Source organism: Streptomyces sp. YJ-C3 (assembly GCF_053891275.1).
Map to the genome: position 1 here is coordinate 511,069 of NZ_CM132685.1, position 459,403 is coordinate 970,471.

Here is a 459,403-nt window from a genome sequence, read left to right on the forward strand (position 1 = left end):
ACTGACGCGTGGGTACCGGAATGCGTCTGAGGAGAATAACGCTTCGTGCAGGGAGCGCTACACCCAGTTGCTCAAATCATCGATTCCGTCACTTCTGTAGCTGATCGACGATGGTTCAAGTACCTGAGAGTGACCACTTGTTGATCGGATTAGGTCATCTTCCGGCTGCGGCGGTGACGCGTTGTGGCCGAGTGGTATCAACGGGACTGGCAGGAGCCGGGGGTGGGTAACACCCCTGGATCGCCGGGCGGGACGCGGTCAGCGACGCCGCCTGTGCAGGGCGATCGCCGCGGCCGTGCCGCCCGCCACGGCGCCCACGCCGGCCGCCGCCGGGATGCCGACCTTCGCGGCCTTGCGGCCGGTGCGGTAGTCACGCAGGCGCCAGTCCCGCTCCCGTGCGTACTTGCGCAGTTTCGCGTCGGGGTTGATCGCGTACGGGTGCCCGACGAGCGAGAGCATCGGGATGTCGTTGTGGGAGTCGCTGTACGCGGCGCAGCGGCCGAGCTCCAGGCCCTCCGCGGACGCCAGCGCCCGGACCGCCTCCGCCTTCGCCGGCCCGTGCAGCGGTTCGCCGACGAGCTTGCCCGTATATACGCCGCCGATGGACTCGGCGACCGTACCGAGGGCGCCGGTCAGGCCGAGGCGGCGGGCGATGACCGTGGCGATCTCCACCGGCGCGGCCGTGACCAGCCAGACCTTCTGGCCCGCGTCCAGGTGGGCCTGGGCGAGGGCGCGGGTGCCCGGCCAGATCCGCTCCGCCATGTACTCGTCGTAGATCTCCTCGCCGATCGACATCAGCTCGGAGACGCGGTGGCCCTTGACGATGGACAGGGCGCTGTCGCGGGCGTCCTGCATGTGCTCGGGGTCCTCGACCCCGGCGATCCGGAACCACGCCTGCTGCCAGGCGAACCGGGTCAGCTCGCGGCGCTGGAAGAACTTCCGCTTGTACAGGCCGCGGCCGAAGTGGAAGATCGCGGCGCCCTGCATCACGGTGTTGTCCAGGTCGAAGAAGGCGGCGGCCTTGTCGTCGCCGACGACCGGGAAGTCCGGTTCGGCGTCGTCGACGGGCGGTGCCTGATCCTCCAGTTCCTGGGAGGACTTGCGGGCGGCCTCGGCCGAGGCCTCGCCTGCCAGCACGCTGCGCGCGGTGGCGGAGCGCCTACGGGGTGTGAGCCATCCAATTCCAAGCGGCACGAAGTGCCTCCTACCGAGGTGGTGGTCGGGAGACGGGCGGGCCATGCGGCGAGCATAGCCAGTCTGTTCGGTGGTTCCGGAGTCGAGCGGATTTCGGGAAGCTGTCGTCCGGTGAAATCCCGGCGTCGTACGAGGTTCGGAGGCGGGGCCAGAATGGCCGGTATGAGTCCTATTTTTCGCCGAGGCGAGAAGAAGAAGCCACAGGAGCGCGTCGTCACGCTGATCGGGAAGCCGGGGTGTCATCTGTGCGATGACGCACAGGCGGTGATCGAGAAGGTGTGCGCCGAGGTCGGCGCGTCCTGGGAGAAGAAGGACATCAATGAGGACGAGGAGCTGTACCGCAAGTACTGGGAGCAGATCCCGGTCGTTCTCGTCGACGGAGCACAGCACGACTTCTGGCGGGTGAAGGAGGAACGACTGCGGCGTGCACTCACGCAGTAGCGGTGTGCACACAGGAGCCCCTCGCGGTCACACACGTCACTGACCGACGAGTCCAAATCGCGCCCGAAGTCGCTTAGGATCGGGGGCGGTTTTGGTCTCGGGGGCGTGGATCGTAAGGAGTGTGTGCGGTTTTGCCCCCCACAGGTGAGCAACGAAGCTGCCTGCGCGCCGGTTCCACCGCAGCGCGCCGGGGGCGCGTGACCCCGGTCACGTTGGCCGGGCAAATCGGACACCATCTTTGTGCACGCGTTCACAAAGACATAGCCTGCATTCGACGGGGCGGTCCAGTAACGCAGAGCCGCCCGCAGCCCCGCTCTACCCGCAGGAGCACCGTGGCAACTGGCCGAACTCACCGACCGGCGACCCGCAGCCGAGGAATTCCCGAGGCCACCGTCGCCCGTCTCCCGCTGTACCTCCGAGCCCTCACCGCTCTGTCGGAGCGCTCGGTGCCCACGGTCTCCTCCGAGGAGCTCGCGGCCGCGGCGGGGGTCAACTCCGCGAAGCTGCGCAAGGACTTCTCGTACCTCGGTTCGTACGGGACCCGGGGCGTCGGCTACGACGTCGAGTACCTCGTCTACCAGATCTCGCGCGAGCTGGGTCTCACGCAGGACTGGCCGATCGTCATGGTCGGTATCGGTAACCTCGGTGCGGCGCTGGCCAATTACGGCGGGTTCGCCTCCCGCGGCTTCCGAGTCGCTGCCCTCATCGACGCCGACCCGGCGATGGCCGGAAAGTCCGTCGCGGGCATGACCGTGCAGCACGCCGACGACCTCGAGAAGATCATCGACGACAACGGCGTCTCCATCGGCGTCATCGCGACCCCGGCCGGTGCCGCGCAGCAGGTCTGCGACCGGCTCGTCGCCGCCGGTGTCACCTCCATCCTGAACTTCGCGCCGACCGTGCTGTCCGTCCCGGACGGCGTCGACGTGCGCAAGGTCGACCTCTCCATCGAGCTGCAGATCCTCGCCTTCCACGAGCAGCGCAAGGCCGGCGAGGGCGCGGTCGACGCGGCCGAGGGCGCCGTGGGCGTCGAGGGGCCCGCCGCCAAGGTCACCAAGCCTTCCGAGCGCGACCGCAAGGGACCCGACGGGGACGTGCCCGCCGTGATGCCAGCATGAGCCTCCTCGTCGTAGGGCTGAGTCACCGCAGCGCTCCGGTCAGCGTCCTGGAGCGGGCCGCGCTGCACCCGGACGCCCAGGCCAAGCTGCTGCTGGACGCGCTCGCCGCCGAGCCGGCCGCCGAGGCCGCCCTGCTCGCGACCTGCAACCGCATCGAGCTGTACGCGGACGTGGACAAGTTCCACGCCGGTGTCGCCGAGCTGTCGACGCTGCTCGCCCAGCACAGTGGCGTCGGACTCGACGAGCTCACTCCTTATCTCTATGTGCACTACGAGGACCGGGCGGTGCACCACCTGTTCTCGGTGGCGTGCGGGCTCGACTCGATGGTGGTCGGCGAGGGCCAGATCCTCGGCCAGATCAAGGACACGCTCGCCCGGGCGCAGGAGCTGCACTCCGCGGGCAAGCTGCTCAACGACCTCTTCCAGCAGGCGCTGCGGGTCGGCAAGCGGGCGCACTCGGAGACCGGGATCGACCGGGCCGGTCAGTCCCTGGTCACCTTCGGTCTGGAACAGCTCGCCGTCGGACAGCCGGTGGCCGAGTGGGCGCAGGGCAAGCGGGCGCTCGTCATCGGCGCGGGATCGATGTCGTCGCTGGCCGCGGCGACGCTGTCGCGGGCCGGGGTGGCCGAGGTCGTCGTCGCCAACCGGACGCTGGAGCGCGCCGAGCGTCTCGTGGAGATCCTGGGCGAGGCCGGTACCGCGGCCCGCGCCGTCGCCATGGACGCCGTGGCGGACGAACTGACACGTGCCGACGTGGCCGTCTCCTGCACCGGCGCGACCGGACTCGTCCTGACCGCCGACGCGGTGCGCGCGGCCGTCGCCGGACGCACGCCGACCGCCGGCGGTGACGTGCCTGCCGCCTCGGCTCCCGTCGCGGGCAAGCCCGTTGCCGACAGCTGCCCTGTCGACGCGGTGCGCGGCGGGTTCTCCGTCGAGGGCGAGGCCGCCGTCGCCGGATTCGACGCGGCCGCCCTGGAACAGCACGGCGCCTGGGTCGACAACGCTCCCGGTGAGCGCGTCCGCCCCGCCGAGCTGTCCGAGGCCGAGGCCATCGCCGCGCTGGCCGTCGCGGGCCGGGTGCCCGAGATGCGCCGCGAGCGCGTTCCCGAGCCCGTCCGTCCCGTGGCGCTCGCGCTCCTCGACCTGGCGATGCCGCGCGACATCGACGCGGCCGCGCACCGGATCGACGGGATCCGCCTCGTCGACATCGAGTCCCTCGCCGACGCCTCCGCCGACGCCCCGATGGCCGCCGACGTGGGCCAGGTGCGGGCGATCGTGGCCGAGGAGGTCGCCGCGTTCGGCGCCGCCCAGCGGGCCGCGCACATCACGCCGACCGTCGTCGCGCTGCGCGCGATGGCCGCGGACGTGGTGGCGGGCGAGATCGCCCGCCTCGACGGCCGGCTGCCCGGCCTCGACGAGCGGCAGCGCGCGGAGATCACCCAGACCGTGCGGCGCGTGGTGGACAAACTGCTGCACGCGCCGACCGTACGGGTCAAGCAGTTGGCGGCCGAGCCCGGCGGTGCCGGGTACGCGGACGCGCTGCGGACCCTGTTCGACCTGGACCAGGAGACGGTGGCGTCCGTCTCCCGGGCCACCCCCCAAGACCGTGAAGACGCGGTAGGCAAGAATCGAGGCCCGGCATGACCGCCGCCGACAAAGCACTGAGGCTGGGGACCCGGCGCAGCAAGCTGGCCATGTCCCAGTCCGGGCATGTCGCCGAAGCCGTACGCCAGTTGACCGGCCGTGAGGTCGAGCTGGTGGAGATCACCACGTACGGGGACACGTCCCGTGAGCACCTGGCGCAGATCGGCGGGACCGGTGTCTTCGTGACCGCCCTGCGTGACGCGCTGGTACGCGGCGAGGTCGACTTCGCCGTGCACTCCCTCAAGGACCTGCCGACCGCGCAGCCCGAGGACCTCGCGCTGGCCGCCGTGCCGCTGCGCGAGGACCCGCGGGACGTGCTGATCGCGCGTGACGGCCTGAAGTTCACCGAGCTGCCCGCGGGCGCCCGGGTGGGCACCGGTTCGCCGCGCCGCATGGCCCAGCTCAACGCGTACGCGCTGAGCCACGGCATGCGCATCGAGACCGTGCCGATCCGCGGGAACATCGACACCCGCATCGGCTACGTCGAGAAGGGGGAGCTGGACGCCGTGGTTCTCGCGGCGGCCGGACTCAGCCGCATCGGCCGCACCGAGGAGGTCACCGACTTCCTCGCGACCGACATCATCCTGCCCGCCCCCGGTCAGGGGGCACTGGCAGTCGAGTGCACCGCTACCAATGGTGAACTCGTCGCCGCGCTCGCCGAGTTGGACGACCCGCTCACCCGGGCCGCCGTGACCGCCGAGCGAGCCCTGCTCGCCGCCCTGGAGGCCGGCTGCAGCGCACCTGTGGGTGCGCTGGCCGACCTGCTGGCCGACGGGCAGATTGTCAAGGAAATGCGCCTGCGCGGCGTCGTCGGCACCACCGACGGCACCGAGCTGGTGCAGCTGTCCACCACCGGTCCCGTGCCCTCGTCCGAGGACGAGGCGCTGGCTCTCGGGCGGGAACTCGCCGCCGAGATGCTGGCCAAGGGTGCGGCCGGTCTGATGGGGGAGCGAGCACATTGAGCCCCACCACCGCTGAATCGACCGCCTGCGCACTGGGGCACGTCACCTTCCTGGGTGCCGGTCCCGGTGACCCAGGACTGCTGACACTACGGGCCGTGGAGGCCCTGACCCGAGCGGATGTGCTGATCGCCGAGCCCGAAGTGCTCGACGTGGTACGGACGCACGCCAGGGCGGGCGTGACCGTGCTCGACGCGGACGCGTCGGGGCGTACGGGGGCCGCTGACGAGGCGTCAACTGCCGTCGCGGTCCCGGCTCTGAGGGACTGGGCCAATCTTGTCATGGAGGCCGCGCGGGGCGGCAAGCGGGTCGTGCGTGCGGTCACCGGAGACCCCGGACTCGACACGTACGCGGCCGAGGAGATGCTCGCCTGCGCCTCCGAGGGCATCGACTTCGAGGTCGTCCCCGGCGTCGCCGCGGCCGTGGGCGTGCCCGCGTACGCCGGTGTCCCGCTGCGGGACGCGCAGGGCGCGGACGTCCGCTTCGTCGACGCCCGCACCGCCTCCGAGCGCTGCTGGACCGAGGTCGGCGCGTCCGACGGCACGGTCGTCGTGTCCACGACGCTGGACTCGGTGGCCGCGGCCGCGGGTGAGCTGGTCGCGGCCGGCCGCAAGCCGGACACCCCGCTGTCCGTGACCGTCGCCGGTACGACGACGCGCCAGAAGACCTGGACGGCGACGCTCGGCACGATCGCGCAGACGCTGAAGCAGGCCAAGGTGCTGCCGTCGCCGGAGGGCAACCGTCCGGTGATAGCCGTGGTCGGTGAGCGTTCCGCCGCCGCCCAGCGCGACCAGCTGTCGTGGTTCGAGTCCAAGCCGCTGTTCGGCTGGAAGGTGCTCGTGCCGCGGACGAAGGAGCAGGCGGCGTCGCTCTCCGACCAGCTCAGGTCGTACGGCGCGGTGCCGCACGAGGTTCCGACGATCGCCGTCGAGCCGCCGCGCACCCCGCAGCAGATGGAGCGCGCGGTCAAGGGTCTGGTCACGGGCCGCTACGAGTGGATCGCCTTCACCTCGGTGAACGCGGTCAAGGCCGTGCGCGAGAAGTTCGAGGAGTACGGGCTCGACGCCCGGGCCTTCGCCGGGATCAAGGTCGCCGCGGTCGGCGAGCAGACGGCGAACGCGCTGATCGCCTTCGGTGTGAAGCCGGACCTGGTGCCCAGCGGGGAGCAGTCGGCCGCCGGTCTCCTGGAGGACTGGCCGCCGTACGACCCGGTCTTCGACCCGATCGACCGTGTCTTCCTGCCCAGAGCCGACATCGCCACGGAGACCCTGGTCGCCGGGCTCATCGAGCTGGGCTGGGAGGTCGACGACGTCACGGCGTACCGGACGGTGCGCGCCTCGCCGCCGCCGGCCGAGACGCGTGAGGCGATCAAGGGCGGCGGTTTCGACGCCGTGCTCTTCACGTCCTCGTCGACGGTGCGCAACCTGGTCGGTATCGCGGGCAAGCCGCACAACGTGACGGTCATCGCCTGTATCGGTCCGGCCACGGCGAAGACCGCCGAGGAGCACGGGCTGCGGGTCGACGTGATGGCTCCGGAGCCGTCGGTGCACAAGCTGGCCGCGGCGCTGGCCGACTTCGGCGCGCGGCGCCGTGACGCGGCCGTCGAGGCCGGTGATCCGGTGACCCGGCCGAGCGAGCGGCGCCCCGGGGCGCGGCGTCGTCGGGCCGCGCCGTAGGGCAGAGTTGAGGGGCGGGTGCCCGGCTTCGGCCGGATGCCCGCCCCGCTTCATTTTCATAGGTACGTGTAGGTACGAGGTGACAGTCCAGTGACTCGGTACGGCTCCTTCCCCGGTTCGCGGCCCCGGCGGCTGCGGACGACTCCCGCCATGCGGCGCATGGTCGCCGAGACGCGGCTGCATCCGGCCGACCTGATCCTGCCCGCGTTCGTGCGCGAGGGGATCGACAGCCCGGTGGAGATCGGCTCGATGCCGGGCGTGTTCCAGCACACCCGTGACTCCCTGAAGAAGGCGGCGGTCGAGGCCGTCGAGGCGGGCGTCTCCGGGATCATGCTGTTCGGCGTGCCGCTGGACGAGAAGAAGGACGGGGCCGGGACGGTGGGCACCGACCCCGACGGGATCCTCCAGGTGGCGCTGCGCGACGTGCGCGCCGAGGTCGGCGACGACCTGATCGTCATGTCCGACCTGTGCCTCGACGAGTTCACCGATCACGGGCACTGCGGCGTCCTGGACGAGCAGGGCCGGGTCGACAACGACGCGACGCTCGAGCGGTACGCCGAGATGGCGCAGGCGCAGGCGGACGCGGGCGCCCATGTGGTGGGCCCCAGCGGCATGATGGACGGTCAGATCGGCGTCGTCCGCGACGCGTTGGACCAGATCGGGCGCGAGGACGTGGCCGTGCTCGCGTACACGGCCAAGTACTCGTCCGCCTTCTACGGCCCGTTCCGCGAGGCCGTCGGCTCGTCGCTGCGGGGGGACCGCAAGACGTACCAGCAGGACCCGGCGAACGCGCGGGAGTCCCTGCGGGAGCTGGCGCTCGACCTCGAAGAGGGCGCCGACATGGTGATGGTGAAGCCGGCCGGTCCCTACCTCGACATTCTGGCGAAGGTCGCGGACGCGGTGGACGTGCCGGTCGCCGCGTACCAGATCAGCGGTGAGTACGCGATGATCGAGGCGGCGGCGCAGCGCGGCTGGATCGAGCGGGACCGGGCGATCATGGAGGCGCTGACCGGGATCAAGCGGGCCGGCGCCAACATGATCCTCACGTACTGGGCCACCGAGGTGGCGCGGCAGCTGTAGTTCGGCGGGGTCCGCTGGGCGAGAATGCCCGGCATGACGATCAGCGCGCTGGCCCTCAACCGGGCGACTCTGGCACGGCAGTTGTTGTTGGAGCGCTCGGCGGGCGGCGTGGAGGATGCGGTACGGCGGGTTGTCGCGCTTCAGGCGCAGCAGCCCGCTTCGCCGTACGTGGCCCTGTGGAACCGGGTGGCGGGGTTCGGGCCGGACGATCTGGACGCGGTCGTGGGCGGCTTCCGGGTGGTGAAGTCGACGCTGATGCGGATCACGCTGCACGCGGTGCACGTCGACGACTACCGGTCCTTCCGGGCGGCGGTGGAGCCGACGGTGCGGGGTGCACGGCTGCGGGATCCGCGGTTCCGGGCGTCGGGGCTGACGGAGGCGGATGCGGCAGCGCTGTTGCCGGAGTTGCTGTCGCTGGCCGAACAGCCATGTGGTGCAGCTGAGTTGGGGGAGTGGCTGGCCGGACGGGCCGGGGTGGACGGGGCGCTGGCGCGTCCGGCGTGGCGGATGCTGCGGCAGTGGGCGCCGCTCTGGCACGCGCCGGTGGCGGGGGTCCCGTGGGCGTTCCCGGCGGGCGGCCGGCAGGCGTTCGTGGCGGCGGACGGCCGGTGCCGCCCCGACCTGGGGGACCCGGCTGAGGCGGCGGCGGGGCTCCGGGTGCTGATCCGCCGCTATCTGGCGGGGTTCGGTCCCGCCTCGGTGGCGGACATGGCGCAGTTCGGGCTCGTGCAGAAGGGGCGGGTGCGGGACGCGCTTCGTGAACTGGGCTCGGAGGTCGAGGAGTTGGCGGGGCCGGGCGGTGAGGTGCTGTACGACGTGCCCGGGGCGCCCCGGCCCGGCGCGGAGGTGCCGGCGCCGCCGCGGCTGATGGCGATGTGGGACAGCGTGCTCCTCGCGTACGCCGACCGGGGCCGGGTCCTGCCGCCCGAGTACCGCAAGCACGTGACCCGGGTGAACGGGGATGTGCTGCCGACGCTGCTGGTCGACGGGTACGTGGCCGGGGTGTGGCGGGTGACACCGGACGGCGAGGGCATCGAGGCGGGGGCGTTCCGGCCGCTGCCGGAGGGGGCGTGGGAGGAGTTGGCGGGGGAGGCGCGGGGGTTGCTGTGGATGTTGGGGGAGCGGGACGTGGCGGCGTATCGGCGCTATGACCACTGGTGGGTGAAGGGGGTGCCGGTGGTGGAGGCGCGGGTGCTGGCCTGAGCGGTCTGTGGGCCGCGGTCAGCCGGGGGTGCGGTGGTGCACGACGTGCGGGGCGCCCCTGATGCTGGTGACCGTCAGCTCGTGACAGCCCTGCGGATCTTGCGTACGAGGCGGACGAGGCCCCAGATGACGGCACCTCCGAGACCGAGCAGAAACAGGATCGCCTGCCACAGGGGCATCTTCTGCTTCCCGGTCGTGCCGGTGGACGAGTTCTGCCGGCCGTAGTGGGACGAGTAGCCGCCGCCCCGAGACGTCTTGCTGCCGCTGCTGCCGCCGGTGCTCTTGCCGATGCCGGTGCCGAGGCTGTTGGCGGCTCGTTGTGACGACTGCGCGGTGTACGAGACGGAGCCGGCCGTCGGCGCGGCCTGGGCCGTTGCGGGCGCCGCTCCGAACAGGACACAGGTCAGGACGAGTGCGGCAGCCAGGCGCATGAGGGATCCCCGTGGTGGTGCGTCGGATGGAGAGAGACCGCGCCGGGGCGCGGCGTTGCACCCTAGGGCATGAACGGGTGTGGCCGAAACCGCCACCCGTCCCTCTCGCCGTGCCCGCTCGGTCCGCACCCTGGACCGGACATACGTCGGCCGCGGCGGCTCCCCCTCCGCGCCGCCGCGGCCGATGTCCCCCGTCAGGAGTGGTTCATGCGGTCTCGCCGGACGCATGGTTGTCGAGGGGCTTGAGGTCGGCGCCGGACGCGTGGTTGTCCAGGGGCTTGAGGTCGCCGCCGGACGCGTGGTTGTCCAGCGTCGTGAGGGTCTCCTCCTCGACGTCGGACGCGTGGTTGTCCTGCGGCTTTATGTCGCCGACTACCTTCTTGGCGTCGCTCATGACCATCAACTCCCGTGATTCGGCTGGTGCGTACGGTGGAACGAGGCGCCCGCCCTGCAACTCCCCCGAGGGTCGCAGGACGGGCGCCTCGAGGCCGTTCACCTTAATGGCGTGGCCTCTCGCACAATCCGTCTGCCCCCCGACGCGACGGATCGGTAGGAGTAAGAGTGCCGAGCGGCGATAAACGAACGATGAACGCGGCGAACCGACAGGTCACGCCGCGACGGGCGCCAGCAGCCGGCGCACCTCGGCGGCCTCGCTCGAACCCAGTTGTTCGTAGATGGCGAGGGCGTCCTGCCAGCAGGCTCGCGCGCGGTCCGTCTGTCCCATGCTGTCCAGCGCCTTGCCGAGAACGGTGAGCACCGTACCGCGCCGCCACTCACCGCCGATTCCGCGCAGGGCGATGGCCTGCTCCGCGTGGCCGGCGGCGAGGGTCGGCCTGCGTGCCGCGAGGTGCACCTCCGCGATACGGAAATGCGTCACGCCCTCCCACAGGGGCTGACGGTTGTCGTGGAACAACACCAGCGCCTCGGTCAGCTGGTCCAGTGCCTCCGGGAGCCGACGCGCCTGCGTGAGGGCGATGCCCAGCGCGTAGCGTCCGTTCGCCAGGCGCAGCGTCAGGCCCATCCGGTCGTAGATGTCGATGCCCTGCTGCGCCAGCTCGATCGCACTGGCGGTGTGGCCCATCGCCACGTGGATACGGGAGAGGTTGCACAGGGCGCTCGCCTCGCCCACGTCGTTCCCGTCGGCCCGGAAGTTGCTGATCGCCTGCTGCAGATACTGCTCGCCGTCGGCGTGCCGATTCTGGTAGATGGCGATGATCCCGCGGTCGTTGGGAGCCCAGCAGCTGGGCAGCGGGTCGTTCGCCTCGGCCGCGAGTTCCATGGCGAGCCGTGCTTCCGCGTCGGCCTCCTCGAACCGGCCCGCCACGAGGTGGGTGTTGGTCAGCGTGGTGCGCGCCCGGCCCTCGGCCCGCGCGTCACCCCGTTCGTGCGCGGCGACGCGGACCGTCTGCGCCGCGAGCTCGTACGACCGGGAGTTGGCACCGGACTCGGCGAGATCCTTGGCCGCCCACAGCAGGTCCACCGACCGCCTCAGCCGACTGCCGTCCACCGACTGCCGCACACACGCGATGAGGCAGTTCGCCTCCGAGTAGAGCCAGTCCTGGGCATCACGGGAACCAGTGAACGTGAGGCCCGCATGGGCGGTCGGCTCGAGGTGGTCCACCAGCCGGTCACCCGGCCGCTCGATCGCATAGACCCGCGTCGCCGTGGCCAGATAGAAGTCCAGCAGCCGCGACATCGCCGCCTCCCGCTCCGCCGGCGGCAGTTCGTCCCGCTCCGCGCACGCACGCGCGTAGAGCCGGACCAGGTCGTGGTAGCGGTACCGGCCCGGTGCCGCCGATTCGACCAGTGAGGTGTCGACCAGGGACTCCAGCAGGTCCTCGGTCTCCTCGACGCCGAGGTCCAGTACGGCCGCGGCCGCCGCCAGGGAGATGTCGGGGCCGTCGGCCAGGCCCAGCAGGCGGAACGCGCGGGCCTGGGCGGGCTCCAGCTGGCCGTAGCCCAGTTCGAAGGTGGCCTTCACCGCGAGGTCGCCGGCCTGGAGTTCGTCGAGGCGGCGGCGCTCGTCCGCGAGCTTCGCCGCGAGGACCGAGACCGTCCAGGTGCGGCGGGCCGCCAGGCGGGACGCCGCGATGCGGATCGCCAGAGGGAGGAAGCCGCACGCCGCCACCACGTCCAGCGCCGCCTCCCGCTCCGCCGCGACCCGCTCCTCGCCCACGATGCGGGTGAAGAGCAGGAGCGCCTCCTCGGGAGACATCACGTCCAGGTCCACCAGGTGCGCGCCCGCCAGGTCGACCATCCGGACACGGCCCGTGATCAGCGCCGCGCAGCCCTCCGTGCCGGGGAGCAGGGGGCGGACCTGCGCGGCGTCGCGGGCGTTGTCCAGCAGGACCAGGACGCGGCGGCCGTCCAGCGTCGAGCGGTACAGCGCCGCCCGCTCCTCCAGGGAGTCCGGGATCGCCGAGTCGGCCGTGCCCAGCGCCCGCAGGAACGAGCCGAGGACCGTCTCCGGTTCCGCCGCCCGCGCGCCCGCGCCCTGCAGATCCACGTACAACTGGCCGTCGGGGAAGGCGGACCGGGACGCGTGGGCCACGTGGACCGCCAGCGTCGTCTTGCCCACGCCGCCGATCCCGGCGACCGCCGAGACCGCCATCACCGAGCCCGTTCCGGTCTCGGAGGAGGCCGAGGCGAGTACGTCGCTCAGTTCCGTGACGAAGGAGGCTCTGCCGGTGAAGTCCGGCACGGTCGCCGGGAGCTGGGCGGGGCGGACCGGGGCCGGGGCCGGTTCGGCCGCCGGGGCCGAGGGCTCGGCCAGCGCCGGGTCCGCCTGGAGGATGCGGCGCTGGAGCTCGGCGAGTCCCGGGCGCGGGTCCACGCCCAGCTCGTCGGCGAGCAGGCGGCGGGTGTCCGCGTAGACCGCAAGGGCCTCCGCCTGGCGGCCGGAGCGGTACAGCGCCAGCATCAGGAGCTCGCGCAGGCGCTCGCGGAGGGGGTGGGCCGCGGTGAGTGCCGTGAGCTCCGAGACCGCCTCCGCGTGGCAGCCCTGTTCCAGGTCCATGTCCAGGCGGGCCTCCAGGAGTTGCAGGCGCCACTCCTCCAGGCGGGCGCGCTGCGTCTCCGCGTACGGGCCGGGGACGTTCGCCAGCGGTTCGCCGTCCCACAGGCCCAGGGCCTTGGTCACCAGGGCCCGCGCCAGGCACAGGTCGGCGGAGTGCCGGGCCTTCTCCGCGTCCGCCCAGAGCTCCTCCGCCGCGGTCAGGTCCAGCGCGTCCCGGCGGGCCAGCCGCAGCGCGTAACCGCCGGACTCGCTGACCAGGACGCCGGGGGCCAGCACCTTCCGCAGCCGTGACGCGTACGTGCGGATCGCCGCCAGGGCCTGCTGCGGGGACTCCTCGCCCCAGACCGCGTCGATCAGCTCGCCCGCCGTGGCCGTGCGGCCCTCGCGGAGCAGCAGCGCCGCGAGGAGCGCCCGCTGCTGCGGGGAACCCGTCGCCAGCGGTTCGCCGCCGCGCCAGGCCCGCACCGGGCCGAGCACGCTGAAGCGCAGGTCGGAGGCGTGGTCCGGATCCGGGACGCCGGTGTCCCCGGGCATGCCGGACTGCCGCTGCTCCGGTACCCGCGGTCCGCCGTCCATCGTCGCTGCCCCCCTGCCGCCGCACCAGCACCAGTCCGTCACGTTCGAAGTGTTGCGTCGTCGTCCAGTCGGCGCGCCGTGGTGCGTGTGCGCCGACGAGGGCAACCCCGCCAGTTTGCCTTGTTCATGGCGGATACGTCAGCCGTGGGAGACAGCCATCACAGAGACCTCACGTGTACGAACCTCAACTCCTACTAGCTGACGGGTCGTCAGATCGGCGCTACCGTGAGCCCATGGAGACCACGGAGACCGGAAACACTCAAAACGCCCTGGAATCTACCGACTTCCCGCGGATCATTTCCGTCGACGACCACACCGTGGAGCCGCCGACCGTCTGGTCCGACCGGCTCCCGAAGAAGTACCTCGACGCCGGGCCCCGCATCGTCCGCGCCCCCCTGAAGGAAATGACCTTCCTGGGCGGCAAGTTCGCCCCCGTCATGGGGCAGCCCGGTGACGACGGCCCGATCGGCGACTGGTGGGTCTACGAGGACCTGCACCGGCCGCTCACCCGGCTCGACACCGCCGTCGGCTACGACCGGGACGAGATCAAGCTGGAGGTCATCACCTACGAGCAGATGCGGAAGGGGTCCTACGACGTCCCCGCCCGCCTCGCCGACATGGACGTCAACCACGTCCAGTCCGCCCTCTGCTTCCCCACTTTCCCGCGCTTTTGCGGACAGACCTTCACCGAGGCCCCGGACCGGGAGCTGGGGCTCCTCGGTGTACGCGCCTACAACGACTGGATGGTGGAGGAGTGGTGCGGCCCGCAGGCGCAGGGGCGGCTCATACCGCTGACCCTCGTCCCCCTCTGGGACGCCGAGCTCGCCGCCGCCGAGGTGCGCCGTAATGCCGCGCGCGGGGTGCGGGCCGTCGCGTTCTCCGAGATCCCGCCGCACCTCGGGCTGCCCAGCATCCACGGTGACGACTGGGACCCGTTCCTCGCCGCCTGCGACGAGACCGGCACCGTCATCGCCATGCACATCGGGTCCAGCAGCAAGATGCCGTCCACGTCGGCCGACGCGCCGCCCGCGGTCGGGTCCACCATCACCTTCGCCAACTGCTGTTTCTCGATGGTGGACTGGCTGATGAGCGGGAAGTTCGAGCGGTTCCCGAACCTGAAGATCATGTACGCCGAGGGCCAGATCGGCTGGATCCCCTACATCCTCGAACGCGCCGACGTGGTGTGGGAGGAGAACCGCGGCTGGGGCGGCGTCGCCGACAAGGTCAGGAAGCCGCCGAGCGAGTACTTCACCGAGCACGTCTTCGGCTGCTTCTTCGACGACGCCTTCGGCCTCAGGAACCTCGACTCCATCGGCGTCGGCAACGTCCTGTACGAGACCGACTACCCGCACTCCGACTCCACGTGGCCGAAGTCGAAGGAGGTCGGTGAGGCGCAGATGGGGCACCTGGACGCGGACGTCGTCGACCGGATCGTGCGGGGGAACGCGATCGAGCTGCTCGGGCTCACGGCCGACGGGCTGTGGCGGCCGTAGGCGCCCGGGGCGCTCGTCCGTGCGCGCCCGTGTCCGTGCGGGAGCGGCGTCCGCCGGCGCCGCCCCCGGTGACCCGGACCGCGACCGGGCGCCGCTGACCGCCGGGATTCCGGCCCCCGGCACGGACCCCCGCCGATGCGTCCGCAGTCGTGCACCACCCTTGTCTGACGGTCCGTCAGGTACGAGGATGGCCCCAGTCCATAATTGACGGTCCGTCAGGTAGGGGTCAGGGTATGACGCGGCTCGCGTACGGGATACAGCTCCCGATCCAGTCCCAGAGCACCATCTACGCCGAACCCTGGGAGGCCGGCGCGGGGGCCGAGGACCTCGCCGAGATCGCCCGTGCCGCCGACCGGGGCGGCTTCGACTACATCGCCTGCTGTGATCACGTGGCCATCCCGCGACGGCTCGCCGAGGCCATGTCGACGACCTGGTACGACCCGGTCGCCACCCTCGCGTTCCTGGCCGGGGTCACCGAACGGGCGCGGCTGCTCAGCCACGTCGCCATCGTCGGGCTGCGGCATCCGCTGCTGTCCGCCAAGCAGTACGCCACGCTGGACCACCTGAGCGGCGGGCGGCTGATCCTCGGGGTCGGGGCCGGGCACGTGGAGGAGGAGTTCGAGATCCTCGGGGTGGATTTCGCCCGGCGCGGGGCCGTGCTCGACGAGAGCGTCGACGCGCTGAAGGCCGCCCTCGGGCCCGAGGAGTTCCCCTCCTTCAAGGGGGAGCTGTTCGCCTTCGAGGGGCTCGGGCAGTTGCCCAGGCCCGCTCAGGCGCGGGTGCCCGTGTGGGTCGGCGGGTCCTCGGCACCCGCCGTGCGGCGGGCCGCGCTCAAGGGGGACGGCTGGCTGCCGCAGGGCGACCCGCGGGACCGGCTGCCGGAGAAGATCGCGACGCTGAAGCGGCTGCGCGCCGAGGCGGGGATCGAGGCGCCCCTCACCATCGGCGCCATCACCGAGCCGCTGTACGTGGGCGCGCCGTCCTGGGACGTCGGGCGGCGCACCGTCTCCGGTGAGCCGGCCGCCGTCGCCGAGTCGCTGCGCGCGTACGCCGCCATGGGCGTCCACCAGATCCAGGTCCGCTTCCGCAGCCGCGGCCGGGCCGAGCTCGTCGACCAGATCGCGGCCTTCGCCGCCGATGTCGCACCCCAACTCACCTGAGGAGCAAGGACCATGGGAAAGCTCGACGGGCGTGTCGTCCTCGTCACGGGGGCCGCGCGCGGCCAGGGGGAGCAGGAAGCGCGGCTGTTCGCCGCCGAGGGGGCGCGGGTCGTCGTGGCCGATGTGCTCGACGACCAGGGAGAGGCCGTCGCCAAGGAGATCGGGAACGCCGCGTACGTGCATCTCGACGTCAGCAAGGAGGCGGACTGGACGGCCGCCGTCGCCGCCGCCAAGGCCGCCTTCGGGAAGGTCGACGGGCTCGTCAACAACGCGGGGATCCTGCGCTTCAACGAGCTGGTCTCCACGCCCCTGGAGGAGTTCCAGCAGATCGTGAACGTGAACCAGGTGGGCGCGTTCCTCGGCATCAAGTCCGTGGCCCCGGAGATCGCCGCCGCCGGGGGCGGGACCATCGTCAACACGTCCTCCTTCACGGGGCTCACGGGGATGGCGTACGTCGGCGCGTACGCCGCGAGCAAGCACGCCATCGTCGGGCTGACGCGGGTCGCCGCCCTGGAGCTGGCGGCCAAGGGGATCCGGGTCAACGCGATCTGCCCCGGCTCCATCGACACGGCCATGAGCAACCCCGCCCAGCTCGACCCGGAGGCGGACGCGCAGGCGGGCTCGGAGGCCCTCGACGAGCTGTACCGCAAGCTCGTGCCGCTGGGCCGGGTCGGCAAGGCGGAGGAGGTCGCGCGGCTCGCGCTCTTCCTCTCCGCCGAAGAGGACTCGGCGTACATCACCGGGCAGCCGTTCGTGATCGACGGGGGCTGGCTGGCCGGGGTCTCGGTGCTCTGACCCGCTGCCTGACGCTGCGTCAGGTATTGACGCTCCAGGCGTGCGGTGGAACAGTCGGTCCATCCAATCTGACGATCCGTCAGAAACTGACGAGGACGGTGAACCTCCTTGGAATTCGGGCTCTTTGTACAGGGATATGTGGGCAAGCAGGCGCTGACGGACCCGACGGCCGAGCACCGCGCGCTCATGAACGAGACCGAGTACGTCATCCAGGCGGACAAGTCCGGCTTCAAGTACGCCTGGGCGTCCGAGCACCACTTCCTGGAGGAGTACTCGCATCTGTCGGCCAACGATGTGTACCTCGGGTATCTCGCGCACGCGACCGAGCGCATCCACCTCGGGTCGGGCATCTTCAACCCGCTCGCCCAGGTCAACCACCCGGTCAAGGTCGCCGAGAAGGTCGCCATGCTCGACCACCTCAGCGAGGGGCGGTTCGAGTTCGGCAGCGGGCGCGGGGCCGGCTCGCACGAGATCCTCGGGTTCATCCCTGGTGTGACGGACATGAACTACACCAAGGAGATCTGGGAAGAGACCATCGCCGAGTTCCCGAAGATGTGGCTCCAGGACGAGTACGTCGGGTTCCAGGGCAAGCACTGGTCGCTGCCGCCGCGCAAGATCTTCCCCAAGCCGTACGGGAAGTCCCACCCGGCCATGTGGTACGCCGCCGGGTCGCCGCCCTCGTACGCGATGGCCGCCCGCAAGGGCCTCGGGGTGCTCGGGTTCTCCGTGCAGAAGGTCTCCGACATGGAGTGGGTCCTGGAGCAGTACAAGACCGCCATCCAGGACGCGGAGCCCATCGGCGACTTCGTCAACGACAACGTCATGGTGACGTCGACGGCGATCTGCGCCGAGACGCACGACAAGGCCGTCGAGATCGCCGTGAACGGCGGGCTCAACTACCTGCAGTCGCTGGTGTTCCGCTACCACGACACCTTCCCACGACCCGAGGGCATCCCCGAGTGGCCGGAGATCCTGCCGGAGTACAGCGCCGAGATCATCGAACTCCTCATCGCCGAGGAGCTGATGATCTGCGGTGACCCGGACGAGGTGCTCCAGCAGTGCAAGCGGTGGGAGCAGGCGGGTGCCGACCAGCTGTCGTTCGGGCTGCCGATCGGGATCTCGCACGACGACACGCTGAACTCGATCCGGCTGATCGGGGAGCACGTCATTCCGAAGATCGACACGGATCCGGTCCACCGGACGACGCGGTTCAGGTCGTCCGGGGCCTGATTCGTCCTGCGCTGCCCCGGTTCTCCTCCTCCCGGACAGGGGAGCCGGGGCCCTGTTCATGTTGCCGTCGCGGGGCTCTGCCCCGGACCCCGCTCCTCGATCGCCGGAGGGGCTTGATCCAGCGGGGCTTGATTCTGGGGGTTCACCTTCATGCTCGATCACCTCATCACGGGCGCCACCGTCGTCGACGGGACCGGTGCCCCCGCCTTCGTCGCCGACGTCGGGATCCGGGACGGCCGGATCGCCGTCGTCGCCGAGGCCGGTGCCGTCACCGAAGAGGCCCGGACCAGCGAGGACGCCTCGGGGCTCGTGCTCGCGCCCGGGTTCGTCGATCCGCACACGCACTACGACGCCCAGCTGTTCTGGGACCCGTACGCGACCCCCTCGCTCAACCACGGGGTGACCACCGTCGCCGGCGGCAACTGCGGCTTCACGCTCGCCCCGCTGAACCCGGAGCGGCCCGAGGACGCCGACTACACGCGGCGGATGATGTCCAAGGTCGAGGGGATGTCGCTGGTCGCGCTGGAGGAAGGGGCGCCCTGGACCTGGAACTCGTTCGCGGAGTACCTCGACGCCCTGGACGGGCGGATCGCCGTCAACGCGGGCTTCATGGTGGGGCACTGCGCGCTGCGCCGGTACGTGATGGGGGCGGACGCCGTCGGCGGGCAGCCGTCGCCGGAGCAACTGGAGGCCATGCTCGGCCTGTTCCACGAAGCCATGGAGGCAGGGGCCTGGGGGCTCTCCACCACCCAGTCGTCCACGCACTCGGACGGGGACGGCGAGCCCGTCGCCTCGCGGCACGCGCAGCCCGCCGAACTCATCGCGCTCAGCAAGGCGGTCGGGGAGCACGAGGGCACCCAGATCGAGGCCATCGTCGCCGGCTGCCTCGACCAGTTCAGCGACGACGAGATCGACCTGTTCGTGGAGATGAGCTCCGCCGCCGGGCGGCCGCTGAACTGGAACGTGCTGACCGTCGACGCCGCCGTGCCCGAGCGGGTGCCCCGGCAGCTCACGGCGAGCGAGCGGGCGCGGAAGGCGGGCGGCCGGATCGTCGCCCTGACGATGCCCATCCTGACGCCGATGAACATGTCGCTCGGCACGTTCTGCGCGCTCAACCTGATCCCCGGCTGGGGCGACGTCCTCGGGCTGCCCGTCGACGAGCGGATCGCGAAGCTGCGGGACCCGGACGTGCGCGCCGAGATGCTGCGCCGCGCCGACAGCAAGGAGGCCGGCGTCTTCCGGCGGCTCGCGAACTTCGGGCGCTACGTCATCGGGGACACCTACTCGGAGGCGAACGAGGGGCTCACCGGCCGCGTCGTGCGGGACATCGCCGCCGAGCGCGGACAGGAGCCCTTCGAGTGCCTCGTCGAGATCTGCGCCAACGACCGGCTGCGCACGGTCCTGTGGCCGATGCCGACCGACAACGACCCGGACTCCTGGGCGCTGCGCGCCGAGACCTGGCAGCACGAGGACGTCATGCTCGGCGGCTCCGACGCGGGCGCCCACCTGGACCGGATGTGCGGGGCGCCGTACACGACGCGGTTCCTCGGCGACTGTCTGCGCGGGCGCGGCCTCATGGGGCTGGAGGCGGCCGTGAAGATGCTGACCGACGACCCCGCCCAGCTGTTCGGGCTGCGTGAGCGGGGGCGGGTCCGCGAGGGCTGGCACGCCGACCTCGTGCTGTTCGACCCGGAGACGATCGACGCCGGGAAGGCCACGCTCGTGCACGACCTGCCGGGCGACAGCCCGCGCCTGGACTCGAAGGCCATCGGCATCGAGGCCGTCTGGGTCAACGGGGTCGAGGCCATCCGCGGCGACGTGGTCAGCGGCGCGGTGCCCGGCAAGGTGCTCCGCTCCGGCCAGGACACACGGACGGTGAGCACCCGGTGAGCGGCTCCCGGAAACTGTTCGTCGGCGGCGAGTGGATCGAGCCGGACGGCGGTCACTACGAGGTCGTCGACCCGGCGAGCGAGGACGTCGTCGGCCTGGCGCCCGAGGCGTCCCGGCAGCAGGTGCACGACGCCGCGCGCGCCGCCCGCGACGCCTTCGAGGGATGGTCGCGGACGACACCGCGGGAGCGCGCCGCGGTCCTCGACCGGGCCGCGGACCTCATGCAGCGGGACTTCGCCGCGAACGCGGAGCTGGCGCAGGCCGAGAGCGGCGCCACCAGCGGCACCGCCCGCGGCATGCAGGTCGCCGTCGGTGTCGCCCGCTTCCGGCGGTACGCCCGGGGGGCCCTGGAGCCCGTGGAGGAAGGGCTGCCGCCGCAGATCAACGAGGCCGGGCCGATGGGCAAGGCGGGTGTGCTGGGCGCGCTGGCCGTCCGCCAGCCCGTCGGGGTCGTCACCTGCATCACCTCGTACAACAACCCCTGGGCCAACCCGGCCGGCAAGGTCGCCCCGGCCCTCGCCATGGGCAACACCGTCGTCGTGAAGCCCGCGCCGCAGGACCCGCTCTCCGTGTACCGGATGGCGGCCGCACTGGAGGAGGCGGGGGCGCCGCCCGGGGTGGTGAACGTCGTCAGCGGGGCCCGCGTCGACGTGGGCGAGGCCGCCGTCGACTCACCGGACGTCGACATGGTCAGCTTCACCGGGTCGACGTCCGTCGGGCAGCGCATCGGCGAGGTGTGCGGGCGGTCCATGAAACGGCAGCTGATGGAGCTGGGCGGGAAGGGCGCCGCCGTCGTCTTCGGCGACGCCGACCTCGACTCGGCCGTGGCGGGGATCGGGACGACGTACGCCTTCTACAGCGGGCAGATCTGCACGGCGCCGACGCGGGTGATCGTGCACCGGTCCGTCCACGACGCGTTCGTCGAGAAGCTCACCGCGTACATCGGCTTCATGAAGGTCGGCGATCCGCGGGCGCAGGGGACCGTCGTCGGACCCGTCATCTCCGCCGCGCACCGCGACCGGGTCGAGTCGTACGTGGAGCTGGGCCGGAAGGAGGGGGCCACCGTCGTCGCGGGCGGCGAGCGGCCGGCGTTCGAGAAGGGGTTCTACGTGGCGCCGACCCTCCTCGCCGACTGCACCAACGACATGCGCGTCGTGCGCGAGGAGATCTTCGGTCCGGTGGTCGCCGTGGTGCCCTTCGACGGGGACGAGGACGAGGCCGTCGCCCTCGCCAACGACTCCGACTACGGGCTCATCGACTACGTGTGGTCCGGCGACGTCGCCCGCGCCTTCCGGGTCGCGCGACGGCTGCGGGCCGGCGGCGTCGGCGTGAACACCGTCGGGCGGAACATGGAGGCGCCGTTCGGCGGGTTCAAGAAGAGCGGGGTGGGCCGGGACGTCGGCTCGTACGCGCTGCACGCGTACAGCGAGCTCCAGTCGATCGTCTGGCCCGGGTGACGAAGTCCACGAAACCTGCACGGGAAAATTTGGAACCAGGTCAAATCGGACCCGGCTGCGATTACCGAATATCGGACGCCGGGCCGATCGCCTTGCAATGCATGGATGTAATCGGCATTCTTCTGGGGAAGTCGAAAGCGGCTGCCCGAATTGCCCATGGATCATTAAGTGGCGAAGTCCTGATGAATCCCGCCAGATGTGGAAACCGCAGGATTTAACGTCCTGTTCATGACTCAGCTGGACGCACGGCCCTCGACGGGGCGGGCCGCAGACACCCCCGACGGGGGAGGCAAGGGCCTGGGCGGGAACTCCGTCGGGCTGCTCGGCAGCGCCGTCATCGGCGTCTCCACGGTCGCGCCCGTCTACTGCCTGACCTCCACGCTCGGCTCCACGGCCGGCGAGGTCGGCCTCCAGATGCCCGCCGTGTTCCTCGCGGGCTTCCTGCCGATGCTGCTCGTCGCCTTCGCGTACCGCGAGCTCAACAAGGTGATGCCGGACTGCGGCACCTCGTTCACCTGGACCGTGAAGGCCTTCGGGCCGCGCGTGGGCTGGATGTGCGGCTGGGGCCTGGTGATCGCCACGATCATCGTGCTGTCGAACCTCGCCGGGGTCGCCACCTCGTACTTCTGGCTGCTCGCCGGGGAGATCACGGGCAGCGACTCCGTCGCCGCGCTCGACGGCAACAAGGCCGTCCACATCGTCACCTGCCTCGTGCTCATCGCGGCGGCCACGGCGATCAGCTACCGCGGCATGACCGCGACGAAGGGCGTGCAGTACACGCTGGTCGGACTCCAGCTGGTGGTGCTCGCCGTCTTCGTCGTGCTGGCCGTGGCCAAGGCGGGCCCGGGGTCCGTGGACTTCCCGACGTCGACGCCGTTCTCCTGGTCGTGGCTGAACCCGTTCGCGGTGCAGTCGTTCGGCGCGTTCACCGCCGGCCTGTCCCTGTCGATCTTCATGTACTGGGGCTGGGACACCTGCCTCACCGCCAACGAGGAGACCATCGGCAGCGACCGGACGCCCGGCCGCGCCGCGCTCATCGCGATGGTCGTGCTGGTCGGCTCGTACCTGGCCACGGGCGTCGCCGCGCAGATGATCGTCGGCTCCGGCGACCAGGGCCTCGGCCTCGCGAACCCGGAGACCTCCGACAACGTGTTCGCCGCGCTCGCCGGCCCGGTCATGGGCCCCACCCTCGGCATCCTGCTGTTCCTCGCGGTCCTCGCCTCGGCCGCCGCCAGCCTCCAGACGACCTTCATCCCGGTCGCCCGCACGGTGCTCGCCATGTCGACGTACGAGGCGCTCCCCGCCTCCTACGCCCGCGTCCACCCGCGCTTCAGGACCCCCGGCCGCGCCACGGTCACCGCGGGCGTCGCCACGGCCGTCTTCTACACGGTCATGACGCTGGTCTCCGAGCACGTCCTCGTCGACACGATCTACGCGCTCGGCCTCATGATCTGCTTCTACTACGCGCTCACGGCGTTCGCCTGCGCCTGGTACTTCCGCGCCGAGCTCACCCGCTCCGTCCGGGACTTCGCCTTCAAGGGGCTGTTCCCGCTGCTCGGCGGGGTCCTCCTGGCGGCCGTCTTCGTCAAGACGCTCGTCGACATGTGGAACCCGGCCTACGGCAGCGGCTCCTCGGTGTTCGGCATCGGCTCGGTGTTCGTGATCGGCGTGGGGCTGCTGCTCGTCGGCGTCGTGATCATGCTGGTGATGGGGCGGCGCAGCCCGGCGTTCTTCCGCGGCGAGGTCCTCGACCGGGACACGGCGGTGCTGGTCGTCGCCGAGTAGCCCTACGCGGGACGCGGCACCACGACGATCTGCACCTCGTCCTCGTAGACCACCCGGCCCGGATCGGCCGAGCGCACCAGATCGCAGTCCACGCCGTGCGCGGCCAGGATCTCCAGATAGCCGGGGACCCGGTCGAGCAGATGCGTGGCCGACGGCTTGAACCAGGCCGCGGCGCCCGGGTTGACCTCCTGGTCGTAGACCGTGGGGTCGACGGTGGAGGGGTCCGTGTACGCGGCGTCGTACCAGTCGTTGCCCGCGCGCCGGAAGGACTCCTGCTCGGCCGTGAGCCGTCCCTCCCGGGCCAGGTTGTTGACCAGCCCGAACAGGCCGGTGAACTGGCCCCGCCCGTTCCGGTGCGGCGACTGGAAGCGGATGTATCCGGTCGCCGTGTCGTCGGCGGGGCCCTGCGTCGTCATGCCTGGTCCTTCTCGCTGCGGGAACGGGGTCGCCAGGCTACGCGCCCGCCCCCAGGAACACCGGATTCGTGAACGCCGCCAGCGCCCCGGGCAGCCCCGGGACCGTCGGCGCGTGCCGGACCTCCGCCCGGACATAGGCCGCGTAGGACGGTGTCGTGCGCCAACTCGCCGAGCCCGCGCCGGAGTCCGGCAGCGCCGGGGACGTGAACAGGGTGCCCTCGTCCGTGACGAGATGGAGCGTGCAGCCGGGGGCGCCCTTGACCTCAAGGGTCACCGTGACCGGGGTGTCGGGGCCGACCGGGAGGCGCTCGCCGATGCCCGCCAGCCCGCCCTTGCCGCCGGCCGCCGAGAAGGAGACCTCGACGTCCTTGGACTCGGCGACGTAGGAGCGGCCCGCCCGGATGCCCGCCTGGATGGCGTCGCGGGACAGGTCGTCGGCCAGCACCACCGTCTGGGGGCCGCCGACACGGTCCGGGTCGCGGTGCGCGTCGCTGTTGCCCATCGCCGGGATCCAGCCCGAGCGGCGGCCCGAACGGGCATAGGAGACAAGGGTGTTGTCCCAGTCGGCCAGCGAGATCTCGTCGTCCGGGGTGTACGGGCCGTTCCACACCTCCACCGCGTCCGCCTCGCCGAAGCCGAACTTCCAGCCGCAGCCGATGCACGTCGCGTGCGGGTGCGCCGGGACGACCAGACCGCCCGCCCGGCGGATCTCCTGCGCGTACTTCGCCCAGCGGTTGTCGCGCGCCCGGTAGCGCCAGTCGATGAACGTGTCGGGCTCGGTGCCCAGCGCCAGTACGTGGCCGTTGCGCGTGGTGACCTCCTCGCCGAGCATCACCAGCAGGTCGTCGCCCGCCACGTCCGCCCAATGGGCCTGCGCGGAATGGGTGTTGTGGTCGGACGTGTTGATGAAGTCCAGGCCGGCCGCGCGGGCCAGCGCGCCGATCTCGGCCGGGGTGCGCTTCCCGTCCGAGTACCAGCTGTGCAGATGGCAGTCGCCCCGGTACCAGGCGCGGCCCCGGCCGCGGGCCCGGGCGGGCGGGTACGTGCGGGCCGGGGTCTCGCCCGGAGCGCCGTGCGTCAGCGTCACCGTGACCTCGTACGGCAGGCCCTCGGGCGCCACCGTGTACGGGCCGAGCGCGACGTGCCAGGTGCCGGCGCGGACCGGACCCGGGATGTAGCCGGGCGTCGCGTCGTCCGCGCGCACGAAGAACTCCGTGCGGGCGCCGCCCGACCAGCCGCGGAAGCCCTTGCCGCCGAGCGCCGTGCCGCGCTCGTCGAACAGGCCGATGTCGAGGGCGTTGTTCTGCGTGCCCGCCGGGACCGTCGCCTTCGTGTACGTGTACGCGACGTGGATCTCACGGACCCCGCGCGGCACCTCCACCGGCAGGTACACGAAGTCGGGGGCGCCCGGCGGCAGGGTGCCCTTGAGCGTCCTGCTGGACTGCGAGCCCTCGGCGGCGCTGGCGAAGCTCATGGTGGTGAGCGTAAGCGCGCCCGCGGCCCCGGTCGCGAGCAACGCTCGTCTGCCGATGCCGTGTTCCTGCCCGTGCGTGTCGTCCTTGCACATATCGCGGCTCCCCAGGGTGTCGGGTGTGACAGGTGCGACCCTGGCATTGAGCCGTGAACTTCCCTCCAAGGGAAGGGGAGCGGCGGATTACGGGCGGCTACGACCGGTTCCGCCTGCGGAACAGGCCGGCGACGAGCAGCACGACGATCACGATCACCACGATCAGGATCCAGCCGAGGAACCCGAGCGACCCGCCCTTCTTCTTCCTCTTCTTCCTGCTCTTCGAGACCGTGCCCGACTCCGGGACCTTCTTGGCCGGTTTCGCGGCCGGCCGGTGCGGTGCCACGGGCGCCTGCCGGCCGGTGGCGACGGATGCCGTCGATGCCGCGGCAGGGTGCGCGGACGCCGCCGCCGGTACGCCGCCGAGAAGCAGCGCGCCCAGCAACAGCAGCACGGTCGTGGGACGTGAGCGAACAAGCATGACGAACCCCCCGGTGGCCCCCGTGGTGCACAACCCGGGTGAGCGTAGACGCGGGCATGGACTCCTGGAAGCCCCGCAGATAGGAATGCCGCATGCGGATCTCGACCACGATCTTCCTGACCGACGAGACCATCACCCCCGTGCGCCTCGCGCGCGAACTCGAACAGCGCGGCTTCGCGGGCCTCTACCTGCCCGAGCACACCCACATCCCCGCCGAGCGCACCACCCCGTACCCCAACGGCGGCGACCTGCCCCGGGAGTACACCCGCACCCTCGACCCGTTCGTCGCCCTCGGCCAGGCCGCCGCCGTCACCGAACGGATCGCCCTCGGCACCGGCATCACCCTCGTCGTCGAGCACGACCCGATCGCCCTCGCCAAGCAGATCGCCACGCTCGACCACCTCTCCGGCGGCCGCTTCACGCTCGGCGTCGGCTTCGGCTGGAACAAGGAGGAGGCCGCCGACCACGGCGTCGAGTGGCGCACCCGCAGAGAGCTGACCCGGGAGCGGATCGCGCTGATGCGCGCCCTGTGGGCGGCCGAACCGACCGCCCACGAAGGCGAGTTCGGGCAGTCCGTGCGCGCCAGTCTCGCCTTCCCCAAGCCGGTGCGCGACGGCGCGCCCCGCATCCTCGTCGGCGGCGCCGCGGGCCCGAAGCTCTTCGACCACATCTGCGCGTACTCCGACGGCTGGATGCCCATCGGGGGCGGCGGCCTCAGCAGCACCCTGCCCGGACTGCGCACGGCCTGGGCGGCGGCGGGCCGCGACCCGGGCGGCCTCCAGGTCGTGCCGTACGCGGTCCTGCCGACACCCGGCAAGCTCGCGCACTACGCGGACCAGGGCGTCGAGGAGGTCGTGCTGCAACTGCCGCCGGGCGACGAGACGACGGTCCTCAAGGTCCTCGACGACTACGACCAGTACCTATGAGACTCCGGGGGCGATCGGTGCGGGGCGTCCGGGCGCCCTCGAACCGTGCCGGATCCGCTCGTATGCTCGCGTCATGAGTGATCCGGACGCCGTACCCCAGACGCAGGCAGAACGACCCACCGCCAACGCGATGCGCCGCGCGCTCAAACGGGCCGGCAACGGTGTCGCCCTCGACGTCACCGAGGCCGCCGTCCTGCTCCAGGCGCGCGGCGACGACCTGGCGGACCTCACGGCCTCCGCGGCCCGGGTGCGCGACGCGGGCCTGGACGCCGCCGGACGGCCGGGCGTCATCACGTACTCCAAGAGCGTCTTCGTCCCGCTCACCCGGCTGTGCCGCGACAAGTGCCACTACTGCACGTTCGTCACCGTCCCCGGCAAGCTGCGGCGCGCCGGGCACGGGATGTTCATGTCGCCGGACGAGGTCCTCGACATCGCGCGCAAGGGCGCCGAACTCGGCTGCAAGGAAGCCCTGATCACCCTCGGCGACAAGCCCGAGGACCGCTGGCCCGAGGCCCGCGAGTGGCTCGACGCGCACGGCTACGACGACACCATCGCCTACGTACGCGCCATATCGATCCGCATCCTGGAGGAGACGGGCCTGCTCCCGCACCTCAACCCCGGGGTGCTGTCCTGGACCGACTTCCAGCGGCTCAAGCCCGTCGCGCCCAGCATGGGCATGATGCTGGAGACCACCGCCGAGCGCCTGTGGTCCGAGCCCGGCATGCCGCACTACGGCTCCCCGGACAAGGAACCGGCCGTGCGGCTGCGGGTCCTTGAGGACGCCGGCCGCTCGTCCGTCCCGTTCACCAGCGGGCTGCTCATCGGGATCGGCGAGACGTACGAGGAGCGCGCCGAGTCCCTGTTCGCGCTGCGCCGCGTCGCCCGCTCGTACCACGGCGTCCAGGAACTGATCATCCAGAACTTCCGCGCCAAGCCGGACACGGCGATGCGCGGCATGCCCGACGCCGAGCTCGACGACCTCGTCGCCACCGTCGCCGTCGCCCGGCACATCATGGGCCCCTCGGGCAATCTCCAGGCCCCGCCGAACCTGGTCGACGGCGAGTACAAGCGCCTCATCGGCGCCGGCATCGACGACTGGGGCGGTGTGTCCCCGGTGACCATCGACCACGTCAACCCCGAGAAGCCCTGGCCGCAGCTGGACGAGCTGGCCGCGCGGTCCCGGGACGCGGGCTTCGAGCTGCGCGAACGGCTGTGTGTGTACCCGGAGTTCGTCACGCGCGGCGAACCCTGGCTCGACCCGCGCCTGCTGCCCCACGTACGCGCCCTCGCCGACCCGGCCACGGGCCTCGCCGTCGCCGACGCGCCCGTCGTGGGCCGCCCCTGGCAGGAGCCCGACGAGGGCTACGTCGCCGCTTCCGGCCGCACCGACCTGCACCGCACCATCGACACCGAGGGCCGCACCGGCGACCGCCGCGAGGACTTCGACGTCGTGTACGGCGACTGGGAGGCACTGCGCGAGCAGGCCGCTCCCGGCATGGTGCCGTCGCGGATCGACGCGGACGTACGGGAGGCGCTGGCGGTCGCGGCCGACGACCCCACCCGGCTCACCGACGACCAGGCCCTGGCGCTGCTGCACGCGGACGGTCCGGCGCTGGACGCCCTCTGCCGGATCGCGGACGACATCCGCACGACGGTGAACGGCGACGACGTCACGTACATCGTCACCAGGAACATCAACTTCACCAACGTCTGCTACACCGGCTGCCGCTTCTGCGCGTTCGCCCAGCGCCGCACCGACGCCGACGCGTACACCCTCTCCCTCGACCAGGTCGCCGACCGCGCCCAGCAGGCCTGGGACGTGGGCGCGGTCGAGGTCTGCATGCAGGGCGGCATCCACCCGGACCTGCCCGGCACCGCGTACTTCGACATCGCGAAGGCGGTGAAGGAGCGGGTGCCCGGCATGCACGTCCACGCCTTCTCCCCGATGGAGGTCGTGAACGGCGCGACCCGCACCGGGATGTCCATCCGCGAGTGGCTGACCGCCGCCAAGGAGGCGGGTCTCGACTCGATCCCCGGCACGGCCGCCGAGATCCTCGACGACGAGGTCCGCTGGATCCTCACCAAGGGCAAGCTGCCCACGGCGACCTGGATCGAGGTCATCAAGACGGCGCACGAGCTGGGCATCCGGTCGAGCTCGACCATGATGTACGGGCATGTGGACCAGCCCCGCCACTGGCTCGGCCACCTGCGGACCCTCGCCGGGATCCAGCAGGAGACGGGCGGCTTCACGGAGTTCGTGACGCTGCCCTTCATCCACACGAACGCCCCGGTCTACCTGGCGGGCATCGCCCGCCCCGGCCCGACCACCCGCGACAACCGGGCGGTCACGGCGATGGCCCGGATCCTCCTCCACCCGCACATCCCCAACATCCAGACCAGCTGGGTGAAGCTGGGCACGGAGGGCGCCGCCGAGATGCTGCGATCCGGCGCCAACGACCTCGGCGGCACGCTGATGGAGGAGACCATCTCCCGGATGGCGGGCTCCTCGTACGGCTCCTACAAGTCGGTCAAGGACCTGGTGGCCGTCGCGGAGGCGGCGGGCCGCCCGGCGAAACCCCGCACGACGCTGTACGGGGCCGTCCCGGAGGAGCGGGTGCGGGCCGCCGCCGCGTCCGACGGGCACCTGCCGGAGCTGCTGCCGGTGCTCGGGGACTGACCCCGGCCGGGACCGGGGCCGGGGCGTCAGCGTCCCAGGTCCCGGCCCAACTGGGCCTCGCTCTCAGGCACCTTGACCGTGGCGGGCCCGAACGACGTGATGCCCTCGACGGTGAGACCGCCCGTCGCGCCGCGCAGCACCCAGGCGGCGCCCGAGTCCCGGTACGTCCCGTCCTCCAGCGGCGCGGCGGCGGTCAGATCGGCGCGGCCGTCACCGTCGACGTCGGACAGCAGCACCTGCAGCCCGAACGCGTCGCCCTTCTCGCTCGCGCCGGGCACCCCCGCCGTCGACTGGTGGAAGGCCTGCGCCCCGGTGCCGCTCAGTCCGGCCCTGCCGCCCTTGAGGAGGACCACGGCGCCCGCGTCCGCGACCGTCCCGATGGCCTCGCCCGGCACGCCGACGGCGATGTCGGCGTACCCGTCGCCGTTCACGTCACCGGCGGCGATGTCCGTCCCGAACTGGTCGCCGCTCTCGCCGGTGCCCGGCACACCGCTCGTCTCCTGGGTGATCGTCTTCGTCCGCGTGGTGGAGGGCCCGGCCGCGGACCCGTACAGCACCCGCACGGTGCCCTTCTCGTAGGCGATGTCCTCGTAGTTGTCGCCGATGTCGTGCACGACGAGGTCGCCGTACCCGTCCCCGTCCACGTCGGCGACAGCCCCCGCGAGGCTGGAGGTGAGGGCGGTGGCGGTGTGGCCGACACCGTCCTTCCCGCCCTTCCAGAACTTGCTGCCGTACGCCGACTCCTCGAAGCCGTGACTGGTCACGATGTCGTCGGCGCCGTCACCCGTGACGTCTCCGACGACGAAGTCGTGCGGCCCGAACGTCTGGCCGGTCACGATGGTGTCGGTGCGCGCGGCGGCCCCGGTCGCCCGGTCGAAGGGCCCGTACGAGACGGTCATCCCGGCGTCGTCGTCGTCCGGGTCGTCGCTGCGCGGGTAGTCGTCGGTGACCAGGTCGCGGTGGCCGTCCCCGTCGAAGTCGCCGACGGAGAAGAGCCCGGAGCCGCCCGGCAGGCCGACACTCCCGGCACCGCTCAGGCCCGTCGCGGACCCCCACAGCACCACGGGGTGCGAGCCGTTCACCGTGCCGACCACGAGATCGGTGAACCCGTCCCCGTCGAGATCACCGGTGGCGACCCGCTCCCCGAAGTACTCCCCGCCGGTCGCCGCCCCCGGCACCCCGGCCGACGCCCGCGTGACCGACAGGGCGTGCGCTACATCGGCCCCGCCCTTGCCCCCGTACACGACCGAGACGGCCCCGGCGGCCTGCTTCCCGCCCACCGTGCTCCCCGGCGCGCCGAGCGCGAGGTCCGCGTACCCGTCGTGGTTGAAGTCGGTGACGGGGGCGCGGGGCGGCACGGGAGCGGCGGCGGCCGACGTGACCGTCAGGGCGGACGTGGCGGTGAGTGCTGCGGTGACGGTCAGGGCGATGACGATGCTGCGGCGCACGGGGGCTCCCGGGTGTCCAGTGGGGGGATCTCAGGCTACGGAGAGGTACACAGGGGAGACGTGTGACGGGGGCGAAGCGTTGTACGGCGCCGCCGGCCGGTTCCGTCCCGCCCGTCTCCGTCTCCGTGTGCTCTCACGTGTCAGTGCCTGCTGTTAACCTCCTGCGACCCGTGTGCAGAGCGGGACGACAGGGGAGGGGCCAACATGCCACGTAGTAAGAGGACTTGGAGCAGACTCAGACGGGCGGCCGTCGTGTGCTCGGCGACAGTGACGGTCGTCGCGGCACCGTCGGCGGCCCTGGCGGCGGACAACCTGCCGCCGCTGCGGCCGCTCGTCCAGGATCTGGGGACCGGGGGGAAGGCGTGTGCGGCGGGGGAGGGGCGGCCGTACGTCTCGGGACCGCCACGACTGACCGCCGTGCTCCACGACCCCGAAGGCGACAACCAGCCCGCCGAGGCCAACCTCGTACAGGGCGAGTTCGAGGCGTGGTGGACGGATGCCGACGGCGCGGAGCAGCGCCGGACCCACACCTCGTACATGTCGCTGTCGGGCAGTTCGCAGTACTGGCAGCTGCCCGACGAGGTGCCGCCGAACACCGTCGTGTCGTGGCGGGTCCGCGCGAACGACGGCAAGGCGGCCTCCGCGTGGAGCTCCGAGGACGGCGGCTCCGTCTGTGAGTTCGTGTACGACGACGAGAGCCCGCAGAAGCCGGTCGTGTCCTCGACGGACTTCCCCGAGGACAGCTGGACCGCGCGCGTCGGGGAGTACGGCACCTTCACGGTGGACTCGGCCTCGGACGACGTCGTCGAGTACCGCTACTCGTACATCGGCGGTCCCTACGCGACCGCGTCGCCGAAGGTGCCCGGTGGGCCGGTCGACATCCGGTACCTGCCGGTGGAGAGGGGCCCGGAGACGCTGAGTGTTCAGGCCGTCGACCGGTCGGGCCGCATCAGCGGCCGCGTGGACCACTCCTTCTTCGTCGTCGCGGGCCGTGCGCCCGTCGCCCACTGGAATCTCGCCGATCCGGCGGGCACGGAGTCGGCCGCCGCCGAGACGGGTCCCGCCGCACGCGCCGGCACCGGCGTGACCTTCGGCGCGGCGGCCCCGGGCGGTACCGGTCTGACCGCCACCGCGAGCCTGGACGGCACGGGACACGGCTTCCTGTCCCCGGGCACGGCCGTGACCGACACGCGGCGGACGTTCGCGGTGGGCGGCTGGGTGCGCCCTGCCGCCACGGACGGGGTGCGGACCGTGGCGAGCCAGGACGCCGACGGGGCCCCGGGCTTCACCCTCGGGCTGCGGCCCGGTGACGGCTCCACGCCGGTGTGGTCCTTCCGGATCGGCGGCGCGCAGGTCTCCGGCGGCACTCCCGAGGCGGGCGAGTGGGCCCATGTCTTCGGCCTCTACGACAGTGAGACGGGGCTCGCCGCGCTGTATGTGAACGGCCACGAGGTCGGTACCCGTCAGAAGGCGACACCGGCCGAGGCCACGGGCGCCTTCCAGATCGGGCGGGCCCGCGGCGCCGCGGGATACCGCGACCGCTGGCAGGGCGAGGTGGGTGACGTACGGGTCCACGACCGTGTGGTCACCCCCGGCGAAGTGGCGGAACTGGGTGCCCGCAAGCCCGAACTGAAGGGGCACTGGTCCCTGGAGGACGCGGACGGCGGGGTGAGCCCCGAACTGTACGGTGGCGCGCCGCTGAAGCTGTCCGGCGGCGCGACGATCCGTCGCACCGAGGAGGACGACTGCCCGGTGAACCCGGACTGCACCCCGGTGACCGACTATCCGCTCGTGGGCGACGGAGATCTGGCTCTGGACGGGACAACCGCGCACGCGGCCACGGACCAGCCCGTCGTGGACACGGGCGACAGCTTCACCATCGGCGTGGTGGTCCGCCTCGCGGACACCGATCCCGACCACCCGATGACAGTGCTCTCCCAGGGCGGCGAGAACACGGACGCGTTCAAGGTGCGCTACGTCCCCACGAGCCACACATGGCAGTTGATCGTGACCAGCGCCGATGAGGCCGGGGCAGCGGAGACCGTCGTCGGGAAGCAAGCCGTCGCGGACGGCGGTGAGGGCCGGGGCCAACGGCTGGCGGTCGTGTACGACGACGCGACCGACCAGATCAAGCTCTACGTGGACGGCTACACGAACTCCGAGGCGACCGCGTCCTTCCACGGCGCGTGGCACAGCAGCGGTGGGCTGCAAGTGGGACGGGGGCATGTCGACGGCGCCTGGGGCGAGTACCTGCGCGGTGTGGTCGACGAGGTGCACGCCTTCTCCGGAGCGCTGGACGATTCCGACATCGGCCCTCTCGGCTACGGCACCGAACCCTGCCTCTGCTGAGGACGGGTTGAAGGGCGGACGTACCGGTCGTGGTGCGTCCGCCCGGCCTCAGCTGTGGTCGACGAAGGAGACGAAGGCCTTCCAGGAGGCGGCGGGGACGGCGAACCGGCCGTCTTCCGGGCGCTTGGAGTCGCGTACGTGGACGGTGCCGGGGGAGGTGGCGACCTCGACGCAGTCCGAGCCGGCCTCGTTGCTGCTGTAGCTGCTCTTGAACCACTCCAGCGTGGAGTCGGTGCTGATCATGTCTCTCCCAGCAGTTTTTCGATGAACGCGAGGGACTCTCCTGGCCGGAGAGCCTCCGCTCGGATGTTCCCATACTGCATCTCGAGCGACTGCACCTCTTTGGGGGCGGAGAAGAACCGCGTGAAGTGCTGGACTTCCGTATAGCCCAGCGTCGTCCCGTTCCTGAGTTTGAACACCCGAAGGGAACCGCCGAGTCCCGGGTGGTTCTCGGTGTCCGTCGGCATCACCTGAATCGTGATGTTCGTCAACTGGCCCACGCGCAGCAGGTGTTCCAGCTGGCGGCGCTGCACCATCCGTCCGCCTACCGGCCGCTGAAGTGTCACCTCCTCCAGGACGAAGCTCATAACGGGCGAAGGGTGTGCGGCGTCGATGATCTCCCGCCGCGCCATGCGAGCCGTGACCTCTCGCTCGACGATCTCCTCGGTGTACACCGGTCGCCGCATCCGGAAGATCGTCCGCATGTACTCCTCGGTCTGCAGCAGCGCGTGGATGTTGTGCGTGTAGTACGCGCCCATCTCGACGGACTCGGCCTCCACCTTGGCCAGGTCGCGGAGGTTCTTGGGGTACTGGGCCTCTTCGACGTCCTTCCTCATGGCCGTCAAATGGCCACCGGCTCGCAGTAGTTCATCCGCCCGCTCAAGGAATTCGGGCTTGGGGACCCGTCGCCCCCGCTCCAGCGCCGAGATCGTCTCCTCGCTGTACCCGAGTGCCGCGCCCAGTTCCGCCTGGGTCAGCTGGGCGCTCTCCCGCCACAGCTTGATCTGTCGCCCAACCGCCTTGAGCATGGCGATGGACTCGTCGTCGTCGATCGTCGCCACAGGTCCGACACCTCTCGCGCGTACACCCCGGACAGCCCGGCGCGACACCCGGACCATCACGTTCCGTACGGGCGGCACCTCTGTTCAAGAGAAACACGCGTGACCACGCTGAGTGACATGAACGAGAAATTCACCGTGCTGCTGTCGTCCGCGCCGCGTGGCGCCCGCCTTGCCCGACTCCTCACAGAGCGCCAACTCGCCGAGTGGAAACAGGAGTCGGCCGAGGCGGAACACGTCGTCGCCGAGCTGGCCGCCAACGCTGTGCGTCACGGCAGAGTCCCCGGCCGTGACTTCCGCCTGACGCTCACCCTCGACGCGGCGCGCACGCTGCGTATCGAAGTCACCGACGCGCGGGCCGACCGGATCCCGCGGATCCGCGTCGCGGACGCAGAAGGGGGACGCGGCCTGATGATCGTCGCGTCGTACGCGAATCGCTGGGGCGTGACCAGCGACGAAGCGACCGCGCCCCACAAGACCGTCTGGGCCGAACTCCACGTCCCGGAACCCGAGTCGGCGTGATCCGGTGATCCGGGACGCTAACCACCAAAGGAACCAGGGAAAGAAAAACCAACCCCCCCCTCACCACACCCCGGCGGCAACCCCCAGGGCTGCGTCACCCGTGCGAGTGGCGAACGCCAACTCGGCTGGCGTGCAGGACAGTTCGTGGTGCAACCTCTGCCGCATATGCAAAACGGCCCCCGCCGGGACTGGCATCCCGGACGAGGGCCTGACCACCAAGGAAGAGAGACCTTCCCGATGTCTAGGTATCAGCCTAGCGCGCATGCGCGCGCCCATTCCGGCCGTTCGGCCACTCCGTCACCTGGTCTCCGCCAGCGCCGGGAGCGTCACATGGAACAGTTCACGGTCATCGGGCATCACCTGGCCCAGCACGCCGACCTCTCCCTCACCGCGATCGGCCTCGCCACGCACATCCAGTCGCTGCCCGAGGGATCGAAGGTCGGCATCAAGGATCTCGCGGCGAAGTTCCCCGAGGGGGAGGTCCGGGTCGCCGCCGCGTTGCGGGAGTTGGAGGAGCACGGCTACCTGGAGCGGGTCAAGGAGCGGCTGCCGTCCGGGCGGATCATCACGCGGACCACCTCGTACAACAAGCCTCCGCACCTGCGCGGCCAGGACGAACAGCTGCCGCCGCCCGAGCCCCACCCTGCCGAAGCGCCCCGCGCCGAGCCGCAACCCCGCGCGCCGCGCCCGCAGCGCCGACGCCTGCGCACCCCGCAGCCCGACCCGCAGGACCCCGACCCCGAGCCGCTCCGCACCGCGGCCGCCGACCTCCTCGCGGGCCTGCGCACCCACGACTCCCGCCTCTTCCTCACCGAACAGGACGTACGCCGTCTCGCTCCCGCCGCCGCTGCCTGGCTGGAGCGGGGCATGGCCCCCATCGACGTACAGCGCGCCCTGGCGGCCGGACTGCCCGCCGAGCCCGTCGTCCGCCCGGCCTCGCTCGTGGCCTTCCGCCTCAAGAACTTCCTGCCACCCGCGCTCCCGCCCGCGCCACACGTCCCCCGCCCGCTGCCGCTCCAGAACTGCGACGGCTGCGACCGGGCGTTCCGGGCGGCAGGGCCCGGGGAGTGCAGGGACTGCTCAGCGGCAGCGATGGTGACAGCCGCGTGAGAAGTTCTCGCGTCCGCTGTCACAGTCGCGCGTCGCGCTGTGTCCAACCCGAGTGAAGGCCCGGAGGAACCGGGCTCGATCCGCCGGAGGGCACGCTCATGTCGATCAGTACTGGCACCCGCACGCACGCCACCCCCGTCCTCGACTCGTTCATGACCCACCAGGAGACCGGGCCGGGGAGCGGCTCGGGTGACGGGCCCGCCGTCGTCTTCCTGCACGGCAACCCCACCTCCTCCTACCTGTGGCGGGGCGTCGTCCCGTACGTCGCGGAGCAGGCCCGCGTCCTCGCCCCCGATCTCATCGGCATGGGCGCCTCCGGCAAGCCCGACATCGGCTACCGGTTCGCCGACCACGCCCGCTATCTCGACGCCTGGCTCGACGCGGTCGGGCTCGACGAGGCGGTGTTCGTCGGGCACGACTGGGGCGGCGCCCTCGCGATGGACTTCGCGGCGCGGCACCCCGGCCGGGTGCGGGGGCTCGCCCTCGTCGAGACCTTCCTCAGGCCCTTGACGTGGGCCGAACTGCCGTCGCTCGGGCAGGAGTTGTTCCGCGGGTTCCGTACGCCCGGCAAGGGTGAGGAGATGGTCCTGCGGGACAACATGTTCATCGAGTTCAACCTCCCGCACGGCATCGCCCACCTGTCGCCCGAGGACCACGACGTGTACCGCGCGCCGTATCCGACCGAGGCCTCGCGCAAGCCGCTCCTCGTGTGGCCCCGGGAGATCCCCTTCGACGGCGAACCCGCCGATGTGCACGCGCGCATGGTGGCGTACGGGCAGTGGCTGTCGTCCCCGGAGTCGGCCGCCGTGCCGAAGCTGGTCATGCATGTCGACGACGGTCTGGGCATGGGTTCGGCGGGGGTCGTGGCCTGGGCCCGGGAGACCTTCACCAGCGTCGAGACGGCGAACATCGGCGCCGCCGGGCACCACGCACCGGAGGACCAGCCGGACGCGATCGGCACCGCCGTCTCCGACTGGCTGCGCCGGCACGCCGACGTGCTCACAATGTCCGTATGAGCGACGACCCCGCGCGCAGCACGGTGACCGACCCGGAACTCCTGGCCGAGGAGCGGGAGTTGGTGGAGCGCGCCGTCGGCGGTGACAAGGCCGCGCTGGAGGACGTCGTGCGCCGCGTCCAGGACCCCCTCTACCGGCTGGCCCTGCGGATGACGTGGCGGCCCGCCGACGCCGAGGACGCGGCCCAGGAGATCCTGATCCGCGTGGTGACCGGGCTCGCCACCTGGCGGGCCGAGGCGCGGCTGCTCACCTGGGCGTACCGCGTCGGCGTCAACCACCTGCTGAACCTGCGGCGCCGCACCCCGCAGGAGGCGGCGGGGCTGAGCCTGGACGCGTTCGGCGAGGACCTGGTCGCCGGGCTCGCGGCGAGCGACTACGTGGGCCCCGACGCCGAGCTGCTCGCGCGTGAGGTGCGGCTGACCTGCACCCAGGCCATGCTCCAGTGCCTGGAGCGCGGCGAACGCGTCGCCTTCGTCCTCGCCGAGGTCTTCGGCCTCGCGTCGGCCGACGCCGCCTGGATCCTGGACGTCTCACCCGCCGCGTACCGCAAGCGACTTGAACGCGCCCGCACGCGCCTGCGCTCCTTCATGGACGCCACGTGCGGGCTCGTCGACCCGGCCGCGCCGTGCCGCTGCGCGCGCCGGGTGGCGCCCGCGGTGGCGGCGGGCCGCGTCGACCCGCGCCGCCCCGCCCTCGCGACCCACCCGGTCAGCCCGGGCGGCCGCGACCTGGCCCGGGCCTCGGCGCAGATGGGCCGGCTGCACGACGCGGCGACGGTGCTCCGCTCCCACCCGGACTACGCGGCGCCCCGGGCCCGGACGGAGGCGGTGCTGAGCCTGCTGGATTCCGGGCGGTTCCCCCTGCTCTCGGACGGCCGGTAGGCGGGACGGCGCCCGTCCGGCCGTCACGGGGCTCCGCTCCTCGAGCGCCGGAGGAGCGTGGTCTCATCCGACCAGCAACTTTTCACGCAGCTGCCGGAGGTGACGTGCGTCGAGCCCGAGCGCCCGCTTCTCGTACGCGCGGAACGAGCCGAACTTCTCCTCGACCTCGTCGAAGCCGGAGTTCAGGTACTCGGCGCGCACGTCGAGCATCGGCTTGTAGACCTTCGCCTGCTCCGGCGGCATCGCGGCGAGCGCCGCCGCGTTGGCCTCGGCCCGGTAGTCGTTCGAGGCGAGGTAGTCGGCCGTCACCGTCTCGCGGGGCACTCCGAGGGCGGTGAGGAGCGCGGCGCCCGCCCAGCCGGTGCGGTCCTTGCCCGCGGTGCAGTGGAACAGGTCGCCGCCGCCGTCCACGATGCCCGCCATGACGGTGCGGTAGGCCGCCTTGGCGGTGCCGGAGCTGACCATGGACTTCTCGCCCTGGACCATCATCTCGGCGGCCGCGGCCTCGGAGGCCGGCAGCTGGAAGACCGGGCTGTCGTCACCGAGGACGTTCGCGACGACGTACGAGGTGCCGGCGGGGACGCGGTCGGGCGCGGAGTTGCGCTCGCCGGTGGTGCGCAGGTCGTAGTCCGTGCCGATGCCGAGCCGCTTCAGCGTGGCGAGGTCGGCGGCGGTCAGCTTGTCGAGGGCGTCCGAGCGGTAGACCTCGCCCATCTTCACCCAGTGGCCGTCGGCGGTCCGGTAGCCGCCCGCGTCACGGAAGTTGACCGCGCCGTCCAGCTTGACGAGCCGGTCCGCGAGGTGGAGGCCGCGGCCGTGGTCGGGCACCAGGTCGAACCACTGGCGGTCGACGTCCGCCGGCAGACCGGTGACGGTGACCCGGCCGGTCGAGCCGCCGCGCGCCACGGTACGGCCGCCCGCCTCGACGGCGACGTGCCGCACACCCGGCGCCGTCCAGGTGATCTCGTACGTTCCCGGGGTCGCCGCCGCGGTCACGGTGGCCTGCGTGAACGGAATGCGGGCGGGGGCGTGCCCGGCGGAGCGGTGCCCGGCGTGCGCGGAGGCGGCGGGGGCGGCGAGGCCGACGAGGAGCGCGGCGGCCGACAGGGCGCAGAGCGAGGGAGCGGTGGCCCTGACACGAGTCATGTGCGTCATGGGGCGGATGTTTCGGGCCCCCGGGGAGCGGGACGCGACGGGGCGGTGAACAGCGGGCGAACCCGGGCGGAGCACCCGGGTGCGCGGGGCGCGTACGCCTTCGCGAATTGGGCAAATCCAGTCCGAAGCGACCTCAAGGGCGTCTCTTCGCATACCCGTTGAGGTCGCATGAGTCGCGCAAGCGAACGTTCTCGGTCGTGCTCGGTCGATTACAGTGCTGCCAGTCGGAGGGGAGGAGATCCCATGGGCGCACCGGTTGCCGCCGCGGCGGTCTGGGGCCGCGCCGAGCAGCAGGACTTCCGCAGCCGGGTGCGCGGCACGCTGCTCGGCAGCGCGCTGGGCGACACCCTCGGCGCCCCGCTCAGCGACCTCACGCTCGACGGGATCAGGGAGGCGCAGGGCCCCGACGGCCCGGCCCGGCTCCTGCCCGCGTACGGCCGTACCGGAGCGGTGACGGCGGCGACGCAGCTCGCGCTGTTCACCGTCGACGGCCTCATCCGCGCCCAGGTGCGCCGCGACACCGGAGCCTGGCACCCGCCGACCGATGTGCACCGGGCCTATCTGCGGTGGGCCGCGACCCAGCGCGACTGGGGGCCCGACGAGCGCCGCAAGGAGGACGGCTGGCTGGCCCGCGAGGAGTGGCTGTACTCCCGGCGCGGCGCGTCCCAGGCCTGTCTGCTCGGACTCGGCAACGACGTCATGGGCACCCTCGACAAACCCAAGAACCCGGACGCGGCGGGCCCGGAGGCGGTGACGCGCTCCGCGCCGTTCGGGCTCCTCGTCGGCTGGGAGCCGCAGCTCGTGCTCCAGCTGGCCGTCGAGTGCGCCGTCCAGACCCATGGCGCGCCCGAGGCCTATCTGGCCGCGGGCGCGTACGCCGTCATCGTGCACGCGCTGGCGCGCGGGGAGTCGCTGGACGCGGCCGTGCAGCGCACCCTGGTGCTGCTCGCGGCGCGGCCCGGGCACCCGCCGGTCGTGGGCGCGCTCAAGCACGCGGTCGGCGCCGTGCGCCAGGGCATGCCGAGCGCGGCGCGGGTCGGTGAACTGGTCGGCGACGGCGACGCCGTGGGCGCCCTCGCGGCCGCCGTGTACTGCACCCTGGTCGGTGAGGACATCCGGCACGGGCTGGGCCTCGCCGTCCAGCACGACGGCCCCTCGGCCCAGGTCGGCGCGTTGTGCGGCGGCCTGCTCGGCGCGCTGCACGGCGAGACGGCGCTGCCGCCCGCGTGGGTGGCCGAGCTGGAGGGCCGGGCCACGATCCTGGAGCTCGCGGACGACTTCGCCATGGAGATGACCCAGGGCGCGGCGCTGCACGGGCCGGGGGCCGCGTCGCCGGGCTGGCTGGCCAGATACCCGCGGGCCTGAACCACAGGGCAGCACGAGGGCCCGCGACCGGTCTCCCGGCCGCGGGCCCTCGTCGCGCACGGCCCGCTACAGCCGCTGCACGTCGTCCTGCGCGCCCGCAGGCGCCGGCACCGCGGCCGCGCCCGCCGTACCGGGACCGTCGTCGTCGGTGTTGATGCGCTCGATGATCGCGTCCCGCTCGGGGGTGTCCTCCGGCTTGACGAAGCCGATGACGATGTAGAGGACGAGCGAGACGGCCAGCGGGATCGACACCTGGTACTGGAGCGGGACGCCGCCCTCGACGTTCCAGTTGATCGGGTAGTTGACCAGCCAGAAGGCGACCAGGCCCAGCGCCCAGCTGGTGAGCGCCGCGGTCGGTCCCGACCTGCGGAACGGGCGGAGCAGACCCAGCATCATCGGGATCGCGATCGGGCCCATCAGACCCGCGACCCACTTGATGACGACCGTGATGATGTCCTTGAACGTGGGCGAGTTGACCTGCGTGGCGACCGCCATCGACAGCGCGAGGAAGACCACCGTGGTCAGTCGGGCCGCGATCAGTCCGGTCCGCGGGCCCCACTCCTTGGCCTTCGCCGACACCGCCGGCATCACGTCCCGGGTGAAGACGGCCGCGATCGCGTTGGCGTCGGACGAGCACATCGCCATGGTGTGGGAGAAGAAGCCGACGATGACGAGGCCCAGCAGGCCGTGCGGCAGCAGCTGTTCGGTCATCAGGCCGTAGGAGTCGGAGCCGTCCGGCTTCTGGGCGTCGACCAGCAGCGGCGACATCCACATGGGGAAGAACAGGACGACCGGCCACACCAGCCACAGGACCGCCGAGAGGCGGGCCGAGCGCGTGGCCTCGCGGGCGGAGCCGGTGGCCATGTAGCGCTGGGCCTGGTTGAGCATGCCGCCGTTGTACTCGAAGAGCTTGATGAACAGGAACGCGAGCAGGAACACCGCGCCGTACTCACCGACCAGCGGCTTGTCGTGGCCCTGCAGCTCGGGCTGGTTCCAGGCGTCGAGGAAGCCGATGTTCTTGTCGTTGAGCTTGACCACGACCGCGACGAACATCGAGACACCGGCCAGCAGCTGGATGATGAACTGCCCCAGCTCCGTGAGGGCGTCGGCCCACAGACCGCCGATGGTGCAGTAGACGGCGGTGATGGCACCGGTGATGAGAATGCCCTGGTTCAGCGAGATGCCGGTGAACACCGAGAGCAGTGTGGCGATGGCCGCCCACTTCGCCGCCACGTCCACGATCTTCAGCAGCATGCCGGACCAGGCGAGCGCCTGCTGGGTGCCGAGGTTGTACCGGTTCTTCAGGTACTCCAGCGGTGAGGCGACGTGCAGCCGTGAACGCAGCCGGTTGATGCGCGGCGCGAAGAGCTGCGCGCCGATGGCGATGCCGAGCGCGATCGGGAACGACCACGTGACGAACGACGTGATGCCGTACGTGTACGCGATGCCGGCGTAGCCGGTGAACAACACCGCGCTGTAGCCCGACATGTGATGCGAGATGCCGGAGAGCCACCAGGGCATCTTTCCGCCGGCCGTGAAGAAGTCGGAGACGTTGTCCACACGCTTGTGGGACCAGATTCCGATCGCGACCATCACACCGAAGTATCCGATGAGCACGGCCCAGTCGAGACTGTTCATGTGCCCCCTCCAGGGGTCCGCCTTGTGAACGTTGCGGCTCTTCGTCAGTACGTCCGTGTCAGCGGGCGCCCCCGTGCGGGAGTGGGGACTTCGGGGATTGAACCGCCTGTCCGGTGGACCGGTCAAGAGTTCCACGGGTCACGGATGTGAACCGAGATCAGCAAGTCGAACGATTTTGCATTTTCGTTACTGGGCGGGGAGTTGTCGTGAACGTGACGTCGGACACACGATGAGCGGGCACTTCGTCAGTAGCCGCACAGACGCGAACGACCGCACGGGATGCGGGTCCCGTGCGGTCGCGTGCAGCAAGGAGGGGTCGTCACTCCCAGCGCATTCTCAGTACGTCGTCAACGCATCAACTCACCGGCGTTCACCAGCAGTTGCTGGCCGGTGATGGCGCGGGCCCGGTCCGACGCGAGGAAGACCGCGGCGTCCGCCACGTCGCCGTCGGTGGCGAGCTCCGGCAGCGCCATCCGCTCGGTGAGCCGTGCCAGCACCTCGTCCTCCGGCACGTTCTCGGTGTGCGCCGTGAACTGGACGTAGGCCTGAACCGGCGGCCCCCACATCCAGCCCGGCAGCACCGTGTTGACCCTGATCCGGTCCGGCCCGAGCTCCCGCGCCATCGAGTACATCGCACTCGTCAGCGCCCCCTTCGAGGCCGCGTACGCCGCCTGCCACACCTGGGACGGCGCGGCCACCGCCGACTGCGTCCCGATGATGACGACCGAGCCGCCGCGCACCTTCAGGGCGGGCAGGCAGGCCCGGGTCATCCGCAGCGTGCCGAGCAGATTGACGTCGATGACCTGGCTCCAGGTGTCGAAGTCGGCGTCCTCGAGACCTCCGAAGTAGCTGTCCCAGGCGGCGACATGGACCACCGCGTCCACCCCGCCGAACCGCTCGCGCGCCAGCGCCGCCAGGGCCTCGCACTGCACCTCGTCGCCGATGTCGGTCGGCAGGTACGCGGTCCGGGTCCCCTCCGGGTCCAGCTCGGCCGCGGACTTGGCGAGATTGGCCTCCGTGCGCGCCCCGAGCACCGCGTTGCCGCCGTCGCGCACCACGGCCGCCGCCACCTGATGGCCGAGCCCGGCGCCGACCCCCGAGACGATCACGGTCTTTCCGGCGAGCAGCTCACCGTTCCCCATTGGGTGCCTCCCGGCTCTGGCCATCTTTCTGACGGGGCGTCAGAGTATGGGCGTCGGGCGGAGGACGGAAGGGGCTGGGAATGGACACCCACAGCGAGACGTACGCGGAACTGGCGGCCGTCGGCCCGTACGGGGTACGGCCGGGGCACGCCCTGATCACCATGGTCGAACCGCACCCGGGGCACGAGTACGCGTACAACCGCTGGTACGAGGACGACCACTACTACGCCGGCGCGATGGCCATGCCCTGGATGTACGCGGGGCGGCGCTGGGTCGCCACCCGCGACCTGCAGCTCCTGCGCTACCCGGAGAAGTCGGCGGTGGCCGAACCGGTCACGGCGGGCTGCTACCTCTCCACGTACTGGGTCACCGAGGGCCGCTACGACGACCACATGAAGTGGACCGTCGGCATCAACAAGCGGCTGAACCGCGACGGGCGGGTGTACCAGGACCGGACCCACGTCTTCACGGCCTTCCAGGACCACGAGGCGACGGTGTACCGGGACGGCGCCGCCGGGCCGCGCGACTTCCACGCGCTCGACCACCCGTACGCCGGTCTGGTGGTGGAGGTCATCGACGTCGAACCGGCCGAACAGCGCAGCGAGCTGCTGGAGTGGCTGCGCTCGCGTCACCTGCCGAGGGCGCTCGCCGGCTCACCGGCCGCGATGGTCACGATCTTCCGGCCGACGCCGCTGCCCGGCGACAGGATGACGTACGTGAAACAGGTGGAGGGCGTCGACACCCGGCTCACGCTGCTGTGGTTCCTGGAGGAGGATCCGCGCGCGTGCTGGCAGGAGCATTTCGCGGGGCTCGGGGAACAGGTGGCGGGTGCGGGGCTCGGGGCGCGGGTGGAACTCATGGCGCCGTTCGTCCCGACGGTGCCGGGGACCGACCGCTTCGTGGATCAATTGCGCTGAGAAAAATGCCGAGCCCCCTCGGCCGGGACGGCGGGCCAGTCGAGAGGGCTCCCACGTGGTGCTGGTCGTGCTAGTCGTGCTGGTGATGCTGAATGATGCCTGATGGTGCATATGTGATTGTTGTGCCGTTCTTCGTTCAGAACGAACCCGTGCTCACCTCGTGCACGAACGCATTCCAGGTCTCGGGGCCGAAGCCGATCGACGGTCCCTGTGTCACCTTCGAGTCGCGCACGGCGATCGCGTGCAGCTCGGGGGACTTGACCTCTACGCATGCGCCGTTCCCCGTGGAATACGAGGACTTGATCCAGGATTCCGTAGCGCCCTGCTGAATTGCCATGTCTGCTCCGGTCTAGCCAGTGGTCGTATGCATCCCCGCCCCGGGGTCCAGAGCGGTTCTCGCCAACGATGTTGTCCTGATGGCGTGATCGACGCTACTCGCCAACTCGACTGCGTGAAGCGGGCATTCACCCAACCGGATGGCATATTCCATAGGGGTCTTCCATTCCCCCGAGGCGAAGGTGTACCGTGCGGCGCCTTTGCCTCGGAGGCAGGAAAATCGGGGGATCCTGAGCGGAATCTGACCTTCCGGAGTTCGTCGGTACGCGCACTCAGCGCGCGTACTCCTTGGCGATCTCCGAGATGAACTGTCGCGATTGCTCCACATTCAGCGCCTGCGCCCTGAGATGCTCGTACATGACGCTGTACTTCTGGACATCATTGGCTTTCTCCAAGTAGAGATCGCTGGTGACGCCCTCGATGTAGACCACGCTGGAATCCGCCGCGTCGGGGAACTCCAGGATCGCGTACTGCCCGTTGAGCCCCGGATGCGCCCCCATCTCGAAGGGAATCACCTGCACCGTCACATGCGGCAGCTGGGACTGCTCGACCAGGTGCTCCAGCTGCTCCCGCATGACGTTCCGGCCGCCGACGCCGCGGCGCAGCGCCGCCTCGTCGAGCACCGTCCACAGCCGCAGCGGGTTGTCCGGCGCCTGGATCCGCTCCTGGCGGCGCATCCGCACCTGGACCCGCTTCTCGATGTCCTGCGGGGTCGTCTCCGGCAGCGCGCCGTTGATGAGGGCCTCGGCGTAGCCGCGCGTCTGCAGCAGGCCGGGCACGACCTGCGGATCGTAGACGCGCAGGCTCGCCGCGTCGGTCTCCAGACCGATGTAGACGCTGTACGGGATGTCGCCGAAGGAGTGCCACCAGCCCTGCTGGCGCGAGTCCTTGGCCATCTGCATCAGCGAGTCCACGATCCGGTGGTCCTCGACCTCGTACACCCCGCACAGGTCACGGACGTCGCGCTGGCTGATGCTGCGCCGCCCGTTCTCCAGACGGCTGATCTTCGACTGCGACACCAGCAGGCGCTCGGCGACCTCCTCGGCGGTCATGCCCTTGAGCTCGCGGAGCCGACGCAGCTCCTGGCCCAACCGGCGTCGCCTGACGGTGGGATTGACGTTGGACGCCACGGGACGTGCACCTCCGGCTGCGTGCATTTTCATACGTTGCGTATCTGCTGCTCAGCAGATTGCCACTCAGGGGCTCCTACCGCTGGGAAACAGCGGATAAGCGCGGGACACCCAGCGCAAACGCGACCGCGCGGGGCGATGGCCGGGGTCGTCGTCCGGACGTCCGGTCCATCGCCCCGCGCGGTACAGCGGCTCCCGAACCGGGTCTTGGGGACTGCGGTGCGGCGCTGTTGCGGGTGTTCTACGGGTGCTGCCTGTGCTGCGCGTGGTGCGTGTGGTGCTGCTCCTCGTGCCGGTCGCCTAGTGGGCCACGGCACGAGCCATGGGACCGCGGCGCGGCTGCATCGGAACGCCCCTGGCGGGCTCCGGTGCGGGCCTTCCCGCCGGGGCGGCGGGCGAGCGGCGTGGCTGAGCGGCCACCCCGTTCTGGACGTCCATCACCGCGTGCGCGACGAGACCGCCCATCGGATCGTGCCTGATCAGGTCCCGTAGCCGGGAGCGCGAGGACCGTCCCTCGTTGCCCGGGTACAGGTGCTTGCCGAGACCGACCGCATGGGCCAGCGCGGCGAGCGCCGCGGTCCGTGGGTCCGGCGGGACGCCGGTCCGGATCGCTGAATCCAGCCGGGACCTGATCTCCCGGCTGATCGCCGTGTCCGTCGCCTGGTAGCGAGTCGTCGGCAGTACCCCGCACATCTGGCCGGCCACGGCATGCACCATGCCGCACCGCTCCAGGTGCGAGAGGTAGGTCTGGCGCAGCCCGAGACGCGGCCCGCCAATCCAGTGGACTGCCCGTACGGGAGCGCCGCGCCTTCGCAGCAACTCCAACGCGCAGTCCAGAGTCGGATCTCCGGTCGGCCGTGGTGCCACCACGGCGATACGATCCCCGTCTGGGGCTATCCGTCCGGCCAGCGCCAGCTCTACTAGCTGTGCTCCGGCCAGACCTAGGTCGAGCGACTGCGGCTGCGCTGTGGTACCCGTGGCCGGGTCCAGAGCGAGCAGCAGAAGCTCCTCCGGAATTGTTCTGCGGCTCCTGCCCATCCATGCCTCCCCGCGTGGATGAATGACAGGGTGACCCCTCTCACATTGGTCTGTCGAGAGTGCGTGGGGGCTTTGGACGGGAACCGGTAGGTATGTCGTTCTCGTCTACCACGTGGGTTAAGCCCCCACACAGGACACTGGTACATGGTTCGGACAGGGCCGGAGACAGGGACAGACAGGATCTGCCTGTCCGGCACATAGCGGTTAGCGGTCGAGGAGGCATCGGTGGCGGGGACCCCCGACAGGTCGGAAGAGCAGAAGGCGTCGGGTGTTCCGGCACCGGCGGAGGAGCGGGATCCGCGCCTTGCGGTGGCGCGGGAGACTCCGTCGTCGTCCGGTGTGGACCGGGCTACGGCGGTGTTCTCCGTCCGTGACGTCGCCGAGGCGGGCTCCGGTTCCGCGGCGGCGGACGAGCCCGGTGACGCCCGGCTCAGAGCCGCGGTGGCGGCCTGGGTGTCGGGCGGTCCCGGGGACGCGGACGCGGATGCGGGGCCGGGGCGTGACGGTGCGGATGCGAAGGGTGCGGACGTGGAGGTCGGCGGTGCTGCCGGTGCCGGCGGTTCGGGTGCGGGTGTGAAGTCCGGGGGCGCGGCTGGTGCTGACGCCGGGCCGGGCGAGGACGCCGGTGCCGCCGCTGCCGATGCCGAGGACGCCACGGCCGACGCGGCGAAGTCGGCTGGCGACGCCGAGTCGGGTACGGACGCGGAGGCTGCCGCCGAGCCGCGTACGGATGCCGCGTCGGCCGGGGAGGCCGGTTCTGAGTCGGACGCGGCGCCCACCGACGCCGAGCCGCGCTCGGACGCCGACGCCACCCCTGAGCCCGGCGCGGACGCGGAGGCTGCCACAGAGTCGCGTACGGATGCCGCGTCGGCCGGTGAGGCCGGTTCGGGTGCCAAGGCCGTCGCCGGGTCGGAGGACCCCTCCGACGCCGAGGCCGGTGCGAAGCCGGAGGCGGCCCCTGCCGACGCCGAGCCGGAATCGGACGCCGAGGCCGGTGCGGAGTCGCGTACGGATGCCGTGTCCGACGCTGAGGCCGGTTCGGGCGCCAAGACCGGTGCCGAGTCGCAGGCTGCCCCTTCCGACGCCGAGCCGAACGCGGACGCTGAGCCTGGTGCCGGCGAGAAGGCCGCTGCCGAGCCGCGTACGGGCGCCACGTCCGACGCCGAGTCGAAGGCAGCCCCCTCCGACGCCGAGGCGAACGAGGACGCCGAGCCGGGCGCAGGCGCGAAGGCCGACGCCAAGCCGGACACGGACGCCAAGGCCGACCCCAAGCCCGTCGCGGACGCCAAGCCCGGCCCCGGCGCCACGTCCGACGCCAAGCCCGACCCGGACAAGACCCCCGGCGCCACGTCCGACGCCAAGAAGCCCGGCGCTTCCGGTGCGGGGCCCGTCGATCAGCCCACCGCCGTCTTCAAGGCCGTCGCGCCTCCGGTGGACCAGCCGACGACCATGCTCAAGTCGCCGGCCGGGAAGCCGGAGGGCGAGGCCGAGCGGACCAGCAAGTTCGTGCCGCTGAAGCCGCTCGACGACACCGCGGCGCCCGCGACCGACAAGCCCACCGCGGAGCAGCCCGCGCCGGAGCGGACCACGCAGCAGCCGCTGCCGCCGAAGCCGCCGCTGGATCTGCTGGCCGAGCTGACCAACACCCCGCCGCCGCCGGAGACCCGCGTCCGCACCACCGTGCGCCGGGTCAAGGTCTGGACGCCGCTGGTGCTGCTCCTGGTGATCGTCTTTGCGGTCGTACAGGCCGTGCGCCCGCTGCCGACCCCCACGCTCGAGCTCACCGCGCAGGAGACCGTCTCCTTCGAGGGCGGCAAGCCGAACGTGCCGTGGCCCAGCCAGGGCCAGGCGGCCATGGACGTCAACGGCATCGGCACGTTCGGTACGTACGGCGACCAGAAGCCCGTACCGATCGCCAGCATCGCCAAGGTCATGACGGTCTACCTGATCCTGCGCGACCACCCGCTGAAGACCGGCGAGAAGGGTCCGAAGATCCCGGTCGACGCCGCGGCGCAGAAGCACTACGAGACCGGCAAGGCCGAGAACGAGTCGGTGGTGAAGGTCTCCGAGGGGCAGCAGATCTCCGAGTACGAGGCGCTGCAGGCCGTCATGTTGCCGTCCGCGAACAACGTCGCCAAGCTGCTGGCCCGTTGGGACACCGGCAAGAGCTCCGAGGACGAGTTCGTCGCGAAGATGAACAAGACCGCCAAGGAGCTGGGGATGAGCAACACCCACTACACGGACCCCAGCGGCCTCGACAAGACGACCGTCTCCACCGCCCAGGACCTGGTGAAGCTCGGCCGCGCCGCGATGGAGAACCCGGTCTTCAAGGAGATCTCCCGCCAGCCCAGCTACGTGGACCTCAACGGCGACAAGCAGAACAACTTCTTCGGGCTCGTCCCGACCGTCGCCATCGGCATCAAGACCGGCACCACCACCGCGGCGGGCGGCAACATCCTCTTCGCCGCGGAGAAGACGGTCGACGGCAAGAAGCAGACGATCATCGGCGCGGCCCTCGGCCAGTACGGCAAGCCCGGTGTCGCCAACATCGACGAGGTCACCGGCGTCGTCAGCAAGCTGATCGAGTCGGGGCAGAGCGCGCTCACCGCCAAGACCATCGTGAAGAAGGGCGACGTCGTCGGCCGGGTCGACGACGGACTGGGCGGCACCACCCCGGTCGTCGCCACGAAGGACGTCTCGGCCGTCGGCTGGTCCGGCCTGACCGTCAAGCTGCAGCTGGACGAGCAGAAGGGCAAGACGCCACCGCACGCGGCGAAGGCCGGCACCGTGGTCGGCGTGCTGAGCGTCGGCGACGGCAAGAACGACGCCGTCGAGGTCCCCGTGGCACTCCAGAAGGACCTCACCGAGCCCGGCTTCGGCCAGAAGATCAAGCGCGTCGGATGACGGCCGCGCGGGGGGCCGGTCCGCACCGGCCTCCCGCGGCGCCCGGGCCGGGCGCCCGTGCTAGCGTCGCGAGACCGGGGCAGGACCGGGACGTTCCCTCGGTCGCTTACGAGGTACGTACGGGGAGTGTCAGCAGTGACCACAGCGGAGCCGACGCGCGCCGACGACGCGGAGCCGGGTGCCGGACGCGTGCGAATACGGTTCCCTGCCCGGCCGCCCCGCGGCGAGGAGCCGGCCCCCGCCGACACCGGCGGGCGGTCCCGCTGGGCGACCCGCGCCCACCGGCATCCCGTCGTCGTCGCCACCGGTGCCGCCGCACTGCTGCACCTCATCTGGTTCTTCACGTTCGCGAACAGTGGCGGCGACCTCGCGGCGCAGGACGCCTGGGCCGAGTTCGTCGGCCGGCACCCCGACTCCGCGTACAACCTCGCCTGGTACGGCGGCATGCACCCGGTGTCGTACAGCGTGGTGTCGCCGTATCTGATGTCCGTGCTGGGTGTCCGCACGACGATGATGGTCGCGGGCACGCTGTCCGCCGCCCTGCTGACCCTGCTCCTGATCCGCACCCGGGTCGTGGCCAAGCCCCTGTGGCCCGCGCTCGCCGGGGTGTTCGCGCTGCTGTGCAACGCCGCGTCGGGGCGCGTCACCTTCGGGCTCGGCATGATGTTCGGGCTCGCGGCGACCGCGGCCGTGTTCTGCTGGCCGTACCGCTGGCGCTACAAGCGGTGGGCGAAGGCGGCCGTCGCCGCGCCGCTGGCCGGCATCGCGACGGCCTGCTCACCGGTCGCGGGCCTGTTCGTGGGGCTCGTCGCCGTCGCGCTCTTCCTGCAGAAGCGCCGCCCCGGCGCGTACGCGCTCGGCATCGCGCCCGCCGTGGTGGTGGGTCTGTCGGCGTGGCTGTTCCCGTTCTCCGGTACGCAGCCGATGTCCGTGTGGTCGGCGCTGCTGCCGGTCGTGTTCGGCGCCCTGCTGTGCGTCCTGGTCCCCAAGGAGTGGAAGACGGTCCGGATCACCTCCGCCGTCTACACCCTGTCCGTGCTGCTCGTCTGGCTGATCAGCTCGCAGATCGGGTCCAACATCACCCGGCTGCCCATGCTGTTCGCGGGCGTCGCGCTGCTCGCCGCGCTGCCGTTCACCGTGCCGCGTTCGCGCAAGTGGTACGTCGTCGTGGTCGCCTTCGTCGGCCTGAACGCCTGGATCGGTTTCAAGTCGGTCGACGACGTGGTGCGGACGACCCCGGCCGCCTCCTGGGCCCGCGAACTCGCCCCGCTCGTCAATGAACTCCAGGAGGTCGACGCCGTGCGCGGCCGCCTGGAGGTCGTGCCGGCGCGCTCGCACCGCGAGGCCTCCGCGCTCGCCCCGTACGTGAACCTGGCCCGCGGCTGGACCCGGCAGGCCGACATGGAGCTCAACCCCCTCTTCTACGACGACACGCTCAACTCGGCGAACTATCACGAGTGGCTCAAGCGCTGGGCCGTGCACTACGTCGTGCTCCCCAAGGGCGATCCCGACGGGACCGGCGGCGAGCGCGAGCGGGAACTCCTGCGGCGCGGGCTGCCCTACCTCAAGCAGGTCTGGGGCGACGCCAACTGGCAGTTGTTCGCCGTCACCGACCCGACGCCGATGGCCGGGCCGAACGCGACGGTGGTGGCCGCCGAGCAGGCCCAGCTGACGGTCGAGGTCACCAGACCCGGACGCGTCGTGATCCGTATCCCGTACTCGCCGTGGCTGTCCGTCGTCGACTCCGACGGCAAGAGCCTGCAGGCACCGCAGGAGACCGAGGCGTCGAAGGCGGCGCGGCAGAGCGACGACACGCTGCCCAAGCGGTACGAGAACGTGCACGGGTGTCTGCTGGAGACGGCCGAGGACGAGTCCGGGGACAAGTGGACCGAGCTGGTCGCCCCGCGGGCCGGCACGTACCACCTGGCCGCGCCCTACAAGTGGTCGCGCGGAACGCCCTGCCCGGAGGAGCTGAAGTAGGCCGCCCCGCTCCTCAGCGGCAGATGTCCGTGGGCGCGCGGATGCCCTCCGGGGTGGCCGTTCCCGCGATCCGCGTGCGCACCGTGTCCAGCTGGGCCAGCAGCTTGCGCAGCGTCGCGTCGTCCGGCGAGCGGAAGTACTCCAGGACCGCGCGGTAGAACGCGTCGCGCAGTACCGGCGGCATCACGTCCGACGCGTCGAAGCACAGCGTGTTCCCGTCGTCGACGAGATACGACGCGATCTCCTGCGCCGCCGTGGTGTCGTCCGGCCGCGGATCGGAGCCGTCGGGGAAGAATGGGCGCAGCTGCGGGCGGGCCGCCCGCGACCACTGTTCCCGGCCGTCCTCGTCGGTCAGCCGCTTCACCAGCTCCTGCGCGCCGGGGCTGTCGGTGAGCACGGCGGCCATGTCGCCCGACACCTCGAACGTGTTCCGGTACGCGGCCGACCCCTTCAGGAACCGTCGCGCGGGCTCCACCCGGATGTCGTCGCGCGGCGCGTACACGAACCGCACGAACGACCCCTGGTGCTCGTGCGTGCAGCCGGGCAGGGAACCGCCGAGCAGACCGCGCGGGTCCCCGCCCGGCCGCTCGGGGTCGGGGGTGCCCCAGAACGACATGGTCAGGGAGCGTTCCACCGCGCTCCGGGAGCTCGGGCCGCCCTTCTTGAGCAGCTGCGCCCAGGTGGTGAACGCCCGCTTCACCTCGGGGGAGGTGGCCCAGTCGAGCCGCCCGGTCGCCCACTGCGTGTACGTCGCCGGGCCCGCCTGGTGCAGCAGGATGTCCTCGACCCAGTCGGTGCCGGGCCACCCGGACGTGGCCTGCGCCGCCATGCCCACGCACCACTCGGGATCGCTGCCGGAGGTGCCGGACCTGCTCCACACCAGGCTCTTCAGGTCGACCTTGAGCGGCACCCAGTACGTGCGCCGCCTGCCGTCGATCATGAGGGTGGGCGACCAGGGCGGATAGGCGCGTTCGGCGGTGGACGGGTCGAGGGGCTTGAGCTTGTTCCGGACGGCGTACTCGGTGAGTTCGCCGATGCTGTTGAGGATGGCGACGTCGGGCGGCGCGTCGGCGGCGAGCTGTGCGACGAGCGTCTCGCGCAGCGAGCGGGTGCCCTTGTAGACGTACGTGTACCCGGAGCCGCGGGACAGGTCGTGCAGGACGCTCTCGAACGCGGCGCCCTCCGGGCCGGTCCACGGCCCGAGCACGACGACCGGCGTGCCGTCCCCGGACGAGCAGCCACCGCTGAGCGCGGCGAGCACCGACAGGCAGGCCGCGAGAAGGAGGCGCAGGGCTCGTCTCATGTCCCGCCCCCACCGGTGCCGCCGCGGCCCACCACCAGGTACTCCCGCCGGTACGCGTGCAGCGCCCCGCCCATGACCCCGCCGACCACCAGGCCCGCGGGCGCCACCCAGCCGGCGGCCGCCCCGATGTCCCCGAACCGGCCCTGCCGCACGGTCCGTTCCATCCGGGCCGCCGCCGGGCGGATCGCCGTCGGGCCCGGCACGGCCGACGGATCGTCGTCCATGGCGGCCTCCACCCCCGGTGACGCCTGCTCGGCCAGCACCCTCGCGTACGGCACCGCGTCCTGCTGCGCCCGCCACGCCCGCACCCCGTCGGCCACCAGCCACGGCACGACGAGCAGCGGCAGCGCGGCGGCGAGCAGCGGTACGCTCGCCCGGATCCGCATCCGGCGGCGCAGCAGCAGGAGCGTGCGCCACAGGCCCACCGACAGCAGGGTGAAGGACACCAGCGAGACGGCGCCGGCGGCCAGCACGCCGGGCCCGAGCGCGGCGCGGTCGGCCAGGCGGCGCCGCAGGTCGCGTTCGAGGGCGGCGATCCGGTCGACGACGGTCGTGGCGTCGACGCCCCGCACGGCCCCGCACGGCGGGTAGGGCGCGTGCCGGTCGGCGGCCGGTTCGGTCGCGGCGTCCGAGCACAGCATGCTCTGCGCGTACGCGAGTCCGGCCTTGCGCAGCGACCCGTTGCCGACGTTCGTCCTGGCCCAGGCGATCCACTCCTCGTAGCCGTCGATGAGGCCGGAGACGACGTCCAGCTCCTGGCGCTGGGCCTCGCCGAACGCGCCGCCGCGGGACAGCCGGGCGATGTCCTGGGCGGCGGCGCCGGTGCGGGCGGCGTAGCGGGGGCCGAGGCCGGACAGTTCGACGGCGTGCCCCGCGTCGAGGCCGACCTCGGCCTCCCGCTGGGCGATCTGCAGCGAGATCCGCGCGTCGGCCAGGTCGCCGAGGGCCGGGGCGAGCTGGGTGCGGATGTACGTGGAGTCGTCGCGGACGTCCACGTAGGCCCGGCCGAGCGTGCCGAAGGCGACGACCGCGAGCAGCGGCAGCGCGATCAGCCGGTCGCGCAGGTAGGTGCGGTTGCGGGCGCGGCCGGCGGGCGGCCACAGCAGGCGGTGCGCCACGGACACCCAGCGGGGCGCGGGCCGGCGGGACAGCACCCTCATCCGTCCCGCCTCAGCAGCGGCCGGAGCAGGGCGGGCAGGGGGCGCCGCTCGCGGTGGTGGCGCAGGGCCATCGGGCGGACCAAGTAGGCGCGGTCCAGGAGCTGTTCGGCGATCTCGTCGGCGTGCGGCAGGTCCGCCGAGCGGGCGGCCTGCCGGGCGAGGAAGAGATAGAAGCCGGACAGGTCCCGGCCCAGCGCCCGCTCCTGGGCGGGGAACGCGAGCCGGGCCGCGGCGTCCCGCGCCTCGCCGTCGCGGGCGGCCGTCTCGCGGGCCAGCCGCGCGAGGCCGTCCGCGTCGACGGCGCCGTCCGCGACGAGCCGCTGCGCCGCCTCCCACACCTCGGCCTTCATCCGGACCCGGGCCGGTTCGTCGGTGAGGCCGTGCTCGGTGAAGAGCCGGGCGAGCCGGACCAGGGCGGCACCCAGGGTGTCGGTGCCGGTGGCGTACCCGACGGCGATCCGGACCGTCGCGGTGCGCGCGGCGGTGCGGTGCCGGGAGTGCTGCGGCACCGCGTCGAGCGCCTCGATCGCGGCCGCGCAGGCGCGCGGCCCGCCGAGCGCGAGCCGGGTCCGCGCGGCGCCGAACGCGGCGCTGCCCAGCGACGGATTGCGCAGCCGCACCGCCTCGTAGAGCGTGAGCGCCTCGTGGTGCCGGCCGAGCCGCTCGGCGCAGTGGCCGAGGGCGAGCTTCGGCGCGTACTCACCGGGGATCGCCCCGTAGACCTGGTCGAAGTGGTCGCGGGCCGAGGCGACGTCGTCGCGGGCGAGCGAGACGAGGCCGTGGTGCCAGTCGACGCGCCAGTCGTGCCGGGACCGCTCCCGGCCGATGGCGTCTGCGGCGGCCCGCAGCTCCTGCTCGGCGAGCGTCAGGCCGGCGTCGTCCGGATCGGCGCGCAGTGCGACCCGGAGCCTCAACCGGCAGCGCAGCAGGTGCACTTCGGGAGACTCGCGCCAGTCGGCGGTGTTCTGCAGCAGCGCCGCCGGGTCCGCGTCGGCGAGCCGGCTGAGCTCGGCGTGGTGGTCGTCGTGCGGGTCGGGCCGGGGCACCGGCAGCCGGGCCGCGGCGTCGGCGGCGGCCGGCGGTTCGTGCAGCGGGCCCGGCGGGTCCTCGCCGGGCGGGACGGCCCAGCGGGGCAGGGCGGGCGCGGTGCCCAGGCCGCCGTCGAGGGCGTACGGCGACTGCAGGAACAGCGGCGACGGCTCGAAGGTCTCGTCCCGGGTGCGCAGCGAGCGCAACTCCCGCCACACCCCGCGCAGTTGGGCCTCCATCTCGTGGGCGTCGGCGAACCGGTCGGCGGGTGTGGAGCGGGTGGCGCGGCGCAGCACCCGGGCCAGCGACAGCAGGCCGAGGCCGGCGGGCGCGGTCGTGGTGGTCAGCCGGGCGGCGCGGGCGGCGAGCGTGTCGCCCTCGCGCAGCCGGTCGAGCGCGCCGAGCGGCCCGAGATCGCGGGCGTGCTCGCCGAGCCCGCACAGGGTGCGCAGCGTCTCGCCGAGCCCGAACAGGTCGTCCTGCGGCCGGCTCGCGCCGGCCACCTCGTTCGGCCTGAGCCGCACGTTCGGGGCGCGGAACCCGTACGTCGTCAGGCCCGGCGCGCCCGCGGGCCGGATCGAGCCGACGTCCACGACCTTGATGGCGGCACCGTCGTGCATCACGTTCTGCGGCTTCAGGTCCCCGTAGACCAGGGCCCCGGAGCCGGGCCGGGAGTGCAGATGGTCCAGGGCCGACAGGATGCGCACCCCGTACGCCAGCACGAACTCGTGGAAGCGGGCCCCGCCGAACCGCCCCGGGTCGAACCGCGCGAGCGCCCGCACCTCGTCCAGGTTCAGCCCGTCGACGTAGGGCAGGACGAGGAAGTCGCCCACCGTGTCGTGGCTGCCGTAGTTGAAGACCGGGATGATGCCCTCGTGGTTGAGGTCGGCGAACGCCTGCCGCTCCTCCTCCAACGCGCTCTCGGCGAAGGCGACATGGCCGGGCCGCAGGGTCTTGACGGCGACCTCCCGCTCGTCGACCTTCTCGTCACGGGCGAGATACACGTCGCCCATCCCGCCGAGCCCGAGCCGCCGCACCACCCGGTACTGCCCGGCGAGCAGTTCCCCCGCGGCCAGCCCGGCGCGGGTCTCCTCCGGGTCGGGGCCCACCGGGTCGCGGGGCCGGATCTCCGGCAGCGCCGTGACGTCGGGACCTTCCGCGGGCAGCCCGACATCGGCGTCACGCGGCGCGTCGGGCTGCGGCATGACGATCAGTGGCCCCGAGGAGTCCCCCTCCATGCCGACCCAGGATAGGTGCGGGGGACCGGTATCGGCCCCACTGTGACGTGTGCGGATTCATCCACAACATGGGTACAGCAGGCGGGAGTTGGTAAAGAACGCGCCAAGGGGTGAGGGTGATGGCCGAACCGCCGCGCGGGAGCCGGGGAGGCATTCGGGCGAGCCCGGTGACCACCCCGCTCGTGGACCGGCCGGCGGCGAGCCGGGCCGGTGCCTGGATCTGCGCGGCGCCGTCGCGCTGCTGCGGCTGACGGTGTCCCTGCCCGGCTGACGCGTCAGGGCCTGCCCGGCGGACGGGCCCTGAGCGTCTCGGCGCGGTTCACCACTCCGCGAACGAGCCGTCCGTGTGCCGCCAGACCGGGTTGTGCCAGCGGTGGCCGGTCGCCGCGGCCTTGATCACGGCCTGCTCGTCGACCTCGATGCCGAGGCCGGGCGCGGTGAGGCGGGCCATGTGCCCGTCCGTGGTGTCGAAGTCGAAGACGGACGTGTCGACGAGGTAGTCGCCCAGGTCGGAGCCGACGTTGTAGTGGATGCCGAGGCTGGTCTCCTGGATGAACGCGTTCGGGCTCGCGAAGTCCACCTGGAGGCAGGCGGCGAGCGCGATCGGCCCGAGCGGGCAGTGCGGGGCGAGCCCCACCCCGTGCACCTCGGCCTGCGCCGCGATCCGGCGCACCTCGGAGATGCCGCCCGCGTGCGAGAGGTCGGGCTGGGCGAGCGCGATGCCGGACCGCAGCACCTGGTCGAAGTCCCAGCGGGAGTACAGGCGCTCGCCGGTGGCCACCGGGATGCTCGTCGACGCCGTGAACTCGCCGTACTGGGAGGTCAGTTCGGGAAGCAGCGGCTCCTCGATGAACATCGGGCGCAGCGGCTCCAGGGCGCGGGCGAGCTGCTTGGCGAGAGCCGGTGACGTACGGCCGTGGAAGTCGATCGCGACGTCGCCGTCCGGGCCCATGACCTCCCGGACGGAGGCGACGCGCTCGACGACCGCGTCGATCTCGCGCGCCGTCTCCAGGTGCTTGAGGCGCCCGCCGACGTTCATCTTCACGGCCCGGTAGCCCTGTTCGAGCCGTTCCCGCGCGTGCTCGGCGGCCTCGCTCGGGTCGTCGCCGCCGATCCACGAGTACATCCGCATCCGGTCCCGCACGGCGCCGCCCAGCAGGTCGTGCACCGGGACGCCGTGGAACTTGCCCTTGATGTCCCACAGGGCCTGGTCGATGCCGGACACGGCGGACGACAGGACCGGGCCGCCGCGGTAGAAGCCGCCCTTCGTCATGACCTGCCAGTGGTCCTCGATCCGCAGGGGGTCCTTGCCGACGAGATGGTCCGAGAGCTCGTCGACGGCGGCGGCGACGGTGTGGGCGCGCCCCTCGACGACGGGCTCGCCCCAGCCGGTTATCCCCTCGTCGGTCTCGACCTTGAGGAAGAGCCAGCGGGGGGCGACGAGGTAGGTGGTGAGGGCGGTGATCTTCATAGCGGCTCCTAAGGTGAGCCCCTCCGGCGAGTGAGGAGCGGGGTCCGGGACAGAGCCCCGGGTCAGTGCGTCAACAGCGCGGCGAGCAAGGAGAGTTGCGCCGGATCCTCCAGCGCCGACCCGACGGCGACGACCCGGGCCCCCGCCGACAGGTACGCGGCGGCGTTCCCCGCATCGATCCCCCCGGTGGCAACGAACGGCACCTCCGGGAACGGCCCCCGCATGGCCCGGAACCAGTCCACCCCGAGCACGCTCGCCGGGAACGCCTTGAGCCAGGTCAGCCCGAGCGCCCGCGCCGCCTGGACGTCGGTGGCCGTGGCCACCCCGGGCAGATGCGGCAGCCCGGCCGCGAGGCTGGCCCGTGCCACACCGGGATCGAACCCCGGGGCCACCGTGAACGCGGCCCCCGCCGACACCGCCCGCTCCAGCCGCTCGGCCGAGGTCACGGTGCCCGCGCCGACCGGCTTGCCGCGCTCGGCCCCGGCGGCCACGACGGCGGCCAGGACCCGCCCGGCCGCCTCGTCCTGCACCGGGACCTCGACGCAGTCGATGCCCAGGTCCCATGCGCGTACGGCCAGTTCGACGGTCCTGTCGGCCGGCATCCCGCGCAGGATCGCCATCACGGGCGCCCCGGCGAACAGCTCGTCGAAGCCGGGGGTCCCGGCGGTTTCGGGGTTCACGGACGCCATCCCAGCTCCTTGGAGATCGTCTCGGCGGTGGCCACCAGGTCGGGCAGCACATCGGACGCGAGGGCGGCGAGGTCCGCCTTCGCCTTGAGGGCGGTCACGGACACGGCGGCGACGACCTCGCCGCCGCTGTCCCGGACGGGGACCGCGAGGCAGTTCACGTAGTCCTCGTACTCGCCGTCGTCGACGGCCCAGCCGCGCGCCCGCGTCTCGTCGAGGGCCTTGCGGTAGGCGGCCGCGCCGGTGATCGTCGTGCCGGTGTGCGGCGCGAAGTCGCAGTCGGCGAGGAGTCCGTCCGCGCGCTCGCGCGGCAGGTGCGCGAGGATCGCCTTGGCGACCCCGGCGGTGTGCAGCGTCACCGGGCGGCCGATCTGCGAGTAGAGCCGCACCCCGTCGACAGGGTCGACCTTGTCGACGTACACGATCCGGTCGCCCTCCAGCGCGGCGAGATGCACGGTGTGCCCGCACCGCTCGCCCAGGCCGCGCAGGTGCTGGCCCGCGACGTCCTTCAGCCCGAACTGCTCCAGGGCGAGCTGGGCGAGCCCGGCCAGCCGGTGCCCCACCGCGTACCGCCCGTCGGGCAGCCGGCGCGCGAGTCCGCCCTCGGTGAGCGACTCCAGGATGCGCAGCGCCGTCGAGCGGTGCACGCCCAGATGCTCGCCGACCTCGGTCTGGGTGCGGGGTCTGCGGGCGACGAACTCCAGGATGTCGATGGCCCGCCGTACGGTCTGTGACACGGCGTCAGTTCCCCTCTGTGGCCGCCGCTGTGGCGGGTACGTAGTCCTCGATGCTGCGCAGGGTGCGCCCGGCGAGCCGGTGCCCGAGGGCGAGCCGCTCGCGCGCCGGCGCCCCGTGCAGCAGGGCGCTGAGGTATCCGGCGGCGAAGGCGTCCCCGGCGCCGACGGCCTCGACGACGTCCACGGCGGGCGCCGCCACGAACTCCGGTGCCCCCGAGTCGAACTGGGTGGCGCCGACCGGCCCGTCCTTGACGACCAGCGTGCCGCACGGCGCGAGGTGGTCGCGGATGTCCTCGGCGGTCGGGGCGCCCCACAGGGCCTCGCCCTCGTCGCGGCCCACGAGGACGACATCGGCGCGACGGGCCAGACCGAGGAGCTCCTCGGCGGCCTCCTTCGCCGAACTCCACAGTGCGGGGCGGTAGTTCACGTCGAACGACACCAGGGTGCCGGTGGCGGCGGCCCGCTCCATCAGGGTCCGCACGAGCGCGGCGCACCCCTCGGACAGGGCCGGGGTGATCCCGGTCAGGTGCAGCAGCCGGGCGCCGGACAGGTCGACGCGGCCGGCGTCGGCGGGCGACATCCGGGAAGCCGCGGAACCGCCGCGGTAGTAGTGCACGCGGGTGCCGTCGGGGCCCGGGTCCTTGAAGTAGACGCCGGTCGGCGCGTCGGGATCGGCCCGGACACCGCTCACGTCGACGCCCCGCGAGGCGACGGCCGTCACGATCCGCCGCCCGAACGGGTCGTCCCCGACCCGGCTGACCCAGGCGGCCCGGTGGCCGAGGTCCGCGAGGTACTGGGCGACGGTCGACTCGGCGCCCGCGACGGCGAGCCGCAGCTCACGGCTGTGTTCGAGTCCTGCCCCGTCGGCGGGCGTGACCTGCGCCATCGTCTCGCCGAGGCAGACAGCCGTACCGGTCATCACCGCTCCTCACCGCTCCTTCATAGACATCCCATTGACATCCCGCTGGGGCCGTGAAGAACATTAGCAGCTCTTGCGCAACAGGCGTGCATATGTTGCAACAACAGGGGTTCCAGGTCGTCCCAGCCAGCGTGAAAGGGAGTGAGATGAGCCCGAAGGCGAGCGCATCCGCCCACAAGGAGTCCGCCGAGGAGTTCTCCGAGGAGTTCTCCGAGGAGGCCCGCAAGGATTCCCGCGAGGAGTCCGCCCCGCCGAAGGAGATGAGCGCCCGGACGCGGCAGCGCCGCACCGCCGCGGCGAGCGTCGTCGGCTCGATCCTCGAGTGGTACGACTTCTTCCTCTTCGGCGCCTGTGCCGCGCTGGTCTTCAACAAGGTCTTCTTCCCGGACGTCTCCCCGTTCGCGGCGACGCTCGCCTCGTTCGCGACGTTCGGCCTGGGCTTCGCGGTGCGCCCCATCGGCGGCCTCGTCCTCGCCCACCTCGGCGACCGGATCGGCCGCCGCCCCGTCCTGATCCTCACCGTGCTCCTGATGGGCGTCGGCACCCTGGCCATCGGCGTCCTGCCCACGTACCACCAGATCGGCATCTGGGCGCCGGTCCTGCTCGTGCTGTGCCGGATGATGCAGGGCTTCGGCGTCGGCGCCGAACTCGGCGGCGCGTACGTCATGTCGACGGAGGCCGCACAGGACGAGAAGCGCGGGTTCTACGGATCGCTGCCCGGCGCCGGCGAGTTCATCGGCGTCGTCATCGCCTCCGGCGCGGTCGCCGCCGTCTCCACGCTGCCCGAGGACGACTTCCTCGGCTGGGGCTGGCGCATCCCGTTCCTGGCCAGCGCCGTCGTCGTGATCATCGCCCTGCTGATCCGCAACGCGGCACCCGAGACCGAGCAGTTCGAGGCCACCCGCGACAGCGGCAGGCGCGAGAAGCTCCCGGTCCTCGCCGCGGTCAAGGAGCGCCCCAAGGCGATCGCACTGCTCATCGGCTCAGGCTGCGCCACGGCCATCGCCTCGTACGCGATCCAGGGCTATCTGCCCAGCTACCTCACCCACCAGCTCGGCCTGTCGTCCGGCACCTCGGTCCTCGGCATCACCATCGCCTCGGCCGTCTCGATCCTCACGATCCCGCTGGCCGGAGCGCTCTCCGACCGGATCGGCCGCAAGCCCGTGATGATCGGCGGCGCGGTGGCCATCACGCTCTTCGCGTACCCGTTCTTCTGGCTGGTCGACACCCGCGAACCGTGGCTGATCTACCTGGCGATCACGGTCGCGTTCGCGCTGATGCTGAACTCGATCTTCGCGGTCGCCGGCACGTTCTACGCCGAGTCGCTGCCCACCGAGGTCCGCTACAGCGGCCTCGTCTTCGTCCGCGAGATCAACGGCGTCATCTTCGCGGGCACTTCACCGTTCGTGGCGACGCTCCTGGTCGACGCGGGCGGCGACCGGCCCTGGTACCTGGCCGCGTACATGGCGGCGGCGGGCCTGGCCAGTGCCCTGTGCACCTGGCGCCTCCCGGAGACGGCGCCCGCCCGCACCAAGGGCTGACCCGGCCCCGTAATCCCGGATGCGGGGACCGGGCGGGCCCGGCGATGATGCGGACATGCCGATCGAGACGAAGCACACCATCGCGCCGGGCACCCTGGCCTCCGCCCGACAGCCGACACTGCGCTCACCGGACGGCGAACTGGTCCTGCGCCGACCCGAGTTCGGCGACGCGCAGACCGTCCACGACGCCTTCCAGGACCCGGTCCTGCGCCGCTGGCACGCCCGCAGCATGGAGTCCCTCGACGAGGCGCGCGCCTGGGTGGAGACGGCGCACGAGACCTGGCGGCGGGAGACGGCGGCCCAGTGGCTCGTGACCCGGGCCGCCGACGGCGCCCCGCTCGGACGGATGGCGCTGCGCGCGATGGACCTCATGGAGGGCCTCGCCGAGATCGGCTACTGGGTGCTGCCGGAGGCCCGCGGCCGGGGCGCGGCCCCCCGGGCCCTGGCCACCCTGACGGACTGGGCCTTCGGTACGGGCTTCCACCGCCTGGAGCTGGAGCACTCGACCCGCAACGAGCCGTCGTGCCGGGTGGCCCACAAGGCCGGCTATCCACTGGAGGGCACCCGCCTCAGCTCGGCGCTGCACACGGACGGCTGGCACGACATGCACGTCCACGTCCGCATCCAGGGCCTGTCCTCCTAGGAGAGGACGAGAGCGGCGACGACCGGGGCCACGTACACCAGCGGGAACGGGACGTGCGAGAACCAGCGCGCCCGCACCACGGTGACGACGGCCCCGGTGAAGTACAGGACGAGCCCGATCGCCGCGGCGATCCCGACGGCCGGCACGGCGAGACCGACGAGCAGGCCGGCCGCCCCCGCGGCCTTCGCGGCGCCCAGCCACGGCATCCACGAGGCCGGCACCCCGTAGTCGGCCATCGGCTGCACCACCCAGGCGGCCCGGGCGAGGACGGAGACGGCGGAGAAACCGGCCATGACGGCGGCGACAACGGTGACGATCACGTGGGCGACAGACATCGAACACTCCTCAGCAGGCTTTTTCTCAGGCGGAGTCGATCCGCCGTCTCCCTGACCCGCCGGGCCGCGCGAACGTGACACCGCAGGGGCAACTGATCGTGCCCGAAGCACTCTTGACAGCGTGCGTACTATTTCGCGACCTTTGAGCCCCATGGGGGAATAGGGGGGCATCCTCAGGTGAAGATCACGACCTACAGACCCGAGGAGCTGAGCGCGGCGCTCCGCGGGGCCTGGCACGAGACGATGGACCAGTCACCGGATTACCAGAATCCGTTCCTGGCGCCGGAGTTCGCGGCCGGGGTCGGCAGACACCGGGGCCGGGCGCAGGTGGCAGTGCTGCGCGAGGGCGGCGAGCCGGTCGGCTTCTTCCCCTACGAGAAGGGCCCGCTGGGTGTCGGCCGCGCCATCGGTCTCGGCCTGTCGGACTGCCAGGCGCTGGTGCACCGGCCCGGCGTCGCCTGGGACGCACAGGAGCTCCTGCGCGCCTGCGGGCTGGCGGTCTTCGAGTTCGACCACCTCGTCGAGGAGCAGAAGCCCTTCAGCCGCTACGTCACGGGCTCGTTCGCCTCACCGGTCCTCGACCTGAAGGACGGCGGCCACGACTCGTACCCGGAGTGGCTGCGAGCGACGTATCCCGGCCAGGCCAAGACGACGTTGAAGAAGGAACGCCGCCTGAGCCGCAACGTGGGGGAGATGCGCTTCGTGTACGACGAGCGCGACCCGAAGGTGCTGCGCCAGCTCATGCGGTGGAAATCCGCCCAGTACCGCAGGACGGGCCGCATGGACCGCTTCGCCCGCCCCTGGATCGTCGGCCTCGTCGACCACCTCTTCGACGTCCGTGAGGACCACTTCACGGGCGTCCTCTCGGTGGTCTACGCGGGCGACCGCCCGGTGGCCGCCCACTTCGGCCCGACGTCCCGCTCGGTCCTCGCGGCCTGGTTCACCGCCTACGACCCCGAGTTCAGCTACTACTCGCCCGGCCTGATGATGCATCTGCGCATGGTCGAGGCGGCCGGCCGCCACGGCATCCGCCTCATGGACTGGGGCCGCGGCGAGAAGGAGTACAAGGACTGGCTCAAGACCCGCGAACTGCGCGTCTGCGAGGGCTTCGCGACCCGCGCGCACCCGGTGGCGGCGGCACACCGCCTGTGGCGGCGGCCGGTCCGCGGCCTGCGCAACACGGTGCTGGCGCATCCGGCGCTGCGCGAGCGGGCGGACCGGCTGCTGAAGACGGTGGGGTCGATGCGCGAGGGCGGCCCGCCCGGGTCCGGTCCTGGTTCCGGGCCTCGTTCCGGTCCTGGTTCCGGGCCCGGGTAGTACTCGGCCGGATCTGAGTACGTGTGCGCTGGCCGGCGCCGGGGCGAGCCGGGAGGCTCGACCCATGGAACAAGGACCGCGCAACCCCGTCCGCCGGCTGACGTCCGACCTGGTGCCGGGCCTGGCGCTGGCCGGCCTGGCCCTGGCGGCATGGGCCGCCTGGCTGGGCTGGGACCAGCACCGTGACGTGCACCCCGACGGCACGACGACCGGCCCGTACGCGGCATGGCAGGTGATCGGCCTGGCACTGACGCTGCTGGTGCCGGTGTGCTGGGCGGCGTCCCGGCGCCACGTCACCGGCACGGTGCTGGGCACCTCGGCCGGCCTCACCGTCGCCGCCTTCGTCGACTGGTCGGACGACTCCAGCGGCCTCTACGCGGTCGGCGCGGGCATGGTCATGGTGGGGAGCCTCGCCGCGACCGCCGTCGTCTGCGCCCTGATCACCTCGGTGAGACGAGCGGCCTGACAGCGGGCCGGCCCACGGCCGGGCCACGCCCGCCGCCCGGAAGCGGGAGCCCTCCGGGCGGCCGGGGCGGCCGGGCCGTCCACCCGCAACCGTAGGAGGCGGGTGCGGCGCGTGACAGCCCCGACCGAGCTGTTGGGACAGCCCAGCCGGGCGGTCCCGGAGCCGGTCCGTCACACCGCGCGCTCACGGCTCCGGGAACTGTGTGGACTCCGGGGACTCCGTGGACTCCCCGGGCGGCATCCGCAACAGCCCGGACCGGGCGGCGAGGACGACCGTCTCCAGCTGACTGTGCGCGTCCAGTTTCGCCATGATCCGCTTCACATGGCCACGCGCGGTGTGCGGGCTCACCACGAGCCGTTCCGCCATGGCCCGCGGACCGAGTCCCCGGCCCGTCAACCGCAGCACCTCCCTCTCCCGCGCGGTGAGCCCCGACCGGTCTTCTGCTTGCGGCTGCGACGGGCGCCGCCGCCACCGGCCTCCGGCACCGGCCCGCCCTGAACTCCCCAGCGCCTACGGCCTCGCGGTCGAAACCGACGATCCCGTACCGGCAGACGCCCGGCCTGAGCTCGGGTGGCGTGACCACCTACGGGAACCGGGGCGAACCGATTGGGTACAGGTACTCACGACACAGCCGCGCTTCCGCCGGAACCTTGGGGCACACCACGTCTCCAGGGGGAAACCGATGAACGCTCGCACTGTGTCCCGTCTGACGTTCGGCAACGCGGCTTCGGCGGCTTACCTGGGCCTTGTCGGCGCGTCGGTCGTCTTCGAGGTGGCCGCGGCGCTGCTCGCGGACCCCGGAATCGTCGGAGTATGGCCCTTCCTCCTCACCGCCCCCACCTCCTTGCTGGCGGCAGGAACCGTCGGGGCGGTCGGAGGCATGCACGCGTCCGTCTGGTACCTGGCCGGCGGGGTCGTCATCAGCGCCCTGCTCCAGTCGTTCGCGCTCGGACTGCTCCTGGAGACGCTGCGCGGGCGTCGCGGAGGGGCGGCGGCTCGTCTGCGCCGGGGCTGAATCGCTCCGCTGCCTTTCCGCGGTCAGACGTCTGCGCTATCGCGCTCCATAACGTCGGGAACACCTCAAAAAACTGAAGTGTGCCCGTCACTTCTAGGCGTCGACGCGCTACTGCGCTGAGTGGCCCCGCAAGGCAGAGCGGGTTCTCTCCTTTGCGTACAGGCTTCAGCAGCGCGCAGAGGGCTTCTGCGCTGAAGAATGTGGCGTCGGACAGGTCGACCACGATCTGTTTCCCTGACCGTCGGCCCAGATCAAGACTCGCCCTCAAGCCTTGAAGGCCCCACTCGTCTTTCACGTTGTCGCCCAGGCAGATGACGAACTGACGGTTCAACTCCGCGACGAGAACTGCCTGTTCGGGAAGGGGAGAACTGGATTGCATGCTGTACTACCTCGGCGCCGACAGATGTGTGACTGACCCCGAAACACCCGAGTCCCCCGCGCTTGTCGAGGCCGCGGAGGCGTACGGGCAGGGCTCCACGCGTATCTCCGTAGAGCGCAGCAGCGGGAGCCGGGGTCCGGGGTTCCCGCTGTTGAGCCGGGCGGGCTGCGCTGCCCACCCCATCTCGTTCACGTCATGTCCGGCACGCCTTCGGTGACGCTGAAGGGAGGCTATGGCCCTGCGGCAGAGGGCAACGCTCCGGATTGCGCGGCACTATCCAGAAAACGCGAGACATATGTAAGCCGGCTAGGACACCGGCAGTTTCGATGCTGCGCGGTCGGAAGGTGGAACGCCGTGGGTCAGAAGGTGCGCAGGGTCTGGGAGGGCGTTTCCCCGAACCGGACCCGGTAGCGCTGTGCGAACCGGCCCAGGTGCGCGAATCCCCACTGGTAGGCGACATCGGTGACGGTCGCGGTGCCCGGCGGTGAGGTCCGCAGCTGCATCCGTACGCGCTGCAACCGCACCTCGGTGACGTATGCCATCGGGGACATGCCGACGTGCTTGTGGAACGCCTCCTGCAGGGTTCGCAGGCTGACCTGGGCGACGGCCGCGAGCCGGCCCGCGTCGTACGGCTCCGCCGGGCGTTCCCGCACGACGTCCATCACCCGCTTGACCGCGGCAGGGCGCATCGGCGGCGGCGCGGCCTCCAGCTGGGCACGGTAGGAATGATCGGTCGCCAGCAGCAGCCCCTGGAGCAGGGTCTGCTCCAACCGGCCCGCGATGAGGGGCTGGCGCAGCAGGCCGTGCGGGATGTCCCAGTCCAGCAGGGTCCACCGGGTCAGGTTCGCCCAGCTGCGGCCGGGGCCCCGGGTGATGTCCATATACGGCTTGAAGCGTGGCTGCCGCCCCAGTGGCCTGCCCAACAGGGTTTCCAGCTGGCGGTGCATAGCCGGCTTGTCGACCTTCACGGCGAGGACACGGCAGTCGGGTGACCAGTCGTAGACGCTGATGTCCCGGGCGGGGTCGTAGATGATGGCCGTGCGTGTGGTGGTGTGCACGGGCGGGGCGGAGCCCTCCTGGACGCCGAAGCCGCCTTCGAGCGGAACGCAGACGTGGTAGAAGCCCGGCTCGCAGTAGCCCGTCGTGATCTCGGTACCGAAGCTGACGTCGCCGACGGTCAGCGCGCCGAGGTCGGCCATGTCGATCCGGGTGACGAAGTCCTGCGCGTCCGCTTTCTTCACATCGAGCCGAAGGTCGTAGTACACCTCCGAGAGCACGTGACTTGCTTCCTCCACGGAACGCGTGACAAACGTGCTCGACTCGGCCGCCTGACCGTGCGTGGACCCCATGACCTGCCCCCCTTGCGCTGGCACCAGGATGGCCCGCACCGGGGTGGACACACGGAAGGATGGCGATTCTTGGAGTCGGCTTGTCCGCTCTTTTGGATGGTGGTGATGATCTCTGCTCGGTGGATGAACTTCTGTGCATCCTCGACTTGCCCAGCGGTGCTTCTGCCAGCGGCTGCGTAGTCGGTCAACGGTGCGAACTGCCGTGGCACGGTGGGCAGTTGTCATCGTTGGTCACCGCTGAGCGTCCTCCCGCGGCTCGTAGACGGCCCGGCCCGGACTGTCACGGGGCGAACCGCTCGGGGGAGAAGTCCGCAAGCATCTCGTCTCTCTCCCCGCTGAGGATCTCCGAAGCAAGCAGGCGGCCGATTACCGGCCCGAGTGTGATGCCGCTGTGGGAAACGGCTTCGTAGTAGCCCGGCACAGACGGCACTGCTCCCACCGAGGGAAATCCGTCGGCTGGGATCGGTCGGTTGACCACACGTGTCTGTGCGATGCGACCGCTGCCGAGATCGGGCACGACCTGTCGCGCCGATTCGTGGAGCAGCCGTGCGAGTTCCGACGGATCTTCGCCGGTGTCGATGAGTGCGTCGATCTCCCGGCTGTGGAGGACTACCGAAGAGCTCCCGTCAGGACGGATCTCGATACGAGGAGCGTGCATGGCCCGGCGAACCGGGACCTGAGCACAGCCGATCCGCGTGACGACGCCGGGTTCCCGGCGCATGGGCAATTGCCGCGAGACGAGCTCGGCCACGTCGGCAGCGTCGGGGCCCGCCGCGTTCACGACGATGTCGACGTCGAGACAACTCCCGTCGGACAGAGCAACCGACCGGATGCTCCCGTCGGCGCCGGTGCCGATGTCACGGACCGTGGTGCCGAATCGGTGCTCGGCGCCGGATGCGACGGCCTTGTTCACCAGGCGGCTGACCAGATGGCGTCCGTGCACCCAGGCTTCGTCGGGGTAGAACACGACGGGAATGTCGTCGGGCACCGTGAGAGCAGGTTCGAGGCGACGGCGCACCTCGGCCCCCGTGCACACTTCGACCTGGTAGTTCCAGCTGGCCAGCAGCTCCGCTGCTTTCAGGAGCTGTCCCTCTGCTGTGGGATCGGCTGCCCAGCGCAGATGACCACTGGGATACCACCAGGAGTCCGGACCGATGGTCCTGGCAAGCTCACGGTGCGCTTCCATGCCCGCGACGTTCAGGTCGAAGTAGGACTTGCGCACCGTCTTGTTGCTGGCATTGGCCCACGAGAAGGACCAGTTGGTGACTCCTTCTCCCGGCTGGCCTGCGTCGATGAAGACCACTTTGACGCCGCGCCGGGACAGGTTCCAGCCCACGCCGGCTCCGAGGACGCCTACTCCGACGACAGCAACTCGTTCAGGCTTCACGAACATGCCTTTCCCCTCCCAGCTCGCGGCAACCCGGCACTCACCCGGGATGGGAGCCCACCACGCTCACCACGATGGGAGGCAGGAGCGGCGCCCCGAGCGGATCCGGGAAGCCCGCCGAGAGACTCGTAACAGCTCGTGAGGACTGGTCCGTCGAGCGTGCCTCCGCCTTGCGATCTGGCTGGTCGCCAGGTGTTGTTGAAGTGACGGATCGCCCCCTCAACCGCTGGTGGTCCAGTCGCCGCACAGAGGATGGTGGCGGCCCTCTCTTCGGGAGGTCAGAGGGCAGGGAACCAACTGCGATGACTGCCGCCGCTCGGGCCGGGACTGGCGCACTTAAAGCGCTGCATCAGCCCAGGATCCGCGTGGTCAGGCTTGGTAGGAGCGAGGTTGGGCCCCGCCTGAACGGTGGCGCACGTCGCTGAATGAGACGGAAGCGGAGACGGAGATACCACTCACCTGCCGGCCTCTGTCTGGTCTTCTTGCTCCGAGTGGCACGGCGTACCTTGGCTCGCTGGGTATCTCACTGGCGGAGGCGGGGATGATGACGGGTGGCCAAAGGGCGGGGAAGACCGATTCCGATGGCACGCGGCAGGACGGTCTGGCCCAACGCATGCGACACATCGCCATGACTCATGGGCTCGACCTGGGCGAGGTCCGGGCAGTGGACGGCTCGTCCGACGATGCGGAGGCTGTCAGCGACAGAGGGCCGATCCTCGTGTCCCTGCGCACGGACGGGATGATCCATGTGCTGTTTCAGCGTCACCGGACCTTCCCGCTGACGAGCGGTTGGACAGACGAACTCGTCGCTGTAGTGGAAGCGGCAGCCTTGTGGCGCCGAGGATGCACTCTGCGGGCCCTGCATGAACGCTTCCCGTTCATGAGCTGGAGCGAACTGGAGCAGGCGTTTGAAGACGGCAACCCGGTTCCCGTCAAGTGGACGCAGCTGCTTGCCAGCTCATGGCACCTGAGTGATCGGCCGTTCATTCAGGCGGCCCACGACCATCCTGAATTGCGCCTCTTTTATCCGGACATCAGCCACGGGAGCTTGATACTGAGCCGGAAGCCGTTCGAGATGGACGCCGGCCTGGCGAAGGTCACTCCGCTTTCGGAAGGCGATTACCTGGTGACCATGTTCCCGGGTGGGTTCCGGCGGGAAGTGAAGACGCTGGACGCGGCCCTTGAGGTCGCAGCAGCCTGTTTCCGTTCACTTGGCTGAGTACTCAGGCGAGCGGGAGACCGAGTGCGAGGGTCGCCAGGCTCTGCCCGGCGGCATCCGCGTCATCCGGCTCCACGATGCTCGGCACGGCGCCGCGACCCTCCTCCCAGCGGCCGGAGTACGCACGTCGTCCAGGACACCCAGCGCGAAGCGATGAGCGACATGGATCGGCTGCTCAGGACGCGTCGCGGTCGTCAGTGACCACACGCGTTGATGTCAGCCGTAGATGCCAAAGGCCCCGGACCATGATCGGTCCGGGGCCTTTTGGCTGGTGCCCCCGGCAGGATTCGAACCTGCGACACCCGCTTTAGGAGAGCGGTGCTCTATCCCCTGAGCTACGAAGGCGGGGCTCTGTGGGAAAATGTATGGGAAATTGCGGACATGTCCGCGATATCCCGTGATCTTCCGTGGGAGCCGTGCGGTGCGCCGCCGGCAGAGGCTGCGCACCGGCGCCAGTGTAGCGGGTGAGGTTCGTCGGCGGCTGAGGGTGCCGGAGGCTGGGGGCTGGGTCAGGGGCTGCCGGCTGTGGCGAGGGCGATCGAGTTGGCCATCCAGGCGTAGCCCAGGTGACCGAGCAGCGCCCCTTCGGCTCCGTACATGGGGATCCGCTTGTCCCAGTGGGAGTAGTCGAGGGTGGAGTTCGAGGACTCGCTGTCCTGGCGCATGCCGAGGAGTCGGTCGCCGTAGTGAGTGTCGGGTGGGATCTGGCGGATGTGCTCGGTGCGGTTGAATTTCGGGCGTTTGGTTCTGGGGTCGATCGCGCTGTCTTCCTCTGTTTCGTAGACGGGTATCAGTTCGGCGTGGGGCCCGTTACTGCAACGGATTTCGACGGAGTGGTAGAAGCGCCAGCCTGATTTTCCTTCGCGGGCCAGGAGCTCTCGGACGGGGAGCGGGTTGTACAAGGATTTCCCCTCCACCGTGAGCTTGTGTTCGCAGGCTCGGCCGACTGCCGCGTATACGTCGTGGGTGCATTTTGTTTTCTCGTAGCGGTACTTGGTCAGGGGATGGGGCTTGATTCCGCGGTGCTGTCGGGTGAAGACGATGAGGCCTCTGCGGATCAGTGGGGCGCGGTGTTTACCGCGCCACGCAGTGTCGTAGCTGGCGGCGATTACTCCGGGGGTGCGATCCAGGATCGGCGAACGGCGGTGGCTGCTTCTTCTTCCCGTTCCGGATCTTGTTTGGGTGAGCGGTGGCGGGCGTTGCCGGCATTGAGGATGAATCGGCTGTGACATTTCGCTTCCTGGCGTACGGAGAAGGAGGCGATCTTCTTTCCGTAGGCGAGGTTGTCGTCGCCTTCCATTTGAATTCCGGCGTCGTGGTCGACGCGATTCACTACGATTCGGTGAATCCTAGAAGGCGCAGGAATTCCTTTACTCCGAGTGCCCGTGGCTTAAGGATGTGAACAACACCGGACATCCCGGATACACCGACAACTGCAGTCACATTGTCGTCAGCGTCGACCGGAGGCTGGACGGCGTCGAGGTCAGCGCGTCACCCAAGAAGGAAGGTGACCATATTCCACCGGAGCAGCTCGGGCTGCCCAACAGGGCCAAGGGCCATTACGACCCAGTCGATAGTTATGATGACCTCGTCCGCGACCTCGAGTCCCGCGGCGAGGGCTCACGTAGCGCGGTGTACATCAGCCGCCCGGACGGAACGGCCCACGTGTTCAACGCCGTGAACACCCCGCACGGCGTTGTCTTCCTGGACGGCCAGAGCGGGACCCTCGGCAGGCTGGAGCAGGACGCCTCCAGCATCATGCACATTCCCTATCGCGACGGTTTGCAAGTTCCCTACCCTAATGCGAGTCCAAAATGGTGACCAAGGACGAGGCTGTGACGGCCGCAGAGAATTTCCTGAAGAACGTTGGTTATCCGGACCGGGTCGATTCCGTGGTGATGTTGCCGGACACGGCGAACAACTTCCCGTATGCCTGGACCGTGCGATTTGATTTTCAGGAGCACATCGATACCGGCGAATTCGCCCTGGCTCCCTTCAGTTCGCTGATCGTCGTACCTCACGACGGCTCACCGGCGCACTTCGCACCGACGTACCCGCCGCCGGCGGAGTACCTGGCTTTGCAGGCCGCCGGTAACTGGCCCCCAAAGTAAGGCTCATCCGTATATGTCCACTCCTGGCCAGGCCGCGGCTGCCTGGCTCCGTCAGCTCTATCGCGGCCTGGTGGAGCTCGCCGCACCGCACCCTGTGCACGAGAGCCCCACCGCCTGGCTGTTCCCCTGCCGTATCGTGCCTCAGCCCGGCTTCCCGCAGACGCCCATGCTCGCGGCCTCCGTCGTCGTGCCCAAGGACGCAGCGCCCCGTTCCACCCGTCACCGAGCGAGCCCTTCGCGGACCTGGCGTCCGCGGCATCGCGCGAGGAGGCGCTTGCCCGTGTCCAGAAGCAGCCGCGCAGGATCAACGCCCGCGGCTGTCTCGTCACCCTGCACACGATGATCGACCGTTCTCCTTCGACGCCCCGCCCCTGGCAGCCATCGGACGAGGCACCCGGGTGGTGGGCTCGGCTGCACCAGCGCTACTTCCCCGACTTCGAGCCGGTTTCGGTGAGCAACTGGGACGACGTGGTCAAGGCCGTGACCGAGACGGGACCCGACACACGCAGCGCGGTGTGGGTACGCCGCGAGGCCGGTGGGCACGAGGTCACGGGCAATCTGCTCTACGCGCACAACAACAAGGGGTACGTCGTCTTCCTCGACCCCCTCACCTCTTCCCTGGCCCAGCTCGACACGACCAACGTGCGCGAGATGGTCCTCGTACGCGCGCTGCCGCAGTCCGTGCGTGCGCCCTGGGAAGGAGCCGCACACGACTTCGAGGCGGCGCGGGGCAAGGCGCAGCGGTGGCTGGACAGCGCGTACGGCGGGGAGGTGGAACTGGTCGAGCCCGGGCCCGGCGACGAGACGACCCGCGGCTGGGTGTTCTCCTGCGACTCCCGACGCCATCTGCGTGAGGGCCGCTGGCAGGACACCCTGCTCGACGCGACGGTCGTCGTCCCGAAGGACGAGTCCGCCCCCTTCCACGTGCCGAACTCCGCGCCGTGGGCGTGGCTTGCGCACTGGGACCAGGGGCGCACGCCGGGCACCGGCACGTTTCCCGCACCGCCGCAGCCCGGCCGGGCGTACTGGTTCGAGCCGACGCTCGCCGAGCTCGGACCGGTCTTGTCGGCGTCAGACCGGCGGGCGGCCGAGGTGGCGTTTTAGGCCAGGAGAAGGCCGAGCATGACGAGGCTTCGTGCCTCGGCGCCGAAGGCGATCATGCGGCGTTCCGCAGGGAGCGGTCGAACTGTGAGAAGCAGGCTTCGGAGTCCTCGCGATCGCCATACAGGTTCTGGTGGACGGCTGTGTCGTCGGAGATCTGCAGGGGGTGCTCGACGCGGTGGAAGCCGGTCTCGGTGTCACTGCGGTCTGTCTCGCGTTCTCCGGTAGTGGTGGTGATACCGACGGCTTCCCGGTGTTCGTGGGGGCGTTCGCGGGGACACGGGACGGTGAGCAGGTGGTACCAGCGGTGGGTGTGGGTGCTGGGTGCGGATGCAGAGGGGCTTGGCGTCCTTGTGCTGTTTGTTGATCAGTAGGCGGCCGCGGCGGGCGATGACGTCGCGGGGCAGGGCGCCGTCGTAGAGGACGCCTATTGCAGCTTTCGGCGGCGTCGGTGATGGCGCGGGCGAGGTTGAGATCGACGGCGGGTGGAGAAGACCACGAACTCGGAGCCGAGGACCATAGCCCCCTTCTCCTTGCTCTTGTTGTTGTCGGAGCGGTGGACAGGTAGGGAACTTGGCGACGGTGTCGTCGCCGGCGCTGAGCTCGTGGCGCTGGGGGCTGCTCCACTAGCGTCGCGCGTCGACTGGCAGCAGGCCTTGGCGCCAGACCTGGGCGAGGTCGGCGAAGGCTTCGCCACATCCACCCCGAGGATCGTGCGCTCGACTCGTCGGCGCCCCGCTCGTTGCCGATCCCCGGATCCGTCACGTTCCACTCCGCCACCACGTCCGCCTGCTCTCAAGCGAACGCGGCGCGCACGCGTCAGAGCTCGTCGGGGCCGTTGAGCGCGAACCGGGCTGTCGCGACATGGAAGTGCGCCAACGCCCTGGCAGGCGGCTCCGCTCCGCCAATCCTGGCAGCGGCCGCCGAGGGGCAGATCACGGGTTGCGTGTGCCTCGCCACGTCCACCCCGACGTCAGGACTACCTTCTGCAGCGGGTCCCGCATGTAGTTCGAGTCGAAGTCGAAGTCGTGGACGCGCTCGCGGCTGCCGTCCTCCCTCTTCTTCGAACTGCTCGATCGCGAGAACACCCGAGTCCGAGCCCCTCTGCCTGTTTTGCGCTCCACGATGCGACCAGGCGGTTGTCCCGCCCGGGTGATTTCCCGGACCTCGGCACAGACCCGGACTTCGTGGCTCGCTCCGTCCAGACGCATACGGAACTTGAACGTCCGCTCGGTCTGTCGGCGGCCCCTGCCCTTGCCCCACGCAGGTTCCAGCATGTGCCACTCGGCCACCACGTCGGCGTCTTCCTCCGCGAACGCTGCGCGCACTTGCCACGGCTTGTCCGGATGGTTGATCGCGAACAGGGCCTCTTCCACGTGCGAACGCGGCAGCGGCTCCGCGCCCTCCTCCGGGTACCGGGTTCCTGTCCGCCAGTCGCGATAGCGGCCCACTACTCGTCCTCTTCCTGTGCGCTCGGGCGCACGGTGCGTACGAAGGCCTGGAAGTCTTCGAGGACTTCGGGATGCTGTTCCGTCGTGGAGGTCATCGCCAGTTTGATCACTGCATACTTCTGCGGATCGTCGGCGTCCACAAGGGGCAAGTACACCTGGGTCTGAGCCAGATCCCGCCTCGCCTGTTCGACCGCGGCCGCCAAGACCACACGCTGGACCAAGGCGGGCGCGTCCTCGGGGCCGACCTCGCGCCGGTCCACCAAGTGCACGGATTCCGCTGCCAGCGCGAGGAGTTCCAGAGAGGTATCGGCAAGGTCGGTCAGTGGTGTGCCCTTGGGTGGGACTTCCCCGTCGAGCGTGATGTTGGCGGTGAACCCGTCATCAGGGTGAGGGTGCAGCGCGGCGAAGGACACGCCGAAGCTGTCGCATGTCTCGGGTGAGGCCGGGGACCAGCCGTCCGGCAGTCGGAAATCTACCGCCGTTGGAAGCTGCGTGGGCAACTCGGATGCTCCTTTCATCGAAGGGGATTAGTCAAACCAACCGGTGACAGTGTCCTTGACGGACTTCGCGCCATGGCCGACTGCGTCAGCCGCGCCGCCGAGTCCGACGGCGTCAGCCACGTCCCCAGCGGTCTTGGTGAACTTGCCCGGGTCGAATGTGATCTCCACACCGGCTCCTGCCCCTACGACTTCTGAAGCAAAGCCCCCGATGCTTGCTCTCCACGCACCGTCTTCTCCCTTCTTGACGCCGAAGTTGTACTCGACGCCTTCGCCGGTGCCGACCTCCTGGGTTGCGCCGATACCGATGCCGCCCACTTCGATGCCCGTGCTGTGTGATGCCTTCGCCCCATAGAAGGCTTTGGCGTTGAGGCCGATGTTGTCCGTGGTCACCTTGGCGGTGACTCCGGCCTCACCACCGGCGAAGACGTCACCACGTTCGTAGACACCTCCGTAGTCCCCGTACTCAGCCCGGAATTCGGCCAGTCCACGCGCGCCCGCAGAGACCTCAGCTTTGGCCGAAATCCCCTTTTCGCTGAACCCGTAGTTCGCGCTGCCCCGACCGCCCGTGGAGAAGTCCAAGATCCCGGCGAGTTTGAAGTCGCCATTGGTCAGCGCGCCCTTCCCCGACAGATGGAAGATGTCGAAGCCCGACTTGATCGCGCCCTCTTTGCCGTACTTGGGATCCGAAGACGCGCTGAACGAGGGCTTCCATTCGTCCAGGCTCCACTTCCAATCACCTTTCCAGCCCGACTTCTTGTCGCCCTTGGCGGCGGGCTTGTAGTCCTTGAGGTGGTTCTTCGCGTCGCCGTTGAAGCCGGCGGGTGTGCCGTCGGTCGGGTCTGAGTCGACAACCACTCCGTTGAGAGCCGCCTCGACGGAGTGATCGACTTTCTCTGCGTCCTTGACGATCTGATCGAGGTACTCCTGCCAGGCCGTGACTGCGTGACCCACGGAGTCCTCGTACGAGGGATCGTGATGGAGGGCATTGCGCTCGCCCTCGGTCAGGTCTGCGGTGTCGAAGGAGACCGCGCCTTCGACGGAGACGGCCATGCCCGCCTTGATGGCCTCCGCGCGGGCGGACTTGAGCTGCTTACGGACCTCGGCGAACTGGTGATGCGCGTCGCGCAACAGGGAGGCGACGGCTTTGGCTTCGGTCTGGGCCTTCTGGAATTCCTTCAGGGTGATGTCGAAGCGACGGTTGGCGGCATCGGCGCTCAGCCCCGACCAGGTCGGGCCCATAGATACGTTGCGCACATTACGGTCGTAGGCGCGTTCCTGTGTGTGGAACTCCTTTGCCATCCCGTCCCAGCGGTCAGCGGCCGCGGAGAGGGCGGACAGGTCGACCGTCATGATGTCGTGGTAGCTCGGCATGGTTCCCCCCGGTGGTCCTGCGATAGCGGCTGCTGGTCGAAGTGGCGTGCGCGGCAGGGTCGTGGCCCGGCTGTGTCAGAACTCGTCGAACGCCGACAGGGAGCGCGTACGCGCCCCGACCGCACCGTCGGTGCCTTGCAGGGTGCTGTTGGCGCTGCGCAGCGCCGCCTTCTCCGATGACAGCCGGTTCAACAAGCTGTACACCTGCTCGCCCCACGTCTTGTGCGCCTTCTGCAACGCCCCCGAGGTGAGCCACCCGTCGCGGAACTCCTTGACGGCAGTACCGGTCTCGGTGTCCGCCCAGTCGCCCGCCTTACGGGTCCCCGGCTCGATGTGCTCCTCGATGGCCCGCGCGGCCGCCTTCTTCTGCGCCGGGCTCGACGCCAGGTCCGGCTGTCCTACGCCAGCAGGGCCTGCCCCGTCGACGGGTATGTGGTTCAGCCGCATACCCGCCGAACCGTCCGTCGCGTACTGCTCCTCTTTCGTTTCGCTCATGAATCTCGCCCCCGCTCGATCCCGATCATGTCACTGTCTGTTTGCTCGGTCGGTGTCCTGGTAAGGCCATGGCTGGCCCTGCCTCGTGCCTGGCTGCTGGCCGGGGTGAGGCGGTTGCGCCCAACCATGCTGCAGCGTCGGCGGCACAAGCCCGGCCAGCGCCGCGCGGCGCCGGCGACTACGGACGGCGAGCGCCCCACCGCCTGCTCCGGCCAACAAGAGCCCGCCCACCCCCGCCAAGATCCACGGCAAGGCGCTTGAGGACTCATCGGAAGCTGCGGTGGGGGACCCCGAGGCGCCTGTCGACGGCTTGGCGCCGGCACCATCCGGCGCAGCCGAGCCTCCCGCCTTGTAGTCCGGCAGCGGGTACTCATCGGCCGGGCCCGGATCGCCGGGGTTGGTGAGGGCGATCCGGGGGCGTACGGCGCCGTAGCCGATGTCATCCGTGCGCTTCTTGCCGCTGACCGGGCCGCTCGCGGTGTTCAGCAGGACCCGCAGCACCTGGTTGTTCGTCCAGTCCGGATGCTTCGACCAGATCAGCGCCGCCGACGCCGACGCGAGTGCGGTGGCGTCACTGGTGCCGTGTGACTTGCACAGACCGGTCTTCCCCGTGCATGCGGCGATGATCTCTGCGCCTGGTGCGACCAGGTCCACCTGTGGCCCGGACTGGGACTCCTGTGTTTTCTTCAGGTCCTGGCCGATGGCTCCGACGCCCACGACTCCGGGCGTCGCGGCCGGATACTGCAGCTCGTTGGCCCCAGCGCCGGTGTTGCCCACGCCCGCGAAGATCAGTTTGCCCTTGGACAGGGCGTAGGCGACGGCTTTGTTCAACTCGGGCGAATTCTCCCTGCTGGCCTGGGAGATGTTGATGACCTGAGCATCGGAGTCGGCCGCGTAGCGGATGGCCTTGGACATGTAGGTGGGGTAGCTGTCAGGGTTGCCGCCGCTGCGAGTGTGCTCGCTGAGGTCCGGAATGCGGATCGGGAGAACTTTCGTACCCGGAGCAAGTCCGTACGAGCCAGTCGCCTGCCCCTTCGCTCCGGTGCCTGCGATGAGGACGCCCATGCTCGTGCCGTGACCGTCGTCGTCCACGTGCTCGTTGCCGGGGTGCCGGGAGTAGTTCTTGCCGGACAGGACCTGACCGCGCAGGTCGGCGAGGTTCGGGTCGATTCCGGTGTCGATCACGGCGACCGTGACGCCCTTGCCGGTGCTGGTCTTCCACATCTGCTCGGCGTGCATGGCGTCCAGGTACCACTGCCGATCCCGGACGGACTGGGCGCTCGCAGGCGTCACGGCAACCCCTGCGAGCACGACGCCGGCCACGACCGATGCCAGCCGAAGCCTGCGGGCCTGCTTGCTACGGGAACTCATGGTCATCCTTTGTTTTCGCGCCGAGCAGTGGGGGGCAGACCTGGCAGGCGCAGCTCAGGCATCTCACGCTCCGCCTGCTCCACCTCAACGTCCTCTGCGTCGTCCTCGTGCTCCGGCCTCTCGTCACGCGGACGCTCCTCAGACGCACGCCGACGCTCATCCTTACGTGCCGCCAGCGAGGAGCCGCGGGCGGGTTCGCCTCCGTACTGCGCCTGCGTGCCACTACGGCTCGCCGCCGTTCCGCGGGCTTGACCTGCTGCCCGAGTCGTGGCCGTGGAGGCTCGGTGCACCTTCGAGATTTGCTGCGGCTGGCCGCCGACGACCCCGTCGGAGCGGGCAGGTGCCCGTCCACCGGAGCCACTCGTCCCGCGACTTTGGCCTGCCCCTGTGGTGCCGCGGGCCGGTGTCGCTCCGGTACGTCCCGATCCCTCCGGCACACTGCCCCGGGCTCCGACGTCCTGCTGGTAGGGCGATCCGCCGACGACCGTGCCCCGGGAGATCGCGCTTGCGCCGCGCCCTGTCTGCGGCGAGACCGGACGACCTCCCGCAATCCCGTTCGTAGCCCGCCCCGGGCTCCCGCCACCTGGCCCGCGTACCGGCGAGGCCGTGCCGCCCTGTACGCCCGGCATCCCTGGCCGCTCGACCGCGGGAACCCCGCGCCCTGACGTCACTCCACGAGCCGTGCCAGGTGCGCCCGGTGTTCCGGTGCCCTCCGGAACACCGAGCGGCCCGCGTACGGCAGGTGACGACGGAACGCGGCCACCGCCCGGACCACGTGGCGAAGCAACGGAACGACCCGTACCTCCGAACATGGGCGGAGCGCCGGATGGTGGCGTAGCGAGTCCAGAAGATCCCCCGGGCAACGGGGACGACGGTGGTGCCGGTGAGGAAGGAGTTGTCGTGGGAGTTGCAGGGGCGGGGAGCGTACCGGCCCGGTCGAGGGAGGTACCCGTCCCACCCGAAGGCAGATCCGGAGTCGGCCTCGGAAGGTGGGATGCGGAGGTGGTAGAGCGGTGCCCGTCGGCCAGCGAGGCGCCATGAGCCGCTTCCTTGAGCGCGGCAGCTCCCGCCGCGACCACGCCAACTCCCCCTACTGAAGCCGCTGTCCCGGTGCTCGATGGATCACCCGACGAGGACGAGACGTCCTCGGTGCCATGGACGTCGGCGGAGGGGGGAACGAACTGATCTGGAAGCGCCGGGAACTCCGGTGCCTTCAGAGCCTCGATCTGATCCGTTGACGCCGAGTACGACTGCGCCAGCTTCGTCATCAACTGGGACGCCTCGGCACGGTCGTTGTCGTACTGCGACTTCGCCGACTTCACGGAGGATGCCGACGGCCCGCCATCATGGTTACCGACGTCCGTCGCCGCGGCATCGTGCGCGTCAAGGATCGAGCGGGCCGAGGCGCTGGAGTTCTTCAGCGTCTCCAGCTGTGGCTTGACCTCATGCAGCGTGTCCGCCGCGTGGCCGAGCCACTTCCCGGCGCTCTCGCTGTAGTCACCCAGGCTCAACGTCGCTCGCGCGGCGTGGTCAACCCACTTGTGGAACGCGTCGGCACCTTCGCCGTCCCACTCGACCGACGTGCTGTGGGTCTTCAGATCGCCACCGATCTCCTTGATCGTCTTCGCCGCTGACGTCAGCAGCGCACCCAGATCTGACGCCGTCGCGCCGTCCGCCGGCTCGACCATCGCCCACAACTCTTCCGGGCTGTGCACCGCGAAACGGTAGGACTTGGCCATGCCCCACATCTGGGAACCCAGGTCACTCATACCCCGTGTCCTTCCTCAACCAGGCCAACCCCCACACCGACCGCGGCCGCGGTGCCACTGTTCAAGCGGGACGACATCACAGGCCACCCGCTTCGCTGTCCGTCGGCTTCGGCGTAGGCTCGCCGCCTGCAGTGGCGCCCGGACCCTCGTGATGGGAGCCGTGAGCCGACTTGGCGCCTGGGTTCACCAGCGCGTCTGCCTGGGACCGGATGCGATGGAGGCGGGCACGCACATCGTCGTCGAGGTTGTCGTAACCCGTCTTGGACGCGTCGACCGTCACGACCAGGCCCTCGATCTGCAGGGCCAGCATCTTGGACAGGTTCTCCAACTGGCTGTGCACCTTCGTGTAGGCGGAGTGCAACGCATCTGCCTCGTCGAACGCACCCAATCTGCCGCCCGGCATCGCGCCATTCGCGATCGACTTCGGCGCCGCCTTCGACTTCTCCAAGTCGCGCAGCAGCGCGTCGACCCGACGCTTGAATGTCGTGAGCGTCTCGCCCTCGACCAGCATGGCCTTCGCGGCTGCGGCGGCTCCAACTGCCACGGCTGCGACTCCGAAGCCGCCTGCCGCCAGGCCTGCTCCGGCCGCTGCCTCCTGCGACGTATCCCCCGTGCCATCGGACATGTTCTGTCCCTCCCCGTACGCCCGGTGTCCGAGGCGACACCGACCGCTCCATGCGTAACACCCGTAACGAAGCAACGTTATCCGGAGGTTGCTTGCCGAACGTTGCTTCGCTGACAGCTACGGCAACAGATGGCTTGAATCGAATTCCGAAGCGCAGAGGAGCCCAGCAGCTCCTCTGCCTACACATACCGAGGTGACCCTGGAACTGAAGACGGCCTTGGAGTGCTTGGCCGAGAGGGTTGGGTCGTCGTCGTTCAGCGGCGCGTGACGTAGACCCGGTAGTTGCCGGAGGCGTCCGCGCCGGCCACCGAGATCCGTACGCCCGTCTTGCGGTCCTTGAACACCTCGCCCGGCCGGTAGGGCGCGTCGGAGAGTTCCGCGTGGACGTTCGGGCGGCGGGTGCAGCCGCCGCTGTCGGGGGTGGAGTCCTCGACCGTGACGGGGCCGTGGCCGGTGTCCACGTCCGCGTCGACCTTGTAGATGAGGACGCCGGGGCGGCAGACCGCCTCGTCGTTGCCCTCCTGGGTGCGGACCTCGATCGCGTAGCCGGTCTTCTCGGTCAGCGGGACGAACGCCATCTTCGTGCCGCCGCCGTCCCGGGACAGCGGCGACAGCAGGTGCTCCGTCGTGCCGGGCTGCGCGGCGCAGCCGATCTGGGTGTCGTCGAGCCAGCCCAGTTTCCACTTGTGCCAGCCGAGCAGGTCGTTCCCGACGCCCCAGTCCTCGCTCATGATGTCCCAGTGCCCGACGGCCCCGCCGCCGTCCTGGGTGTAGAGGTCGGGCAGGCCGAAGACATGGCCGTTCTCGTGCGGCAGCACGCGGTAGCCGGTGTCGGCGTAGGAGCCGGAGCCGTCGTCCTGGCGCGAGTACACGAAGGACGCGTTGGAGAGGGGGACGCCGTCCGCCACCGGCGCCTCGTGGTTGCCCGCGAAGGTCACGGAGAGGACCGTGTCCAGCGCCGAGGGGCCGGCGTTCGGGGTGACCAGGATGTTCACCAGGTCGTACTGGCGGAAGTCCACGTCCGGGTCGGCGGCCGCCACGATGTCGTCGACCAGCTCGCGGTAGCCGGGTTCGAAGGGGGCGCCGCGCTCTATCCCGTACGCGGTGAACGGCTTCGGCATCCGCAGCCAGTGCTTGACCGGGGCCTCGGGGACGTAGTCGAGACGGCCGTACGAGCCGGTGCGGAACCAGTCCTGGGTCTTCGGGAAGAACTCCCCGAGGCGGTCCATCGCGGTGCCCTCGCCGTGCGCGTCCGGGAAGTCGATCATCAGGTTCAGGGCGTGGACCGTGCCGGTGGAGCGGGCGTAGCCGGGGGAGGTGGGCACGCCCTCCGACATCTGTACGCCCATGGCGCCGCGGATCATGCAGGGGCCGAGCGAGGTCGCCCTGGCCAGTGCCGTCGGGCCCGCCGCGGTCGGTGAGCTGTCCAGCAGCCGGCCGGTGCTCGCGGTCATGGTCAGCGCGAGGGCCACCGCGGTGGCCCCGGCGAGCATCGCACCGCGTCGGCCCCTGCGTATCCGCTGCTGCCGCATTCGACCCGCCTCACGCTCGGCTCCGTTTCGACCACCCTGTGTCGAGGTGTGGCGGGCCGCGCGCTGGGTGCGCCGATCGTGGGTTTCTGCGGGCGAGGTGGTGTGAGTCAGGTCACATGGAGTGCGGGAAATAAGCGGGGACGCTCTCCCCGTTTAGCTCTGTGTCCGCAGGAAGCGGGGACTGGCTCCCCGGTTCCGCTCGAGCCAGCCGAAGGAGACCACCGTGGCCACCGCCGCCCCCGCCGAGTCGCAGCGCCGCGTCTCGCGTCCGCGGGCCGACGCCGTGCGCAATCGGGAGCGGATCGTCGCCGCCGCACGGGAGCTGCTCGTGGAGTACGGGACCGAGCTCCCGCTCGACGAGGCCGCCCGCCGGGCCGGCGTCGGCAACGCCACGCTGTACCGGAACTTCAAGGACCGCGGTGAGCTGATGCATCACGTGGTCCTCTCGGTCACCGACCGCGTGACCGAGCACGCCGAGAAGGCACTCGCCGCCGAGGAAGCCGGCGAGAGCGGCGCGTTCGACGCGCTGCGGACCTTCGTGCACGCCGCCGCCGACGAACGCATCGGCGCGCTGTGCCCGCTGCTGCAGGCCACCTTCGACCAGGAGCACCCGGACGTGCTCGCCTCCCTCGACCGGCTGACCGTCGCCATCGAGGACCTCATCGGGCGCGCCCGCGCGGCCGGACAGCTGCGCACCGACGTCGGCGTCGGAGACCTGATGGTCGCGCTGTCCCAGCTCACCCGGCCGTTGCCCGGCAAGGCCTGCCTGGACTTCGACCGGTTCGTCCACCGTCATCTGCAGCTGTTCCTCGACGGCCTGATGGCACCCGCCCGCTCGGAACTCCCGGGCGCGGCCGCGACCTTGGAGGACCTCCGCAAGGACTGACCCTCCGGGGCCGATCCCTCGTCCGCGCCCCGCACACGCAGGGGCAGCCCAGCCCCGCATTCCCGTACTGAACCGATTTCTCAGCTTTATTCACGACTTGGAGTCCCGCTGTGGGTACCCCCTTGCCGGAAACGGCACCCGATTCCCGACGCTGGAAGGCGCTCGTCTTCATCGCGCTCGCCCAGCTGATGGTGGTCCTCGACGCCACCATCGTGAACATCGCCCTGCCCGCCGCCCAGACCGACCTCGGCATATCCGACGGCAACAAGCAGTGGGTCATCACGGCCTACGCGCTCGCCTTCGGCGGCCTGCTCCTGTTCGGTGGCCGCATCGCCGACCTGTGGGGCCGCAAGCAGACCTTCGTCACCGGCCTGATCGGCTTCGCGCTCGCCTCCGCGCTCGGCGGTGCCGCGCAGAACGAGGCCATGATGTTCGGCGCCCGCGCCCTGCAGGGCCTGTTCGGCGCGCTGCTCGCCCCGGCCGCCCTCTCCCTCCTGGCCGTCATGTTCACCGACGCCAAGGAGCGCGCGAAGGCGTTCGGCATCTACGGTGCGATCGCCGGTGGCGGTGGCGCCGTCGGCCTGATCCTCGGCGGATTCCTCACCGAGTACCTGAACTGGCGCTGGACCTTCTTCGTCAACATCCCCTTCGCGGCCGTCGCCGCGCTCGGCGCCGTCCTCGTCATCCGTGAGCCGGCCGGCGCCCGCAACCGCTCGCCGCTCGACATCCCCGGCGTGCTGCTGTCCACGCTCGGCCTGGTCTCGCTCGTCTACGGCTTCACGCGCGCCGAGACCAACGGCTGGTCCGACGCGACCACCATCGGCATGTTCGTCGCCGCGGCCGTGCTGCTGCTCGCCTTCGTCGCCGTCGAGGCCCGGGTGAAGCACCCGCTGCTGCCGCTGCGCGTCGTCTCCGACCGCAACCGCGGCGGTGTCTACGCGTCCCTCGGCCTCGCCGTGATCGCGATGTTCGGCCTGTTCCTCTTCCTGACCTACTACCTGCAGGTCGTGAAGGGCTTCTCGCCGGTCAAGACCGGCTTCGCGTTCCTGCCGATGATCGCGGGCATGATCACGGGCTCCACCCAGATCGGCGCCCGCCTGATGACCCGCGTCAGCCCCCGCCTGCTGATGGGCCCGGGCTTCCTGCTCGCCGCCCTCGGCATGGGACTGCTGACCCAGCTGTCGGTCGACTCGTCCTACCCGGCCCTGATCCTGCCCGCCCAGCTGCTGCTCGGCCTCGGCATGGGTACGGCGTTCATGCCCGCCATGTCGCTCGCCACGATCGGCGTCGAGGCGCGGGACGCCGGTGTCGCCTCCGCGATGGTCAACACCTCGCAGCAGGTCGGCGGCGCCATCGGCACGGCCCTGCTGAACACGATCGCGGCCTCGGCCACGACCGCGTACATCGCGGACCACGCGGCCGGTGCGCGCAACCCGCAGCTGCTCCAGGCCCAGGCCATGGTCAGCGGCTACACCCACGCCATCTGGTGGGCGGTCGGCATCCTGGTCGTCTCGGCCACGATCGCCTTCACGCTCATCAACACCGGCGTCCCGGGCTCGGGCCCGGCCGCGGCCTCCGGCGACACGGAGGGCGTCGAGGACGAGCTGCCGATCCCGGTGGTCGCGCACTGACCCCCGGCGTCACCTGAGCCAGGGGAGGTCCGCCCCGGCCTCCTTGGGCTGAAGTCCCTCGGCGACGATCTTCATGATCTCGCCGAGGGACTTCTGCTGTTCGGGGGAGAGCCGCTCGAAGAGGGCCTGGCGGACCGCGTCGACATGGCCGGGGGCGGTCCGCTGCAGGACCTCCAGGCCCTCGTCGGTGAGGACCGCGAACTGGCCGCGCTTGTCGGAGGGACAGTCCTCGCGCCGCACCCACCCGTTCTTCTCCAGCCGCGCGATCGCGTGCGAGAGCCGGGAGCGGGTGATCTTCGCGCTCATCGCCAGCTCGGTCATCCGCAGCCGGTGCCGGGGTGCCTCGCTGAGCTGGACCAGCAGGCCGAAGTAGATGTGCGGCATCTTCGCGTCGCGCTGGAGCTGGCGGTCGAGGTGGTCCTCCAGGAGCGTGGTGGCGTGCAGATAGGCACGCCAGACGTGCTGTTCGTCCTCGGTGAGCCACTGGGGCTCGGGGTCGCTCTTCTTCATCGGCTCCATCGTAAAGACCTCCTCCTTGAATATTAAACAAACAACGGTTACTTTTGTCAGTACCCAGAGCTTGAAACTTCAAGGAGGTTGTCGTCGTGTCCACCGCACCCGCGCCCGAGCGCATGCCCGCGCTCTACCTCAGCCACGGCGCCCCGCCGCTCGCCGACGACGCCCTGTGGCCCGGCCAGCTCGCCGCCTGGTCCGCCGACCTGCCGCGCCCCAAGGCGATCCTCATGGTCTCCGCGCACTGGGAAGAGGCCCCGCTCGCCCTCGGCGCGGTCGAGACCGTGCCGCTCGTGTACGACTTCTGGGGCTTCCCCGAGCACTACTACCAGGTGCGGTACGCCGCCCCGGGGGCGCCCGAACTCGCGGATTCCGTACGGAAGTTGCTGCGCGCCCCGGGTGTGCCGGTGCAGGACGTGCCGGACCGCGGCCTCGACCACGGCGCGTACGTTCCGCTGGTCGAGATGTATCCGGACGCCGACATCCCGGTGCTCCAGGTCTCCCTGCCCACGCTCGACCCGCAGAAGCTGATGGACATCGGCCGGCGGCTCGCTCCGCTGCGGGACGAGGGCGTGCTGATCGTCGGCTCCGGGTTCTTCACGCACAACCTCGCCGCGCTGCGGCAGGGCGGCATCCCCTCGTGGTCGGCCGAGTTCGACGACTGGGGGCACCGGGCGCTGGACGCGGGGGACGTGGACGGGCTGCTGGACTTCACCCGCAAGTCCCCAGCGGGGGCGCTGGCGCATCCGCGGACCGAGCACTTCGCTCCGCTGTTCGTGACGATGGGGGTGGCGGACGCGGCTGGTGAGCTGGGGGTGCAGCGCTCTGTGATCGACGGGTTCTGGATGGGGCTGGCCAAGAGGTCGGTTCAGTTCGGGTAGGCCGGGCGGATCGGGGCGGGCGCTGTCGCGTCTGCCGGGTGGCTGCGTTGTCGGCGGGCGCGGATTTCGTCGTGGCTGGCCGCGCAGTTCCCCGCGCCCCTGAGATGCGCACTTCGTGCGGCATCTCGTCAAGCAGGCAGCCCCCACCGGCCCGCAGCCTCCGACGCGACCTCAGACCGGCTCGATCAAAGTGAGGGCACGCAGCGCGGCGGCCAGTGCGACATCGCCGCCGACATCCAGGGCCGTGTCGGCGAACTTGATCGCGTGGTCGTCACCATGCGCCGCCGCCCGGGCGAACAGCTCCTCCGGCGACAGATCCCCGGCCCGCTGGAATCCCGCCTCCGCAGCGGGCGCGTACGCCGCCGTCACCGCCGCGCTCGCGGCCCACGCGGCGGCCAAGGACTCGGCCCACAGCTCCCGGGGCAGCGCGGGCAGCACCCTGAGCACCGCGTTCGGCGCCGTCGCCGCGTGCACGAGCATCACCGGGTTGCCATGGGCGTGCGTCGCGTAACGGTGCACCGCCGCCGTGACGAGTTCCGCGAGCCGGTCGCGCGCGGTGTCCGGGTCGACCGGCCCGGAGGCCCACGCGGGCAAGCCGGTGAGCTGGTCGAGGCGGGCCACGATGCCGCCGCTCTGGTCCGCGACGCGCGGCACCGCGTCGAGGGCGGCCGCGGCGTCCGGCGCCGAGGGGAGTGCGGCCAGCGGCGGCAGGGGCTGGTGGCGGGCGGCCCAGTAGCCCAGGCCGTGGGCGAGCTCGGCGAGGCGCGGCCCGGTCGGCTCCGTGGACAGCAGGGTGCGTACGGCATGGCCCACGCGGATCACGGGGTGCGTGGCGCCCGCCGCGATCCCGGGCAGCAGCCGCGGCCACCACTCGGCGAGCACGTTCCGCCAGGGGCGCTCGGCCACGGCCCGCTCGAAGTACGCGATCCAGTCCGCGAGGCGCCGCGGATCGCCGAGCGCCGACTGCCAGTCGGCCGCACGGATCGCGGAGCGGAGGGCCGGCATGTCGTCGAGCCGCCGCTCGTAGTGATCGAGCCAGCGGTGCACGCGGGGCGCCTGGCCGCCGCGTACGAGCGACTCCACGGCCATCGGCCCGTGGTTGCTCAGCCAGCCGTCGAACTCGGGACCGGTGGCGTGCAGCCGCTGCAGCGCTTCGTCGAGAGTGCCCGAGGTGTCGCCCGTGACACCAGCCGTCGTGTCGCCCGTTGAGTCGCCCGTCGTGTCGTCCATGGCCGGAGAGTAGGCACCGGGACACCGGGCGCGTAACGGTCCCGGGGCCTAGGTCGTGTCCGCAAAGTCGTTGGCTCGTTGGTCTGTTCATGGTGCGTCGTCATGAACTGACCGATGAATCCTGGGCGGTGATCGAGCCGTTACTGGCTCCGCCCCGGATGGGCCGTCCGGTGCGGGACCGACGTCAGGTCGTCAACGGAATCCTGTGGAAGCTGTCGACCGGGGCGGCCTGGCGGGACCTGCCGGAACGCTATGGCCCGTGGAAGACGGTCTACGAACGCTTCCGCCGCTGGTCGGCCGATGGAACCTGGGACCGCCTGCTGGCCCACGTCCAGCAGCATTCCGACGCCGTGGGCGCTGTCGACTGGTCGATCGTGTGTGTCGACTCCACGACGGTGCGAGCCCATCAGCATGCGGCCGGGGCACGAAAAGGGGGCTCTGGCCGGGCGAGGCGATCGGCCGCTCCCGCGGCGGACTGACCACGAAGATCCACCTTGCCTGCGACGGACTCGGCCGGCCCCTGGCCTTCACCCTGACCGCTGGGAACGTCAACGACTGCACCCAGTTCGAGGCGGTGATGGCCCGCATCCGGGTCGCCCGATGCGGTCCGGGCCGCCCACGCACCAGACCGGAGCGGGTGGCCGCAGACAAGGGTTACTCGTCCGTCAAGATCCGCGCCTACCTGCGCGGACGCGGCATCAAAGCAGCGATCCCGGAACGAATCGACCAGATCAACGGCCGCATCCGCAGAGGCCAGAGCCGATGCAGACTCAACCGGGCCGCCTACCGGCGCCGCAACCTCGTCGAACGCTGCTTCAACAAGCTCAAGCACCACAAGGCCCTGGCCACCCGCTACGACAAACGAGCCCGCCACTACCAAGCCATGGTCACCCTCGCCTGCCTACAACTCTGGCTCCCATGACTTTGCGGACACGACCTAGGCCTTGCGGCCGAGCGGCTTCTCGTACCAGGCGACGTCCCAGTACGCGCCGAACTTCCGGCCGACCTCCCGGTACGTGCCCACGTGGTCGAAGCCGAAGCGGGTGTGCAGGCGGACCGATGCCTCGTTCGGCAGGGCGATGCCCGCGTACGCCCGGTGCAGGTCCTCGTCGGCGAGCGCCTCGAAGAGGGCCTTGTAGAGGAGGGTGCCGATGCCGCGGCCGCCCGCGTCCGGCGCGCAGTACACCGTCACCTCGACCGACGTGTCGTACGCGGCCTTCGGCCGGAACGGGCTGGAGGTGGCGTAGCCGAGGAGAGGGCCATAAGTCCCCTCCCTCCGTTCCTGCGCAACCAAGAGGCGGTACGGGCCGTCTTCAGGGTGGGAGAGCAGCCAAGGACGTCGCTCTTCCGGCGTGAAGACGGTCGTGTCGAACGTGATCGGCGTCTCACGTACGTAGTGGTTGTAGAGGCTCGTGAGTGGTATGAGGTCATCCTCGACTCCCGGCCTGACCTGCACCTCTGTGAACTCCGACGGCATCCCGTCCCCCTTCCTCGCGCGCTGTGGCGCGACAGGGTACTGCATGATCACAAAAATGATGGGGCAGCTTGGGAATTCTGTCCGGATTCCAGTCGTTGTTTCCTTCGGATGCAGGGCACCCGCGAGGGTGTACGAGCCGTCCGGCCCAGCCGACCTACCATCGCAAGGGAGCACGCATGGCAACCCGTGCCGTAGCCCGTCGTAAGTCCGCCGCGTCCGGCGAGACTGATGCGGCACGCAGTGTTCGCGCCGTAGGCGGGGAGATCGCCGACCGCGACCTGGTCGGGATGTACCTCGACGAGATCGCGCGCACACCGCTGCTCGATGCCGCAAAGGAAGTCGAGCTGTCCCAGACCATCGAGGCGGGCGTGTACGCCCAGCAGATCCTCGACGGCGAGGTCTCCGACAGCGAGGCCGCGGGCAAGGCGTCCCGCGAAGAGCTCGAGGCGCTCATCGCCGAGTCGGAGAAGGCCAAGGACATCTTCATCCGGTCCAATCTGCGTCTGGTCGTGGCGGTCGCCCGCCGCTACCCGCGCAGCGGCCTGCCCCTGCTCGACCTGATCCAGGAGGGGAACGCGGGCCTGGTGCGCGCCGTCGAGAAGTTCGACTACCGCAAGGGCTTCAAGTTCTCCACGTACGCGACCTGGTGGATCCGCCAGGCCATCACCCGCTCGATAGCCGACCAGTCCCGCACCATCCGCCTCCCCGTCCACCTGGTCGAGGAGCTGGGCCGGATCCGCCGCGTCCAGCGCGAGTTCAACCGCGAGCACGGGCGCGAGCCCGAGCCCGCGGAGATCGCCGCCGAGCTCGACTCCAAGCCGGAGCGGGTCGCCGACGTCCTGGACTGGGCCCGCGACCCGGTCTCGCTGAACATGTCGGTGGACGACGAGGGCGAGACCCAGTTCGGCGATCTGCTGGAGGACACCTCGGCGGTGTCGCCCGAGCAGTCCGTGCTGACGCTGCTGCGCTCCGAGGAGCTGGACGATCTGATCGGCCGGCTCGACCAGCGCACGGCGTCCATCATCAAGATGCGGTACGGGATCGTCGACGGCCGGGAGCGGACGCTCACCGAGGTCGGCAAGGAGCACGGGCTGACCCGTGAGCGCATTCGTCAGATCGAGAAGCACGCGCTTCTGGAGCTGAAGAAGCTGGCCCGGGACACCGGGTTCGACGCGGCGGCGTAAGGCTCCGCCAGGGTTCACCCGCGACAAGCCGCGGACGCGTCTGCTCGTTCACCGAGTGGATGCGTCCGCGGCTTTCGTCGTGGCTGGTCGCGCGGTTCCCCGCGCCTCCATCGATCAGATGCCGCACGAAGTGCGCATCTCAGGGGCGCGGGGAACCGCGCGACCAGCCCCCACCGGACCCGCACCCGGCGACGGACCCCTTCACGCCGCACCCCCGCCCCGCACCATCCGGCCCCCCAACTCCCGCACGGCCACCGCCAGTTCCTCCGGTCCCCGGACCTGGAACTCGAACCCGGTCATGGCCAGCCGGACCGCCATCCACTCGACCGGCCCGGACGCGGTCGCCCGCAACCGGCACCCGGTCCCGCCCCCGGGCAAGGGCTCGGGCCGCCCCACCGCCGCGGGCACCTTCGCGGAGACCTCCTCGGCCGACGCCGCGAACTCGATGTCGACCTCGTACGCATCCCCGCCCCGCGACTCCATCGACCGGCGCAGATACTCCGCCGCGTCCCCCTCCGGCACCTCCCGCGGAGCGAACCGCGCCCCCGTCGCGAACGGCTCCGACACCCGGTCGACGCGGAACGTGCGCCAGGCGTCGCGATCGATGTCGTACGCCACCAGGTACCAGCGGCGCCCCGTCGACACCAGCCGCAGCGGCTCCACCAGGCGGCGCGTCTCCGTGCCGTCGGCGGCGCGGTAGTGGAACCGGAGCCGCTCCGTGCCGGCCGCGGCCGACGCGATCACGGTCAGCGTCTCGGGCGCGATGGTGGCGCCGTCCCCCGAGGCCAGCGGGATCGTCGCGGCCTGGAGCGTGGCGACGCGGTGCCGCAGCCGCGACGGCAGCACCTGCTCCAGCTTCGCCAGGGCCCGCACCGACGCCTCCTCGACGCCCTCCACCGCGTGCCCGGCGCCGGCCCGCAGGCCCACCGCGATCGCCACCGCCTCCTCGTCGTCCAGGACGAGCGGCGGCAGCGCCTTGCCCGCGATCAGCCGGTAGCCGCCGTCGGCGCCCATCGTGGCCTGCACGGGATAGCCGAGGTCGCGCAGGCGGTCGATGTCCCTGCGCACGGTGCGGCGGGAGACCCGGAGCCGGTCGGCGAGTTCGCCGCCGGGCCATTCGCGGGGGGTCTGGAGGAGGGAGAGGAGTTGGAGCAACCGGGCCGGGGTGTCCGTGCTGGTCGTCGTCATGCCCTCCAGCATGCCGCGCAATTAGGACGCGACCTGACCTACATGCCCTCTACCGTTCTTCCATGACCTCAACCGCAGCACCGGAGATCCGGCCGGAGACTCCCGCAGCCGACGACCGCCGACGTTGGTTCGCGCTCGCCATCGTGATGACGGCGGCGTTCATGGACCTCGTCGACGTCACGATCGTCAATGTCGCCCTGCCGACCATCCAGCACGACGAGGGCGCCACCACCGGGCAGATCCAGTGGATAACCGCCGGATACGCGCTGGCCTTCGCGGCGCTGCTCATCACGGGCGGCCGGCTGGGCGACATCTTCGGCCGCAAGCGGCTCTTCCTCCTCGGCATCGGCGGCTTCACCGTCGCCTCGGCGCTGTGCGGTTTCGCGGCGAACCCGGAGATGCTGGTCGCCTCCCGGATCCTGCAGGGCGGCATGGCGGCGATGATGGTGCCGCAGGTCCTGTCGATCGTGCACGCGACGTTCCCGGCGCACGAGCGCGGCAAGGTGTTCGGCCTGTTCGGCGCGATCGTGGGCCTGGGGGCCGTCACGGGACCGCTGCTCGGCGCGCTGCTGACCGAATGGAACCTCTTCGGCCTCGAATGGCGCCCGATCTTCCTGATCAACCTGCCCGTCGGCATCGCCGCGCTGATCCTCGGCTCCCGTGTCATCACCGAGTCGAAGGCGCCCAAGGCGCTGAAGCTGGACCTCGTGGGCGTCGTGCTCGTCACCCTCGCGATGCTGGCCCTCGTCTACCCGCTGACCCAGGGCCGGGAGAACGGCTGGCCGGTGTGGGGCTACGTGATGATGGCGTCGTCCGTCGTGATCGGCGCCGTGCTGATCGCGTACGAGAGGACGAAGGCGCGGCGCGACGGGTCCCCGCTCATCGAGCTGTCCCTCTTCAAGGTCAAGAGCTTCGCGGCGGGCATCGCCGTGCAGACCGTCTTCGGTCTCACCATGGGCATCTTCTTCCTGACCTGGACGCTCTACATGCAGCTCGGCCTCGGCTGGAGCGCGCTGAAGGCGGGCGTGACCGGGGTGCCGTTCTCCATCGCGGTCTCGGTCGCGGCCGGCATCTCCGTACAGAAGCTGGTGCCGCGCTTCGGCCGCAAGGTGCTCCAGGCGGGCGCGCTGACGATGGCCGCGGGCGTGCTCATCTACGTGTACGAGTCCGGGCACTACGGCCTGTCCATCGCCTCCTGGCAGATGGCGCTGCCGCTGGTCGTGATGGGCCTCGGCATGGGCCTGATCGTCGCCCCGCTGACCGACGCGATCCTCTCCGAGGTGCCGCGCGAGCACGCCGGTTCGGCGTCCGGGCTCATCAACACGGTGATGCAGATGGGCAACGCGCTGGGCCTCAGCCTCGTCTCGGTGGTCTTCTTCAACGTCGTCGAGGACCACATGAAGCAGGGTGCGGGCAACGCGGCCTTCATCGACGGCTTCCACAGCTCGCTGCTGTGGGCCGCGGGCATCCTCGTCGGCATCTTCCTGCTGATGTTCGCCCTGCCCCGCAAGCCCGCCGTCGGCGCCGGCGAGACGGCTGCCGACGCCCCGCAGGACGACCGCCGGCCCGAGCTGGTGTGACCGACGGCTTCGGGCTTCAGGCGCTGGACCGGCCCACCTGGTCCAGCGCCTCCAGCACGTCCGCGGGGCGCCCGCCCCGCAGCACGGCCCGGCCGACGCGCTCCCGTACGGCGGACCGCACCGTGGGCCAGGACCGCAGCCCCACCGGATGGAACTCCGCGTCCGGCATCTGGTCGACGAACGCCCACAGCGCCCGCTGCGAGCGGTCCGACCGCAGCTGGTCCGAGCCCGAGGCGGTCACCGGCAGCGTGGTCTGCCCGGTGCCGTAGGTCCCGGCCGAAGCGCGGCTGTACAGGAACGTCAGGAAGGTGCCCGCCTGCTCGGCGTGGCCGCCCTTCTCGAACGCCATCATCCAGTCGTTGAGCCCGACCGGCGGCGCCGCGTCCCCGTCCCTCTTGGGGAAGGGCGCGTGGGCGTACGACAGCCGCGCCTTGTCCGCGGCGCCGAGCAGCACCGGGTGGGCGACGAGCATGCCGACCCGGCCCGCGAGGAAGTCGGCGTAGGCCCGGGTCCTGGTCAGCCGCGACGGGTCGGCGCCCGCGAGCCCGGGGGTGACGAGCTCGTCGCGCAGCCAGGTCAGCGTCGCCTCGTTCTCGGCGGACGCGAAGTCGTAGCCGCCGATCTCCGAGTAGCCGCCACCGCCCGCGAGCAGCCAGGCGAGCAGCTCGTCCTCCGCGGCCTCGGGGCCCAGCTGCAGCGCGTACGGCGTGGGGACGCCGACGGCCTTCAACGCCTTCGCCGCGGAACGGAGTTCGGCCCAGGAGCCGGGCGGGCCGGTGAGCCCGGCGCGCTGGAACAGCGCCTTGTTGTAGAAGAGGCGCGGGGTGCTGGCGAGGATCGGGATGCCGTACTGGACGGAGTCGACCCGGCCGGCGTCGGCGAACGACGGGATGAAGTCCGCCTGGGTCGGTATGTCGAAGAGCTGCTCGACCCGGTAGAGCTCGCCCTCCTCGGCGTACGGCGCGAAGACGTTGCCCTGGGCGATGTCGGGGGCGCGGCCGTCCTTGACGCGTCGGGCGAGAGTGGCGTCGATCTTGAGGAACGGGACGCGCTCCACCGCGACGCGGATGTCCGGGTGCTTCTTCTCGAAGGCCTTGACGACGTCGTCCCACTGGTCGCCGATCGAGGCGCCGACGCTCTTGTCGTAGCTCGCGACCAGCAGATCGAGCGTGACCCGGCCGCTCCCGCCCGAGCCGCAGCCGCTCGCCGCCAGGGCCGCCGCCCCGGTCAGGCCCGCTGTCTGAAGAAGAAATCGCCGCCGCCGCACGCGTTCGCCCCGCTCACTGGTCATCGGTTGGGCATGATCGTTTCTCGCGGTGGCAGATTGTGCCACATGGGCATATGGTGACTTCATGGCAGGTGGAGCAGATGCGGGCGCGACGACGCTGACCGAGCGGCGCAAGGCCGCCACACGACTGGACATCGCCCGGACCGCGGCCCGGCTCTTCACGGAGGACGGCCTGCGGGCCACCCGCGCCGAGGACATCGCCCGGGCCGCGGGCGTCGCGCCGCGCACCTTCTACCGCTACTTCGCGACCAAGGAGGACGCCGTCGCGCCGCTCTTCGCCGCGGGGGCGCAGCAGTGGGCGGAGGCCGTGCGCGAGGCGCCCGCGGCGCTGTCGGCGCCGCAGGCGCTGCGGTACGCGGCCGAGCGGGCGCTCACCGCGGACGACCCGGCGAACGCGGCGTCCCTGGAATGGGTCCGCGCCCTGCTCCGGCTGACCGGGGAGTCCCCGGCGCTGCGGGCGGTCTGGGCCGACACGTGCCGGGTCTCCGAGGCGACGCTGCTCACGATCCTCGCGGCGCGGGCCGGGATCGACGCGCAGGGCGCTCCGCTGGGGCTGCGGCTCGCGGCGGGCGTGGCGTCCACCGCGGTGCGGGTGGCCGTGGAGACCTGGGCCGATGCGGACGGCCCGGCCTCCGGGGAGAGCGGGCCCGCGGCGCTGGCGCTGGAGTGCCTGACGCTGGCGAGCCTGCCCGACGACGCGGAACGTCGCCCCGGACCGCGCTCCTCGATCGCCGCGGGGGCTTGAAACGTGCCCCTGACCCCAATGAAGTGGAGCCCCAGATGAACAACCTCACCGGCAAGAGCGTCGTGGTCACCGGCGGAGCCCGAGGGATCGGCGCCGAGGTGGCCCGGCGCGTCACGGCCGCCGGAGGCAGCGTCGTCATCGGCGACGTACTGGACGACGACGGTGCGGCGCTCGCCGCCGAGCTCGGGGAGCAGGCCAGGTACGTCCACGTCGACGTCACCTCGGAGGAGGAGTGGCAGGCGGCCGTCGCGTACGCCGTCGCCGAGTTCGGCCGGGTCGACGGCCTGGTCAACAACGCCGGTGTCTCCACGGGCATGCCCCTGGAGACGGAGAGCGTCGAGCGCTTCCGCAAGGTCATCGACATCAACCTCGTCGGCGTCTTCGCGGGTATGAAGACCGTCATCCCCGCGATGAAGGCGGCCGGCGGCGGCTCCATCGTCAACATCTCCTCCGCGGCCGGCCTGATGGGCCTCGCGCTCACGTCGTCGTACGGCGCCTCGAAGTGGGCCGTGCGCGGCCTGACCAAGATCGCCGCGGTGGAGCAGGGCACGGCGCGGATCCGGGTGAACTCCGTGCACCCCGGCATGACGTACACCCCGATGACCGCCCAGGTCGGGATCCAGCAGGGCGAGGGCAACTACCCGAACACCCCGATGGGCCGCGTCGGCGAGGCCGACGAGATCGGATCCGCCGTGGTGTTCCTGCTGTCCGACGACTCCTCGTACGTGACCGGCGCCGAGCTGGCCGTCGACGGCGGCTGGACCACCGGTCCCACCGTGAAGTACGTGATGGGCCAGTAGCCCGGTGACCTGGTAGCCCGGTGGCCCAGTAGCCGGTGCGTCGGTCCGCCGAAGGTCCGTGCGGGGCCCGGCCCTCCTCCCGGAGGGCCGGGCCCTTCGGCATTTCCGGGCCAGGACCAATGTCTGTTTGTGTCCGTCGCGTGCCCGAACCTGTTTACTTTCCGGAAATCCGGTCGTAGCCTCAAGCTGAAGTCACAGATTCGGGCACACTCGACGATGAGGGCACAGGTAAACGGGCATGTACGCACCCGAGCGTCAGCAGGAGATCCTCCGCCTCGCCCGCGACGGCGGCCGGGTCGACGTGCTGTCGCTGGCCGAGGAGTTCAAGGTCACCGCCGAGACCATCCGGCGCGACCTGAAGGCGCTCGACCGGGCCGGTCTCGTCCGGCGGGTGCACGGCGGCGCCATCCCGGCCGGGCGGCTCGACTTCGAGCCCGACCTCGCCGAGCGCGAGGGCACCGCGGCCGACGAGAAGGACCGCATCGCGCACGCCGCGCTCGCCGAGCTGCCGGCCGAGGGCAGCGTCGTCCTGGACGCCGGTTCGACCGTGGCCCGGCTCGCGGCCGCGCTGCCGCTGGAGTCCGCACTCACCGTCGTCACCCACTCGTTGCCCACCGCGGCCCGGCTCGCCGACCACCCCGGCGTCCAGCTCCACCTGATCGGCGGCCGGGTCCGGCACCGCACCCGCGCCGCCGTCGACGCCTGGGCGCTGCGCGCCTACGGCGAGATCCGCGCGGACGTCGTCTTCCTCGCGGCCAACGGATTCTCCGCCGAGGCCGGCCTGACCACCCCCGACCTCGCCGAGGCCGCCGTGAAGCGCGCCGCCGTCGCCGCGGCCCGCCGGGTGGTGCTGCTCGCCGACTCCGGCAAGCACGGCCAGGAGCACTTCGCCCGGTTCGGCGACCTCTCCGACGTCGACCTGCTCATCACCGACAGCGGCCTCGCCCCCGAGGCCGCCGCGGCGATCGAGGCGGGCGGCACGGAGGTGATCCGCGCATGACCATCACCACCCTGAGTACGGAAGCGGCGATACGCGGCATGATCCTCACCGTCACCCCCAACCCCTCCCTCGACCGCACCTACGAGGTCCCCGACCTCGACCGCGGTGAGGTCGTGCGCGCCACCGGCGAGCGCATGGACCCGGGCGGCAAGGGCGTCAACGTCTCGCGGGCGGTCGCCGCCGCCGGTGCCCCCACCCTGGCCGTGCTGCCGCTCGGCGGCGCCCCCGGCGCCCTGGTCGCCGAACTCCTGGACGGCCAGGGCATCGAGGTCGCCCCGGTCCCCGTCGCGGGCCAGACCCGCTCGAACATCGCGCTCGCCGAGCCGGACGGCACGCTCACCAAGATCAACGCCCCGGGTCCCGAACTCTCCGCGCAGGAAGCCGAGTCACTGCTCCGCGCCGTCGGTGAGCAGGCGCGGCGGGACGGGGTTGCCGACTGGATCGCCTGCTGCGGCAGCCTCCCGCGCGGCCTCGCGCCCTCCTGGTACGCCGAGTTGGTGGCCCGCGCGCACGCCGCGGGCGCCCGCATCGCGCTCGACACCTCCGGGCCCGCACTCCTCGCGGCCCTGCGCGAGCGCCCCGACGTCGTGAAGCCGAACGCCGAGGAGCTCGCCGAGGCCGTCGGCCGCCCGCTCGCCACGATCGGCGACGCGGTGAAGGCCGCCGAGGAACTGCGGGAGCTGGGCGCGGCGGCCGTCCTCGCCTCGCTCGGCGCGGACGGCCAGATCCTGGTCGACGCCACGGGCGCCTGGTTCGCGAGCGCCCCCGTCGACGCGGTGCGCAGCAACGTGGGCGCCGGTGACTCCTCCCTCGCCGGTTTCCTGATCGCCGGCGGCGAGGGCCCGAAGGCGCTGGCGTCTGCGGTGGCGCACGGCGCCGCGGCCGTCCAGCTGCCCGGCAGCGCGATGCCGACACCGGCGGACCTGAAGCCCGACGCGGTGACGCTGACGGCGCAGGTCCCGACGGACCGCGTCCTCACGGAGCCGGTGACGTGAACATGAGTGCCCTCAGAGGCGCGGGACCGTGTCCCTGTGCGGCTGCGCCGCGAGGCGCGACCAGAGACAACGAACCCGCACCCGCCAGCGAATCAACCGACACGCAGATGCGTAGGCAAAGGAGCCCGCGATGACCGCCGAGATGATCACCGCGGATCTGGTCGACCTCGACCTGTCCGCCGAAACCAAAGAGGCGGCGGCCCGCTCGCTGGCCGCACGCATGGTCGCGCAGGGCCGGGTGACCGACCTGGACGGCTTCCTGGCGGACGTCGCGGCGAGGGAGGCCCAGATGCCGACCGGCCTCGACGGCGGCATCGGCATCCCGCACTGCCGCAGCGCCCACGTCACCGAGCCCACCCTCGCGTTCGGCCGCGCGGCACAGGGCATCGACTTCGGTGCGCCGGACGGCCCCGCCGACCTGATCTTCCTGATCGCGGCACCGGCCGGCGCGGACGACGCCCACCTCACGATCCTCTCCTCGCTCGCCCGCCAGCTGATGGACGAGGACTTCAAGGCGGCGCTGCGCGCGGCGACCGACGCCGAGCGGACGGCGGCCCTGATCCGCGGCGACGACCCGGCCCCCGGCCCCGTACCGGCCGAAGAAGCCCCGGCCGCCGAGCCGGAGCAGCCCGCGACCGGCGACACCTTCAAGATCGTCGCCGTCACCTCCTGCCCCACCGGCATCGCCCACACCTACATGGCGGCCGAGTCCCTGGAGAACACGGCCCGCGACACCGACGGCGTCGAACTCGTCGTCGAGACGCAGGGCTCCGCGGGCTTCACCCGCCTCGCGCCGGACGTGATCGCCGCCGCCGACGCGGTGATCTTCGCCCACGACGTCCCGGTCCGCGAGAAGGACCGCTTCGCCGGAAAGCCCACGGTCGACGTCGGCGTGAAGGCCGGCATCAACCGCCCCGCCGAGCTCATCGCGGAAGTACGGGAGAAGGCGGCCCGGGGCGAGACGACCGCCCCCGGCGCGGCCGCGTCGTCCACACCTGTGGACAACTCCGGTGACTCCGAGGACGGTTACGGGACGAAGCTCCGCAAGTGGCTGATGTCGGGCGTCAGTTACATGGTGCCGTTCGTCGCCGCCGGCGGCCTGCTCATCGCGCTCGGTTTCGCCGTCGGCGGCTACGAGGTCGCGAACGTCAAGGTCGAGACCCTGCTCAACAGCTTCGACTGGGGCTCCTCGACCAGCTGGGCCGCGCTGCTCTTCTACACCGGCCAGGCGGCGTTCGCCTTCCTCGTCCCGGTGCTCGCCGGCTACATCGCGTACGGCATGGCGGACCGGCCGGGCCTGGTGCCGGGCTTCGTCGGCGGCTCGATCGCGCTGACCGTCAACGCGGGCTTCCTCGGCGGCCTCGCCGCCGGTCTCATCGCGGGCGGCGTCGTCATGGCGATCCAGAAGGTGAACGTCCCGGCCGTGCTGCGCGGCATCATGCCGGTCGTCGTGATCCCGCTGCTGTCCTCGATAGCCGTCGGCTTCCTGATGTTCGTGGTGATCGGCAAGCCGATCGCCTCCCTGCAGAGCGCCCTGACGGACTGGCTCAACTCCCTCTCCGGCGCCAACGCGCTCGTCCTCGGCGTGATCCTCGGCCTGATGATGTGCTTCGACCTGGGCGGCCCGCTCAACAAGGTCGCCTACGCCTTCGCGGTCGGCGGCCTCGCCAACCCCACCGACGGTTCGCTCAAGGTCATGGCCGCCGTGATGGCCGCCGGCATGGTGCCGCCGCTCGCCATGGCCCTGGCCACCACCGTGCGAGGCCGTCTCTTCACCAGGGCCGAGCGGGAGAACGGCAAGGCGGCCTGGGTGCTCGGCGCCTCCTTCATCACCGAGGGCGCCATCCCGTTCGCCGCGGCCGACCCGCTGCGCGTCATCCCCGCCTCCATGGCGGGCGGCGCGGTCACCGGCGCCCTGTCGATGGCCTTCGGCTGCACCCTGCGGGCCCCGCACGGCGGCATCTTCGTGGTCCCGCTGATCGGCAACGCGCTGCTCTACCTGGTCGCGATCCTCGCCGGGGTCTGCGTCTCGGCCGCCCTGGTCGTCGTCCTGAAGGGGCTGCGCAAGACGGCACCGGAGAAGGCGGCCGACGCCCCCGGCGACCAGGCCCCCGCCGTCACGACGGCGAAGGTCCCGGCCGCCGTCTGAGCCGGTAAGAGCCAGAACTGTCCTATCTGCGAGATGCGTCACGGTCCGGGACCAAAGTCCCGGACCGTGGTGTTCACTGGGACGCATGCCTGAGCACGTGTCGATCCTTCAGCAGATAGGCCTGGCGATCCTCGCGGTCGCCACGGTGGCCTGGGTGGTCGGTCTGGTCCGACTGGTGCGCGTCGTCGCCTTCGCCCCGCCCGAGCCGCGGACCCTGCCCTTGGGCGCCCTCCCGGGCCAGTCCCAGGCGCCCGCCGTGGAGTCGGTCCCGCTGACGGCCGACGAACAGGACGCGTTCGCCGGGCTGGTGCGCCAGTTCAGCCGACGCTGAAGCCCGGCGCCCAGCAGTCCTTCGCAGTCCTTCACAGTCCTTCTCGTGCTCCGCAGTCCTTCGCGGTACGCGCCTCAGGCGCGCGTCCGGCGCGTCGCCGCCCGGTGCTCGATCGCCGCGCGCGCCGCCTCCTGCGTGAGATACACCTCGCACATGTGCCGACCGTCCGGCGTCGCCGTGTGCTCGACCTCCCAGAGACTGACCTCGTCCCCGTCACGCAGCAGGAACGCGTGCTCGTACAGCGCGAATCCCTGGCTGACGCGGCGGCCGAACGCCTGCGTGATCTGGTGCGCGCACGCCTCCCGCAGCAGCCGTGCCGTGCCCGGCCCCGGACGGGTCGCCGCGTCCGGGTTCTCCGCGCGGCGCAGCAGCCGGCGCGCGTGGTCCACGGAACTGTCCGGGTCGGCCGGACCGAAGCGGTGCCGCTCCGGCGGGACCGCCGGGAGCTGCACGGGGGCGACGGGAGCCTGCAGATCGAAGTCCGGGGTGGCCTCCGGGGGCAGCGGCAGGCGCCCGGTCGCCAGGTGCAGCTCTTCCTCGGTGACGTAGACCTCGTGCTCCGCGGCGCCGTCCCGGCCGGTGTTGTGGACCAGCTCCCACAAGGTGAGCGGGCTGCCGTCGACGAGCAGCCAGGTGTGCCGGTACGTCTCGCGGTGCCGGCCCGCGCTGTGGTGGGCCGAGTGCAGGGAGCTGGCGTACGCGAGCGCGCTGTCGACCAGCTGCAGGGTCTCGTCGGGCAGTTCGAAGGAGTTGAGCGCGCGGCCCAGGAGACGGGCCAGGTGCTCGTCGGGCGACGTGTGGGCCATGGACGACGTGCACGGTGCGGACGACGCGGCGTCGAATTCGTAGTCGTGCGGAACGCTCAAGGCACCTCCCGGCATTGCTGCATGTCACCTTGTGGGTGCATACCGTAGCCCCTAGGTCGGACATCATGTCCGTGAAATCGCAAACGGGGAACCGGATTTGGGAAACCACCTGCACAACGCGTGAGCCGCACGGGAGGTTCCCGTGCGGCTCACGTCGTGGAAGGCGAGGTCAGGCGGCGCTGCCCGCCGTCCACTGGCTCCAGCTCATGTTCCAGCCATTGAGGCCGTTGTCCGGCGCGATCGTCCTGTCGTGCGAGTTCTTCATGATCACGACGTCGCCGACGAGCGAGTGGTCGTAGAACCACTTGGCGATCGTGTCGCCGCCCGCGCCCTTGACGTCACGCATGCCCACGCAGCCGTGACTCGTGCCCTGGGCGCCGAAGATGCCCGGCGAGCTCCAGTAGTTGCCGTGGATGAACGTCCCGGACTGCGACAGGCGCATCGCGTGCGGCACGTCCGCGATGTCGTACTCGCCGCCGAAGCCGACCGTCGAGCCGTTCATCCGCGTCTGGACGAACTTCTCGGAGATCACCATCTGGCCGTTGTAGGTCGGGTGCTGGGCGCTGCCGGTGGAGACCGGGACGGTCTTGACCGTCTGCCCGTCGCGCACCACCGTCATCTTCTGCGTGTTCGCGTCGACCGTGGAGACCTGCTTGCGGCCGACGGTGAAGGTGACCGTCTTGTTCTGCACGCCGTGGACGCCGTCCGCGCCCTCGACACCGTCCAGGGCGATCTTCATCGTGACCTTGGAGCCGGCCTTCCAGTACTCCTGCGGCCGGAAGTCCAGGCGCTGCCCGCCGAACCAGTGGCCCACGACCTGCTGGCCGCTGCTGGAGGTGACCGTGATGTGCGACTGCACGGCCTTCTTGTCGGTGATCGCCTTGTCGAACGTGAACGACACCGGCATGCCCACGCCGACCGTCGTGCCGTTGTCCGGCGTGTACGTGCCGATGAAGCTGTGCGCGCTGGAGACCGTCGTGAAGATCGAGTTGGCGGCGGCCGTGTGCCCGTCCCCGTCCTTGGCGGTCGCGGAGAGGCGGTACTTGGTGCCGCGCTCCAGCTGCCCCTTCGGCTTCCAGGTCGCGCCGTTCGCCGAGATGGTGCCCGGGACCTGGTCGCCGGACGCGGACTCGGTCATCTTCACGTCGGTGAGGCGGCCGTCGCGGACCGTGACGCCGGTCGCGTTGATGGAGGCGCCGGTGGAGCCGTCCTTGGCGGAGATCGTGATCCGCGGGGCGTCCTTGGCGCCGTCGCCGTTCTTGTTCTCGGCGTTCGCGCTGCCGCTGCAGGCCGTGAGGGTGAGCGCGCCGAGGGCGAGAGTGGCGCAGGTGACGGCTATGTTCTGCCTTCTCACGGTCTGCTCCTTCTGGGGTGTTGCAGGTATTTCCTCCGGTACGTGGTGAGAGCGCGAGAGGCCCGGCGGGGTTCCGCCGGGCCGGTGTGAGCGCAGCCACAGCGGGCTGTTCCGCTACGACGCCGCTGGTGACGTGCCCGTCCCGTACAGGTCTCCGTAGGAGAAGTACGACCCGCCGGAACCGGAACCCGACACCGACCCGGCCGCCCGTACGGCCCGCACGATCGCCCGCGTCACCAGGTCCGCACCCGCCGCGAGGATCTCGTTGAGCGCCAGCGGGTTCGCCGCGTCCAGCGCCCGGGCCCCGGTGGCGAGGGCGAAGACCGTGTCGCCGTCGTTGAGCAGATGCACCGGGCGCACGGCGCGCGCGATGCCGTCGTGCGCGGTGCCCGCGACCTTCTGCGCCTGGGCGCGGCTGAGCTCGGCGTCGGTGGCGACGACGGCCAGCGTGGTGTTGAGCGGCGCCGGACCGTTCGCCGCCGCCGCGTCCGCGATCCGCCGGCCCGCCGCCTCGTGCACCTCGGGGGCCGGATACGTCACCGGGCCGCGCCCCGTGAAGAACTCCCCGTACAGCGCCCCGGTCGCCGGGTCCAGCGCCGAACCCGCCGCGTTGGCGACGACGAGCGCGCTCACCGTGATCCCCGAGCCGAGCACGGTGGACGCGGTGCCGATGCCGCCGCGCACGCTGCCGACGAGCGCGCCGGTGCCCGCCCCCACATTGCCCTCCGGCACGGGCGCGCCGAGGTCCGTCGCCGCGGCCGCCTCCACCGCGGCGCGGCCCGTGGCGGCGTCGGGACGGGCCTGCCAGTCGCCGCCCCGGCCGAGGTCGAAGACGCAGGCCGCGGGCACCACCGGGACGACCCGCCCGGGCCCGGCCACCGGGACCCCGCGGCCCTGCTCCTCCAGCCAGGCCATCACGCCGGACGCCGAGTCGAGCCCGTACGCGCTGCCGCCGGTCAGCACGATCGCCTCGATGCGCTGCACCAGATTGCGCGGGTCGAGCGCGTCGGTCTCCCGGGTGCCGGGGCCGCCGCCCCGCACGTCGACGGCGGTGACCGCGCCGCCCTCGGGGGCGAGCACGACGGTGGTGCCGGTCAGAAAGCCGTCACCGGCGCGGGTGGCGTGGCCGACCCGCAGCCCCGCGACGTCGGTGAGGGCGTCGTTGTACGTCGTCATGTGTCATGCGTACCACGGGAGTTGTCCCGGTCACGCGGGCGTGGGCGCCGGCCGGCGCGAGTGGGTCTACGCGTGCGAGGTGCGGGCCGGCCGCGCGCTCACGGCCGACAGCGTCACCCCGGCCGCCACCGCGAGCGCCGTCACGAGCCCCGCCGCGAGCACCGCCCAGTGCCCGGCGAACGTGCAGCCGAGCACCAGCAACGCGGCCACCGGCAGCGTCAGTTGCTGCGCCACGCCCACCTTGAAGTACCGCGCGTGCAGCGCCCACACCATCAGCAGGAACACCGCCGAGGGGATCGTCACCGCCGCGGCCGCCGCCAGGGTGGACAGGTGCGCCTCGCCGACCGCCTGCTCGACCGCGACCTCGAGGCCCGCGCCGATCGCCGCCGCCGACGCGAAGACGAAGTAGTGGCCGTAACCCCACAGGAACGCCTGCCGGTTGCTGCGCAGCCGGTCGTGGATCGGCACCGCGAAATAGATCCACCACGCCGCGAACACGATGAGCAGCCCGCCCGCCGCGATGGGCAGCAGCTCACCGAGCGCGTCGTTCTCCTCGATGCCGGACTTCACCGCGACCGTCGCCGCCGCGATCGTCTCGCCGAGCACGATGATCGTGAACAGGCCGTACCGCTCGGAGATGTGGTGCGGATGCCAGGACGTCTGCCGGTGCCTCTCCGCGAACACCGGTACGCACATCTCCAGGATCGCCATCGCCAGGAACACCCAGTTCCGTGCCGCCGACGGCGTGAACATCAGGCCCAGCCAGCCGACCTGGCACAGCAGTACCCCGGCCGCGTACCGCAGCGCGACCGTCCGCTCGGCCCCGCTCGTCGACCGCGCCGCGCGCAGCCAGTGCGCCGCCATGGCCAGCCGCATGATCAGGTAGCCGAGCCAGACCACCGTGAACTCGTCGGCGAAGGACCGCGAGACCCCGGCCGCGAGCACCAGCACACCCGCGATCTGGACGAGCGTGACGACCCGGTAGATCACGTCGTCGTTGTCGTACGCCGAGGCGAACCAGGTGAAGTTCATCCAGGCCCACCAGATCGCGAAGAAGACCCGCGCGTAGTCGACCAGACCGCTGCCCGTGTGCCCCTCGGCGACCGCGTGCACCAGCTCCGCGCCGCCCTGCGCCACCGCCACGACGAAACACAGGTCGAAGAACAGCTCCAGCGGCGACGCGACGCGGTGCTCCTCGTGCCGCCCCCGCTCCTTCATGCGGCGCACGGGGGAGCGGTGCGAGGGGGAGTGCGGGTGCGCGGCATCCGGGGCGGGTGCGGCAGGGGTGTCGGGCGTGGGCGTCATGCGCCCAGGACAGCAGATCAGGCGGCGACGCGCGCGAACCGGCGCGCGGCGCGGGACGCGAGCGGCGGCTGTCCGTCCGATGCCTCCCGGTATCGGCGTACGACGAGGTCGGCGACGGCCGGATGATCGGCGAGCGGCGCGGTGACCAGCTCGGCGGGGACCGCGCGCAGCGCCTCGCTGAACCGGCCCGGCGCCAGCAGATGCGTCACGACCCCGATCCGCCGGTGCCCCGCTGCCCTGAGCCGGGCCAGCGCCTCGGGCACGGTCGGCTCGGCCGCGGAGCAGTACGCGGTGACCACGGGCGTCCCCGGCCGCCGCTCGGCGAGCCGTCGGGCGGCGAGCAGCGCCCCGCTGTTCCCGCCGGGCCGCGACGAACCGGCGGCCGCGAACACGATCGAGTCCACGCCCGCGCCCGCCTCGGCCGCGCCCAGCCGCCCGTCCAGCGCCGCGTCGATCTCGGGCGCCCCGCTCAGGCTCGACGTCAGGACACACCGGGGCCCGCCGTGCGCGGCGACGACGGCCGGGATGTCGACGGTGCGGTGGAAGCCGTCCCCGAGCAGCAGCGGCACGACGACGGTCCCGGCACGATCCGCCGCCCGAGCTGCCAACACGCTCTTCAGCGCGGGCAGTTGATGGTCCAGATGGCCGACCGTCGGGCGTACCCCGAGCCGCGTCTCGACCGCGTCGCACAGCCGGCCCACGGTGGCACCGGCGGCGGGCAGCGCACTGCCGTGCACGGCGAGAACGAGAGACATGACGGACGACTCCGATCGGCCTGGCGCTCCAGGGGCCCCAGAAGCTCCCTCAGGGGGCTCTCCAAGAGCTCTCCCCGAGAGGTCGTTCCTCAGGGGGGCGAGCGGGCCCGGAACGCGGGGTGGTGTCGCGCACCCCGCGCCCCGGAAGCCGCGTCGCGCGGACTGCGCTGTGGTCGGGGGCAGCCCGCTGACCTCGACGCTACGCCCGCCGCCACCGGCCGCAGTACGCCACAAGCCCCGACCACGCGGGTCGTTGGTCCCGAGAGCGCCGGGCGGTCCGCCGCCCCGAGCCGCGGAGCGGGCCCGGCGGCCGCCGACGCCGGGCCGCCGCCCCCGGAACCCCGACCGCGGAGCCGCGGGGACCAACGCTCCCCGCGCCAGGGCCACAGGTCCCTTCCCCAGGGGCCCAAAGCGGCGCAATGGACGCCGACTTCACGCCTACCGTCGAACACGTCGATCACGCAGACCCCCGCACCCCCGGAGCGCGCCCCATGCCCCACCACTTGGTACTCATAGGCCACGGCATGGTCGGCCACCACCTCCTCCAGCTCCTCGCGGACCGCGGCGCCCTCACGACCTGGCACGTCACCGTCCTCGCCGAGGAGGACCGGCCCGCCTACGACCGCGTCCACCTCTCCTCCGCCTTCACCGGCGCGGACCCCGCCGAACTCGCCCTCTCCACCCCCGAGTTCATCGAACGGCACGGCATCGACCTGCGCCTGGGCGACCCGGCCGAGCACATCGACACCGCCACCCGCACCGTCACCACCACCTCCGGCGCCGCCGTGTCCTACGACGCCCTCGTCCTGGCCACCGGCTCCTACCCCTTCGTCCCGCCCATCGACGGCGCCGACGCCCCCGGCTGCTTCACCTATCGCACCCTGTACGACGTCGAGTCCCTCACCGCGTACGCCTCCCACGACGACAAGCGCACCGGCGTCGTCATCGGCGGCGGACTCCTCGGACTGGAGGCGGCCGGCGCCCTGCGCACCCTCGGCCTGGACACCCACGTCGTCGAGTTCGCCCCGCGCCTGATGCCGCTGCAGGTCGACGAAGGCGGCGCCGCCGCACTGCGCGCCACCATCGAGTCGATGGGCGTGGCCGTGCACACCGGCGTCGGCGCCCGCGCCGTCGAGACCGACGCCGACGGCTTCGCCCGCGCCCTGCACCTCACCGACGACCGCACCCTGGGCGCCGACGTCGTCGTCTTCTCGGCCGGTGTCCGGCCCCGCGACCGCCTCGCCCGCGAGGCCGGCCTCGCCGTGGGCGACCGCGGCGGCGTCGTCGTCGACCGGCACTGCCGCACCACGGACCCGTACATCTACGCGATCGGCGAGTGCGCCCAGACCGCCGACGGCCGGGTCTACGGCCTGGTCGCGCCCGGCTACCAGATGGCCGAGGCCGCCGCCGACGCCCTCGCGGGCACCGGCACCACCACCTTCACCGGCGCCGACACCTCCACCAAACTCAAGCTCCTCGGCGCCGACGTGGCCTCCTTCGGCGACCCGTTCGCCCACGACGGCGAGGGCGGCGACGCGATGGCGGTCGTCTTCTCCGACACCCGCGAGGGCGTCTACAAGAAGCTCGTCCTCGGCCCCGACGGCCGGCTCCTCGGCGGCATCCTGGTCGGCGACGCCGACGCGTACGGGACGCTCAAGCCGCACGCGGGCCGCACGCTCCCGGCCTCCCCGGAGGCGTACATCCTCCCGGCCACCGGCGAGGGGGCCGCCGCCCCCGGGGCCGACGCCCTGCCCGACGACGCCGTCGTGTGCAGCTGCCACAACGTCACCAAGGCCGCCGTCCGGGAGGCCGTCGCCACCGAAGGGCTCACCGATATCGGCGGCATCAAGCGCTGCACCAAGGCGGGCACGGGCTGCGGCGGCTGCGCGGGCACGCTCCAAGCCGTCCTCGACGCCGAACTCGCCGCCGCCGGGGTCGAGGTCGCGCGCGGCCTGTGCGAACACTTCGCGCTGACCCGCGCCGAGCTCTACGAGACGATCCGCGCCGAACGCCTCACCTCCTACGCCGAGCTGATCGCGGCCCACGGCAGCGGTGCCGCGGGCGCCGCCGACGGCTGCGCCGTCTGCAAGCCGGTCGTCGCCAACATCCTCGGCACCCTCGCCCCCGAACTCGGCCTCACCCACATCCTCCAGGGCGAACAGGCCGCCCTCCAGGACTCCAACGACCTCTTCCTCGCCAACCTCCAGAAGGACGGCACCTACTCCGTCGTCCCACGCGTCCCCGGCGGCGAGATCTCCGCCGAACAGCTCATCGCGATCGGCGAGGTCGCCCGCGACCACGGCCTCTACACGAAGATCACCGGAGGTCAGCGCATCGACCTGTTCGGCGCGCAGAAGGAACAACTGCCCGCCATCTGGCGCCGGTTGATCGCCGTCGGGCTGGAGTCCGGGCAGGCCTACGGCAAGTCGCTGCGCACCGTGAAGTCCTGCGTCGGCTCGAAGTTCTGCCGGTTCGGACAGGGCGACTCCGTGCAGCTCGCCATCGACCTGGAGCTGCGCTACCGCGGACTGCGCACCCCGCACAAGATCAAGGGCGGCGTCTCCGGCTGCCTGCGCGAATGCGCCGAGGCCCGCGGCAAGGACATCGGCGTCATCGCCACCGCCGGCGGCTGGAACCTCTACGTCTGCGGCAACGGCGGCACGAACCCCCGCCACGCCGACCTCCTCGCCACCGACCTGTCCCGGGACGAACTCCTGCGCCTGACCGACCGGTTCCTCATGTACTACGTGCGCACCGGCGAACGCCTGGAGCGCACCGCCCCCTGGTTCGAGCGCATCGGCGGCCTCGACCACCTCACCTCCGTGCTCGTCGACGACTCCCTCGGCCTCTGCGCCGAACTGGAAGCCCAGATGGACCGGCACGTCGCCGCCTACCGCGACGAGTGGCAGGCCGTCCTCGACGACCCGGCCGCGCTCGCCCGCTTCGAGCGCTTCGACGCCGACCCGGCCTTCCTGGAGCCGGGCCGCGGGCGCCCCGCCGTACTGCCCGACGGGACCGGCGCAGCCCTCTTCAAGGACACCGCCGGCACCGTCTACGCCGTCGACGACCGCGACCCGTTCTCCGGCGCCGACGTCATCGCGAACGGGATCATGGGCACCCGCGACGGCGCCCCCGTCGTGGCCTCGCCGATGCACAAGCAGGAGTTCGACCTGCGCACGGGACAGTGCCTGGACGACCCGTCGGTGCGCCTGGCCGTCCACGAGATCCCCGCCACCGGGTGAGCCGGGGGACCTTGGTCGCGCCACGACCCGTGCCTTTGGGGCGGTCGAGGCGCGACCAACGCCTCTGACGCCGCCTTTATCCCGGCGCGAATCTGGAGAGGCAAGGAAAACCCTCCTCACCACCAGGAACACGCCATGAGTCCTGCCGTCCGGGACGCCGCCGTGGTCGACGACGTCACCCGTTCCTACGATCCCCAGCAGTACCGGCCCGGCCGGGCCATCACCGACTGGGAACCCGAGAACGAACTGTTCTGGAAGTCCGTGGGCAAGCGGGTCGCCACCCGCAACCTGTGGATCGCCGTCCCCGCTCTGCTCGTCGCCTTCGTGGTGTGGCAGGTGTGGAGCGTCACCGCCACGAACCTGGCCGACGTCGGCTTCAGCTTCTCCACCTCGCAGCTGTTCTGGCTGACGGCCGTCCCCGGCCTCACCGGCGGCACGGCCCGGATCTTCTACACCTTCCTCGGCCCGCGCATCGGCCAGCGCCGCTTCACCGCGCTGTCCACCCTGGTCCTGGTGGTCCCGCTGATCTGGCTCGGCTTCGCCGTGCAGAACACGGGCACCCCGTACGCCGTGATGGTCGCCATCGCCGCGCTCTGCGGCTTCGGCGGCGCCAACTTCGCCTCCTCCCTCGCCAACATCGGCTTCTTCTTCCCCAAGCGCGAGAAGGGCAACGCCACCGGCATCAACGGCGGCCTCGGCAACCTCGGCGTCTCCGTCGTCCAGCTGCTCACCCCGATCGTCATCACCAGCTCGGTGATCGCCCTCGGCTCCGCCCAGCACAAGGCCGACGGCACCCCCGTCTACCTGCAGAACGCCGCGTTCCTGTGGGTCCCCGTCCTGGTCGTCCTCGCCGTCGTCGCCTGGTTCGGCCAGAACGACCTGAAGGTCGCCTCCACCCCGTTCAAGCAGCAGAAGGTCATCTTCAAGCGCAAGCACAACTGGCTGATGACCTGGCTCTACGTCGGCACCTTCGGCTCCTTCATCGGCTTCGCGGCCGCCCTGCCGATGCTGATCAAGACCACGTGGACCCCCATCGACGCCTCCTACACGGCCGCCACCTACGCCTGGATCGGCCCGGCCGTCGGCGCCCTCGCCCGCTGGGGCGGCGGCTGGCTCGGCGACAAGCTGGGCGGCGCGCGCGTCACGATCATCTCGTTCGTCGGCATGGCCGCCTCGATCATCGGCGTCATCAACTTCATGCCCTCGAACGGTGCGGGCGGCTCCTTCTGGGGCTTCCTCGTCTGCTTCTACCTGGCCTTCTTCTTCAGCGGCATCGGCAACGGCTCCACGTTCCGCCAGATCCCCGTGATCTTCCGCGGGCAGCACCTGAAGGGCCTGACCGAGGGCACGCCCGAGTACACGAAGGCGCTGAAGCAGTCGGAGATGGAGTCCGGCGCCGTCACCGGCTTCACCTCGGCGATCGCCGCGTACGGCTTCTTCTTCATCCCCGCGATGTTCGCCAACTTCGCGGTGACCAGCGCCCTGTGGTGCTTCGTGGGCTTCTACGCCACGTGCGTCGTCGTCTGCTGGTGGTTCTACGCCCGCAAGGGCGCCGAGTCCCCGAGCTGATTCCCGGCCCGGGACGTCCCGGGCCCCCCTCCCGCGCGACCTGTACCACGGGAATTCGACGAAATTCTTGTGAATGCGTTCACAAGCGAACTTGGGTCGAAAGTCCCGAAGGAAACCCCAGGTCAGAGCGGCAAACCCGGTCGGTTTCGGTCCGCAACAAGGCCCATTGGTCCCGAACTCGGGACCAATGCGGCCCCCCGGACCGGCCCGCCGGGAGTCCAATGAATACGTAGCAACCAACCGGTCGAAGAGATGGGGAAGGTGTCGGCGATGACTGCCACTCCCGCGGAAAAGACGACGCACGGCGAGGCCTGGGACGGCTTCAAGGGGGGCCTGTGGCGGGACGCCATCGACGTCCGCGACTTCGTCCAGCAGAACTACACCCCCTACGAGGGCGACGGCGCCTTCCTCGCCGGCCCGACCGAGCGCACCACCGCCGTGTGGGACAAGCTCCTCTCGATGTTCCCGACGGAGATCGAGCGCGGCATCTACGACGTCGACGCGAAGACCCCGTCCCGCATCGACGCCTTCAAGCCCGGCTACATCGACGGCGACGCCAAGGACCACCAGGACCTCATCGTCGGCCTCCAGACCGACGGCGCCCTCAAGCGCGCGATCATGCCGAACGGCGGCTGGCGGATGGTCGAGGGCGCCCTCAACGCCTACGGCTACGAGGCCGACCCCGAGGTCCGCGAGATCTACACCCACCTCCGCAAGACCCACAACGAGGGCGTCTTCGACGCCTACACCCCCGAGATCCGCGCCTGCCGCTCCTCCGGCATCATCACCGGCCTGCCCGACGCCTACGGCCGCGGCCGCATCATCGGCGACTACCGCCGCGTCGCCCTCTACGGCGTCGACCGGCTCATCGCCGCCAAGCAGGCCGACAAGGACAAGCTCGCCGCCGAATGGCCCACCGAGCACGTGATCCGCGACCGCGAGGAGATCTCCGAGCAGATCAAGGCGCTGAACGAGCTCAAGTCGATGGCCATGGCCTACGGCTACGACCTCTCCGGCCCGGCCACCACCGGCCGCGAAGCCGTCCAGTGGCTGTACTTCGCCTACCTCGCCGCCGTGAAGGAGCAGAACGGCGCGGCCATGTCGATCGGCCGCATCGACAACTTCCTCGACATCTACCTCCAGCGGGACATCGAGGCCGGCCTCATCACCGAGGAGCAGGCCCAGGAGTTCATCGACGACTTCGTCATCAAGCTCCGCATCGTCCGCTTCCTGCGCACCCCCGAGTACAACGACCTCTACTCCGGCGACCCCACCTGGGTCACCTGGTCGATGGCCGGCATCGGCGAGGACGGTCGCCCGCTCGTCTCCCGCACCACCTTCCGCGCCCTGCAGACCCTCTACAACCTCGGCCCGGCCCCCGAGCCGAACCTGACGGTCTTCTGGTCGCGCGACCTCCCCAAGGGCTTCAAGGACTTCGCCTCCCAGGTCGCCATCGACACCTCGGCCCTCCAGTTCGAGTCCGACGACCTGATGCGCCCCAAGTACGGCGACGACACCGCCATCGCCTGCTGCGTCTCCGCGATGGCCGTGGGCAAGCAGATGCAGTTCTTCGGCGCCCGCGTCAACGTCGCCAAGGCACTCCTGTACGCGATCAACGGCGGCCGCGACGAGAAGACCGGCAAGCGCGTCGTCGAGGGCTTCGAGCCCGTCGAGGGCGACGTCCTCGACTACGAGACCGTCGCCCGGCAGTACGACGGGATGCTCGACTGGCTGGCCAGGACGTACGTGCACGCCCTCAACGTCATCCACTACATGCACGACAAGTACGCCTACGAGCGCATCGAGATGGCCCTGCACGACCAGGAGATCCTGCGCACCATGGCGTGCGGCATCGCGGGCCTCTCGGTCGCCGCGGACTCCCTCTCGGCGATCAAGCACGCCAAGGTCAAGGTGATCCGCGACGAGACCGGCCTCGCCGTCGACTACGAGATCGAGGGCGACTACCCGGCCTACGGCAACAACGACGACCGGGCCGACGACATCGCCAAGTCCATCGTCCACGGCTTCATGGAGAAGGTCCGCAAGCACCCGACGTACCGCGACGCGGTCCACACCCAGTCCGTGCTGACCATCACCTCGAACGTCGTCTACGGCAAGAAGACCGGCAACACCCCGGACGGCCGCCGCGCCGGCACCCCGTTCGCCCCCGGCGCCAACCCGATGAACGGGCGCGACGAGCACGGGTACATCGCCTCCGCCCTGTCGGTCGCCAAGCTGCCCTACGACGACGCCGAGGACGGCATCTCGCTGACCAACACGATCACCCCGGACGCCCTGGGCCGCACCCCCGAGGAGCGGATCGGCAACCTCTCCGGCGTGCTCGACGGCTTCACGGCCAGCAACGGCTTCCACATGAACGTCAACGTCCTCGACAAGGCGACCCTCGAGGACGCCATGGACCACCCGGAGAACTACCCGCAGCTGACCATCCGGGTCTCCGGATACGCGGTGAACTTCGTCCGCCTGACGCGCGAGCAGCAGCTGGACGTCATCAACCGCACCTTTCACGGCTCGCTGTGAGCCCCCGCTGAACCGCGGCCCCGGGGCCGGGCCCTCACCCCGGCCCCGGGCACCGCGAACTCCCCGTCCAGACCCCGTAGTCCGCGTAATCCGAGTAATCCGAGTAATCCGTGTAGTTCGAGGAGCCCTGCCATGACCGTGCTGCTCACCCAGAACCTGAGCGCGAACGACGCCGCCACCCCGGCCGCCGCCGCGACGCACCGCCCCACCGAGGGCTCCGTGCACTCCTGGGACCTGTCGACCGGCGTCGACGGGCCGGGCACACGCTTCGTGACGTTCCTCTCCGGCTGCCCGCTCACCTGCCTGTACTGCCACAACCCCGACACCTGGCGGATGCGCAACGGCAAGCGGACCTCGGCCGACGCGATCGTCGCGGAGGCCGCCAAGTACACCCGGTTCATCGAGGCCGCCGGCGGCGGCGCCACCATCAGCGGCGGCGAACCGCTCCTCCAGCCCGTCTTCGCCGGTGAACTCCTGCACCGCCTCAAGCACGAACTGGGCCTGCACACCGCCCTGGACACCTCGGGATTCCTCGGCGTGCGCGCCACCGACGCCCTGCTGCGCGACGTCGACCTGGTCCTGCTCGACATCAAGTCCTGGGACCGCGCCACCTACAAGAAGGTCACCGGGCGCCCGCTGCAGCCCACCCTCGACTTCGCGCACCGCCTCGCCGACCTCGGCAAGAACGTCTGGGTGCGCTTCGTGCTCGTCCCCGGCCTGACCGACGACCCCGCCAACATCGAGGGCGTCGCCGCCTTCGCCGGATCCCTGGGCAACGTCTCCCGGGTCGACGTGCTGCCCTTCCACAAGCTCGGCGAGGCGAAGTGGGAGACGCTCGGCAAGCCCTTCACGCTGCACGACACGCCCGCGCCCGCCCCCGAGCAGGTCGCCGCCGCCAAGTCGATCTTCGAGGCCCACGGCCTCACCGCGGTCTGAGCCGCGCTCCGGTCCAGGGCCCGCCCCCGCGACGTACCCTGGAGTCATGAGTACCGCCCCCGACCCCGAGCCGCGCGACCCGAAGGCCGCGCTGATCTTCGACGATCCGCTGACGGCGCAGTCCGCCGACGACACGGACCGCGGGTGGGGCGAGCGGCCGGCGGCCGGCGACAACAGCGCCGCCGACCTGGCCCGCTTCCTCGACGAGAAGCCGCCCCACCACCTGTGAAGCGCCGCTAGGGCTCGCTGTGCCCCGAGCCGCGCTGCGCCACGAGCGCGTCGCGGATCTCCTTGAGGACCTCCAGCTCGGAGACCTCGATGGTCTCCTGCACGCCTTCCTTCTCGGCGTCCCGCGCGGCCTTGCGCGCGAGGTACTTCGCCATCGGCATGACCATCAGGAAGTACACGACGGCCGCCGTGATGACGAAGCTCAGGACGGCGCTGAGCACCGAGCCCCACATGATCTGGATGCCCTGATCGCCCGTGCACGGGGCCTTCAGGCAGGACGTGTAGCCATCGAGGTCCTTGGTGCCGAAGGCGCCGACCAGCGGGTTGATGACCCCCTTCACGACCGCGTTCACGATGTTGGTGAACGCGGCGCCGATGACCACCGCGACCGCAAGGTCGATCACATTGCCGCGCATGAGGAAGGACTTGAAGCCCTCCCACACACCCGGTTCGTTCTTCTCGCTCACCAGAAGGCCTCTTTTCACGCGTGCAGATTGCGGAGCAAACGACTTCGCAACTTACGACAGCGTGGGTCAGACCTGTCCAATTCGGTAACTCGATCGAGGGACTTGACGAGACGTACGTCACCACAGAGTCACCGCCAGCCGCGAAGTGGCTCCGACGCCCGCGAGCCGCGCGGCCGTACCGCGCGCCACCGACAGCACCACCAACGACCCGCCCGCCGCCGCGGTTTCGCCCGGCTGCCCGGACGGTGTCTCCTCCTCCGGCACGGACGTCACCCGCGCCCCGGACGCGAGGACCCGCACCCCGGGCCGGCCGTCCGCCCGCGCCGCCACCACGTCCACCCGGTCGCCGGGCCGCAACAGCCGCACCGCCCCCGCGTCCGCGATCCGGACCGGCGCCGACACCGTCACGGCGGGCCCGCGCGCCCGCGCGCCTGGCGGCGCCTCGGCCTCCGTCTCCGCCCGCTCGGGCCCGCGGCCCGTGCCGGACGAGGGCACCGCGGCCGTCAGCGCCGCCGCGGCCAGGGCGAGGCCCGCCGCCACGACGGGGCCGCGCCGGTGCCGCCCCGCACGCCCGGGCCGCCATCGCGCGCCGCGTACGCGCACGGGAGGGAAGGAGGGCACCTCGGACGTCGGGGGAGTGCTGAGCTGGGCCGGGGAAGTCGTCCGGGCCGGGGGAAGGCTCGAGGACACGGTCGTCACCGCCTGCGGGTCGCGTCGGAACGGACGGGCACCGCGCCCGTCTCGCCGACCACGATCCGCCTCCCCGCCGGATCCCGCTGAGCCCCGTGCACTACCGCCGGGTTGTGGACAACTCCCTCACCCGGACGGGTAGTTATGTCAGGGGTGTGGTCACGGCAGCCGGATCCCCGGGTCCATCCCGCCGAGCGCGCCCGCGCACAGACAGTCCCGCTCGCCGCTCGTCGGCAGCCCCGCGACCGCGTCGAACAGCACGGTCCGCAGCCGGTCCACATTCGCCGCGAACACCTTGAGCACCTCGTCGTGCGAGACGCCCTCACCGCTCTCGGCTCCCGCGTCGAGGTCCGTGACGAGGGTCAACGACGTGTAGCAGAGCTCCAGTTCACGGGCGAGCATCGCCTCGGGGTGCCCGGTCATGCCCACCACCGACCAGCCCATCGCGGCGTGCCAGCGCGATTCGGCGCGGGTCGAGAAGCGCGGGCCCTCGACCACGACGAGCGTCCCGCCGTCGACCGGCTCCCAGTCCTTGCCCTGCGCGGCCTTCACGGCGACCTTGCGGCCCACCGGGCAGTACGGGTCGGCGGGGGAGACGTGCACGACGTTCGGCACGGTGCCGTCCGGCAGCGGCAGCCCGTCGAAGTAGGTCTGCGCCCGGGACTTCGTACGGTCCACGAACTGGTCCGGGACCAGCAGCGTCCCCGGCCCGTACTCCGGCCGGAGCCCGCCCACCGCGCACGGCCCGAGGACCTGGCGCACCCCCACCGAGCGCAGCGCCCACAGATTGGCGCGGTAATTGATGCGGTGCGGCGGCAGATGGTGGCCGCGGCCGTGCCGGGGCAGGAAGGCGACCCGGCGGCCGGCGACCTCGCCGAGGAAGAGCGAGTCGCTCGGGGGCCCGTAGGGGGTGTCCACCTGGACCTCGGTCACGTCGTCCAGGAAGGAGTAGAAGCCGGAGCCGCCGATCACGCCGATCTCGGCGTCGGCCTGTGTGTTCGTGTTGGTCGCCATGGTCAGCACAGTAGCCAAGGCGGCCGACGCCAAAGACCCTGCCGTCGGGGACGACAGGGTCTCGTAAGACGTCTCGCGGAAGGTCGCGCCTAGGCGGCGGACGACGAGCTGGAGGAACTCGAGGAGCTGGAGGCCGACGAACCGGACGAGCTCGACGCACTCGACGAGGACGACGTGCTGTCCGAGGACGACGACTTCGACTCGGAGGACGACGAGGCCGACTTCGAGGACGACGACGCCGGGCTGCTGCTCGACGAGGAGCCGCGGCTGTCATTGCGGTAGAAGCCCGAGCCCTTGAAGACGATGCCGACAGCCGAGAAGACCTTCTTCAGGCGGCCACCGCAGTTGGGGCACTCGGTCAGGGCGTCGTCGGTGAACTTCTGCACCGCCTCGAGGCCCTCGCCGCACTCGGTGCACTGATACTGGTAAGTCGGCACTGTGTCTTCCTCCTGGCACTCTCACTCGATGAGTGCTAACGACGCTCCATAGTGACCTATTCCGCGAGATCAGTCCACTGCCACCGGCACGCGGTGACCGACGCCACGCGCCACGGTCCGTCCCAGGGACGGCGGCACGAGCCTCGACCGCAGCAGGAACATGACCCCCAGGGCCAGCACCGTGCCGCCCATCGGGACCAGGAATCCGGCGCCGTCCCAGAAGCGGTCCTCCAACTGTCCGGCGACCGTCACGGCGGCGGCCTGGCCGAGCGCGACCGCGCCGGTCAGCCAGGTGAATGCCTCCGTGCGGGAGCTCGCCGGGACGATCGTCTCGACGAGGGTGTAGCCGGTGATCAGGGCGGGCGCGATGCAGACGCCGACCAGCAGGCCGAGCCCGGCGAGCAGCAGCACGGACTGCGCCGCCCACAGGCCGGACGCGGTCAGGGCCAGGGCCGTGTAACCGACGAGCAGGCGGCGCTGCGGGGCCACCTTCCAGGCGATGGCGCCGCAGACGATGCCGGAGAGCATGTTGCCGGCGGCGAAGGTTCCGTAGAGGACACCGTTCAGGCCGGGCTCGCCGATCGCCTCCGTGTAGGCGGCGAGCGAGACCTGCATGCCGCCGAAGACGGAGCCGATGCCGAGGAACGTCACGATCAGGACCCGCACGCCGGGGACGCGGAGCGCGGAAGCGTGCTCCACGCGCGCGTGCCCTTCGAGGGAGCGGGCCGACGGCGTGGGCTGCGTGCCCTTCTGGGCGGCGAACAGCAGGCCGCCGACGAGGGTGAGCGCTGCCTCCGTGAGCAGACCCGCGGCCGGGTTGACGCCGGTGCACAGGGCGGTGGCGAACAGCGGGCCGAGCACGAACGTGAACTCGTCGGTGACCGACTCGAAGGCCGCCGCGGTCTGCATCAGGGGCGAGCCCTGGAGCTTGACGCCCCAGCGGGCGCGCACCATGGGCCCGACCTGCGGTGTGGAGGCGCCGGTCGGCACCGCCGCGAGGAACAGCGTCCACGTGGGGGCCCCGGACAGGGCCAGCACGGTCAGCGTGAGCCCGGAGGCGGCGTGCACGAGGACGCCGGGCAGCAGGACGGCCCGCTGCCCGAAGCGGTCGGCCAGCTTGCCTCCGTAGGGCGCGAACAGCGCCATGGAGACACCGGTCGTCGCGGAGACCGCCCCCGCGGTCCCGTACGAGCCGGTGGTGTGCTGCACGAGCAGCACGATGGAGATGGTCAGCATCGCGAACGGCTGGCGTGCCGCGAAGCCGGGGAGCAGGAACGTCCAGGCGCCGCGGGTGCGGAGCAGCTGTCCGTAGCCCGGGCGGGTGCCGGGGGTGCCGGGAACCGTGGCCTTCTGTGGCACGGTGCCCTCGCCTTTCTGCCGCCTGGTGGCCCGGTGGCCTCCTGGTCGAGGAGCACCGGGCCGAGAGCCGTCCTCAGATGCGCCGGGAACCGAGTGATACCTACGGTCCGCGCCAGGAGAGGCCCTGGGCCAAGCAGATCAGGCACTACGAAGCACAGTGCTGCAAGGGGACCGCGGCCGCTTTGCGGTCGCGCCGGCTCTACGTCAGGCAGAGTCGGTGGAACGTGGATCTTTGGTCTACCCGACCATGTTAACGGTCGGTTTCGCCCCCTGTGCCCAGCCAGCCGGCGAGCTTGCCGCCGAGGGCGACGGCCCGCAGGCGCGCCTCCGCGGCGTCGCGCACCGGGTCGGTGGCCACGACCAGCAGTTCGTCGTCCTGGCGCAGCACGGTGGTGGGTGCGGGCACGAAGGACGTCCCGTCGCGCACGACCAGGGTGACGGCGGCGCCCTTGGGCAGCCGCAGCTCGCCGACCTCCACGCCGTGCATCCGGGAGCCCTCGGGGACGGAGACGGACAGCAGATGGCCGCGCAGCCGCTCCAGGGGCGCGGACTCGATGCCGAGGTCCGCGGCCTCGGAGGAGCCCAGCCGCAGCTTCCTGGCGAGCCAGGGCAGCGTGGGTCCTTGGATGAGGGTGTAGACGACGACCAGCACGAAGACGATGTTGAAGATCCGCTGGCTGTCCGCGACGCCGGTCACCATCGGGATGGTCGCCAGGATGATGGGCACGGCGCCGCGCAGGCCGGCCCATGACATGAGGGCCTTCTCCTGCCACGGCATACGGAAGGGCAGCAGGCTGACGACGACTTCCAAGGGGCGCGCGACCATCGTCAGGACGAGTCCGATGATGAGCGCGGGCACGATGTCGTCGGCCAGTTCGTGCGGGGTGACGAGCAGGCCGAGCAGCACGAACATGCCGATCTGTGCGATCCAGCCGAGGCCCTCCGCGAAGCCGCGGGTGGCCGGCCAGTGCGGCAGCTTGGCGTTGCCCATCACCATGGCGGCCAGGTAGACGGCGAGGAAGCCGCTGCCGTGGGCGATGGCGCCCGCGGCGTACGCGACGGTGGCGATGGCCATCACGGCGATCGGGTACAGGCCGGAGGCGGGCAGCGCGACGTGCCGCAGCCCGTAGGAGCCGAGCCACCCGACCGCGAGGCCTATCGCGGCGCCGATCGCGAGCTCCAGGGCGATCTCGCCGATGAGGACGTACCAGTGCTCCACAGGGCCCGCCGCGGAGAAGGCGACGACCAGGATGACCACAGGAGCGTCGTTGAAGCCGGACTCCGCTTCCAGGACGCCGGTGATGCGCTTGGGGAGCGGCACCTTGCGCAGCACGGAGAAGACGGCCGCCGCGTCCGTGGAGGACACCACCGCGCCGATGATGAGGGACTGCCGCCATTCCAGGCCCACCAGATAGTGCGCACCCGCAGCCGTCACCCCGACGCTGACCGCGACCCCCGCGAGCGACAGCGCGACGGCCGCGGGAAGTGCCGGTTTGATCTCCTTCCACTTCGTGCCCAGACCGCCCTCGGCCAGGATCACGACGAGCGCCGCGTAGCCGATGACCTGGGTCAACTCGGCGTCGCTGAAGGAGACGTCGCCGATGCCGTCCTGGCCCATGGCGATGCCGATGCCGAGGTACAGGAGCAGGCTCGGCAGCCCGCTGCGCGAGGAGATGCGCACCGCGGCGACCGCGATGAGCAGGACGAGCGCGCTGACGAGCAGGAGCTGGTTGAGGTGGTGGACAGTCAGGGGCTGTTCCTTCCGCGAGAGGTCGTCTCAGGGGCTGCTGTGGGGGAGTCGCTCCATGAGGCAGCGAGCGAGGTACTTCGTTACCTTACCTAATCGTTAACGCTTTCTTGACGCTCGGGCCGTTTCCTCGAACCTCCGTAGGCGCTCGCTTCCTGACTCCGCGTCCGGGCCCGCACCGCACTGCTCGTATGGTTGCTCCAGCCCTCCCGCCCGTCAGACGCCACCACCCTCGACCGAGGGGCCTTCGAGCCCGCAGCCCAGAGTCAGCGAAGGACAGCAAGGATCGCGATGCCCTCCACTACGAACGCCGCTTCCGGTCGCCAGTCCGGCAGGAAGAAGGGGCGCCGCGCCCGACTGCTCGTGATCGTCCTCGTGTTGGCCGTCGTCGCGGGCATCGGATACGGCGCCTACTGGAGCGTCGACAGCGTGCGTGCCTCCTTGCCGCAGACCACGGGATCCACCCGGCTCGACGGGCTGGACGGGCCCGTCCAGGTCAAGCGGGACGGCTACGGCATCCCGCAGATCTACGCGTCCTCGGACGAGGACCTGTTCATGGCGCAGGGCTTCGTGCAGGCGCAGGACCGGTTCTACGAGATGGACGTGCGCCGTCATACGACCTCCGGTCGGCTCTCCGAGATGTTCGGCAAGGGCCAGGTCAAAACCGATGAGTTCCTGCGCACCCTGGGATGGCACCGGGTGGCACAGAAGGAGTACGACTCCAAGCTCTCGCCCGCGACCAAGAAGTACCTCCAGGCGTACTCCAAGGGAGTCAACGCCTACTTGTCGGGCAAGAGCGGCAAGGACATCTCCGCCGAGTACGTGGCGCTCGGTTTCGAGAACGACTACAAGCCGCAGCAGTGGACGCCGGTCGACTCGGTGGCCTGGCTGAAGGCCATGGCCTGGGACCTGCGCGGCAACATGCAGGACGAGATCGACCGCTCCCTGATGACGAGCCGCCTCGGCCCGAAGCAGATCGCGGACCTCTACCCCGAGTACCCGTACGACCGGAACAAGCCGATCGTGCAGGAGGGCGCCTACAACAGCGCCACCAAGTCGTACGACGCCTCGGCCTCGGGCACCCGGACGCAGAGCGGCACCTCGGGGGCGGCGGGTACCGGCCTGACGGGCGGCGCAGAGGCCCCCAGCGGCCTCCAGAGTCAGCTCGGCGGCCTCGCCGACGTCCTGGACCGGATCCCCGACTCCGCGGGCCTGGGACCCAACGGCAACGGCATCGGCTCCAACTCGTGGGTCGTCTCGGGCGACCACACCATCACCGGCAAGCCGCTGCTCGCCAACGACCCGCACCTGGCGCCGCAACTGCCCTCCGTCTGGTACCAGATGGGCCTGCACTGCACGAGCGTCTCGGCGAAGTGCCAGTACGACGTGACGGGCTACACGTTCGCCGGCATGCCGGGCGTGGTCATCGGCCACAACCAGAACATCTCCTGGGGCCTGACGAACTCGGGCGCCGACGTCACGGACCTCTACCTGGAGAAGTTCAGCGGCGACGGCTACCTGTACGACGACAAGACGGTGCCCTTCACGACCCGCAAGGAGGTCATCAAGGTCGCCGGCGGCAGCCCCAAGACGATCACGATCCGCGAGACGAACAACGGCCCGCTGCTGTCCGACCGCGACGACGAGCTCGTCAAGGTCGGCAAGAAGGCGCCGGTGGGCACCTCCGAGGCCCCCGACCGGGGCGACGGCTACGGCATCGCGCTGCGCTGGACCGCGCTGGAGCCGGGCAACACCATGGACGCCGTCTTCGAGATCGACAAGGCGAAGGACTGGGCCGGGTTCCGCAAGGCGGCCGCCGACTTCCAGGTGCCCTCGCAGAACCTCACGTACGCCGACACCGAGGGCCACATCGGCTACCAGCTGCCCGGCCGCATCCCGACCCGTGGCGAGGGCGACGGCTCGCTCCCGTCGCCGGGCTGGGACTCCAAGTACAGGTGGACCGGCTACATCAAGCAGGCCGAGCTGCCCTACGAGTTCGACCCCAAGCGCGGCTACATCGTGACCGCCAACCAGGCCGTGGTCGACAAGAGCTACCCGTACACGCTCACCACGGACTGGGGCTACGGCACCCGCAGCCAGCGGATCACCGACCTGATCAAGTCGAAGATCGACGGCGGCGGCAAGATCTCCACCGACGACATGCGCAGCATGCAGATGGACAACAGCAGCGAGATCGCCAAGCTCCTGGTGCCCAAGCTGCTCAAGCTCGACGTCAAGGACAAGTACGTCCGTGAGGCGCAGCAGCTCCTGGAGAACTGGGACTACACCCAGAACCCGGACTCGGCCGCGGCCGCGTACTTCAACTCGGTCTGGCGCAACATCCTGAAGCTCGCCTTCGGCAACAAGCTGCCCATGGAGCTGCGGGTCAAGGGGCAGTGCCTGAGCGTCACGCCGGTCGACAACTCGGGTCCGGCCGACGAGGACCGCAAGGTGCGCGAGTGCGGTCAGCGGGACGCGGACTCGGCGCAGCCGGACGGCGGCGACCGTTGGTTCGAGGTCGTCCGCAAGATCATCAACGACGAGGACAACGACTGGTGGAAGGCTCCGGCGACCCGCACCGACAAGGCCACCGTCAACCGTGACCAGCTGTTCGACCGGGCCATGGAGGACGCCCGCTGGGACCTGACGGCCAAGCTCGGCAAGGACATCGACACCTGGAGCTGGGGCCGCCTGCACAAGCTGGAGCTGAAGAACCAGACCCTCGGCACCGAGGGCCCGGGCTGGCTGCAGTACGTGCTCAACCGCGGCCCGTGGAAGCTCGGCGGCGGCGAGGCGGCGGTGAACGCGACCGGCTGGAACGCGGCGGGCGGCTACGGGGTCGACTGGGTGCCGTCGATGCGCATGGTGGTCAACCTGGCCGACCTCGACAAGTCCAAGTGGATCAACCTCACCGGCGCCTCGGGCCACACCTACAGCTCCCACTACACGGACCAGACCGACAAGTGGGTCCAGGGTGAGCTGCTGCCCTGGCACTTCACCGAGAAGGCCGTCTCCGACAACACGTCGGACACGCTGGTCCTCAAGCCGTAGGACAGCACAGCACTGAAAGGGGCCCCCACGCGCGTGGGGCCCCTTTTCGCTTCTCCAGCGCTACCCGCGGGTCTACGTGAAGCGGTGGACTCCCGAGGGCGTCACGACGGCGTGCACGGCCTTGTCGTGCGCCTCCTCGGGGAGGTGTGCGACGACTTCGGTGTCATGGAGCAGCACGACGAGGGCGGCGGGCGCGCCGGCCGCCTCGAGCCGCGCGAGGACCCTGTCGTACGAGCCGCCGCCCCGGCCCAGCCGCATCCCGCGCGCGTCCACGGCGAGCCCGGGCAGCAGCACGACGTCCGCCGCCGTCACGGCACCGGGCCCGAGCCGCTCGCCGCCCGGCTCCAAGAGGGCCATCTTTCCCGCGTGTTGTACGCGGACGAGCGAGGAGGCCCCCTCGTACGTCCCCCAGTCCAGGTCGTTGTCGGGCAGCAGCACCGGCAGCAGGACCCGCACCCCACGCGCGCGGAGCGCGTCGAGCAGCAGTCCGGTCCCCGGTTCGCCGCCCACGGAGACGTACGCCGCCACGGTGCGGGCCGCCGCCACCTCCTCTACCTCGAAGGCCCGCTCGGCGAGAACTTTTTCCGTCTCCCGTGCGTCATCCATTGGCAACGCTTTCCTCACCGCGAGGAACTCCCGTCGCAATGTGCGCTTGTCAGGGTGGGCGCCACGCGGGTCACTTGTGTGCGGGCTCACAGTCGGCTCACAAACCTCTCCTAATCCACGCATATATGTGCCAACAAAGCGGACCCACAGATTCCGCCCATAGGCGCCGGATATGGTGACGGGCATGACTGACTCGCACACCAGGATCACCAAGGCTGTCATCCCTGCCGCGGGCCTCGGCACCCGGTTCCTGCCCGCCACCAAAGCCACTCCCAAAGAGATGCTTCCGGTGGTCGACAAGCCGGCGATCCAGTACGTGGTCGAAGAGGCCGCCTCAGCGGGTCTCGACGACGTCCTCATGATCACAGGCCGCAACAAGCGCCCCCTGGAGGACCACTTCGACCGCAACTACGAGCTGGAGTCCGCCCTTCAGAAGAAGGGCGACGCCAACCGCCTCGCCAAGGTCCAGGAGTCCAGCGACCTCGCGACCATGCACTACGTGCGCCAGGGCGACCCCAAGGGCCTCGGCCACGCGGTCCTGTGCGCGGCCCCGCACGTGGGGCACGAGCCCTTCGCGGTCCTCCTCGGCGACGACCTGATCGACCCGCGCGACCCGCTGCTCGCGCGCATGGTCGAGATCCAGGAGCGCCACGGCGGCAGCGTCATCGCCCTCATGGAGGTCGAGCCCTCGCAGATCCACCTCTACGGATGCGCCGCCGTCGAGGTCACCGAGGACGGCGACGTCGTCAAGGTCACCGACCTCGTGGAGAAGCCGGACCCGGCCGACGCCCCCTCCAACTACGCGATCATCGGCCGCTACGTCCTGGACCCCCACGTCTTCGACATACTGCGCAAGACCGAGCCGGGCCGCGGCGGCGAGATCCAGCTCACCGACGCCCTGCAGCAGCTCGCCGCGGACGAGAAGATCGGCGGCCCCGTGCACGGCGTCGTCTTCAAGGGCCGCCGCTATGACACCGGCGACCGCGGCGACTATCTGCGTGCCATTGTCAGACTCGCGTGCGAACGTGAGGACCTGGGACCGGACTTCCGGACCTGGCTTCGCAGTTACGTCACCGAGGAGATGTAGCACCTTGAGCAGCGCGACCACACCGTCCACCAGCCACGGCCAGCTCTGGTCGGTGGACGAGCACCTGGAGGACATCCTCAGCACCGTCCACCCGCTCGACCCCATCGAGCTGCAACTCCTCGACGCCCAGGGCTGCGTGCTCGTCGAGGACGTGACGGTGCCGGTCTCGCTGCCCCCGTTCGACAACAGCTCGATGGACGGGTACGCGGTGCGCGTCGCCGATGTCGCGGGCGCGAGCGAGGAGTTCCCCGCCGTCCTCACGGTGATCGGCGACGTCGCGGCCGGGCAGGGCGAGCAGCCCACCGTCGGTCCCGGCCAGGCCGCCCGCATCATGACCGGCGCCCCGCTCCCGCCCGGCGCCGAGGCCGTCGTCCCCGTGGAGTGGACCGACGGAGGGCTCGGCGCGGGCCCGGTCTCCTCGATGCCCGCCCACAGCACCGCCCCCGAAGGCGCCTCGGGAGAGGTCCGGGTCCACCGCCCCGCCGAGGCACGCGCGCACGTACGCGCGCAGGGCAGCGACGTCCAGGCCGGCGACCGCGCCCTCACCACCGGCACGGTGCTGGGCCCGCCGCAGATCGCGCTGCTCGCCGCCATCGGCCGCGGCACCGTCCGCGTACGCCCGCGCCCGCGCGTGGTCGTCATCTCCACCGGCAGCGAACTCGTCCAGCCCGGCGAGTCGTTGGCCCAGGGCCAGATCTACGACTCCAACAGCTTCGCCCTCACGGCCGCGGCCCGGGACGCCGGAGCCATCGCCTACCGGGTCGGTGCCGTCTCCGACGACGCCGAGACGCTCCGCTCCACCATCGAGGACCAGCTCATCCGCGCCGACCTCGTCGTCACGACCGGCGGCGTCAGCGTCGGCGCGTACGACGTCGTCAAGGAAGCCCTCTCCTCGATCGGCGACCCCGACGAGGAGGACGGCATCGGCGCGGGCAGCGGCGTCGAGTTCCGCAAGCTCGCCATGCAGCCCGGCAAGCCGCAGGGCTTCGGCTCCATCGGCCCCGACCACACCCCGCTGCTCGCCCTGCCGGGCAACCCGGTCTCCTCGTACGTCTCCTTCGAACTCTTCGTCCGGCCCGCGATCCGCGCCCTGATGGGCCTGCCCGGCGACTCCGTGCGGCGCCCCACCACGCGCGCGGTGCTGGCCACCGACAAGGCGCTGACCTCCCCGGACGGGCGCCGCCAGTTCCTGCGGGGCGCGTACGACGCGGCGGCGGGCGAGATCGCACCCGTCGGCGGCTCCGGCTCGCACCTGATCGCGGCGCTCGCCCACGCGGACGCGCTCATCGTGGTGCCCGAGGACGTGACGTCGGTGGAGCCCGGCACCGAGGTCGACGTGGTCCTCCTGCGCTGAGCGCCGGTGAACAGGCGCTCACCGGTCCGGCTGTCCGGGGCTCGCGATACCGTGTCGCGCACAACAGTCCGGCGCGCCGCACCGCGCACGGCTCGGATCGGGAGCGCCACAGCACCATGAGCACTTCGCAGGACCGACTGACCCACATCGACGAGGCGGGCGCCGCCCGGATGGTCGACGTGTCGCAGAAGGACGTCACCGCGCGCACCGCCCGCGCCAGCGGTCGCGTCCTCGTCTCGCCGCGCGTGGTCGAACTGCTGCGCGGCGAGGGCGTGCCCAAGGGCGACGCTCTCGCGACGGCCCGTATCGCCGGGATCATGGGCGCCAAGCGCACCCCCGACCTGATCCCGCTCTGTCACCCGCTGGCCGTGTCCGGCGTGAAGCTGGACCTGTCCGTGGCCGACGACGCGGTGGAGATCCTCGCCACCGTGAAGACCACGGACCGTACGGGCGTCGAGATGGAGGCCCTCACGGCGGTCTCGGTCGCCGCGCTCACGGTCGTCGACATGATCAAGGCGGTCGACAAGGGAGCGGTCATCACGGACGTCCGCGTGGAGGAGAAGACGGGCGGCAAGTCGGGCGACTGGAGCCGGGCATGACTCCGGGCCGGCTCGCGCAGTTCCCCGCGCCCCCGCAGGGGCGCGCACCCGAAGGAGTCCGCGCATGAGCGGGAATTACCGCGCCCTCGTCGTCACCGCCTCCAACCGGGCCGCCGCCGGCGTCTACGAGGACAAGGGCGGGCCGCTCATCGCCGAAGGCCTCCAGAAGATGGGCTTCAGCGTGGAGGGCCCCCAGGTCGTGCCGGACGGCGACCCCGTGGAGGCCGCGCTGCGGGCCGCGGTCGAGGCGGCGTACGACGTCGTCGTCACCACCGGCGGCACCGGCATCTCGCCCACCGACCGCACGCCCGAGGCGACGGCCCGCGTCATCGACACCCACGTACCGGGCATCCCCGAGGCCATCCGCGCGTACGGGCGCGAGAAAGTGCCCACCGCCGCGCTCTCGCGTGGCCTCGCCGGGGTCGCCGGGCGCACACTGATCGTGAACCTGCCGGGTTCGAGCGGCGGGGTGAAGGACGGCCTGGCCGTCCTGGAGCCGCTGCTGACCCACGCCGTCGACCAGATCCGCGGCGGCGACCACCCCAGACCCGATGCCCATGCCGCCGGGGGTGCGCACTGAACAGCCCGTCCTGGCCCGTCGTCCTGGCGGAGGGCGATGTCGTCCTCCGCCCCATAAGGCTGCGCGACCAGCGCGCCTGGCGCGAGGTCAACCGCCGCAACCGCGACTGGCTGCGCCCCTGGGAGGCGACGATCCCGCCGCCCACGCCCAGCGGCCCGATCGCGCACCGCCCGACGTACCGTCAAATGGTGCGCCATCTGCGCTCGGAGGCGAACGCGGGCCGGATGCTGCCCTTCGTCATCGAGTACCAGGGCCGCCTCGTGGGCCAGCTGACGGTCGCCGGGATCACCTGGGGCTCGATGTGCTCGGGCCACGTCGGCTACTGGGTGGACCAGGGCGTGGCCGGGCGCGGAGTGATGCCCACGGCCGTCGCGCTCGCCGTCGACCACTGCTTCCGCACGGTGGGCCTGCACCGCATCGAGGTCTGCATTCGCCCGGAGAACGGGCCGAGCCGTCGCGTCGTGGAGAAACTCGGATTCCGCGAGGAGGGGCTGCGTCCACGGTATCTTCACATCGACGGTGGCTGGCGCGATCATCTCGTCTTCGCGCTCACCGCCGAGGAGGTCCCGGAAGGGCTCCTGAAGCGCTGGCGCCGCGAGCGGCCGGGCAACAGCGCAGGTCCGGGTGCCCCCAACGCCGTGGATCCCGGTGCGCCCTCGAAATAAAATAAATGTTCGAAATTGATCGGTGAACGACCGTCGGAGCCATTAAATTCGCGCCCCGGTCAGCCAGTTGATCGCACCAGTCGCAAAAAAAGCTCGAAATATCAGCCAGATCGTGCGACACACCGGCCCAATTGGCGGATGGCCTCACGCAAACCCCTCTACGGTGTGAGGCGTGAGCAGCAGCGGCCTCATCTACGCAGTCATCGTCGGGGCCTGGGCCGCCTACTTGGTGCCGATGTGGCTCCGTAGGCAGGACGAGCTGAACGAAGCCCGTCCGACGGAACGCTTCAGCACCGCCATCCGTCTTCTCTCCGGACGAGCGGGCATGGAGCGCCGGTACGCCAAGGACCTGCAGGCGCGCTCGCCCGAGACGGACGAGTGGCGCGGCGCCCCGGCCGACCCGGACGCGACCACCGACACGGTGGACGTCCGGGCCCTCGTCGCGCCCCCGGCCGGCGAGCGGGAACACCCGGAACCCGTCCACGAGCCCGAGCCCCGGCCCGCGCCCGAACCCGCGGCCCCGGCCAAGCCCCGCCCCCCGCGCGTCACTTCCGCGGAGGCACAGGCCCGTGCCCGGCGCTCCAAGGTGCTCGCGCGCCGCCGCCGCACGACCGTCCTCCTCTTCGCCGCCTTCACCGTCGGCGCCGTCGTGGCCGGGGTCGGCGGCGTCGCGTTCCTGTGGGCGCCCGCCGCGCCCGCGCTCCTGCTCAGTACGTACATCGTCTATCTGCGGGCCCAGGAGCGACGCCGCTTCGCCTACGTCATGGACCGTCGCCGAGCCGAGATCGCCGCGCAGCGCCTGCGGGACCGGCAGCCGCGCCGCCGCCAGCCCGCCGCGCAGCGCGCCGCCGCGGAGGACCCGGAGGAAGGCCCGGGTGCCGAGCCGGCCACCGACCCCGGCCTCGAGGCGCTCGCCGCCGACCGGCGCGCGCTCGTCGAGCAGACCGACCACGCGGAGTGGGTCGACCAGCAGCGCGAGCGGCAGCGCCGCCCGGGCCCCGGCGAGAGCTGGGACCCCGTCCCGGTACCGCTGCCCACCTACGTGACCGCGCCGGTCGCCCCCCGGGCCGGCGGCGGCGTCGACTACGGCGCCCCCGAGACCTGGAGCGCGGCCCGCTCCTCGGCGGCGGAGCAGTCCGCCGCCGAGGAGCGGCAGGAGCAGCCGGAACAGGAGCAGACGGCCGACGGCGGACGCAGCGACGCCCGCCGCGCCGCCTCCGCCCGGCGCTCCCGCGAGCGCGGCCGCACGCCGCTCTTCGACCAGTACGACGACGGCGCCGACGGCCGTCCGCGCGCCGCCAACGAGTGACCGGCTGACCAGCCAGGGAACGGATTTCCACGTACCCGGATCGGGATGCTAGAGTTTCACTCGTTGCAAGGGCCTGTGGCGCAGTCTGGTAGCGCACCTCGTTCGCATCGAGGGGGTCTGGGGTTCAAATCCCCACAGGTCCACCGCAATTGAGAACCCCGCCGGGAAACCGGCGGGGTTCTTGCTTTGCCCGGACGACCGCGGCCCGGGCCCGGGAGCGGACGGTTCCCCCCGGGGCCGGGGCGGCGCGACTAGCGCGACTGGAGCGGCTTGGCGAAGCAGCGGCTCAGGTTCTCGAAGCGGTAGTGGCCGAACTTGTCGCACGGCTCGTAGGCGCTCGACAGGTACAGCGCTATGGCCTCCGGCTGCTTCGTGCCCGTCTCCAGGACCATGCGGGTGCGGCCCGCCGCACGCGCGTCCTCCTCCAGGGCCGCGAGGATGCGCCGGGCCAGGCCCAGGCCGCGCGCCTCGGGTGTGACGTACATCCGCTTCAGCTCGGCGTCGCCGTCCGAGTAGTTCTCCTCGTTCTCGTCCTGCGCGCGCCAGCCGCCGGTCGCGAGCGGGGTGCCCGACGCGTCGTACGCGATCAGGTACAGGCCCTGCGGCGGGGTGAACATCGTCGGGTCGAGCGGGGTGACATCGCCCTCGTCGCCGTAGCGCTCCGCGTACTCGAGCTGGACGCGGTCGTTCAGCGCCACCGCGTCCGGGTGGCCGAAGGAGACGGGGCGCAGGGTGATCGCGGCGGCGGGCGCGGGTTGAATAGTCATGCGTCTGATCGTAACTCTATGCTTCAGGGTGCGGCTTACCTGTCAAGTGTGCCGGTACGGTGGCCCGGTGCTGACTGTGACCTCTGTGAACGTGAACGGGCTGCGAGCCGCCGCCAAGAAGGGCTTCGTGGAGTGGCTCGCCGAGACCTCCGCCGACGTGCTCTGCCTGCAGGAGGTGCGCGCCGAGCCGGAGCAGCTGCCCGCCGGGGTGCGGGAGCCCGAGGGCTGGCACGTCGTGCACGCCCCGGCCGCCGCCAAGGGCCGGGCCGGCGTCTCGCTGTACGCGCGGCGCGAGCCGGAGCGGGTCCAGATCGGCTTCGGGTCGGCGGAGTTCGACGGCAGCGGCCGGTACGTCGAGGCCGACCTGCCCGGTGTCGTCGTCGCCAGCCTCTACCTGCCCTCCGGCGAGGTCGGGACCGAGCGCCAGGACGAGAAGATCCGCTTCATGGCCGAGTTCCTCGAATACCTGAAGGGGCTGCGCGCGCGGGCCGCCGCCGAGGGCCGCGAGGTCGTCGTCTGCGGCGACTGGAACATCGCCCACGCCGAGGCCGACCTCAAGAACTGGAAGGGCAACAAGAAGAACTCCGGCTTCCTGCCCGAGGAGCGGGAGTGGCTGAGCCAGGTCTTCGAGGCGGCGGACGGTGGCTACGTCGATGTCGTGCGGGCCCTGCATCCGGGCGTCGAGGGGCCGTACTCGTGGTGGTCGTACCGGGGGCGGGCCTTCGACAATGACGCAGGTTGGCGCATCGATTATCACGCCGCGACGCCCGGGCTCGCCGGTCGGGCGGTCAAGGGGTTCGTGGAGCGGGCCGCCACGCACGAGGAGCGGTGGTCGGATCACGCTCCTGTGACGGTCGTCTACGAGTAGGCGCGGAGTTCGGTCCGGGGCTTACGTCCCCTCGAGCACGGTGATGGCCGCCGCTCTCACGCTCACGAACCGGGCGGCGCTCCCAGTTTGCGGTCCAGGGCCATGGAGAGTTCCGCCTCCACGACCGACTTGGCCAGGGGGCGCAGGCGCTGGACGTCCTTCTCGGTGCCGTGCGCGAGGATCATCTCCGTGAAGAGCGTGGCCAGGGCGTCCGCGTGGTCGCGCACCCGGGCCCCCGCCGCGAGGACGTCCGCCAGGGGGATGCCCTCGCGCACCAGCGCCGCCGAGACCTCCAGGAGGCGGCGGCTGATGTGCACGATCTCCTCGCCGTCGGTGCCCAAGTAGCCCAGGTCCAGGGCGGCTTGGAGGTTCTCGGGGGTGACCTCCCCCGCGAAGTGGTCGGCCAGTTCCGTGGCGGAGAGGCGGACCGGGGTCTCCTCCGTGGGTTCGCCGAGGCCGAGGAGCTCGCCCACGTCGCGGCCGCGGTCGAAGGCCTCGGAGAGTTCGGCGATGCCGGTGAGGGTGTGGCCGCGGTCGAGGAGGGCGGCGATGGTGCGCAGGCGGGTCAGGTGGCTCTCGTCGTACCAGGCGATGCGGCCCTCGCGCCGGGGCGGCTTGATCAGGCCGCGTTCGCGGTAGAAGCGGACGGTGCGCACCGTGATGCCGGCCGCCCTGGCCAGCTCCGCCATGCGGAACTCGCGGTGCTCGTCGCCCCGGCCGCCTTCGTCTCCCGGTTCCGCCGCTTCTTTCGCCACGTCGGAAACCCTAGGGCAAGCATCGGGGGCCGAGGGATCCCGGTGCGGGGCGGTGGCCGGACGACCGGTGGCTGTACCGGCGGTAACTTTCCTCGGCACGACCCCTACCCATCAGTACGGTGCTGCTCTACCCTCCAATTGTGCCAGTGTTCACTGGCAGAGTCGCGCGGCAAGGGAGGCGCCGGGATGGCCGAGCAGGAGCACGAGCACGTACGGGTGGCGGTGATCGGGTCCGGCTTCGGCGGGCTGGGCGCGGCGGTCAGACTGCGCCGCGAGGGCGTCACCGACTTCGTGGTCCTGGAGCGGGCCGGCGCGGTCGGCGGCACCTGGCGCGACAACAGCTACCCGGGCTGCGCCTGCGACGTGCCGTCCCACCTCTACTCGTTCTCGTTCGCGCCGAACCCGGACTGGCCGCGCACCTTCTCCGGACAGGAGCGCATCCGGGAGTACCTGGAGCACGTCGCCGACACCTTCCGGCTGCGGCCGCACATCCGCCTCGACTCCGAGGTGACGCAGCTGCGGTGGGACAACGACAGGCTGTGGTGGGAGATCGACACCGCGAGCGGCACCCTCACCGCCGATGTCGTCGTCTCCGCCACCGGGCCGCTGTCCGACCCGAAGACGCCGGACATCGCCGGGATCGACACCTTCCCCGGCAAGGTCTTCCACTCGGCGCAGTGGGACCACGACTACGACCTGCGCGGCAAGCGCGTCGCCATGATCGGCACCGGCGCCTCCGCCATCCAGATCGTGCCCGCCATCCAGAAGGAGGTCGGGCGGCTCACCCTCTTCCAGCGCACGCCTCCGTGGGTCATGCCGCGCGCCGACCGGAACATCACCAAGGCCGAGCGCTGGCTGCACCGCCAGCTGCCCTTCACCACCCAGGCGCGGCGCGGACTCCTGTGGGGCATCCGGGAGTTGCAGGTCCAGGCGTTCACCAAGCGGCCCGATGAGCTGGGCCTGGTGGAGAACCTCGCCAAGCGGAACATGCACCGGGCGATCAAGGACCCGGCGCTGCGCGCCAAGCTCACCCCGGACTACCGCATCGGCTGCAAGCGGATCCTGCTGTCGAACACGTACTATCCGGCGCTCGCCCAGCCGAACGTCGACGTCGTCGCGTCCGGGCTGAGCGAGATCCGCGGGAACACCCTCGTCGCCGCCGACGGCAGCGAGGCCGAGGTCGACGCGATCATCTTCGGTACCGGGTTCCACGTCACCGACATGCCGATCGCGCAGCGGGTCATCGGCGCGGAGGGCGTCAGCCTGGCGGAGAGCTGGAAGGGCGGCATGGCCGCGCTGCGCGGGGCGACCGCCGCCGGGTTCCCGAACTTCATGACGGTCATCGGGCCGAACACCGGACTCGGGAACTCCTCGATGATCCTGATGATCGAGTCCCAGCTGAACTATCTGGCCGACTACATGCGGCAGTTGAACGTGCTGGGCGGCCGCGTCGCCCTCACCCCGCGCGAGACCGCCGTCGCCGGCTGGAACAACCGCGTGCAGGACCGGATGAAGCGCACCGTGTGGAACACCGGTGGCTGCAACAGCTGGTACCTCGACGAGAACGGGGTCAACACCACCGTGTGGCCCGGCACCACGACCGAGTTCCGGCAGGCCACACGCCATGTGGACGTGGGGGAGTACGAGGTGGTCCGCGCTCCCGCCGGCCCGCCGGAGCCGCGTACCGGGCGGGGCAGGAAGAAGACGGTGGAGGCGAGCGCCGCATGAGCCGGCTGATGCACATGGCCACCGGGCCCTTCGCGCCGCCGGTCGCCGCCGAGGAGCTGACCGCCGTCTCGGCCGACGGGGCGCGGCTGCACGTCGAGGTGCACGGGCCCGCCGACAGCGGCGACGCGCCCGCCGTCGTGCTGTCGCACGGCTGGACCTGCTCGACGGCCTTCTGGGCCGCGCAGGTGCGCGCCCTCGCCACCGACCACCGCGTGATCGTGTACGACCAGCGGGGGCACGGCCGCAGCCCGGCCTCCGCCCGGCTGCCGTACACCGCGGACATGCTGGCCGACGATCTGGAGGCCGTGATCGGCGCGACGCTCGCGCCGGGCGAGCGGGCGGTGTTCGCCGGGCATTCCATGGGCGGCATGACGATGATGGCCTCGGCGGGCCGGCCGGTGTTCCGGGAGCACGCCGCCGCGGTGCTGCTGTGCAGCACGGGCAGTTCGGAACTCGTGGCCGAGGCGACGGTGGTGCCGCTGCTGCCCGCGGGCGCGCTGCGGACCCGGGTGACCCGCTCGGTCCTCGGCTCGAAGGCGCCGCTCGGCCCGGTCACGCCGGTGGCCAGGCGGATCCTGCGGTTCGCGACGATGGGCCCGGGGTCGGCGCCCGGCAAGGTCGAGGCCTGCGCGCGGATCGTGCACGCGTGTCCGCGCGGGGTGCGGTACGGCTGGTCGCACGTACTGGAGAGTCTCCAACTGGACGCCAACGTGCCGGAGTTGACGATGCCCGTGGCCGTCCTCGCCGGGACCGTGGACCGGATGACGCCCGTCGTGCACGCCCGGCGGATCGCCGCCGCGCTGCCGAACTGTGTGGGCCTGACCGAGCTGGCGGGCCTCGGTCACATGACGCCCGTCGAGGCGCCGGAGGCCGTCACGGCGAAGATCCGTGAACTGACCGGGGCATACCTGGAGTCGGAGCCCCCGTCGCAGTCGCAGTCGCAGTCGGATTCGGAGAAGGGAGCGGATGTCGCATGAGCAGGGTCAGCCTGGAGGGTCAGGTCGCGGTCGTCACGGGTGCGGCGCGCGGTGTGGGTGAGCTGCTCGCCCGCAAGCTGTCGGCGCGCGGCGCGAAGATCGCGCTGGTCGGTCTGGAGCCGGACGAGCTGAAGCAGGTCGCGGGCCGGCTGCACGCCGACGCGGACTGGTGGCACGCCGACGTCACGGACCACGAGGCGATGGCGCGGGTCGCGCAGGAGGTGAAGGAGCGGTTCGGGAAGGTCGACATCGTCGTCGCGAACGCCGGTGTGGCGACGGGCGGCCCCTTCGTGGACTCGGACCCGGTCGCCTGGCGGCGCGTCATCGAGGTCAACCTCATCGGCTCGGCGGTGACCGCCCGCGCCTTCCTGCCCGTCCTCATGGAGTCGCGCGGCTACCTGCTGCAGATCGCCTCGCTCGCCGCGATCACGCCCGCGCCGATGATGACCGCGTACTGCGCGTCGAAGTCGGGCGTGGAGGCGTACGCGCACAGCCTGCGCGCCGAGGTCGGCTACAAGGGCGTACGCGTCGGCGTCGGTTACCTGTCCTGGACCGACACCGACATGGTGCGCGGCGCCGACCAGGACGACGTGATGCGCGAGCTGCGCCAGCGGCTGCCGTGGCCGTCGAACAAGACGTATCCGCTGGGCCCGGCCGTCGACCGGATCGTGGCGGGCATCGAGCGGCGCTCCTCGCACGTGTACGCGCAGTGGTGGCTGCGCGGCATGCAGGGCATCCGCGGACACCTGCCCGGGATCATCGGGGCCGTGGGGCAGCGCGAGATGCGGCGGTTCGAGCCGCGGCTCGGCAGCGTGTCGCGCGGTCTGGTGGGTGCGGGCGGTGCCGCCGATGAATCGGTACGCGGGGGCTGACCTGGGGTTTCGTCCGATGCGCACGGTCAGTCATTGATCGAAATGCGCCGAATGTCCATGCATGTCAGTCTGGTCGAGCCCGCATCCCCTCACCCACTACGGGAGTGAACAGCATGGGCATCATGGACCAGTTCAAGGACAAGGGCGAAGAGCTCTCCAACAAGGCCAAGGACGCCCTCGGCGGCGCCCAGGACGAGGCGAGCGAGCGCGCCTCGCAGGCCCAGGACGAGGCGAGTGAGCGCAGCTCGCAGGCCCCGGACCAGGCGAAGCAGGCCGCCCAGGACGCGCAGGACAAGTTCAACCAGGACTACGACGCCTGACGTCCGTCCGCAGGACTGATCGACCCCCGCCCGGGACGCCGGGCGGGGGTCGATTCCTGTTCCGGCCCCGGTGTTCCGGCCCCGGCCCCTCGAAGGGGCCGGGGCCGGCCGCCCTACCGGGGCGGCAGTCGGGGGCGTCGCCGGTCCGGTACGTCCGAGTGGTCCGGCGGGTTCTTCGCGCCCTGCTCCTTCAGCAGGTCGAGGGCGAGGTGCACCGCGTCGTCGAGCTGCGCGTGCCGGCCCTCCGCCCAGTCGAGCGGGGTGCGCAGCACCTCGATGTCGGGGTCGACGCCCCGGTTCTCGATCGACCAGCCGTACTCGGGGAACCACGCCGCGTTCATCGGCACCGTGATCACCGTGCCGTCGCCGAGCTTGTGCCGCCCGGTCATGCCGACGACCCCGCCCCAGGTGCGCTGGCCGACGACCGGGCCGAGCGCGAGCAGTTTGAAGGCCGCCGTGATCATGTCCCCGTCGGAGGACGTCGCCTCGTCGGCGAGCGCGACCACCGGTCCCCGGGGCGCGTTGGAGGCGTACGACACCGCCTGGGCGTTGCGGGTCAGGTCCCAGCCGATGATCTTCCGGGTGAGCTTCTCGACGACCAGCTCGCTGATGTGGCCGCCCGCGTTGCCGCGGACGTCGACGATGAGCGCGGGCCGCGAGACCTCCATGCGCAGGTCCCGGTTGAACTGGGCCCAGCCGGACCCGCCCATGTCGGGGATGTGCAGATAGCCGCACTTGCCGTTGCTCAACTCCCGGACCACGGCCCGGCGTTTGGCCACCCAGTCCTGGTAGCGCAGCGGGCGCTCGTCGACGAGGGGGACCACGGCGACCCGGCGCGCGCGGCCCTCGCCCTCGGCGGGGGAGAAGGTGAGCTCGACGGTCGTGCCGCCCGCGCCGGCGAGCAGCGGGAACGGTCCGGCGACCGGGTCGACCGGGCGGCCGTCGACGTGCGTGAGGAACGCGCCCTCGCGGATGCCGGTGCCGGCCAGCGGGGAGCGGGCCCGGGAGTCGGACGAGTCGCCGGGCAGGATCCGGGCGAGCATCCAACCGCCCTCGCGGCAGAGGAAGTTGGCGCCGAGCAGGCCCTGGGCGCGCTGGTAGTGCGCGGGGCCCTCGTTGCGGCGGGACGCGGAGACGTAGGCGTGCGAGGTGCCCAGTTCGCCGAGGACCTCGCGCAGCAGGTCCGCGAACTCGTCGGGGGACGCGACCCGTTCGACGAGCGGCCGGTACTGGGCGAGCACCCCCGACCAGTCGATGCCGCACATCGACGGCTCCCAGAAGTAGGCGCGGATGATCCGGCCCGCCTCGTCGAAGGCGCCGCGCCACTCGGCGGGCGGATCGGCCTCGTGCAGGATGCGGCGCAGGTCGATCCAGACGGTGGTGTCGTTGTCGCCGGCCTCGGTGGAGGGCACGGCGCGCAGCTCGCCCTCGTCGCCGACGACGAGCCGGGTGCCGTCGCCGCTGACCGCGAACCAGTCCATGTGGTCGACGAGCTGGGTCTTCTTGCCCTTGGCCAGGTTGAAGTGTTCGAGGGTCGGCTGGGACGAGGTGTCGGCCGGGTTCGCGAACGTCTCGCCGAGCGCGCCGGAGATCGGCCAGCGCAGCCAGACCAGGCCGCCGCCGGAGACCGGGTGCAGCGCGGAGTACTTGGAGGCCGCGACCGGGAAGGGCACCACGCGTTCGGCGAGGCCCTCGATCTCCACGGTCGGCGTGCCGTCGCCGGTGGCGTCCCTGTCGTCGACCGGGTCGAGGCCGCCCGCGGCGGTGCGCCCGTCCGGGGAGAGGGCGAACGGCGAGGAGGTCGCGGACGACAGGGGGACGAGATAGGGGCGGCAGCCCAGCGGGAAGGACAGATCGCCGGTGTGCACGTCGTAGACCGGGTCGAAGCCGCGCCACGACAGGAACGCGAGGTAGCGGCCGTCGCGGGTGAAGACCGGGTTCTCGTCCTCGAAGCGGCCGTTGGTGACGTCGACGATCGTGCGGTCCTTGATGCGGGCCATCTTGATCTGCCGCAGGGAGCGGCCGATGCCCGGGTGCGACCAGGTCAGCCAGGCGCCGTCGGGCGAGAAGGCGAGGTCGCGGACCGGGCCGTTCGTGGACCGGATCAGCTCGGTGACCTCGCCGTCCGACTCCTCCGTCGCGTCGATCAGCAGCAGCCGGCCGTCGTTCGAGGCGAGGGCCAGGCGCTCGCCGTCGGGGTCCGAGACCAGTTCCTGTACGCGGCCGAGGTCCCCGGAGGCGAGGCGGCGCGGCTCCCGGTCGCCGCTGGCCCGCGGCAGGTAGGCGATCTCGACGGCGTCCTCGCCCGCGGCGTCGGTGACGTACGCGACCTGTCCGCCGGAGCCGAGCATCTCGGGGAGGCGGACGCGGACGCCCGGGGTGTCGGTGATGGTGCGGGCCGGGCCGTCGCGGTGGGTCAGCCAGTACAGGCTGCCGCGCACCACGATCGCGCTGGCCCGGCCGGTCTCGTCCACGGAGAGGGCGTCGACGTGGTGGGCGGCCGGGACCTGGTAGCCGCGGCGGCCGGTGCGCGGGCCGCCGAGCCGGACCCGCAGCCTGCGCGGCACGGAGCCGGGGTCGAGCGAGTCGAGGATCCACAGCTCGCCCGCGCACTGGTAGACGACGCGGGTGCCGTCGGAGGAGGCGTGCCGGGCGTAGAAGGCGTCGTGGTCGGTGTGCCGGGTCAGGTCCGAGCCGTCGGGCAGGCAGGAGTAGACGTTGCCGATGCCCTCGTGGTCGGAGAGGAACGCGATGCGGCCGCCGACGAACATCGGGGCGTCGAGGTGTCCGTCCAGGTCGGCGAGGACGCGCCGGCCGTGCACCCACAGCCGGCCCTGGGCGCCGCCCCGGTAGCGCTTCCAGGCGGCCGGTTCGTGCGGCGGCGTCCCGGTCAGGAGCAGGGTCTGCCGCTCGCCGTCGATGTCCGCGACCTGGATGTCGGAGACCGGACCCCAGGGGAGCTTGCCGCCGGGGGAGCCGTCGGTCGGGACGCTGTAGGCGAAGGTGAAGTAGGAGAACGGCTCGCCGTGCGAGGCGACGGCGAGGATGTCCCCGTCGGGGGACCAGCCGCGCACCTGGGTGTCGACGCTGCCCCAGTACGTGAGCCGGCGCGCGGAGCCGCCGTCCACGGGCGCCAGGTAGATCTCTGGGTCCAGGCTGCGCCACGTCGTGTACGCGAGGTGCCGGCCGTCGGGCGAGAACCGTGGATGGCTGACCTTGGTGCGGTCGGCGGTGACCCGCCAGGCCCGCGCGGAGCCGTCGAGCGGGGCGACCCACAGATCGTCCTCGACCACGAAGCAGAGTCGCTCGCCGCTCAGGTGCGGGAATCGTAGGTAGGCCCGGGTCGTGTCTTCCTCAGTCACCACAGTCACCTCCTCATGCTTTTCCGTGATGACACCTCCGGCAACCGGGGCCCCGGAGATCCGCGGGACGCGACCGCGGGGCCGCATGTGGCGCACCCCACGTACGAAACGGTTTCGTTTCGTTAGGCGGCGGGGTATGTTCAGGGCGTACGAGACGGAGAGGTCAGGTGAGGATCATGGTCGCGGAGGCAACGACGCGTCGCAGCCGGATCACGCCCGAGCGCGAGGCCGAGCTGTACGGGGCCGTGCTCGACCTGCTCCGGGAGGTCGGTTACGACGCGCTGACGATGGATGCCGTCGCCGCCCGCACCCGGGCCAGCAAGGCGACGCTCTACCGCCAGTGGGGCGGCAAGGCCGAGCTGGTCGTGAAGGCGCTGCGGAGCCAGAAGCCGCAGTTCGACGAGATCGACACCGGGTCGCTCCGCGGCGACCTGCACGCGATGGTGCTCCGCGACGACGACTGTCACATGGAGCAGAACAGCGCGTTGATGCGCGGCCTGATGGTGGCCGTGCACGCCAACCCCGATCTGCTCGAGGCCTTCAAGGAATGGATCGTCGCACCCGAGCTGTCCGGTCTCGACCGGATGATGCAGCGGGCGGTGGACAGAGGCGAGGTCCGGGCCGACAACCCGGCGCTCGACTACATCATCCACATGCTGATCGGCGCGTTCGCCACGCGCACGCTCATCGACGAGCAGCCGCCCACCCAGGCGTACCTCGCCTCGTACATCGACGCTGTGGTCCTCCCCGCCCTCAGCTCCTGACCCCCCTTCCGCACCACCCAGTTCACCCCGCACACCTGACGCGACCGCTCACGTCGTCGGGCTGATCTTCCCTGCCCAGCATCAGCCAAGGCTGACCCTCGACCTGACCGGGAGTACGCCCTCGTGGCCACGTTCCTCTACAAACTCGGCAAGCTCGCCTTTCGCCGACGGCACTTCGTCGCCCTCATATGGGTGGCGCTGCTGACGCTCGCGGGCGTCGGCGCCGCCTCCGCGCCGACCGCCGCCTCCAGCTCCTTCTCGATCCCGGGCACCGAGGCCCAGAAGGCCTTCGACCTGCTCGACCAGCGCTTCCCCGGCTCGGCCGCGGACGGCGCCACCGCCCGTGTCGTCTTCAAGGCCCCGGCGGGCGAGAAGCTCACGGGCGCCGCGAACAAGGCGGACGTCGAGGACACCGTCGCCGCCCTCAAGTCCAGCTCGAAGCAGGTCGCCTCGGTCGCCGACCCGTACGTCGCGAAGACGGTGAGCAAGGACGGCACGATCGCCTACGCCTCGGCCTCGTACAAGGTCTCCTCGATGGAGCTGACCGACGACGACCGGGACGGGCTGCAGAAGGTCATCGACGAGGCCAAGAAGACCGGCCTGACCGTCGAGGTCGGCGGTGACGCGCTGCAGGCCATGCCGGAGACCGGCGCCACCGAGATCATCGGCATCGCGGTCGCGGCCGTCGTCCTGGTCGTCACCTTCGGCTCGCTGCTCGCGGCCGGGCTCCCGCTGCTGACCGCGCTGATCGGCGTCGGCATCGGCGTCTCGTCGATCACGGCGCTCGCCAACGCGCTCGACCTGGGCACCACCACCTCCACCCTGGCGATGATGATCGGCCTCGCGGTCGGCATCGACTACGCCCTGTTCATCGTCTCCCGCTACCGCGCCGAGCTCGCCGAGGGCCGCGAGCGCGAGGAGGCCGCCGGACGGGCGGTCGGCACCGCAGGCTCGGCCGTCGTCTTCGCCGGTCTGACCGTCGTCATCGCGCTGGTCGGCCTCGCCGTCGTCAACATCCCGATGCTGACGAAGATGGGCGTCGCCGCCGCCGGCACCGTCGCCATCGCGGTCCTCATCGCGCTGACCCTGATCCCGGCGCTGCTCGGCTACGCGGGCAAGCGCGTCCACGGCCGCAAGGCCCGCAAGGCGCTCGACTCCACCGAGAAGGCGGAGCCCAAGGTCAACATGGGCACCCGCTGGGCCCGCCTCGTGCTGCGCCGGCCGGTGCTGGTCCTGGCCGCGGGCATCGTCGGTCTCGGCGCGATCGCGATCCCGGTCGCCTCACTGGAGCTCGGCCTGCCCGACGACGGCGTCCAGCCCACCGACACCACCCAGCGCAAGGCGTACGACCTGCTCTCCGAGGGCTTCGGCCCGGGCTTCAACGGCCCGCTCATGACGGTCGTCGACGCCAAGGGCGCGGACGACCCGAAGGCCGCCGTCGACCGGGTCGTCACCACGATCAAGGACACGGACGGCGTCGCCGCGGTCACCCCGGCCACCTTCAACAAGGCCGGCGACACCGCCATCATCAACGTCGTCTCGAAGTACAAGCCGTCCTCCGTCGAGACCGAGGACGTCGTCCACGCCATCCGCGACGCGGGCCAGGACATCACGGCCGACACCGGCGCCGAGCTCGCGGTCACCGGCTCCACGGCCATGAACATCGACGTCTCGCAGAAGCTCAACGACGCGCTCGTGCCCTACCTGGCCCTCGTCGTCGGCCTGGCGTTCCTGCTTCTGATGGTCGTCTTCCGCTCGGTCCTCGTCCCGCTCAAGGCGGCCCTCGGCTTCCTGCTCTCGGTGCTCGCCGCGCTCGGCGCCGTCGTCGCCGTCTACCAGTGGGGCTGGCTCGGCTCGCTCTTCGGCGTCGAGCAGACCGGCCCGGTCATGTCGATGATGCCGATCTTCATGGTGGGCGTGGTCTTCGGTCTCGCGATGGACTACGAGGTGTTCCTCGTGACCCGGATGCGGGAGGCGTACGTCCACGGGGAGCGCCCGGCGCAGGCCATCGTCACCGGCTTTCGGCACGGGGCCCGGGTGGTCACGGCCGCGGCGATCATCATGATCGCGGTGTTCGCCGGCTTCATCGGAAGCTCCGAGCAGATGGTGAAGATGATCGGCTTCGGCCTCGCGATCGCCGTCTTCTTCGACGCGTTCGTCGTCCGCATGACGATCGTGCCCGCGGTGCTGGCGCTGCTCGGCAAGAAGGCCTGGTGGCTGCCGAAGTGGCTGGACCGCGCGCTGCCCAACGTGGACGTCGAGGGCGAGGGCCTCAACGCGGCCTCGGCCGACGGGCGCCCCGAGGAGGACCGGGAGCTCGTCAACGCCTGATCAGGGTGTGACCGTCGCCGGGGTGACGGCCGTGTACGTACGACGCAGGAAGCGGATCAGCGCCTTCACGTCGAACTGCACGACCGTCACCCCGTTCGGCTCTTCGGGCCCGCGGGCGTGGAACTCGATGACCGCCTGCACCCGCCCGCACGGCCAGATCCGCACGTCGCCGCCGGTCACCGGGGCGCGCAGCCCGCGCTCCAGCAGGTCGCGCGGAAAGATCCACTCGCCGGAGTCGGGAAGGGTGACGCGGACCCGCCCGTCGTAGCGCAGCACGACCGGCACGGCGCGGGCCGCGTCGGGGGAATCGGTGACGACGCGGGCGCGGGCGTACTGCTCCACGTACTGCTCGGCGGGGCTCATGTCATCCAATGTCCCATATGTCCGTCTGTACGGACCAGGTGTCATTGAACCCGAGGCGCTCTTGCAAGCCGTTCGCAACAAAGCACTATCATCGAACGGTTAACCAACTGCCCGAGCGCCGGAGAACCCTGCCATGCATGTACCCGACGGATTCATCAACGCCCCCGTGTCGGCGGCCGCCGGTGTCGTCGCCGCGGGTGCCGTCGCCGTCAGCCTGCGCGGCGCGCGCCGCGAGCTCGACGAGCGCACCGCGCCGCTGGCCGGCCTGGTCGCGGCGTTCATCTTCGCCGTCCAGATGCTCAACTTCCCCGTGGCGGCGGGCACCAGCGGCCATCTCCTGGGCGGAGCGCTGGCCGCGATATTGGTGGGCCCCTATACAGGGGTCCTCTGTGTGTCCGTGGTGCTCCTGATGCAGGGCGTGCTGTTCGCGGACGGCGGCCTGACCGCGCTCGGCGTGAACATCACGGACATGGCGATCACCACCACGGTCGTCGCCTACCTCGTCTTCCGCGGCCTGGTGAAGGTGCTGCCCCGCAGCCGCCGCTCGATCACCGTCGCGTCCTTCGTCGCCGCCCTGCTGTCCGTCCCGGCGGCCGCGGTCGTCTTCACCCTGGTCTACGCCATCGGGGGCACGACCGACGTCTCCATCGGCAAGGTCGCCACCGCGATGATCGGCGTGCACGTCCTGATCGGCATCGGCGAGGCCGTGATCACGGCGCTCACCGTCGGCGCGGTCGTCGCCGTGCGGCCCGACCTCGTCCACGGCGCGCGCGGCCTGACGCAGCCCCTCAAGCTGAAGGTCGGCGGTGAGCTGGTCGACGCCCCGGCCGCCGAGCCGGCCCCGGTCGCCGCCCGCTCGCACCGCAAGATCTGGATCACCGGCCTGGTCACGTCCCTCGTGCTCGCCGGGTTCGTCTCCTTCTACGCCTCGGCCAGCCCCGACGGCCTGGAGAAGGTCGCCCACGACAAGGGCATCGACCGGAAGACCGAGGCGCACGCCTCCGCCGACTCGCCGCTCGCCGACTACGGCGTCAAGGACGTCACCGACGCCCGCCTCTCCGGCGGCCTCGCCGGGATCATCGGCGTCGGCGTGACCGTCGTCGCCGGATCCGGCATCTTCTGGGCGCTGCGCAGGCGGCGGACGAGCGACGCGGCCTCCACCGAGGTCCGCGCCCCGGAATCGGTCTGACATGGGCGCGGGACACGCGCACCGGCTCTACCGGCACGGGCACTCGCCCGTGCACGCCCTGCCGCCGCACACGAAACTGGCCGCGGTCTTCTGTTTCGTCGTGGTCGTGGTCTCCACCCCGCGTGAGGCGATGTGGGCGTTCGCGCTGTACGCCGTGCTCCTCGCGTCGGTCGCGTACCTGGCGCGGGTGCCCGCGGGGTACCTGCTCAAGCGGCTGCTGATCGAGGTGCCCTTCGTCGCCTTCGCCGTGCTGATGCCGTTCGTCGCGGAGGGCGAGCGGGTGCAGGTGCTCGGCCTCTCGCTGAGCGAGAGCGGTCTGTGGGGCGCGTGGAACGTGCTGGCCAAGGGCACGCTCGGGGTCGCCGCGTCGGTGCTCCTCGCCTCCACGACGGAGCTGCGGGAACTGCTCCTCGGACTCCAGCGCCTGAAGCTGCCCCCGCTCCTCGTCCAGATCGCCTCGTTCATGATCCGCTACGGGGACGTCATCACCGACGAGATGCGGCGGATGAGGATCGCGCGGGAGTCGCGCGGCTTCGAGGCCAGCGGCGTACGCCACTGGGGAGTCCTCGCCAAGTCGGCGGGGGCGCTGTTCATCCGCTCCTACGAGCGCGGTGAGCGCGTGCATCTGGCGATGGTCAGCCGGGGGTACGCGGGTTCCATGCCGGTGATCGACGAGGTGACGGCGTCGCGGGCCCAGTGGTCGTACGCGCTGGCCCTCCCGTGTGCCGCGCTCGTGGTGTGTCTGCTGGGATGGGTGCTGTGACTGCTTCTCTAGAGGTTTCCGGACTGGCCTTCGCCTATCCCGACGGGCACCAGGCCCTCTTCGGTGTCGACCTGACGATCGGGAAGGGCGAGCGGGTCGCCCTGCTCGGCCCGAACGGCGCGGGCAAGACGACCCTCGTCCTGCACCTGAACGGCATCCTGACCGGCGGCGCGGGCACCGTCACGGTCGCGGGCCTGCCGGTCGACAAGCGGCACATGGCCGAGATCCGGCGCAAGGTCGGCATCGTCTTCCAGGACCCCGACGACCAGCTGTTCATGCCGACGGTCCGCGAGGACGTCGCGTTCGGCCCCGCCGCGGCGGGCATGAAGGGCCCCGAGCTGGAGGCCCGGGTCCGCAAGGCGCTCGCGTCGGTCGGCATGGAGGAGTACGCGGACCGGCCCCCGCACCACCTCTCCTTCGGTCAGCGCAGGCGGGTGGCGGTCGCGACGGTCCTGGCGATGGAGCCCGAGATCCTCGTCCTGGACGAGCCCTCCTCCAACCTCGACCCGGCCTCCCGCCGTGAACTGGCCGACATCCTGCGGTCGCTGGACGTCACCGTCCTCATGGTCACGCACGACCTGCCGTACGCCCTCGAACTGTGCCCGCGCGCGGTGATCCTCAGCGAGGGCGTCATCGCGGCGGACGGCGGCACCGGCGCGCTGCTCATGGACGAGGACCTGATGCGGGCTCACCGCCTGGAGCTGCCGTTCGGCTTCGACCCGAAGTCCGTTGCGGGGAAGACGGGTTGAGCCCGGCGGCGGCCGAGACCGTCAGCACCGCCCGGCTCGACCTGCTGCCGCTGCGCGTGGCGCACGCACGGGAGATGGCCGCCGTGCTGTCCGACCCGGCGCTCCACACGTTCATCGGCGGCGCCCCGGACACCCCGGACGCCCTGCGCGCCCGCTACGAGCGCCTCACCGCGGGTTCCCCGGACCCCGGCGTCACCTGGCTGAACTGGGTGATCCGGCTGCGGGCCGACGAATGCCTGACGGGCACGGTCCAGGCGACGGTCGGCCGCCCCGCCGCAGAGCCCGCTGAGGTCGCCGAGATCGCCTGGGTGGTGGGCACCCCGTGGCAGGGCCGGGGCATCGCCGTCGAGGCGGCCCGCGGCCTCGTGGGCCTGCTGGACCGGCAGGGCGTGCGCTCGGTCGTCGCCCACATCCACCCCGACCACCACGCGTCCGCCGCCGTGGCCGCGGCGGCCGGGCTCACGCCGACCGGCGAGGTGCACGACGGCGAACTGCGGTGGAGCCGCCGCCTGGGCCGCTGAGGTGCCGCTGAGGGGCCACTGAGGGGCGCTGAGGGTGCCTCCCACCGCACACGAGCGGAATCAACCGGCATCGTTGCCTGTTGCACCCACCGTGGATACAGCAGTGAACGGCACGACCGCCCCCGGATTCGAAGGCGTCCGTCCCGCCTTCGCCCGCAATTTCGCGGAGGGCGGCGAGCGCGGCGCGGCCGTCGTCGTCTACCAGGACGGCCACAAGGTCGTCGACCTGTACGCGGGGACGCGCGACGTGGACGGCGGCGAGGCCTGGCAGCCCGGCACCGCCCAGATCATGCGCTCCGCCACCAAGGGCCTGGCCGCCGCCGCGCTGCTCCTGCTCCACCAGCGCGGGGAGCTCGACCTGGACGCGCCGGTCGGCGCGTACTGGCCCGAGTTCAAGGCACGGGGCAAGGAGGCCGCGCTCGTCCGGCACGTGCTCGCCCACCGCGCGGGCGTCCCCGCCCTGGACCGGCCGCTGACGCCGGCCGAGGCCGCCGACCCGGACCGCGGCGCCGCGGCCGTCGCCGCGCAGACCCCGGCCTGGGCCCCGGGCACCGAGCACGGCTACCACGCCCAGACGTACAGCTGGCTCACCGGCGAACTCGTGCGCCGGGTCACCGGACGCTCCCTCGGCGCGTACGTCGCGCAGGAACTGGCCGGGCCGGCCGCCGCGGACGTGTGGATCGGCCTGCCCGCGGCGCAGGCCCACCGGGCCGGCCGGGTCGGCCCCGTCGAGGCCCCGGCCGTGCCCGGCGGCCCGCGCTCGCGCCCCAAGCGGGCCCTCGTCGAGGCGTACACGGACCCGGCGTCCCTGACCCGGCGCGCCTTCGACTCGATCAGCCCGTCGCCGGACGAGAACGACCCGGGCTACCGCGCCGCCGAGCTCCCGGGCTCGAACGGCTTCGGCACGGCCGAGGGCCTGGCCCGCTTCTACGCCGCGCTGACCGGTGAAGTGGACGGCGGGACACGGCTGTTCACGCCGGAGACGGTCCGGCTGGCCCGCACGGAGGCCTCGTCGGGCCCCGACCGCGTCCTCGCCGTTCCCTCCCGCTTCGGCCTCGGCTACATGCTGCACGGCATCGCCTCCCCGCTGCTGACCCCGCACTCCTTCGGCCACCCGGGCCGCGGCGGCGCCCTCGGCTTCGCCGACCCGGAGACGGGCATCGCGTTCGGGTACGTGACCAACGGGATGCGCAAGGGCGTCACCGCCGATCCGCGCGCCCAGGCGCTGGTGAAGGCGGTACGGCAGGTGCTGAACTCCGGCTGACGGGCTACCGTCCCGGCATGAACCGCTTCGAGGGACACGGAGTACTGATCACGGGCGCGGGCCGCGGCATCGGCGCCGCCGTGGCCCACCGCCTCGCCGCGGAGGGAGCTCACGTCCTGATCACCGACATCGACGTGGCGTCCGCCGAGAAGGTGGCCGGGGAGATACGCGAACAGGGCGCCGTCGCCCGGGCGTTCTTCTGCGACGTGGGGGACCGGGCCGCCGTCGAGGCCGCCGTGGCCCACGCCGTCGAGGAGTTCGGCCGCCTCGACGTCCTCGTCAACAACGCCTACGCCTGCCATCCCGACGCCGACCTCTTCGAGGACGAGGACGACGAGGCGTGGGCCCGTGACCTGGACCTCTCCCTCACCGGCGCCTACCGCTGCTGCAAGGCCGCCCTCCCGCACCTCGTCGCGTCCGGCCGCGGGGCGGTCGTCAACATCGGCTCCGTCAACGGCGTCCAGGACTTCGGCAACCACGCCTACAGCGCCGCGAAGGCGGGCCTGATCTCACTGACCCGGACCCTCGCGGGGCACGCGGGCCCGCGCGGCGTGCGCGTCAACCTCGTCGCCCCCGGCACCGTGCGCACCCGCGCCTGGTCCGAGCGCGGCCGCAACCCGGACGCCGTACGGGAGTCGTACCCGCTCGGCCGGGTCGGGGAGCCGGCCGACATCGCGGCGGCGGTGGCCTTCCTGGCATCGCGGGACGCGGCCTGGGTGACCGGGGCCGTGCTGCCGGTGGACGGCGGGATCACGGCGGTCAACACCGGGTTCAGGCGGACCGCCCCGTAGGGGGCACACCGCTCAGCCCGCGTGCAGCATCAGCCCGATCCCGGCCACCATCACCGCCGCCGCGACCATCCGCGGCAGGCCGAACCGCTCCTTGAAGAAGACCGCCCCGATCGCCGCCCCCACGATGATCGACGACTCCCGCAGCGCGGAGATCGGGGCCAGGTCCGCCCGGGTCTGGGCCCACAGCACGAGCCCGTACGCCGACACGGACAGAGCCGCGCCCAACAGGCCGAGCGGGGCGAACGGCCGGATCCTCGTGACCAGTTCACCGCGCCAGCGGTACGCCGCGAACACCGGCACCACGAGCCCTTGGAGGACCATCAGCCAGGCGATGTACCCCGCCGCGGACCCGGAGGCGCGCACTCCGAGACCGTCCACCACCGTGTACGCGGCGATGGACACCCCCGTCGCGAGAGCCGCGCCGAGCGCCCGCCAGTCGGGCCGGCGCCCCGAGCCGCGCAGCCCCCACACCGCGAGCCCGGTGAGCCCCGCGCAGGACACCGCGACGCCCGCCGCCTGCCAGCCGCCGGGCACCTCGCCCGCGAACACCGCCGCGAGCACGGTCACCACGAGCGGCGCCGTGCCCCGTGCGATCGGATAGGCCTGGCCGAAGTCGCCCAGCCTGAACGACGTCATCAGCAGCACGAAGTAGCCGATGTGGATGACCGCCGACGCGATCAGGTACGGCCAGGCGCCCGCCGCCGGGACCGGCGAGAACAGCGCGATGGCGAGCCCGATGAGGGTGCCGCCGCCGGAGATGAGCGTGAAGGCGACGAGCTTGTCGGGGATGTGGTGCGCCAGCGCGTTCCACGACGCGTGCGTGACGGCGGCGAGCAGGACCGCCGCGGCGACTATCGGGGTCATTCCCGGACGTCCACGAGCGTGGCGCCCGCCTGCGCGGCGAGGTCCTCGGGCGCCATCGGGAAGACGGCGTACGGGGTGCCCGCCGCCGCCCACACGATGTCGTGCCCGAGCAGCGAACGGTCCGCGAGCACCCGGGTCCGGGTGAGGTGGCCGAAGGGTGGGACACCGCCGATCGCGTACCCGGTGAACTCCCGCACCACGTCCGCCTTGGCGCGGGTCACCTTCTGGGCGCCCAGCTCCCGCCGGACCAGCTCGACGTCCACCCGGGACGCGCCGTCCATGAGGACCAGCACCGGCACCCCGTCCGCCGCGAAGATCAACGACTTGCAGATGGCGCTCAGTTCGCAGCCGATCGCGTCCGCCGCCTCCTGCGCGGTGCGGGTCGCCTCCGGGAAGCGGCGTACCCGCGGCAGGAGTCCGGCCAGGCCGAGCTCGGTGACGGCCTCGGCGAACCGGGGATGTGCTGCGCTCTCGTCTGTCGTCATGAGCGGCACGCTAACGGTCGATGTACCGCCCAAGCGAACTGGTTTGCGGGGTCACCCTGCGCCGTTGAGGAGCATCTCCCGGACGATCGGGCCCGCCGAGTCGCCGCCGTGCCCGCCCTGCTGCACCACGGCCGCCGAAGCGAGATCGCCGCGCCAGGCCGTGAACCAGCCGTTGGGCTCCTTCTGCCCGTCGACCTCGGCCGAGCCGGTCTTCGCGCCCATGTCGGAACCGAGCCCGGACATCGGCTTCACCGCCGTGCCCGCGACCGCCGTGTAGTGCATCAGTTCCCGCAGATCCGCGACCGTCCTGCCGGACAGCGTCCGGGACGCCTTCGCGAGCGTGCGGTGGTCGAACTCCGGCGACACCAGGTACGGCTGGTGGAAGGTGCCCGACTTCACGGTCGCCGCGACCGACGCCATGTTCAGCGGGTTCATCCGCACCCCGCCCTGCCCGATCAGCGAGGCCGCCATCTGCGCCTGCGACTGCACCGGCACCGCGCCGTCGAAACTCGGCACGCCGATCGCCCAGTTGTCGAGGCCGAGACCGAAGACCTGCTGCGCCTGCTTGGTCAGCGAGTCGTCCTGCAGCTTCGGGGCCTGGCTGATGAAGGCCGTGTTGCAGGACGCGGCGAAGCTCGCCTTGAACGTGCCGTTCTTGATCTGGAACTTGTCGTCGTTCTGGAACTTCCAGTGCCCGTACGTGAAGTACTTCGGGCACGGGTGCTCCTTGTTCACGTCCGCGAGCCCCTTCTCCAGAAGCAGCGACGACGTGATGACCTTCATCGTGGAGCCGGGCGCGAGGGACCCCTGGAACGCGGTGTTGAAGCCGGGGCTGGAGTTGGCCACGCCGAGGATCTCGCCGGTCGACGGCCGGATCACCACGACCGAGGCCCGCTCCTTCGAGGCGACCTGCTTCTCGGCGGCGGCCTGCACGGCCGGGCTGATCGTGGTCCTCACCGTGCCCGGGGTGCCCTCGGAGAGCGTGAGCAGCGTCTTGTCGGGCAGCGCGTTCTTCTCGTCGCCCTTCGCGGACTCCTTGCGCGCGATGCGCAGTTCGACGCCGGCCGTGCCGCCCGCCTTCTTGCCGTACTTCTCGCGCAGCCCGTCGATGACCGTGCCGAGCGAGGGGTACTTCTTCGCGGTCAGCTCACCGCCCGAGCGGTCCACCGCCTTGACGGGCGGATCGCCCGCCTCACCGGTGACGAGCCGGTCCCCGTCCTTCAACTCCGGGTGCACGACCGACGGCTGCCACGAGACGAGGACCTTCCCGTCGCTCTTGCGGCGCACCGCCGTGAGCGAGGAGTCGTACGCGTACGGCTTGCTGAGCTTCTTCGCGTCGGCGCCCTTCTCCTCGTACGAGACCGTCGACGTGACGTGGAAGGGGACCTTGGCGCCGGCCCGCTTGCCCGGGGCCAGCTTCACGCCGGAGAGGTGGGCGTCCTCGGCCAGGGCGGTGAGCGCGGCCTGCGCGGCGGTCGGGTCGTCCGTGTACGCGGCCGCCTTCGCCGGGGAGCCGGACTGCCAGGCCGTGAGGAACCGGTCCGCCGCGGTGCGCACCTCGGCGGCGGACGGCGGGCCCGACGGCACCTTCGGCTTCTCGTCCGCCGACGCCGACGACCCGTTGCCGCTGTCCATCAGGGCGTACGCGCCGACGCCCGCCCCGACGACGGCGACCACGACGGCCGCGCCGATCACCAGGGCATGGTTGTTCTGGCGCGCGGGAGCCTTGCGCTTGCCTCTGGTGCCCAACGTCGTCCTCCGGTGGTTCTGCGGGTGGCCCAGATTACGGGGTGCCCCAAGTCGCTTTCGTCGTAGGACAGAACGCCGTACAGGGCCCTGCGGTTTCGTTACGATCCGGCGCGCAACACGGACGCCACGATCGGGCCGGCCGCGTCGCCGCCGTGGCCGCCGCCCTCGACCATCGCGGCGGCCGCGACATCGCCGCGGTAGCCGGTGAACCAGGAGTTGGACACCGCCTGGCCGTCGACCTCCGCCGACCCGGTCTTCGCCCCGAAGTCACCCGTGAGACCGGACATGGCGCGCGTGGCGGTGCCGATGGACGAGGTCGCGGTCAGCCGCATCATCTGCTTCAGCTGGGCCACGGTCGAGGACGGCAGGCCCTGGGCGGTGGCCAGTTGCCGGTTGCCGAGCTTCGGCGCGACGAGGACCGGCTGCCGGAACGCACCGGTGATCGCGGTCGCCGTCACCGACGCCATGTTCAACGGGTTCATCGTCACCTTGCCCTGGCCGATCATCCCGGCCGGGCCGTCCGAGTCCTCGGTGACCGGTACGGAGCCGTCGTACGAGACGATCCCGGTCTGCCAGTCCTTGCCGAGGCCGAACCGGTTCTGCGCCTCGGCCGCGAACCGGTCCGGACCGAGGTCGTCGGAGAGACCGATGAAGGCGGTGTTGCAGGAGCGGGCGAAGCTGTCGGCCAGTGTCGCGCCCTCGTTGGGCGGCATGCCGGTGAGGTTGTGGAAGGTCTGGCTCAGCGCGACCTTCGAGGCGGGGCAGGGCGCCGCCCGGTTCATCGACGTGACACCGTTGTCGATGAGCGCCGCGGCGGTGATGATCTTCATCGTGGAGCCGGGGGCCACCTTGGCCTCGAACGCCGCGTTCCAGTCGCCGTACCCGTGGTTCGCGACCGCGAGCACCTCGCCCGTGGACGGTCTGACCGCCACCATGGCCGACTTGGAGAACTTCGTCACCGACTGCTCGGCCGCCGCCTGGGCGCTCGCGCTGATCGTCGTCTGCAGCCTGCCCGGCTTGCCCTTGGCGAGCGTGAGCAGCGTCTTCGCGGTCGTGGGGCCGTCGGCGCCCTCACGCCTGATGAACGTCTCGATGCCCGGCGAGCCGCCCGCCTCGTCCCCGTACCGGGAGCGCAGCGTCTCCAGGACAGGCCCGAGCGAGGGGTACTTCTTCACCGTCAGGACGGTCCCGGCGCGGTCCACGGCCTCGATCGGCGGCACCGCCGACTCGCCCGTGACGAGCTCGTCGCCCTCCTTCAGGTCCGGGTGCAGCACGGACGGCCGCCAGCGGACCAGGGCCCGGCCGGTGGTGTCGCCGCGCACGACCGTCAGCGACGAGTCGTAGGAGAGGGTCCTACTGGCCTCACCGAACCGGACCGTGGCCTTGACCTTGAACGGGACCTTGCTGCCGCTCGGGGTGCCCGCCGTCAGGACGGTGCGCGTGATGTGCGCCTCGTCGTGCCAGCCGGCCAGCGCGGTCCGCGCGGCGCTCGCGTAGTTCGTGTACGACGCCGCCCCCGCCGCGTCGTTCTTCGCCCAGGCCGCCAGGAACTTCGCCGACGCCTCCTTGACCTCGCCGGCCGACGGCGGACCGGTTCTGCGGTGCTCCGCGTTCGACCCCGACAGTGACGAGCCGTCGCCCGACACCGCCGAGACGATGTTGTAGGCCCCGTATCCGGCACCGCCCACCATGACGGCGAACACCCCGCCGACGATGGCGACCTTGGCCCCCTTGCGCATGTGCGCCCCTCCCCAGGTTGACGGAAGGGACTGTAGGCATGTCAGGAGCGCCGGGTGAGGGGAGTTTTCCAGATGGTGCCCGAAGGTGTCCGAAGAGAGATCACAAATCCGGCCGAATGCACCCCGGTCCGTCGATGAGCCCGGCTAGACCCAGGTGTCCAGCCACATCCGCGACCGCCAGGAGTCGATCGGGATGGCGTGGCCCGTGTAGATCGGCCAGAAGTAGACGAAGTTCCAGGTGATCAGCAGGACCAGCACACCCGCGCCCGCCGCGCCGACCACCCGCCGCCGCTCGGACGATCCGGGGCGTCCGACGATCGCGCCCAGCATCATCGCCAGCGCCAGGCAGAGGAACGGCGCGAAGACGACCGCGTAGAAGTAGAAGATCGTCCGCTCCTGGTAGTTGAACCAGGGAAGATAGCCCGCCACGACGCCGCAGACGATCGCGCCCGCCCGCCAGTCGCGCTTGAAGAACCAGCGCCACAGGACGAACAGGAGCGCGAGACAGGCCGCCCACCACAGCAGCGGGGTGCCGAGGGCGAGCACCTCGCGGGCGCACTTGTCGGCCGCGTCCGCCGGGCAGCCCTCCCGGCCCGCCGACGGGGACTCGTAGAAGTACGAGACCGGGCGGCCGTCGACCATCCAGCTCCACGGGTTGGACTGGTAGGTGTGCGGGGAGCTGAGGTTGGTGTTGAAGACCCAGACCTCGTGCTCGTAGTGCCACAGGCTGCGCACCCAGTCCGGCAGCAGCGTGAAGTGGCCGCCCTTGCCCGCGGTCGCCGCCCAGTTGCGGAAGTAGCCGCCCGTGCCGTCGGAGGGGGAGAGGATCCAGCCCAGCCACGACAGCACGTACGTGCCGACCGCGACCGGCACCGTCGACACGAAGGCCGGCAGGACGTCCCGCTTCAGGACCGCCAGGTACGGGCGCCGCGCCCCCGCCACGCGCCGCGAACCGACGTCCCACAGGACCGACATGAGCGCGAACGCGGCCAGATAGATGAAGCCGTTCCACTTCGTGCCGGCCGCGAGGCCGAGGCATAGCCCCGCCAGCAGCCGCCACGGGCGCCACCCGAGCCGCAGCGTGTCCGCGATGTGCGCGTCGGGGCGGACCAGGCCGTGCTCGTCGACCGGGAGCGCCGCCGCCAGCCGCTCGCGGGCCCTGTCCCGGTCCACGACCAGGCAGCAGAAGGCCGCCAGGACGAAGAAGACGAGCACCGAGTCGAGCAGCGCGGTGCGGCTCATCACGAACGCGAGGCCGTCCACCATGAGCAGCGCCCCGGCCAGGCAGCCGAGGAACGTGGAGCGGAACAGCCGCCGCCCGATCCGGCACACCATGAGCACGCACAGCGTCCCCAGGACCGCCGTCATGAACCGCCAGCCGAACGGGTTGAAGCCGAAAAGCCACTCGCCGATCCCGATGACGTACTTGCCGACCGGCGGATGCACGACATACGACGCGTCCGTCGGAATCGCGACGTGGCCGTTCTTCTCCAGGATCAGGTCATTGGCGTTCTTGGCCCAATTCACCTCGTATCCGCGGTGGATGAGCGCCCACGCGTCCTTGGCGTAATACGTCTCGTCGAATATCACGGCCTTCGGGCTGCCGAGATTCCAGAAGCGCAGCACACCGGCGACGAGCGTGACGAGCAGCGGGCCGGCCCAGCCGAGGATCCGGTTCGCCTGTTCGGCGGTGAACCGGCCCAGGCCGAACGACGCCCACAGCCGCGAGGACGGCGCGGGATACGGCGGCACGAGACGCGTGCCCACGTCACCGCTTCTGTCCTGCGGCGGCCGGTACCCGAACCGGCGCAGGCCGCGCAGCCACGACGACGGCTGCCGCTCCCCGGCGGGGGCCTGCTCGGGCGGGGCGCTGGTCGGGGTCGGGTGGGACGACGACGCGGTACTTGTCACCGCGCCATCGTAGGGAACCGCGCTGTGCGAGTCCCGTGTGCGGGCCCGACTCGGCCGGACACGCGTCCCTGCGAGGATGGATCCGTGACAGGAAGCCCTGATTCCCCCCAGTCCGCCGGAACGCTCGTGCTCGCCGGTACGCCCATCGGCGCCATCTCCGACGCGCCGCCCCGGCTCGCCCAGGAGCTGGCCGTCGCCGATGTCGTCGCCGCCGAGGACACCCGGCGCATGAAGCGGCTCGCGCAGGCGCTCGGCGTGCACGTCGGCGGGCGCGTCGTGTCGTACTTCGAGGGCAACGAGGCCGCCCGCACCCCGGAGCTGGTCGAGGCGCTGACCGGCGGCGCGCGCGTGCTGCTCGTGACCGACGCCGGCATGCCGTCCGTCTCCGACCCGGGGTACCGGCTGGTCGCCGCCGCGGTCGAGCAGGACATCCGGGTCACCGCCGTCCCGGGCCCGTCCGCCGTGCTCACCGCGCTGGCGCTGTCCGGGCTGCCCGTCGACCGGTTCTGCTTCGAGGGGTTCCTGCCGCGCAAGGCCGGCGAGCGCCTGAGCCGTCTGAAGGAGGTCGCGGACGAGCGCCGCACCCTCGTCTACTTCGAGGCCCCGCACCGCCTGGACGACACCCTCGCCGCGATGACCGAGGCGTTCGGCGCGTCGCGCCGGGCCGCCGTGTGCCGGGAGCTGACCAAGACGTACGAGGAAGTGAAGCGCGGGCCGCTGGCGGAACTCGCCGAGTGGGCCGCCGAGGGCGTCCGGGGCGAGATCACCGTCGTCGTCGAGGGCGCCCCGGCGAAATCGGCCGAGAACATCACCCCCGACGAGCTGGTGCGCAGGGTGCGGGTGCGCGAGGAGGCGGGGGAGCGGCGCAAGGAGGCGATCGCCGCCGTCGCCGCCGATGCCGGGCTACCCAAGCGGGAGGTCTTCGATGCGGTGGTGGCGGCAAAGAATGCGGCCCGGAGCACCCCATAGGCGCGTAAAGGACTAACCTGAAAAGCAAAGCGAAGACCGGGTGCCGCGGCCATTTCGACAGGGAAATGCCAAATCGGCTCCAACAGTCGACAGGTCTTTTGCGCTCGGCCCGGCGGAGGCGTCCACTGGTTGAAGGGACGCACCCGTCCCCACGCTGCCTCCGGGCAGCGCTTGTCCAGCGGACAAGAGGAGCTGGCATGAGCGAGTTCGCGGTCTCCAAGACGGCCACCGGTGCGCAGGCGCCCCCGCTTCCGAATCGCAGCGCGGCGATATCCATCGCCCACGAGTCGTATTCGTTCGCCTGCATGCGGTGCGGGCACGGCTGGGAGCAGTCGTACGAGATAGAGCACCACGTCGACGGTGACGGTGCGGAGTTCGTGATGTACGTGGCGGACGGTGAGCACGTGCCGTCGCCCCTGACCCGGCCCACCTGCCTGAACTGCGGCGGCAACGTCGTGCGGATCATGCGGGCGGGGCAGGTGTCGTCGGTCTCCTCGGCCCTCGCGGCCTTCCACCAGCGGCGCGCGACGCCCCGCACCGGCTCCGAGGCCGGCGAGGGCGGGGACGGCCCGGAGCCGCGACACCACCACTGGCACCTGTCCGACCTGCTGCACCCCTTCGGCCACCACAAGAAGGAGGCGTGAGCGCGGCTTCGTAGGATCGGGGTCATGAGCCCCGAGCGTTCCAAGGACGTCACCCCGCCGCCGCTGCCCGCACCGCTCGCGGTGGAGGTCGCCGACTCGCACACCCACCTGGACATGCAGGCGGGCACCGTCGAGGAGGGCCTCGCCAAGGCGGCGTCGGTGGGCGTGACGACCGTGGTGCAGGTGGGCTGCGACCTCGCCGGCTCGCGCTGGGCGGCCGAGACCGCCGAGGCCCACCCGCAGGTGCACGCGACCGTCGCCCTGCACCCGAACGAGGCGCCCCGCATCGTGCACGGCGACCCCGACGGATGGTCCCGGCAGGGCGCCCGCGAGCCGCTCGGCGACGCCGGGCTCGACGAGGCGCTCGCCGAGATCGACCGGCTCGCCGCGCTGGCGCACGTCAAGGGCGTCGGCGAGACCGGCCTCGACCACTTCCGCACCGGCCCCGAGGGCAAGGCCGCCCAGGAGCGCTCCTTCCGCGCCCACATCGAGATCGCCAAGCGGCACGGCAAGGCGCTGGTCATCCACGACCGCGAGGCCCACAGCGATGTGCTACGCGTCCTGAAGGAGGAAGGCGCCCCCGAGCGCACCGTCTTCCACTGCTACTCCGGCGACGCCGAGATGGCCCAAGTCTGCGCACAGAACGGCTACTTCATGTCGTTCGCGGGCAACGTCACGTTCAAGAACGCCCAGCCGCTGCGCGACGCCCTCGCCGTCGCCCCGCTCGAACTGGTCCTCGTGGAGACCGACGCGCCCTTCCTGACCCCGGCCCCGTACCGCGGTCGGCCTAACGCCCCGTATCTCATTCCGATCACGCTGCGCGCCATGGCGGCGGTCAAGGACGTCACCGAGGAAGCCCTCGCGACATCGGTCTCGGCCAATACGGCCCGCGCTTTTGGTTACTGACCCATAACGGTCGAACCCGCTCACCTTCGGGCAGAGTCGCGACACTGAGTAGTCGTGCTGCTTTGGAGAGTGACGGGCGCTCCGCTAGGTTCTGCTCGCCCGATCCGCCCCCGCCCGGGGACCGGACCCCTGGAGCGCCTGGAGCGTCGTCGTGAGCAATTCGCCGTACGAGACGTACGAGGACACGTACGAGGACACGTACGGGACGTACCGGCCGTACGCCGGAGGCGCACCGTACGAGCCCTCCCCGCAGGGCCCGTACGAGAGCGCCGGTGACGCGCACGACACGTACCGGCCCGCGTACGAGCAGGCCTCGACCGCCGTCCGCGAGCACGCCGCGGCCGACACCGAACCCCGGCTGCCGCGCCAGACGCCCGCCGTCCAGGACCGCCGCGGCGGCCCCGCCGAGCCCGGCGGCCGGGCCGCCGCCCGCCGCGCCGCCCGCCGCAAGAAGTCCGAGCAGCGGCCCGAGGCGCTGCGCCGGCTGCTGCCGCAGGCCCTCGTCGTCGCGTTCCTCGCGGGCGGCACCTCCGCGTTCGTCGCCAACGACAAGGCCATCCACCTCAGCGTCGACGGCAAGGAACGCACCCTGCACACCTTCGCCGACGACGTCACCGAACTCCTCGCCGACGAGGGCGTCGACGTCGGCGCCCACGACGTCGTGGCGCCCGGCCGGCACGCCGCCCTGGCCAGCGGCGACGAGGTCGCCGTCCGCTACGGCCGACCCGTCCGCCTCACCCTCGACGGCCGCCGCCGCCAGGTGTGGACGACCGCCCGCACCGTCGACGGGGCGCTCAGACAGCTCGGGGTGCGGGGCGAGGGCGCCTACGTCTCCACGTCCCGCTCCCAGCGCATCGAGCGGCACGGCCTGGAGCTCGACGTGCGCACCGAGCGCAGCGTCACGGTCATGGCCGACGGGCACCGCCGCACCCTGCGCACGAACGCCGCGACCGTGCGCGAGGCCGTCGACGAGGCCGGGCTCACGCTGCGCGGCCAGGACACCACGTCCGTCCCGCTCGACAGCTTCCCGCGCGACGGGCAGACGATCACGGTGATGCGGGTGACCGGCACGAAGGAGACCCGCGAGGAGTCCATCCCGTTCGCCACCGAACGCACCCGGGACGCGTCCCTGTTCCAGGGCACCGAGGTCGTCACCCGGGCCGGCGAACCCGGCATGCGGCGGGTCACGTACGCGCTGCGCACCGTCAACGGCGTCAAGCAGAAGCCGCGCCGCGTCAAGGCCGAGGTGGTGCGCGAGCCGCGCACCCAGCTGATCAGGGTCGGCACGAAGCCGATGCCCACGTCCGTCGCCGGCGCCGACTCCCTGAACTGGTCCTCGCTGGCCGCCTGCGAGTCCGGCGGCCGCCCGGGCGCGACCGACGCCACCGGCACCTACGGCGGCCTCTACCAGTTCGACACCGGGACCTGGCAGAGCCTCGGCGGCTCCGGCCGCCCCCAGGACGCCCCGGCCGCGGAGCAGACGTACCGCGCGAAGAAGCTGTACGTGCGCCGCGGCGCGAGCCCCTGGCCGCACTGCGGGCCGCGCCTGCACGGGTGACCCGGGGGCGAAGGCGCCCCGTACTCTTGAACGGTGAGCACCACTGACCCCCAAGGCCCCCTCCTCGGCGCGGCCGACATCCGCGAACTGGCCGCCGTCCTCGGCGTACGCCCCACCAAGCAGCGCGGCCAGAACTTCGTCATCGACGCCAACACGGTCCGCCGGATCGTCCGCACCGCGGAGGTCACCGAGGACGACGTGGTCGTCGAGGTCGGCCCGGGCCTCGGCTCGCTCACCCTGGCGCTGCTCGACGTGGCCCGGCACGTGACGGCCGTCGAGATCGACGACGTGCTCGCCGCCGCGCTGCCCGCCACCGTCGCGGCCCGTATCCCGGCCAAGAAGGACGCCTTCGGCCTGGTCAACTGCGACGCGATGCAGGTGACCGAGCTGCCGGGCCCGGACCCGACGGCCCTGGTCGCGAACCTCCCGTACAACGTCGCGGTGCCGGTCCTGCTGCACATGCTCGACACCTTCCCGACCATCGAGCGCACCCTCGTCATGGTCCAGGCGGAGGTCGCCGACCGGCTCGCCGCGGGGCCCGGCTCGCGGGTCTACGGCGTGCCGTCCGTGAAGGCCAACTGGTACGCCGAGGTCAAGCGGGCCGGCTCCATCGGCCGCAACGTCTTCTGGCCCGCGCCGAACGTCGACAGCGGCCTCGTCTCGCTGGTCCGCCGCAGCGAACCGATCGCCACCACCGCGTCCAAGGAAGAGGTCTTCGCGGTCGTCGACGCCGCGTTCGCCCAGCGCCGCAAGACGCTGCGCGCCGCGCTCGCCGGCTGGGCCGGATCGGCCGCCGCGGCCGAAGCGGCCCTGGTCGCGGCCGGAGTCTCGCCGCAGGCCCGCGGCGAGGCGCTGACGGTGGAGGAGTTCGCGCGGATCGCGGAGGCCAGGATCCCGGAAGCCACGACCCCGGAGGACACACAGCAGTGACGTCGGTGACCGTACGCGTACCGGCCAAGGTCAATGTCCAGCTCGCGGTGGGCGCCGCCCGCCCCGACGGCTTCCACGACCTGGCCAACGTCTTTCTCGCCGTGGGCCTGTACGACGAGGTGACGGTGGAGCCCGCGGACTCCCTCGACCTCACCTGCACGGGCCCGGGCAGCGATCAGGTCCCCCTGGACCGGACGAACCTGGCGGCCCGCGCGGCGATCGCGCTGGCCGCACGGCACGGCCTCGGGGACCCGAAGGTCCGCATCCACATCGCCAAGGACATCCCCGTCGCCGGCGGCATGGCGGGCGGCTCCGCGGACGCGGCGGGCGCCCTGGTCGCCTGCGACGCCCTGTGGGGGACCGGCGCCTCGCGCGAGGAACTCCTCGACATCTGCGCCGAGCTGGGCAGCGACGTGCCGTTCAGCCTGGTCGGCGGGGCGGCGCTCGGCACCGGGCGCGGCGAGAAGCTCGAACTCCTCGACGTGGGCGGCCAGTTCTGGTGGGTGTTCGCGGCCGCGGACGGCGGTCTGTCCACGCCCGCCGTGTACCGGGAGTTCGACCGGCTGAGCCCCAGCGCCCCCGACCCCGTCGCGTCCCCCGCCCTGCTGGAGGCCCTGCGCACCGGCGACGCGACGGCCCTCGCCGCGACCGTCACCAACGACCTGCAGCCCGCGGCCCTCTCCCTCTTCCCCGCCCTGAAGGCCACGCTCGACGCGGGCACGACGGCGGGCGCGCTGGCCGCGCTCGTCTCCGGCTCCGGGCCGACGACCGCGTTCCTCGCGGCGGACGAGGCGGGGGCCCGGCGGGTCGCCGCCTCCCTGGCCGCGTCCGGCACGTGCCGCAGCGTCCGCGTGGCGTCCTCCCCGGCGCCCGGCGCGACGCTGCTCTGACGCTTCAGGTGCGCCTACTCAGCCCGGGCTGAGTACGCACACGCTGCCGGGGAGCCCGTCCGGCGCGGCACGCTGGCCCCATGAAGACCTCCGGACGCCGTCGCCGCCAAGTGCGCCGGGCGGCACTCCCGCTCGGCACGGTCGCCCTTGTCGGGCTCCACGCGGCGATGGTGCTGCGCGGCCACCCGCTGCCCCCGCCGTCGCTGGGCGCGGGCCAGGGCCGCGTCGTGCGTCCCCGGGAGGTCGCCCCGCTGGTCCGTCGGGTCTCGCGCCGCCGCCTTCGGGGGCGCGGGGAACTGCGCGACCGGCCGCACTCCACCCGCACCCGCCGAACCACCTGACCCCCACGGCGCGATGGCCACCCCACGACCCCGACTACGCTTGAAAGCCGGCCCACCCCCGGAGGGCCCCGCGCAGTCCCCCTGGCAGGAGCGAAATGGCAGTCAATCTGGTCAACGTCGAGAACGTCACGAAGGTCTACGGCACCCGTGCCCTGCTCGACGGCGTCTCCCTCGGCGTGTCCGAAGGCGACCGGATCGGCGTGGTCGGGCGCAACGGGGACGGGAAGACGACCCTGATCCGGATGCTCGCCAAGCTGGAGGAGTCCGACAGCGGCCGCGTCACGCACAGCGGCGGCCTGCGCCTGGGCGTGCTCACGCAGCACGACTCGCTCGACCCGGCGGCGACCGTCCGGCACGAGGTGATCGGCGACCTCGCCGACCACGAGTGGGCGGGCAACGCCAAGATCCGCGACGTGCTGACCGGCCTGTTCGGCGGGCTCGACATGCCGGGCTTCCCGCAGGGCCTGGACACCGTGATCGGTCCGCTCTCCGGCGGCGAGCGGCGCCGTATCGCGCTTGCCCAGCTGCTCATCGGCGACCCGGACCTGATCGTCCTCGACGAGCCGACCAACCACCTGGACGTCGAGGGCATCTCCTGGCTCGCCCGCCACCTCCAGGCCCGGCGCTCCGCGCTCGTCTGCGTCACCCACGACCGCTGGTTCCTCGACCAGGTCTGCACCCGCATGTGGGACGTGCAGAAGGGCGACGTCTACGAGTACGAGGGCGGCTACTCGGACTACGTGTTCGCCCGCGCCGAGCGGGAGCGGATCGCCGCGACCGAGGAGGCCAAGCGGCAGAACCTGATGCGCAAGGAGCTGGCCTGGCTGCGCCGCGGCGCCCCCGCCCGCACCTCCAAGCCGCGCTACCGCATCGAGGCCGCCAACGAACTGATCGCGGACGTGCCGCCGCCGCGCGACAAGAGCGAGCTGATGAAGTTCGCGAACGCCCGGCTCGGCAAGACCGTCTTCGACCTGGAGGACGTGACCGTCCAGGCCGGGCCGAAGGTGCTGCTCAAGCATCTGACCTGGCAGCTCGGCCCCGGCGACCGCATCGGCCTGGTCGGGGTGAACGGAGCGGGCAAGACGTCCCTGCTGCGCGCCCTCGCCGACGCCGCCCGCACCCAGGGCGACGAGCAGCCCGCCGCCGGGAAGATCGTCGTCGGCAAGACCGTCCGGCTCGCGTACCTCTCCCAGGACGTGACCGAACTGCCGGGCACGCTGCGGGTCCTGGAGGCCGTGCAGCAGATCCGCGACCGCGTCGACCTCGGCAAGGGCCGGGAGATGACCGCGGGCCAGCTGTGCGAGCAGTTCGGGTTCGGCAAGGAGAAGCAGTGGACGCCGGTCGGTGATCTCTCCGGCGGTGAGCGCCGCCGGCTCCAGCTGCTGCGCCTGCTCATGGACGAGCCGAACGTGCTCTTCCTCGACGAGCCCACGAACGACCTCGACATCGAGACCCTGACGCAGCTGGAGGACCTGCTCGACGGGTGGCCCGGCTCCATGGTGGTCATCTCCCACGACCGGTTCTTCATCGAGCGCACCACCGACAACACCTTCGCGCTGCTCGGCGACGGCACCCTGCGGATGCTGCCGCGCGGCATCGAGGAGTACCTGGAGCGCAGGCAGCGGATGATCGAGGCCGCCGCCCCGGCGCCCGCCCCGGTGCAGGAGGCGAAGTCCGGCCCGTCCGCCGCGGACGCCCGCGCCGCCAAGAAGGAACTGCAGAAGATCGAGCGGCAGATGGACAAGATCTCCGGCAAGGAGTCCACGCTGCACACCCAGATCGCCGATAACGCCACAGACTTCGAAAAAGTGGCCAAGCTGGACGCCCAGCTGCGTGAACTCGTCGCCGAGCGCGAGGAGTTGGAGATGCGCTGGCTGGAACTCGCCGACGATGCGTGAAGGGCGCGTGCAAGGCGCGTAACGGACGCATCACGGGCCGGTCCTCCCTTGGGAACAGGGGGCGGACCGGCCCTGTGCATGTGTGTGCAGAGTGATAGAAAGGGCCGCTGGGGGCGGCCTGAGCGCACCCTGTGACCGACTTGAGAACGTCCGGAAAACACCCAGGCGTGCCGGTACATCAGCAGTGAAGAGGGGGGAGCGCTGATGACTCAGCCGCCCAGCCAGCCGCCGTCCGGCGGCTTCGGAGCACCACAGGATCCGCAGGCGTCGCCGAGCCAGGAGCCGGCCGGGACCCCGCCTGCGCCGCAGACGCCCCCGCCGGCCGCTCCGCCGCAGACGCCCCCGGCGCCGCAGCCCGGTTACGGATACCCCCAGCAGCAGCCCGGTCCGTACCAGCAGCCGGGCCCGTACGGTCAGCCGCAGCAGCCCGGCCCCTACGGCCAGCCGCCCCAGCAGCCCGGCCCCTACGGCTACCCCCAGCAGCCGGGCCCGTACGCCCAGCAGCCCGGGCCCTACGGGCAGCAGCCGCCGTACGGCCACCCGCCGCAGCAGCCGCCGGCCCCGCCGGGCGGCGGCGGCATCAAGGGGAAGACCTGGGTGATCGCCGCGGCGGCGGTCGCCCTGCTGGTCGTCGCGGGCGGTGTCGTGTTCGCCGTGGTCGGCGGCGACGACGGCGACGACAAGAAGGACACCGCCGACAAGAAGAACAAGGACCCCAAGGCCACCGCGTCCGCCCCGGTCAACCCGGGCGACGGGCAGGGCGACGGCCACGCCGGCGAGGAGGACCTCAACGCGGGCCGCCAGGACGGCGAGGCGAAGGTCCTCTGGTACAAGACGGCCCCCAAGGTCAGCAGCGACGGCGCCGACGCCCCCGGCATGTGGATCACCGGCAAGGTCGCGGTGAAGGCCGCGTACAAGGAGGTCCTGGGGTACGACGTCGCGGACGGCAAGGTCAGCTGGCCCGCGATCAAGCTGCCCCAGAAGATCTGCTCCGTGACGAAGCAGCCGTCCGACGCCGGCAAGATCGTCGTCGCGTACATGAGCGGCACCAGCTCCCGCGCCCACTGCAACCAGATCCAGGAGATCGACCTGGCCACCGGCGCGAAGGGCTGGACGGCGAAGATCGCCGAGCGCGAGGACAAGGACGACTTCTTCGACGGCACCGGCTCCAGCATCTCGCTCACCTACGTCGGCGGCGACACCCTGATGGTCGGCCGCCAGATGTCGGGCCTCGCCCTGGACGCCAAGACCGGCACGAAGAAGAAGTACGTCGTCGAGCAGTACGGCTCCGACTGCTTCCCCAAGGCGTACACCGGCAACAAGGACAAGCTGCTCTCGGTGGCGTCCTGCGGAGCGGGCGGCGACAACGCGCACGAGGAGCTGCGCCAGCTCGACCCGCAGACCGGCAAGGCCCTGTGGACGAAGAAGTTCCCCAAGGACTGGTCGATCTCGAACGTGTACTCCGTCAGCCCGTTGGTCGTGTACAGCACCAACGAGGACGACAAGAAGTACAACATCGCCTCCTTCAAGAACAACAGCAGCTCCGTGCAGTCCGAGGTCGGCGTCGACGGCCTCGACACCGGCTGCGGCTCCACCTTCTCCTTCCTCTCCCGGAACCTGAACGGCTGCGAGGGCGTGACCGTGGACGCCTCCACGCTCTACATGCCGACGAAGGGCAAGACCGGCGGGGCGAACGAGGTCGTCGCGATCAGCCTCACCAGCGGCAAGGAGCGCTGGCGGGTCAAGTCGCCACAGGACCAGTCGCTGGTGCCGATCACGGTCGAGAACGGCGCCGTCGTCACGTACATGGAGGCGTCGTACGGCGGCGCCGCGGGACGCGTGCTGTCCATCCCGGTCTCGGGCTCGCACACGCCGAAGACGCTGCTGCAGAACCCGGAGGGCACGGCCGAGATCGAGAGCGGCTTCTACTCGAAGGACATCGCCTGGGCCGACGGGCGCTTCTACCTCTCCGTCACCAACCTGTCCGGCAGCGCCAAGGGCCAGCAGAAACTGATGCTGGCCTACGGCGACTGACGTCGCGCACCGCTCCCCCCTCCCGTCCCCTTCCTCAGGCCCCCGAGGTACCCACGCCATGACCCAGCCGCCCCAGCCTCCCCAGCCGCCGAACGAGCCCCCGCAGGACGCGTTCAGCAAGAAGCCGGAGTCCCCGGCGACCCCCGCCGCTCCGGCCGAGCCGCCCGCTGCTCCCGCCGCTCCGGCCGAGCCGCCCGCCGGCGGTTTCGGCGCGCCCACGCCGCCTCCGCCCGGCGGCTTCGGCGCCCCGCCGCCGCCCCCGCCGCAGGACGCCCCCGGCTACGGCTATCCGCAGACGCCGCCCCCGCCCCCGCAGGGCGCTCCGGGCTACGGCTACCCGGGCCAGCAGCAGCCGCAGCAGCCGCCCACGCCCGCGTACGGCCAACAGCCGCACGGGCAGCAGCAGTTCGGGCAGCAGCCCTATGGGCAGCAGCAGTACGGCCAGCAGCAGTACGGGTACCCGCAGCCGCCCACCACGCCGATGGCCGCACCCGGCGGCGCTGGCGGCAAGAAGCCGTCGCCGATCGTGTGGATCGTCACCGCGGCCGTCGTGGTCATCGCCCTGATCGTCGGCGGCGGCATCTTCTACGCGAGCTCCTCCGACGACGGCAAGGACGACAAGAAGACCTCCGCCGACGGCAAGAAGGGCGGCGGCAACGGCAAGGACGGCTCCGGCTTCGGCGGCGACGGCCAGGAGAAGGTCCCGGCCACCACCGCCGCGAGCATCGCCTTCCAGCTGCCCGCGCCGAAGGTCGCCAAGGACAACGTCGACAGCGTCAAGGGCTCCTGGCTGACCGACAAGACGTACGCCAAGGCGGGCGTCAACGAGATCGTCGGCTACGACCCGGCGAACGGCCAGAAGAACTGGACGCTGCCGCTGCCCGGCCAGACCTGCGGCGCGACGGCGGATGTCACCAAGGACGCCCGGGCCGCCGTCGTCACCGAGGACGCCAAGCGGCCCAAGGACGGCAGCCACCAGACGTGCAGCCAGGTCACGGTCTTCGACGTGAACACCGGCAAGAAGCTCTGGACGAAGTCCATCGGCTCCGGGTCCCAGGCCCGGACCTTCGAGGAACTCTCCTTCTCCGGCGACACGCTGGCGGTCGGCGGCGGCCTGCGCGGCGGCGCCGCCTTCGACATCGCGTCGGGCAAGATCCTCTGGCAGCCGCAGACCGGCACCTGCGAGGACGTCGGCTACCACGGCGGCGAGCAGCTGGTCGCGGTCCGCAAGTGCGGCGACTACGGCAGCGAGAAGTACGAGGTCCAGCTGCTGGACCCGAAGAGCGGCCGCCCGCAGTGGACGTACAAGCTCGCCACCGGCGTCACCAACGCCAAGGTCCTGTCCACCGATCCGGTGGTCTTCGGCGTCGGCACGGGTGACAACGCGGCGGGCACCATCACCGACATCTTCTCGCTCGACGCCAAGGGCAAGCTCGTCACGAAGATCGCCATCGACGACGAGAAGTACGACTTCGACTGCGAGGTCGGCATGACCGAGGGCTGCTCGAAGGTCGTCGTCGGCAACGGCCGCGTCTACCTGGCCACCCGTCAGCACGACGCGGGCGGCGACCTCGGGATGACCAACGAGATCGTCTCGTTCGACCTGAAGACGGGCCGCTCCACGGGCGACCGGGCCGACGGCGGCGACTACGAGATCTTCCCGTTCCGCATGGACGGCGGGAACATCCTCGCCTACAAGGACGGCCCGTACGACAAGGGCAGCCAGATCGTCACCATCGCCCCCGAGGGGATGAAGCAGACGACGCTGCTGGAGACCCCGGCCACGCAGTCGGTCAAGAGCGCGATCAGCAGCATGGTCCCGGGCAACTCCAGCTCCGAACTGCGCTACTCCAACGGCCGGCTGTACTTCGGCAAGGGCCTCATCAGCCCGCCGTACTCGGCCGACGAGAAGTCCTACACGGCCGTCGGCTTCGTCACGAAGTAGCCGACGAGGCCTGCCGCCCGTACGTTCCGGCCCCGCACCCCGCACAGGGGGCGCGGGGCCGGCGCCGTTGTGCGCCCCGGTGCCCCATCACGTCTGAAAGGCGGGGATTTCAGCATTCGGGGCCGCTTCTCACCGGTAGGGGGCGCGCAACGTCGAACAAGCGTGTAGCTTCCGGGGGATGAAGGAGGACGGGGAGTCGGGGGGCTCGCCTGTACCTGGGGGGCCCGGGAGTCCATGGAGGTTCCTGGGGCGATTTGGGGGGTTGGCTCAATGGGTGTGCGGCTCATGGTGGTCGACGACCACCGATTGCTGGCGGAGGCGCTTGCCTCGGCCCTGAAGCTGCGCGGGCACCGCGTGCTCGCCGCGGCCGCGCCCGCCGCGGGCGCCGCCGAACTGGTCATCTCCCGGGCGCCGGAGGTCTGCCTCATCGGCACGGCGACACCGGCCGAGCCGGGCACCTTCGACCCGGTGGTCCGGATCAAGCGCGAGCGTCCGCAAGTGGCGGTGGTGGTCCTCGGGCCGGTTCCCTCCCCGCGCGGGATCGCGGCGGCCTTCGCGGCCGGCGCCTCCGGTTACGTCCGTCATGACGAGCGCATCGAGGGCGTCGAGCGGGCCCTGATGAAGGCGCGGGCGGGCGAGGCGGCGGTGGCCCCGGCCCTGTTGCAGGGCGCCTTCAGCGAGTTGCTGAACCCCGCGGCGCAGCCGGACGACGAGGGGCAGCGGCTGCTGCAGATGCTCACCCCGCGCGAGGTGGAGGTCCTGGTCCGGGTCGCGGACGGCGAGGACACCCGGCTGATCGCGGCGGGCATGGGCATCGCGCCGAGCACGGCACGCACCCATGTGCAGCGGGTGCTGATGAAGCTGGGCGTCGGATCCCGCCTGGAAGCGGCGGCGCTCGCGGCGCGCACCGGTCTCCTCGACCGGGCCGGGCCGGTCAATCCGCCCGCGGAGTCGACCGATCCGGAATCCTGAGCTATAGTCGATCTTGCACGCGGCACTCCAACTCGGAGCAAGCGTCGTTGCGTTGGTGGTCCAAGGAAAGACGCCCCGCTTCCTGCGGGGAAATGCAGGTGCAAGGCCTGCCCGGCGCTCCACTCGAAGTCCCGTCCCGCATCAGCGGGGCGGGACTTCTGCGTTGCGGCACGGCAGGTGACGGGCCGTGCGACAAGGGCCTGCGACGGGAAAGGGCCGGAACCCAGCGCCCGCAGGTGCTGGATTCCGGCCCCGGCCGGTCCGTCGCGCGTTACTCGGACTCGTCCGGAAGGGGCGGTGTGGGCGGCGCCGTCGGGCGCAGCTTCAGCCAGACCAGGAAGAACACTCCGAGGATCAGCATGCCGATGCCGGTCCACAGGTTGATGTTGATGTCCTGGGCCTTCTTGAGGTCGGCGTCGGACGCCGTGATGCCCGCGATCGTGACGATGATCCCGTACACCACGAAGAGTCCGCCGATGATGCGGCGCACGTCGAAGAGGCGGGCCGCCGTCGCCGACTTGGCCTCCAGCTCCTTCACCTCGTCCACGTGCTGGTTCGTGTGGTCGCTCATGTCGTGTACCTCGGGCCTCAGAAGGAGAACGGGATGTAGCAGATGACGGCGAGGACGATCGCGCCCCAGCCCAGCAGGGCCGGCTTGCGGTACCAGGCGTCGTCACCCTCGGCCGGCGGCTCTTCCATGCCCGGCGACTTGGTGCCGTACACGAGACCGGCCAGTTCCTCGGCGGGCTTGGACTTGGTGAACATCGTGACCACGAACATCACGACCGCGCCGACCACGAAGGCGACGATCGAGGAGACGAAGTTGGCGCCCTGGTCCGAGGGGATCGAGATGACGCCCTGCTTGTAGAACCAGAAGTAGTTGACCATGGCGGCCACGGTGCCGGACAGCAGGCCCCAGAAGCCGGCCGCGGCCGTGGTGCGCTTCCAGAACATGCCGATGATGAACACCACGAACAGCGGGACGTTGAAGAAGGAGAACAGCGTCTGCAGGTAGTTCATGATGTTGCTGAAGCTGCCCGCGATGAACGCGGTGCCCATGCCGATGAACACGCCGACGGCGGTGACCACGCGGCCGGTCGACAGGTAGTACTTGTCGCTCTGGCCCTTCTTGATGTACGCGGCCCAGATGTCGTTGGTGAACACCGTGTTGAACGACGAGATGTTGGCCGCCATACCGGCCATGAACGCCGCCAGCAGACCGGTCACCGCGACGCCCAGGACACCGTTGGGGAGCAGGTCGCGCATCAGGACCGGGATGGCGTCGTTGTACTGCAGGCCGTCCTTGGACTTGCCGAGCGAGGGCTCCATCACCAGGGCGATCAGGCCCGGGATCACGACGACCATCGGGATGAGGATCTTCGGGAACGCGGCGATCAGCGGGGTGCGCTTGGCGGCGGAGAGGTTCTTCGCGGACAGGGCGCGCTGCACCTCGGCGAAGTTCGTCGTCCAGTAGCCGAAGCTCATCACGAAGCCGAGGCCGAGGACGATGGTGAGCCAGTTCGCGCCGAGCGGGTTCGACGAGCCGATGCCCGTGCCTTCCCACGCGGTCATGAACGAGCCGCCGTGCGACTGCGACAGCGAGTCGGAGATGCCGTCCCAGCCGCCGACGCGCTTGAGGCCGACGATCGTCAGCGGGATCAGCGCGGCGAGGATCACGAAGAACTGCAGGACCTCGTTGTAGATCGCGGACGACAGGCCGCCGATCGTGATGTACGCGAGGACGAACAGGCCGGCGATGACGATCGCGAGCCACTGGGGCCAGCCGAGCAGCGCCTGGAGCACCAGCGCCATCGCGTACAGGTTGACGCCCGCGATCAGCACCGACGAGACGGCGAAGATGATCGAGGACAGCAGGTGCGAGGACGGGCCGAACCGGTGCAGCAGGAACTCGGGGACCGAGCGGACCTTGGACGAGTAGTAGAACGGCATCATGACCAGGCCGAGGAAGACCATGGCCGGGATGGCGCCGATCCAGTACCAGTGGACGGTATAGACGCCGTACTGCGCGCCGTTGGCCGCCATGCCGAGGATCTCGGTGGCGCCCAGGTTCGCGGCGACGAACGCGAGACCGGTGACCCAGGCGGGCAGGGAACGCCCGGACAGGAAGAAGTCGAGGCTGGTCTTCACGGAGCGGCGGGCGGCGAAGCCGATGCCCAGGACGACCACGAAGTAGATCGCGAGGATCGCGTAGTCGAGGCCGTTGGTGGGCAGCCGTAGCCCCTCGGCCAGGGTTGTCGAGGCTGACGCCAGTGTGGGGGACTGCATAGGAACTCGCTTCGTTGCGCGAACTGAATCAGACCGGAACCTACGCCTCCTACTTCAATAAGTGAACACTTCGCATGATGTTCTTTGTTTGATTGTGATCGATGGCTCGCTGGAGACCCGCGGAGCAGCACAGAAAGCGCACAGGCGACTCCCGCCCGTTCCTCTTGACGCAGCTGTTGCCTTATGCTTTGTTGTGTTTGGTTCTGTTTGTTTGGTGTGACGAGGAGCATCGGACGTGAAGAAGACGTCGACCCGGCTTGCCGACGGGCGCGAACTCATCTACTACGACTCGCGCGACGACGTCGTCCGGGACGCGGTCGACCGCCGCCCCCTCGACCGCACCGTCACCACGTCGGAGATCCGCCGCGACCCGCTGCTCGGGGACGCCGTCGCGATCGCCTCGCACCGCCAGGGCCGCACCTATCACCCGCCGGCCGACGAGTGCCCGCTGTGCCCGTCCGAGGGCGAGCGCCTCAGCGAGGTCCCCGACTCCTCGTACGACGTCGCGGTCTTCGAGAACCGCTTCCCCTCGCTCGCCGGCGACTCCGGCCGCTGCGAGGTCGTCTGCTTCACCTCCGACCACGACAAGTCCTTCGCGGACCTCAGCGAGGAGCAGGCCGGGCTCGTCCTGGAGGCCTGGACCGACCGCACCGCCGAGCTGTCCCACCTGGACTCCGTCGAGCAGGTCTTCTGCTTCGAGAACCGGGGCGCGGAGATCGGCGTGACCCTCGGCCACCCGCACGGACAGATCTACGGCTACCCCTTCACCACCCCGCGCACGGCCCTCATGCTGCGCTCGGCCGCCCAGCACAAGGAGCAGACCGGCGGGCGCAACCTCTTCGCGGACGTCGTGGAGAAGGAGTTCGCGGACGGTTCGCGGATCGTCCTGGAGGGCGAGCACTGGGTGGCCTTCGTGCCGTACGCGGCGCACTGGCCCTACGAGGTGCACCTCTACCCCAAGCGCCAGGTGCCCGACCTGCTCGGGCTCGACGACGCGGCGCGCACAGAGTTCCCCAAGATTTATCTGGAACTGTTGAGGCGCTTCGACCGGATCTTCGGTGAGGGTGAGCCGCCGACGCCGTACATCGCGGCGTGGCACCAGGCCCCGTTCGGTTCGCTGGAGGAGTTCGAGGGCGTCAACCGGGACGACTTCGCGCTCCACCTCGAGCTTTTCACCATCCGCCGCACTTCCGGCAAGCTGAAGTTCCTCGCGGGTTCCGAATCCGGCATGAGCGTGTTCATCAATGACGTGCCGCCGGAATCCGCGGCCGAGCGACTGCGAGAGGTAGCGAGCAAGTAATGGGCAAGTACCTGGTCACGGGTGGTGCGGGATACGTCGGCAGCGTCGTCGCCCAGCACCTTCTCGAGGCGGACCACGACGTCACCGTCCTCGACAACCTCTCCACCGGCTTCCGCGAGGGCGTCCCCGCCGGGGCGTCCTTCGTCGAGGGCGACATCCGCGACGCCGCCAAATGGCTCGACTCCTCGTACGACGCGGTGCTCCACTTCGCCGCGTTCTCGCAGGTCGGCGAGTCGGTCGTGAAGCCCGAGAAGTACTGGGACAACAACGTCGGCGGGACGATGGCGCTGCTGGGCGCCATGCGCGCCGCGGGCGTCGGCAAGCTCGTCTTCTCGTCGACGGCCGCCACGTACGGCGAACCGGTCGACACCCCGATCACCGAGACCGACCCGACCGCGCCGACCTCCCCCTACGGCGCCTCCAAGCTCGCCGTCGACCACATGATCACGGGCGAGGCGGCCGCGCACGGACTGGCTGCAGTGTCCCTTCGGTACTTCAACGTGGCGGGCGCGTACGGCAGTTGCGGTGAGCGGCACGACCCCGAGTCGCACCTCATCCCGCTCGTCCTCCAGGTCGCCCAGGGCCGCCGCGAGGCCATCTCCGTCTTCGGCGACGACTACCCGACGCCCGACGGCACCTGCATCCGCGACTACATCCACGTCGCGGACCTGGCCGAGGCGCACCTCCTCGCGGTCGAGGCCGCGCGGCCCGGCGAGCACCTGATCTGCAACCTCGGCAACGGCAACGGGTTCTCCGTCCGCGAGGTCATCGAGACCGTCCGCCAGGTCACCGGCCACCCGATCCCCGAGATCGTCGCCGCGCGCCGCGGCGGCGACCCGGCGGTCCTCGTGGCCTCCGCCGCCACCGCGCGCGAGCGCCTCGGCTGGAACCCGTCCCGCGCGGACCTCGCGGGAATCGTCGCCGACGCCTGGGCGTTCGCCCAGGCGCGCCAGCAGTAGCAGGGGTAGGGAGCCGACTGATGTCCGTCGCCGCGCAGTTCGCCGATCTGTACGGGTACGAGCCCGCCGGGGTGTGGGCGGCCCCCGGCCGCGTCAACCTCATCGGTGAGTACACCGACTTCAACGAGGGCTTCGTCATGCCGCTCGCGCTGCCGCACACCGCGGTCGCCGCGGTGGCCCGGCGCGAGGACGGCCGGCTGCGGCTGCACTCCGCCGACATCGACGCCCCCGTCGCCGAACTGCGCGTCGACGAGCTGACCCCGCTCAGCAAGTACGGCCAGGGCGGCTGGGCCGCGTACCCGGCCGGCGTCGTCTGGGCGCTGCGTGACGCGGGCCACGCGATCACCGGCGCGGACATCCACCTCGCGTCCACGGTGCCGACCGGCGCGGGCCTGTCGTCCTCGGCGGCCCTGGAGGTCGTGACGGCGTACGCGCTCGACGAGCTCTTCGCACTCGGCCTTGACCGGCAGGAACTGGCGGTCCTCGCGCAGCGCGCCGAGAACGTCTTCGTCGGCGTGCCCTGCGGCGTCATGGACCAGATGGCGTCCGCCTGCGCGACCGAGGGCCACGCACTGCACCTGGACTGCCGCGACCTGTCGATCCGTCAGGTCCCCTTCGACCTGACCGAGCACGGCCTGCAGCTCCTCGTCGTCGACACCCGCGTCAAGCACGAGCTGGGCGACGGCGCGTACGCGGAGCGGCGCGCGGGCTGCGAGGAGGGCGCGCGCGTCCTCGGCGTCTCGCACCTGCGTGACGTCGCGTTCGACGAACTGGCCGACGCGCTCGGCAGGTTGGAGACGTCGGGCGTCGACGAGAAGGTCGTCCGCTACGTCCGGCACATCGTCTCCGACGACCACCGCGTGGAGCGGGTCATCGATCTGCTCGACGCCGGGGACGTGCGTGCCATCGGGCCCGTCCTCACCGAGGGCCACCTCTCGCTCCGCGACGACCTGCGCATCTCCTGCCCGGAGCTGGACCTGGTCGTCGCCACGGCCAACGCCTCCGGCGCGATCGGCGCCCGGATGACCGGCGGCGGCTTCGGCGGCTCGGCCGTGGTGCTGGTGGAGGCGGGCGACGCGGAGGCGGTCACCAAGTCCGTCCTCGCCGCCTTCGAGGACGCCGGGTTCACGGCGCCCCGGGTGTTCCCCGCGGTGCCGTCCCCGGGCGCCCGCCGGGTGTCCTGAACCAGGCGGTTCAGCTCAGCCGTTTCGTCAGCGTGAACTCCTTGACCCCCGGCGGGTAGTCCGGCACCACGGCGACCACGTCGTAGCCGTGCTGCCGGTAGAAGCCGGGGGCCTGGAAATCCCAGGTCTCCACACGGGAGTTGACGCAGCCGTGGTCCTCGCGGGCGATGCGCTCCGCCTCCGCGAGGAGCCGCGAGCCGAGGCCCGCGCCACGGTGCCGGCCGTCGACCCAGAGCAGGTCCACATGCAGCCAGGTCGCCCAGGTGTGGGCGTCCAGGCCGGCGGCCAGGGAGCCGTCCTCCGCCAGCGCCCAGACCTGCAGCGGGGTTTCGCGCTCGGCCGTGGTGCCGCGCAGGTCACGCAGTGCGGGGGAGGCCGCCGTGTTGGTCTCCTGGAGCAGTGACCGGAGAAGAAGGCGGCGCTCTTTGTCGACTTCTGTCTCAATGCGAAACATGAGACTCACCATAAACGCGCTGGACAGTCGTCCGTCGGCCAACGGGTAACCAGTTCTGCGAATTGCCTTCCCCTCCGGGCCCGCGGCCCTACTCTGAGGGACAACACCGGTGGGGGCCGGTGTTGATCAGGGGGCGAGACAGCCGGGTACGACGCCCGGAGTGGGGGTAGCAGTGAAGGCGCGGCGGCGGCCGTGCGGCTGTGATGACCCGCACCCCGGGCGCCGTACCCGCGTTGGTCTGTTCCCCGACAATGGGGTCTCCCCTGCTCTTCAGGAGCGTGGGGAAGGGGGTTTTCACGTGGTTCGTATCCGGGTTCTGGTCGTCGACGACCACCGCATCTTCGCCGAGTCCCTCGCCGCGGCGCTCGCCGCCGAGCCGGACGTCGACGTGTCGGCCGCGGGCAGCGGTCCGGCCGCCCTGCGTTCCCTGGACCGGGCGGCAGCCGAGGGGCGCAGATTCGATGTGCTGCTGGTCGACGCCGACCTGGGCGCGGCGTCCCTGCAGGGCATGCGCCCGCCGACCGTCGTGCCCGACGGTCCCGCGCAGGACGGGCTCGTCGACGGCATCTCGCTGGTGGCGGGCGTCCGTTCGGGCCAGCCCGCGGTGCGCACGGTGGTGCTCGCCGAGCGGGACGACCCGCGCCGCGCCGCACTCGCCCTGCAGGCGGGTGCCTCGGGGTGGGTCGCCAAGGACTGTTCCCTGTCGCGCCTGCTCACCGTCATACGGGGGGTGCTGCGCGACGAGACGCATCTGCCGCCGGCGCTGCTGACGGGGGTGCTGCGGGAGCTGACCGCGGCCCGCAAGCACCGGACCGAGTCGGAGCGGCTGGTCGAGTCCCTGACCCCGCGCGAGCGTGAGGTGCTGCGCTGCATGGTGGCCGGGCTCGGTCGCAAGGCCGTGGCCGAGCGGCTGTTCCTGTCGCCGCACACGGTGCGCACGCATATGCAGAACGTGCTGGGGAAGCTCGGGGTCCATTCGACGCTCGCCGCGGTCGCGCTCGCGCGCCGGGCGGGGGTCGGGCCTGTCGATCTCGAGGCCGCCAGCTGATTCCGCCGGGGTGATCCGGGCGGGCGGCTGCGGGTCTCGTCGTGGCTGGTCGCGCAGTTCCCCGCGCCCCTGAGACGCGCACGTCGTGCGGTGTTTCAGGGGCGCGGGCCTGTGTCGAGCGTCAGCCGGGGATGTTGTCGAACGGGGCCGTCAACTGGCGGAGCAGCGCCGCGAGTTCGCCGCGCTGCGTCCGCGAGAGCTCGGCCAGGATCGCCCGCTCCTGCGCGAGCAGACCCGCCAGGGCCTGGTCCGCGCGGTCCCGGCCCTCCTCGGTGAGCCGGACCAGGACGCCGCGGCGGTCACTGGGGTCCGGGAGGCGCTCGACGAGGCCCTTCTTGGTGAGCCGGTCGATGCGGTTGGTCATCGTGCCGGACGTCACCAGCGTCTGCGTCAGCAACTGCCCGGGGGAGAGCTGATACGGCTCCCCGGCGCGGCGCAGTGACGTCAGGACGTCGAACTCCCACGGCTCCAACTGGTGCTCGGAGAACGCGAGACGGCGGGCGCGGTCGAGATGACGCGCCAGCCTGCTGACCCGACTGAGCACCTCGAGGGGCTCCACGTCGAGGTCGGGGCGCTCCCGGCGCCACGCTGCGACCAGACGGTCGACCTCGTCCTCCATGGCGATCAGTGTAGAGGGTGTGTCGACATGAAGTCTCTTGATCTCAAGTCTCTTGACATCGAGATATGTGGTGGGGACCCTGATCCCATGAACACGACCTCGCCCACCTGGGACCCGCAGCAGTACCTCCGGCACGCCGACCACCGCGGCCGCCCCTACGTGGACCTGCTCGCCCGCGTCCCCGCCCTGCCCCGCGAACCGGCCCGCATCGCCGACCTGGGCTGCGGCCCCGGCAACGTCACGACGCTGCTCGCCGAGCGCTGGCCCACCGCGCACATCACCGGCTACGACAACTCGCCCGAGATGCTGGCCAGGGCCGAGCCGTACGCCGGACCCACGGCCGGCGGCGGCCGCCTCGACTTCGCGCACGCCGACCTGACGCACTGGACGCCCCCGCAGACGTACGACCTGATCGCGTCGAACGCCACGCTCCAGTGGGTCCCCGGGCACGCCGACGCCTTCCCGCGGCTCCTGGACGCCCTCGCGCCCGGCGGCACCCTCGCCTTCCAGGTGCCCGGCAACTTCGAGGCCCCCAGCCACGCCCTGATGCGCGAACTCGCCGGGACCGCGCCATGGCGGGCCCGGCTCGCGGGCGTGCTGCGGCACGCCGACGCGGTCCTCGCGCCCGCCGCGTACCTGGAGCGGCTCGCGGACCTCGGCTGCGCGGTGGACGCGTGGGAGACGACGTACCTGCATCTGCTGGCGGGCGCCGACCCGGTCCTGGACTGGGTGAAGGGCACCGGCCTGCGCCCCGTCCTCACCGCCCTCGCGGACGACCCGGAGGCACGCGACGCGTTCGTCGCCGCGTACCGCGACCTGCTCCGCGAGGCCTACCCGACGACACCGCACGGCACGGTGCTGCCGTTCCGGCGGATCTTCGTCGTGGCGGTGAAGCCCGCGTGACCGCGGCCCTGGACCGACCCCGTCGGTGACCTGCTGGAGCTCTCGGATCAGCTCTTGCGGTGCCCTATCAAGCGGGGCTTGGGCTCCAGGCCGTCCAGGCCGTGCCAGGCCAGGTTCACCAGGTGCGCCGCGACCTCCGCCTTCTTCGGCTTACGGGCGTCCAGCCACCACTGGCCGGTCAGCGCGACCATCCCGACCAGCGCCTGCGCGTACAGCGGGGCCAGCTTGGAGTCGAAGCCGCGGGCCTTGAACTCGCGGCCCAGGATGTCCTCGACCTGCGTGGCGATGTCGGAGATGAGCGAGGCGAAGGAGCCCGTGGACTGCGGGATGGGGGAGTCACGGACCAGGATGCGGAAGCCGTCCGTGTACTCCTCGATGTAGTCGAGGAGCGCGAAGGCCGCCTGCTCGCACAGCTCACGCGGGTGCCCGGCCGTCAGCGAGCTGGTGACCATGTCCAGGAGCTGGCGCATCTCGCGGTCCACGACGACCGCGTACAGGCCCTCCTTGCCGCCGAAGTGCTCGTACACCACCGGCTTGGAGACCCCGGCCCTGGCCGCGATCTCCTCCACCGACGTGCCCTCGAACCCCTTCGCGGCGAACAGCGTGCGACCGATCTCCAGCAACTGCTGCCGGCGCTCGGCCCCCGTCATCCGGGTACGGCGCGCACGCCGTGTCTTGTCGGGCCTGTCACTGCCCGCGTTGCTCGGGGTGCTTGAGTCGGTCGCCACGACTCCCATCATGCCGTGTTGACGTCACGCCGCGTCGGCGGCCTGCGGCTTGCGCCGGGAGGCGATCCGGTCCTTCGAGGGCCAGCGCACGTCATGCGCCCAGCCCAGCTGCTCGAACCAGCGGATCAGGCGCGCCGAGGAGTCGACCTGGCCGCGCATCACACCGTGCCGCGCCGACGTCGGGTCGGCGTGGTGCAGGTTGTGCCAGGACTCCCCGCAGGACAGCACCGCCAGCCACCACACGTTGCCCGAGCGGTCGCGGGACTTGAAGGGGCGCTTGCCGACCGCGTGGCAGATCGAGTTGATCGACCAGGTCACATGGTGCAGCAGGGCCACCCGCACGAGCGAGCCCCAGAAGAACGCCGTGAACGCGCCCCACCACGACATCGTCACCAGACCGCCGATCAGCGCGGGCAGGAACAGCGACAGGATCGTCCAGAAGACGAACTGACGGGAGACCGCGCGGATCGCCGGGTCCTTGATCAGATCCGGCGCGTACTTCTCCTGCGAGGTCTGCTCCTCGTCGAACATCCAGCCCACGTGCGCCCACCACAGGCCCTTCATCAGGGCCGGCACGGTCTCCCCGTAGCGCCACGGCGAGTGCGGGTCGCCCTCCGCGTCGGAGAACTTGTGGTGCTTGCGGTGGTCCGCGACCCAGCGCACCAGCGGACCCTCGACCGCCATCGAGCCCATGACCGCCAGCGCGATGCGCAGCGGCCGCTTCGCCTTGAAGGAACCGTGCGTGAAGTAGCGGTGGAAGCCGATCGTGATGCCGTGACAGCCGAGGTAGTAGAAGAACACCAGCAGGCCCAGGTCCAGCCAGCTGACCCCCCAGCCCCAGGCCAGCGGCACCGCCGCGACCAGCGCCAGGAACGGCACGGCGATGAACAGCAGCAGCGTGATCTGCTCCAGCGAGCGCTTCTGCTCACCGCCCAGCGTCGCCGACGGCAGCGCGCCGGACGGTGATCCGGACGCCGCCTCGGGGGCGTCTTCGATCACATCGGAACGTGTGGTCATAGGAGTCCCCTGTAAGTCGAGGGTTGAGAGGGTCTGAGACGGGTCAGGAGATCCACGGAGATCCGCGGACAGAAAGCCTTCGCCATGCCTACGGTTCCGTAACCTACGGCGTCGTAAGTATGGCAGCGTGCAGCCGGGCGGCAAGAGGCCCCGGGGCGTGCTGCAGGTGCAGGCACATATCCTTGGAAACGGTCGGACAGCGCGGTCCGCTCTGAATCTCCACCCGGGACTTCTACCCGGTTCCGGGGTTCCCTCCCTCCAGACGAGCTTCACCACTGCAAGGAGCCGCACCTGTGAGCAGTGCCGATCAGACCGCTACGAGCACCAGCCCCGAGCTGCGCGCCGACATTCGCCGCCTTGGTGACCTGCTGGGCGAGACCCTGGTCCGCCAGGAGGGTCCCGAACTGCTCGAGCTGGTCGAGAAGGTCCGCCAGCTGACCCGCGAGGACGGCGAGGCCGCCGCCGAGCTGCTGCGCGGCACCGAACTGGAGACCGCGGCCAAGCTGGTCCGCGCCTTCTCCACGTACTTCCACCTGGCCAACGTCACCGAGCAGGTGCACCGTGGCCGCGAGCTGCGCGCCAAGCGCGCCGCCGAGGGCGGCCTGCTCGCCCGCACCGCGGACCGCCTCAAGGACGCGGACCCGGACCACCTGCGCCAGACGGTCGAGCACCTGAACGTGCGCCCCGTCTTCACCGCGCACCCCACCGAGGCCGCCCGCCGCTCGGTACTGAACAAGCTCCGCCGCATCGCCGAGCTCCTGGAGACGCCGGTCCTGGAGACCGACCGCCGCCGCTACGACACCCGCCTCGCCGAGAACATCGACCTCGTGTGGCAGACCGACGAGCTGCGCGTGGTCCGCCCCGAGGTCACCGACGAGTCGCGCAACGCGATCTACTACCTGGACGAGCTGCACGCCGGCGCCGTCGGCGACGTCCTGGAGGACCTCACCGCCGAGCTGGAGCGCGTCGGCGTCAAGCTGCCCGAGGACTCCCGGCCGCTGACCTTCGGCACCTGGATCGGCGGCGACCGCGACGGCAACCCGAACGTCACCCCGCAGGTGACCTGGGACGTCCTGATCCTCCAGCACGAGCACGGCATCAACGACGCGCTCGACATGATCGACGAGCTGCGCGGCTTCCTCTCCAACTCCATCCGCTACACCGGCGCCACCGAGGAGCTGCTCACCTCGCTCCAGGCCGACCTGGAGCGGCTGCCCGAGATCAGCCCCCGCTACAAGCGGCTGAACGCCGAGGAGCCCTACCGGCTCAAGGCGACCGCGATCCGGCAGAAGCTGGAGAACACCAAGGACCGGCTGGCGAAGAACACCCCGCACGTCGACGGCCGCGACTACCTCGGCACCGCCGAGCTGCTGCACGACCTCACCCTCATCCAGACCTCGCTGCGCGAGCACCGCGGCGGCCTGTTCGCCGAAGGCCGGATGAACCGCACGATCCGGACCCTGGCCGCGTTCGGCCTCCAGCTCGCCACCATGGACGTACGCGAGCACGCCGACGCCCACCACCACACCCTCGGCCAGCTCTTCGACCGGCTCGGCGAGGAGTCCTGGCGCTACACCGACATGCCCCGCGACTACCGCGGCAAGCTGCTCGCCAAGGAACTCCGCTCCCGCCGCCCGCTGGCGCCCACCCCGGCGCCGCTGGACGCGGCCGGCGAGAAGACCCTCGGCGTCTTCCACACCATGAAGAAGGCCCTCGACGTGTTCGGGCCCGAGGTCATCGAGTCGTACATCATCTCGATGTGCCAGGGCGCCGACGACGTGTTCGCCGCCGCCGTCCTCGCCCGCGAGGCCGGCCTCATCGACCTGCACGCCGGCTGGGCCAAGATCGGCATCGTGCCGCTCCTGGAGACCACCGACGAGCTCAAGGCCGCCGACACGATCCTGGAGGACATGCTCTCCGACCCGTCCTACCGGCGCCTCGTCGCGCTGAACGGGGACGTCCAGGAGGTCATGCTCGGCTACTCCGACTCCTCCAAGTTCGGCGGCATCACCACCTCCCAGTGGGAGATCCACCGCGCCCAGCGCCGGCTGCGCGACGTCGCCCACCGCTACGGCGTCCGCCTGCGCCTCTTCCACGGCCGCGGCGGCACCGTCGGCCGCGGCGGCGGCCCCTCGCACGACGCGATCCTCGCCCAGCCCTGGGGAACCCTGGAGGGCGAGATCAAGGTCACCGAGCAGGGCGAGGTCATCTCCGACAAGTACCTCGTGCCGTCGCTGGCCCGGGAGAACCTGGAACTGACCGTCGCGGCCACCCTCCAGGCCTCCGCCCTGCACACCGCGCCGCGCCAGTCCGACGAGGCCCTGGCCCGCTGGGACGCCGCCATGGACGTGGCGAGCGACGCGGCCCACGCCGCCTACCGCAAGCTCGTCGAGGACCCCGACCTGCCCTCGTACTTCCTCGCGTCGACACCGGTGGACCAGCTCGCCGACCTCCACCTCGGCTCCCGGCCCTCCCGCCGCCCCGGCTCGGACGCCTCGCTCGACGGCCTGCGCGCCATCCCGTGGGTGTTCGGCTGGACCCAGTCCCGGCAGATCGTCCCCGGCTGGTTCGGCGTGGGCTCCGGCCTGAAGGCGCTGCGCGAGGCGGGCCTGGACAGCGTGCTCGACGAGATGCACGAACACTGGCACTTCTTCCAGAACTTCATCTCCAACGTCGAGATGACGCTCGCCAAGACCGACCTGCGGATCGCCCGGCACTACGTCGACACGCTCGTGCCCGACGAGCTCAAGCACGTCTTCGCCGACATCGAGGCCGAGCACGAGCTGACCGTGCGGGAGGTGCTGCGGGTCACCGGCGAGCGGGAACTCCTGGACGCCCACCCGGTGCTCAAGCAGACCTTCGACATCCGGGACGCCTACCTCGACCCGATCTCGTACCTCCAGGTCGCCCTGCTCAAGCGCCAGCGCGAAGAGGCCGCCGCGGGCCAGGACCCGGACCCGACCCTCGGCCGGGCCCTGCTGCTCACCGTGAACGGTGTCGCGGCCGGCCTGCGCAACACCGGCTGACCTAGAAGCCGACGGCGACGAAGGCCGCCGTCAGCACCACGAAACCGGCGCCTCCCGTGATCCACGCGAGGCGCCGGTTCCGCATTCCGCCCGCGACCACCACCGACGCCAGCAGCAGCGCCCCGCCCAACGGCACCCACGCATGCAGAAAACCGGCCGTGCCCGCGCGCACGGCCGACGTGGAACCCGGCTTGAGCACCACCGGGAAACGGGCACCCTTCTTCTCGCCGATCGAGCGGTCGATCGTCACGCTCGCGTGCCGCTCCGCGGTCGGCGACGCCGGCGAGAACGGGCCGGTGCAGACATCGTCCGTGCACCGCGTCACCGTCATCGTGCCGCGCTCCCGGCCCGTCGGGAACATCACGTGCTGCGCATCGCCCCACGACGACCACACGCCGACGACCAGCAGCAGCGCGGCGAGCGCCGCCGCGGCGACCTGACGGGAGACCGAGAGAGCAGAGACCGCAGACGACATGGCCGGGATCCTTGGCCATGACCCTGCGGATGGTCAACTCCCGCCAGGGAAAAGTCCGTACAGGTCAGGAGTTGTACGTCGACTGCGCCCGCTCCAGGCCCTCGATGACGAGCGCCTCCACCGCGTCGGCCGCACGGTCCACGAAGTAGTCCAGTTCCTTGCGCTCCGCCGACGCGAAGTCCTTCAGCACGAAGTCCGCGACCTGCATCCGCCCCGGCGGCCGGCCGATCCCGAACCGCACCCGGTGATAGTCGGACCCCAACGCCTTGGTGATCGACTTCAGACCGTTGTGCCCGTTGTCACCACCGCCCAGCTTCAGACGCAGCACCCCGTAGTCGATGTCCAGCTCGTCATGGACGGCCACGATGTGCGCCGTCGGCACCTTGTAGAAGTCGCGCAGCGCCGTCACCGGACCACCGGACACGTTCATGTACGACATCGGCTTGGCGAGGATCACACGACGGTTCGCGGGCCCCGGCGGACCGATACGGCCCTCCACCACCTGGGCCTGCCCCTTGGTCGCCCGCTTGAACTTGGCGCCCATCCGCCGCGCCAGCAGATCGGCCACCATGAAACCGACGTTGTGCCGGTTCATCGCGTACTCGGGACCGGGGTTGCCGAGCCCGGCGATCAGCCAGGGGGCGTTGTCGTCGGACATGCAGATTCCTTTACGCGCGTACGTACGGGACGTCGATACAGCGGTACGGGGTGGCGGGCCGTGCCCACCACCCCGTACGACAGCTCAGACGCTGAAGGCTCAGGCCTCCGCGGCCTCGTCGCCCTCGGCCTCGGCCGGGGCCTCCTCGGCCTGCGCGGTCAGGACCTGCAGGACCACGGCGTCCTCGTCGACGGCCAGCGTGGTGCCGGACGGCAGCGTGACGTCCTTGGCGTGCACGGCGTCACCGGCGTCCAGGCCCGCCACGGAGATCGTGACCGACTCCGGGATGTGCGTGGCCTCGGTCTCGACGGCCAGCGTGTTCAGGACGTGCTCGAGCAGGTTGGCGCCCGGCGCCAGCTCGCCCTCGACGACGATCGGGAGCTCGACGGTGACCTTCTCGCCACGCTTCACGAGGAGCAGGTCGACGTGCTCCAGGAAGCCCTTCAGCGGGTCGCGCTGCACGGCCTTCGGGATCGCCAGCTCGTTCTTGCCGTCGATGTCCAGGGACAGCAGGACGTTCGGGGTACGCAGGGCGAGCAGCAGCTCGTGGCCCGGAAGCGTGATGTGGACCGGGTCGCCACCGTGACCGTAGACAACGCCGGGAACCTTGTTCTCGCGACGGATGCGGCGGGCGGCGCCCTTGCCGAACTCGGTGCGGGACTCGGCGGCGAGCTTGACCTCGGACATGTGCTCTCAACTCCTCGTAGATCAGGGGAAAGGGTCACCCGGCCACGAACGGCCTGCTACGAAGAGCGCGTCGATAACGGACAGTCGCACAAAAAGTGCGGCCTCCCTCGCCGAGCAACTTGTCCAGTCTACTCGGCGAGGAAGGCCGCACCCAAATGGATCTTCTACCTCAGAATCAGGCTTCGCCCTCGAAGAGGCTGGTGACCGAGCCGTCCTCGAAGACCTCGCGCACCGCGGAGGCGATCGTCGGGGCGATCGACAGGACCGTGATCTTGTCGAGCTCCAGCTCGTTCGGCGTCGGCAGCGTGTTCGTGAACACGAACTCGCTCACCTTCGAGTTCTTCAGACGGTCCGCCGCAGGACCCGACAGCACACCGTGCGTCGCCGTCACGATGACGTCCTCGGCACCGTGCGCGAACAGGGCGTCCGCGGCGGCGCAGATCGTGCCACCGGTGTCGATCATGTCGTCGACCAGGACACAGACGCGGCCCTTCACGTCACCGACGACCTCGTGCACGGTCACCTGGTTGGCGACGTCCTTGTCACGGCGCTTGTGCACGATCGCCAGCGGCGCGCCGAGACGGTCGCACCAGCGGTCGGCGACACGGACCCGGCCGGCGTCGGGGGAGACCACGGTCAGCTTGTCGCGGTCCACCTTCGCGCCCACGTAGTCCGCCAGGATCGGCAGCGCGAACAGGTGGTCCACCGGGCCGTCGAAGAAGCCCTGGATCTGGTCCGTGTGCAGGTCGATCGCGAGGATCCGGTCCGCACCGGCCGTCTTCAGCAGGTCCGCGATCAGACGCGCCGAGATCGGTTCACGTCCGCGGTGCTTCTTGTCCTGCCGCGCGTAACCGTAGAACGGCACGATGACCGTGATGGAGCGGGCCGACGCGCGCTTCAGCGCGTCGATCATGATCAGCTGCTCCATGATCCACTTGTTGATCGGAGCCGTGTGGCTCTGGATCAGGAAGCAGTCGGCACCGCGAGCGGACTCCTGGTAGCGGACGTAGATCTCACCGTTGGCGAAATCGAAGGCTTTGGTCGGGACGATCCCGACACCGAGCTGGTGCGCGACCTCCTCGGCAAGCTCGGGGTGGGCGCGGCCTGAGAAGAGCATCAGCTTCTTCTCGCCCTGCGTCTTGATCCCGGTCACAGCACTAGTCTCCTCAGACGAGTTCGTCCGCCGCAGCTGCCCGCGCGTCCCTATAGCAGCGAGCCAGGCGAATCGTGTGCACCTATCACGGTACGCCGTGTCGGACGCACCTGTTTCCGGTCAGCCCTCACTGTCCGGATTCCGGGAGGCCGCCTCGGCCGCCTTCGCGGCCGCACTCCCCGGACGCTTCCGGGCCACCCAACCCTCGATATTCCTTTGCTGGCCCCGGGCCACGGCCAGCGAACCGGCCGGCACATCCTTCGTGATCACGGAGCCCGCGGCGGTGTACGCACCGTCCCCGACCGTGACAGGCGCCACAAACATGTTGTCCGAACCGGTCCGGCAGTGCGACCCGATCGTGGAGTGATGCTTGTCCTTGCCGTCGTAGTTCACGAACACGCTGGCCGCACCGATGTTGGTGAAGTCACCGATCGTCGCGTCGCCCACATAGGACAGGTGCGGCACCTTCGTGCCCTCGCCGATCGTCGCGTTCTTCGTCTCGACGTACGTGCCGACCTTCGACTTCAGACCGAGACGAGTGCCGGGGCGAAGGTACGCGAACGGGCCGACACTGGCCTGCGGGCCGACCTCGGCACTGTCGGCCACCGTGTTGTCCACCCGGGCGCCGGCGCCCACCGTGGTGTCCGTGAGACGCGTGTTGGGGCCCACGACGGCGCCCTCGCCGATGTGCGTCGCCCCGTTCAGCTGCGTGGACGGCAGCACCGTCGCGTCACGGTCGAAGGTCACCTCGACATCGAGGAACGTGCTGGCCGGGTCCACGATCGTGACGCCGTCGAGCATCGCGCGCTCGAGAAGACGGTCATTGAGGATCCGGCGGGCCTGCGCGAGCTGCACCCGGTTGTTGATACCGGCGATCTCCCGGTGGTCGCGGGCCACCGACGCACCGACCCGGTACCCGGCGGAACGCAGGATCCCCAGCACGTCCGTCAGGTACTCCTCGCCCTGACTGTTGTCCGTACGCACCTTCTTCAGCGCGTCGGCGAGCAGACGGCCGTCGAACGCGAAGACACCCGAGTTGATCTCGGTGATCGCGCGCTGCGCCTCGGTCGCGTCCTTGTGCTCGACGATCGCCGTCACCGCGCCGGAGCCGGTGTCGCGCACGATGCGGCCGTAGCCGGTGGCGTCCGGGACGTCGGCCGTCAGCACGGTCACCGCGTTGCCGTCGGCGGTGTGCGTGGCGGCGAGGTCGGTCAGCGTCTCCCCGGTGAGCAGCGGCGTGTCACCGCACACCACGACGACGGTCCCGTCGAGGGTGCCGTCGGGGACCAGGCCCTCCAGGCCCATCCGCACGGCGTGGCCCGTGCCGTTCTGCTCGGCCTGTACGGCCGTGCGCGCCTCGGTGTCGATGACGGTCACATGCCCGGCGACCTTCTCGCGCTCGTGGCCGACGACCACGACGAGCTGCTCGGGGTTCAACTCCCGCGCGGCGGCCAGCACATGCCCGACCAGGGAGCGGCCGCAGAGATCGTGCAGGACTTTGGGCGTGGCCGACTTCATGCGGGTGCCCTCACCCGCTGCGAGAACGACGACGGCGGCCGGGCGGATGGCGCTCACGGGTGTGCCCTTCGGCTTCGAGTGGGGTGGACATCCGCAGGATACCGGGGCGTTCTGGGGTGGAAACGGGTGCGGGGCCCGGCGATGACCGGGCCCCGCACCACGAAGCTCCCCCGCCAGGACTCGAACCCGGACAAATGGCACCAAAAGCCACGGTGCTGCCAATTACACCACGGGGGAATGAAGCCGCCGAAAAGCGGACATTCCTTCAACTCGTCGAGTGAGCACCCAACACTATGCCGTACCAAGTGCCTTCCATGCGACGGTACAGCTCAGCGCTCCGGCGGACGTAGATGACCAGGCAGCCGTGATAGGCCGCCCGCGTGTTCTTCCGTACTGTTCGCGGATTGTGCCTCTTGAGCGTGGCCTTGCTGAACGCGCTCACGTCGACACCGACGACGTCGGCCCAGAACGCCTCGGCGGCGCGCACGTCGGCGGATTCGTGGATGCTCAGACGCAGCGTCAGGCGGTCGGGTGTGACTCCCAGGAGTGCGAGCCAGCGCATGAAGAGGCGGATCACGTCGGGGTCGCTGTTGATGAACTGCAGTGCTTCGCTGCGGCGGTAGGGCTTGCTCTTGGTGCCTTCCGCCCAGTAGAGCGCGACGCCGGTCAGGAACAGATCGCGCTCCGACAGGCGCCCCACGGCGTCGGCCGCGGCCTGCCTCGCCGCCCGGCGTTCCTGATCCTGGGCGGAGCGCAGTTCCGCCAGTCCTGCGTTCATCCGCGCGCGCTGTTCCTCCGGTGTGCAGCGCGGCTGCGGTTTCGGCAGGTCCCGTACCCACAAGGAGACCGAACTCTTCGAGCAGCCCAGCTCGGCCTTGATCTCGTTGTACGTCAGGCCCTGGCGGCGCAGCTCGCGGGCCCGCTCTCGTACGTCGTCCTTCGCCCTCGGGCGCCCGGTCCGCCCCGCGGACTTCCCTGTGGTCTCCGTCATACGCCAAGGCTTGTCCGGAATACGGGCGTCCGGTGGGGAAAGGGGTGTGGCTCAGCAGTTCGAGGGATACCGGCCGGTTTCGCTTCTGTTCGATTGCGGGCAGTGGTGTAGGCCAGTAAGCAAAACTCGCCGGAAATCGGGCGGCGTGCGCCCGTAGGCTGGAGGCATGACCACGACGGGGGAAGTTCACCGAGCCACGGCCGGGGGGCCGTGGTGGTGGGAGCGGCGGCGTGCTGCCGTGCTGGATGTGGGGCTCGCGGCGGCGTCCGCCGTGGAGTGCGCGTTCGAGGGGGTGCCCTTCGCGCACAAGGCGGGGCTGCCGGCCTCGGTGGGGATCGTCTTCGGGGTGCTGACCGGCGCGACGCTGCTGCTGCGGCGGCGCTGGCCGATCGCCGTGGTGCTGGTCTCGGTCGCGGTGACGCCGGCGCAGATGGGCGTCATGCTCACCGTCGTCGGGCTGTACTCGCTGGCCGCGTCGGAGATGCCGCGGCGGATCATCGGGGCGCTGGCGGGGATGTCGTTCCTCGGCACGCTGATCGTCTCGGTGGTCCGGGCCCAGCAGGACATGGTGCACAGCGACCGGCTGCAGGTGGGGGGCTGGCTCGTCCCGTTCGTCGCCATCACCACGTCGCTGGGCGTGACCGCCCCGCCGCTGCTGCTCGGGCTGTACGTGGGCGCGCGGCGCCGCCTGATGGAGAGCCTGCGGGAGCGGAACGAGTCGCTGGAGCGGGAGCTGTCGCTGCTCGCGGAGCGGGCCGAGGAGCGGGCCGAGTGGGCGCGGGGCGAGGAGCGCACGCGGATCGCGCGGGAGATGCACGACGTGGTGGCGCACCGGGTGTCGCTGATGGTGGTGCACGCGGCGGCGTTGCAGGCGGTGGCGCGCAAGGACCCGGAGAAGGCGGTACGGAACGCGGCTCTGGTCGGGGACATGGGCCGTCAGGCGCTGACGGAGCTGAGAGAGATGCTGGGGGTGCTGCGGGCCGGGGAGCCGGTGCCGGAGCGCGGCAGAGCTGTCGAGGCGGTGCCGCTGGCGGCGGTGGGGGTGGCGGCGGCCGCGGCGGCGTCCCGGGCCGAGGCGGAGGCCGGGGCGGTGGACGCGGGGCCGAGCCTGGCGGAGCTGGACGAGCTGGTGGGGCAGTCCCGGGAGGCCGGGATGGTGGTGGAGATGATCGTGGAGGGGGAGACCCAGGGGTACGCCGCGGTGGTGGAGCAGACCGCGTACCGGGTGGTGCAGGAGGCGCTGACGAACGTGCACAAGCACGCGGCCGGCGCGAAGACGTATGTGCGGCTGGCGCATCGCGGGGCCGAGGTGGCGATGCAGGTGGAGAACGAGCGGCCGCCGGTGCCCGCGGACGCGTCCTCGGTGGGGCTGCCGTCCGGGGGGAACGGGCTGGTCGGGATGAAGGAGCGGGTCGCCGGGCTCGGCGGGGTGTTCGTGTCCGGGCCGACGGACGCCGGGGGTTTCCGGGTGTCGGCGGTGCTGCCGGCCGCGTAGGCCGTGCCCGGCGCATCCTGCCGCGAGCGGGAGGCGTGGGCCGCCCGGGCGTGGCCTGATCCGCCGGACGGGCCCTACACGGCCTGGAGGCGGGGTGGCTGGACGCCGGTGATCAGGGTTTCCAGGGCCTGGTCGATGTCGGGGCCGAGGTACCAGTCGCCGCTGTGGTCGAGGGCGTAGACGCGGCCCTCGGTGTCGATCGCGAGCAGGGCCTCCGTGCCGGACTCCGCGCCGAGCGGGCTCACCTCCGTGTCGAGGGCGCGGCCGAGGTCGCCGAGCGTGCGGGCCATGTGGAGTCCGTGCAGGGGGTCCAGGTGGGGCTGGGACGGGGCTATCCGGCGGCCGGGCCCGGTGGGCGTGAGGTGCAGGCCGCCGAACTCCGCCCAGGCCTCCACCGCTGCCGGGAAGACGGCGTGCCGGTGGCCGGCCGGGGAGACGTGGGTGCGCAGTGCGTCGGCCCAGAACTCGGCCTGCTTGATGTCCCAGCGCCCCGGCTGCCAGCCGGCGGCGCGCAGTGTGGAGTCGACGAGCGTGGTGAAGCGGGTGCTCGAAGTGCGGTCCGCGGAGGCGGAGTTCGGCATCAGTGCGGGGCCTCGCTGTCGGCTGCGTCGGTGGAGGGGTCTACTACGTGCACGCCGAAGTGGGCCGTCAGTGCGGCGCAGGCGCGACAGGGCCGGGCGAAGCCGCCGTGCAGCGGGTCGCCGTCCTCGCGGATCCGGCGGGTGGTGAGCTTGGCGTGCTTGAGGGCCTTGCGGGCCTCGCTCATCGTCATGGGTCTGCGCCGGGCGCGCTTCGACTTCTCGGTGCGCTCGGCGTCGGTGGCCGCGAGGTGGCGGGAGATGAGGATGACCTCGGCGCAGCGTCCGGTGAACCGGTCGCGCTGCGCGCTGGTGAGCGTGTCCAGGAAGTCCTGGACCAAAGGGTGGAGTTCGGGTGCCTGTTCGCCCCGGGCGGCGGTGGACGTGAGTGTGCTGCCGCGCACCGAGAGCGCGGCGGCGACGGCGGGCAGGATGCCGTCGCGGCGGCCGCGCAGTACAGGGACGTCGGCGGAATCGGCGGCGCTCCAGCCGACGCGTGGGTCGTGGCCGGACGGCGCGTCCGTGGGTGCGGATGACTCTGCGGTACCGCTGTGCATGTGGTGCTTCCCCTCCTGCAATCCCCCAGGTTGCCTGGACAGAGTGCCAAACGGGGCGGCTGGTGCGGAAGCCGGTACCCGCTGACACGCCCGATCGTCACGGGGTGGTGACAGTGGGGTGACTGCTGGTCATGGAACCGGAGGGCCGGTGACCGGTGTCGTACAACCGCATAGGCTGTCGTTGTCCGCGATCGATACGTGTCAGAAATCGGACCGAGAGTTCGGATCACGGGTTCGGTACGGATCAGGAACCGTCAACAGCGCCGCAGGGGGCAACCGCCATGACGACAGGTCGGCTCGGGCAGCAAGCCGCGCCGCCGAACGCGGCCTATGCCGGGCAGGTAGTGAATTTCCCTGACCCGGTCCGCGCCGCCCGGCATCCGAGAGGGGTGCGGGTGGACGCCGACGGCTACCCGGACTTCTCGGCGTACGCGCGGGCCGCGGCCGAGATCGCGGAGCCTCCCGAGGGATTCGGCGTCGACGAGCTGCGGCTCACGGACTATGTGTCGGCGAACGCGGCGCTGGCCGCGTCCGGGCACGAACTGTGGGACACGATCCCGGCGGTGGCGACCCCGCACGGCTGGACCTGGCACCACGTGCGCGGCTCGCGCCGTCTGGAGCTGGTGCCCGTCGAGGTGAAGGCGTTGCTGCGCCACCACGGCGGTCTCGCGACGGCGGCGGTGGACCAGCACAAGCGGGGCACGCGCCCGCTGCAGGACACCCTGCCCGCGCACTTCGGGCTGCCGAAGGCGGCGGTGGCGGTGACCGAGCAGCAGGTGCTCGGCGTGGAGGAGGACCTGGGGTACCGGTTGCCGGGCGCCTATCGGTCGTTCCTCAAGGCGGGCGGCGGCTGTGCGCCCGTCGGGGCCGCGCTGGACGCCGAGTTGGGCCTGCTGATCGACCAGCCGTTCTTCACGGTCCGCGACGAGGCCGCGGTCAACGACGTGGTCTACGTCAACAAGTGTCTGCGCGATCACCTGACCAAGGACTATCTGGCGGTCGGGTTCGTGCAGGGCGGCATTCTCGCGGTGAAGGTGCGGGGCGCGGCGATCGGTTCCGTGTGGTTCTGCGCGTACGACGACGCGCGGGACGGCGGTGACACGGCGGGCTGGTCGGCGGCCGAGCGCGTGGAGCGGCTGCTGCTGCCGTGCGGCGACGACTTCGATGTCTTCCTGTCCCGGCTGGCCGGCAATCCGCCGGAGTTGGAGACGGTGGCGAACCTGATGGTGGACGGCGGCTTCGCGACCGCGGTCCCGGTCTCGACGTACTCGGACGAGGGGTGAGGGTCCGATGGTGACGTTCGCGCAGGCGCAGGAGCGCGCCGAGGAATGGATCAACGGCGATGTGCCCGGCTACCAGCACCGTGAGGTGCGGGTGCGGGAGTTCGAGCTCGGTTTCGTGGTGTGGGCGGAGGACCGGGAGGCCGGTCCGGTGTCCGACGGCGGCCGCCAGCGGCTGGTGATCGCGCGGGACAGCGGTGAGGCCACGCTGTGGCCGTCGCTGCCCGTGGGCGAGGTGATCCGGCGGTACGAGGAGGAGTACGGGCTGCCGGACGGGCCCGCCGAGCCGGCGGCGCCGCAGCCGCCCGAGCGGGTGGATCTGAACCAGACGTCCTTCCTGCTGAGTCCGCCGGAGTGGCTGCAGGAAGCGGCGGACAAGCTGGGCATCCCCGACCGTCGTCCGTCGTCCTCGGCCGCGTCGCCGGCTGCCGCGGCGCCGGAGCCGGCCGACGAGCCGCAGGACGCCCCGCCGGCCGCGCCGGTGGGCGCGACGCCGTGGGCCGGTACGGACACGAACGGCGCGGGTGACGAGGAGGACCGTTCGGTGCCGCTGCCCGACACGGTGTTCTCGCCGCCGCTGTCGGAGGACGAGCCGCGCCCCGGTGTCCCCGCGGACGCGAAGACGGCCCTGATCTCGGGCGGCAGCCAGCTGCCGTCGACGACGGTGTCGCCCGCGCTGGACGAGCCCCCCGCGCCGCAGTACGGCTATCCGCAGGGCGGCCCGGCCGCGCCCGCGGGGCCCGACATGCCGCCGCCTCCGGTGGGTTCGGCCGGTGCGCCGTTGCCGCCGCCGGTGCCGGGTTCGGCGGTGCCGGGGACGCCTCCGCCGGGTGCGCCGCAGTACGGCTATCCGCAGGGTGGTCCGGCCGCGCCCGCGGGGCCCACTACGCCGCCGCCTCCGGTGGGTTCGGCCGGTGCGCCGTTGCCGCCGCCGGTGCCGGGTTCGGCGGTGCCGGGCACGCCTCCGCCGGGTGCGCCGCAGTACCCGCAGGGCGGTCCGGGCACTCCGCCGCCCGCTCCCGGTGCCGGGGACATCGCGGACGTCGCGACCAGCAAGGCCCAGGGACCGCAGCGCGGCGGTGCCGGGCACACCCCGCCACCGCCGGGGGCTCCCGGTGCGCCTGGTGCGCCCGGTGCGCCCGCGGGCGGTTATGTCCCGACGCAGATGGTGTCGTCGCTCGGGCCCGACGGGCAGCCGCAGGTCCCGGGTGCTCCCGGGGCTCCCGGCGCGCCGCAGCCGCCCGGTGCTCCCGGTGCTCCCGGTGCGCCGCAGCCGCCCGGTGGTGACGCTGTGCACCACGCCGCGACGATGCTGTCCGGGCCGCCGGTCGGCGGTCCCGGTGGTCCCGGTGGGCAGGCCCCGCCGCCGCCCGGCCCGCCCGGTGCCCCGGGGGCTCCCGGCGCGCCCGCCGCGCCCAAGCCGCCCGCCGCGCCGCGGCCGCCCGGCAGCACCCCTCCGCCGCCCGGTGGCGTCCACCACGCCGCGACGATGCTCGCGGGCCCCGGCCCGGCCCAGGGTCCGCAGGGTCCCGCCGGTCCGCCGCCCCCGCGGCCCGGCGCGATGCCCCCGCCCATGCCGGGGCAGCAGATCCCGGGTGGTCCGCCCCCGGCCGCGTACGGCTATCCGCAGCCGGCCGGTCAGCCGACCGTCGGCCCCGGCTACCAGGCCGTGCTGCGCTACCGCGCGCCCGACGGCTCCGAGCAGCAGCTCATCCGGCGCTCCGCGCCCGGTGTGCCGCACCCGGAGTGGCAGATCTTCCACGAGCTGCGCGGCATGAACATCCCGCCGGACCAGGTCCTCGAACTCCACACGGAGCTGGAGTCCTGCGCGCTGCCGGGCGCCTACTGCTCCCGCATGATCCAGGAGCAGTGGCCGCAGGCACGGATCACGTCGATCGCGCCGTACGGCACCGATCACGCGTCCCGCCAGCAGGGCATGCAGCAACTCATCGCGCACCAGGGCGAGCTGCACCAGGTCGCCGACGGGCCCGCGCGCCCGGCGCCGGTCCGTGCGCCGCTGCCGCCCGCGCAGCCCGCGCCGCCGGTCCCGCCGGAGGGCATCGCGCAGGAGCTGGCCGCCGCGTTCGGGCCCGGGGTGTTCCGGTTCGACCAGCGGGCCGTGTCGCGGCAGGGCGTCCCGGACGTCGTGGCGCACACGCTCGTCGTGGCCGGGCTGCCCGCCGACTTCGGGCCGTTCTTCTGGGCGCAGGCCCAGCCGGGCCGCCCGGTGCCGACGCTGGCCGAGCTCGCGCAGGAGCGCGGGGTGCAGCCGTCCTCGGACGCGGGCTCGTACCTCGTGATGGGCAGCGACTTCGGCAAGGCGGTCTGCGTCCAGTACGGGACGGCGCACATCGTGGCCGTGCCGGTCGAGGGGGGTCCGGGCGGCGCCCCGGTGCCGCCGCAGTTCGTGAACAGCGGGCTGCCCGAGTTCGCGCGCTCGCTCGCCCTGCTCGGCCGGATGTGGCGGCTGCGCTACGGCCTGAACCAGGAGCAGGCGGGCCGCTGGACCGTCGACTTCCAGGCACAGCTGAACGCGATCGACCCGGCGGCGCTCGGCTCGCCCGAGACCTGGTGGTCGGTGCTGCTGGAGCAGATGTGGGACGGGCTGCTGTAGCCGCGTAGAGACGCGTGCCATCGGGGCGCTCGACCTGCGGTATCGGTCGGGCGCCCCGATCATGCGCTCATGGCGGGCACCCGGGCACAGGCGAAGGCGGCGCGGCGGCGGCGCTGGCCGCGGCGCGTCCTGCTGACCCTGCTCGTGGTCCTCCTGGTGCTCGTCGGGTACGGCACGGGCCTGTACTTCTGGGCGGGTTCACGGCTGCAGACCACCGGCGCGTTCACCGGATACGAGGGCCGTCCGACGGCAGGCCGGGGCACGGACTGGCTGCTCGTCGGCTCGGACTCGCGCGCGCACCTGACGCCCGAACAGCGCAAGGAACTCCACGTCGGCAACGACCAGGGCCTGAACACCGACACGATCATGGTCCTGCACTACGGGGCCGCCGGGCCGTATCTGATCTCCGTTCCGCGCGACTCGTACGTGCCGATCCCCGGCCACGGCAAGAACAAGATCAACGCGGCGTACGCGCTGGGCGGCGCCGAGCTGCTCACACGGACCGTCGAGCAGGCGACGGGGCTGCGCCTCGACCACTACGCGGAGATCGACTTCCTGGGCCTGGTGAACGTCGTCGACGCGCTCGGCGGCGTCACGCTGTGCGTACCGGACGGCGGCCTGCACGACGAGAAGTCCGGGGCCGACTTCGACGCGGGCTGCCAGCACATGGACGGTGTCCAGGCCCTGCAGTACGCGCGGGCCCGCTACTCCGACCCGCGGGGCGACCTCGGCCGGGTCGAGCGCCAGCGGCAGCTGGTCGACGCGATCGCCGACGAGGCGCTGAGCCCGGCCGTGCTGGTCCCGCCCTGGCGGCTGATCCCGTTCCTGAGCGCCTCGCTCGACGCGCTCACCGTCGACACCGGGACCGGGGTCGGCGCGCTGGCCGCGATGGGCCGGAAGGCGGCCGGTCTGTCCGGGACGGCGACGGTGCCGGTGGCGAGCGAGCCGTACGTGCCCGGGGTCGGGGACGTCGTGGAGTGGGACCCCGACGAGGCCGAGCAGCTCTTCGCGGCACTGCGCGACGACACCGCGATTCCGACTTTCGACAGCAATTGACGCATCCTTGACCGAGTAGGCCGGGCGGTGTGTCACGTGTGTCGCGTTATGGACGCTTCCGCTTGATCGAGAAAGATGTGCGCCAATCGCGCAGTACGTCGCGCCTCGCACGGCGCACGTCGCACGTCGTGTTTGTCGTCGTCGGGTTGGAGAGGGGTTCCAGATGAGCGGTGCAGGTGCATCGGCGTCGCCGCACGGTTTCGTCGTCGTACGAGGCCGTGGTTACCGCCCCGAGCAGGTGGAGGCCCTCGCGGCGGACCTGTCCGGGGCCCGCGACGACGCGTGGGAACGGGCCGCGCGGCTGACCGTCCTCGCCAAGGACATGGAGGCGGAGGCCGAGCGGCTGCGCGAGGCCGTCGCCCGGCTCGCCCCGCAGACGTACGAGACGCTCGGCCGGCGGGCGCAGTACTTGCTGGAGCTGGCCGAGGAGGAGGTCGCCGCCGTGCGGCACGCGGCGGCGAACGACGCCCACGCCGCGAACGAGGCCGCCGAGGCGGCGGGGCGTGCGGCGCGGGAGGCCGCGCAGGCGTACGCCGACGAGGTGCGCGACGAGGCCGAGGAGCGGGCCCGGCGCCGGGAGGACGAGGCGCGGGCCGCCGCCGACGAGATCCGGGTCGCCGCGCGGCGCGACGTGAAGGAGGCGCGGGGCGAGTCGCTCGCGGCGCTGCGCGAGACGCGGCGCCACGGTGAGGAGACCCTCGCGGGGCAGGCCAAGGAGCACGCCGAGCGGATCGAGGCGTTCGAGCGGGAGGCCGCCGAGCGGGAGTCCGCCGCGGACGAGCGGGAGGCGGCCGCCGTCGCCGCGGCCGAGGAGCGGCTGTCCGAGGCGAAGCGGGCGTTCGCCGAGGCGCAGGAGGCGGCCCGGCACGGGCAGGAGGACGCCGAGGCGACCGCGGCGGAGCTGCTGGCGCAGGCCCGGGCCCGGGAGGAGCGGGCCGCGCGGGAGACCGAGCGGGTGCTGCGGGAGCACGGGGAGGCCTGGGACGAGGTGCGGGCCCATATGGACCATGTGCGGAGTTCGCTGGCGGCCCTGACCGGGCGGGCCGCGGCGGAGTAGTCGTTCGGGTCGCGGGGCTCCGCCCCGGGCCCCGCTCCTCGGTCGCCGGAGGGGCTCATGCGTCGGCGGAAGCGCCCGGTGCGCGCACCTTTGCCGCCGGGGCGCGGAGCCGGTCGCGCTCGTCCGGCGTCAGCGGCCCGGTGAGCTCGTCGATCCGCCGCTCCACCTCCGCCGCGCTCCGGTCGACCAGGGAGCGGATCGTTCTCGTGCCCTGCGTGCCCGCGGCGCCGGAACCGCTCAGGCCGGTGTCCCGCCGGGCGGCAGGGGGCGCAGCCGGGTGACGGCCGACACCGGGACCGCGCCCGCCGGATGGTGCCGGCGCCGCTCATAGGGCGCGGTCAACTCCGCGATCCGTCGCGCCAGTTCGTCGGCCTCGCCGGGGGTCAGATGCAGTACGGCGTCGAGGGTCCGCTCGGTGACACGGACCGACTGCCGAGGGTCGTCCCAGCGCAGCCGCCACGGCCGCACCCGCCCGCCGCTGTGCGAGGCCTCCTCGATGAGTCCGTGCCGGGCGAGCTGGCGCAGATGGAACGAGCACAGCCCCGAGCTGTACCCGAGACGGGTCGCCGCCTGCGAGGACGTGACGGTGCCGAGCTCGGCCAGCAGGTCGAGCAGGGCGACGCGGACGGGATGGTCGGGGAGCGGGCGGGCGGCCCGGCCCGTGGTCTCTTCGGTCAGATCTTCCTCGGTCACTTTGCAAAGGATGCTACTTTGCAAAGAGATTGGTCAAGTGTCGGCAGGCGACGAGGAGTTGGCGGGCGATGGGCGAGGGACTGCTGCCGGAGGTCGAGCGGGGCGCGGTGCGGCGCATCACGGTGGTCGGTGAGGAGGTGCTGCACCGCCGCTGCGCGCCGGTCGCCGACGCGGACTTCGGCACGCCCGGACTGGCCCGGCTGATCGACGACATGTTCGCCACGAACCATGTGGCGCACGGCGCGGGCATCGCCGCGAACCAGGTCGGTGTGGACCTGCAGGTGTTCGTGTGGGACATGGAGGACGACTGGGGCGTGCGGCACGTCGGCCACATCGCGAACCCGGTGCTGGACGAGGAGCCCCTCGCCGGGCGCCGGCTCGTCGAGGAGCCGGAGGGCTGCCTGTCGGTCCCCGGCCCGCACAAGATGCTGGCGCGCGCCGATCACGCGGTCGTCCGGGGCCGGGACAAGGACGGCCGCGAGGTGGTCGTCGAGGGCCGCGGCTACTTCGCCCGCTGCCTCCAGCACGAGACGGACCATCTGCACGGCCGCCTCTACATCGACCGGCTCGGCAAGCGCGAACGCCGGGACGCCCTGCGGGAGATGGCGGAGCTGCGGGACGAGGTGTTCGCGCGGCGGGCGGCCGCGGCCGAGCGGCTCGGCAAGTGAACTCCCCGACCGCACCCGAGCAGGTCAGCAGGCTCGGCGCACGTCGTCACCGGCCCGTGCCGAGGTCCCGGGACCGCCGCGCGCCTTCCTGGCGTACGGCACCGGCCAGGATCCACTCCTCCACCGCCTCGTACTGCCGCCGCTGCTCCGCCGCCCGGCGGGGCGACGTCAGCACCGTGCCGAGCCAGCCGAAGAGGAAACCGAGCGGGATGGAGACCAGGCCCGTCGTGGTGAACGGGAACCAGTTGAAGTCCCGGCCGGGGAAGGCCGACGTGGGGGAGCCCGACACCAGGTTGGTGCCCGTCATCAGGATCAGGCACGCCGCCGTACCGCCCAGCAGCGTCCACATCAGGCCGGCCCGCGTGTAGCGGCGCCAGAAGAGGCTGTAGACCAGGGCGGGCGCCAGGGCCGACGCGCCCAGGCAGAAGGAGAGCGTGACCAGCGGCTGCAGGTTGCGGTGCTGGACCAGGGTGGCCAGGAGGATCGCGGGCACCCCGACCGCGAGCGCCGCCACCCGCGCCGTCTTCAGCTCCCCGCGCCTGGTCAGCTTCGGTCTGCCGTACGCGAACACGTCGTGCGCCAGCGAGTTCGCGCAGGCCAGGATCATGCCCGCCACCGACGCCAGCAGCGTGAGGAACAGGGCGGTCGTGACCGTGGTGAACACCAGCGACTCGGTGGTGGACGTCGTCGGGCCGAACGCCGCCCGCGCGCCCAGCAGATACGCCGTGTTGCCCTGCGCGTCCGCCGCCGCGATCGTCGTACGCCCCACGAGGGCCGTCGCGCCGATGCCGACGACGGAGATGATCAGCGCGAAGACGCCCACCGACGACACCGCCCAGGACATCGAGCGCCGCACCTCGCGGGCGTGCCGCGCCGTGTACATGCGCATCGTCACGTGCGGCAGGCAGGCCGCGCCGAGGACCACCGTCAGCTGTGAACTGATCATGTCCATACGGGGGTTGGGGCCGCCCGCGAACTCCAGGCCCGCGCTCAGATAGGCGCGCCCCTCCCCGCTCCGCCGCGCCGCCGTCGCGAGCAGCGTGCCGGGGTTCCAGTCGAATCGGTGCAGGATCAGGGCCGCGACCACGGCGCCCGAGCCGAGCAGCATCACGATCTTCACGATCTGGATGACGGCCGTGCCCTTCATGCCGCCGATCGCCGCGTAGCTGATCATCAGGGCGCCCAGGGCGATCACGCAGCCGGTCTTGAAGCCCTCGCTGGTGAACCCGAGCAGGAACGCCATCAGGTCCCCGGCGCCCGCCAGTTGGACGAGCATGAGCGGGGTGAGCGCCGTCAGGGTCGTGCCGCAGGCCGCGATCCGCACCGCTCTGCCCGGCATCCGGCGGGCCAGCGCGTCGCCCAGCGTGAACCGGCCCGCGTTGCGCAGCGGTTCGGCCAGCAGGAACATCAGCAGCAGCAGGCTGAGCGCCGTGCTCAGGGCCAGGACGACCCCGTCGTAGCCCATCAGCGCGATGACGCCGCCGGTGCCGAGCACCGTCGCCGCGGAGATGTAGTCGCCCGCGACGGCCAGGCCGTTGCGCATCGGCGTCAGGCGGCCGAAGCCGGTGTAGAACTCCTCCAGGTCGTCGCGGTCGGGCCCGGTCATGATGCACAGCAGCAGGGTGACGGTCGCGACCGCGGTGAACGCCACCAGCGACATCGACTCCGAGGAGAGGCCGGTCATCGCCGGCCGCCCTGCGGACCGCGGCCCTGCCGGCGCAGCCGGTGGGCGAGCGGGTCGACGCGGTGCCGGGCCGTGTACTCGTACAGCAGCAACGCGACGCCGGTGACGGGGATCTGGCACAGGCCGATGAGCATGCCGGTGGAGAGGCCGCCGCCGGCCGAGCGGTTCATCACGGACGGGGCGAAGGCCGACAGCAGCAGGAAGAGCGTGAAGTAGCCGAGCGCGGTCAGCGTGGCGACGCGGCGCTGCCAGCGGTACGCCGTGCGCAGCAGCCGCAGTTCGGCGCTCGGCCCGCCGGGCGGCGGCAGATCGGGGTGACGGGGGAGGCGGTGGGCCGGGGCGCGGTGGGTCGGTGAGCGGTAGGCGTGGGAGGGGTGGGAGGGGTGCGGCATCCCGTTCTCCTTGCGTGGCTCGGGTCCGCCGGGGACGGGCGGACCGCAGGGAGTGCGTGGGGAGCCGGAACGTTACTCGTAGGTAGGGGAGTTCGGCGAGGGTTTGCGCGAACTCGTCAGTCGGTACGTCGCGGGTTTTCTTGTACCTGAGGTGAGCGTTGCTGGTGGGGAAGTTGTGCCGCGGATGACTGGTCTTCCGCGGCGTCCTTCTGCGCGGGGTCCAGGACCGGGAAGCGGCGGGGCGCCAGCAGCAGAAGGACGAGGAGGGCGAGCGCGGCCGCGCAGGCCGCCCCGATGTAGACGGAGTCGACGGCCGCGTCGACCGCCCGGCGCACCCCGTCCGCGCCGGGGTCGCGGGCCACCGAGTCGAGGTCGGTGCCGCTGCCCAGACGGGCGGAGATCACCCCGTTGGCGACGGCGCCGAAGACGGCCGCGCCGACCGTCTGCCCGATCTGCCGGTAGAAGAGGATCGAGGCGGTCGCCGTGCCGCGCTCGGCCCAGCCGACCGTGGACTGCACGCCCACGATGAGCGGGAGCTGGAACAGGCCGAGGGCCGCGCCGAGCAGCAGGCTGAGCAGGGTGGGCTGCCAGACCGCGCCCGGGAAGGGCAGCAGCGGGAACACGGCGAGGATCACCAGGGCCGCCGTCATGCCGAGCGCGGCCGTGTCGCGGAAGCCGATCCTGCGGTACACGTGCTGGCTCAGCGCCGCCGACACCGGCCAGCTCAGCGTCATCACCGACAGCACGAAGCCCGCCGCGGTGGGGGACAGACCGAGCACCGACTGCGCGTACGTCGGCAGGAACGTGGTCGGCGCCACCATCAGCAGGCCCATCGCGCCGAGCGCGAGATTGACCGCGGCGATGGTGCGCCGCCGCCACACCCAGCCCGGCAGGATCGGTTCGGGGGCCCGCCGCTCGACGGCCACGACCCCGCCGATCAGCGCGACTCCCGTACAGAGAAGGGCGATCGAGGGCGTCGACGCCCACTCCCAGACCACGCCGCCCTGCACCAGCCAGGTCAGCAGCACCCCGCCGGCCGCGAACACGGCGAGCGCGCCCGCCCAGTCGATCCGGGGACGCGGGCCGCGCTCGCGGCGCGGCTCGTGCAGATGGCGGACGACGAGCAGCAGCGCGACGGCGCCGATCGGCAGGTTGATGAGGAAGATCCAGCGCCAGCCCGCGTAACTGGCGAGCAGCCCGCCGAGCGCCGGGCCGAGGACCGACGACGTGGCCCACACCGTCGACAACCTGGCCTGGATCCTGGGGCGTTCCTTCAGCGGGTACAGATCGGCGGCGAGCGTCTGCACCGTGCCCTGGATCGCGCCGCCGCCGAGCCCCTGCACCACCCGGAAGGCGATCAGGGAGCCCATGTTCCACGCGGACGCGCACAGCACCGAGCCCACCAGGAACAGCACGCTGCCCGCGATCAGGACGGGCTTGCGGCCGACGGTGTCCGACAGCTTGCCGTACACGGGCAGGGTCACCGTGACCGCGAGCAGATAGCCGGAGAACAGCCAGGAGAAGACGGAGAACCCGCCGAGTTCGCCGACGATCTGCGGGACCGCCGTGGAGACGATGGTGGAGTCGAGCGCGGCCAGTGCCATGCACAGCATGAGCGCGGCGACCACCGCGGTCTTCTTCCCCTGCATATGTTCCCCCTGCACGTATCTCCGGACAGGAGCTTATGCGGGTGGAGGCGACCCTGAGTAGGCCTCCACCAAGGGGTGGACCTCCCCTAGGGGGACCTCCGTACAACGGACCGGGGGCGGTTCCTCCCCCTGGAGGACGAGGGGTGCGGGGGGTTCTTCCTACCTTCGAGGGGTGGGGTTTTCCCCCGGGAAAGACGGTGACTTCCACCAGCGCGCCCGGGGCCCCGCATCACCAGACTTGAACGCGCAGCGCGGACAGCTGTGGATCCGCGTGACCGACATAGGAGAATGACCGTGACATCGGCTGTGACCATTCCCAGGACCGGGGGCACTGGAGAGCGTTCGGCCGTTGCCGCGCGGGCGCGGCAGGTCGTGAAGGCGTACGGGTCGGGGGAGACCCGCGTCGTCGCGCTCGACCAGGTCGACGTGGACATCGTCCGCGGGCAGTTCACCGCGATCATGGGCCCGTCGGGCTCCGGCAAGTCGACGCTCATGCACTGCCTCGCCGGGCTCGACACCGTGACCTCCGGCCAGATCCACCTGGACGAGACCGAGATCACCGGCCTCAAGGACAAGAAGCTCACGCAACTGCGCCGGGACCGGATCGGGTTCATCTTCCAGGCGTTCAACCTGCTGCCGACCCTGAACGCCCTGGAGAACATCACGCTCCCGATGGACATCGCGGGGCGCAAGCCGGACCGGGCGTGGCTGAACCAGGTCGTGGAGACCGTCGGTCTCGCCGGACGGCTCAAGCACCGGCCCACCCAGCTCTCCGGCGGACAGCAGCAGCGCGTCGCCGTGGCACGCGCGCTGGCCGCCCGGCCCGAGATCATCTTCGGTGACGAGCCGACCGGCAACCTCGACTCCCGCGCGGGCGCGGAGGTCCTCGGCTTCCTGCGCCGCTCCGTCGACGAGCTCGGCCAGACGATCGTCATGGTCACGCACGACCCGGTCGCCGCCTCGTACGCCGACCGCGTCCTGTACCTGGCCGACGGCCGCATCGTCGACGAGATGCTCCGCCCGACCGCCGACGCCGTCCTGGACCGGATGAAGCACTTCGACTCGCGGGGCCGCACGTCATGAGCGCCAACACCGTCATGAAGACGTCCCTGCGCAACTTCTTCGCGCACAAGGGCCGCATGGCCCTCTCCGCGGTCGCCGTGCTGCTGTCCGTCGCGTTCGTCTGCGGGACGCTCGTGTTCACCGACACGATGGACAAGACCTTCGACAAGCTCTTCACGGCCACCGCCTCCGACGTCACGGTCTCGCCCAAGGACTCCGAGGCCGAGGGCAGCGCGACCGGACGGCCCGAGTCGCTGCCCGCGTCCACCCTGGACACCGTCCGCACGGCCGCAGGCGTCAAGTCGGCCGAGGGCGCGGTCAGTTCGATGAACGTGACCGTCGTGAACGCCGACAACAAGAACATGGGCTCCGAGAACGGCGCCCCGACCATCGCCGGCAACTGGACCAAGAACGACCTCCGCTCCATGGAGATCATCTCGGGCCACGCGCCGCGCGGCCCGACCGAGGTGATGGTCGACTCCGACACGGCGAAGAAGCACCACCTGAAGAGGGGCGACGAGCTGCGCACGATCGCCGCCACCGGTGACTTCAAGGCGAAGATCGTCGGCATCGCCGCCTTCAAGGTCACCAACCCGGGCGCGGCCGTCATCTACCTCGACACCGCGACCGCCCAGCGCGAACTCATCGGCAGGACAGGGCAGTTCACGCAGATCAACGTCGCCGCCGCCAGTGGCGTCAGCGACGCGCAGCTCAAGCGGAACGTCGCCGACACCCTCGGTACCCCGTACAAGATCCAGACGCAGCAGGAGGCCGCGGACGCCAACGCCGCCGACGTCGGCTCCTTCATGGACGTCATCAAGTACGCGCTGCTCGGCTTCGCCGGGATCGCCTTCCTCGTCGGCATCTTCCTGATCATCAACACGTTCTCGATGCTCGTCGCGCAGCGCACCCGCGAGATCGGCCTGATGCGGGCGATCGGCTCCTCGCGCAAGCAGGTCAACCGCTCCGTCCTCGTCGAGGCCCTGCTGCTCGGCGTCGTCGGCTCCGTCGTCGGCGTGGCCGCCGGGGTCGGGCTCGCGATCGGCCTGATGAAGATGATGTCGGCCGCGGGCATGGACCTGTCCACCGACGACCTCACCGTGAAGTGGACGACGCCCGCGATCGGCCTGCTCCTCGGCATCGTCGTCACCGTCCTCGCCGCGTATCTGCCCGCACGACGGGCCGGCAAGGTCTCCCCGATGGCCGCCCTGCGCGACGCGGGCACCCCCGCCGACGTCAAGGCGGGTGCCGTCCGCGCCGCCATCGGCACCGTCCTCACGGCGGGCGGCGGCTACGCGCTCTACCTCGCCGCGCAGGCCGACAAGGCGAGCGAGGGCTCGCTGTGGCTGGGCGCCGGGATCGTCGGCTCGCTCATCGGGTTCGTGGTGATCGGGCCGCTGCTCGCGGGCGTCGTGGTGCGCGTCATCAGCGCCGTCCTGCTCCGCTTCTTCGGACCGGTCGGGCGGATGGCCGAGCGCAACGCACTGCGCAACCCGCGCCGCACCGGCGCCACCGGCGCGGCCCTGATGATCGGCCTCGCGCTCGTCGCCTGCCTGTCCGTCGTCGGCGCCTCGATGGTCGCCTCGGCCACCGACCAGCTCGACAAGTCGGTCGGCGCGGACTTCATCGTCGAGCCCGGCAACGGCGCCATCACGCCGCAGGCCGCCGCCGCCCTGAAGAAGGTCACGGCGACCGGGGACGTCGAGCACGTCACCGAGGTCAAGTACGTCAAGACGACGCTGACCACGCCCGACGGCGAGAAGGAGGAGGAAGAACTGGTCGCGGCCAGCCCGTCCTACGCCCAGGACCTGCGGCGCGAGGCCACCTCCGGCGAGCTGACGGCGGCGTACGGGAAGAACGCCATGTCGGTCGGCTCCGAGTTCGCCGAGAAGCACGGCCTCAATGTCGGCGACACGATGACCGTCGCCTTCGACCACGGGCGGACCGCGAAGCTGAAGCTCGCGGCGATCACGTCCGACGACACCGTGTTCGACAAGGGCGCGATGTACACCGACATCGCGACCGCGACCCGGTACCTGCCGAAGGACCGCGTCCCGCTGAACGGCATGATGTTCGCCAAGGCCGCCGACGGGAAGGCCGACCAGGCGTACGCGGCGCTCAAGAAGTCCGTCGCCGCCGACCCGACCGTCAAGGTCAAGGACCAGACCGACTACAAACAGACCCTCAAGGACCAGATCGGCCAGCTCCTCAACATGATCTACGGGCTGCTCGCCCTCGCGATCATCGTGGCCGTCCTCGGCGTGGTGAACACCCTGGCCCTGTCGGTGGTCGAGCGGACCCGGGAGATCGGCCTGATGCGTGCCATCGGCCTCTCGCGCCGCCAGCTGCGCCGCATGATCCGCCTGGAGTCCGTGGTCATCGCCCTCTTCGGCGCCCTGCTCGGCCTGGGGCTCGGGATGGGCTGGGGCGCGACGGCCCAGAAGCTGCTGGCCCTGGAAGGCCTGGGCGTCCTGGAGATCCCGTGGCCGACGATCATCTCGGTCTTCGTCGCCTCGGCCTTCGTGGGCCTGTTCGCGGCGCTGATCCCGGCGTTCCGGGCCGGGCGGATGAACGTGCTGAACGCGATCGCGACGGAATGACGCGATTCTCACCCGGGGGACGGCTCCCGACGCACACACCGTGCGTCGGGAGCCGTTTTTCCGTCCCGCAGATTCGTTCTGCCGGAGAAAACCCCTGCTGACGGGAAACCGCCCGTTTTTCGGACATGCGCAATTAGTAGCCATATTTCAATTCTTCTGGCCTGTCGGGGCGTTCAGGCCCTAACGTCTGACATGGAGGGGGCGAACGCCCAAGGGCGTTCAACGTTCATGTAATTCAGGGGGGTTGAGGGGGAGTGCTCTCGTCTTCGGCCGCGGTCGACCGCGCCGCCGACAACGTCGGCCTCGAGCTGCGGGAATCCGGGGGAACGAGAGCACGCGCAGCGGACGAGCCGAGAGCGGACCGGCGCTGAGCCGTCGCTTTCGCGTCCGCACCAGCACTTCTTCTTTCTGTGCTCGCGGGCCGGTTCTCTCCGGTCCTCACCGGTTCTGCTCGGCCCTTTCCGGCCGGCCGTGAGCGCATTCCCTGTGACGTTTCCGCATGCGGGTGCCAGGGGGCACCCGCATCCGACCGGGAGACGAACTCACTATGTCAAGGATCTTCATCGTCGGTTCCGGCGTCGTCGGCACCGCCACCGGAAAGGGACTGCTTCGTGCCGGGCACGAAGTGACCTTCGTCGACATCGCACGCCAGCGCCTGGACCAGCTGCGTTCCGAGGGACTCGACGCCCATGAGGCGCTCGACCTGCGGGGGGCGCCCGAAGCGTTCATCTTCCTCACCCTGCCCACGCCGAGCACGGGGCACGGCTACGACCTGTCCGCCTTCGAGGACGGCACCGCCTCGGTGGGCCGCGCCCTGGCCGACGCCACCGCGTCCCACGTCGTCGTCGTCCGCTCGACCGTGCCGCCCGGCACCGCCGAGGGCCTGGTGAAACCGCTCCTGGAGAAGTACTCCGGCCGCACGCTCGGCGAGGACTTCACCCTCGCCGGCAACCCCGAGTTCCTGCGCGCCGCCTCCGCCGTCGAGGACTTCCGCCACCCGTGGATGACGGTGATCGCCTCCCGCAGCGCGCGCACCCGGGAGCGGCTCGCCGCGCTGCTGGCCCCCTTCGGCGGGGAGACCCGCTTCTTCACCGACCCGGCCGAGGCCGAGTTCGTGAAGTGCGCCCACAACATCTACAACGCCACGAAGATCAGCTTCTGGAACGAGATGTGGCTGGTCAGCCAGTCCCTCGGCCTCGATCTGGACCCGATCGCGCAGACCGTGGCCCGCTCCGCCGAGGCGTCCTACAACCCGTACTACGGCATCCGCGGCGGCAGCCCGTACGGCGGTGTCTGCCTGCCCAAGGACACCCGCGGGTTCCTCGGCCTCGCCGATGCGATCGGGGTGGACATGCCGCTGCTCTCGGCGGTCGTCAAGGTCAACGAGACGCTCGCCGGGCAGACCGGGGAGGCCGACGCACTGGCCGCCTCCGGCGCCGGCCGGCCCTGACGGCCCCCGCGCGGGCATGCCCACGCTCACCGCAGGTACGGCCACGAGGACGGACCGACCATGAGCAGATTCTTCGAAAGCGCCTTCGGCGACCTCCGCTACTACCTCGTCTACCTGCCGCTGGGCCTGATCGGCCTGGTCCGCTGGGCCTCCTGGCTGGTGCGGCGGATCCCGGCGGCCCTGTACCGGCCGGCGCGGGGCGGCTTTCGCGCCTCGCTGGGCGTCGTCGTCCCCGTCTACCAGGAGGACCCGGAGATCCTGGGCCTCGCCATCGAGTCCTGGCTGGCGAACGAGGTCGACGAAGTGGTCCTCGTCATCGACGTCACCGACGACGTCTGCCGCCGGGTCGCGGAGCGCTACCCGGTCACCGTCGTCGTCACCGACGTCCCCGGCAAGCGTGACGCCCTGCGCCGGGGCTGGGAGGTCTGCAGATCGGAGCTGGTCGCGCTGGTCGACTCCGACACGATCTGGGCCGAGGACGTGGCGGCCGAGGTCCGCAAGCCGTTCGCCGACCCGCGCGTCGGCGGCGTCGGCACCCGGCAGAACGTCTACAACCCGCGCGGCTTCCTGCAGCGGGTCAACGACATGTTCCTGGACTACCGGTACTTCGACGAGAACGCGGCGCAGACCGTGCTGGGCCGCGCGGTCTCCTGCCTGTCGGGACGTACCGCCGTCTACCGCCGGGCCCTGCTCCTGGAGGTGTCCGACGACTTCATGAGCGAGACGTTCATGGGGGTGCCGTGCATGTCCGGCGACGACAAGCGCCTGACCACGCTGATCCTGGAGCGCGGGCACCGCACCTACATGCAGCGCTCCGCCCGGGTCTGGTCGACGTTCCCGGGCAGCCTGCGGGTCTTCTGCAAGCAGCGGCTGCGCTGGGCCCGCAACACCTGGCGCTCCGATCTCAGAGCGCTGTCCCGCCGCTGGGTCTGGCGGCACCCGTTCCTCGCCTACACCATGATCGACAAAGGCGTCAGCAGCTTCACCCTGCTGCTGTCGCCGTGCTTCATGACGTACGCGATCGTCCGCCAGGACTGGTTCTTCGTCGCCTGTCTGGCCGCCTGGTGGTGGGTCAGCCGGTCGATGAAGATGCTGCCGCACCTCGTGCGGCGGCCCACGTCGGTCCTCCTGGTCCCCGGATTCGTGGTGATGTCGTTCCTGATGGCCGTGATCAAGATCTGCGCCCTGGCCACCGTCCGCCGGCAGCGCTGGCTCACCCGGCAGGTCTCGGTGGAGAACGGTGTCGTGGTCCGCACGGCTCCGGCCCTCGAACCGGCCGAGCCGTCCTCCGGGGCGGAGGCGGCCGCCTGATGCCCGGATCCGTCCGCCCCCGTACCGGCCGCGCAGGCGCGGCCGTGCGGGGTGCGGTGCTCGGGGCCGTGGCCGCCGCCCTGCTGACGGTTCAGGCGGTGGCGGTTCCGGCTGCGACACCGCCGGGGCCGGGGGCTGCCGCCGCGACCGCACCGCCGCCCGCGGAGACGTCGCCTCCGACGGAGCCGACGTCGGCGCCGGTGGAGCCGACGTCCCCGCCTGCGGAACCGACCTCGGCTCCGGAGCCTCCGACCTCGCCACCGGTGGAACCGACCTCGCCTCCGGTGGAACCGACCTCGCCTCCGCCGGAGCCGACCTTGCCTCCGCCGGAGCCGACCTCGGCTCCACCCGAACCGACGTCGGCTCCGCCGGTTCCCACGTCGGCTCCTGCGGTTCCGACCTCGCCTCCGGTGAAACCGACCTCGCCTCCGGCTGCCCCGACGTCGGCTCCGGCGCCCCCGACCTCGGCCCCGGAACCGGCGCCTCCGACCCTGGCCCCGACGCTGCCTCCGACCCTGGCCCCGACCCTGCCCCCGGCGGAACCGGCCCCGGACCGGGTCTCGCAGCCCGGTGCCCGGTCGGACCGTGACCCGGACGTCGCGGCCTGGCGGCGCAACGGCCGGCCGGACCGGCTGATCGTGCTGCGGCCCGGCACCGTCGCCCTGGTCCGGCACGGGAAGGTGGTGCGCCGGCTGTATCCGGGCCCCGGCACCGTCACCCCCGGCTGGCTCTCGGCGAACGCAGGGCGCGGCTGGGTCACGTACGAACCGGGCAGGCGCCCCACGATGCGGGTGCTCTCGGCGATCCTGCTCGCGCCGGGCAGCGCCCTGCAGATCGGGCCCGCCGACGGCACCGTCCTGCTGACCGCCGGACGGACCGCCGCCGCCGGCACCTGGATCAAGGGGTCCCGCGCCGTCCTCGACCTGGAGGGCGCCACGCTCCGCTCGGTGGCCGCGGGCACCGGCGGCGGTCCGGCGGCGGACTCCACCGCCGGGCGGCCGTACCTCGCGATGGGCGCGGGCGGCCGGATGGACGTCGTGCGCTCGACCGTCACCGGGTTCGGCCGCCCCGGCGCCGCCCCGGGCGGGGAGTCCGGAGTCACCTGGGGCCGGGGCAGCACCGGCCGCGCGGTCGCCTCGACGTTCCGCGGCAACCGGACCGGGCTGCGTCTGACCGGCGCCCACGGCGTCCGGCTCGACCGGGTCACCGTGGCGGGGTCGGCCGAGGACGGCGTCGTCCTGAACGGGGACCGCGGCACCACGGTGCGCCGGCTGTCCGCCGGGACCAGCCGGCGGCACGGCGTCGTCGTGGGCGGGACCGACGGCCGCGTGCTGGCCGACGTCACCACCACCGCCAACCGGGGCGCGGGCATCCGGGCCACGCCCCAGCGCCGCCTCACCCTGACCGATCCGGTCTCGTACGGCGACGAGGGCGGCGGCATCCGGCTGATGTCCTGCGCCTCCTGCACCGTACGGCGGCCCGTGGTGCGCGTGACGCCGACCGCGCTCGCCGTGCTCGGCGCGGGTTCCCGGGTGACGGTGAGCAGGCCGGACCTGGCCGGCGACGGCAGCGGTACGGGGATGTCGCTGGCCGCGGGCATCGGCGGCGTGACCGTCCGCGGCGGCGAGGTGACCGCTTTCGCACGCGGCATCGAGGTTGCCGGATCGCAGGTCCTCGTCGACGGCACCGTCCTGCGCGACTCCGTCACCGGAGTCGCCGTCCGCGGCGAGGCCGGGCAGGTCGCGCTGCGCGACCTGGACATCCGTGCGCGGCAGTTCGGGATCACCGCCTCCGGGACCACCCGCGGCGTGTCCCTGTCCGGGGTGCGGATCGGCGGCGCGTCCCGCAAGGGCCTGTCCTCCGCGTCCCCGGGCCTGCGGGTCAGCGGCACCTCGGTCACCGGCGCGCTCACCGCCGTCGACCTGCGCGGGCCGGCCAGCCTGGACCGGCTCACCGTCGGCGGGGCCCGCCGCGGAGTGCACCTCGCCCCACGGACGCGGGTGACCGCCGTCGGCCTGGACGTGCTGGCGCGGCGCAAGGGCGTCGACGCCGAGGCGGGCGCCCGGCTCGACCTGACCGACTCCCGGGTGCGGGCGCCCGTCGCGCTCGCCGGGGACGGCGCGGTGCACCGGCACGGTGCCACCGAGGTCAGCCTGCCGCCCTTCCCCTGGCTCGGCCTCGCGGCGCTGGTCGCACTCGGTCTCGCGGCCCTGCTGCAGACCGTCCACCAGGTCCGGCACCGCAGGACCGCGCCGCCGAAGGTCGCACGCCACGTCCGCAACACGGCGTGACGCGGTACGCAGCGAGCCAAGGAGGAAGAGCCATGCGCAGGCGCCAGTTCATGGTGGCGGGAGCCGCCGCGGCCGGGGCGGTCCTCGTCGGCTGTTCCTCCGGCTCGAAGCACGACGAGGACGACGACGCGGACGACCGCACACCGTCGCCCGGTACGCCGTCGCCCGGCACCCCGTCGGGCCCGCGGCCCACCGGCGGCCCGGGCGCCGTGGCCGGGTTCTTCGGCGCGCAGGTCAGCGCCCGCCGCGCCGGTTCGTTCGGCCTCGACCGCGCCGAGCTGCTGCCCGGCGGCGGCCCGGGGCCCGGGCCGGTGCTGCGGGTGCGCTACCCGGCCGGCTCGGCCAGCCCGACGGTGGCGCGCACCTACGACCGGCCCGAGGGCGGCACCCAGCTCTACCTGCCGCTGCGCACCGGGCCGGTCGACCGGCTGCACCTGCGGTACTGCCTGCGCTTCCCCGCGGGCTTCGACTTCGTGAAAGGAGGCAAACTGCCCGGCCTGTACGGCGGGACGGCCACCAGCGGCGGCCGCATCCCCGACGGCGCCGACGGGCTGTCCACCCGCTACATGTGGCGCTCCGGCGGCCGCGGCGAGGTGTACGCGTACCTGCCCACCTCGAAGGTGCACGGCACCTCGCTGGGCCGCGGCTCCTGGTCCTGGCCGGTCGGCCGCTGGGCGTGCGTGGAACAGGCCGTGACACTCAACCGGTCCGGGCACTCCGACGGCTCGGTGACCGTCCACGTCGACGGCCGCCGGGTGCTGCACAGCGACGGCCTGGTGTTCCGGACCACCGACGAGCTGCGCATCGCGGGCGTCTTCTTCTCGACGTTCTTCGGCGGCGGCGACCCCAGCTGGGCCACTCCGCGCACGCAGTACGCCGACTTCGCCGCGTTCGCCGTGGCCAACCGCGCCCTCGGCCCGCCGCCCGGCACGGGGCGCTGAACCGGGGGAACGGGCGCCGGTCGGCGGGTGTCGGCGGGGCGACGTAGTCTGGAAACCCCGGCCCGTGAGACGTGCCGGGCCGTTTGCGTTGCCCACCCCCCTGGACCGGGAAGGCCAAGGCCCCCATGAGTCTGTACGGACTGCTCGACGCCGTCGTCAAGGACGCGGCCCTCACCGAAGCGGTGAAAGCCGCCGGCGACGGCAACCGGATGCACATCGACCTGGTGGGCCCGCCCGCGTCCCGCCCCTTCACCGTGGCCGCCCTCGCCCGCGAGGCGAAGCGTCCCGTGCTGGCGGTCACCGCCACCGGACGCGAGGCCGAGGACCTGGCCGCGGCGCTGCGCTCGCTGCTGCCGCCGGACGGCGTCGTCGAGTACCCGTCGTGGGAGACGCTGCCGCACGAGCGGCTCTCCCCGCGCTCGGACACCGTGGGCCGCCGCCTCGCCGTACTGCGCCGCCTCGCGCACCCGCGCCCCGACGACCCCGAGACCGGCCCGGTGTCGGTCGTCGTCGCGCCTGTGCGCTCGGTGCTGCAGCCGCAGGTCAAGGGGCTCGGTGACCTGGAGCCGGTCGCGCTGCGCAGCGGGCAGAGCGCCGATCTGGGCGAGACCGTCGAGGCGCTGGCCGCGGCCGCGTACGCCCGGGTCGAACTGGTCGAGAAGCGCGGCGAGTTCGCCGTCCGCGGCGGCATCCTGGACGTCTTCCCGCCGACCGAGGAACACCCGCTGCGCGTCGAGTTCTGGGGCGACGACGTCGAGGAGATCCGCTACTTCAAGGTCGCCGACCAGCGGTCCCTGGAGATCGCCGAGCACGGACTGTGGGCGCCGCCCTGCCGGGAGCTGCTGCTCACCGACGACGTACGCGCGAGAGCGGCCGAGCTCGCCGAGCAGCACCCCGAGCTGGGCGAGCTCCTCGGCAAGATCGCCGAAGGGATCGCGGTCGAGGGCATGGAGTCCCTCGCGCCCGTCCTCGTCGACGACATGGAACTGCTCCTCGACGTGCTGCCCGCCGGGTCCATGGCCGTGGTCTGCGACCCCGAGCGGGTGCGCACCCGGGCCGCCGACCTCGTCGCCACCTCCCAGGAGTTCCTCCAGGCGTCCTGGGCGGCGTCGGCGACCGGCGGTGACGCCCCCATCGACGTGGGCGCCGCCTCGCTCTGGTCCATCGCGGACGTCCGGGACCGGGCGCGCGAGCTCGGGATGATGTGGTGGTCGGTGTCGCCGTTCGCGGCGGACGCCGCCGGCTCGGACACGGACACGCTCCAGCTCGGCATGCACGCCCCCGAGACGTACCGCGGCGACACCGCCAAGGCGCTGGCCGACACCAAGGGCTGGCTGCAGGACGGCTGGCGCACCGTCTACGTCACCGAGGGGCACGGCCCCGCGAGCCGCACCGTCGAGGTACTCGGCGGCGAGGGCATCGCGGCCCGCCTCGACAAGGACCTCGCCGAACTGGCCCCGGCCGTGGTGCAGGTGGCCTGCGGCAGCCTCGAAGTCGGCTTCGTCCACCCCGAGCTGAAGGTCGCCGTCCTCACCGAGACCGACCTGACGGGCCAGCGGACCGCCGGCAAGGACGGGCAGCGGATGCCCGCCCGGCGCCGCAAGACCATCGACCCGCTCACCCTCGAATCGGGCGACTACATCGTGCACGAGCAGCACGGTGTCGGCCGCTACATCGAGATGGTGCAGCGCACGGTCCAGGGCGCGACCCGCGAGTACCTCGTCGTCGAGTACGCGCCCGCCAAGCGCGGCCAGCCCGGCGACCGGCTCTACATCCCCACGGACCAGCTGGAGCAGATCACCAAGTACGTCGGCGGCGAGGCCCCGACGCTGCACCGGCTCGGCGGCGCCGACTGGACCAAGACGAAGGCGCGCGCCAAGAAGGCGGTCAAGGAGATCGCCGCCGACCTGATCAAGCTGTACTCGGCGCGCATGGCGGCGCCGGGCCACGCGTTCGGCCCGGACACCCCCTGGCAGCGGGAGCTGGAGGACGCGTTCCCGTACGCGGAGACGCCCGACCAGCTGACCACCATCGCCGAGGTCAAGGACGACATGGAGAAGACGGTCCCGATGGACCGCCTCATCTGTGGTGACGTGGGCTACGGCAAGACCGAGATCGCGGTGCGCGCCGCGTTCAAGGCGGTCCAGGACGGCAAGCAGGTCGCCGTCCTCGTCCCGACGACGCTCCTCGTGCAGCAGCACTTCGGCACGTTCTCCGAGCGGTACTCCCAATTCCCGGTCAGCGTGAAGGCGTTGAGCCGCTTCCAGACGGAGACGGAGTCCAAGGCGACCCTGGAGGGGCTGCGCGACGGCTCCGTCGACATCGTCATCGGCACGCACCGGCTCTTCTCCTCCGAGACCAAGTTCAAGGACCTCGGCCTCGTCATCGTCGACGAGGAGCAGCGGTTCGGCGTCGAGCACAAGGAGCAGCTGAAGAAGCTGCGGGCCAACGTCGACGTGCTCACCATGTCCGCGACCCCCATCCCCCGTACGCTCGAAATGGCGGTCACCGGCATCCGCGAGATGTCGACGATCACCACGCCGCCCGAGGAGCGCCACCCGGTGCTCACCTTCGTCGGCCCGTACGAGGAGAAGCAGATCGGCGCGGCCGTCCGCCGCGAACTGCTGCGCGAGGGCCAGGTCTTCTACATCCACAACCGCGTCGAGTCCATCGACCGGGCGGCGGCCAGGCTCCGCGACATCGTCCCGGAGGCGCGCATCGCGACGGCCCACGGCCAGATGTCCGAACAGGCCCTGGAGCAGGTCGTGGTGGACTTCTGGGAGAAGAAGTTCGACGTGCTCGTCTCGACGACGATCGTCGAGTCCGGCATCGACATCTCGAACGCGAACACGCTGATCGTGGAGCGCGGCGACAACTTCGGCCTGAGCCAGCTCCACCAGCTGCGCGGCCGCGTCGGCCGTGGCCGCGAGCGCGGCTACGCCTACTTCCTGTACCCGCCGGAGAAGCCGCTCACGGAGACGGCGCACGAGCGCCTCGCGACGATCGCCCAGCACACGGAGATGGGCGCGGGCATGTACGTCGCGATGAAGGACCTGGAGATCCGCGGCGCGGGCAACCTGCTCGGCGGCGAACAGTCGGGTCACATCGCGGGCGTCGGCTTCGACCTCTACGTCCGCATGGTCGGCGAGGCGGTGGCGGACTACCGCGCCTCGCTCGAAGGCGGCGTCGAGGAGGAGCCGCCGCTGGAGGTCAAGATCGAGCTGCCGGTCGACGCGCACGTCCCGCACGACTACGCGCCCGGCGAGCGGCTCCGGCTCCAGGCCTACCGCGCCATCGCCTCCGCGAACACCGAGGAGGACGTCAAGCAGGTCCGCGAGGAACTCGTCGACCGCTACGGCAAGCTGCCCGAGCCGGTCGAGAACCTGCTGCTCGTCGCGGGTCTGCGCATGCTGTCGCGGGCGTGCGGGGTGGGCGAGATCGTGCTCCAGGGCACCAACATCCGCTTCGCCCCGGTGGAGTTGAGGGAGTCGCAGGAACTGCGGCTCAAGCGGCTCTACCCCGGCACGGTGATCAAGGCGGCCACGCACCAGATCCTGGTCCCGCGCCCGAAGACGGCGAAGGTGGGCGGCAAGCCGTTGGTCGGGCGGGAACTGCTGGCCTGGGTCGGCGAGTTCCTGGCGTCGATCCTGGGGTCGTAGCGAGTTTGGGGTCGTAGTGAGCTGAAGCGGCGAGGGGCCGAGGTCACGGGGCTCTGCCCCGGACCCCGCTCCTCGATCGCCGCAGGGGCTTGTGCGTTCCGGTGGCGTTCATGGTGTCCGTACGGGGATCCTCTGACCGGCCATTCCGAGCACGCCGACAGGGGAGGGGCACCACCATGTCCGACGCCAGGGTCCGCCAGATGTGGCACCTGCTGGAACCGCTGCACGCCGTGCTCTACTACGCGCCCGAGGTCTTCGAGGAGGCCGCCGCGCTCGGCTACGAGGTGGGGGAGCGGTGGCCGAGCTACTTCGCCTGGCGGTCCGCCCCGCTGGGCGCGCCCGGCGCCCGGCGCGTCACGTCCGCGTTCTACAGCTTCAGCCCGGACAGGGTCGCCGAGCACGTCCCGGGCGCCTGGAAGGTGGCCTCGCCCGAGGACGTCCTGGCCGGGCGGCTGCGCGGCATCGACCGGGCCTACCGGGCGCTCTTCGGCGACGTGCTCGACACCCCCGAGGTGATGCGGGCCGCCGCGCTCGCCCGGCGCGCCGCCGAGGCCGTGAACACCGAGGGCCGCCCGCTCGCCGCCGCGAACGCCGAACTGCCCTGGCCCGACGCCCCGCACCTCGTCCTGTGGCAGGCGGCGACCGTGCTGCGCGAGCACCGCGGCGACGGGCACCTCGCCGCGCTGCTCACCGCGGAACTCGACCCGGCCGAGGCGCTCGTCTCCTTCGCGGCGATCGGCGCCGCCCCCACCGAGACCTTCGCCGGCCGTGGCTGGGCCGACGAGGACTGGCACGCGGCACGCCAACGGCTCGCCGGGCGCGGCCTGTTGGACGAGAAGGGGGCGGCCACCGAGGCCGGACGCGCCCTGCGCGCGGAGGTCGAGTCCCGCACGGACGCGCTCGCGGCGCGCCCCTGGCGCGCCGTCGGCTCCGAGGTGACCGCCGAACTCGCCGCGTTGCTCGGCCCGTTGTGGGTAACTGTGCTGGGATCGGGGCTGCTGCCGTCGGTGACGACCCTGGGGATCGGCAAGGTGTGATCTTGTCTCAGGTACGGTGAGCGGGGTCGAAATCGAACAAAAGGGGAGGTAGCTCCGTGCTGCGAGGCGCTGGGCGGGGAGCGGCCGTCGTGCTGATGGCCGCCGTGGCCGTCACCGGATGCAAGGCCGAGACGGACAAGGCGGGCGGTGAGGCGGGGCCCGAGCCGCAGGGCAAGTCGGGCAGCGCGCTGGCCGCCGTCGACGGGCTGACCGTCAAGGGCCGCGCGCCCAAGACCGGTTATGCGAGGGAACGGTTCGGCAGCGCCTGGGCCGACACCGACTCCAACGGCTGCGACACCCGCGACGACATCCTCAAGCGGGACCTGAAGTCCGTCCGCTTCTCGGACGGGGACTGCAAGGTCACCGCCGGCTCGCTCACCCCGGACCCGTACGGCGGCAAGGACATCACCTTCACCCGCGGGCGCAGCAAGGTGGACATCGACCATCTGGTCGCCCTGTCCGACGCCTGGCAGAAGGGCGCCTTCCGGTGGGAGCCGAGCAAGCGCATCGCGTTCGCCAACGACCCGCTGAACCTGCTCGCCGTCGACGCCACCCCCAACCGCAGCAAGGGGGACGGCGACACGGCCACCTGGCTGCCGCCCAACAAGGGCTACCGGTGCACCTACGTCGCCGGGCAGGTCGCGGTGAAGAAGAAGTACGAGGTGTGGGTGACGGCCGCCGAGCGCGACGCCATGAAGAAGGTGCTCGGCACCTGCCCGGACCAGAAGCTGCCCACCGGCGGAAATCCGACTGCGGCGCCGTCCCGTTTCCATGCACGATGACTCCATGAACGCACCGCCCGCCCCCGACCTGACCATCACCACGCTCGCCGAGCGGCCCGAACTGGCCGAGGCGATGTGGGGCATGCCGGACACCTGGCCGCTCTTCGCCGTGCAGGACCCGGTCGCCGTGCTGCTGATGCCCCGCATCCGCGACGAGCTGCCCGAGTACGTGCTCGTCGCCACCGATGCCGAAGGGGACGTGGTGGCCCGGGGCTTCAGCGTGCCGTTCGCCCTGCACGCCGAGGGGCGCGGGCAGCTGCCGGACCGGGGCTGGGACCAGGTGCTGCAGTGGTCGTTCGCCGACCGGCGAGCCGGGATCGCCCCGGACACCGTCAGCGCGATCGAGATCACCATCGTCCCGGCGATGCAGGGCAAGGGCCTGTCCGGGATGATGCTCGCGGCGATGCGGGACAACGCGCGCGGCCGCGGCTTCCGCGAGGTCGTCGCCCCCGTGCGGCCCAGCGCCAAGCACCTGGAGCCGAACGTGCCGATGAGCGAATACGCCTACCGCGTACGGGAGTCGGACGGACTGCCGAGCGACCCGTGGCTGCGGGTGCACGCCCGCGCGGGCGCCGTCATCGACAAGGTCGCGCCGGCCTCGATGACCGTGTCCGGCTCGCTGGAGCAGTGGCGGGCGTGGACCGAGCTCCCCTTCGACACCGCCGGGCCGGTGCAGGTGCCCGGCGCGCTGGCGCCGGTGCGCTGCGAGCCGGAGAGCGACCACGCCGTGTACGTCGAGGCGAACGTGTGGATGCGGCACGCGCTGTGAGCGCGTGCCGCATCCGATGACCCCCCTCGGGACGGTTACAGCTTCAGGTCCCACTGCGTGGCGTCGTACTCGAAGCTCGGCGTGACCTCGACCGTCAGGTTCTTGGCGGCGGCCGGGGTGTCGAAGGCGTAGACGACCGTGGCCTTCTTGCCCGGCAGGATCGTGCCGTCGAAACCGGTGCCGACCTTCTCGTCGAAGACCTGCTCGGCGTCGACCCCGTCCTTGCCGGCGCGGGCGTCGGCGGTGAGCAGGGTCGAGTCGAACTTCTCCTTGCTGTCGTTGGTGACCGTGACGGTGACCTTGTACGCGTGGTTGCCCTTGGTGTGGCCCGCCGCGAACTCGCTCGGGCTGTACGCCACCGCGTTGGACACCGTCACCGTCAGGTCGTCGTCGTAGACCACGGAGTCGCCCGCTTCGAGCGCCTTGCCGGCGTCCGGCTTCTCGTCGCTCTTCTCGCCCGTGCCGCTGTCGGACGTCCCCTTGTCCTTCGCGTCGCCGGACGTCTTGGTGTCCTTGGCCTTCGTGTCCGACACCGACTTGTTGATCTCGTCCACCGCGTCGCCGACGGCCTTGAACGTGGTGTACGCGCCGAAGGTCGCGAGGCCGAGGGACAGTACCGCGAGGATCACGCCCGCCAGCGCCACGCCCTTGTTCGTGGCCTCGCCCCGCTTGGCGCGGCCGCGGCCCGTCAGCCCCAGGATCAGGGCGACCACGCCGAGGACGCCGGCCAGCCAGAACATGATCGGTATCAGACCGGACAGGGCGCCGATGATGCCGAGGATCAGCGCCGCAGTCCCCAGACCGTTGCGCGCGATCTGCTGCTGCGGTTGCTGCGGCGGCTGGAACGGCGGGTACTGGGGGTGCTGCTGGGTCTGGGACATGGATTCCTCCGTGATGAGAGACGCCAACCTCCCCCCGGCTTTCCGTGTATCCGGCGGTTGGCTGGGTTAAGCAGACCATGTTGTGTGAACCGAGTCAACCGCGTTCACGCGAAACAACGTCTGCACACTTGTGAACCGGGTTCTTATGCGGAAGTCGCTAAGGTCGGGCGTACACACCAATGCCACGAGGGGAGCCGACGCGGTGCAGGACAACGCGACAGAGGTGACGGCGGCCGGGATCGCCCGGCTCGCCGGGGTGGGCCGGGCCGCGGTCAGCAACTGGCGGCGGCGGCACGCCGACTTCCCCAAGCCCGTCGGCGGCACCGAGACCAGCCCCTCCTTCGCCCTCGCCGAGGTCGAGGACTGGCTGCGCGCCCAGGGCAAGCTCGCCGAGGTCCCGCTGCGCGAGCGCGTGTGGCAGCAGCTCGCCGGGCACCCGGCGGGCCCGGTCACCGCGCTGCTGCACGCCGGGAGCGCCCTGCTGCTCGTGCACGACCGGCCCACCGAATGGCTCGCGCTCACCGCGACCGACGACGACCACGCCCTCGCCGAGCGGCTGCCCGCCGCACTCGAAGGCGTCCTCACCCCGCGCTTCGGACACGCCACCGAGCGAGCCCTCGCCACCCCGGCGTCCACCGACCTGCTGCCGTCCGTGCCGCTGCTGCGCGCGGCCGCCGACCTCGCCGCCGAGCTGGGCGCGCGCGGCACCTTCACGTTCCTCCTCGGCCGCCAGCTCGACGCGAACCCGCGCCAGTACACGCTGACCCCGTCGGGCCCCGCGGAACTGATGGCCGCGCTCGCCGGACCCGCCGGCACGGCGCTCGACCCGGCCTGCGGCACCGGCGCCCTGCTGCACGCCGTGCGCGCCCTCGACGTCCGCCCCGGACAGCGCCTCTACGGCCAGGACGCCGCCGCCGAGCTCGCCGCACTGACCGCGCTGCGCCTGGCCCTCGACGGGCAGGACGAGCAGAGCTCCGCGCCCGCCGTCCGCACCGCCGCCGCCGACACCCTGCGCGGCGACACCCTCGGCGACGTACGGGCCGACGTGGTCCTCGCCCACCCGCCGTTCAACGAGCGCGGCTGGGGCCACGACGAGCTGGCCTACGACCCGCGCTGGGAGTACGGCTTCCCGGCCCGCACCGAGTCCGAACTGGCCTGGGTGCAGCACGCGTTGGCCCGCCTCAAGGACGGCGGGACCGCCGTGCTCCTGATGCCGCCCGCCGTCGCCTCCCGCCGCTCGGGCCGCCGCATCCGCGCCGACCTGCTGCGCCGCGGCGCCCTGCGCGCGGTGATCGCCCTGCCCGCGGGAGCCGTCCCGCCGAACAACATCCCGCTGCACCTGTGGGTCCTGCGCCGGCCGGCCGCCGCCGTCCCCGCGGCACCCGAGCTGCTGCTCGTCGACACCACGGGCACCGCGTCCGGCGACGTACGGGAGAAGCAGGCCTGGGCCGCCGTGCAGGAGGCCGTGCTCGACGCCTGGCGCACCTTCGACCGCGCCGGTTCGCTGGCGGAGCGCCCCGGGCTCGCCCGCTCCGTGCCGGTCATCGAGCTGCTCGACGACGAGGTCGACCTCGCGCCCGCCCGCCGGCTGCCGCCCCCGGTCGCCGCGGGCGGCGCCGGCGAGCTGACCGCCGTGCGCGAGCGGCTCGCCGACACCCTGCGCCTGACCACGAAGCTCGCCCCGAAGGACGCGCCCGCGGCCGCGTCCCCCGCACGCTGGCCGCAGACCACGGTCGGCGAACTCGCGCGCGCGGGCGCCCTCACCCTGCGCACCGCCGCCACGGCCGGCGGCGTCGGCGGGCACGCGCGCGTGCCCGCGCTCACCGACCACGACGTGCTCACCGGCACCGCGCCCTCCGGCACCTACACCGGAGACGACGAACCCGTCCTCCTGGCGGCCGGGGACGTCGTCGTGCCGGTCGTCGGCGGCGGCGCCACCGCCCGCGTCGTCGACGAGGCCACCGCGGGCGCCGCCCTCGGCCGGGGCCTCGCCCTGCTGCGGCCCGACCCGGCCGCGCTCGACCCCTGGTTCCTCGCCGGGTTCCTGCGCGGCACCGCCAACAACCGGCAGGCCAGCAGCTACGCCTCCACCGCGACCCGGCTCGACGTGCGGCGCCTCCAGCTGCCGCGCCTGCCCCTGGCCGAACAGGCCGGATACGGCGCGCGGTTCAGGTCGCTGGCCGCCTTCGAGGACGCGCTGCGACTGGCCGGCCGACTCGGAGAGCAGCTCGTCCAGGGACTTCACGACGGTCTGACGGACGGCACCGTCGCGCCGGAATGAGAACCGGAGCCCGCGGCCCCGGAATCGCTACGGCAACGGTTCGGCACAACCGATGCCCGTGGCCCGAATCGGCCTATACGCTCGAAGGAACCAGGACGGCACCGTCGTACGTCCCACACAGTCCGAGCGACCAGGAGCAGACATGTACGGGCCCGGCGCGGCGCCGCCCTCGCGCAATGAGGGCACGGTCATCACCCTGAGGGTGCTGTTCCCCGCGCTGTCCGTGCTCAGTTGCGGTCTGCTGGCGTGCGTCCCGCTGTTCCGGGTCGCCGTGCTGCGCGGCAAGCCACTGGACTGGGTGGCCGCGTGGATCGCGCTGCCCGTCACCCTCACCCTGCTCGCCATCGTGGGTTCGCTCCCTGAGGACGACCACCGCACGGACGTGGCGCTCGCCCTGGTCCTGATCATCGCCGCGGCCAGCGCCGCGCACTTCCTCGTGTTCGACATACGCCGACCGCGGCCGGCGCCCGTGGCCCCGGCCCCCTACCCGCCGACGGCCCCCACGGTCGGCTACGGATACCCGCCGGTGCAGCCCCGGCCCTACGCGCAGCAGGCGCCCACCGCACCGACCCAGGCCCCGGGCCCGGCACCCACGCCCACCCCGCCGCCCGCTGCGCAGAACCAGAACCAGGGCCAGCCCCCGCAGCGCATCGACCAGGTCCGCGCCGAGCTGGACGAACTGAGCGACTACCTGCGCAAGCAGGACGGCGGCCGGTGACCGCACAGCCCTCCCGCGCGGCGAGCGTCGGCCGCATCGTCGCCGAGCGGTACGAACTGTCCACACTCATCGGCCAGGGCGGCATGGGCCAGGTCTGGACGGCCTACGACCAGCGCCTGGACCGCCGCGTCGCCGTGAAACTGCTGCGCCCCGACCGCGTCGCCGGAGCCGAGGCCGACGAGCTGCGCCGCCGCTTCCTGCGCGAGTGCCGGGTCACCGCACAGGTCGACCACCCCGGCCTGGTCACCGTGCACGACGCGGGCAGCGACGGGGACGAGCTGTACCTCGTCATGCAGTACATCGACGGCTCCGACCTCGCCGACCACCTCGCCGAGCACGACCCGTACCCGTGGCCGTGGGCCGTCTCGGTCGCCGCCCAGCTGTGCGCCGTGCTCTCCGCCGTGCACGCGGTGCCGATCGTGCACCGGGACCTCAAGCCGCGCAACGTCATGGTCAAGAAGGACGGCACCGTCACCGTCCTCGACCTCGGCGTCGCCTCCGTCCTCGACACCGACACCACGCGCCTCACCCACACCGGTTCGCCCATCGGCACGCCCGCCTACATGGCACCCGAGCAGGCCATGGGCGGCGCGGTCGGCCCGTACACCGACCTGTACGCGCTCGGCGTGCTGCTGCACGAACTGCTCAGCGGCGACGTCCCGTTCGCCGGCACCACCGCCCTCGGCATCCTCCACCGCCACCTGTACGAGGCGCCGGTGCCGGTGCGTCAGCTGCGCCCCGAGGTACCGGAGGCGCTGCAGCACCTCGTCCTGCGCCTGCTCGCCAAGGACCCGCAGCACCGCCCGGCCTCCGCCCAGCAGACGTACGAGGAACTGCTCCCGCTGCTGCCCGCGCGCGGCGTGCCCACCGGCCATCCGCTGGACCCCACCCGCCCGTTCCTGCGCCCGCACGCCCCCTGGCCCGACCGGGCCCGCACGCCCGCGCCGCAGCCCGCCGGGTCCGACCTGCAGGGCGAGCGCCCGGACGTCGCGCGCGCCGTCGACGAGGTCAAGCGCCTGCTCGGCGAGGGCCGCATCACGCAGGCCGTCGACATCCTCGGCGCGATCCTGCCCGCCGCGGCCGCCCAGCACGGCGAGCACTCACCCGTCGTGCGCACGCTGCGCAAGCAGTACGCGGCCACGCTCATGGACGACGGCCAGTACCGCCGCGCCCTGCCCGAGCTGCGCCGCCTCGCCGACGAGCGCGCCGCCGAGGCCGGCCACGCCGACCCGCAGTCGCTCCAGTTCCGCTACGAGTCCGCCCAGTGCCTGGAAGCCCTCGGCGAACCGGCCGCGGCACTCGCCGAGTACCGCTCCCTGCTGCCGTACTACGAGAACCAGTACGCGACCACGGACCTGCGGCTCGCCCTCGAAGTGCGCCGCCGCATCGGCCAGTTGCTGCTCGCCGTCGGAGACCGGGGCGCCGCCCACGAGACCCTGGTCCGGCTGCTGCACGACTCCGAGCGGCTGCACGGGCCCGGGCATCCGTTCCCGGCGGAGGTCCGCCGCACGCTCCAGTGGCTCGGCCAGGTCCGCGGCTGACCCCGCGCCCGACCGGCAAAGATCGGGTCAACGCCCGCCCAAAACCCGCTTCCTGGCTGGCCCGCACCGCCGTGACCAGGCAAGATCAGCTCGCTTGCTGTGCGCTTCCCCCACCGGCGTGCCCGTGCCCTGCCCTTCCCCCCATCAGGGTCTGCAGCGACTTCACGTACGCCGATCAAGGAACGTCCCCTCATGCGCCTCACCACCCGTGCCGCGGGCCTGCTCGCCGTGGCCGCCGCCCTCCCGCTCGCGCTCACGGCCTGCTCCTCCTCCGACAGGTCCGACGGGTCCGGCACGGCCGGTTCGTCCGGCGGCGCCACCGCGTCGGCCGCCGCCAAGAGCCCCGCACCGCTCACCGGGGCCCGGTTGAAGAAGGCGCTGGCGCCCGCGTCGTTCTTCGGCGCCGGCTACGCCGTCGATCCGTCCGGCGCCCGCGACACCGGCACCGACTACCAGGAGCCGAGCAGCGACCCGGCCGCCCTCGCCAAGCCCGACTGCACGAAGTTCGGCGGCACCAGCTGGCTCGCGATCACCGGCGACGAGGGCGTCTCCTTCGCGCAGAACGACTACGTGAACAGCGCGACGACCACGGACATCGCCCAGCAGATCGACACCTTCCGCGGCACCGGCGCCCGGACCGTGCTCACGCACCTGCGCAAGGCGGCCGAGGCCTGCCCGACGTACCGGGACGCCGACACGAAGTCGACGGTGAAGGTCACCGGCACCGCGACGGCCGCCCTCGGCGACGCCGCGTACACCCTCACCCTCACCGACCCCACATGGGAGAACGGCACCACGCTGATCGCCGTCCGCGTGGGCCCGTCCGTGATCAGCGTCATGTCGACGGACGGAAAGGACAACGGGGCCGCCACGGCCGGGAAGCTGGCGGCGAAGATCTCCGACGCGGTCTCCGCGGCGCAGCACTGACACGACGTTCAGCACCGGGCCGTCCGCACCGGCCGGCCCGGTCGAGGCAACAGCCGCAGCAAGAACCGACGCAACAGCCGCAGCAAGAACCGACGCAACAGTCCGAGCAACAGGGGTGGGGAACAGCATGTCCAGAGCGGGATCCGGCAGTCACCGGCTCTCCAAGCGCAACCGCTACGTCGCGTGGGGCGTCGCGGGCGCCGTCGTCGCGGCGGGGGCCGCGTTCGCCGCGACCAGCGCCTCCGCGGCGACGACGTGGCCCGCGCAGAAGACGTTCACCGGCCGCGCCTTCGACACCTGCACCGCGCCGTCCGTCGCCGCGATGAAGGCCTGGCACACCGGCTTCTACGGAGCCGCCGCCGTCTACATAGGCGGCAAGAACCGCGGCTGCGCGCAGCCCAACCTGACCAGGTCCTGGGTGACCTCGGTCAACTCCCAGGGCTGGAAGCTGATCCCCCTCTACGTAGGCGCCCAGCCGCCCTGCCAGACCGGCACCCGCAACGAGAAGATGACGACGTCGAACGCCGCGTCCCTCGGCGCGGCCGACGGCAAGGACGCCGTGGCCAAGGCCTCCGCGCTCGGCATGAAGGCGGGCAGCGCGCTCTACCTGGACATGGAGCCGTACGACATCAAGAACGCGTCCTGCAACAAGGCCGTGCTCACCTACGTACGCGCCTTCGACAAGGCGCTGCGCGCCAAGACGTACCGCGCGGGCTACTACGGCTTCAGCAGCTCCAGCGCCGCGGCGATCGCCACCGAGAAGGACCGCACCGACCTGCCGGGCAACCTCTGGTACGCCAAGTGGGACAAGGTCAACACGACGACCTCCGACTGGCCCTGGCCGAAGTCCCTCTACACGGACCACAGCCGCGCCCACCAGTACATGGTCAACAGCAAGGAGACGCGCGGCGGTTACACGATCACCGTGGACCGCAACGCCTGGGACGCCCCGGTCGCCCTCGTCGGCTGACCCGGGCGGGGCGGAGCGAGTACCTCAACTCGCGGCGAATCGTTGTCGAATAGGTGGCCGAGCCTGCGGCCACCTCCTACCATCGATCATCGGACTTTGTGCACCGACGCACAAACTCGCCGCAGGGAGGCTCACCTTGCACCGCCGCAACAGCAGCCGTCGCCGTACCGCGCTCGTCCTGTCCGCCGCCGCCATCGCCGCGGTCCCCGCTCTCACCGCCTGCGGTGGCGACGCGCACCCCGGCGCCGCCGCCGTCGTGGGCGGCCAGCGCATCACGGTCTCCCAGCTGGAGAGCCGGGTGAACGAGGTGCGGGACGCCCAGCAGGCCGTCACCACCGACAGCGAGTACGAGCAGGCCATCGCCAAGACCGGCGGCCTCACGCGCAACACGCTGCACACGATGGTCTTCGACCGGGTGCTGCACCGCGCCGCCACCGACCAGGGCATCACCGTCACCCGCAAGGAGATGCAGGACATGCGGGCCGGCCTGGAACAACAGGCGGGCGGCGCCAAGCAGTTGGAGACCGCCTGGCTGGCGCGGTACAGCGTGCCGCCGAAGCGGCTGACGGAGAGCCTGCGCACCGAGATCGAGGCGCAGAAGCTGGCGACCGCGCTCGGCGCCGACACGCAGACGCAGGAGGGCCAGGCCGTGTTCTGGAAGGCCCTCGGCGCGGCGTCCAAGGAGCTGCGCGTCGATCTGAACCCGCGCTACGGCGCCTGGAAGGTGACCCCCACCAGCCGCCTCGTGGAGGCCGAGACGCCCTGGCTCAAGCAGATCACCAAGGAGCCCGCCGAGACCCAGCAGACGGCCTAGGGGAGGGGGACGGTCGCGGCCTGCGTTACGTTCGAGTGGTGAAGGATCGAGAGGTGCACGGCACCACCAGCGACACCACCGGCGCGGCAGGCCGCATCGTCCTGCTCACCACCAGCCACCGGGTCGCCCCCGGACTGCTGTCCTGGCAGGCGTGGGCGGCCCTGCGCGGCGCCGACGCGGTGCTGTGCGCCGACGCCGCGCACCCCCAGCTCCCCTACCTCGAGGAGGCGGGGGTCGAGGTCACCGTCGCGGCGGCGCCGCTCACGGCCCGCGATCTCGTCGACCGCTGCGCCGACGGCGGCCGCACCGTCGTCGTCCTGGCCACCGCCGAGGGCGACCGCCGGCTCACGGACGGCCTCGCGACGCTGGCCGGCTCGGGCCGCGAGCAGATGCCGTCCCTCGAACTGCTCCCCGGCTCGTACGACCTGCCGGGCGCCCGCCTCCTCGACCTCGTCCAGGTCATGGACCGCATCCGCCGCGAGTGCCCCTGGTCCTCGCTGCGCACGCACGAGGACCTGGCGAAGTACGCGATCGAGGAGGCGTACGAGCTGGTGGAGGCCATCGAGACGGGGAACAGGGACGAACTGCGCGAGGAGCTCGGCGACGTGCTCCTCCAGGTCGTCTTCCACGCACGCATCGCCGAGGAGTCGGCCGGCGAGGCCGGCGAGGCCGACGAGGACACCGCGCCGTTCTCGATCGACGACGTGGCGGGCGGCATCGTCACCAAGCTCATCCACCGCCACCCGCACGTCTTCGGCGACGACACCGCGTCCACGCCGGAGGAGGTCAAGGAGCACTGGCTGCGCACGAAGGCCGAGGAGAAGCAGCGGGCCTCGGTCACGGACGGCGTCCCGGTCGGCCAGCCCGGCCTGGCCCTGGCCGCGAAGCTCGGCTCGCGCGTGCGCACGGCGGGGCTCGACGTACCGGTGCCGACGGGATCCGGTGTGGGGTACGAACTGCTGGCGCTCGCCCTGCGGGCGGAGGCGGACGGGGTGGACCCGGAGGCGGCGCTCAGGGCAGTGGCCCGGGTGTACCGGGACGCGGTGCGGGCGGCCGAGGGCCTGGCGGGGTAGCCGGCGCAGCGCCCCTGGCGGGGCGGATACCGTCGGGGAGTGACCGAAAGCCCCGCCCCGCACGACGCACCCGCCCCGCACGACGCACCCGCCGCGATGCCCGAACTCTTCACCTGGGAGTTCGCGAGCGACCCGTACCCCGCCTACGCCTGGCTGCGCGAGCACGCCCCCGTGCACCGCACCACCCTGCCCAGCGGCGTCGAGGCCTGGCTGGTCACCCGGTACGCGGATGCCCGGCAGGCCCTCGCCGACCAGCGGCTCAGCAAGAACCCGGACCATCACGACGGGTCGTCGCACGCCAAGGGCAAGACCGGCATCCCGGGCGAGCGCAAGGCCGATCTGATGACGCACCTGCTCAACATCGACCCGCCGGACCACACCCGGCTGCGCCGCCTCGTCTCGAAGGCGTTCACCCCGCGTACGGTGGCCGAATTCGCGCCCCGGGTGCAGGAGTTGACCGACGACCTGATCGACCGGTTCGCGGCGAAGGGCGAGGCGGACCTGATCCACGACTTCGCCTTCCCGCTCCCCATCTACGCCATCTGCGACCTGCTGGGCGTTCCGCGCGAGGACCAGGACGACTTCCGGGACTGGGCGGGCATGATGATCCGGCACGGGGGAGGGCCGCGCGGCGGCGTCGCCCGTTCCGTGAAGAAGATGCGCGGCTATCTCGCCGAGCTGATCCACCGCAAGCGCCACGACCCCGGCGACGATCTGATCTCCGGCCTGATCCGCGCCTCCGACCACGGCGAGCACCTCACCGAGAACGAGGCCGCGGCGATGGCCTTCATCCTGCTCTTCGCCGGCTTCGAGACGACGGTCAACCTCATCGGGAACGGCACGTACGCCCTGCTCACCCACCCTGAGCAGCGCGCGCGGCTGCAGCGGGCGCTGGCCGAGGGCGACACCGGGCTGCTGGCGACCGGCGTCGAGGAACTGCTGCGCTTCGACGGCCCGGTCGAGCTGGCGACCTGGCGGTTCGCGACCGAACCCCTCACCATCGGCGGCCAGGACATCGCCACCGGGGACCCGGTCCTCGTCGTGCTCGCCGCCGCCGACCGCGACCCGGCGCGCTTCGCCGCACCCGACACCCTCGACCTCGCGCGCCGCGACAACCAGCACCTCGGCTACGGCCACGGCATCCACTACTGCCTCGGCGCCCCCCTCGCGCGCCTGGAGGGACAGACCGCGCTCGCCACCTTGCTGACGCGCCTTCCGGACCTGCGACTTGCCCAGGATCCGGCCGATCTGCGGTGGCGCGGCGGTCTCATCATGCGTGGACTGCGCACGCTGCCGGTGGAGTTCACGCCCCACCAGAACTGACGAGCCGTCACATCTGTGACTTTCACGTGATCTGCGCTGCATCGACTTGTGACAAGCGTTCGAGTCCCGCTACGTTCACCAGTCATCGCGACACGTGCACATCCTGCACTCCCGCATCACCCGTCGCGTGCAGCAGCATCAGTCTCGCGAAAGGGAACCGCATGCTCTCCGGGAACGGTCGTCACCGTCGCCCCCGTCAGGCACCCGCTCTCGTTGTCGCCGCCGGTGTCACCGGCAGCGCCATCGCGATCCCGCTGCTCGCCGCGACCAACGCGAGCGCCGCCTCCACCAGCACGTGGGACAAGCTCGCCGAGTGCGAGTCCGGCGGCCAGTGGAGCCTGGACGCGGGCAACGGGTACTACGGCGGACTGCAGTTCTCGCAGGAGATGTGGGAGCAGTACGGCGGTCTCGACTACGCCGCGCGCGCCGACGAGGCCAGCAGATCCCAGCAGATAGCCGTCGCCGAGAAAGCGCTCGACGACCGCGGGCCGAGCGCCTGGCCGAGCTGCTCGATCGTGGCCGGTCTCACCAAGAGCGACGACTCGGCCGATGTCGACCCGGGCGCGAGCGCCTCCCCGTCGGACGACTCCTCGGACGGCTCCTCGGACTCCGCCGACGACTCCGCCACGGATTCGGGAGACAAGAATCACGACGGGTCCGGCACATCGGACACCCCGTCAGCCGACGCGACGGGCGATACCTCCGGTAACACGTCGAGCGACGACCCGAGCGACACGGCAAGCGACAAGTCGGACAAGTCGGGGCAGTCCGCCGACGATTCCGGCACCGACCCCAGCGCCGACGCCTCCGGCTCGGCGGCCGATCAGGAGCCCTCGGACGCGGCCACCCCGTCCGCCCCGGCCTCGGACGACGCCTCCGCCGGCGGCCGTCACCGCGGCGACCGCGCCACGGACGACACCTCCGACTCCCGTACGGGAGAAGGCCGTCACGCCTCCCGCGAGGAGCGGCGCGACGAAGGGACGTACACGGTCCGCTCCGGCGACAACCTGTGGGACATCGCCGACGCCCATGACGTCGACGGCGGGTGGGATGCGCTCTACGACCTGAACAAGAAGACGGTCGGCTCCGACCCCGACCTCATCCTTCCTGGTCAGAGTCTGGATCTTGGCCTCGAATCGGGCGAAAAGTAGCGGGAGTTCAGGGCTGGTTGGGGCGCGTATGTCCACTTTTGCGCGAGTGAGACATGAGTCTCAAAGACCCTGATCGTCTTTGAAATCGGGCGGATCCACTGCTTAACGTCGTCACCGCTCGCCACTGCGGGCCCCGACGGACGTCACGCCGAATCCTGCCAACGTCCGTACGGGAACAGTCGACGCGTCAGCGCCGTAGGCAGGAGCGGGGGACCCAGGTAAGTGCCGTTCAGGGAGACCGAGACGGCTTGGGGTTAAGCCGCGCACAAGGATGCGCGGCCGGGCACTCACTGGCCCGAACCCGACAGCTCACCTCGTAGGCGTCGGTGAGGGGATCTCTCCATGCTGCTTTCCAGCAAGGGCAAGCACCGCCGCCCGTCCAAGGCCGTCCGTGTCGCCACGCTCGCCGGCGTCGCCGGTGCCGCTGTCGCCGTCCCGCTGATGGGCGCCACCTCCGCCTCCGCCGCCTCCACCTCCGAGTGGGACCAGGTCGCGCAGTGCGAGTCCGGTGGCAACTGGTCCATCAACACGGGCAACGGCTACTACGGCGGCCTCCAGTTCTCGTCCTCGACCTGGGCCGCGTACGGCGGCACCGCCTACGCCTCCTCCGCCGACCAGGCCTCCAAGGCCCAGCAGATATCGGTCGCCGAGAAGGTCCTCGCCGCGCAGGGCAAGGGTGCCTGGCCGAGCTGTGGTGTGGGCCTGTCCGGCGCCTCCACCTCGAACTCCGCCCCGGCTCCCGAGCAGCCGAAGCAGCAGCAGGCTCAGCCGCAGCAGCGCTCCGAGTCCTCCACGACCACCCGCTCCGAGCAGCGCCAGGCGCCGCAGCAGCAGGAGTCGAAGAAGACCGTCACGACCCCGACCGGCAAGAAGGTCAAGAAGGGCGACGGCGAGTACAAGGTGAAGCACGGCGACACCCTCAGCAAGATCGCCGAGGCGCACGGCACCACCTGGCAGAAGGTGTTCAAGCTCAACAAGGACATCGTCACCGACGCCGACCTGATCTACCCGGGTCAGCAGCTGCACCTGAAGTAAGCCGCACGTATAGAGGGGAGCCTCGGCATCGGCGGACGCCGAGCTCTTTCGACCCGTCCCCATGTAACGGGCCGCTCGCATCGGCGCCCCATCCCGGCATCCGGGGTGGGGCGCCTTGCTGTCCGCCGACTGCGGCACCGTCGCGGCTGCCCGCGGCCCGCACCCGGCGCTCGGCCCGGACACGGCGGACGGGATTCCGTCACCCGCACGCCACCACCCCGTTTTGTTCCAGTTGGGAACATTTCGCTAACGGCGTTGTCCACGAGACGGGCGGTCGGCTGGCCGATGCCCCGGAGCCGGTTAGGCTCATGGGTGCGGGAATGCGTTACCGAGGCAGCCCGCCCAGTTGCGTCACATCCCAGAAGGAGATGCTCGTGCCGTCCATCGACGTCGTCGTAGCCCGGGAAATCCTGGACTCCCGAGGCAACCCCACGGTCGAGGTCGAGGTCGGCCTCGACGACGGCAGCACGGGTCGTGCTGCCGTTCCGTCCGGTGCCTCCACCGGTGCCTTCGAGGCCATCGAACTCCGTGACGGTGACCCCAACCGTTACCAGGGCAAGGGTGTCGAGAAGGCCGTCCTCGCCGTCATCGAGCAGATCGGCCCGGAGCTCGTCGGCTACGACGCCACCGAGCAGCGCCTGATCGACCAGGCGATGTTCGACCTGGACGCCACGGACAACAAGGGCTCCCTCGGCGCCAACGCCATCCTCGGCGTCTCGCTCGCCGTGGCCCACGCCGCCTCCGAGGCCAGCGACCTGCCGCTCTTCCGCTACCTCGGCGGTCCGAACGCGCACCTGCTGCCCGTCCCGATGATGAACATCCTGAACGGTGGGTCGCACGCCGACTCCAACGTCGACATCCAGGAGTTCATGATCGCCCCGATCGGCGCGGAGTCCTTCTCCGAGGCGCTGCGCTGGGGCACCGAGGTCTACCACACCCTCAAGAAGGTCCTGAAGGCCAAGGGCCTGTCCACCGGCCTCGGCGACGAGGGCGGCTTCGCCCCGAACCTGGAGTCGAACCGCGCCGCCCTCGACCTCATCCTCGAGGCCATCAAGGAGGCCGGCTACATCCCCGGCCAGCAGGTCGCGCTCGCGCTGGACGTCGCCGCCTCCGAGTTCTACAAGGACGGCAAGTACCAGTTCGAGGGCAAGGAGCGCTCGGCGGCCGAGATGACCGAGTACTACGAGGAGCTCGTCTCCGCGTACCCGCTCGTCTCCATCGAGGACCCGCTGTACGAGGACGACTGGGCCGGCTGGAACGTCATCACCGAGAAGCTGGGCGACAAGGTCCAGCTCGTCGGCGACGACCTCTTCGTCACCAACCCGGAGCGCCTGGCCCGCGGCATCGAGGAGAACTCGGCGAACGCCCTCCTCGTCAAGGTCAACCAGATCGGCTCGCTGACCGAGACCCTGGACGCCGTCGAGCTGGCCCAGCGCAACGGCTTCAAGTGCATGATGTCGCACCGCTCCGGCGAGACCGAGGACGTCACCATCGCCGACCTGGCCGTCGCCACCAACTGCGGCCAGATCAAGACCGGCGCCCCGGCCCGCTCCGAGCGTGTCGCCAAGTACAACCAGCTCCTTCGCATCGAGGAGATCCTGGACGACGCGGCGGTCTACGCCGGTCGCAGCGCATTTCCCCGCTTCAAGGGCTGACCGGCCCCGACGCCTGCTGAGGCAGTAGTTCCGTACGTCCCCGCACTCGGTCCCGTACCGTGTGCGGGGACGTACGCACGTAGACGGGTGCCGCCAGGTGCCGCAGGCAGACGGGGAGGCCCAGAGGCGATGCCGGGAAAGCTCCGAAGCAGGGGCCGCGACGACGCCGCCCGCTTCTCCACGGCCACCCGCCTGCGCCTGCTCGGCGAGCAGACCGCGGAGCGCGTCTACCGCTCGCAGAACAAGCGCCAGGCCCGCCGCTCCCGCCTCACCGGCCGCGCGGCCCTGCTCGCCCTCGTCGTCTGCACCCTCGTGGTCGCGCTCGCGTACCCGATAAGGCAGTACGTCTCCCAGCGCGGCGAGATCGCGGACCTGCAGCGCCAGCAGCAGGAGGCCAGGGACCGGGTCGACAGGCTGCGTGACGAGAAGGCCCGCTGGCAGGACGACACGTACGCCGAGCAGCGCATCCGCGAACGGCTGCACATGGTGATGCCGGGCGAGACCGGGTACGTGGTGCCCGATCCGCGCTCCACCGAGTCGAGCCGCGCCGAGCAGGGCGAGGCCGACCGCCCCTGGTACTCGAACGTCTGGGACGGCGTCGACAAGGCCGACCGGGCGGACGGCTGAGCCGCCGCCCCGCCGCACCCCCTCCACTGATCCACGTACACGAAAGACACTCAGAGACAGCCATGGAAACGCCCCCGCCGCAGACCGCGCCCACCGCGCCCACGGACGCCGACATCCACGCGTTCCAGGAACAGCTCGGCCGCCCGCCGCGCGGCCTGCGCGCCATCGCGCACCGCTGCCCCTGCGGCAACCCGGACGTGGTCGAGACGGCCCCGCGCCTGGAGGACGGCACGCCGTTCCCGACGACGTACTACCTGACGTGCCCGCGCGCGGCCTCGGCCATCGGCACGCTGGAGGCCAACGGCGTCATGAAGGAGATGACGGAGCGCCTGCAGACGGACCCCGAGCTGGCCCAGCAGTACCGGGCGGCCCACGAGGACTACATCGCGCGCCGTGACGCCATCGAGGTCCTGGAGAACTTCCCGAGCGCCGGCGGCATGCCCGACCGCGTGAAGTGCCTGCACGTCCTCGTGGCCCACTCCCTGGCCGCGGGGCCCGGTGTGAACCCGCTGGGCGACGAGGCGATCGAGATGCTGCCCGAGTGGTGGAAGAAGGGCGCGTGCGTGAGCGCGAAGCCCGCCGAGGAGGCCGTGTGACCAGGGTCGCCGCGATCGACTGCGGTACGAACTCCATCCGCCTCCTCGTCGCCGACGCGAACCCGCAGACCGGCGAACTCGTCGACCTGGACCGCCGGATGACGATCGTCCGGCTCGGCCAGGGCGTCGACCGGACGGGCCGCCTCGCCCCCGAGGCGCTGGAGCGCACGTTCGCGGCGTGCCGCGAGTACGCCGCCGTGATCAAGGAGCACGGGGCCGAGAAGGTCCGCTTCGTGGCGACCTCGGCGTCCCGCGACGCCGAGAACCGCGACGAGTTCGTGCGGGGCGTCCTGGACATCCTGGGCGTCGAGCCCGAGGTGATCACGGGCGACCAGGAGGCCGAGTTCTCCTTCACGGGCGCGACGAAGGAGCTCACCGGCCGCGCCGACCTGGACAAGCCGTACCTGGTCGTCGACATCGGCGGCGGCTCGACCGAGTTCGTGGTCGGCGACGACACCGTGGGCTCGGCCCTCTCCGTGGACGTCGGCTGCGTCCGCATGACCGAGCGTCACCTGGTCGACGACGAGGGCCGGGTCACCGACCCGCCGACCCCGGCCCAGATCGAGGCGATCCGCGAGGACATCGCCGAGGCCCTCGACAAGGTCACGCAGACCGTCCCGATCCGCTCCGCCCGCACCCTGGTCGGCCTGGCCGGCTCGGTGACGACGGTGGCGGCCCTGGCCCTCGGCCTGAGCGCGTACGACTCCACGGCGATCCACCACTCCCGGATCCCGTTCGAGAAGGTCGCCGAGCTCACCGACTGGCTGCTGACCTCCACCCACGACCAGCGCGCCCTGAAGCCGGTCATCCACCCCGGCCGCGTCGACGTCATCGCCTCCGGCGCCCTCGTCCTGCGACTGATCATGGAGTGGATCGGTGCCCGCGAGGTGGTCGTCAGCGAGCACGACATCCTCGACGGCATCGCCTGGTCGATCGCCTGAGGCGGAATCCGCGGAGCCGAGGGCCTCGAAACGAGCTCGCCTGAGCGTGTACGGTGCCGCCTGAGCACGGTCGAGACCGGTTCCGACACGCCCCGGCGACACTCCGTCGGGAAAGTTCGTGAAGTTCTTCACAAGGAATTCGGTCCCGTTGGACGCGGTTTTGGGGCCTTGGGCCCGTTCGGGGCCGTCCATGGGCCCTACCGGAAGGGATCCGTGGGGTTCCGCGCGTGTTACGCGGGGGTGAAATCCGGGAGTGGTCCAGTGCTTCCGAAGGCTCACTGTGGCTGCTCAAGAGGGGTGAGCAACGACTGGCGGTGCACCGTGGTTCCCCGCGTCGACCATGACTTGGGTCACGTGGGCGGCGAAGTGTAGCAGAGGCCCCACCCGTCCTTGTGAAGGGGCGCACGAGCGACCCCCTCCACTCGGGTGGATACTCGATGGCATGAGCACCACGGAGCGTCCCAGGATCCTCATTGTCGGGGGTGGGTACGTAGGCCTGTACGCGGCGCGACGCATCCTGAAGAAGATGCGTTACGCGGAAGCGACCGTCACGGTCGTCGACCCGCGCTCGTACATGACGTACCAGCCCTTCCTCCCCGAGACCGCCGCCGGCAGCATCTCGCCGCGCAACGTCGTCGTCCCGCTGCGACGCGCTGTGCCGGGAGCCGAGATTCTCACCGGCCGCGTCACCACCATCGACCAGGACCGCAAGGTCGCCACGGTCGCCCCGCTCGTCGGCGAGGCGTACGAGGTGCCCTTCGACTACCTGGTGATCGCGCTCGGCGCGGTCTCCCGCACCTTCCCGACGCCGGGCCTCGCCGAGGTCGGCATCGGTATGAAGGGTGTCGAGGAGGCCATCGGCCTGCGCAACCACGTGCTCGAGCAGCTCGACAAGGCCGAGTCCACGACGGACGAGGAGATCCGCCGCAAGGCGCTCACCTTCGTCTTCGTCGGCGGTGGCTTCGCGGGCGCCGAGACGATCGGCGAGGTCGAGGACCTGGCGCGCGACGCGGCCAAGTTCTACAAGAACGTGAAGCGCGAGGACATGCGCTTCATCCTGGTCGACGCCGCCGACAAGGTGCTGCCCGAGGTGGGCCCGGAGCTCGGCGTCTACGGCCGCAAGCACCTGGAGTCCCGCGGTATCGAGGTCTACCTCAGTACCACGATGCCCTCCTGCGTCGACGGTCACGTCGTGCTCAGCAACGGCCTCGAGGCCGACTCCAACACCATCGTGTGGACCGCCGGCGTCAAGCCGAACCCGGCGCTCGCCCGCTTCGGTCTCCCGCTCGGCCCCCGCGGCCACGTGGACACCAGCGAGAAGCTCCAGGTCCAGGGCACCGACTACATCTGGGCCGCGGGCGACAACGCCCAGGTCCCGGACCTGGTCGGCCGTGCCAACGGCAACCCGAACGCCTGGTGCCCGCCGAACGCCCAGCACGCGATGCGCCAGGCCAAGGTCCTCGGCGACAACGTGGTCTCCGGCATGCGGGGCTTCCCGCAGGGCGACTACAAGCACGCCAACAAGGGTGCGGTCGCCGGTCTCGGCCTGCACAAGGGCGTCGCGATGATCGTCATGGGCAAGATGAAGATCAAGCTCAAGGGCCGTCTCGCCTGGTACATGCACCGCGGTTACCACGGTCTGGCCATGCCGACCTACAACCGCAAGATCCGGGTGATCGCCGAGTGGACGATCAACATGTTCCAGAAGCGCGACATCACCGCGCTCGGCGCCCTGGAGACTCCGCGCGAGGAGTTCTACGAGGCCGCCAAGCCGGCTCCGGCGCCCAAGCCGGCCGCGGAGAAGACCGAGGAGAAGGTCGAGGAGAAGGCCAAGGCCTCCTGACCTCGCGGTAGTTCTGTCCCCGAAGGGGTCGCCCGCCATCCGTGGTGCGGGCGGCCCCTTCGGGTTTTTCCGCGCCAGATACATGGTGGCTACAAGTATTTTGCCTGTTCGTGACGCAATAACGGGACTGCGGGACCGCCGTCTTGGTGTTTACGTGGTGTTGGACCGTTCCGGGATCCGCCTGTCACGGAGGTGTGCGCCATGCAGGACGCCGCACAGCGGCTGAAGAATCTCGCCGAGCAGCTGCTCGGCGCCGAGCTCCCGGTGCGGCTGCGCGCCTGGGACGGCTCGGAGGCCGGCCCCCCGGACGCCCCCGTGCTGGTCGTGCGGGGCCGCCGCGCCCTGCGCCGCCTGCTGTGGAAGCCGGGAGAGCTGGGCCTGGCCCGTGCCTGGGTGGCCGGGGACCTGGACGTCGAGGGCGACCTCTACGAGGTGCTGGACGCCATGGCCGGGCTGATCTGGGAGCGTGACGACGACGAGCGCAGGAGCCTCGTCGAGGCGCTCAGGGACCCCCGGGTGCGGGCCGGTGCCGCCGAGCTGGTGAAGCTCGCAGGACCGTTCCTGCCGCCGACCCCGCCCGTCGAGGAGATGCGCCGCAAGGGCCGCCTCCACCTGCACACCAAGGGCAGCGACAAACAGGCCATCAGCCACCACTACGACGTCGGCAACGACTTCTACGAGCTGGTCCTCGGCCCCTCGATGGTCTACTCGTGCGCGTACTGGGAGTCTCCCGGGGCCACGCTCGAATCCGCCCAGCGCGACAAGCTGGAGCTCATCTCCCGCAAGCTCGACCTCAGGCCCGGCATGCGCCTGCTCGACGTGGGCTGCGGCTGGGGCTCCATGGCCATCCACGCCGCCCGCGAGCACGGCGTGAGCGTCGTCGGGGTCACGCTCTCCCAGGAACAGGCCGCGTTCGCCAGGAAGCGCGTCGCGGACGAGGGGCTCACCGACCGCGTCGAGATCCGGGTGCAGGACTACCGCGACGTGCGCGACGGGCCGTACGACGCCATCTCCTCCATCGGCATGGCCGAGCACGTCGGCTCGGAGCGGTACCTGGAGTACGCGAGCGATCTGTACGCGTTGCTGAAGCCGGGCGGCCGGCTGCTCAACCACCAGATCGCGCGGCGGCCGCAGGAGGACGAATCGGCGTACCAGGTCGACGAGTTCATCGACGCCTACGTGTTCCCCGACGGGGAGCTCGCACCGGTCGGCACGACCACGAGCCTGCTGGAGCGGGCCGGATTCGAGGTGCGGGACATCGAGGCGATCCGCGAGCACTACGCGCTCACCCTGCGCCAGTGGGTCCGCAATCTCGAGGCCCGCTGGCCGGAGGCCCTGAGGCTGGTCAGCCCCGGCCGGGCCCGCATCTGGCGGCTCTACATGGCGGCCTCCGCGCTCAGCTTCGAGCGCAACCGCATCGGGGTCAACCAGATCCTCGCGGTGAAGACGCCGCAGGGCGGCGCGTCGGGCATGCCCCTGCGGGCGCGTACCTGGAACTGACGTCCACCCGCGCGTGGGGCGCACCGGCGGTCGTGCCGCCGGTGCGCCCCACGCGCGCAACCACCCTTGCGCTACTCGGCCTTGATCGCCGCGAGCATGTTCAGGCGGGCGGCGCGGCGGGCCGGCCACAGGGCCGCCAGGATGCCGACGACCGCGGCGAGCGCGAGGAAGACGCCCATCCGGCCCCAGGGCAGGATCAGTTCGTACGTCGACATGCTGTTGCCGATGAGCTGACCCGCGGCCCAGCCGAAGAACACGCCCAGGCCGATGCCGAGCACGCCGCCGAACAGCGAGATCACCAGGGACTCCAGGCGGACCATGCGCTTGATGCCCTTGCGGTCGATGCCGATCGCGCGGAGCATCCCGATCTCCTGCTGGCGCTCGAAGACGGACATCGCCAGGGTGTTGATGACGCCGAGCACGGCGACGATGACCGCCATGGCGAGCAGGCCGTAGAGCATGTTCAGCATCAGCGTGAACATCTGGGCGATCTCGTTCGAGATGTCCTGGCGGTCCTGGATCTTGATCGCCGGGTTCTCGCCGAGGGCCTTGGTGAGCTTGTCCTTGGTGGCGTCGGAGGTGTCGCCGGACGTCTTCAGCATGACCTGCATGTCGGAGGCGTCCTCGGTGAGGTGCGGGGCGAGGGTCGGGGTGTCGACCATGATGCCCCGGACGATCTCGTTGGCCCGGTAGACGCCCGCGACGGTCAGCCGCTGCTTCTTGCCGTCCTCCCAGGCGACGTCGAAGGTCGATCCGGCGGACCAGCGGTGGTCCTTCGCGGTCTTGTCGTCGACGACGACGTTCGTGCCGCCGACGTCGAACCGGCCCTTGTCGAGGGGGAGATCGACGAGATCGTTGATCTTCTTGCCGTTGACCCCGGTCAGGTACTCCGTCTGCCCGCCGATGCGGGCCGGGGAGTCGACCATGCCGCTGGTCGCGGTCACGCCGTCCGTCGTGTCGAGGGTCTTCAGGACGTCGGGGGAGAGCGCGCTCCCGTTCGCCATGGAGACGACGTAGTCCGCCTTGAGGGAGTCGGCCGCCATCTTGTCGATGGCCGACTGGACGCTGCCCGCGATCACCGTGAGCCCGGTGATCAGGGTCAGCCCGATCATCAGGGCCGAGGCGGTGGCCGCCGTACGGCGCGGATTGCGCACGGAGTTCAGGCGGGCCAGCTTGCCGGAGACGCCGAAGACGCGCAGCAGCGGGGCCGCGGCGGCGATCAGCGGGCGGGACAGCAGCGGCGTCAGGATGAAGATGCCGATGACGAGCAGCGCGGCACCGAGCCCCATCGGCATCTGGCCGTCGCTGCCGCTCATGGTCGTCGCGGCGAGCACGGCGGCGGCACCGGCGGCCGAGACGAGCGCGCCGAGCGTGTTGCGCAGGACCAGGGACTTGGCGGTCGGGGCGGCGTGCACCGCGTTCATCGCGGCGACCGGCGGGATCTTCGCGGCGCGGCGGCCCGGCAGCCAGGCGGCCAGCATCGTGATGAGGACGCCGACGACCAGCGCGGAGACGACCGTGCCGACGGAGACGACCAGCGGCCCGTCCGGGATGATCGCACCCGTCGAGTTCATGATCGACCGCATGCCCGCGCCGATCCCGATGCCGACGGCCAGACCGGTCACGGCGGCGACGGCGCCCACGAAGAACGCCTCGAGCAGCACGGAGCGGGTGACCTGGCGGCGGGAGGCGCCGACGGCGCGCATCAGGGCCAGTTCCTTGGTGCGCTGGGCGACCAGCATGGTGAAGGTGTTGGCGATGATGAAGATGCCGACGAAGAGCGAGATGCCGGCGAAGACCAGCAGCATCGTCTTCATGGAGCTCATCGACTCCGAGATCGTCCTGGCCTGGTCGTCGGCGAGCTGCTGACCGGTCTCGGTGTGCACGGCGGCGTCGCCGAGGGCCTTGTCGATGCCGGCCCGCAGCTGGTCCTCGCTGGTGCCCGCGGCGGCCGTCACGTCGATCTCGTCGTACGCGCGCGGCTTGTGGAACAGCGTCTGCGCGGTCTTCGTGTCGAACAGGGCGAGGGAGCCGCCTGCCGCGACGTTGCCGTCGTCGGTGGTGAAGATGCCGGTGACGGTCGGCGTGAGGACCGGCCCGTCGATCGACATCCGCACCTGGTCACCGATCTTGTACCCGGCGCGCTTCGCGGTCTCGGCGTCGAGGGCGACCTGGTTCTTCCCGTGCGGGGCCGCGCCCTCCTTGATCGGGTAGCGCGGGTCCTCGGTGCCCCAGTAGTTGCCGCCCTTGGTGGAGAAGCCGTTGCCGACGAGCTTGCCGTCCTGGTCGGCGACGGCGGCGTACCCGCTGACGACGCCGTACGCGGAGGCGGCGCCCGGCACGCTCCCCGCCTTCTTCAGGGTGGCGTCGGTCAGCTTCACCTCCTTGCTGACCTTGTCGCCCTCGGCGGCGGTGGCGCCGGGGGTGAGGGCCACGTCGACGTGGTCGAAGCCCTTGGAGGACGACTTCTCCAGGGCGGAGGAGATGGTGTTGGTGAAGACGAGGGTGCCGCTGACGAAGGCGACGCCGAGCATGACGGCGAGCACCGTCATGAGGAGGCGGGCCTTGTGCGCGAACACGTTGCGCAGGGCTGTTCGGAACATGGGTTTCTGCCAGTCCAGGGTTCGGCGGGGCTGTGCCCCAGGTGCCTAGGCGCCGTAGGGGCTCGTGGGTCGGTGGCCTGCGGGCCGTGTGTGGTTGCTCGCGCAGTTCCCCGCGCCCCTTACAGGGCGCTTCTGCGCGGGACGGTCAGCTCGTGCGGCCCTTGGCGTCGAAGCGCTTCATGCGGTCGAGGACCGAGTCCGCGGTCGGCGCGTGCACCTCGTCCACGAGGCGGCCGTCGGCCAGGAACACGACGCGGTCCGCGTAGGCCGCCGCCACCGGGTCGTGCGTGACCATGACGACGGTCTGGCCCAGTTCCCGTACGGAGTTGCGCAGGAAGCCGAGGACCTCGGCGCCGGAGCGCGAGTCCAGGTTTCCGGTGGGCTCGTCACCGAAGATGATGTCGGGCTTGGAGGCCAGGGCGCGGGCCACCGCCACGCGCTGCTGCTGGCCGCCGGAGAGCTGCGCGGGCCGGTGCGAGAGGCGGCCGGACAGGCCCACCATCTGGATCACGTTCTCCAGCCACTGCTTGTCGGGCTTGCGGCCCGCGATGTCCATGGGGAGCGTGATGTTCTCCAGAGCCGTCAGCGTCGGCAGCAGGTTGAACGCCTGGAAGATGAAGCCGATCTTGTCCCGGCGGAGCTTGGTGAGCTGCTTGTCCTTGAGGGAGCCCAGCTCCGTCTCGCCGATCCGGACCGAGCCGGAGGAGAAGGTGTCGAGGCCCGCGACGCAGTGCATCAGCGTCGACTTGCCCGAGCCGGACGGGCCCATGATCGCGGTGAACTCGGCCTGCCGGAACTCGATGGAGACGCGGTCGAGCGCGACCACCTGGGTCTCGCCCTGTCCGTAGACCTTCGAGAGATCCGTGGCGCGGGCGGCCGCGGTGGTGGTCCGGCCCGCGAGAGGGGTGGTGGTCACGGGAGGGTGCTCCTGTCGGGACGACTGCTGGGGACCGTCCCATCGTCTCCGCGGATCGGGCCCGTGAAGTCAGCCGCAGATCCCGTTCCGAGGGGCGACTCCGGTCGGACCGGGAGCGCCTGTGTCATACCTGGGGATGACACGGGACCCTGAGAGGGCGCCGCTCGGCCGGACGCGCGACGGCAGGTGAAATTCCGTCAATCCACGGGACCTGGCATGTGCCGATGGAAGGGCCTCCGGCAAGTGCGTATGGCTCCTGCTGTGTGCTGATGCACCCTCAGACGTCAATAAAATAAGACAACATCGTGCTGTTGTTCCGCTGATCGGGGGATGCCGCCGGATAGGCTCGGAGGGTCGAAGCGGAGCCCCACAGCCTGCCCGGATGGTGGAATGCAGACACGGCGAGCTTAAACCTCGCTGCCCTTCGCGGGCGTACCGGTTCAAGTCCGGTTCCGGGCACCTCCGATCCACTTCTTCGCCGCCGCATCCTCACTTCTCCCTCGCTTCCCTCGCTTCCCTGGCTTTCCTTCACTTCCCCGCGCCTGCCTCCTGGCGCCCGGGGCGTGCCGTGATGCCCGCGCACCCATTGACACCCGTGTGACAGCGGGCGAGGATCCGCAGGAGCCGCCTCAATGAACGAAAGTTCACCAGGCGAACGGGATGCACGCAATGACGCGAGAGGGATCCGTATGCGCACCACCGTCGGCATCATCGGAGCCGGCCCGGCAGGGCTGCTGCTGGCCAGACTGCTGGACAACGCCGGGATCGCCTCCGTCGTCCTGGAGAGCCGCGACCGGGCCTACGTCGAGCGCCGCCAGCGCGCCGGAATCCTGGAGCAGGGCACCGTCGACGTGCTGCGCGCCGCCGGCGTCGGCGCCCGCATGGACCGCGAGGGCCTGCCGCACGACGGCATCGAGCTGCGCTTCGACCGGCGCCGCCACCGGGTCGACTTCCCGGCCCTGACCGGCGGCCGGTCGGTCATGGTGTACGCGCAGACCGAGGTCTGCAAGGACCTCATCGCGGCCCGGCTCGCCGACGGCGGCCCGCTCCTGTTCGAGGCGGAGGCCCTCGCCGTGGAGGGCGCCACCACGGACAGCCCGCGCGTCCGCTTCCGCCACGAAGGCGTCGAGGACGTCCTGGAATGCGACTACGTGGTGGGCTGCGACGGCTTCTGGGGCGTGGCCCGGGCCGCGATACCCGAGGCGCTCTCGCGGACGTACGAGCGCACGTACCCCTTCGGCTGGCTCGGCATCCTCGCCGACGTCGCCCCCTCCCACGACGAGCTGGTCTACGCCCGCAGCGACCGCGGCTTCTGCCTGCTGTCCATGCGCTCCCCGTCCGTGACCCGCGCCTACCTCCAGGTCCCGGCCGGCACGGACGCCGACGACTGGAGCGACGAGGAGATCTGGGACGAGCTCGACCGCCGCCTGGAGGTCGACGACCCGGGCTGGCGGCTCGCGCGCGGGCCGGTCACGTCCAAGTCCGTCACGCCGATGCGCAGTTACGTCCACGAGCCGATGCGGCACGGCCGGCTCTTCCTCGCCGGGGACGCGGCGCACATCGTCCCGCCCACCGGAGCCAAGGGCCTCAACCTCGCCGTCGGCGACGTCGTCACCTTCGCCCGCGCCCTGACCGCCCGCCTCGACCAGGGCGACTCCGGGCCGCTCGACGCGTACTCCGCGACCTGCCTGCGGCGCGTGTGGCAGGCCGAGCGGTTCAGCTACGCCATGACGACCATGCTGCACCGCACGCCCGACGCGACCCCCTTCGACGACCGGATCCAGCTGGCCCGGCTCGACCGCGTGACCAGCTCCAAGGCCGCGGAGGCCGATCTCGCGGAGGCCTACACCGGCTTCCCTCTGTGAGCGGAACATCACGGGGCTCTCCTGCGTTCCTCGTAACAGGATGGGAAAGATCCTCCCTGAGCAGTAGGGTCGGATCTTTGCCAAGCCATTACTCTTGTGGCAAGGCCATACACGGTGGCCATGGAGGAGTGAAATGAGGAGCAGTAACCCGGTCTTCTCGCGACGGGGGTTCAGCCGCGACAACGGCTACGCGCAGTTCAACGCGCAGCAGCCGCAGGCCGGGAGCCCCGCCGTAGGGACGCAGGCCAATCCGTACGGCCAGGCCCCCGCCGGCAACCCGTACGCGCAGAATCCCTACGCCCAGCAGGATCTGCAGTACGGCGCTCCGCAGGCGCCCGCCACCACCGGCCGCATGACGATGGACGACGTCATCATGCGCACGGCCACCACGCTCGGCACGCTGATCGTCACCGCCGCCCTCGCCTGGGCGCTGCTGCCGGTCGACGCCGACAACCTGCCGAAGTCGTACGGCATCGCCATCGGCGCGGGCCTCGTCGCGATGGTCCTGGGCTTCGTCCAGGCCTTCAAGCGCAAGGCGTCCCCGCCGATCATCCTGGCGTACGCGGCGCTGGAAGGTGTCTTCCTCGGCGTCGTCTCCAATGTCGTCGACACCCACATCGCGGACGGCGCGGCCATGCAGGCCGTCATCGGCACGATGGCCGTCTTCGCCTCGGTCCTCATCGCCTACAAGGCGGGCTGGATCCGGGTCAACCGTCGCTTCTACGGCTTCGTGATGGCCGCCGCGATGGGCTTCATCCTGCTCATGGCCGTGAACCTGCTGTTCGCGGTGTTCGGCGGCGGTGACGGCCTCGGCTTCCGCAGCGGCGGCCTCGGCATCCTGTTCGGCGTCATCGGCATCCTGCTCGGCGCCTGCTTCCTGGCCCTCGACTTCAAGCAGGTCGAGGACGGCATCGCCTACGGCGCGCCGAAGGACGAGGCGTGGCTCGCCGCGTTCGGTCTGACCATGACGCTGGTCTGGATCTACCTGGAGTTCCTGCGGCTCATCGCGATCCTGCAGGGCAACGACTAGCGGATCGCCCGACAGACAGTCCTGGGCCCGCGCACCCCTCGGGGTGCGCGGGCCCTTGTCGTGTGCGGGGGAGTCGGGGCGTCAGCCGAACCGCCGTGCGGCGCGCCTCAAGTCGTACTCATGGATGATCGCCTTGGCGTGGCCGTACGCGAGGTCGTGCTCCCCGCGGAGCCAGCTGACCTTCTCTTCGAAGCGAAGGAAACAAGGGCCTTCTTCGACGGTGCGCAGCCAGTCGGAGACTTCACGACCGGTGCAGTGGGGGATGCGAGCCAGCAGATTGCGGTGGGTCTCCTCGGAGAAGACTTGGGACATCGGCGCCTCCGGAACGCTTCGACGTGGCCGGTCCTTCACGCCACCGTGCCTGAGCGCCGGGCCCTTGTAAACAGCTACAGTCGCCAGGTGCTTGATACGACGCCATTGACTGCCGCGGTGGATCAGTTCGCGGATCGGCTGCGGGCCGCGCCGCAGAGTCGGCTGCAGCGGGGAGCTGCCGCGGAGGCGCTGGCTCTGGCCAGGGAACTCTCGGCGCGGGCCCAGCGGTTGGAGGATCCGCGGGGGGCCGTGCGGGAGATGCCGGATGCGGGGATGTTCGCTGCGGCTGACCAAGTGACGGTCGCTGCGCGGGACTTGGCGGTCGTTCTTCCCTCGGCGGATGACCTGGCCCGGGCCGTCGATCTGGTCGAGGCGGCCATGAAGCGGGCCGGTGTCTGAACCAAGCCCCTCCGGTTCTTCGAGCCCCTCCGGCGATTGAGGAGCGGGGGCCGCGGCGGAGCCGTATATCGGCACAGCCCCGCGCCCCTGGCGGGGCGCTCAACGCCGGCGTTCGAAAAGTCAGGCCGAGGCTATGACCCGGTCCGCCAGGATGTACACGTTGTCGCCGGCGCACTCGAAGGTCAGGGCGTACGCGCCGGAGACGCCGGAGCCGCCGAGGAGGACCGGGGTCTGGCCGTCGCGCAGGGCCGCGGCGAGCTGTTCCGCCGTCTCGCGGTGGCCCGGGGTCATACAGAGCGTCGTGCCGTCGACGAAGACGTAGACGTCGAGCGTGCCGAGCGGGCCCGGGCGGACGTCGGACAGGGCGGTGCGGGTGTGCGCCAGCTCCTCCAGGCACGCCACCGTGCGCTCGTGGTCGCTGGTGACCGGCGACTGGACCGGCACGAAGTCGGGGTGCGAGGGGTGCCGGCGCCGGGCCGCGGCCAGCTCGGGCGACTCGCCCGCGAACTCGTCCTCCGGCTCCAGGGCCGACTCGACGACGGGCTCCAGGCCCGCGAAGTCGGCCTGCCGCGGCAGGAAGAACTCGTCGCTCAGCGCGCTGCCGCCGGTCAGGAACGGCGGCAGCTCCGAGCTGTCGCGCGCCTCCTGCGCGGCCCAGAACGCCCGTGCCTCCGCCAGCTCGCGCTCCCGCTCCTCGGCGAGGGCCTCGGCGACGGCGCCGCGTATGGCGTCGGTGTCGGAAGTGGTGCGCGCGGCGGGCACGCCGGGGTGCGCGCCGGTGGCGGCGGCACGCACCACCTCCTCGCGCAGTTCCGCGATCTGCCGACGCAGACCCCGGACGTTGTGCAGGGTGGCGGCGCCGACGGCCGTGGCAGCGGCCGTGGCGAGCAGCAAAGCAAAGGGGATGGCGCTCACTGACGTACTCCCGGTTTCAAGTCGACCCCCGACTTCCTACATCAGCTTGAAGCCTGGACGAACCAGCTGTCAGTGCATTACGTCACGAATTGGACAGGTCTTTTGGCCGGGTGTTTAGCCCCCATATGGCCTGGGTACGGGCTGACCTGCGAAAATCCATCTCCCCCGAGACGCACGTCACATCCTGGGGGAGATTGGATCACGATTGGGTAGCCGGCTCAGGTCAGCTGAGGCGCTCGATGACCATGGCCATGCCCTGACCGCCGCCGACGCACATGGTCTCCAGGCCGAACTGCTTGTCGTGGAACTGGAGGCTGTTGATCAGCGTGCCGGTGATGCGGGCGCCTGTCATGCCGAAGGGGTGGCCGACGGCGATGGCGCCACCGTTCACGTTCAGCTTGTCCTCGTCGATGCCCAGGTCGCGGGCGGACGGGATGACCTGCGCGGCGAACGCCTCGTTGATCTCGAACAGGTCGATGTCGCCGACGCCGAGACCCGCGCGCTTGAGGGCCTGCTTGCTGGCCTCCACCGGACCGAGGCCCATGATCTCCGGGGACAGGCCGGAGACGCCGGTCGAGACGACGCGGGCGAGCGGGGTCAGGCCGAGCTCCCGGGCCTTCGTGTCGGACATGATCACGAGGGCGGCGGCGCCGTCGTTCAGCGGGCAGCAGTTGCCCGCCGTGACCAGGCCGTCGGGGCGGAAGACGGGCTTGAGGCCCGAGACGCCCTCCAGGGTGACGCCGGCGCGCGGGCCGTCGTCCTTCGACACGACCGTGCCGTCGGGGGTGGTCACCGGGGTGATCTCGCGCTCCCAGAAGCCGTTCTTGATGGCTTCCTCGGCGCGGTTCTGCGAGCGGACACCGAAGGCGTCCATGTCCTCGCGGGTGATGCCCTTCAGGCGCGCCAGGTTCTCGGCGGTCTGGCCCATCGCGATGTACGCGTCCGGGACCAGCCCGTCCTCGCGCGGGTCGTGCCAGCTGGTGTTCTCCTGCGTGGCGACCTCGGCGGTGCGGGCCTCGGCCTCGGCGAAGAACGGGTTGCGGGTGTCGGGCAGCGAGTCCGAGTTGCCCTTGGCGAAGCGGGAGACCATCTCGACGCCGGCCGAGATGAAGACGTCCCCCTCGCCCGCCTTGATGGCGTGCAGGGCCATGCGTGTCGTCTGCAGGGACGACGAGCAGTAGCGGGTGATCGTGCAGCCGGGCAGGTGGTCCATGCCCATCTGCACGGCCACGATGCGGCCCAGGTTGTTGCCCTGCTCGCCGCCGGGCAGACCGCAGCCGAGCATCAGGTCGTCGATGTCGCGCGGGTCCAGCTCGGGGATCTTGGCGAGGGCGGTCTGGATGATCGTCGCGGTCAGGTCGTCCGGGCGCAGATCCTTCAGGGAGCCCTTGAAAGCGCGGCCGATGGGGGAGCGGGCGGCTGAGACGATTACGGCTTCGGGCATCACGGCTCCAGGGGTTTCTGGCGAACGGCAGGACCGCTTGGGAAGTTACCCGTACGTATGGCATAGGTCACCGGTGTGGCCGTGTGACCCCTGACGCATTTTCCTAAGCGCTTGCTCAGGGGGTGCGGTGGGTACGGGAAACAGGCCTCAGGCACCCAGGTCGACCTCCGTGCCCACGCCCCGCTCCCGTGCCGCGTCGACCAGCAGCCGGGCCGCGGCCAGGTCCTGCAGGCCCACGCCCACCGAGTCGAACAGCGTGATGTCGCCGTCCGCGGTGCGGCCGGGACGGCGGCCCGCCAGCACGTCGCCGAGCTCCAGCCGGACGTGGTCGTCGCCGAACGCGCCCTCGGCGAGCGGCACGCAGACCTCGCCGGACTTCGCCCGGGCCGTGGCGTACGAGTCGACGACGACCAGGGACCGGGCGACGCCCTCGGTGTCGATCTCCCGGTGGTCGGCGCGCGGCGGGGCCCCGACCGCGTTCACGTGCAGTCCCGGCGCGAACCAGGCGCCCAGCACGAGCGGCTCACGGGACGGGGTCAGCGTGCACAGGACGTCGGCGGCCTCCGTGACCTCGCGCGGGGTCGCGAGCACCTCGGCCTTCACGTCCAGTTCCGCGGCGATGCGGGCGGCCAGGTCCCGGGCCCGCTCGGGGGTCCGTCCCCACAGCACCACCCGCTCGTAGGGCCGGTGCGGCAGCAGCGCGCGGGCGTGCGCCAGCGCCAGCGGGCCGGTGCCGACCAGGCCGAGCACCCGGGAGTCGGCCCGCGCCAGGGCACGGGTCGCCACGGCGGTGGCCGCCGCGGTCCGCACCCGGGTGAGCGCGGCCCCGTCGAGGAGCGCCTCGCACGCGCCGGTGTCCGCCGCGACGGCCAGCACGGCCGAGCGCTGCACGGGCAGGCCGCGGGCGCGGTTGCCCGGCAGGTCGCTGAGCAGCTTCACCGTCGCGAGCCCGGCGGGCGCGGAGGCCGCGGCCATCGCGAGGTACGCCCCGTCCGTGCCGGGCAGCCGCATCGACGGGGGAGCGGGCAGCGCGGCCCGGCCGAGCGCCAGGTCGACGTGGGCCCGTTCCACCGCCGCGACGACCTGGTCGCCGACCCCGTCGTGGGCGAGCAGCGACAGGATCTCGGAGCGGGTCAGGATCAGGGTCATCCGGCGGGCCTTCCAGAAGAGTCGAGCACGGGGTGCGGGTGCGGGTGCGGTCAGGTGCCGCGTACGAAGGGGACGGTCAGGCCCGAAGGGGCGCGGCTGCGTCCCACCAGGCCGCTCACCGCGAGCAGCGCGAAGACGTACGGCAGCGTCGTCAGGAGCGGCGCCGACAGATGCAGGCCGAGTGCGGGCGCGGCGAACTGCAGGGCCTGCGCGACGCCGAAGAACAGGCAGGCGACGAGCGTCGGCCAGGCCCGCCAGCGGCCCGCGATCACCGCGACGACGGCGAGATAGCCGATGCCGCCCGTGATGTTGTCGCTGAACGCGTGCACCTCGGACAGGGCCAGCTGGGCACCGGCGAGGCCGGACACGGCGCCGGTCAGCAGCACGGCCGCGTACCGGACGGTGCGGACCGGCAGGCCGCAGCGGTCGGCGGTCCCCGCGTCCTCACCGACCGCGTCCAGGGCCAGGCCCCAGGGCGTCCGCCGGGACAGGCCGAACGCGAGCGCGCCGGCGATCACGAACGCCCCGTAGCCCAGGACCGTCTGCTCGAAGAGCGCCGGGCCGAGGACCGGGATGCGGTGCAGTCCGGGCACGGGCAGCGGCGCGAAGCCGGACACGTCGTCGGAGGTGCCGGACGTGCCGTCGCCGAACAGCAGGCGGGAGCCGTAGGTGGTGGCGCCCAGCGCGAGGGCGTTCGCGGTGATACCGGTGACGATCTGGTCGGCCCGCAGCGTGACGCTCAGCAGGGCCTGCAGCGCCGCGAACAGCAGCCCCGCCACGAGCGCTGCCAGCACGCCGACGGCCGCGCTGCCGGAGGCCAGGGAGCCCGCCGCGCCCGCGAAGGCACCGGTGAGCATCATGCCCTCGACGGAGAGGTTGAGGACCCCGGCGCGTTCGCTGACCAGCTCCCCGGAGGAGGCCAGCAGCAGCGGCACGGCCAGGCGCACGCCGCCCGAGGCGAGTTCGTCGAGTACGGCGCTCATCGGGTTCCTCCCCGCTGCCCGCGCGCGGTCCAGAGCATGGCCGCGGCGATGAGCAGCACCAGCAGGCTCTGCACGATCTGCACGGACGAGGCGGGCACCCCGGCCGCGAGCTGGAGGTTGATGCCGCCGTTGGTCAGGAAGCCGAAGAGCAGCGAGACGGCGGCGACCGCGGTCAGCGAGCCGCGTGCCAGCAGGCCGACGACCAGGCCCGAGAAGCCGTAGCCGGACGAGAAGTGCTCGGCGAGCACGTACGGGGCGGTGGCGACCAGGGCCGCGCCCGCCACGCCCGCGAGACCGCCGGCCACCGCCAGGCCGCCGCCCTCCAGGCGGGCCACGGGCAGCCCGAGCCGTGCGGAGGCGGCGGGCGAGTGGCCGACCGACTTCAGGCGCAGGCCCACGGCGGTGCGGCGCAGCACGACGCCCGCCACGACGGCGGCGACCGCGGCGACCAGGACGACGGCGGTCGCCGGGGACTCGACGCCCGCGATCAGCGGGAGCCGGGCGCCCGCCGGCAGCGGCGCGGACTGCGGCAGCGTCTCCGACGAGGTGACGGGCTGGCGCAGCAGCGCCTCCTCGTGGACGGCGACCGAGACGAGACCGACGCCGACGAAGTTCAGGAGCAGCGTCGTGATCACCTCGCTGGTGCCGCGCCGGGTCCGCAGCCAGGCCGCGATCCCGGCCCAGGCGGCGCCCGCGGTAAAACCGGCGACGAGCACGAGCGGGACGCCGACCGCGCCGGGGACCTGCGCGGGCAGGGCCAGCCCGACGGCCGCGGCGGCGACGCCACCGGCGCACAGCTGGCCCTCGCCGCCCACGTTCACCAGGCCCGCCCGGTGCGCGACGGTGAAGCCCGTGGCGATCAGGGCGAGCACGGCCGCGGAGTTCAGCGAGCTGCCCACGGCGTACGGGCTGCCGAACATGCCCTCGTCCAGGGCGGCCCAGGCGGTGGCCGGGTCGGTGCCCGCCGCGGCCGCCAGGACCAGTCCGGCCCCGGCGGCGAGCAGCGCGGCGAGGGCCGCCACGGTGACGGGATGGCGCAGCAGGGCGGCGGCCGTTCGCCGCCGCGCGGGCCGCGGGCCGGCCGGGGCCGGAGCCGTGAGGGTGGGCGTCATCGGGGGTCCTTCGACGGGAGAGGAACGGGAGGAGCGTCATCGGGGGACTGGGGCGCGGCGGCGTCGCCGGCCTCGTGGGCCGGGGCGGCGGTGCCGAGCATCAGGTGGGCGATCCGGTCCCGCGCCCCCGGCTCCCGCGGGTCCACGGGGCCGAGCAGACGGCCCCGGTAGGCGACGGCCACGCGGTCGCACAGGGCGAGCAGTTCGCCGAGTTCGCTGGAGACGAGCAGGACGCCCGCGCCCGCCCGGGCCGCCTGGCGGACGCGGGTGTGCACGGCGTCGACCGCGCCCACGTCGAGGCCGCGGGTCGGCTGGGCGGCGGCCAGGCAGCGCAGCGGGTCCAGACCCAGCTCCCGCGCCATGACGGCCTTCTGCTGGTTGCCGCCGGAGAGCGAGGACATGGGGGCGGTCGGGCCCGCCGCGCGGATGCCGTGCGCGGACATGACCTCGGCGGCCGCCCGGTGCAGCGCGGCACGGTCCAGGAACACCCCGGCCCTGCGGAACTCGCCGAGCCGGCCCAGGAACAGGTTCTCGGCGACCGACAGCGCGGGCACGCAGCCCTCGTGGTGCCGGTCCTCGGGGACGACGCCGAGCCCGGCGCGGGTGCGCTCACGGGGCGCGGCCCGGGTCAGATCCCGCCCGGCGAGCTCCAGGCAGCCGCCGTCCGGGGCGAGCGAGCCGCCGAGCACCGCCATCAGCTCGCTCTGCCCGTTGCCCTCCACGCCCGCGACGCCGACGACCTCGCCCGCCCCGACGCCGAGCGTCACGTCCTGAAGGGCGTACGACCCGTCGGGGCGCCGCACGGTCAGCTCGCGCAGCCGCAGCACGGGCGGTGCCGCCCCCTCGACGCCGCCCGTCCGGGCGGGAGCCGGGCCGGCCGCCGCGAGCCCGATCGTCTCCGCGAGCGACGTGTCCAGGTCCTGCGCGGGCCGCCCGATCATCAGCGGCACGAGGCGGTCCGGCGGCAGCTCCGCGAGGGGCCCGCCGCCCGCCACCCGGCCGCCGCGCAGCACCGTCGCCGCGTCGCCCGCGCGGGCCACCTCGCCGAGCTTGTGCGTCACCAGGACCACGGCCCGGCCCGCGTCGGCGATCCGCCGGCACGTCGCGAGGAGCGCCTCCACCTCGGGTGCCCCGAGGACGCCGGTCGGCTCGTCGAGCAGCAGCAGCCGCGGCTCGCGCAGCAGCGCCTTCACGATCTCCACCCGCTGGCGCACCCCGACCGGCAGGGCCGACACCCGGGCGTCCAGGTCGAGCGCGAGCCCGTACTCCTCGCGCACCCTGGCCAGCCGCCCCGGCAGGTCCCGCAGCCGCAGCAGCCGCAGGTTCTCACCGACCGTCAGGGTCGGTACGAGGCTGAAGTGCTGGTGGACCATGGCGATCCCGGCGGCGAGCGCGTCGGCGGGACGGCGCGGCGCGTACGGCTCCCCGTACAGCGTGAGCGCGCCCGAGTCCGGCGCCAGCGAACCGCCGATGACATGGCACAGGGTGGACTTGCCCGCGCCGTTCTCGCCGAGCACGCAGTGCACGGTGCCCGCGGCGACGGTGAGACGGACGTCGTCGAGGGCGCGGACGGCGCCGAACGACTTGCCGAGCCCGGTGATGTCCAGGGCGGCCGGGGAGGGGGCGGCCGTGCTCATCGGGTCGTGATCTCCCCGTCGGCGATCTTCTTCTTCAACTCGTCGAGCTTCTTGGTGACTTCGGGGCCGGCGTCCGCCGAGTCGCACAGCACGATGTCGTTCTGCGGGTCCTCGAAGGTCAGCCCGAAGTGGACGGCCTTGGCCTTCCAGCTGCCCGCGGCCAGCTGGTCGACGGCGTACTCGATCTCGGCGCCGATGTCCGTCTCGACGTATCCGGCGTACGCCGAACCCGCCGCGCACGTGTGGGCGACCGGGCCGCCGATCAGCGTGCCCTTGCGCTGGGCCGCAGCCTGGGCGACGCCCTTGTGGCCGAGGTTCAGGATCTGGCCGAGGACGTCGGCGCCCGCGCCGTAGTCGGCGAGCGCGGACTGCTTGGCCTTCGCCACGTCGTTGAAGTCGCCGACGTACTGCGGCGCGAGGACCTTGACCTTCGGGTCGGCCGCCTTGGCCCCGTTCTCGTACTCCTTGGCCGCGTTGACGATGGCGGGCAGCTCGGCGCCGCCGACGAACGCGACCGTGCCCTTCTCGGAGAGCAGCGCGGAAGCCGCCCCGGCGAGGAACGCGGCCTCGGCCTGCTGGGGGTCGTACAGCGCGAGATTGGCGAGCGGCTTGCCGTCCGCGGGGCCGCCGATCTCCACGAACTTCACCTTCGGGAAGCGCGGCGCGACCTTGCGCACGGCGGCGTCCGTCTGCCCGCCGAGCGAGATGACGAGGTCGGAGGTGCTCGCGAAGCGGACCAGGGCGCTCTCGTAGTCGGCGGCCTGGACCTGCTCGACCTTGCGGAAGGACGCCTTCCCGGCGTGTGTCTTCGCGGCACGCTGGTAGCCGAGGTACGCCGACTGCATGAAGCCGTCGTCGGAGAGCGAACCGGGGAAGAGGACACCGACCTTGAGGTCGTCGCCGGTACTGCTGCCGGCGGCGGAGGACGCGTCGCCCCCGCAGCCCGTGAGCAGCGCGAGTCCTGCGGTGACCGCGACGGCGGCCGTGAGGGTGGTGGTGCGGGGACGGGAACGGAGCGGACGGGAGTGCGCCACTGCTGTGCCTCCAGGGGACGGGGCCCGCGAGCCGGTTAGTGGTATACCGTTGCGCGGCTCAGTTTCGGGTCGCCGTGTTGCCGTGGTGTCACGGGGCGGTTAGCAGTGGCGGCACACCCCCGCGGGCCGCCTACTGTGGACGCGAACCGGCAGGTCGGGAGGGACCGTGGTGACAGCAGTCGGAGTGCCCCGTACGGAGCGCGGCTCCCTGCGGGACCGTGCGTACGAAACGCTGCGGCGGCGCATCGTCGAGGTCGAACTCCAGCCGGGCGAGCGCCTGGTGGAACGCGACCTCGCCGCCGACCTCGACGTCTCACGCATCCCCCTGCGCGAGGCCCTGCGCCTGCTCGCCGCCGAGGGACTCGTGCTCCTCGTGCCGCACCGGGGCGCGCTCGTCGCCCCCTTCACCCCCTCCGACGTCCGCGACCTCTTCGACGTACGGGAGTCACTGGAGGCCCTCGCGGCACGACTGGCCGCGGAGCGCGGCGACACCGCGGGACTCAGCCGCCTGGAGCGGCGCCTGCGGCAGGCACGGGCCGCCACCCGTACGGGTGACCGCAAGGGCATCGCCGCCGCCAACGCGGGATTCCACACGGACATCGTGGAACTCGCCGCCAACCCCCTGCTCAGCAACATGATGCGCCCCCTCGAAGCGCGCACGCACTGGCTGTTCCGCCTCACCGCCCAGCGCGACCCGGCCCAGCAGTGCGCCGAGCACGAGGAGCTCTACGAGGCGATCGCCTCCGGCGCGGGCGAGCGGGCCGGCGAACTGGCCATGGCCCACGTCACCAGCGGCCGCGCCACCAGCCTGGCCCTGGCCGAGCAGTGGTCCCGCCCCGAGGTCGACCCCCAGGCGGTGGCGGCCCGCCGACGCCGCAAGGCTCCCTAGGAGGCCCCCGGCGCGCCGGAGGAGCTGAACCCGGCCGGCGCCGGGTCCTGGGTGGGCGTGCGGCGCCGCCGCCTGCGCTTCAACAGGGCCCACGGACCGCGCGGGCCCGTCGGCATCGCCGCCGTCACCTCCGTGCCGCCCTCCTCGACCGCCTTCGCCGCCGCACGGGCGACCGGCAGGAAACCCTCCGCGCGGGAGACGTCCGGGTGCTCCTCGTCCGGCCAGACGCCGAGCGCCGCGCACAGGGTCGGCAGCAGCGCCATCGCCGCTGTCTGGTACCCCTCCGCCGACGGGTGGTAGTTGTCCGGGCCGAACAGCTCGCGCGGGTTCGCCGAGAACTCGGGACCCAGCAGATCGCCCAGCGACACCGTCCGCCCGCCCTGCTCCACCGTGCCGATGGTCTGCGCCGCCGCGAGCTGCCGCGACGCACGCCGGGCCAGCCAGCGCAGCGGCTGCTGCACCGGCTCCACCGAACCGAGATCCGGACAGGTGCCGACCACGACCTCCGCACCGGCCGTGCGCAACCGCCGTACCGCCGCCGACAGATGACGCACGGACTTCGTCGCGGGGATCCGGTGCGTCACGTCGTTCGCGCCGATCATGATCACGCAGACGTCCGGCTGCCAGTCCGGATCCGCGAGGATCAGCGCCACCTGACGGTCCAGATCGTCCGACTGGGCCCCGGGCAGCGCCACGTTGCGCAGCTGCACCGCGCGCTCCGCGACCGCCGCGAGCCCCGACGCGAGCAGCGCCGCCGGGGTCTGCCGGGCCCGGTGCACGCCCTGCCCCGCCGCCGTGGAGTCGCCCAGCACGGCGAACCGCACCGGCTCGGCGCCCACATCGGCGTACGCCCTCCCGTACAGGCCGTCGGCCGAGGGGACATGGACCGGCTCGGTGCCGTGGTTGCCCACCTGGCGCCGTGCGATCTGCACCTCGGCCAGCACCACCCCGACCGCGGCCGCGCCCAGCAGCCCGATCCCGCCGCCGCCGTACGCCGCCCCCGCGGCGATCCGCCGTGCCACCCTCGCCCTGCTCGACATGTTCCGCGGCCACCTGCCTCTGCTACGCGACTCTTCACCGGCTTCAAGAAGTCCTTGCCCCGTAATCACCGTCGGCCAATCGCAACGGAACATGAAGGGCCGGTACGCGGCATACGCTGACCGCAACCCTCTGTAGGAGACCCGGAGACAACGTGCAGATCCACGACTCGATGATCAGTCTCGTCGGCAACACCCCGCTGGTGAGGCTCAACAAGGTGACCGAAGGGCTTCGGGCGACTGTCCTGGCCAAGGTCGAGTACTTCAATCCCGGCGGTTCCGTGAAGGACCGCATCGCGCTGCGCATGATCGAGGCCGCCGAGAAGAGCGGCGAGCTCCGCCCCGGCGGCACGATCGTGGAGCCGACCAGCGGAAACACCGGGGTCGGGCTCGCCATCGTGGCGCAGCAGAAGGGGTACAAGTGCATCTTCGTGTGCCCCGACAAGGTCTCCACGGACAAGATCAACGTGCTGCGCGCGTACGGCGCCGAGGTGGTGGTCTGCCCGACCGCCGTCGACCCCGAGCACCCGGACTCGTACTACAACGTCTCCGACCGGCTCGTCAGGGAGACCCCGGACGCCTGGAAGCCCGACCAGTACAGCAACCCGAACAACCCCCTCTCCCACTACCACTCGACCGGCCCCGAGCTGTGGGAGCAGACCGAGGGGCGGATCACGCACTTCGTCGCCGGCGTCGGCACGGGCGGCACCATCTCCGGCACCGGCCGGTACCTGAAGGACGCCAGTGACGGGCGGGTCCGCGTCGTCGGCGCCGACCCCGAGGGCTCGGTGTACTCGGGCGGATCCGGGCGGCCGTACCTCGTCGAGGGCGTCGGCGAGGACTTCTGGCCGACCGCGTACGACCGCGAGGTCGCCGACGAGATCGTCGCCGTGTCCGACAAGGACTCGTTCCAGATGACGCGCCGCCTCGCCAAGGAGGAGGGCCTGCTCGTCGGCGGCTCCTGCGGAATGGCGGTCGTGGCGGCCCTGCGGGTCGCGGAGGGCCTCGGCCCGGACGACGTCGTGGTCGTGCTGCTGCCGGACAGCGGGCGCGGGTACCTCAGCAAGATCTTCAACGACGAATGGATGGCTGACTACGGGTTCCTGGAGGACTCCGGGCCCAGCGCGCGCGTCGGCGACGTCCTGCGGGACAAGGACGGCGGCGCGCTGCCCGAACTCGTGCACATGCACCCCGAGGAGACGGTCGGTCAGGCCATCGACGTGCTGCGCGAGTACGGCGTCTCGCAGATGCCGATCGTCAAGCCGGGCGCCGGTCACCCGGACGTGATGGCCGCCGAGGTCATCGGCTCGGTCGTGGAGCGGGAGCTGCTCGACGCGCTGTTCGCCCAGCGGGCCTCCCTGGGGGACCCGCTGGAGAAGCACATGTCGGCGCCGCTGCCGCAGGTCGGTTCCGGTGAGCCGGTGGCGGACCTGATGGCCGTGCTCGGTTCGGCCGACGCCGCGATCGTGCTGGTCGAGGGCAAGCCGACGGGCGTGGTCAGCCGGCAGGACCTGCTGTCCTTCCTGGCCAAGGGCGTCGCCAAGTAGGTTCGCGAAAACGGTACGAGCACGTCACGTGCGCGCAGCACCGGCTTAACACGCGACCGGCAGATTAGGGGATGTCGGAAGGGGCGGGAGCGGCTCCCCGCCCCACCCGGCACCAAGCGGCGTCAAGGAACCTCCGGAGCGGCTCCCGGACCTCCATGGACGCCCTGGACGTGGCGACCCGGCCCTGACCCGGTTCCGCGTCCCTCGCGGGGACCGCCGTCGTCCCGCCCCCCGTCACAGGGGGTGCGGCGGTCCCCGCGCAAATCTCTTTCCGCGCCGGACGGGCTCCGGGCGGCTCTCACTCCACGAACAGGCCGCGCTCCGCCGCCCGTACGTCGAACTCCTCCAGGCGCGCCTGTGCCTGGGGGAGCCCGTCGCACATCGCCTCCAGGAGCACCCGTCCGAGCAGCATCGGCGCGCATGCCGTGTCGAAGGCGAGGCCGGTGCCGACCGCGGCGGGCAGCAGGAGGTCGGAGTGCCTGGCGACCGGTGCGAACGCGGAGTCGGCGACCGTGACCACGGTCAGGCCGGCCTCCTTGGCGTGGGCGAGGGCGTCGACGACCTCGCGCGGATGGCGCGGCAGCGCGAAGCAGAGCAGGGTCGTGGCCCCGGCCCGGACGGCGGCGTCGATCCGGTCGGCGAGCATCGTGCCGCCCTCGTCGAGGAGGCGTACGTCGGGGTGGACCTTCGCCGCGAAGTAGGAGAAGCCGTACGCCTGGGAGGCCGCGGCCCGCAGGCCCAGCACCGGCAACGGCCGTGAGGCGGCGAGGAGTCGGCCCGCCCGCTCGACGGGGGACGGGTCGGCGAGCAGGTCCGCCAGGTGCCGCAGGTTGGCGATCTCGGCCTCGACGGCCTGCTGGTACTCGTTGGCCTGGGCGGCGGCGGCCGGTTCGGCGGGGGCCACCTCGCGCAGGTGCCTGCGCAGCGCCGGATAGCCGTCGAAGCCGAGGGCGACCGCGAACCGGGTCACCGAGGGCTGGCTGACCCCGGCCAGCTCGGCCAGTTCCACGGACGACAGGAACGGCACGTCGGCCGCGCGCCGCACCATGCAGTGGGCGATGCGCCGCTGGGTGGGTGTGAGGCGGTGGCCCTCGAAGAGGTGCTGGAGGCGGGCGGCGGGGCTGTGCCCGCCCGTGCCGTTGTCCGTGTCGCTCATGACTCCCCGTCGGTCCATTCAACGATCCCTTGGCATGCATGAGTTTATTCAGGGCGAGGGCGGGGCGCCAGGTTTCGGCCATGCCCGCTAGTGTGCATCGCGAGTTTGTGTGGCACGCCTGAGGGGCGTGTGCCTGCTGAACACATCGATACGCAACGGGGGTTGCCCATGGGATCCGGCAGTGGCGGCGAGCAGACGCTCGCCAGCTCGGCGAGCGACAAGAAGCGCGCGGCCAAGTACCTGGAAGAGACCCTCATGCCGGACACCGGGTCCGCGTCCCGGATGGGCGACGGCGGTGGCGCGCGCCCGCCGCTGCTCGTCGCCCCGACCGCCCCGGCGAGCCCGCTGGTCGTCAAGCAGGACACGGGCCTCAAGGGGCTCGGCAACTGGGCCTCCGACCAGGGGATCTCCGATGCGCTGGTCGCCTGGCAGGGCTCGGCGGGCAAGCTGATGGGGCGCCTGCAGATGGAGCTCAGCGGGCTGCACGGCACGAAGAACCTGCTCCAGGGCACGGACGCCGGCGTCGGGTCGCAGGCCGGAGCGGTCCGCCCGCCCAGCAGCTTCGACGGAATGTGACGGGGCGGGCACCGGCATGGCGCTGACCTATGACGACGTGATGACCGCGGACCTGTCGCCGTTCTCGGACGTGTCCGAGGCGTGGAAGAAGATGGGCAACCGTTTCGGCGAGCTGAAGACCGACTACGAGAAGAACGTCCAGAGCGTGCTGGGCAACGGCAACTGGCAGGGCCTCGCCTACAGCACCCAGCAGCAGACCGCCTCGGCCACGGCCTTCGAGTACGGGGCGGCCAAGGCGGAGGCGCTGGCGATCGCCTCGCTCCTCTCGGACGCGCACACCACGCTGACCCGCCTGCAGAAGGCCGTCAAGGATCTGGTCGACGAGGCGGAGAAGAAGGACTACAAGGTCGACAGCCACGGCAAGGCGACCTATGTCGGCTTCGACAAGCTCGACGAGCAGGCCAAGTTCGCCCTGCACCACGACCCCGACTATCCGCGGCTGCTGGCCGACGCGCGGGAGAAGGCGCAGGGCTTCACCGACGACATAGCCAAGGCGGTCAAGGCCGTCGACGACGCGGACCAGAGCGTGAAGCGGGCGCTGTCCCGTGCGACGAGCGACGTGTCCGGGGACGGCATCGGGTTCGGCGGGTTCAACGCGCATGCCGACGGTGACCTGGCGAAGGCCGGGAAGCCGGAGCCGAAGGAGAAGAAGAAGGACGGCGGCTGGGTGTCCGACGGCGAGGCCGAGGCGACCGGCCCGGGCGCGGACGCGTCGGCCACCGGCCCCGATGTCGGCTCGGGCAAGCTCGGCGAGGCAGAGGCCCACGCCGACCTGGGCCGGGCGACCGCGGAGGGCTCGCTCACCAACGGGCCGTTCAAGCTGGCCGGTGAGGCGGAGGCGTACGCCGGTGCCAAGGCCGGGATCAGCGGCGGCATCACCAACGAGGGGATCAACGGCGAGGCCAGTGTCTTCGTCGGCGGTGAGGCGTCGTCCAAGGGCAGCGCCTACGCCGGACCCGTCGGGGTCTACGGCCGAGCCGAGGCGAAGGCGGGCGCCGAGGCGACCGCCGGGATCGACGTGGGCAAGGACGGCTTCCACGCCGGTGGCGAGGCGTTCGCCGGCGCGAAGGGCGGCGTGACCGGCGGCGCCGACATCGGCGGTATCGGCGCGGGTGTCACCGCCGAGGGGTACGTGGGGCCCGGCGCCGAGGCCAATCTGGACTTCGGCAAGAACGAGCAGGGCGTCTGGAAGTTCACGTCCAAGGTCGGCGCCTCTCCGATCGTCGGCGGCGGCCTGGGCTTCGAGTTCACGGTCGACCCGGGGAAGGTCGCCGACACCGCGGGCGACTTGGTCGGCGCCATCGGGGATGGCGCGAGCTCTCTCGGGCACGCGATCGGCGGTCTGTTCTGATGCGGGCCGTCGCAGGCCGCCGTGTCGCCGTAGTAAGGAGCACCTGAGATGTCCACGATCCTTCCCGTGCCGATCACGTTCAAGCTGCCGGACGGCTGGCATGCCGCGGCGCCGGACAAGGCCGGGGCCCCGGGGGCGGCGTTCGTCGCGCTGCACCCCTACCCGGACGCGGGGTTCACCGCGAACATCACCATCGACGGCGAGTACCGGCCGGACGGGTCGACGCTCGCGCAGATCGCCGACGAGTCCGTGGAGCGCCTGCGCCAGGCCGTGACCTCGGTCGAGGTCAGGGACCGGCAGGAGGTCGGCTCGGCCGAGGCCCCCGGTCTGGCCCAGACGCTGGAGATCGCCACCGTGGCCGGAGGCGTGGACCGCGATCTGGTGCAGTCGCAGGTGTACCTGGCCCTGCTGGACGTCGCCGACGGGACCAAGCGGGCGGTGACCCGGCTGGTCCTGACGGCCACGGCGTCGCAGTTCCCCACGGTCGTGGGCGACTTCCAGGAGTTCATGAGCACGGTCCGACCGGACACCGACACGGCATAGGTTGAACGCATGGGACTCTTCGACAAGCTGACCGGATCCAGGCGCCCCGAGAGCGGGGTCGCGCCCGGCACGGCCGACGACGTGCGGGCGGCGCTGCTCGCCCTCAACACGGACGACGTCCCGTACGTCGTGCGGAACGGGGACGGCACGGACGGGGTGGACCTGGTGGCGGAGTGGCGGATCGCGGAACCGGCCTGGCACACCTTCTTCGCCCGCACCCAGACCACGCACAACGTCCGGATCCGGATGCGCCTCGACCACGAGAACCACGAGGTGCGCGCGGTCGAGGAGCAGTGGGAGTTCGAGTGGGTGGGCAACCCGCCGCGCCCGCAGCTGTCGACGGAGTACTCGCGGGGCCCGGACCGGACCGTGACCCGGCAGTGGACCATCGAGCGCGGCGACAACGGACGCCTGCAGGCCACGGAGGACTTCCGCTTCGACGCGTCGGACCTGCGCAGGCCGCTGCGGGACGCCGCGCTCACGACGGGCTGGGGCTGGCGGGGCCTGGTCTTCGGCAAGCTCTGAGGAGGCCGGCGCCTCAGTCCGCCAGCCGGTCCAGCAGACCGGTCGCCCGCTCCACGTCGAGCGTGAGCGGCCGGTCCGTCAGGTCCGGTTCCAGTTCCGCGTCGGCCGTGGCGAAGGCCCGGCCCACCGGGACGGACAGGTCGGGGCGGAAGTCGCGCAGCCGCAGGGCGCGGACCGCCGCCACCAGTTCGCAGGCCACGACCTGGCGGTAGGCGGTGCAGGCGCGCAGGCTCTGGCGGGCGGCCAGGGACGCGAAGCTGGCCTGTTCCTCGACGCCTCGGGAGAGGACCGCGTGGCCCAGGGACGCGGGGGCCGAGAAGGCGCGGAGATCGCCGAGGGCGGCCCCGGCGGCGTACTCCAGGATCATCACGCCCGAGGCGCCCGGCTCGCCGTCCGCGAGGAAGGGGCGCAGGCGCGTGTAGGCCGGCTCGTTGAGGGTGGACAGGCGGGACGTCGAGAGCCGGGCCACCTGGGTGACGGAGAGCCTGAAGTGGTCCAGGGCCAGGGCGAGTTGTGCCATGTAGAAGCCGCCGTGGTGGTACGCGGCCATGTCCTCGGCGGAGATCAGCGGGTTCTCGGCGGCCGCGTTGATCTCGACCGTGAGGACGTCCTCCAGGGCGTCCGCCGCGTCCTGCGCCGGGCCGTGGATCTGCGGTACGCAGCGGAATCCGTACGGGTCCTGGATGCGGCCCAGCGGCGGGGTGGGGCGGTCGGGGGCGCCCAGGATCGCGCGCATCCGGGCCGCCACGTCGTAGGAGCCGTGGTGGTGGCGGGCCTCGTGGACGGGGAGCGCGTACGCCTCGTAGGAGCCGTCGACGGCCAACAGGCTGAGGGCGGCCACCAGTTGGGTCGCGGCCAGCAGTGAGCGCAGCTCGTGCAGGGCCAGTGCCGACTGGCCGAGGGTGAGGGCGTTGCTGGAGATCAGGGCCAGCGCGTCGTTGTTGTCGAGCGGCTGGGCGGCCGGCGGTGTGCCCTTGCCGCGCCACGGGTGTTCGCCCGCGAGTGCCAGTCCCATCTGGGCGAGCGGCGCGATGTCGCCGGTGCCGACCGAGCCGTGCTCGTTGACCGCCGGGTGCGCGCCGTTGCCCAGCGCCTCGCACAGGGCCGTCACGACGGTGGGGCGCAGGCCGGCGCCGCCCGCGAGCAGCTGGTTCGCGCGGACCGCGAGCATCGCGCGGACCTCCCGCTCGGGCAGCTCGTCGCCGATCGCGCCCGCGTGGCTGCGCAGCAGGCGCAGGCCGTGGTCGGCGGCGGCCTCGGTGGGCACGTCCTCGGAGCGGTTCGCGCCGACGCCGGTGGAACGGCCGTAGACGCGGCCCCACGCGGCGATCTCGCGGGCCGCGTTCCAGGACTCCTCGACCCGCTTCATGGCGTCGGTGCCGGGGACCGGGCGGGCGCTCGCGTCGGCGAGGCGGACCACGTCGGCGACCGGGAGGCCGTGGCCGTCGAGCACGACGACGGGGGGCATCGCGCTCGATGCGCTCACCGAATGGGGCATCACGTGCTGTTCCTCCTCGAACCGTTCTCTCTCGCCCGCAACGGGGCAGCGCGTCTCACACTTCGGGCAGCCCGTGGGGATTTACCGGTGATTTACGCGGGGGCATTGACAAGTTATTCACGCACCAAGAACTCTGCATGACGATATGCAGGCCGGGCAAGAGGACTCCAGAGGCGCTCCATGATCCAGTTCGAAGCGGTCCACAAGCGATTCCCGAACGGCACGACTGCGGTGCACGATCTCTCGCTCGACATGCCGGAGGGAGGCGTGACCGTCTTCGTCGGGTCGTCCGGCTGCGGCAAGACGACCAGTCTCCGGATGATCAACCGGATGGTCGACCCGACCTCCGGCACCATCCGGGTCGGCGGCCGCGACGTCCTGGAGCAGGACGCCGCCGAGCTGCGCCGCTCCATCGGCTACGTCATCCAGCAGGCCGGCCTGTTCCCGCACCGCACCGTCCTCGACAACGTCGCCACCGTGCCGCTGCTGCTCGGCTGGGGCCGCAGGAAGGCCCGGGCCGCGGCCGGTGACCTCCTCGAACGGGTCGGCCTCGCCCCCGAGATGGGCAAGCGGTACCCGCACCAGCTCTCCGGCGGCCAGCAGCAGCGCGTCGGCGTGGCCCGGGCGCTCGCCGCGGATCCGCCGGTGCTGCTGATGGACGAGCCGTTCGGCGCCGTCGACCCGGTCGTGCGCGCCCAGCTCCAGGACGAACTCCTGCGCCTCCAGACGGAGTTGAACAAGACCATCGTCTTCGTCACCCACGACATCGACGAGGCGGTGCGGCTCGGCGACCGGATAGCCGTCTTCCGCGAGGGCGGCCACCTCGTGCAGTGCGCCGAGCCCGCCGAACTGCTCGCCCGCCCCGCCGACGACTTCGTGGCCGACTTCCTGGGCGCCGAGCGGGGCCTGAAGCTGCTGTCGCTGACCGCGCTCGCCGACGTACCGCAGGCGCCCGCGCCCGACGGCGGCCCCTGGGAACTGGTGCTGGACGCGGGCCGCAAGCCGCTGCACTGGCGGGAGCGGGACGGCGGCGGCGAGGCTCCGGTGCGGGCCCTTCGCGACACGGATTCGCTGCTGTCCGCGCTGAACGAGTCCGTCGCGTCGCCGGTCGGACTCGTGGCCCGGGTCGACGCCGAGGGGGTGCTCACCGGGGTCACGTCCCGGGACGACATCCACGACCGGGCCGGGGTCGCTCATGCACAGGCCCTGACCGGCGTGCCGTCACGGGGCGCCGCCCCGGACCCCGCTCCCCGATCGCCGCAGGGGCTCGAGAAGACCGGCGGTGCCGCATGACCATCGACTGGGAATGGATCGGTGAGCACAGGTCCGATCTCGCCACCCTCACCGCCTCCCACCTCCAGGCCGCCCTCAGCGCCGTCCTGTTCGGGCTCCTCATATCCCTGCCGCTGGCCGTGATCGCCCACCGCGTCCGGCCCCTGCGCGGCTTCCTCCTCGGGCTGTCGAACGTCCTGTTCACCATCCCGTCCATCGCCGTCTTCGTCCTGCTGCTGCCGGTCTCCGGCCTCACCCGCACCACCACCGTCATCGGCCTGACGATCTACACCCTCGTCGTCCTGCTGCGGAACACCGTCGAGGGCCTCGACTCCGTACCGCACAAGACCAAGGAAGCCGCGAAGGCCATGGGCACACGGCCGCTGCGCACCCTGCTCACCGTCGAGCTGCCGCTCGCGCTGCCCGTGATCATGGCGGGGGTGCGGATCGCGACCGTCATGGCCATCTCCCTGGTGTCCGTGGCGACCTACATCGGCGACGGCGGGCTCGGCCAGCTCTTCACCGACGGCTTCCAGCGCAACTTCCCGACCCCCGTCATCGTCGGCGTCGTCCTCACGCTGCTGCTCGCGCTCGTCGCGGACGCGGCTCTCGTCGCCGTCCAGCGGCTGCTCACGCCGTGGACCCGGACCAGGAAGGCCTGAGCCGCCATGTACGAACTCTTCAAGAACCTGGGCTCCTGGCTGGTCAGCGGCGAGCAGTGGGCCGGCGGCGACGGCATCGGGCACCGGCTCGCCGAGCACCTCCAGTACTCGCTGCTCGCCACGCTCATCGCCGCCGCGATCGCGCTGCCCGTCGGCCTGCTCATCGGGCACACCGGACGCGGCGCCTTCCTCGCCATCAACCTGTCCTCGTTCGGCCGCGCGCTGCCGACCGTCGGCCTCGTCGTGCTGGTCTTCCTGGCCAGCGGACTGTCGATGTGGCCCGTCTACATCGCCCTCGTCGCGCTCGCCGTGCCGTCCATCGTCACCAACACGTACGCGGGCATGACCGCCGTCGACCCCGAGGTGAAGGACGCCGCGCGGGGACAGGGCATGCGGGCCCACCAGGTGCTGTTCCAGGTCGAGCTGCCGCTCGCCCTGCCGCTGATCATGACGGGGCTCCGGCTCGCCCTGATCCAGGTCGTCGCGACCGCCACCATCGCCGCGTACGTCTCCTTCGGCGGGCTCGGCCGCTACGTCTTCGACGGGCTCGCCCAGCGGGATCTCGTGCAGGTGCTCGGCGGCGCCGTCCTCGTCGCGGTCGTCGCCGTCGTCCTCGACCTGGCGCTCTCCGGCCTGCAGCGCCTCCTCTTCCGTCACCGTCCCGCCGCGCTCAAGTCCGCCTAGGAGCAAGCAAGATGACCAACCTCAACCGACGTGCCGTCATCGGCGGACTCTTCGCCGCGGCCTCCGTGCCCGCCCTCGCCGCCTGCTCCAGCGGCATCACCTCGCTCGACGGGCAGGGCTCCGGCGGCTCCGGCGGCGGCTCCAGCAAGAACGGCGTCACGATCGGCACCGCCAACTTCACCGAGAACCAGGTGCTCGGCTACCTGTACGCGGCCGTGCTGGACGCGGCCGGGGTGAAGACGACCGTGCGGCCCAACCTCGGCACCCGCGAGATCCTCATCCCCGCCCTCAAGGGCGGCGACATCGACCTGCTGCCCGAGTACCAGGGCGCCCTGCTGCACTACCTCGACACCAAGTCCACCGTCACCGAGGAGGGCGAGATGCAGAACGCCCTCGCCGTGGCGCTCCCGGCCGGGCTGCAGATCCTGCCCTACGGGATGGCCGAGGACTCGGACGCCTTCGTGGTCACGCGCGAGACCGCCGAGAAGTACGGCCTCAGGTCGCTCGCCGATCTGGCGAAGCACAACGGCGACCTCGTCATCGGCGCGGCGCCGGAAGTGAAGAAGCGGCAGGTCGGCGCCGTCGGCCTGAAGGACGTGTACGGCGTCGAGTTCAAGGAGTTCAAGTCCCTCGACTCGTCCGGGCCGCTGGTCAAGGGCGCCCTGAAGAAGGGCGACGTCGACGTGGCGAACCTGTTCACCACCGACACCGACATCGCCGCCAACCACTGGGTCGTCCTCACCGACCCCAAGAACCTCGTCCCCGGCCAGCACGTCGTCCCGCTGATCGCGGACCGCAAGGCCGACTCGACCGTCCGCAAGGCGCTGGCCCGCCTCGGCAACGTCCTCACCACCGAGCAGCTGACCGAGCTGAACCGGCTCGTCGACAAGGACAAGAAGGACCCCGAGGACGTGGCGAACGACTACGCGCGTCAGCACGGTCTGGCGAAGAAGTAGCGGAACAGCGGCAAGGAGCACCACCATGGCAGCGGTAGTGGAGAAGCACTCCATCGACGTCGTCCCGGACAGCGAGCGGCACGGGCGCGCCTTCCACCAGTTCACGCTCTGGCTCGGCGCCAACCTCCACATCACCGCCGTGGTCACCGGCGCCCTCGCCGTCGTCTTCGGCGGCGACGTGGTCTGGTCACTGGCCGGGCTCGTGCTCGGCAACCTGTTCGGCGGCGCCGTCATGGCGCTCCACTCGGCGCAGGGCCCCAAGCTGGGGCTGCCCCAGATGATCCAGTCGCGGGCCCAGTTCGGCGTCAAGGGCGCCGTCGTGCCGCTGCTCCTCGTGATCCTCATGTACGTCGGCTTCTTCGCGAGCGGGACCGTCCTCGCCGGACAGGCCACCGCCGAGTTGACGCACACGGACGAGAGCACGGGCATCATCGTCTTCGGCCTCGTCACGGCCGTCATGGCGGCCGTCGGCTACCGCGTCATCCACGTCCTCGGCCGGGTCGCGAGCGTCGTCTGCGCGCTCGCCTTCGTGTACCTGGGCGTGCGCCTCCTCGGCCGCGTCGACCTCGGCGACCTGCTCTCCGACGCGCACTTCTCGCTCCCCATGTTCCTGCTGGCCATGTCGCTGTCGGCGTCGTGGCAGCTGGCGTTCGGCCCTTACGTCGCCGACTACTCGCGCTATCTGCCGCGGACCACGAGCGCCAAGGCCACGTTCTGGTGGACCCTGTCCGGCTCGGCGATCGGCTCGCAGTGGGCGATGACGTTCGGCGTGCTGGTCGCCGCGAGCTCGGGCGGCGCGTTCCTCGACAACCAGGTCGGCTACGTCGTCTCGCTCGGCGGCGCGGGCCTGGTGGCATCGTTCTTCTACTTCGTGATCGCGCTCGGCAAGCTGACCATCAACGTGCTCAACACGTACGGCGGCTTCATGTCGATGGTCACCGGCATCAGCGGCTTCCGCGGCCAGCGGGCCCTGTCGCGGCGCGGCCGGGCCGTCTACATCGCGATCATCATGGTCGCGGGCACGGCCGTCGCCCTGGCCGGCAAGGACAGCTTCCTGTCGTCCTTCAAGGACTTCCTGCTGTTCCTGCTGACGTTCTTCACGCCGTGGAGCGCCATCAACCTGGTCGACTACTACCTGATCTCCCGCGAGCGCTACGACATCCCGGCCCTCGCCGACCCGAACGGCCGCTACGGCGCCTGGCGCGGCGACGCCCTCGTGGTCTACGGCGTCGGGGTCCTCGCCCAGCTCCCCTTCCTGGCGACCGCCTTCTACACCGGCCCGTTCGTCGGCCCGCTCGGCGGCGCCGACATCTCCTGGATCGTGGGGCTCGCCGTCCCGGCCGTCCTGTACTGGCTGCTCGCCCGGCGCGACACCTCGCACGTACCGGAGCGGACGATCCTGGACGACCGGCCGGCCGAGCCCCTGGTGTCGTCCCCGTCGTGAGCCGGCACCGGAGCCGGGGGACCGGCCCCGCACCAAGAGGGGGGCTAGCCCCACTGCCACAGGCGCCCCCACTCCGTACCGTGAATTGGTATGGAAGCCCGCGAACAGGCACGTGACGCCGAACTCAAGAAGGAACTCGACGCCACCCTGCACGCCCGCAGGGAACTCGGCGAGGAGTACGAGACCGCGCTCGTCGATTCGTTCCTCGACAAGGTCGAGCAGCGCCTGGACTCCGTCGTGGACCGGCGGGTGCGCAGGCAACTGGCCGAACAGCGGATGTCCGTCGCCCGCGACGCCCGCGGCGGCCGCGGCGACGGCGACGGCTGGGGCGAGCGCTTCGGCTTCGCCGTCGTCACCCTCGTCCTCGCGATCCCGCTGTCCGCGATCGCCGTGGTCAACGCCGGCCTGCCCGGACTGCTGATCGCCTGGGGCGGCATCGTCGGCGTGAACGCCCTGCACGCGGGGCACTGGTCGCCGCGGTTCGGGAAGCGGCGGCGCGCGGGGCAGGACTCCGAGTGGGAGGAGTGAGTCACGCCTGCCGGGTCGGCAGGACGATTGCCTGACGCAGGTTCACGTGGCGGGGGCGGCTCGTCGTGTAGGCGATCAGGTCCGCGATGTCGTCGGACGACAGCCCGGTCAGCGCCTCGAACATGCCGTCCAGCTGGCCCGAGAGCTCCGCGTTGTCGACGTGGGAGGCCAGCTCCGACTCCGTCAGGCCCGGCTCGATGTTCGTGACCCGCACATCGAGCGGACCCAGCTCGGTGCGCAGCGACTGGGAGAGATAGGTGAGGGCGGCCTTCGTCGCCCCGTACACCGCGTAGTTCGGGAACGGGACGTGCGCGCCGATGGACGAGATGTTCACCAGGTCCGCCGTGCCGCCCGCCGCGGCCGTCGCGATCAGGTCGGGGGTGAGGGCGCGGATGACGCGCAGCGCCCCGGCGACGTTTGTGTCGAGCATGCGCTGCCACTCGTCGGCGCGGCCGTCGGCGACGGGGTTCGGCAGCATCACGCCCGCCGCGTTCACGACGAGGTCGACCCGCCCGTACGCGGCGTGCACGTGCTCGGTGGCGGCGTCGACCGAGGCCTGGTCCGTGATGTCCGCGGGCAGTGCCAGGGCCTGCCCGCCGTCCGCCCCGATCTTCGCGGCCAGCGCGGTGAGCCGGTCGGCGCGCCGGGCGAGCAGGGCGACGCGGGCCCCGTGGGCGGCGAGCAGCCGGGCGGCGGCCTCGCCCATGCCGCTGGCCGCGCCGGTGACGAGGGCGGTGCGGCCGATGAGGGCGTCGTACGTCATGGGAACTCCTCGGGATGCGGTGCGCCGTTCGGTGGGCACCAGCCTGCGGCGGGCCGCGCGGCCCACCCAGGGCAGAGCTTTTCCTGGGTCCGGCAGTACCAGGACGCAAGCGTGTCCGGTGCCTAGGATCGGAGCCATGAGCGAACCGGCCGACGGCATAGGCGACTTCCTGCGCTCACGGCGCGCCCGCATCCGGCCCGAGGAGGTCGGCCTGCCGGGACACGGCCGCCGCCGGGTACCGGGCCTGCGCCGCGAGGAGGTCGCCCAGCTCGCCGGGGTCAGCGTCGACTACTACATCCGCCTGGAACAGGGGCGGGGCACCTCGGTGTCGGACGCCGTGCTCGACGCCGTCGCGCGCGTCCTGCGCCTCGACGACACCGAGCGGACGTATCTGAGCGCGGTCGCCCGCCCCGCCGAGACCCACCGCCGGGCGGCGGCCCGCCCGGCGGCCCAGCAGGTGCGGCCGGGCCTGCGGCTGCTGCTCGACACGATCGAGAAGGGCCCGGCGTTCGTGCTCGGCCGCCGCATGGACGTACTGGCCTGGAACGCGCTCGCCGACGCCCTGCTCGGCTTCTCGGCGATGCCCCCGAAGGACCGCAACATGCCGCGCCAGGTCTTCCTCGACCCGGCCGCCCGCGACCTGTACCCGCAGTGGCCGGCGGTCGCCGCCGAGACCGTCGCGTTCCTGCGCCTCGACGCGGGCGCGCACCCCCAAGACCCCCGGCTGGCGGCGCTCGTCGGTGAACTCTCGCTGGCGAGCGCGGACTTCCGGCGCCTGTGGGCGGACCACCAGGTGAAGGAGAAGACCTCGGGCGCCAAGCGCCTGCTGCATCCCGTCGCCGGTGAACTCACCCTGCCCTACGAGACGTTGAGGGTCACGGGAGAGCCCGATCAGGCCCTGGTGGTGTACACGCCCGAGCCCGGCTCGGTGACGGAGGAACGGCTGCGGATGCTGGGCAGCTGGGCGGCGACACCGCGCTGACGGACGCTTCAGGGTGCTCTCACGCAACCCTCAGAAACCGTCGCTAATCTCCGGCCCCGGACGGACGGACGCCGGAGGAGGGCGACACGGTGACGCGCGGAGCACAGGGGCTGGTCAGGACGGCTGTCGTGGTGCGGGCCGGAGCCGCGCCGATGGGGTGGCTCGGGGTCGTCGCGGCGGGGATCGGGGTGCTGCCCGGCGGCCTCACCGGGCGGCGGATCGGCGTGCTCGGCGGGGCCGTGCTGTTCCTGGTGGTCGCGGCGGCGGTCGCGTACGGCCGCAGGCAGCGGTACGCCCGGCTCACCCGCGGGGCGACCCGCGCCGGGAAGTTCGACGTGCTCCAGGACCGGCGGATCACCGTACGGAACTGGCGGCGCGGCCACCGGTGGTGGCTGGCGCTGGCGTTCCTGGCGGCGGTCGGGAGCTCCTTCGCGGTGCCCGCGGCCGGCGGGATGGCCCTGGCCGGGGCGGGCGCCGGACTGTGGCTGAAGGCGGCCTGGCTGGGACGGCGCGAACGGCAGGACGAGGCGCTGCTGTGGCTGCGCGTCGACTGGCTCGGGTCACGCGCGGGCGCGCCCGTGGGCAAGCAGGTCAAGGGGTACCGGTCCACCGGCACGGCAGCGGGCGACGCCGCGCCCGGCGGGGCGCGACGTCGCTGATCTCGCGGTGAACTCCCTTGTTCAGACTTCGAGTTCGTTCTCGATCGACTTCAGCTGATGGCGGGCCATCGCCAGGTTGGCGCGCGCTGAATCGAGCACCAGGTACAGGAACAGCCCGTTGCCGCTGCGCCCCTTCAGGAGGCGGATCAGGTGGTACTGGGTGCCGAGTGTGATGAGGATGTCCTCGATCTCGTCCTTCAGCCCGAGGTGTTCCATGGTGCGCAGCTTGGCGCGGATGACGTCGGTGTTGCCCGCGGCGGCGACCTCCAGGTCGAAGCTCTTGGAGCCGCCGATGGTGCCGAGGGCCATGCCGCTGTTGTAGTCGACCAGTGCCGCGGCGCTGGCGCCCTCGATGGAGGCGACGGCGTCCTTGAGAGCGGTCTCGGTGTTGGCCATGATGCTGGGTCCTTTCCTGTGCTGCCTCAGCGGGCAGTTCGAGGTTGCAATTTGGGCTCGGAGAGCTCGGATCTGGGGGTGCGGACCGGCAGTCCGCTCTCGGTGGAGGCAACGGGCGGCGAGGGCGCGGTGCGGGCGCGGGAGCGCCCGCGGCCGCGGGCGACCGGCTCCGCGGCGGCCGCGTCGACCAGCTCGCCGATCCGGGTCCCGGAGCGGCGGCCCTCCAGATGCAGCCGCCCGACGTTGACCCGGTCCTCGGCGAGCAGGGTGAGGACCGCGCTGCCCCCGGCGGCGTACGTGGCGACATAGCCGTCCGTACCGCGCACCAGGAGTTCCCGGAAACCGCCCTGCCCGGTGGCGTCCGAGAGGCGCTGGGCCACGCCGAGCGCGGCGGCGGTCAGCGCGGCCATGCCCTCCGGCTCGATGCCGGGGGTGTCCTGGGCGAGCACGAGTCCGTCGACGCTGGCCGCGAGGGCCCCGGTGACCTGGGGGACCCGGACTCTCAACCTGTGTAGTTCGCCGAGGACTTCGGCCTCGTCGGCCATCGGCGGTCTCCTTCCGGGAGTTGCGGGAGTGACAGGAGGTACGGAGCCGGCGCGTCCGGCGCGGCGCAGGCGCTTCACAGGGCCTCCAGTGCGGCGCGCAGCCGGCGCAGCAGCGCCACGTCGGGATCCTCGACGGCGGCGTGCGACATCCACGCGGGCACCGGGGTCGTGATGGCGGGCTCCGGGGGAGCGGTGGTCACCAGGCCGCCCGCGGCGAGGCGGCGCAGATCGACCAGGGTGTGGAAAGCGGGCCTGCCCAGGGCGAGCGCGATCTGCGACGCGGTGCGCGCCCCGTCGACCAGGTCCAGGACCCGGCGCCGCCGCGGCGGCACCGGCTGTTCGCGGCCCGTGGCCCGGGTCAGCGGGGCCGTGTCGGTGTCCGGCTCGGGCCAGATCCGCTGGAGCAGGTCGCGGCGGCGCAGCGTCTCGCGCTCGACCGCCGCCACCGGCACCGGACGCACCGCGCCGAACCAGTGCGAGACCCCGTAGCGGAACCGGGTGGGTCCGCTGCTCGGCGCGAGCGTGAAGTACGCGGCGTCGAACACCGCGGCCAGATGGCACAGTTCGAGCGCGCCGTCCGACAGCCGGCCCTGTTCGACGAGGTAGCGGCCGACGCGCTGCCCGGCCCCCGCCCGGTCCACGGCCTCCCACCAGCGGTCGGCGTGCACCGCGCCGCCCGCCGTGAGCAGCACGTCCATGCCGGGGGTCGCGGGCGACTCCGCGTGCACGATCCGCCCGTCCGCCAGATAGAGGGTGCCGTGTTCGCGGATCAGCGCCCCGGTGGCCCGTTCGTCCGCGAGCCGGCCGAGCATCGGCGAGACGCCCGCGGTGGCGCTGCTCATCCGAGGACCAACCGGTCGGCCAGGCCGGTGAGATGGAGCCGGGCGTACGCGAGGTTGCCCTCGTCCCGGTCGAGCCACAGGTGGAGGAAGACGCTGCTGTCGAAGCTGGTCCGGACGAAGCGGAGCAGGTGGTAGCCGTCGCGGTTGGTGACGATGACGTCCTCGACGGGCGGTTCCTTGTCGGCCTCGGTCCAGTCGCTGCCCTCGGCCGGGGAGAACGCGCGGTGCTCGGCGGCCAGCCGGGCGAGTTCGGCGGCCTCGGCGGCGGTGGCCTCGTGGTCCCCGTTGGGCGAGTCGCCGATGGTGCCCAGGGCCAGACCGCTGGTCCAGTCGACGACGGAGGCGCCGCGGGCACCCGGCAGCCGCATGACCTCAAGCAGGCACTCGTCGATTCCGGGCACGCCTGAAACTCCCCACTTGGTCGCCGTTCTCGTGCACCCTTGGTGCTGGTGTGACGGAGACGCTACGCACGGTACGGCGACCTGGTGAGCGTTCTGGCATTTTCCGGTGGAACATTCGAAGGGGGGATAAAATCCGCCAACTCAGCTGGAAAGAGGGGTCCTGTGCGCCCGGCGCACGCCTCCGCGCGCCCGGCGCGCGGAACCCTGCCTCACGCTTCACTCCCGTGCGCTCAGACCTCTGCGCGCGGGCGCTCCCGGAGGCCGAGGGGCCCGGGAGGCCGAGGAGTCCCAGAGGCCGTGTGGTCTCAGAGGTCGAGCAGGGCGCCCCGCCGGTCGCCGCCCGCCTCCGTCACGATCTCCGCCACCGTCTGCGGGGCCCGTACGGTCGCGAACCGCACGCCGTCGACCGGGTCCGCGGTGAATCCGTACACCCCGGGCCGGGTCAGCGAGTTGTAGGAGTAGTGCTGGGCGAAGTTGTACGCGCCGGTGTCGAGCGCGGCCACGTGGTCGCCGGCCTCCAGCGGCGGCAGCGGGCGGTTCTCGGCGAGCAGGTCCCCGGCGAAGCAGGCGGGGCCCGCCACGTCCTGCGCGACGGCCGGGCCGGTCCTGGGCCGGCCCTGCGCGTCGTACGCGGCGATCCGCAGCGGCCAGGACGCGGGCGCGTACACGGTCCGGGTCGCGACCTGGACTCCCGCGTGCGTCACGGCGATCGGGCGCCCGCCGCTGCGCTTGGTGTACTCGACGCGCGCCAGGATCAGGCCGTGCTTGGCGAGCAGTGACCGGCCGAACTCGGTGACCAGGCCGTAGCGCCCGTCGAAGAGGCCCGGGACGGTCTCGGCGAGCAGCTGCGCGTACGCGGCATGGCCCGGGCTCTCCTCGTCGGAGGCGAAGTTCACCGGCAGACCGCCGCCGATGTCGAGCGTGTCGATCTGCCGCCGGCCCGCCGACCGGTTGATCTCCTCGGCGAGTTCGTACGTGGTGCGCACCCCCTCGGCCATCAGCTCCAGCGGTACGCCCTGCGATCCGGAGTGCGTGTGCAGGCGGGTCAGCCACGGCCGGTCCAGGAAGGCCCGCACGACCCACTCGCGTGCGCCCTCGTCGCGCAGCGCCACCCCGAACTTGGAGGTGGCGGTGGCGGTCGACAGGGCGCCGATCGAGCCCGCCCCGATCTGCGGGTTCACGCGCAGGCCCACGGGGGAGCGGGTGGGCGCGGAGGCGACGAGGGCGTCCAGGCGGGCCAGCTCCTGCGGGTTGTCGGCGTTCACGGCGATGCCGAGGGCCAGGGCCTCGCGCAGTTCGGCGGCGGTCTTGGCGGGGGAGTCCAGGACGGTGCGGGCCGGCGGCACCCCGGCCGCGCGGGCCAGGGCCAGCTCGCCCGGGCTCGCGACCTCGGCCCCGATGCCCGCGTCGTGCAGCAGCCGCAGGACCGGCACGAGCGGCGTCGCCTTCACGGCGAAGGAGTGCAGCACCTCCGTGCCGGGTGCGACGACCGCGTCGAAGGCGGCGTGCAGCGCGGCGGCCGAGGCGCGGATGCCGGTGACGTCGAGGAGTCCGGCGACGGGCCGGGCCGGGCCGACGAGTGCCTGGTCGACGGCGGCGCGTACGGCCTGGTCGCGGCGGGCGGAACGGTCCGGGGAAGCGTCCGTGGGAGCCATGTGGTCCAGACAACCACTCGGACCGCTGTCAGGGGAATGTATTGACTAGCCCTATTCAGGAAGTCAGGATGTGAATAACCGCATCAACATGGAGCACTCCAGGAGGCCGCCGATGTCAGGACCCCGCGCCGTACGAGCCCCGCGCGGCACCGAGCTCAACACCCTGGGGTGGCAGCAGGAGGGCGCCCTGCGGATGCTCATGAACAACCTCGACGCGGAGGTCGCCGAGCACCCCGACAAGCTGGTCGTCTACGGGGGCACCGGCAAGGCGGCCCGGTCCTGGGAGGCGTACGACGCGATCGTGCGCACGCTCAAGACGCTGAAGTCCGACGAGACGCTCCTCGTCCAGTCCGGCAAGCCGGTCGGCGTGCTGCGCACCAGTGAGTGGGCGCCGCGCGTGCTGCTCGCCAACTCCAACCTGGTCGGGGACTGGGCCAACTGGGAGGAGTTCCGCAAGCTGGAGGCCGAGGGCCTCACCATGTACGGCCAGATGACGGCCGGTTCATGGATCTACATCGGCTCGCAGGGCATCGTCCAGGGCACCTACGAGACCTTCGGCGCCGTCGCCCGCAAGAAGTTCGACGGCACCCTCGCGGGGACGATCACCCTCACCGCCGGTGTCGGCGGCATGGGCGGCGCCCAGCCGCTCGCGGTCACGATGAACGAGGGCGTCGCGATCTGCGTCGACGTCGACGAGACCCGCATCGACCGCCGCATCGGCACCCGCTACCTGGACGTCAAGGCCGACAGCCTCGACCACGCCCTGGAGCTGGCGGTCCAGGCCCGCGACGAGCGCCGCGGCCTGTCCATCGGCGTCGTCGGCAACGCCGCCGAGGTCTTCCCCGAGCTGCTGCGCCGCGGCGCCCCGATCGACATCGTCACCGACCAGACCTCCGCCCACGACCCCCTCGCCTACCTGCCCGTCGGCATCTCGGTCGAGGACTGGGACAAGGAGCGCGAGGCGGACCCGGCCGGCTTCACCGACAAGGCCCGTCAGTCGATGCGCCTGCACGTCGAGGCCATGGTCGGCTTCCTGGACGCCGGCGCCGAGGTCTTCGACTACGGCAACTCGATCCGCGACGAGGCCCGCAAGGCCGGCTGCGAGCGCGCCTTCGACTTCCCCGGCTTCGTGCCCGCGCACATCCGCCCGCTGTTCGAGGAGGGCCTCGGCCCGTTCCGCTGGGCCGCCCTGTCCGGCGACCCGGAGGACATCCGCAAGACGGACGCCGCGATCAAGGAGCTGTTCCCGGAGAACAAGCACCTGCACCGCTGGCTCGACATGGCCGCCGAGCGCATCTCCTTCGAGGGCCTCCCGGCACGCATCTGCTGGCTCGGCTACGGCGAACGCCACCTGGCGGGCCTCAAGTTCAACGAGATGGTGGCCTCCGGCGAACTCTCCGCCCCGGTCGCCATCGGCCGCGACCACCTCGACTCCGGCTCGGTCGCCTCCCCGTACCGCGAGACCGAGGCCATGAAGGACGGGTCCGACGCGATCGCCGACTGGCCGCTCCTGAACGCCCTGGTCAACACTGCCTCCGGCGCTTCCTGGGTCTCCCTGCACCACGGCGGCGGCGTCGGCATGGGCCGCTCCATCCACGCGGGCCAGGTCTGCGTCGCCGACGGCACCGACCTCGCCGCGCAGAAGATCGAGCGCGTCCTCACCAACGACCCGGCGATGGGCGTCATCCGCCACGTCGACGCGGGCTACGAGCACGCGGCGCAGGTCGCGGCGGAGCGCGGCGTCCGTGTCCCCATGCGTGAGGGCGACGACGCGTGAGCGCCTTCCTGGAGATGTGGCGCGAGCTGCGTCCCATCGGCCGGAACCAGGACAGCGGCGGCTACCGCCGCTACGCCTGGACCGGCGCCGACACCGACTGCCGCGCATGGTTCGAGGCGCAGGCCACGTCCCGCGGCCTGACCTACGAGCTGGACCGCAACGGCAACCAGTGGGCCTGGCTCGGCGACCCGGAAGCCGGGGACGCCGTCGTCACGGGCTCCCACCTGGACTCCGTCCCGGACGGCGGCGCCTTCGACGGCCCGCTCGGCGTCGTCTCCTCGTTCGCCGCCCTGGACGAACTCCGCCACAGGGGAGCGGAGTTCACCAAGCCGTTCGCGATCACCAACTTCGGCGACGAGGAGGGCGCCCGCTTCGGCCTGGCCTGCGTCGGCTCCCGCCTCAGCGGCGGCCACCTCACCCGCGAGCAGGCCCACCGGCTCACCGACGCCGACGGCATCACGCTGCCGCAGGCCATGGAGAGCGCCGGGTACGACCCGGAGACGATCGGCCCGGACCCCGAACGCCTGGCCCGCATCGGCGCGTTCGTCGAGCTGCACGTCGAACAGGGCCGCGCCCTGGACCTGTCCGGCGACGCGGTCGGCATCGCCAGCGCCATCTGGCCGCACGGCCGCTGGCGCTTCGACTTCCGCGGCGAGGCCAACCACGCGGGCACGACCCGGCTCGTCGACCGCAGGGACCCGATGCTGCCGTACGCGGAGACGGTCCTGGCGGCCCGCCGCGAGGCACAACTGGCGGGCGCGGTCGCCACGTTCGGCAAGATCGCGGTCGAGCCGAACGGCGTCAACGCCATCCCGTCCCTGGTCCGCGGCTGGCTCGACTCGCGCGCCGCCGACCAGGACGCCCTCGACCGGACCGTCACGGCCATCGAGAAGGCGGCCCGCGCATACGCCGACGCGCACGGCATCGACGTATCGCTGACCAGGGAGTCGTTCACACCGGTCGTCGACTTCGACCACGCGCTGCGCGACGAACTGGCCCGGATCCTCGGCACGAAGGGCGCGTCGGCCGGCCTGACGGTCCCCGTGCTGGGGACGGGGGCGGGACACGACGCGGGGATCCTCGCCTCGTCCGTCCCCACCGCCATGCTGTTCGTACGCAACCCCACGGGCGTCTCGCACTCCCCGGCCGAGTCCGCGGCCGAGGACGACTGCCTGGCCGGGGTGGCGGCACTCGCCGACGTACTGGAAGGACTGGCCTGCACGTGACGACGCAGCAGACGACGTACTGGCTGGAGCACGCCTGGCTCGACCCGAACGTCGAGCCCGGCGTGGCCGTGGACGTCACGGCGGACGGCCGGATCGCGGCCGTCCGCACGGGGACCGAGACCCCGCCGCCCGGCGCGACCGTGCTGCGCGGCCTCACCGTCCCCGGCCTGGCCAACGCCCACAGCCACGCCTTCCACCGGGCGCTGCGCTCGACGGTGCAGGTCGGCTCGGGCACGTTCTGGACCTGGCGCGAGGTCATGTACGGGGTCGCGGACCGGCTCACCCCCGACACGTACCACGCGCTCGCGCGGGCGGTGTACGCGGAGATGGCGCTGACCGGCATCACGGCGGTCGGCGAGTTCCACTACCTGCACCACCAGCCCGGCGGCACCCCGTACGCGGACCCCAACGCGATGGGCGAGGCGCTGATCGCGGCGGCGGACGAGGCGGGCATCCGCATCACGCTGCTCGACACGGCGTACCTCTCCGCGGGCTTCGGCACGGAGCCGGACCGCCACCAGCGGCGCTTCTCCGACGGCACGGCCCAGGCGTGGGCCGAGCGCGCGTCCCTGCTCAAGGAACGCCCGCACGCCCGGATCGGCGCGGCGGTCCACTCGGTGCGCGCGGTCCCGGCCGACCAGCTCGGGACGGTCGCGCAGTGGGCGGCGGACCGCCGGGCGCCCCTCCACGTCCACCTCTCCGAGCAGACCGCGGAGAACGACGCGTGCCAGGCCGCCCACGGCTGCACCCCCACCCAACTCCTCGCTGAGCACGGCGTGTTGAGCGCGCGCACGACGGGCGTCCACAACACCCACCTCACCGACGCCGACATCGCGCTGATCGGCCGCTCGGGCACCGGCACCTGCATGTGCCCGACGACGGAACGCGACCTGGCCGACGGCATCGGCCCGGCGGTGGCCCTCCAGAAGGCGGGCTCCGCGCTCTCCCTCGGCTCCGACAGCCACGCCGTCATCGACCTGTTCGAGGAGGCGCGGGCGATGGAGCTGAACGAACGCCTGCGCTCCCGCACCCGCGGCCACTGGACCGCGGCGGCCCTGCTCCGCGCGGCCACGGCCGACGGCCACGCGGCGCTGGGCTGGTCCGACGCGGGCACCCTGGAGACGGGCGCGGTGGCGGACCTGGTCACGATCACCCTGGACTCGGTCCGCACGGCGGGCGCGCTGCCCCGCCTCGGCGCGGAGACGGCGGTGTTCGCGGCGAGCGGGGCGGACGTGACGGACGTGATCGCGGGCGGCCGCAGGATCGTCCGCGACGGGGAGCATGTGCTGGTCGGTGACGTGGCAGGAGCCTTGACCTCGGCCCTTGCGGCGCTGCACTAGTCCAAGCCCCTCCGGCGCTTGAGGAGCGGGGTCCGGGGCGCAGCCCCGTGACCTCAGGAAGAGGAACCATGACGACCACCACGGCCATCACCGACATCGGCACCCTGGTCACCAACAACCCGGACCTCGGCGACGGCCCCCTGGGCCTGATCGAGAACGCCGCCCTGGTCATCGAGGGCGACAGGATCGCCTGGGCGGGCCCGGCGGCGAAGACCCCGGCCACCGACACCCGGCACGACGCCGGGGGCCGCGCCGTCGTCCCCGGCTTCGTCGACTCCCACTCCCACCTGGTCTTCGCGGGCGACCGCACGAAGGAGTTCAACGCCCGCATGTCGGGCCGGAGTTACCAGGCCGGCGGCATCCGCACCACGGTGGCGGCGACCCGGGCGGCCACGGACGAGGCCCTGGAGGCGAACCTCACCCGCTACCTCGCGGAAGCGCTCCGCCAGGGCACGACCACCTTCGAGACGAAGTCCGGCTACGGCCTGACCACCGCCGACGAGGAACGCGCGCTGCGCATCGCGGCGGCCCACACCGACGAGGTCACCTACCTCGGCGCCCACATCGTGTCGCCCGACTTCGCCGACGACCCGGCCGCGTACGTGGAGCTGGTGACCGGCGAGATGCTGGACGCCTGCGCCCCGCACGCCCGCTGGATCGACGTGTTCTGCGAGAAGGGCGCCTTCGACGGTGACCAGGCCCGCGCGATCCTCACGGCGGGCCGGGCGAAGGGCCTGCACCCGCGCATCCACGCGAACCAGCTCTCCTACGGCCCGGGCGTCCAGCTCGCCGTGGAACTGGACGCGGCGAGCGCCGACCACTGCACGCACCTCACGGACGCCGACGTCGACGCCCTCGCGAACAGCGACACGGTGGCCACACTGCTGCCCGGCGCCGAGTTCTCCACGCGGGCCCAGTGGCCGAACGCCCGCCGCCTGCTGGACGCGGGCGCCACGGTCGCGCTGTCCACGGACTGCAACCCGGGCTCGTCCTTCACGTCCTCGGTCCCCTTCTGCATCGCCCTGGCCGTACGGGACATGGGCATGACCCCGGACGAGGCGCTGTGGTCGGCGACCGCGGGCGGCGCGCGGGCGCTCCGCCGCACGGACGTCGGCCACCTCGCGCCGGGCGCCCGCGCGGACCTGGCGTTCCTGGACGCGCCGAGCCATGTGCATCTGGCCTACCGGCCGGGCGTCCCGCTGGTGCGGGAGGTCTGGCGGGCCGGGGCACGCGCCGTCTGACGGCACCCGCGTCCCGCCGGCCGCCGGCTACGGCGCCAGGGACTCGGCGACGAGCCGCCAGATCTCCGCGGCCAGGTCCATGTTGCCGCTCTGCTGGGCCTGGCCGGCGAGGTCCCGCAGTCCGGTGAGCGCCCGGTCCCGCTCGCCCTCCAGGAGCAGCACGCGGTTGCGCAGCACGTCGAGCCTGATCCGGTCCTGGTACGGCAGCAGATCGTCGAAGCCGACCAGCTGGTCGAGGACCTCGCGCGCCTCGTCGGGGCGGCCGGTGGACACGGCGATCCGGGCACGCAGCGCGAGCAACTGCTGCTCGATGGTCGGCGTGCCCGCGAACGGCAGGGCCGCCCGGACCTCCTCGACGCGCCGCTGGGCGGACTCCGCCCGCGGCGGATCGCCCCTGAGGTCGAGCCGGGCCGCACTGATACGCACGCGCATCCACATCGTCAGGTCGTCGCGGCCGTCGAAGCCGCGGACGGCCTGGTCCATCAGCTCCGACGCGGCGTCCAGATCCCCCTGGCGGGCCCGGGTGTTGGCAGCGGCCCACAAGGCCTGCGCCCATTCCGATCCGGAGGTCTCCTTCGCCACGGTGAGCAGTTCGTCGGTGTAGCGCGAGGCGTCGGGCATCCTTCCGGCCTCGGCCAGCGCCGCCACCAGAGCGAGCAGCGTCGAGGTCAGCACGCGCGGCGGCAGCCCCTCGCTCTTCGCCAGTTCGTAGGCGTGCATCGCGGTGTCGACGGCGTCGGTGATCTCACCGGCGGCCCGCATGGTGCGAGCCACCTCGGCCAGCGCCCTGGCCTGCAGCTCGGGCTGCCCGAGCGCCACGCTGAGCGCGACCAGTTCGTCGAGGCACGCCCGCTGTTCGGCATACTCCTGCCGCCGCCGACGCCACTCGGAGACCTGCCAGAGCGCCTGCCAGCGCAGCTGCGGGTCCTCGCCCTCCGCGGCCTTCAGGGCTTCGCTGAGCACCTCGCCGGCCTCGTCCCGGCTCAGCCCGGTGGCCAGCGTCAGGCTCTGGGACAGCGAGGTCGCGGTGGATTCCGTGAGCTCGGCCGGGCTGATGCCCAACTGCGTGGCCAGATGCGCGACCGCCCGATCGGTGGGCCGGCGCGCACCGGACTCGAGGCGGGACAGGTACCCGGCCGACATGCCCTCGCCCGCGAGCGTGGCGAGCGACAGGCCGCGCTCTGTCCTCAGTTGCCTGAGCCGACGGCCGAAGACTGGCTGCTCGAGCATGTCCGAACTCCTGGGTAGTGCTGATGCCTTCCGGCACCCGAAGGGGTGTTTCCCTCCCGAGCGTAGCCGACTTGCCCAGATCGGGGCAATCTCTTGCCAGCGTGAGCGCGACTCCAGTCCCTGCTTGGCAATTCTTGTTGGCAATCTCTTGCCAAGCCGGTGGCAACAGCCGTACGTTGCTGCTGTCCGCGGATGAACCTCGCCGGCGGACGGCCCGAAAGGTGGGGGCGGATATGCGCGACGTGGCATTCACTTCCACTTCATTGCAATGAATGCATCACCCTTTGTTGCGTTACATCGCAAACCATTGCAACGTTTTCTCATTTCTGAGCTGCAATGATGGCGTTTTAGCGCAACAAGTATGTTGCCGGATTCTTGAACGCAACGTAGCGTTTCACTCATCGGAAACGGCGAGCCGCACAGGACTCACCGCCACGGACAAGGAGAGAACGATGCAGAAGTTCGACACCACCGCCCCGGTCACCGCCGAGCTGAACATCCCCGCGGGGCGCATCCAGGTCGTCGCCGCCGACCGCACCGACACCACCGTCGAGGTCCGGCCCGCCGACCCCGCCAAGTCCCGTGACGTGAAGGCCGCCGAGCAGCTCCAGGTCGCCTTCGCCGACGGTGTCCTGCGCATCGAGGCCCCGGCGGCGGCCAACCGGCTCCTCGGCAGCGGCTCCGGCTCCGTCGAGGTCACCGTCCAGCTGCCGGCCGGCTCCCGCATCGAGGCGAAGGCCGCCGCCGCCGAGTTCCGCGGCGCGGGACGCCTCGGCGATGTCACCTTCGACGGCGGTCACGGCCAGGTCCAGCTCGACGAGGCCGACAGCGTCCACCTCACCGGCCTCGACGCCGACATCAAGGTCGGCCGACTGAACGGCCCCGGTCGGATCAGCACCCAGAAGGGCGACCTGACCGTCGGCGAGGCCGTGCGCGGCACGCTCACGCTGAGCACCCAGATGGGAGACATCACCGTCGTGGCCGCCCCCGGGGTCTCCGCCTCCCTCGACGCGGGTACCGGCTCCGGCCGGATCGACAACGCACTGAAGAACGCCGACGCCACGCCCGAGCTCACCGTCCACGCCACCACCGGCCACGGCGACATCACCGCCCGCAGCCTCTGACCCGCAGCCCTCAGAAGGAGCCCTCCTCATGACCAGCCTGGCCATCGCGGCGAACGAGCTGCGCAAGTCCTACGGCGACAAGACCGTGCTCGACGGCATCGACCTGCGCATCCCGGCCGGCTCGGTCTTCGCGCTGCTCGGGCCGAACGGCGCCGGGAAGACCACCACGGTGCAGATCCTGTCCACCCTGATCACCGCCGACGGCGGACAGGCCCGGGTCGCGGACCACGATCTGGCGGCCGAACCGCAGGCGGTGCGCGCCGCGATCGGGGTGACCGGGCAGTTCTCCGCCGTCGACGGTCTGATCACGGGGGAGGAGAACATGCTCCTGATGGCGGACCTGCACCACCTCTCCAAGGCCGAGGGCCGGCGGGTCACCGCCGAACTCCTGGAGCGGTTCGACCTGGTGGAAGCCGCGAGAAAGCCCGCCTCCACCTACTCCGGCGGCATGAAGCGCCGCCTGGACATCGCGATGACCCTGGTCGGCCGCCCGCGGATCATCTTCCTCGACGAGCCGACCACCGGCCTGGACCCGCGCTCGCGGCACAACATGTGGCAGATCATCCGCGAACTCGTCACCGACGGCGTCACCGTCTTCCTCACCACCCAGTACCTCGAAGAGGCCGACCAGCTCGCCGACCGGATCGCGGTGCTGAACGACGGGAGGATCGCCGCCGAGGGCAGCGCCGAGGAACTCAAGCGCCTCGTCCCCGGTGGACACATCCGCCTGCGCTTCACCGACCCGGACGCCTACCGCTCGGCGGCCGCCACCCTCGACGCGGCGACCCGCGACGACGACGCCCAGGCCCTGAAGATCCCCAGCGACGGCAGCCAGCGCGAACTGCGCTCCATCCTCGACCAGTTGGACATCTCCGGCATCGAGGCCGACGAGCTGACCGTGCACACCCCCGACCTCGACGACGTCTTCTTCGCCCTCACCAGCGGCACCGCCCGGCCCGCCCTGTCCGTCGTGAACCCCCAGCCCAGCCAGTCCGAGGAGACCGTCCGATGAGCTCCCTCTCCCTCGCCGTCCGCGACTCGTCCACCATGCTGCGGCGCAACCTGCTGCACGCCCGCCGCTACCCCTCCCTCACCCTGAACCTGCTGCTCACCCCGGTGATGCTGCTCCTGCTGTTCGTCTACATCTTCGGCGACACGATGAGCGGCGGGGCGGGCCGCGACGCCTACATCGCCTACATCGTCCCCGGCATCCTGCTCATGACGATCGGTTCCACCGTCATCGGTACCGCGGTGTCGGTGTCCACCGACATGAGCGAGGGCATCATCGCCCGCTTCCGCACCATGGCCATCCACCGCAGCTCGATCCTGTTCGGCCACGTCGTCGGCAGCGTCCTGCAGACCCTGGTCAGCGTGGTCCTGGTCGGCGCCGTCGGGGTGGCGATGGGCTTCCGTTCCACGGACGCCACCGTGCTGGAGTGGTGCGCCGCCTTCGGGCTCCTCGCCCTGGTCGCGCTGGCCTTCACCTGGATCGCGGTCGGCATGGGGCTGGGCAGCCCGAACGCGGAGGCGGCCAGCAACAACGCGATGCCGCTGATCCTGCTGCCGCTCATCTCCAGCGCCTTCGTCCCCCTGGACTCGATGCCGGGCTGGTTCCAGCCGATCGCCGAGTACCAGCCCTTCACCCCGGCCATCGAGACCCTGCGCGGCCTCCTGCTGGGCACGGAGATCGGCAACAACTGGTGGATCGCGCTGGTCTGGTGCCTGGCCCTGACCGTCCTCGGCTACCGCTGGTCCAAGGCCCAGTTCAACGCCGACCCCAAGTAACCGCCGTGCCGGCAGCCGAAGCAGATACGCGAACGGGCCCGCCTCCTGGGGATCAGGGAGGGCGGGCCCGTTCGCGTAAGGGGCCTGAAGGCGGGCTCACTCCTCCACCGTCAGTCCCTTGCGCAGGCGCACGAGGGTGCGGGACAGGAGCCGCGACACGTGCATCTGCGAGATTCCCAGCTCTTCGCCGATCTCCGACTGGGTCATGTTGGCGACGAAGCGCAGAGACAGGATCTTGCGGTCGCGCGGCGGGAGTTCGGCGATCAGCGGCTTGAGGGACTCGACGTACTCGATGCCCTCCAGACCGTGGTCCTCGTACCCGATGCGGTCCGCGAGCGCACCCTCGGAGTCGTCCTCCTCGGGCTGGGCGTCGAGGGAGCTGGCGGTGTAGGCGTTCGACGCCGCCATGCCCTCCACGACCTCTTCGTTCGACAGGCCCAGGCGTTCGGCGAGCTCGCCCACCGTGGGGGCGCGGTCGAGCTGCTGGGCGAGTTCGTCGCCCGCCTTGGCGAGGTCGAGACGGAGTTCCTGAAGGCGCCGCGGTACGCGCACCGACCAGGAGGTGTCGCGGAAGAAGCGCTTGATCTCACCGACGATCGTCGGCATCGCGAAGGTGGGGAACTCGACGCCGCGGCTCAGCTCGAAGCGGTCGATCGCCTTGATCAGGCCGATGGTGCCGACCTGGATGATGTCCTCCATCGGCTCGCTGCGGGAGCGGAACCGGGAGGCCGCGAACTTCACCAGGGCGAGGTTGAGCTCGACCAGTGTGTTGCGGACGTAGGAGTATTCGTGCGTGCCCTCCTCGAGGGACTCCAGGCGCTCGAAGAGCGTCTTGGAGAGGGCTCGCGCGTCGAGCGGCCCCACCTCGTCGAACGGCGGGATCTCAGGGAGTCCGTCAAGTCCTTCCAGAGCGTCGGACTCGAAGTCGGCGTGGCGTTCCGGTGGGGGTGTCGACGTCGCCTGGTCAGTACGCGATTCGTCGAGCCGGGGTGACATGATGTCCTCCATCGTTCTCGGCATATGGCTGCCGATGCCCATACGTGCACTTGCGGAGTGCGGCGCCTCCAAAGCCGGCCGTGTCGATTGCTGTCCTTACTAGGCCTACCCGCTTTCCTTACCGCGCCGCAAGTGCGATCTGTGGTGAAATGTCCGATTCTTAGGGGTTGTTCGGGTACCGAGGGGCGTAGAGAAGGCGTAGGGTTCGAGGGCGTCAATCGGCACGTCGAAGGCAGCGAGAGAGAGACGTCATGGACCGCGGGACAGTCGGCAGCGCGCATCGGGGCCGGCTTCTGGTCGAGGTGCGGCACGAGGGCACCAGCGCCGTGGTGACCCCGGCGGGTGAGCTGGATCACCACACCGCCGATCTGCTGCGCGAACCCCTCGAGGAATGCCTGGCCGGCGGGCTTTCCCGGCTGGTGGTCGACTGCGCGCGCCTCGAGTTCTGCGACTCGACGGGGCTGAACGTACTGCTCGGTGCCCGCCTCAAGGCCGAGGCCGCGGGCGGCGGAGTCCATCTGGCCGGGATGCTGCCGGTGGTGGCCCGGGTCTTCGAGATCACCGGCGCGGAGGCCGTGTTTACGGTGCACGAATCCCTGGAGGCGGCACTCGCCGCGGAGTGACCCGAATGACCGCGTACTTGCGGCCGCAAGAAGTTACGCTCCAGTTGTCTCTACGTGATCGAGGCGTTACCAGCGTCACAGGGTTCGCGCCGAACAGATGGGTGTTCTCGTCGTTCGGCCGGGCAGGAGACACCCGACCGCCACTGCAACCCTGAATCCTGAAGCTGAATTGGTAAATCGGTGAGGTGAAGTGCTGATGAGCACCACCCGGCCTTACTCGCCGGGCGACCACGGCCCCGAGTCCGGCGACGTACCGGCTGCCGGGGGCCGACAGGTCCGCAGGCTGAGCCTCGCTGGGGCCAGTGGCATCGTGCCGCTGTCCCGCGACTTCACCCGTGAGGCGCTGCACGCCTGGGGCTGGCTGCCGGCCGCGAGCGCGGACCGCCGCGCCGCCGCGGAGGATGTGCTGCTCGTAGTCTCCGAGCTGGTCACCAACGCCTGCCTGCACGCCGAGGGCCCGGACGAGCTGATCGTCTCCCTCGACAACAAAGTGCTGCGCATCGAAGTCGCCGACCGCGGCGCCGGTCAGCCCGCACCGCGCACCCCGCACCGCGCCGGCCGCCCCGGCGGTCACGGCATGTTCATCGTCCAACGCCTCTGCCTCGACTGGGGAGTTGTCCGCGCCCCCGGGGTCACCGGAAAAACCGTCTGGGCCGAGCTGGGCGCGCCCGCCTAGTCGCTGGGGCCTGTTACGGCCTGATTTCCTTCGCAGTTCCGAGCACGCCGGATCGTCTTCGATCCGGCGTGCTCTTTGTCTTCCCTCCGCAGGACCCCGGGCGTACCTTGAGCCACCCGCATCTGATGAACCGTCAGTAACCGTCGGTCTGAAGGGATCTCGAGGTGTCGTACCGGACGTACCAGAAACGAACCGCCGCGTTCGCGCTCAGCGCGGCACTGGCGGGCTCGGCGGTGCTGATGGCCGCCCCCGCAGCGCAGGCCACGGTCCAAGACGTCAACTACAAGTGCAAGACGCCGATCGGGGACAAGAGCGCCGTCTCCCCGATCGACATGAAGAGCGTCAAGAGCGGCAGCGGCTACAAGATCACGATGTCCTTCCAGAAGGGCGTCTCCTCCAGCCCGGTCGAGCTGGGCAAGGGCGCGATGAACCCCAGCGCGGTCATCAAGCTGGGCGGCGCGGACAGCGGCTCCGTCCCGGTGTCCGGGCCGCCGAACTCCGAGGCGATCCCCGCCAACACCCCGATCAAGATCAGTGACCTGTCGGGGACGTACACGCCGAAGAAGAGCGGCAAGGTGACGTTCACGGCCGGCGTCCTGACCATCAAGGCGCTCGGCACGACGACCACGTGCACGCCCGGCAACAACCCGAAGCCGTCCCTGGAGCTGGACGTGAAGGCCGCGGGCGGCGGCGGTGGCGGCGGCTCGACCGGCGGCTCCGGCTCCTCGGGTTCCTCGGACTCCGCGCCCTCCGGCGGCGACCAGCTCCCGCAGACCGGCCCGCAGGACTCGGCGATCGCGCTGGGCACGCTGGGCGGAACGGTCCTGCTGGCCGGTGCCGCGGGCGCCTTGTGGCTGACCCGCAGGAACCAGTCGGCGCGGTAGATGGCGCCCTGTAAGGGGCGCGGGGAACTGCGCGGGCGACCACGCACGACCCGCACCCGCAGGAAGATCCGCGGCCTGTGCGGCGCAGGGGCGACGGGCGCGGCCCTGGCCGCGCTCGTGCTGCTGTCACCGGCGGCCACGGCGGCCCCGCAGGCATGGACGATCGCCCCGTCCGCGGGCGGCGGGTCACGGCCCGCCGCCCAGGACGGGCGCCCGTACATCTACGCGGAGGGCACCCCCGGCACCGTCCTGGAGGACAAGGTGGCCGTCACGAACCCGACCGCCGGGTCCCTGCGGATCGCGCTGCGCGCCGCCGACGCCGACAACAGGGCCGACGGCGCCCTCGACGTCCGGACCCGGGCGAAGGACACCGGGGCCTGGATCAGATTCGCCGAGAAGTCCGTACGGATCCCGGCCCGCACCCGCGCCGAGATCCCGTTCACGGTCACCGTCCCGGCGGGCGCGACACCGGGCGACCACCCGGGCGCGATCCTGGCCAGCGGCGGCGGCCGCACGTCCGGGGTCAGCGTGCACCTGCGGGTCAGCGGCCCCACCCTCTCGGCGCTCACCGTCGAGGACGTCCGGATCGTCGGCGGGGACCGGATCGCGTACGACGTCGTGAACCGCGGCAACACGACACTCACCCCCCGCCTCGCCGTCCAGGCCGACGGGATCTTCGGCAGCGTCCTCGACAAGGGGCCGCGCACCCTGCCGGTGGAGCTGCTGCCCGGCCGCCGGGTCAGTCTCACCGAACCCTGGCACGGCGCCCCCTCGCTCGACGCGGTCGACGTGAAGGTGACGGTCACGGCGGGCGGCGGCGCCAAGGACTCCGCGACGGCCACGGCCCGGTTCGTGCCCTGGGCGCCGCTCGGCGGGGCCCTCGCCGTGCTCGCGGGCGCGGCCTGCGCCGCCTACTGGGCCCTGCGCCGTCGACGGCGACAGGACACCGGCAACCTAAGGAGTGCGCCATGACTCGCCGCAGCGCGCCGGCCACGCGGCTGCTGACCGTTCTCGCCCTCGTGGCCGCGCTCCTCGCGGGCACGGCACCGTGGGCCACCGCCGCGGACAAGCCCACCGTCACCCTCTCCAGGACCCAGGCGGGCACCGGCGGATCGATCACCGTCAAGGGCTCCGGCTGGCGGCCGAGGACCCTGCTGATGATGCTGATCTGCGGGCAGTCCAGCCCGTCGCGCGGTGTCATCGGCGGCACCAACTCCTGTGCCAACGCCGACGGCCTGGCCGTCACCAGCGACGCCGACGGGGCGTTCAGCAAGCGGCTCCCGGTCGCCGAACCGCCCAGGCCCTGCCCGTGCGTCGTCCACGTGGCGACCGTGACCGGCGCCGAGAAGGCGCAGGCGGACGCCGAGTTCAAGGTCGCGGGCCACCCGGTGAAGGCGCTGCCCGCCGAGTCCGGCGACGGACAGCTGTCCATGGTCACCGACACCCGCCTCGACGGATCGAGCGGCGTCCTCACCTGGTTCGGCGCCCCGCCCGCGCGGACGTTCACCTTCACCGTGGGCAACGTCGGCTCGACCCCGGTCAAGGACCCGGTCTTCCAGGTCGGCACCTCCCACGGGGTGTTCGCGCCGCAGTGGGAGGAACAGCAGTGGCGCGGCACGATCCGGCCCGGCCGCAAGGCGCGGATCGAGCTGCCCGTCGAGCTGACGGCCGGCGCCCACGGCAGCTATCTGGTGTCGCTGAAGTACGGCGGGAAGGTGCTGGCCGAACAGCCCTGGGGCGTGGGCCGCCCCTGGGGCGTCACGCTCTTCTGGATCCTGCTGTGCGTCGTCGTGCCCGCCGCCGTCTTCCGCATCGGCATGGCCGTCGTGGACCGGCTGCGCCCGCGCGACCGGCCCTTCCAGGGACGGCACCGCGGCTCCCAGCGCCTGGCCGAACTCACCGTGAGAATGCCCCGGTTGAGGGGTGCGCGGCAGGACGCGAACACCCCGGCCCCCGCCCCGCGTACGGCCGCGGACGCCGCCACCACGACCACCCTGCCCTGGTTCACCCCGGACACCGGTCCCGGCGTGCCCGCGGCCGGACAGCTCTCCGCACCGCCCGACAACAGCCAGACGACGAAAGGAACCACGTGAGCAGGCAACGGAGAGCCGGTGCGGCCGGCTGCGCCCTGATCCTGTCCGGTGCGGGGCTGTGGCTGGCCGCCGCGCCGGCGCACGCGGCCGAGTCCAGCTTCAAGACGGAGTGCATCCCGCCCTCCATCTCGGGGCTGCCGCCGGTCGAGGGCACCACGGTCGCCGACATCACGGCCCCCGCGACCGCGAAGGTCGGCGACGAGATCGACGTGGTCTGGAAGACGACCCAGGCCGCCTCGAAGAACCCCGACGTGCTCGACCTCGACGCCAACACCGTCCAGCCGACGGGCACGGTGAAGGTGGGCGGCGCGCAGACCGGTGACCTGAAGCTCACCGGCGCCCGGGAGAACCCGGCGATCAAGAAGAACAGCCCGATGGTGCTGTCCGACATGAAGGGCAAGCTGAAACTGACCAAGGCCGGGGACGTGACGCTGACCCCGGACGCGTACACCATCAACGTCAACAAGCCGATCTCCACGGACACCAAGTGCACGCCGAAGGAGACGGTCAAGCCCGCCGTGACCATCAAGGTGACGGACGGCGGCGGCGCGACCACCGGCGGGACCTCCACCGGCGGCACCACCAGCGGGACGACCGCCGGCACCACCGGCGGGAGCACGACGGGCGGGTCGACCACGAGCGGCACCTCGGCCGGCTCCACCGCCGGCGGGTCCGACTCCGGGGGCGCCACGACCGGTGGCGGCGGCGGTGGCGGCCAGACCGACTTCACCGGCAAGGAAGTCCAGATCCCGTACGCCTGCAAGACCCCCATCGGCGACAAGAACGCCACGTCCCCGGTGCAGATCAACGCCAAGAAGGACGGCGGGAACTACGCCCTGACGGTGAAGTTCAAGAAGTCGGTCATGGACAGCCCCGCCGACATCCCGGCCGACTCGGTCAAGCCGTCGATGGCGGTCAAGCTGGGCGGCGCCGACAAGGGCACCGTCGCCGTCGAGGGCCCGACCAACAAGGAGCCCATCAAGTCCGGCGACCCGATGACGATCCCGGACCTGACCGGCACCTACAAGCCGGGCGCCGACGGCAAGTCGACCCTGTCGCCGGGCGTCCTCACGGTGAAGGCGCTGGGCACGACGACCACCTGCACGCCGACCAAGACGGAGGTCTCCCTGGAGATCGACACCACGGCGGTGGAGGGCGGCGCGTCCGGCGGTTCCACGGGCGGTTCGGCCGGCGGCTCCACCACGGGCGGCTCGGACGCCACCGGCGGCGGCCTCGCCGAGACGGGCGCCTCGAACGACGGCGCCCTGCGCGCCCTCGGCCTGGTGGCCGGCACGGTGATCCTGCTGGGCGGGGCGGTGTTCACGTTCCTGCCCAAGCGGCGGGCGGCCAGGACCCGCTGACGCGACAGGGCCGCCGCACCGGACGATCGGTGCGGCGGCCCTGTCACGACGGCCGGGCGGGGTGCGTCAGTTGACGCTGCCCATGAGCTCCTTGACCTTCTTGCGGTTCAGCCAGAAGCCGACACCGGCGAGGATCGCGATGGCGGCCTCGGCCGTGACCGCGCCGGTGGTGTTCAGGTTGACGCCGGCCGTCGAGAGCAGACCCGTGACGGAGTCGCCCGCGGTGACCGCGAGGAACCAGACACCCATCATCTGGGAGCTGTACTTGGCCGGGGCCATCTTCGTGGTGACCGAGAGGCCGACCGGGGAGAGGCACAGCTCACCGACGGTCTGGATGAAGTAGATCGCCACGAGCCACATCGGCGAGACGCGGCCGCCGTTGTTGGCGGTGTCGATCAGCGGCATCAGGAAGACGGCGAAGGAGATGCCGATCAGCGCCAGCGACGACGCGAACTTCACGGCCGTGCTCGGCTCCTTGCCGCGCTTGTTGAGCGCGATCCAGATCGAGGCGACCACAGGGGCCAGCGCCATGATGAAGATCGGGTTCAGCGACTGGTACCAGGACGTCGGGAAGTGGAAGCCGAGCAGCTGGTTCGTCGTCGAGCTCTCGCCGAAGATCGACAGGGTCGAGCCGTTCTGGTCGTAGATCATCCAGAAGATGGCGGCGACCACGAAGAACCAGATGTAGCCGGAGAGCTTGGACTGCTCCTCGCCCGACAGCTCCTTGTCGCGCTTCATCCGGGTCAGGACCGCGACCGGGATGATCAGGCCGATCAGGGTGAGCGGGACCAGGATCCAGTTCAGCGTGTAGTGGCCGGTGGCGACGACGATCACGTAGAAGACCGCGGCGACGACGGCCCAGATCAGGCTCTGCCGGAGCGTCTTCGCCTTCTCCTGCGCGGTGGCCGGCTTGACGACGAGGTCGCTCTCCGCGCTCAGGTGGCGGCTGCCCAGCATGAACTGGGCCAGGCCCAGCGCCATGCCGATCGCGGCGAGCGCGAAGCCGAAGTGCCAGTTGACGTTCTCGCCGACCGTGCCGATCGTCAGCGGCGCGAGGAAGGCACCGAGGTTGATGCCCACGTAGAAGACCGTGAAGCCACTGTCGCGGCGCGGGTCCTCGGGGCCCTTGTAGAGGTGGCCGACCATCGTGGAGATGTTGGCCTTGAGCAGACCCGAACCGATCGCGACGAGCCCGAGGCCCGCGAAGAAGGAGCCCGAGCTGGGCAGGGCCAGCGTGATGTGGCCGAGGATCACGACCGCGGCACCGATGGCCACCGTCTTGCGGGGGCCCCAGAAGCGGTCCGCCACCCAGCCGCCGGGCATGGCGAGCAGGTAGACCAGCGACAGGTAGACCGAGTAGATCGCCGTCGCCGTGGCCGCGTTCATGTGCAGACCGCTCGGGGCGATCAGGTACAGCGGGAGAAGGGCCCTCATGCCGTAGAAGCTGAAACGCTCCCACATCTCGGTCATGAAGAGAGTGGCCAGTCCGCGGGGGTGGCCGAAGAAGGTCTTCTCAGAGCCAGGGGTACTGGCCGAGTCCTTCGTCAGGCTGGACGCCATGGTCGATCCTCGTGGGGTGTCGGGACGCGCCGCGCAGAGCGAGTACGCGCCCGGTGGGGGGCGGCCGGCACCGGAGTCCTACCGTCCTCCCCACGCCCGGGGGGGATGTGCCCGACGAGAGTTCGTACGGGACGAGGTACGGCGGACCCGAGATCCACACCTCGCGCGCTTCGTTACGCGCGGGGCCCGGCCACAGGTCATTCCTTTCAACGCTGACAGCAGTCAGCTCACACATGAAAGGGACCTTCGGTGCGCAGTACGCTCCAAAGGTCCCCCAGTAGTGCATCAGGCGTTCGGTCACCATACGACACGACAGTGCGGCATATGGAAGGACTTGAGAGATGGATCACAGGTCCTCGTGGAACCGGCGCGCTGATTCAAAGGCGTTCTTCAGGATCGCACCCCACAGCCGCAGGACGCGAACCCGGAGGTAGAGGTTCCGTTTCGGTCGGGCGCGGCGCGGAGGGCCGCACTCGCCGATCACCCCACAGCCGTCGTCCGGCGCGGACTACCATCACTCCATGACTCGTGTACTGCTCGCCGAGGACGACGCGTCCATCTCGGAGCCGCTGGCCCGCGCCCTGCGCCGGGAGGGGTACGAGGTGGAAGTGCGCGAGGACGGACCCACCGCCGTCGACGCCGGACTGCAGGGCAGCATCGACCTCGTCGTGCTCGACCTGGGCCTGCCCGGAATGGACGGCCTCGAAGTCGCCCGCCGGCTGCGCGCCGAGGGGCACACGGTGCCGATCCTGATCCTCACCGCGCGCGCCGACGAGGTCGACACCGTGGTCGGTCTCGACGCCGGCGCCGACGACTACGTCACCAAGCCGTTCCGCCTCGCCGAGCTGCTCGCCCGGGTCCGGGCCCTGCTGCGGCGCGGCTCCGCCGAGCCCAAGGAGGCGCCGGCCACGCACGGCGTGCGGATCGACGTCGAGTCGCACCGCGCCTGGATGGGCGACGAGGAACTCCAGCTCACGGCCAAGGAGTTCGACCTGCTGCGGGTGCTCGTGCGCGACGCGGGCCGGGTCGTCACCCGCGACCAGCTGATGCGGGAGGTGTGGGACACCACCTGGTGGTCCTCCACCAAGACGCTGGACATGCACATCTCGTGGCTCAGGAAGAAGCTGGGCGACGACGCGGCCAATCCCCGGTACATCGCCACGGTGCGCGGGGTCGGGTTCCGCTTCGAGAAGAGCTGACGCCTCTCGTCCGCGGGGTGCGGGGCGGCGCCCCGGGACGGTGACCTCGGCGCAGGGTCCTTATCCGGGACACTGAGAGCATGCGCCGCCGACTCATCAACTCCACCCTCGCCGTCGTCCTGGTCGTGATCGCCGTCTTCGGGGTCTCCCTCGTCATCGTGGAGACCCGGACCATCAGCAACAGCGCCCAGGACCGCGTCGAGTCGGAGGCGGTGCGGCTCGCCTCCATCGTGGACAGCCGGCTGCTCAGCGGCGAGCAGGTCAACGGCGGCATCCTCGCCGACCAGGTGGCCATCGAGGAGCGCTACGCGGTCGTCGACATCCCGGGCCGCGGCCCCATCGAGCTCGGCAGCAAACCCGAGGGCGACGTCATCACGTACACCGCCGAGGGCGAGCGGGGCGAGAAGGTCACCGTCGAGGAACCCCGCTCGGCCGTGACCCGCGAGGTCGGCCGGACCCTGCTGATCATCGCGGGCGTGGCGCTGCTCGCGGTCGTCGCCGCCGTGCTCCTCGCCGTACGCCAGGCCAACCGGCTCGCCTCCCCGCTCACCGACCTCGCCTCCACCGCGGAGCGCCTCGGCTCCGGCGACCCGCGCCCGCGCCACAAGCGCTACGGCGTGCCCGAGCTGGACCGCGTCGCCGACGTCCTGGACGGCTCCGCCGAGCGCATCGCCCGCATGCTGACCGCCGAGCGGCGCCTGGCCGCCGACGCCTCGCACCAGCTGCGCACGCCCCTCACGGCGCTCTCGATGCGCCTGGAGGAGATCACCATGACCGAGGACCTGGCGGAGGTGAAGGAGGAGGCGACGATCGCCCTCGCCCAGGTCGAGCGGCTCACCGACGTCGTGGAGCGGCTCCTCACCAACTCCCGGGACCCGCGCACCGGTTCGGCCGTCAGCTTCGACCTGGACGAGGTGATCAAGCAGCAGCTGGAGGAGTGGCGCCCGGCCTACCGCAGCGCGGGCCGCGCCATCGTCTCCTCCGGCAAGCGGCATCTGACGGCCGTCGGCACGCCGGGCGCGGTCGCCCAGGTCCTCGCCGCGCTGATCGAGAACTCGCTGATGCACGGCGGCGGCACCGTCGCCCTGCGCACCCGCGTCACCGGCAACCAGGCAGTGATCGAGGTCACGGACGAGGGCCCCGGCGTCCCGTCCGAGCTGGGTTCGCGGATCTTCGAGCGGACGATCAGCGGCCGGAACTCGACGGGCATCGGCCTCGCCGTCGCCCGCGATCTGGCCGAGGCGGACGGCGGACGGCTCGAGATGCTCCAGGCGAGCCCGCCCGTCTTCGGCCTGTTCCTGTCGCGCACGCCGCTGAAGAAGGCCACGGACGGCACGGACCCCGAGACGATCAGGTAGACGATCCGGCGGCGGTCACTTCACGCGCTGCACGGGCTCCGCGGCCGACGCGTCGAGGAACGATTCCGCGCGGGCGACGGCCTCGCGGGCGGGCAGCGCCTTGAAGACCCAGGTCCGGTACGACCAGAAGCGGAACAGGGTCGCCAGGCCCATCCCGAGGAACTTGAAGACGTTGCTCTGCAGCGGGCCGTCCCAGCCGAAGCCGTACGTCGCCGCGTACAGGACCCCGTTCTCGATCACCAGGCCGACCACGCTGAACAGCAGGAACAGCGTGAGTTCCTTGGCGCGGCCGCTCTTGTCGCGGTCGCGGTAGGTGAAGTAGCGGAACCCCACGTAGTTGAAGGCGATGGCGACGACCGTCGCGATCACGCTGGCCCGCACGACCTGCAGGTCCGTGCCGTGCCGCATCAGGTTGAAGACCGCGAAGTTCACGAGGACGCCCAGGGCGCCGACGACGCCGAACTTGGCGATCTCGCGGGCCAGGGCCGCGAAGCGCAGCCGCAGGGCGCCGACGCGGGTCGGAGCGCCGCTCGCCGTACCGGATCGTCGGCCGGTGGTCGCCTTCATAGTGGTCGCCTCAGCCCCCGTCGTCCCCGTCGTGTGGTCGCGCGGCCCCCGTGAGGACCGACCCAGCCATGCTAACCACGCGCCCCCGCGGACGCCCGTGGACGGCGTACATGGAGGTTCGTACAGGAAGAGGGCCGTACGTGTACCGGTCATATGGCCGATACTCTGGGGGTGTGACGTTCCCGGTGGTAGGCATGGTCGGCGGGGGCCAGCTCGCTCGTATGACACACGAGGCGGGCATCCCGCTCGGCATCAGATTCAAGCTCCTCAGTGACACTCCGCAGGATTCCGCGGCGCAGGTCGTCGGCGATGTCGTCGTCGGCGACTACCGCGACCTGGACACGCTGCGCGACTTCGCGCGCGGCTGCGACGTGATCACCTTCGACCACGAACACGTACCGACCGAGCACCTGCGGGCCCTGGAGGCGGACGGCATCCCCGTGCGCCCGGGGCCCGACGCGCTGCTGTACGCCCAGGACAAGGGCGAGATGCGCGCGAAGCTCAGCTCGCTCGGTGTGCCGTGCCCGCGCCACCGGATCGTGACCGATCCGGCCGACGCGGTCGCGTTCGCCGAGGAGGGCGACGGTTTCCCCGTCATCCTCAAGACGGTGCGCGGCGGCTACGACGGCAAGGGCGTGTGGTTCGTGCGCTCCGCGGCGGACGCCGCGGAACCCTTCAAGGCCGGCGTGCCGGTCCTGGCGGAGGAGAAGGTCGACTTCGTCCGCGAGCTGGCGGCGAACGTCGTCCGCTCGCCGCACGGCCAGGCCGTCGCCTACCCCGTGGTCGAGTCCCAGCAGGTCGACGGCGTGTGCGACACGGTGATCGCCCCGGCGCCCGGCCTCTCCGAGTCCCTGGCGGGCGAGGCGCAGGAGCTCGCGCTGCGCGTCGCCCAGGAGCTCGGTGTCGTCGGCCACCTCGCCGTCGAGCTCTTCGAGACCCGCGACGGGCGGATTCTGGTCAACGAGCTGGCGATGCGACCGCACAACTCCGGCCACTGGACCCAGGACGGCGCGGTCACCTCGCAGTTCGCCAACCACGTCCGCGCCGTGCTCGATCTGCCGCTGGGGGACCCCCGGCCGCGCGCCCCGTGGACCGTGATGTGCAACGTCCTGGGCGGCGACTTCCCGGACATGTACAGCGCGTACCTGCACTGCATGGCCCGCGACCCGCAGCTGAAGATCCACATGTACGGCAAGGACGTGAAGCCCGGCCGCAAGGTCGGTCACGTCAACACCTACGGCGAGGACCTGGACGAGGTGCTGGAGCGCGCCCGTCACGCAGCCGGATACCTGAGAGGCACGATCACCGAATGAGTCCTGTGAGCCCCGTAGTCGGCATCGTCATGGGGTCCGACTCCGACTGGCCCGTCATGGAGGCCGCGGCGAAGGCCCTCGACGAGTTCGAGATCCCGTACGAGGTCGACGTCGTCTCCGCGCACCGGATGCCGCACGAGATGATCTCCTACGGCGAGCACGCCGCCGGGCGTGGCCTGAAGGCCATCATCGCGGGCGCCGGCGGCGCCGCCCATCTGCCCGGGATGCTCGCGTCGGTGACGCCGCTGCCGGTCATCGGTGTCCCGGTGCCCCTGAAGTACCTCGACGGCATGGACTCGCTGCTCTCCATCGTGCAGATGCCCGCCGGCGTCCCCGTCGCCACCGTCTCGGTCGGCGGCGCGCGCAACGCCGGACTGCTCGCCGCGCGCATGCTCGCCGCCCACGACGAGGAACTCCTCGGCCGGATGCGGGAGTTCCAGCAGGAGCTGAACGACCAGGCCACCGAGAAGGGCAAGCGGCTGCGCACCAAGGTCGAGGGCGCCGGCTCCGGTTTCGGCTTCGGCAAGTGAGCGGGGAAGTGAGCGACATGACGGACGCGTTGCAGCAGGCCCGGGCGATACTCGCCGAGTTCCCCGTCGTCGACGGGCACAACGACCTGCCCTGGGCGCTGCGCGAGCAGGTCACGTACGACATCGACGCGCGGGACATCGCCGCCGACCAGAGCGCCCACCTGCACACCGACCTGGCCCGGCTGCGGTCCGGCGGCGTCGGCGCGCAGTTCTGGTCCGTGTACGTACGCACCGACCTGACCGGGGACGCGGCGGTCAGCGCCACCCTCGAACAGATCGACTGCGTCGACCAGTTGATCGCGCGGTACCCGGGCGACCTGCGGGCCGCCCTGACCGCCGCCGACATGGAGGCCGCCCGCGCCGAGGGGCGGATCGCGTCGCTGAAGGGCGCCGAGGGCGGCCACTCGATCAACAACTCGCTGGCCACGCTGCGCTCGCTGTACGCGCTCGGCGTGCGCTACATGACGCTCACCCACAACGACAACATCGCGTGGGCGGACTCGGCGACGGACGAGCCGGGCGTCGGCGGTCTGTCGGCGTTCGGCCGCGAGGTCGTCCGCGAGATGAACCGCGAGGGCATGCTCGTCGACCTGTCGCACGTCGCCGCGACGACGATGCGCGCGGCCCTCGACACGACCGAGGCGCCGGTGATCTTCTCGCACTCGTCGTCCCGCGCCGTGTGCGACCACCCGCGCAACATCCCGGACGACGTGCTGGAGCGGCTCCCCGCCAACGGGGGAGTGGCGATGGTGACGTTCGTGCCGAAGTTCGTCCTGCAGGCCGCGGTCGACTGGACGGCAGCCGCCGACGAGAACCTGCGCGCGCACGGCTTCCACCACCTGGACACCTCGCCCGAGGCGATGAAGCTGCACCGCGCCTTCGAGGAGGCCACGCCGCGCCCCGTCGCCACGGCCTCGACGGTCGCCGACCACCTCGACCACATGCGCGAGGTCGCCGGCGTCGACCACATCGGCATCGGCGGCGACTACGACGGCACGGCGTTCACCCCGGACGGCCTCGACGACGTCTCCGGCTATCCGAACCTGATCGCCGAGCTCATCGGCCGCGGCTGGTCCCGCGCCGACCTCGCGAAGCTGACCTGGCGCAACGCGGTGCGGGTGCTCGGCGACGCGGAGTCGGTCGCCCGGGACCTCCAGGCCCGGCGCGGTCCGTCGAACGCGACGCTGGAGCAGCTGGACGGCTGAGAGTCCGCACCACGGCGGACAGCTGAAGGGGCGCCCTGCAGGGCGCCCCTTTCGCGTTCCTCCGCGCCCCGGCGGCCCGGTGGTCCCCCGATCGGCGCACCGTTCCCCCGAACGGAGCCGCCCACCGCGTAGCCGCTCCGCGCCCGTGCCACGGTGGTCCGAACGCTTGTCCCCACATTTTGGCCGGAGCAGTGCCATGGCAGACCTGCAGGATCAACTGAACGCCCCGACGGAAGCGGGCGAGCTCGACCGGCCCGCCCCGCTCGCCGCGTCCCCCGCCTCCCCGACGCCCCCGGCGTCCCCGTCCCCCGAGTCGTCCCCCGAGTCGTCCCCCGAGTCCGACCCCGAGCCGACCGCGGCTCGCGACCTGCTGGCCCTGCACCCCGTCGCGGACGGCTACTGCGGTCTGCCCGGAACCCTGCGCGCGCTGCCCTACTACGACCTGGAACTCGGCGAGAGCTCCGTCGAGGCCGATCTGCCGCGGCTGCGCGCCGGCGGCACCGGGGCCCTGCTGTGGGCGCTGCACGTCAGCACCGACCGGCCGGTCACCTCGGCGCTCGAACAGATCGACCTCGTCAACCACGTCGTCGCCCGCTACCCGGAAGGCCTGCGCCTGGCCCGCTCCGCCTCCGAGACGGCGGACGCCCGCTCGCACGGCCGCATCGCCGTGATCATCGGCCCGGCCCCGGCCGCCGCGGCGGGCGACTCGCTCGGCACCCTGCGCGCCCTGCACGGCCTGGGACTGCGCGCCCTCACGCTGAGCGGCGCGTCCTGGGCGTCCGAGGACGGGCTGACCCCGTTCGGCGAGGAGATCGTCCGGGAGCTGAACCGGCTCGGCATGCTCGTCGACCTGACCGGCGCCTCCGAGGCCACGGCCGTCCGCGCCCTCGCCGTGTCCAAGGCCCCGACGATCCTCAGCCGCTCCGGCGCCCGCGCCCTCAACAGCCACCCGGACAACCTCTCCGACGAGCTGCTCGCCGCGCTCGGCGCGAGCAAGGGCCTGTGCCTGGTGCCCTGCTCGGCGGCCCGCACCGGACCCGCCCTGCGCGACGTGGCCGACCACCTCGACCACGTACGCCGCGTCGCGGGCCCCGAGTCGGTCGGGCTCTCCGGGATGTACGACACCGGGGACGCGCACCCGGAGGGACTCACCGACGCCGCCGGCTACCCGGCGCTGATCGCGGAACTCCTCGACCGCGGCTGGCCCGAGCCCGACCTCGCGCTGCTCACCTGGGGCAACGTCCAACGGGTGCTGCGCGGGGCCGAGTTCACCGCCCGGGCGGCCCGGCAGCGCCGGGGGCCCTCGACCGCGACGCCCTGACCGGCACGGGCTCTCAGCAGGCGCAGAGGCAGAACGGGTGCCCGGCCGGGTCCGCGTAGACCCGCCAGCCGCGGCCGCGGTCCTCGGCGTCGAGCACCGTCGCGCCGAGCGCCAGCACCTCCTTCTCCGCGACGTCCAGGTCCGGCACGGTCAGGTCGAGGTGGAACTGCTGCGAGGCGTCGGCCGCGGGCCAGGCCGGCGCCGCCAGGCCGGGTGCCTTCTGGAACGCCAGCGGGTGCCCGCCCGGCACCTCCAGATCGACCCAGTCGCCGTCGTCCCCGGTGACGGTGGCGCCGAGGACCGCCGCGTAGAAGTCCGCGAGCCTGCGCGGTTCGGGACAGTCCAGGACGACGACGCCGAGCTTCGCGATGGCCATGGCTCCTCCTTCAGTTACCCCTATACGGGCCCTATCGGTAATGCCGTTACCACATGGTCCCGTGCAAGGGGTAACGTCGCAACCATGAATGACCGTGCGCCCGCACCCGGCGGCCTGGCCCTGGTCGAGGCCCTCGTGAACACGCTGCTCGACATCACGACGGGCGAGGACGCGCTGGACACGGTGGAGGTCAGGGAACGCTTCGGTATCACGGCGGCCGGGGTCGACGCGGCGCGTGAGCTGCGCGAGTCGCTGCGCGCGGCGTGCCTGGCCCACGCGGGCCACCCGCCGCACCGGACGGTGACCCCGCTGAGCGAACTGCTCGCGCGCGCCCCGCTGCGCGTGGCGGTCGACGACCGGGACGGCTCGGCGTCCCTGGTCCCGCTGGACGGCGCGGCACTGGTCTCCCGCGTGGCGAGCGCCATCGCCGAGGCCCGGGCCGACGGCACCTGGCCCCGCCTCAAGGCCTGCGAGGCTCCCGACTGCCACGGGGTGTTCTACGACCGCAGCCCGGCCGGCCGGGGCCGCTGGTGCGACATGCGGGTGTGCGGCGCCCGGGCCAAGATGCGCCGCTACCGGGCGAAGTAGCGTCGCGTCAGGCGGACGGCCGGCCCATCGCCCGGTACGTCCAGCCGGCCTCCCGCCACAGCGAGGGGTCCAGCGCGTTGCGGCCGTCCAGGATGACCCGCTCCGCGGCGACGGCGCCGAGCTCCGCCGGGTCCAGCTCCCGGAACTCCCGCCACTCGGTGAGGTGCAGCACGACGTCCGCGCCCCGCACCGCGTCCAGCGCCGTGTCCGCGTACCCGAGCGTCGGGAAGAGCCGCCGCGCGTTCGCCATGCCCTTCGGGTCGTACACCGTCACCTGGCCGCCCTGCAGGTGGATCTGCCCGGCGACGTTCAGCGCGGGGGAGTCCCGTACGTCGTCGGAGTCCGGCTTGAACGCGGCGCCGAGCACGGCGACCCGCTTGCCCAGGAACGCCCCGCCGCCGAGCGCCTCGCGCGCCATCTCCACCATCGCGCCGCGCCGCCGCATGTTCACGGAGTCGATCTCGCGCAGGAAGGTCAGCGCCTGGTCGGCGCCCAGCTCGCCGGCGCGCGCCATGAACGCCCGGATGTCCTTCGGCAGACAGCCGCCGCCGAAGCCGATCCCGGCCCGCAGGAACTTGTGCCCGATCCGCTCGTCGTAGCCGATCGCCTCGGCCAGCTTCGCGACGTCGCCGCCGGCCGCCTCGCAGACCTCGGCCATGGCGTTGATGAAGGAGATCTTGGTGGCGAGGAAGGAGTTCGCCGCCGTCTTGACCAGCTCGGCGGTCGGGAAGTCGGTCACCACGAAGGGCGTGCCCTCCGCGACCGGCTTCGCGTACACGTCCCGCAGCAGCTTCTCGGCGCGCTCGCTGCCCACGCCGACCACGATCCGGTCGGGGTGCAGCGTGTCGTTCACGGCGAAGCCCTCGCGCAGGAACTCCGGGTTCCACGCCAGCTCCGTGCCCTCGGGCAGCAGTTCGGCCAGCCGCTCCGCCGAGCCGACCGGCACCGTCGACTTGCCGACGACGAGCGCGCCCGGCTTCAGGTGCGGGGCCAGCGAGGAGAAGGCGGCGTCCACGTAGCTCATGTCGCACGCGTACTCGCCGTGCTTCTGCGGCGTGTTCACGCACACGAAGTGCACGTCGCCGAAGGCCGCGGCCTCCGCGAAGTCCATCGTGAAGCGCAGCCGGCCGCTGGACCCCTCGATCCCCGCGACGTGCCGGCGCAGCAGCTCCTCGAGACCGGGCTCGTACATCGGGACCTCGCCCCGCGTGAGCATCTCGATCTTCTCGGGTACGACGTCCAGACCGAGCACCTCGAAGCCGAGCTCGGCCATGGCCGCGGCGTGCGTGGCGCCGAGGTAGCCGGTGCCGATCACGGTGATCTTGAGGGCCATAACGGGGGCTCCAGAGGTGTCGGTGCTGCGTGCGCTGACCGAGCATAGTCGGGGCATGCGCGGGCCCTTCAGCGGGCAACTTTCCCGTTGTCGCGTAACTCACGTATCCCTGGCGTGAGCAGAGATCTAAAATTTGGGTTACTTAACGGTAATTAGCATCGCTTGGAGCGTGAGACACCTTGGCCGGATCGGCTTCCACCCCGGAGTTCGACCTGTACCGCCCGTCCGAGGAGCACGACATGCTCCGGGAGACCATCCGCGCGCTGGCCGAGGCGAAGATCGCCCCCTTCGCCGCCGCGGTGGACGAGGAAGCCCGTTTCCCGCAGGAGGCCCTGGACGCCCTCGTCGCCTCCGACCTGCACGCGGTGCACGTACCGGAGGAGTACGGCGGCGCGGGCGCCGACGCCCTCGCCACGGTCATCGTGATCGAGGAAGTGGCGCGCGCCTGTGTCTCCTCGTCCCTGATCCCGGCCGTGAACAAGCTGGGCTCGCTGCCCGTCATCCTCTCCGGCTCCGAGGAGCTGAAGAAGAAGTACCTGGGCCCGCTCGCCAAGGGCGACGGCATGTTCTCGTACTGCCTCTCCGAGCCGGACGCCGGTTCGGACGCGGCCGGCATGAAGACCCGCGCGGTGCGTGACGGCGACACCTGGGTCCTCAACGGCGTGAAGCGCTGGATCACGAACGCGGGCGTCTCCGAGTACTACACGGTCATGGCGGTCACCGACCCCGACAAGCGCTCGAAGGGCATCTCCGCCTTCGTCGTCGAGAAGTCCGACGAGGGCGTCTCCTTCGGCGCCCCGGAGAAGAAGCTCGGCATCAAGGGCTCGCCGACCCGCGAGGTCTACCTCGACAACGTCCGCATCCCCGCCGACCGCATGATCGGCGCCGAGGGCACCGGCTTCGCCACCGCGATGAAGACCCTCGACCACACCCGCATCACGATCGCCGCGCAGGCGCTCGGTGTCGCCCAGGGCGCCCTCGACTACGCCAAGGGCTACGTCCAGGAGCGCAAGCAGTTCGGCAAGCCGATCGCCGACTTCCAGGGCATCCAGTTCATGCTCGCCGACATGGCGATGAAGATCGAGGCCGCCCGCCAGCTCACGTACGCGGCCGCCGCCAAGTCGGAGCGCGGCGACAAGGACCTCACCTTCCAGGGCGCCGCCGCCAAGTGCTTCGCCTCGGACGTGGCCATGGAGGTCACCACGGACGCCGTCCAGCTGCTCGGCGGCTACGGCTACACCCGTGACTACCCGGTCGAGCGCATGATGCGCGACGCCAAGATCACGCAGATTTATGAAGGCACGAACCAGGTCCAGCGGATCGTTATGGCAAGGAACCTTCCGTAGCCGAACCCTCCGAGCGAGTACGCACGCCCCCGCCCATGCCGGCTGGGGCGTGCGTGCGTGTGGGGCGGACGGCGCCCCTGGGGAACCTGACACGGCACCTCGTACGTCCTTGTCCGTGGACAGCGGAAGACGCCACGGAGGGGGAAGCGGCGTGGAGCAGTCGAGGTCGGCGCTCGCCGAACAGATCACGGAGCGCAGAAGAGGCGTCGGCGACCCGCGCGCACTGGTCGGTGAGATGAGGCGCGCGGTCCTGTTGGTGCCGGTGTCCGGCGGCGGACTCTGGTCGGCGCGATCGGGCGGGGTGCGGTGGGTGTGCGGGTTCACTGACGAGGCGGCGCTCGCCCGGTTCGCAGAGCTGCGCACAGGTCCCGATCACCCCATGGACTACGCGGCGCTGCTCGGCGCGCGCATCGTGGACGAGGTCGTTCCCTCCCTGGGCGAACCCGCGGGCCTCGCCGTCGACATCGCGACCGAGGACGGATCGATGTTCTTCCCGCCGGTCGTCGGCATCGTTCCGGACAGCGCCGCCGTCGACGCCGCCGAGCGGCAGGGGGGACACGGTCATGGGCGGTGAAGCAGCCGACCTGCACTTCGGCAAGGAGGCGGTCGCCAAGTTCACCCAGGGCGTCGGCGCGACCATCGATCAGCTCGGCGAGCTGGGCGGGGCCACCGGCTCGGTCATGGGCAAGGGCTTCTCGGAACTGTCGACGACGGGCATGGAGACCGGACACCACGGTCTCTCCGTGGACTTCGAGGACTTCTGCGAGCGCTGGGAATGGGGTGTGCGGGCCCTGGTGCACGACGCCAGTGAGCTCGCGAACCGCCTCGGTCTGGCCGCGGGCACCCAGTGGGAGCACGACCAGTACGTCCAGGGCGCGCTGAAGGTGGGCGTCAACTCCGTGATGGGCGGCAGCCCGTACGCCAGCGAGGAGGAGATCGCCCGGCAGGACTGGGGCGAGGTGTTCACGCCCGATGCCCTGGACCCGGACTGGAGCGCCGAGTCGTGGGACCGGGCCGGTGAGGAGATGGGGCAGACCTGGAAGGACACCGGTCGCACCGTTCTCACCGAGGGGCAGGGCGGCCGGCAGTCGGACGTGCTCAAGGGCGCGCTCGGCATATCCGACGATCAGTGGGACCGGGCGCTGGACGACACCTTCGGCCCGTCGCCGGAGGAACGCGCCCGACAGCAGAGTGAATCCGGGGGGAACTGACGGTGGGTTTCGGCGACATCATCAGCGACATCACACCGGATGTCGTCGAGGACGCGGTCGAGGACGGCGTCGAGTGGGTCGGCAACCGGGTCGAGGACGCCGGCAACTGGACCGCCGACAGGCTGGACGACGTCGGCTGGGAGTCCGGCGCGGACTGGGTGCGCGAGCAGTCCCGCTCGGTCGCCAACCGGATGGGCGCAGAGGTCGACGAGATGGACCTCGGCCAGACCGAGGACAAGACCAAGCTGATCTACGGCAGCCCCGACACGCTCCTCGACAGGGCCAGGCAACTACGCGGTTTCCAGAAGGCCTTCGACACCACGGGCGACGGCATCAAGGGCCTCTCGTCCGACGAGCTCAAGGGCGAGGCGGCCGAGGCGCTGCGCACCGCCGTGAGCAAGCAGCCCCCCAAGTGGTTCACCGGCGCCGACGCCTGCGAGAAGGCGGCCGGCGCCCTGGAGAACTTCGCCGGCACCGTCACCTGGGCCCAGGGCCGGGCCCAGACGGCGATCGACAAGTGGAAGGAGGGCACCAAGGCGTCCGAGGACGCCGCCGACGCCCACCGCAAGAAGGTCGACGACTTCAACAAGGCGGTCGACAAGTACAACGCGCAGCCCGCCGACAAGCGCGACCCGTCGAGCCTGCCGCCGCGCCCCGCCGCCACGTTCGACGACCCGGGCAAGAAGCTGATGCAGGACGCGCAGGACATCCTCGCCGAGGCGCGCAAGCAGCGGAACACCGCCGCGGAGACCGCGTCCACAGCGGTCCGCGCCGCCCGGGACCTCGCCCCGAAGAAGCCCTCCTACGGCGACCAGCTGCGCGACGGGGCCCAGGAGATGCAGATCGTGGGCGACCACGTCGGCGGCGGCATCATCAAGGGCACCGCGGGGCTGCTCAACTTCGTCCGCGGGCTCAACCCCACGGACCCGTACAACCTCACGCACCCGGCCGAGTACGTGACCAACCTCAACAGCCTGGCCGCAGGACTGGTGATCGCCGCCAACGACCCGGTGGGCACCGGCAAGCAGATGGTCACCGACTTCATGAAGGACCCCGCCGAGGGCGTCGGCCGGCTGATCCCCGATGCCGTGCTGACCGCCGCCACCGGCGGTGGCGGCGCCGCCGTCAAGGCCGCGCGCCTCGCGAAGGACGCGGCCGGCGCCGCGAAGGCCGCGCGCGTCGCGGACGACGTGGCGGACGCCGGGAAGGCCCGCCGGATCGTCGACGACGAACCGGAGGGCACCCACACCCGGCCGGACGGCGACCGCGAAAAGGGCGGCGACCCGGTCGACCTCGCCACCGGCCGGATGTTCCTGCCGCAGACCGACGTCACGCTGCCCGGCATCCTGCCGCTGGTGTTCACTCGTCGTACGGAGTCCGGCTGCGCGGTGGGCCGCTTCATGGGGCCCGCGTGGACGTCCACGGTCGACGAGCGGCTGGAGGTCGACGCGGTCGGTGTCCTCCATGTCACCGCCGAGGGCCTCCTGGTCGCGTACCCGCACCCGGTGCCCGGCGCGCCCACCCGGCCCGGCACCGGGACCACCCGTACCGAACTGGCCAGGGACGCCGACGGCGACTACACCCTCAGCGACCCCGACAGCGGACTGACCTTCCACTTCGACGCCCCCGCGGGCAGCGAACCGGGGGAGGACGGAACCGCCTGGCTGACCGCGATCAGCGAACGCAACGGCCACCGCGTCACCGTCGACCGGGACGAGGACGGCACGCCGAGCGCCCTCGTCGACTCGGCGGGCCGCCACCTGCGGCTGACCGTCACCGACGGCCTCCTCACCGCCCTGTCCCTGGCCGGCGCCGCCGCGGACGGCACGGACCTCCCCCTGATGAACTACGGCTACGAGGACGGCAACCTCACCACCGTCACCAAGCCGTCCGGCGCCGTCACCACCTTCGTCTACGACGACCGACGACGCGTCACCGCCTGGATCGACTCCAACAACAGCCGCTACGACTACGTCTACGACGACCATGACCGCGTCGTCTCCGAGGGCGGCGAGGCCGGCCACGTCCAGATCACCCTCGCCTACACCGACCCGGACCCGGAGACGGGCCACAGCACCACCACGCTCACCACCGCCGACGGACACGCGACCCGCTATGTGTACGGCCCCGGCCGCCGCCTGGTGACGCTCACCGATCCGCTGGGCCACACCACCCGGTACACGTACGACGCGCGCGGCCACCGGCGGACCCGCACCGACGCGCTGGGCCGTACCACCTCCTTCACGTACGACGAGGACGGCCGGATCGTCTCGGCCACCCGCCCCGACGGCAGCGAACTGCGCACCGTACGCGGCCCGTTCGGCCTGCCGGTGGAGGTCGTGCAGGCGGACGGCACCCGCACGGTCCACACGTACGACGAACGCGGCAACCGCACGACCACCACCGATCAGGCCCGCGCCACCACGCACCACACCTACGACCACGCCGGACGGCTCACCTCCGTCACCGACGCCCTCGGCGCCACCACGGCGGTGGTGTGCGACGCGGCCGGGCTGCCGATGGCGGTCACCGGACCCGCGGGCGACCTCACCCGCACGGAGCGCGACGCCCTCGGCCGTCCGGTGCGGATCACCGACCCGGTGGGCGGCGTCACGTCCTACGTGTGGGACGCCGACGGACAGCTCGCCCGCCGCACGGGACCCGACGGCGCCACCGAGTCATGGACGTACGACGGCGAGGGCAACTGCCTGACCCACACCGACGCGTCGGGCGGCGTCTCCCGGTTCGAGTACACCCACTTCGATCTGCCGCTGGCCCGCACCGGACCCGACGGCGTCCGCTACGAGTTCACGCACGACGCGCACCTCCACCTCACCCGCGTCACCAACCCGCAAGGGCTGACCTGGGACTACACGTACGACGCCGTCGGCAACATCGTCTCCGAGAGCGACTTCGACGGACGCACGCTCACCTACCGGATGGATGCCGAGGGCCACCTGGCCGCGCGCACCGACGCGCTCGGCGGCACCGTCGCCTTCGAGCGCGACGAGCTCGGCCAGGCGATCCGCAAGGACGTCGACGGCCGGACGACGAGGTACACCTACGACGGCGCGGGACGCCTCCTCGAAGCGGTCGGCCCGGACGGCGAACTGCGCTACCAGTACGACCGCCGCGGCCGGGTCAAGACGGAACTGGTCGACGGCCGCGCCATCGCCTACACCTACGACAAGCTGGGCCGCCGCACGAGCCGCACCACCCCGACCGGCCACGTCACCGGTTACGCCTACGACGCGGGTGGCAGGACCGAGCGGCTGACGACGGGCGGACGCCAGGTCGCCTTCACCCACGACGCCGCGGGACGGGAACTCACCCGCGTCCTCGGGGGAGCACTCACGCTCGCCTCCGCCTGGGACGAGGCCGGACGCCTTGCCGAGCAGCACATCACCGCAGGCGAACGCGCCGTCAACAGCCGCGCCTACTCCTACCGCGCCGACGGCCATCTGCTCGCGGTGGCGGACCGGCTGGCCGGCACCCGCACCTTCGACCTCGACCGGACCGGCCGGGTCACCGCCGTCCACGCCCGCGGCTGGACGGAGCGGTACGCCTACGACGAGGCGGGCAACCAGACCGAGGCGTCCTGGCCGTCGCGGCACCCGGGCAACGAGGCCACCGGAGAGCGCGTCTACACCGGCACCACGATCGCCCGGGCCGGAGCGGTGCGTTTCGAGCACGACGCGCTCGGCCGGATCACGCTCCGGCAGAAGACCCGCCTCTCCCGCAAGCCCGACACCTGGCGCTACACGTGGGACACCGAGAACCGCCTCACCGCCGTGACCACCCCCGACGGCACGCGGTGGCGCTACCGGTACGACCCTCTGGGACGTCGCACGGCCAAGCAGTGCCTGGCACCCGACGGCGAGCACGTCGTCGAGGAGACCAGGTTCACCTGGGACGGCCTCACCCTGTGCGAACAGACCAGCCACCAGCCGGACGGCCCGTCCGTGGTCGCCCTCACCTGGGACCACCAGGACGTCGTCCCGCTGGCCCAGACCGAGCGCATCCTCGACGCCGAGAACGGCCGGGCGGAGATCGACCGCCGGTTCTTCGCCATCGCCACGGACCTCGTCGGCACGCCCACCGAACTCATCGACGAGTCCGGCGACATCGCCTGGCGGTCCCGGTCCACCCTGTGGGGCACCACGGCCTGGGCCCGCGACAGCGGCGCGTACACGCCGCTGCGCTTCCCCGGCCAGTACTACGACCCCGAGACGGGCCTCCACTACAACTACTTCCGCCACTACGACCCCGAGACCGCCCGCTACACCTCGCCCGACCCCCTGGGCCTCGCTCCCGCGCCGAACCCGCTCGCGTACGTGGGCAATCCGCACGCCGGGTCCGACCCGCTGGGGCTCATGCCCAAGTACACGAAGGAGGAGAAGGCCGCCCAGGCCAGGGTGAAGGCCCACGAGACCGCGGAAGACGTCATCAAGCGGGCCGAGGACGGCAAGTTCAAGAAGAGCGGCGCCTACCACGGGGACACCCGGCACGGCTTCAGCGACGAACGGGTGCTGGAGATCCTCAAGAACCCCGACGCGGTGTACCACTCGACCGCGGGCAGTGGACGGCTGGTCTTCCGCCAGGGCGAGGACGTCGTGGTGACCGAAGGCGGCGGCGCCGGGGCGGGCAACGCCATCACGGCCTACGGACCTTCCGGGATCAAGGGTGAATCAGGGGCGAAGGCGCTCGGCGGCCTGCCCAGCGATCCCGGCAGCCCGATTACCCATGCCGACGTCGTGGAAGGCAGGATTCCGGCGAAGAACGGCTTCGTGGCTCCGGCCGAACAGATTCGATGAGGCGGCATTCACCGTGAAACTCACCTTCGACGACAACTGGACCGCGACGGTCACGGGGGAACCGCTGCCCATCACCCCGCGCTTCGACTTCGCGGGGCAGCGGGTGCGCGTCGCGACGTACGGGAGCGCCGAGGAGCAGGAGCGTTTCCAGCTGGACACCTTCGGCAGTCAGGACTGGCTCTGGGACGCGCCCGACGAGGCCAGGTTCGACCCGACGGACCGTCAACTGGTCGGTCTCCAGTTCCAGTTGCCGTACGAGATCGCCGGTGCCGAGGACTGCGCCCGTGTCCCGGACCTGCCCCTCGCCCGTCCGGGCGGCCTGCGTGCGGACGAGGCGCGGGATTTCCGCCTCGAGGCGGCGACCGAGCTCTGCCGCGCTCCGGGCGACAGGGTGCTGACCTGCCTGCGCGACCTCGACGTCCTCGACGAGCCGTTGGAGGCCCGCATCGGCGTCGCCCAGGACGTGGCGCTGCTCGTCCAGCACGGCACCGTCGTCGGCTGGAGCCTGACCGACCCGGTGCGGTACCTGACCAGCGGGTTCGCCGCCCCTGACTCGGCTCCCGCCGCCCAGTCCACTCGGCTGCTGTTCACCGAAAGCCTGGATCTGACCACCTCACCGCTGCTGGACGACGTGAGGCACCGGGACCCGTCGGCCGTGGAGCGGCTCCGGGCACTCCATCAGGCCCTGCGCGCTCAGCGTGAGGACCGCCGCCGGGCCGACGCCCTCCTCGCGCTCATCGGCGACCTGGCCGAGGACTACGGGAGCGGGTGACGCCCCCGGCCGTCAGCTGCCGGAGACGGTGACCTTCTCGTCGTTGTTGAACTGGTCGACGAGCTGCTTGACCTTGGTCTTGTCCCAGAGCAGGTTGCCGTTGACCGAGCCGTTCGTCGGCATGTTCATGGACTTGCCGTCACCGCCGGAGACGCTCTTCATCGCCAGGAACATCGAGCCCAGGTCCCACAGGCTCATGTCCTTGTCGACGACGAGCGAGTCCAGGCCGGCGCCCAGCGTCGGGTACAGCTTGAACGGGTTCATGACGGTCGACGGGGACGCCACCTTGTGGGCGAGCGCCGCGAGGAACGCCTGCTGGTTCTTGGTGCGCTGCAGGTCGGACGCGGCGAAGGCGTGCCGGGTACGGACGAAGGCGAGGGCCTGCTGGCCGTTCAGGGTCTGCTTGCCCGCCTTGAAGTCGGCCCCGGACCACTTGTCCTTGAAGCCTTCCTTCAGGTTCATCTCGACGCCGCCGACCGCGTCCACGATGCTCGCGAAGCCGCCGAAGCCGATCTCCGCGTAGTGGTCGATGTGCAGGCCCGTGTTGGCCTCGACGGTGCGCACGAGCAGCTCGGGGCCGTCCTCCGCGTACGCGGCGTTCAGCTTCACCTGGCGGCCCGTGCCCGGGTAGAGCTTGCCGGACTCGGCGCCCTTGAAGCTCGGGATCGTGACGTTCGAGTCACGCGGCAGCGAGACGAGGGTGTCCCCGTTGCCGCCGACGTGCAGGATCATCATCGTGTCCGTGCGCTTGCCCTCGGCGGAGCCCGTGTGCAGCTCCTTCTTCTGGGCGTCGGACATGCCCTCGCGGCTGTCGGTGCCGACGATCAGGTAGTTCGTGCCGTCGCCCGACTCCGGCCGGTCGATGACCTTGGACAGGTCCACGTCCCGGTTGAGCTTGGAGTCGGCCCAGAAGTACGTGGCGATGCTGGTCACCGCGACCACGCTGACCACGATGATCGCGGTCCACTTGATGCGCTTGCGCCAGTTCGGCGCCGGGCGCGCGGGGCGGCCGGTGGGCGGCCCGTAGTCGCCGCCCCCGCCTCCGCCCCCGCCGTTCCCGGCACGGCTGGGCTGGCCGTACACCTGGCCCGTGTTGTAGCCGCTGTCGTACCCGTTGTCGTACGAGCCCTGGCCGCGCTGGTCGCGGTACAGGTCGTCGTACCCGTCGTCGTACGCGGGCTGCTGCTGCGGGACGGGGCGCTGCACGTGCGGCATGACCCGCGCACCCTCGGGGCGCGCGCTGCCGCTGCCGCGGCCGTAGCCGCCGCGGCTGCCGCCGCTCTGCCTGTCGCTCCGCCCCTCGGGCCAGTCATTCATAAGTCCAGTGTGCCGTGCGCGGCTGTGTGCCTTACAAGAGTGGATGGGAAATCGGACCAGGGCTGTTGCAGAGCTGACACAATCGGCGCGCGCATATGGTGGGTGGCATGACAGACCTGGCCCACGGCACGGAGTCCGATATTCCGGGCAAGCCGACCGCTGCTTCCCGTACGACGTTGTCGCACATCATGACGCACAACGACACCAACCTCCTGGGGACGGTGCACGGTGGCGTGATCATGAAACTGGTGGACGACGCGGCGGGCGCCGTGGCCGGCCGGCACTCCGGCGGCCCGGCCGTGACGGCCTCCATGGACGAGATGGCGTTCCTGGAGCCGGTCCGCGTCGGCGACCTCGTCCACGTGAAGGCCCAGGTCAACTGGACCGGACGGACCTCGATGGAGGTCGGCGTGCGGGTCCTGGCCGAGCGCTGGAACGAGTCGACGCCCGCGCAGCAGGTGGGCTCCGCCTACCTGGTCTTCGCCGCGGTGGACTCTGACGGCAAGCCCCGCGCCGTGCCGCCGGTGCTGCCGGAGACCGACCGTGACCGGCGCCGCTACCAGGAGGCCCAGATCCGCCGCCAGCACCGGCTGGCGCGCCGCCGGGCCATCAAGGAGCTGAGGGCCCAGTCGGCCGCCGCATCAAGCCCCTCCGCATCGTCAAGCCCCTCCGGCGATTGAGGAGCGGGGTCCGGGGCGGAGCCCCGAGGCCCGCGCCTCTTTCAGGAGCACGCCACCTGATCCCCGGTGATCGCCCCGTACTCCCCCTGATACGCGTCCTCGGCCCGCACCGCCCGCACCCCCTTGTAATCCGCCCCGGCGAGCACCTTCAGCACGGCCCCCTGCCCCTTGACGGCCCTGAGCTGCGCCCCGGGCAGCGCCGTGGCCAGGGACTTCGCGGAGCGGTCCCAGCGCGGGTCGTACAGCACGACGGTCTGCTTCGCGGTCCGGCTGTCGGCGTTCACCGGCGCCCGCGTCGTCCGGAACCCGGTGCCCCGCAGCGCGGTGTCGACCTTCTTGCCGAGCCCCGCCGTCATCGTCCCGTTCTCCACCTGCACCCGGATCTGCTGCGGCGAGACACCGACGACGGTCGCCTTCTTCCGGGCATGGTGCGCGGCGAGCGGCTTGTCGTCGCGCAGCGCCTGGAACAGCTTCCCGGATTTCTTCGGGTCCCACTTCACGGTGGAGCCGATGCCCTTGACCGGATAGCTGATGTCCCCGATCGGCACGGTCGTGAACTCCGACGACGACGGCGTGAACGAGCGCATGGCCCGCGCCAGGTCGACCATCTCGTCCGTCCCGAACCCCTTGTCGGCCCGGACGGAGCTGAGCAGCGTCCGCGCCACGTTGCGGAACCTGACCGGGTTGAGCAGCACCCCGGACGACGTCGTCTTCGCGATCAGCGACGCCAGGAAACGCTGCTGGCGCTGCATCCGGCCGAGGTCACCGGCGCCGTCGGTGTGCCGGGCCCGTACGTACTGGAGCGCCTCGCCGCCGTCCAGCTGGTGCGTGCCGACGCCCAGGTCGAGCCCGGTGTACGAGTCCTTGAGCGGGCGGGCCGTGCAGATCTCGACGCCGCCCAGCACGTCGACCGTCTTCATGAAGCTGGTGAAGTCGACCTCCAGATAGTGGTCGATCTTCACGTGCGTCATGTTCTCGACCGTGCGGACGGTCAGCTGCGGGCCGCCCTCCGCGTACGCCGCGTTGATCTTGACCGGGTGCTCGTGGTGCTTGTCCCCGGTGGTCTGGTCGGTGTGCGGCGGCATCATGGCGTACGAGTCGCGGGGCAGGGAGACGACGGACGCGCGCTCGTGGTCGGCCGAGATGTGCACGATCATGATCGTGTCGGTGCAGTGGCAGGGCGCCCCGCCGAGCCGGTACTTCCGCCGCTCCTCGTCGCTGATCTTGTCGCGGCCGTCGGTGCCGACGAGCAGGACGTTCACGCCGTGTCCGGCGGCCGGGCGGTTCTTCATGTCCTTGAACGGGTCGATCCGGTCGATGCCGGTGTCGATGCCCGTGACGAGCGCGTGCCCGATCCCGGCCGCGGCGAGCACCGTGACGGAGAACGTCGTGGCCACCCGCATGGCCCACCGGGGCTTCTTCCTGCGCAGGGGTTCGCCCGGACGGCGGCCCTGCGCGGGCCGCGGGGGACGCTGCGGACGGGCGGGGGAGCGGGGCGGCGTGGGCACGTGGGGACACCTCCGCGAAGGCGGGCGTGGGACAGGGCCTGTCGTCTCCACAGGCCTTGGCACCGTAGGCCGATACGATCTCCCGACCGCGGTAGTGACTCGGGCGGCGCGCGCCGGTGTCCCCCATTAGCGGTAACGTGACGCCTGATGAACGCGAACTCCGACATGCAGCTTCCGGCCGTATCCGTGATCATGCCCGTCCTCAACGAGGAGCGGCATCTGCGGGAGGCCGTCGAGGCGATCCTGGCGCAGGAGTACGACGGCGAGATGGAGGTCGTGGTCGCTCTCGGCCCGTCCACCGACCGCACGGACGAGATCGCCGCGCAGCTGGTCGCCGAGCACCCCAGCGTGGTCACCGTCCCGAACCCGACGGGCCGCACCCCCGCCGCGCTGAACGCCGCGATCAAGGCCTCCCGCCACCCGGTCGTGGTCCGCGTCGACGGCCACGCCGCGCTCTCCCCGGGCTACATCGCGACCGCCGTCCGCCTCCTGGAGGAGACCGGCGCGATGAACGTCGGCGGCATCATGCACGCCCAGGGCACCAACGCCTGGGAGCAGGCCGTCGCCGCCGCGATGACCTCGAAGATCGGTGTCGGCAACGCGGCCTTCCACACGGGCGGCGAGGCGCAGCAGGCCGAGACGGTCTACCTGGGCGTCTTCCGGCGCGAGGCACTGGAGCAACAGGGCGGCTACAACGAGGAGTTCATCCGCGCCCAGGACTGGGAGCTGAACTTCCGGATCCGCGAGGCCGGCGGCCTGATCTGGTTCTCGCCCGACCTGCTGGTCTCGTACCGCCCGCGCCCGAGCGTCAAGGCGCTCGCCAAGCAGTACAAGGACTACGGCCGCTGGCGCCACGTGGTCGCCCGCTACCACTCGGGCTCCATCAACCTGCGCTACCTCGCCCCGCCGACCGCCGTCGTCGCGATCGCGGCCGGCGTCGTGGTCGGCGCGGCCCTCACGCCGTGGGGCTTCGTGATCCCGGCCGGCTATCTGGCGGCCATCGCCGCCGGTTCCGTCCCGGCGGGCAAGGGCCTGTCGCTCAAGGCGCGCGCCCAGATCCCCGTCGCCCTCGCGACGATGCACATGTCGTGGGGCTGGGGCTTCCTGACCAGCCCGAAGTCGCTGGCGAAGCGCGTCATCGCGTCGCGGCGGCCGGCCGTGCGCAACCCGGAGACAGCTGCCAACTGACGCCTGCAGCGCGGGAGTCGGCCTCCCGCGCCGCAGGCGTGTCGTGTGTCGTTCTTCGCCGATGCTCGTCAGCCGCAGGAATGCGGTGCCGCCGCCTCGCCGAAGAAGATCTGCTTGCCGCTCGGGTTGTCCATGATGAGCATTTCGCTGACACAGACTCCGGGGGCCTTGATGCGCACGGGGCCCGCGTAGCTGGAGAACTTGCCGGTATCCGAGTCGTAGCTGGCGTAATCAGGGCCCTTGTAGATGGAGAAGTCCATCTGCGTGGGTGTGCCGACGTAGGCGGACTTCACGAAGACGGAACAGTTGTAGGTCCCGTCGTAGTAGTCGTACACCGTTCCGATCAGGTTGGTGTAGCCGCTTCTGTTGGCGTAGACGGACTTCGAGTACACCAAGTTGCCGGCGCATCCGTAACCGGCGGCCGAGGCGGGTGATGCCGCCACGACGGGCGCCACGACACCGACTCCGGCCAGCAGGGCCGCGCAGGTGAGCCATCGGGTGAGCTTGATCATCGGTGCTGGTCTCCTGTCCGGCCGCAGCCGTCAGCCGCAGTGGAAGTAGCCGCCCGCCGGCCACCGGTCCTGGAGGAAGTTCGCGCCACCCGGCCGCCACATGTCCAGTTCGGTGGCGATGCACGTGCCCTTGCCGTTGACCTTCACCGGCCCGGCCTGGTACTTGAAGTACCCGGGGTCCGATGCCTGTCCGCCCTTCTGGGACATCAGCGTCAAGTTCATGCGCGAGCTCACACCGTAGTAGGAGCCGGCCTTGATGGAGATGGCGCAGTTGTAGGTGCCGTCCCAGTACAGGTACGTGGTGGCGACGTGCTTGTGCGGTGAGGTGGTGTAGTCGTAGTTGTTGAGCTGGTCGATCAAGGTCCCGCTGCAGCTGGTGGCGGCCGATGCGGCGGGTGCGACGGCGACCGGTACGGCGATCCCGAAGCCGAACATGACCGATGCGACGCTGATCCAGCGGGCGAGTCTGAACTTGCCGTTCTTGAACATGAGTTGGGTTTCCTGTCTCTCGCCCGGGGTCAGCCGCAGTGGAAGTAGCCGGAGTACGGCACGTGGTCCTGGATGATGTTGTTGCCGCTGAAGTTCCACATGTCGGTCTCGACGGCGACGCAGCGTCCCTTGCCGTAGAACTTGTAGTTCGCGTAGTACAGGTAGTGGCCGTCGTCGTTTCCTATGTATCCGTCGACGTTGGTGTAGCCCTCCACGCGGATGCGCGACGACTTGCCGTAGTACGAGCCACGCTTCACGGCGGCAACGCAGTTGTAGGTGCCGTCCCAGAACAGATACGTGGTCGCGTAGGTCGTGCCGTTGTAGGTGTTGTCCCAGCTGTCGATCTGCGAGCCGTTGCAGCCGTAGGTGGCTGCACTCGCGGTGCTGACAGGCCCCAAGACGCAGGCGGCCGCGGCAGTTGCCAGCACAACTCCGATCCGGCCGAGTACCTTGCGCATCGTCTCTCCCCATGGGCATGACGGATCGGCCGACGGACCCGTCGGCGTTCCGTGAATTTCCTGTGAATGGCGAAGGAGATCTTGGCATGGGCACGCCGCATAGTTGCGGATCAAGTGCCAAGTGGCGTGAAACTGAGGGAAGTTGACCGGAAACCGCGCGGGCCCCTCCTCGGAGTGAGAAGGGGCCCATAGCAGCGAGGGTGGCCTGCCTACCAGCGGTAGGGCTTGTACACGTCCATGCAGGCGTCCTCGTCGGATCCGTTCAGGGCGTCCGCGGTGTCCGGGATGTCGCCCGGCTTCACGGCCTTCTGCTTCGGATACGTACTTCCCTCGCGCCAGTCCGCGCCGACGCTCAGCGTGACGGCCGTGACGCCGTCGGATGCCTGCACCGCGCTCTGGGGAATCCCGAGGGACTGCGCCACCAAGGTCGCGTTCTCCTTGGCCCGGGAACCGGCGTTCTCGGGGTACGCCACCACTGTCGTCCTGAGCGGGAAGGCGGTCGAGTCGGCGGCGGCCCGGGTGAATCCCTTCTGTTGCAGAGTCTGCGCGAGGGCGTTCGCACGCCGGGGCACCGCCGCCTGCCCGGCGCCGTTCGTACCGTTCCTGACCAGCACGGGGAAGGAACCCGCGGTGTCCGCGTCGGCGCTGGGCGACGGCGAGGCGGTCTGCTTGCCGCCGTCGTCCGCGGCATCGTCACTGTTCTTGTCGAGCGCGATGTCGTCGCGGAGCATCGCCCAGATCTTCTCGGCGTCGGCCGTCGCGGGTACCAGATGATTCCGGTTCTGCGGATCTTCGGCCGTCGGCATGGTCAGCGTGGTCATGCGCTTGGCGGGAACCTGCTTGAGCTGCATGGAGAGGTCGTAGAGCTTCTTCACCGTACCGACTTCCTCGGAGACCTTGAGGGCCTTCGTGGCGGACTCCGCCAGGTTCAGGAGCCGGCCGCTGTCGGAGAACGCATTCTGCTCTCTGAGCGTCCGGAGCATCGAGCTCATGTACATGTGCTGCGCTTTGGCGCGGCCCAGGTCGCTGTAGAAGGCGTGCCGGGTACGGAGCCACTGAAGTGCCGACTTGCCCTTGACCTTGTGATCCCCGGCAGTCAGCTTGAGGCCGGAGCCACCCGGAACGCCGGGCAGCGGGCGGTCCCAGACGTTCTGCTTGACGCACACGTTCACCCCGCCGACGGCGTCGGCCATCGTGACGACACCGGCGAAGTCCACCATCATCCAGTGGTCGATGTACAAGCCGGTGAGCTTCTCCCACGTGGCCAGGGTGCATCCGGGGCCGCCGCGCTGGAGGGACTCGTTGATGATGGTGTTCGTCGCCGCGTACTTGGTGTGGGATTCCCGGTCTTCGCACGCGGGGATGTTCACCCGGGTGTCCCGCGGGATGCTGACGATCGACGCGTTCTCGCGATCGGCGGAGATGTGGATGAGCATCTGCACGTCGGCCAAGGGCTTGCTGCCGACGCTCCCTTTGCTTCCGCCCAGTTTCACGTTCTCGGCCGAGTTCCGGCTGTCGGATCCGATCAACAGGATGTTGATCGGCGTCTGCCCGGCGGCGTTCGGCTCAGCCTTCTTCACGCCCGTGTCGGCGCTGCTCCGCTCGCCCTTCTCGATGTTGTTGTTGAGGTGTTGGTACCAGAGGTAGCCGGCGCCGGCCGCGCCCAGTATGAGCACGGCAAGGGTGAGCGCGGTCCAGCGCAGCACCCGGCGTGCCCGTCGGCGCCGCGGGCGGCCGGTGGCTCTGCGCCGTCCACTGCCCTGTGCGTCGTCCCCTTTGGTGGGCCGTCCGTCGGCGTCCGGCCGGGAGCCGTCCGCGTACAAGGTCTCGTCCCAGCCCAATTCTCCAGCCGCGGACGACGGTTCTCTGTGCTTGCCGTTCGGTCGTGAGCGCTCCCCGCGCACACTGCTTCGCCCCATGCCCCGCCCCACCCTCCCGCCCTGTGGCCATAACTCGGCCGCCCCGACTGTCGGTTGGTTAGACAGTCAAGGGGCGGCTGAGGTTGGTCACTTGGCGCACACAGTCTTGTCCGCTGTTGTTTTGTCCACGTCCGGCGCCGATGCCGAACCGCTGATGGGTGTCCCCGCACCCTTGAAGTCGGAGCCGAGGACGAGAATCATCGCCGGCAGCCCCTGGTCGTTCGTCTCGCTCTTGCCCTCCTTGAGGGCAGAGGCCGACAGGCCCATGATGTCGGCCAGCCGCCGTGCCTGGTCGGCTTGGTCGGGCGAGTACTCCAGGGTCGTCCGGCTCTGCTTCTGAGGCGCGTTGCCCAGTTGGCTGGACTTGCCGACACCCTTGTCGTTCTGGAGCCAGGTGACGGTCGCCTGAGCCGCTCCGGGCGTGGAGCTGCCGTTGTAGATGTCGACACGCACGTCGGATGCCGCCGACTTGGGGCCCTTCAGCTTGGCGGACTCGGCGGCCTTCTGCTTCTTCTTCGTCTCCGTCAGCGAGACGTCGTCCTTGATCGCGCTGAACACCTGAGGCGCGGCCGATTCGTTGAGCACGACGGTGGCGTGGATCTTCTCGGCCGGGTTGTCGATGACCGGGGTGGTCACGAACGAGAGGTTCTTGGTCGGCACCTTCTTCAGCTCGAGGGCCACATCCTTGAGCTTGGTCAGACTCCCTATGCCCTTGTCGACCGTGAGCGCCTTGGTCGCGGCCTCGGCGAGGTTCGTCAGCTTCCTCGGGTTCGTGAGCGTGTCGCCCGAACTCATCTTGCGAGCCAGAGAACTGAGGAACTGCTGCTGCACCTTGATCCGGTCGAGGTCGCCCTTGTTCCCCCAGCTGTGCCGGGTGCGCAGGAACGCGAGCGCTTCCTCGCCCATCAGATTGTGCTCACCCGCCTTCAGGTCGAGATGCGAGTCGTCGTCGTTGACGTCCTTCGCGAGACAGACGCCCACGCCGCCCACTGCCGTCGACAGGGTCTTCACCGCGTTGAAGTCCGCCATCATGAAGTGGTCCACGGTGATCCCGGTGACCGCTTTGATGGTCGCCATGGTGCAGCCGGCGTCCCGGCCGTCCTGTCCCAGGCTGGTGTTGAAGCGGACGTTCTGCGTGCCGGGGATGGTCTTGAGCTGACCGTTCTCGTCCTTCACCTGGCAGTCCGGCACGTCCACGATCAGGTCGCGCGGGATGCTCAGCGCGGTGGCGTTCGAGCGGTCCTTGGAGACGTGCAGCAGCACGTTCGTGTCGGCGTGGCCGACGCTGCCCTTGTCGCCGTAGCCCTCGTTGCCCTTACCGGTGCGCTTGTCGGTGCCGATGACGAGGACGTTGAACGCCTCGTCCTTGCTGAAGCCGTTCTTGGCGCCGACGACGTCCTGCGTGGTGATGTTGCCGTTGAGGTGCTGGTAGTAGAAGTAGCCGCCCGCCGCGGTGGCGAGGACCACGAAGGCCAGGCTGCCGGCCGACCACAGCAGCACCTTCTTGCCCGTCGACTTCTTCTTCTTGGCCTTCGAGCGGCGCCGGCCCGGCCCGGGGGCCTGTGCCTGCGGCTCGCGCCGCCTGCGCTGCGGGGGCACGTCCTGCTGGTCCCGCTGATTTCGCTGGTCCCGTTGATCCCGTCCGCCGCCACGGGGTGCGGAGCGGCGGGGCCCCGGTACCGGCGACTGCCCTCCGGAAGGGCTCAGTCGCAGTTCGTAATCACCGGTCTGCGGGTTCAGGACCCACTGGTCTGCGGGGTCGATGTTCTCCGCCCGCCCACGGCCTTGCGCGTCCACGGTTGTCTGCGTCCTCCGTCGGGGCCACGCGGCGCCCCACCCCCCTCAAAGCGGGCGCCCGGTCAGTCGATAAGCAGTGCGCGACCGCGCCAGGGCAGCAGGGCCGGGTGCACCGGATCGCTCACACTATCCGCCCAGTTCAGCGTCAAGCGACGACGGTGACAAATTCCACTCCCCTACAACTGGGCAATCCGGACCATTTTCAAAACCTGTGTGCCACCTGATGACTTCTGCTTTACCCAGAGGCTGTTGAGGCGACTCAACCGCACGCATCCTGCCGGGCGGTGTTGCCGCGGAACGTGGGGGTGGGGGAGGGCTCGGCGGACGGCGAACCGGACGCCGACGGTCCGGCGCCGGGCTTCCCGTCGTCCCATCCGCCGTCCTCGTCGGAGTAGTACTCCTCGTCGTACTCGCCCTCCTCGTACGACGCTTCCTCGTCCGAGATGTCCGACCCGTCTCCGTTGTCGGTGGATTGATCGGTCTCGGCCTGTACGTCGGCGGGGGTCTCCTTCGAGACGACGAGCGGGGCGTCGGTGCGCAGCCGCGTGAACAGCCGCTCCGCGGCGGGCTGGACGAGCTGGTCGCGGTTGGCGTTGTAGATGTACGACTGCCGCGGCACGGTCAGGAACTGGATGCGGTCGGCGGGGATGTCGCGCATCCCGCGGACGAGGTCGTACAGCCCGCGCAGGCTCGCCAGGCCCGGGTCGGTGGTGAGGGAGGAGGTGGCCGCGTCGAGCACCGGGTAGAGCTTCGTCGGATTCAGCAGCACACCGCTGCTCTGCACCTTCTCCACCAGCGCGCCGAGGAAGCGCTGCTGGCGGTCCATCCGGTCGGTGTCGCTGCCGTTGCCGATGCTCTTGCGGGCGCGTACGTAGCCGAGGGCCTGCTCGCCGTTCAGGACGTGCCGGCCCGGCGCCAGCTTCAGATGCGCGTCGGCGTCGTCGATCGGCTTGTCCAGGCACACCTCGACGCCGTCGACGGCGTCGACCATGTCCTTGAACCCGTCGAAGTCGACGACCATGTGATGGTCGATGCGCACGCCCGTCAGCTTCTCGACCGTACGGATGGTGCAGGCCGAACCGCCCACCTCGAACGCGTAGTTGAACATGGCGAACATCGGCTCGATGCGGTCGCCGTTCTGCTTGCGGCAGGCCGGTACGTCGACCATCAGGTCCCGCGGGAACGAGACGGCGGTCGCGCTCTTCCGGTCCGCCGCGACGTGCAGCAGGATCGTGGTGTCCGAGCGCTGGGTGCCGTCGTTGCGGCCGTACTTGCTGTTCGCCCCGGCCCGCGAGTCGGACCCGATGAGCAGCAGGTTCTGCGCCCCGTCGACCAGGACGGTGGGGCGCTCCTTCTCGTAGCGGGCGAGCTCCGCGGCGGTCGCCGAGTCCTCGGTGATGTTCCCGCTGAGCTTCTCGTACGCGATCCAGCCCGCGCCGCCGGCCACGAGCACCAGCAGCGCCGCGGCGATCGCCGAGTACCGCAGCCATCTCCTCCGGCGCCGGACCCGCCCGGCACCGGTCGGGGACGAGCCGCCGCCCGGGCCGAGCGGCGCACCGCCGTCGCTCGACGGAGGCACGGCTGCGGAGTCGGTCACGGGTCCCCCTCGTGGTGACGTAGAAGACGTGTCAGTCATGACGTCTGCGTCGTGGGCGGACGCATGCGTCTCTACGACCATGGACCCCGCCGCGGCGGGGGGCCGGGAGAGCTGAGCCGAACGGGGTACGCGGCTCTACCGCGCGGTGGCGGTGACCCGTTCGCTCTCGACGCGCTTGGCGAGGGCCTCCTCGTCGAGCCGGTCGAGGTTGCGGCACAGCACCACGGAACCGCCGGTCGCCAGCGGGGCGAGGAGTCCGGCGCTCAGGCCCTGCCAGCTGTCGTACGGGAGTCCGGACAGCAGGCGCGCGCCCGGCCCGGTCAGACCGAGCCCCGGAGCGTCGGCGGTCGCCTTCTCGACGACCTCGGCGCCGGACCACTCGGCCCCGGCGACGACGAGCGCGGGCTCGTCCGGGGCGACGGGGGAGAACGGCGCGAACCGGTCGCCCTGCCCCGGCACCTCCACGGCGTAGTCCACGAACCCCTCGGGCGGCTGCGGGAACCGCCCGCCCAGCGGCCGCAGCGCGAGCGCGACCCGCTCACCGGAACAGGCGCGGGCCGCGTCCAGCGTGTCCGGCCCGCTGACCACCAGATCGGCCCGGGCCGGATCCCCGCCGACCTCGGCGACGACCCCGACCGACGAACAGGCCAGCAGCCACACGGCGGTCTGCCAGTGCGCGGGCAGCAGCACGGCGACCCGGTCCCCGGGCTCGGCGTTCAGGTCGCCCTGCAGCAGATTGGCGGTCTTGGCGACCCAGTTCGCGAACGTCGCCACGGACAGCTCCACGCGTTCCCCGGTGGCGTCGTCGTAGAAGGTGACGAGCGGCCGCCCCGGATCATCGGCGAGAGCGGCCTGGAGCAGAGCGGCGGGAGTACGGTTCGCGGCATTCACCCGAGCCACCCTACGCGGGGTGCCTCCGGCGGTTGAGCGACCCCGACGCGCGACGGCGCGGGCCGCGCCGACCGGGTCATCCGCGTCTCGGTCCCGGTCGCCCGCGCCCTCCCGCGCCCGGCATCCGCCCAGCCCCCGCACCCGACGCCCAGTCATCCGCGTCCCGCCCCCGACACCCGCCCCCACCTGCCGACCCGCTGCATCCGAGTGGCGTCGCCCCCCGACGCCCCGTCACGGCCCCACCCCGCCCCCGGACTTCACCCCAACACCCGTATGACACTCCCCGATGGCCGGAATCATCCCGGTATGGCCACGATCGTGGGCATGCGTGGTTTCCTTGCTTCCTCGATCGGCGTCACCTGCGCGGCCGCCCTCGCCCTCCCGCTCACCCTGCCCGCCGCCTCACACGCCGCGCCGGCCCCGGCGCGGGAGTCGGTCCCGGGCAGCACCCAGTCCCTCGCCCTCGGCTCCCTCGCCGCCGACCGCGCCGTCGGCGCGGCCCGGGAACAGGGTCTGCCGCAGCGCGACGTCCGCCCGTTCTCCCTCGTCGGCGTCGTCTGGGACGACCCGAACACCGAACTCCACGGCCAGGTCCAGGTCCGTACCCGGACCACCGGTACGACCACCTGGTCCGCCTGGCAGGACGTGGAGACCCACAACGACGACGCCCCGGACCTGGACAGCTCCGAACACACCTCCGGTCACGTCCGCGGTTCCACCGCCCCCCTCTGGGTCGGCGACTCCGACGGCGTGGAGGTGCGGGTGAAGGCCGACGAACCCGCGGCCACCCGCGCCGCCGCCGAGCCCCTCCCCAAGGGCCTGCGCCTCGAACTCGTGGACCCGGGCGCGGAGCCCCCGCCCCAGGGCGCCCCCGTCGACGCCGCCCGCGCCACCACCCTGACCGCGGAGACCGCCGCGTCCTCCGCCGTGAACGCCGAGCTCGCCCCGCTCGGCGCCACCGCCGTACCCGCCCTGACCAAGAAGGCGACGGAGGACGAGCTGATCGAGGCCCGCGGCGGCGACGCGAGCGCCACGAAGGCCCGCCCGTACGTCGGGGCCCGCCCGCGCATCATCACGCGCAAGGGCTGGGGCGCCGACGAGAAGCTGCGCGAGAAGCAGTTCGGCTACACGAAGACGGTGAAGGCCGCCTTCGTGCACCACAGTGCTTCCGGCAACAACTACCGCTGCTCACAAGCCTCTTCGGTCATCCGCAGTATCTACCGCTACCACGTCAAGAGCAGTGGCTGGCGTGACATCGGCTACAACTTCCTCGTGGACAAGTGCGGAAACATCTACGAAGGCCGGGCGGGCGGCGTCGCCAAGCCGGTGATGGGCGCACACACCCTCGGCTTCAACACCAACAGCATGGGCATCGCGGTCCTGGGCTCCTTCGGCGGCTCCAACCCGCCCGCCGCCGCGGTGAACGCCATCGCCAGGCTCACCGCCTGGAAGCTCGGGCTGTACGGGGCAAATCCGCGCGGTACGACATATCTCAAGTCGGGTGGTGGCAATCTGTACCGCAAGGGAAAGAATGTACGACTACATGTGATCTCCGGCCACCGGGACGGGTTCGCAACCGAATGCCCGGGACGCCGTCTCTACAACAAACTCGGCAAGGCCCGCTCCAGCTCCGCCCACCTCCAGGGCCGCTGACGCCGGCCGGCCCGGGTCTCGCACGGTCTGCATACACTGGCCGGCCGAAAGACAGTTCGGCCGGCCCCAGCAGGAAGCAGAGACGACAGGTGACAGAAGCGATCCTCCTGGTCGGCGGCAAAGGCACCAGGCTGCGCCCGCTCACGGTGAACACCCCGAAGCCGATGGTCCCGGCGGCCGGCGTCCCGTTCCTCACCCACCAGCTGGCGCGGGCCAAGGCGGCGGGCGTCGACCACATCGTCCTCGCCACGTCCTACCTGGCGGAGGTCTTCGAGCCGTACTTCGGCGACGGCTCCCGCCTCGGGCTCCACCTGGAGTACGTCACCGAGGTCGAGCCCCTCGGCACCGGCGGCGCCATCCGCAACGTCGCCTCGCACCTGCGCTCCGGGCCCGACGACCCGGTCCTGATCTTCAACGGCGACATCCTGACGGGCCTGGACATCCGGGCCCTCGTCCACGAGCACGAGACGACCGGCGCGGACGTCTCGCTCCACCTCTCCCGCGTCGAGGACCCGAGGGCGTACGGCCTGGTCCCCACCGACGCGACGGGCCGGGTCCAGGCCTTCCTGGAGAAGCCGCAGACTCCCGAAGAGATCGTCACGGACCAGATCAACGCGGGCGCGTACGTGTTCCGCCGCTCGGTCATCGACACGATCCCGACGGGCCGCCCGGTCTCCGTCGAGCGCGAGACGTTCCCGGACCTCCTCGCCTCCGGAGCCCACCTCCAGGGCATGGTCGACTCCACGTACTGGCTCGACCTCGGCACCCCGCAGGCCTTCGTCCGCGGCTCGGCCGACCTGGTGCTCGGCCGCGCCCCGTCCCCGGCCGTGCCCGGCCGCTGCGGCGACCGCCTGGTCCTGCCGACGGCGACCGTCGCCCCGGACGCCAAGCTGACCGGCGGCACCGTCGTCGGCGAGGGCGCGCAGGTCGGCGAGGGCGCCCGGATCAGCGGCTCCACGGTCCTGGACGGCGCGGTGATCGAACCCGGCGCGGTGATCACGGACTCCCTGATCGGCCGGGGCGCCCGCATCGGCGCCCGCACGATCCTCACCGGCGCGGTGATCGGCGACGGCGCCCACGTGGGCCCCGACAACGAACTCCAGACAGGCGTACGAGTCTGGTGCGACGCCCACCTCCCGGCAGGCGCGGTCCGCTTCTCGTCGGACCAGTGAGACGTATCTCAAGCCCCTCCGGCGATTGAGGAGCGGGGTCCGGGGCCTGAGCCCCGCGACTCGGCCCATGATCCCTGGAGGGGCGTTTCGGGGAAGGGGCGGGGAAGGGACAGGGAAGGGGAAAAACCCCTACCCTCAAGGGGAACACCCGCCCCGACCGAGGACCCCCGTGGCAGGCCGCCGATACACCCCCCGTACGCAGACCCACCCGCCGGCCACCCGCACCACAGTGCGCGGCGGCGAAACCCGCGTACCCCCGCCCGCCCCGTCGATCCCGCACCAGGCGCCGGCCACCCGCACCTACACGCCCCCGGCCCCCCTCCACCTGGGCCTCACCCTCGGCCCCCTGCGCCGCGGCCCCGCCGACCCGACCTTCCGTACGACCCCCGACGGCGCCCTGTGGCGCACGAGCCGCACCCCGCAGGGCCCCGCCACACTCCGGGTCGCCGAGCGGGACGGCACCGTCCAGGCCCAGGCCTGGGGCCCGGGAAGCGACTGGTTCCTGGACCAACTCCCCGCCCTGCTTGGTGAGTTGGACGATCCGGCCCCGTTCGAGCCGCGGCACCGCCTGGTCGCCGAATCGGCCCGCCGCCGTACCGGCCTGCGCCTGACCCGCACGGGCCTGGTCCTGGAGTCCCTCATCCCGTCGATCCTGGAACAGAAGATCACGACGGACGAGGCCTACCGGGCCTGGCGCCTGCTGCTCCACAAGTACGGCGAGACCGCCCCGGGCCCGGCCGGCCAGGACCTGCGCATGCGCGTCATGCCGGACGCCCGCGCCTGGACGCTGATCCCGTCCTGGGAGTGGCACCGGGCGGGCGTCGACAACAAGCGGGCCTCGACGATCATCCGCGCCGCCAAGGTGGCCCGGCGCCTCGAAGAAGCGGCCGGGATGGAGCCGGTCCGGGCCCGCGCCCGGCTCGAACTGGTCCCCGGCATCGGCCCCTGGACCTCCGCCGAGACGATCCAGCGCACGAACGGCGCCCCCGACGAGGTCACCACCGGCGATCTGCACCTGCCCCGCACCATCGGCTACGCGCTCGCCGGCAACCGCGACGCCACCGACGAGGACATGCTGGAACTCCTCGCCCCCTACGAGGGCCAGCGCCACCGGGCGGCCCGCCTGATCCTGCTGAGCGGTGTCGCACCGCCCCGCAGGCAGCCCAAGATGCGCCGGGTGAACATCGCCGAGTGGTGACGGCTCCCGCGGGCCTCAGCGCACCTCGATGAAGTCCGCGGCGTCCCGCGCGGGCCGCGCCACGGGCGGCGCGGCGGCATGCCCCACCGCGACGGCCCCCATCGGGTCCCAGTCCTGCGGCAGCCCCAGCACGTCCCGCACGACGTCCCGGCAGAACATCGTCGACGACACCCAGGCCGACCCGAGCCGCTCACCGGCCAGCGCCACCAGGAAGTTCTGCACCCCGGCCCCGGCGGCCACGACGAACATCTCCCGCTCGGCCGCGTCCCGGCGCGCGTGCCCGTACGTGTGCGAGCCGTCCATCACCAGGCAGGGCACCACGAGATACGGCGCGTTGCGCAGCACGTCCCCGCGCCGCACGCGCTTCGCGATGGACTCCTCGCTCTTGCCGTCCCGCCGCAGGTCCGCGATCCACGCGTCCCGCATCGCGTCGAGCAGCCGCCCCCGGGACTGTGCCGACTCCAGCAGCACGAACCGCCACGGCGTCGTGTGATGCGGCGCGGGCGCGGTGACGGCCGCGGCGACGGCCCGCCGCACGGCCCCCGGATCGACCGGCTCGTCGGTGAACGCCCGCACGGTACGCCGCTGCGTGACGGCCTCCCGTACGGCCTCCGAGGTCCCCAGCCGGAACATGTCGTCCCGCGCGACCCGCACCAACTCCCTTGCGGATCCGCCCTGTTCGCCCACGACGCCGCCGAGGCCGCGCACGACGGCGACCGGCAGCCCGCCGGCCTTGCCCTTCACGAGGTCCCCGGCGGCGGCCAGCTCGTCGGCGGTCGCCACCACGGTCGCGCTCAGCGGATTGCCGTACGCGTCGACGCCGCCGCGCAGATCGTCGAGGACGCGGACACCGGCGGCGCCGATGGCGACATCGGTCAGCCCGTTGCGCCAGGGGCGCCCGAAGGTGTCGGTGACGACGACCCCGACCTCGACGCCCAGGGCGTCCCGCACCCCGTCGCGGATCGCGGCCGCGGACGCGTCCGGGTCCTCGGGGAGCAGCAGTACGGTCCCGGCCGCGGTGTTGGACGCGTCGACCCCGGCCGCGGCCATCACCAGACCCAGCTTGTTCTCGACGATCCGCAGGGTGCCGCGCCGCGCCACGACCCGTACGGTCTCGGCGTCGATCGCGGCCTCCCGGTCGTCGGCCAGGACGACACGCCCCTCGGCCTTGCTGACGATCTTCGAGGTGACCAGGAGGACGTCGCCGTCGGCGAGCGACGGCTCGGCGGCGACGATCAGCTTGGCGAGGTCGTCGCCCTCCCGGACCTCGGGGATCCCGGCGACGGCCCAGGCCCGGAAGGCGGGCGCGGCGGCACTGCTCACGAGACCCGGACCTCCTCCGCGAGCCGCAGCGCCTCGCGCGCCATCGCGGCCGCGGCGGTGCCCTCCTCGGGGTCCGTCATCATCAGCGGCACGGCCCGGCAGCGGATCCCGGCCGCCTCGACCCGCTCCACGACCCCGGCGTCCACGGTGTCCACGAGCCATCCGTCGAGCAGCCCGGACCCGTAGTGCTCGGCGACGGCGGCGGCGCTCGACTCCACGCCCACCGCGGCCAGCACCTTGTCGGCCATGCCGCGCACCGGGGCGTCGCCGACGATCGGCGAGAGCCCGACGACGGGCACGCCGGCCTCGGCGATGGCCTCCCGGATCCCGGGCACGGCCAGGATCGTGCCGACGCTCACCACCGGGTTCGACGGCGGGAACAGGATCACGTCTGCCTCCGCGATGGCCTCCAGCACGCCCGGGGCGGGCTTGGCCTGCTCGGCGCCGACCGGCACCACGGCCTGCGCGTCCACGGAGGCCCGCAGCTTCACCCAGTACTCCTGGAAGTGCACGGCCCTGCGCTCGCCGTCGACGTCGACGGCGACATGGGTCTCGACGCGGTCGTCGGACATGGGCAGGAGCCGCACGCCCGGCTGCCACCGCTCGCACAGCGCCTCGGTGACCGCGCTGAGCGGATAGCCGGCGGCCAGCATCTGCGTACGGACGATGTGGGTCGCGAAGTCCCGGTCGCCGAGCCCGAACCACTCGGGTCCGACCCCGTACGCCGCGAGCTCCTCCTTGACCTTGAAGGTCTCGTCGGTACGCCCCCAGCCCTGTTCCTCGTTGATGCCGCCGCCCAGCGTGTACATCACCGTGTCGAGGTCCGGACAGACCTTCAGGCCGAAGAGATGGATGTCGTCACCGGTGTTGCCGATGACCGTGATGTCCGCGTCCGGTGCCGCCTGCTTGAGACCGCGAAGGAACCGGGCACCACCGATGCCGCCTGCCAGAACCACAATGCGCATGGCCCCAAGCATCGCAGGCAGCACCGACAGCGCGGCAGCCGGTCTCAGACAGCGGCCCGGTCCACCGTGGAGCAGACGGGGGAGTGCATCGGCATCGCGGTCAGGCCCGGGTGGTAGACGTGCAGGCTGACGGCCGGTTCCAGGGAGTCGTTGACGACCTCGTGGACGTAGCCGGGCGCGAACACCCGCTGCGCGCCCGGAGTCAGGGACCGCGTGCCGCGCTCCGTACGCTCCGTCAGTTCGCCCTGGAGCAGCGTCAGTACGCCGCTGGAGCGCCCGTGGTCGTGCAGTCCGCTGCCCTGACCGGGCACCCAGGACAGCAGCCACACCTCGTAGCCGGGCCCGGTGCGCAGGCGGCGGTACCAGCGGGTCGTGGCGTCGTACTCGACGAGGTGCTCCCACTGGGAGCGGTCGGCGGCGATGGAGCGCGCGAGCCCGACGAACTCGGCCACCGTCTCGGGGTGTTCACGAGCGGGCTGCAGCAGGTGCGGTACTTCGAGGATGTCGCCGGCGATCTGGAGGTCGCTGTCGCTGTTCATGGGTGTGGGGATTCCTCGGCGGAAGAGTGCGGAGCGCCCCGGCGGGGGCTAGGGCCGTACGGAGAGGAGAAACACGGTCGGAGCTCGGTGGCTCAACGACTCAACAGCTGGAACAGCAACAGCTACAGCACGCGCGGGCAGCGGAGACGGACCCGGCGGTGCGGGTCGTCATCGGTGCCAAGTTCGCGAGCATGCCCACCAGAACATCGGTTCATGCGTCCCGTGTCAACTCAATGTCCGGATGGTGGGAAATGTTTCACCTCATCCGGTATCTCTGGCAGGCGAAAGGTTTGTTCACCCGTCGTCCCGGACATGTGGCGCTGCAACCCGGCGCGCAAACGCCGTTGCGATCCTGTGATCCGAATGTGATCCGGTTCGCTTCTGTGAGCGGGTCGGAACGAGATCAAACTCCGCGGCGTCCTCCCTTGTAGTGATTCAGAGGGGGTAGGGCATCCACATGGGCCACTGGCAAGTGTCACGGTTTTTGCCGATTTGAACACTTTCCGCATAGCCTTGGTTCCGCAGAGTGAATAAGGGGCCCAATAGCAGATCCCGGCTTGACTGCCCCGGATCGGCACACTTGTAATTTCACTCGTGTCGTTCAGCCGAAATCGGTAACGGCAACATCACGGGGACGCACGGACGGACGAGGGGCGCACTATGACCGAGTCGTTTCAGGATCTGCTGGTCGAGGACGCGGAAGAGGAACTCGGCTGGCAGGAGCGCGCACTGTGCGCCCAGACCGACCCCGAGTCCTTCTTCCCCGAGAAGGGCGGCTCCACGAGGGAGGCCAAGAAGGTCTGCCTGGCGTGCGAGGTCCGCTCCGAGTGCCTCGAGTACGCGCTCGCCAACGACGAGCGGTTCGGCATCTGGGGAGGACTGTCCGAGCGCGAGCGCCGGCGCCTCAAGAAGGCCGCTGTCTGACCACTGTTTTCGCGTCACGTTCGGCTCGTCGTCCGTGGGTTGTCCACAGGCGGCGGGCCGCTGCTGTTGCCAGCCGTTAGTGTGGGGCCCCGTCCGAGACGCCACCGTGTCCCCTACGGCCACGGGCGTCCACCGCAGTCCAACGAACCGGGGCCCGTACCTCGATGTCCGTGCACAGCCACCCGGCAGACCAATTCGGTACTGCCGCCGCCGCGTTCAACCCGGGGCACGCCACAGGGCTCGACCCGGGCAGCGCCCCCGAGTTCCCCAGGCATGTCGTCACCGCCGTCCTCGTCTCGCACGACGGCGCCCGCTGGCTGCCCGACGTGCTGTCGGGCCTGCTCGGCCAGGAGCGCCCCGTGCAGAACGCGGTGGCGGCCGACACCGGCAGCGCCGACGACTCCGCGGCCCTCGTCGGCCAGGCCCTCGGCGACGAGCGGGTGCTGCACCTCGCCCGCCGCACCGGCTTCGGCCAGGCCGTCGAGGAAGCCGTGCGCGGCGCCGGGGTGCTCACCCCGGACGAGCTGCCCTACTTGAAGCGGCCGAGCGGCTGGGACCCCGTCAGCCGCTCCTGGCGCGACGACGCGTACGACATGCCGGACCTGCCGCACGGCGAGCCCGAGCAGTGGCTGTGGCTGCTGCACGACGACTGCGCACCCGAACCGGACGCGCTCGCCCAGCTGTTGCGCGTCGTCGAGACGGAGCGCGAGGCCGGCGCCGACGTCGCGATCGTCGGCCCCAAGCTGCGCGGCTGGTACGACCGCAGGCAGCTCCTGGAGGTCGGCGTCTCCATCGCCCACTCCGGGCGCCGCTGGACCGGCCTCGACCGCCGCGAGCAGGACCAGGGCCAGCACGACCACGTACGCCCCGTGCTGTCCGTGTCCACCGCCGGCATGCTGATCCGGCGCGATGTCTTCGAGCAGCTCGGCGGTTTCGACCGCCGGCTGCCGCTGATGCGCGACGACGTCGACCTGTGCTGGCGCGCCCAGGCCGCCGGTCACCGGGTCCTCGTCGCCCCCGAGGCCGTCGTGCGGCACGCCGAGGCCTCCTCGCGCGAGCGCCGCACCGTCGACTGCGTGGGACGTACGGCGTCGTCGCCGCACAAGGTCGACAAGGCGGGCGCCGTCTACACCCTGCTCGCCAACGCGCGCGGGGCGACGCTCCCCTGGATCCTGCTCCGCCTCGTCTTCGGCACCCTGCTGCGTACGGTCGCGTATCTGGTCGGCAAGGTGCCCGGACAGGCCTTCGACGAGATCGCCGGCCTGATGGCGACGCTGCTGCGGCCGGGCCGGATCCTCGCCGCCCGCAAGCGGCGCGGCAAGGGCATGGTGGACGCCAAGGAGCTGCGGCCGCTGTTCCCGCCGCCCGGCGCGACCGTGCGGCTCACCGTCGAGCAGGCCGCGGGGAACCTCTTCGGCGGCTCCGAGCCCGAGACCTCCACGGCCGGACGCCACGGCGGCGGCGGTCTGGAGTCCGGGCCCGGCGGCGACGACGCCGACTTCATCCAGGTCGAGCAGTTCGCCCGCCTCAAGCGCATCGCCCGCAAGCCCGGGCCGATGCTCTTCGTCGTCCTGCTCTTCGTCTCCCTGATCGCCTGCCGAGGCCTGCTGGGCAGCGGCGCGCTCGCGGGCGGGGCCCTGCTGCCCGCGCCCGGTGACGCCTCCGCACTCTGGTCGCGCTACCTAGACGCCTGGCACGCCACCAGTACGGGCGGCACCCAGGCGGCGCCCCCGTACCTCGCGCTCATCGCCGCGTTCTCCTCCGTGCTGCTCGGCTCCACCGGCCTCGCGATCACCGTGCTGCTCGTCGGCTCGGTGCCGCTCGCCGGGTTCGCCGCCTACTTCGCCTCCCGCCCGCTCGTCGAGTCCCGGCTGCTGCGCGCCTGGGCGGCCGTCGCGTACGCCTTCCTGCCCGCCGCCACCGGCGCCCTCGCGGGCGGCCGCGTCGGCACGGCGGTGCTCGTGATCCTCCTGCCGCTCATCGCGCGCGCGGCCCTGTCCGCCTCCGGCCTCATGAACGACCGGGGCGCGCGCGGCAGTTGGCGGGCCACCTGGGCGTACGCGCTGCTGCTCACGATCACCACGGCCTTCACGCCGATCGTGTGGCCCATCGCCCTCGTCCTCGGCATCGCGCTCCTCGTGGTGCGCCGCGGCGACATCACCGCGTACGGACTGCGCTTCCTCGCGGTGCTCGGCACACCGCTGCTGATGCTCGCGCCGTGGTCCCTGACGCTGCTCCCGTTCGGCTTCTTCAAGGAGGCCGGACTGCCGTACGGCGAGGGCTCCGCGACCGCGACGAGCCTGCTCGGCGCCTCGCCGGGCGGCCCCGGCACCACGGGCAGCCTGCTGCTCATCGGCATCGTGCTGGCCGCGCTCGCCGCCCTGCTGCGCCAGGAGCGCCGCCTCGCCGTCCTCACCGCCTGGACCGTCGCCCTCGTGGCCCTGGTCTTCGCGGTCCTGTCGAACAACTCGACGTGGGCCGGCCCCGCCACCCTCGTGTACGGCATCGCGCTGCTCGCCGCCGCCGCGCTCGGCGCCGACGGCGCCCGCTCGCGCGTGGCCGAGCAGAGCTTCGGCTGGCGCCAGCCGGTGGCCGCGCTCATCGCGTTCGCCGCGGCCGCGGGCCCCCTGCTGCTCGCCGCGGGCTGGATGATCGCCGGCGCGGACGGGCCCCTGGAGCGCCGCGACCCGGTGCAGGTGCCCGCGTTCGTCGCCGAGGAGGCCGGCACCCGCGACCAGGCCCGCACGCTCGTCCTGGACGGTTCCACCGGCCAGGTCTCCTACTCGCTGGTCCGCGGCGCGGGCGCCCGGCTCGGCGACGGCGAACTGACCGCGGCAGCGGGCGAGAACAAGGGCCTCGACAAGGTCGTCGCCAATCTGGTCGCGGGCTCCGGCGCCGACCAGGCGGACCAGCTCGGCGGCTTCGCCGTGCGCTACGTCCTCGTCCGCGACGGGGCGCCGCGCCAGATGGGCCGCGTCCTGGACGCGACGCCGGGGCTGACCCGGCTCAGCCAGCAGGACGGCACCGCACTGTGGCGCATCGACCGGCAGGTGGCGCGGGCCGTCATCCTGCCCACGGCCGACACCGGTTCGACGTCGGAGCAGGCCAAGCCGGTCGCCGCCGGCCCCGTCGAGCTGCACACGAAGGTGCCCCAGGGCAGCGAGGGGCGCGTGCTGCGCCTCGCCGACCAGGCCGCCGAGGGCTGGACCGCCACGCTCGACGGCGCGCCCCTGACGAAGACCACGATCGACGGCTGGGCACAGGGCTTCGAACTGCCCGCGTCCGGTGGCACGCTCGACGTCACCTACGACACCCCGATCACGCACACCGCCTGGCTGTGGGCCCAGGGCGCGCTCGCCCTCGTCCTCGTGGTGCTCGCCCTGCCGGGCCGGCGCACCGACGTCGACGACGACCTCCCGGAGGAGCCGGTCGTGCCCGCCCAGGCCGTCGCGGGCGAGGGCCGCAGGGCCCGCCGCCTGCGCGCCCAGGCCGAGGCCGAGCAGACCGACGACGCCGCCGTACCGCCTCCTCCCCCGGAGGAGGCCCCGGTGGCCGACATCCCCCAGCAGCAGACGTACGGCGAGTGGGAGCAGCCCAGCTACGCGGGCGCCGAGTACGGCACGTACACCGTGGGCGAGCAGCAGTACCAGGGCGGCGGTTACGGCTACGACCCGCAGGCGGACCCCTACCAGGCGGATCCCTATCAGGCGGGCCAGTACGACCCGTACGCCTATGGGGGCACGTACGACCCGCAGGCGCAGTACGACCCCACGTACGAGCAGCAGCACGGCCACGGCAACGGCGCCGAGAACGAGCGCCCCGACGGGAGCCAGCAGTGAACCGCACGACCCTGTCCCTGATCGCCGTGGCGACGGCCCTGGCCGCCGTCACCGGGTTCGCCGCCGCCACGACACCGGGCGGCGCGGACGACGCGCCCGCCAAGGCGGCCGCCCAGCTGCCCGTGGAGCGCTCCAGCCTGCTGTGCCCTGCGCCCAGCCAGTCCGACCTCGCGGAGACGGCGTACACGTCGTACACGCCGTCCTCGAAGAGCGCCGAAGGCGCCGACGACTCGGCGGGCAAGGCGCAGCTGATGCCCGCGGAGACCGGGTCGAGCGACAGCGGTGCGTCCAAGAACAAGGCGAAGAAGCCCAAGGCGGTCGTCACCCCGAAGGAGCCCGGCAAGCCGGCCGCGGGCGAGGCCTCGGGCGCCGACGCGCCCGCCCTGATCGGCACCGCCGACGGCGCCCTGGCGCCCGGCTGGACCGTCCAGCAGACCACCGCGGTCGATGTCGGCACGGGACGCGGCCTGCTCGGCCTGAACTGCTCGGCCCCGGACACCGACTTCTACTTCCCGGGCGCGAGCACCGCCAAGGACCGCAGCGACTACATCCACCTCACGAACCCGGACGACCAGGCCGCGGTCGTGGACGTCCAGATGTTCGGCCCCGAGGGCGCCGTGAAGTCCGATGTCGGCGAGGGCATCCAGATCGGGCCGCACGCCAGCGTCCCGGTCCTGCTGTCGACGCTGACCGACAAGCCGTACACGAACCTGACGCTGCATGTGACCGCGCGCAGCGGCCGGGTCGCCGCCGCGGTGTCGGCCGCCGACGACAAGCTGGGCGGCGACTGGCTGCCCGCCTCCGCCGACCCGGCGGGCTCGCTGGTGCTGCCAGGCATCCCGAAGGACGCGACGAACGCCCGCCTGGTCGTCTTCGCGCCGGGCCAGGACGACGCCGACCTGAAGGTCCAGCTCGCCACCCCCAGCGGCACGATCACGCCCGCAGGACACGACACCCTGCACGTGAAGTCCGGTATGACGTCGGCCGTCGACCTCGGCGACGTGACGCGCGGCGACGCGGGCTCGCTGTACCTGACGCCCACCGACGCCTCCGTCCCGGTGGTGGCCGCCCTGCGCGTCACCCGCGGCAAGGGCCCCGACCAGGAGACCGCGTTCATCCCGGCCACCCGTGACATCGGCGCGCGCGCCACGGTCGCCGACAACCGCGCCAAGGGCTCCACGCTCGCCCTGACCGCCCCCGGCGCCACCGGCAAGGTGAAGGTCACCGCGTCGGCGGGCACCGGGGGAGGCACCGCGGCCACCAAGGAGTACACCGTCAAGGGCGGCACGACGCTCTCCGTCCCCGCGCCCGTCCCGGACGGTCTGAAGGGCTCGTACGCGCTGACGGTGGAGCCCGTGTCGGGCGGCCGGGTCTACGGCTCGCGGATGCTGGAAGAGAAGCAGGGCGACGTGCCCGCGTTCACGGTCCAGACGCTGCCCGACGACCGGGGCACGGTGTCCGTGCCGGAGTCCGACGAGGACCTCTCCGTCCTGCAGAAGTAGCCCGTACGGGGACGGTCAGTCCTCGCCGTCCTCGTAGCGGGGGTCGACGGTCTCCGGGGTGAGCCCGAGGACCTCGGCGACCTGCTCCACGACCACGTCGTGGACCAGCGCCGCCCGTTCGTCGCGCCCCTTGGTGCGGATCTCCACGGGGCGCCGGTAGATGACCACGCGCGCGGGCGTCCCGTCCCGCGCGGGGATCGTGCCGCCCAGCGGCACCGTGTCGGCGCCCCAGGCCTCGTCCTCGGCCGTCAGCCGCGGCACCTCGAGGACGAGGAAGTCGACCTCGGCGAGCTGCGGCCAGCGCCGCTCCAGACGCTCCACGGAGTCCTGTACGAGGTCCGCGAAGCCCTCGGCGCGGCTCGCCGCCAGCGGCACCTGCGGCGGCGCCACGGGACCGCGCATGCCGCGGCCGTGCCGGTCGCGGCGGCGCGGCGGGCGCGGCTCGGCGGGGGAGCGCGGCGGTACCTGGCCTTCGGGCGGTACCGGGTTCTCAGCGTTCGCGGGCCTTTCCATCACCGACGCAGCGTAGTCCTCCGGGGCGTCCGGGGCGGGGCCGCTCCGTATGGAGCACGGCATGTCGGATCCTGACCGATCAAGCCAATCTTGGGCCTGATTCCACGTCTTTCCCGGACCGCTGATCTCGTGACACTTGAAGGTATTTGTCCTGAGTGGTGACAGATTTCAACTGCCCGCCGGGGCGTGCGACCCCCGGTCCCCGCAGGTCACGAGCGCGCCCGCGCGCACCGGTGTGCGCCGTCTCACACCACGACACGGTGGGGTGACCTCGGGGAGAGTCGTCGCGGCCCGCTCAGGAGTGCGGTACCGTCCAACGCTGTGAGCCCTGTACGTCGCTGTTCGCGCACCGCTTGCGGCCGTCCCGCCGTCGCGACGCTGACGTACGTCTACGCCGACTCGACCGCGGTCCTCGGCCCCCTCGCCACCTACGCCGAACCCCACTGCTACGACCTGTGCGCCGAGCACTCCGAGCGCCTCACCGCGCCGCGCGGCTGGGAGGTCGTCCGGCTCGCCGGCGGCAGCGGCCCCGCCCGCCCCAGCGGTGACGACCTGGAGGCCCTCGCCAACGCCGTGCGGGAGGCGGCCCGCCCCCAGGAGCGCGCGGCCGAGGCCGGCGGCTCGGGGGCGCGCACCGCGGACCCCATGGAAGTAGCCCGCCGCGGCCACCTCCGCGTGCTCCGCTCGCCCGACAACTGAGCGCATACAGGGCGTAGTAAGCGCCTTCACGGGATCTTCGCCGTCATCTCTGTCACGCGCGTTGACGCGCGTTTGTTGAGGACAGAACAATTCGCCACCCTGACTCCGGGATTCCGGGAGGCGCTCGTGTTCGTCCAGCAATTGGAGCCCGTCGGCGGCTCACTCGGCCTGTCCGCCCTCGTCGCGGCCCTGCCCCTCGTCACCGTCCTCGTCCTGCTCGGCGCCGTCCGCATGAAGGCCCATGTCGCCGGCCTGATCGGGCTCGGCGTCGCCGTCCTCGTCGCCTGGCTCGCCTACGGCATGCCGCTCGGCCAGACCGTCTCCAGCGGCGCCCAGGGCGTGCTGTTCGGTCTCTTCCCCATCATGTGGATCGTCGTCAACGCCCTGTGGGTGTACCGGATGACGGTCCGCACCCGGCACTTCGACATCCTGCGCCGCTCCTTCGGGCGGCTCTCCGACGACCCGCGCATCCAGGCCCTCGTCATCGCGTTCTGCTTCGGCGCGCTCCTGGAGGCCCTCGCCGGGTTCGGCGCGCCGGTCGCGATCTGCTCGGTGATGCTCGTCGCGCTCGGCTTCGACCCGGTGAAGGCCGCGGTCGTCGCCCTCGTCGCCAACACGGCTCCCGTCGCCTTCGGCGCCATGGGCACCCCCGTCGTGACCCTCGCCCAGGTCACCGGGCTCCCGCTGGACGCCGTCGCCTCCGTAGTGGGCCGGCAGACGCCGCTGCTCGCCCTCGTCGTCCCGCTGGTGCTCGTCGGGCTCGTCGACGGGCGGCGCGGGCTGCGCGAGACCTGGGTGCCCGCCCTCGCCTGCGGAGTCGCCTTCGCCGTCGCCCAGTTCGTGGCCTCCAACTACGTCTCCGCCCAGCTCGCCGACATCGGGGCCGCCCTGATCGGCGCGGGCGCCCTGGTCGCCGTCCCGCAGGCGCGCAGGCCGGCCGCTGAACCCGTACGCGCCGCGATCCTCACCGGCGTACGCAGCGAGGACCTGGACGAGGAGGACCCGAAGCCCGAGGTGCTGCGCGCCTACGCGCCGTACGCCCTCATCGTCGTGATCTTCTCCGTGGCGCAGATCCCCGCCGTCAAGGACTGGCTGGCCGAGGCCAACCGGGTCTTCGACTGGCCTTTTCTCGACGTCGCCAACCCGGACGGCGACCCGGTGAGCGGCAATGTCTTCACGCTGCCGCTCGTCTCCACCGGAGGCACGCTCGTGCTGCTGGCCGGCGTGCTCACGGCGATGGTCATCGGGGTGCACGCGCGCGTGGCCGTGCGCGAGTGGTTCGGGACCGTGCACGAGCTGCGGTTCGCGATCCTCACCGTGACCAGCGTGCTCGCGCTCGCCTACGTCATGAACCTGTCCGGCCAGGCCGCCACCATCGGGCACTTCGTGGCCGCGGCGGGCGCCGGGCTCGCCTTCCTGTCGCCGGTCCTCGGCTGGTTCGGCGTCGCCGTCTCGGGCTCCGACACCTCGGCCAACGCCCTCTTCGGCGCCCTCCAGGTGACCGCCGCCCAGCAGTCGGGCCTGTCACCGGAACTCCTTGCTGCCGCGAACAGCTCCGGCGGCGTCCTCGGCAAGATGATCTCGCCGCAGAACCTGACCATCGCCTGCGCCGCCGTCGGGCTCGCCGGCCGCGAGGGCGACCTGCTGCGCAAGGTGCTCCCGTGGAGCCTGGGACTGCTGCTCGTGATGTGCCTGATCGTCTTCGCGCAGAGCACGGTGGTGCTGTCCTGGATGCTGCCCTGACCAGTAAGGACGCGCTGAGCCGGGTTCTTTGAGAGGAATGAGGGGTTCACGGCCGGTTGCCGGTGCGGCCAGGTAGTTTGTGGGGTCCGTGAAGGACTCCAGGAGGGCTGGGCCGGCCGTGGCTGCTGATCTGTCGCAGATCGTGAAGGCGTACGACGTGCGAGGGGTGGTCCCGGACCAGTGGGACGAGGAGCTCGCCGCGCTGTTCGGCGCGGCGTTCGCGCGTGTGACCGACGCCTCCGCGATCGTCGTCGGGCACGACATGCGGCCCTCCTCGCCCGGCCTCTCCCGGGCCTTCGCGCGCGGCGCCGCGGCCCTCGGCGCGGACGTCACCGAGATCGGCCTGTGCTCCACCGACCAGCTCTACTACGCGTCGGGCGCCCTCGGCCTGCCCGGCGCCATGTTCACCGCCTCGCACAACCCCGCGCAGTACAACGGCATCAAGATGTGCCGGGCCGGCGCGGCCCCCGTCGGCCAGGACACCGGCCTGGCCGAGATCCGCCGGCTCGCCGAGGAGTGGAGCGGATCCGGCGCGCCCGAGCCGGCCGCGACGCCGGGGACGTTCACGCGGCGCGACACGCTGGAGGACTACGCGGCGTACCTGCGCGGCCTCGTCGACCTGACCGCCATCAGGCCCCTGAAGGTCGTCGTCGACGCGGGCAACGGCATGGGCGGGCACACCGTCCCGACCGTCCTCGCGGGCCTGCGGCTGGACGTCGTACCGATGTACTTCGAGCTGGACGGCACCTTCCCGAACCACGAGGCCAACCCGCTGGACCCGGCGAACATCGTGGACCTCCAGGAGCGGGTCCGCGCCGAGGGCGCCGACCTCGGCCTCGCCTTCGACGGCGACGCCGACCGCTGCTTCGTCGTCGACGAGAACGGCGACCCGGTCTCCCCGTCCGCCATCACCGCCCTCGTCGCCGCCCGCGAGCTCGCGCGCAACGGCGGCACGGGCACGATCATCCACAACCTGATCACGTCGTGGTCCGTGCCCGAGGTCGTCAAGGAGAACGGCGGCACGACCGTGCGCACCCGTGTGGGCCACTCCTTCATCAAGCAGGAGATGGCCACCAGCGGCGCGATCTTCGGCGGCGAGCACTCCGCGCACTACTACTTCCGCGACTTCTGGAACGCGGACACCGGCATGCTCGCCGCCCTCCACGTCCTCGCCGCGCTGGGCGGCCAGGACGGCCCGCTGTCCGCGCTGGTCTCCGCCTACGACCGCTACGCCGGCTCCGGTGAGATCAACTCCACGGTCGCCGACCAGGCCGGCCGTCTCGCCGCGATCAGGGCCGCGTACGGGGACCGCGAGGGCATCACCCTGGACGAGCTCGACGGCCTCACCGTCACCTCGGCCGACTGGTGGTTCAACGTCCGCCCGTCCAACACGGAGCCGCTGCTGCGCCTGAACGCGGAGGCGCGGGACGAGGCGACGATGGAGAAGGTGCGGGACGAGGCACTGGCGATCATCCGCGCCTGACCGTCCCGCCGGCCGTCCCGCCGGGCCGGAGCGCCGCCGACCCGCGGCGCTCCGGCCCGGTCCGGCCATGATCCACCGGGCCCGCCGCGCCGCCCCGGCGGTACGCTGACCGGGCTGAACCGAAGCACCCGTACCCCGAAGGGAACCCCCATGCCGCTCGAAGCCGGCCTCCTGGAGATCCTCGCCTGCCCGGCCTGCCACGCCCCCCTCAAGGAGGCCGACGCCGAGCTGCTCTGCACCGGCGAGGACTGCGCTCTGGCCTATCCGGTCCGCGACGGCATCCCGGTCCTCCTCGTCGACGAGGCCCGCCGCCCCGCGTAACCGTTCCCGCGATTCCCGCGAGCAGGAGACCCGACGCCATGTTCGACGAAACGCTCCTGGACGACACGGAGGCGCTGGCCAGGGCCGACCGCCGTGGCCTGCTGCGCGGCGCGGCCGAGGCGGGCGCCCGCGTCCGCACGGCTGCCCGGCACGCGGCCGAGGCGGGCATCACCGACCTCAAGCCGGACGGCCGCCCGCGCGCCGTCCTGATCGCGGGCCCCGGCACCGCGGCCGCCGGCGTCGCCGACCTGCTCGCCCGGCTGGCCGGCGCGGCCTGCCCGGTGGTCCGGCTGCGCCCCACCGGCGTCGCCCCCGCCGCCGGCGCCCTGCGCTGGGACCTGCCCGGCTGGGCCGGCTCGGTCGACCTGCTCCTGATCGCCTCCCCGGACGGCACCGAACCGAGCCTCGCCCTCCTGGCCGAGCAGGCGTACCGGCGCGGCGTCACCGTCGTCGCCGTGTGCCCCACCGGCGCCCCGCTGACCGAGGCGGTGGCCGGCGCGCACGGCCTGCTCGTGCCGATGGCGACGGCCCCCTACGAGCAGGACGAACCGGCCGCGGCCTCCGCGCCGGGCGCCCTCTGGGCCCTGCTCACACCGCTCCTCGCGCTCCTGGACCGCACCGGACTGCTGGCCGCGCCCCCGGACGTCCTGGAGAAGGTCGCCGACCGCCTCGACCGCACCGCCGAGCGCTGCGGCCCGGCCATCGCGACGTACAGCAACCCGGCCAAGACCCTCGCCTCCGAGCTCGCCGAGGCGCTCCCGCTGATCTGGACCGAGGGCGCGGCCGCGGGCCCGGCGGGCCGCCGCTTCGCCGCCGCCCTCGCCGAACTGGCCGGGCGCCCCGCGCTCGCCGCCGACCTGCCCGAGGCGATGCCCGCCCACGGCGCGCTGCTCACCAGCGACCTCGCCGCGGGCGCCGACCCCGACGACTTCTTCCGCGACCGCGTCGAGGACGCCCAGGCCCTGCGCGCCCGCGTCGTCCTGCTCCGCGACCGGCCCACCGGCGGCCTGACCGCCGCCCCCGCCGCCCGCGAACTCGCGCTGTCCCACGACACCCCCATCAGCGAGCTGGAACCGGAGGAGGGCAGCGAGCTGGAGACCCTCGCGGAGCTGATCGCCGTCACGGATTTCGCCGCCGTTTACCTGGGCCTCGCCTCCACGGCGTGAGCTGAACCCGCGCCGTACTCATCGCCGTACGCATTGGAAGACTGGACGCATGGACCGCCTCACCAACACCATCCGCCCCTACGCCTGGGGCTCCACCACCGCCATCCCGCACCTCGTCGGCGCCGAGCCGACCGGCGAACCCCAGGCCGAGATGTGGATGGGCGCCCACCCCGGCGCCCCCTCGCACACCGAGCGCGGCCCGCTCGACGAGGTCATCGACGCGGACCCGGCGGGACAGCTCGGCGAGGCGGCGGTCGCCAAGTTCGGCCCGCGCCTGCCGTTCCTCCTCAAGCTGCTCGCCGCGGGCGCACCCCTCTCCCTCCAGGTGCACCCCGACCTCCGGCAGGCGAAGGAGGGGTACGAGGCCGAAGAGGCCAAGGGCGTCCCGATCACCGCGCCCGACCGCAACTACAAGGACGCCAACCACAAGCCCGAGCTGATCTGCGCGCTCACCGAGTTCGACGGGCTGTGCGGCTTCCGCGCGCCCGAGGAGGCCGCCGCGCTGCTCGAAGGCCTCGGCGTCGACAGTCTCAAGCCGTACGCCGACCTGCTGCGCGCCCACCCCGAAGAGGCCGCGCTGCGCGAGGTGCTGACCGCCGTCCTGAGCGCCGACCGCACCGAGATGGAGCGCACCGTCGCCGACGCCACGGCCGCCGCCCGGCGCCTCGGCGGCGCCTACGAGCCGTACGCGGGCATCGCCCACCACTACCCCGGCGACCCGGGCGTCATCGCGGCCATGCTGCTCAACCACGTCCGACTGCAGCCCGGCGAGGCCCTGTTCCTCGGCGCCGGCGTCCCGCACGCGTACCTGAACGGCCTCGGCGTCGAGATCATGGCCAACTCCGACAACGTCCTGCGCTGCGGCCTGACCCCCAAGCACGTCGACGTCCCCGAACTCCTGCGCATCGTCCGCTTCGCGGCCACCGACCCCGGCGTGCTGCGCCCGGAGGCCTCCCCGGACGGCGAGGAGGTCTACGACACCCCCATCGACGAGTTCCGCCTCTCCCGCTACGTCCTGCCCGCGGACGCCCCCGCCCACGACCTGACGGCCGCGACCCCGCAGATCCTTCTCTGCACGGCAGGCTCGGTCCGCGCGGGCGACCTCACCCTCGCACCCGGGCAGTCGGCCTTCGTCCCCGCGGGCGAAAAGGCCCAAGTGTCCGGTGACGGCACGATTTTCCGGGCGACCGTCGTGGCCTGACTCCCGCCTCACGCGTCCCGTGCTGCAACAATGACCCACCGCAAAGGCCGGGCAAAGCGGCAGCGCGACTCGCAGCGGCACGGGACATACGAAGGGACACCAGGAACAACATGAGTGCTTCAGGCGGAGCAAAGGCGATCGTGGCGGCGCTCGCCGCCAATCTCGCGATCGCGGTGGCGAAGTTCGTGGCGTTCCTCTTCAGCGGCTCGTCGTCGATGCTCGCTGAGTCGGTCCACTCGCTCGCCGACTCGGGCAACCAGTTCCTGCTGCTCATCGGCGGCAAGAAGGCCCAGCGCGAGGCGACCCCGCAACACCCCTTCGGCTACGGCCGCGAGCGCTACATCTACGCCTTCCTCGTCTCCATCGTCCTCTTCTCGGTCGGCGGCATGTTCGCCGTCTACGAGGGCTACGAGAAGATCAGCCACCCGCACGACCTGGAGCACTGGTACTGGCCGGTCGGCGTCCTCGTCTTCGCGATCATCGCCGAGGGCTTCTCCTTCCGTACGGCCATCAAGGAGTCCAACGCCCTGCGCGGGAAGCTCTCCTGGGGCCAGTTCATCAAGCGCGCCAAGGCCCCCGAGCTGCCGGTCGTCCTCCTGGAGGACTTCGGCGCGCTCATCGGTCTCGTCCTCGCCCTCCTCGGCGTCGGCCTGACCCTCGCCACCGGCGACGCCGTCTGGGACGGCATCGGCACGCTCTGCATCGGCCTCCTGCTCATCGCCATCGCCATCGTCCTCGCGCTGGAGACCAAGTCCCTGCTGCTCGGCGAGGCCGCGGGCACGGACGAGGTGCGGAAGATCGAGGAGGCCGTCGTCGACGGCGACACCGTCACCGGCCTGATCCACATGCGCACGCTCCACCTCGGCCCCGAGGAGCTCCTCGTCGCCGCGAAGATCGCCGTCCAGCACGACGACACCGCGGCCGAGGTCGCCCGCGCCATCAACGAGGCAGAGGCCCGCATCCGCGCCGCCGTCCCGATCGCCCGCGTCATCTACCTCGAGCCCGACATCTACAGCGAGACCGAGGCCGCGAAGGGCCCGGACCGCGAGGCGAGCCCGGGCGGCCCGACGCCTTCCCCGACGCCGGATCACTGATCTCTCTTCCTGTACGCGGAGGGGCCCCGCCGAGAATCTCGGCGGGGCCCCTCCGCGTACAGGGGCGCGGGAACGGCGCGACCAGGCCCCCTCCCGACGACACCACCCCCATACGCGAACGGGGCCGGTGAGCGCGAACTCACCGACCCCGTTCACATGAACGGCCCCGGGCTACCGAACCTCGGCCAGCACCCGCAGGATCGCGGCCTCGTCCGGCGCCGCCTGCAACCGCGCCCGGAACTCCGTGTCCATCAACTTCCGCGACAACAGCGCCAGAATCCGCAGATGCTCGTCCCCGGCGGCAGCCTCCGGCACCGAGATCATGAAGACGAGCTTCGCCTTCGTCCCGTCCAGCGAACCCCACTCGATGCCCTCGGCGGACCGCGCGAACCCGACGACCGGCGACGTCACCGCATCCGTCTTCGCGTGCGGAATGGCGATCTCCTCGCCGAGCCCGGTGGTCCCCTGCTCCTCACGCCGCAGCGCGGTGCGCACGAGCTCCTCGACATCGGCCACCTTGCCGGTGCCCGCGAGCATCCCGGCCATCTCACGGATGGCCGCTTCCTTGTCGCCGGCATCCAGCTCGACCTTGACGGTCTGCTCGGTGAGATAGCCGGAGAGCACCTCGGGCTCCGCGGATTCCGCTGACTCTTCGGGTGCCGCGGATTCCTCGGGAGCGGGCGCGGCGACCTGAGCCGCGGCCACGGCGGCCTGCGCGGCACCACCGGTGGCCCCGGCACCGACGCCCACGGCGGCGAGGGCGGGCTCGGGCCCGACCGGCACGCTCACCAGCGCCTCCCCGCGCCGCTTGCGCTCGCTGAAGTCGACCAGCGCGACGGTGGCCAGCGCGGTCACGACCGAACCGATGATCACGGCCACGAAGAACATCGGCACACCGCCCACGGCACCGAGCACCGCGACGATCGGACCACCGTGCGGCACCGCGTCCTTCACGCCCGCCATGCCCGCGATGGCACCGGCCACGGCGCCGCCGAGCATGTTGGCGGGAATGACCTGCGCGGGCCGCGCCGCGGCGAACGGGATCGCGCCCTCCGAGATACCGAAACAGCCCATGAACAGTGCGGCGAGACCGGTCTCCCGCTCCTGCTCGCTGTAGAGCCGCTTGCGGATGAGCGTGGACAGCCCCTGGCCGAGCGGCATGACCGGGATGGCGGCGGCACACATGCCCATGACCGTCTGGTTGCCGGTGGCGATGAGCCCGGCGCCGAACAGGAACGCCGTCTTGTTGACCGGCCCACCCATGTCGAACGCGATCATCAGCCCGAGAATCGCGCCGAGCAGGATCGCGCTCGTGCCGGTCATCCCGCTGAGCCAGCTGGTGAGGTGCTCGAAGACCCACGAGATGGGCTTGCCGATGACGTAGATGAAGAACAGGCCGAGCGACGTCGTGGCCACGATCGGGATCACGATGATCGGCATGATCGGCTGGGCGAACTTCGGGACCTTGACCTTCTTGATCCACACGACCAGATAACCGGCGAGGAAGCCGGTCACGATCGCCCCGATGAAGCCGGCCCCGGCCTTCGAGTCGTACAGGTCGCCGGTGTTGGCGATCCAGCCGCCGATCATGCCCGGCACGAGCGCGGGCCGGTCACCGATGGCGTACGCGATGTAGCCGGACAGGATCGGCACCATCAGCGTGAAGCCGATGACACCGATCTGGTTGACGTGCATCCAGAAGGAGCCGTCCGGGATGACGAGACCGCCCTTGGGGTCGGTGTGCCCGCCCAGGGACAGCGAGATGGCGATGAGCAGCCCGCCCACCACCACGAACGGGATCATGTAGCTGACGCCGTTCATCAGCGCCTTGTACGCGACGCTCCGCTCCTTGCCGCCGCCGGACGACGAGGGCGGCTCGGCGCTGCCGCCACCACCTCCGGCCCCGTGCACGGGTGCGCTCCGCACCTGCTCGATCAGCCGCTCGGGGTGGCTGATCCCTTCGGACACCCCGACCGACAGGACCCGCTTACCGGCGAACCGGCTGCGGTCGACGTCCTTGTCGGCGGCGATGATGATGCCGTCGGCGTCTTTGACATCGTTGTCAGTCAAGACGTTCTCGGCCCCGATGGACCCTTGCGTCTCCACCTTCATGTCGATACCGGCGGCCTCGGCCGCCTGCTGCAGCTTCTCCGCCGCCATGTAGGTGTGCGCGATGCCGGTCGGACAGGCGGTCACCGCGAGCAGCTTCAACCTCTTCTGCTGCTCGACGGCCCCTCCGCCCGCGTGGGGGTCGGCCGGACTGGTCACGTGGCTCTCCTTTGCGCCTTCGCATTACAAGACCGCGCAAGTGTTCGCGGTCTCACTCGCATCCTGCAACACGTCTGCACAGGTTCAAAAGCGCAAAGGTCCCGAATTGCCTGGTCTGACGCCACTTCTGCTTACGTGCGTCGGCCACTCAAAACCAGCCATGCCCCCGTCCCCCGGGGCCGGGACGGGGTGGGGCCCACTGGGCCGATCGGTGTAGATTCGTAACGAGCCAGACGTCGCTGCTGATGGCGGTCGGGCGGCCCGCACGCCGGGTCGGCCGAGGGAGAGAGGGCCTCCGACGGACTGCGCTGCGAGCGCCAGGGGACACCTGTGTCCCAGGGATGCCGCAGATCAGCCATGCGTGTACCCGTACCTGGGCATGCGCACCAAGCCCACCTCGACCGATCGCAACTGCACCGAGGAGCAGCTCACTTATGACTTCTGTCGCCAACCGACAGGACCAGGACTTCAAGGTCGCCGACCTCTCCCTCGCCGAGTTCGGGCGCAAGGAGATCACCCTCGCCGAGCACGAGATGCCCGGCCTGATGGCGATCCGCAAGGAGTACGCCGAGGCGCAGCCGCTCGCCGGCGCCCGCGTCACCGGCTCCCTCCACATGACGGTCCAGACGGCCGTCCTCATCGAGACCCTGGTCGCCCTGGGCGCCGAGGTCCGCTGGGCGTCCTGCAACATCTTCTCCACCCAGGACCACGCCGCCGCCGCCATCGCGGTCGGCCCGAACGGCACGCCGGACAACCCCCAGGGCGTCCCGGTCTTCGCCTGGAAGGGCGAGACCCTCGAGGAGTACTGGTGGTGCACGGAGCAGGCCCTGACCTGGCCGAACACCCCCACCGGCGGCCCGAACATGATCCTGGACGACGGCGGTGACGCCACCCTCCTCGTCCACAAGGGCGTCGAGTACGAGAAGGACGGCAAGGTCCCCTCGGTCGACACCGCCGAGTCCGACGAGCACCGCGTCATCCTCCAGCTCCTGAACAGCACGATCTCCAACGGTTCGCAGAAGTGGACCCAGCTCGCCTCCGAGATCCGTGGCGTGACCGAGGAGACCACGACCGGTGTCCACCGCCTGTACGAGATGCAGCGCGAGGGCTCCCTCCTGTTCCCCGCGATCAACGTGAACGACGCGGTGACCAAGTCGAAGTTCGACAACAAGTACGGCTGCCGCCACTCCCTGGTCGACGGCATCAACCGCGCCACGGACGTCCTCATCGGCGGCAAGACCGCTCTCGTCTGCGGTTACGGCGACGTCGGCAAGGGCTGCGCCGAGTCGCTGCGCGGCCAGGGCGCCCGAGTGATCGTCACGGAGATCGACCCGATCTGCGCGCTGCAGGCCGCGATGGACGGTTTCCAGGTCGCGACGCTGGACGAGGTCGTCGACAAGGTCGACATCTTCGTCACGACGACCGGCAACAAGGACATCATCATGGCCAGCGACATGGCCAAGATGAAGCACCAGGCGATCGTCGGGAACATCGGCCACTTCGACAACGAGATCGACATGGCCGGCCTCGCGAAGATCGAGGGCATCGTCAAGGACGAGGTCAAGCCGCAGGTCCACACGTGGACGTTCCCCGACGGCAAGGTCATCATCGTGCTGTCCGAGGGCCGCCTGCTGAACCTGGGCAACGCGACCGGTCACCCGTCCTTCGTGATGTCCAACAGCTTCGCGGACCAGACGCTGGCCCAGATCGAGCTGTTCACCAAGCAGTCCGAGTACCCGACCGACGTGTACGTGCTGCCCAAGCACCTCGACGAGAAGGTCGCGCGCCTGCACCTGGACTCGCTCGGCGTGAAGCTCACGACGCTCCGCCCGGAGCAGGCCTCGTACATCGGTGTCGAGGTCGAGGGCCCGTACAAGCCGGACCACTACCGCTACTGAGCACCGCGCACACCGCACCGCTCCAGTCGCCCGGCGACTGACCCGGCTGACAGGACAGGCCCCCGCACCCCCGTGCCGGGGGCCTGTCCCGTGCCCGGTCCACCGCGTGATCACGGTGGACCCGCCCACCGCTGGTTACGGTGGACCGCTCATCAGCCGCGCAGGTCACCAACCCCCAGGTCACCCGCAGGCCGACCGTCAGCAGGCCAGACAGAGGACCCCACGAATCCCATGCCCCGCGGCCGATATTCGCTCCACGATCCGCACGATCACACCCCCCTCGGTGAAGAGCACTTCCACTGCGCACCCGGCCCTTCCGGCTGGCGCTACGTAGCCCAACGGACCACCCCCTCCGGCGACCACGCCGGCTCGATCGACCTTGCCCTCGACGAGCTCGGCCGCCCCATCCGCCTCGAAGTGAACGCCGCGAGCTGGCAGGTGAGAGGCGCCGCCATCGACGGCGTCACCTGGGTGCGCACCGACCCCACCGGCACCCACGCCACCGAAGGAAACGCCCCGGCCCACGCCTTCACCGGTACATCCCCCGCGTTCCTCATCGCCACCACGCGTCTGCTGAACCTCACCCCCGCTTCCCCCTCGACCCGTGTCCGCCTCGTCGCACTGACGGATCCCGTCCTGGCCCCCCGCACCCTGGACCAGTCCTGGACCTTGCTGAACAGCGAAGCACACGCCACTGACAACGGACCCCTCACCGTGGACGAATACCAGGTCACAGCCCTGGACACGGGGGAGCAGCACTCCGTCCACATCAGCGGCGACGTGGTCCTGGCGGCCCCGGGCATCGAGCTGGAGGACCTGGAGACGCCCCCGTCCACGTTCGGCTGACGCCGGCAGGAACAGCGTCGACGTCAGGCAGGCGGGGCGAACCCGGTGGCCGGCGGCTCCGAACTCCCGGAATCCGACGCGGAGCTCCCGGCCGGCGACGCCTCGGCGGCCGAGGGACCGGAAACTGGAACGGCACCGGGCGCCGGAGCGACTTGCGGGCCGTACGCTCCCGGCACCGGGGCGGGCGGAACCGGCGCGACCGCCGGCGGCACGCCGACCCCGGGCCGCCCATGACCCCCGTACGCCCCGGGAGCACCGCTCTGCGGTCCCGCGCCGAAGGCCCGCTGAGCCTCACGCGACTGCCGCTCGTGCACCACCGCGGCCAGGAACGCCGCAGGCGGCACGTCGGTCGGCGCGGGCGCACCGGTGTGCGCGGCGAGATCGGCGGCGAGGCGCTCGGCCATGCCCCATCCGACCTGCGGATCCAACTGCCCCATCCGCGTGAGGTACTGACGCACCGCGAGCCACAGCCCCTCGGGCACAGCGGACAGATCCAGCTGCGCGAACCGTCCCACCAGCCACGGCGGCGGAGGCGGCACGAACGCCGCCTGCCCGGTCGGCACCCGCTCGCGCACCACGAGAGTCCCCGCGAACACGTCCCCGACCCGTCGCCCCCGAGCCGACACCAGCGAGGCGATGCACGCCACGACGCCGAAGGTCATCAGGATCTCCACGACCCCGACGGCCCCGCGCACCAGCGCATGACGGAACCGGATCGGCCCCCCGTCGTCCCTTACGACCCGCAGCCCGCACGCGAGCTTCCCGAGCGACCGGCCATGGCTCAACGTCTCCACCGCGATCGGAATCCCGACCAGCACCAGCAGGAACAGTGCGACGGAGAGAGCGGCGGCAGCGGCATCGTCCAGCGACGCGGTGGCGGCCACCACGGCGATCGTCACGACGATATAGACGGCGAACGCCACCACCAGATCGATGAGCACGGCGAGCGCCCGGCTCGGCAGCTTCGCGGGCCGCAGCTCCAGTGCCACGGCCTCACCCGTCACCAGCTCACTCACGCCGGCCACCCACCCTTCCCTGACCTGCCCTAGGAACCGCCAGTCTGCCAAGCTGAGGGCACATCGCGCCGCACAGGTGCCGGAAAGCGAGGAGCAGCAGACCGGATGGACCTCGATGTCTTCGTGTCCGCCCACCGGGCCGAGTGGGACCGACTCGACGCCCTGCTGCGCCGCCGACGCCGCCTGACCGGCACGGAGGCCGATGAACTGGTCACCCTCTACCAGCGCACGGCCACGCACCTTTCCCTCATCCAGTCGAGCGCTCCTGACCCCAGGGTCATCGGCCGCCTCACTCAACTCGTGGCACGCGCGCGTAGTGCCGTGACCGGCACCCGCCGTGCCTCATGGCGCGACGTCACCCGCTTCCTGACCCACGGATTCCCGGCAGCGGTCTACAAGGCACGCCACTGGTGGGTCCCCACCGCCCTCGTGTCCACGGCGATAGCCGCCCTCATCGGCTGGTGGATCGGCACTCACCCCGAAGTTCAGGCGTCCATAGCCGCCCCGTCCGAGCTCCGCGAGATGACCCGCCCGGGGGGCCAGTACGAGACGTACTACTCGAGCCACCCGGCGTCGTCCTTCGCGGCCCAGGTCTGGACGAACAATGCCCAGGCCGCCGCCATGTGCCTGGTCCTGGGCATCTTCCTGGGACTGCCGGTCCTGTGGATCCTCTTCCAGAACATGCTCAACGTCGGGGTGGGCATCGGCCTGATGACCTCCGTCGGCCGGCTCGACACCTTCCTGGGCCTGATCCTCCCGCACGGCCTCCTCGAACTGACCGCGGTCTTCGTAGCGGCAGGCACCGGACTCCGCCTCGGCTGGACGGTCATCGACCCCGGCCCTCGCACCCGTAGGACAGCCCTCGCGGAGGAGGGCCGCGCAGCCCTCGGCATGGCCATCGGCCTGGCCCTGGTCCTCTTCGTCTCCGGAGCCATCGAAGGCTTCGTCACCCCCTCCGGCCTCCCGACCTGGGCCCGCATCGGGATCGGCATCGCCGCGGAACTCGCCTTTCTCACCTACGTCTATGTCCTCGGGGCCCGCGCGGTCCGTGAAGGCGAAAGCGGCGACCTGGAGACTGCCGAGCGCAGCGCGGTCCTGCCGACCGCTGCCTGATGTGCATCCGGCCTCGCTGACCTGCTAGTCTCCTCTTCGCCCCGGAAAGACCGTTGACACGGCCCGACTGGGGAGGTAGATTCGAACAGTTGCCCCGAACTCGACAAGTTCGGCTGCGGCGGTTAAAATCTAGCGCGCTTCACGAAATAACATTCATTCGCGAAGCCCCCGATTAATCGGAAAGCAAGAGCCGGTCAGACCGGCCCGAAACTTCTGATAAAGTCGAATCAGCCGAAAGGCAAAGGCCCTCCAGCGGCCACCGGAAATGAATTCCGAACCGGAAACGGAACGGAAAACGGATCTGGTAAGGTTGGAAACACGAAATACCGAAGGGAAGCGCCCGGAGGAAAGCCCGAGAGGGTGAGTACAAAGGAAGCGTCCGTTCCTTGAGAACTCAACAGCGTGCCAAAAATCAACGCCAGATATGTTGATACCCCGACTCACTTCGGTGAGTTGAGGTTCCTTTGAAAAAGTCCTGCCGGTCCTGGTGGCTGGTAGGCGCACAGCGAGGACGCTGTGAACAAGGGGATTATTCCTCTCCTTGTTCCGCTCTCGTGGTGTCACCCCGAGTACGGGGAAACATTCACGGAGAGTTTGATCCTGGCTCAGGACGAACGCTGGCGGCGTGCTTAACACATGCAAGTCGAACGATGAAGCCCTTCGGGGTGGATTAGTGGCGAACGGGTGAGTAACACGTGGGCAATCTGCCCTGCACTCTGGGACAAGCCCTGGAAACGGGGTCTAATACCGGATGACACTCCTTCAGGCATCTGAGGGGGTTGAAAGCTCCGGCGGTGCAGGATGAGCCCGCGGCCTATCAGCTTGTTGGTGAGGTAGTGGCTCACCAAGGCGACGACGGGTAGCCGGCCTGAGAGGGCGACCGGCCACACTGGGACTGAGACACGGCCCAGACTCCTACGGGAGGCAGCAGTGGGGAATATTGCACAATGGGCGAAAGCCTGATGCAGCGACGCCGCGTGAGGGATGACGGCCTTCGGGTTGTAAACCTCTTTCAGCAGGGAAGAAGCGAAAGTGACGGTACCTGCAGAAGAAGCGCCGGCTAACTACGTGCCAGCAGCCGCGGTAATACGTAGGGCGCAAGCGTTGTCCGGAATTATTGGGCGTAAAGAGCTCGTAGGCGGCTTGTCGCGTCGGTTGTGAAAGCCCGGGGCTTAACCCCGGGTCTGCAGTCGATACGGGCAGGCTAGAGTTCGGTAGGGGAGATCGGAATTCCTGGTGTAGCGGTGAAATGCGCAGATATCAGGAGGAACACCGGTGGCGAAGGCGGATCTCTGGGCCGATACTGACGCTGAGGAGCGAAAGCGTGGGGAGCGAACAGGATTAGATACCCTGGTAGTCCACGCCGTAAACGGTGGGCACTAGGTGTGGGCAACATTCCACGTTGTCCGTGCCGCAGCTAACGCATTAAGTGCCCCGCCTGGGGAGTACGGCCGCAAGGCTAAAACTCAAAGGAATTGACGGGGGCCCGCACAAGCAGCGGAGCATGTGGCTTAATTCGACGCAACGCGAAGAACCTTACCAAGGCTTGACATACACCGGAAAGCATTAGAGATAGTGCCCCCCTTGTGGTCGGTGTACAGGTGGTGCATGGCTGTCGTCAGCTCGTGTCGTGAGATGTTGGGTTAAGTCCCGCAACGAGCGCAACCCTTGTTCTGTGTTGCCAGCATGCCCTTCGGGGTGATGGGGACTCACAGGAGACCGCCGGGGTCAACTCGGAGGAAGGTGGGGACGACGTCAAGTCATCATGCCCCTTATGTCTTGGGCTGCACACGTGCTACAATGGCAGGTACAATGAGCTGCGATACCGCGAGGTGGAGCGAATCTCAAAAAGCCTGTCTCAGTTCGGATTGGGGTCTGCAACTCGACCCCATGAAGTTGGAGTTGCTAGTAATCGCAGATCAGCATTGCTGCGGTGAATACGTTCCCGGGCCTTGTACACACCGCCCGTCACGTCACGAAAGTCGGTAACACCCGAAGCCGGTGGCCCAACCCCTTGTGGGAGGGAGCTGTCGAAGGTGGGACTGGCGATTGGGACGAAGTCGTAACAAGGTAGCCGTACCGGAAGGTGCGGCTGGATCACCTCCTTTCTAAGGAGCACTTCTTACCAAGTCCTTCGGGACGAGGTCAGAGGCCACTACGTCGGCAAACGTTCGACGGTGGTTGCTCATGGGTGGAACGTTGATTATTCGGCACCGTCAGTCAACTCGGGCTGCAAGTACTGCTCTTCGGAGCGTGGAACGCAGACCACGAGGGGCGAGGGTGTCGGGCACGCTGTTGGGTATCTGAAGGTACGGCCGATACGGCTGCCTTCAGTGCCGGCCCCAGTGCACTCGGACTACTGGTTCGGGGTGATGGGTGGTTGGTCGTTGTTTGAGAACTGCACAGTGGACGCGAGCATCTGTGGCCAAGTTTTTAAGGGCGCACGGTGGATGCCTTGGCACCAGGAACCGATGAAGGACGTGGGAGGCCACGATAGTCCCCGGGGAGTCGTCAACCAGGCTTTGATCCGGGGGTTTCCGAATGGGGAAACCCGGCAGTCGTCATGGGCTGTCACCCGCTGCTGAACACATAGGCAGTGTGGAGGGAACGCGGGGAAGTGAAACATCTCAGTACCCGCAGGAAGAGAAAACAACCGTGATTCCGGGAGTAGTGGCGAGCGAAACTGGATGAGGCCAAACCTACGACGTGTGAGACCCGGCAGGGGTTGCGTCGTGGGGGTTGTGGGATCTCTTTTCTACGGTCTGCCGGCCGTGGGACGAGTCAGAAACCGTTGATGTAGGCGAAGGACATGCGAAAGGTCCGGCGTAGAGGGTAAGACCCCCGTAGTCGAAACGTCAGCGGCTCGTTTAAGAGACACCCAAGTAGCACGGGGCCCGAGAAATCCCGTGTGAATCTGGCGGGACCACCCGTTAAGCCTAAATATTCCCTGGTGACCGATAGCGGATAGTACCGTGAGGGAATGGTGAAAAGTACCGCGGGAGCGGAGTGAAATAGTACCTGAAACCGTGTGCCTACAAGCCGTGGGAGCGTCGGATATGTGCTTGCACATATCTCGTGACTGCGTGCCTTTTGAAGAATGAGCCTGCGAGTTTGCGGTGTGTTGCGAGGTTAACCCGTGTGGGGAAGCCGTAGCGAAAGCGAGTCCGAATAGGGCGATTCAGTAGCGCGCTCAAGACCCGAAGCGGAGTGATCTAGCCATGGGCAGGTTGAAGCGGAGGTAAGACTTCGTGGAGGACCGAACCCACCAGGGTTGAAAACCTGGGGGATGACCTGTGGTTAGGGGTGAAAGGCCAATCAAACTCCGTGATAGCTGGTTCTCCCCGAAATGCATTTAGGTGCAGCGTCGTGTGTTTCTTGCCGGAGGTAGAGCACTGGATAGGCGATGGGCCCTACCGGGTTACTGACCTTAGCCAAACTCCGAATGCCGGTAAGTGAGAGCGCGGCAGTGAGACTGTGGGGGATAAGCTCCATGGTCGAGAGGGAAACAGCCCAGAGCATCGACTAAGGCCCCTAAGCGTACGCTAAGTGGGAAAGGATGTGGAGTCGCAGAGACAACCAGGAGGTTGGCTTAGAAGCAGCCACCCTTGAAAGAGTGCGTAATAGCTCACTGGTCTAGTGATTCCGCGCCGACAATGTAGCGGGGCTCAAGCGTACCGCCGAAGTCGTGTCATTGCAGCAAGAGGGCCAACGCCTGCTGTGATGGGTAGGGGAGCGTCGTGTGCCGGGTGAAGCTGCAGCGGAAGCTAGTGGTGGACGGTTCACGAGTGAGAATGCAGGCATGAGTAGCGATACACACGTGAGAAACGTGTGCGCCGATTGACTAAGGGTTCCTGGGTCAAGCTGATCTGCCCAGGGTAAGTCGGGACCTAAGGCGAGGCCGACAGGCGTAGTCGATGGATAACCGGTTGATATTCCGGTACCCGCTGTGAAGCGTCAAACATCGAATCCAGTGATGCTAAGGCCGTGAAGCCGTTCCGGACCCTTCGGGGAATGGAAAGTGGTGGAGCCGCCGGCCCAAGTTGGTAGTAGGTGAGTGATGGGGTGACGCAGGAAGGTAGTCCAGCCCGGGCGGTGGTTGTCCCGGGGTAAGGGTGTAGGCCGTGCGATAGGTAAATCCGTCGTACTTGTGGCTGAGACCTGATGCCGAGCCGATTGTGGTGAAGTGGATGATCCTATGCTGTCGAGAAAAGCCTCTAGCGAGTTTCATGGCGGCCCGTACCCTAAACCGACTCAGGTGGTCAGGTAGAGAATACCGAGGCGTTCGGGTGAACTATGGTTAAGGAACTCGGCAAAATGCCCCCGTAACTTCGGGAGAAGGGGGGCCATTCCTGGTGATGAGTCTTGCACTCTGAGCTGGGGGTGGCCGCAGAGACCAGCGAGAAGCGACTGTTTACTAAAAACACAGGTCCGTGCGAAGCCGTAAGGCGATGTATACGGACTGACGCCTGCCCGGTGCTGGAACGTTAAGGGGACCGGTTAGTCAAGATTCGTCTTGGCGAAGCTGAGAACTTAAGCGCCAGTAAACGGCGGTGGTAACTATAACCATCCTAAGGTAGCGAAATTCCTTGTCGGGTAAGTTCCGACCTGCACGAATGGCGTAACGACTTCTCGACTGTCTCAACCATAGGCCCGGTGAAATTGCACTACGAGTAAAGATGCTCGTTTCGCGCAGCAGGACGGAAAGACCCCGGGACCTTTACTACAGTTTGATATTGGTGTTCGGTTCGGCTTGTGTAGGATAGGTGGGAGACTGTGAACTCTGGACGCCAGTTCAGGGGGAGTCGTCGTTGAAATACCACTCTGGTCGTGCTGGATGTCTAACCTGGGTCCGTGATCCGGATCAGGGACAGTGTCTGATGGGTAGTTTAACTGGGGCGGTTGCCTCCCAAAGGGTAACGGAGGCGCCCAAAGGTTCCCTCAGCCTGGTTGGTAATCAGGTGTTGAGTGTAAGTGCACAAGGGAGCTTGACTGTGAGACCGACGGGTCGAGCAGGGACGAAAGTCGGGACTAGTGATCCGGCGGTGGCTTGTGGAAGCGCCGTCGCTCAACGGATAAAAGGTACCCCGGGGATAACAGGCTGATCTTCCCCAAGAGTCCATATCGACGGGATGGTTTGGCACCTCGATGTCGGCTCGTCGCATCCTGGGGCTGGAGTCGGTCCCAAGGGTTGGGCTGTTCGCCCATTAAAGCGGTACGCGAGCTGGGTTTAGAACGTCGTGAGACAGTTCGGTCCCTATCCGCTGTGCGCGTAGGAGTCTTGAGAAGGGCTGTCCCTAGTACGAGAGGACCGGGACGGACGAACCTCTGGTGTGCCAGTTGTCCTGCCAAGGGCATGGCTGGTTGGCTACGTTCGGAAAGGATAACCGCTGAAAGCATCTAAGCGGGAAGCCTGCTTCAAGATGAGGACTCCCACCCCCTTTGAGGGGTTAAGGCTCCCAGTAGACGACTGGGTTGATAGGCCAGATCTGGAAGCACCGTAAGGTGTGGAGGTGACTGGTACTAATAGGCCGAGGGCTTGTCCTCAGTTGCTCGCGTCCACTGTGTTGGTTCTGAAACCACGAACAACCGTCGAAGCCGATTGGCTACGGCTCCGGTTGACAGTTTCATAGTGTTTCGGTGGTCATAGCGTGAGGGAAACGCCCGGTTACATTCCGAACCCGGAAGCTAAGCCTTACAGCGCCGATGGTACTGCAGGGGGGACCCTGTGGGAGAGTAGGACGCCGCCGAACTATTGTTGAGAAAAGCCCCGGACCGGGATACGGTCCGGGGCTTTTCTGCGTTTACGGCGAATTTTTGTCGGAGCCCCAGCCGCGTGGCGGGGCTCCGGAATGTCAGAGGCGGCCGGCTGATTTCAGGGAGAGGTAGGCGTCCGCCAGGGCCGGGGCCAGTTCCGAGGGGGTTGCGTCCACGACAGTGACGCCGTGGCGGGTGAGCTTGTCCGCGGTGCGGAGACGCTCTGCCTTGGCCTGGGCCGCTGAAGCCGCGTCGTAGATCGATTCCGTGGTGCCTCGGGAGGCCGCCATCATTTCGACCGCGGGGTCGGCGACCGATGCCACGACCACCGTGTGGCGTTTCGTCAGGCGGGAGAGGACCGGGAGGAGTCCCTCTTCGACAGGGGCCGCGTCCAAAGACGTAAGAAGGACGATGAGGGAGCGGCGGGGGGCCGTGTGCAGAGCCGTGGCGGTCAGGCCGCGGGCATCTGTTTCGACCAGTTCCGGTTCGAGAGGGGCCATGGCGGTCACCAGGGCCGGGAGAACCTCGCCTGCTGTGCGGCCCTGGACCAGAGCGCGGATGCGGCGGTCGTAGGCCAGGAGGTCGACGCGGTCGCCGGCTCGGGAAGCCAGAGCTCCCAGGAGAAGAGCCGCGTCCATCGAAGAGTCGAGGCGCGGTGCGTCGCCGACGCGGCCTGCCGACGTACGGCCGGTGTCGAGGACCAGCAGGATGTGGCGGTCGCGTTCCGGGCGCCAGGTGCGGACGGCCACCGCCGACTGCCGGGCCGTTGCGCGCCAGTCGATGGAGCGGGTGTCGTCCCCGGGCACGTACTCGCGGAGGCTGTCGAACTCGGTGCCCTCGCCCCTGGTCAACACGCTGGTGCGGCCGTCGAGTTCGCGTAGCCGGGCCAGCTTGGAGGGGAGGTGCTTGCGGCTGTGGAAGGGGGGCAGGACGCGGACAGTCCAAGGGACCGAGTGCGTGCCCTGCCGGGTGAAGAGGCCCAGGGGGCCGTAGGAGCGGATCGTGACGCGGTCCGCCTGGCGGTCGCCCCTGCGGGTGGGCAGGAGGCGGGTCGTGACACGGCGGCGTTCGCCCGCGGGGATCGTCACGCGGTGGCGGGACGCGTCGTGCTCCGTGCCCGGGCGCCAGGCGCTCGGGGGCCATGCGTCACGGATGTGCGCACGCAGGGGGCGGCGCGCGGGGTTCGTGATCGTGAGAGTGACGTCGGCCGGGTCTCCGGGGCGTACGGAGGTGTCGCCGGAGCGCGTCAGGCGCAGGCGGCGGACCGGGGCGGCCAGCGCGAAGTCGCAGGCGCAGGCCAGGGCCAGGGGAGTGTTGACGGCCAGGATGCCCGTCCAGCTGGGCTCCCAGATCCCTACGGGGAGGGAGCCCAGGGCGGCGAGCAGGGCCGTACGTCCGGTGAGGGCCATGTCGGTGTCGTCTCCGGCCTTGTTCGGATCAGCGGGGGACGGGGACGTGGGTCAGGAGCGCGTTGATGACCGAGTCCGGGGTGACGCCTTCCATTTCGGCCTCCGGGCGCAATTGGACGCGGTGACGGAGAGTCGGGAGGGCGAGGGCCTTCACGTCATCGGGGATGACGTAGTCGCGGCCGGTCAGCCAGGCCCAGGCGCGGGCCGTCGCGAGCAGGGCCGTGGCACCTCGAGGGGAGACGCCGAGGGTGAGCGACGGTGATTCGCGGGTCGCGCGGCAGATGTCGACCACATAGGCCGTGATCTCGGGGGAGATCGTCGTCCTCGCGACCGCGGACCGGGCCGCTTCGAGGTCCGCTGCCGTGGCCACCGGCCGGATGCCCGCCGCGTGCAGATCTCGGGGGTTGAAGCCGGCGGCATGGCGGGTCAGGACGTCGATCTCGTCCTGGCGCGTAGGAAGAGGAACGTTCAACTTGAGCAGGAAGCGGTCCAGCTGGGCCTCGGGCAGGGGGTAGGTGCCTTCGTACTCGACCGGGTTCTGGGTGGCTACGACCATGAACGGGTCGGGGAGCGGGCGCGGGGTGCCGTCGACCGTGATCTGGCGCTCTTCCATGGCCTCCAGGAGGGAGGACTGGGTCTTGGGCGGGGTCCGGTTGATCTCGTCCGCGAGGAGGAGGTTGGTGAACGCCGGGCCCGGCTGGAAGGAGAAGCGCGAGGTGTGGGTGTCGTAGACCAAGGAGCCCGTGACGTCGCTGGGCATCAGGTCCGGGGTGAACTGGACGCGCTTCGTGTCGAGTTCGAGGGAAGCCGCGAGGGCTCGTACAAGAAGCGTTTTTGCTACGCCGGGGACGCCTTCGAGGAGGACGTGGCCGCGGCAGAGCAGGGCCACGACCAGGCCCGTGACGGTGGGGTCCTGGCCGACCACGGCCTTGGCGATCTCGGCGCGCAGGGCCTCCAAAGAGGCCCGTGAGCTGCGGGGATCGGTCGTGGGCCCGGCGTTGTCAGTGGTCGGGTCCATCATGAATGGCGTACCTCTCTTTCGAGGGCGTCGAGGTGGTCGGCGAGTGCGATCAGCGCTGCGTCGGTGGTCGGCGGCGGGCCGAAGAGGAGGGTGTGCAAGTCCTGGGTGGGCGTCGGGAGTTGGCGCGCCAGGGCGGGGAGGAAGGTCTCGGGCGTGTGGGCCTGGGACGGGGGGACGCCGATGAGGGGGGCGAGCTTGGTGCGGGTGGAGATACGCAGGGCCGTGGCGGCGCGGTCCCGGGCGTTCGCCTTGCGGTAGAGGCGGGCGCGGCCTTCGACGGTTTCGGAGGCGCGGATCGCGACGGGCAGGCGCTCGGCGACCAAGGGGCCCAGTCGTCGTGCGCGCCACAGGGCGGCGAGTGCTGCCGCGATGAAGAGCTGCAGGGTGCCCCAGCGCCAGCCCGAGGGGATCAGGTCGAAGAAGCTGCGGTCGTTCTGTGCGCCGCCGGCCGCGGCGTCGTCGGAGAGGGAGGGGAGGTACCAGACCAAGTGGGTTCGGGTACCGAGGAGTTGCAGGGCGAGCGAGGCGTTTCCCTGCTCGTCGAGGCGGTCGTTGAGAAGGATGTCGGGGGAGCCGAGGACCACCGTGTCGCCGTTGCCGGTCGTCGCGGGCAGGCGCAGCAGTGTGGGGGCGCCGTCGCTCGGATAGCAGGAGTCCGCGCCGGCGACCGTGGTGCCGTAGCGGTGGCCGCCGGTTTCGGCAGGGCCGGCGCGACGGGCCTCGGGGAGGGTGCAGCCGGGGGCGAGCGTCGTGGCGGAGCTGGGTTCGGAGTCCGCGGTGACCCCGGGGGCCAGCCGGTCGACGGACGCGGCGCCGGGGGCGACGAGGAGCGTGCGGCCGCCGGAGTCGGCGGTCGCGGCCTGGAGCTGCTCCTGCTGGTGGGCCGTGAGCAGATCGGGGACGGCGACCAAGAGGGTGGTGTCGGGACCGGTCGCGGCCCGCGCCTCGGCGGTGGTGGTGACCAAGCGGGTGTCGACGCCCCTGTCGGCGAGGAGTTCGGCGACGGCGCGGCTGCCGTACTGGTCGGCGGAGCGCGGGTCGAGCATGCCGTGCTTCTCGCCGGAGCGGACGGCCGCGATGGCCACGCCGGCGACCAGGAGGAGGACCAGGGCGAGGGCGATGCCTCGCGTGCGGGTCCAGACCTGCCGGACCGTGGGGGTGGCCGAGGTGTCGTCGGAGGCCGGGGCCGGGGGAGGCGGTGCCGTGAGCGTGGACCCGCCGGTCGGCTGGTCCTCTGGGCTGCCGCTGCCGCTTTCGTGGCGGGGGTTCGGGGTGGAGGGCTCGGTCACCGGGGGGCTCCCGGGGCGGCGGTCAGGGACGGCGTCGTGCGTTCCACCTCGGTGTCCAGGGTGGTCAGGCGCTGGTACGTGTCGGGGGTCGCAGTGCGGCCGCCGTATGCGACGTCGTCGAAGTCGCGCGCCGCGGCGTGCAGGCGGTCCGCGTGCCGGGGCAGCGGACGGGAGGCTTCCGTGGCGGCCTCGTCGGCGGTGCGGCCGGGGCGCGGGTCCAGCAGGGCGCGCTCCTCCAAGGAGCGGACCAGGGCGCGCATCCGCTCCTGGACGGCCTGGTTCCAGTGGCCCTGGGCGGCGTGCGCCTCGGCGGCCGCGCGGTGCTCGGCGGCGCTGCGCGGACGGTCGTCGAAGAGCGGAGCCGCCGAGGTGGGGGAGCGGCGGGGAGTGCCGAGGCGCCACCACAGGGCCACCACCACGGCGACGACGGCGAGCAGGATCACGACCAGGCCGAGTGTGCCGCCCGGAGCGACACCGGAGGCGGCGGAGAACAGGTCGTCGACCCACTCCCAGAACTTGTTCAGGGCGCGCATGAACCAGCTCGGATCGTTCTCGTGGTACGCGGGCTTGGACAGCTCTCGTTCGGCCGCCTCCCGCGCGGGATCGCGCGGGATGGTCACCGGCGGCTCGTCGCCGCCGGCGCGCGTCAGCAAAGCTGCGGCCCTGAGCACTCCCCCGGGCGTGCTCACCGCATCAGCTCCCCGGGGTGGCGCCGGGGGTGTCCCCGTAGCCCTGCAGGCCCGCGGCGCGGGCGAGTTCGAGGTCGAGGGCCTCGCGGCGGATGCGCTGGTCGATGTAGAGCAGCACGGTGACGCCCGCGGTGATCGGGAAGGTGATGGTGGAGCCGACCACCGAGCCGATGCCGCTGATGATCAGGAAGGCCCAGCCCACGTCGCCGCCGGTGTCGAGGAAGCTGCCGAGGCCGTCGCCGCTGACCGCTCCCGCGATGAGGCTGAAGGGGACCAGGATGATCGACGCCACGACGCCCGCGATGATCGACGCGAGGATCTGGATGCCGAAGACCCGCCACCACGAGCCGCGGACGAGCTTGACGGAGCGGCCCATCGCCTTGCGGATCGTCTGCTTCTCCAGCATCAGGGCCGGCGAGGCGAGCGAGAAGCGGATCATCAGCCAGATCGCGACCACGAGGCCGGCGAGACCGCCGATGATCGCGAGGGCGAGCCCCCCTTCGGAGGAGCCCAGCACGGCGACGAGGATGCCGGGCACCGTGCCGACGAGGACGACCGCGGCGGCGATCAGCGGCAGCAGCAGCGTCAGGCCGAGCAGCCGGAGGACCTGCGGCCGGGCATCGCGCCAGGCCTCTCCTATGGCGACGGACCTGCCGAGCACGGCGCGGCTGGTGACCGTCGTCAGCAGGGCCGTGGCGATGATCGTGCCCAGCAGCGTGACGATCTGCACCACGCCCGAGCCGATCAGGACCCCGCCCATCGCGCGGGTGACCTCGCCCGCGCTGGCGTTGGGGTCGTCGAGGGCGTCGGTCGTGGAGTCGTTGAGGACGAAGCCCTGGAGGAGCACGACGAGGAGCTGGGTGAGGACGGCGACCGAGAGCGAGATGCCGAGGACGGTGCGCCAGTAGGTACGCATCGTGGACACCGCGCCGTCGAGGATCTCCCCGACACCGAGCGGGCGCAGCGGGATCACGCCGGGCTTGGCCGCGGCAGGCGGGCCGCCCCAGACACCGGGGCCCCAATTGCCGGGGCCGCCCTGCGGGGGAGCGCCCCAGCCTCCCTGCCCGCCGCCGTATCCGCCCGAGCCGCCCCAGCCCTGGCCGGGCGCCGGAGGCGGCGGCGGGGCCTGGCCGGAGGCGGAGGATCCGGAGGGCGCGGACCACTGGCCGGGCGGCGGCTGCTCCTTGGACCACTGCGGGCCGTGGCCCGCGGCGTCCTGCGGGGCGGCGCCCTGGGCGCCGCCGTCCTGACCGTCCTGGCGGTTGTCGTCGGGGCCGTCGGAGGGGGCAGATCCGGGCGATGCCCAGCCCGGAGTGTCGTTCATCGTCGCTCCTTCAAGGTGCCCGTCCGCGGTCGCGGCGGCAGGTTGGCTGCCATCGTGCCATGGGGTGGGCGCCAGGTGACCTGGCCCCGTAAGGGCTGGACACCTTCAATTGTCGGCCCTGTACGGGGCAGACTGGGCGGATGGCTGATCAGTACGCGCAATCCGGCGAGGACATACGGCCCAGCGAGGACATACAGCCCAAGGTCGTCGACATACCGGCGATCAGGTGGGAGGAACCGGCCGAGGGGCCTGTTCTGGTGCTGCTCGACCAGACGCGGCTGCCCGCCGAGGAAGTCGAGCTGGTCTGCACGGATCCGCAGGGTCTGGTGCAGGCGATCCGGTCCCTCGCCGTGCGCGGGGCTCCGCTGCTCGGTATCACGGGGGCTTACGGGGTGGCGCTCGCGGCGGCCCGCGGGTTCGACGTGCAGGACGCGGCGGACGCACTGGCCGGGGCGCGGCCCACGGCGGTCAATCTCGGGTACGGCGTGCGCAGGGCCCAGGAGGCCTACCGCGCGGCGCTGGGGACCGGGGCGGACGACTCGGCGGCCGTACGGGAGCGGGCGGCCGAGGCGGCGCTCGCCGCCGCGCGGGCGCTGCATCAGGAGGACGCCGAGGGCAGCGCCAAGATGGCCGAGCACGGGATGCGGCTGCTCGACGAGCTGCTGCCCGGCGGCAACCACCGCATCCTGACGCACTGCAACACCGGGGCGCTGGTCTCCGGCGGCGAGGGCACCGCCTTCGCCGTGGCGCTCGCCGCGCACCGGGCGGGGCGGTTGCGCCGACTGTGGGTGGACGAGACGCGTCCGCTGCTGCAGGGTGCCCGGCTGACCGCGTACGAGGCCGCGCGCAACGGGATGGCGTACACGCTGCTCACGGACAACGCTGCCGGGTCGCTGTTCGCCGCCGGTGAGGTGGATGCCGTGCTCATCGGGGCGGACCGGATCGCCGCCGACGGTTCGGTGGCGAACAAGGTGGGGAGCTATCCGCTCGCCGTGCTGGCGCGATATCACCATGTGCCGTTCATCGTGGTGGCGCCGGTGACGACCGTGGATCTGGAGACTCCCGACGGTGCGTCCATCGAGGTGGAGCAGCGGGCCGGGCATGAAGTGACGGAGGTCACGGCGCCGCAGGCGCCGCTGGCCGGAATGGAGGCAGGTGGCGGGATTCCCGTGGCGCCGCTGGGAACGCAGGCGTACAACCCTGCGTTCGACGTGACGCCACCGGATTTGGTGACGGCGATCGTCACGGAGTGGGGCGTTGTGGCGCCTGTGACAGCTGAAGACTTGGGTGAGCTGTGTGCCAGGTCACGCCAGGTAACGATGAGCTAATGGGATGATGTGGTCCATGAAGGGACGAGTCCTTGTCGTCGACGACGACACCGCACTGGCCGAGATGCTCGGCATTGTGCTGCGTGGTGAAGGTTTTGAGCCGTCGTTCGTAGCTGACGGCGACAAGGCGCTGGCCGCTTTCCGTGAGACCAAGCCCGATCTGGTGCTGCTCGACCTGATGCTGCCCGGGAGGGACGGCATCGAGGTCTGCCGGCTGATCCGGGCGGAGTCCGGAGTGCCGATCGTGATGCTCACGGCGAAGAGCGACACCGTCGATGTCGTCGTGGGCCTGGAGTCGGGCGCGGACGACTACATCGTGAAGCCGTTCAAGCCGAAGGAGCTCGTGGCCCGGATCCGGGCGCGGCTGCGGAGGTCGGAGGAGCCCGCCCCCGAGCAGCTGGCCATCGGTGACCTGGTCATCGATGTGGCCGGGCACTCGGTGAAGCGGGACGGGCAGTCGATCGCGCTGACGCCGCTGGAGTTCGACCTGCTGGTCGCGCTCGCCCGCAAGCCGTGGCAGGTGTTCACGCGTGAGGTGCTCCTCGAGCAGGTCTGGGGCTACCGGCACGCGGCGGACACCCGTCTGGTGAACGTGCATGTGCAGCGGCTGCGTTCGAAGGTCGAGAAGGACCCCGAGCGTCCGGAGATCGTGGTGACCGTCCGTGGCGTCGGTTACAAGGCCGGACCGAGCTGACGTGTCCCGGGACAGTGCCGCTTCGGCGCCCGGCAAGCCGGGGTCTCGCTCGGAGCGGCCTGTGGGACCGGCGGCCGGGCCCGCCGCCGCGCGCGGCTCCTGGCTGCGCCGCGTCATGGACGGCGGGCTGCTGCTCCAGGGCGGGATGAACGGCAGCCCGGTGCTGCGCCTGTTCATGCGCTGGGTGCGGCGCCCGCTGCTGCCCGCGATGCGGCTGTGGCGGCGCAACATCCAGTTGAAGGTCGTCGTCACGACGCTGCTGATGTCGCTGGGTGTGGTGCTGCTGCTCGGCATCGTCGTCATCGGCTCCGTACGCAACGGGCTGCTGGACGCCAAGGTGAAGGCGTCGCAGAGCCAGGCCGAGGGCGGCTTCCGCGCGGCCAAGGACCGGGCCGACTCGGCGGTGGCCGGGACGCGGGACGGGCTGTCCGATGACAGCCGCACCCCGATCCCCAAGACCTGGATGAGCGATCTCGCCACCCAGCTCTCCAGCGGAGGCAAGGGCGCCTTCGACGTGGTGACGCTCAGCTCCAGCGAGGTCGGCAGCGGCAGCGGGCGGGCGCCGCGGGGCTCCGGTGGCGTGGAGCCGGACCGCAGCGTGCCCGTGGATCTGCGGGCCCAGGTCGACCGGACGACCAGCGCGTCCCAGGAGTACACGCGGATCGTCTACACCGACGGCCAGCCCTCGCAGCCCGGCCTGGTGATCGGCAAACAGCTCACCGACCCCCAGGGCAACCCCTACCAGCTGTACTACCTCTTCCCGCTCACGCAGGAGGAGAAGTCCCTCGGCCTGGTCAAGGGCACGCTCGCGACCGCCGGACTGTTCGTGGTCGTGCTGCTCGGGGCGATCGCCTGGCTCGTCGTGCGGCAGGTCGTCACGCCGGTGCGGATGGCGGCCGGAGTGGCCGAGCGGCTCTCGGCGGGACGCCTCCAGGAACGTATGAAGGTGACCGGCGAGGACGACATCGCGCGCCTCGGCGAAGCCTTCAACAAGATGGCGCAGAACCTGCATCTGAAGATCCAGCAGCTGGAGGACCTGTCGCGGATGCAGCGACGGTTCGTCTCGGACGTGTCGCACGAGCTGCGGACGCCGCTGACGACCGTGCGGATGGCCGCCGATGTCATTCACGAGGCACGGGTCGACTTCGATCCGGTGACCGCGCGGTCCGCGGAGCTGCTCGCCGATCAGCTGGACCGCTTCGAGTCGTTGCTGGCGGACCTGCTGGAGATCAGCCGGTTCGACGCGGGGGCCGCCGCGCTGGAGGCCGAGCCGATAGACCTCCGGGAGGTCGTACGGCGGGTCGTCGGCGGCGCCGAACCGCTCGCCGAGCGCAAGGGCACCCACATCCGGATCGTCGGCGACGACCAGCCCGTGGTCGCCGAGGCGGACGCGCGCCGCGTGGAGCGTGTCCTGCGCAACCTCGTGGTCAACGCCGTGGAGCACGGCGAGGGCAAGGACGTCGTGGTGCGGCTGGCGGCCGCGGGCGGCGCGGTCGCCGTGGCGGTGCGCGACTACGGGGTCGGGCTCAAGCCGGGCGAGGCCACCCGGGTGTTCAGCCGTTTCTGGCGGGCCGACCCGGCACGCGCGCGTACCACCGGCGGCACCGGGCTCGGCCTGTCGATCGCCCTGGAGGACGCGCGGCTGCACGGCGGCTGGCTGCAGGCGTGGGGCGAACCGGGCGGTGGTTCGCAGTTCCGGCTCACGCTGCCGCGGACGGCGGACGAGGCCCTGCGCGGTTCACCGATACCGCTGGAGCCCGAGGACTCGCGGCGCGGCCGTACCGCGGACGACGCGGAGCCGCCGCAGGGCGAGGGCAGGAAGCTCGCGACGGTGCCGGCGCAGACGCCGTCCGCGCCGTCGAAGGCCCCGATCGCGCCGCGCTTCCAGCAGGCGGCGGTGCCCGCCGACCCGACGGCGCTGCCGGGCAACGGCGCGCGCGTGGTGTCCCGTGGCGGTGCGCACGGCGGCGATGGCGCGGTGAGTGTGCCGCACCAGCCGGGTGAACGCGTCGGTGAGGCGGGCCCGGCCGAGCCGGCGGACGCTGGGGACCGGGACGTGAGCGGCAGGGACGAGGCGCGCACCGGCTCCGGTGCGCGGCGGGGGGACGTGGCCGTGGGCGGGCGCCGCACCGCGGATCGGGAAGAGCGCGCCGAGGGGAGCGACGGCGGTCATGAGTGAGCAGCGGGCGCCGCGTCGACGGCGTGCGGTACGGGCCGGTGCGCTGGCCGGATGCGGCGTGATCGTGCTCGCCGGATGCGCGTCGATGCCGGACAGCGGAGGGCTCGAAGCGGTCGAGGCGTCGCAGCGGCCGGACTCGCAGGTGCGCGTCTTCGCGCTGCCGCCGCAGGACGGGGCCAGCCCCGCGAACATCGTCGAGGGCTTCCTGGAGTCGCTGACCAGCGACGACCCTTCGTACGCGATGGCGCGCAAGTATCTGACGCCGAAGGCGGCGAAGAACTGGCGTCCCGGGCAGCGGACCGTCGTCCTCGCGGACGGCCCCAACACCCGGCCGGTCAGCCAGCAGAACGCGGGCGACGAGGGCCGGACCTTCCGGCTGACAGGCCGCCAGGTCGCCACGGTCGACCAGCAGCAGGCCTATGAGCCGCGCACGAACCAGTACCAGAAGGACCTGCACCTGTCCCAGGTCGAGACGGCCAAGGGCACCCAGTGGCGGATCGACACCGTGCCGACGGGCGTCGTGCTCAGCGAGTCCGACTTCCAGCGGATCTACCAGTCCGTCAACAAGTACTACTACGCGGTGGATTCGAAGTCCGGCGACGGTCCTCCCCGGCAGGAGCTCGTCGCCGACCCCGTCTTCGTGCGGCAGTGGACCGATCCGCTGACGGAGACGGTCAAGGAGGTGCTCGCCGGGCCGACGCGCTGGCTGAAGTACTCGGTGCGGACGTCGTTCCCGACGAACTCGGCTCTGAAGGACGGCGTGGACTCGCTGGCCCCGGACGACGACAACAAGCTGACGGTGCCGCTGAACAAGTACGCGGACGCGGCGACGCCGACCAAGTGCAAGCAGATGGCGGCCCAACTGCTCTACTCGCTGCGGGACCTGTCGTCCTCGAGCGTGAACGAGGTCGAGCTCCAGCGCGCCGACGGCCGCTTCATGTGCGCGCTGAACGAGGGGGCGGCCGACGCCCTGGCGGCGCCGCGGTCGTCCGCCGGACCGGACGCCCCGTACTTCCTGGACGACAAGGGCCGGCTCGTGCGGATGCCCAACAACAGCAGCTCCGACCGGGATCCGGTGCGGGTGCCGGGGCCGCTGGGCGAGGGCGAGCAGCGACTGCGGTCCGTGGCGGTCTCCCGCGACCAGGAGCGCGCCGCGGGCGTGTCGAACGACGGACGTTCGCTGTACGTGGCCTCGTTCGTCAACGGCGCGTCGCTGGGCGACGCGCTGGCGCGCAGCCAGGCCGCCGGTGAGAAGGACGGCTTCTCCACGCCGAGTTGGGACGGGCGCGGGGACCTGTGGGTCGCCGACCGCGATCCGAAGCATCCTCGGCTGCTGGTGTTCGGACAGGGCCTCGGCGACAAGATGCAGGAGGTCGACGTCGAGGGACTCGCCGACGGCGCCCGCATCGAGGCGGTGAAGATGTCGGCCGACGGCGCGCGGACAGCGCTGCTGGTCAAGGAGGACGGCACGACGTCGCTGCGGATCGGACGGGTCGAGCGGGAGTCCGACGGGGACGGCGGCACCGCCTTCTCGATCGCCGGACTGCGCCCCGCCGCACCGGAGATGGAAGACGTCACGGCCGTGTCCTGGGCGGGCGGCAGCCGGCTCGTGGTGGTCGGCCGGGAGGCCGGCGGGCTGCAGCAGATGCGGTACGTGCAGTCCGACGGGTCGAGCCCGACGGGGCAGGCCCTGCCGGGGCTGACCCGGGTGAGCGAGATCGCGGCGTCCGACAACGACGCCTTGCCGCTGCTGGCGCACTCCGACGACGGGATCGTGCGGCTGCCCTCGGGCGCCGCGTGGCAGTCCGTGCTGAAGGACGGAACGGCGCCGGTCTACCCGGGGTAGTGCCCGCGCGCCGTGGGGGAGTTGTTCCGGCGCGGAGCTGTGCGTCCGACTGCGGCTGGCCGGCCGGCCGGCGGAGCGGCGGGCGGACACGAGCCCCGCGCGGCTCTCGGGCAGCCGTCGGCAACGTCCGTCCGTTACTGCCCAGTTGTCCACAGGGTGTTGTCCACAGGGGTGGTCGCCTGGCGCGCATGTTGGCACAGTGGTGGGTATGCGGGCGTGGTGGCAGGACCTCTCCGATCTGGTGCTGCCGGCCCAGTGCGCAGGCTGCGGCAGGTCTCGTACGGCGCTGTGTGCGCGGTGCTCGGCGGCGTTGCGCGGCGCCGTGCCCAGACGGGTGCGGCCGCGCCCGGAGCCGCCCGGGCTGCCCGTCGTGCACGCCGCCGCGCCGTATCGGGACGCGGCGCGGGCCGTGCTCCTCGCCCACAAGGAGCGGGGCGCCCTCGGCCTGGCCCGGCCGCTCGGCGCCGCGCTCGCCGGAGCGGTGCGCGAAGGGCTGCCCAGCCGGGAGCCGGGCGGCACGGTAGCCGTGGCGCTCGTACCCGTGCCCTCGGCACCCCGTGCCGTGCGGGCGCGCGGGCACGACCCCATGCGGCGGATCGCGTACGCGGCGGCCGCCGAGCTGCGCCGCACGGGCGTACCCGCCAGGGTGCTCGCCGTGCTGCGGCAGCGGCGCGCGGTGGCCGACCAGGCGGGGCTCGACGCCCGGCAGCGGCTCGCCAATGTGACCGGTGCGCTGGAGGCGGTGGGCGGGAGCGGTGGGCTGCTCACGGAAGTTGGCCGGATCGTGCTGGTCGACGACCTCATGACGACCGGCGCTTCGTTGGCGGAGGCGGCGCGCGCAATAGGTGCCTTGATGCCGTCGACATCGGGTAGCGGAGAAGGCGGAGCGGGTCGGGAACGCTCCCGGACAGGTCCTGGAATGGCATGCCAGAGCCCGGTCCGGGCAGCCGTGATCGCGGCGTCTCCGGATTCCTTCGAAATAAACCGGAACTGACCAGCAATCTGCGTCGTTGCAGGTAACGAGAGGGTTGTTTCACCTGAATGGAGGTACGCGCCAGTAGAGGGTGACGACATCCGTCCGGGCGAGATATGTTCGGTTGTGAGGAACTTGGCGAAGAAAGGCAGCCACCGTGCCTCGCATATCGGAATGCCGTGCTGTGGGATTGCACAGAGATTTCGCAATCACCCGGTCCGGTGGGGTGGAGATCTTGTTCGTGGGGGAGGAGGAGGTGGAAGTCACCGAGTCCGAGGCTCCGGAAGTGGCCGGAGTCTGGTGCAAAAGGGAGATGCTCCGCCACAGGAGCGGAGCTATCCGGGAACGGAGTTCTGCGTGGACATCGTCGTCAAGGGCCGCAAGACCGAGGTGCCGGAGCGGTTCCGCAAGCACGTGGCCGAGAAGCTGAACCTGGAGAAGATCCAGAAGCTCGACGGCAAGGTGATGAGCCTCGACGTCGAGGTGTCCAAGGAGCCCAACCCCCGACAGGCCGACCGGTGCGACCGCGTGGAGATCACGCTGCGCACGCGCGGCCCGGTGATCCGGGCGGAGGCCTCGGCGAACGACCCGTACGCGGCGCTCGACCTCGCCACCGAAAAGCTGGACGCGCGGCTGCGCAAGCAGCACGACAAGCGGTCGTCGCGACGCGGCACGAAGCGGATCTCGGCTGCCGAGGTCGCCGAGCGCGTCCCGGACGCCGCCACGCTCAACGGGGACGGCACGGTCGCCAAGGACGAGACCGAATCCGACGGCGTACCGATCACCAGGATGGGATCGCTCGAGGTCCAGGGCGAAGGCCCGATCGTCGTGCGCGAAAAGACGCACGTGGCGGCACCCATGACGCTCGACCAGGCGCTCTACGAGATGGAGCTCGTCGGGCACGACTTCTATCTGTTCGTCGACTCCGAGACCAAGGAACCGAGCGTCGTCTACCGGCGCCACGCCTACGACTACGGCGTCATCCACCTCAGCACCGACCCGATGGTCGCCGAGGTGCACAGCGCCGACGCCGGCGACGCCATCGGCTGAGCCCCGCTCGGGCAGGACTGTCCGAAAACACACTCATCCGGTGCCCCTGGAGCGCGCGTGCGCCCCCAGGGGCACCATCGTGCGACCCCCACTTGCACCGCACCGTCGTCGCGCGGGCACCGCGGCATGAAATCATGGCCGAGCCGGGTCAACCGGCGTGGCGGCGCCTCGGGTTGGCGCGGCACAGGAAGACGGGCCACGGCCTTCAGGGGGAGGAACGATGGCGGACAGCTTCGGACCGATGCGGGGCGAGGACGCCGGCGCTGCCGACGGCGGCGCCGGCATGGGACCGGACGCGGGCTCCCCGCGCGAGGAGCCCATCCGGGTCCTTGTGGTGGACGACCACGCGCTGTTCCGGCGCGGGCTGGAGATCGTCCTCGCCGCCGAGGAGGACATCCAGGTCGTCGGCGAGGCCGGCGACGGTGCTGAGGCGGTGGACAAGGCGGCCGACCTGCTGCCGGACATCGTCCTCATGGACGTACGCATGCCCAAGAGGGGCGGAATCGAGGCGTGCACCTCCATCAAGGAGGTGGCGCCCAGCGCCAAAATCATCATGCTGACGATCAGCGACGAGGAAGCCGATCTCTACGACGCGATCAAGGCGGGCGCGACCGGTTATCTCCTCAAGGAGATCTCGACCGACGAGGTGGCCACGGCCATTCGCGCGGTGGCCGACGGGCAGTCGCAGATCAGCCCGTCGATGGCGTCGAAACTGCTCACCGAATTCAAGTCGATGATCCAGCGCACCGACGAGCGCCGGCTCGTGCCCGCGCCCCGGCTGACCGACCGGGAGCTGGAGGTGCTCAAGCTCGTCGCCACCGGCATGAACAACCGGGACATCGCCAAGGAGCTCTTCATTTCCGAGAACACCGTGAAGAACCATGTGCGCAACATCCTGGAGAAGCTGCAGCTGCACTCCCGGATGGAAGCCGTGGTCTACGCGATGCGGGAGAAGATCCTGGAGATCCGCTAGCCGGACAGGCCCGGCCCGCAGCCGTCTCCGGCGGCGCGCCCGGCGGCCCCGCTCAGGTGAGCGCCTTCACCAGGGCGGGCTTGAGCGCTGCCGCGTCCACGCGCTCCACCCGGACGCTGTCGCAGCCGACCCAGGCCGCGGCCTCCAGCAGCGCCCCCGCCACCGCAGGGACCGCCTTCGCGCCGTCCAGGGACACCTGCTTGGCGACCAGCGTGGCTCCCTCGCGCGCCGGATCGACACGGCCCACCAGACGGCCGCCGGACAGGACCGGCATCGCGAAGTAGCCGTGGACCCGCTTCGGCTTGGGGACGTAGGCCTCAAGCCGGTGGGTGAAACCGAAGATCCGCTCCGTGCGCGCCCGCTCCCAGATCAGCGAGTCGAACGGCGACAGGAGCGTGGTGCGATGGCGGCCGCGCGGGGCCGACGCCAGGGCCGCCGGGTCGGCCCAGGCCGGCTTGGACCAGCCCTGGACCGTCACCGGGACCAGGCCGGTCTCCTGGATCACCGCGTCGAACTGCTCGCTCTTCAGACGGTGGTAGTCCGCGATGTCCGCGCGCGTGCCGACGCCCAGCGCCTCGCCCGCCTGACGCACCAGGCGGCGCACGCACTCCTGGTCGTCCAGGTCGTCATGGAGCAGCTCGGCGGGGATCGCGCGCTCCGCGAGGTCGTAGACCCGCTTCCAGCCGCGGCGCTCGACGCACACCACCTCGCCGTACATCAGCGCGCGCTCGACGGCGACCTTCGACTCCGACCAGTCCCACCACTCGCCCTTGTTCTTCGCGCCGCCCAACTCCGTCGCGGTGAGCGGGCCTTCGGCGCGCAGCTGCTTGATCACCTGGTCGTACGCGCCGTCGGGCAGGTCGTGGTGCCAGTGCGGCCGGGTGCGGTAGGCGCGGCGGCGGAACGCGAAGTGCGGCCACTCCTCGACGGGCAGGATGCAGGCCGCGTGCGACCAGTACTCGAAAGCGTGACGGTCGGTCCAGTAGGCCGCCTCGATCGTCTTGCGGCCCACCGCGCCCAGACGCGCGTACGGGATCAGCTCGTGCGAGCGGGCCAGCACCGAGATCGTGTCGAGCTGGACCGCGCCCAGGTGGCGCAGCACTCCGCGGACCCCTCCCCGGCGGTCCGGGGCGCCGAGGAAACCCTGGGCGCGCAGCGCGATGCGGCGGGCTTCGTCGGCGGACAGATCGGCGGCGGGACGCGGCAAGGTCGTCATGCCCCGAACGATAGGTGCAGCCACTGACAGTCAGGCCGGTGTCGGCAGGTAGGGCAGCGGGCACGGCAGGCCCAGGTCCGAGGGCAGCAGCGCGCCGATCCAGCAGTCACGCAGCACCTCCTTGTTGAGCAGGCCCGAGCGCAGCACGCCCTCGATCGTGAAGCCGGCCTTCTCGGCGACCGTGCGCGAGCCCACGTTGCCCACCTCGGCGCGCCACTCCAGGCGTGTGCAGGCGAGCTGAGTGAAGGCCCAGCGGGCCAGGCCCAGGGCGGCTTCCGTCATGTAACCGCGGCCGCGGTGCTCCTTGGCCGTCCAGAAACCGATCTCCCAGCTGCCCGCGCGCGGGTGGTGCAGCGAGACCGCGCCGAGGATCGGGCCGTGCTCCTCGGCCCGCACGGCGAAGGTGTACTCGGTGTCGGTGCGCCAGCCGTCCGCGACCACGCGCAGGACGAAGTACTCCGCGTCCGCGCGCGCGTACGGAGAGGGAACCGGCACCCAGCGCTGGATCTCGGGGTCCTGGACCGCCGCGCACACCTCGTCGATGTCGGCGGGCACGAAGGTACGCAGCTGCAGGCGGCCGGTGGTCAGCGTCACGGGGTCCATCGCCCGATTCTGCTCGGGGACAGGGAGGGATGTCACCACTTTTCGTGTCCCTTACCGGCACCTTCCGGGGCCCCTGTCCGTTGGACCTGATGGCAGACCTCCCGGCGCGGTGGGGTCCTCGCATACGATGGCCGTTGCTCAGGCTGTCGCCTGAGTAACCGACCGTGCCAGGCCCGACCGGCAAGGAGACCAACCCCCGTGTCCGTCCTCCAGAAGATCATGCGTGCAGGCGAAGGCAAGATCCTGCGCAAGCTGCACCGCATCGCGGACCAGGTCAACTCCATCGAAGAGGACTTCGTCAGCCTCTCCGACGCCGAGCTGCGGGCCCTCACCGACGAGTACAAGCAGCGCTTGGAGGACGGCGAGACCCTCGACGACCTGCTGCCCGAGGCGTTCGCCACCGTCCGTGAGGCCGCCAAGCGTGTGCTCGGCCAGCGTCACTACGACGTGCAGCTCATGGGCGGCGCCGCCCTCCACCTCGGGTACGTCGCCGAGATGAAGACCGGTGAGGGCAAGACCCTCGTCGGTACGCTGCCCACTTACCTGAACGCGCTGTCCGGCAAGGGCGTCCACCTGATCACGGTGAACGACTACCTGGCCGAGCGCGACTCCGAGATGATGGGCCGCGTCCACAAGTTCCTGGGCCTGAGCGTGGGCTGCATCCTGGCGAACATGACGCCGGCGCAGCGCCGTGAGATGTACAACTGCGACATCACGTACGGCACGAACAACGAGTTCGGCTTCGACTACCTGCGCGACAACATGGCGTGGTCCCAGGACGAGCTCGTCCAGCGCGGCCACAACTTCGCGGTGGTCGACGAGGTCGACTCCATCCTCGTCGACGAGGCCCGTACGCCGCTGATCATCTCCGGCCCCGCCGACCAGGCCACCAAGTGGTACGCGGACTTCGCCCGGCTCGTCACGCGCCTGAAGAAGGGCGAGGCGGGCAACCAGCTGAAGGGCATCGAGGAGACCGGCGACTACGAGGTCGACGAGAAGAAGCGGACCGTGGCGATCCACGAGCCCGGTGTCGCCAAGGTCGAGGACTGGCTGGGTATCGACAACCTCTACGAGTCGGTGAACACCCCGCTCGTGGGTTACCTGAACAACGCCATCAAGGCCAAGGAACTCTTCAAGAAGGACAAGGACTACGTCGTCATCGACGGCGAAGTCATGATCGTCGACGAGCACACCGGCCGTATCCTCGCCGGCCGCCGCTACAACGAGGGCATGCACCAGGCGATCGAGGCGAAGGAAGGGGTGGACATCAAGGACGAGAACCAGACCCTTGCGACCATCACCCTGCAGAACTTCTTCCGCCTCTACGACAAGCTCTCCGGCATGACCGGTACGGCGATGACCGAGGCCGCCGAGTTCCACCAGATCTACAAGCTCGGGGTCGTCCCGATCCCGACGAACAAGCCGATGGTCCGCAAGGACCAGGCCGACCTGATCTACCGCACCGAGGTCGCCAAGTTCGACGCGGTCGTCGACGACATCGCGGAGAAGCACGAGAAGGGCCAGCCGATCCTCGTCGGTACGACGTCGGTCGAGAAGTCCGAGTACCTCTCGCAGCAGCTCTCCAAGCGCGGCATCCAGCACGAGGTGCTCAACGCCAAGCAGCACGACCGTGAGGCCACGATCGTCGCGCAGGCCGGCCGCAAGGGCGCCGTCACCGTCGCCACGAACATGGCCGGCCGTGGTACCGACATCAAGCTCGGCGGCAACCCGGACGACCTCGCCGAGGCCGAGCTGCGCCAGGCGGGTCTCGACCCCGTCGAGCACGTCGAGGAGTGGGCGGCCCGGCTGCCCGCCGCCCTGGAGAAGGCCGAGCTGGCCGTCAAGGCGGAGTTCGAGGAGGTCAAGGACCTCGGCGGGCTCTACGTCCTCGGTACCGAGCGGCACGAGTCGCGGCGTATCGACAACCAGCTGCGCGGTCGTTCCGGCCGTCAGGGCGACCCCGGCGAGTCGCGCTTCTACCTGTCGCTCGGCGACGACCTGATGCGCCTGTTCAAGGCGCAGATGGTCGAGCGCGTGATGTCGATGGCCAACGTGCCGGACGACGTGCCGATCGAGAACAAGATGGTGACGCGGGCGATCGCCTCCGCGCAGTCGCAGGTCGAGCAGCAGAACTTCGAGACGCGTAAGAACGTCCTGAAGTACGACGAGGTGCTCAACCGGCAGCGTGAGGTCATCTACGGCGAGCGCCGTCGCGTCCTGGAGGGCGAGGACCTGCACGAGCAGGTGCAGCACTTCATGGACGACACCATCGACGCCTACATCGGCGCCGAGACCGCCGAGGGCTTCGCCGAGGAGTGGGACCTCGACCGGCTGTGGGGCGCCTTCAAGCAGCTCTACCCGATCAAGGTCTCCACGGAGGAGCTGGAGGACGAGGCCGGGGACCGTGCCGGTCTCACCGCCGAGTTCATCGGCGAGGCCGTCAAGGACGACATCCACGCGCAGTACGAGGGGCGCGAGGAGCAGCTCGGCTCCGAGATCATGCGTGAGCTGGAGCGCCGCGTGGTGCTCTCCGTGCTCGACCGCAAGTGGCGTGAGCACCTCTACGAGATGGACTACCTCCAGGAGGGCATCGGTCTGCGCGCCATGGCGCAGAAGGACCCGCTGGTCGAGTACCAGCGCGAGGGCTTCGACATGTTCACCGCCATGATGGAGGGCATCAAGGAGGAGTCCGTCGGCTACCTGTTCAACCTGGAGGTCCAGGTCGAGCAGCAGGTCGAGGAGGTCCCGGTGGAGGACGCGGCGCCCACGTCGCTGGACAAGGCCGACGCCGTGCCGGCGCAGGCCGGGCCGCGTCCGGAGATCCGCGCCAAGGGGCTCGACGCTCCGCAGCGTCCCGACCGGCTGCACTTCCAGGCGCCGAACGCCGAGGGCGGTGTCGACGAGGGCGACTTCGTGACCGAGGACGGTCCGCTGCGCTCCGAGGCGGACGGCCTGACGCGGGCCGAGCGCAGGAAGCAGTCGAAGGGGCGTCGTCGCAAGAAGTGACCATCGCTTCCTGAAGGGCCGGGCACGGTGTGCCCGGCCCTTCCGCGTGTCCAGCGTGTGCGGCGTGTGCGGCGTGTGCAGTGTGTGCCGTGTCTAGAACGTCTCGCGGGGCGGGCGGCCGTCCAGTTCCACCGCGGTGACCCGCCAGCGCTGGTCGTGGGACAGGTGGAGGCGGAAGGCCAGGGCGTGCAGCCGGGAGCCCGCCGTGATGCGGGCGAAGACCTCGTAGGTGCCGCTCGACGGTTCGAAGTGGCCGATGCGGTGGATCGTCGGGCGGCGCCCGCCGGTGCCGAGGGAGCGGCGGGCCACCAGCCACAACAGGTCCTCGTAGGCCTGATGGGCGGTGTGGCGGGCGAACCAGTGCGGGGGCCGGTGGCCCGACAGGACCAGGAGCAGGCGCTGGGTGAAGAGCTCCGTGGGGTGCGGCGGGGCCTGGGGCGGGACCCGGCGGTCGGCCGGGCGCCGGGAGTCCCGGCGGGACGGGGGCCGGGTGGTCGCGCGGGGACCCCGCCTGGTCATCACCTTCTGCACAGCGCCTCCGGATACCAGTCGGTAACTTTGCTTGGTGATCTTGTACGGGGTCCGTCGAGAGCCCCGCAAGGGACGCCGGGCCGGGCAGGCCGGGGGCGGGCGGTTCACCTATCCGAGTGGCCGGGCGGCGGACGGGCCGGAGGCCGCAAGGGGCGGGCGGGTGAATCGGCGGAACCCCGTTGACGTGCGCGCGGGGTCCGGCCGGCAGCCCGAAGGGGGACTCCCGCACGTATCCTGAAGGCCCCATCGGCACCCTGGGCCATGGGGCCGGCTCCGAAGACGACGAAAGCGGCCCGTCATGCGCGTGTACGTACCTCTGTCCCTGCCTCGACTCGCAGAGGCGTACAAGACGGGCGAGCTGGGACCCGCGCCGCTCACCGCCTACGCCGTGACGCCCGCGCTGCGCGAGTGGTACCTGTCCGACGACATCGAGGAGCTGGAGTACGCGGCCCTCAACCGCGCCGCGCTGGCCTCGCTGCGGCTGCTCGCCGGTGAGCCCGACGCGGCGCGGCGGCGGGTCGTCGTCGCCGTGGACGTGGCGGACCGGGCCGCCGTCGCCGACCCCGACCGCGGGCTCGACCCGGCCGCGCTCGGTGAGGTGACCGTGCGCGAGGCCGTGGTGCTGGCCAAGGCCGCCGCCGTGCACGTGGACGCCGACGACGCCGAGGCCGATGTCGCGGCCGCCGCGGCCGCGCTGGGCGCCGCCGATCACGGGGACGACGACGCCCAGTTCGTCGTGGACGGGGCCGAGGACCACGAGCTGCTGTGGTTCGCCACGCAGGAGATCGCGAGCCTGGTGGGCCGCGGCGACTGAGCCCGTGGGGGCCCAGTGCGCACGGGGTACGTTCTAGGGCATGGGGAAGCACATAGCCGGCGCGCACATCGTCTGGGACTGGAACGGGACGCTGTTCCACGACAACGATGCCATCATCCGTGCCACCAACGCCGCCTTCGAGGAGATCGGGCTCGCCCCGATCACGCTGGAGAAGTACCGCGCGCTGTACTGCGTGCCGGTGCCCAAGTTCTACGAGCGGCTGATGGGGCGGCTGCCCACCGATGCCGAATGGGCCGTGATGGACGAGGCGTTCCACCGGCACTACCTGCGGCACTCCGTGGCGTGCGGCCTCGCCGAGGGCGCCGAGCTGCTGCTCGCCGGGTGGCAGGACGCCGGGCGCAGCCAGTCGATCCTCAGCATGTACGGGCATGAGGAACTGGTACCGCTGGTAAGGCAGTTGGGGATCACCGAGCGGTTCGTGCGGGTCGACGGGCGCACCGGCCCGTCCGGCGGCAGCAAGGCCGAGCACATGGTGCGGCACCTGGGCGCGCTGCGGGGCGTGGCGCCGGAGCGGACCGTCGTCATCGGGGACGCCGCGGACGACGCGGTCGCCGCGCTGGGCGCGGGCGCGCGGGCCGTGCTCTACACCGGCGGTTCGCACAGCAGGGCCAGCCTCGAAGGGGTGGGGGTGCCCGTCGTGGACACGCTCGCGGAGGCGGTGGGCGAGGCGGAGCGGATCGCCGCCGCGGCCTGAGCCGGATCTTCTCCGCGGAGTGGTCTTCCGGGGCTTCTGCGCCGACTTCGTTCACGCTCCGCAGGGCGCTGCGTACTCTGTGGTGAGAGTTCGGTGGTGTGGCAGGGCGCGACGGGGGGACGGGGAGCATGGGTTTCGGCTTCGGGCAGCGGCGTGGCGGGCAACTGCCGGTCGAGGTCACCACGTTCGTCGGCCGGGCGGCCGAACTCGCGCAGGTGCAGGGCGCGTTCGAGCAGGCCAGGCTGGTCACGCTGGTCGGACCCGGCGGTGTCGGCAAGAGCCGTACGGCCCTGCGGGCGGCGGCCGGGCTCGCCGAGCGGTTCCCGGACGGGGTGTGGCTGGTCGAGCTGAGCGCGCTGCGCGACCCCGAGCTGATCCCGGTGACGCTCGCCGCGGTGCTCCAACTGCCCGAGCAGGCAGGCATGGAGCCCCTCGACGCGGTCGTCGCCCATCTGCAGGGGCGGCAGCTGCTCGTCGTCCTCGACACGTGCGAACACCTCGTCGACGCGTGCGCGATGCTCACCGACGTGCTGCTGCGGGAGGCGGCCGGGGTGAGCGTCCTCGCCACCAGCCGGCAGCCGCTCGACGTGCCGGGCGAGCACTGTTGCGCCATCGCGCCGCTCGGCCCCGACGACGCCCTGGAGCTGTTCGTGCAGCGGGCCGCGGCCGTCGTCCCCGGCTTCGAGGTGACGGACGCCAACCGCGCGCAACTCGCCGCGCTGGCAAGCCGGTTGGACGGGATCCCGCTCGCTCTGGAGCTGGCCGCGGTGCGCTTGCGGGCGGTACCCCTGGAGCAGCTGGTGGAGCGGCTCGGGCAGCGCTTCGAGGTGCTCACCGGCGGGCGGCGCACCGCGCTGACCCGGCACCAGACGCTGCGCACGGCCATCGGCTGGTCGCACGAGCTCTGCACGCCGAAGGAGCGGCTGCTGTGGGCGCGGCTCTCCGTCTTCGCGGACTCCTTCGAGCTGTCGGCCGCCGAAGTGGTCGGCGCGGGAGGCGAGCTGGGCGGCGGCGAGGTGCTCGAGTGCCTGATCGGGCTCGTCGACAAGTCCGTCGTCCAGCGCATCGGTGAGAACGGCAGCCGCTACCGGCTGCTCGACACCATCCGCGAGTACGGCGCCGAATGGCTGGCGGAGTCCGGGCAGGCGGCCGCCGTGCGGGGGCGGCACTTCGCGTACTACCGGGACCTCGGGCAGCGCTACTGGGACGAGTACCTCACGCCCGCGCAGCCCGCGCACTACCGGGTGCTGCGCGCCGAGAAGTCCGACCTGCGGGCCGCGCTCGAATACGCCTACGAGCGGCCGGAGTCGGTCGCGCAGGGCGTGTGGCTGGCCGCTCAGCTCGGCCCGTACTGGCGGGCGGTCGGCGGGATCTCCGAGGGCCGGTACTGGATCGAGAAGGGGCTGGCGCTCCTCGACGAGGTGGGCGAGGAGCAGGCGTGGGGGCGCTTCATGGTGGCCCTCGCCGCGGTGTGGACCGGCGATCTGCCCGGCGCCCTGGAGCTGTTCCACCGGGCCGTCGAGGTGGCCCGGGAGTCGGGGACGGACCGCGTGGAGCTGTTCTGCGACGCCTACCTCGGCGGGCTGACCGCGCTGTGCGGGGAGCCCGAGGGGCTCGTGGCGCTGGAGGACGCGCGGCAGCGGATCCTGGCGCGCGGCGACGGGCTCGGCATCGGCGTCATCCACTACGAGGCCGCCGTGGTGCTCGGCGTGCTCGGCGACACCGAGAGCGCCCTGGAGCTGTGCCGCACGGGCCTCGCGTACCTGGAGAGCACCGGCGAGCGCCAGTTGCTCGGCTCCACGCTCATGGTGCAGGGCCTCATGCTGTGGCTCGGCGGCGAGCGCGAAGCGGCCCTCGGGCCCCTGTGCCAGGGACTGGAGGCCGCCGCCGAGATCGACGAGGTGCTCGTCGCCGCGATGTGCTGCCTGGTGCTCGCCTGGTCCGCCGCGCACGAGGAGCGGTACGTGCGGGCGGCGTGGCTGCTCGGCTACGCGGAGAACGCCCGGCGGCTCGGCGGCGACCCGGTGGGCATGCTGCCCTCGCTCTTCCACGAGCAGGAGACCGTGCGCGGAGCCGTGCGGCTGGCGCTCGGGGACGCGGAGTTCCGGCGGTGGAACGAGGTGGGCGCGCGGCTCTCCGGCAGCCGGGTGCTGGACGCCGTCCGCTCGGGAGCCGAGACGCCGGGGGCCGCGCCGGTGCCCGCGGCCCGGCGCGCCGGGGTGGACGCGCTCACCCGGCGCGAGCGGGAGGTCGCCGCGCTGGTGACGCAGGGGCTGTCCAACCGGGAGATCGCGGAGCGGCTGGTGATCTCCAAGCGGACCGCCGACGCGCATGTGGAGCACATCCTGGCCAAGCTGGGGGTGGGGTCCCGCACGGAGGTGGCCGCCGTCGCCGGTGCCGGCCTGGAGAACTCGGACCGGCCCTAGGTCGTGTCCGCAAAGTCATGGGAGCCAGAGTTGTAGGCAGGCGAGGGTGACCATGGCTTGGTAGTGGCGGGCTCGTTTGTCGTAGCGGGTGGCCAGGGCCTTGTGGTGCTTGAGCTTGTTGAAGCAGCGTTCGACGAGGTTGCGGCGCCGGTAGGCGGCCCGGTTGAGTCTGCATCGGCTCTGGCCTCTGCGGATGCGGCCGTTGATCTGGTCGATTCGTTCCGGGATCGCTGCTTTGATGCCGCGTCCGCGCAGGTAGGCGCGGATCTTGACGGACGAGTAACCCTTGTCTGCGGCCACCCGCTCCGGTCTGGTGCGTGGGCGGCCCGGACCGCATCGGGCGACCCGGATGCGGGCCATCACCGCCTCGAACTGGGTGCAGTCGTTGACGTTCCCAGCGGTCAGGGTGAAGGCCAGGGGCCGGCCGAGTCCGTCGCAGGCAAGGTGGATCTTCGTGGTCAGTCCGCCGCGGGAGCGGCCGATCGCCTCGCCCGGCCAGAGCCCCCTTTTCGTGCCCCGGCCGCATGCTGATGGGCTCGCACCGTCGTGGAGTCGACACACACGATCGACCAGTCGACAGCGCCCACGGCGTCGGAATGCTGCTGGACGTGGGCCAGCAGGCGGTCCCAGGTTCCATCGGCCGACCAGCGGCGGAAGCGTTCGTAGACCGTCTTCCACGGGCCATAGCGTTCCGGCAGGTCCCGCCAGGCCGCCCCGGTCGACAGCTTCCACAGGATTCCGTTGACGACCTGACGTCGGTCCCGCACCGGACGGCCCATCCGGGGCGGAGCCAGTAACGGCTCGATCACCGCCCAGGATTCATCGGTCAGTTCATGACGACGCACCATGAACAGACCAACGAGCCAACGACTTTGCGGACACGACCTAGGGCGGGTCCGGCTCTAGGTATACGGAGTCCCGCTCACCGGGCCGACATGCGTATACGTGTCTCGCGCGATACCGATGCACCGGTCAGGCGGGTGCCGCTTAGCTGTACACGTGCCGCATGGTCCGGGAAGGACACGCGCGGCGGGGCGTCGGGCAGTAATGGTCAACTCCCCACGGCTGTCGTGGCAACGGCTCCCCGTCGTGGTGCCCGGAGCGCGGTGCGCCACGGTGGCTGCCCTCGTCGGCGGGGCAGCCACCTCCTTGAGCCAGGCCCGCCCGGACCCCGCGGGCCCAGGTGCTTCAGACCGCCGGTGCCTTCGCCCGCAGCACCGTGAGGAACTCCCGCATCCAGGCCGGGTGGTCCGACCAGGACCGGGCCGACACCAGCGTGCCGTCGACGACCGCCGCCGCGTCCTGGAAGGTGGCGCCGGCCGCCTGCATGTCCGGCTCCAGCGCCGGGTACGCCGTCACGCGGCGGCCCCGCAGGCCGTCGACCGCGGCGGTCAGGAGCGGGCCGTGGCAGATCTGGGCGACGGGCTTGTCGGTGTCGAAGAAGGCCTTGACGATCTTGCGGAGTTCGCCGTCGCCGCGCAGGTACTCCGGCGCCCGGCCGCCCGGGATCACCAGGGCGGCGTACTGGCCCGGGTCGACTTCCGCGAAGGCCAGGTCGGCCGGCCAGGTGTAGCCCGGCTTCTCCGTGTACGTGTCGAAGCCCGGCTCGAAGTCGTGCACCACGAGGCGCAGCCGCTTGCGGGTCGGGGCCGCGACGTGGACGTCGTAGCCCTCCTCGCGCAGCCGCTGGTACGGGTAGAGGACCTCCAGCGACTCCGCCGCGTCGCCGGTCACGATCAGGATCTTGGGTGCCATTGGTCACACGCTCCCCTCGGCGAGCCGGTGTCCGCCGTCGTGCCCAACCTCCCGCCGCCCCCGGATCCTGGCAAGAGGGCGCGGTTCTGTGCAGAGTGTCAAAGTTCGGCCGCTGGTTTTGTACACATACGGCTCATGACGGGTCCCCGGTGCGGAGCGATAGCCTTGTCCCGTGATCAGCGCGATATCTCGCGGGGGCATCGTCGCCCCCTGCCCGCGCCGGGAGCTCACGGGTCGCCACCGCGACCGTGCCCGGCGCTCAGCCGCTGATCGTTTCCGGCGGATGGCCAGTTCGTTGAAAATGGCGCATTACCGTCCGCTCTTCTCCCATTCCGGCATAACGTCGATGTCGACCGGACACCCCGCGTCGCGGCGTTACGTCGACCGCTTTACCTACGTCACGTCTACGTCACGCAACGGCGCGCGACAGGAGCCAGAGGACAATGCAGACCAAGCTGGACGAAGCCAAGGCCGAGCTGCTCGCACGGGCCGCCCGGGTAGCTGAGAACAGCCCGGTAGGGGGGCACCTACCGACTGGGGCGACGGACGAGGGCACTCCTGACCGGGACACCGTGCTCACGTTCCTCCAGCGCTACTACCTGCACACCGCACCCGAGGACCTCACGGACCGCGACCCGGTCGACATCTTCGGCGCCGCGTACTCGCACTACCGCCTCGCCGAGAACCGACCGCAGGGCACCGCGAACGTCAGAGTCCACACGCCGACCGTCGAGGAGAACGGCTGGACCTCCAGCCACTCCGTCGTCGAGGTCGTCACCGACGACATGCCGTTCCTGGTGGACTCCGTCACCAACGAGCTGTCCCGTCAGGGCCGCGGCATCCACGTCGTCATCCACCCGCAGGTCGTCGTCCGCCGCGACGTCGCCGGCAAGCTCCTCGAGGTGCTGCCGGCCGGCACCACCGCCGAGGGCCACGACGTGCTCACCGAGTCGTGGATCCACGTCGAGATGGACCGCGAGACCGACCGGGCCGACCTGAAGCAGATCAGCGCCGACCTGCTGCGCGTCCTGTCCGACGTGCGCGAGTGCGTCGAGGACTGGGAGAAGATGCGCGACGCTGCGCTGCGCATCGCCGACGACCTGCCGCGCGAGCCCACCGCGGGCGACCTGGACGAGCAGGAGGTCGACGAGGCCCGCGAGCTGCTGCGCTGGCTGTCCGCCGACCATTTCACCTTCCTCGGCTTCCGTGAGTACACCCTCACCGACGACGACTCGCTGGCCGCCGTGCCCGGCACCGGCCTCGGCATCCTGCGCGCCGACCCGCACCACGACGCCGACGACCACCACCCGGTCTCGCCGTCCTTCAACCGGCTGCCGGCCGACGCCCGCGCCAAGGCCCGCGAGCACAAGCTCCTCGTCCTGACGAAGGCCAACAGCCGCGCCACCGTGCACCGGCCGAGCTACCTCGACTACGTCGGCGTGAAGAAGTTCGACGCCGAGGGCAATGTCATCGGCGAGCGCCGCTTCCTCGGGCTGTTCTCCTCCGCCGCGTACACCGAGTCCGTGCGCCGGGTCCCCGTCATCCGCCGCAAGGTCGCCGAGGTCCTCAAGGGCGCGGGTTTCTCGCCCGCCAGCCACGACGGCCGCGACCTGCTCCAGATCATGGAGACGTACCCGCGCGACGAGCTGTTCCAGACCCCGGCCGACGAACTGCGCGACATCGTCACCTCCGTCCTCTACCTCCAGGAGCGCCGTCGGCTGCGGCTCTACCTGCGCAAGGACGAGTACGGGCGCTACTACTCGGCCCTCGTCTACTTGCCGCGCGACCGCTACACCACGGGCGTGCGCCTGCGGATCATCGACATCCTCAAGGAGGAGCTGGGCGGCGAGACCGTCGACTTCACCGCCTGGAACACCGAGTCGATCCTCTCCCGCCTGCACTTCGTCGTCCGCGTCGCGCCCGGCACCGAGCTGCCGCAGCTCTCGGACGCCGACAAGGACCGCATCGAGGCCCGCCTCGTCGAGGCCGCCCGCTCCTGGGCCGACGGCTTCGCCGAGGCGCTGAACGCCGAGTGCGGCGAGGAGCGCGCCGCCGAACTGCTGCGCCACTACGGCCAGGCCTTCCCCGAGGGCTACAAGGCGGACCACTCGCCGCGCGCCGCCGTCGCCGACCTGGTCCACCTGGAGCAACTCACCCAGGGGGACAAGGACTTCGCGCTCTCCCTGTACGAGCCGGTGGGCGCGGCTCCCGGCGAGCGCCGCTTCAAGATCTACCGGACCGGCTCGCCCGTCTCCCTGTCCGCCGTGCTCCCGGCGCTGCAGCGGCTCGGCGTCGAGGTCACCGACGAGCGCCCGTACGAGCTGCGCTGCGCGGACCGCGCCACCGCCTGGATCTACGACTTCGGCCTGCGCATGCCGAAGCCGGCGAACGGCAACGGGGACGACCTCGGGGCCGACGGCCGTGAGCGGTTCCAGGAGGCGTTCGCCGCCACCTGGACCGGGCTCGCCGAGAACGACGGCTTCAACTCCCTCGTCCTGCGCGCCGGTCTGAACTGGCGGCAGGCGATGGTGCTGCGCGCGTACGCCAAGTACCTGCGCCAGGCGGGCTCCACGTTCAGCCAGGACTACATGGAGGACACCCTCCGTACCAACGTCCACACCACCCGGCTGCTCGTCTCCCTCTTCGAGGCGCGGATGTCGCCGGACCGCCAGCGCGCGGGCACCGAGCTGACCGACGGGCTGCTCGAGGAGCTCGACGGCGCCCTCGACCAGGTGGCCTCGCTCGACGAGGACCGGATCCTGCGGTCCTTCCTCACCGTCATCAAGGCGACGCTGCGCACGAACTTCTTCCAGGAGGCGGCGGGCGGTCAGCCGCACGAGTACGTCTCCATGAAGTTCGACCCGCAGGCCATCCCGGACCTGCCCGCGCCGCGGCCCGCGTACGAGATCTGGGTGTACTCGCCCCGCGTCGAGGGTGTGCACCTGCGCTTCGGCAAGGTCGCGCGCGGCGGCCTGCGCTGGTCCGACCGGCGCGAGGACTTCCGCACCGAGATCCTCGGCCTGGTCAAGGCGCAGATGGTGAAGAACACCGTCATCGTGCCGGTCGGCGCCAAGGGCGGCTTCGTCGCCAAGCAGCTCCCGGACCCGAGCGTGGACCGGGACGCCTGGATGGCCGAGGGCGTGGCGTCGTACAAGACCTTCATCTCGGCGCTGCTCGACATCACCGACAACCTGGTGGCCGGCGAGGTCGTGCCGCCCGCCGACGTCGTGCGGCACGACGAGGACGACACGTACCTCGTGGTCGCGGCCGACAAGGGCACGGCGACGTTCTCCGACATCGCCAACGGGGTCGCGGGCAGCTACAACTTCTGGCTCGGCGACGCGTTCGCCTCCGGCGGCTCGGCCGGCTACGACCACAAGGCGATGGGCATCACCGCCCGCGGCGCCTGGGAGTCCGTCAAGCGGCACTTCCGGGAGCTGGGCGTCGACACCCAGTCCGAGGACTTCACGGTCGTCGGCGTCGGCGACATGAGCGGTGACGTCTTCGGCAACGGGATGCTGCTCTCCGAGCACATCCGGGTGGTCGCCGCCTTCGACCACCGGCACATCTTCATCGACCCGAAGCCGGACGCGGCGACCTCGTACGCCGAGCGCCGCCGCATGTTCGAGCTGCCGCGCTCGTCCTGGGCCGACTACGACAAGGAGCTGATCTCCGCGGGCGGCGGCGTGTTCCCGCGCTCCGCCAAGGCGATCCAGCTCAACGCCCACATCCGCGAGGCGCTCGGCATCGAGTCCGGCCAGGCCAAGATGACCCCGGCCGAGCTGATGAAGGCCATCCTGCAGGCGCCGGTCGACCTGCTGTGGAACGGCGGCATCGGCACGTACGTGAAGGCGTCCGCGGAGTCGAACGCGGACGTCGGCGACAAGGCCAACGACGCCATCCGCGTCGACGGCCAGGACGTCCGCGCCAAGGTCATCGGCGAGGGCGGCAACCTCGGCGCGACCCAGCTGGGCCGCATCGAGTTCGCCCGCAGCGGCGGCAAGGTCAACACCGACGCCATCGACAACAGCGCCGGGGTGAACACCTCCGACGTCGAGGTCAACATCAAGATCCTGCTCAACGGCCTGGTGGCCGACGGGGATCTGACGGTGAAGCAGCGCAACAAGCTGCTCGCCGCGATGACCGACGAGGTCGGCCACCTGGTGCTGCGCAACAACTACGCGCAGAACACCGCCCTGGCCAACGCCGAGGCCCAGTCGCCCTCGCTGCTCCACGCCCACCAGCGCTTCATGCGCCGGCTCGGCAAGCAGGGGCACCTCGACCGCGGCCTGGAGTTCCTGCCCAACGACCGGCAGATCAAGGAACTCCTCAACACCGGGCGCGGGCTGAGCCAGCCGGAGCTGGCCGTCCTCCTCGCGTACACGAAGATCACGGCCTCGGACGAGCTCATCCAGACGAGCCTGCCCGACGACCCGTACCTGCGTCGGCTGCTGCACGCCTACTTCCCCGAGGCGCTGCGCGACAAGTACGGCGAGGCGATCGACGCGCACGCGCTGCGCCGCGAGATCATCACGACCGTCCTCGTCAACGACACGGTGAACACGGGCGGTTCGACGTTCCTGCACCGGCTGCGCGAGGAGACCGGCGCCTCGCTGGAGGAGATCGTGCGGGCGCAGCTCGCCGCCCGGGAGATCTTCGGGCTCGGCGAGGTGTGGGACGCGGTGGAGGCGCTCGACAATGTCGTCGCCGCCGATGTCCAGACCCGGATCCGGCTGCACTCGCGCCGGCTCGTCGAGCGCGGCACGCGCTGGCTGCTCAACAACCGGCCGCAGCCGCTGCAGCTGGCCGAGACGATCTCCTTCTTCCAGGACGGCGTCCACGAGGTGTGGGCGGCGCTGCCGAAGATGCTGCGCGGCGCGGACGCCGAGTGGTACCAGTCGATCCTCGACGAGCTGACCGGCGCCGGGGTGCCGGAGGAACTGGCGCAGCGCGTCGCCGGGTTCTCCTCGGCCTTCCCGACGCTCGACATCGTGCAGATCGCCGACCGGACGGGCAAGGAGGCGCTGGCCGTCGCCGAGGTGTACTACGACCTCGCCGACCGGCTGTCGATCACCCAGCTCATGGACCGCATCATCGAGCTGCCGCGGGCCGACCGCTGGCAGTCGATGGCCCGCGCCTCGATCCGCGAGGACCTGTACGCGGCGCACGCCGCGCTCACCGCCGATGTGCTGGCGGCGGGCAACGGGACCTCGACGCCGGAGCAGCGGTTCAAGGCGTGGGAGGAGAAGAACGCGCCGATCCTGGGCCGCGCGCGCACCACTTTGGAGGAGATCCAGGGCTCGGACGCCTTCGACCTGGCGAACCTGTCGGTGGCGATGCGGACGATGCGTACGCTGCTGCGGGTGCACTCGTAGGGCGTAGCCGATACGCAGACGGGGGCGCCCCGGGCCGGATGTGCACCGGCCCGGGCGCCCCCGTTTCCGTGGCCGGTGCGGCACGGACCGGGCGCCGTCCTTCGCCATACGCCGCTAATTCCGGCATTCCGTCTAAAGTGGACCTGATTGTCTGACAGATCTCTGACCGATCAGGGAGAACCGATGCCGTCGAAGCCGTCCAGGCCGGATACGAAGCCGACGGACCGTGCGGTCGCGCTGCCCGCCGACTGGGCCGCGACACCGCTGACCGTCGTCATGCCGACGTACAACGAGGCGGGGAACCTGCCCGGGATCGCCGAGGCGCTGATGGCGCTGCCGCTGCCCGGGCTGCGGCTCCTCGTCGTCGACGACTCCAGCCCGGACGGCACGGGCGAGATCGCCGACCGGTACGCCGAGCGGTTCGCCGGGCGGATGGCCGTGCTGCACCGGGCCGGCAAGGAAGGGCTCGGGCGCGCCTACGCCGCGGGCATGACGCGGGCCGTCGCCGACGGCGCACGGTACGTCCTGCAGATGGACGCCGACGGCAGCCACCCCGTCGCACGGGTTCCGGAGATGCTGGGAGTCGCCCTCTCCACCGGCGCCGGGGTGACCCTGGGCAGCCGCTACGTGCAGGGCGGCACCCTGTCCGACGCCTGGGGCGCCCACCGCCGCCTGCTGTCCCGCTGGGCGAACGCGTACGCGGGCACCATCCTCGGCACCCGGGTCCGTGACATCACCGGCGGCTTCAACCTGTGGCGCGAGGACGCGCTGCGCGCCATCGACCTGGCCTCCGTGGACAGCGCGGGCTACAGCTTCCAGGTCGAGATGAAGTACCGGGCGCTGCGCCGCGGTTACGGGATCATGGAGGTGCCGATCCACTTCGAGGACCGCACCGTCGGCGAGTCCAAGATGAACCTGATGGTGCAGCTCGAATCCGTCGCCATGCCGTGGAAGCTGCGCGCGAGGTCGCGCCGGTGACCGCGACGTCGTACGCGCCGCCGCGTCCGGCCCTCGTGCGGCTGCGCCGCCTCTCCTTCGAGATCGTGAAGTTCGGCGTGGTCGGCGGCAGCGGCGTCGTGGTGAACCTGCTCGTCTTCAACCTCCTTCTGCACGGCCTGGGTTCGGGCCCGATGCCGGCGACGGTGGTGGCGAGCTGCGTGGCGATGGCCACGAACTACCTCGGCTTCCGGTTCTTCGCCTACCGCGACCGCGCCGCCCGCACCCGCCGCCAGATCGCGCTGTTCTTCGTCTTCAGCGGGATCGGGGTGGCGATGGAGAGCCTGCTGTTCTACGCGGGCTACCACGGAGCGGGCCTGACCGGACCGCTCGCCTCGAACGTCGCGAAGGGCCTGTCGATCGTGCTCGCCTCCGCCTTCCGCTTCCTCGTCTACCGGACATGGGTCTTCCAGCACCCCGCGCGCCGCTGGTAGCACGCTCGCGCGGACCCGGGCCCGGCTGCTCCTGGTCCTCCCGCGCCCCTCAGCGAACCAGCCGTACCGCCTGACGGATCGTGCGGGCCAGCGGGGTACGGCCCACCCGGCGTGCCACCGGGCCCGCCACGCGTGCGGTCAGGCCCGTCGGCTCCCAGCGGGCCTGCAACCGTCCCGCCCCCCGCCCCTCCGGCTCCACCGTCAACCGGTGATGCGGGACGGCCGCCGTGAAGGAAGGGAACTCCAGGGGGGCCAGCAGAAGGCCCGTGTTGCGCAGGCCGCCGGGGGCCTGGAGCTGGAGCAGCGGATGGCGGATCCCGGCGAAGCCCTGCGGCGGCAGCGACGCGGTGGCCAGGTCGAGGAGGACCCGGCCCTCGAAGATCCCGGGCCGCACCGGGTCCAGCCGGAACCGGACGGTCATGCGCCGGCGGCCGGGGGAGAGGACCAGCGCCGCCACCTGCGGGCCGACCGGCAGCCGCAGCCCGGGGTCGTAGGTGCGCACCGTCAGCCGCACCGAGGCCGGCCCGGGCCCTCGGTCCAGGGACACGATCTCGTGCCGGAACTGGGCCCGGGGGAAGGGGCGCGCGTCCAACGCCAGGTCGGACAGGGACAGTTCACGCCGACCGGTCTGTGTCGAGGGGACCTCGGACCCCCAGTAGACCGCCCCGGCCGCGTCGGACACGGTCTCCCGCGGAGCGACCCCGTGCCCGAGCCCCCGCGCCGCGAGCCGCGTGTCGTCGAGGCGGCCGTCCCGTACGAGCTGCAGCACGACCCGCTCGGCCCGCGGGAGACGGGCGTACGCGCCCGGTGCCAGCCGCGCCAGGTACGGGTTCACGGTCTGCGCGAAGCCCGACAGCCACTCCTCGTCCCGGTACGGCAGGTCGCCCGCGTACATCCGGAAGTCGTGCTTGAGGAACTTGTAGTCCTTGGCCTCGCGCAGCGCCGCGCTGTAGCCGCCCTCTGCCAGGAAGTCGTCGATGAGCTCCTGTACGTGGATGCGGTCGCGGACATTGCTCAGCTTGTGCCGCTGGTTGGAGATGGAGGCCGCGGACTCCTCGACGTACGGGGCGATGTACCAGCGGTACACCGGCTCCGGGACGATCGAGAAGGCCTTCGCCAGGCAGTAGGCCTGCGCGGAGAACAGCTGGTCCTCGTAGTGGATGCCCTCCGGGAAGCGCAGGCCGTTCCGGTCCAGGAAGGCGCGCGCGTACATCTTGCTCGTCGACAGGTGCTCGAAGAACAGGCCGGGTTCGGCCTCGATGCCGTTCACCGTGCGGCGCTCGGCGACCAGGTGCGGCATCCAGACCGAGGTGCGGCCCGTGTCGACGCGGACCCGCTCCACGGCGCCCATCGCGAAGTCGATGTCGGGGCGCTCGCGATGAGCCGCCAGCAGCAACTCCACCGACTTCGGCGGCAGTTCGTCATCGCTGTCGAGGAACATCAGGTACGGGGCGCGGGCGATGTCGAGCGCCCGGTTGCGCGGGGCGCTGCAGCCGCCGGAGTTCTCCGGGAGGCGCAGATACGTGATGCGGTGGTCGGCCGCCGCCAACTCCCTCGCCTCGGCGGGGGTGTTGTCGGTGGAGTGGTCGTCGCTGATGACGATCTCGATGTTCGCGTGCGTCTGCGCCTGGAGCGAGGCCACCGCGCGCGGGAGGCGCTCCGCGTCGTTGAAGACGATGACCGTGACCGTCACGTCGGGGGTGAACGCCATCAGCGGGTCGCCTCCTCGGGCGTGGGGGCGGGGGTGCGGGCGGCGACCGGCACGACCGGCGGCAGCGCCTCCTCGGGTTCGCCGAGGAAGACGCGGCGCACGACCCGCTCGGCGGCGTGCCCGTCGTCGAACTCGCAGAACCGGCGCCGGAAGTGGGCACGGGCCTTGGCGGACGCCTCGTCGCGCCACGCGTCGGTGGCGAGGAGCTCCGTCAGCTCGTCCTGGGTGCGGGCCACCTGGCCGGGCGGCTCGGCCATCAGGTCGAAGTAGACGCCGCGGGTCCGCGCGTACGTGTCCCAGTCGTCGGCGTAGCTGATGATCGGGCGGTCCAGGTTGGCGTAGTCGAACATGATCGACGAGTAGTCCGTGATCAGCGCGTCCGACGCCAGGGCCAGCTCCTCCACCGGGTCGTACGCCGACACGTCGATCACGTGGCCGCTGCGGCGCAGGCTCGCGAGCGGGGAGGCGGCGCCGCCGTAGAAGTAGTGGCCGCGCACGAGGAGGACGGTGTCGTCGCCGAGACGTTCGGAGAGGGCGGCGAGGTCGAGGCGCGGTGTCCAGTTCGCCTCGTAGTCCCGGTGGGTGGGGGCGTAGAGGACCGCGCGTCTGCCGGGGGCGATGCCGAGGCGGTCGCGGACCGCGCGGATGTCGGCCGACGTGGCGCTGTAGTAGACGTCGTTGCGCGGGTAGCCGTGGTCGAGCGAGGTGTAGTGGGACGGGTAGGCGTGCTCCCACATGCGCGTGGAGTGGGAGTTGGCGCTGACGCTGTAGTCCCACTTGTCGACGCGGGACAGCAGCGCGTCGAAGTCGAGGCCCTTGGAGGCCGTCGGGTAGTCGAGCTGGTCCAGGCCCATCTTCTTCAGCGGAGTGCCGTGGTGGGTCTGGAGGTGGACCGCGTCGGGGCGCTTGACCACGGCGTTCGGGAAGTTGACGTTGTTGACCAGGTACGCGGCGCGGGCCATCACCTCCCAGTAGCGGCGGGTGCCGGGCACGACGTGGTCGGTGCCCGGCGGCAGCAGCGGCTCCGTCGCCCTCGACACGACCCACACCGGGCGGATGTGCGGGGCGAGCTCGGCGAGCTTCGCCGCGATCGCCGCCGGGTTGCAGGCCACCCCGCGGTCCCAATAGGCCGAGAAGACGGCGAGATCCGGATCGACCGGCTCGCGCAGCGCCCGCTGGTACTGCACGTCGCGGACCTTGGCACCGAGCTGCTTCTTGCGGGTGCGTGCCGTCGCCTTCAGATCGCGCCGCAGGTGGTTGGCGCTCTGGAACGCGCGGTACTTCGCGTACGCGTCCTCTTCGAGGAGCCGCCGCCGGACGCCCTCCAGGCCGCCGGGCCGCCGGTGGCCCTCCGGCCGCCAGCGCACGGCCGCGGCCGACGCCCGGCGGAAGAACTCCCGCGCCACCGCGTCCGGCATCGACTCCCGCGCCACGACCCGCATCGACTCCGTGGCCATCAGGTCGTACAGGACGGCGCGCGGCCGGGCCGGGCCGCCCCGGCGCTCCATCAGCCGCTGCAGGTCCTCGTACGCCCCGACGAGGCCGTACCGCTGCTCGGCGGTCACCGGCGGCAGGCTCTCGGGCCGCAACTCCCGTGCCTCGACGACCACGTGCTCCAGGCAGGCGATCCGGCCGGCCAGGACCAGGGCGGCGCGGGCCGCGAACATCTCGTCGGCGTCGGCCAGTTCGTCCCGGTGCTCCTGCCAGAACGCGGCGCGCACGGCGCGGTTGCCGAGCAGCGGCGCCACCCGCAGCAGGTCGGACGCCTCGGCCGGCGACAGGTCGCGGCGGCCCACCCGGGCCAGGCGTCCGGCGTCGGCGCCGGACCCGCCGGCCGAGCGCCACGTCGAACGGACGTGGTCCGCGACGACGACGTCCACGGTGTCCGGTACCTCGGCCAGCCGGTCGAGCAGCGCCCGCGGAGCGCCCGTCGGCAGCCGGTCCTTGGCGTGCACGAACCACAGCCAGGTGCCGCCCGCCCGCGCGGCGCCCGCGGCGCGCGCGGCGGCGTCGGAGGTGCCGGGCGCGAGCGGTACGACGCTGCCGCCGTGCCGCACCGCGACGTCCTGCGCGGTCTCGCCGACGGCGGCCGTCACCAGCTCGGCGTCCGGCGGGAGCTGCCCGGCGACGCTGTCCAGGCACGCGCCGAGCAGGCCCTGCACGTCGGGGCCGTACACGATGACGCTCAGCTTCGTCATGTCAGGCCTCGCTCTTCCCCGGGGCGCGCTCCGCGGACGGTTCCAGCATGCGGTCCACCACGCGGCGGGCCGCCTGTCCGTCGTCGAGGTCGCAGAACGCGGCGCGGAAGTCCGTGTACGCCGCCTCGTACGGGGCGCTCGCCGCGTCCACGTCGCGCAGCGCCGCGATCAGCTCGGCGGAGGTCTGCACGAGCGGGCCCGGCGCCTTCGCCTCGAAGTCGAAGTAGAAGCCGCGCAGCCGGTCCCGGTAGTGCTCCAGGTCGTAGGTGAAGAACAGCATCGGGCGGCCGGTCACCGCGAAGTCGAACATCACCGAGGAGTAGTCGGTGACCAGCACGTCCGCGACGAGCAGCAGGTCCATCACGTCGGTGATCCCGGCCTGCGCGGACACGTCCCACACGAAGCCGTCGCCCGCGCCGGGCACCGGCTCCACGACGTGCGAGTGCGGCCGGATCAGGAGCACGTGGTCGTCGCCCAGCTCCCGCTTCGCCGCTTCCAGATCGATGCGCAGGTCGAGCAGGAAGCCGCCCTTGTGACGCTGCTTGTCCTCGCGCCACGTCGGCGCGTACAGGATCACCTTCTTGCCCTCGGGCAGACCGAGCCGCTCGCGTACCCGCGCGGTGCGCTTGGCGCGGTCGGGGGACAGGAGCACGTCGTTGCGCGGGTAGCCCGCCTCGACGAGCTCGCCCTCGTAGCGGAAGGCGCGGCGCAGGATCGGCGTGGAGAAGCTGTTCGGGGAGAGCAGCATCGACCACTGGTGCCGCTCGCGGTCCAGGTCCTCCAGGTACGCCGTCGACGCGAAGTGCTCGTTGTCGAAGTCGAAGCCGATCCGCTTGAGCGGGGTGCCGTGCCAGGTCTGCACGATCTTCTGGCCGGGGCGGCGCTCCAGCCACTTCGGCAGATGCGTGTTGCCCACGATGTAGCGGGAGCGGGCCAGTGCCTCGTAGTACTCGGGGCTGTGCACGCGCAGTGCCCGCGCGGTCGCGGGCACCTCGCACTGCCCGTCCTTCACCACCCACAGATGCTCCAACGGGGCGCCCCTGCGCACGAGTTCCTCGTGCAGGGCGCGCGGCGAGTCGCCGTACATGCGGCCGCCGAACACGTCGTAGACGACCGCCTCGCGCAGCGGCTCGTGCCGGGCCAGCGGGTACGTCCGCTCGCGCAGCCGGGTCTGGCGGTGCCGGCTGCGCTCCTCGGGCCGCAGTTCGGAGTGGGCGAGCAGGGCCAGCTGGTCGTACTGGCGGACCTGGAGCTCGACGCGCTTGCCGCCCGCGGTGACCTCGGCCGGCAGGTCCCGGGACGCGGTCGGCGCGAGCTGCACCGAGCTGCGGGTGCCGTCGGCCCGCTCGACGGAGGGCCACCAGAACCCGGACCGCAGGGGCAGTCCGGAGCCGGGCGGGGCCGGGCTGAACGTGGCGCGGAACGTGCCGCCCGCCGCCTCGGCCGGGAACACGTACTCGTGGCCCGACCAGGTCTGGCGCAGCACCAGGCGCAGGGCGTGGGTGCCGGGCGCCGGGTAGGTGCCGGTGAGGGTGACGGTGCCGTCGGCCGCCGTGGCGACGTGCTCCACCAGCGGCTGGGCGGGCTGGTCGACCAGCTGGAGGTAGCCGCCGGGGGAGCGGCGGGCGTACAGCGTCCGCCCCTCGTGGGGGAACTGGGCGCCGGTGCAGCCCTCGCGGTCGTCGAGGACGAGGGCGAGCCGGTGCGGCCGCTCGGCGTCCTCGGGGCCGATCAGGACCGAGGTGTCCCAGCGGGCGATGGACCGCTCGGCCTGGGTCGGGCGCAGCCGCTCGTGGTCCGCGCGGACGGCGGTGAGGTCACCGGGCCGCACCCGCACGGTGAACGGCACCCGGCCGTCCGCGTCCGCCGGGCCGGGGTCGAGCGGTGTCGTGAGGACCTTGCCGGACTCGCGGTGGCGCAGCCGCAGGGCCGCCGGGGCGTCCGGTGCCGTGCGCAGCACGCCGCGGACGATCAACTCGCCGTCTGCGTAGCGGACTTCGAGGGCGCGGGCGTGGGCCGTCTCCACCCGGAGCTGGAGGATGCCGCCCTGGATCTGCGGGGCGACCCGTACGTCGGGGGAGACCCAGTGGGCGGGCGGCGTCTGTCCGGAGCCGGTGCCGGCTCCCCGCAGCGGGCCGCGGCGCGGTGTGGCGCCCGTGCCGCCCACCGCGATCCGCACGTGCCACAGGCCGTCGACCCACTGGCCCCGGCGCCTGAGCCGGTCCGGGTTCACGACGGCGCTGAAGCCGGCCCAGTCGGCGTGCCGGAACTCGGCGCCGGAGGCGACCGTCGCCTCCGGGTCGTAGTGGCTGCGGACCGGGACGACGACCCGCTTGCGGCCGCCCTTCTCGCGCAGGATCAGCGTCTTCAGGGCCCGGCTGCGCTTCTCGGCGCCGAGCTGGCGCGCGAACGCCCACCCCGACAGGTGCAGCCTGCCGTCCTCGTCCCAGGTCGCGGTGTCCAGGCGGCTGCGCAGGCCCAGCTCCTGGTGGTCCAGGCGCAGTACGGAGTCGGGGACGGGACGCGAGGCGTCGAGGAAGGGGTAGTCGGCGCGCGGGCGCAGCACCCCCGCCACCGGCAGCGAGCCGCCGTGCTTCTTCTCGAACTCCAGCAGGGCGATCAGCTCGTCCATGCGCCGGTGCACCGTCAGATAGATCTTGAGCTTGTGCGGCACCGGCAGGGCGCGCACCCGGTCCTGCCCGATGTCGCGGGCGAGCCGCCCGACGTGGTCGAGGAACGCCGCACGGTACGCCGGGTCGGACGCCGGCAGCACCTTCCAGAACAGCGGCATCTCCTCGTACAGCGCGTTGTGGTCGTAGGCCGCGAGGTGGTCCGCGTACATCGGGTCGGAGCCGACGCGCGCGGTCAGGAAGTCCCGCACCATGCGGATCGACCGCACCCGGTCGATCAGGCCGCGCGGGTCGGTGCGGTTCTGGGTGATGGAGCGCTCGCCGGTCTCGCGCTCGCGCCAGTTGTAGATGGGCTCGCTCAGGATGTCGACGGATTCGGCCAGGTAGTGGGCCGGGACGCTGACGGGCGCGTCCTCGTACAGCATGCCTTCGGGGTACGCGAACGCGTGCCGCTCCCAGAAGGCGCGGCGGTAGACCTTGTTCCAGGCGGTGCGGTCGGTCAGCAGCGGCCGGAAGCGGGAGATGTGGGTGCGCAGCCGGGTGGTCGCGAAGGGAGTGCGGTGCACGGGCGACTGGACGTGGCCGGCGGATCTGAAACGGGTGACGTTGCCCGCCGCGAAGTCGGATCCCGTCTCGTCGAGGGTCTCGATGAGCAGCTCGTACGCGTTCGGCGGGAGGGTGTCGTCGCTGTCGACGAAGGCGAGGTACTCCGGGCCCGCGGGGCCGGTGGCCAGTGCGCGCACCCCCGCGTTCCGGGCGGCGCCCAGGCCCTGGTTGGCCTGGGATATGAGCCGGAAGCGGGGGTCTCGGGCGGCCCATTCCCGGGCGATCGCCGCGCTGGCGTCGGTCGAGCCGTCGTCCACCATCACCACGTCGAAGTCGGTGAAGGTCTGGTCGGCCAGCGACCTGAGGCACTCGTCGAGGTACAGCTCTACGTTGAAGACGGGGACGATCACACTCAGCCGGGGCTGGGCCTTGGCCTGCACACGGGCTCCTTATCCTCTTCTGTTCACCGCTAGCGCACCATATTGGCACTAAACGGACAAAAGGGTAAGTGCGGTGCGCCCATGGTGGGACTCAGGAGGGAAGAGGGACTTTCTGGGCCTTAGGTTCCGACTTGGGCTTGCTCTCCCGCTTTGGGGGATTCGTGAACTCCTCGTACGCCTTCAGCACCTCCTCCGTCGGCCCGTCCATCCGCAGCTCACCGCGCTCCAGCCAGAGCACCCGGTCGCAGGTGTCCCGGATCGACTTGTTGCTGTGGCTGACCAGGAAGACGGTGCCCGCGCGCTTGCGCAGCTCGCGGATCCGCTGCTCGGAGCGCTTCTGGAAGGAGCGGTCGCCGGTGGCGAGCGCCTCGTCGATCAGCAGGACGTCGTGGTCCTTGGCGGCGGCGATGGAGAAGCGGAGCCGGGCCGCCATGCCGGACGAGTACGTGCGCATCGGCAGGGTGATGAAGTCGCCCTTCTCGTTGATCCCGGAGAAGTCGACGATCTCGTCGTAGCGCTCGCGGACCTGCTGCGGGCTCATCCCCATGGCGAGCCCGCCGAGCCGGACGTTGCGCTCCCCGGTCAGGTCGTTCATCAGCGCCGCGTTCACACCGAGCAGCGAGGGCTGCCCGTCCGTGAAGATCCGCCCGTTCTCGGTGGGCAGCAGTCCGGCGACGGCCTTGAGCAGGGTCGACTTGCCGGACCCGTTCGTGCCGATGAGGCCGATGGCCTCGCCCCGGTACGCGGTGAAGCTGACGTTCCTGACGGCGTGCACCTTGCGCACGCCCGCCCGCTTCTCGGCCTTCTTCCTGCCGCCGAGGATGCGGTTCAGGGCGGCGGTGGCGCTGCCGCGGCCCGCGCCCGTGCCGTTGACCCGGTAGATGATGTCGACGCCGTCGACGATCACGGTGGGGACCCGCTGGTCCCGCTGCTGGTCTGTGGTGAGGTCAGCCACGGCCGTACGTCTCCTCTGCCTTCCAGAAGTAGATGAACCCGCCGACGCCGGCGAGCAGCGCCCAGCCCACGGCCAGTGCCCACACGTGCGGCGGCAGCTGGTCCGCGGTGAAGCTGTCGATCAGCGCGAAGCGCATCAGGTCGATGTAGACGGCGGCCGGGTTCGCCTTGAGCAGCGTCAGCACGATGTGCGGGACGTCTTTCCCGTTCGTCAGGTGGTCCAGGCTCCACATCACGCCGGACACGTACATCCACGTACGCAGCAGGAACGGCATGAGCTGCGCGATGTCGGGGGTGTGCGCGCCGATCCTCGCCATGATCAGGGCGAGCCCGGTGTTGAACGTGAACTGCAGCAGCAGCGCCGGGATCACCAGCAGCCAGGACATGGTCGGCGGGACGCCGAAGCAGAGCAGGATCACGACGAGCGCGCACATCGAGAACAGCAGCTGCTGGAGCTGTTGCAGGCAGTACGACACGGGGAGCGAGGCGCGCGGGAAGTGCAGGGCGCGCACCAGGCCCAGGCTGCCGGAGATGGCCCGCGTGCCCGCCATCACCGACGACTGCGTGAACGTCCACACGAACACGCCCGTGACCAGGAACGGGATGTAGTCCGGCACGCCCCGGCTGGTGCCCATGAGCACGCCGAAGATGAAGTAGTAGACCGCCGCGTTCAGCAACGGCGTCGCGACCTGCCAGACCTGGCCGAGCTTCGCCTGGCTGTACTGCGAGGTGAGCTTGGCGGTCGCGAAGGCGGTGATGAAGTGCCGGCGCTGCCACAGCTGCCCGACGTACCGGGACAGTGAGGGGCGGGCGCCGCTGACGGTCAGCCCGTACCGGGCCGCGAGGACGGCGGGATCCTCCACGGCCGGTGCGGAGGCCGGCGTGGGAGGCGTGTCCAGGACCTGACTCACATCCGCTGCTTTCGCTCGGGGGACCGCCCGGGGAATCGCCCCGGGGGTGCTTGCTGTTTGCCTGCTGTTTACGTCGGGACGGACCCGTATCGTCGTGACGTGAGAGTAGGCCGTTCCGACGTCGGAACGCAACCGTTTCGTCGTTACGGACCTATGCTGGGTGTCATGACGACCAACGCCGACTCCGCCAAGCCGACGCGTCGCAGAGCTCCCGCCGGAGCCGCGGTCCTCCGGGAGGACGTGACCGAGGCCATTCAGGCCGCCGTTTTCGAGGAGCTCGCCGCCGTGGGCTACGCCCGGATGTCCATCGAGGGCATCGCGCGCCGCGCGGGCGTCGGCAAGACGGCCGTCTACCGCCGCTGGCGCTCCAAGCTGCACCTCGTCCTGGACCTGGTCTCCGCCATAGCGGTGCAGGGTCTGCCGACGCCGGACACGGGTTCGCTCGAAGGGGATCTGGAGCTCCTGTACCAGGTCACTTCACGGGCGCTGAAGCACCCGGTGGCCGGTCAGATCATCCCCGACCTGCAGGCCGAGGCGGCCCGCAACCCCGACATCGCCGACGCCATGCAGAAGGCGCTCCGCGAGGGGCAGCACAGTGTGGCCAGCGGAATCGTTCAGTCCGCCGTGACGCGGGGGGAGCTCCGCTCGGGGCTCGATGAAGAGCTGGCCCTCGATCTGATCTCCGGGCCGCTCTACTGGCGCTCCGTCGTCGTGCGCACGCCGCAGCTGCCGAAGGGCCATCTGAAGCGGCTTTCGGCGGCTACCGCGGCTGCGTTGAAGGCGCTGTGAGGTTCAGCGGGTTGCGGCGTAGGTGAGGAAGGCGGTCCAGGTGGACGGGGTCGCGGTGAGGCGCGGGCCGTCCGGGTTCTTGGAGTCGCGGATGTGGATGGTGGTGGGGGTGGGGGCGACCTCTACGCAGTCGTTGCCGTCGCTGCTGTCGCTGTAGCTGCTCTTGCGCCAGTCGAGGGCGACTTCTACGCAGTCCTCGCCGTTGCTGCTGCTGCTGAAGCTGCTCTTGAACCACACCAGCTCGGAAACGTCCCCGGCGGACACCTTGCGGATCATGTCTCTCCCAGCACTTGCTCGACGAGGGCCAGCGACTCCCCTGGATCAAGAGCCCGGGCCCGGATGATGCCATACCGCAGTTCGAGGATCCGGAGCTGCCTCGGGTCGGAAACCGGCTTGCCGCCGAACTCTCCGTCGGTGCGCCCCATTGCTGTACCGTCCCCGAACTTCAGCACCTCGATGAGTCCGCCCGTTCCTGGGTGGTCCCAGCGAATGCTCGGCATCACCTGGAACTCGACGAACGGCAACTGTGCGACCTCCAGCAGCCGTTCGAGCTGGCGGCGCAGCACCATTGTCCCTCCCACCGGGCGCCGCAGCGTCACCTCTTCCTGGACGAAGCTGAGTTCAGGCGCGGGAGAGTGCTCGTAGATGGTCTGGCGAGCCATTCGTGCGGCCAGCATCGGCTCCAGATCCTCCGGCGAGTAGGCAGGCCGCCGGGTCCCGAGCAGCGCCGCCGCGTGCTCATCGGTCTGCAGCAATCCATGCAGATTGTGGTTGCTGTACAGACACATCTCCGCGCAGCGCGCCTCCATATCGGCCAGCTCCCGAACCTTCCTCGGGTAACGCGCCCGCGCCATGCGGGGTTTCATGGCGCGGACCTGCCCACCCGCGTCCAGCACCTCGTCCACCTTGTCCAGGTACTCCGGCCGAGGAATCCGTGCCCCGCGCTCGATCTTCCGTACGAGGTCCTCGCCGTACCCGATGACCTCCGCGAACTCAGGGACCCGCAGACCCGCCGCCTCCCGCAGGAACTTCAGCTGATCGCCCACGATCTCCACCGCAGAAGCGATCTCGTCCTCGGGGTCGACATCCCACCCGGGCTCGTCCATGCGCACCCACCTCCAACGCCGAGCCATACCCGTACGCGGCTCCGGACAGCCGGGACATGGCGGGACAGACGCGGGACAGAAAGGGGGGTACGGACGGCCGCCCGAAAATGCCGCGCGCCGCCCTGCCCTTCGTCGTTACCGTCCTCCCATGGTCAACGGAGACGCAGCCCCCGAACCTGCCCTCGACCCCGACGGTTACTTCCCCGAGCGGATCGCGGCGACGTACGACCGGTCGTCCGCCGGGATGTTCACCCCGGAGACCCTCGATCCCGTCGTCGACTTCCTCGCTCAACTCGCCGGTAAGGGAACCGCGTTGGAGCTCGGGATCGGCACGGGACGGGTCGCCCTCCCGCTCGCCGCGCGCGGCGTTGCGGTGCACGGCATCGACCTGTCCAGAGCGATGGCAGCCCGGCTGCGCGCCAAGCCGGGCGGTGACCGGATTCCCGTGACCATCGGTGACTTCGCCAGCGCCACGGCCGGCGGCGCCGAGTTCTCGCTCGCCTACCTCGTCTTCAACACCGTCATGAATCTGACCTCGCAGGACGCGCAGGTCGACTGCTTCCGCAACGCCGCGGCCCACCTCGCCCCCGGCGGCTGCTTCGTCATCGAGACGGGCGTCCCGGACCTGCGCAGGCTGCCGCCGGGGCAGGAGGCCGTGCCGTTCCATGTGAGCGACACGAAGTGGGCGTTCGACCGGTACGACGTCGCCACGCAGGCCATGAGCTCGAACTACGTGGAGGTGGACCCGGAGACCGGGCAGGGGTCGTACTGGACCATCCCCTTCCGCTACGTCTGGCCGTCCGAACTCGACCTCATGGCACGGCTCGCCGGACTGCGGCTGCGCGAGCGATGGAGCGGCTGGACCCGCGAGCCCTTCACGAGCGAGAGCGGGCAGCACGTGTCCGTGTGGGAGAAGTCCGCCTGAGACCTCCTAGCGCGGGCGGATGTTGTGGTTGGAGGAGAACAGATTGCCCGGGTCGTACCGGCGCTTGACCGCCGCGAGCCGCTCGCGGACCGCCGCCGGATAGACCGCGGCGACGTCGTCGGTGGCCGAGGCGAGGAAGTTCGCGTAGGCGCCGCCGACATGCGGGGCGAGCCGGTGCCAGAGCGCATCCAGCGCCGGACGCGCCGCCTCGACGACCGGCTCCGGACCCGCGGTCGTCGTCACGATCATCAGCTCCGCCCGGCGGTGCGCGTAGGCGGTGGCGTCGTCGGCGACCCGGGACACCGCCGCGCCCACACTGCGTACGGCGATGAACGGCGACCCCTGCGCCGCCCCCGCCTCGGCCAGGACCCGGAGCGCCCCGGGCACCGCCTCCTCGGTGACGAAACCGCTCCGGGTCAGCAGCCGGACGCCGGGCGGCGCGGCCACGGCGTCCACGAGCGTGTCCGCGCAGGGCTTCAGCGCGATGTCGTCGCCGGTCACCGTGCCGAGCCGGCGGATCGGGTCGACGGCCCGCGCCGCCACCCGCGGATCGTCGCCGTCGAAGGCGACGTGGATCTGCACCGGCGCCTCGGGCCCGCCGGCGAACGGGTTGGCGAGGTCCGCGGTGGAGGTGAGCGCGTCGGGGGCGGTGCGCACGTACTCCGCCCAGCCCTGGAGCACCCCGGCCGCCTCCGCCGCCGGGAAGGTGATCCGGCCGTGGAAGACGTCCGTCGTCGGGTGCGCCGCGAACTCGAAGACGGTCACGATCCCGAAGTTGCCGCCGCCACCGCGCAGCGCCCAGAACAGGTCCGGATGCTCCGCCGCGCTCGCCCGCACGACCTCCCCGGCGGCGGTGACCACCTCCGCGGCGACCATGCTGTCCAGGGTCAGCCCGTACTTCCTGACCTTCCAGCCGATGCCGCCGGACAGCGTCAGCCCGCCGACACCGACGCCCCGGGTGTCGCCCGAGGAGATCGCCAGGCCGTGCGGGGCGAGGGCGTCCGCGACCTGGCCCCAGGTGGCGCCGCCGCCGGTCCGCACCAGGTGACGTACGTCGTCGATGACCTCCACGTGCGCGAGATGGCCCAGGTCGATCACGACGCCGCCGTCGTTCGTGCCGAAGCCGGGGAAGGAGTGGCCGCCGCCGCGCACGGACAGCAACTGGCCGGTGGCGGAGGCGAATCGGACACCCGCCCGGACGTCCGCGACGTTCTTCGGCCGCAGGACGAACGCCGGGCTGCCCGGGACCAGCACCGTGCGGCCGGCCGACGCGTACCGCGCGCCGCCCGGTTCGATGATGTCGCCGCCGAAGTCACGGCGGAGCGTTTCGAGTGCTGTGCTCATGAGGTTCCCGTTCCTTTCCGCGCCGGGTCAGCCGAACTGGCCGGGCTGGTAGTCGCCGCCAGCCATCCGGTTGATGACCCCCATGCGGTTGGAGGCGTTGATGAGGGAGATGAACAGCACCAGGGCGGACAGCTGCTCCGTGTCGTAGTGCTCGGCGGCCCGCGCCCAGACCTCGTCCGGGACGCCGCCGGCCGCGTCGGCGATGCGCGTGCCCTGCTCGGTGAGCTCCAGCGCGGCGCGCTCGGCGTCGGTGAACACGGTGGACTCGCGCCAGGCGGCGACCAGGTTGACGCGCGCCGCGCTCTCCCCGGCGTGCGCCAGGTCCTTGCTGTGGGCGTCGGTGCAGTAGCCGCAGCCGTTGATCTGGCTGGCCCGGAGCATCACCAGGTCCTGGGTCGCCTTCGGCAGCTTCGAGCCGTCGATGATCGCCCGGCTCGCCGAGGCGAAATGCTTCAGGGCCCTGGCCACGACCGGGCTGCCGAAGAGGTCCAGACGGGGTGCGTGGAGTTCCATGTCGTCGTCCTCACAGGTGGATTCGGGTGGTGGATTCGGGATCTGACGAACACGAGATGCCGACGACCCGGACTCTGTGACGCCCCGCAAATGTGACGTACGCCATGCCGGTGGGGGTGTCACAGAGCGGCGGCGGGCGGCGTCATGTGTGCGAGATCGGCGCGAGCGACACCGACGCAAGAGACACCGACGCGAGACAAGAGGAGCCGTCCATGGCCGGCACGCCGGACCCCGCCACCGAGGCGTTCGTGGCCCACCGCAACCTGCTCTTCACCGTCGCCTACGAGATGCTCGGCTCCGCCGCCGACGCCGAGGACGTCCTCCAGGAGACCTGGCTGCGCTGGGTGGGCGTCGATCTCGGCACCGTGCAGAACCGGCGCGCCTACCTGGTGCGGATCACCACCCGCCAGGCCCTGACCCGGCTGCGCACGCTCGACCGCCGCAAGGAGTCCTACGTCGGCCCCTGGCTGCCCGAGCCGCTGCTCACCGCGCCCGACGTGGCCGAGGACGTCGAGCTGGCCGAGAGCGTCTCGATGGCGATGCTGCTCGTCCTGGAGACCCTCGCGCCGACCGAGCGGGCGGTGTTCGTGCTGCGCGACGTGTTCGACCTCGGATACGACGAGATCGCGGAAGCCGTCGAGAAGAGCCCGGCCGCCGTCCGGCAGATCGCCCACCGGGCGCGGGCGCACGTCGCGGCGCGCCGGCCGCGCGGGGTCGTTTCCCCCGCCGAGAGCCGAGGCGCGCTGGAAGCCTTCCAACGGGCCGTCGACACAGGGGACTTGCAGGGCCTGCTCGACATCCTCGCCCCGGACGTCGTCTTCCTGGGCGACGGCGGCGGAGTCGTCCGGGCCGCGCTGGAGCCCGTCGTGGGGATCGAGAACGTGGCCCCCGTGCTGAGCCGGTTCATCGCCCTGGTGACGGCGCAGCAGACCCGCCTCAACGGCGCCCCGGCGCTGACGCTCCGGATCGGCGACGAGATCGTGGCCGTCCTCGCGGTGCGCATCGACGACGGCCTCGTCACCGGCCTCTACGCCGTGCGCAACCCCGAGAAGCTGTCGCGGGTGGAGCGGGAGACCCCCGTGAGCCGCTGAATCAGCCGGTGACGCACGGGAGTTCGATCTCCAGCTGCGCCAGCTCCGCGCGCTCGGCCACCACATGGATCGCCGCGATGTCCCCCGATCCGGCGGGCCCGAACGTGAACCTGAGGACCAGGGCGAGGCGGCCGTGGACCGCCATGACCAGGCCCGGCACGCCGTCGATGAGCGCGACCCCGGTGAGCCGCGCCCGCGCCACCGCCGCCATCGCGCTCTCGGCCACGGCCCGCGCGCCGGCCAGCGTGACCGGCTCGGGCGTGGGGATGACGGCCCGGTCGGCGTGCAGCACGACATCCGGGGCGAGCAGCGCCAGCAGCGCCTCGAAGTCACCGCCGCGCGTGGCGGCGAGGAAGGCCTCGACGACCCGGTGGCGCAGCGCCGGGTCCGAGCCGGAGGCGGGCTCCGCGCCCCGCACCCGGCGCCGGGCCCGGCTGGCGAGCTGGCGCACGGCGGCGGGGGAGCGGTCGAGGAGCGGCGCGATCTGCTCGAACGGCACCGCGAACGTGTCGTGCAGGACGAACGCGACCCGCTCCGCCGGCGACAGCGTGTCCAGGACGACCAGGAGCGCCACCCCCACCTCGTCCGCGAGCAGGGCCTCCTCCTCGGGATGGCCCTGCTCGTCGGGGCCGAGCGCCGGGTCGGCGGGCCGCTCGTCTAGCGGGGTCTCGTGGCGCGTGGCGCGGGACCGCAGCATGTTGAGGCAGACCCGGGCGACGACGGTGGTCAGCCAGCCGGCGAGGTTGCCGACCTCGTCGGTGTCCGCGCGGTCGGCGCGGATCCAGGCCTCCTGGACGGCGTCGTCGGCCTCGCTGAGCGAACCGAGAATCCGGTACGCCACCGAGCGCAGCCGGGGCCGCTGCTCCTCGAACCGCTCCGTGAGCCGCGCCGCCGTGCCCGTCGCCCGTATCGGGTCCTTGTCCGTCACGGCAGCAGTACAACACGGCGGCACGGCCGGGATCTCAGGAAACCCGCGTGGCCCCGGCGAACGGCATCTGGTCGATCGGCGCGATCCGCACGGGCGCGCTCGGGTTCGGCGCGTGGATCATCTGCCCGTTGCCGATGTAGAGCCCGACATGGCTGATGCCGGAGTAGAAGAACACCAGGTCGCCCGGCTGCAGTTGGGACTTCGAGACCCGCTGCCCCGCGTTGATCTGCGCGTACGTGGTGCGCGGCAGCGAGACGCCCGCCGAGCGGTACGCGGCCTGCGTCAGGCCCGAGCAGTCGAAGGCGTTCGGGCCGGTGGCGCCCCAGACGTACGGGCTGCCGAGCGCGTTGTGTGCGAAGGCGATGGCCGCCTGGGCACGGGAGTTGGGGGCCGTGCCCACCTTCCCCCGGGGCGTGGAGCGGGAGGCGCGGTCGCCGCCGTCGGCCGTGGTGAGGTCCCGGTCCGCCGGGGTGAGCCGGTCGAGCAGCTGCCGGGCGTCCGCCAGCTTCTTCGTCACCGTCTTCTTCTGCTTCTCCAACTCCTTCTGCTTGGCTCGCAGTTCGGAGAGGGAGCCGTCGGCCTGGGTGTGCAGCTGGTCGATCTCGCGCAGCTCCTTGCGGACGCGGGTGATCGTGGCGGCCTGGCGGGTGCCGACGCGGTTCGTGAAGGACGCCTCGTCGAGATAGCGGTCGGGCGTGGAGGACAGCAGCAGCTGTACGGACGGGTCCACGCCGCCCGTGCGGTACTGCGCCGCCGCGACCGCACCCAGTTGCTGGCGCTGCGTGTTGAGCGACTCCGTCCGGCGGGACGCCTCGTCCTGCAGCGAGTCCACCTTCTTGCGGGCCTTGCCCGCCTTCTCCTTCGCGCCGTTGTACTTCTCGGTGGCGACCTCCGCCTCCTGGTAGAGCCTGTCGACCTTCGCCTTCACCTGAGCGGGGCTGAGGTTCGGCTCCGCGTGCGCCGCACCGCCGTCGAAGGCGATGGTGGTCGCCGCGGAGGCGAGAGCGAGGGTGGCCGCGGTGCGGACCGTACTGCCACTGAACGAACGCTGTTTCGGCTTGCGATGCGCTGCCGGCACGAAGTGCCACGTCCTTCCGGTCGTACTGCCTGCCTGCACGTACTGCTGCGTGAGGGGCGCCGATCGCGCGTCCGGCGGCGGCCCGCACAGGGGGAGCGGGCCGCCGCCGGACCTTTCTCGGCGGTGGTGTCCGACTGCCGCCCCTGGCCCGGGCGGCGGTGGGGAGCCGGTCACCTGAGGAAGGACGCTAAACCTCTGCGTAACGGGTTGGCGCCGGATTGTTAGGAACTGGCTTGTTTGTTACGGCTGGTGGCAGAGAGTGATGGACAGGTGCGCGTAGTGGCCCGAAGCGGCCCGAAGTCGTCCGCGAGGGCTACGGGGGATCGGTGTCGGGACGACACGGGCGTCCCGTTAGGCTCCGCAGCATGGACGTACTCATCCATCTCTTCGTCGGCCTGCACATCATCGGCATCGCCTCGCTGCTCGGCGGCTTCCTCACGCAGATGTCGGCGATGGGGCAGGGCACGGCCCGCTTCAACAAGGCCATGCTGCACGGCGCCCTGACCATGCTGGTGACCGGTGTCGCCCTGGTCGGCCTCCATCAGGCCGACGACAACACCGTGAACAACATCAAGATCGGCGTGAAGCTGGCGATCCTGATCGTCATCCTCGGCATCGTCTACGTGAAGCGCGACGAGGAGAAGGCGGAGAAGGGCCTGTTCGCGGCGGTCGGCGGCCTCACCGTGGCCAACATCTTCATCGCCGTGCTCTGGACCTGACGGCCCCGGCCGAGCGGGCCGCCCCCACCGCGGTGACCAGCCAGACGGCCACCGCGATCCACAACAGCACCTGTCCCGGCCCCTTGAGCCAGGACGTCTCGACGGCGGTGGCCACGGAGAGCGTGGCCACGGCCGTCACCCCCATCGGGAACACCGTCGACCAGCGCCGCACGTCGTACGTGAACCGCGGCTCCAGCACCTCCGCCACCGCGAGCACCACGTACCAGGCCAGGTCGAGCGCGAGCAGCACCCCGCACATGTCGCGCAGCACCCCGGTGACGTCGGAGTTCCAGAGGTCACCGGCCCGCCCGGCGAGCACCAGCCGGGCCGCCGCGAGCGCCGAGATCCCCAGCGCCCCGCCCGCGATCCAGTGGTCCCCGGCCCCCTCGAACACCTGCCGGCGGTCGAACCGGGCGAACGCGACGACGTACAGCACGATCCCGCACCAGAACACCACCACCGCCGCGTGGCCGAGCCAGGCCACGCCCAGCTCCGCCGACAGCGTCGCCCCGAGCACGGCCAGGCTCTGGGTCGCCACGCAGACGAGGAAGACGAGCCCCGGCATCCGCGGTTTCCAGTGGCGGACGACGGCGAGGAGCAGCACGGGCCACACGAGCGCGGCGATCACCAGCAGCGCCTCGGCGAGCGCCTGCAGGCCCGCCAGCGAGAGCCGGGTGCCGAGGACGCACGTCGCCGCGACCGCGGTCAGCGCGGGCGGCGTGTCCGCCTCGCGCTCCCAGCGGCCGCGGTCGCGGACGAGACGGAGCAGGAAATCGCAGGCCAGCACCGCCCAGAGCGCCGCGGCAAGGACCAGGAAGACACCGGACAGGACGGCGTACCCGGTCAGCCGGAACCCGACCGAGACGATGCCGGTCGCCATCACGGCGGCACCGGCGGCGGGCGGGAGCTGGGACCAGAAGGACTGCGGGATCACGTCCGGGCGGTGCTGCACCGCCCGAACGTAACCGCGGATCCGGTCAGGCGGGGCGCACCACGCTGTGGATCGACCCCGTGCCGTCGTAGTAGATGGACTCCTCGCGGACGTACGCCCCCGGCTTCGGCGCGTGGATCATCATGCCGTCGCCGAGGTAGAGGCCGACGTGGCTGATGTCGTCGTAGAAGAAGACCAGGTCACCCGGCTGGATGTCGGAGAGCGGGACGGTCGTGCCGACCTCCACCTGGTCCCAGGTGGTGCGCGGCAGCGAGATGCCCGCCGCCTTCCAGGCCGCCTGGGTCAGCCCCGAGCAGTCGTACGAGTCCGGGCCCGTGGCGCCCCACACGTACGGCTTGCCCTCCTGGGACTTGGCGAACGCCAGCGCCTTCGCCGCCTTGGCCGCGTAGGTCGACGACGAGCCGGACGAGCCGGACGAGCCGGACCCCGATCCGGACGACGTACCCGAGCCGTCCTCCTGCCGGGCCGCCTCCTCGGCCGCCTTCCGCTTCTGCTCCTCCTCGGCCTTCTGCTTCTGGGCGAGCTCGGCGGCCTTCTTGCGGGCCGCCTCTTCCTTCTTCTTCTCGATCGCCGCGAGCCGCTGCTTCTCCTCGGCCGTCAGCTCGGACAGCAGCCGGCGCGCGTCGGAGAGCTTGGACTGCACGCTCTGCTTCGAGGTCTTCAGCTCGGTCTGCGAGGAGGTGAGCTGCTGGAGGTTCTCCTGCGCCTCGGTGCGCTTCTTCGCGGTCGCGCGCTGCTGCTCCTGGTAGTCGTCGACCGCCTTCTTCTGGCTGGCGGTCATCCGGCTCATCAGGTGGTTCTGCGCGAAGTAGTCCTCGGGGTCGTCGGCGAGGAACATCGTCGCGGTGTCGCTGACCCCGCCCGAGCGGTACTGCTCGGCGGCGAACCGGCCCAGGTCCTGGCGGGCCGCGTTCATCTTCTCGGTGCGCTGCGCGATGTCGTCGAGGAGCTGGTCGACCTGCTTCTTCTTGCTGTCGGTCTGCTCCTTGGCGGAGTTGTACTTCTGCGTGGCGACCTCGGCCTGCCGGTACAGGGTGTCGACCTTCTTCTGCACCTCTTCGAGGCTCGGCCTGGCCGGCTGCGCGGGGGCGGCCTGTGCCGTCTGCGAGAGCAGGGCCACCGAGGTGAGGGCGGCGGTCGTGATCCCGACCGCGGGGGTGGTGCGAAGGCCGCCCGACATCCGGGAGCGGGTGCGCGGCTTGCGGTGCGACGCCAAGGAGGCGACTCCTTCCGTGGTCCGCCTACCGGGTTAGCTGTCGGGTTCGGGCGTACGGAAGGCTGCCCTACGGTCAACTGCCCGATGGTGCCGGGCCGTTGAGCCGATTCACCCCAAGGTCGGTTGGGTCCCCGGTTCCCTGCCTCTCGGCGTACGGAACTCAGCGGGGGCTGCCCGGTCGCCGCGTTGTTCGCGAGCGGGGGGACGGGCTGCCCGCGCAGCACCGTAGCCAACTCGTGTTGCTGCTGTGAAGGTTGATGTTCGATATGCCCGATACATTTTCGTGACCTTGGCGACTCCGCGGCCCCGCACCTGGCCGTATGCGGCCAACCCCTCATGGTCTGCGGCGATTTGTTCGCATTTCGTCCATGCGCTTGTCGGGGATGCGGGAGTGTGTGGGCTTCACTCACTATTTGTGAAGGTGTCGTCATGGAGTGTGACGAGGGGGCGTCCGGTGTCCGGGCCCGGCCGACCCGCGCGTTCCGAAGCCGCTGACCTGCTCGGACGGGCGGTGTGGTGAAGGCGGCGGCGGGGTGTCAGTGGGGCGGCCTAGACTCGTAGAGCGATGAGCAGCCTCTTTGACGACAACTTCCTGGCCAGCCTCCAGCGCGGCGCGGAGGAGCCCCCGCCGCCGCCCGAGGACGAGCACGACGGCCCCGCGCCGGAGCCGATCCCGGACGACCTGTTCGGCGGGAAGTTCGACGTGCCCCCGGCCAGGGACGCCTACTACCGCGACGGCGCCCCCCGCCCGGCCCTCGACCCGGCGGCCCTCCTCGACGGGCTGAACGAGAACCAGCGGGCGGCCGTCGTGCACGGTGGCACCCCGCTGCTCATCGTCGCGGGCGCCGGCTCCGGCAAGACCCGCGTCCTCACCCACCGCATCGCCTACCTGCTGGCCGAGCGCGGCGTGCACCCCGGCCAGATCCTCGCGATCACGTTCACGAACAAGGCCGCGGGCGAGATGAAGGAGCGCGTCGAGTCCCTCGTCGGCCCGCGCGCCAACGCCATGTGGGTCTCGACCTTCCACAGCGCCTGCGTGCGCATCCTGCGCCGCGAGTCGAAGAAGCTCGGCTTCACCTCGTCGTTCTCGATCTACGACGCCGCCGACAGCAAGCGCCTGATGGCCCTGGTCTGCCGCGACCTGGACCTCGACCCGAAGAAGTTCCCGCCGAAGTCCTTCAGCGCCAAGATCTCGAACCTGAAGAACGAGCTGATCGACGAGGAGGACTTCGCCGGCCAGGCCGCCGACGGATTCGAGAAGACGCTCGCCCAGGCCTACGCGATGTACCAGTCGCGGCTGCGCGAGGCCAACGCGCTGGACTTCGACGACCTGATCATGACGACGGTGAACCTGCTGCGCGCGTTCCCCGACGTCGCCGAGCACTACCGCCGCCGCTTCCGCCACGTCCTGGTCGACGAGTACCAGGACACGAACCACGCGCAGTACGCGCTGGTGCGCGAGCTCGTCGGCCCGGCCCAGGACGCGGAGGGCAACGACGCGGACCCCGCCGAGCTCTGCGTCGTGGGTGACGCCGACCAGTCCATCTACGCGTTCCGCGGCGCCACGATCCGCAACATCCTCCAGTTCGAGGAGGACTACACGGACGCGACGACGATCCTGCTGGAGCAGAACTACCGCTCCACCCAGACGATCCTCTCCGCGGCCAACGCGGTCATCGAGCGCAACGAGTCGCGCCGCCCCAAGAACCTGTGGACCAACGCGGGCGCGGGCGCCCAGATCACCGGCTACGTCGCGGACACCGAGCACGACGAGGCCCAGTTCGTCGCCGAGGAGATCGACCGGCTCACGGACGCGGGCGACGCGAAGGCCGGCGACGTCGCCGTCTTCTACCGGACGAACGCGCAGTCCCGTGTCTTCGAAGAGATCTTCATCCGCGTCGGCCTGCCCTACAAGGTCGTCGGCGGCGTCCGCTTCTACGAGCGCAAGGAGGTCCGGGACGTCCTCGCCTACCTGCGGGTCCTGTCGAACCCCGAGGACTCCGTCCCGCTGCGCCGCATCCTGAACGTGCCCAAGCGCGGCATCGGCGACCGAGCCGAGGCCATGATCGACGCACTGTCGCAGCGCGAGAAGATCTCCTTCCCGCAGGCACTGCGCCGCGTCGACGAGGCGTACGGCATGGCGGCCCGCTCGACGAACGCCGTGAAGCGGTTCAACACCCTCATGGAGGACCTGCGGACCATCGTGGAGTCGGGCGCCGGCCCGGCCACGGTCCTGGAGGCCGTCCTGGAGCGCACCGGGTACCTCGCCGAGCTGCAGTCCTCCACGGACCCGCAGGACGAGACCCGCATCGAGAACCTTCAGGAGCTCGCCGCCGTCGCCCTGGAATTCGAGCAGGAGTCCGGCGCGGCGGCCGAGGGCGCGGAGGAAGGCGAGGACGGCGGCGCGTCCGCGGGCACCCTCTCCGACTTCCTGGAGCGCGTCGCGCTCGTCGCCGACTCCGACCAGATCCCCGACGAGGAGGACGACGGCAGCGGCGTCATCACCCTGATGACCCTGCACACCGCCAAGGGCCTCGAATTCCCCACGGTCTTCCTGACCGGCATGGAGGACGGCGTCTTCCCGCACATGCGCTCCCTCGGCCAGACCAAGGAACTGGAGGAGGAGCGGCGCCTCGCGTACGTGGGCATCACGCGCGCGCGGGAGCGGCTGTACCTGACGCGGTCGACGATGCGCAGCGCCTGGGGCCAGCCCTCGTACAACCCGCCCTCCCGCTTCCTGGAGGAGATCCCGGACGCGCACCTGGAGTGGAAGCGCACGGGCGCTTCGGCGCCGGCGCCGTCCACCAAGGGCATCGGCGGCGGCATCGCCGCGTCGCTGTCGTCGTCCCGCTCCCGTACGACGCCGGCGTTCGCCACGCGCCGCGCCACCGAGAAGCCGGTGGTGTCCCTGGCCGTCGGCGACCGTGTCACGCACGACCAGTTCGGCCTCGGCACGGTGGTGGGCGTGAGCGGATCGGGCGGGAACGCGGAGGCGACGATCGACTTCGGCGACCCCAAGCCCAAGCGTCTGCTGCTGCGGTACGCGCCGGTCGAGAAGCTGTAGCGGTTACGCGGTTACGCGCTACGCGGTTACGTGGGATCCAGGCCGTGGCTGCGCAGCCACGGCAGCGGGTCGATCGCCGAGCCGCCCCCGGGCCGTACCTCGAAGTGCAGGTGCGGTCCGGTCGAGTTCCCGGAGTTGCCCGACCGCGCGATCACGTCACCGGCCTTCACGGGCCCGCTCATCACGGTGTGCGCGGAGAGGTGGCAGTACCAGGTCTCCGTACCGTCCTTGGCGGTCACTATCGCCATGTTCCCGTACGCGCTGTTCCACTGCGTGCGCACGGTGCCGTCCGTCGCGGCCATCACTGGAGTCCCGTACGAGACCGGGAAGTCGATGCCGGAGTGCACGGACATCCAGTTGATACCGGCCTGTCCGTAATAGGCGCTCAGCCCGCGCTGCTTCACCGGCAGAGCGAACTTGGGGCGCAGCGCCTCCTTGCGCGCGGCCTCCTCGGCGGCCTTCTTGCGGTCGGCCTCCTGCTTCGCCCTCAGGTCGATCCGCTCCTGCGTGCGGCTCGCCCGGTCGGCGAAGTCGCCCGCGTCCGCGGACACATCCTTGAGCTGCGTGTCCAGCTTGTTGTTGGCGACGGACGGCTTCACCGCGCTCGCGTCGGGCGCCGCCGCTGCCTGCGTCTCCTTGCCGTCGTCCCCGCCGCCGATGCTGCCCACGGACGCCGCCGCGATCCCGGCGACCCCGACCACGCACACCGAGGGCACGGCGACGGTCAGCAGCGCGGAACGCTTGGCGGGCACACGGCGACGGGACCTTCCGGCGGCGCGGGACGCGGCCCGCGACGTGAACTCCGGTTCGGCGGGAGCCGGTTCACGCGCATCGGACTCCGCCCGGGGCTCCGGCACGGAACCCGGCCCGGAGTCCGACCCGGCCTCGGGCTCGTCGTGCGCCTGGGGATACTCGACGGGGTTGTACTGGTCCGGCACGTACTCGTGGAGTGCGGCGGTCTCGAGGACACCGGTCTCGTGGAGTGCAGTCTCATGGACACCGGTCTCATGGAGAACCGTGTCATGGACGGCGGTCTCGTGAACGGCCGGGGTCCCGTCGGAGTTCCACGCCGTTGCGTCGTACGCGCCCGTGTCGTACGCCGTCGTACCGAAGACCGGCGTCTCGAAAGTCTGCGTCTCGAAGGTCTGGGTTTCGAAAGTCTGCGTCTCGTAGGGCTGCGCCGTCCACTGAGCGGTGTGCTGCTGGCCGTAACCGGCGCCCGCCCACATGGCGGTCGTGTCGTAACTGCCGGTGTCGTACGTGCCCGTGTCGTACGCGGCCGCGCTGTACGTCGTCGTGTCGAACGCACCCGTGTCGAAGCCCGACGTGGCGTACGGGTCGGCGTACTGCTGCTGACCGGCGGTGTGCCACTGGCCGGTGTCGTAGGAACCCGTGTCGTACGAGCTGTCGCCCGGCAGGTCACCGAAGAGCGGATCGGTGGCGAAGCTGGTCGTGGAGTAACCGTCGTGTGCCGCGTAGTGCGCGGTCCCCGACGGATGACGGTCGTTCACCAACTTCTCTTTCGCCTCGACAACAGGGGCTGCCAGAGCAGTGCGGCGACTGTACCCGGCGGTACGAGGGCACGACAATCTTCGGCAGGTTTCATGCCCGATGGAAACGGGCAATCGGCCGCCTTTCGGTGAACTGTGGGCAGAGCCTTGGCTCTGAGTTCGAGATGTGTTCGACGCGAACGGGCTCTTCCGGCGCCAGAGTCACGCCACCGTCAGGCCGCCGACCGAGTCGGCGGCGTGCACTCCTTCCGTCGTCGGGTCGGCGTCGAGGGCCTGGCGGACCCCCGTCGCGACGGCCGGGTGCACCGGCAGCGCCAGATGCCCGATGCCCGTCACCCGCACGTTCTGCACGAGGAGATCCGGGTGGTCGACGCACGCCGACTCCAGCGGCACCACCAGCCGGTCGAGATCGCTCCAGAAGCTCACGAAACGCGTACGGCAGCCGGGCGCCGGCCCCTTCAGCTCCTCGACGACCGGTGAACCGGGGCGCATCTGCCGCACGATCGGATGCGCGTCCGCGAGCGGCGCGACCCGGGTGCCGCCGTGCGGGGTGCCGAGCGAGACGAGCGTGCGCACCCGCTGGTCGCCGCCCAGGCGCTGCACGTAGTAGCGCGCTATCAGCCCGCCCAGGCTGTGACCCACGATGTCGATCCGCTCCTGGCCCGACCGCTCGCACAGCTCCTCGACATGCCGGGCCAGCAGCGCCGCCGCGGCCCGTATGTCGCACGTCAGCGGCGAGTAGTTCAGCGACTCGATCTCGTGCCTGCCGTGCTGGACCAGGGAACGGCGCAGCAGGACGAAGACCGAGCGGTTGTCGATGAAGCCGTGCAGCAGCAGCACCGGGGGCTTGGCCGGGGTGGGCAGCCGCGGCGCGTCCGCCAGACCGGCCAAGTCCTTCAGGTCGTCGGGGCCGTCCAGGTCCTCGAGCTCATCGGGGTCGTCCAGCCGCTCCAGGTCCGCCGGCGTGAGTGCCGCGCCCGATGCCCCCGTGGCCGGGAGCGCCGGCGGATGCCTTCGTTCCGGGAGGATGCCCGAGGGATAGAGGAGCAGATGCCCCGCGAGGATCGCCAGTTCGAGCGCGGTCGCCTTCAGGAGCGCGACCGACAGACCGGCCAGTCTGGTGGGGAGCAGGTGGCAGATCGGGCGAAAGGGCAAGGTCCTCGTGACCTTCATCGGTCAACCTCCCGTCGGCACAGGGAGGACGCCTCTGACCCCCGTGTGCACTCATGTGGGGAACCGGCCGAAGCGAGACCCAGGGCCGGGCCGATGTGCCGACTCGTCGACCCGAAAGACGGCCGAACGCACCGTGCCACCGTGCCGTGCGGCTGTCGGCGCGGTGGCCCGGCGACCTCGAAGCGGCTCCCCTCGCGCCTGTCCCGGATGCGGTTGAAAACCCGCCGGATGCGGTTGCGGCGCGCAGCGAACGTGTCCCACCGTGTGATTTCCCCCTCGCTGAGCACCGTGAAACGGCCGGTTGCGGGATGCTGTCGATAACGTTCGTTCACTTCGGGTATCCCGGATGGGGTATCCGGCAACCGGGTACCAGAGCCCCGGGGGTCAGTCGCTTCATGGAGGCAGTGATGGGTGTGGCAGCCGGTCCGATCCGCGTGGTCGTCGCGAAGCCGGGGCTCGACGGCCACGATCGCGGGGCCAAGGTGATCGCGCGGGCGCTGCGCGACGCCGGCATGGAGGTCATCTACACGGGTCTGCACCAGACGCCCGAGCAGATCGTGGACACCGCGATCCAGGAGGACGCCGACGCGATCGGCCTGTCCATCCTCTCCGGCGCGCACAACACCCTCTTCGCCCGCGTCATCGAACTGCTCCGGGAGCGCGACGCCGAGGACATCAAGGTCTTCGGCGGCGGCATCATCCCCGAGGCCGACATCCCGCCGCTCAAGGAGAAGGGCGTCGCGGAGATCTTCACGCCCGGCGCCACGACCGCGTCCATCGTGGACTGGGTCCGCGCCAACGTGCGGCAGCCGGCCGGGGCGTAGCCCGCCGGGGGGCGGTCCGGAGTCTGGCCTGTCGGAGTCTGTCCCGCCGGAGCCCGTCCCGTCGGAGCCTGGTGCGCCGGGCGGGGGACCGCTGGTGGAGTGGTTGCGGGGTGTGGGCCCGGCGTGGGTTGTGGGCCCGGCGTGGGTTGTGGACCGGGTGACGTTCGTCGGCCTGGTCTTGTCCGTGGGGCGGGGCCCGTTCGTGGGTTGGTTGCGGGTTGTGGGGCGGGGCCGCCCGTCAGTGAGTTGCTTGCGGGGCGTGGGGCGGGTGCCGTTCATGGGCCGCCGGGCGTCGGGGCAGGTCCCGGCGGAGCCAGTTCGTCGCGCATCGCCCGGCGCAGCCGCAACGTGCCGACCAGCCTCTGGAACGCCTCCGACCAGTACCCGCCGGCCCCGGGCGCCGCGTCCTCCGTCTCCTCCACCGTCGCCGTGAGCCCTTCCAGACGCACGGCTTCCTCCGGGTCCAGGCAGCGCTCGGCCAGACCCATCACTCCGCTGAAGCTCCATGGATAACTCCCCGCGTCCCGCGCGATGTTCAGTGCGTCGACGACGGCCCGCCCGAGCGGCGGTGCCCAGGGCGTCGCGCACACCCCGAGCAGCTGGAACGCCTCGGACAGGCCGTGCGCCGCGATGAACCGCGCCACCCACTCCGCCCGCTCCGCCCCCGGCAGCGCCGCGAGCAGCTTCGACCGCTCCGCGAGCGAGACCGCGCCGGGGCCCGCCGCGTCGGCGGCCGTCGGGGTGCCGAGCAGCGCCCGCGACCAGCCGGTGTCGCGCTGGCGCACCGCGGCCCGGCACCACGCCGCGTGCAGCTCACCCCGCCAGTCGTCGGCGACCGGCAGCGTCACGATCTCCTCCGGGGTACGGTCGCCGAGTCTCGCCGGCCAGCGGTCGAGGGGCGCGGCCTCCACCAACTGGCCCAGCCACCACGATCGTTCGCCCCGGCCCGTGGGAGGCTTGGCCACCACGCCGTCCCGCTCCATCGCCACGTCGCACTCGTGCGGGGCCTCCACGACGACGGCCCCCGTCGTGCGGTCGAGCGCCACGCAGGACAGCGCACGGTCCGCCATGCGTCCGGCGAGCGCGGAGTGCGGCAGCGCGGAGAGCAGCTCGGCTGCCGTCGACCGCACATTGCGACTGCGGTCGGCCAGGGCCCGCTCCAGGAACGGCTCGTCCGCGTCGCCCAGTCCCGTGCGCAGGGAGTCCAGGAACATGAGGCGGTCCTCGGCCCGCTCGGTGCGCCAGGTGCCCTCCAGCAGGGTGCGGGCCGCATCCGGGTCGTGGGCGCGGACGGCGGCGAGCAGCGCCACCCGCTCCGCGAACAAACCCTCCGACCACAGGAGTTGGACCTGTTCCGTGTCCTCGGGCGCGGGCAGCGCCGTGCCCGCGCCCGGCGCCGCCCGCAGGGCGAACTTCCAGTCCGGGTTGAGGCGGGCCAGCCACAGGGCGCGCGGGCCCGCGAACGTGAGGGCCCCCGGGCGCAGGTCCGTGCGGCCGCGCGCCGCGTCGAGCAGCGCCGGCAGGAGTTCGGGCGGGGGCGCGTAGCCGTGGGAGTTGGCCGTCGCCAGCCACTGCGGGAGCAGTTCCAGGAGGTCGGGGGCGGCGCCTCTTCGCGTATTGCCGGTGCCGGGGCGGTCGGTGAGCAGCAGCGACAGGCGGCTGCGCGCGGCGGTCGGCAGGGGCGGGCGGGGGTCCGCGGCGGCGGGCTCGGGCGGGGTGGCGGCCGGGGCCGGGCGCAGGCCCGCGCGGCGCCGGACCGTCTGCACGGCCGCCTCGTCGAGGAGGGCGGTGGGGGTGGTGGTCGAGCGGCGCTCCGTACCGAGCAGAGCCGTGGTCACCAGGTCGTCCCAGGGTGTGGTGGTCGGGCTGGTCATCTGAACCCCTCTGTTCTGTGTTCTCTGTCCTCGTCGTGGTCGGTTGCTGTGGGGCGCCGTCGGACGGTGCGTGGGGGCGGGGCCGTGTCGGGGTACCTCCTCGGCCGGATAGGTCTCGTCGCCTCCGTACGCCGTAGGCGCGTCATCCGGCGCTGAATGCCTGTGGTGTCCTGCGGGGGCACCCCGACACATCCCCTCCCGTTGCCGTGCGGCCTTCCCCGGTGGGGCCTCCCGTGTTCGGGTGCGGCGCCGTTGGATTCCGCCCCCGCCTTGGGCAATCTGCCGCCTGGGGCGGCAGGGTGGGCAAGGCGGCACCCCAGCGCCGGGGCACTGTCATGGAGGCGGTGCGGTCAGCACAGGGAGATGAGGTCGGGGGACGCGGGCGTCCACGTCGAGAGCGGGCGGAAACCCGTGTGGCCGCATTCCCCGAACACCGTCACCGGCGCACCACCGGACAGAGCCACCAGACGCCACAGCCCGGAGGACATCGCGGCGTGGGCGGTCAGGGGGAGCGCCGACTTGCCATCGGCGTCCGCCAGTTGCCAGCCGCCGTCGGGGCCCTGCACCGGTATCACGTCAGCCAAGGTCACCGGCCACGACTCCAGCCACGGATCCGCCGCGAGCGCCCGCCCGTACGCCACGAGGGCCTGGCCCACATCACCCCCCGACGGCCGGACGGCGCTCGGCTCCGGTGCCGAGAACCGCTCGCCCATTTCCCCGCGGAGCGCCCCCGCCCCCGGATGTCTCGCCACGGCCGCGTCCACGGCCGGCCCGGTCGGCAGGGCCAGCGCCGGGGCGCGGCCCGCCGCCCCGAAGGAGAGGAGCAGGACCGTGCGGGCCGACTCCTCGCCGTACAGCCAGATGCGGCGCGTGGTGAGATGCCCGTCCGCCGTGTCGTACTGGGACAGGACCAGCCAGCGGTCCCGGAGCGCGGGCTCCGTCGCCGAGGCCGTCAGGCCCACCCGGGAACGGACCGTCGCCGCCAGGTCGTCGGGGAGCTCCGCACGGTGCAGCCAGCCCTGGTCGAGGAGATGCAGGAGAGCGCACTCCTCCAGCAGTCGCACCGGCCAGCCGGGTCCACTGCCCGGTATCGCGCCCAACTCCCGTACCCGCGAGGCCAGTCCGGGCGCCTGTGCGTCGACCATGCGGGCCGCTGTCTCCTCCCACAGTCCGTAACCCGCCTGCTCCGCCTGCGCCAGTCCGCCCCGGATCAGATCGGTCAGGCGCTGCTCCAGCTCCGTGGCCCCCGCGGTGATCCGCAGCGCGCGCCGCTCCGCTCTGCGTCGCGCCGCCTCAGGATCTGCCGGGGCGCTGCCGCCGGCCCCGGCCGCGCCCTCCTGCTTCGCCGCCGCCCGCTGTCTGCGGCCCGCGAGCCACTGCTCGGCCCAGTCCGGCGGCGCCTGCCCGCCCGGCACCTGCGTGTCGTCGCCCGCCCAGAGCAGCAGCAGCCCCAGCGCGTGCTTGCACGGGAACTTGCGGCTCGGACAACTGCACTTGTATCCCGGGCCCGTCGCGCCCGGCCCACCGCCCGTGTCCACGATCGTCTGGTACGGCTTGCTGCCGCTGCCCTTGCACAGTCCCCACACCGTCCCCTCGTCCGAACTCCCGGTCCCCGACCAGGGTCCCGCCGCCCCGAGCTTGCTTCCCGCCTTGCGTGACGAGGCGTCAGGCGCCAGTGCCAGCACCTGGTCCGTCGTCCAGCGCACCCCCTGCTGAGTCATGTCTTCGACGGTAGGTCCCGGCACTGACAATCCCGTCGGCCGCCGCGCTGACCTGCGGTGATCGTGGGTGCGAGGTCGATTGTCAGTGGCGTGGTGCACCGTGGGATCCATCGCGCGGCGAGGCGGTCATGTCCTCGTCGTGATGGTTCGAGTTGGGCGAGTTGGAGGGGGACAGCCATGACCGTTTCCGTCGAGGACCGGACCGGCGAGCAGGCCGGGGGAGAGGCGCTGCGGCCGCACGCCGAGGACGCGTTCGCGGGTGAACTCGCGGCGCTGGCCGCGCAGGACGACCGGCCGCGGCCGGCCCGCTGGCGCCTGTCGCCGTGGGCCGTCGCCACGTATCTGCTCGGCGGCACCCTGGCCGACGGCACGGTGATCACGCCGAAGTACGTGGGGCCGCGGCGCATCGTCGAGGTGGCCGTGACCACGCTGGCGACCGACCGGGCCCTGCTGCTGCTCGGCGTGCCGGGGACCGCCAAGACATGGGTGTCCGAGCACCTCGCGGCCGCCGTCAGCGGGGACTCCACGCTGCTCGTGCAGGGCACGGCCGGCACGCCGGAGGAGGCCATCCGGTACGGGTGGAACTACGCGCAGCTGCTGGCCCACGGACCGAGCCGGGACGCCCTCGTGCCCAGCCCCGTCATGCGGGCGATGGCGGAGGGCATGACCGCACGGGTCGAGGAGCTCACGCGCATCCCGGCCGATGTGCAGGACACGCTCATCACCATCCTCTCCGAGAAGACGCTGCCCATACCGGAGTTGGGTCAGGAGCAGCAGGCCGTGCGCGGGTTCAACCTCATCGCCACGGCCAACGACCGGGACCGCGGCGTCAATGATCTGTCGAGCGCGCTGCGCCGCCGGTTCAACACGGTGGTGCTGCCCCTGCCCGCGAGCGTCGAGGCGGAGGTCGACATCGTCTCGCGCCGGGTCGAACAGGTCGGCCGCGCCCTGGAGTTGCCGAGCGCTCCCGACGGCATCGACGAGATCCGGCGGGTCGTCACCGTCTTCCGTGAGCTGCGCGACGGGGTGACCGCCGACGGCCGTACGAAGGTGAAGTCGCCCAGCGGGACGCTGTCGACGGCGGAGGCGATCTCCGTCGTCACCAACGGCCTGGCCCTGTCGGCCCACTTCGGGGACGGCGTGCTGCGGCCGTCGGACATCGCCGCCGGGATCCTCGGCGCCGTGGTGCGTGACCCGGCGGCGGACCGGGTCGTCTGGCAGGAGTACCTGGAGGCCGTGGTGCGCGAGCGGGACGGGTGGAAGGACTTCTACCGGGCCTGCCGCGAGGTGAGCGCATGACAGGGCCTCTGCTGCTCGGCGTCCGGCACCACGGACCCGGGTCCGCGCGGGCCGTGCGCCGTGCCCTGGACGCGGCCGGGCCGCGGATCGTGCTGATCGAGGGCCCGCCGGAGGCCGACGCGCTGGTGCCGCTCGCCGCGGAGGAGGGCATGCGGCCGCCGGTCGCGCTGCTCGCCCATGTCGTGGACGAGCCGGGGAAGTCGGCGTTCTGGCCGTTCGCCGAGTTCTCACCCGAGTGGGTCGCCGTGCGCTGGGCCCTGGCGCACGCGGTGCCCGTCCGCTTCATCGACCTGCCCGCCGCCCACAGCCTGGCGATGAGGGACGCCGAGGACGCCCCGAACGAGGCGGACGAGGCGGACCAGGCGGAGGACGTGCGCGTCGACCCGCTGCGCGTGCTCGCCGAGACCGCGGGGTACGACGACGCGGAGCGGTGGTGGGAGGACGTCGTCGAGCACCGCGAGGGCGATGCCTTCGCCGCGCTCGGCGAGGCCATGGGCGCGCTGCGGGAGTCGTACGGGGACGGCGGACACGGCCGCGACCTGGTGCGCGAGGCGTACATGAGACTCCAAGTGCGCGCCGCGCAGAAGGAGTTCGGCTCGGCGGAGGAGGTCGCCGTCGTGTGCGGGGCGTGGCATGTGCCCGCACTGCGGCAGAAGACCACCGTCGCCGCCGACCGCGCCCTGCTCAAGGGGCTGCCGAAGGCGAAGGTAGACATGACCTGGGTGCCGTGGACCCACCGCCGCCTCGCCCGCGCCGGCGGATACGGGGCGGGGATCGAGTCGCCCGGCTGGTACGGGCACCTGTTCAGCGTCCCCGACCGGCCCGTGGAGCGCTGGCTGACCAAGATCGCGGGGCTGCTGCGCGACGAGGACCGGATCGTGTCGTCCGCCCATGTCATCGAGGCGGTGCGGCTCGCGGAGAGCCTCGCCGTGATGCGCGGGCGGCCACTGGCCGGACTGACGGAGACCCTCGACGCGGTACGGGCCGTCCTGTGCGAGGGCTCGGACGTCCCGCTGTCGCTCATCCACGACAAGCTCGTCGTCGGTGACGTCCTGGGCGAGGTGCCCGAGAGCGCGCCCGCCGTCCCGTTGCAGCGCGACCTCACCCGGCAGCAGCGCACCCTGCGCCTGAAGCCGGCCGCGCTGGAGAAGGAGCTGGACCTCGATCTGCGCGGCGACACCGACGCCGCGCGCAGCCGGCTGCTGCACCGCCTCCGGCTGCTCGGCGTCGACTGGGGCGAGCCGGCGAGGTCCACCCGCGGCTCCACCGGCACCTTCCGCGAGACATGGCGCCTTCGCTGGGAGCCGGAGCTCTCGGTGCGGGTCGCCGAGGCCGGGGTGTGGGGGACGACCGTGCTCGCCGCGGCCGGTGCCAAGGCGGAGTCGGACGCCGTCGCCGCGACCGCCCTCGCCGACGTCACCGCGCTCGCCGAGCACTGCCTGCTCGCGGGCCTGCCGGACGCGCTGCCCGTCGTGATGCGGGTCCTCGCCGACCGCGCCGCGCTGGACGCGGACGTCGGTCATCTCGCCCAGGCCCTGCCCGCCCTGGTCCGCGCCCTGCGCTACGGCGACGTGCGCGGCACCGGCACCGCCGCCCTCGCCGAGGTGGCGACCGGCCTCGCCGAGCGGGTCTTCGTCGGGCTGCCCCCGGCGTGCGCGGGCCTCGACGCGGACGCGGCCGTCGAGATGCGCGGCCACGTCGACGCGGTGCACTCGGCCGTCGCCCTCCTGGAGCGGGCGGAACTGGGCGAGCGCTGGCGGGCCGTGCTGCGCACGCTCGCCGCGCGGGACAGCGTGGCCGGGGAGATCCGCGGCCGGTGCGCACGGATCCTGCTGGACGAGGGCGCGCTCGACGACGACGGCGCGGCCCGGCTGATGGGCCTCGCCCTCTCGCCCGGTACCCCGCCGGGCGAGGCGGCAGCCTGGATCGAGGGTTTCGTCGGGGGCGGTTCGGGCGGCGGCCTCCTCCTCGTCCACGACGAGCGGCTCCTCGCCCTGGTCGACGCGTGGCTGACCGGAGTGTCGGGCGACGCGTTCACCGACGTACTGCCGCTGCTGCGCCGCACGTTCTCGGCGTACGAGTCCGGGGTGCGGCGGACCCTGGGTGAGCTCGTCGGACGCGGGCCCGCGGCTTCGGCCTCCGCCGTGTCGGGGGTGCCGTCCGGGTTCGCCGGGGAGCTCGATCCGGATCGGGCCGACGCGGTGGTGCCCGTGGTTCGGCTGTTGCTCGGGGTCGGGGCGGGGGCCGGATGAGGGGGTGGGGTGCGGGGGTGCGTTGCCGGGTGCGGACCGGTGGGGCTTCTCGCGCAGTTCCCCGCGCCCCTGGGATGCGCACTTCGTGCGGCATCCCATCGAGGGAGCAGCGGCGCAGCCGCATGCTCCAGGGGCGCGGGGAACTGCGCGACCAGCCCCCACCGGACGCGCAGGCGACCACACACCGCACCCGGCAGACGAGACAGCGCACCAGCACCCCCACGGAGGCGGCGAGATGACGGACCCCATGACCATCGGAGATGAACGGCTCCGGCGCTGGCGACTCGTCCTGGGCGGCGACGCGGCCGACGGCACGGGCTGCCAACTGGCAGGCCGGGACGCGGCGATGGACAGCGCCCTGACAGCGCTGTACGGAACCGACGGAGGGAAACAACGGGCACCCGGCGGCAGCCGGAGCGCCGGGCTCGGGGCCTCCGCCCCGTCCGTCGCCCGCTGGCTCGGCGACATCCGCACGTACTTCCCGTCCTCCGTCGTCCAGGTCATGCAGCGCGACGCCATCGACCGGCTCGGCCTGTCCGCGCTGCTGCTCGAACCGGAGATGCTGGAGGCCGTCGACGCCGACGTGCACCTCGTCGGCACGCTCCTCTCCCTCAACAAGGCGATGCCGGAGACGACCAAGGAGACGGCCCGCGCCGTCGTCCGCAAGGTCGTCGAGGACCTGGAGAAGAAGCTCGCCACCCGCACCCGCGCCACCCTCACCGGCGCCCTCGACCGCAGCGCCCGGATCAACCGGCCGCGCCACCACGACATCGACTGGAACCGCACGATCGCGGCCAACCTCAAGCACTACCTGCCCGAGTACCGCACGATCGTGCCCGAGCGGCTCATCGGGTACGGCCGGGCCGCGCAGTCCGTGAAGAAGGAGGTGATCCTCTGCATCGACCAGTCGGGCTCGATGGCCGCGTCCGTCGTGTACGCCTCCGTGTTCGGCGCGGTGCTCGCCTCCATGCGCTCGATCCGGACCCGGCTCGTCGTCTTCGACACGGCCGTCGTCGACCTCACCGACCAGCTCGACGACCCGGTCGACGTCCTGTTCGGCACTCAGCTCGGCGGCGGCACCGACATCAACCGGGCGCTCGCGTACTGCCAGTCGCAGATCACCCGCCCCGCCGAGACCGTCGTCGTACTGATCTCCGACCTCTACGAGGGCGGGATACGCAACGAGATGCTGAAGCGGGTCGCCGCGATGAAGGCCTCCGGCGTGCAGTTCGTGACGCTGCTCGCGCTCTCCGACGAGGGCGCGCCCGCCTACGACCGGGAGCACGCGGCGGCGCTCGCCTCACTCGGCGCACCGGCCTTCGCCTGCACCCCCGACCTGTTCCCCGAGGTCATGGCCGCGGCCATCGAGAAGCGGCCGCTGCCGATACCCGACGCGTCGGCCGAAACCGGCGGAGCGGCGGCAAACCGGATATGAGTACCCATCGGTAACACGGGGCTTGCGCAGGCTCCCTCGTCCCGTGCGAGGATCGGCGCACCGTGACGTCCCCGATCAGCCTCCCCGCCCCCGCCGAGCGCCTGCCGCGCGCGGCGGTGAAGCGGCGTGCGATTCAACTGGCGCTGTTGCTGGCCGGGTTGATCGGCATCGGTTTTCTCTGCGGCGGGCAGGCCCACGCGGACGACTCCGCCGGCCCCCTCGCGTCGCGTCACGCGGCGGTGCGCGAGGCGGCGGCCGAGCCCGTGCGCGAGGTCCGGGCCGTGCCCGGCCGGGCCTCCGGAGAGGTGCGCGCGCGGGTCGTCGAACCCGTACGGGAGAAGGCCGTGCGGCCCGCCGCCGACGCGGTCCGCCAGGTGACCGAGCCGGTCGGCGAGGTGGCCGGCCGGGTCGTCGAGGGCCTCGCGCAGGCGTCCCCCCGGCCGCTGCCGGACGGGCCGCCGACCCTGCCCGAACTGCCGGGCCTGCCCGGCCACTCCGGCTCCGAGCCGACACCGGCCGACCCCACCGAGCCCACCGAACCCGCCGAGGCGCAGCCCGCGCACACCTCCGTGCACGAGCACGGCCCGCACCGAGCCGCGCGTCCGCACGGCTCGACGCAGGCGGGGCCGACGGCGTACGACACCGCGCGGTTCGGCGACGTACGGCGGGACGGTGCACATCGCGCGTCCCCGGCCCGGCACGCCGCCGCGCCGCAGCCGGCCGGACCCGGCACCCCGTCCCGCCCCGACGGCGCACCCGTGGCCAACGCGTCCGCGGGTGACGGGGGTTCGACGCGGCACGGGGATCTGCACGCGGCGGCGTTCGACAGCCGGCTGCCCGTGCTGCTGCCGCCCGGCGCGCTCGCGTCCGGCGGCCCCGCGCCGGTGACCGACCGACATCGCGACATCCCCGAATTCCCCGGCTAGGGCGGCCCCTTCCCCGCACGTGACCTGTCGCGCGGGGGCGGAACAGGTCTGCCCTACCCCTGAGAATTCGAAGGAACCGACGTACCCATGAACAAGAACATCCGCCGCTCCCTCGTCATAGCCGCCGGCGTCTCCGGCGTCTCCGGCGCCTGGGCCCTCGGCTCGGCCGTGGCCAGCGCCGACGAACTGCCCGCCCACTCGCTGTCCGTGCCGGACGTGGCCGGTGACACCGTCGCCGACGTGCAGGACACGGCCTCCCACCTGACGCGGGGCGCCACGGACAAGGCCGCCGACAAGGCCACCGCCGAGGTCGCCGACCAGGCGGCCGGCCACAAGGCCACCCACGCCGCCGAGAAGGCCGTCGCCAAGGCCACGCAGAAGGCCGCCACGCAGAAGACCCCCCAGAAGGCCGGGGCCACGGTCTCGCACCTCGGCGCGCAGGCGCGGGCGCACGCCCCCGCCGCCGAGGACGTCCAGCACGCGGCGGCCACCGCGGCCACCGCGGGTGACGACGTCGACTACCTCTTCGGACCCCTGTCCACGTTCGCGGCCGAGGACGTGACCGCGACGGCCACGCCCATCGCCGACGAGACCGCGGCCGCCGTCCTGCCGCCCGTCGCGGCCACCGCCGTGCACGGCGTGCTGCCGGTCGCGGGCCAGGCGGTCGGCGACGCCGGTGGGCTCGCGGGCGGTGCGGTCGGCGACGTCACGCCGTTCGCCACCGGCCTGGTCGGGCAGCAGGTGCAACCCTTCGCCGCGGGCGTGACCGGCGAGGTCCAGCCGCTGGCGTCCGGTGTGACCGGCGAGGTCGGCCCGCTCGCGCAGGGCCTGGTCGTGGGCGACGTGGCGCCGTTCGCGGGCGGCGTCGTCGACTCCGTGCGCCCCCTCGTGCAGACGGTCGCCGACCACGTGCGGCCCGTCGTGCAGGGCGTCGGCACCAGCGCCCACGGCCTGACGCAGGGCGTCACCGGCGACGTCACGCCGTTCGCCGCGGCGGTCGTCGGCGACGAGGTCGCGCCCTTCGCGCAGACCGTCGTCGCCGACGACGCGGCGCCCCTGGCGAACGGCGTCGTCGGCGACGTCGCCCCGTTCGCGCACGACCTCACCGGAACCGTCGTCGCCGACGTCCAGCCGCTCGCGGGCAACGCCGTCACCGGTGTGCAGGGCGTCGCCGACTCCGTCGCGCCCAGCTACGTGCGGGGCATCTGACCGACGCCGCTGAGCCCGGTCGGCCGAAATCCATCGGTGTGACCTGGCCGACACCCGGCGTACGGGCGGGCGAACCCGTCGGGGACGGGGTGCCCGCCTTGGGCCCCTTCGTGCAGAACCGGGGCTCTTCGGGTGGCCTCACCGTGCGTACCCCCGCGCGGTGAGGCCGCAAACAAGTGGCGGACAGCACGACAAACGGGACGCTCTGTGACCGGTATCACCGCTCAGGTGTGATCTGCGATTTAGAAGCCATCGCTGAGCGGCGATAACCTGCGAGACGGACATGCCGCGTACCCGGCCACTGTGTACGCCTCGTACGCCTCCCTTGTGACAGCGGAGTCACGTTGCCCATCGCGGCACGCCCACGCAGGAAATCGAACCGCGAGATCACTGATAGGGACGGACGCGCGTGGACCTGTTCGAGTACCAGGCGAGGGACCTCTTCGCCAAGCACGGTGTACCGGTGCTGGCCGGTGAAGTCATCGACACGCCTGAGGCAGCCCGCGAGGCGACCGAGCGGCTGGGCGGCAAGTCCGTCGTCAAGGCGCAGGTGAAGGTCGGTGGCCGCGGCAAGGCCGGTGGCGTGAAGCTGGCCGCCACCCCCGACGAGGCCGTCGCGCACGCGACGAACATTCTCGGCATGGACATCAAGGGCCACACGGTCCACAAGGTGATGATGGCCGAGACGGCTCCGGAGATCGTGGAGGAGTACTACGTCTCCTTCCTCCTGGACCGCACCAACCGCACCTTCCTCTCCATCGCCTCCGTCGAGGGCGGCATGGAGATCGAGGAGGTGGCGGCCACCCGCCCGGAGGCCGTCGCCAAGACGCCGATCGACGCCAACGAGGGCGTGACCCCCGCGGTCGCGCGCAAGATCGTCGAGGACGCGAAGTTCCCGGCCGAGGTGGCCGACAAGGTCGCCGACGTGCTGGTCACGCTCTGGAAGACCTTCATCGAGGAGGACGCCCTCCTCGTCGAGGTCAACCCGCTGGCGAAGGTCGCCTCCGGCGACATCATCGCCCTCGACGGCAAGGTCTCCCTGGACGAGAACGCCGACTTCCGGCACCCCGACCACGAGGCCCTGCAGGACAAGGACGCGGCCGACCCGCTCGAGGCCGCTGCCAAGGAGAAGGGCCTCAACTACGTCAAGCTCGACGGCGAGGTCGGCATCATCGGCAACGGTGCCGGTCTGGTCATGTCGACGCTGGACGTCGTCGCGTACGCCGGTGAGAACCACGGCGGCGTGAAGCCGGCCAACTTCCTCGACATCGGCGGCGGCGCCTCCGCCCAGGTGATGGCGAACGGCCTGGAGATCATCCTCGGCGACGCGGACGTCAAGTCCGTCTTCGTCAACGTCTTCGGCGGCATCACCGCCTGTGACGAGGTCGCCAACGGCATCGTCCAGGCGCTCGCGCTCCTCGAGGAGAAGGGCGAGAAGGTCGAGAAGCCCCTCGTCGTCCGCCTCGACGGCAACAACGCCGAGCTGGGTCGCAAGATCCTCTCCGACGCCAACCACCCGCTGGTGCAGCGCGTGGACACCATGGACGGCGCGGCCGACAAGGCCGCCGAGCTCGCGGCCGCGAAGTAAGGGACGAGGGACAGAACAGCCATGGCTATCTTCCTCAACAAGGACAGCAAGGTCATCGTCCAGGGCATGACCGGTGCCACGGGCATGAAGCACACCAAGCTCATGCTGGCCGACGGCACGAACATCGTCGGCGGTGTGAACCCGCGCAAGGCCGGCACCTCCGTCGACATCGACGGCACGGACATCCCCGTCTTCGGCACGGTCGCCGAGGCGATCGAGAAGACGGGCGCCAACGTGTCCGTGCTCTTCGTCCCGCCGGCCTTCTCCAAGGCCGCCGTGGTCGAGGCCATCGACGCCGAGATCCCGCTCGCCGTGGTCATCACCGAGGGCATCGCCGTCCACGACTCCGCCGCGTTCTACGCGTACGCGAAGTCCAAGGGCGACAAGACCCGCATCATCGGCCCGAACTGCCCCGGCCTCATCACGCCGGGCCAGTCGAACGCCGGCATCATCCCGGGCGACATCACGAAGCCGGGCCGCATCGGCCTGGTCTCGAAGTCCGGCACGCTGACGTACCAGATGATGTACGAGCTCCGTGACATCGGCTTCTCGTCCGCCGTCGGCATTGGTGGCGACCCGGTCATCGGCACCACGCACATCGACGCGCTCGCCGCGTTCGAGGCCGACCCCGACACCGACCTGATCGTCATGATCGGTGAGATCGGCGGCGACGCCGAGGAGCGTGCGGCCGACTTCATCAAGGCCAACGTCACCAAGCCGGTCGTCGGCTACGTCGCGGGCTTCACCGCGCCCGAGGGCAAGACCATGGGCCACGCCGGCGCCATCGTCTCCGGTTCCTCCGGCACCGCCCAGGCGAAGAAGGAGGCCCTCGAGGCCGCCGGCGTCAAGGTCGGCAAGACGCCGACCGAGACCGCCAAGCTGGCCCGCGAGCTCCTCTCGTAGTCAGCCGCTGTACGCAGACCAGTGGGCCCGCACCGTTCCGGTGCGGCCCCACTGGTCTTTGGTCATTCGGCCACGGGCGCCAGCCGCTCGGGGCCGCCGCTCAGCTCGCTGCGCAGCTGCCGGCGCAGCTCCAGCTCCTGCGGGGTCAGCCGGCCGGGTCCCGTCAGCGGCGGCACGCCGCTGATCGGGGCGCCGGGCGCGGGCACCGGCTCGTAGTGCGTCGGCGCGACCCGCACCGTGAGTGCGGTCGCGCCGACGATCAGGACGGTGACGGCGATCGCGGCCCGGGTCCAGAACCGGGTGCGCTTCTCACCGACGTTCCGCACCAGCGTGGACTTCGGGGCGTCGAGCTTCTCCGCGCCCGCCAGCTCCGTCAGTCGCCGGCTCAGCTGCTCGGGGACGGCCAGCTCCGGCAGCTGCTCGGCGACGGCCTCCCGGGCGTGCAGGATGCGGTTCGCGGCGGCCGGCGTGCTGGCCTCGGTCTCGGCGGCGGTCTCCGGCAGGTCCAGGCCCACCCCGTCGTAGAGCAGCAGAGTGCGCCGGTAGGCGGGCGGCAGGCTCAGCAGGACGTCGAGGAGCTTGCGGTCCTCCGCGTCGGCCGGGGGCGCGTCCGGGTGGCGGTGCGCGGGGCGCATCCGGTGCCAGGGCGACATCGCGTACTCGTACGCCGCCGCCCGCACCCAGCCCGCCGGGTCCGGGTCGACGGCGACCTCCGGCCACCGCTGCCAGGCCAGCTGGAAGGCGCGCTCGACGGCCTCGCGGGCGAGGGTGCGGCGGCCGGTGAGCAGATACGTCTGGCGGACCAGGAACGGGGCGGCATGCGTGTAGAGGGCGTCGAAGGCCTCGGCCGGTGTCCGCGTGGGCGGCTGCTCCGGCCCGGCGGCGGAGGGCTCGGGCCGCGAGGTCCGCTCGACGGGCTTGGCCAGGTCGACCCGGGCGGCGCCGACGGCCACCGGCTCCGGCTTCGGCTGCCGGGCGGCGGGGCGCTCCGCGAGGTCCGTCAGGAGTCTGGCGTACGCCTCCCTCTTACGGCCCCGCGGCGAGGTGCGGCCCGACTCCCAGGACCGCACCGTCTCGCGTGTCACGCCGACCTTCGCGGCGAGCTGAGCCTGGGTCAGCGACTTCGCCTCGCGGAGCCTGCGGCGCTCCTTCGGCGTCGGCAGTGGGGTTGCGGCGCTCTGCGTCATCGGGAACTCCACACACCCTTTCGCGCGAAAAAGTACATAAACGTATCTTGAGCGACACATCCGTAGTTCGCCTGTTACGCGGGGAAAGCGCGTGTCGTTGGGAGCATGGGCCGGTGACCCAAATGACCGGCCGTGGACTGTCGTTGCCCCTGCTGCTGACCCGGGTGCGGGAACGATCACCGGGACCCGCCGCCGGAGTGTTCGGCGGAGCCGTCGCGGCGGGCCTCGGACTCGGGGCGTTCGCGGTGCTCGTGATGGTGCTGTGGATCAGCTCGCCCTACCCGGACAGCGGGCCCGGCGGCGCCCTGCACACCGCCGCCGCGCTGTGGCTGCTCGCCCACGGCGCCGAGGTGATCAGGACCGACACGCTGTCCGGGACGCCCGCGCCGATGGGCGTGACCCCGCTGCTCCTCCTGGCGCTCCCGGTCTGGCTGGTGCACCGGGCGGCCCGGGACGCCGCGGAGCCGGAGGAGGAGGGGGCGCCGCAGCCCCCCGCCGCCGGAGTGTGGGCCGGGGTCGCGCTCGGCTACCTCCTCGTCGGCGCCGCCGCCGCGTCCTACGCGTCCGGCGGTGAACTGCGGCCCTCCTGGGCCAGCTGCGCGGCACACCTCGTCGTGGTCGCCGTGGCGGCGGCCGGCGCCGGCGTGTGGACCGCGCACGGGCGGACGCGCGGGCCCCTGCCACAGGCGCTGCGCACGGCCCTGGACGTGCTCCCGGAGACGTTCGTGCGCGACGTCCTCCCGGTCGCCGCGCGGGCCGCGGCCGCCGGGGTCCTCGCCTTGGTCGCCGGGGGCGCGCTCGTGGTGGCCGGGGGGCTCGTATGGCACGGGGGAGCGGTGCGGGAGTCGTTCGTGCAGCTGACGGAGGCCTGGTCGGGGCGGTTCGCGGTGCTGCTGCTGTGTTTCACGCTGGTGCCGAACGCCGTGGTCTGGGGCGCCGCGTACGCACTGGGCCCCGGGGTCGTCCTCGGGGCGGGGCACGTGGTGGGGCCGCTGGGCAGCGCGGGCGGTCCGCTGCTGCCGGCCTTCCCGCTGCTCGCCGCGCTGCCCGCGGCCGGCGACGGCTCGCCCCTGACGTGGGCGGCGGGCGTGGTGCCGGCCGCGGCGGCGGTGACGGTGGCGTGGTTCGTGGTGGTGGCGGGCGAGGCGGCCGGATGGTCACGGGGACGCGTCGCGTACGCGGTGGGAGTGGCCGCCGCGCTGTGCGGGGCGGCGCTGGCCGTGCTCGCCGTGGCGGCGGGCGGCGCGCTGGGCGGCGAGGCGCTCGCCCGGTTCGGGCCCGTCGGCTGGCTCACCGGGCTGGCCGCGGTGGCCTGGGTCGGCGGCGTCGGGGTGCCGGTGGCGCTGCTGGTGCGGTGGTGGCGCGGGCGGGAGTCCGCGATGCGGCCCCGGCTGTCCGCGTGGGCGGCGTCGGCGGTGGCCCGGCGGCGTCGTCCCGACGCCGCGCCGGAGCCCGAACCCGCCGGGGAACCGGGCGGCTTCGAGCCCTACGACTTCTTCGACGAGGCGTCACGCGAGTCGCGCTGGGCGCTCCTGAAGGACCTGTCGGAGCGGCCGCGGACGCCGGAGCGGCCGTCCGGCCCCGAGTCCTGACCTCCGGTCAGCGAGTGCCCAGGAGCGGACGGAGCTCCTTCGGCAGGAGGTCGTCGCAGGACTCCTTCGCCGCGTTGGTCAGGGCGTCCGTGCGGCACTCGTAGTAGTCGCTGTAGACCAGCTTCGCCGCGAACATCGACGCCACCAGCGCCAGCGCCAGCGCACCCGTGACCAGACCGCTGATCGCCGCGGTGGTCTGCGGGCGCGAGGTGTCGGGCGCGGCGGCCGGCGCCGGGGCGTCCGGGGCCGGCGTGCGGGGCTTGGCACGCAGGGCGCTGATGCTCCAGTACAGGGCGAGCGCGCCGAGCAGCAGGGCCACGTACGGCCAGGCGAACAGGGCGAAGAAGAAGCCCCACATGCCCGACAGGAGTGCGTAGCGTGCGCGGCGCTGGGCCGGGTCCGTCGGGTCCCAGCGCATACCGCCGGGACCGGGGCCCTGCCCTTCCGGGCCGCCCTGACCGCCCTGTCCGTTGCCCCCGGTGCCTCCGTTGCCGAGGCGGTCGCCGAACCGGCCGCCCTGGGCACGGCCCGGCTGGCGGTCGCTCCACTGGCTGCCCCACGGGGAGCGGTCGCCGCCCCCGTCGGAGGAGTCCGAGCCCTCCGGGCGGCGCGGCTGCCAGGGACGGTCGGGGGCGTCCTCGGGCGGCGGTGCGAACGGGTTGTCCGCCCCGGTGTCCCCGGAGCCCTTGGTCTCGTCGCGCTCCTCGGTCTCCTTGGACGGCGACGGCGGCGTGGGCCGGCCTTCGCGCAGCAGGACGGCGCCGGCGGGCAGCGTGAGGCGAAGGCTTCGGTCCGGCATCAGGTGTGCGTCTTCCCCTAGGTCGTCGGTCGGGTCGCAGGTGCGGTTTGGTTCGTTCTTTACGTCAACGTTCCGTACCCGCCCGGCGTTCCGCGCCGGAGGTGGCTCTTGCGGGATCTTGCTGGGACTTCCTGGACGCTGACGCTACCTCCCGCCCACGCCCCCGTCCCGTGGGGGCCGCCCGGTGTGCCGGTATCGTTGCTGACGGTCGGCCGCTTCGTAGGGTTCCCCGTATGGGCGAGTGCGAAGCCTTCGTAGGAACGAACAAGGGCGACCGCACGAGAAAGCTCTCCCGAGAAAGGGCCCCGCCGTGGCCAAGGCCAAGCGCCTCGTCGTGCTGGTCTCCGGATCAGGTACGAATCTGCAGGCCCTGCTGGATGCCGTCGCGGCCCAGGGGACGGACGCGTACGGCGCCGAGATCGTGGCCGTCGGCGCCGACCGCGACGGCATCGCCGGTCTGGAGCGCGCCGAGCGCGCCGGGCTCCCCACCTTCGTGTGCCGGGTCAAGGACCACGCCGAGCGCGCGGACTGGGACCGGGCGCTCGCCGAGGCGACCGCCGCGTACGAGCCGGACCTGGTGGTCTCGGCGGGCTTCATGAAGATCGTGGGCAAGGAGTTCCTGGCCCGCTTCGGCGGGCGGTTCGTGAACACGCACCCGGCCCTGCTGCCCAGTTTTCCCGGTGCGCACGGCGTGCGCGACGCACTCGCGTACGGCGCCAAGGTCACCGGATGCACCGTCCACTTCGTCGACGACGGCGTCGACACCGGCCCGATCATCGCTCAGGGCGTGGTCGAGATCCGTGATGAGGACGACGAGAGCGCTCTGCACGAGCGCATCAAGGAAGTCGAGCGCACGCTGCTCGTCGATGTCGTGGGGCGTCTGGCCCGTAACGGCTACAGCATTGAGGGACGAAAGGTAGTTATCCCGTGACCGCCGAGAGCAACAAGCGGCCCATCCGCCGGGCGCTGGTCAGCGTCTACGACAAGACCGGTCTGGAGGAGCTGGCGCGCGGGCTCCACGAGGCGGGCGTCGAGCTGGTGTCGACCGGCTCCACCGCCGCGAAGATCGCCGCGGCCGGGGTGCCGGTCACCAAGGTCGAGGACGTCACCGGGTTCCCCGAGTGCCTCGACGGCCGTGTGAAGACCCTCCACCCGAAGGTCCACGCGGGCATCCTCGCCGACCTCCGCCTGGAGGACCACCAGAAGCAGCTCGCCGACCTCGGCGTGAAGCCCTTCGAGCTGGTCGTCGTGAACCTCTACCCGTTCCGCGAGACCGTCGCCTCGGGCGCCACCCCCGACGAGTGCGTCGAGCAGATCGACATCGGCGGCCCCTCGATGGTCCGCGCCGCCGCCAAGAACCACCCCTCGGTCGCCGTGGTCACCAGCCCCGAGCGCTACGCCGACGTCCTCGCGGCCGTCAAGGACGGCGGGTTCGACCTCACCACCCGCAAGCGGCTCGCCGCGGAGGCCTTCCAGCACACCGCGTCCTACGACGTGGCCGTCGCCTCCTGGTTCGCGGACGACTACGCGGCCGCCGACGACAGCGGCCACCCCGACTTCCTGGGCGCCGCCTACACGCGCAAGAACGTCCTGCGCTACGGCGAGAACCCGCACCAGGGCGCCGCCCTCTACGTCGACGGCACCGGCGGCCTCGCCGAGGCGGAGCAGCTGCACGGCAAGGAGATGTCGTACAACAACTTCACGGACACGGACGCCGCGCGCCGTGCCGCGTACGACCACGAGGACCCCTGCGTCGCGATCATCAAGCACGCGAACCCCTGCGGCATCGCCGTCGCCGGGAACGTCGCGGAGGCCCACCGCAAGGCCCACGCCTGTGACCCCGTCTCGGCCTACGGCGGCGTCATCGCCGTGAACCGCCCGGTCACCAAGGAGATGGCGGAGCAGGTCGCCGACATCTTCACCGAGGTCATCGTCGCGCCCGACTATGAGGACGGCGCCCTCGAAGCCCTCACCAAGAAGAAGAACATCCGCGTCCTGCGCGCCCCGAACGGCCCGGCCGCGAAGGTCGAGACGAAGCAGATCGACGGCGGCGCGCTGCTCCAGGTCACCGACCGGCTCCAGGCCGACGGCGACAACCCGGCCACCTGGACCCTCGCGACCGGCGACGCCCTCTCGCAGGGCGAGCTGGACGAGCTGGCGTTCGCCTGGAAGGCGTGCCGCGCCGTGAAGTCCAACGCGATCCTGCTCGCCAAGGACGGCGCCTCGGTCGGCGTCGGCATGGGCCAGGTCAATCGCGTCGACTCCTGCAAGCTCGCCGTCGAGCGCGCGGGCGAGGAGCGGGCGCGCGGTTCGTTCGCCGCCTCCGACGCGTTCTTCCCGTTCCCCGACGGGCCGCAGATCCTCATCGACGCCGGCGTGAAGGCGATCGTGCAGCCCGGCGGTTCGATCCGTGACGAGCTGGTCGTCGAGGCCGCCAAGAAGGCGGGCGTGACGATGTACTTCACGGGGACGCGGCACTTCTTCCACTGAGTCACCCGTACACGGAGAGGGCCCGCCGGTCACCGACCGGCGGGCCCTCTCCGTAGTGCTGGGGCTCAGCCCTTCACATGCACGACGACCGTGCTCGCGACCTTGTCGTGCCAGCCCTGCTTGCGGCCGGACTTGTCCCAGAACGGGGACAGATAGACGAGGAGCGCGCCGATGCCGCAGGCGAAGCCGCCGACGACCGGGATGATCCAGCGCAGGAAGCCGCCGCCGATGCCCGGCTTCGCACCGGTCTCCGCCTTCAGGACGCGGATGCCGACGGCCAGCTTGCCCAGCGTGGCGCCGACGAAGGCGATCATCAGGACCTGGTACAGCAGGACGATGAGCATGAAGACGCCGGCGATCGGCAGGGTCGCGGACTGGAAGTCCGACGTGGCGTTGTTCACGCAGGTGTCGTACGTGGACGAGCCGGCGTCACAGGCCCGAATCGCGTCGATGAGATCGCTGAACTTCGGCGCCAGGAAGACGAAGTAGACGATGCTGATCAGCACCCCGTCGATCAGCTGCGCGCCGAGTCTGCGGCCCATCGAGGCGAGCGGCGGGACACCGGGCATGCCCGGCCCCGGCATGCCCGGCTGCTGCGGGTACGCCCCGTAGGGCTGGCCCGGCTGCTGCGGATAGCCGTAGCCCTGCGGCGGGACCCCCTGCGGGGCCTGCTGGCCGTACGGGTTCGGCTGCGGCGGTTGCTGTCCGTAAGGGTTGTTCGGGTCGCCGTAACTCATGGCGAGATTCCTCCGAGGATGGTGACGGGGACGGCGCGGACCTGCGGAGGAATGAAACACAAATACGGCCGCCTGAGCGGTTTGCCCCCCTGCCGCCGTCCGCGGCACTGCGCGGATCATGCTCCTCAATCGGACACTCTCCTGTCCAGAGGGCGGCAAAGCTGTTGTGCAGGTGCAACTTGGGTGAACCCGGGCCGCCCTGAAAGAATGGGCACCATGACCGCCCAGATTCTCGATGGCAAGGCCACCGCAGCCGCGATCAAGTCCGAACTGACCGTCCGCGTGGCGGCCCTGAAGGAGAAGGGGGTCACGCCCGGTCTCGGTACCGTCCTCGTCGGCGAGGATCCCGGCAGCCAGAAGTACGTCGCAGGAAAGCACCGCGACTGCGCGCAGGTCGGCATCGCCTCCATCCAGCGCGAACTGCCCGCCACGGCGACGCAGGAGGAGATCGAGGCGGTCGTCCGCGAGCTGAACGAGGACCCCGCCTGCACCGGCTACATCGTCCAGCTCCCGCTGCCCAAGGGCATCGACGAGAACCGCATCCTCGAGCTGATGGACCCGGCCAAGGACGCGGACGGCCTGCACCCGATGAACCTGGGCCGCCTCGTGCTGAACGAGCCGGCGCCGCTGCCCTGCACCCCGTTCGGCATCATCACGCTGCTGCGCCAGCACGGTGTGGAGATCAACGGCGCCGAGGTCGTCGTGGTCGGCCGCGGCGTGACCATCGGCCGCCCGATGCCGCTGCTGCTCACCCGCAAGTCCGAGAACGCGACGGTCACCCAGTGCCACACCGGCACCCGTGACCTGGCCGCCCACCTCAAGCGCGCCGACATCGTCGTGGCCGCCGCGGGCGTCCCGCACCTGATCAAGCCCGAGGACATCAAGCCGGGCGCGGCCGTGCTCGACGTCGGTGTCTCGCGCGACGAGAACGGCAAGATCGTCGGCGATGTGCACCCGGGCGTCACCGAGGTCGCCGGCTGGATCTCCCCGAACCCCGGCGGTGTGGGCCCGATGACCCGCGCCCAGCTCCTGGTGAACGTGGTCGAGGCCGCCGAGCGGAACGCGAACGGTGTTCGCTGAGGCCTCCGGGGGCGCGAAGAAGCGGGGCACCCGGCGCTTCCCGCTGTGGACGCGGGACACCGCGCGCCCCGAGGGCGGCGGCCGCGCGGCCCCCGGCGACGCACCGGCGCCCGCCCGCCAGTGGCCGCTGATCGCCGTGCTCGCGCTGACCGGGATCGGGCTGCTGCTCACCGCGTTCGACCTGTTCCGCGTCGGCTGCATCCTGGTGGGCGTGGCCCTGCTCGGCGGGGCCGTGATGCGCTGGGTGCTGCCGTCCGTCGGCATGCTCGCCGTGCGCTCCCGCTTCACGGACATGCTCACGTACGGGATTCTCGGCCTCGTCATCGTGCTGCTCGCGATGATGGCGCAGCCGCAGCCCTGGCTGAAGATCCCCTTCCTTCAGGACACGCTGCACTTCACCGTGCGATGAGCCGTGGGACGAACCGTGCGGCCAACCGTGTGGCACGTCACACGGTGAGTCGCCTCAAGTGACGTGCGGGGCCTCCGGGATGGAGGCCCGCCGTCCTTGTGTGGGGATGTCCCGTCAACTTCGGGGATTTTGTCGTACGAGGGCCGACACCGCGCATAGCCTGGGAAATCGGGACCGTCATGGACGTCCCGGACCCGGATCGTGCGAGGGGGCACGCTCCGGTGGCGGGCGCTGTCGAATGGTGTCGAATGCCCCCGTGCGCCCCCGCCCAGGGAACTGACATCCTGGCTACCCGCATCCCATTGGGTAGCCAGTGCAAGCCGGGGCCGAAGCGCGGCGCAGGGGTATTCAGGCACGTATGGGGGGAATAGGGGGAAGGCAATGCCTCGTTGGAAGGCGCTACCGGACGAACTCGACCCGCAGGTCAAGGAGTTCGCCAGCCAGCTGCGCCGGCTGGTCGACCGCAGCGGGCTCGGGATCGCCGCACTGTCGGACCGCACCGGGTACAGCAAGACCTCGTGGGAGCGGTATCTGAACGGGCGGCTGCTGGCACCCAAGGGTGCCATCGTGGCGCTCGCCGAGGTGACCGGCACCAATCCTGTGCACCTGACCACGATGTGGGAGCTCGCGGAGCGCGCCTGGAGCCGCTCCGAGATGCGTCACGACATGACCATGGAAGCGATCCGGATCTCCCAGGCGCGGGCCGCGCTCGGGGAGTTCGGCGGACCGACCGCGCCCACGGGCGGCAGCAGAAACGGGAGCGCGACCGCCTCCCGGGCCACCGGTGTCGCCGGCCCCGCGGGTGTCGCGCCGACCGTGCCGCCGCAGGGCTCGGCGCCGCGCGCCGACCGGTTCGGGCCCGCCGAGCCCGCCGGGCCCGCGGCACCGGGAGGTGCCGGCGGCCGGGGCAAGCGGCGGCTGACCATGTTCCTCGCGGGAGTCCTGGGCGCGGTGCTCGTCGTGGTGGTCGCCTACGTCCTGACCAGCGGCGGCGATGGCGACAAGGGCGACGAGGCCGGGCCCTCGGCGGCGCCGACCACCAGCGCGCCGCAACTGCCCGCGGGCGTCCAGTGCGTGGGCGCCGGCTGCACCGGCAAGGACCCGGAGGCCATGGGCTGCGGCGGTGACCTCGCCGACAGCCCGACCCGGGCCGTGGTCGGCACGGCCACCGTCGAGGTCCGCTACAGCAAGACGTGCAAGGCGGCCTGGGCGCGCGTCACGGGCGCGGCGCCCGGCGACAGTGTCCAGCTCGACGCGGGCGCCAAGTCGTCGAAGAAGGGCCTGGTCGGCGACGCGGACACCGACGCGTACACGCCGATGGTGGCCGTGGGGGCGGCCGCCGACGCCAAGGCCTGCGTGACGCTCGCGTCAGGCCAGAAGGGCTGCACCGAGTAAGGCGATCGGTCCGCACCATCGAACAGTGCGTTCGCGTGCGTTTCGCGTGCATGGGGACGGCTTCTCGGGGAAGGCGCAGCAGTACCCCCACGGGAGCGGTCACACAGTGGCACCCCCACGGCGGCCGTCGGTCCCTCCCTTCCGGGACCGCCGGCCGCCGCCGTGTTCGGAAGCCCGTGCGGTCGCGGGTGCTGTGGGGTGAGCCACACGCACCGGTAGGTCCGGTGGCGGCAGGGCGCGATAGCCTGACGAGCGGATCTCTTGATGTAGAGAGATCGATCAAATGTCCTGCTGTCTTACGGAGAACGCCATGACCCGCACTCCCGTGAACGTCACCGTCACCGGCGCCGCCGGCCAGATCGGCTACGCACTGCTCTTCCGCATCGCCTCCGGCCAGCTGCTCGGCGCGGACGTGCCGGTCAAGCTGCGCCTCCTGGAGATCACCCCCGCGCTCAAGGCCGCCGAGGGCACCGCCATGGAGCTCGACGACTGCGCCTTCCCGCTGCTTCAGGGCATCGACATCACCGACGACCCGAACGTCGCCTTCGACGGCGCCAACGTCGGTCTGCTCGTCGGCGCCCGCCCGCGCACCAAGGGCATGGAGCGCGGTGACCTCCTCGAGGCCAACGGCGGCATCTTCAAGCCGCAGGGCAAGGCCATCAACGACAACGCCGCGGACGACATCAAGGTCCTCGTCGTCGGCAACCCGGCCAACACCAACGCCCTCATCGCCCAGGCCGCCGCGCCGGACGTACCGGCCGAGCGCTTCACCGCCATGACGCGTCTCGACCACAACCGCGCGCTGACCCAGCTCGCGAAGAAGACGGGCTCGACGGTCGCCGACATCAAGCGTCTGACGATCTGGGGCAACCACTCCGCCACCCAGTACCCCGACATCTTCCAGGCGTCCGTCGCGGGCAAGCCGGCGATCGACGCCATCGGCGGCGACGAGAAGTGGCTGGCCGAGGACTTCATCCCGACCGTCGCCAAGCGTGGCGCCGCGATCATCGAGGCCCGGGGCGCGTCCTCGGCGGCCTCTGCCGCGAACGCCGCCATTGACCACGTCCACACCTGGGTCAACGGCACCGCCGAGGGCGACTGGACCTCCATGGGTATCCCGTCGGACGGTTCGTACGGCGTTCCCGAGGGCCTCATCTCGTCCTTCCCCGTCACCACCAAGGACGGCAAGTACGAGATCGTCCAGGGCCTGGACATCAACGAGTTCTCGCGTGCGCGGATCGATGCCTCTGTGGCGGAGCTGGCCGAGGAGCGCGAGGCCGTCCGCGGCCTCGGGCTCCTCTAGTCCCGGGTTCCTCCGGCCGGTTCTTCAGCCGCCCGCGGTGGGTCTTCTCGACTCGTCGCGGGCGGTTTGTGCGTGGGGGCGGGTGTCCCGTCGTCGTGGCTGGTCGCGCAGTTCCCCGCGCCCCTGTCGCCCGGAAACCGGATCCGCTACGGCGCTCAGGCGCGGTCCCGGTAGCCCAGGGCCACCGCCACCGTGGCGAGCAGCGTCACCGAGCCCACGACGGCCAGTGCCACGGACATGCCCGAGGAGAAGTCCCGCCCGGCGCCGGCCAGCACCGTCCCGGTGACGGCGACGCCGAGCGCCGCGCCGAGCTCGCGCGAGGCCGTGCCGAGGCCCGAGCCCAGGCCCGCCTGGTGGGCGGGGAGCGAGGTCAGGACGCCGAGGGTCAGGGCCGGCATACAGGTGCCCGTGCCGAAGGAGATGACCAGGAGCCACACCACGTAGACGCCGTACGGGGTGTGCGGGCCGGCCGTGGCGGCGCCGAGCAGGCCGAGGCCGATCAGTGCGAGGCCCGTCGTCACCACCGGGCGGGGCGTCGCCTGCCGGCGCGCGGCGAGCTTCGGGGCCAGCGCCATGCCCACGGTCACCGGCATGATCGCGATGCCGGTGAGCGCGGGACCGTAGCCCTTGATGCCCTGCAGATACTGGGAGTTGACGAAGAACAGGGCGAACAGGCCGAAGAAGCCCACCGCCGTGCCGAGCGTCGCCGCCCGCAGCCGCGGGGAGCGGAACACCCGCGGGTCGAAGAGGGGCGCGGGGGAGCGCAGGGCGTGCCGGGTGAAGGCCGCCGCGAGCAGCGCGCCGAGCGCGAACGCGACGAGGATGCGGGGCGAGCCCCAGCCGTACGTCGGGCCCTCGATGATGCCGAAGAGGATCGCGACCAGGGCCGCCGTGACGAGGAGCGTGCCGAGCGGGTCCGGGTTGCCGCGGTCCACGCGCGGGGTGCGCGGGACGGCCCGGGCGACGGCCACGGCGAGCAGCGCCGCCAGCGGCACCATCCCCCAGAACAGGGCCCGCCAGCTGAGGAACTGGCCCGCGAGGCCGCCGCCCAGGTTGCCGAACGCGCCGCCGATCCCCATCGCCAGCGTCCACGCGGCCATCGCCTGGGCGCGGCGCGTCGGACCCCCGGCCAGGTGGACCAGGATCGACACGGTCGCCGGGGTGATCAGCGCGGCGCCGGTGCCGCAGACCGCGCGGCCCGCGATGAGGACGCCGGGCGCCGTGGCGAGCGCGCTGGTGGCGGCGCCCGCGGCGAACAGGGCGAGCCCGGTCAGGAGCGCGCCCTTGCGGCCGTAGCGGTCGGCGGCGGCGCCCGCCGGTATCAGCAGGCCCGCGAACGCGATGACGTACGCGTCGACCGTCCACAGGATCTGGCTCGACGAGGGATGCAGGGACGACGAACTCAGCTGCGGGATCAGCAGGTTGATCGCCGCGACCATACTCTGCGCGACCAGTACGCAGGCGCAGACCGTGAGCAGGGTCAGGCGTCCCAGGCGGGGTGTCCCGGCGGCGTGGGACAGGGGCGGGGACGTCGTCGGGGCAGGCGTGGGCATGGCTCCTCCCGGGAGCTTCACGTGGTGGTGGGGGATGCCCGTCCAACGTAGGGTCGGATCTGGTCTGCTTTCCAGTGCAATGTGTGCAGGGGATGATTGTGTATGGCGCAATCCGTTACGGGACCTGCGGCGACGCCGTCCGTGACGGCCGGGCTCGACCTGAATCTCCTGGTCGCCCTCGACGTGCTGCTGGAGGAGCAGAGCGTGCGCGGCGCCGCGCTCCGCCTCCACCTGTCCGAACCCGCGATGAGCCGCACCCTGGGCCGGGCCCGCAAGGCGCTCGGCGACCCGCTGCTGGTGCGCGCCGGGCGGCAGATGGTGCCGACGCCGTACGCGCTGTCGGTACGGGCCGAGGTCGGGGCGGTCGTCGAGCGGGCGCGAGCGCTGTTCGCGGCGCGCGGCGACGAGGACCTGCGCTCCCTGACGCGTACGTTCACGGTGCACGGGCACGATTCGCTGGCCGCGCTGCTCGGCCCGCCGCTGCTCTCCCGGGCCGCCGCCGAGGCGCCCGGCATCCGCCTCCGGTTCCTCGGCGAGAGCCATGTGGACGCGCCGGTGCTGCGCGAGGGCACGGCCGATCTGGAGGTCGGTGTCATCGACACGACCGCGCCCGAGGTGCGCGTGGAGCCGATGTCCACGGACCGGATGCTGGCCGCGGTGCGCGCCGGACACCCCCTGCTGGAGGGGGAGATGACGCCTCACCGGTTCGCACAGGAGGCCGAGCACCTCATCGTGTCGCGACGCGGCAAGCTGCACGGCCCGGTCGACGACGCGCTGGCCGAACTCGGCCTGCGCAGAAAGGTGGTGGGCAGCGTCAGCACGTTCCCCGCATCGTTGTTCTTCCTGCGCGACACGGATCTGGTGGGGCTGGTCGGCTCGTGGTGCCTGCCGATGACCGACGCGCTCGGCCTGGTCACCTTCCCGATCCCGCTGGAGCTTCCCCCGCTGGCGCTGAGCCTGGCCTGGCATCCGCGGCACGACGCGGATCCGGCGCACGCCTGGCTGCGGGGATGCGTGCGCGACCAGATGCTGCGCACCGCGCCCACCTCTGAGAATGCTCAACTCCCCCGCCCGGAAGGGGAGTAGTGCCGCACCATGGAGGGATGATCATCAAGGCCAAGCGTGAGCTGAACGTCCTCGTCCTGCGGGACGCCGACCGCGTCGCCGACGCCGTGCAGGAGGCGCTCGCCTCGGCGTCGGACGCCGAACGGCCCGGCCTGGAGCGGGCCGCCGCCCTGATCGCCGAGGCGGCCGGCATGAGCGAGGCCGAGGTGCGCGGCCGCTGGGTGCGCGAGCGGCTCGCGGCGGCGGGCCACACCGGCCCCGCCGACTCCGTCCAGGCGATCAAGGCGTTGCGCCAGGCCGAACCGGCCCTGTCCCTGTACACGGCGGTGCGGCTCGCCAAGGACGCGGCCGCCACCGCTACCGCGTGAGTTCCGCCGTGAGCCGGTCGGCCAGCCGCGGTAGCCACCGGTCCCGCACATTGCCGAGGAGATGGTCGCCGCCGGGCACCAGATCGTAGGTGCCGTACGGGGCTTCGGCGGCGAGCCGGGCCCCGTTCTCCACCCCCGGGATCCTGTCGTCCGCCCCGTCGACGACGAGCAGCGGCACCGTGATGCGTCCGGCCGTGCCGCGCAGGTCGACGCGGGCGAGGAACTCCCGTGCGGCGTCCGCCGATCCGGCCCGCTGGGTCAGCGTCTCCCGGACGAACGGCACCGTGTCGTCCCAGCCGGTGATCCGGTACGGCCCGCTGACCGTGGCCGCCGCACGGATCCGCGGTTCGTGGGCCGTGCTCCACGCCGCGTAGTACCCGCCGAGGCTGAGCCCGACGACACCGACCGGGACCGGGCCGAGGCGTTCGTGCAGCGCGTCGACGACCCGGCCCATGACCTGCTCGTAGTCCGCGGTGACCGTGCTCGTCGCCGCCCGAACGCCCTGGCCGGGGCCGTCCATCGTGAACACGGCGGTGCCGCGCGCGAGCAGCGCCTCGGTCACGTCGTGGAACTCCTCCTTGGACGAGTCGAGGCCCGGGACCACGACGACCACGCTTTTCCTCCCGCCTGCGGCGCCGCGCAGCCAGCCCGCGTACGGGGCGTCCTCGACGCGTACGGCGTCGGGTTCGAGGAGGGCGAGCGCGCGGCCCATCGCCGCGTCGGCCCGCGCGGCGGCGTGGGCGGCCAGGCCGCGGTCGGGGTGGGGGAGCAGCACGGCGCAGTGGAACCAGCGGGCGGCCCGGCGGTACGCCTCGGCGGCGGAACGGTCCGCGCCCCGCGCCTCGTGCCGCTCGCCGGCGGTCAGGTGGTCGCCCGCCGCACGGACGAAGGCGGCCGGCCAGTCCCGCAGGTCGTCGAGCGCGCTCGTCACACGCTCGTACGCGAACGGGTCCAGGCCCGCGCCGTACGCGCGTGAGCGGTTCTGACCGATGAAGTCCGCCAGGATGCCCGGGAGTTCGAAGAAGGAACTGGTCGGGGGTGTCGTCGGCATGGTGACTCTCCTCGCGGGTTCAGGAAACGGTCAGCACGGCGTTGCCGCGGATGCGGCGCTCGCGCAGGTCGACGAGCGTCGTGGCGGTGTCCGCCCAGTCCGTGACCCGGCCCAGTTCCGGATGCAGCCGCCCGGCGGCGACGAGCCGGACGAGCGCGGCGAGGTCGTCGGCGTAGGACTCGGGGAAGTCCATGTAGTGGAAGTGGCGCAGCGACGCCGACTCCGGGCCCCGGAAGAAGTCGAAGAAGTCCAGCGTGACCGGGGTGCGGCTGGCCTGGCCGAACCAGATGAGCGTCCCGCCGCGACGGAGCCGGGACAGGGCCGCCGGGAGCGTCGGGCCGCCCGTCGATTCGAGGACCAGATCGTAGGGGCCGGCCGCCTCGGTCACGTCGTGCACGACCTCGTGCGCACCCAACTCCCGTAGCCGTGCGCCGCGTTCGGGTGAGGCGGTCACCGCCGTGAGGTACGCGCCCGCGGCGGCCGCCAGCTCGGTGACGTAGTGGCCCACCCCGCCCGATGCGCCGGTCAGCAGGACGTGGCGCCCGCCGACCGGGCCCGCGGCGCGCAGCAGCCGCAGCGCGGTGAGCCCGGCGAGGGGCAGCGCGGCGGCCTGCGCCGTGGTGACGGCGTCGGGCAGTTCGGCGAGCGCGGACGTCGGCACCGCCGCGTACTCGGCCCAGCCCGCGCCCATCGGATGGCCGACGACGCGGCGCCCCGCCTCGGGCCCGCTGCCGTCCGCGGCCTGCTGCACGACCAGGCCTGCGACGTCCTTGCCCGGCCGCCAACTCGCCCCGGGCTCCTCCAGCTTGAACGTCTCGCCCCGGTTCACCGAGTACGCCTCGACCTTGATCAACGCCTCGTCGGGACGGAGCCGGGGCTGCGGCAGCTCGGCGAGAACGACGTGCGGCTGTCCGGCGTGGGCCTTGCCCGTGGGTACGTAAGCTCTCATGCCCCGCAGTCCACCGGGCCCGGGGCACCGGGGTCCAACAACTGGCCACCGGGTACGACAACCGACGGTTGTTCCCTAGGGTGGCCGCATGGAATCCGCCGCCGGCCCCGACGACCGGGACGTCGATCTCGACCTCGCACAGGTCCGCGCGTTCGCCGCCGTCGCCGACGAGCGGCACTTCGGGCGGGCCGCGGCCCGGCTCGGCATCACCCAGCAGGCCCTATCCAAGCGGGTCGCCCGGCTGGAGTCGACGCTCGGCGTGCGGCTCTTCGAGCGCGGGGCGCGCGGGGTCGAGCCGACCGGGGACGGGGCGCGGTTCCTGGAGCCCGCCCGGCAGGTCCTCGACGCGGGGCGGGCCGCCGTCGACGCGGTGCGCGGCACGCCGCCGAGGCCGCTGCGCATCGACGTATGGGGGCACCTGTACGCGCCGATGCGGACCGTCGCCGCCATGATCGAGGCCGCGCCCGGACTCGCCGTCGAACCCGGTGCCGGCCGCGACTACCCGGCCGTGGTGGACGCCATGGTGCGGGCGGACCGCGGCGGCTGCGACGCCGGGTTCGGGCGGGTGCACGCGCTGCCCGACGGGGACGCGGTGCTGGTGCGCCGCCTGGTCCGGCTCGAACCGGTCGACGCAGTGCTCAGCTCCCGGCATCCGCTGGCCGGTGCCGACGCGCTGCGCCCGGCCGACCTGCGCGACTCCGTGCTGCGGTACCCGGCCGAGACGGTGCGACTGGACTTCCTGACGCGGTTCGCGGACCGCTTCGGCATCGCGGCGCGGGAGGGCGGGCCGAACCTCGGCCTGGAGTCCTTCCTCGCCCATCTGCGCGAGGAGCCGGGGCAGTTCACGCTGTTCCCGGCCGATGTCCCGCTGCCGGACGACCCGGGCCTGCGGGTGGTGCCGCTCGTCGACCCGACCCCGCTGTACGCCTGGTCGCTGGTGTGGCCCGCCGGCCGCGAGCACCCGGGGATCGCCGAACTGCTGCGCGCCTGCGGCCAGTTGGCGGGGGAGCGGCGCTGGCTCGACTACGACCCGGCGCGCGACTGGCTGCCGGACACCGACAGGCCCTGAGCGGACTCCGAAGGATCCTGAGCCGCCTTGTCCGACGGGTTCTGCGCCGTCTCGGAGGGGGTCGAGGCCGCCTTCGAGGCCTCCTGGGCCGGATGCGGCGGGCCTTGGTCCGGCTTCGACGGCCCCGCCGCCGGTTTGCCGCGCAGCGGGACCTCCTTCACGGCCACCGCGGCCAGCAGGGCGAGCACACTGACGACGGCCGCGACCAGGAAGACCTGCTGCGTCCCCTCGGTCACCGCGTGCGCCGAAGTGCCGTGCGGAGTGGCCCGGTTGAAGAGCGAGCCGAACACCGCGAGGCCGACCGAGGCGCCGACCGTACGGAAGAGGTTGACGCTCGACGAGGCGACGCCCAGATCCTTCATCTCCACGCTGTTCTGCGCGATCGTCGTCGTCATCTGCATGAAGAAGCCGAGGCCGATGCCGGTGAGCACCATGAAGAAAGACGTCATGGCGGCGGACGTGTCCGCGTCCATCGTGGCGAGCAGAGCCGTGCCGGCCGTCAGGAACACCCCGCCCAGCACCGGGAAGATCTTGTAGCGGCCGGTACGCGACATCACCCGGCCCGCGATCTGTGTGACCACCACGACCGGTGCCATCAGCGGCAGCAGGAGCAGTCCCGAACTCGTCGCCGTCGCGCCCTGCACCGTCTGCTGGAACAGCGGCAGATACAGCGACGCCCCGAACATCACCGCGCCCACCGCGCCGATCATCACCGAGGCGAGCGGGAAGTTGCGGTGCGCGAACACCCGCAGGGGGATCAGGGGTTCGGCCGCGCGGCGCTGGGACACGACGAATCCGGCGAGACCGAGGACGGTGACCGCGAGCAGCCCGACGATCTGGGCCGAGGTCCACGCGTACTGGGACCCGCCCCAGGTCGTGGCGAGCACCAGGGCGCTGATCGTGACGGTCATCAGGGAGATGCCGGGCCAGTCGACGCGGACCCGTCCGGCGGTCCGCGCCCCGTCCGGGGCGAGCATCACCGCACACCACACCAGGGCCAGCACCCCGAGCGGCAGGTTCAGGTAGAACGCCCAGCGCCAGCCCACGTGCCCGGTGACGAAGCCGCCGACGAGCGGCCCGCCGATGGTGCCGAGTGCCATCACCGACGCGCTCATGCCCTGGTAGCGGCCACGCTCGCGGGGCGGCACGAGGGAGGCGATCAGCGCGAACGCGAGTCCGCCGAGGCCCCCCGCGCCCAGGCCCTGCAGCACCCGGAAGCCGATCAGCTCGCCCATCGTCCGCGCGGCGCCCGACAGCACGGAGCCCGCCAGGAAGACGCCGATCGAGACGAGGAAGACGCGCTTGCGGCCGTAGAGATCGCCGAGCTTTCCCCAGACGGGGGTCGAGACGGCGGTGGCGAGCGTGTACGCGATCACCACCCACGACAGGTGCTCCGTGCCGCCGAGGTCCCGGACGATCGTCGGCATCGAGGTCCCGACGATGTTGTTGTCCAGCATCGACAGCAGCATCGCCAGCATCACGCCGAGCATGGTCCAGCGGATCCGGCCCGCGGACCCCGCGCTTCTCTTGGCTCCTGCGGCTCCTGCGGCTCCTGCGGCTCGTGCGGGTTTTGTTGTTTCTGCGGTTCTTGTGGTTTCTGTGGCTCCTGAACCAGTCAGGTCCGTTTCTTTCGCGTCAGTCATACCCCGAGAAAAGCACAACCGTACAATAAGTGCAACGGATCAACTTTTTGCACGGGTCACCCATGGCGGTAGAGTGTGGTCATGACCTCGCACCCCCCGCCGCCGTCGCACGCCCCGGCCGCTTCCCCGGAACCGCTCGGCCGGCGTGAGCGCAAGAAGGCCGCCACGCGACAGGCGCTGGCGGACGCGGCCCTGCGGCTCTTCCTGGAGCACGGCTACGACAAGGTCGGGATCCGGGACGTGGCCGAGGCCGCCGACGTGTCGACTACCACGCTGTTCAAGCACTTCTCCGGCAAGGAGGCCCTCGTCTTCGACCGGGACGAGGACCAGGAGCAGGCCCTGGTCTCGGCCGTCCGTGACCGGCCCGACGGGGTGACGATCCTGCGCGCGCTGCGTGAACACGCGCGCGGCGCACGGGACTTCGACCCCACGGACGACGGGGCGGTGCGCTTCCGTGAACTGATCGACGGCACAAAGGCGCTGCGCGAGTACGCCGAGCGGATGTGGCTGCGCCACCGCACCGCGCTGGCCCGCGCCATCGCCGAGGACATCGGCGCGCCCGAGGGCGACCCGGCATGCGAGGCGCTCGCCGCCTTCGCTCTCCAGGCGGTCCGCCTCGGAGACGGGGCCGAGGCCGTCGACGCCGCGTTCGACATCCTGGAGCGGGGCTGGGACCCCGGGGTGGCGGGGGCCCAGCGGGGCTGAGCGGATCCCGCGGTCCGGATCCCGCGGTCCGGATCCCGCGGCCCCCGGAACCAGCCCCGGAAGCCTTCCGAGGACAGAACGCTCCTCGGGGCGCGTTTCGGTCCTTTCCCCGGCGCATACGGTGACGCAGCGCACTTTCGGCCACGGAACGCGCATGCTTTCCGCACCCCAGGGCAGGGGCACCCGACATCACGGCAGAGATCGCCGAGAGGCATCTGCGGTGCTCGGGGGAAAGATCCGGAACGGAAGGCAAGCAGGACGTGTCAGCACAACACACCATCCATGTCGGCGGAGAGTGGCGCGCAGCCGCCTCGGGAGCCACCCGCGAGATCCTCGACCCCGCGGATGCCAAGCCGTTCGCCGTGATCGCCGAAGGCGGCGCCGACGACGCGGACGCCGCGATAGCCGCCGCCCGCCGCGCCTTCGACGAGGGCCCCTGGCCGACGACGCCCGTCGCCGAGCGTGCCGCGCTGCTGCGCCGCGTCGCCGACCTCCTCGTCCGCGACCGGGAGAAGATCGGCCTCCTGGAGAGCCGGGACGCCGGAAAGACCGTCGAGGAGGGCCGCGTCGACGTCGACTGTGTCGCCGACGCCTTCCGCTACTTCGCCGACCTCGTCATCGGGGAAGGCGCCGGACGCGTCGTCGACGCGGGCTCCGACGAGATCCACAGCGTCGTCGTGCACGAGCCCGTCGGCGTCTGCTCGATGATCACGCCCTGGAACTACCCGCTGCTCCAGGCCAGCTGGAAGATCGCCCCGGCCCTCGCCGCGGGCAACACCTTCGTCATCAAGCCGAGCGAGATCACCCCGCTGACCACGGTCGTGCTCGTCGAACTGCTGGTGGAGGCCGGACTGCCCGCCGGCGTCGCCAACATCGTGACCGGCCCCGGCGCCTCGGTCGGCGCCCGCCTCGCCGACCACCCCGACGTCGACCTCGTCTCCTTCACCGGCGGCCTGGTCAGCGGCACCAAGGTCGCCCAGGCCGCCGCCGCGGACGTCAAGAAGGTCGCCCTCGAACTCGGCGGCAAGAACCCGAACGTCGTCTTCGCCGACGCCTGCGAGACCGAGGACGGCTTCGACACGGCCGTCGACCAGGCCCTCAACGCCGCGTTCATCCACAGCGGCCAGGTCTGCTCCGCCGGCTCCCGCCTCATCATCGAGGAGTCCGTGCGCGAACGCTTCGTCGCTGAACTCGCCCGCCGCGCCGAGAAGATCCGCCTCGGCCGCGGCACCGAGAACGGCGTCGAGTGCGGCCCGCTCGTCAGCGAGCAGCAGCGCGACAAGACCGAGTCCTACGTCGCCTCCGCCCTCGCCGAGGGAGCCGTGCTGCGCTGCGGCGGCAAGCGCCCCGAGGCCAGCGACGTACGCCCCGCCACCGGCTGGTTCTACGAGCCGACCGTCCTCGACCAGTGCCACCGCGAGATGCGGGTCGTGCGCGAGGAGACCTTCGGGCCGATCCTCACCGTCGAGACGTTCCGCACCGAGGACGAGGCCGTCGCCCTCGCCAACGACACCGAGTACGGCCTCGCGGGCGCCGTGTGGACCACCGACGCGGGCCGTGCCCGCCGGATCGCCGCACGCCTGCGCCACGGCACGATCTGGATCAACGACTTCCACCCCTACCTGCCGCAGGCCGAGTGGGGCGGCTTCGGAAAGAGCGGCGTGGGACGGGAGTTGGGCCCCGCCGGACTCGCCGAGTACCGCGAGACCAAGCACGTCTACCAGAACCTGGCGCCGAAGCCGGTGCGGTGGTTCGCGGGCTGAGCGCCCCCGCCGGGCGCCGTCCCACGGCGCCCGGCCCCGCCTCGCCCATAACCCGGTACCGCGGCCGTACTCGTACCCGTACCGCGCCCGTATCCGTACCGCGCCCGTATCCGTATCTCTGTACCTCTCTCCGTACCTCCCATTACGCGAAGTACCTTGCCTCGCCTTGGAGTTGACGCATGCCTGAGAATCCCGAACAGCCCGAGAACACGTACGACTACGTAGTGGTCGGCGGCGGCACGGCCGGATCGGTGATCGCCTCCCGGCTCACCGAGAACCCGGACGTCACCGTCGCCGTCATCGAGGGCGGTCCCAGCGACATCGACCGCGACGACGTGCTGACGCTGCGCCGCTGGCTCGGCCTGCTCGGCGGCGACCTCGACTACGGCTACACCACCACCGAGCAGCCGCGCGGCAACTCGCACATCCTGCACAGCCGCGCCAAGGTGCTCGGCGGCTGCTCGTCGCACAACACCCTCATCTCGTTCAAGCCGCTGCCCGGCGACTGGGACGAGTGGGCCGCGGCCGGCGCCGAGGGCTGGGACCACAAGGCGATGGACCCCTACTTCGCCAAGCTGCGCAACAACGTCGTCGCCGTCGACGAGAAGGACCGCAACGCCATCGCCCGCGACTTCGTCGAGTCCGCGCAGGCCGCGACCGGCGTGCCGCGTGTCGAGGGCTTCAACAAGGGCCCCTTCAAGGACGGCGTCGGCTTCTTCGACCTCGCCTACCACCCCGAGAACAACAAGCGGTCCTCCGCCTCGGTCGCGTACCTGCACCCGCACATGGAGGCGGGCGACCGCCCCAACCTCACGCTGCTGCTGGAGACGTGGGCGCACAAGCTGGAGTTCGTGGACGGCGTGCGGGCGCGCGGCGTGCACGTGCGCGGCAAGGACGGCGCCGAACGGCTGATATCCGCGCGGCGCGAGGTCGTCGTGTGCGCGGGCGCCGTGGACACGCCCCGCCTGCTCCTGCACTCCGGCATCGGCCCCAAGGCCGACCTGGAGAAGCTCGGCATCCCCGTCCTGCACGACCTGCCCGGCGTCGGCGAGAACCTCCTCGACCACCCGGAGTCGGTCATCGTCTGGGAGACGGACGGCCCGATCCCCGACAACAGCGCCATGGACAGCGACGCGGGCCTGTTCATCCAGCGCGACCCCGAGGCCGCCGGCCCGGACCTGATGTTCCACTTCTACCAAATCCCGTTCACCGACAACCCGGAGCGGCTCGGCTACGAGAAGCCCGAGCACGGGGTGTCCATGACGCCGAACATCCCCAAGCCGAAGAGCCGTGGGCGGTTGTACCTGACCAGCGCGAACCCCGAGGACAAGCCCGCCCTCGACTTCCGCTACTTCACCGACGAGGACGACTACGACGGGCAGACCCTCGTCGACGGCATCCGTATCGCCCGCGAGATCGCGAAGACGCAGCCGCTGGCCGGCTGGCTCAAGCGCGAGGTGTGCCCGGGACCCGACGTCACCGGTGACGAGGAGCTCAGCGAGTACGCCCGCAAGGTCGCCCACACCGTCTACCACCCTGCCGGCACCTGTCGCATGGGCGCCAAGAATGATGAACTCGCGGTGGTCGACCCCGAGTTGAGGGTCCGCGGGCTGCAAGCCATCCGAATCGCCGACGCGTCCGTCTTCCCGACGATGCCCGCGGTGAACCCGATGATCGGGGTGCTCATGGTCGGGGAGAAGTGCGCCGAGCTGCTGGGTGGTGATGCGTGATGAGTACGCAGACTGTGGTGAAGGACCCCGCTCCGGACGCGAGCGCGGGAGCCGCCGAGACCGTCTTCGCCGTCCGCAACCTGTGGAAGGTCTTCGGCCCCAAGGCCGAACGCATCCCGGGCGACGCGGAACTGGCCGACCTGAGCGCCGCCGAACTGCGCTCCCGCACCGGCTGCACCGCCGCCGTGCGCGACGTCTCCTTCGACGTCAGACGCGGCGAGGTCTTCGTGGTGATGGGCCTGTCCGGCTCCGGCAAGTCCACGCTGGTGCGCTGCCTGACCCGCCTCATCGAGCCGACGTCCGGCTCGCTCGCCATCGACGGCGAGGACGTCCGCGCCATGGACAAGGGCCGGCTGCGCGAACTGCGCCGTCACCGCGCCGCCATGGTCTTCCAGCACTTCGGACTGCTGCCGCACCGCACCGTCCTCGACAACGTCGCCTACGGCCTGGAGATCCAGGGCGTCGGACGCGCCGAGCGCCGGGCGAAGGCCGCGGAGGTCGTCGCGAAGGTGGGCCTGGAGGGCCTTGAGGGGCGCCGTCCCGGCCAGCTGTCCGGCGGCCAGCAGCAGCGCGTGGGCCTCGCCCGCGCCCTCGCGGTGGACCCCGAAGTCCTGCTGTTCGACGAGCCGTTCAGCGCGCTCGACCCGCTGATCCGGCGCGACATGCAGGAGGAGGTCGTGCGCCTGCACCGCGAGGAGGGCCGCACGATGGTCTTCATCACCCACGACCTCAACGAGGCACTCCGCCTCGGCGACCGCATCGCCCTCATGCGCGACGGCCGCATCGTGCAGCTCGGCACCCCCGAGGAGATCGTCGGCGCGCCCGCCGACGACTACGTCCGCGAGTTCGTCCGCGACGTACCCCGCGAACAGGTCATGACGGTCCGCCGCGCCATGCGCCCCGCCGACATCGACGAGGCCGACCGCGGCCCCGAGATCGCCCCCGACGCCACGGTGTCGGAAGCGATCGAGGCGGTCGCGCGCAGCGGGTTCGCGGTGCGGGTCATGGACGACGGGCAGTGCGTCGGGGTCGTCGACCACGAGCGGCTGATCGACGTGGTGGCCGGCACGGCCGACACGACCGGCACGGCCGACACGACCGGCACGACCGGCACGACCGGCACGGCCGACACGACCGATACAGCCGATACGGATTCGTCAGGATCGGCCCCGGCAGCGGCAGGGGCATCGGCTGCGGTCACGGGTTCGGCCCCGGCCGCGGGTTCGGCCGCAGCCATGGGTTCTGCCCCGGCATCGGCGGCGGTACCGGCGCAGGGTGCGTCGACTGCCTCGGGCTCCGAGGGGACGGGTGCGGCCGCGTCGGCCGTTCCGGGCTCCGGGGACAAGGGCGCGACTACCGCGACGCCGACTGCCGCCTCGGGCTCCGAGGGCAAGGGCGGGCCCACGCCGGCTGCTCCCGGCCCCGAGGGCGAGGAGGCGGTCTGACATGGCAGCTGCCGTCACAGTCGCCCCGGCCAAGGGCGACACCACCCGTCGGGGAAGCCTGCTCCGCCACCGCGTACTCGGCAAGCTCCTGCTGCTCGCCGTGGCCGCGGCGGTGATCGTCCCGATCGTCAACGCCCGCTGGTCCAGCGGCACCTGGCCGGACGCCCTCACCGTCGACATCTCCGAGCCGCTCGGCAAGGCCAGCGACTGGATCATCGACAACCGCGACAGCCACCCGCTGTTCCTCTATTTCCTCGGCCACATCAGCAACGCGATCGTCGTCTCCATCCGCGCCGTCTACCTCGTGCTGCTCGCCGCCGGCTGGGCCGGAGTGACGGCCGCGGCCGGGCTGATCGCCTGGCGCGTCGCGGGCTGGCGCCTCGCCGCCTCCGCCGTGCTCGCCTTCCTCGCCTGCGGCGCCCTCGGCATGTGGGTGCCCACCGTGCAGACCCTCGCGCTGATGGTGGTCGCCGTCTTCGTCTCGGTCGTCCTCGGCGCGCTCCTCGGTCTCGCCGCGGGCCTGAGCGACCGCATGCACCGCGCCCTGCGCCCGGTCCTCGACACCATGCAGGTGTTCCCGGCGTACGCGTACCTCCTCCCGGTCGTCCTCGTCTTCGGCATCGGCGTCCCCGCCGCGGTCCTCGCCACCGTCGTCTACGCAGCCCCGCCCATGGCCCGCCTCACCGCGCTCGGCCTGCGCTCCGCCGACGGCGGCGTCATGGAGGCCGTCACCTCGCTCGGCGCCACCGCCCGCCAGCGCCTGCTCACCGCGCGCCTCCCGCTGGCCCGCAGGGAACTCCTCCTCGGCCTCAACCAGACAATCATGATGGCCCTCTCCATGGCCGTCATCGCCTCGGTCATCGGCGCCGGCGGCCTCGGCGACCGCGTCTACCAGGCGCTCGCCTCCGTCGACGTCGGCGCCGCACTCGCCGCCGGCATCCCGATCGTGCTGCTCGCCGTCGTCCTCGACCGCGTCACCGGCGCGGCAGGGGCCCGGCTCGGCTCCGACGAACGACCGGCGCGCTGGCAGTGGGGCGTCGTCGCCGCCGGCACCCTCGCGGTCGCCCTCGTCGCCCGCTTCGCCGACCGCCTCGACTGGCCCGACTCCTGGGTCGTGAACATCGCCGCCCCCGTCAACGACGCCGTCGACTGGATGACCGACCACCTCTACACCGGCGTCCCCTACGTGGGCGGCACCGCCGACTGGGCCGGCCACTTCACCACCTGGATCCTCGACCCGCTGCGCTCCGGCCTGACCTGGCTGCCCTGGTGGTCGGTGCTCCTGATCGTGGCCGCGCTCGCCTGGCTGATCGGCACCTGGCGCACCGCCCTGACCGCCGTCCTCGCCATGGCCGCGATCGGCGTGCTCGGCGTCTGGAAGCCGTCCCTGGACACCCTCTCCCAGGTCCTGGCCGCCGTCGCCGTGACCCTGGTCCTCGGCTTCGCGATCGGTATCGCCGCCGCCCGCAGCGAACGCCTCGACCGGCTGCTGCGCCCCGTCCTCGACGTCTTCCAGACGATGCCGCAGTTCGTCTACCTGATCCCCGTCGTCGCCCTCTTCGGTGTCGGCCGGGCCCCGGCCGCCGCCGCGGCCGTCGTCTACGCGCTGCCCGCCGTCGTCCGCATCACCGCCCAGGGGCTGCGCCAGGTCGATCCGGCCGCGATGGAGGCGTCCCGCTCGATGGGCGCCACCACGGGCCAGCAACTGCGCCAGGTCCAACTCCCGCTCGCCCGCCCGGCGCTGCTCCTCGCCGTCAACCAGGGCGTCGTCCTGGTCCTCGCCGTGGTCATCATCGGCGGCCTGGTCGGCGGTGGCGCGCTCGGCTACGACGTCGTCTTCGGTCTCGCCCAGGGCGACCTCGCCACCGGCCTCGTCGCGGGCGCCGCCATCGTCTGCCTCGGCCTGATGCTGGACCGCGTGACCCAGCCGACGGAACGCCGTACCCGTACCGGAAAGGGGGCCTGACGTGATGCGAACCCGTATGGCCACAGGGGTGGTTGTCGCCGCGGCCCTACTGGCCGTCAGCGGCTGCGGCGCCGCCGACATGACCAAGCAGGCGTCGCCGTACGCCAACGCCCAGGGCGCCAAGACGGTGACCCTCTCCGTCCAGTCCTGGGTCGGCGCCCAGGCCAACGTCGCCGTCGCCCAGTACCTCCTGGAACACGAACTCGGCTACCGCGTCGACACCGTCCAGGTCGACGAGGTCCCCGCCTGGGACGCCCTCAGCCAGGGCCGCGTCGACGCGATCCTGGAGGACTGGGGCCACCCCGACCAGGAACAGCGCTACGTGAAGGACAAGAACACCATCGTGAACGGCGGCGGCCTCGGCGTCACCGGACACATCGGCTGGTTCGTGCCCACGTACTTCGCCAAGCAGCACCTCGACGTCACCAACTGGAAGAACCTCAACAAGTACGCCGACCAGCTGAAGACCGCGGAGAGCGGCGGCAAGGGCCAGCTCCTGGACGGCTCCCCGTCCTACGTCACGAACGACAAAGCCCTGGTCCAGAACCTGAAGCTGGACTACCAGGTCGTCTTCTCCGGCTCCGAAGCCGCCCAGATCACCCAGATCAAGCAGTTCGCCAAGCAGAAGAAGCCGTTCCTGACGTACTGGTACCAGCCGCAGTGGCTCTTCAAGAAGGTCCCGATGACCGAGGTGAAGTTGCCCGCCTACAAGGAGGGCTGCGACGCCGACCCGAAGAAGGTCGCCTGCGCCTACCCGCAGACCCCGCTGCAGAAGTACCTCAACGCCGACTTCGCCAAGGACGGCGGCAAGGCCGCGGCCTTCCTGAAGAACTTCCACTGGACGACGGAGGACCAGAACGAGGTCTCCCTGCTGATCGCCGAACAGAAGCTCTCGCCGGACGAAGCGGCGAAGAAGTGGATCGACGGCCACCGCAGCACGTGGGAGGCGTGGCTGCCCAAGTAGCCGGGCAGATTCCACAGTGCCGGGTGTCTTTCCTGACGGGGGCACCCGGCACAGTCATGTGGTGGTGGTGGCGGTGGCAACGGCAGTGGCAACGGCAGTGGCAGCGGCAGTGACGCTGGTGCTGGTGCTGGTGCTGGTGCTGGTGCTGGTGCTGGTGCTGGTGCTGGTGCTGGTCTTGGGCGGGGCCGTCGGCTGCCCAGCACAGCGGGGTCAGCGGGGTCAGCGGGGCTGCTGGGGGAGGATCCGCGGGTCCGCTACCCCAGGTTCTCCGCGATCTCCCGCAGCGCCGCTGCCGCCCGGCGCTGCAACCCGGGCCCGAACGTGATCCGCGTCGCCCCCGACTCGCCCCACTCCCGCAGCGACGGCCCACCGGGCGGCGCCCCGACGTTGACCGGCCCCTCGATCCCGGCCCGCAGAAGAGGCAGTGCCTCGACCGGCGCCCCGATCGGATACACACAGTCCGCGCCGGCCGCCACGTACCACCGCGCCCGCTCGATCGTCTCCCCGACCGGATCGTCGACGCCCCTCATGAACGTGTCGATCCGCGCGTTGAGCACGATCCGGTCACCGGCGGCCGCCCGCACCTCGGCCAGCCAGTCGGCCTGCTCCCGAGGGTCCTTGAGCGCCTTGCCCGGTCCGGCGCCGGGCTCCGTGTCCGAGGCCGAGTCCTCGAGGTTGCACCCGACGGCCCCGGTCTCCAGCAACCGCTCCACCAGCTCCCTGGGCGCGATCCCGTACCCGCCCTCGATGTCCGCCGACACCGGCACCGACACCGACCGCACGATCCGTGTCACGGCCGCGAACATCTCGTCCGCCGGCGTCCGCCCGTCCTCGTACCCCAGCGACGCCGCGACCCCCGCGCTGGGCGTCGCCAGAGCCGGGAACCCGGCCTCCTCGAAGACCCGTGCACTCGCCGCGTCCCACGGCCCCGGCAGGACCAACGGATCGCCGGGAGCACGGTCGTGGTGCAGCGCCCGCAGGACGTCCACGGGCCTCGCGTGCCTCACGGGCCCCTGCGACCGGTCGGGGTCGGCCGTCGCGCCGTTCACCACGCGGGACCTCCCGGCTCGATCCGCCTGCTGACCATCAGCCGGTTCCAGCTGTTGATCAAAGCGATCGCCCCGATGAGGTGGGCGAGCTCCCCCTCGGTGAACTGCTTCGCGGCGAGCTCGTACGCCTCGTCGGGCACGAACCCCTCGGTGAGCACCGTCACGGCCTCGGTCAGCGCGAGCGCCGCCCGCTCCCGCTCGCTGTACAACTCGCCGGCCTCCCGCCAGGCGTTGAGCAGCGCAATCCGCTTCGCGCTCTCCCCGTTCTTCTCGACAGCGATGTCGACGTGCATGTCCAGACAGAACGCGCACTCGTTGATCTGCGAAGCCCGGATCATCACCAGCTCGGCCAGGACCGGATCCCCGAGCCCCTTCTTCACGGCCGCGCTCAACGCGACCATCGCGTCCCGGACCCCGGGGTCCAACCGGGTCATACGCGCGCTCACTTGAAGTCCCCCGCCTTGTAGTGCCCCGGCGACTGGCGCGTGGTGACACCGAACCGGTTCCACGCGTTGATCGTCGTGATCGCCGCGATCAACTGGCTCAGCTCCCGCTCGTCGTAGACCTTCGCCGCCTTCTCGTACACCTCGTCCGGCACGAAACCGTCCGTGAGGACCGTGATCGCCTCGGTCAGCTCGATCGCGGCGATCTCCTTCTCCGTGTAGAAGTGCTGCGACTCCTCCCAGGCGGCAAGCTGGATGATCCGCTCGACGCTCTCGCCGGCGGCCAGCGCGTCCTTGGAGTGCATGTCCAGGCACAGCGCGCAGTGGTTGATCTGCGAGGCTCGAATCTTGACCAGCTCGTACGTCACCGGGTCGAGCCCCTGACGAGCCGCCGCGTCGAGCCGGACCATCGCCTTGAACACCTCGGGGGCGTGCTGGGACCAGGCGAGCCGAGGCGTGTGCTCGTGCATGTACTCCGTGCCGGCGTCAGCGGTGCCGCCTGCGCTGCCAGTGGTGGGGGCGGGGGCCGTCGTGCCCTGGCTGCTGCCGTGCGGGCCGTTCCCCTGCTGGGTCTCATTCTGGTGCTGTGTGTCGTTCCCGTGCGTCGTCATGTCTCGACCCTACGAACGGATTAGCCCAGAGGTATGGTCCATTCCCATGGCAGAATCCTGGGCCACTTCGCCCTCCGGGCAGGCACTCGGCATCGACCTCCACATCGAGCCCACCGGCTCCGGCCTGCGCCGGGGCCTGACCGACGCGCTCCGCGAAGCCGTACGCGGCGGCCGCCTCGCCCCCGGCACCCGATTGCCCGCCTCGCGCACGCTCGCCGTCGATCTGGGCATCGCCCGCAACACCGTCGCCGACGCCTACGCCGACCTCGTCGCGGAAGGCTGGCTCACCGCCCGCCAGGGCTCCGGCACCCGGGTCGCCGAACGCCCCGTCGAGGCGCCCCGCCCAGCCCCCTCCCCGGGGCGCCGAGCCCCCGGCAGGCTCCTGCACGACCTGCACCCCGGCACCCCCGACCTCTCTTCGTTCCCCCGCGCCGCCTGGCTCCGGGCGTCCCGCCGCGCCCTGACCGCCGCACCGAACGACGCCCTCGGCTACGGCGACCCCCGCGGCCGCCCCGAACTGCGCACCGCCCTCGCCGGCTATCTCGCCCGCGCCCGCGGCGTCCACGCCCACCCCGACCGCATCGTCATCTGCGCCGGGTTCGCGCACGGCCTGATGCTGCTCGGCGACGTCCTGCGCCGCCGAGGCGTGCACGACATCGCTGTGGAGACCTACGGCCTCGACGTCCACTGGAACGTCCTCACCCGCGCAGGCCTCCACACCCATCCCCTCCCGCTCGACGAACTCGGCACGGACACGGGGGAGTTGGATCATTGGACGATGGGCGGGGCGCCGTCTCGGGGGGCCGGTGTGGGGGCGGGGGTGGGTGCGGATGTGGATGTGGGTGCGGGTGCGCGGTCGGGTGTAGGAGTGGGGCCGGGGGCTGGTGCTGGTGCGGCGGTGGCTCCGGTCGTGGCGCGGCCGGCCCGGGCGGAGGGCGGTGGGCCATCTGGCGGAGGCTCAGGCGGCGGCGATCGACCGGGCGGCGATCGACCGGGCGGCGGTCGGTCCAGCGGCGGTCGAAAGGGCGGGGGTCGATCCGGCGGGGACGCTGCTGTCGGCGGATCCGGCGATCGCGCGGCAGTCGGCGCCGCTCTGCTGACACCCGCCCATCAGTTCCCCGTGGGCGTCCCGCTCCATCCTGACCGGCGGGCCGCCGTCGTCGACTGGGCACGTCGCACTGGTGGACTGATCCTCGAGGACGACTACGACGGCGAATTCCGCTACGACCGCCAACCCGTAGGCGCGCTCCAGGGGCTGGACCCGGACCGTGTCGTCTATCTCGGCACGGCGAGCAAGTCGCTCGCCCCCGGGCTGCGTCTGGGCTGGATGGTCCTGCCTCCGGCCCTCGCCGACGAGGTCATGGAGGCCAAGGGCCCCAGCGACTGGTCGTGCGGTGCTCTCGACCAGCTGACCCTCGCCGAGTTCCTGAACTCGGGCGCCTACGACCGCCACCTGCGCAGCGCCCGCCTGCGCTACCGCCGACGCCGTGACCAACTCGTGGCCGCCCTCGCCGAACACGCGCCCACCGTCCACGCCACCGGCATCGCCGCCGGCCTGCACGCGGTCCTCCAACTCCCGCCCGGCACCGAACAATCCGTCGTCCGAGCCGCCGCCTGGCAACGCCTGGGCGTCGCAGGTCTCTCCAGCTTCCGCCACGAGAACGCCGCCGCCTCGGCAGCTCAACCCGACGCCTTGGTGGTCGGCTACGGCACCCCGCCCGACCACGCCTGGTCCGGAGCTTTGGACGCACTGTGCCGGGTGCTGCCGTAAGGGTGGGGCGAGTGGGCGGTGGTCTCGGCCAGCAGCGAGGCGTTGCGGAGCTACGAAAACGGCAATGGGGGCAGTCGGGGTCGGTCAGGTTGGCGCAGACCAGGGTCGGGCGGGCCGGGGCGGGCCATGGAGGGCGAGTGCATGGTGGGCCGGCGGGCAAGGCGAGTGCCCGGGCAGCCCGGCCCGAGCGGAGGCATGGCGAGGGTCGACCGGGTAAGGAGTACGGCGAGGGTCGACCGTAAGGAGGTACGGCGGGGCGGATACGGGCGCTGTCATACGGCTGCCCGCGCACGACCGTGCCTATGAGCACCCCGCACCTGTACAGCGTCTGCCCCTTCGCCCCCGCTCGTCACCTTGGCCGACGCCTCCCTCGACGCCGAGCCCGCCAAGCGCCCGCGCCTACTCGCCTGCTCGAACGGGCTCCCCGCCCTCCACCACCGGTGCCTCCCCGAACCGGGCCAGGGCCAGCGCCCCCGCCACGGCCACTGCGAATCCCAGCACCGCCAGCCACTCGAGCCCCGACCGCGTCCGGTCCCCGAGCCACACCACGCCCACCAACGCCGGCCCCACCGTCTCCCCGACGACCATCCCGGCCGTGGCCACCGTCACCGACCCGCGCTGCAGCGCCGACGTCAGCAAGAGGAACGCCGCGCCTCCGCCCACCAGCAGCGCGTAGGTCGCCGGATTCGTCAGCAGGGCCCCTGGCGAGATGTCGTCGATGAGCCGCACGCTCACCTCGACCACGCCGAAACCGAACCCCGCCCCGAGCCCCAACGCCAAGGCCCGGCCACGCCCCGGCAGTCGCCCCGCCCCGGCCCCGATCAGCAGCACCCCGACCGCCACCCCGAGCATCGCGAACCGCAGCCCGTCCGAACCGGCCCGCTCGCCCTCCGCCCCCGACGCCAGCCCCAGCATCGTGAGCCCCGCGCACACGGCACCCACAGCGCCCCACTCGGCCCCGCTCAACCGCACGCGCAGCAACCGGGCGGCGACCACCGCGGTCACGGCCAGGCTCGCGGCGAGCGCCGCCCCCACGGCGTAGATGGGGAGGGATCGCAGCGCCACCACCTGCAGGACGAATCCGAGCCCGTCGAGCCCGAGCCCGGCGACGTAACGCCACTGCCGCAACGCCCGCACCAGTAGCGCCGGATCGACTCCCGACCCGGTCCCGGGCTCGGCCGCCCGCGCCGCCATCGCCTGAAGCACCGACGCCGTACCGAAGCAGATCGCGGACCCCAGCGCGCAAATCATTCCAAGAGGCACAAAGTGACTTTAGAGGAAAGGGAGTCGGGCTTTGGATCGGGAGTGGATGCGCGGGGAACCCGTGTGTTCTTCTACGCTGACCGCCGACAAGGACCAGGACGCGCCGGGACTACCCACGACGAGCCGTCGCCGAGCCCATGGCGCCGGCTGCACGCGTCCGGTCGGAACCAGCACAGACGGGGGAGTTGCACCGATGGCGGAGAAACGACGGCGGTTGCGGTCGAGCACAGTGGTACTCGGTGGCATGGGCGTGCTCGCCACGGCCCTGACTTCCTGCGGTTCGGACCCGGACCGGCGCTGTGTGGACCGTGACAGCTACGACACGTTCAACGGGTACAAGATCGTCAGCGACCAGTACTGCAAGAGCGGTTCGGGAACGACCTCGACCGGCAAGGGCCGCAAGACCGGCACGAGTACCGGCGGCAGCACGAGCGGCACCGGCCGGAGCGGCCGGGTCGACGGAGCCTGGTACTACGACTCCGATGTCAGCGGACGCCACGCCGACAGCGGCACTTTCAGCCGCAGCGAGGCCGTCGACCGGGGCGGCTTCGGTTGCTCGGGTTCCGGTTCCGGAGGCG

At 71.5% G+C, this 459,403-nt stretch carries 383 protein-coding genes, 4 tRNA genes, 3 rRNA genes, 4 pseudogenes and 2 riboswitches (1 of these 396 cut by a window edge); of the genes and pseudogenes, 231 read left to right on the forward strand and 163 right to left on the reverse strand.

What is annotated here, in order from left to right:
- Positions 1-258: 258 nt before the first annotated feature.
- Complete coding sequence (locus ACVHNB_RS02290; RefSeq protein WP_428953135.1) at positions 259-1,239, reverse strand: HAD family hydrolase; 981 nt, start codon at positions 1,237-1,239, stop codon at positions 259-261.
- A gap of 117 nt (positions 1,240-1,356) precedes the next feature.
- Between ACVHNB_RS02290 and ACVHNB_RS02295 the strand changes: the two genes are divergently transcribed.
- From ACVHNB_RS02295 to ACVHNB_RS02325, 7 genes are all read left to right on the forward strand, one after another.
- The gene (locus tag ACVHNB_RS02295) at positions 1,357-1,635 is read left to right on the forward strand and encodes a glutaredoxin family protein (protein ID WP_428953134.1); all 279 of its coding nucleotides are present in this window, start codon (positions 1,357-1,359) and stop codon (positions 1,633-1,635) included.
- Positions 1,636-1,967: 332 nt separating this feature from the next.
- Positions 1,968-2,753 (forward strand): redox-sensing transcriptional repressor Rex, encoded by a 786-nt coding sequence (locus tag ACVHNB_RS02300; protein WP_428953133.1) that lies wholly within the window; start codon positions 1,968-1,970, stop codon positions 2,751-2,753.
- Positions 2,750-4,396 carry a glutamyl-tRNA reductase gene (locus tag ACVHNB_RS02305; protein WP_456227301.1) on the forward strand — a complete coding sequence of 549 codons (1,647 nt, stop codon included), beginning with the start codon at positions 2,750-2,752 and terminating at the stop codon, positions 4,394-4,396. Before ACVHNB_RS02300 ends, ACVHNB_RS02305 begins: the two co-directional genes overlap by 4 nt.
- Complete coding sequence (hemC, locus tag ACVHNB_RS02310; RefSeq protein ID WP_428953131.1) at positions 4,393-5,358, forward strand: hydroxymethylbilane synthase; 966 nt, start codon at positions 4,393-4,395, stop codon at positions 5,356-5,358. The genes ACVHNB_RS02305 and hemC overlap by 4 nt, the downstream gene beginning before the upstream one ends.
- On the forward strand, positions 5,355-7,031 hold the full coding sequence (locus tag ACVHNB_RS02315) for a bifunctional uroporphyrinogen-III C-methyltransferase/uroporphyrinogen-III synthase (protein WP_428953130.1): 1,677 nt from the start codon (positions 5,355-5,357) through the stop codon (positions 7,029-7,031). Before hemC ends, ACVHNB_RS02315 begins: the two co-directional genes overlap by 4 nt.
- 90 nt (positions 7,032-7,121) lie before the next feature.
- Complete coding sequence (gene hemB, locus ACVHNB_RS02320; protein WP_456227302.1) at positions 7,122-8,111, forward strand: porphobilinogen synthase; 990 nt, start codon at positions 7,122-7,124, stop codon at positions 8,109-8,111.
- A gap of 33 nt (positions 8,112-8,144) precedes the next feature.
- Positions 8,145-9,314 (forward strand): winged helix DNA-binding domain-containing protein, encoded by a 1,170-nt coding sequence (locus ACVHNB_RS02325; protein ID WP_456227303.1) that lies wholly within the window; start codon positions 8,145-8,147, stop codon positions 9,312-9,314.
- Positions 9,315-9,388: 74 nt separating this feature from the next.
- Here ACVHNB_RS02325 and ACVHNB_RS02330 read toward each other — a convergent pair whose 3' ends face one another.
- The 3 genes from ACVHNB_RS02330 to ACVHNB_RS02340 form a co-directional block, all read right to left on the reverse strand.
- Positions 9,389-9,745: a hypothetical protein gene (locus ACVHNB_RS02330; protein ID WP_428953127.1), complete on the reverse strand. Its 357-nt coding sequence runs from the start codon at positions 9,743-9,745 to the stop codon at positions 9,389-9,391.
- Positions 9,746-9,950: 205 nt separating this feature from the next.
- Positions 9,951-10,139: a hypothetical protein gene (locus tag ACVHNB_RS02335; protein ID WP_428953126.1), complete on the reverse strand. Its 189-nt coding sequence runs from the start codon at positions 10,137-10,139 to the stop codon at positions 9,951-9,953.
- A 213-nt stretch (positions 10,140-10,352) separates the two neighbouring features.
- Complete coding sequence (locus ACVHNB_RS02340; RefSeq protein WP_428953125.1) at positions 10,353-13,337, reverse strand: AfsR/SARP family transcriptional regulator; 2,985 nt, start codon at positions 13,335-13,337, stop codon at positions 10,353-10,355.
- Between the two features lie 233 nt (positions 13,338-13,570).
- Between ACVHNB_RS02340 and ACVHNB_RS02345 the strand changes: the two genes are divergently transcribed.
- From ACVHNB_RS02345 to ACVHNB_RS02375, 7 genes are all read left to right on the forward strand, one after another.
- Positions 13,571-14,830: an amidohydrolase family protein gene (locus ACVHNB_RS02345; RefSeq protein ID WP_428953124.1), complete on the forward strand. Its 1,260-nt coding sequence runs from the start codon at positions 13,571-13,573 to the stop codon at positions 14,828-14,830.
- Between the two features lie 233 nt (positions 14,831-15,063).
- Positions 15,064-15,990 (forward strand): LLM class F420-dependent oxidoreductase, encoded by a 927-nt coding sequence (locus tag ACVHNB_RS02350; protein WP_428953123.1) that lies wholly within the window; start codon positions 15,064-15,066, stop codon positions 15,988-15,990.
- A 12-nt stretch (positions 15,991-16,002) separates the two neighbouring features.
- On the forward strand, positions 16,003-16,785 hold the full coding sequence (locus ACVHNB_RS02355; RefSeq protein ID WP_456227304.1) for an SDR family NAD(P)-dependent oxidoreductase: 783 nt from the start codon (positions 16,003-16,005) through the stop codon (positions 16,783-16,785).
- Positions 16,786-16,893: 108 nt separating this feature from the next.
- Complete coding sequence (locus ACVHNB_RS02360; protein WP_428953121.1) at positions 16,894-18,015, forward strand: LLM class flavin-dependent oxidoreductase; 1,122 nt, start codon at positions 16,894-16,896, stop codon at positions 18,013-18,015.
- Positions 18,016-18,165: 150 nt separating this feature from the next.
- Positions 18,166-19,905, forward strand: coding sequence for an N-acyl-D-amino-acid deacylase family protein (locus ACVHNB_RS02365; protein WP_428953120.1), 1,740 nt, complete (start codon positions 18,166-18,168; stop codon positions 19,903-19,905).
- Positions 19,902-21,362, forward strand: a complete 1,461-nt coding sequence (locus tag ACVHNB_RS02370; RefSeq protein ID WP_428953119.1) for an aldehyde dehydrogenase family protein — start codon at positions 19,902-19,904, stop codon at positions 21,360-21,362. Before ACVHNB_RS02365 ends, ACVHNB_RS02370 begins: the two co-directional genes overlap by 4 nt.
- A 228-nt stretch (positions 21,363-21,590) precedes the next feature.
- Complete coding sequence (locus ACVHNB_RS02375) at positions 21,591-23,147, forward strand: APC family permease (protein ID WP_428953118.1); 1,557 nt, start codon at positions 21,591-21,593, stop codon at positions 23,145-23,147.
- A 2-nt stretch (positions 23,148-23,149) separates the two neighbouring features.
- Here the strand turns inward: ACVHNB_RS02375 and ACVHNB_RS02380 are convergent, their stop codons facing one another.
- From ACVHNB_RS02380 to ACVHNB_RS02390, 3 genes are all read right to left on the reverse strand, one after another.
- Positions 23,150-23,563 (reverse strand): hypothetical protein, encoded by a 414-nt coding sequence (locus ACVHNB_RS02380; RefSeq protein WP_428953117.1) that lies wholly within the window; start codon positions 23,561-23,563, stop codon positions 23,150-23,152.
- Positions 23,564-23,600: 37 nt separating this feature from the next.
- Positions 23,601-25,130 carry a CehA/McbA family metallohydrolase gene (locus ACVHNB_RS02385; protein ID WP_456227305.1) on the reverse strand — a complete coding sequence of 510 codons (1,530 nt, stop codon included), beginning with the start codon at positions 25,128-25,130 and terminating at the stop codon, positions 23,601-23,603.
- 97 nt (positions 25,131-25,227) lie between these two features.
- On the reverse strand, positions 25,228-25,551 hold the full coding sequence (locus tag ACVHNB_RS02390; protein WP_428953115.1) for a hypothetical protein: 324 nt from the start codon (positions 25,549-25,551) through the stop codon (positions 25,228-25,230).
- Positions 25,552-25,643: 92 nt separating this feature from the next.
- On the opposite strand from ACVHNB_RS02390, the gene ACVHNB_RS02395 reads away from it, so the two are divergent.
- Both ACVHNB_RS02395 and ACVHNB_RS02400 read left to right on the forward strand, forming a co-directional pair.
- On the forward strand, positions 25,644-26,477 hold the full coding sequence (locus ACVHNB_RS02395) for an LLM class F420-dependent oxidoreductase (protein ID WP_456227306.1): 834 nt from the start codon (positions 25,644-25,646) through the stop codon (positions 26,475-26,477).
- A 73-nt stretch (positions 26,478-26,550) separates the two neighbouring features.
- Entirely contained in the window at positions 26,551-29,154 is a 2,604-nt protein-coding gene (locus tag ACVHNB_RS02400; protein WP_456227307.1) for a bifunctional FO biosynthesis protein CofGH, read from the forward strand.
- Between the two features lie 26 nt (positions 29,155-29,180).
- On the opposite strand, the gene ACVHNB_RS02405 is transcribed toward ACVHNB_RS02400, so the two are convergent.
- Positions 29,181-30,602 carry an FG-GAP-like repeat-containing protein gene (locus ACVHNB_RS02405; protein WP_456227308.1) on the reverse strand — a complete coding sequence of 474 codons (1,422 nt, stop codon included), beginning with the start codon at positions 30,600-30,602 and terminating at the stop codon, positions 29,181-29,183.
- A gap of 204 nt (positions 30,603-30,806) precedes the next feature.
- On the opposite strand from ACVHNB_RS02405, the gene ACVHNB_RS02410 reads away from it, so the two are divergent.
- On the forward strand, positions 30,807-32,951 hold the full coding sequence (locus tag ACVHNB_RS02410; protein ID WP_456227309.1) for a LamG-like jellyroll fold domain-containing protein: 2,145 nt from the start codon (positions 30,807-30,809) through the stop codon (positions 32,949-32,951).
- A 48-nt stretch (positions 32,952-32,999) separates the two neighbouring features.
- On the opposite strand, the gene ACVHNB_RS02415 is transcribed toward ACVHNB_RS02410, so the two are convergent.
- Both ACVHNB_RS02415 and ACVHNB_RS02420 read right to left on the reverse strand, forming a co-directional pair.
- Positions 33,000-33,194: a DUF397 domain-containing protein gene (locus tag ACVHNB_RS02415; RefSeq protein WP_428953110.1), complete on the reverse strand. Its 195-nt coding sequence runs from the start codon at positions 33,192-33,194 to the stop codon at positions 33,000-33,002.
- Entirely contained in the window at positions 33,191-34,012 is an 822-nt protein-coding gene (locus ACVHNB_RS02420; RefSeq protein ID WP_456227310.1) for a helix-turn-helix domain-containing protein, read from the reverse strand. The genes ACVHNB_RS02415 and ACVHNB_RS02420 overlap by 4 nt, the downstream gene beginning before the upstream one ends.
- A 117-nt stretch (positions 34,013-34,129) precedes the next feature.
- Between ACVHNB_RS02420 and ACVHNB_RS02425 the strand changes: the two genes are divergently transcribed.
- The 4 genes from ACVHNB_RS02425 to ACVHNB_RS02440 all read left to right on the forward strand — a co-directional run bounded on the left by ACVHNB_RS02425 (position 34,130) and on the right by ACVHNB_RS02440 (position 37,538).
- The gene (locus ACVHNB_RS02425) at positions 34,130-34,531 is read left to right on the forward strand and encodes an ATP-binding protein (RefSeq protein ID WP_456227311.1); all 402 of its coding nucleotides are present in this window, start codon (positions 34,130-34,132) and stop codon (positions 34,529-34,531) included.
- A 330-nt stretch (positions 34,532-34,861) separates the two neighbouring features.
- Entirely contained in the window at positions 34,862-35,641 is a 780-nt protein-coding gene (locus tag ACVHNB_RS02430; protein ID WP_428953107.1) for a helix-turn-helix domain-containing protein, read from the forward strand.
- Between the two features lie 98 nt (positions 35,642-35,739).
- Complete coding sequence (locus tag ACVHNB_RS02435) at positions 35,740-36,657, forward strand: haloalkane dehalogenase (protein ID WP_456227312.1); 918 nt, start codon at positions 35,740-35,742, stop codon at positions 36,655-36,657.
- Positions 36,654-37,538 carry an RNA polymerase sigma factor gene (locus ACVHNB_RS02440; RefSeq protein ID WP_456227313.1) on the forward strand — a complete coding sequence of 295 codons (885 nt, stop codon included), beginning with the start codon at positions 36,654-36,656 and terminating at the stop codon, positions 37,536-37,538. The genes ACVHNB_RS02435 and ACVHNB_RS02440 overlap by 4 nt, the downstream gene beginning before the upstream one ends.
- A gap of 63 nt (positions 37,539-37,601) precedes the next feature.
- Here the strand turns inward: ACVHNB_RS02440 and ACVHNB_RS02445 are convergent, their stop codons facing one another.
- Entirely contained in the window at positions 37,602-38,693 is a 1,092-nt protein-coding gene (locus ACVHNB_RS02445) for a tyrosine-protein phosphatase (RefSeq protein WP_456227314.1), read from the reverse strand.
- 243 nt (positions 38,694-38,936) lie between these two features.
- Here ACVHNB_RS02445 and ACVHNB_RS02450 point away from each other — a divergent pair, with 243 nt between their 5' ends.
- Positions 38,937-40,058, forward strand: a complete 1,122-nt coding sequence (locus tag ACVHNB_RS02450) for an ADP-ribosylglycohydrolase family protein (protein WP_428953103.1) — start codon at positions 38,937-38,939, stop codon at positions 40,056-40,058.
- A gap of 66 nt (positions 40,059-40,124) precedes the next feature.
- On the opposite strand, the gene ACVHNB_RS02455 is transcribed toward ACVHNB_RS02450, so the two are convergent.
- The gene (locus ACVHNB_RS02455) at positions 40,125-41,696 is read right to left on the reverse strand and encodes a sodium:solute symporter family protein (protein ID WP_428953102.1); all 1,572 of its coding nucleotides are present in this window, start codon (positions 41,694-41,696) and stop codon (positions 40,125-40,127) included.
- A gap of 347 nt (positions 41,697-42,043) precedes the next feature.
- On the reverse strand, positions 42,044-42,838 hold the full coding sequence (locus ACVHNB_RS02460) for an SDR family oxidoreductase (protein WP_456227315.1): 795 nt from the start codon (positions 42,836-42,838) through the stop codon (positions 42,044-42,046).
- Between the two features lie 80 nt (positions 42,839-42,918).
- On the opposite strand from ACVHNB_RS02460, the gene ACVHNB_RS02465 reads away from it, so the two are divergent.
- A complete protein-coding gene (locus ACVHNB_RS02465) occupies positions 42,919-43,755 on the forward strand; it encodes a hypothetical protein (protein ID WP_428953100.1) in 837 nt (278 codons plus the stop codon).
- A gap of 136 nt (positions 43,756-43,891) precedes the next feature.
- Here the strand turns inward: ACVHNB_RS02465 and ACVHNB_RS02470 are convergent, their stop codons facing one another.
- The 3 genes from ACVHNB_RS02470 to ACVHNB_RS02480 all read right to left on the reverse strand — a co-directional run bounded on the left by ACVHNB_RS02470 (position 43,892) and on the right by ACVHNB_RS02480 (position 46,259).
- Positions 43,892-44,092 (reverse strand): DUF397 domain-containing protein, encoded by a 201-nt coding sequence (locus ACVHNB_RS02470; protein ID WP_324776946.1) that lies wholly within the window; start codon positions 44,090-44,092, stop codon positions 43,892-43,894.
- Positions 44,093-44,363: 271 nt separating this feature from the next.
- Positions 44,364-45,221: a helix-turn-helix domain-containing protein gene (locus tag ACVHNB_RS02475; protein WP_428953099.1), complete on the reverse strand. Its 858-nt coding sequence runs from the start codon at positions 45,219-45,221 to the stop codon at positions 44,364-44,366.
- A gap of 300 nt (positions 45,222-45,521) precedes the next feature.
- Positions 45,522-46,259, reverse strand: a complete 738-nt coding sequence (locus ACVHNB_RS02480) for a GOLPH3/VPS74 family protein (RefSeq protein ID WP_428953098.1) — start codon at positions 46,257-46,259, stop codon at positions 45,522-45,524.
- Between the two features lie 225 nt (positions 46,260-46,484).
- On the opposite strand from ACVHNB_RS02480, the gene ACVHNB_RS02485 reads away from it, so the two are divergent.
- Positions 46,485-49,163, forward strand: coding sequence for a D-alanyl-D-alanine carboxypeptidase (locus tag ACVHNB_RS02485; protein WP_456227316.1), 2,679 nt, complete (start codon positions 46,485-46,487; stop codon positions 49,161-49,163).
- Between the two features lie 135 nt (positions 49,164-49,298).
- Positions 49,299-51,143 carry an MFS transporter gene (locus ACVHNB_RS02490; RefSeq protein WP_456227317.1) on the forward strand — a complete coding sequence of 615 codons (1,845 nt, stop codon included), beginning with the start codon at positions 49,299-49,301 and terminating at the stop codon, positions 51,141-51,143.
- 13 nt (positions 51,144-51,156) lie between these two features.
- On the opposite strand, the gene ACVHNB_RS02495 is transcribed toward ACVHNB_RS02490, so the two are convergent.
- The 7 genes from ACVHNB_RS02495 to ACVHNB_RS02525 form a co-directional block, all read right to left on the reverse strand.
- The gene (locus ACVHNB_RS02495) at positions 51,157-52,446 is read right to left on the reverse strand and encodes an extracellular solute-binding protein (RefSeq protein WP_456227318.1); all 1,290 of its coding nucleotides are present in this window, start codon (positions 52,444-52,446) and stop codon (positions 51,157-51,159) included.
- A complete protein-coding gene (locus ACVHNB_RS02500) occupies positions 52,443-53,606 on the reverse strand; it encodes a hypothetical protein (RefSeq protein ID WP_428953094.1) in 1,164 nt (387 codons plus the stop codon). The genes ACVHNB_RS02495 and ACVHNB_RS02500 overlap by 4 nt, the downstream gene beginning before the upstream one ends.
- On the reverse strand, positions 53,603-55,873 hold the full coding sequence (locus ACVHNB_RS02505; RefSeq protein ID WP_456227319.1) for a tetratricopeptide repeat protein: 2,271 nt from the start codon (positions 55,871-55,873) through the stop codon (positions 53,603-53,605). Before ACVHNB_RS02505 ends, ACVHNB_RS02500 begins: the two co-directional genes overlap by 4 nt.
- A 319-nt stretch (positions 55,874-56,192) precedes the next feature.
- Positions 56,193-57,344 (reverse strand): galactonate dehydratase, encoded by a 1,152-nt coding sequence (gene dgoD / locus ACVHNB_RS02510; RefSeq protein WP_428953092.1) that lies wholly within the window; start codon positions 57,342-57,344, stop codon positions 56,193-56,195.
- 62 nt (positions 57,345-57,406) lie between these two features.
- The gene (locus ACVHNB_RS02515) at positions 57,407-58,033 is read right to left on the reverse strand and encodes a bifunctional 4-hydroxy-2-oxoglutarate aldolase/2-dehydro-3-deoxy-phosphogluconate aldolase (RefSeq protein WP_428953091.1); all 627 of its coding nucleotides are present in this window, start codon (positions 58,031-58,033) and stop codon (positions 57,407-57,409) included.
- A complete protein-coding gene (locus ACVHNB_RS02520; RefSeq protein ID WP_456227320.1) occupies positions 58,021-58,767 on the reverse strand; it encodes an IclR family transcriptional regulator in 747 nt (248 codons plus the stop codon). The genes ACVHNB_RS02515 and ACVHNB_RS02520 overlap by 13 nt, the downstream gene beginning before the upstream one ends.
- 4 nt (positions 58,768-58,771) lie before the next feature.
- Complete coding sequence (locus ACVHNB_RS02525) at positions 58,772-59,686, reverse strand: sugar kinase (protein ID WP_428953089.1); 915 nt, start codon at positions 59,684-59,686, stop codon at positions 58,772-58,774.
- Between the two features lie 146 nt (positions 59,687-59,832).
- Here ACVHNB_RS02525 and ACVHNB_RS02530 point away from each other — a divergent pair, with 146 nt between their 5' ends.
- On the forward strand, positions 59,833-61,227 hold the full coding sequence (locus ACVHNB_RS02530; RefSeq protein ID WP_428953088.1) for an MFS transporter: 1,395 nt from the start codon (positions 59,833-59,835) through the stop codon (positions 61,225-61,227).
- Between the two features lie 55 nt (positions 61,228-61,282).
- A complete protein-coding gene (locus ACVHNB_RS02535) occupies positions 61,283-61,870 on the forward strand; it encodes a GNAT family N-acetyltransferase (protein ID WP_456227321.1) in 588 nt (195 codons plus the stop codon).
- On the opposite strand, the gene ACVHNB_RS02540 is transcribed toward ACVHNB_RS02535, so the two are convergent.
- Positions 61,867-62,205 (reverse strand): DoxX family protein, encoded by a 339-nt coding sequence (locus ACVHNB_RS02540; RefSeq protein ID WP_456227322.1) that lies wholly within the window; start codon positions 62,203-62,205, stop codon positions 61,867-61,869. The two genes, ACVHNB_RS02535 and ACVHNB_RS02540, sit on opposite strands and share 4 nt — an antisense overlap.
- 177 nt (positions 62,206-62,382) lie before the next feature.
- On the opposite strand from ACVHNB_RS02540, the gene ACVHNB_RS02545 reads away from it, so the two are divergent.
- Together ACVHNB_RS02545 and ACVHNB_RS02550 are read left to right on the forward strand one after the other, a co-directional pair.
- The gene (locus ACVHNB_RS02545; protein WP_428953085.1) at positions 62,383-63,522 is read left to right on the forward strand and encodes a GNAT family N-acetyltransferase; all 1,140 of its coding nucleotides are present in this window, start codon (positions 62,383-62,385) and stop codon (positions 63,520-63,522) included.
- A gap of 64 nt (positions 63,523-63,586) precedes the next feature.
- Entirely contained in the window at positions 63,587-63,988 is a 402-nt protein-coding gene (locus ACVHNB_RS02550) for a hypothetical protein (protein ID WP_428953084.1), read from the forward strand.
- A 183-nt stretch (positions 63,989-64,171) separates the two neighbouring features.
- On the opposite strand, the gene ACVHNB_RS02555 is transcribed toward ACVHNB_RS02550, so the two are convergent.
- Positions 64,172-64,393, reverse strand: coding sequence for a response regulator transcription factor (locus tag ACVHNB_RS02555; protein ID WP_456227323.1), 222 nt, complete (start codon positions 64,391-64,393; stop codon positions 64,172-64,174).
- Between the two features lie 277 nt (positions 64,394-64,670).
- Here ACVHNB_RS02555 and ACVHNB_RS02560 point away from each other — a divergent pair, with 277 nt between their 5' ends.
- Complete coding sequence (locus tag ACVHNB_RS02560; RefSeq protein ID WP_428953083.1) at positions 64,671-65,003, forward strand: SCO4225 family membrane protein; 333 nt, start codon at positions 64,671-64,673, stop codon at positions 65,001-65,003.
- Here ACVHNB_RS02560 and ACVHNB_RS02565 read toward each other — a convergent pair.
- The 3 genes from ACVHNB_RS02565 to ACVHNB_RS02575 form a co-directional block, all read right to left on the reverse strand.
- Positions 64,909-65,382 (reverse strand): STAS domain-containing protein, encoded by a 474-nt coding sequence (locus tag ACVHNB_RS02565; RefSeq protein WP_428953082.1) that lies wholly within the window; start codon positions 65,380-65,382, stop codon positions 64,909-64,911. The two genes, ACVHNB_RS02560 and ACVHNB_RS02565, sit on opposite strands and share 95 nt — an antisense overlap.
- 359 nt (positions 65,383-65,741) lie before the next feature.
- Positions 65,742-66,659 (reverse strand): AraC family transcriptional regulator, encoded by a 918-nt coding sequence (locus ACVHNB_RS02570; RefSeq protein WP_456227324.1) that lies wholly within the window; start codon positions 66,657-66,659, stop codon positions 65,742-65,744.
- 352 nt (positions 66,660-67,011) lie between these two features.
- Entirely contained in the window at positions 67,012-68,067 is a 1,056-nt protein-coding gene (locus ACVHNB_RS02575) for an NAD(P)/FAD-dependent oxidoreductase (protein ID WP_456227325.1), read from the reverse strand.
- A 592-nt stretch (positions 68,068-68,659) separates the two neighbouring features.
- Here ACVHNB_RS02575 and ACVHNB_RS02580 point away from each other — a divergent pair.
- Together ACVHNB_RS02580 and ACVHNB_RS02585 are read left to right on the forward strand one after the other, a co-directional pair.
- Positions 68,660-69,337, forward strand: a complete 678-nt coding sequence (locus ACVHNB_RS02580) for a DUF6193 family natural product biosynthesis protein (RefSeq protein ID WP_428953079.1) — start codon at positions 68,660-68,662, stop codon at positions 69,335-69,337.
- Between the two features lie 34 nt (positions 69,338-69,371).
- Positions 69,372-69,538: pseudogene (locus ACVHNB_RS02585) on the forward strand (site-specific integrase); the annotation flags it as partial.
- Positions 69,539-69,606: 68 nt separating this feature from the next.
- Here the strand turns inward: ACVHNB_RS02585 and ACVHNB_RS02590 are convergent.
- From ACVHNB_RS02590 to ACVHNB_RS02600, 3 genes are all read right to left on the reverse strand, one after another.
- Positions 69,607-69,682: transfer RNA gene (locus tag ACVHNB_RS02590), tRNA-Arg, on the reverse strand.
- 164 nt (positions 69,683-69,846) lie between these two features.
- Complete coding sequence (locus ACVHNB_RS02595) at positions 69,847-70,002, reverse strand: hypothetical protein (RefSeq protein ID WP_456227326.1); 156 nt, start codon at positions 70,000-70,002, stop codon at positions 69,847-69,849.
- A gap of 443 nt (positions 70,003-70,445) precedes the next feature.
- Complete coding sequence (locus tag ACVHNB_RS02600) at positions 70,446-70,670, reverse strand: hypothetical protein (protein WP_456227327.1); 225 nt, start codon at positions 70,668-70,670, stop codon at positions 70,446-70,448.
- Positions 70,671-70,735: 65 nt separating this feature from the next.
- On the opposite strand from ACVHNB_RS02600, the gene ACVHNB_RS02605 reads away from it, so the two are divergent.
- The 3 genes from ACVHNB_RS02605 to ACVHNB_RS02615 all read left to right on the forward strand — a co-directional run bounded on the left by ACVHNB_RS02605 (position 70,736) and on the right by ACVHNB_RS02615 (position 72,552).
- A complete protein-coding gene (locus ACVHNB_RS02605; RefSeq protein WP_456227328.1) occupies positions 70,736-71,158 on the forward strand; it encodes a toxin glutamine deamidase domain-containing protein in 423 nt (140 codons plus the stop codon).
- On the forward strand, positions 71,152-71,448 hold the full coding sequence (locus ACVHNB_RS02610) for a YrhB domain-containing protein (protein ID WP_456227329.1): 297 nt from the start codon (positions 71,152-71,154) through the stop codon (positions 71,446-71,448). Before ACVHNB_RS02605 ends, ACVHNB_RS02610 begins: the two co-directional genes overlap by 7 nt.
- Before the next feature lie 339 nt (positions 71,449-71,787).
- Positions 71,788-72,552 carry a YrhB domain-containing protein gene (locus ACVHNB_RS02615; RefSeq protein ID WP_456227330.1) on the forward strand — a complete coding sequence of 255 codons (765 nt, stop codon included), beginning with the start codon at positions 71,788-71,790 and terminating at the stop codon, positions 72,550-72,552.
- Between the two features lie 932 nt (positions 72,553-73,484).
- On the opposite strand, the gene ACVHNB_RS02620 is transcribed toward ACVHNB_RS02615, so the two are convergent.
- From ACVHNB_RS02620 to ACVHNB_RS02650, 7 genes are all read right to left on the reverse strand, one after another.
- Positions 73,485-73,925: a hypothetical protein gene (locus tag ACVHNB_RS02620; RefSeq protein ID WP_428953055.1), complete on the reverse strand. Its 441-nt coding sequence runs from the start codon at positions 73,923-73,925 to the stop codon at positions 73,485-73,487.
- A 74-nt stretch (positions 73,926-73,999) separates the two neighbouring features.
- Positions 74,000-74,500, reverse strand: coding sequence for a hypothetical protein (locus ACVHNB_RS02625; protein WP_428953054.1), 501 nt, complete (start codon positions 74,498-74,500; stop codon positions 74,000-74,002).
- Positions 74,501-74,527: 27 nt separating this feature from the next.
- A complete protein-coding gene (locus ACVHNB_RS02630) occupies positions 74,528-75,850 on the reverse strand; it encodes a WXG100 family type VII secretion target (RefSeq protein WP_428953053.1) in 1,323 nt (440 codons plus the stop codon).
- Positions 75,851-75,946: 96 nt separating this feature from the next.
- The gene (locus ACVHNB_RS02635) at positions 75,947-76,366 is read right to left on the reverse strand and encodes a hypothetical protein (RefSeq protein WP_428953052.1); all 420 of its coding nucleotides are present in this window, start codon (positions 76,364-76,366) and stop codon (positions 75,947-75,949) included.
- Positions 76,367-76,396: 30 nt separating this feature from the next.
- Positions 76,397-77,737: a type VII secretion-associated serine protease mycosin gene (mycP, locus tag ACVHNB_RS02640; RefSeq protein WP_428953051.1), complete on the reverse strand. Its 1,341-nt coding sequence runs from the start codon at positions 77,735-77,737 to the stop codon at positions 76,397-76,399.
- 1,845 nt (positions 77,738-79,582) lie between these two features.
- Complete coding sequence (locus tag ACVHNB_RS02645) at positions 79,583-80,131, reverse strand: hypothetical protein (protein WP_456227331.1); 549 nt, start codon at positions 80,129-80,131, stop codon at positions 79,583-79,585.
- A 254-nt stretch (positions 80,132-80,385) separates the two neighbouring features.
- On the reverse strand, positions 80,386-81,663 hold the full coding sequence (locus ACVHNB_RS02650) for a M6 family metalloprotease domain-containing protein (RefSeq protein ID WP_456227332.1): 1,278 nt from the start codon (positions 81,661-81,663) through the stop codon (positions 80,386-80,388).
- Positions 81,664-81,886: 223 nt separating this feature from the next.
- Here ACVHNB_RS02650 and ACVHNB_RS02655 point away from each other — a divergent pair, with 223 nt between their 5' ends.
- Entirely contained in the window at positions 81,887-82,549 is a 663-nt protein-coding gene (locus ACVHNB_RS02655) for a TetR/AcrR family transcriptional regulator (RefSeq protein ID WP_456227333.1), read from the forward strand.
- Between the two features lie 110 nt (positions 82,550-82,659).
- On the forward strand, positions 82,660-84,180 hold the full coding sequence (locus ACVHNB_RS02660; RefSeq protein ID WP_428953047.1) for an MFS transporter: 1,521 nt from the start codon (positions 82,660-82,662) through the stop codon (positions 84,178-84,180).
- A 9-nt stretch (positions 84,181-84,189) separates the two neighbouring features.
- Here the strand turns inward: ACVHNB_RS02660 and ACVHNB_RS02665 are convergent, their stop codons facing one another.
- Positions 84,190-84,699 carry a MarR family winged helix-turn-helix transcriptional regulator gene (locus ACVHNB_RS02665; RefSeq protein WP_456227334.1) on the reverse strand — a complete coding sequence of 170 codons (510 nt, stop codon included), beginning with the start codon at positions 84,697-84,699 and terminating at the stop codon, positions 84,190-84,192.
- A gap of 113 nt (positions 84,700-84,812) precedes the next feature.
- Between ACVHNB_RS02665 and ACVHNB_RS02670 the strand changes: the two genes are divergently transcribed.
- Positions 84,813-85,574 (forward strand): dioxygenase family protein, encoded by a 762-nt coding sequence (locus tag ACVHNB_RS02670; RefSeq protein WP_428957590.1) that lies wholly within the window; start codon positions 84,813-84,815, stop codon positions 85,572-85,574.
- A gap of 171 nt (positions 85,575-85,745) precedes the next feature.
- On the opposite strand, the gene ACVHNB_RS02675 is transcribed toward ACVHNB_RS02670, so the two are convergent.
- Complete coding sequence (locus ACVHNB_RS02675; protein ID WP_456227335.1) at positions 85,746-86,804, reverse strand: questin oxidase family protein; 1,059 nt, start codon at positions 86,802-86,804, stop codon at positions 85,746-85,748.
- Between the two features lie 158 nt (positions 86,805-86,962).
- On the opposite strand from ACVHNB_RS02675, the pseudogene ACVHNB_RS02680 reads away from it, so the two are divergent.
- Positions 86,963-87,726: pseudogene (locus ACVHNB_RS02680) on the forward strand (IS5 family transposase).
- Between the two features lie 15 nt (positions 87,727-87,741).
- Here the strand turns inward: ACVHNB_RS02680 and ACVHNB_RS02685 are convergent.
- Complete coding sequence (locus tag ACVHNB_RS02685) at positions 87,742-88,281, reverse strand: GNAT family N-acetyltransferase (RefSeq protein WP_428953044.1); 540 nt, start codon at positions 88,279-88,281, stop codon at positions 87,742-87,744.
- A 176-nt stretch (positions 88,282-88,457) separates the two neighbouring features.
- Here ACVHNB_RS02685 and ACVHNB_RS02690 point away from each other — a divergent pair, with 176 nt between their 5' ends.
- Positions 88,458-89,465, forward strand: a complete 1,008-nt coding sequence (locus ACVHNB_RS02690; protein ID WP_428953043.1) for a sigma-70 family RNA polymerase sigma factor — start codon at positions 88,458-88,460, stop codon at positions 89,463-89,465.
- Between the two features lie 201 nt (positions 89,466-89,666).
- On the opposite strand, the gene ACVHNB_RS02695 is transcribed toward ACVHNB_RS02690, so the two are convergent.
- On the reverse strand, positions 89,667-90,653 hold the full coding sequence (locus ACVHNB_RS02695; protein ID WP_456227336.1) for a helix-turn-helix transcriptional regulator: 987 nt from the start codon (positions 90,651-90,653) through the stop codon (positions 89,667-89,669).
- Positions 90,654-90,715: 62 nt separating this feature from the next.
- Between ACVHNB_RS02695 and ACVHNB_RS02700 the strand changes: the two genes are divergently transcribed.
- Positions 90,716-92,233: an MFS transporter gene (locus ACVHNB_RS02700; protein WP_428953041.1), complete on the forward strand. Its 1,518-nt coding sequence runs from the start codon at positions 90,716-90,718 to the stop codon at positions 92,231-92,233.
- A 16-nt stretch (positions 92,234-92,249) separates the two neighbouring features.
- Here ACVHNB_RS02700 and ACVHNB_RS02705 read toward each other — a convergent pair whose 3' ends face one another.
- The gene (locus ACVHNB_RS02705; RefSeq protein ID WP_428953040.1) at positions 92,250-93,524 is read right to left on the reverse strand and encodes an ABC transporter substrate-binding protein; all 1,275 of its coding nucleotides are present in this window, start codon (positions 93,522-93,524) and stop codon (positions 92,250-92,252) included.
- A gap of 61 nt (positions 93,525-93,585) precedes the next feature.
- On the opposite strand from ACVHNB_RS02705, the gene ACVHNB_RS02710 reads away from it, so the two are divergent.
- From ACVHNB_RS02710 to ACVHNB_RS02735, 6 genes are all read left to right on the forward strand, one after another.
- A complete protein-coding gene (locus ACVHNB_RS02710) occupies positions 93,586-94,266 on the forward strand; it encodes a TetR family transcriptional regulator (protein WP_428953039.1) in 681 nt (226 codons plus the stop codon).
- Between the two features lie 35 nt (positions 94,267-94,301).
- Positions 94,302-95,066, forward strand: a complete 765-nt coding sequence (locus tag ACVHNB_RS02715) for a glucose 1-dehydrogenase (protein ID WP_456227337.1) — start codon at positions 94,302-94,304, stop codon at positions 95,064-95,066.
- Between the two features lie 238 nt (positions 95,067-95,304).
- A complete protein-coding gene (locus ACVHNB_RS02720) occupies positions 95,305-96,066 on the forward strand; it encodes a DeoR/GlpR family DNA-binding transcription regulator (RefSeq protein ID WP_428953037.1) in 762 nt (253 codons plus the stop codon).
- Positions 96,067-96,104: 38 nt separating this feature from the next.
- Positions 96,105-97,061 carry a 1-phosphofructokinase gene (gene pfkB, locus ACVHNB_RS02725; protein WP_428957589.1) on the forward strand — a complete coding sequence of 319 codons (957 nt, stop codon included), beginning with the start codon at positions 96,105-96,107 and terminating at the stop codon, positions 97,059-97,061.
- Between the two features lie 130 nt (positions 97,062-97,191).
- A complete protein-coding gene (locus ACVHNB_RS02730; protein WP_456227338.1) occupies positions 97,192-99,210 on the forward strand; it encodes a PTS fructose transporter subunit IIABC in 2,019 nt (672 codons plus the stop codon).
- Positions 99,211-99,295: 85 nt separating this feature from the next.
- Positions 99,296-99,541, forward strand: coding sequence for a hypothetical protein (locus ACVHNB_RS02735; protein WP_428953035.1), 246 nt, complete (start codon positions 99,296-99,298; stop codon positions 99,539-99,541).
- 74 nt (positions 99,542-99,615) lie between these two features.
- On the opposite strand, the gene ACVHNB_RS02740 is transcribed toward ACVHNB_RS02735, so the two are convergent.
- The 5 genes from ACVHNB_RS02740 to ACVHNB_RS02760 all read right to left on the reverse strand — a co-directional run bounded on the left by ACVHNB_RS02740 (position 99,616) and on the right by ACVHNB_RS02760 (position 104,997).
- Entirely contained in the window at positions 99,616-100,407 is a 792-nt protein-coding gene (locus tag ACVHNB_RS02740; RefSeq protein WP_456227339.1) for a DUF6227 family protein, read from the reverse strand.
- A gap of 169 nt (positions 100,408-100,576) precedes the next feature.
- Positions 100,577-101,761, reverse strand: a complete 1,185-nt coding sequence (locus tag ACVHNB_RS02745) for a L,D-transpeptidase (protein ID WP_428953033.1) — start codon at positions 101,759-101,761, stop codon at positions 100,577-100,579.
- Between the two features lie 114 nt (positions 101,762-101,875).
- Complete coding sequence (locus tag ACVHNB_RS02750) at positions 101,876-102,937, reverse strand: P1 family peptidase (protein WP_428953032.1); 1,062 nt, start codon at positions 102,935-102,937, stop codon at positions 101,876-101,878.
- A 66-nt stretch (positions 102,938-103,003) separates the two neighbouring features.
- Positions 103,004-104,242 carry a low temperature requirement protein A gene (locus ACVHNB_RS02755; RefSeq protein WP_456227340.1) on the reverse strand — a complete coding sequence of 413 codons (1,239 nt, stop codon included), beginning with the start codon at positions 104,240-104,242 and terminating at the stop codon, positions 103,004-103,006.
- Positions 104,243-104,259: 17 nt separating this feature from the next.
- The gene (locus ACVHNB_RS02760; protein ID WP_456227341.1) at positions 104,260-104,997 is read right to left on the reverse strand and encodes a sirohydrochlorin chelatase; all 738 of its coding nucleotides are present in this window, start codon (positions 104,995-104,997) and stop codon (positions 104,260-104,262) included.
- A gap of 491 nt (positions 104,998-105,488) precedes the next feature.
- On the opposite strand from ACVHNB_RS02760, the gene nirB reads away from it, so the two are divergent.
- The 5 genes from nirB to ACVHNB_RS02785 all read left to right on the forward strand — a co-directional run bounded on the left by nirB (position 105,489) and on the right by ACVHNB_RS02785 (position 113,514).
- On the forward strand, positions 105,489-108,239 hold the full coding sequence (gene nirB, locus ACVHNB_RS02765; protein WP_456227342.1) for a nitrite reductase large subunit NirB: 2,751 nt from the start codon (positions 105,489-105,491) through the stop codon (positions 108,237-108,239).
- 135 nt (positions 108,240-108,374) lie between these two features.
- Positions 108,375-109,808: a NarK family nitrate/nitrite MFS transporter gene (locus ACVHNB_RS02770; RefSeq protein ID WP_428953028.1), complete on the forward strand. Its 1,434-nt coding sequence runs from the start codon at positions 108,375-108,377 to the stop codon at positions 109,806-109,808.
- A gap of 270 nt (positions 109,809-110,078) precedes the next feature.
- The gene (gene pflB / locus ACVHNB_RS02775) at positions 110,079-112,349 is read left to right on the forward strand and encodes a formate C-acetyltransferase (protein WP_428953027.1); all 2,271 of its coding nucleotides are present in this window, start codon (positions 110,079-110,081) and stop codon (positions 112,347-112,349) included.
- Positions 112,350-112,481: 132 nt separating this feature from the next.
- Complete coding sequence (gene pflA, locus ACVHNB_RS02780; protein ID WP_428953026.1) at positions 112,482-113,285, forward strand: pyruvate formate-lyase-activating protein; 804 nt, start codon at positions 112,482-112,484, stop codon at positions 113,283-113,285.
- A gap of 46 nt (positions 113,286-113,331) precedes the next feature.
- The gene (locus ACVHNB_RS02785) at positions 113,332-113,514 is read left to right on the forward strand and encodes a hypothetical protein (RefSeq protein ID WP_428953025.1); all 183 of its coding nucleotides are present in this window, start codon (positions 113,332-113,334) and stop codon (positions 113,512-113,514) included.
- 7 nt (positions 113,515-113,521) lie between these two features.
- Here ACVHNB_RS02785 and mscL read toward each other — a convergent pair whose 3' ends face one another.
- The 6 genes from mscL to ACVHNB_RS02815 all read right to left on the reverse strand — a co-directional run bounded on the left by mscL (position 113,522) and on the right by ACVHNB_RS02815 (position 119,230).
- On the reverse strand, positions 113,522-113,980 hold the full coding sequence (mscL, locus tag ACVHNB_RS02790) for a large conductance mechanosensitive channel protein MscL (RefSeq protein ID WP_428953024.1): 459 nt from the start codon (positions 113,978-113,980) through the stop codon (positions 113,522-113,524).
- A 117-nt stretch (positions 113,981-114,097) separates the two neighbouring features.
- Complete coding sequence (locus ACVHNB_RS02795) at positions 114,098-114,583, reverse strand: RcpC/CpaB family pilus assembly protein (RefSeq protein ID WP_456227343.1); 486 nt, start codon at positions 114,581-114,583, stop codon at positions 114,098-114,100.
- A 246-nt stretch (positions 114,584-114,829) separates the two neighbouring features.
- Positions 114,830-115,684, reverse strand: coding sequence for an S-methyl-5'-thioadenosine phosphorylase (locus tag ACVHNB_RS02800; RefSeq protein WP_428953022.1), 855 nt, complete (start codon positions 115,682-115,684; stop codon positions 114,830-114,832).
- Positions 115,685-115,773: 89 nt separating this feature from the next.
- Entirely contained in the window at positions 115,774-116,121 is a 348-nt protein-coding gene (locus ACVHNB_RS02805; RefSeq protein ID WP_456227344.1) for an FmdB family zinc ribbon protein, read from the reverse strand.
- A gap of 69 nt (positions 116,122-116,190) precedes the next feature.
- Positions 116,191-117,480, reverse strand: coding sequence for an MFS transporter (locus ACVHNB_RS02810; RefSeq protein WP_456227345.1), 1,290 nt, complete (start codon positions 117,478-117,480; stop codon positions 116,191-116,193).
- 250 nt (positions 117,481-117,730) lie between these two features.
- Positions 117,731-119,230: a potassium/proton antiporter gene (locus ACVHNB_RS02815; protein WP_428957588.1), complete on the reverse strand. Its 1,500-nt coding sequence runs from the start codon at positions 119,228-119,230 to the stop codon at positions 117,731-117,733.
- 288 nt (positions 119,231-119,518) lie between these two features.
- Here ACVHNB_RS02815 and ACVHNB_RS02820 point away from each other — a divergent pair, with 288 nt between their 5' ends.
- Positions 119,519-122,278 (forward strand): penicillin acylase family protein, encoded by a 2,760-nt coding sequence (locus ACVHNB_RS02820; protein WP_456227346.1) that lies wholly within the window; start codon positions 119,519-119,521, stop codon positions 122,276-122,278.
- Positions 122,279-122,350: 72 nt separating this feature from the next.
- Here ACVHNB_RS02820 and ACVHNB_RS02825 read toward each other — a convergent pair whose 3' ends face one another.
- Positions 122,351-122,884 carry a 5-formyltetrahydrofolate cyclo-ligase gene (locus tag ACVHNB_RS02825; protein WP_456227347.1) on the reverse strand — a complete coding sequence of 178 codons (534 nt, stop codon included), beginning with the start codon at positions 122,882-122,884 and terminating at the stop codon, positions 122,351-122,353.
- Positions 122,885-123,068: 184 nt separating this feature from the next.
- Here ACVHNB_RS02825 and galU point away from each other — a divergent pair, with 184 nt between their 5' ends.
- The 7 genes from galU to ACVHNB_RS02860 all read left to right on the forward strand — a co-directional run bounded on the left by galU (position 123,069) and on the right by ACVHNB_RS02860 (position 128,621).
- Positions 123,069-123,971 carry a UTP--glucose-1-phosphate uridylyltransferase GalU gene (galU, locus tag ACVHNB_RS02830; RefSeq protein WP_428953018.1) on the forward strand — a complete coding sequence of 301 codons (903 nt, stop codon included), beginning with the start codon at positions 123,069-123,071 and terminating at the stop codon, positions 123,969-123,971.
- Between the two features lie 4 nt (positions 123,972-123,975).
- The gene (glp, locus tag ACVHNB_RS02835; RefSeq protein ID WP_428953017.1) at positions 123,976-125,325 is read left to right on the forward strand and encodes a molybdotransferase-like divisome protein Glp; all 1,350 of its coding nucleotides are present in this window, start codon (positions 123,976-123,978) and stop codon (positions 125,323-125,325) included.
- Positions 125,326-125,441: 116 nt separating this feature from the next.
- Positions 125,442-125,924 carry a cyclic pyranopterin monophosphate synthase MoaC gene (gene moaC / locus ACVHNB_RS02840; RefSeq protein WP_428953016.1) on the forward strand — a complete coding sequence of 161 codons (483 nt, stop codon included), beginning with the start codon at positions 125,442-125,444 and terminating at the stop codon, positions 125,922-125,924.
- A gap of 64 nt (positions 125,925-125,988) precedes the next feature.
- Entirely contained in the window at positions 125,989-126,504 is a 516-nt protein-coding gene (locus ACVHNB_RS02845; protein WP_456227348.1) for a MogA/MoaB family molybdenum cofactor biosynthesis protein, read from the forward strand.
- The gene (locus ACVHNB_RS02850) at positions 126,501-127,169 is read left to right on the forward strand and encodes a GNAT family N-acetyltransferase (protein ID WP_428957586.1); all 669 of its coding nucleotides are present in this window, start codon (positions 126,501-126,503) and stop codon (positions 127,167-127,169) included. Before ACVHNB_RS02845 ends, ACVHNB_RS02850 begins: the two co-directional genes overlap by 4 nt.
- 172 nt (positions 127,170-127,341) lie before the next feature.
- A complete protein-coding gene (gene sepX / locus ACVHNB_RS02855; protein ID WP_428953014.1) occupies positions 127,342-128,478 on the forward strand; it encodes a divisome protein SepX/GlpR in 1,137 nt (378 codons plus the stop codon).
- A 69-nt stretch (positions 128,479-128,547) separates the two neighbouring features.
- A tRNA-Ala gene (locus ACVHNB_RS02860) sits at positions 128,548-128,621 on the forward strand.
- A gap of 108 nt (positions 128,622-128,729) precedes the next feature.
- Here ACVHNB_RS02860 and ACVHNB_RS02865 read toward each other — a convergent pair.
- Positions 128,730-129,245 (reverse strand): GNAT family N-acetyltransferase, encoded by a 516-nt coding sequence (locus ACVHNB_RS02865; RefSeq protein WP_428953013.1) that lies wholly within the window; start codon positions 129,243-129,245, stop codon positions 128,730-128,732.
- A 67-nt stretch (positions 129,246-129,312) separates the two neighbouring features.
- Between ACVHNB_RS02865 and ACVHNB_RS02870 the strand changes: the two genes are divergently transcribed.
- Entirely contained in the window at positions 129,313-130,113 is an 801-nt protein-coding gene (locus ACVHNB_RS02870) for an exodeoxyribonuclease III (RefSeq protein WP_456227349.1), read from the forward strand.
- 62 nt (positions 130,114-130,175) lie between these two features.
- Here ACVHNB_RS02870 and ACVHNB_RS02875 read toward each other — a convergent pair whose 3' ends face one another.
- The gene (locus tag ACVHNB_RS02875; RefSeq protein WP_428957585.1) at positions 130,176-130,802 is read right to left on the reverse strand and encodes a MerR family transcriptional regulator; all 627 of its coding nucleotides are present in this window, start codon (positions 130,800-130,802) and stop codon (positions 130,176-130,178) included.
- A 252-nt stretch (positions 130,803-131,054) separates the two neighbouring features.
- On the opposite strand from ACVHNB_RS02875, the gene ACVHNB_RS02880 reads away from it, so the two are divergent.
- The 4 genes from ACVHNB_RS02880 to ACVHNB_RS02895 all read left to right on the forward strand — a co-directional run bounded on the left by ACVHNB_RS02880 (position 131,055) and on the right by ACVHNB_RS02895 (position 134,765).
- Entirely contained in the window at positions 131,055-132,596 is a 1,542-nt protein-coding gene (locus ACVHNB_RS02880; RefSeq protein ID WP_428953011.1) for a flavin-containing monooxygenase, read from the forward strand.
- Entirely contained in the window at positions 132,593-133,573 is a 981-nt protein-coding gene (locus ACVHNB_RS02885) for an alpha/beta fold hydrolase (RefSeq protein WP_456227350.1), read from the forward strand. The genes ACVHNB_RS02880 and ACVHNB_RS02885 overlap by 4 nt, the downstream gene beginning before the upstream one ends.
- Positions 133,570-134,445 carry an SDR family oxidoreductase gene (locus ACVHNB_RS02890; RefSeq protein WP_428953009.1) on the forward strand — a complete coding sequence of 292 codons (876 nt, stop codon included), beginning with the start codon at positions 133,570-133,572 and terminating at the stop codon, positions 134,443-134,445. The genes ACVHNB_RS02885 and ACVHNB_RS02890 overlap by 4 nt, the downstream gene beginning before the upstream one ends.
- A gap of 113 nt (positions 134,446-134,558) precedes the next feature.
- The gene (locus tag ACVHNB_RS02895) at positions 134,559-134,765 is read left to right on the forward strand and encodes a hypothetical protein (RefSeq protein WP_428953008.1); all 207 of its coding nucleotides are present in this window, start codon (positions 134,559-134,561) and stop codon (positions 134,763-134,765) included.
- Positions 134,766-134,878: 113 nt separating this feature from the next.
- Here ACVHNB_RS02895 and ACVHNB_RS02900 read toward each other — a convergent pair whose 3' ends face one another.
- Complete coding sequence (locus tag ACVHNB_RS02900; protein WP_456227351.1) at positions 134,879-138,127, reverse strand: S41 family peptidase; 3,249 nt, start codon at positions 138,125-138,127, stop codon at positions 134,879-134,881.
- A gap of 176 nt (positions 138,128-138,303) precedes the next feature.
- On the opposite strand from ACVHNB_RS02900, the gene ACVHNB_RS02905 reads away from it, so the two are divergent.
- A complete protein-coding gene (locus tag ACVHNB_RS02905) occupies positions 138,304-138,891 on the forward strand; it encodes a TetR/AcrR family transcriptional regulator (RefSeq protein WP_428953006.1) in 588 nt (195 codons plus the stop codon).
- A 123-nt stretch (positions 138,892-139,014) separates the two neighbouring features.
- On the forward strand, positions 139,015-141,222 hold the full coding sequence (locus ACVHNB_RS02910; RefSeq protein ID WP_428953005.1) for an MMPL family transporter: 2,208 nt from the start codon (positions 139,015-139,017) through the stop codon (positions 141,220-141,222).
- On the opposite strand, the gene ACVHNB_RS02915 is transcribed toward ACVHNB_RS02910, so the two are convergent.
- Positions 141,223-141,585, reverse strand: a complete 363-nt coding sequence (locus ACVHNB_RS02915) for an SsgA family sporulation/cell division regulator (protein ID WP_456227352.1) — start codon at positions 141,583-141,585, stop codon at positions 141,223-141,225.
- Between the two features lie 133 nt (positions 141,586-141,718).
- Between ACVHNB_RS02915 and ACVHNB_RS02920 the strand changes: the two genes are divergently transcribed.
- The 6 genes from ACVHNB_RS02920 (at position 141,719) to ACVHNB_RS02945 (ending at position 146,862) form a co-directional block, all read left to right on the forward strand.
- Positions 141,719-142,774: an energy-coupling factor ABC transporter permease gene (locus ACVHNB_RS02920; protein WP_428953003.1), complete on the forward strand. Its 1,056-nt coding sequence runs from the start codon at positions 141,719-141,721 to the stop codon at positions 142,772-142,774.
- A gap of 1 nt (position 142,775) precedes the next feature.
- On the forward strand, positions 142,776-143,537 hold the full coding sequence (gene cbiQ / locus ACVHNB_RS02925) for a cobalt ECF transporter T component CbiQ (RefSeq protein ID WP_428953002.1): 762 nt from the start codon (positions 142,776-142,778) through the stop codon (positions 143,535-143,537).
- Complete coding sequence (locus ACVHNB_RS02930; protein ID WP_456227353.1) at positions 143,525-144,286, forward strand: energy-coupling factor ABC transporter ATP-binding protein; 762 nt, start codon at positions 143,525-143,527, stop codon at positions 144,284-144,286. Before cbiQ ends, ACVHNB_RS02930 begins: the two co-directional genes overlap by 13 nt.
- Positions 144,283-144,807: a GNAT family N-acetyltransferase gene (locus tag ACVHNB_RS02935; protein WP_456227354.1), complete on the forward strand. Its 525-nt coding sequence runs from the start codon at positions 144,283-144,285 to the stop codon at positions 144,805-144,807. Before ACVHNB_RS02930 ends, ACVHNB_RS02935 begins: the two co-directional genes overlap by 4 nt.
- Positions 144,808-144,910: 103 nt before the next feature.
- Positions 144,911-146,071: a serine hydrolase domain-containing protein gene (locus ACVHNB_RS02940; RefSeq protein WP_428952999.1), complete on the forward strand. Its 1,161-nt coding sequence runs from the start codon at positions 144,911-144,913 to the stop codon at positions 146,069-146,071.
- Between the two features lie 17 nt (positions 146,072-146,088).
- Positions 146,089-146,862: an SDR family NAD(P)-dependent oxidoreductase gene (locus ACVHNB_RS02945; RefSeq protein ID WP_456227355.1), complete on the forward strand. Its 774-nt coding sequence runs from the start codon at positions 146,089-146,091 to the stop codon at positions 146,860-146,862.
- Between the two features lie 12 nt (positions 146,863-146,874).
- Here ACVHNB_RS02945 and ACVHNB_RS02950 read toward each other — a convergent pair whose 3' ends face one another.
- The 5 genes from ACVHNB_RS02950 to ACVHNB_RS02970 form a co-directional block, all read right to left on the reverse strand.
- Positions 146,875-147,726: an EamA family transporter gene (locus ACVHNB_RS02950; RefSeq protein ID WP_428952997.1), complete on the reverse strand. Its 852-nt coding sequence runs from the start codon at positions 147,724-147,726 to the stop codon at positions 146,875-146,877.
- A complete protein-coding gene (locus ACVHNB_RS02955; RefSeq protein WP_428952996.1) occupies positions 147,723-148,211 on the reverse strand; it encodes a YbaK/EbsC family protein in 489 nt (162 codons plus the stop codon). The genes ACVHNB_RS02950 and ACVHNB_RS02955 overlap by 4 nt, the downstream gene beginning before the upstream one ends.
- Before the next feature lie 51 nt (positions 148,212-148,262).
- Complete coding sequence (locus ACVHNB_RS02960) at positions 148,263-149,960, reverse strand: penicillin-binding transpeptidase domain-containing protein (protein ID WP_456227356.1); 1,698 nt, start codon at positions 149,958-149,960, stop codon at positions 148,263-148,265.
- A 98-nt stretch (positions 149,961-150,058) separates the two neighbouring features.
- A complete protein-coding gene (locus ACVHNB_RS02965; protein WP_456227357.1) occupies positions 150,059-151,699 on the reverse strand; it encodes a penicillin-binding transpeptidase domain-containing protein in 1,641 nt (546 codons plus the stop codon).
- Between the two features lie 144 nt (positions 151,700-151,843).
- Entirely contained in the window at positions 151,844-153,610 is a 1,767-nt protein-coding gene (locus tag ACVHNB_RS02970) for a dolichyl-phosphate-mannose--protein mannosyltransferase (protein ID WP_428952993.1), read from the reverse strand.
- Positions 153,611-153,694: 84 nt separating this feature from the next.
- Between ACVHNB_RS02970 and rsmI the strand changes: the two genes are divergently transcribed.
- From rsmI to ACVHNB_RS03025, 11 genes are all read left to right on the forward strand, one after another.
- The gene (gene rsmI / locus ACVHNB_RS02975; RefSeq protein ID WP_428952992.1) at positions 153,695-154,579 is read left to right on the forward strand and encodes a 16S rRNA (cytidine(1402)-2'-O)-methyltransferase; all 885 of its coding nucleotides are present in this window, start codon (positions 153,695-153,697) and stop codon (positions 154,577-154,579) included.
- 197 nt (positions 154,580-154,776) lie between these two features.
- The gene (locus ACVHNB_RS02980; protein WP_456227358.1) at positions 154,777-155,223 is read left to right on the forward strand and encodes a hypothetical protein; all 447 of its coding nucleotides are present in this window, start codon (positions 154,777-154,779) and stop codon (positions 155,221-155,223) included.
- 24 nt (positions 155,224-155,247) lie between these two features.
- Entirely contained in the window at positions 155,248-156,129 is an 882-nt protein-coding gene (locus ACVHNB_RS02985) for a TatD family hydrolase (protein ID WP_428952990.1), read from the forward strand.
- 151 nt (positions 156,130-156,280) lie between these two features.
- Positions 156,281-157,687, forward strand: a complete 1,407-nt coding sequence (locus ACVHNB_RS02990) for a ubiquitin-like domain-containing protein (protein WP_428952989.1) — start codon at positions 156,281-156,283, stop codon at positions 157,685-157,687.
- Positions 157,688-157,720: 33 nt separating this feature from the next.
- On the forward strand, positions 157,721-158,617 hold the full coding sequence (gene rsmA, locus ACVHNB_RS02995) for a 16S rRNA (adenine(1518)-N(6)/adenine(1519)-N(6))-dimethyltransferase RsmA (protein WP_428952988.1): 897 nt from the start codon (positions 157,721-157,723) through the stop codon (positions 158,615-158,617).
- A complete protein-coding gene (locus tag ACVHNB_RS03000) occupies positions 158,614-159,507 on the forward strand; it encodes a 4-(cytidine 5'-diphospho)-2-C-methyl-D-erythritol kinase (protein ID WP_456227359.1) in 894 nt (297 codons plus the stop codon). The genes rsmA and ACVHNB_RS03000 overlap by 4 nt, the downstream gene beginning before the upstream one ends.
- Before the next feature lie 80 nt (positions 159,508-159,587).
- Positions 159,588-159,848: a hypothetical protein gene (locus ACVHNB_RS03005; protein WP_428952986.1), complete on the forward strand. Its 261-nt coding sequence runs from the start codon at positions 159,588-159,590 to the stop codon at positions 159,846-159,848.
- Positions 159,849-159,943: 95 nt separating this feature from the next.
- Positions 159,944-161,746, forward strand: coding sequence for an ABC-F family ATP-binding cassette domain-containing protein (locus ACVHNB_RS03010; RefSeq protein WP_428952985.1), 1,803 nt, complete (start codon positions 159,944-159,946; stop codon positions 161,744-161,746).
- Between the two features lie 204 nt (positions 161,747-161,950).
- Positions 161,951-163,780 (forward strand): outer membrane protein assembly factor BamB family protein, encoded by a 1,830-nt coding sequence (locus ACVHNB_RS03015; RefSeq protein WP_428952984.1) that lies wholly within the window; start codon positions 161,951-161,953, stop codon positions 163,778-163,780.
- Between the two features lie 58 nt (positions 163,781-163,838).
- Positions 163,839-165,725, forward strand: a complete 1,887-nt coding sequence (locus tag ACVHNB_RS03020; protein ID WP_456227360.1) for an outer membrane protein assembly factor BamB family protein — start codon at positions 163,839-163,841, stop codon at positions 165,723-165,725.
- A 270-nt stretch (positions 165,726-165,995) separates the two neighbouring features.
- Positions 165,996-166,697: a helix-turn-helix transcriptional regulator gene (locus tag ACVHNB_RS03025; protein WP_428952982.1), complete on the forward strand. Its 702-nt coding sequence runs from the start codon at positions 165,996-165,998 to the stop codon at positions 166,695-166,697.
- Positions 166,698-166,968: 271 nt separating this feature from the next.
- Here ACVHNB_RS03025 and ACVHNB_RS03030 read toward each other — a convergent pair whose 3' ends face one another.
- Together ACVHNB_RS03030 and ACVHNB_RS03035 are read right to left on the reverse strand one after the other, a co-directional pair.
- Positions 166,969-167,268 (reverse strand): hypothetical protein, encoded by a 300-nt coding sequence (locus ACVHNB_RS03030; RefSeq protein ID WP_428952981.1) that lies wholly within the window; start codon positions 167,266-167,268, stop codon positions 166,969-166,971.
- Between the two features lie 17 nt (positions 167,269-167,285).
- The gene (locus tag ACVHNB_RS03035; RefSeq protein ID WP_428952980.1) at positions 167,286-168,983 is read right to left on the reverse strand and encodes a sodium:solute symporter family protein; all 1,698 of its coding nucleotides are present in this window, start codon (positions 168,981-168,983) and stop codon (positions 167,286-167,288) included.
- A 235-nt stretch (positions 168,984-169,218) separates the two neighbouring features.
- On the opposite strand from ACVHNB_RS03035, the gene galT reads away from it, so the two are divergent.
- Genes galT through galK form a run of 3 tightly spaced genes read left to right on the forward strand, consistent with a single transcriptional unit; the run spans position 169,219 to position 172,426 of the window.
- Complete coding sequence (galT, locus tag ACVHNB_RS03040) at positions 169,219-170,283, forward strand: galactose-1-phosphate uridylyltransferase (protein WP_456227361.1); 1,065 nt, start codon at positions 169,219-169,221, stop codon at positions 170,281-170,283.
- Positions 170,283-171,242: a UDP-glucose 4-epimerase GalE gene (gene galE, locus ACVHNB_RS03045; protein WP_428952978.1), complete on the forward strand. Its 960-nt coding sequence runs from the start codon at positions 170,283-170,285 to the stop codon at positions 171,240-171,242. The genes galT and galE overlap by 1 nt, the downstream gene beginning before the upstream one ends.
- Positions 171,243-171,262: 20 nt before the next feature.
- The gene (gene galK, locus ACVHNB_RS03050; protein WP_456227362.1) at positions 171,263-172,426 is read left to right on the forward strand and encodes a galactokinase; all 1,164 of its coding nucleotides are present in this window, start codon (positions 171,263-171,265) and stop codon (positions 172,424-172,426) included.
- Between the two features lie 10 nt (positions 172,427-172,436).
- On the opposite strand, the gene ACVHNB_RS03055 is transcribed toward galK, so the two are convergent.
- Positions 172,437-172,892 carry a GNAT family N-acetyltransferase gene (locus ACVHNB_RS03055; RefSeq protein WP_428952976.1) on the reverse strand — a complete coding sequence of 152 codons (456 nt, stop codon included), beginning with the start codon at positions 172,890-172,892 and terminating at the stop codon, positions 172,437-172,439.
- A 286-nt stretch (positions 172,893-173,178) separates the two neighbouring features.
- Between ACVHNB_RS03055 and ACVHNB_RS03060 the strand changes: the two genes are divergently transcribed.
- On the forward strand, positions 173,179-173,928 hold the full coding sequence (locus ACVHNB_RS03060; RefSeq protein ID WP_428952975.1) for a LuxR C-terminal-related transcriptional regulator: 750 nt from the start codon (positions 173,179-173,181) through the stop codon (positions 173,926-173,928).
- A 121-nt stretch (positions 173,929-174,049) separates the two neighbouring features.
- Here ACVHNB_RS03060 and tamR read toward each other — a convergent pair whose 3' ends face one another.
- Positions 174,050-174,547, reverse strand: a complete 498-nt coding sequence (gene tamR, locus ACVHNB_RS03065; RefSeq protein WP_428952974.1) for a MarR family transcriptional regulator TamR — start codon at positions 174,545-174,547, stop codon at positions 174,050-174,052.
- 87 nt (positions 174,548-174,634) lie between these two features.
- Between tamR and ACVHNB_RS03070 the strand changes: the two genes are divergently transcribed.
- Positions 174,635-175,450 (forward strand): trans-aconitate 2-methyltransferase, encoded by an 816-nt coding sequence (locus ACVHNB_RS03070; RefSeq protein ID WP_456227363.1) that lies wholly within the window; start codon positions 174,635-174,637, stop codon positions 175,448-175,450.
- A gap of 47 nt (positions 175,451-175,497) precedes the next feature.
- Here ACVHNB_RS03070 and ACVHNB_RS03075 read toward each other — a convergent pair whose 3' ends face one another.
- Complete coding sequence (locus tag ACVHNB_RS03075; protein WP_428952972.1) at positions 175,498-176,190, reverse strand: TetR/AcrR family transcriptional regulator; 693 nt, start codon at positions 176,188-176,190, stop codon at positions 175,498-175,500.
- A gap of 12 nt (positions 176,191-176,202) precedes the next feature.
- On the reverse strand, positions 176,203-177,195 hold the full coding sequence (locus ACVHNB_RS03080; RefSeq protein WP_428952971.1) for an acyl-CoA desaturase: 993 nt from the start codon (positions 177,193-177,195) through the stop codon (positions 176,203-176,205).
- A gap of 293 nt (positions 177,196-177,488) precedes the next feature.
- Here ACVHNB_RS03080 and ppc point away from each other — a divergent pair, with 293 nt between their 5' ends.
- Positions 177,489-180,221: a phosphoenolpyruvate carboxylase gene (gene ppc / locus ACVHNB_RS03085; RefSeq protein ID WP_428952970.1), complete on the forward strand. Its 2,733-nt coding sequence runs from the start codon at positions 177,489-177,491 to the stop codon at positions 180,219-180,221.
- A 1-nt stretch (position 180,222) separates the two neighbouring features.
- On the opposite strand, the gene ACVHNB_RS03090 is transcribed toward ppc, so the two are convergent.
- The 7 genes from ACVHNB_RS03090 to ACVHNB_RS03120 all read right to left on the reverse strand — a co-directional run bounded on the left by ACVHNB_RS03090 (position 180,223) and on the right by ACVHNB_RS03120 (position 185,703).
- The gene (locus ACVHNB_RS03090) at positions 180,223-180,696 is read right to left on the reverse strand and encodes a hypothetical protein (RefSeq protein WP_456227364.1); all 474 of its coding nucleotides are present in this window, start codon (positions 180,694-180,696) and stop codon (positions 180,223-180,225) included.
- Positions 180,697-180,760: 64 nt separating this feature from the next.
- Positions 180,761-181,354: an aminoacyl-tRNA hydrolase gene (pth, locus tag ACVHNB_RS03095; protein WP_428952968.1), complete on the reverse strand. Its 594-nt coding sequence runs from the start codon at positions 181,352-181,354 to the stop codon at positions 180,761-180,763.
- Between the two features lie 99 nt (positions 181,355-181,453).
- The gene (locus ACVHNB_RS03100) at positions 181,454-182,041 is read right to left on the reverse strand and encodes a 50S ribosomal protein L25/general stress protein Ctc (RefSeq protein ID WP_428952967.1); all 588 of its coding nucleotides are present in this window, start codon (positions 182,039-182,041) and stop codon (positions 181,454-181,456) included.
- Positions 182,042-182,216: 175 nt separating this feature from the next.
- Positions 182,217-183,194: a ribose-phosphate diphosphokinase gene (locus tag ACVHNB_RS03105; protein WP_018529824.1), complete on the reverse strand. Its 978-nt coding sequence runs from the start codon at positions 183,192-183,194 to the stop codon at positions 182,217-182,219.
- Between the two features lie 120 nt (positions 183,195-183,314).
- Positions 183,315-184,769 (reverse strand): bifunctional UDP-N-acetylglucosamine diphosphorylase/glucosamine-1-phosphate N-acetyltransferase GlmU, encoded by a 1,455-nt coding sequence (gene glmU, locus ACVHNB_RS03110; protein WP_428952966.1) that lies wholly within the window; start codon positions 184,767-184,769, stop codon positions 183,315-183,317.
- 108 nt (positions 184,770-184,877) lie between these two features.
- A tRNA-Gln gene (locus tag ACVHNB_RS03115) sits at positions 184,878-184,949 on the reverse strand.
- A 28-nt stretch (positions 184,950-184,977) separates the two neighbouring features.
- Positions 184,978-185,703: a hypothetical protein gene (locus ACVHNB_RS03120; protein WP_456227365.1), complete on the reverse strand. Its 726-nt coding sequence runs from the start codon at positions 185,701-185,703 to the stop codon at positions 184,978-184,980.
- A gap of 166 nt (positions 185,704-185,869) precedes the next feature.
- Between ACVHNB_RS03120 and ACVHNB_RS03125 the strand changes: the two genes are divergently transcribed.
- A complete protein-coding gene (locus ACVHNB_RS03125) occupies positions 185,870-187,198 on the forward strand; it encodes a sensor histidine kinase (RefSeq protein ID WP_428952964.1) in 1,329 nt (442 codons plus the stop codon).
- A 74-nt stretch (positions 187,199-187,272) separates the two neighbouring features.
- Here the strand turns inward: ACVHNB_RS03125 and ACVHNB_RS03130 are convergent, their stop codons facing one another.
- Complete coding sequence (locus tag ACVHNB_RS03130) at positions 187,273-187,779, reverse strand: SUKH-3 domain-containing protein (RefSeq protein ID WP_428952963.1); 507 nt, start codon at positions 187,777-187,779, stop codon at positions 187,273-187,275.
- Positions 187,779-188,333 carry a YwqJ-related putative deaminase gene (locus ACVHNB_RS03135; RefSeq protein WP_456227366.1) on the reverse strand — a complete coding sequence of 185 codons (555 nt, stop codon included), beginning with the start codon at positions 188,331-188,333 and terminating at the stop codon, positions 187,779-187,781. The genes ACVHNB_RS03130 and ACVHNB_RS03135 overlap by 1 nt, the downstream gene beginning before the upstream one ends.
- A gap of 281 nt (positions 188,334-188,614) precedes the next feature.
- Between ACVHNB_RS03135 and ACVHNB_RS03140 the strand changes: the two genes are divergently transcribed.
- The 4 genes from ACVHNB_RS03140 to ACVHNB_RS03155 all read left to right on the forward strand — a co-directional run bounded on the left by ACVHNB_RS03140 (position 188,615) and on the right by ACVHNB_RS03155 (position 194,340).
- Positions 188,615-189,616 carry an SMI1/KNR4 family protein gene (locus ACVHNB_RS03140; protein ID WP_456227367.1) on the forward strand — a complete coding sequence of 334 codons (1,002 nt, stop codon included), beginning with the start codon at positions 188,615-188,617 and terminating at the stop codon, positions 189,614-189,616.
- A 7-nt stretch (positions 189,617-189,623) separates the two neighbouring features.
- Positions 189,624-192,227, forward strand: coding sequence for an SUKH-4 family immunity protein (locus ACVHNB_RS03145; protein WP_456227368.1), 2,604 nt, complete (start codon positions 189,624-189,626; stop codon positions 192,225-192,227).
- Positions 192,228-192,296: 69 nt separating this feature from the next.
- Positions 192,297-193,283, forward strand: a complete 987-nt coding sequence (locus ACVHNB_RS03150; protein ID WP_428952959.1) for an LCP family protein — start codon at positions 192,297-192,299, stop codon at positions 193,281-193,283.
- Positions 193,284-193,446: 163 nt separating this feature from the next.
- Positions 193,447-194,340 (forward strand): cellulose-binding protein, encoded by an 894-nt coding sequence (locus tag ACVHNB_RS03155; protein ID WP_428952958.1) that lies wholly within the window; start codon positions 193,447-193,449, stop codon positions 194,338-194,340.
- 237 nt (positions 194,341-194,577) lie between these two features.
- Here the strand turns inward: ACVHNB_RS03155 and ACVHNB_RS03160 are convergent, their stop codons facing one another.
- Positions 194,578-195,033: a helix-turn-helix domain-containing protein gene (locus ACVHNB_RS03160; protein WP_456227369.1), complete on the reverse strand. Its 456-nt coding sequence runs from the start codon at positions 195,031-195,033 to the stop codon at positions 194,578-194,580.
- A 68-nt stretch (positions 195,034-195,101) separates the two neighbouring features.
- Between ACVHNB_RS03160 and def the strand changes: the two genes are divergently transcribed.
- Positions 195,102-195,701 carry a peptide deformylase gene (gene def, locus ACVHNB_RS03165; protein WP_456227370.1) on the forward strand — a complete coding sequence of 200 codons (600 nt, stop codon included), beginning with the start codon at positions 195,102-195,104 and terminating at the stop codon, positions 195,699-195,701.
- A 46-nt stretch (positions 195,702-195,747) separates the two neighbouring features.
- Here def and ACVHNB_RS03170 read toward each other — a convergent pair whose 3' ends face one another.
- The 3 genes from ACVHNB_RS03170 to ACVHNB_RS03180 all read right to left on the reverse strand — a co-directional run bounded on the left by ACVHNB_RS03170 (position 195,748) and on the right by ACVHNB_RS03180 (position 199,426).
- Complete coding sequence (locus ACVHNB_RS03170) at positions 195,748-197,385, reverse strand: sodium/solute symporter (RefSeq protein ID WP_428952955.1); 1,638 nt, start codon at positions 197,383-197,385, stop codon at positions 195,748-195,750.
- The gene (locus ACVHNB_RS03175) at positions 197,382-197,777 is read right to left on the reverse strand and encodes a DUF485 domain-containing protein (RefSeq protein ID WP_428952954.1); all 396 of its coding nucleotides are present in this window, start codon (positions 197,775-197,777) and stop codon (positions 197,382-197,384) included. The genes ACVHNB_RS03170 and ACVHNB_RS03175 overlap by 4 nt, the downstream gene beginning before the upstream one ends.
- Before the next feature lie 116 nt (positions 197,778-197,893).
- Positions 197,894-199,426: an MDR family MFS transporter gene (locus tag ACVHNB_RS03180; RefSeq protein ID WP_428952953.1), complete on the reverse strand. Its 1,533-nt coding sequence runs from the start codon at positions 199,424-199,426 to the stop codon at positions 197,894-197,896.
- 294 nt (positions 199,427-199,720) lie between these two features.
- Between ACVHNB_RS03180 and ACVHNB_RS03185 the strand changes: the two genes are divergently transcribed.
- The 4 genes from ACVHNB_RS03185 to ACVHNB_RS03200 all read left to right on the forward strand — a co-directional run bounded on the left by ACVHNB_RS03185 (position 199,721) and on the right by ACVHNB_RS03200 (position 205,849).
- On the forward strand, positions 199,721-200,509 hold the full coding sequence (locus tag ACVHNB_RS03185) for an ABC transporter ATP-binding protein (RefSeq protein ID WP_428952952.1): 789 nt from the start codon (positions 199,721-199,723) through the stop codon (positions 200,507-200,509).
- Entirely contained in the window at positions 200,506-203,088 is a 2,583-nt protein-coding gene (locus ACVHNB_RS03190; protein ID WP_428952951.1) for an ABC transporter permease, read from the forward strand. The genes ACVHNB_RS03185 and ACVHNB_RS03190 overlap by 4 nt, the downstream gene beginning before the upstream one ends.
- A gap of 547 nt (positions 203,089-203,635) precedes the next feature.
- The gene (locus ACVHNB_RS03195; RefSeq protein ID WP_428952950.1) at positions 203,636-204,538 is read left to right on the forward strand and encodes a 2-dehydropantoate 2-reductase N-terminal domain-containing protein; all 903 of its coding nucleotides are present in this window, start codon (positions 203,636-203,638) and stop codon (positions 204,536-204,538) included.
- Between the two features lie 60 nt (positions 204,539-204,598).
- Positions 204,599-205,849: a glycosyltransferase gene (locus tag ACVHNB_RS03200; RefSeq protein WP_428952949.1), complete on the forward strand. Its 1,251-nt coding sequence runs from the start codon at positions 204,599-204,601 to the stop codon at positions 205,847-205,849.
- Between the two features lie 91 nt (positions 205,850-205,940).
- Here the strand turns inward: ACVHNB_RS03200 and ACVHNB_RS03205 are convergent, their stop codons facing one another.
- Positions 205,941-206,228 (reverse strand): hypothetical protein, encoded by a 288-nt coding sequence (locus ACVHNB_RS03205; RefSeq protein WP_456227371.1) that lies wholly within the window; start codon positions 206,226-206,228, stop codon positions 205,941-205,943.
- Between the two features lie 31 nt (positions 206,229-206,259).
- On the opposite strand from ACVHNB_RS03205, the gene ACVHNB_RS03210 reads away from it, so the two are divergent.
- The 6 genes from ACVHNB_RS03210 (at position 206,260) to ACVHNB_RS03235 (ending at position 215,328) form a co-directional block, all read left to right on the forward strand.
- Positions 206,260-208,140 (forward strand): right-handed parallel beta-helix repeat-containing protein, encoded by a 1,881-nt coding sequence (locus ACVHNB_RS03210; protein WP_456227372.1) that lies wholly within the window; start codon positions 206,260-206,262, stop codon positions 208,138-208,140.
- A gap of 32 nt (positions 208,141-208,172) precedes the next feature.
- Positions 208,173-209,081 carry a polysaccharide lyase gene (locus ACVHNB_RS03215; protein ID WP_428952946.1) on the forward strand — a complete coding sequence of 303 codons (909 nt, stop codon included), beginning with the start codon at positions 208,173-208,175 and terminating at the stop codon, positions 209,079-209,081.
- A 125-nt stretch (positions 209,082-209,206) separates the two neighbouring features.
- Complete coding sequence (mfd, locus tag ACVHNB_RS03220) at positions 209,207-212,740, forward strand: transcription-repair coupling factor (protein ID WP_456227373.1); 3,534 nt, start codon at positions 209,207-209,209, stop codon at positions 212,738-212,740.
- Positions 212,741-212,916: 176 nt separating this feature from the next.
- Positions 212,917-213,777 carry an SCO6745 family protein gene (locus ACVHNB_RS03225; protein ID WP_456227374.1) on the forward strand — a complete coding sequence of 287 codons (861 nt, stop codon included), beginning with the start codon at positions 212,917-212,919 and terminating at the stop codon, positions 213,775-213,777.
- 95 nt (positions 213,778-213,872) lie between these two features.
- Positions 213,873-214,559 (forward strand): HNH endonuclease family protein, encoded by a 687-nt coding sequence (locus tag ACVHNB_RS03230; RefSeq protein WP_428957584.1) that lies wholly within the window; start codon positions 213,873-213,875, stop codon positions 214,557-214,559.
- Positions 214,560-214,563: 4 nt separating this feature from the next.
- On the forward strand, positions 214,564-215,328 hold the full coding sequence (locus ACVHNB_RS03235; RefSeq protein ID WP_428952943.1) for an N-acetyltransferase: 765 nt from the start codon (positions 214,564-214,566) through the stop codon (positions 215,326-215,328).
- A gap of 35 nt (positions 215,329-215,363) precedes the next feature.
- On the opposite strand, the gene ACVHNB_RS03240 is transcribed toward ACVHNB_RS03235, so the two are convergent.
- Complete coding sequence (locus tag ACVHNB_RS03240) at positions 215,364-216,209, reverse strand: DUF4190 domain-containing protein (RefSeq protein WP_456227375.1); 846 nt, start codon at positions 216,207-216,209, stop codon at positions 215,364-215,366.
- A gap of 202 nt (positions 216,210-216,411) precedes the next feature.
- Here ACVHNB_RS03240 and ACVHNB_RS03245 point away from each other — a divergent pair, with 202 nt between their 5' ends.
- The 16 genes from ACVHNB_RS03245 to ACVHNB_RS03320 all read left to right on the forward strand — a co-directional run bounded on the left by ACVHNB_RS03245 (position 216,412) and on the right by ACVHNB_RS03320 (position 235,204).
- Positions 216,412-218,490: an N-6 DNA methylase gene (locus tag ACVHNB_RS03245; RefSeq protein ID WP_456227376.1), complete on the forward strand. Its 2,079-nt coding sequence runs from the start codon at positions 216,412-216,414 to the stop codon at positions 218,488-218,490.
- 142 nt (positions 218,491-218,632) lie between these two features.
- Positions 218,633-219,208, forward strand: a complete 576-nt coding sequence (locus tag ACVHNB_RS03250) for a hypothetical protein (protein ID WP_428952940.1) — start codon at positions 218,633-218,635, stop codon at positions 219,206-219,208.
- Between the two features lie 83 nt (positions 219,209-219,291).
- The gene (locus tag ACVHNB_RS03255; protein ID WP_456228831.1) at positions 219,292-220,749 is read left to right on the forward strand and encodes a protein kinase domain-containing protein; all 1,458 of its coding nucleotides are present in this window, start codon (positions 219,292-219,294) and stop codon (positions 220,747-220,749) included.
- 192 nt (positions 220,750-220,941) lie between these two features.
- Positions 220,942-221,676 (forward strand): hypothetical protein, encoded by a 735-nt coding sequence (locus ACVHNB_RS03260; RefSeq protein ID WP_456227377.1) that lies wholly within the window; start codon positions 220,942-220,944, stop codon positions 221,674-221,676.
- 127 nt (positions 221,677-221,803) lie between these two features.
- Complete coding sequence (locus tag ACVHNB_RS03265; protein WP_456227378.1) at positions 221,804-222,646, forward strand: glycoside hydrolase domain-containing protein; 843 nt, start codon at positions 221,804-221,806, stop codon at positions 222,644-222,646.
- Positions 222,647-222,782: 136 nt separating this feature from the next.
- Positions 222,783-223,460 (forward strand): SurA N-terminal domain-containing protein, encoded by a 678-nt coding sequence (locus ACVHNB_RS03270; protein ID WP_428952936.1) that lies wholly within the window; start codon positions 222,783-222,785, stop codon positions 223,458-223,460.
- 38 nt (positions 223,461-223,498) lie between these two features.
- A complete protein-coding gene (locus ACVHNB_RS03275; RefSeq protein WP_456227379.1) occupies positions 223,499-224,533 on the forward strand; it encodes a nucleoside triphosphate pyrophosphohydrolase in 1,035 nt (344 codons plus the stop codon).
- A 96-nt stretch (positions 224,534-224,629) separates the two neighbouring features.
- The gene (locus ACVHNB_RS03280) at positions 224,630-225,856 is read left to right on the forward strand and encodes a cytochrome P450 family protein (RefSeq protein ID WP_428957583.1); all 1,227 of its coding nucleotides are present in this window, start codon (positions 224,630-224,632) and stop codon (positions 225,854-225,856) included.
- A gap of 161 nt (positions 225,857-226,017) precedes the next feature.
- Positions 226,018-227,007, forward strand: a complete 990-nt coding sequence (locus ACVHNB_RS03285; RefSeq protein ID WP_428952934.1) for a transglycosylase family protein — start codon at positions 226,018-226,020, stop codon at positions 227,005-227,007.
- A 181-nt stretch (positions 227,008-227,188) separates the two neighbouring features.
- Positions 227,189-227,345, forward strand: a riboswitch (cyclic di-AMP (ydaO/yuaA leader).
- Positions 227,346-227,349: 4 nt separating this feature from the next.
- Complete coding sequence (locus tag ACVHNB_RS03290) at positions 227,350-228,042, forward strand: transglycosylase family protein (protein WP_428952933.1); 693 nt, start codon at positions 227,350-227,352, stop codon at positions 228,040-228,042.
- A 368-nt stretch (positions 228,043-228,410) separates the two neighbouring features.
- Entirely contained in the window at positions 228,411-229,697 is a 1,287-nt protein-coding gene (gene eno / locus ACVHNB_RS03295; RefSeq protein ID WP_164559084.1) for a phosphopyruvate hydratase, read from the forward strand.
- Positions 229,698-229,826: 129 nt separating this feature from the next.
- A complete protein-coding gene (locus ACVHNB_RS03300) occupies positions 229,827-230,324 on the forward strand; it encodes an FtsB family cell division protein (RefSeq protein WP_428952932.1) in 498 nt (165 codons plus the stop codon).
- A 62-nt stretch (positions 230,325-230,386) separates the two neighbouring features.
- Positions 230,387-230,920, forward strand: a complete 534-nt coding sequence (locus ACVHNB_RS03305) for a DUF501 domain-containing protein (protein ID WP_428952931.1) — start codon at positions 230,387-230,389, stop codon at positions 230,918-230,920.
- A complete protein-coding gene (locus ACVHNB_RS03310; RefSeq protein ID WP_428952930.1) occupies positions 230,917-231,861 on the forward strand; it encodes a Ppx/GppA phosphatase family protein in 945 nt (314 codons plus the stop codon). Before ACVHNB_RS03305 ends, ACVHNB_RS03310 begins: the two co-directional genes overlap by 4 nt.
- A 442-nt stretch (positions 231,862-232,303) precedes the next feature.
- Positions 232,304-233,704 (forward strand): NAD(P)/FAD-dependent oxidoreductase, encoded by a 1,401-nt coding sequence (locus ACVHNB_RS03315; RefSeq protein ID WP_428952929.1) that lies wholly within the window; start codon positions 232,304-232,306, stop codon positions 233,702-233,704.
- Positions 233,705-233,905: 201 nt separating this feature from the next.
- A complete protein-coding gene (locus ACVHNB_RS03320) occupies positions 233,906-235,204 on the forward strand; it encodes a class I SAM-dependent methyltransferase (protein WP_428952928.1) in 1,299 nt (432 codons plus the stop codon).
- Between the two features lie 71 nt (positions 235,205-235,275).
- Here ACVHNB_RS03320 and ACVHNB_RS03325 read toward each other — a convergent pair whose 3' ends face one another.
- Together ACVHNB_RS03325 and ACVHNB_RS03330 are read right to left on the reverse strand one after the other, a co-directional pair.
- On the reverse strand, positions 235,276-237,807 hold the full coding sequence (locus tag ACVHNB_RS03325; protein WP_456227380.1) for an ABC transporter permease: 2,532 nt from the start codon (positions 237,805-237,807) through the stop codon (positions 235,276-235,278).
- A gap of 145 nt (positions 237,808-237,952) precedes the next feature.
- Positions 237,953-238,723: an ABC transporter ATP-binding protein gene (locus ACVHNB_RS03330; protein ID WP_428952926.1), complete on the reverse strand. Its 771-nt coding sequence runs from the start codon at positions 238,721-238,723 to the stop codon at positions 237,953-237,955.
- A 376-nt stretch (positions 238,724-239,099) separates the two neighbouring features.
- On the opposite strand from ACVHNB_RS03330, the gene ACVHNB_RS03335 reads away from it, so the two are divergent.
- From ACVHNB_RS03335 to ACVHNB_RS03345, 3 genes are all read left to right on the forward strand, one after another.
- Positions 239,100-239,182 (forward strand) — tRNA-Leu (locus tag ACVHNB_RS03335).
- A gap of 230 nt (positions 239,183-239,412) precedes the next feature.
- A complete protein-coding gene (locus ACVHNB_RS03340) occupies positions 239,413-240,588 on the forward strand; it encodes a 4-hydroxybenzoate 3-monooxygenase (RefSeq protein WP_428952925.1) in 1,176 nt (391 codons plus the stop codon).
- Positions 240,589-240,721: 133 nt separating this feature from the next.
- A complete protein-coding gene (locus tag ACVHNB_RS03345) occupies positions 240,722-241,618 on the forward strand; it encodes a Bax inhibitor-1/YccA family protein (RefSeq protein WP_428952924.1) in 897 nt (298 codons plus the stop codon).
- An 81-nt stretch (positions 241,619-241,699) separates the two neighbouring features.
- Here ACVHNB_RS03345 and ACVHNB_RS03350 read toward each other — a convergent pair whose 3' ends face one another.
- Complete coding sequence (locus tag ACVHNB_RS03350; RefSeq protein WP_365566309.1) at positions 241,700-241,930, reverse strand: DUF4287 domain-containing protein; 231 nt, start codon at positions 241,928-241,930, stop codon at positions 241,700-241,702.
- Between the two features lie 87 nt (positions 241,931-242,017).
- Between ACVHNB_RS03350 and ACVHNB_RS03355 the strand changes: the two genes are divergently transcribed.
- Positions 242,018-242,329, forward strand: a complete 312-nt coding sequence (locus ACVHNB_RS03355) for a hypothetical protein (protein ID WP_428952923.1) — start codon at positions 242,018-242,020, stop codon at positions 242,327-242,329.
- Positions 242,330-242,449: 120 nt separating this feature from the next.
- Here the strand turns inward: ACVHNB_RS03355 and ACVHNB_RS03360 are convergent, their stop codons facing one another.
- From ACVHNB_RS03360 to ACVHNB_RS03390, 7 genes are all read right to left on the reverse strand, one after another.
- On the reverse strand, positions 242,450-243,244 hold the full coding sequence (locus tag ACVHNB_RS03360; protein WP_428952922.1) for a hypothetical protein: 795 nt from the start codon (positions 243,242-243,244) through the stop codon (positions 242,450-242,452).
- A gap of 223 nt (positions 243,245-243,467) precedes the next feature.
- Positions 243,468-244,688, reverse strand: a complete 1,221-nt coding sequence (locus ACVHNB_RS03365; protein ID WP_428952921.1) for an acetyl-CoA C-acetyltransferase — start codon at positions 244,686-244,688, stop codon at positions 243,468-243,470.
- Between the two features lie 147 nt (positions 244,689-244,835).
- Positions 244,836-245,837, reverse strand: coding sequence for an ornithine cyclodeaminase family protein (locus ACVHNB_RS03370; protein ID WP_428952920.1), 1,002 nt, complete (start codon positions 245,835-245,837; stop codon positions 244,836-244,838).
- Positions 245,838-245,887: 50 nt separating this feature from the next.
- Positions 245,888-246,820, reverse strand: a complete 933-nt coding sequence (locus ACVHNB_RS03375; RefSeq protein ID WP_428952919.1) for an ABC transporter permease — start codon at positions 246,818-246,820, stop codon at positions 245,888-245,890.
- Positions 246,817-247,932 (reverse strand): ABC transporter permease, encoded by a 1,116-nt coding sequence (locus tag ACVHNB_RS03380; RefSeq protein ID WP_428952918.1) that lies wholly within the window; start codon positions 247,930-247,932, stop codon positions 246,817-246,819. Before ACVHNB_RS03380 ends, ACVHNB_RS03375 begins: the two co-directional genes overlap by 4 nt.
- Positions 247,929-249,569, reverse strand: coding sequence for an ABC transporter ATP-binding protein (locus tag ACVHNB_RS03385; RefSeq protein WP_456227381.1), 1,641 nt, complete (start codon positions 249,567-249,569; stop codon positions 247,929-247,931). The genes ACVHNB_RS03380 and ACVHNB_RS03385 overlap by 4 nt, the downstream gene beginning before the upstream one ends.
- The gene (locus tag ACVHNB_RS03390) at positions 249,566-250,603 is read right to left on the reverse strand and encodes a BMP family ABC transporter substrate-binding protein (RefSeq protein WP_456227382.1); all 1,038 of its coding nucleotides are present in this window, start codon (positions 250,601-250,603) and stop codon (positions 249,566-249,568) included. The genes ACVHNB_RS03385 and ACVHNB_RS03390 overlap by 4 nt, the downstream gene beginning before the upstream one ends.
- 166 nt (positions 250,604-250,769) lie before the next feature.
- Between ACVHNB_RS03390 and ACVHNB_RS03395 the strand changes: the two genes are divergently transcribed.
- Entirely contained in the window at positions 250,770-251,492 is a 723-nt protein-coding gene (locus tag ACVHNB_RS03395) for a GntR family transcriptional regulator (RefSeq protein WP_428952915.1), read from the forward strand.
- Here ACVHNB_RS03395 and ACVHNB_RS03400 read toward each other — a convergent pair.
- Positions 251,489-252,532, reverse strand: coding sequence for an SGNH/GDSL hydrolase family protein (locus ACVHNB_RS03400; protein ID WP_456227383.1), 1,044 nt, complete (start codon positions 252,530-252,532; stop codon positions 251,489-251,491). The genes ACVHNB_RS03395 and ACVHNB_RS03400 overlap by 4 nt on opposite strands.
- A 152-nt stretch (positions 252,533-252,684) precedes the next feature.
- Here ACVHNB_RS03400 and ACVHNB_RS03405 point away from each other — a divergent pair, with 152 nt between their 5' ends.
- Positions 252,685-254,076: a cystathionine beta-synthase gene (locus tag ACVHNB_RS03405; protein WP_456227384.1), complete on the forward strand. Its 1,392-nt coding sequence runs from the start codon at positions 252,685-252,687 to the stop codon at positions 254,074-254,076.
- 298 nt (positions 254,077-254,374) lie between these two features.
- On the opposite strand, the gene ACVHNB_RS03410 is transcribed toward ACVHNB_RS03405, so the two are convergent.
- Positions 254,375-255,232 carry a MurR/RpiR family transcriptional regulator gene (locus tag ACVHNB_RS03410; protein ID WP_456227385.1) on the reverse strand — a complete coding sequence of 286 codons (858 nt, stop codon included), beginning with the start codon at positions 255,230-255,232 and terminating at the stop codon, positions 254,375-254,377.
- A 168-nt stretch (positions 255,233-255,400) separates the two neighbouring features.
- On the opposite strand from ACVHNB_RS03410, the gene ACVHNB_RS03415 reads away from it, so the two are divergent.
- From ACVHNB_RS03415 to ACVHNB_RS03430, 4 genes are read left to right on the forward strand one after another with little or no spacing between them, the layout of a single operon-like run.
- A complete protein-coding gene (locus ACVHNB_RS03415; RefSeq protein WP_456227386.1) occupies positions 255,401-255,808 on the forward strand; it encodes a hypothetical protein in 408 nt (135 codons plus the stop codon).
- A gap of 16 nt (positions 255,809-255,824) precedes the next feature.
- Entirely contained in the window at positions 255,825-257,159 is a 1,335-nt protein-coding gene (locus ACVHNB_RS03420; protein ID WP_428952910.1) for a hypothetical protein, read from the forward strand.
- A gap of 48 nt (positions 257,160-257,207) precedes the next feature.
- Positions 257,208-257,702 carry a hypothetical protein gene (locus tag ACVHNB_RS03425; RefSeq protein WP_428952909.1) on the forward strand — a complete coding sequence of 165 codons (495 nt, stop codon included), beginning with the start codon at positions 257,208-257,210 and terminating at the stop codon, positions 257,700-257,702.
- A 9-nt stretch (positions 257,703-257,711) separates the two neighbouring features.
- A complete protein-coding gene (locus ACVHNB_RS03430) occupies positions 257,712-258,227 on the forward strand; it encodes a hypothetical protein (protein ID WP_428952908.1) in 516 nt (171 codons plus the stop codon).
- A gap of 13 nt (positions 258,228-258,240) precedes the next feature.
- Here the strand turns inward: ACVHNB_RS03430 and ACVHNB_RS03435 are convergent, their stop codons facing one another.
- Positions 258,241-259,725 (reverse strand): aromatic amino acid ammonia-lyase, encoded by a 1,485-nt coding sequence (locus ACVHNB_RS03435; RefSeq protein WP_428952907.1) that lies wholly within the window; start codon positions 259,723-259,725, stop codon positions 258,241-258,243.
- 180 nt (positions 259,726-259,905) lie between these two features.
- Here ACVHNB_RS03435 and ACVHNB_RS03440 point away from each other — a divergent pair, with 180 nt between their 5' ends.
- The 6 genes from ACVHNB_RS03440 to ACVHNB_RS03465 all read left to right on the forward strand — a co-directional run bounded on the left by ACVHNB_RS03440 (position 259,906) and on the right by ACVHNB_RS03465 (position 265,271).
- Positions 259,906-261,018 (forward strand): ABC transporter ATP-binding protein, encoded by a 1,113-nt coding sequence (locus tag ACVHNB_RS03440; protein ID WP_456227387.1) that lies wholly within the window; start codon positions 259,906-259,908, stop codon positions 261,016-261,018.
- The gene (locus tag ACVHNB_RS03445; RefSeq protein WP_428952905.1) at positions 261,015-261,659 is read left to right on the forward strand and encodes an ABC transporter permease; all 645 of its coding nucleotides are present in this window, start codon (positions 261,015-261,017) and stop codon (positions 261,657-261,659) included. The genes ACVHNB_RS03440 and ACVHNB_RS03445 overlap by 4 nt, the downstream gene beginning before the upstream one ends.
- Positions 261,660-261,665: 6 nt before the next feature.
- Positions 261,666-262,343, forward strand: a complete 678-nt coding sequence (locus ACVHNB_RS03450; protein WP_428952904.1) for an ABC transporter permease — start codon at positions 261,666-261,668, stop codon at positions 262,341-262,343.
- Positions 262,344-262,354: 11 nt separating this feature from the next.
- Positions 262,355-263,299 carry an ABC transporter substrate-binding protein gene (locus ACVHNB_RS03455; RefSeq protein ID WP_428952903.1) on the forward strand — a complete coding sequence of 315 codons (945 nt, stop codon included), beginning with the start codon at positions 262,355-262,357 and terminating at the stop codon, positions 263,297-263,299.
- Between the two features lie 25 nt (positions 263,300-263,324).
- The gene (locus tag ACVHNB_RS03460) at positions 263,325-264,743 is read left to right on the forward strand and encodes a purine-cytosine permease family protein (protein WP_428952902.1); all 1,419 of its coding nucleotides are present in this window, start codon (positions 263,325-263,327) and stop codon (positions 264,741-264,743) included.
- 90 nt (positions 264,744-264,833) lie between these two features.
- Positions 264,834-265,271 (forward strand): hypothetical protein, encoded by a 438-nt coding sequence (locus ACVHNB_RS03465; protein WP_428952901.1) that lies wholly within the window; start codon positions 264,834-264,836, stop codon positions 265,269-265,271.
- A gap of 1 nt (position 265,272) precedes the next feature.
- On the opposite strand, the gene ACVHNB_RS03470 is transcribed toward ACVHNB_RS03465, so the two are convergent.
- On the reverse strand, positions 265,273-266,034 hold the full coding sequence (locus ACVHNB_RS03470; RefSeq protein ID WP_456227388.1) for an SDR family oxidoreductase: 762 nt from the start codon (positions 266,032-266,034) through the stop codon (positions 265,273-265,275).
- A 136-nt stretch (positions 266,035-266,170) separates the two neighbouring features.
- Between ACVHNB_RS03470 and ACVHNB_RS03475 the strand changes: the two genes are divergently transcribed.
- Positions 266,171-267,016 (forward strand): helix-turn-helix transcriptional regulator, encoded by an 846-nt coding sequence (locus tag ACVHNB_RS03475; RefSeq protein ID WP_428952899.1) that lies wholly within the window; start codon positions 266,171-266,173, stop codon positions 267,014-267,016.
- An 89-nt stretch (positions 267,017-267,105) separates the two neighbouring features.
- Positions 267,106-267,675, forward strand: a complete 570-nt coding sequence (locus ACVHNB_RS03480) for a hypothetical protein (protein WP_456227389.1) — start codon at positions 267,106-267,108, stop codon at positions 267,673-267,675.
- A gap of 21 nt (positions 267,676-267,696) precedes the next feature.
- Here ACVHNB_RS03480 and ACVHNB_RS03485 read toward each other — a convergent pair whose 3' ends face one another.
- The 5 genes from ACVHNB_RS03485 to ACVHNB_RS03505 all read right to left on the reverse strand — a co-directional run bounded on the left by ACVHNB_RS03485 (position 267,697) and on the right by ACVHNB_RS03505 (position 271,514).
- A complete protein-coding gene (locus ACVHNB_RS03485; RefSeq protein ID WP_456227390.1) occupies positions 267,697-268,071 on the reverse strand; it encodes a hypothetical protein in 375 nt (124 codons plus the stop codon).
- A 26-nt stretch (positions 268,072-268,097) separates the two neighbouring features.
- Positions 268,098-268,616 (reverse strand): roadblock/LC7 domain-containing protein, encoded by a 519-nt coding sequence (locus tag ACVHNB_RS03490; protein WP_428952896.1) that lies wholly within the window; start codon positions 268,614-268,616, stop codon positions 268,098-268,100.
- 74 nt (positions 268,617-268,690) lie between these two features.
- A complete protein-coding gene (locus ACVHNB_RS03495; protein WP_428952895.1) occupies positions 268,691-269,458 on the reverse strand; it encodes a DUF4388 domain-containing protein in 768 nt (255 codons plus the stop codon).
- Positions 269,455-269,859, reverse strand: coding sequence for a hypothetical protein (locus ACVHNB_RS03500; protein WP_428952894.1), 405 nt, complete (start codon positions 269,857-269,859; stop codon positions 269,455-269,457). The genes ACVHNB_RS03495 and ACVHNB_RS03500 overlap by 4 nt, the downstream gene beginning before the upstream one ends.
- Positions 269,860-270,164: 305 nt before the next feature.
- Complete coding sequence (locus ACVHNB_RS03505; protein ID WP_456227391.1) at positions 270,165-271,514, reverse strand: diaminopimelate decarboxylase; 1,350 nt, start codon at positions 271,512-271,514, stop codon at positions 270,165-270,167.
- 112 nt (positions 271,515-271,626) lie between these two features.
- Between ACVHNB_RS03505 and hutU the strand changes: the two genes are divergently transcribed.
- The 4 genes from hutU to hutI all read left to right on the forward strand — a co-directional run bounded on the left by hutU (position 271,627) and on the right by hutI (position 277,098).
- Positions 271,627-273,291: a urocanate hydratase gene (gene hutU, locus ACVHNB_RS03510; RefSeq protein WP_428952892.1), complete on the forward strand. Its 1,665-nt coding sequence runs from the start codon at positions 271,627-271,629 to the stop codon at positions 273,289-273,291.
- A 14-nt stretch (positions 273,292-273,305) separates the two neighbouring features.
- Positions 273,306-274,517 (forward strand): allantoate amidohydrolase, encoded by a 1,212-nt coding sequence (locus ACVHNB_RS03515; RefSeq protein WP_428957582.1) that lies wholly within the window; start codon positions 273,306-273,308, stop codon positions 274,515-274,517.
- Positions 274,514-275,857 (forward strand): formimidoylglutamate deiminase, encoded by a 1,344-nt coding sequence (locus tag ACVHNB_RS03520; RefSeq protein ID WP_456227392.1) that lies wholly within the window; start codon positions 274,514-274,516, stop codon positions 275,855-275,857. Before ACVHNB_RS03515 ends, ACVHNB_RS03520 begins: the two co-directional genes overlap by 4 nt.
- A 68-nt stretch (positions 275,858-275,925) precedes the next feature.
- The gene (gene hutI / locus ACVHNB_RS03525; protein WP_428952890.1) at positions 275,926-277,098 is read left to right on the forward strand and encodes an imidazolonepropionase; all 1,173 of its coding nucleotides are present in this window, start codon (positions 275,926-275,928) and stop codon (positions 277,096-277,098) included.
- Positions 277,099-277,125: 27 nt separating this feature from the next.
- Here the strand turns inward: hutI and ACVHNB_RS03530 are convergent, their stop codons facing one another.
- A complete protein-coding gene (locus ACVHNB_RS03530) occupies positions 277,126-278,328 on the reverse strand; it encodes a helix-turn-helix domain-containing protein (RefSeq protein WP_428952889.1) in 1,203 nt (400 codons plus the stop codon).
- A gap of 452 nt (positions 278,329-278,780) precedes the next feature.
- Between ACVHNB_RS03530 and ACVHNB_RS03535 the strand changes: the two genes are divergently transcribed.
- The 3 genes from ACVHNB_RS03535 to ACVHNB_RS03545 are packed head-to-tail and all read left to right on the forward strand — an operon-like array spanning position 278,781 to position 281,237.
- Complete coding sequence (locus ACVHNB_RS03535) at positions 278,781-279,452, forward strand: DUF4097 family beta strand repeat-containing protein (protein ID WP_428952888.1); 672 nt, start codon at positions 278,781-278,783, stop codon at positions 279,450-279,452.
- A 28-nt stretch (positions 279,453-279,480) separates the two neighbouring features.
- A complete protein-coding gene (locus tag ACVHNB_RS03540) occupies positions 279,481-280,464 on the forward strand; it encodes an ATP-binding cassette domain-containing protein (RefSeq protein WP_428952887.1) in 984 nt (327 codons plus the stop codon).
- Positions 280,461-281,237 (forward strand): ABC transporter permease, encoded by a 777-nt coding sequence (locus ACVHNB_RS03545; protein ID WP_428952886.1) that lies wholly within the window; start codon positions 280,461-280,463, stop codon positions 281,235-281,237. Before ACVHNB_RS03540 ends, ACVHNB_RS03545 begins: the two co-directional genes overlap by 4 nt.
- Before the next feature lie 96 nt (positions 281,238-281,333).
- Here the strand turns inward: ACVHNB_RS03545 and ACVHNB_RS03550 are convergent, their stop codons facing one another.
- Positions 281,334-282,233, reverse strand: coding sequence for an RNA polymerase sigma factor SigF (locus tag ACVHNB_RS03550; RefSeq protein WP_428952885.1), 900 nt, complete (start codon positions 282,231-282,233; stop codon positions 281,334-281,336).
- Between the two features lie 251 nt (positions 282,234-282,484).
- Between ACVHNB_RS03550 and ACVHNB_RS03555 the strand changes: the two genes are divergently transcribed.
- From ACVHNB_RS03555 to ACVHNB_RS03580, 6 genes are all read left to right on the forward strand, one after another.
- Complete coding sequence (locus ACVHNB_RS03555) at positions 282,485-282,856, forward strand: STAS domain-containing protein (protein ID WP_428952884.1); 372 nt, start codon at positions 282,485-282,487, stop codon at positions 282,854-282,856.
- A gap of 196 nt (positions 282,857-283,052) precedes the next feature.
- Positions 283,053-283,532, forward strand: coding sequence for an ATP-binding protein (locus tag ACVHNB_RS03560; protein WP_428952883.1), 480 nt, complete (start codon positions 283,053-283,055; stop codon positions 283,530-283,532).
- Between the two features lie 164 nt (positions 283,533-283,696).
- On the forward strand, positions 283,697-284,416 hold the full coding sequence (locus ACVHNB_RS03565; protein WP_428952882.1) for an LPXTG cell wall anchor domain-containing protein: 720 nt from the start codon (positions 283,697-283,699) through the stop codon (positions 284,414-284,416).
- Positions 284,417-285,388 carry a COG1470 family protein gene (locus tag ACVHNB_RS03570; protein WP_456227393.1) on the forward strand — a complete coding sequence of 324 codons (972 nt, stop codon included), beginning with the start codon at positions 284,417-284,419 and terminating at the stop codon, positions 285,386-285,388. It begins immediately after the preceding gene.
- Positions 285,385-286,509 carry a hypothetical protein gene (locus tag ACVHNB_RS03575; protein WP_456227394.1) on the forward strand — a complete coding sequence of 375 codons (1,125 nt, stop codon included), beginning with the start codon at positions 285,385-285,387 and terminating at the stop codon, positions 286,507-286,509. The genes ACVHNB_RS03570 and ACVHNB_RS03575 overlap by 4 nt, the downstream gene beginning before the upstream one ends.
- Positions 286,506-287,870 (forward strand): hypothetical protein, encoded by a 1,365-nt coding sequence (locus ACVHNB_RS03580; RefSeq protein ID WP_456227395.1) that lies wholly within the window; start codon positions 286,506-286,508, stop codon positions 287,868-287,870. Before ACVHNB_RS03575 ends, ACVHNB_RS03580 begins: the two co-directional genes overlap by 4 nt.
- Positions 287,871-287,936: 66 nt before the next feature.
- On the opposite strand, the gene ACVHNB_RS03585 is transcribed toward ACVHNB_RS03580, so the two are convergent.
- Complete coding sequence (locus ACVHNB_RS03585) at positions 287,937-289,430, reverse strand: peptide MFS transporter (protein WP_428952878.1); 1,494 nt, start codon at positions 289,428-289,430, stop codon at positions 287,937-287,939.
- Between the two features lie 521 nt (positions 289,431-289,951).
- Between ACVHNB_RS03585 and ACVHNB_RS03590 the strand changes: the two genes are divergently transcribed.
- Both ACVHNB_RS03590 and ACVHNB_RS03595 read left to right on the forward strand, forming a co-directional pair.
- Entirely contained in the window at positions 289,952-290,629 is a 678-nt protein-coding gene (locus ACVHNB_RS03590) for a response regulator transcription factor (RefSeq protein WP_428952877.1), read from the forward strand.
- Positions 290,630-290,709: 80 nt separating this feature from the next.
- Positions 290,710-291,987: an ATP-binding protein gene (locus tag ACVHNB_RS03595; RefSeq protein WP_428952876.1), complete on the forward strand. Its 1,278-nt coding sequence runs from the start codon at positions 290,710-290,712 to the stop codon at positions 291,985-291,987.
- Positions 291,988-292,002: 15 nt separating this feature from the next.
- Here the strand turns inward: ACVHNB_RS03595 and ACVHNB_RS03600 are convergent, their stop codons facing one another.
- On the reverse strand, positions 292,003-292,554 hold the full coding sequence (locus tag ACVHNB_RS03600) for a GtrA family protein (protein ID WP_428952875.1): 552 nt from the start codon (positions 292,552-292,554) through the stop codon (positions 292,003-292,005).
- Between the two features lie 110 nt (positions 292,555-292,664).
- Between ACVHNB_RS03600 and ACVHNB_RS03605 the strand changes: the two genes are divergently transcribed.
- From ACVHNB_RS03605 to ACVHNB_RS03620, 4 genes are all read left to right on the forward strand, one after another.
- Positions 292,665-293,867 carry a 5-(carboxyamino)imidazole ribonucleotide synthase gene (locus ACVHNB_RS03605; RefSeq protein ID WP_428952874.1) on the forward strand — a complete coding sequence of 401 codons (1,203 nt, stop codon included), beginning with the start codon at positions 292,665-292,667 and terminating at the stop codon, positions 293,865-293,867.
- On the forward strand, positions 293,864-294,397 hold the full coding sequence (gene purE, locus ACVHNB_RS03610) for a 5-(carboxyamino)imidazole ribonucleotide mutase (RefSeq protein ID WP_428952873.1): 534 nt from the start codon (positions 293,864-293,866) through the stop codon (positions 294,395-294,397). Before ACVHNB_RS03605 ends, purE begins: the two co-directional genes overlap by 4 nt.
- Before the next feature lie 17 nt (positions 294,398-294,414).
- Positions 294,415-295,602 (forward strand): dipeptidase, encoded by a 1,188-nt coding sequence (locus ACVHNB_RS03615; protein WP_428957581.1) that lies wholly within the window; start codon positions 294,415-294,417, stop codon positions 295,600-295,602.
- A gap of 196 nt (positions 295,603-295,798) precedes the next feature.
- A complete protein-coding gene (locus ACVHNB_RS03620; protein WP_456227396.1) occupies positions 295,799-296,923 on the forward strand; it encodes a membrane dipeptidase in 1,125 nt (374 codons plus the stop codon).
- A 13-nt stretch (positions 296,924-296,936) separates the two neighbouring features.
- On the opposite strand, the gene ACVHNB_RS03625 is transcribed toward ACVHNB_RS03620, so the two are convergent.
- A complete protein-coding gene (locus ACVHNB_RS03625; protein WP_428952871.1) occupies positions 296,937-297,299 on the reverse strand; it encodes a VOC family protein in 363 nt (120 codons plus the stop codon).
- Between the two features lie 84 nt (positions 297,300-297,383).
- Between ACVHNB_RS03625 and ACVHNB_RS03630 the strand changes: the two genes are divergently transcribed.
- Entirely contained in the window at positions 297,384-297,887 is a 504-nt protein-coding gene (locus ACVHNB_RS03630; RefSeq protein ID WP_456227397.1) for a CGNR zinc finger domain-containing protein, read from the forward strand.
- 7 nt (positions 297,888-297,894) lie between these two features.
- Here the strand turns inward: ACVHNB_RS03630 and ACVHNB_RS03635 are convergent, their stop codons facing one another.
- Positions 297,895-299,220 carry a UDP-glucose dehydrogenase family protein gene (locus ACVHNB_RS03635; protein ID WP_428952869.1) on the reverse strand — a complete coding sequence of 442 codons (1,326 nt, stop codon included), beginning with the start codon at positions 299,218-299,220 and terminating at the stop codon, positions 297,895-297,897.
- A gap of 239 nt (positions 299,221-299,459) precedes the next feature.
- Between ACVHNB_RS03635 and ACVHNB_RS03640 the strand changes: the two genes are divergently transcribed.
- The 5 genes from ACVHNB_RS03640 to ACVHNB_RS03660 all read left to right on the forward strand — a co-directional run bounded on the left by ACVHNB_RS03640 (position 299,460) and on the right by ACVHNB_RS03660 (position 307,363).
- Positions 299,460-300,566, forward strand: a complete 1,107-nt coding sequence (locus tag ACVHNB_RS03640) for an acyl-CoA dehydrogenase family protein (protein ID WP_456228832.1) — start codon at positions 299,460-299,462, stop codon at positions 300,564-300,566.
- A 151-nt stretch (positions 300,567-300,717) separates the two neighbouring features.
- Positions 300,718-301,140 (forward strand): hypothetical protein, encoded by a 423-nt coding sequence (locus ACVHNB_RS03645; RefSeq protein ID WP_456227398.1) that lies wholly within the window; start codon positions 300,718-300,720, stop codon positions 301,138-301,140.
- Positions 301,130-301,777, forward strand: a complete 648-nt coding sequence (locus tag ACVHNB_RS03650) for a hypothetical protein (protein ID WP_456227399.1) — start codon at positions 301,130-301,132, stop codon at positions 301,775-301,777. Before ACVHNB_RS03645 ends, ACVHNB_RS03650 begins: the two co-directional genes overlap by 11 nt.
- A 2-nt stretch (positions 301,778-301,779) precedes the next feature.
- On the forward strand, positions 301,780-306,591 hold the full coding sequence (locus ACVHNB_RS03655; protein ID WP_456227400.1) for a putative T7SS-secreted protein: 4,812 nt from the start codon (positions 301,780-301,782) through the stop codon (positions 306,589-306,591).
- 13 nt (positions 306,592-306,604) lie between these two features.
- Positions 306,605-307,363 carry a hypothetical protein gene (locus ACVHNB_RS03660; RefSeq protein ID WP_428952864.1) on the forward strand — a complete coding sequence of 253 codons (759 nt, stop codon included), beginning with the start codon at positions 306,605-306,607 and terminating at the stop codon, positions 307,361-307,363.
- 12 nt (positions 307,364-307,375) lie between these two features.
- Here ACVHNB_RS03660 and ACVHNB_RS03665 read toward each other — a convergent pair whose 3' ends face one another.
- The gene (locus ACVHNB_RS03665) at positions 307,376-308,680 is read right to left on the reverse strand and encodes an LCP family protein (protein WP_456227401.1); all 1,305 of its coding nucleotides are present in this window, start codon (positions 308,678-308,680) and stop codon (positions 307,376-307,378) included.
- A gap of 107 nt (positions 308,681-308,787) precedes the next feature.
- Between ACVHNB_RS03665 and ACVHNB_RS03670 the strand changes: the two genes are divergently transcribed.
- Positions 308,788-309,360 (forward strand): acyl-CoA thioesterase, encoded by a 573-nt coding sequence (locus tag ACVHNB_RS03670; RefSeq protein ID WP_428952862.1) that lies wholly within the window; start codon positions 308,788-308,790, stop codon positions 309,358-309,360.
- Positions 309,361-309,401: 41 nt separating this feature from the next.
- Here ACVHNB_RS03670 and ACVHNB_RS03675 read toward each other — a convergent pair whose 3' ends face one another.
- The gene (locus tag ACVHNB_RS03675) at positions 309,402-310,868 is read right to left on the reverse strand and encodes an LCP family protein (RefSeq protein ID WP_456227402.1); all 1,467 of its coding nucleotides are present in this window, start codon (positions 310,866-310,868) and stop codon (positions 309,402-309,404) included.
- A 147-nt stretch (positions 310,869-311,015) separates the two neighbouring features.
- On the opposite strand from ACVHNB_RS03675, the gene ACVHNB_RS03680 reads away from it, so the two are divergent.
- Complete coding sequence (locus ACVHNB_RS03680) at positions 311,016-312,056, forward strand: glycosyltransferase family 2 protein (RefSeq protein WP_428952860.1); 1,041 nt, start codon at positions 311,016-311,018, stop codon at positions 312,054-312,056.
- A 68-nt stretch (positions 312,057-312,124) separates the two neighbouring features.
- Here the strand turns inward: ACVHNB_RS03680 and ACVHNB_RS03685 are convergent, their stop codons facing one another.
- From ACVHNB_RS03685 to ACVHNB_RS03715, 7 genes are all read right to left on the reverse strand, one after another.
- On the reverse strand, positions 312,125-312,568 hold the full coding sequence (locus ACVHNB_RS03685; protein WP_428952859.1) for a hypothetical protein: 444 nt from the start codon (positions 312,566-312,568) through the stop codon (positions 312,125-312,127).
- Positions 312,569-312,598: 30 nt separating this feature from the next.
- Entirely contained in the window at positions 312,599-313,057 is a 459-nt protein-coding gene (locus ACVHNB_RS03690; protein WP_428952858.1) for a hypothetical protein, read from the reverse strand.
- 29 nt (positions 313,058-313,086) lie between these two features.
- Positions 313,087-313,515, reverse strand: coding sequence for a hypothetical protein (locus ACVHNB_RS03695; protein WP_428952857.1), 429 nt, complete (start codon positions 313,513-313,515; stop codon positions 313,087-313,089).
- A gap of 209 nt (positions 313,516-313,724) precedes the next feature.
- Positions 313,725-315,434 (reverse strand): LCP family protein, encoded by a 1,710-nt coding sequence (locus ACVHNB_RS03700; RefSeq protein WP_428952856.1) that lies wholly within the window; start codon positions 315,432-315,434, stop codon positions 313,725-313,727.
- 87 nt (positions 315,435-315,521) lie between these two features.
- A complete protein-coding gene (locus tag ACVHNB_RS03705; protein WP_456227403.1) occupies positions 315,522-317,231 on the reverse strand; it encodes an LCP family protein in 1,710 nt (569 codons plus the stop codon).
- Positions 317,232-317,490: 259 nt separating this feature from the next.
- On the reverse strand, positions 317,491-318,828 hold the full coding sequence (locus tag ACVHNB_RS03710; RefSeq protein WP_456227404.1) for an LCP family protein: 1,338 nt from the start codon (positions 318,826-318,828) through the stop codon (positions 317,491-317,493).
- A 135-nt stretch (positions 318,829-318,963) separates the two neighbouring features.
- Positions 318,964-319,719, reverse strand: coding sequence for a TIGR03089 family protein (locus ACVHNB_RS03715; RefSeq protein WP_428952853.1), 756 nt, complete (start codon positions 319,717-319,719; stop codon positions 318,964-318,966).
- A 306-nt stretch (positions 319,720-320,025) separates the two neighbouring features.
- On the opposite strand from ACVHNB_RS03715, the gene ACVHNB_RS03720 reads away from it, so the two are divergent.
- The 3 genes from ACVHNB_RS03720 to ACVHNB_RS03730 all read left to right on the forward strand — a co-directional run bounded on the left by ACVHNB_RS03720 (position 320,026) and on the right by ACVHNB_RS03730 (position 323,742).
- Positions 320,026-321,372 carry a peptidoglycan recognition protein family protein gene (locus ACVHNB_RS03720; protein WP_428952852.1) on the forward strand — a complete coding sequence of 449 codons (1,347 nt, stop codon included), beginning with the start codon at positions 320,026-320,028 and terminating at the stop codon, positions 321,370-321,372.
- 89 nt (positions 321,373-321,461) lie between these two features.
- Complete coding sequence (gene manB, locus ACVHNB_RS03725) at positions 321,462-322,544, forward strand: mannose-1-phosphate guanylyltransferase (RefSeq protein WP_428952851.1); 1,083 nt, start codon at positions 321,462-321,464, stop codon at positions 322,542-322,544.
- A gap of 169 nt (positions 322,545-322,713) precedes the next feature.
- Positions 322,714-323,742, forward strand: coding sequence for a DNA-3-methyladenine glycosylase family protein (locus tag ACVHNB_RS03730; RefSeq protein WP_428952850.1), 1,029 nt, complete (start codon positions 322,714-322,716; stop codon positions 323,740-323,742).
- Between the two features lie 15 nt (positions 323,743-323,757).
- Here the strand turns inward: ACVHNB_RS03730 and ACVHNB_RS03735 are convergent, their stop codons facing one another.
- Genes ACVHNB_RS03735 through ACVHNB_RS03745 form a run of 3 tightly spaced genes read right to left on the reverse strand, consistent with a single transcriptional unit; the run spans position 323,758 to position 326,569 of the window.
- Positions 323,758-325,065 (reverse strand): coenzyme F420-0:L-glutamate ligase, encoded by a 1,308-nt coding sequence (locus ACVHNB_RS03735; RefSeq protein WP_428952849.1) that lies wholly within the window; start codon positions 325,063-325,065, stop codon positions 323,758-323,760.
- Positions 325,062-326,030, reverse strand: coding sequence for a 2-phospho-L-lactate transferase (gene cofD, locus ACVHNB_RS03740; RefSeq protein WP_428952848.1), 969 nt, complete (start codon positions 326,028-326,030; stop codon positions 325,062-325,064). Before cofD ends, ACVHNB_RS03735 begins: the two co-directional genes overlap by 4 nt.
- 44 nt (positions 326,031-326,074) lie before the next feature.
- Positions 326,075-326,569, reverse strand: a complete 495-nt coding sequence (locus ACVHNB_RS03745; RefSeq protein WP_428952847.1) for a cysteine dioxygenase — start codon at positions 326,567-326,569, stop codon at positions 326,075-326,077.
- Between the two features lie 660 nt (positions 326,570-327,229).
- On the opposite strand from ACVHNB_RS03745, the gene ACVHNB_RS03750 reads away from it, so the two are divergent.
- From ACVHNB_RS03750 to ACVHNB_RS03760, 3 genes are all read left to right on the forward strand, one after another.
- Positions 327,230-327,493 (forward strand): WhiB family transcriptional regulator, encoded by a 264-nt coding sequence (locus ACVHNB_RS03750; protein WP_127831770.1) that lies wholly within the window; start codon positions 327,230-327,232, stop codon positions 327,491-327,493.
- A 164-nt stretch (positions 327,494-327,657) separates the two neighbouring features.
- Positions 327,658-331,332, forward strand: coding sequence for a glycosyltransferase (locus ACVHNB_RS03755; protein WP_456227405.1), 3,675 nt, complete (start codon positions 327,658-327,660; stop codon positions 331,330-331,332).
- Entirely contained in the window at positions 331,329-332,834 is a 1,506-nt protein-coding gene (locus tag ACVHNB_RS03760) for a DUF5719 family protein (RefSeq protein ID WP_428952845.1), read from the forward strand. Before ACVHNB_RS03755 ends, ACVHNB_RS03760 begins: the two co-directional genes overlap by 4 nt.
- A 15-nt stretch (positions 332,835-332,849) precedes the next feature.
- Here the strand turns inward: ACVHNB_RS03760 and ACVHNB_RS03765 are convergent, their stop codons facing one another.
- On the reverse strand, positions 332,850-333,347 hold the full coding sequence (locus ACVHNB_RS03765; RefSeq protein WP_428957580.1) for a metallopeptidase family protein: 498 nt from the start codon (positions 333,345-333,347) through the stop codon (positions 332,850-332,852).
- A gap of 321 nt (positions 333,348-333,668) precedes the next feature.
- On the opposite strand from ACVHNB_RS03765, the gene ACVHNB_RS03770 reads away from it, so the two are divergent.
- The 7 genes from ACVHNB_RS03770 (at position 333,669) to ACVHNB_RS03800 (ending at position 341,054) form a co-directional block, all read left to right on the forward strand.
- Positions 333,669-334,046: a DUF3499 domain-containing protein gene (locus ACVHNB_RS03770; protein ID WP_428952844.1), complete on the forward strand. Its 378-nt coding sequence runs from the start codon at positions 333,669-333,671 to the stop codon at positions 334,044-334,046.
- Between the two features lie 126 nt (positions 334,047-334,172).
- Entirely contained in the window at positions 334,173-335,789 is a 1,617-nt protein-coding gene (locus tag ACVHNB_RS03775; RefSeq protein WP_456227406.1) for an L-lactate permease, read from the forward strand.
- Between the two features lie 118 nt (positions 335,790-335,907).
- Positions 335,908-337,272 carry a phosphomannomutase/phosphoglucomutase gene (locus tag ACVHNB_RS03780; protein ID WP_428952842.1) on the forward strand — a complete coding sequence of 455 codons (1,365 nt, stop codon included), beginning with the start codon at positions 335,908-335,910 and terminating at the stop codon, positions 337,270-337,272.
- A gap of 150 nt (positions 337,273-337,422) precedes the next feature.
- Positions 337,423-337,593, forward strand: a complete 171-nt coding sequence (locus ACVHNB_RS03785) for a Trm112 family protein (protein ID WP_428952841.1) — start codon at positions 337,423-337,425, stop codon at positions 337,591-337,593.
- A gap of 38 nt (positions 337,594-337,631) precedes the next feature.
- Positions 337,632-338,759 (forward strand): SIS domain-containing protein, encoded by a 1,128-nt coding sequence (locus tag ACVHNB_RS03790; protein ID WP_428952840.1) that lies wholly within the window; start codon positions 337,632-337,634, stop codon positions 338,757-338,759.
- A 49-nt stretch (positions 338,760-338,808) separates the two neighbouring features.
- A complete protein-coding gene (manA, locus tag ACVHNB_RS03795; protein ID WP_428952839.1) occupies positions 338,809-339,960 on the forward strand; it encodes a mannose-6-phosphate isomerase, class I in 1,152 nt (383 codons plus the stop codon).
- A 110-nt stretch (positions 339,961-340,070) separates the two neighbouring features.
- Complete coding sequence (locus ACVHNB_RS03800) at positions 340,071-341,054, forward strand: cation diffusion facilitator family transporter (RefSeq protein WP_428952838.1); 984 nt, start codon at positions 340,071-340,073, stop codon at positions 341,052-341,054.
- A gap of 171 nt (positions 341,055-341,225) precedes the next feature.
- On the opposite strand, the gene ACVHNB_RS03805 is transcribed toward ACVHNB_RS03800, so the two are convergent.
- The gene (locus ACVHNB_RS03805) at positions 341,226-343,322 is read right to left on the reverse strand and encodes a fructose-specific PTS transporter subunit EIIC (protein WP_456227407.1); all 2,097 of its coding nucleotides are present in this window, start codon (positions 343,320-343,322) and stop codon (positions 341,226-341,228) included.
- Between the two features lie 434 nt (positions 343,323-343,756).
- Between ACVHNB_RS03805 and ahcY the strand changes: the two genes are divergently transcribed.
- Together ahcY and ACVHNB_RS03815 are read left to right on the forward strand one after the other, a co-directional pair.
- The gene (gene ahcY / locus ACVHNB_RS03810) at positions 343,757-345,220 is read left to right on the forward strand and encodes an adenosylhomocysteinase (RefSeq protein ID WP_428952836.1); all 1,464 of its coding nucleotides are present in this window, start codon (positions 343,757-343,759) and stop codon (positions 345,218-345,220) included.
- A 231-nt stretch (positions 345,221-345,451) separates the two neighbouring features.
- Entirely contained in the window at positions 345,452-346,066 is a 615-nt protein-coding gene (locus ACVHNB_RS03815) for a hypothetical protein (RefSeq protein ID WP_456227408.1), read from the forward strand.
- 23 nt (positions 346,067-346,089) lie between these two features.
- On the opposite strand, the gene ACVHNB_RS03820 is transcribed toward ACVHNB_RS03815, so the two are convergent.
- A complete protein-coding gene (locus ACVHNB_RS03820; RefSeq protein WP_456227409.1) occupies positions 346,090-347,082 on the reverse strand; it encodes an RDD family protein in 993 nt (330 codons plus the stop codon).
- Positions 347,083-347,187: 105 nt separating this feature from the next.
- Here ACVHNB_RS03820 and ACVHNB_RS03825 point away from each other — a divergent pair, with 105 nt between their 5' ends.
- The 4 genes from ACVHNB_RS03825 to rrf all read left to right on the forward strand — a co-directional run bounded on the left by ACVHNB_RS03825 (position 347,188) and on the right by rrf (position 353,945).
- Positions 347,188-348,195 (forward strand): stage II sporulation protein M, encoded by a 1,008-nt coding sequence (locus ACVHNB_RS03825; protein ID WP_428952833.1) that lies wholly within the window; start codon positions 347,188-347,190, stop codon positions 348,193-348,195.
- 582 nt (positions 348,196-348,777) lie between these two features.
- Positions 348,778-350,303: ribosomal RNA gene (locus tag ACVHNB_RS03830) — 16S ribosomal RNA — on the forward strand.
- Between the two features lie 315 nt (positions 350,304-350,618).
- Positions 350,619-353,739 (forward strand): 23S ribosomal RNA (locus ACVHNB_RS03835).
- A gap of 89 nt (positions 353,740-353,828) precedes the next feature.
- A 5S ribosomal RNA gene (rrf, locus tag ACVHNB_RS03840) occupies positions 353,829-353,945 on the forward strand.
- Together the 16S, 23S and 5S rRNA genes form the textbook arrangement of a ribosomal RNA operon.
- Positions 353,946-354,047: 102 nt before the next feature.
- On the opposite strand, the gene ACVHNB_RS03845 is transcribed toward rrf, so the two are convergent.
- The 5 genes from ACVHNB_RS03845 to ACVHNB_RS03865 are packed head-to-tail and all read right to left on the reverse strand — an operon-like array spanning position 354,048 to position 359,681.
- A complete protein-coding gene (locus ACVHNB_RS03845; protein ID WP_428952832.1) occupies positions 354,048-355,358 on the reverse strand; it encodes a DUF58 domain-containing protein in 1,311 nt (436 codons plus the stop codon).
- 28 nt (positions 355,359-355,386) lie between these two features.
- Positions 355,387-356,376, reverse strand: coding sequence for an AAA family ATPase (locus tag ACVHNB_RS03850; protein WP_428957579.1), 990 nt, complete (start codon positions 356,374-356,376; stop codon positions 355,387-355,389).
- Positions 356,376-357,668: a DUF4350 domain-containing protein gene (locus tag ACVHNB_RS03855; RefSeq protein ID WP_456227410.1), complete on the reverse strand. Its 1,293-nt coding sequence runs from the start codon at positions 357,666-357,668 to the stop codon at positions 356,376-356,378. The genes ACVHNB_RS03850 and ACVHNB_RS03855 overlap by 1 nt, the downstream gene beginning before the upstream one ends.
- The gene (locus ACVHNB_RS03860; RefSeq protein WP_428952830.1) at positions 357,665-358,357 is read right to left on the reverse strand and encodes a DUF4129 domain-containing protein; all 693 of its coding nucleotides are present in this window, start codon (positions 358,355-358,357) and stop codon (positions 357,665-357,667) included. The genes ACVHNB_RS03855 and ACVHNB_RS03860 overlap by 4 nt, the downstream gene beginning before the upstream one ends.
- A 4-nt stretch (positions 358,358-358,361) precedes the next feature.
- Positions 358,362-359,681, reverse strand: a complete 1,320-nt coding sequence (locus tag ACVHNB_RS03865; protein WP_456227411.1) for a glycerophosphoryl diester phosphodiesterase membrane domain-containing protein — start codon at positions 359,679-359,681, stop codon at positions 358,362-358,364.
- 140 nt (positions 359,682-359,821) lie between these two features.
- Here ACVHNB_RS03865 and mtnA point away from each other — a divergent pair, with 140 nt between their 5' ends.
- From mtnA to ACVHNB_RS03900, 7 genes are all read left to right on the forward strand, one after another.
- Positions 359,822-361,009: an S-methyl-5-thioribose-1-phosphate isomerase gene (gene mtnA, locus ACVHNB_RS03870; RefSeq protein WP_428952828.1), complete on the forward strand. Its 1,188-nt coding sequence runs from the start codon at positions 359,822-359,824 to the stop codon at positions 361,007-361,009.
- Positions 361,010-361,013: 4 nt separating this feature from the next.
- Positions 361,014-361,703: a two-component system response regulator MtrA gene (gene mtrA, locus ACVHNB_RS03875; RefSeq protein ID WP_199836122.1), complete on the forward strand. Its 690-nt coding sequence runs from the start codon at positions 361,014-361,016 to the stop codon at positions 361,701-361,703.
- Between the two features lies 1 nt (position 361,704).
- On the forward strand, positions 361,705-363,882 hold the full coding sequence (gene mtrB, locus ACVHNB_RS03880; RefSeq protein WP_456227412.1) for an MtrAB system histidine kinase MtrB: 2,178 nt from the start codon (positions 361,705-361,707) through the stop codon (positions 363,880-363,882).
- Positions 363,875-365,728 carry an LpqB family beta-propeller domain-containing protein gene (locus ACVHNB_RS03885; protein WP_428952826.1) on the forward strand — a complete coding sequence of 618 codons (1,854 nt, stop codon included), beginning with the start codon at positions 363,875-363,877 and terminating at the stop codon, positions 365,726-365,728. The genes mtrB and ACVHNB_RS03885 overlap by 8 nt, the downstream gene beginning before the upstream one ends.
- A gap of 208 nt (positions 365,729-365,936) precedes the next feature.
- Complete coding sequence (locus ACVHNB_RS03890; protein WP_428952825.1) at positions 365,937-366,722, forward strand: ComF family protein; 786 nt, start codon at positions 365,937-365,939, stop codon at positions 366,720-366,722.
- A 336-nt stretch (positions 366,723-367,058) separates the two neighbouring features.
- Positions 367,059-367,751 carry a ribosome hibernation-promoting factor, HPF/YfiA family gene (hpf, locus tag ACVHNB_RS03895; protein ID WP_428952824.1) on the forward strand — a complete coding sequence of 231 codons (693 nt, stop codon included), beginning with the start codon at positions 367,059-367,061 and terminating at the stop codon, positions 367,749-367,751.
- Between the two features lie 220 nt (positions 367,752-367,971).
- On the forward strand, positions 367,972-368,724 hold the full coding sequence (locus tag ACVHNB_RS03900) for a response regulator (RefSeq protein ID WP_428952823.1): 753 nt from the start codon (positions 367,972-367,974) through the stop codon (positions 368,722-368,724).
- Positions 368,725-368,776: 52 nt separating this feature from the next.
- Here ACVHNB_RS03900 and ACVHNB_RS03905 read toward each other — a convergent pair whose 3' ends face one another.
- Together ACVHNB_RS03905 and ACVHNB_RS03910 are read right to left on the reverse strand one after the other, a co-directional pair.
- Positions 368,777-369,940, reverse strand: a complete 1,164-nt coding sequence (locus ACVHNB_RS03905; protein ID WP_428952822.1) for a winged helix-turn-helix domain-containing protein — start codon at positions 369,938-369,940, stop codon at positions 368,777-368,779.
- A 30-nt stretch (positions 369,941-369,970) separates the two neighbouring features.
- A complete protein-coding gene (locus ACVHNB_RS03910) occupies positions 369,971-370,543 on the reverse strand; it encodes a GNAT family N-acetyltransferase (RefSeq protein WP_428952821.1) in 573 nt (190 codons plus the stop codon).
- Positions 370,544-370,741: 198 nt separating this feature from the next.
- Between ACVHNB_RS03910 and secA the strand changes: the two genes are divergently transcribed.
- Entirely contained in the window at positions 370,742-373,549 is a 2,808-nt protein-coding gene (gene secA / locus ACVHNB_RS03915; RefSeq protein WP_428952820.1) for a preprotein translocase subunit SecA, read from the forward strand.
- A gap of 93 nt (positions 373,550-373,642) precedes the next feature.
- On the opposite strand, the gene ACVHNB_RS03920 is transcribed toward secA, so the two are convergent.
- A complete protein-coding gene (locus ACVHNB_RS03920; RefSeq protein WP_456227413.1) occupies positions 373,643-374,068 on the reverse strand; it encodes an Rv3235 family protein in 426 nt (141 codons plus the stop codon).
- 310 nt (positions 374,069-374,378) lie between these two features.
- On the opposite strand from ACVHNB_RS03920, the gene ACVHNB_RS03925 reads away from it, so the two are divergent.
- The 3 genes from ACVHNB_RS03925 to ACVHNB_RS03935 all read left to right on the forward strand — a co-directional run bounded on the left by ACVHNB_RS03925 (position 374,379) and on the right by ACVHNB_RS03935 (position 378,035).
- Entirely contained in the window at positions 374,379-374,894 is a 516-nt protein-coding gene (locus ACVHNB_RS03925) for a DUF6912 family protein (RefSeq protein ID WP_428952818.1), read from the forward strand.
- Between the two features lie 40 nt (positions 374,895-374,934).
- Positions 374,935-375,609: an HAD family hydrolase gene (locus ACVHNB_RS03930; RefSeq protein ID WP_428952817.1), complete on the forward strand. Its 675-nt coding sequence runs from the start codon at positions 374,935-374,937 to the stop codon at positions 375,607-375,609.
- Positions 375,610-375,737: 128 nt separating this feature from the next.
- The gene (locus tag ACVHNB_RS03935) at positions 375,738-378,035 is read left to right on the forward strand and encodes an ATP-binding protein (RefSeq protein ID WP_428952816.1); all 2,298 of its coding nucleotides are present in this window, start codon (positions 375,738-375,740) and stop codon (positions 378,033-378,035) included.
- Positions 378,036-378,050: 15 nt separating this feature from the next.
- Here ACVHNB_RS03935 and ACVHNB_RS03940 read toward each other — a convergent pair.
- Together ACVHNB_RS03940 and ACVHNB_RS03945 are read right to left on the reverse strand one after the other, a co-directional pair.
- Positions 378,051-378,883 (reverse strand): annotated as a pseudogene (locus ACVHNB_RS03940) (IS5 family transposase).
- Between the two features lie 340 nt (positions 378,884-379,223).
- Complete coding sequence (locus tag ACVHNB_RS03945; protein WP_428952815.1) at positions 379,224-379,790, reverse strand: DJ-1/PfpI family protein; 567 nt, start codon at positions 379,788-379,790, stop codon at positions 379,224-379,226.
- Positions 379,791-380,233: 443 nt separating this feature from the next.
- On the opposite strand from ACVHNB_RS03945, the gene ACVHNB_RS03950 reads away from it, so the two are divergent.
- The 3 genes from ACVHNB_RS03950 (at position 380,234) to ACVHNB_RS03960 (ending at position 386,595) form a co-directional block, all read left to right on the forward strand.
- A complete protein-coding gene (locus tag ACVHNB_RS03950; RefSeq protein WP_456227414.1) occupies positions 380,234-385,165 on the forward strand; it encodes an NAD-glutamate dehydrogenase in 4,932 nt (1,643 codons plus the stop codon).
- A gap of 183 nt (positions 385,166-385,348) precedes the next feature.
- Positions 385,349-386,143: a polyprenol monophosphomannose synthase gene (locus tag ACVHNB_RS03955; RefSeq protein WP_428952813.1), complete on the forward strand. Its 795-nt coding sequence runs from the start codon at positions 385,349-385,351 to the stop codon at positions 386,141-386,143.
- On the forward strand, positions 386,140-386,595 hold the full coding sequence (locus ACVHNB_RS03960; protein WP_428952812.1) for a GtrA family protein: 456 nt from the start codon (positions 386,140-386,142) through the stop codon (positions 386,593-386,595). The genes ACVHNB_RS03955 and ACVHNB_RS03960 overlap by 4 nt, the downstream gene beginning before the upstream one ends.
- 49 nt (positions 386,596-386,644) lie before the next feature.
- Here the strand turns inward: ACVHNB_RS03960 and ACVHNB_RS03965 are convergent, their stop codons facing one another.
- The 5 genes from ACVHNB_RS03965 to ACVHNB_RS03985 all read right to left on the reverse strand — a co-directional run bounded on the left by ACVHNB_RS03965 (position 386,645) and on the right by ACVHNB_RS03985 (position 395,985).
- The gene (locus tag ACVHNB_RS03965) at positions 386,645-388,306 is read right to left on the reverse strand and encodes a glycosyltransferase family 2 protein (RefSeq protein WP_456227415.1); all 1,662 of its coding nucleotides are present in this window, start codon (positions 388,304-388,306) and stop codon (positions 386,645-386,647) included.
- Positions 388,306-390,504, reverse strand: a complete 2,199-nt coding sequence (locus tag ACVHNB_RS03970) for a CDP-glycerol glycerophosphotransferase family protein (RefSeq protein WP_456227416.1) — start codon at positions 390,502-390,504, stop codon at positions 388,306-388,308. Before ACVHNB_RS03970 ends, ACVHNB_RS03965 begins: the two co-directional genes overlap by 1 nt.
- Before the next feature lies 1 nt (position 390,505).
- Positions 390,506-394,120: a CDP-glycerol glycerophosphotransferase family protein gene (locus ACVHNB_RS03975; RefSeq protein WP_456227417.1), complete on the reverse strand. Its 3,615-nt coding sequence runs from the start codon at positions 394,118-394,120 to the stop codon at positions 390,506-390,508.
- A 91-nt stretch (positions 394,121-394,211) separates the two neighbouring features.
- Positions 394,212-395,075: an ABC transporter ATP-binding protein gene (locus tag ACVHNB_RS03980; protein ID WP_456227418.1), complete on the reverse strand. Its 864-nt coding sequence runs from the start codon at positions 395,073-395,075 to the stop codon at positions 394,212-394,214.
- Positions 395,068-395,985 carry an ABC transporter permease gene (locus tag ACVHNB_RS03985; protein ID WP_428952807.1) on the reverse strand — a complete coding sequence of 306 codons (918 nt, stop codon included), beginning with the start codon at positions 395,983-395,985 and terminating at the stop codon, positions 395,068-395,070. Before ACVHNB_RS03985 ends, ACVHNB_RS03980 begins: the two co-directional genes overlap by 8 nt.
- 165 nt (positions 395,986-396,150) lie before the next feature.
- Here ACVHNB_RS03985 and ACVHNB_RS03990 point away from each other — a divergent pair, with 165 nt between their 5' ends.
- Complete coding sequence (locus tag ACVHNB_RS03990; protein ID WP_428952806.1) at positions 396,151-396,774, forward strand: TetR/AcrR family transcriptional regulator; 624 nt, start codon at positions 396,151-396,153, stop codon at positions 396,772-396,774.
- A 3-nt stretch (positions 396,775-396,777) separates the two neighbouring features.
- Here ACVHNB_RS03990 and ACVHNB_RS03995 read toward each other — a convergent pair whose 3' ends face one another.
- Together ACVHNB_RS03995 and ACVHNB_RS04000 are read right to left on the reverse strand one after the other, a co-directional pair.
- Positions 396,778-397,050, reverse strand: a complete 273-nt coding sequence (locus tag ACVHNB_RS03995; protein ID WP_456227419.1) for a DUF397 domain-containing protein — start codon at positions 397,048-397,050, stop codon at positions 396,778-396,780.
- Entirely contained in the window at positions 397,047-397,880 is an 834-nt protein-coding gene (locus ACVHNB_RS04000; RefSeq protein ID WP_456227420.1) for a helix-turn-helix domain-containing protein, read from the reverse strand. Before ACVHNB_RS04000 ends, ACVHNB_RS03995 begins: the two co-directional genes overlap by 4 nt.
- A 148-nt stretch (positions 397,881-398,028) precedes the next feature.
- On the opposite strand from ACVHNB_RS04000, the gene ACVHNB_RS04005 reads away from it, so the two are divergent.
- A complete protein-coding gene (locus ACVHNB_RS04005) occupies positions 398,029-398,805 on the forward strand; it encodes a class I SAM-dependent DNA methyltransferase (protein ID WP_428952803.1) in 777 nt (258 codons plus the stop codon).
- Positions 398,806-398,811: 6 nt separating this feature from the next.
- Here the strand turns inward: ACVHNB_RS04005 and ACVHNB_RS04010 are convergent, their stop codons facing one another.
- Positions 398,812-400,149: an FAD-binding oxidoreductase gene (locus ACVHNB_RS04010; protein WP_456227421.1), complete on the reverse strand. Its 1,338-nt coding sequence runs from the start codon at positions 400,147-400,149 to the stop codon at positions 398,812-398,814.
- Between the two features lie 27 nt (positions 400,150-400,176).
- Positions 400,177-400,662 carry a carboxymuconolactone decarboxylase family protein gene (locus ACVHNB_RS04015; RefSeq protein ID WP_428952801.1) on the reverse strand — a complete coding sequence of 162 codons (486 nt, stop codon included), beginning with the start codon at positions 400,660-400,662 and terminating at the stop codon, positions 400,177-400,179.
- Between the two features lie 212 nt (positions 400,663-400,874).
- Between ACVHNB_RS04015 and ACVHNB_RS04020 the strand changes: the two genes are divergently transcribed.
- Entirely contained in the window at positions 400,875-401,753 is an 879-nt protein-coding gene (locus ACVHNB_RS04020; protein WP_428952800.1) for an RNA polymerase sigma-70 factor, read from the forward strand.
- A gap of 1 nt (position 401,754) precedes the next feature.
- Here ACVHNB_RS04020 and ACVHNB_RS04025 read toward each other — a convergent pair whose 3' ends face one another.
- Complete coding sequence (locus ACVHNB_RS04025; protein ID WP_428952799.1) at positions 401,755-402,681, reverse strand: sigma-70 family RNA polymerase sigma factor; 927 nt, start codon at positions 402,679-402,681, stop codon at positions 401,755-401,757.
- A gap of 34 nt (positions 402,682-402,715) precedes the next feature.
- The gene (locus ACVHNB_RS04030; protein WP_428952798.1) at positions 402,716-403,759 is read right to left on the reverse strand and encodes a C40 family peptidase; all 1,044 of its coding nucleotides are present in this window, start codon (positions 403,757-403,759) and stop codon (positions 402,716-402,718) included.
- 365 nt (positions 403,760-404,124) lie between these two features.
- Here ACVHNB_RS04030 and ACVHNB_RS04035 point away from each other — a divergent pair, with 365 nt between their 5' ends.
- On the forward strand, positions 404,125-404,478 hold the full coding sequence (locus tag ACVHNB_RS04035) for a hypothetical protein (RefSeq protein WP_428952797.1): 354 nt from the start codon (positions 404,125-404,127) through the stop codon (positions 404,476-404,478).
- On the opposite strand, the gene ACVHNB_RS04040 is transcribed toward ACVHNB_RS04035, so the two are convergent.
- Both ACVHNB_RS04040 and ACVHNB_RS04045 read right to left on the reverse strand, forming a co-directional pair.
- Positions 404,456-405,430 (reverse strand): tellurite resistance/C4-dicarboxylate transporter family protein, encoded by a 975-nt coding sequence (locus ACVHNB_RS04040; protein ID WP_428952796.1) that lies wholly within the window; start codon positions 405,428-405,430, stop codon positions 404,456-404,458. The genes ACVHNB_RS04035 and ACVHNB_RS04040 overlap by 23 nt on opposite strands.
- 25 nt (positions 405,431-405,455) lie before the next feature.
- Positions 405,456-406,646 (reverse strand): C40 family peptidase, encoded by a 1,191-nt coding sequence (locus ACVHNB_RS04045; protein WP_428952795.1) that lies wholly within the window; start codon positions 406,644-406,646, stop codon positions 405,456-405,458.
- Positions 406,647-406,653: 7 nt separating this feature from the next.
- Positions 406,654-406,808, reverse strand: a riboswitch (cyclic di-AMP (ydaO/yuaA leader).
- Positions 406,809-407,211: 403 nt separating this feature from the next.
- On the opposite strand from ACVHNB_RS04045, the gene pcrA reads away from it, so the two are divergent.
- Entirely contained in the window at positions 407,212-409,710 is a 2,499-nt protein-coding gene (gene pcrA / locus ACVHNB_RS04050; RefSeq protein ID WP_456227422.1) for a DNA helicase PcrA, read from the forward strand.
- 26 nt (positions 409,711-409,736) lie between these two features.
- Here pcrA and ACVHNB_RS04055 read toward each other — a convergent pair whose 3' ends face one another.
- The gene (locus ACVHNB_RS04055; RefSeq protein ID WP_456227423.1) at positions 409,737-411,221 is read right to left on the reverse strand and encodes a M23 family metallopeptidase; all 1,485 of its coding nucleotides are present in this window, start codon (positions 411,219-411,221) and stop codon (positions 409,737-409,739) included.
- A 201-nt stretch (positions 411,222-411,422) separates the two neighbouring features.
- Positions 411,423-412,394, reverse strand: coding sequence for an esterase/lipase family protein (locus ACVHNB_RS04060; protein ID WP_456227424.1), 972 nt, complete (start codon positions 412,392-412,394; stop codon positions 411,423-411,425).
- Between the two features lie 407 nt (positions 412,395-412,801).
- On the opposite strand from ACVHNB_RS04060, the gene ACVHNB_RS04065 reads away from it, so the two are divergent.
- A complete protein-coding gene (locus ACVHNB_RS04065) occupies positions 412,802-413,218 on the forward strand; it encodes a cobalamin B12-binding domain-containing protein (protein WP_428952791.1) in 417 nt (138 codons plus the stop codon).
- A gap of 275 nt (positions 413,219-413,493) precedes the next feature.
- On the opposite strand, the gene ACVHNB_RS04070 is transcribed toward ACVHNB_RS04065, so the two are convergent.
- Together ACVHNB_RS04070 and ACVHNB_RS04075 are read right to left on the reverse strand one after the other, a co-directional pair.
- Positions 413,494-415,092, reverse strand: coding sequence for a DUF5691 domain-containing protein (locus ACVHNB_RS04070; protein ID WP_456227425.1), 1,599 nt, complete (start codon positions 415,090-415,092; stop codon positions 413,494-413,496).
- Positions 415,093-415,442: 350 nt separating this feature from the next.
- Complete coding sequence (locus tag ACVHNB_RS04075; protein ID WP_428952789.1) at positions 415,443-416,813, reverse strand: SWIM zinc finger family protein; 1,371 nt, start codon at positions 416,811-416,813, stop codon at positions 415,443-415,445.
- A 177-nt stretch (positions 416,814-416,990) separates the two neighbouring features.
- Between ACVHNB_RS04075 and ACVHNB_RS04080 the strand changes: the two genes are divergently transcribed.
- The 7 genes from ACVHNB_RS04080 to sucD all read left to right on the forward strand — a co-directional run bounded on the left by ACVHNB_RS04080 (position 416,991) and on the right by sucD (position 426,425).
- Positions 416,991-418,112: an ATP-binding protein gene (locus ACVHNB_RS04080; protein ID WP_428952788.1), complete on the forward strand. Its 1,122-nt coding sequence runs from the start codon at positions 416,991-416,993 to the stop codon at positions 418,110-418,112.
- A complete protein-coding gene (locus tag ACVHNB_RS04085; RefSeq protein WP_456227426.1) occupies positions 418,109-420,364 on the forward strand; it encodes a DUF5682 family protein in 2,256 nt (751 codons plus the stop codon). Before ACVHNB_RS04080 ends, ACVHNB_RS04085 begins: the two co-directional genes overlap by 4 nt.
- A 247-nt stretch (positions 420,365-420,611) precedes the next feature.
- A complete protein-coding gene (locus ACVHNB_RS04090) occupies positions 420,612-421,799 on the forward strand; it encodes a vWA domain-containing protein (RefSeq protein ID WP_456227427.1) in 1,188 nt (395 codons plus the stop codon).
- A 62-nt stretch (positions 421,800-421,861) separates the two neighbouring features.
- Positions 421,862-422,725 (forward strand): hypothetical protein, encoded by an 864-nt coding sequence (locus ACVHNB_RS04095; RefSeq protein WP_456227428.1) that lies wholly within the window; start codon positions 421,862-421,864, stop codon positions 422,723-422,725.
- An 87-nt stretch (positions 422,726-422,812) separates the two neighbouring features.
- Entirely contained in the window at positions 422,813-423,934 is a 1,122-nt protein-coding gene (locus ACVHNB_RS04100) for a hypothetical protein (protein ID WP_456227429.1), read from the forward strand.
- A gap of 409 nt (positions 423,935-424,343) precedes the next feature.
- A complete protein-coding gene (gene sucC, locus ACVHNB_RS04105; RefSeq protein WP_428952783.1) occupies positions 424,344-425,522 on the forward strand; it encodes an ADP-forming succinate--CoA ligase subunit beta in 1,179 nt (392 codons plus the stop codon).
- Between the two features lie 21 nt (positions 425,523-425,543).
- Positions 425,544-426,425 (forward strand): succinate--CoA ligase subunit alpha, encoded by an 882-nt coding sequence (gene sucD, locus ACVHNB_RS04110; protein WP_428952782.1) that lies wholly within the window; start codon positions 425,544-425,546, stop codon positions 426,423-426,425.
- A gap of 62 nt (positions 426,426-426,487) precedes the next feature.
- Here the strand turns inward: sucD and ACVHNB_RS04115 are convergent, their stop codons facing one another.
- Positions 426,488-427,612, reverse strand: a complete 1,125-nt coding sequence (locus tag ACVHNB_RS04115; protein ID WP_428952781.1) for a helix-turn-helix domain-containing protein — start codon at positions 427,610-427,612, stop codon at positions 426,488-426,490.
- A 122-nt stretch (positions 427,613-427,734) separates the two neighbouring features.
- On the opposite strand from ACVHNB_RS04115, the gene ACVHNB_RS04120 reads away from it, so the two are divergent.
- On the forward strand, positions 427,735-429,204 hold the full coding sequence (locus tag ACVHNB_RS04120; protein WP_456227430.1) for a cell division protein PerM: 1,470 nt from the start codon (positions 427,735-427,737) through the stop codon (positions 429,202-429,204).
- Between the two features lie 7 nt (positions 429,205-429,211).
- Here the strand turns inward: ACVHNB_RS04120 and ACVHNB_RS04125 are convergent, their stop codons facing one another.
- Positions 429,212-430,003 (reverse strand): hypothetical protein, encoded by a 792-nt coding sequence (locus ACVHNB_RS04125; protein WP_428952779.1) that lies wholly within the window; start codon positions 430,001-430,003, stop codon positions 429,212-429,214.
- Positions 430,004-430,313: 310 nt separating this feature from the next.
- On the opposite strand from ACVHNB_RS04125, the gene purN reads away from it, so the two are divergent.
- Entirely contained in the window at positions 430,314-430,934 is a 621-nt protein-coding gene (purN, locus tag ACVHNB_RS04130) for a phosphoribosylglycinamide formyltransferase (RefSeq protein WP_456227431.1), read from the forward strand.
- Positions 430,931-432,493 carry a bifunctional phosphoribosylaminoimidazolecarboxamide formyltransferase/IMP cyclohydrolase gene (gene purH, locus ACVHNB_RS04135; RefSeq protein WP_428952777.1) on the forward strand — a complete coding sequence of 521 codons (1,563 nt, stop codon included), beginning with the start codon at positions 430,931-430,933 and terminating at the stop codon, positions 432,491-432,493. The genes purN and purH overlap by 4 nt, the downstream gene beginning before the upstream one ends.
- 65 nt (positions 432,494-432,558) lie before the next feature.
- On the opposite strand, the gene ACVHNB_RS04140 is transcribed toward purH, so the two are convergent.
- Complete coding sequence (locus tag ACVHNB_RS04140) at positions 432,559-433,230, reverse strand: RDD family protein (RefSeq protein ID WP_428952776.1); 672 nt, start codon at positions 433,228-433,230, stop codon at positions 432,559-432,561.
- Between the two features lie 216 nt (positions 433,231-433,446).
- Here ACVHNB_RS04140 and ACVHNB_RS04145 point away from each other — a divergent pair, with 216 nt between their 5' ends.
- The 4 genes from ACVHNB_RS04145 (at position 433,447) to ACVHNB_RS04160 (ending at position 437,417) form a co-directional block, all read left to right on the forward strand.
- Positions 433,447-434,310: a bifunctional methylenetetrahydrofolate dehydrogenase/methenyltetrahydrofolate cyclohydrolase gene (locus ACVHNB_RS04145; RefSeq protein ID WP_428952775.1), complete on the forward strand. Its 864-nt coding sequence runs from the start codon at positions 433,447-433,449 to the stop codon at positions 434,308-434,310.
- Positions 434,300-434,719, forward strand: coding sequence for a DUF3017 domain-containing protein (locus ACVHNB_RS04150; RefSeq protein ID WP_428952774.1), 420 nt, complete (start codon positions 434,300-434,302; stop codon positions 434,717-434,719). The genes ACVHNB_RS04145 and ACVHNB_RS04150 overlap by 11 nt, the downstream gene beginning before the upstream one ends.
- Positions 434,720-435,100: 381 nt before the next feature.
- Entirely contained in the window at positions 435,101-436,114 is a 1,014-nt protein-coding gene (locus ACVHNB_RS04155) for an XRE family transcriptional regulator (RefSeq protein WP_456227432.1), read from the forward strand.
- Between the two features lie 310 nt (positions 436,115-436,424).
- On the forward strand, positions 436,425-437,417 hold the full coding sequence (locus tag ACVHNB_RS04160; protein ID WP_456227433.1) for a malate dehydrogenase: 993 nt from the start codon (positions 436,425-436,427) through the stop codon (positions 437,415-437,417).
- A gap of 155 nt (positions 437,418-437,572) precedes the next feature.
- On the opposite strand, the gene ACVHNB_RS04165 is transcribed toward ACVHNB_RS04160, so the two are convergent.
- Positions 437,573-438,970: an MFS transporter gene (locus tag ACVHNB_RS04165; RefSeq protein WP_428952771.1), complete on the reverse strand. Its 1,398-nt coding sequence runs from the start codon at positions 438,968-438,970 to the stop codon at positions 437,573-437,575.
- 102 nt (positions 438,971-439,072) lie between these two features.
- On the opposite strand from ACVHNB_RS04165, the gene ACVHNB_RS04170 reads away from it, so the two are divergent.
- Entirely contained in the window at positions 439,073-440,056 is a 984-nt protein-coding gene (locus ACVHNB_RS04170; RefSeq protein WP_456227434.1) for a LysR family transcriptional regulator, read from the forward strand.
- 17 nt (positions 440,057-440,073) lie between these two features.
- Positions 440,074-440,403: a hypothetical protein gene (locus tag ACVHNB_RS04175; RefSeq protein ID WP_428952769.1), complete on the forward strand. Its 330-nt coding sequence runs from the start codon at positions 440,074-440,076 to the stop codon at positions 440,401-440,403.
- Here ACVHNB_RS04175 and ACVHNB_RS04180 read toward each other — a convergent pair.
- Complete coding sequence (locus tag ACVHNB_RS04180; RefSeq protein WP_428952768.1) at positions 440,393-441,454, reverse strand: alpha/beta hydrolase family protein; 1,062 nt, start codon at positions 441,452-441,454, stop codon at positions 440,393-440,395. The genes ACVHNB_RS04175 and ACVHNB_RS04180 overlap by 11 nt on opposite strands.
- Positions 441,455-441,473: 19 nt before the next feature.
- Complete coding sequence (locus tag ACVHNB_RS04185; protein WP_456227435.1) at positions 441,474-442,403, reverse strand: zinc-binding dehydrogenase; 930 nt, start codon at positions 442,401-442,403, stop codon at positions 441,474-441,476.
- 88 nt (positions 442,404-442,491) lie between these two features.
- Here ACVHNB_RS04185 and ACVHNB_RS04190 point away from each other — a divergent pair, with 88 nt between their 5' ends.
- Positions 442,492-443,472, forward strand: coding sequence for a LysR family transcriptional regulator (locus ACVHNB_RS04190; protein WP_456227436.1), 981 nt, complete (start codon positions 442,492-442,494; stop codon positions 443,470-443,472).
- Here the strand turns inward: ACVHNB_RS04190 and ACVHNB_RS04195 are convergent.
- Complete coding sequence (locus ACVHNB_RS04195; protein WP_456227437.1) at positions 443,427-444,962, reverse strand: MDR family MFS transporter; 1,536 nt, start codon at positions 444,960-444,962, stop codon at positions 443,427-443,429. The genes ACVHNB_RS04190 and ACVHNB_RS04195 overlap by 46 nt on opposite strands.
- Positions 444,963-445,196: 234 nt before the next feature.
- On the opposite strand from ACVHNB_RS04195, the gene ACVHNB_RS04200 reads away from it, so the two are divergent.
- The 6 genes and pseudogenes from ACVHNB_RS04200 to ACVHNB_RS04225 all read left to right on the forward strand — a co-directional run bounded on the left by ACVHNB_RS04200 (position 445,197) and on the right by ACVHNB_RS04225 (position 453,688).
- Complete coding sequence (locus ACVHNB_RS04200; protein ID WP_428952764.1) at positions 445,197-445,820, forward strand: TetR/AcrR family transcriptional regulator; 624 nt, start codon at positions 445,197-445,199, stop codon at positions 445,818-445,820.
- A 260-nt stretch (positions 445,821-446,080) separates the two neighbouring features.
- The gene (locus ACVHNB_RS04205) at positions 446,081-447,583 is read left to right on the forward strand and encodes an aldehyde dehydrogenase family protein (RefSeq protein ID WP_428952763.1); all 1,503 of its coding nucleotides are present in this window, start codon (positions 446,081-446,083) and stop codon (positions 447,581-447,583) included.
- Between the two features lie 179 nt (positions 447,584-447,762).
- The gene (locus tag ACVHNB_RS04210) at positions 447,763-449,313 is read left to right on the forward strand and encodes a GMC family oxidoreductase (protein ID WP_428952762.1); all 1,551 of its coding nucleotides are present in this window, start codon (positions 447,763-447,765) and stop codon (positions 449,311-449,313) included.
- Positions 449,313-450,380, forward strand: a pseudogene (locus ACVHNB_RS04215) (quaternary amine ABC transporter ATP-binding protein); the annotation flags it as partial. The gene ACVHNB_RS04210 and the pseudogene ACVHNB_RS04215, both read left to right, overlap by 1 nt.
- A gap of 379 nt (positions 450,381-450,759) precedes the next feature.
- On the forward strand, positions 450,760-452,724 hold the full coding sequence (locus ACVHNB_RS04220; RefSeq protein ID WP_428952761.1) for an ABC transporter permease: 1,965 nt from the start codon (positions 450,760-450,762) through the stop codon (positions 452,722-452,724).
- Between the two features lie 4 nt (positions 452,725-452,728).
- Positions 452,729-453,688, forward strand: a complete 960-nt coding sequence (locus ACVHNB_RS04225) for an ABC transporter substrate-binding protein (RefSeq protein WP_456228833.1) — start codon at positions 452,729-452,731, stop codon at positions 453,686-453,688.
- A gap of 254 nt (positions 453,689-453,942) precedes the next feature.
- Here ACVHNB_RS04225 and ACVHNB_RS04230 read toward each other — a convergent pair whose 3' ends face one another.
- Genes ACVHNB_RS04230 through ACVHNB_RS04240 form a run of 3 tightly spaced genes read right to left on the reverse strand, consistent with a single transcriptional unit; the run spans position 453,943 to position 455,650 of the window.
- Positions 453,943-454,695, reverse strand: coding sequence for an isocitrate lyase/PEP mutase family protein (locus tag ACVHNB_RS04230; protein WP_456227438.1), 753 nt, complete (start codon positions 454,693-454,695; stop codon positions 453,943-453,945).
- 38 nt (positions 454,696-454,733) lie between these two features.
- Complete coding sequence (locus ACVHNB_RS04235; RefSeq protein ID WP_428952759.1) at positions 454,734-455,171, reverse strand: carboxymuconolactone decarboxylase family protein; 438 nt, start codon at positions 455,169-455,171, stop codon at positions 454,734-454,736.
- Between the two features lie 8 nt (positions 455,172-455,179).
- Positions 455,180-455,650, reverse strand: a complete 471-nt coding sequence (locus ACVHNB_RS04240) for a carboxymuconolactone decarboxylase family protein (protein WP_428957577.1) — start codon at positions 455,648-455,650, stop codon at positions 455,180-455,182.
- A 187-nt stretch (positions 455,651-455,837) separates the two neighbouring features.
- Between ACVHNB_RS04240 and ACVHNB_RS04245 the strand changes: the two genes are divergently transcribed.
- A complete protein-coding gene (locus ACVHNB_RS04245) occupies positions 455,838-457,562 on the forward strand; it encodes an aminotransferase-like domain-containing protein (protein ID WP_456227439.1) in 1,725 nt (574 codons plus the stop codon).
- 399 nt (positions 457,563-457,961) lie between these two features.
- Here ACVHNB_RS04245 and ACVHNB_RS04250 read toward each other — a convergent pair whose 3' ends face one another.
- A complete protein-coding gene (locus ACVHNB_RS04250) occupies positions 457,962-458,813 on the reverse strand; it encodes a DMT family protein (protein ID WP_428957576.1) in 852 nt (283 codons plus the stop codon).
- A 205-nt stretch (positions 458,814-459,018) separates the two neighbouring features.
- Here ACVHNB_RS04250 and ACVHNB_RS04255 point away from each other — a divergent pair, with 205 nt between their 5' ends.
- Positions 459,019-459,403, forward strand: the 5' portion of a protein-coding gene (locus tag ACVHNB_RS04255; RefSeq protein ID WP_428952757.1) for a hypothetical protein. The gene runs 5 nt beyond the window's last position; the window shows 385 of its 390 coding nt (coding positions 1-385); its start codon is at positions 459,019-459,021; its stop codon lies off the right edge, out of view.

Excerpts from the sequence above, each read along its gene's own strand:
- ACVHNB_RS02290 (WP_428953135.1), bottom strand. The coding sequence starts at position 1,239 with ATGGCCCGCCCGTCTCCCGACCACCACCTCGGTAGGAGGCACTTCGTG.
- ACVHNB_RS02295 (WP_428953134.1), top strand. The coding sequence starts at position 1,357 with ATGAGTCCTATTTTTCGCCGAGGCGAGAAGAAGAAGCCACAGGAGCGC.
- ACVHNB_RS02305 (WP_456227301.1), top strand. The coding sequence starts at position 2,750 with ATGAGCCTCCTCGTCGTAGGGCTGAGTCACCGCAGCGCTCCGGTCAGC.
- hemC (WP_428953131.1), top strand. The coding sequence starts at position 4,393 with ATGACCGCCGCCGACAAAGCACTGAGGCTGGGGACCCGGCGCAGCAAG.
- ACVHNB_RS02325 (WP_456227303.1), top strand. The coding sequence starts at position 8,145 with ATGACGATCAGCGCGCTGGCCCTCAACCGGGCGACTCTGGCACGGCAG.
- ACVHNB_RS02330 (WP_428953127.1), bottom strand. The coding sequence starts at position 9,745 with ATGCGCCTGGCTGCCGCACTCGTCCTGACCTGTGTCCTGTTCGGAGCG.
- ACVHNB_RS02335 (WP_428953126.1), bottom strand. The coding sequence starts at position 10,139 with ATGAGCGACGCCAAGAAGGTAGTCGGCGACATAAAGCCGCAGGACAAC.
- ACVHNB_RS02340 (WP_428953125.1), bottom strand. The coding sequence starts at position 13,337 with ATGGACGGCGGACCGCGGGTACCGGAGCAGCGGCAGTCCGGCATGCCC.
- ACVHNB_RS02345 (WP_428953124.1), top strand. The coding sequence starts at position 13,571 with ATGGAGACCACGGAGACCGGAAACACTCAAAACGCCCTGGAATCTACC.
- ACVHNB_RS02350 (WP_428953123.1), top strand. The coding sequence starts at position 15,064 with ATGACGCGGCTCGCGTACGGGATACAGCTCCCGATCCAGTCCCAGAGC.
- ACVHNB_RS02355 (WP_456227304.1), top strand. The coding sequence starts at position 16,003 with ATGGGAAAGCTCGACGGGCGTGTCGTCCTCGTCACGGGGGCCGCGCGC.
- ACVHNB_RS02365 (WP_428953120.1), top strand. The coding sequence starts at position 18,166 with ATGCTCGATCACCTCATCACGGGCGCCACCGTCGTCGACGGGACCGGT.
- ACVHNB_RS02375 (WP_428953118.1), top strand. The coding sequence starts at position 21,591 with ATGACTCAGCTGGACGCACGGCCCTCGACGGGGCGGGCCGCAGACACC.
- ACVHNB_RS02380 (WP_428953117.1), bottom strand. The coding sequence starts at position 23,563 with ATGACGACGCAGGGCCCCGCCGACGACACGGCGACCGGATACATCCGC.
- ACVHNB_RS02385 (WP_456227305.1), bottom strand. The coding sequence starts at position 25,130 with ATGTGCAAGGACGACACGCACGGGCAGGAACACGGCATCGGCAGACGA.
- ACVHNB_RS02390 (WP_428953115.1), bottom strand. The coding sequence starts at position 25,551 with ATGCTTGTTCGCTCACGTCCCACGACCGTGCTGCTGTTGCTGGGCGCG.
- ACVHNB_RS02395 (WP_456227306.1), top strand. The coding sequence starts at position 25,644 with ATGCGGATCTCGACCACGATCTTCCTGACCGACGAGACCATCACCCCC.
- ACVHNB_RS02400 (WP_456227307.1), top strand. The coding sequence starts at position 26,551 with ATGAGTGATCCGGACGCCGTACCCCAGACGCAGGCAGAACGACCCACC.
- ACVHNB_RS02410 (WP_456227309.1), top strand. The coding sequence starts at position 30,807 with ATGCCACGTAGTAAGAGGACTTGGAGCAGACTCAGACGGGCGGCCGTC.
- ACVHNB_RS02415 (WP_428953110.1), bottom strand. The coding sequence starts at position 33,194 with ATGATCAGCACCGACTCCACGCTGGAGTGGTTCAAGAGCAGCTACAGC.
- ACVHNB_RS02425 (WP_456227311.1), top strand. The coding sequence starts at position 34,130 with ATGAACGAGAAATTCACCGTGCTGCTGTCGTCCGCGCCGCGTGGCGCC.
- ACVHNB_RS02430 (WP_428953107.1), top strand. The coding sequence starts at position 34,862 with ATGGAACAGTTCACGGTCATCGGGCATCACCTGGCCCAGCACGCCGAC.
- ACVHNB_RS02435 (WP_456227312.1), top strand. The coding sequence starts at position 35,740 with ATGTCGATCAGTACTGGCACCCGCACGCACGCCACCCCCGTCCTCGAC.
- ACVHNB_RS02440 (WP_456227313.1), top strand. The coding sequence starts at position 36,654 with ATGAGCGACGACCCCGCGCGCAGCACGGTGACCGACCCGGAACTCCTG.
- ACVHNB_RS02445 (WP_456227314.1), bottom strand. The coding sequence starts at position 38,693 with ATGACGCACATGACTCGTGTCAGGGCCACCGCTCCCTCGCTCTGCGCC.
- ACVHNB_RS02450 (WP_428953103.1), top strand. The coding sequence starts at position 38,937 with ATGGGCGCACCGGTTGCCGCCGCGGCGGTCTGGGGCCGCGCCGAGCAG.
- ACVHNB_RS02455 (WP_428953102.1), bottom strand. The coding sequence starts at position 41,696 with ATGAACAGTCTCGACTGGGCCGTGCTCATCGGATACTTCGGTGTGATG.
- ACVHNB_RS02460 (WP_456227315.1), bottom strand. The coding sequence starts at position 42,838 with ATGGGGAACGGTGAGCTGCTCGCCGGAAAGACCGTGATCGTCTCGGGG.
- ACVHNB_RS02465 (WP_428953100.1), top strand. The coding sequence starts at position 42,919 with ATGGACACCCACAGCGAGACGTACGCGGAACTGGCGGCCGTCGGCCCG.
- ACVHNB_RS02470 (WP_324776946.1), bottom strand. The coding sequence starts at position 44,092 with ATGGCAATTCAGCAGGGCGCTACGGAATCCTGGATCAAGTCCTCGTAT.
- ACVHNB_RS02480 (WP_428953098.1), bottom strand. The coding sequence starts at position 46,259 with ATGGGCAGGAGCCGCAGAACAATTCCGGAGGAGCTTCTGCTGCTCGCT.
- ACVHNB_RS02495 (WP_456227318.1), bottom strand. The coding sequence starts at position 52,446 with ATGAGACGAGCCCTGCGCCTCCTTCTCGCGGCCTGCCTGTCGGTGCTC.
- ACVHNB_RS02500 (WP_428953094.1), bottom strand. The coding sequence starts at position 53,606 with ATGAGGGTGCTGTCCCGCCGGCCCGCGCCCCGCTGGGTGTCCGTGGCG.
- ACVHNB_RS02505 (WP_456227319.1), bottom strand. The coding sequence starts at position 55,873 with ATGGAGGGGGACTCCTCGGGGCCACTGATCGTCATGCCGCAGCCCGAC.
- dgoD (WP_428953092.1), bottom strand. The coding sequence starts at position 57,344 with ATGAAGATCACCGCCCTCACCACCTACCTCGTCGCCCCCCGCTGGCTC.
- ACVHNB_RS02515 (WP_428953091.1), bottom strand. The coding sequence starts at position 58,033 with ATGGCGTCCGTGAACCCCGAAACCGCCGGGACCCCCGGCTTCGACGAG.
- ACVHNB_RS02525 (WP_428953089.1), bottom strand. The coding sequence starts at position 59,686 with ATGACCGGTACGGCTGTCTGCCTCGGCGAGACGATGGCGCAGGTCACG.
- ACVHNB_RS02530 (WP_428953088.1), top strand. The coding sequence starts at position 59,833 with ATGAGCCCGAAGGCGAGCGCATCCGCCCACAAGGAGTCCGCCGAGGAG.
- ACVHNB_RS02535 (WP_456227321.1), top strand. The coding sequence starts at position 61,283 with ATGCCGATCGAGACGAAGCACACCATCGCGCCGGGCACCCTGGCCTCC.
- ACVHNB_RS02540 (WP_456227322.1), bottom strand. The coding sequence starts at position 62,205 with ATGTCTGTCGCCCACGTGATCGTCACCGTTGTCGCCGCCGTCATGGCC.
- ACVHNB_RS02550 (WP_428953084.1), top strand. The coding sequence starts at position 63,587 with ATGGAACAAGGACCGCGCAACCCCGTCCGCCGGCTGACGTCCGACCTG.
- ACVHNB_RS02560 (WP_428953083.1), top strand. The coding sequence starts at position 64,671 with ATGAACGCTCGCACTGTGTCCCGTCTGACGTTCGGCAACGCGGCTTCG.
- ACVHNB_RS02565 (WP_428953082.1), bottom strand. The coding sequence starts at position 65,382 with ATGCAATCCAGTTCTCCCCTTCCCGAACAGGCAGTTCTCGTCGCGGAG.
- ACVHNB_RS02580 (WP_428953079.1), top strand. The coding sequence starts at position 68,660 with ATGATGACGGGTGGCCAAAGGGCGGGGAAGACCGATTCCGATGGCACG.
- ACVHNB_RS02595 (WP_456227326.1), bottom strand. The coding sequence starts at position 70,002 with ATGCGCCAGGACAGCGAGTCCTCGAACTCCACCCTCGACTACTCCCAC.
- ACVHNB_RS02610 (WP_456227329.1), top strand. The coding sequence starts at position 71,152 with ATGGTGACCAAGGACGAGGCTGTGACGGCCGCAGAGAATTTCCTGAAG.
- ACVHNB_RS02615 (WP_456227330.1), top strand. The coding sequence starts at position 71,788 with ATGATCGACCGTTCTCCTTCGACGCCCCGCCCCTGGCAGCCATCGGAC.
- ACVHNB_RS02630 (WP_428953053.1), bottom strand. The coding sequence starts at position 75,850 with ATGACGGTCGACCTGTCCGCCCTCTCCGCGGCCGCTGACCGCTGGGAC.
- ACVHNB_RS02635 (WP_428953052.1), bottom strand. The coding sequence starts at position 76,366 with ATGAGCGAAACGAAAGAGGAGCAGTACGCGACGGACGGTTCGGCGGGT.
- mycP (WP_428953051.1), bottom strand. The coding sequence starts at position 77,737 with ATGAGTTCCCGTAGCAAGCAGGCCCGCAGGCTTCGGCTGGCATCGGTC.
- ACVHNB_RS02645 (WP_456227331.1), bottom strand. The coding sequence starts at position 80,131 with ATGTCCGATGGCACGGGGGATACGTCGCAGGAGGCAGCGGCCGGAGCA.
- ACVHNB_RS02650 (WP_456227332.1), bottom strand. The coding sequence starts at position 81,663 with ATGCGGCAGCAGCGGATACGCAGGGGCCGACGCGGTGCGATGCTCGCC.
- ACVHNB_RS02665 (WP_456227334.1), bottom strand. The coding sequence starts at position 84,699 with ATGGAGCCGATGAAGAAGAGCGACCCCGAGCCCCAGTGGCTCACCGAG.
- ACVHNB_RS02670 (WP_428957590.1), top strand. The coding sequence starts at position 84,813 with ATGCCCGCGCTCTACCTCAGCCACGGCGCCCCGCCGCTCGCCGACGAC.
- ACVHNB_RS02675 (WP_456227335.1), bottom strand. The coding sequence starts at position 86,804 with ATGGACGACACGACGGGCGACTCAACGGGCGACACGACGGCTGGTGTC.
- ACVHNB_RS02685 (WP_428953044.1), bottom strand. The coding sequence starts at position 88,281 with ATGCCGTCGGAGTTCACAGAGGTGCAGGTCAGGCCGGGAGTCGAGGAT.
- ACVHNB_RS02690 (WP_428953043.1), top strand. The coding sequence starts at position 88,458 with ATGGCAACCCGTGCCGTAGCCCGTCGTAAGTCCGCCGCGTCCGGCGAG.
- ACVHNB_RS02695 (WP_456227336.1), bottom strand. The coding sequence starts at position 90,653 with ATGACGACGACCAGCACGGACACCCCGGCCCGGTTGCTCCAACTCCTC.
- ACVHNB_RS02700 (WP_428953041.1), top strand. The coding sequence starts at position 90,716 with ATGACCTCAACCGCAGCACCGGAGATCCGGCCGGAGACTCCCGCAGCC.
- ACVHNB_RS02705 (WP_428953040.1), bottom strand. The coding sequence starts at position 93,524 with ATGACCAGTGAGCGGGGCGAACGCGTGCGGCGGCGGCGATTTCTTCTT.
- ACVHNB_RS02710 (WP_428953039.1), top strand. The coding sequence starts at position 93,586 with ATGGCAGGTGGAGCAGATGCGGGCGCGACGACGCTGACCGAGCGGCGC.
- ACVHNB_RS02715 (WP_456227337.1), top strand. The coding sequence starts at position 94,302 with ATGAACAACCTCACCGGCAAGAGCGTCGTGGTCACCGGCGGAGCCCGA.
- ACVHNB_RS02720 (WP_428953037.1), top strand. The coding sequence starts at position 95,305 with ATGTACGCACCCGAGCGTCAGCAGGAGATCCTCCGCCTCGCCCGCGAC.
- pfkB (WP_428957589.1), top strand. The coding sequence starts at position 96,105 with ATGATCCTCACCGTCACCCCCAACCCCTCCCTCGACCGCACCTACGAG.
- ACVHNB_RS02730 (WP_456227338.1), top strand. The coding sequence starts at position 97,192 with ATGACCGCCGAGATGATCACCGCGGATCTGGTCGACCTCGACCTGTCC.
- ACVHNB_RS02735 (WP_428953035.1), top strand. The coding sequence starts at position 99,296 with ATGCCTGAGCACGTGTCGATCCTTCAGCAGATAGGCCTGGCGATCCTC.
- ACVHNB_RS02750 (WP_428953032.1), bottom strand. The coding sequence starts at position 102,937 with ATGACGACGTACAACGACGCCCTCACCGACGTCGCGGGGCTGCGGGTC.
- ACVHNB_RS02755 (WP_456227340.1), bottom strand. The coding sequence starts at position 104,242 with ATGACGCCCACGCCCGACACCCCTGCCGCACCCGCCCCGGATGCCGCG.
- ACVHNB_RS02760 (WP_456227341.1), bottom strand. The coding sequence starts at position 104,997 with ATGTCTCTCGTTCTCGCCGTGCACGGCAGTGCGCTGCCCGCCGCCGGT.
- nirB (WP_456227342.1), top strand. The coding sequence starts at position 105,489 with ATGCCCCACCACTTGGTACTCATAGGCCACGGCATGGTCGGCCACCAC.
- ACVHNB_RS02770 (WP_428953028.1), top strand. The coding sequence starts at position 108,375 with ATGAGTCCTGCCGTCCGGGACGCCGCCGTGGTCGACGACGTCACCCGT.
- pflB (WP_428953027.1), top strand. The coding sequence starts at position 110,079 with ATGACTGCCACTCCCGCGGAAAAGACGACGCACGGCGAGGCCTGGGAC.
- pflA (WP_428953026.1), top strand. The coding sequence starts at position 112,482 with ATGACCGTGCTGCTCACCCAGAACCTGAGCGCGAACGACGCCGCCACC.
- ACVHNB_RS02785 (WP_428953025.1), top strand. The coding sequence starts at position 113,332 with ATGAGTACCGCCCCCGACCCCGAGCCGCGCGACCCGAAGGCCGCGCTG.
- ACVHNB_RS02800 (WP_428953022.1), bottom strand. The coding sequence starts at position 115,684 with ATGGCGACCAACACGAACACACAGGCCGACGCCGAGATCGGCGTGATC.
- ACVHNB_RS02820 (WP_456227346.1), top strand. The coding sequence starts at position 119,519 with ATGCCCTCCACTACGAACGCCGCTTCCGGTCGCCAGTCCGGCAGGAAG.
- ACVHNB_RS02825 (WP_456227347.1), bottom strand. The coding sequence starts at position 122,884 with ATGGATGACGCACGGGAGACGGAAAAAGTTCTCGCCGAGCGGGCCTTC.
- galU (WP_428953018.1), top strand. The coding sequence starts at position 123,069 with ATGACTGACTCGCACACCAGGATCACCAAGGCTGTCATCCCTGCCGCG.
- moaC (WP_428953016.1), top strand. The coding sequence starts at position 125,442 with ATGAGCACTTCGCAGGACCGACTGACCCACATCGACGAGGCGGGCGCC.
- ACVHNB_RS02845 (WP_456227348.1), top strand. The coding sequence starts at position 125,989 with ATGAGCGGGAATTACCGCGCCCTCGTCGTCACCGCCTCCAACCGGGCC.
- ACVHNB_RS02865 (WP_428953013.1), bottom strand. The coding sequence starts at position 129,245 with ATGACTATTCAACCCGCGCCCGCCGCCGCGATCACCCTGCGCCCCGTC.
- ACVHNB_RS02875 (WP_428957585.1), bottom strand. The coding sequence starts at position 130,802 with ATGGCGGAGCTGGCCAGGGCGGCCGGCATCACGGTGCGCACCGTCCGC.
- ACVHNB_RS02880 (WP_428953011.1), top strand. The coding sequence starts at position 131,055 with ATGGCCGAGCAGGAGCACGAGCACGTACGGGTGGCGGTGATCGGGTCC.
- ACVHNB_RS02885 (WP_456227350.1), top strand. The coding sequence starts at position 132,593 with ATGAGCCGGCTGATGCACATGGCCACCGGGCCCTTCGCGCCGCCGGTC.
- ACVHNB_RS02890 (WP_428953009.1), top strand. The coding sequence starts at position 133,570 with ATGAGCAGGGTCAGCCTGGAGGGTCAGGTCGCGGTCGTCACGGGTGCG.
- ACVHNB_RS02895 (WP_428953008.1), top strand. The coding sequence starts at position 134,559 with ATGGGCATCATGGACCAGTTCAAGGACAAGGGCGAAGAGCTCTCCAAC.
- ACVHNB_RS02905 (WP_428953006.1), top strand. The coding sequence starts at position 138,304 with ATGGTCGCGGAGGCAACGACGCGTCGCAGCCGGATCACGCCCGAGCGC.
- ACVHNB_RS02915 (WP_456227352.1), bottom strand. The coding sequence starts at position 141,585 with ATGAGCCCCGCCGAGCAGTACGTGGAGCAGTACGCCCGCGCCCGCGTC.
- ACVHNB_RS02920 (WP_428953003.1), top strand. The coding sequence starts at position 141,719 with ATGCATGTACCCGACGGATTCATCAACGCCCCCGTGTCGGCGGCCGCC.
- cbiQ (WP_428953002.1), top strand. The coding sequence starts at position 142,776 with ATGGGCGCGGGACACGCGCACCGGCTCTACCGGCACGGGCACTCGCCC.
- ACVHNB_RS02930 (WP_456227353.1), top strand. The coding sequence starts at position 143,525 with ATGGGTGCTGTGACTGCTTCTCTAGAGGTTTCCGGACTGGCCTTCGCC.
- ACVHNB_RS02945 (WP_456227355.1), top strand. The coding sequence starts at position 146,089 with ATGAACCGCTTCGAGGGACACGGAGTACTGATCACGGGCGCGGGCCGC.
- ACVHNB_RS02950 (WP_428952997.1), bottom strand. The coding sequence starts at position 147,726 with ATGACCCCGATAGTCGCCGCGGCGGTCCTGCTCGCCGCCGTCACGCAC.
- ACVHNB_RS02955 (WP_428952996.1), bottom strand. The coding sequence starts at position 148,211 with ATGACGACAGACGAGAGCGCAGCACATCCCCGGTTCGCCGAGGCCGTC.
- ACVHNB_RS02965 (WP_456227357.1), bottom strand. The coding sequence starts at position 151,699 with ATGCGCAAGGGGGCCAAGGTCGCCATCGTCGGCGGGGTGTTCGCCGTC.
- ACVHNB_RS02980 (WP_456227358.1), top strand. The coding sequence starts at position 154,777 with ATGAGCGAGTTCGCGGTCTCCAAGACGGCCACCGGTGCGCAGGCGCCC.
- ACVHNB_RS02985 (WP_428952990.1), top strand. The coding sequence starts at position 155,248 with ATGAGCCCCGAGCGTTCCAAGGACGTCACCCCGCCGCCGCTGCCCGCA.
- ACVHNB_RS03005 (WP_428952986.1), top strand. The coding sequence starts at position 159,588 with ATGAAGACCTCCGGACGCCGTCGCCGCCAAGTGCGCCGGGCGGCACTC.
- ACVHNB_RS03010 (WP_428952985.1), top strand. The coding sequence starts at position 159,944 with ATGGCAGTCAATCTGGTCAACGTCGAGAACGTCACGAAGGTCTACGGC.
- ACVHNB_RS03015 (WP_428952984.1), top strand. The coding sequence starts at position 161,951 with ATGACTCAGCCGCCCAGCCAGCCGCCGTCCGGCGGCTTCGGAGCACCA.
- ACVHNB_RS03020 (WP_456227360.1), top strand. The coding sequence starts at position 163,839 with ATGACCCAGCCGCCCCAGCCTCCCCAGCCGCCGAACGAGCCCCCGCAG.
- ACVHNB_RS03025 (WP_428952982.1), top strand. The coding sequence starts at position 165,996 with ATGGGTGTGCGGCTCATGGTGGTCGACGACCACCGATTGCTGGCGGAG.
- ACVHNB_RS03030 (WP_428952981.1), bottom strand. The coding sequence starts at position 167,268 with ATGAGCGACCACACGAACCAGCACGTGGACGAGGTGAAGGAGCTGGAG.
- ACVHNB_RS03035 (WP_428952980.1), bottom strand. The coding sequence starts at position 168,983 with ATGCAGTCCCCCACACTGGCGTCAGCCTCGACAACCCTGGCCGAGGGG.
- galE (WP_428952978.1), top strand. The coding sequence starts at position 170,283 with ATGGGCAAGTACCTGGTCACGGGTGGTGCGGGATACGTCGGCAGCGTC.
- galK (WP_456227362.1), top strand. The coding sequence starts at position 171,263 with ATGTCCGTCGCCGCGCAGTTCGCCGATCTGTACGGGTACGAGCCCGCC.
- ACVHNB_RS03055 (WP_428952976.1), bottom strand. The coding sequence starts at position 172,892 with ATGGTGAGTCTCATGTTTCGCATTGAGACAGAAGTCGACAAAGAGCGC.
- tamR (WP_428952974.1), bottom strand. The coding sequence starts at position 174,547 with ATGGAGGACGAGGTCGACCGTCTGGTCGCAGCGTGGCGCCGGGAGCGC.
- ACVHNB_RS03070 (WP_456227363.1), top strand. The coding sequence starts at position 174,635 with ATGAACACGACCTCGCCCACCTGGGACCCGCAGCAGTACCTCCGGCAC.
- ACVHNB_RS03075 (WP_428952972.1), bottom strand. The coding sequence starts at position 176,190 with ATGATGGGAGTCGTGGCGACCGACTCAAGCACCCCGAGCAACGCGGGC.
- ACVHNB_RS03080 (WP_428952971.1), bottom strand. The coding sequence starts at position 177,195 with ATGACCACACGTTCCGATGTGATCGAAGACGCCCCCGAGGCGGCGTCC.
- ACVHNB_RS03090 (WP_456227364.1), bottom strand. The coding sequence starts at position 180,696 with ATGTCGTCTGCGGTCTCTGCTCTCTCGGTCTCCCGTCAGGTCGCCGCG.
- pth (WP_428952968.1), bottom strand. The coding sequence starts at position 181,354 with ATGTCCGACGACAACGCCCCCTGGCTGATCGCCGGGCTCGGCAACCCC.
- ACVHNB_RS03100 (WP_428952967.1), bottom strand. The coding sequence starts at position 182,041 with ATGTCCGAGGTCAAGCTCGCCGCCGAGTCCCGCACCGAGTTCGGCAAG.
- ACVHNB_RS03120 (WP_456227365.1), bottom strand. The coding sequence starts at position 185,703 with ATGACGGAGACCACAGGGAAGTCCGCGGGGCGGACCGGGCGCCCGAGG.
- ACVHNB_RS03125 (WP_428952964.1), top strand. The coding sequence starts at position 185,870 with ATGACCACGACGGGGGAAGTTCACCGAGCCACGGCCGGGGGGCCGTGG.
- ACVHNB_RS03130 (WP_428952963.1), bottom strand. The coding sequence starts at position 187,779 with ATGCCGAACTCCGCCTCCGCGGACCGCACTTCGAGCACCCGCTTCACC.
- ACVHNB_RS03135 (WP_456227366.1), bottom strand. The coding sequence starts at position 188,333 with ATGCACAGCGGTACCGCAGAGTCATCCGCACCCACGGACGCGCCGTCC.
- ACVHNB_RS03140 (WP_456227367.1), top strand. The coding sequence starts at position 188,615 with ATGACGACAGGTCGGCTCGGGCAGCAAGCCGCGCCGCCGAACGCGGCC.
- ACVHNB_RS03145 (WP_456227368.1), top strand. The coding sequence starts at position 189,624 with ATGGTGACGTTCGCGCAGGCGCAGGAGCGCGCCGAGGAATGGATCAAC.
- ACVHNB_RS03150 (WP_428952959.1), top strand. The coding sequence starts at position 192,297 with ATGGCGGGCACCCGGGCACAGGCGAAGGCGGCGCGGCGGCGGCGCTGG.
- ACVHNB_RS03155 (WP_428952958.1), top strand. The coding sequence starts at position 193,447 with ATGAGCGGTGCAGGTGCATCGGCGTCGCCGCACGGTTTCGTCGTCGTA.
- def (WP_456227370.1), top strand. The coding sequence starts at position 195,102 with ATGGGCGAGGGACTGCTGCCGGAGGTCGAGCGGGGCGCGGTGCGGCGC.
- ACVHNB_RS03170 (WP_428952955.1), bottom strand. The coding sequence starts at position 197,385 with ATGACCGGCCTCTCCTCGGAGTCGATGTCGCTGGTGGCGTTCACCGCG.
- ACVHNB_RS03175 (WP_428952954.1), bottom strand. The coding sequence starts at position 197,777 with ATGCCGCACCCCTCCCACCCCTCCCACGCCTACCGCTCACCGACCCAC.
- ACVHNB_RS03180 (WP_428952953.1), bottom strand. The coding sequence starts at position 199,426 with ATGCAGGGGAAGAAGACCGCGGTGGTCGCCGCGCTCATGCTGTGCATG.
- ACVHNB_RS03190 (WP_428952951.1), top strand. The coding sequence starts at position 200,506 with ATGAGCGCCAACACCGTCATGAAGACGTCCCTGCGCAACTTCTTCGCG.
- ACVHNB_RS03195 (WP_428952950.1), top strand. The coding sequence starts at position 203,636 with ATGTCAAGGATCTTCATCGTCGGTTCCGGCGTCGTCGGCACCGCCACC.
- ACVHNB_RS03200 (WP_428952949.1), top strand. The coding sequence starts at position 204,599 with ATGAGCAGATTCTTCGAAAGCGCCTTCGGCGACCTCCGCTACTACCTC.
- ACVHNB_RS03215 (WP_428952946.1), top strand. The coding sequence starts at position 208,173 with ATGCGCAGGCGCCAGTTCATGGTGGCGGGAGCCGCCGCGGCCGGGGCG.
- mfd (WP_456227373.1), top strand. The coding sequence starts at position 209,207 with ATGAGTCTGTACGGACTGCTCGACGCCGTCGTCAAGGACGCGGCCCTC.
- ACVHNB_RS03225 (WP_456227374.1), top strand. The coding sequence starts at position 212,917 with ATGTCCGACGCCAGGGTCCGCCAGATGTGGCACCTGCTGGAACCGCTG.
- ACVHNB_RS03230 (WP_428957584.1), top strand. The coding sequence starts at position 213,873 with ATGGCCGCCGTGGCCGTCACCGGATGCAAGGCCGAGACGGACAAGGCG.
- ACVHNB_RS03235 (WP_428952943.1), top strand. The coding sequence starts at position 214,564 with ATGAACGCACCGCCCGCCCCCGACCTGACCATCACCACGCTCGCCGAG.
- ACVHNB_RS03240 (WP_456227375.1), bottom strand. The coding sequence starts at position 216,209 with ATGTCCCAGACCCAGCAGCACCCCCAGTACCCGCCGTTCCAGCCGCCG.
- ACVHNB_RS03250 (WP_428952940.1), top strand. The coding sequence starts at position 218,633 with ATGTACGGGCCCGGCGCGGCGCCGCCCTCGCGCAATGAGGGCACGGTC.
- ACVHNB_RS03255 (WP_456228831.1), top strand. The coding sequence starts at position 219,292 with ATGGGCCAGGTCTGGACGGCCTACGACCAGCGCCTGGACCGCCGCGTC.
- ACVHNB_RS03260 (WP_456227377.1), top strand. The coding sequence starts at position 220,942 with ATGCGCCTCACCACCCGTGCCGCGGGCCTGCTCGCCGTGGCCGCCGCC.
- ACVHNB_RS03265 (WP_456227378.1), top strand. The coding sequence starts at position 221,804 with ATGTCCAGAGCGGGATCCGGCAGTCACCGGCTCTCCAAGCGCAACCGC.
- ACVHNB_RS03280 (WP_428957583.1), top strand. The coding sequence starts at position 224,630 with ATGCCCGAACTCTTCACCTGGGAGTTCGCGAGCGACCCGTACCCCGCC.
- ACVHNB_RS03285 (WP_428952934.1), top strand. The coding sequence starts at position 226,018 with ATGCTCTCCGGGAACGGTCGTCACCGTCGCCCCCGTCAGGCACCCGCT.
- ACVHNB_RS03290 (WP_428952933.1), top strand. The coding sequence starts at position 227,350 with ATGCTGCTTTCCAGCAAGGGCAAGCACCGCCGCCCGTCCAAGGCCGTC.
- eno (WP_164559084.1), top strand. The coding sequence starts at position 228,411 with ATGCTCGTGCCGTCCATCGACGTCGTCGTAGCCCGGGAAATCCTGGAC.
- ACVHNB_RS03300 (WP_428952932.1), top strand. The coding sequence starts at position 229,827 with ATGCCGGGAAAGCTCCGAAGCAGGGGCCGCGACGACGCCGCCCGCTTC.
- ACVHNB_RS03305 (WP_428952931.1), top strand. The coding sequence starts at position 230,387 with ATGGAAACGCCCCCGCCGCAGACCGCGCCCACCGCGCCCACGGACGCC.
- ACVHNB_RS03315 (WP_428952929.1), top strand. The coding sequence starts at position 232,304 with ATGAGCACCACGGAGCGTCCCAGGATCCTCATTGTCGGGGGTGGGTAC.
- ACVHNB_RS03320 (WP_428952928.1), top strand. The coding sequence starts at position 233,906 with ATGCAGGACGCCGCACAGCGGCTGAAGAATCTCGCCGAGCAGCTGCTC.
- ACVHNB_RS03325 (WP_456227380.1), bottom strand. The coding sequence starts at position 237,807 with ATGTTCCGAACAGCCCTGCGCAACGTGTTCGCGCACAAGGCCCGCCTC.
- ACVHNB_RS03340 (WP_428952925.1), top strand. The coding sequence starts at position 239,413 with ATGCGCACCACCGTCGGCATCATCGGAGCCGGCCCGGCAGGGCTGCTG.
- ACVHNB_RS03345 (WP_428952924.1), top strand. The coding sequence starts at position 240,722 with ATGAGGAGCAGTAACCCGGTCTTCTCGCGACGGGGGTTCAGCCGCGAC.
- ACVHNB_RS03350 (WP_365566309.1), bottom strand. The coding sequence starts at position 241,930 with ATGTCCCAAGTCTTCTCCGAGGAGACCCACCGCAATCTGCTGGCTCGC.
- ACVHNB_RS03365 (WP_428952921.1), bottom strand. The coding sequence starts at position 244,688 with ATGCCCGAAGCCGTAATCGTCTCAGCCGCCCGCTCCCCCATCGGCCGC.
- ACVHNB_RS03370 (WP_428952920.1), bottom strand. The coding sequence starts at position 245,837 with ATGACCCTGATCCTGACCCGCTCCGAGATCCTGTCGCTGCTCGCCCAC.
- ACVHNB_RS03375 (WP_428952919.1), bottom strand. The coding sequence starts at position 246,820 with ATGAGCGCCGTACTCGACGAACTCGCCTCGGGCGGCGTGCGCCTGGCC.
- ACVHNB_RS03380 (WP_428952918.1), bottom strand. The coding sequence starts at position 247,932 with ATGACGCCCACCCTCACGGCTCCGGCCCCGGCCGGCCCGCGGCCCGCG.
- ACVHNB_RS03385 (WP_456227381.1), bottom strand. The coding sequence starts at position 249,569 with ATGAGCACGGCCGCCCCCTCCCCGGCCGCCCTGGACATCACCGGGCTC.
- ACVHNB_RS03400 (WP_456227383.1), bottom strand. The coding sequence starts at position 252,532 with ATGTCGAGCAGGGCGAGGGTGGCACGGCGGATCGCCGCGGGGGCGGCG.
- ACVHNB_RS03410 (WP_456227385.1), bottom strand. The coding sequence starts at position 255,232 with ATGAGCGACACGGACAACGGCACGGGCGGGCACAGCCCCGCCGCCCGC.
- ACVHNB_RS03415 (WP_456227386.1), top strand. The coding sequence starts at position 255,401 with ATGGGATCCGGCAGTGGCGGCGAGCAGACGCTCGCCAGCTCGGCGAGC.
- ACVHNB_RS03420 (WP_428952910.1), top strand. The coding sequence starts at position 255,825 with ATGGCGCTGACCTATGACGACGTGATGACCGCGGACCTGTCGCCGTTC.
- ACVHNB_RS03425 (WP_428952909.1), top strand. The coding sequence starts at position 257,208 with ATGTCCACGATCCTTCCCGTGCCGATCACGTTCAAGCTGCCGGACGGC.
- ACVHNB_RS03430 (WP_428952908.1), top strand. The coding sequence starts at position 257,712 with ATGGGACTCTTCGACAAGCTGACCGGATCCAGGCGCCCCGAGAGCGGG.
- ACVHNB_RS03435 (WP_428952907.1), bottom strand. The coding sequence starts at position 259,725 with ATGCCCCATTCGGTGAGCGCATCGAGCGCGATGCCCCCCGTCGTCGTG.
- ACVHNB_RS03440 (WP_456227387.1), top strand. The coding sequence starts at position 259,906 with ATGATCCAGTTCGAAGCGGTCCACAAGCGATTCCCGAACGGCACGACT.
- ACVHNB_RS03445 (WP_428952905.1), top strand. The coding sequence starts at position 261,015 with ATGACCATCGACTGGGAATGGATCGGTGAGCACAGGTCCGATCTCGCC.
- ACVHNB_RS03450 (WP_428952904.1), top strand. The coding sequence starts at position 261,666 with ATGTACGAACTCTTCAAGAACCTGGGCTCCTGGCTGGTCAGCGGCGAG.
- ACVHNB_RS03455 (WP_428952903.1), top strand. The coding sequence starts at position 262,355 with ATGACCAACCTCAACCGACGTGCCGTCATCGGCGGACTCTTCGCCGCG.
- ACVHNB_RS03460 (WP_428952902.1), top strand. The coding sequence starts at position 263,325 with ATGGCAGCGGTAGTGGAGAAGCACTCCATCGACGTCGTCCCGGACAGC.
- ACVHNB_RS03465 (WP_428952901.1), top strand. The coding sequence starts at position 264,834 with ATGGAAGCCCGCGAACAGGCACGTGACGCCGAACTCAAGAAGGAACTC.
- ACVHNB_RS03470 (WP_456227388.1), bottom strand. The coding sequence starts at position 266,034 with ATGACGTACGACGCCCTCATCGGCCGCACCGCCCTCGTCACCGGCGCG.
- ACVHNB_RS03475 (WP_428952899.1), top strand. The coding sequence starts at position 266,171 with ATGAGCGAACCGGCCGACGGCATAGGCGACTTCCTGCGCTCACGGCGC.
- ACVHNB_RS03485 (WP_456227390.1), bottom strand. The coding sequence starts at position 268,071 with ATGGCCAACACCGAGACCGCTCTCAAGGACGCCGTCGCCTCCATCGAG.
- ACVHNB_RS03490 (WP_428952896.1), bottom strand. The coding sequence starts at position 268,616 with ATGGCCGACGAGGCCGAAGTCCTCGGCGAACTACACAGGTTGAGAGTC.
- ACVHNB_RS03495 (WP_428952895.1), bottom strand. The coding sequence starts at position 269,458 with ATGAGCAGCGCCACCGCGGGCGTCTCGCCGATGCTCGGCCGGCTCGCG.
- ACVHNB_RS03505 (WP_456227391.1), bottom strand. The coding sequence starts at position 271,514 with ATGGCTCCCACGGACGCTTCCCCGGACCGTTCCGCCCGCCGCGACCAG.
- hutU (WP_428952892.1), top strand. The coding sequence starts at position 271,627 with ATGTCAGGACCCCGCGCCGTACGAGCCCCGCGCGGCACCGAGCTCAAC.
- ACVHNB_RS03515 (WP_428957582.1), top strand. The coding sequence starts at position 273,306 with ATGTGGCGCGAGCTGCGTCCCATCGGCCGGAACCAGGACAGCGGCGGC.
- hutI (WP_428952890.1), top strand. The coding sequence starts at position 275,926 with ATGACGACCACCACGGCCATCACCGACATCGGCACCCTGGTCACCAAC.
- ACVHNB_RS03530 (WP_428952889.1), bottom strand. The coding sequence starts at position 278,328 with ATGCTCGAGCAGCCAGTCTTCGGCCGTCGGCTCAGGCAACTGAGGACA.
- ACVHNB_RS03535 (WP_428952888.1), top strand. The coding sequence starts at position 278,781 with ATGCAGAAGTTCGACACCACCGCCCCGGTCACCGCCGAGCTGAACATC.
- ACVHNB_RS03540 (WP_428952887.1), top strand. The coding sequence starts at position 279,481 with ATGACCAGCCTGGCCATCGCGGCGAACGAGCTGCGCAAGTCCTACGGC.
- ACVHNB_RS03545 (WP_428952886.1), top strand. The coding sequence starts at position 280,461 with ATGAGCTCCCTCTCCCTCGCCGTCCGCGACTCGTCCACCATGCTGCGG.
- ACVHNB_RS03550 (WP_428952885.1), bottom strand. The coding sequence starts at position 282,233 with ATGTCACCCCGGCTCGACGAATCGCGTACTGACCAGGCGACGTCGACA.
- ACVHNB_RS03555 (WP_428952884.1), top strand. The coding sequence starts at position 282,485 with ATGGACCGCGGGACAGTCGGCAGCGCGCATCGGGGCCGGCTTCTGGTC.
- ACVHNB_RS03560 (WP_428952883.1), top strand. The coding sequence starts at position 283,053 with ATGAGCACCACCCGGCCTTACTCGCCGGGCGACCACGGCCCCGAGTCC.
- ACVHNB_RS03570 (WP_456227393.1), top strand. The coding sequence starts at position 284,417 with ATGGCGCCCTGTAAGGGGCGCGGGGAACTGCGCGGGCGACCACGCACG.
- ACVHNB_RS03575 (WP_456227394.1), top strand. The coding sequence starts at position 285,385 with ATGACTCGCCGCAGCGCGCCGGCCACGCGGCTGCTGACCGTTCTCGCC.
- ACVHNB_RS03585 (WP_428952878.1), bottom strand. The coding sequence starts at position 289,430 with ATGGCGTCCAGCCTGACGAAGGACTCGGCCAGTACCCCTGGCTCTGAG.
- ACVHNB_RS03590 (WP_428952877.1), top strand. The coding sequence starts at position 289,952 with ATGACTCGTGTACTGCTCGCCGAGGACGACGCGTCCATCTCGGAGCCG.
- ACVHNB_RS03595 (WP_428952876.1), top strand. The coding sequence starts at position 290,710 with ATGCGCCGCCGACTCATCAACTCCACCCTCGCCGTCGTCCTGGTCGTG.
- ACVHNB_RS03600 (WP_428952875.1), bottom strand. The coding sequence starts at position 292,554 with ATGAAGGCGACCACCGGCCGACGATCCGGTACGGCGAGCGGCGCTCCG.
- ACVHNB_RS03605 (WP_428952874.1), top strand. The coding sequence starts at position 292,665 with ATGGAGGTTCGTACAGGAAGAGGGCCGTACGTGTACCGGTCATATGGC.
- purE (WP_428952873.1), top strand. The coding sequence starts at position 293,864 with ATGAGTCCTGTGAGCCCCGTAGTCGGCATCGTCATGGGGTCCGACTCC.
- ACVHNB_RS03615 (WP_428957581.1), top strand. The coding sequence starts at position 294,415 with ATGACGGACGCGTTGCAGCAGGCCCGGGCGATACTCGCCGAGTTCCCC.
- ACVHNB_RS03620 (WP_456227396.1), top strand. The coding sequence starts at position 295,799 with ATGGCAGACCTGCAGGATCAACTGAACGCCCCGACGGAAGCGGGCGAG.
- ACVHNB_RS03625 (WP_428952871.1), bottom strand. The coding sequence starts at position 297,299 with ATGGCCATCGCGAAGCTCGGCGTCGTCGTCCTGGACTGTCCCGAACCG.
- ACVHNB_RS03630 (WP_456227397.1), top strand. The coding sequence starts at position 297,384 with ATGAATGACCGTGCGCCCGCACCCGGCGGCCTGGCCCTGGTCGAGGCC.
- ACVHNB_RS03635 (WP_428952869.1), bottom strand. The coding sequence starts at position 299,220 with ATGGCCCTCAAGATCACCGTGATCGGCACCGGCTACCTCGGCGCCACG.
- ACVHNB_RS03640 (WP_456228832.1), top strand. The coding sequence starts at position 299,460 with ATGCTCCGGGAGACCATCCGCGCGCTGGCCGAGGCGAAGATCGCCCCC.
- ACVHNB_RS03650 (WP_456227399.1), top strand. The coding sequence starts at position 301,130 with ATGGGCGGTGAAGCAGCCGACCTGCACTTCGGCAAGGAGGCGGTCGCC.
- ACVHNB_RS03665 (WP_456227401.1), bottom strand. The coding sequence starts at position 308,680 with ATGAATGACTGGCCCGAGGGGCGGAGCGACAGGCAGAGCGGCGGCAGC.
- ACVHNB_RS03670 (WP_428952862.1), top strand. The coding sequence starts at position 308,788 with ATGACAGACCTGGCCCACGGCACGGAGTCCGATATTCCGGGCAAGCCG.
- ACVHNB_RS03680 (WP_428952860.1), top strand. The coding sequence starts at position 311,016 with ATGAACGCGAACTCCGACATGCAGCTTCCGGCCGTATCCGTGATCATG.
- ACVHNB_RS03685 (WP_428952859.1), bottom strand. The coding sequence starts at position 312,568 with ATGATCAAGCTCACCCGATGGCTCACCTGCGCGGCCCTGCTGGCCGGA.
- ACVHNB_RS03690 (WP_428952858.1), bottom strand. The coding sequence starts at position 313,057 with ATGTTCAAGAACGGCAAGTTCAGACTCGCCCGCTGGATCAGCGTCGCA.
- ACVHNB_RS03695 (WP_428952857.1), bottom strand. The coding sequence starts at position 313,515 with ATGCGCAAGGTACTCGGCCGGATCGGAGTTGTGCTGGCAACTGCCGCG.
- ACVHNB_RS03700 (WP_428952856.1), bottom strand. The coding sequence starts at position 315,434 with ATGGGGCGAAGCAGTGTGCGCGGGGAGCGCTCACGACCGAACGGCAAG.
- ACVHNB_RS03720 (WP_428952852.1), top strand. The coding sequence starts at position 320,026 with ATGGCCACGATCGTGGGCATGCGTGGTTTCCTTGCTTCCTCGATCGGC.
- cofD (WP_428952848.1), bottom strand. The coding sequence starts at position 326,030 with ATGCGCATTGTGGTTCTGGCAGGCGGCATCGGTGGTGCCCGGTTCCTT.
- ACVHNB_RS03745 (WP_428952847.1), bottom strand. The coding sequence starts at position 326,569 with ATGAACAGCGACAGCGACCTCCAGATCGCCGGCGACATCCTCGAAGTA.
- ACVHNB_RS03750 (WP_127831770.1), top strand. The coding sequence starts at position 327,230 with ATGACCGAGTCGTTTCAGGATCTGCTGGTCGAGGACGCGGAAGAGGAA.
- ACVHNB_RS03755 (WP_456227405.1), top strand. The coding sequence starts at position 327,658 with ATGTCCGTGCACAGCCACCCGGCAGACCAATTCGGTACTGCCGCCGCC.
- ACVHNB_RS03765 (WP_428957580.1), bottom strand. The coding sequence starts at position 333,347 with ATGGAAAGGCCCGCGAACGCTGAGAACCCGGTACCGCCCGAAGGCCAG.
- ACVHNB_RS03785 (WP_428952841.1), top strand. The coding sequence starts at position 337,423 with ATGCCGCTCGAAGCCGGCCTCCTGGAGATCCTCGCCTGCCCGGCCTGC.
- ACVHNB_RS03790 (WP_428952840.1), top strand. The coding sequence starts at position 337,632 with ATGTTCGACGAAACGCTCCTGGACGACACGGAGGCGCTGGCCAGGGCC.
- manA (WP_428952839.1), top strand. The coding sequence starts at position 338,809 with ATGGACCGCCTCACCAACACCATCCGCCCCTACGCCTGGGGCTCCACC.
- ACVHNB_RS03800 (WP_428952838.1), top strand. The coding sequence starts at position 340,071 with ATGAGTGCTTCAGGCGGAGCAAAGGCGATCGTGGCGGCGCTCGCCGCC.
- ahcY (WP_428952836.1), top strand. The coding sequence starts at position 343,757 with ATGACTTCTGTCGCCAACCGACAGGACCAGGACTTCAAGGTCGCCGAC.
- ACVHNB_RS03815 (WP_456227408.1), top strand. The coding sequence starts at position 345,452 with ATGCCCCGCGGCCGATATTCGCTCCACGATCCGCACGATCACACCCCC.
- ACVHNB_RS03825 (WP_428952833.1), top strand. The coding sequence starts at position 347,188 with ATGGACCTCGATGTCTTCGTGTCCGCCCACCGGGCCGAGTGGGACCGA.
- ACVHNB_RS03845 (WP_428952832.1), bottom strand. The coding sequence starts at position 355,358 with ATGGCCCTCACCGGACGTACGGCCCTGCTCGCCGCCCTGGGCTCCCTC.
- ACVHNB_RS03850 (WP_428957579.1), bottom strand. The coding sequence starts at position 356,376 with ATGGACCCGACCACTGACAACGCCGGGCCCACGACCGATCCCCGCAGC.
- ACVHNB_RS03865 (WP_456227411.1), bottom strand. The coding sequence starts at position 359,681 with ATGAACGACACTCCGGGCTGGGCATCGCCCGGATCTGCCCCCTCCGAC.
- mtnA (WP_428952828.1), top strand. The coding sequence starts at position 359,822 with ATGGCTGATCAGTACGCGCAATCCGGCGAGGACATACGGCCCAGCGAG.
- mtrA (WP_199836122.1), top strand. The coding sequence starts at position 361,014 with ATGATGTGGTCCATGAAGGGACGAGTCCTTGTCGTCGACGACGACACC.
- ACVHNB_RS03885 (WP_428952826.1), top strand. The coding sequence starts at position 363,875 with ATGAGTGAGCAGCGGGCGCCGCGTCGACGGCGTGCGGTACGGGCCGGT.
- ACVHNB_RS03890 (WP_428952825.1), top strand. The coding sequence starts at position 365,937 with ATGCGGGCGTGGTGGCAGGACCTCTCCGATCTGGTGCTGCCGGCCCAG.
- ACVHNB_RS03900 (WP_428952823.1), top strand. The coding sequence starts at position 367,972 with ATGGCGGACAGCTTCGGACCGATGCGGGGCGAGGACGCCGGCGCTGCC.
- ACVHNB_RS03905 (WP_428952822.1), bottom strand. The coding sequence starts at position 369,940 with ATGACGACCTTGCCGCGTCCCGCCGCCGATCTGTCCGCCGACGAAGCC.
- ACVHNB_RS03910 (WP_428952821.1), bottom strand. The coding sequence starts at position 370,543 with ATGGACCCCGTGACGCTGACCACCGGCCGCCTGCAGCTGCGTACCTTC.
- ACVHNB_RS03920 (WP_456227413.1), bottom strand. The coding sequence starts at position 374,068 with ATGACCAGGCGGGGTCCCCGCGCGACCACCCGGCCCCCGTCCCGCCGG.
- ACVHNB_RS03925 (WP_428952818.1), top strand. The coding sequence starts at position 374,379 with ATGCGCGTGTACGTACCTCTGTCCCTGCCTCGACTCGCAGAGGCGTAC.
- ACVHNB_RS03930 (WP_428952817.1), top strand. The coding sequence starts at position 374,935 with ATGGGGAAGCACATAGCCGGCGCGCACATCGTCTGGGACTGGAACGGG.
- ACVHNB_RS03935 (WP_428952816.1), top strand. The coding sequence starts at position 375,738 with ATGGGTTTCGGCTTCGGGCAGCGGCGTGGCGGGCAACTGCCGGTCGAG.
- ACVHNB_RS03945 (WP_428952815.1), bottom strand. The coding sequence starts at position 379,790 with ATGGCACCCAAGATCCTGATCGTGACCGGCGACGCGGCGGAGTCGCTG.
- ACVHNB_RS03950 (WP_456227414.1), top strand. The coding sequence starts at position 380,234 with ATGCAGACCAAGCTGGACGAAGCCAAGGCCGAGCTGCTCGCACGGGCC.
- ACVHNB_RS03955 (WP_428952813.1), top strand. The coding sequence starts at position 385,349 with ATGCCGTCGAAGCCGTCCAGGCCGGATACGAAGCCGACGGACCGTGCG.
- ACVHNB_RS03965 (WP_456227415.1), bottom strand. The coding sequence starts at position 388,306 with ATGGCGTTCACCCCCGACGTGACGGTCACGGTCATCGTCTTCAACGAC.
- ACVHNB_RS03970 (WP_456227416.1), bottom strand. The coding sequence starts at position 390,504 with ATGACGAAGCTGAGCGTCATCGTGTACGGCCCCGACGTGCAGGGCCTG.
- ACVHNB_RS03990 (WP_428952806.1), top strand. The coding sequence starts at position 396,151 with ATGACGACCAACGCCGACTCCGCCAAGCCGACGCGTCGCAGAGCTCCC.
- ACVHNB_RS03995 (WP_456227419.1), bottom strand. The coding sequence starts at position 397,050 with ATGATCCGCAAGGTGTCCGCCGGGGACGTTTCCGAGCTGGTGTGGTTC.
- ACVHNB_RS04000 (WP_456227420.1), bottom strand. The coding sequence starts at position 397,880 with ATGGACGAGCCCGGGTGGGATGTCGACCCCGAGGACGAGATCGCTTCT.
- ACVHNB_RS04005 (WP_428952803.1), top strand. The coding sequence starts at position 398,029 with ATGGTCAACGGAGACGCAGCCCCCGAACCTGCCCTCGACCCCGACGGT.
- ACVHNB_RS04010 (WP_456227421.1), bottom strand. The coding sequence starts at position 400,149 with ATGAGCACAGCACTCGAAACGCTCCGCCGTGACTTCGGCGGCGACATC.
- ACVHNB_RS04015 (WP_428952801.1), bottom strand. The coding sequence starts at position 400,662 with ATGGAACTCCACGCACCCCGTCTGGACCTCTTCGGCAGCCCGGTCGTG.
- ACVHNB_RS04020 (WP_428952800.1), top strand. The coding sequence starts at position 400,875 with ATGGCCGGCACGCCGGACCCCGCCACCGAGGCGTTCGTGGCCCACCGC.
- ACVHNB_RS04035 (WP_428952797.1), top strand. The coding sequence starts at position 404,125 with ATGGACGTACTCATCCATCTCTTCGTCGGCCTGCACATCATCGGCATC.
- pcrA (WP_456227422.1), top strand. The coding sequence starts at position 407,212 with ATGAGCAGCCTCTTTGACGACAACTTCCTGGCCAGCCTCCAGCGCGGC.
- ACVHNB_RS04060 (WP_456227424.1), bottom strand. The coding sequence starts at position 412,394 with ATGAAGGTCACGAGGACCTTGCCCTTTCGCCCGATCTGCCACCTGCTC.
- ACVHNB_RS04065 (WP_428952791.1), top strand. The coding sequence starts at position 412,802 with ATGGGTGTGGCAGCCGGTCCGATCCGCGTGGTCGTCGCGAAGCCGGGG.
- ACVHNB_RS04070 (WP_456227425.1), bottom strand. The coding sequence starts at position 415,092 with ATGACCAGCCCGACCACCACACCCTGGGACGACCTGGTGACCACGGCT.
- ACVHNB_RS04075 (WP_428952789.1), bottom strand. The coding sequence starts at position 416,813 with ATGACTCAGCAGGGGGTGCGCTGGACGACGGACCAGGTGCTGGCACTG.
- ACVHNB_RS04080 (WP_428952788.1), top strand. The coding sequence starts at position 416,991 with ATGACCGTTTCCGTCGAGGACCGGACCGGCGAGCAGGCCGGGGGAGAG.
- ACVHNB_RS04085 (WP_456227426.1), top strand. The coding sequence starts at position 418,109 with ATGACAGGGCCTCTGCTGCTCGGCGTCCGGCACCACGGACCCGGGTCC.
- ACVHNB_RS04090 (WP_456227427.1), top strand. The coding sequence starts at position 420,612 with ATGACCATCGGAGATGAACGGCTCCGGCGCTGGCGACTCGTCCTGGGC.
- ACVHNB_RS04100 (WP_456227429.1), top strand. The coding sequence starts at position 422,813 with ATGAACAAGAACATCCGCCGCTCCCTCGTCATAGCCGCCGGCGTCTCC.
- sucD (WP_428952782.1), top strand. The coding sequence starts at position 425,544 with ATGGCTATCTTCCTCAACAAGGACAGCAAGGTCATCGTCCAGGGCATG.
- ACVHNB_RS04115 (WP_428952781.1), bottom strand. The coding sequence starts at position 427,612 with ATGACGCAGAGCGCCGCAACCCCACTGCCGACGCCGAAGGAGCGCCGC.
- ACVHNB_RS04120 (WP_456227430.1), top strand. The coding sequence starts at position 427,735 with ATGACCGGCCGTGGACTGTCGTTGCCCCTGCTGCTGACCCGGGTGCGG.
- ACVHNB_RS04125 (WP_428952779.1), bottom strand. The coding sequence starts at position 430,003 with ATGCCGGACCGAAGCCTTCGCCTCACGCTGCCCGCCGGCGCCGTCCTG.
- ACVHNB_RS04140 (WP_428952776.1), bottom strand. The coding sequence starts at position 433,230 with ATGAGTTACGGCGACCCGAACAACCCTTACGGACAGCAACCGCCGCAG.
- ACVHNB_RS04145 (WP_428952775.1), top strand. The coding sequence starts at position 433,447 with ATGACCGCCCAGATTCTCGATGGCAAGGCCACCGCAGCCGCGATCAAG.
- ACVHNB_RS04155 (WP_456227432.1), top strand. The coding sequence starts at position 435,101 with ATGCCTCGTTGGAAGGCGCTACCGGACGAACTCGACCCGCAGGTCAAG.
- ACVHNB_RS04160 (WP_456227433.1), top strand. The coding sequence starts at position 436,425 with ATGACCCGCACTCCCGTGAACGTCACCGTCACCGGCGCCGCCGGCCAG.
- ACVHNB_RS04165 (WP_428952771.1), bottom strand. The coding sequence starts at position 438,970 with ATGCCCACGCCTGCCCCGACGACGTCCCCGCCCCTGTCCCACGCCGCC.
- ACVHNB_RS04170 (WP_456227434.1), top strand. The coding sequence starts at position 439,073 with ATGGCGCAATCCGTTACGGGACCTGCGGCGACGCCGTCCGTGACGGCC.
- ACVHNB_RS04175 (WP_428952769.1), top strand. The coding sequence starts at position 440,074 with ATGATCATCAAGGCCAAGCGTGAGCTGAACGTCCTCGTCCTGCGGGAC.
- ACVHNB_RS04180 (WP_428952768.1), bottom strand. The coding sequence starts at position 441,454 with ATGCCGACGACACCCCCGACCAGTTCCTTCTTCGAACTCCCGGGCATC.
- ACVHNB_RS04185 (WP_456227435.1), bottom strand. The coding sequence starts at position 442,403 with ATGAGAGCTTACGTACCCACGGGCAAGGCCCACGCCGGACAGCCGCAC.
- ACVHNB_RS04190 (WP_456227436.1), top strand. The coding sequence starts at position 442,492 with ATGGAATCCGCCGCCGGCCCCGACGACCGGGACGTCGATCTCGACCTC.
- ACVHNB_RS04195 (WP_456227437.1), bottom strand. The coding sequence starts at position 444,962 with ATGCTCGGCGTGATGCTGGCGATGCTGCTGTCGATGCTGGACAACAAC.
- ACVHNB_RS04200 (WP_428952764.1), top strand. The coding sequence starts at position 445,197 with ATGACCTCGCACCCCCCGCCGCCGTCGCACGCCCCGGCCGCTTCCCCG.
- ACVHNB_RS04210 (WP_428952762.1), top strand. The coding sequence starts at position 447,763 with ATGCCTGAGAATCCCGAACAGCCCGAGAACACGTACGACTACGTAGTG.
- ACVHNB_RS04220 (WP_428952761.1), top strand. The coding sequence starts at position 450,760 with ATGGCAGCTGCCGTCACAGTCGCCCCGGCCAAGGGCGACACCACCCGT.
- ACVHNB_RS04225 (WP_456228833.1), top strand. The coding sequence starts at position 452,729 with ATGCGAACCCGTATGGCCACAGGGGTGGTTGTCGCCGCGGCCCTACTG.
- ACVHNB_RS04235 (WP_428952759.1), bottom strand. The coding sequence starts at position 455,171 with ATGACCCGGTTGGACCCCGGGGTCCGGGACGCGATGGTCGCGTTGAGC.
- ACVHNB_RS04240 (WP_428957577.1), bottom strand. The coding sequence starts at position 455,650 with ATGCACGAGCACACGCCTCGGCTCGCCTGGTCCCAGCACGCCCCCGAG.
- ACVHNB_RS04245 (WP_456227439.1), top strand. The coding sequence starts at position 455,838 with ATGGCAGAATCCTGGGCCACTTCGCCCTCCGGGCAGGCACTCGGCATC.
- ACVHNB_RS04250 (WP_428957576.1), bottom strand. The coding sequence starts at position 458,813 with ATGATTTGCGCGCTGGGGTCCGCGATCTGCTTCGGTACGGCGTCGGTG.